This is a genomic window from Jeotgalibaca ciconiae (assembly GCF_003955755.1).
Classification (GTDB): domain Bacteria; phylum Bacillota; class Bacilli; order Lactobacillales; family Aerococcaceae; genus Jeotgalibaca; species Jeotgalibaca ciconiae.
Genome location: NZ_CP034465.1, coordinates 57,672 through 519,044, shown reverse-complemented (window position 1 = coordinate 519,044; position 461,373 = coordinate 57,672). Strand labels below are relative to the sequence as shown.

Sequence of the window (461,373 nt, the reverse complement as noted above, 5' to 3'; positions counted from 1 at the left end):
TGTAAGTTTATTTTTGAAACAAAAGTTCCGCTTTGAGGTACCACGCGTAATAAACCTTCTTCTCTAAGCTGGATAATTGCTTCACGTACTGGCGTATCTCCGATGCCAAGTAGCTGTGTCAAATCTTTTTTAGATACTTTCTGGTCAGGAACTAAATCTGACTTTAATATTAAATCTTTAATTACTTGATAAGCTACGTTTTGATAGTTGAAAATTCTCGCCACTTGTTCCACCTCCTGTTTATACATTAATATACCACATTCATGAATAGGTATCCTATAAACGAAATTTAAAAATACATTTTTTTGAAAGTGCTTGCAAAAAAACAAGTGGTGTTGTAAGATACTAATATATCAGTTTGACATAAAAATTATAGCATAGAATCGAGGATAAATAATGGAATTAAATAAAAATATTCTAAAGGAAAAGAATCGATTAATAGAAAGCGGCTTTAACGTTCCTGAATTTGATTATGAAGAAGTAAAGAAAAGAACTATGAAAAAACCAAAATGGATTCACTTCGGTGCGGGAAATATATTCAGAGCTTTTTTAGCGCCTGCGCAGCAAGAATTATTAAACAAGGGGATTGATGACACCGGGATCGTCATGGTGGAAGGCTATGACTACGAGATTGTAGATGTTTTACAATCTTTTGATGATTTAACAATTAATGTAACGTTGAAGAGCAATGGTGATGTAAATTATGACCTGGTTTCTAGTATTTCAGCTTATTTAAAAATGGATACGCATTCATCAGATTATCAAACATTAAGAGAACTTGTTCAATCTCCTTCATTACAATTGATTAGTTTCACAATTACGGAAAAAGGGTATAGCTTAACTAACAATAATGGGGATTTTTACCCACATGTCTTAGAAGACTTTAAAAACGGACCGAAGCATGCAGAAAGCTATTTAGGAAAATTAGTATCGTTACTTGTTGAGCGCTTTGATGCTGGGAAATTACCACTCGCACTTGTAAGTATGGATAATATGTCAGAAAACGGTAGAAAACTAGAAGAAGCTGTTCTTACGATTGCAGAACAGTGGCACAAAAATGACTTTGTGGCTAAGGAATTCTTAGAATATCTGAATGATAAAAATTCGGTTAGTTTCCCTTGGTCTATGATTGACAAGATTACGCCACGACCAGATGTACAAGTACAAAGAATGTTAGAAGATATCGGTTTCTCTAATATGAGCCCCCAAGAAACAGAAAGACATACTTTTGTGGCACCATATGTGAATGGAGAAGAAACACAATATTTAATTATTGAAGATCTCTTTCCTAATGGACGGCCACAATTAGAAGAGACCGGCATCATCTTTACGAATAAAGAAACAGTTAATGCAGTTGAAACGATGAAAGTAACAACTTGCTTAAATCCACTTCACACTGCATTAGCGATTTATGGATGTTTACTCGGATATACTTCCATCTATCAAGAAATGAAAGATGAAGATTTAGTAGCTCTTATTAAGCTGCTAGGATATGATGAAGGACTTCCCGTGGTAAAAGACCCAAAAATTATTGACCCCAAAGAGTTTATTGATGAAGTGATTAACGTTCGTTTGTCCAATCCGTTTATACCAGATACACCGCAGCGAATTGCATCAGATACTTCTCAAAAATTGTCTGTGCGTTTTGGAGAGACTCTGAAATCATACATTCAATCGGAAGAATTGGATGTAACGTTTTTACGTGCGATACCACTGGTGTATGCTGGCTGGTTACGTTATTTAATGGCTGTGGATGACAATGGAGAAGTATTCCAACTGAGTCCCGATCCATTATTGACAGAACTTACACCCATCTTTTCTAATAACGAATTAGGAGAAAAGGTAGAACTGGATGCGATACAAAAACTGCTTACAAATGAGAAAATCTTTGGTATTGATTTATTTAAAGCAGGTATTGGAAATGAAGTATTGCAACTTTTTGAAGAAATGACGAGCGGACCAGGAGCAGTTCGAGCGACTATCCAAAAAGTATTAACAAATAAAAAATAAAATGTTGCGAGGAGCACGAATATGAAAATGTCATTTAGATGGTATGGACGGGATAACGATCCAATACCTTTGGAATATATCAAACAAATTCCGAATACAAGAGAAGTTGTTTGGGCACTACATAATAAAGTTGCGGGAGAATTATGGACGGAAGAGGAAATCAAAGAAGAAGTGGCTTATATAAAAGACCGAGGATTAGAGACTTCGGTTGTAGAAAGTGTCAATGTTCATGAAGATATTAAATTAGGCCTACCTACACGGGATCGATACATTGGTATTTACAAAGAGACATTAAAAAATTTGGCGAATAACGGTGTAAAAGTTGTTTGTTATAATTTTATGCCAATTTTTGATTGGACAAGGACGGACCTGTTTCACCCATTAGAAGATGGCACGACAGCGATGTTTTTTGAAAATAATAAAATTAACGCTGTTAGTCCACAAGAGTTAATTGATTTGATGCAAAAAGAATCACAAGGAATGACAATGCCGGGTTGGGAACCGGAGCGTTTAGCAAAGATACAAGAATTGTTTCATGCGTACGAGGGATATGACGATGATAAGTTGCGTGAAAACTTCAAATACTTTATTGATGCAATCATCCCGACCTGTGAGGAATATAATATAAAAATGGCCATTCATCCAGATGATCCGCCATTTCCAATATTTGGTTTGCCAAGACTGGTTAATAAAGATACGAACATAGAAAAATTATTAGCAGTGAATTCAAGTAAATATCATGGACTTACTTTTTGCACGGGATCACTAGGATCAGATCCATCAAATCCCTTAGTAGATATGATCCACAAATTTCATGACCGCATTCATTTCATGCATGTTCGAAATGTGCGTGTCTCTGAAAATGGTGATTTCATAGAAGTCTCTCATTTTACAGAAGATGGAACGGTTGATGTTGTAGGTGTAATGAAAGCTTTATATGAAGTAGGGTTTGATGGTTATTTACGACCTGATCATGGACGACATATTTTTGGCGAAAATTCAACAAATGTAAGAGCTGGATATGGACTATATGACCGTGCTCTTGGCATTATGTATTTGAATGGTTGCTGGGATATGGCTAAAAGATTGGGCAATAGATAAGTAGAATTAAGGCAGGGAGGTAGAGCAGTAGAATTTTTATTGGAGGAGAATTTGTAAAGTCCTGATTTAAATTTGAATAATGAAAAGGAGAATGATCATGGATATTTTTACAATCATTGCTGGAATTATAATAGCAATATCATTTTTTGGGTTTATTTATTATTGTGCTAAAGGCGGAAATCTATTACTCGGTTTGTTCGTAACAACATTAATTTGGACAACAATATCAGTCTTAAATACAGTCATTAACGCGGCACCTGGAGATAGTATATGGAATCTAGTTGTAGCCGATTTATCAACTGTGTTTCATGATGGGCCTGTAGAATACGGTCAAACTACTGCAATTATTATCTTTGCTAGTTGGTTTGGTAGAGTGTTGGTAGATACAGGAATTGCTCGTTCTTTAATTAAACGAGTTGTAGAGCTGGCAGGAGATAAGCAGCTTAGTCTCGTATTAATTGTTTCTTTAGTAAATGCGGCTTTATTCATGAGTATTTTCGGGCCGGGTAGTGTTATTGCAATGGGATCCATTATTTTACCAATTTACTTTTCAATAGGTATTAATAAACAATTAGCAATTGGATCTTTTGTTATGTCGGTTGCAGCAGGCATGTATGTGAACGGGGGATATGTAAGCCAGTTCTCAGGACATGCGTTCTTCCAGCCACTTTTTGATAACGACATAAATGGATTCAATACGAAATTCAACTCCTTTACATGGTCAGCCACAATTGTTCATTTAATAGTTTTAGTTGCATTTGTAATCTTCTCTTATAATAAAACAAAAAATAAAGTTCGCACATGGAAAGCGATGGATGGCGGTTCAGGCACAAGTGATGCAAATAAAGACGTAGCAGCATATACATTTATTGTTCCGTTTGTACCAGTAATCTTATCACTTGTAGTAAACCTTGCTAATATATGGTATGGAAATTTAAGTAGTTTTTCAGTTATTTTTAACTTTATCGTGGGTGTATTCTTAGGACTTCTATTAACTGGAAATCTAAGTACTTATTCCAGAGCGGTAGAGATGACACAGAAGACATTACATAATGGTATTTCAGACGTTGCGTTACTGATCGGTATGCTTTTAACATTGAACATGTTCTCGAAATCGGCAAGCCTGATTTCTCCAATCATTTCTACTCTATTAGGAAGTTCACTAAACTGGATTGGTGATAACCCCTTAATCATTGTTGTTATTTTCATGGTTCTGGCTCCATTAGCGTTATTTAGAGGACCGTTTATGATTTGGGGATCAGGAATTGCTTTAGCAAGTGTGGTAAGCGCAGTGTTGACCGCTGGAGATGCATCTTTAACTGGAACATTCCCTCTACTACTTGTATTATTCTACGTTCAACCAGTTGGTATGGTAGCGAACTCATGTCCGACACAATCGTGGAACTTATGGGCTCTGTCTTATGGTAAATTTGAACCAAGAGAGTTTATTAAATCTAATGTTCTCTGGTCCTGGGCAATTGTAGCAATTAATATTCTTTTGGCGTACTACTTTATTGTTGCTCAATAGATAAAAATTATTAGTAGAAATAAAATATATAAAAGGAGGGCTGACTATGAGGTCAATTAGAATTGGAATTGATGTTGGGGGAACGCATACGAAGGCTGTCGCAATTGATAATCAAACTGTCGAAATTGTAGGGAAAGGTTCTGTGATGACAACTCACCATCATGAAAAAGGGGTTGCTCAAGGCGTAGTAGACGCTTTCAAGCAGTGTTTAGATCAAAATAATATCAAACCGGAAGAAGTTATTTTTATCGCTCATAGTACGACCCAAGCGACGAATGCATTACTGGAAGGTGATGTTTCTAAAGCTGGTATTATCGGTATGGGCAAGGGAGGAATTGAAGGATTCTTTGCAAGAAGACAAACAAAAACAAATAACATTGACTTAGGAAATGGTAAAAAAATTGAAGTAGAATCAAGATATTTAAAAGCAAAAGATATTACGGAAAAAACTATTGAACAAACGATTGATGAATTAATAAATCAAGGAGTTAATGTTATTGTTGCAAGTAAAGCTTTTGGAGTGGATGATGCAAGAGAAGAAACACTTGTTTCAGAAATAGCCAGAAAAAAAGGACTCCTATCAACAAGCGCATCAGAAATAACCAAACTTTATGGATTAGCTACTCGAACAAAGACTGCAACACTAAATGCAAGTATCTTACCGACCATGCTAGAAACAGCAAATAGCACAGAGAATAGTGTTAAGGAAGCTGGTATTCAGGTGCCTCTCATGATTATGAGAGGTGATGGCGGAGTTATGGAAGTAACAGAGATGAAGAAAAGACCGATTCTAACGATGTTATCAGGACCTGCAGCAAGCGTGAGTGGAGCGCTCATGTACTTACGCACATCAAATGCAGTATTCGTAGAAGTAGGCGGAACTTCGACAGATATTAGTGTAATCAAGAATGGAAAGCCGGCAGTGGATTATTCTATCATCGGGGGTCACCGTACTTACATTAATTCATTAGATGTTCACGTTACTGGAGTTGCTGGAGGGAGTATGGTGAGAGCGAATAATAGCGAAGTAGTTGATGTAGGACCTCGTAGTGCACACATTGCTGATATGGGATACGTTGCTTTCACGCCACCAGAATTATTTGAAGGAGCAGAAGTATATCGTATGAAGCCTACTGAAAACGATCCAAGTGATTATGTAGCGATACGCTTAAACAATGGCGAATCCGTGGCGCTAACGAATACTTGTGCAGCAAATGCCTTAAAACTTGTAAGTGATGATGATTTTGCTAAAGGGATTTATGAATCAAGTTATGTTGGTGTAAAGCTTCTTGCGGATGAACTTGGTAAAACGGTTGAAGAAACAGCTGATGCTATTTTGGATGCATCAAGTAAGAAAATCATTCCTATTATTGAAGATTTGATTGAAAAGTATGATATTGAGAGAGAGCAGGTAGTAGTTGTTGGGGCCGGTGGTGGGGCTGGAGCGTTAGTTCGCTATACAGCTAATAAACTGGATATGATGTACCAAATACCAGACCAAGCTGAAGTCATCTCTTCTATTGGTGTTGCGTTAGCGATGGTACGCGAGATGGTCGAACGAACTGTGCCGAATCCAACTGTAGAAGATATTGCCCAATTAAAAAAAGAAGCAAAAGACTTAGCGATTAAGAGTGGGGCAGTTGAAGATACGATTGAAGTATATGTAGAAATCGATGAACAAGCTCAGAAAATTACTGCCATTGCTTTGGGCTCTACTGAAGTTCGGACGACAGATTTATCGAAAGATATCACTTTAGAAGAAGCTCAGACAATTGCGTCGGAAACGATTAAAGATGTTGATGGTAAGCTTGTAGTAGATTATACCAATGGAAAAACATACTGTTTCTCCTACAATAAAGGAGAACAAAATCAACTTAGAATTATCGACAATCAGGGTTTCTTAAAAATACAAAGAGGTCATGGTGGTGGACAAAAAGTTACTTTTAGTGAGTTGGATAAGGCTATTGTGAATTTGTGGAACACATATACAAACTATGGAAGTGAAATAAGGATTAATCCTGATATTTATCTTATTGATGGGATGCGAATTCTAGACTATTCGGGAATTCCAGAAGTTGAGCAAGTAGTGGGGCTGATTCAAGCAGAGTTGGTAGACTTTGATCCTGATCAGGAACTGTATGTTGTAGCTGCAAAAAATGGATTGTAATTATGGAACTTTCTGAATTACTAAATAAAACAGATTATGAGTGGTATGAAGAGTTGTTTAAAGAACTCTCACCAACTATTCTAAAAAGTATCAACGTGCAAGAAGTAATTGAGAAATCTGTTATTAGCGCAGAGAAAGTTTATAAAATGTTACAGTTAGAGAATTCAGAAACAAATCTTACTGCGGTTATCGAATCATACGGAGTTACAGTTGTTCATGTAGATGAACTTATTTCATCACCAAATATTGCATTGTATGACGACAGCGAGAAAAAGTTAGTGATTTTTACGAGTACCGTTAAAAGGTTACACCAGCTCATTCTAAAAAAAGGAATGGGCGAGTTGATTGATGAAAAGCAATTCAAACAATTGATATTGAGCCATGAATTATATCATATTATTGAGATGAATGAAGCAGACATTTATACTTACTCGAAAATTTTGAAAAGAAAGCGATTTGGATTTCTAAAAAAAACAGAACAACTTCCGGTTGCTAGTGAAGTAGGTGCGTATCATTTTTCAAAAATATTGAACCAACTTCAATTCTCGCCTCGAGTGATAGAAGTTTTACCAATATTGGCATAAAAATAAGGGAGTCTCGTGGCCGAGATCCCTTATTTTTATGCCAATATTTCTTTAAAAACAACAGCATCCTCTTCAAATTGATCAATCGAATTGTCTTTCATAAATTCTAACAAGAAATAATGTTTATTTGAAGAAAGTGTTTGGACTTGATTAATATAATCATTCCACTCATTTTTTCCGTCTGCCAAAGGGTAGCGTTTAAATTCGCTATCCCATTGAAATACATGTACGTTGCTGATATACGCACTTAGCTCTTTGATTTGCTCTAATCGTTCTTCTTTTGAAGTGTAGGCGAGTGGCTGCCAGTATAAATAAACATTTGGCTCATCAATTTCTTCTATTAATCGTTTTGCACTCTCTGTGGTATCTGTATAGGTTCCTTGATGGAATTCAAGATGTAAGGATACATTTTGAGATTGAGCTAATTGAGCGGCTTGCTTTATATCGCTAACTATCTTCGCAAATTCTTCTTCACCAATTTTCCCTATTTCCTTTTTAAAGTTCATTTTTTTGCCCAAATTCGGATAGAATCTGTTTGCAGAGCGAGCGCTGTTTTCAAAAATGGACTAAAATCTTGTCCCTCTCCTGCATAATAATAGGAGCCATATGAGGACACTTCTAGGCCTGCTAAACGAGTTTGATTACCGATTTTTGCAGCATTTTCCAAATCAGTAGGGGGAACATGTTCGTCGCCACCCCATTCAATTGCATGCAAACCAGCTTTTTGAACAAGGTCAATAATTTCCGCGGGAGTTTTTTTTCTGAATGTTACGGAACAAATACCCAATTGATTCAACAAAATCTCATCCTTTCTTTAAGCCATATGCTTGAATGCTTCTTTTGTAATTTGATATTTTAAAGGCTCGTTATCTAAATAGCGCTTTAACTCTTCCAACATAAACATACCGAGTCTTTGACGTTCTTTTCCGACACTGCCGGCGATATGAGGAGTAAGGAAAACATTTCCCAATGTATATAACGGTGAGTCTGATTCTGGAGGTTCAGGAGCCGTTACGTCTAATAAAGCCGTAAGGTCCGAACGATTTTTCAGCACTTCAATCATTTCCTCTTCACGAACAATTTCTCCTCGTGCTGTATTGATAAAAGTTGCATTTTTCTTCATGGATTGTAAATGTTCTCCAGTAATCATCCGCATCGTCTCCGGTAAACGAGGTGCATGCAAGGAAACTACATCGGAAATTTCGAAAAGCTCTTCTAAAGAACAGAGTTTTACCCCTAATTCTTTTGCTTGTTCATCTGTAACAAAAGGATCATAAAGAGCAATATCAACCTGAAAGTTTTTCAAATGATCAATCACTAGTTTACCAATCTGGCTTAAAGAAATAATCCCAACAGTTGAATCATAGACACCTGCAATCGAATAATCAATACCATTCGTATACGTTTTTTCTTCGCGTAATTTTCTAGATAGGTACCAGCTGTTTTTTAAAGACAACAGAATCTGGCCTAAGGTGTATTCCGCAACTGGAATGGCATTCGCAACATTAGCCGTTGTGATTGTAATTTCACGACTCCAAGCTTCGTCGTCCGTAAGGATGTGTTTCATTGTGCCGGCAGCATAGAAAATAGCTTTCAAATTAGGTGCATGATCAAGAAACTCCTTATCCATTCTAGGTGCGCCAATACCAGAAAAAATGATATCTGCTTGTTCAATCAAATCCCAATATTCCATATAATTATCTTTCGTTAATCGAGGTTCTAGAATTTCTACATGTTTTCCAATTTCTTCTAGAACGCTGGGAGAATAATCTCGATCTTTTATTTTATCTGCAAAAATAAATACAGCTTTTAACATAAATAAATCTCTCCTTCAAAATCAATTAGAAGTGTTCGTGTTCCACTATCATAAGTGTATCATTCTTTTAAAAAAATATTGAGTACAAAACGTTTTTCATGACTATAAGTAACCTTCAACAGTTTATTTTACGTTGAAAGTTGCACTTATAAGGAAAGTGGGAGCTTCAGAGCTGAAAAAAGCTGTGAAGGTGTCTCTTTTCAAAAAAGTGTAAGCTACAAGCAATAAAATACTGCTGAAGCTTGCACTTTTGTATCGACTCGGGCATCAATGTCTAGCGAACAAATCCTGTCTAATGAAAAAATTGTCTCATTATGCGAATGCCATACTGAAAAACTTCAATCTGTTTGGTTGACAGGCGAATACGTTACATAGTAATATACCCCTATGGGTATGTGAGGAGGGGATGATAACTGTGTTTAGTCTATTCAGAAAAATCGACAGTGTATCAACAAAAGAGCTTCTAAAAGAAGTGCAGAATAATATTCAATTAATCGATGTTCGTACGAGTAACGAATACCAGGTGGGGCATATTAAGCAAGCTAAGAATGTTCCTTTGCAAAAGATTGAATCTTTTAAAGGGAATTTTGGACAAGAAATATATGTCATTTGCCAAAGTGGTATGCGCAGCAAACAAGCTTCGAAAATCCTGTCAAAGAAGGGCTACCAAGTAAAAAATGTACGCGGTGGAATGAATCAATGGAGTGGAGAAGTCAGGAGAGGGAGATAATTAATGAAAAAAGTAGTCATTGTCGGTGGAGTTGCAGGAGGAATGTCTGCAGCAACTAGATTACGTCGTTTAAGGGAAGATATTGAAATCGTGGTATTTGAAAAAGGACCTCATGTTTCTTTTGCGAACTGCGGATTGCCTTATTATGTTTCAGGAGAAATTGAAGATCATGATCGCTTGTTGCTTCAGACACCAGAATCATTATATGAACGCTTTAAAATTGACGTACGTGTAAATCAAGAAGTTATTTCGATTAATCCGGCTGAGAAAGTAGTCTATATAAAAAATATGCAAGGAGAGCACACTGAAACGTATGATAAACTTATTTTATCTCCCGGCGCAAAGCCGTTCGTACCTGATATCAGTGGTCTTTCAGAAGCAAAAAATGTGTTTACTTTGAGAAATGTTCCTGATTTAGATAAAATTATGAAACATTTGGAAAATCGAGATGTCGAAAAGGCACTTGTTGTCGGTGCTGGTTTCATCGGATTAGAAATGGCTGAAAACTTGAAAAATAGAGGTTTAGACGTCACAATTGTAGAAAAAGCACCTCATGTACTGCCGCCATTGGATGAAGAAATGGCAACATATGTAACAAAAGAATTAGAAAAAAATAATATCAAAGTGATTACTGCGCAGTCAGCGACAAAATTATTGGATAATGGTAGAGTCGTTGTTTTAGAAGATCATACAGAAATAGAAGCGGATATTGTTATTCTATCGGTTGGGGTTCAGCCGGAAAATAAGTTGGCAAAAGAAGCAGGTTTGTCATTGGGATTTCGCGGTGGCATTATAGTGGACAAAAATTACCAAACGAGTAATCCAGATATTTATGCAGTCGGAGATGCAATTGTCGTCAATCAACAGATTACCGGAGAAGAAGCTTTAATTTCCTTGGCGTCGCCAGCTAATCGACAAGGTCGCCAAGTAGCAGATGTTATTGCAGGATTAAATCGACAAAATAAAGGTAGTATTGGCACCGCAATTGTTCGGATTTTTAATCTAACTGCGGCATCAACCGGCATAACGGAACGAGCTGTGTCGAATGCTGGTTTAGATTATCAGATTGTTCACACCATAGGAAAAGACCACGCTGCTTATTATCCAGGAGCAACTGACATTTTACTAAAACTAATTTTCGATCCAAAAACAGGGAAAATATATGGCGCCCAAGGAATTGGAGAAAAGGGTGTTGATAAAAGGATTGATGTATTAGCAACCGCTATTAAAGGGGAAATGACGATTTTTGATTTACCTGAGTTGGAATTGGCCTATGCTCCTCCTTTCGGATCTGCTAAAGATCCTGTGAATATGATTGGATATGCTGCAATGAATATTATCGACGGGTTAAGTGAGAATGTTCAATGGCATCAACTATCGAAAGAGCTTGCATCAGGCACAAAAATACTAGATGTTCGTTCAGAAGAGGAACTGGCAAACGGACGCTTCAAAGAGGCGGTCCATATACCACTAGATGAATTACGTTCCCGAATGGATGAACTTGATAAGAACCAAGCATATATTATAAGCTGCCATAGCGGACTTCGAAGCTATATTGGAGAGCGGATACTGAAACAAAATGGTTTTACTGTTAAAAATTTAGACGGAGCATTTGCTTTGTATCAAGCCATTAGACCAAAGGAGATCACACATGTATCAGAGTAAAGGAATTAATGAATTCTACCAAGAAAATTATAAAGAGAAAATATCAATTATTGATGTACGAGAACGTGATGAGTTTGCACAAGGTCATATTCCCAAAGCGATAAATTATCCCTTAAGTGAAATAGGGAAAAACTTTATTGAAATCGATAAAAAAACAGAACACTATATCATTTGCCATTCCGGCAACCGTTCAGCAATGGCTAGTGAGTTTTTATCTCAAAAAGGATATGAGGTAATAAATGTAATGGGTGGGATGTCTGCCTGGAGAGGAGAGACCGTGAGCAAATGAGTTCATGTAATAAGAAAGTGTTGAATCGATTGAAAAGAGCAGAAGGCCAAATTCGCGGCATTCAAAAGATGATTGAAGAAGAAAAAGAATGTATCGACGTCATTACACAGTTAAGTGCAGTTCGCTCGAGCGTGGATCGTATCATGGGGATTATTGTGGCAGAGAATTTACAGAATTGTTTACAAAATCCTGAAGAAGATTTGAATGTACAAGCTCAAAAAATCGAGCAAGCAGTTGAGATGATAATAAAAAAATAAGTACAGAAAGAGAGCCGGAAAAAAATGGCTCTTTTTCTACCTTAAATGGTGTTTTTAGCTATTTTATAGAATACAGATGTTCAGACTATAAAATAAACTTGAACATCTTTATAAGCGCTAAAACAGTAAATCTCTCAACAATTTATAGCCAAATTTCCTCTTACTACAAATTTAGGCGGACTTGTTCGCTTTTCTTGTAGTAAAAAGATTGTGGAAACACTCAATAAGATTTATTTGTAAAAGCCACAAACAACTTGTATAATTTGTATACATTATTCGAATAGTTGTCCGTACAACTAGCGTTGGAGGTGACATATATGGTGAAGACAAAATATCAACTTATATCTGATGAGATTCGATCAAAAATTTTATCCAACAGCTTTACCCAAGGAAGCATTATCCCTTCAGAAACACAGCTGCAAAAAGAGTATGGAGTAAGTCGCCATACGGTAAGGCAGGCAATTGCACTGTTAGTAAATGAAGGCTATCTAAGAAAAGAAAAAGGTTCAGGAACTTTTGTAGATAATCGATATTTAACAAACAAAGAAAATAAAATCAAGACAATCGGTGTCATCACTACCTATGTATCTGATTATATTTTCCCATCCATCATTAGAGGAATTGAACAAGAATTGCGAAAAAATGGTTACTCACTTTTACTCGCAAGTACAAATAATGATGTCGCTCAAGAGAGAGTTTGTTTAGAGCAGATGATGAATCAAGGTGTATCAGGTTTAATCGTTGAGCCGACAAAAAGTAATATTTATAATCCGAATTTGGCATATTACCTTTCTTTTAAAGAACGTGGGATACCCGTGGTAATGATTAATGCGCAATATGAAGAATTATCATTTCCTTCTATCCGTGTGGATGATATCGAGGCCGGCTATTTAGCGACGCGGCTTCTTTTGGAAAAAGAAGAGAAAGACCTTGCACTGGTTATTAAAATTGATGATTTACAAGGAAAATATCGAATGAAAGGATTCATAAAAGCGCACGAAGAAGTTGGAGCTAGTTTTAATCCTGAGAATGTTTATACCTATACAACAGAATCCAAAGAAAACGTACTAAAAGAAATGATTGCTAATCTACAGGACCAGCAGGATGTATCAGGTATTGTTTGTTATAATGATGAAATTGCTCAAGAACTAATAAATGGCTTACTTGAGATGGGAAAGAAAGTGCCGGAAGATTACTCTATTATTGGAAATGACGATTCGTTTTTAAGTACATCGCCTGGTGTCCACTTAACGACCTTATCTCATCCAAAAGAAAAATTAGGTGAGGTTGCAGCTCAGATAATTGTTGCAGCTATTCACAACGACCCACTAAAAAGCAAAGTATTTCAACCCGAACTCATCATTAGGGATTCAGTAAAAAAATAAACAACGTCCGTACAAGTTTGTTAAAAACATTTACTTGTACGGACGTTTTGTTTATAATAAAAGTATCAATAATAAGCAAAAAAGAAAGGGGTAGTAAAGTGGATAATAAAATAATAGTAGACATACAGGAAAATCGAACGAGTCTGGGAATAGAATTCGGATCAACAAGAATTAAAGCTGTATTAATTGATTCATCGTACGTTCCAATCGCATCTGGAAGTTTTGAGTGGGAAAATCAGCTTAATGCGGGATTGTGGACCTATTCGCTTGATTTAATTTGGAAGGGATTACAGGAGAGCTATCAGGAATTAGTAAGAGAAGTGAATCAAAAATATGGTGTAATACTAACAAGCGTTGGCTCTATTGGATTTAGTGCCATGATGCATGGCTATATGGCTTTTGATAAAGCTGGAGAATTATTAGTCCCATTTCGAACTTGGCGTAATTCGAATACAAGTCAAGCAGAGGAAAAATTAACAGAATTATTTCAATACAATATTCCGCAAAGATGGAGCATTGCCCATTTATATCAAGCAATCTTGGATAATGAAGAACATGTGAACAACATTGACTACCTTACAACTTTAGCTGGTTACATTCATTGGAAACTTACGGGAAAGAAAGCTTTAGGTGTAGGAGACGCTTCAGGGATGTTTCCGATAGATATTGAAACGAAATCTTATGACCAAGAAAAAATCAATCAATTTCATTCACTTGATGAATTGGAAAGTATTCCATGGAATCTAGCTGAAATACTACCGCAGATATTTTTGGCAGGAGAAGAAGCAGGTGTTCTGTCAGAAAAAGGAGCGAAACGATTAGATCCAACTGGCCAATTGCAAGCAGGAATTCCTATTTGTCCTCCAGAAGGTGATGCTGGTACAGGAATGGTCGCAACCAACAGTGTAAAACAACGGACGGGGAACGTTTCAGCTGGTACTTCGGCATTTGCGATGATTGTTTTGGAAGAAGAAATGAGAGAGGTCCATCCAGAAATCGACTTAGTAACCACGCCAATCGGTGATTTAGTTGCGATGGTCCATACAAATAATTGTACGTCAGATATTAATGCTTGGGTTAATTTATTCCGCGAATTCAGTGAAGCGGCAGGATTGAAGATTAATTCAGATGAGTTGTTTGCAACTCTTTTCAATAAAGCTTTGGAAGGCGATCCTGATGGCGGAAAGTTATTATCATATGGATATTATTCAGGAGAAAATATTACTCGCATAGAAGAAGGGCGTCCATTGTTTGTTCGCTCACCGGAGAGTACATTCAGCTTAGCTAACTTTATGCGTACACATTTATTCAGCGCCTTTGGAGCCATGAAAATTGGCATGGACATTTTGAAAAATGAAGCGGTAGCGATTGATAAAATTGTTGGCCATGGCGGAATTTTCAAGACAGCTGAAGTAGGACAGAAGATTTTAGCGGCAGTGATGGATGCACCAGTTACCGTAATGGAAACAGCAGGAGAAGGCGGTGCATGGGGAATTGCTCTTTTAGCTGCTTATATGCGACAAAAAGAAGAAAACGAATCGTTGGGACAATTTTTAGAAGAGAAAGTTTTTGGAGATGATGTCGGGATAACGATTTCGCCTGATAAAACCGATGTAGACGGATTCAATCAATTTATGGTGCGATATCAAGCAGGATTAGAGATTGAGCAAGCAGCAGTTCGACATTTTAATTAGGGAGGATGGATCATTTTGTTAGAGCAATTAAAAGAAGAAGTGTTTCAAGCCAACTTGGAATTACCGAAGCAAGGCTTGATTAAATACACATGGGGAAATGTGAGTGCGGTTGACCGAGAAAAAGGATTATTCGTTATTAAACCAAGCGGGGTAAGTTATGAAAATATGAAAGCCGCTGACATGGTTGTTTGTGACTTAGAAGGAAATGTTGTTGAAGGAGAGTTAAATCCATCTTCTGATACAGCTACACATGCAGTGCTTTATCAAAAATTCCCTGAAATTGGTGGAGTTGTGCATACTCACTCGACCTGGGCGACTATTTGGGCGCAAGCTGGCTTAGGGGTTCCTGCGATGGGGACAACTCATGCGGATACATTTTATGGGACGATTCCTTGTGCACGTTTTTTAACACAGGCTGAAATTGATCGGGGATACGAACAGGAAACTGGAAATCTCATTGTCGAGACTTTTGAAGAAAAAGGGATTGATCCATTAGAAATTCCAGGAGTGCTGCTTCATGGCCATGGACCGTTTACTTGGGGGAAAACTGCTAATGATGCCGTAATGAATGCGGTTGTCTTAGATGAAGTTTGTAAAATGAATTTTTATGCACGTCAGTTAAACCAGTTTGCAGAAGAATTACCACAAGGGATTTTAGATAAACATTACTTAAGAAAACATGGAAAAGATGCTTATTACGGACAAAAATAATGAGGAGTGGATATAAAATGGTAAAAGTTGATAAAAAAGTTTTTTGGTTTGTAGTTGGATCACAGCACTTATATGGTGAGGAAGCGTTGGGACAAGTTAAGAAAAATGCGGAGGAAATTGTTTCAGCGTTGAACGAAAGCGGGAAACTACCTTACCCAATTGAATTGCAAGAATTGGCTGTTACAGCAGATAAGATTACCAATATTATGAAAGAAATTAATTACCGAGATGAAGTAGCGGGAGTCATTACTTGGATGCATACATTTTCGCCTGCCAAAATGTGGATCCGTGGAACAAAACTACTTCAAAAACCATTGCTGCATTTAGCAACCCAATATAATGAACGCATTCCATGGGATACAATTGATATGGACTTTATGAACTTGAATCAGGCTGCTCATGGGGACCGCGAATATGGTTTCATTAATGCTCGTCTGAAAAAGAATAACAAAATCGTGGTAGGCTATTGGGAACGTGAAAACGTGCAACAGGAAATTGCTGACTGGATGGATGTAGCAGTAGGATATAACGAAAGCTTCCATATTAAAGTAGCTCGTTTCGGTGATAATATGCGTAATGTTGGGGTAACCGAAGGAGATAAAGTTGAAGCGCAAATTCAATTTGGCTGGACTGTTGATTATTATGGTATTGGCGATTTAGTTCAGTATGTGGACGCAGTGAAAGAGGAAGAAGTAGAAGCTCTATTTAGTGAATACAAAGAACTGTATGACTTTGACCATGGCGATTATGACGAAGAGAAATGGGAAAAACATGTAAAAGTTCAAGCTCAACAAGAAATTGGAATAAGAAGATTTTTAGAAGCAGGTGGCTATACAGCCTTTACAACAAACTTTGAAGATTTATATGGCATGCAACAACTTCCAGGATTAGCAGTTCAACGCTTGATGGCAGAAGGCTATGGATTTGCGGGAGAAGGTGACTGGAAAACAGCTGCCTTAGATCGTTTAATGAAGATTATGGCTCATAATAAAAATACAGGATTTATGGAAGATTATACCTACGAGTTAGCAGAAGGAAAAGAATCAATTCTGCAATCACATATGTTAGAAGTGGATCCTTCACTAGCGGTGAACAAACCTAAAATCGTTGTTTCACCATTATCAATGGGAGATCGTGAAGATCCTGCCCGTCTAGTATTTGACGGAAAAGCAGGAGAAGGTGTGGTTGTATCCATGGCTGACTTTGGTACGCATTATAAGTTATTGATCAACGAAGTAGATGCATTTGAACCTACTGAAGAAGCACCGAATTTACCTGTCGCTCGTTTATTATGGACACCAAAACCGGATTTCCAACAAGGAGTAAAAACTTGGATTGAATCAGGTGGTGGACATCATACAGTCTTATCGTTAAGCTTATCTTCGGAACAAATTGAAACTTGGGCGAAGTTGGTTGGTTTGGAAACTATAATAATTAAATAATCAGGTAATTTGACTTAGTCGGAGAGGGTATATTTCTCCGACTTTTTTGTGTTCCTATTTCGTCTTCGACTATAGCTCTGGTTACGTTTTCCGAATTGGTCTAGGAAGACAGCGGGTAAACTGGTGCAAAATTCTATTTAGAATCAGTATAATAACTTTTATTATTATTCGTTTATAGGCATAAAATTACTCTTTGAGGTTACCTTACTTTCGTAATAATGAACTTCTCACTATTTCATGCTTTCTTTTAAAAATAAAGATTGTCCCAGTTAAAAGTCACAAAAAAAGTAAAAAAGATGATAATAAAGTGCTTTCATTCTAGAGGAGATGTGTTAAAATAATCAATGATTACCACTTGAGGAAACCTATTTGTTTTTTGTTTATATTTTGTTATCATGTTAAGAAAATATTAAGGTGGTGGAATGAATGATAAAAATTAAGTTGAACTATGAAGAAAAGTTGACACCTTTAAATGATCTATATGGATTATTTTTTGAAGATCTGAATCATGCTGCTGATGGTGGTTTGTACGCAGAGATGATCCATAATCGTTCTTTTGAATTTTGTAAGTTTGACAATCCTACATATCATTCGTTATATGCGTGGGAAGATGTCAAGGGAGAAGACATACAAGAGCGGAGCGTTGAATTGCGTATTCTTTCAGATGACCCACTACACCCGAAAAATTCAAAATATTTAAAAATCAATAGTTTGAATGAAATAATTATTCGCAACCGTGGATATAACAAAGGATTGTATTTGCAAGAAGGAGAAGTCTATCGTGTTTCTTTTTTTGCAAAACCGGATTTTAAAGGACAAAAAGTAACGCTTCAGTTAGAAGATGTATCAGGTCAAGTATATAGTGAGACAACCGTGAAAATCACAGAAGAAGGTTGGACAAATTACCAAGTTGAAATGATTCCCACACAAACCGTTGTAGAAGGAAGATTAGCTTTAATTTTCCCTCCAGTGACGGATTTAGCTATTGATATGATTTCTGTCTTTCCAAAAGCTACTTTTAAAGGAAGAAAGAACGGTTGTCGCAAAGATTTAGCGGAAAAATTAGCAGCAATGAAACCAAAATTCATGCGTTTTCCTGGTGGTTGTCTCGTGCATGATGGCAGCCTGAGTAGTGACGACCATGATTCTATGTATCGTTGGAAAAATACGATTGGCTCGGTAGAAGAGCGGCCGACGAAACGAACTGCTTGGGGGTACAATCAATCTTTAGGATTAGGTTTTTTTGAGTATTTTCAATTATGTGAAGACTTGGAAGCAAAACCAATTCCTGTTCTTCCAGCAGGATGGGATCCCCATCATCAACGAGGGGTCCCTTTTGATGAACTAGGTCCATGGGTTCAAGATGCCTTGGATTTAATTGAATTCGCCAACGGAGATGTGACCTCTACTTGGGGGAAAGTTCGTGCTGAAATGGGACACCCAGAATCATTCAAATTAGAATATTTAGGAATTGGTAATGAAGAAGTGGGACAAGAATTCTTTGATCGCTATGTTTATTTTCACCAAGCGATTCGCGAAGCGTATCCTAATATTAAATTGATTAACTCATCAGGTCCATTTTCTGCGGGTAGTGAATACGACCGAGGATGGGATAGCGCTCGTAAACAACAATCGGATATTATAGATGAGCATTATTATGCTTCACCAGAATGGTTCTTAGCGAATCATCATCGCTACGACAGCTTTAATCCAAAAGGCCCAAAAGTATTCCTAGGAGAGTATGCTGCAAAAGGAAATCAATGGTGGAATGCTTTAGCCGAAGCAAGCTATATGATTGGCTTAGAACGAAATGCAGACAAAGTAGCTTTAGCCTGCTATGCACCATTATTCGCTAACATAGACTATGTGAATTGGGCACCAGATTTAATTTGGTTTGACCAAGAAAAAGTTTATGGCTCAATCAATTACGAAGTTCAAAAATTATTCATGACCCAACAAGGCACCTATAATGTTTCTTTTGAAATTGAAGAAATGCCTGATTCAGTAATCTTGGAGGATAATCCCATCATTGGAGAGTTTGGTCTTAGCGGAGATTGGGCAGATATTACCATTGAATCCTTAACGGTGACTGACAAAGAGACAGGTGAATCTATTTACTACGACACACAATCAATTAAAGACAATCAACAAAAAATATTAGGAACGATTAACAGTAAGCACTATACGATTACCTTTGACTTTACTAAAACAGGTGGAAAGTGGGATAAAGGATTTAAATTCTTGTTTGGTCGGAAAGATGATCAAAATCAATATGGTTGGAGCTTAGGTGGATGGCAAAATCAAGACTGTTTGATCAGTAATCATAAAAATGGTTCTGATAGTGTATTGACGCAATCTATTTGGAAAGTAGAAACCAACAAGAAATATTTTTGTTGTCTTGAAGTGGAAAATCGTCAGATTGTTACAACAATAAACGGAGAAATCTTTAATGAAACAGAAGATCTGCCACTAGTCATTAAACCAGCTTATATCAATTCAGTTTATGATCAAGAAAAAGATGTTTATCGATTAAAAATTGTGAATGTGAGAGAAGAATCTTTCTTGTTTGAATTGGATAATTCGTGGGAAAGGATTGATTTAACGCAGTTATCAGCAGCATTAGATGCAGAAAATTCTTTAGAAGATCCGCAGCAAGTAATAATTACAAAAGAAAGTATAAAAGAGAATCGAAAAGAATTTAAGGTTGAACCTTATAGTGTGCTATTTTTAGAAATAAAAATATAAAAGATGAATTTAGTCGGAAAGGGAAACTAATGGGAAAATTTTTATTTGTACATTTTACTGGTGAGCATGAAAACGGTGAGCAAGTTTATTTCTCAGTAAGTGAAGATGGCTGCAATTTTAATGATTTAAATGAAGGATTCTCAGTACTGACTTCTACAGTCGGAAATGAAGGTGTGCGTGATCCATTTTTAATTCGTGATGAAAAAAATGAAAAATTTTATTTAATTGCGACAGATTTGCGTATTGGAAAAGGCGAAGGGTGGAAAGTTGCTCAAGAAAAAGGTAGCTTGAGTATTGTTGTATGGGAGTCAAAGGATTTAATTTATTGGAGTGAACCTCGACTTGTCCCAGTTCCGCTATCAAAAGCGGGGAATGTTTGGGCGCCAGAAGCAGTCTACGATCAAGAAAAAGATGAATACCTTGTTTTTTGGGCATCTAAAATAAATGGTAAACATAAAATGTATGCAGCTTATACAAAAGATTTTATAAATTTAGGAGAACCTTTTGAGTTTTTAGAAAAAGAAAATGATGTGATCGATAGTACGATTATTGAGAGGGATGGAGTTTATTATCGATTTACAAAAGATGAAACTATAAGTCGCATTATTATGGAGAAAGCTAACTCTTTGACAGGGGATTATGAATTAGTTCATTCTCCGATTCTTGCTTCGCTTAGCGGTGTAGAAGGACCTGAAATATACGAAGTCAATGAAAATAGATGGCATTTGATCGTCGATCGCTTTGCCGAAGACTTAGGATATGCGATTTTAGTGACAGACGATTTAGGAAAAACAGATTTTACAATTATGGCTGAAGAAGACTACGATTTTGGGAAGAATTTAAAGCGTCACGGAGGCGTATTACCAATCACGGATGAAGAATATCAACGTTTATTAAAATATTATCATCAAAAAAACCCAGTACTTGAAGGTCTGTGGGCAGATCCTGATTTAGTCAGATTTGGAGAAGACTACTATATTTACCCTACTACCGATGGCATTAAAGGGTGGGGAGGAAGTGCCTTTTCAGTTTTTAAATCAAAAAAACTGCGAGATTTTACCCGCCAAAATGTGATTGTTGATCTTACAACAGAACAGGTTCCGTGGGCAGTTGGGAACGCTTGGGCCCCATGCATCGCAGAAAAGAACGGTAAATATTATTACTATTTCTGCGGCAAACGGTCAGATGGACAGTCTTGTATAGGAGTAGCTGTAAGTGATAATCCGACAGGACCATTTAAATCGTCAGAGGAACCGTTATTGACACCAGAATTAATCAAAGCCGAGAACTTGCGAATGGATCAAATGATTGATCCAAGCATTTATCAAGAGGAAGGTAGAGATTATTTACTGTTTGGTAATGGAGATAGTGGAGCGATTGTTGAATTGAATGAAGATATGATAAGTTATAAAGAAGGCACCGTGAAAGAATATCAGGGGTTGGTTGACTTTCGTGAAGCTGTGGAAGTCTTTAAACGGGGAGGATTGTATCATTTTACATGGTCTTGCGATGATACGGGAAGTGAAAATTACCATATCAATTATGGGATATCAAAAAGTTTATTTGGACCAGTCGAATATTTGTATCCAGTATTAGAAAAATATTCTGAAAGAAATATATTAGGGACTGGCCATCATAGTATTTTTAAAGAAACCGAAGAAGATAGCTATTATATCGCATACCATCGTTTCGGAACACCTTTGGAAAATTATCCTGAAGGAGAGAAAGGATACAATCGAGAAACATGCATTTCACCCGTTGATTTCGATGAAGAAGGGTTGATGAGAAGAGTCATTGTTTGATACATGAAAGTGGAAGAGAGTGGGAAAAAAGGTGTTTAGCCCCGAATCACTGGAGCGAATAAGCGCAGGATGGTTGCAAACCATCTGAGCATTATTCGTGAAGTGGACGTCGGGGCTGCCTTTTTGAGCACGTTTACGCTGCATCATTCGGGTATAGTCAAGGGGCTGGAGTTTCTTCCCAATCCCTTCACTTTATCACTGGGTGAGTACATGTTTGTTAGCAGCGAGTGAAATTAACAAATGGCAACAAAAGGAGAGAGAAAATAATGAACCGTAAAGAGTGGTTAGAAGTATTAAACAAAATTGCCACGCCAGTATTAACTTCTTTAAGTGAGGGACGGCTGCATCAAGAATTACCAACCACTTTTCATCCTGAACGCAAAAAGTATGGCATGTTGGAAGCTTTTGGACGAACAATTGCTGGATTAGCACCTTGGATCGAATTAACGGATATAACTGATTCAGAAGAAAAGAAATTACAGGAACATTACCGTCATATGATTACTCAATCTTTTGAGCATGCGACAGATCCAAAATCTCCAGACTATATGATTTTTTCCGAACAAGGGCAACCTTTAGTAGATGCAGCTTTTATGGCACATTTTATTGTAAGGGCACCTAACTTTTCAAGGGAGAGACTTCAAGATGAAGTTTTAGAAAATGTGATTAAAGCATTAAAGAAAACTAGAAAGATAATCCCGCCAAATATGAATTGGAATTTGTTTTCAGCGATGGTGGAAGGAGCGCTTGCTGTTTTAGGAGCAGAATATGATATTCTGCGGGTTATTTATGCAATTCGGTTATTAGATGATTGGTATTTAGGTGATGGGGTTTATGGAGACGGACCTATTTTTCATTGGGATTATTATAATAGCTTTGTAATGCAGCCGATGGCGATTGATTTATTGGATTTTTTTGTAGAGGAAAGCATGGAGTTGGAAAAATATCGAGAAAAGATGTTACCTCGATTTATTCGTTATGCAGCTATTCAAGAACGTTTGATTGCACCAGATGGCTCATATCCAATTATCGGACGCTCAATTGTTTATAGATTTGGTGCGTTCCAAGCATTATCGCAAGCCGCTTCACAAGAACGGCTACCAGCAGAAGTATCTAGCGCCCAAGTAAGATCTGCCTTATCTGCTGTCATTAAGAAAGTTATGAGCTCACCACATACATTTACTGATAATGGTTGGCTGCAACCTGGTGTTTATGGATACCAACCTGAATTAGCGGAATCATATATTGGCGTAGGAAGCCTATACCTAGCCTTAGCAGTTTTCCTGCCTTTAGGTCTTCCGGAATCACATCCATTTTGGGTAGATACTGCCAAAGAATGGACTTCTAGAAAAGTGTGGTCAGGACAATCATCACCGATTGATTATAGTATTCATCACTAAAGCACATATATTGATTATTGATACAGGTATTCAATTTGAAGTTTTTAGGTATATGATTTCCTTCAAGAGATATTTTTATTTACTTTGAATAGAAAAATTAGAAGATAAAGAATGTTTCATTTTTAATAAAAAATAGTTTAAAACTTATCTTGTTATCTATACACTAGACTTTTGCGTCCCTCTCTCATTTAGTTTTTGTTTTTATATAACTAAATAGTAAGATATCTTTCAAAAAATAGTTATATAATTAGCAAATAGCATAAATAGATTTCTTGACATTTTTAGCGAAGAAGGATATAAAGAAAGAAAAAGACCTAGAAATAATTTAGGTATACAAAGGAGTCAGTGTATAATGAGAGTTCCATTATCAGAAGAATCGCTACCTGTTTTTGAAGCTATTTCAAGCTCTACAAGAATTGCTATTATTAATTTACTTTCAAAAAAACGTATGAATGTTAAAGAATTAGCGGAAGCATTGAATTTAAGTAATCCAGTTACTGCGAAACATGTGAATATTCTTGAAAAAGCAGGAATTATCAAGACAGAGCGTATTCCTGGGAAAGCGGGGATGCAAAAACAATCGATTTTGAAGGTCGATTTAATTGAGATAAATTTCCCTGAAAAAGTTTATCCTGCTTATGAGTTTTATGATGTTTCGGTTCCAATTGGACAATATGTTGATTTTTATGTCGAACCTACCTGTGGGTTAGCAAGCATAACTGAACAAATTGGTGATTATGATGAGCCGAAATACTTTGCAGATCCTAGAAGATCTGAAGCATCAATTTTATGGTTTACTAAGGGCTTTGTGGAGTACAAAGTGATAAATCCATTAGGAAATATGGATCGCTTGCAAATGATTGAAATAACTATGGAATTGTCTTCTGAGTTTCCAACGGGTAATAATAATTGGCCATCTGATATTACATTCACTTTAAATGGGATGGAAATTGGAACATGGCTATCGTTAGGAGACTATGTAGATGTTAAAGGGAAATTAAATCCTGACTGGTGGCAATCTACGATGAATCAATATGGAGCAGAAGTGAAAATTCGTATCACGAATCACGGAGTTTGGATCAATGGGAAACAAACTCTTTGGGCTCGTATGAAAGAATTAAGTTTGGATAAAACCATGTATAATTTTAAAATAGAAGTAAAAGAAGAAGCGGAACATGTAGGTGGATGTACGATTTTTGGAGATAAATTTGGGAATCATCCAACAAATATCGATTTTAAATTTTACTACAGTGAAAAAAGTAACCTTGAAGATGATATGCTTCTTCCAGAATTACCAGTTGAATCTGTGTAATTTTTGGTGGAATAGGACTAAAGTCGTTTAGATTCGAAACTTCTATTGCATATCATATCCTTAATTAAGAATTAGAAATGGAGACTGACCTTTTAGGTCAGTCTCTTTTAGTTATCATTTAAGGTAATTATTATTTGTTTATAATATCAAAGTAATAAAGATAAGAATTTATAAACCGTTTACAACTGAAGTTTATATTAGTATAATAACGTAAAAGTTCTCATTAGGATAATCTTTTATGATTTAAATAGGTAAATGTTATTCTGATGAATAATATATAAGTATAAAGAATGGGAGGGAAGGTAAATGAAACAAGTTGCTCCTTATACAAAGAAAGCGAAAGGATATTTATGGGCTTATTTTACGGGAGAAGGAAAGGGAGCTGAAGCAATCAGTCTTTCTCTATCCAAAGGAAATGATGCATTGAATTGGTATACATTAAATGAGGGTAAAGCAATTATTTATTCCAAAGAAGGAGAGAAAGGGTTAAGAGATCCTTTCATATTGCGATCTCACGATAATAAGAAATTTTATTTGCTTGCGACAGATTTGAAAATATATCAAAGACCAAATAGTAGTTTTGAGACTGCACAAGTGAATGGATCACGTTATATTGAAATTTTTGAGTCGAAGGATCTAATCCATTGGTCGGAACAACGCCACGTACTTGTATCTAGTAAATATGTAGGTAATACGTGGGCACCTAAAGCCTTTTGGGATAGTGTCTCAAATCAATATCTTGTCTTTTGGGCTTCGAATTTATACGACGAAGAAAATCCAGTCCTGCGAAATGAAGTGAATTATAACCGACTGATTTATGTGACAACGAAAGATTTTCAAACATTCAGCGAACCTAAAATTTGGGTTGACGTTAATTTAGGGAAAGGCCATGGGACGATTGATGCATCGGTTGTTAAAGAAGGCGATTGGTATTATCGATTTATGAAAGAAGAAGAAACAATGACAATTCGTTTAGATCGAACGAAAAATATATTCGCATCTGTTATTGGAGAGAGTTATGCTGCGAAAGACGCATCAGAAAATGAATGGTGTACGCTTGGTGAAAAAATTGCAGTAGGATTACCTAATGGTGAAGGAAAATTATTTACTTCCGGTGAAGGGGCGTGTGTTTTTTATGCGAATGAAGAGGATGTTAATGGGCATCGGTGGTTCTTATTTATTGATCAACCGTCTTATCATGGTGGGCCAGATCATTATATTGGATTTGCTTCAAAAAATATCGAAGCTTCCAATAGTTGGATACCAGTCTCGGACAAATTAAGGAATGGGTTACCTCAAAACAGTAAAGGTGAGAAACCACGACATGGTTCGATCATTTCGTTAACAGAGGAAGAGTATCAACGAGTATATCAAAACTATAACGTATCAAAATCATGGAGGGAAGAAAATGAAGATTGATTTTACAAAGTCGAAAGCAAGAGAAGCAGAGATATTGAATGTTACTTCTAAGCTTATAGAGAGTCTTCTTAGTAAATCAGGAGGTGGTATTACATTAGAAGGTCTTAAAGAAGCTCATAAGAGATATCTGATAGGATATATTGAAGTGTTAGAGGACCATGCAGTAGCATTGATGTTGAGGTTTTATTTGCCTAATGAATCCAAAGAACGCCTCACGATGCGATTTGGATTGTTGCCTAAAGTCAAAACATTGGTTTGTTTTGATCTAGACTTGTTGGATGCTCGAACGATTTATACTAATCGAACTCCTGGTCTATTGAAATTAGTGGTACATGGAAATAGAACGAATTTACAAGAAGTAGACCGAGTTGAATTGGGAATGGAAAAGGCTTTCCATGATATCAAAGTTCGTTTCGAAGATTTCTATTTGTCGGATACCAAGCCAGAAGATTATCCTTTACCGGATTTAAAATTAGTCGATGAGTTTGGGCAGTGGAAACCTAAAGAATGGTTTGGAAAAATTCATTCCTTTAACGAATTAGAAGTGAATATGAAAGCACAAGAAGGAGCAGGAGCTTATCCATTTCCTGCTTGGAATCGCTGGGGAGGGGATAGTAGTCGTAAATTAAAGGAAGGGACAGGATACTTTTCTCGAATAAAGACAGATGACGGGCGCTGGCATTTAGTAGATCCAGAGGGATATGAATATTTCTCTTTGGGTCCTTGTGGGATTCGTCCGGGAGATACTTATCGAATTGATCATTTAGAAAAATTTTGTGATTGGTTGCCTGATGAAGAAGACGAAGAATTTGGTCAATTTTATTCAAAGGGACGAATACAACGCACTCCTTATATGGAAGCGGAAGAATTTAAAAACTTCAATTTTCTTCAATCTAATATGTATCAGGTGTATGGAGAAAACTGGTATGAAAAATGGAAAGAGATTTCTTATCACATTTTGATGAGTAATGGAATCAACACACAAGGGAATTTCCCCAATCTTGATGTGAACAATGAAAAGAGCAAATTGCCTTATGTTCGAGAAATGTCTGAATTCCCGTTAACTGATACCTTGATTTTTAGAGATTTTCCGGACGTACTGTCGCCAGAATATAAAGAAAAGAGCGAAGTATTCGCTCAACAGTTAGCTGAATGGAGAACAGATAATTGGTTGATTGGCTATTTTTTACGAAATGAACCAGAATTTAATTTTGTTCCGAATCTGTGTATCGCTAATGAAGTACTGCATTATCCAGGCGATACATACTGTCGTCAAGGTTTAATAACTTTTCTAAAGGAACGCTATCAGACAATTGATAATTTAAACAAGAGCTGGAACAGTGAATTTTCTGTTTTTAAAGATTTGCAAAAAAGTATTGAAGATTGTCTGACCCGTTATCCTTCTTCTGAATCTGATTTACGAGAATACTCAACTTTTCTGATTCGCGAATATATCAAGGTTCCATCACTTGCTTGTCGTCAGGTTGATGAGAATCATTTGAATCTAGGGCTTCGCTGGTCAGAAGCTAAAAATCGAGATATGATGGTTGGTTGGGAATATTTCGATGTCTTTTCTTTGAACTGTTATGCTTTTGATCCGACATCCGAAATGGATTTTGTTAAGGAATCCGGGGTTGATTTACCGATTATGATTGGGGAGTTTCATGGAGGAGCACTGGATCGAGGTCTGCCTGCTACGGGTTTAAAAGGTGTAAAAAACCAAATGGAACGAGGGGTATTATGGCGGTTGTATGTTGAAAAAGTTGCTGCTCACCCATACGGTGTTGGTGCCCATTGGTTCCAATATAACGATCAGTTTTGTCTGGGGAGATTTGATGGGGAAAATTATCAAATTGGGATGATTGATGTTTGTATGCAGCCGCATGAAACATTATTTAAGGAAGTTAGGAAAACTTCCGAAATTCTATATCAAGTGAAAAATGGAGAGGTGGAAGCATTCGATCAAATGCCTCAAATAATCCCAATGATTGGTTATTAATGATTTAATGCAATCGTTTTCTTCTGTCTAGGAGAATCGATTGTTTTTCTACTAATGATAAAAATAATTGATTAAATAAATTTATAATGTGTTTAATTACCTTGTTTGCAATGTTGTTATTTTAATTACAATACATCCATAAATATAAGGGTAAGCTCTATGTCTATGATGAAGCTTTCGATGAACGTAAAAAACTCTTAAAAGAAATGGTGGCAAGGTCATAATGAATATCCCCAAAACATGAAGAGGATGTAGGATTTTCTCCTGATTGGCATAAAATAGGTTCAGGAAATGTGATTGATACGAAATCGACTAGATCCGCGTTGGTATCAACAATTGCAAAAAAACTAATTGAGATTGCCCAAGCAAAGGATTCTTCACACCCTTTTACATTGACCGCAATATTTCCAGAGGTATCTATTCATACAGGGGTATTAAATCATTTGGACTTGATTCGCTATAATTCCAAGCAACATCTTAAAAGCCAATTGCTAAAACGGTTTGAAAATTATATTGAGGAAGATAATAAAACTGGAAAAAATTATCACGGAATTAAATTAGATGAAAAGCGACTATTTCTATTCTGTTAATATTTTCCAACTAATAAATCAAAAGTCAAAAAAATACTATGTTATTGTAAGGTGAAAATTTAACCAACAAAAAAGCCTATTCGTTTCCTTTGTTGATTACTAAAGACAGATAAATATTATTAATTTATCATTTGCGTTAATTATTACGTTGACAATTTATATTTCGTTTTGATATTATATAATCAATAATGAAGAAACAATTTAAAGCATGCAAAGAGTCTCTGAAAAAGTAAAGCAAATTTAAAAATTTCAGCATGTCAGAGAGGGAAGTAATGTAACCGTATACAAAGTAGGCTTGAACCAATATTTTTTAGGTAGAGGAATTAAATTTCGGATGGAAAGGAAGAGAAGCTATGGAGAAGATTGCAAGAGAAAATACTTTTCCCAGTAAAAAGAAAAAAGAGAAATCAACCGAAAAGAAAGGCTTTTTTACCAAAGTTAAAGAAAGTCGAACACTGATAATTATGTGTTTGCCAGCAATCATTTTCTTTTTGGTATTTGCTTATGCACCAATGCCTGGTAACTATATCGCATTTACTAATTTTAATTTTCGTGATGGTATTTTTGGAAGTCCTTTCGTTGGAATGAAAAATTTTCAATTTTTGATTAAGTCCGGTCAGCTTTGGAATTTAACGCGCAATACCGTATTATACAACATTGCATTTATTGGTTTAGGAAATGTGCTACAAATTACTATTGCGCTAATGTTGAATGAGATTCATAACAAATATTTTAAAAAAGTATCGCAAACGTTGATGTTCTTACCATACTTTATTTCTGCTGTATTAATCGGAGCAATCGCATTTAACATTTTAAATTATGATACTGGAGTGCTAAATACGATTATTCGAGAATCTGGTGGTAATCCACTGAAAATTTACAGCATGGCAGGGGCTTGGCCATTTATTATTATCTTCAGTCAACTATGGCAATCTACAGGATACGGTTCAATTGTTTACTTCGCAGCAATTATGGGTATCGATAACAGTATGATTGAAGCTGCACAAGTTGATGGGGCAACTAGTTGGCAACGAATTCGGCACGTGATTTTGCCTAATCTGAAACCAACTTTCGTCATTTTATTCCTATTCTCTCTAGGGGGGATCATGAAAGGTAACTTTGGATTATTTTGGAATTTAATCGGTAACAATTCTCAGTTATATGCAACAACGGATATTATCGAAACGTCTGTTTATCGTATGATGATGTCTCAAAATAATTTCACTGCTTCCACAGCCGTGGGACTTTACCAGTCAATATTTGGTTTTGCATTGGTTATGTTAAGTAACTGGATAGTTCGTAAAATCAATAAAGATTACGCACTGTTTTAGGAGGTTATCAAAATGGAAAAAAAGAGAATTGGTAAGAAAGTAAAAATCGATACATCTGGTAAAGTTTTAAAAGTTATTTCTTATACATTGGTAATTGCCTTTACTATTTTGTGTGCACTTCCTTTTGTTTTGATTATTTCTGCATCTTTCAGTACAGAGGCGATTATTGCAAAAGAAGGTTTCGGATTACTACCTAAAGGATTTACTCTAGATGCCTATAGTTTCGTATTTCGTTTTCCTAAGATGATCTTAGGTTCATATGCAGTAACAATCGGTTTAACAACCGTTGGTACGATTATCGGTTTATTCATTATTTCGATGACTGGTTATGCTTTACAACGAAAAGATTTTCCTTTTAGAAATAGCCTTTCATTTTTTATCTACTTCACAACTTTATTCTCTGCAGGGATGGCACCAAGCTATATCTGGGTATCGCGCTATCTAGGTTTGAAAGGAAGCTATTTAGCGGTTTTACTTCAACTATTGATGTCGCCTTGGTTGATTATCTTGATGAAAAATTTTGCAAAATCTATTCCTTTTGAAATCGTTGAATCTGGAAAAATCGATGGTGCAGGAGATTTCAGGATCTTTTATCAGCTAGTTTTACCCATGTTAAAACCGGCATTAGCAACAGTAGGTCTTTTCCTAGCGTTAGGTTATTGGAATGAATGGTATTTATCTTCACTTTATTTAGGCTCATCAGTCACTTATAAGCCATTACAATATTATTTATACAATATTATCAATACAGCGAATGCACTGAGAAACTCTGTCGCAGGTGCCAATGTAACTGTGACGCAATTGCCTTCGAATACCTTGAAGATGGCAACCGCTGTTGTAGCTACAGGTCCAATCATTTTCTTATACCCATTTGTACAAAAATACTTTATCTCAGGTATTACAGTTGGGGCTGTTAAAGGTTAGGAAATTATGAAAAATCATATAATTTTAGGAGGGTAAAAAAATGAACAAGATGAATAAAAAGATTATAAGAAAAGCAGCAAGCGGTTTGATGCTAACGGGGTTGGCTACGGCAGTTTTAGCGGGCTGTTCTGGTGGTAGTAGTGCTGGAGAAGCAGGAAGCAACGACCGTACTGAAGAAATTACCATGCTCGTTCTAGGCGATAAACCTAATAATGGTAGGCTAGAAAGTATGCTGGAAGAGTTAAATGGTAAATTGGAAGAAAAAGTCAATGCAACATTAGATTTACACTATGTTGAATGGGCAGATTGGCAAACGCAATACAATGTGGAGTTGTTAAGCGGAGATGGTTCGATTGATTTAATTACAACAGCAACGGATTGGTTATATGGATGGGAAAATGCACAAAAAGGGGCATTCTTACCGTTAACAGAAGAAATGCTGAAGGAAAATGCGCCAAAAACTTGGGAGCAAGTTTCTGAGTTTGGAGATTGGGATTTAACTAAACTAGAAGATGGAAATATCTATTTTATTCCAGAGGATAATTATAAACAATACACGAATCATGGCTTCTTCTACCGGGGAGATTGGGCAACAGAAGCGGGACTTCCTAATGGTGAAATAACAAAATTTGATGATTTAACAGCTTATTTTGAATACGTATTAGAGAATAAAGATGGCGTAGTTCCTTGGGAAACGAATGCACCTGGGGCAGGAATTGATGCCTATGTTCGCGGAAACTATGACTATCGTAATCTTATCGGTATAAACGTTGGGAACTATGAAATGTGGCAGACAGAAGCGAGTGATCCTTACACGGTAACTTCTTACTTGATGGAAGGGAATTCATTAAAAGAAGCTGCCGAGGAAATTAAAAACTGGAATGATATGGGCGTATGGCGTGAAGATGTTTTGAATTTCACTGGTGATTCTCGTGAATTGTTCTATAGCGGACAAGCAGCTGTAGACCAACATCATACACAAACTTATATTGGCCAAATCGTTTATAATATGAATACAAAACAACCGGGTTCTGATCCAAAGATGTATGCCATCGGTCAAGAAAACAATAATATTGGTAAAGACTTGAAAACACATGGTGCTTTGGCGGTAAGTGCTTCTTCGAAAAATCCTGAAAAAGCCTTACAAGTGTACGATTTATTGCGTAATGATGAAGAGTGCTATCGTTTAATCAATTATGGAATTGAAGGGACAGATTATATCGTTACAGAAGATGGTAATCTTGATTACCCAGAAGGATATGATCCATCCACAGATAGTTTGGGTTCAAACTTCTGGGCAGGGCGTATGGATAACTTTGAATTAGACAAGACAACGGATGCACCAAATAAAGATGAAATCTATAGTGCCTTAGATGAATTTGCGTATGACTATCCTTTTGAAAACCTGATTTTTAACAAAGATGCAATCGAATCAAGTCAATCGGCGATGGCAAATGTATTATCGACATATATGCCTCAGTTACAAGCAGGTAAATTTGAAGATCCTTCTGCCGAAATTGATAAAATGCGTGAAGAATTGAAATCGGCAGGTTACGATGAAGTATTAACTTCTCTTCAAGCAGATATGGATACATTTGTTGAACAACATGACTTAAAATAAGATACAATTGGATGAGGTTGAAGATACTCCAACCTCATTTTCTTATTGATAGATTTTAAGGAGCAATGACAATGAAATTTTTTGATATAAACTCACCCTTGAATAAACTTTTAACAAATATTGCAGATTTAATGTTAGTAAATTTTCTGTTTATTCTATTTTCTTTGCCTATAGTAACATTTGGGGCGTCACTAACTGCCATGAATCATGTGACTTTGCAAATGTCTGAAGGAAAACAACTGTCTATTTTTAAAAGTTTTTTTGAGTCTTTTAAGGAGAATTTTAAACAGGCCACAGGATTATGGGCTATTGTTTTTGGAATGAATGCTGTTTTCTTTGCATGGTATATTGTCATTGAAAATATGATTGACACCAACATTGCTTCCATTTTACGTGCGTTCTTATATGTTTTTATTGTCATATTCTCAATGATCCTCATCTATTTGTTTTACTTGCAAGCTAAGTTTGAAAATACGATTGGAGAAACGATAAAGAATGCATTTCTTATGTCTATCAGACATCTTTTTACAACATTACTTTCTTTAGTGATTATCGGTGGAACAGTTATTGCCATCATGTTTTATCCACGTGTCACTGGGTATGGTTTACTTTTAGTGCTAGGTGGTTTTTCTTTAGTTTCTTATGGAATCAGCTTTTTGATGAAGCGTGTTTTCCGGCATTATATACAAACATGATACGCTTTAGCAAATGCTCGTAGTGTGCGTCCTTTTATACTCAGATGGTCTGTAACCATCTTGCGTTTATTCGCTCCAGTTGTCATTAGCACCTTAGGAGTTAGACGCCTTTTTCCACTCATTGAAAATGTCATAAAGAAGTCATTTAGTGATAGCATAATCAAAAAAGAAACGATTTATCCCTGTTAGATTGGGAGAATTCGTTTCTTTTTATTTGTTTTATTGAGTGTCAATCCCAAAAGGGGAATCTGAGGTGGTACTTTATCAACGGCCTCTAATTGGAAGAGAGTGCTTTTTTAAAAAAAGAGATTTGTTCTTCATGAGGAGCATTTATCGCCGTGGAAACCGTATAGTCGCTGAGAGGGCCGTCTAATGAGAAAACGTTTTGTTCGTCAATCATTTCATTCACTAATGAGGTCACCTTTTCGCTTGAGTCATTCGGTATAACAAAGAGATCTACTTCTTTTGCGACCATCTGTGCCATTAGAATTTGTTGTTGGTCCATATTATCTACTAGATAATTTTGGACGTCGATTAGGATTTCATCTTCTGAGCTTTCTTGGAGAAAGGTCGAAAGATGGTCGAGTGTTTCAATAGTGACAGGTTGATCACTAATAATGCGGACTGAAAGGTCTGGTTTTTGGGTTGCTAACATCGAAAATACGAAAATGAAAAGAATGACCAAGGTAAGTCCAAGACCAATTAACCATTCTTTGTATGCATACATTAGGTAGAGAATTTTCCCCTTTTTTGTAGTTTCTTTATCAAGATTTTCTTGGATAATGGGACGATGTTTCAATAGCTCTTCTCTCCTTCATGTTTGATGAATGATATACTCTCTTATCTTACCAAAGCGATCAAGGAAAGCAAATCCTTCTGTATAAATTAAAACAATTCTTATTACATATGCTAGAGAATTATTTACTATTGCGATAAAATGTACTGCTTTAACTAATGATATCTAAAATTCAATAATACGTTAGTCCTTCATTTGAATAAATTCCCAATAGTCTGATTTTTTTCTATACTGTCCTATATTTAAAGAATTATGCTCGATGTTGTATTTCTTTAATTTGTAATCTTGAGGACTTTTTCCAAAATATCGAGAAAAGGTAGTGCTGAAATGTTGACGACTATTGTAGCCAACTTGAAAAGCTATATCAGTAACAGAAAGTTCGCTATTAATCAACAAAAAAATGGCTTTCTCTAACCTTTTTCGATTAATATAGCTTGAAATAGTTTCATTTAAATGTTGTGAAAAGAGTAAATGTAAATAAGATTTATTGATCCCTACGTGTGTGGCAATAGTAGGGATGCGTAAATCCTCTTGTAAATGTCCATGGATGTAGCTTAAGGCTTTATTTAGATAAGGGCTAGATGGCACCTGCCTTTTTGAATAGAGAAAATGTCCCAATTCCAGCAAACACTGTTGAAAAAGGAGGGAAATCAAAAAAGCTTTTTCAGAGGAATATTCTTGCGATGGTGATTTCGCTAAATGGTGAATCAATTCTTCTAAAGGGCGCTTCAAATTTCGATTATCATAACCAAAAAGTATATCATTGGCTAGTTTTTCAGTTTGTCTTAATGATGTACTTTTTTGTCGTAGCTCACGTAAAGAAATCGTTCCAGTAGATGCTAGCACGAATTCAAGGTTTAATAAAGAGCAAGGGGTTTTAGTATCCACAAAAAGACGATGCGATGCATGTGAGTCTAAAAAAACAAATTCTCCTTCATGAAGTATCCGTAGCTCAGAGTTCGTTTCAACAGTACAACGTCCTTTTTTTACGTACATAATTTCACAGGATTCATGGTTATGTGTATTCATGTCAAAATGATTCAAGGTCAGCGCGTAGAAAGCTGTGATAGTCGCCATTTCTTTTGCTTGATCAAATAAGCTCATTATTTAAGTTCCTCTCTAAATCTAATTTCTTTTTATATTATATGACAATATCTTACATTAGGTCATCAGTTTTTTCCAAATGCTTCCGCTTTCTTTTGTGACTGGAGTTAAAATAAATGTAATCAATTAACAGGAGGGGTATCATGATGGAAAGGTAAAAACAATTGGTTTGTGTCATGGTGAGATTCACGGAGAGCTTCAAATTTCAGAAGTTTTGGAGATTTCTAGAGATGAATTGGATATTATTTGTACAGGTATCAACCATCAAATCTGGTATATCTTTGTGAGGAATCAAGGAAAAGAATGACTAGATAAAATATTACCTGCTTTCGAATCTCATAAGCGTTTTGTAAAGAAGAAAAAGTACGAATCGATATGCTAAAGCGATTTGGTTATTATTCTACAGAATCGAATGGGCATTTATCTGAATATGTTGTATGGTATCGGAAACGACCAAACGAAATCAAGCGGTGGATTGACACTGATAATTGGATCAATAGCGAAACAGGCGATTATTTACGAATAACAAGAGAAGAGGGAGACTGGTTCGAAACAGACTATCCTAGTCTTTTGAAAGAACCTTCAAAAAAATATGATAGATCAGAAAGCAGCTGAGAACACTGTTCTTATATTATAGAATCTTTAGAAACTGGAAAAATATATAGAGGTCATTTTAATGTAATGAATAGCAATACGATAACTAACCTTACTGAAGAATCAGTAGTGGAGGTTCCATGTTATATGGATGGTAATGGTTTGAGTATACCTTGTATTGGAGAGTTACCGTTAGGTCCCGCCGCAGTTTGCTCCCAGTCGATTTGGGTTCAACGTTTGGCAGTGGAGGCAGTAGTCAGTGGAGATGAAAAATTATTGAAACAAGCAGTCCTATTGGATCCATTGACTGGTGCTGTATGTAATCCTCCAGAAATTTGGCAAATGGTAGATGAAAAGCTGGTCGCGCAAGAAAAATGGTTTTCTCAATACCACGCTAGCGATGTTGATGCAAAATTTCGCTAAAGCAGTGAGAACTTGATTCCTACTGATGAAGGTTATCGAGGAGCTGTACGAAAGGACATAAAAACACCGAAAGAAGTGCAAGAAGATCGAGATAATTGAAAATTAACTGTATAGAAAGAGGAATAGATGTGACAAAAGAATTTAAACATTTAGAATTTGCTAAAACACCACCGATGGGCTGGAACAGCTGGGATTGTTATGGAGCTTCTGTCCGCGAAGAAGAAGTAAGAGAGCATGCAAAATACATGAGTAAAAATTTAAAAGAATATGGCTGGGAGTATATCGTTGTAGATATCCAATGGTCTGAACCAGAGGCGAAGTCTACCGTTTATAATGATTTTTATCCTTTAAATATGGATGAGTATTCCCGCTTAATTCCAGCTGAAAATCGATTTCCATCATCAAAAGATGGAAGAGGGTTTAAAGAGTTAGGGGATTATATACATAGTTTAGGATTGAAGTTTGGAATTCATATTATGCGGGGGATTCCTCGGCAGGCGGTACATCAAAATACAGCAATAAAAGGAACCGAAAAACGTGCTCGTGATATTGCGAATAATGACATCTGTCCATGGAACTCCGATATGTATGGTGTCAATGTGGATATGCCAGAGGGGCAAATATACTATGATTCACTGTTCGAACTGTATGCTTCCTGGGGAGTGGATTTTATTAAAGTAGATGATATCGCTCATTCGAAACTTTATGATGATGCCCATAAAAAGGAAATAGAAGCAATTCGAAATGCAATCGATAAAACAAATCGTCCGATTGTTCTGTCTCTATCACCCGGACCTGCTCAATTAAAAAACGGTAGTTTCTTCCAAGATCACGTAAACATGTGGCGGTTGACTGACGATTTTTGGGATTCGTGGGATGCTCTTTATAAAATGTTCGATCGTACTGCAGAATGGCAATCGTTTGTACGACGAGGAAATTGGCCGGATTGCGACATGCTTCCTTTGGGACATATTGGTATTCGTGCAGTTGATGGAGGCGGTGGTGATAATTGGACAAGGTTCACCAAGGATGAGCAATACTTATTGATGACGTTGTGGACAATCTTCCAATCACCATTAATGTACGGTGGTACCTTGCCGGATATCGATGATTTTACTTTGTCTTTGTTTACAAATGAAGAAGTCTTGGAAATGTATCATACTATTACCGAAAGACGCCAAGTATATCGGGACAAAGAATGGGTTGTTTGGCAAGCAGCTAGCACTGAATCTGAATTCGTAGCAATTTTTAATGTTTCAGAAGATGACTTGAATCTTCCAGAAAATTTACGTTCTGATTTTGTAGGAAAAGACACAGCGAGAAATCTCTGGGAGAAAAAGACAGTAAAAGTACAGAATCAAAAAATTCATAGACACGGAGCATTACTGCTTAAGAAGTAAGAAAAAGGACGCTTTCGACAAATAAAACGGACCCTATAGAATGGACACAAAAAAATCCTTCTATAGGGTGTTTTTATTTATAATGAGAGAGAAGTTGGAGCGGAACGAATATGGCGAAAAGAGTACTGATCAAAAACTAAGATAGTTCGTGGTATCTAGTAATTTGGTCACACGGGTAGATAAGTTAAAATTAATATTTATTACGCTTAAAAAATCTTCACATAATTATATTTTACCAATTAGGTAATCTTGCTTCCCATCTCGTAAAAAAATTGGCAAAGTATCTATATTAGCAGAAGCTTCAACAAATTGTCCTCCGTCATAAGCTTGGTTGTTTCTTGCATCAATCCATTTAGATCCTTCTGGTAAATACACTGTTCGCTTTTTTGAACCTGATTCGATGATTGGAGCTACTAGAATATCGGGTCCAAACATGTATTGTGTCTTAAGATTCCATGTTATTTCATCGTTAGGAAACTCGTAAAACATGGCACGTATTACTGGCGAACCAGTTTCATGAGCTTCTTTCATCAAAAAACGGGTATAATCCTTCATTATTTCTCTTATTCCAATGAATTTTTTCATAATTTCATAATTATCTTCGCCATAACTCCATATTTCATTATCCGCACCTGTCTGTTCAGTCTCCTCGCCATCTGCTTTGAATATTTTTGTATGTGGAATTCTAGATCCATGAATACGCATAACTGGACAAAACGTGCCATACTGGAACCAACGAATAAGTAATTCTTGGAATTCAGATTTTGTTACATCCCCCCCGTGAAAACCACCAATATCTGTTGTCCACCATGGTATTCCGGCTAATCCCATTTGTATTCCAGCAACAATCTGATTTTTGTAATCTTGGAAGGTGGAATGAATATCTCCTGACCAAACTAGGGCTCCATACTGCTGACTACCAACCCAAGCACAACGTACTAGTTTAACCGTATTTTCTCCGTCTTGGGCTTCCCCTTCATGAAATCCTCGAATATACTCACGAGGATATATATTACCTTGTTGTAAGACACTCCCTGAGTAATAACGATACATATCATAATCATAGGTCCCAAATTCCGGTTCTGCTTCGTCTAACCAAAATAATTTAATACCATAGTCAATGTAGTTCTTTTTTACTTTTCTCCACACATACTCACGTGCTTTTGGATTTGTAGCATCGTAGAAAACATTATTACCAAGGAACAGCATCTGAACATCGATGCCGCGTTCTGTCTGAACGAGCAAACCATTATCTTTAAAAACTTGGAAATTTTCGCTCCTTACATCAATTTGTGGCCAGACAGAGACCATTAATTCTATTCCATAAGACCTCGCCTCATCCACCATTGCTTTGGGATCAGGGAAAAAATTTGAATCAAATCGATAATCACCGCATCTTGGCCAATGATAGTAATCGATAATTAAAACATCTATGGGGATATTTCGTTTATGATATTCGCGAGCAGCTTCTAAGACCTCCTCTTGAGTAGAATAACGTAACTTGCTTTGCCAAAAACCTAATCCATATTCCGGCATCATAGGAGCCCTTCCAACAGCTGCACTATATTGGAACTCTATTTCACTTGGAGTATCTCCAGCTGTAATCCAATAATCTAATTGCTTTGTACTATCCACTCGCCATTCAGTTGTATTACTCCCAAATGAAACAGATCCAATTGCTGGATTATGCCATAAGAAACCATATCCTTTGTTTGAAACATAAAATGGGATAGATGCTTGTGAGTTACGATGAGCTAGTTCAAGATTACAACCTTTTAAATCCAAAATGTCCTGTTGGTATTGCCCCATGCCATAAATTTTTTCATCTTCATTTGCTTCAAAAGAAGCAGTTAAACGATAATCACCGCCAATGATAGATTTGAATAGGCGAGCCTTTTTTATTAATGCACCACCACTATCCATTTCTCGAATTAAAAGTTCATCTTTGTCATTATAGAAACTAATCTTCCCACTTCTATTCCACCAATTAGAGCTATCTATAATCGCTTTGATTTTCCCATTCTGGATAGTAGCAATTTCACCCTCAATATTCACAATTGCTTTAGATTCTAGTGGTAAAAGCGCACTACAAGTTAAATCAATTTCACCATTGGGAGTACTAACGACACGAAAACCATTCTCACCCCACGCAATTATTTTTATTCTCTCATTGGCATTTTGGCATTCTAAAAAATTTTTCCCTTTTGTAAGTATAGACATTTTTTACCTCCTCAAATAAGTTAGTTTGTCTTTTAATTTTAGAACATTAACTGCTGGGAATCATGCAAATTAATGGCAATGAATAGCAAAATCATGTCATTTTTCTAAATTCTGAAGGGGATATTCCAAAACACTTACGAAAAGATGAAGAGAAATAATTGCTGCTATCAAATCCTACCAATTGCGCGATTTCAATTATTTGTAAATCAGTTTGTTGTAGTAATTCGGTAGCTTTTTGTAATCGAAATTGATTCAAGTAATGTATTGGAGAGGTTCGAAATGACTTTTTGAAGAAACGTGTAAATTGCTCTTTACTAAGCATAACTGAATTAGCTAAAGAGGAAAGTGTCAGTTTTTCATCAAAATTTGATGAAATAAATTCGATGATCGTACGTTCTCGTTCTTCTTGTAATTTTTTAGCATTCGTTTTCTGAATTTTTAGATTTTTTGTCTGAATAAGTTGAGCTAATAATTGAATGATAACTCCCTTAATTAGTAACTCGCGACAAAAAGATTCCTCTATAAAAGTTTTTTCAAAAGTATGGATGAGTTTTTGCACTTCACTTTGTTGTTGTGACCCAGGTAAGAGAATATAGTTAGCTGAAAATGGGTTTTCTAAAAATGGTTGTAATTGCTCTCTTTGGATTTTATCAGCCGTCTTGCTTGCTATTAAATCAATCGAAAATACTATGGAGCAAAATCGGCAACGTTCATTATTTATTCGATAAGCGATATGAAGTAGATTTGGTGGGATTAAGGCTACCGAATTTGGGCCAATTATATAGGAAACCCCATCAATAATTAATTCTAGTCTACCATCCAAAACATACAAGATTTCTAACTCTTCATGCCAATGAGGAACAAAGAAAAAGTTTTGCCAAGTATCTGATATATCCGAATACCAAGCTAAAGGAAAATCGCTAGTTCCATGAATTGTTTTTTCTTTATATTTTTGTTTTTCTATCATTTGTTTGACTTCGAATGAAATAACTTAGTTAAAATTAAAGAGAAAGTAAGCCTCATTCGATTTTCCTCCTTCATGTAAATTTATATGGGAAATTTATCCACATATTGAAAAGAGTATAAAAGAAACAGTTAGCAATTATTTTTTAAATTATAGTTGTCAGGTAGGATATATCCTTTGCAAGGGCTGTGAGCAAACCTAACTAAGTATAGCGAGCCTACAGGACAGTAGAACATCTATAGTCATGAAGAGTGGGTATTGATTTTAACAGACCTATATTTTTAGAGAAAATGTAACTAGAAAAAATTATTAAAACAAAAATTCATTCTCCGATTTTGATAAAAGTATCATTAAAAGTAGAATGAATTTTTTTGAGAGTTTTATAAGTGTTTTCTATCTTTAATGTTTTTCAGGTCAAGCTGGTTCCGTTTTTTCTTTATGAGAATTTGGTTTAGCGAAATTTTTATTAAGTTCTTTGATTATGAATTTGAGTTAAATAAAAAGATTTTCCATGATGCAATCAAAATCGGGAGCGTCAATAATTTTGTGTAAATGATTCTTCCCTACTGCAGATTGTTTCTAATTCTCAATCAGTTGGCTCAGCATTTGTTCGAGCTCGCCTTCGGCCTGTTGGAAACCTTTATGACTGCGACCTAGGAATTTTTGGTTGTAAGTATCAAAAGACGAGACTAAGAAACGTTCCATCGACTCTTCATTTTGGAACTGTTCCTTGCGGTGGCTGTATTTCTTGATTTGCTTATTAAAGGATTCAATCAAGTTCTTAGAGTAAATACTCTTGCGTATGGCTAATGGGAAATCATAGAAAGTGAGCAGGTAATCGTTCGAAAGGATCGATTCCACCATTTTTGGATAGCAGGTTTTCCACTTTTCCGCAAAAGCACCACGTGCTTCCAATGCCGCCTTTTTAGATGACGCTTGATACACCATTTTAAAATCATCACAGACTTCCTTACGATCATCGACACGCACTTTGTGACTGATATTACGGGAAACGTGCACACAGCAATGTTGAAAACGGGCTTTGGGGTAGAACCGCTGCACGGCCCCTGCCATCCCCTTTAAGCCATCCGTGATGAAAAGGAGGACGTTTTTCACGCCACGTTCCTGGAGGTCTATTAAAATCTCTTCCCAAATCGTGATAGATTCAGTTGGTGCAATCGCATAGCTCAACACTTCCTTTGAACCGTCCGGGCGAATGCCTACTGCGATATGAATGGCTTCCTTGGCAACGGTTTTCCGCTTTAAAGGGATATAGGTTGCGTCCATATAAATAGCGGAATAACGGTCATGAAGCTCACGTTCCTTAAATGAAGTGACTTCTTCCGTAAATGATTTAGTCATATTGGACATGGTTTGGGGCGTGTAGTGATGCCCATACATTTTCTCAATCAAGTCTGCGATTTCCGACATGGTAATACCTTTTCGGAAGAGGTGAATGACGGTCTCCTCTAAGGTATCATTCGTCCGTCTATAAGCAGGAACAGTCTGTTGCTTGAACTCGCCGTTGCGGTCGCGCGGAATCTGGAGATGAAGTTCCCCGTACTCGGTCTTGACCGTACGGTCATAGGAGCCGTTACGAGAATTCCTCGTGTTAAAACCAATGCGATCATACTTTTCGTAATCGAGGAAAGCTGTTAACTCCGTTTTGAGAAGCGTATTGACTGCTTTCTCCAAATGGACACGGAATAATTCATTCAAATCGCCTTTGTTCGCTAGAGTCTTTAGAATTTCTGTAGTAAAATCGTTCATATGGAAGTCCTCTTTTCTGTGAATGTGTTGTGGTAACTCTATTCTACAGAAGGGACTTCCTTTTTTCTATTTACGCAAAATATTTTACACTCTCTCAAAATCTAATTTCAATAATAATAAAAGCATATTTCAATCAAAAACATGTGATAAGTTTTTTTTATTATGAATAATAGGTTTTAACAACAATGTCTTGTTCGTGGTTCCCAAAACTTTTTCCAAACAGTGTCACTCCCCCGATGTTTTCACTGTCTTCTTTTACTTCAATACGGATATCCCAAATATCTAATGAATCATCAATCTCCTCTAAAGTAACGGGAGAAAGCACATCACCATCCATGTAAGTTCCGTGATCGGTAATTCGAATGGTTTTTAGTAGACCGTACTGATTTAAATTATCCGGCCAATATTCAGGATTTAATTTTCCTCTTGTATCTCCGAAATCCCCTGGACTTGTCCATGTTCCTAGTTCAATACCGTTCAGTGAAAAAGTAATATCAGAAGGCCACACATCATTTGAAAATGGAAATTCTGAACTAATCTCCATACTTATATCGATCTGCTGTAAGGTATTGTCTTTTTGTAAAAAATTAGGGATTTTGTATTCAACGTATCCAGAAGTAAACCACAAGATACTGGCGTTCATACGTCTGGAGTCCATGAAGTATCTTGGTTCATCAACATTTCCAATAAAATCTTTGCTGTCCGCAAGACCGCAAGTCGGTTGGATATTGTAATCCGTGTAGTGACCTACAGGAATCGTTGTTTCATAAAGTTCAAATGAAGGATAAATCTTAACAGGAAATACAATATCGATATGATCGACCTTTAAGATCGATAATTTTTGCAAGCCAGATTTGCCAGGTATCTTTTCTGTTTTTATTATTGCTGCTTCTTCAAGTTTTTTAATATGCTTAGAAGTAATTGCGCTGCTTAGTTGAAGTTCAGCAGCGAGTTCTTTTATGTTCATTTTTTTATTTGATAATAATTGAATTATTTTTAAGCGAACATCACTTGCTAAAGCTTCATACACAACTAAAGAAGATTGAGAAATATCTAGTTGCATATCATCACCTACTTTCTTTATTAACTCCCATGTGATTAATATAAACCTTAACTACGATAAAGTCAAATACAATTAAAGTTAGAGGACAATACATCTTTAAGGGGCTGGTTAGTTACCCTTTATTAGCATTATCTTCTACTTTTCATTAAGTTAACGTATATATTAACTTAGTTTTTTTAATATGAATTAAGATAACATAAATGTTGTTGACAGCGCTTGCTTATATAGTTATAATTACTTTAATGTTAATTTAATGGGTTTTAGTAAAGGGAGGTTGGGAAAGAAAGCTTAAAGGGAAAGAGTTCAAGGATGTATTCAATAAAATTAAAATAAGGCCAAAAGGATAGAACTGGTAAATAATGGAATCAAGACAACGTGCTGTTAATTTAATATTTATAAACATGCATAATCCTTAGTATGATGCATAGGGGAGTAACTTGAATTTGGGGAAATATTATGAGAATGTCATTTAGCTGAATTTTTAAGGAGGACTTTGATGAGTTTAAAAATCATGAATTGGATAAATATTGTTGTAGTTTATTTTATCCTTAATATGTTATTTATTCTAACCACTTGCTTAGGGTTTTTTTTCTTCGGTTTAATACCTAGTTTGATGACGGTATGCAAAATAATAAAGATGGAGGGAATATTTAACCAAAATTATAAGTTTATATGGCAGTTATATTTTTTTGAGTTTAAAACTTGTCTCTCCAATGAAACAAAAATTGTTCTATCTGGAACGCTAGCATTAATTTTATTAATTATGAATATTTATGTTATTCAACAAACCAAATTTTTGTTTTCTTTGCTATTTTTACCATCATTATTTTTTCTATTAATTTTGATTTTATTTATACTCAACTTTACATTTATCAATAAAAAAAATATTTCTATTGTAAAAAAAATAAAATTTTCATTAGTGATACCGTTGATTAAGCCTAGCCAGTTTATTTACTTATTAGTATTAATAGAATTTTTTTACATTATTTACCTTGTCAGAACTGAAATAGTGTTCTTTGTTATACCATGTTTTGTATCTACTTTTTTCTATATTTTAAAAAGACAATACAATAAAAAATTTAAAGAATTAATTTGATTGTTTGGAGGAAGAAAAATGAATACGAGTAAGCTTTACAGAAAAGAGAAACAAGTAGCATTTTTATTTGTATTATTACCAATCGTGGGATTTTTACTTTTTTCAGCAATCCCTATTTTGGTTTCTGTATACACATCTTTAACTAATTGGAATGGATTAGCTAAAATGGAATTTATAGGATTTGAAAATTACATAGAAATATTTGAAGATGAATATTTTTATAAAGCTATCTGGAATACGTTGTTTCTCATGTTGGGAATCCCAGTTGGTTTGTTTCTATCTTTTATCTTAGCGAGTTTATTAAGTAGAGAATTCAAAGGAACCAATTTTTTTAGAACAACATATTATATACCTGTAGTGTCATCGCTAGCAGCAGTGTCTATTATGTGGCAATGGGCTTATAATGGAGATTTTGGATTAGTTAATCAAGTACTTTCTATTATAGGAATTGAAGGACCTAACTGGCTACAAAATGTTTCTACTGTTAAACCTGCAATTATTATTATGTCCATTTGGAAAGGTATAGGATATTCCATGCTGTTATATATAGCTGCGATAAAAAGCATTCCTAAATCATATTATGAAGCGTCTGAATTGGATGGAGCCTCTCGTTATCAAAAGTTTAAATTTATTACTTGGCCCATGGTCAAACCTGTAACATTCTTTTTAGTAGTAACAAATATTATTTCAGGTTCTCAAATTTTTACAGAAATAAATATTATGACTCCGGATGGAGGGCCAGAATTTAGTTCAGCAAGTATTGTTTGGTATATTTGGAGAAAAGCTTTTAGTAATTTTCAAATGGGATACGCAAGTGCTATGTCTATTGTTTTAGGGATACTGATTTTTATTATCACTGCAATTCAATTTTATATCAATAACAAATCGGATTACAAAATAGAATAGGAGATAACAATGAAGAAAGATCGCATAAATAATATTATCTTTTTTATTGTACTAAGCTTTGGTTGTGTAGTTATGATTGGTCCACTAGTCTGGATGGTCTCAACCTCTTTTAAAACTAAAACGGGAGTCTTGGCTTTGCCGCCTCAATGGATTCCGAATCCTTTCACAATAGATGCTTATAAAAGATTATTAGAATTGGAAACAATTTTTTCAGGAATAAAAAATACAATTTTAGTTTCTTTAAGTGTTACAACTCTTGGGACCATAACTTCAAGCTTAGCTGCTTTTTCATTTGCTAAATTAAGATTACCTTTTAAAAATTTAATCTTTTTGTTGCTTCTAGTTGCATTAATGATTCCATATCCAACATTAATGATTCCACAATTTGTAATGTTTTCTAAAATTGGCTGGGTAGATACGCTTTTGCCCTTAATTGTTCCAGGTGTTTTCGGTAATATTACAATGATTTTCTTTTTGAGACAATATTTATCTAATGTACCCGATTCTGCAATAGAGGCTGCTAAAATTGATGGTGCTGGCTATTTGCAAATATTTGTAAAAATTATATTACCATCAATTAAACCAGCCATTGCTGCACAATTTATTTTATGGTTTATGGGTGTATGGAATGATTATTTAGCACCGTTAATTTACCTTAATAGCCCCGAAAAACAAACTTTACAAGTAGTGATAGCAAGCTTGAATTCTCAGTTCGCCTTACAGACGGATTATCCTTTAATTATGGCAGCGTCTGTAATATCGATAATACCTGTATTGTTAGTATTCATTATTTTTCAAAAACAAATTGTAGAATCCATAGCATTATCTGGTGGGAAATAGGATAGGAGAGATTTTTGAATGACCGACCTTTTTTATGAAAAGACAATATTGAAGCCCTTGTTTAATACCGGTTATCTTGACGCTGGAACAACGTATCCTAGACTTATCAAGTTAAATGAGGAAAACAAAAAAGGAGTTTTTTTAGCAACCTGCGACCAAGGGCAGTTGATTAAAGGAAGACAGGTATGGCCGATTTTTAGAACTGAAGATTATGGAAAGACATGGGATAAAATAATTGATTTTCAAAATGATTATGAGGACTGTCCTCTCCAAATGAATCCCGTTCTCTTTGAAATACCAAAAGGTACAAATGGGTTCGAATCGGGGATGATATTATTATCAGGTATTATAAAACCACAAGATATTTCTAAAACTATCTTACCTATCTATTATAGTAAAGATGGAGGGTATCATTGGAATAGACTAGCTCAAGTAGATGGTGGTGGTCCGGCGATTTATAACAATTCACCTGAAGCAAAAACAACTGCTATATGGGAACCACTTTTTTTTGTAAATAAATATGGTGATTTGACAATAGGTTATTCGGATGAACGGATGAAATCAGAAGGGATTTTACAAGCACTTGTTTTGAAATATTTTAATCCTAATAAAAATACTTGGTCTCCCATATATCCAATGGTAGCATATCCACATCCTTATCACAGACCTGGAATGATAAGTATTGTACGGACTAAAAATAGTGGATATGTAGGTGTTTATGAAGTTGTTAATTCTCCATCTATAGAAAAAAATTTTGCTGAAATCTTTGTTTGTCATTCTGAAGATGGGTTAGTTTGGAATTTTCAAGATATGGGAACTAAGATAAAAACCAGAGATGGAGTTGTTCCAGGATCTGCACCATTTGTATCAACAATAAATACTGAGAAAGGAGAAGCTATCATTGTTTCTTCAAAGTGGATGATAGTAGAAAATGAAGTTAGAAATTGTCAAGACTTATTTATAAACTATACAGATGGTTATGGATATTGGGATAGAATTCCAATGCCAATTAGTTATAACTGTGTTAATACTGAGGTAGAAAACAGTGCGTACAGTCAAAGTATTTTAGGTGGTGATAATGAACTATTTCAACTTGTTACAGTCAATAATGAAAAGACACAACTAAATGACTTAATGTTTGGTTCTTTAAAATTACCTGATTTTACAATTGATGCTAAACAGATGGGAGAGGAAAATAATATATTAACATTTCTAACAAAAGATGCCACTTCAAGTAGGGTGGCGGAGTTGACTGTAATTAGTCGTTTAAGAATAAAAGTACCATCCACTAATTTTATTAATTCAATAGCTATAAGATACAGGTCAGTTTCTTATCCATCAACACTTTTGTTATGGATTAATAACCAACCCAGATTAATTTATCTAGAAAAAACTCACAAGAAATTTAAATGGATATTTGTTAAAGTGAATGAAATTATTTATTCGGAAATTTTTATAGAAGATTTGCAAGGAGCAAGGACAATTGAAATAGATAGTTGTAATTTCTATTTTAAAAATTGAGAAAGAAGATTCCGATTTAAGAAAAATATAAAAAAATTAGGGAGAGTGTTTTTCTATGAAAAAATTTATGTTAGTAATTACGATTTTCAGTTCGTTAATTCTCTTTACAGCATGTCAGAACAGTGAAAATGAATCGGGTGATTCAAGTAAAAAAGAAATTACAATGATGTTGACTGGGAATCAAGAAGAACAAGATGCATACGAACAAGTGATAAAAGAGTTTGAGAAAGAAAATGATGTAAAGGTAAAAGTTATTCCAACTGATGGTAGTCAGTATAAAACTAAATTACAGGCTGCTATTTCTGGGGGGAATGTTCCTGATGTTTTTTGGTTTGAACAAGTAGACTTTTTAACATATGTAAATAATGGTGTATTGTTAGAAATGGATGATTATCTAAGTGATGAAGCTAAAAATGATATTGATGGAATTTGGCCAATGGCTGTTAAAAATTTTCAGTTTGATGGTACTGATGTAGGAGCTGGTACACATTACGGTTTACCAAAAGATGCAGCACCATTTGCTCTAGGTTATAACAAAACTATGTTTGAAGAAAATGGAATCGAGTTGCCAGACAAAAGCCACAGCTTTACTCAAGAAGAATTTGTAACGATTGCAAAAAAACTGACTAAAGATACTAATGGAGATGGAGAATTAGATCAATGGGGTACTGGACTTGATGTTAGATGGTCACTTCCTTCGTTTGTTTGGGGAAATGGAGGAGATTGGTTGAATGAAGACGCAACAAAAGTGACTATTGATACACCTGAATTTATAAGCGCTTTACAAGAATTTGTTAATTTACAAATTAAGTATGAAGTAACTCCTTCAGTTTCTCAAGGACAAACGTTAGATACTTATCAAAGATGGATGAAAGGAGAGCTAGCATTTTTTCCAGTGGGACCTTGGGATATGGGAACTTATCAAAAACTTGACTTTGAATACGACTTGATACCTTGGCCAACAGGACAATCAGGCGATTGGGCTACTTACTTCCAGTCTACGGGTATCGGTGTTTCAGCAAATACAAAATCGCCTGAAGATGCAGTTGAATTAGTAAAATATTTGTCTACTTCTGTAAAGGGACAAGATGCATTAGTTGAAGCATCAGTACAAATTCCTAACAATGTAGAAAAAGCAAAAGAATGGGCTTCTGATACATCATCCAGACCTATAAATAAACAAATATTTTTAGATATTTTAGATACAAATGGAAGATCATTGCCAATGACGAGAACGTATACTAGCGAATGGTACGATGAGTTTTTCACAAACATTCAACCTGTCCTAGATGGAAAGAAAACAGCTGAAGAATATGTGAAGGAAGCACAACCAAAGATGCAAAAATTATTAGATAAATCAATTTCAGATCAATAGAAATGAGGAACTCTTAATGAAAAAATGAAAACTATTGGAATGATTCTTTTGGCTTTTTCTTTTTTTAGTTTCAGTATACATATTCATGCAAAAAGTATCGAAGCACAAGAAGAAAGTGTAGTTGATGGTAATGGTAGTACAATTTATTCTCCGACTGCAAGCACTGGTTTTATGGATGCTGGTGCAACCTATCCTAAAGTAATCGAAGTGAAAAATAGTTCTGCAAGTAATGGTTCTCTTATTGCTACATTTGATCAAGGAAAAATGGAAAATAATCGTCTAGTTTGGCCTATTTATAAAAGTGACGATAAAGGGAAAAATTGGACAAAAATTGTGGATTTTACAAATGATTTTTCACAATATCCACTACAGATGAATCCATTTTTATATGAAGTAGAAAGAGACACTACGTACTCTAAAAAAGGAGATATCCTCTTAGCGGGTATATTGAAACCAGAAGATGAAAGTAAAACTGTTTTAGCGATTTATAAAAGTTCCGATTTAGGAAAAACTTGGAGTCTATTATCGATAGTTGATGAAGGTGGTCCTGCAGATTATGATCCGTCACCTGATTCTACAACAACACCGATTTGGGAACCTGCACTTTATTTAAACGGAAATGGAGATTTATCTGTTTATTATTCAGATGAACGACAAAAGAATGATGATATTCTTCAAGCTCTAGTTATGAAGACATCTACAGATGGCGGAAAAACTTGGGGGGCACTATCCAATGTAGTAGCAGTACCAAACAAACACGACCGACCAGGAATGCTTACAATGACCCAATTACCTGATAATACGTTTATTGCATCTTATGAGGTAGTTAATAAGCCTTCAATGACTGAAAACTTTGCACAGGTATATATTAAAAAATCAAATGATGGCATTAATTGGAATGCAAATGATTTAGGAACTCCTATTTATTCAAGCGATGGCAGAACGCCAGGATCATCACCTTCGATAACTTGGGTAGACGATGGTAGCGTGAATGGGAAAATTCTAATTGCTTCAAAGTGGGGTATTAATTCGTTACCTGGACTAGAAGATAATCAAAATTTTTATACTAACAAGAATCTTGGTGATGGAATATGGGAGCGCGAGCCGCTACCTGTAACTTTTTCTTCATTAGATGATTCAGCACATAACACTGCATATAGTCAAAGTATTATTATGTCAGCAGATAACAAACAGATCTTTCAAATCGTAACTGTCGAGAACGATACTTCGGAATTGAATGACGTAAAATTTGGTTCTTTACCAACAAGATTTCAAAAATATGAAGCAGAAAGTGCTCAGTTAGATAATGTTAGGATAGTAGATCACTATGATGCTTCTGAAGGCGAAAAAGTAGGAGACATTAATTTTTCTAATAGCAGAATTAAATTTACAAATGTTGCTGTATCTGAAGATGGTGAATATGAGATGTTAATTCGCTATGACAATGGATATTCTCAAGAAGCTAAGCATAAATTGATTATCAATGGAGTTCAACAAAGTGATGTAGTGTATCCAAAAACAAAACACTGGGGAAGATTCCAATGGGTCACAGTCAAAATTCAACTAGGAGAAGGTATTAATACAATCGAGTTATCTCATAAAGAAAATTTCGCAGAAATAGATTGTATTTACATACACTAATTTACTATTTGTTCAATCTTTTATGGATTTGAGCAGATAGATAAAAAACTTCTTATTTGATTTCATTTCTATCTGTTCAAATTTTTAGAAAATGACAGAAAAATATTGTATAAAGAATAATTGCATGAATTAACTATTATCTTTATCAAACAAGAAACAAAGCAATTCGATTGAAAAGTCAATACTAACGGTGATTAATCAGAAAGGTAGAAGGTGGGCCACTTTGACAAATAATGAAACAAATAGATATATAAATCCAATCGTGATGGAGAGAGCAGATCCGTGGGTGTATAAACATACAGATGGATATTATTATTTTACAGGATCGGTTCCTGGATACGAGGAGATTGAAGTAAGAAGAGCGAAAACTCTAAATGAATTGGAAGATGGAGAAAGAGCCAGCGTTTGGCACGCTCATCCAAGTGGTGAAATGAGTAAATTAATTTGGGCTCCAGAGATTCATTTTGTCCAAGGGAAATGGTATATATACTTTGCTGCAGCAGGGAGTTCGGAAGTTGCAAAAGGAACCTTCCAACATCGGATGTACGCTCTGGAATGTGCGGACGAAAATCCACTAACAGGTAATTGGGTGGAAAAAGGGCAGGTTAAAACCGCTTTTGAAAGTTTTAGTCTAGATGCAACTGTTTTTGAACTGAACGGTAAATTGTATTATGTCTGGGCACAAAAAGATCCGGAAATTCCTGGGAACTCCAACCTGTATTTATCAGAAATGGAAAATCCTTGGACCCTAAAAGGGGAACAAATTATGTTAAGTATTCCTGAATATGATTGGGAAAAAATTGGTTTCTTAGTAAATGAAGGACCGGCAGTTATTATTAGGAATGGAAAGGTATTCATTACTTATTCAGGAAGTGCAACGGATGAAAATTACTGTATGGGATTACTATGGGCAGATGAAACAGCTGATTTAATGAAAAAAGAAAGTTGGAATAAAGCGAAAGAACCTGTATTTAAAACATCTGAAAAAAATAAAAAATTTGGACCTGGTCACAATAGTTTTACCGTATCTGAAGATGGTACAAAAGACATACTTATCTATCACGCACGACCTCAAATCGTTTTGGAGGAAGAACCACTGGATGTTCCAGACCGACATGCAAATGCACAAGTGTTTACTTGGGATGAAGATGGATTCCCGGTTTTTGGAGAACCGCGTTAAATGTGGGGAAAAGGAATAACAAAGAAATGCAATAAGAAGCTCGTCTTTGCAGTAGTAGGATTAAATATAATCAGTTTGAGTGGCTGTGGGGAGGAATCTGATATAAAAGAAATTGAACAAGAAACGTGGACAACGATCAATCGAACAAGAGTATCTGTTCACGATCCATCTCTTACGTATTTAGTAGATGAAGATGGAAAAGAAGAATACTATATTTTTGGGACTCATCTTGCTCAAGCAAAATCAGAAAACTTAGTAACATGGGATGTGCCTTTTAATGTAGAGTATGAAAATATGGAAGATAATATGCTCTATGGAAATACTCCGGAAAATCTTGCCGAAACTTTTGAATGGGCGGGCTATGATGATGCGGATTCTCAAGGCGGGTATGGATTGTGGGCACCAGATGTCATTTGGAATGAGAAATATGAATGGTCAGATGGTTCATTAGGAGCCTATATGCTTTATTACTCTTCCAGTTCAACTTGGAGAAGGTCAGCTATCGGTTTTGCAGTTGCAAAGTCAATTGAAGGGCCATACAGCTATGCTTCGACCGTCGTTTACTCTGGTTTCACTGAAAAAGATTCATCTGATGGCAGTGAGCGAAATACAAATTATCAAAATACAAACTTGAAGAAGTTAATAAAAGATGGAACAATTTCCGAATTTAATGAAAAATGGTCGATCGAAAATGGTTTGACCTATAATACGGATTATGCACCGAATGCGATTGATCCTGCCTTGTTTTATGACGAAGATGGTAAATTATGGATGACATACGGTTCTTGGTCGGGTGGAATTTTCCTACTGGAAATAGACCAGTCAACTGGTAAAGCAATTTATCCTGGGGAAGATTCCACTACACCGGACGGACGAATTATTGATCGTTATTTTGGTACGAAACTATCAGGCGGCTATCATCAATCGGGAGAAGGACCCTACATTGTTTATGATCAAGAGACGGACTATTATTATCTTTTTATTACTTATGGAGGGCTAAATGCGACGGGCGGCTATAATATGCGATTATTCCGATCGGAAAACCCAGATGGTCCCTATATAGATGCAAAAGAGAACTCGCCCATTATAGATCAAGGTGATCAAAATTACCATTATGGAATCAAATTGATAGGAAATTATCAGTTTTCTCATCAGAAGGTTGGCTTCCGCGCGGCCGGTCACAATTCAGCTTTCATCGATAAAGACGGACATTGGTATTTGGTTTTCCATACACGTTTCAATAACGGTGCAGAAAATCATGAAGTACGTGTACACCAGATGTTTATGAATGAAAAAGGTTGGCCAGTTCCTGTTCCCTATGAGTACGATGGAAGCGAACGTATTCCACAAACCTTGGATAGTAGTGAAATTATCGGCACATATGAATTTATCAATCATGGCACCGATAATGGCAAAACGATGTTACCAACTCAAACGATTCATCTTGAAAGTAATGGTGATATAACGGGGGATGTGATTGGTAGTTGGGAACAAAGGGATAATGGGTATATTAGAGTAACAATAGATGGAATTGTCTATGACGGTAATTTATTTAAGCAAACAGTAGAAGATGCAGAAACAGACTTCCTGACGTTTTCGGCAATTGGTGAAAACAATGAATTAATTTGGGGAAGTAAAGCAGAATAGGAGAGTATACATGACAATCAATATTTTAAGTAATAAATCAGGGCCAACAATTAGCAAATATATTTATGGACATTTTGCAGAACATTTAGGACGTTGTATTTATGAAGGGTTATATGTGGGCAAAGAGTCTGATATTCCAAATGTAAATGGGATGCGTACCGATGTTGTGGAGGCGCTGAAGAATATTAATATTCCTGTATTGCGTTGGCCAGGTGGTTGTTTTGCGGATGAGTATCATTGGAAAGATGGAATTGGACCGAAAGAAAATCGTAAAAAAATGGTTAATACCCACTGGGGCGGTGTGACAGAAACTAATGAATTCGGAACCCATGAGTTTTTTGAATTAGTCCGTCAGTTAGATTGTGAAGCATATGTAAATGGGAACGTAGGTAGCGGCACAGTCCAAGAAATGCAAGAATGGGTTGAATATATTACTATGGCAGGAGTATCCCCTATGGCAGACTGGCGCCGTGAAAATGGCCAAGAAGAACCATGGGATATGAAATTCTTCGGTGTTGGAAATGAGAACTGGGGTTGCGGAGGAAATATGCGCCCTGAGTATTATGCCGATTTATATCGCCGTTACCAAACTTATGTAAGACAATACGGGGATCAAAAAATTTACAAAGTTGCTGGCGGAGCGAACGTCGATGATTATCACTGGACAGAAACGTTAATGAAGAACGCACATTGGATGATGGACGGTTTAAGTCTCCATTATTATGTTCATCCACATGGTTGGGAAGAAAAGGGAAGTGCTCTTCAGTTTGACGAAGACGAATGGTTCTTAACTTGTCAAAAAGCAGCACATATGGACGAACTAATTAGCAAACATGGGACAATCATGGATAAATATGATCCAGAAAAAAGAATCGGAATGATTATTGATGAATGGGGAACATGGTTTAACGTTGAACCAGGGACCAATCCGGGATTCTTATATCAGCAAAATACGATTCGCGATGCAATGGTAGCGGCTATTACATTGAATATCTTCCATAAACATGCAGATCGTGTTCATATGGCGAATATTGCCCAAACTGTAAACGTTCTTCAAGCAGTGATTTTAACTGAGGGAGAAAAGATGGTTAAAACACCAACTTATCATGTGTTTGATCTCTATAAAAATCACCAAGACGCTGAATTAATAGACAGCTACGGAAATGAAAAAGATACGATTACTTATACTGTATCTAAAAAAGATGGACAATTAACTGTATCCATTTGTAATTTTGCAGTTGCAGGTGAAGAAAAACTTGATTTTAATTTTAGTTCGCCGGTTGAAGTTGTAGAAGGACAGTACATTGTAGGCGAAGAAATGAATGCACACAATGATTTTGATCATCCCGAAACCGTGTCTATTCAAGACTTCAATGGATTCGTTACTGCAGAAAATAATGTGCAAGTAACGGTTCCAGCAATGTCCGTTGTTACATTAACAATTAAAGAGGGATAAAGATGTCTTGTAAAGGGTGCGATGTAAAAGAAGAAGCACTGGCTGTGGATGTAGATGAATTGATAGCGGAGCAATTAAGTTTTGAAATTCATTTAGCCGATGAAGAATTAGTTAAGAAGCGTGTGGGAAAATGCGAAATGTGCCCATTTCGTTCACTGCATACCTGTACAAAATGTGGCTGTTTCTATAAATTTCGGGCAAATCTTGTTAATAAGGAATGTCCAGTTGGAAATTGGTAAAATATAAACTCCTTCAAATCTATAGTCAATTGAAGGAGTTTTTTTCGTTAGTCAGGAGGAATTGTCCGCTTTTCTAGGAGAGTTTTGCATTATAATTTTTAATGCTTTTATAGAAACAGACATTCAAATAAAATTTTGAGGCTGAACGTCTTTATTTTCAAAAAATAACGATGCTCAGCAGAGATTTAACCGTTGAACATCGTTATTCCAGAAAAATAAAGACATTCAAGCTGTAAAATGAGCTTGAACGTCTTTGTTTTATCGTTAGTGGTATAGTTTTCTGAATTGCCCAGGTGTATAGCCAGTTTTCTGTTTAAAAAGGTAATTGAACTGGCTTGGTGAATCAAATCCAACTTGCATGGCAATTTCTTGTATAGCTAAGTCGTTTTGGTTAACCAGCAACTCCTTCGAACGACTAATCCGATAATTTGTTAAATACTTATAGGGACTATCATTAATGAATCGCTTGAATAAGCGAGACAAGTATTGAGGACTAATGAATAATTGTTCAGCAATTTCTTCAATCGTGATAGAAGCATTATATTGTTTTTTCATGATTTCAATGGCAGGTTCAACATACATAAAATATAAATGATGTTGATGGCTAGGATCGTGTTTTTGGCTTAACTGCAATAAAAATCGATAACATTGCACAGAATGCTCCGTTGTATCTAATGTGTTTTCCTCATGTTTTTGAATGATGGATGCAATCCAGTTTGAAAAAGAAAATTCACACGAATCTCCGGTCAAGGTATAGGGATTAGATCCAACAATGTCTGAAAAACTGCTTTTTAAAATACCATCGAAGGTAATGAAATTGGTGGTCCAGTGACCTACAGGATAATAAGAATGAGGAACGAAAGGACTTATAAAGACACCTTCTCCGGCATTCAAAAGAATTTTTTTATTTTCTATTACAATTTCTCCTGTTCCTTCTTCCGTTTGCAACCAATGATAAAAGGGGTAACCGTCTGGTCTTTGGACACTTATTTGCGACCATTGATTTCCGATACTTTCAATAGAAATTGGCAATGATACGTTTGATAATTGAAAATAAATAGACATATGGTAAAACACCTTCTTTTGTTTCGGAATCTTATGTTTTTTAGTTTAACATATTATACAACGAACTCAAGAAACCCTTTACAATTAAATTAAAAAGAGGAGAGTGCAGTATGAAACAATTTAAACGAATTTTATATGGTGGAGATTATAACCCAAATCAATGGGAAAAAAGCACATGGAAAGAAGATATGGAAATTTTTAGAAATGCTAAAATAAATTCCGCAACCATCAATGTTTTCTCTTGGGCAAAAATTCAACCGAGTGAAAATGAATATTACTTCGATGAGTTAGATGAAATTATTAATATGTTAACAAAAGAGGAATATGACATTGTTTTGGCAACTTCAACGGCTGCTTTGCCTGCGTGGATGTTTAAAAGATATCCGGAAGTTGGCAGAACGGATTATGAGGGCAGACACCATAAGTTTGGGCAAAGACACAATGCATGTCCAAATAGTCTTATCTATCAAAAATATGCTTCTCGATTAGCTGGAAAACTAGCAGAACGTTATGGAGAAAATCCTCGTCTTTCTTGTTGGCATATCAACAATGAATATGGCGGTGAATGTTTCTGCGAAAATTGTGAAAAAGCATTTCGGGTTTGGCTAAAGGATAAATATCAAACAATTGAAGTGTTAAATAAGGCATGGAATCTAGAGTTCTGGGGACATACAATATATGACTGGGATGAAATCGTATTACCAAATGCTTTAAGTGAAGGAATTGGACCAGATAAAACAGCTTTCGCTGGTATATCAATTGACTATCGACGCTTCAATTCTGACAGTATGTTAGAGAACTTTAAGATGGAACGTGATGCTGTTAGAAAGTATGACCAAGAAACACCGATTACAACCAATATAATGGGTACTTATAAAAATTTAGATTACTTTAAATGGGCAAAAGAAATGGATATCATCTCTTGGGATAACTATCCTGCTTTTGATACACCTTGGAGTATGGTTGCGATGACTCATGATTTAATGAGAGGCTTAAAAAACAAACCATTCATGCTGATGGAACAAACACCAAGTCAACAAAACTGGCAATCTTATAATTCTTTGAAAAAACCGGGACAAATGCGTGCTCAAAGCTACCAGACAGTGGCTCATGGTTCAGACACCATTCAATTCTTTCAACTAAGAAGATCTGTGGGAGCATGTGAGAAGTTCCACGGTGCCGTGATTGAACATGTCGGTACCGAAAACACACGAGTTTTTAGAGAAGTAAAACAACTAGGAGAAGAACTGGAACAACTTGATGGTATATTGAATGCTGAGAATCAGTCCAAAGTAGGAATTATTTTTGATTGGGATAATTATTGGGCGTTAGAATATACCAGCGGACCAAATAAAGATTTGAAGTATGTCGATCAGATTCATCAATACTACCGCTATTTTTATGATAAAAATATCTCAGTAGATATGATTCCTGTCGATGCAGACTTTTCAAATTATTCGCTTGTAGTGGCACCTGTTTTGTATATGATAAAAGATGATATGCAGGAACAACTAGAAAAATTTGTATCGAATGGCGGAACATTTGTAACAACCTTTATGAGTGGGATTGTTGATCAATCCGATAATGTTCATTTAGGTGGTTATCCAGGTCCTTTGCGTAAATTGACCGGTATTTGGGTAGAAGAGATCGACGCATTGGCTCCTACTCAAAAGAACGAAATAAAATTAGGTAATGAACATACTGGTACGTCAACGTTAGTGAGTGACTTGATCCATCTGGAGACGGCAGAGAGTTTGGGAGAATATACCAGCAATTTTTATGCTGGTATGCCGATAGCTACAGTAAATCACTATCAAAATGGAAAGGTTTATTATGTGGGCACACAATTAGATACTTCCACAATGAGCAAATTATTAGATCAAGCAATAAACGACGCAGAAGTAGAATCACTGGTCACGGAAGAGACTGAATTAGAAATTACTTGTCGATATAAAGAGGATGAGTGTTTTACTTTTATTATGAACTTTACGCAAACAAATCAGAAACTGCCAAAACAATTTACAGAAGCCATAGATGTACTGACGGGAAATAAATTAGAAGAAGGAAAAGAACTGATTCCGTATGAAACAATTTTGATTAAGGAATAAATCAGCTTAATAACCATTTTTCAAACGTATACTCATAACAATCGTACTATTGGAGATTATCCAACAGAGCAATGATTGTTATGAGTTTTTATTTTGGAATAGGAAAGCATAAGTTTTTTCTGCTATCGATGTCTAGCGGTTCAATCCTGTCCCGCTTTTCTTATTCTAAAAAAACTTGTTAATTTTGGGGTGGTTCAATTAAAAAAGGGGCATAGATATTATTAAGCGCTTACAATATGATAGAGGCAAGGAGGGGAAATAATGGAAACTACAGTTAAAGAAATCACCAAAACTGTCGCAAAAAAGAAAAAGAAGACGTTAAGGCAAGAATTAAAAATTAATTGGCCATTATATACTTTATTGCTGCCAACAATTGTAAGTGTTATCATTTTCAACTATTTGCCAATGGGCGGATTGATCATGGCCTTTCAAAATTACAAACCTTGGCTTGGTATTTTAGGATCAGAGTTTATTGGATTAGACAATTTTAGAAGGATTTTTGATTTTCCAGAGTCTTTTCAGGCTATTATCAATACAATTGTCATTGCTTGTTGGAAGATTGTGTTAGGTATCATTGTACCTGTGATTATGGCTTTAATGCTAAATGAAGTGCGGCAAACCGGAATTAAAAAAGGAATTCAAACAATGGTATATTTGCCTCATTTTCTTTCATGGGTTACCGTAGCTGGCATGATGAAGGATATTCTTGGATTAGATGGTATTGTGAATACTTTCTTATCAAATTTTGGTATTGAACCAACTTTCTTTTTAGGTGAAGCAGATATGTTCCGGCAAATCATTATTGCATCAGATTTATGGAAAGGATTCGGATTCGGCATGATTGTCTATTTAGCTGCTATTTCTAATATTGACCCGAATCTGTATGAGGCGGCGGAAATGGATGGAGCGGGCAGATTACAACAAACCTTCCACGTAACACTTCCGGGCATGCTGCCCATTATTATCGTAATGGCTACGCTAAGCTTAGGAAATGTGTTGAACGCTGGCTTTGATCAAGTATTTAACTTATACTCCCCATTAACATATAGTACGGGAGATATTATTGACACCTATGTATATCGCCAATCTTTATTAAATGGACAATATAGTTTCGGTACGGCGGTGGGACTCTTTAAATCTGGCATTGGATTGATTTTGACAGTTGTTGCGTACAGGATCGCTTACAAAGTTGCAAACTACCGTATCTTTTAAGAAAGGAGGAATCATGAATGTATCATAAATCGAATAGCTATCGAATATTTTCTTTTATCAATATAATGTTTCTTTTGATTGTTGCATTGTTATGTGTGCTTCCTTTACTCAATCTGCTTGCTATTTCGTTGAGCGGAAAAGCAGCTGCTAATAGTGGTATGGTCTCGTTTTGGCCGCTAGACTTTACCTGGACTGCTTATACCAAAACGTTTCAAAATGGCAATTTCCTTTCTTCTATAGGTATATCGGTTGCAAGAACAGTAATCGGTACTGCTTACAGTATGTTTATTATTACAACTTCAGGCTATGCCCTATCAAAAGATTTTCGTGGGCGAGCTCCGATTATGTGGTTCTTAGTATTTACCATGTTATTTGGAGGGGGATTAATTCCGTCTTATTTAGTTAATACAGGACTGGGACTAAAGAATAACTTTTTAGTATACATCATACCGGGAGCTTTCAGTTGCTACAATATGATTTTAATTATGAATTTTTTCCGAGGTATTCCCAAAGCACTAGAAGAAGCTGCTTTAATTGATGGTGCAAGCTTTTTCACTGTATTTCGTAAAATCTATTTGCCTTTATCGTTGCCTGGTTTGGCAACCGTTGCACTTTTCATTATGGTAGGGCATTGGAATGACTGGTTTACTGGTATTCTATATATGGCTGATACTAAAAATTATCCACTTGCCTCATTCTTACAAGTGATCGTGGTGCAAGGAAATCAACAAGATTTAGCTTTAGATCCTAGCTCCGCTGCTGCGATGTCCGAAAGAACAATTAAAGCAGCTCAAGTATTTATTGGTGCATTACCTATCTTGATGGTTTATCCATTTTTACAAAAGTACTTCGTTAAAGGAATTGTTATGGGAGCAGTAAAAGAATAATTTAAAAAGGGGATAAAATGTGATGGTAAAGAAAAAAAGAATGATGTCATTGTTATTCAGTTCAGCTTTGTTACTTTCTGCTTGTGGTGGAAATGGAGGAGCTGAAGAAGGAAGCGGTCCGGTAGCTGAGAAGAATGCAGATGGTAAATATGATCCCGTACTGGAGATAACGACTGCAAAGCAATTAGATGAAAATGCTGGGAAATATGACAGTGGCGACGATATTAATAACAATCCGATGATTGCTTTAGGAGAAGAAAAACTTGGTATTAAAATGAACACCATTCTATTAGGCGGAGATGCAGGCAATTATGACACCAAACTACGACTAGGATTGACAGGCTCAGAAGAACTACCAGATGTATTTCCTGTATATAGTACGCAAATGATTGCGGACATGATTGAATCTGGTCGTGTGAAGGCAATCGATGAAGACATTGAACAGTATATGCCTGAACGTTTGAAAGAAGTGTATGATCAATATCCTGAAACATTTTCTCCTGTTACAAAAGACGGTAAAACATATGGAATCGCGAATACACCAGTTCTAGATGATGGTCAAGTATTGATTATCCGTCAAGACTGGCTTGATGAACTAGGGCTAGAAGCACCGACAAATTTAGAAGAATTTGAACAAGTGATTAAAGCATTTACCGAAGAAGATCCAGATGGGAATGGGAAGAAAGATACTTACGGATTCACCTATTCAGGAAGCAGCATTTATAATACTGGCTGGGTATCTGATCCTGTGACACTATTTTCTGCTAATAGCGGTAAATTTTTCCCTGGTACTTGGCAAGAAGATGAAAATGGCGAACTTTCATACGGATCAATCCATGAAGGTAACAGAGAAACTTTAGAAAAGATGGCTGACTGGCATAAAAATGGCTGGCTGTTCAAAGAAGCTGCGGCCACAGGGGCATGGGATGCCATGACAGAATTTACAGAAGGAAAAGCCGGTATGTTTATCGGACGTCCTTGGGCAATTGATTCCGTTAATGATTTGATAGTTACAAATGAGAATGCACGTATTGAAGCTTATCCAACTTTACGTCAAGAGAATGGCGATCCTTCTTATCAAAATGGTGCTACAAATGACGGCTGGATTATGTTCAACAGTGACTTTGACAATATGGAAGCGTTCTTTGAATATTATGACTGGTTGTATGATATCGCATTTGGAACAGGCGACTTCCAATATGGTTATTTACAAGATTATGATTGGGATGAAGTAAATGGCGAAATTGTTTTTGACCCGGCTGCCTTTGATCCGGCAAAAGAAACACCGTTTGCACCTGATAAAGCAATCTTCACCAAGAACAGACCTTACGTTGATCGCATGAAACCGGCCTATGATGTAGCAGTTGAAGGAAAAGCGGCTGAAACTGGAGATGAATTAAAAGCAGAAGAAAAAATGGAACTCAATCTTCCCGTTATTACCGGTACGGCAATCGCATATGAGCATCGCGAAGAATTACTACCAAATCTCTTTAATGGCGAACCGACTGAAACGATGAAGAGAAATTGGGAACAACTGCAAACGTTAGAGGCACAAACTTATACGAATATTATTTATGGAAAAGAAGACATTAGTGCATTTGATGATTTTGTTCAAAAATGGAATGAACAAGGTGGGGAGGACATTACAAAAGAAGTAAATGAATGGTATCAAAATTTAAACAATTAATCGATTAAATGAATTCAGAAGCAGTAACTGGACTCAAGTCAGTATTTGAGCCCGGTTCTGCATTCTGTTGTTTTGGAGGAATTTTAAAAATGAAGACATATCAAAATGGTACGTTGTGGCATGACAAAAATGGCGAAGAAATACATGCGCATGGTGGCTACATTATTCAACATGAAGGATTTTATTATTGGTACGGAGAAGATCGACGAGAAAACTATTATGTAAGTTGTTATCGTTCGAAAGACTTAGTAGAATGGGAATTTAGAAATCATATTTTAACGACGGAATCAAAAGTAGAAGAATATCGTGTGCGGACTAAGAGATTGTTGGTTCACCCAAATGGAAAAAAAGTTAATATAGAACGACCAAAAGTAGTATATAATAAGAAAAATAAAAAGTTTGTAATGTGGGTACATTACGAAAATGGTAACGATTATCGAGATGCTGCAGCAGCAGTAGCAACATGCGATACACCGGATGGAGATTTCACTTACCACGGACATTTCAATCCTTTTGGTTATATGTCGCGGGACTGCACTCTGTTCATAGATGATAATGAGACAGGTTACTTTATTTCGGCGGCAAGAGATAACGCCGATTTACACGTGTACCGTTTGAGTGAGGATTATCTGAATATAGAGAGCCTTGTACACAAATTGTGGCAAGGGGAGTATAGAGAAGCTCCAGCAGTCATCAAACATAATCAAAAATATTTTATGATTTCTTCTTTCTGCACAGGATGGGCCCCCAACCAAGGGAAATATAGCGTTGCAGATACAATGGAAGGAACATGGACAGACTTGGAAGAGATAGGAGACGAAACAACTTATCTCAGTCAGCCGAGTTTTTTACTGAAAGCCAATGATCAGATTCTTTACTTCGGTGATCGTTGGGGTGGAGACGATGGTTATTTTAATTCTGGATATGTCGTTTATCCCTTGGAAGAAAAAGAGGGGAAATGGAAGCTCATTGAGAAAAGAGAAGTCATATTTAGAGAGAATGAAATAGATTTCCAATAATTAACAGGAGCAGGTGAATATACATCATGAAAAAAACAAAATCTTTTTTATATTTATTAGGTTTTTTTCTCATTTGTATTCTCCTGTTCTTTTTTGTTTTATATCATTATACGACTCGACAATTAAATTCTAGTCTCTCTAACTCTGCCGAGAACCAACTATCATTTGCCTATCAACGATTAGAAGATAAATCTTCAGAGATTGAATTACTGACTGCATCGATCATGATGGAAAATGACGTCCGCTATTTTTCCGCCAGATTAGACGATGAAGCGTCTCATTATGAATATGTCCAGAACTTGAAAAGAATTAAAGATATGATCCGACAAAGAATGCAAAATGCTAGTGGAGTAGAAGCGATTCATCTCTATTGGCCAGAAGATAATTTGCTTATCAGTACGAAAGCAGGTTTTTCACTTGATGAAGAAATCATTGAAATACCTATACAAGCAGGTGAAAAATGGTCCAATCAACAAGACCGTCTTTCTTTTTCCCTATCTTATCCTTATTTGAATCGCGAACAGCAAGCAGTTGAATTCATTGTATATACAGAAATGAAACCGTCTTTCTTGAATGATATCCGTAAATCCGTGACTACACTTGAAAAGTCTAATGCTCTTCTAGAGCTTCCAGATGGCTATATCATGTATGAATCATCCAATATCGATCATGATGTAGTAAAAGAAATGACCAGTATGGAAAGCGAAAAAATCGATAAAAAAGAAGTAACAATTGATAACGAGGATTTCCGTGTCCTCTCCCGTTCTGGTAAAAGAAACCAAATAAAAATTATTTCTTATTACGATGTTGGAAATTTAATGAGACCGATCAAACAGATTAACGGACTAACTTTTATTTCAACATTTAGTGTATTATTTATCGGGCTATTACTTATCTATGTTTTTTATAAAAATATATTTACTCAAATTGGCATGCTGATTCGTCAATTCAAAAATGTAGAGAATGGTGATTTAGAAGTTGTTTTGCCAACCAAAACAAATAGTGAATTCGATTATGTTTTTGACCAGTTTAACCAAATGGTAAGAGGTATTGATCGCTTATTGAATTCTCTTGAAAAAGAATACCATTTAAGAGACTTAGCCGAAAGAAAACAATTACAAGCCCAAATAAACCCTCATTTTCTCTATAATAGTCTTTTTTATATTGTTTCCATGGCTGATAATCCAGAAGCAGTACGTGAGATGACCATGCACTTAGCAGATTATTATCAGTATCGAACCGAGACAAAAGATTTAGTTTCATTAGAAGAGGAAATTGATTTTGCACATGCTTATTTATCAATTATTTCTTTAAGAAAACAAATCTCTTACCAAATCAATGTAGAAACGGATATTTCTGATATAGAAGTACTACCTCTGCTTATTCAGCCTTTATTAGAAAATGCGATCCAACATGGAATCGATAAAAAAGAAGGTGCACACCAAGTGATTTTATCGATAAAAAAAGTAACAGAGGGACTGGAAGTTTCTGTGAGTGATGACGGAAACGGACTGTTGGAAAGCGAACGTTCTCGATTGCTGGATTGTATCAATCACCATTCTTCCTCTAATCAGAGCAGTATTGGTCTAAAAAATATCAATCAAAGATTGGTAAATTATTATGGAAAGAATTCTACATTGAAAATAGAGAGAGAGGAAGAATTAGGGGGTTTAAAGGTAAGTTTTGTTATTCTGAAGGAGGATAGCGATGAAATTGTTAATAGTGGATGATGAGATTCATATCGTGAATTATATAAAATATTTGATTGACTGGGAGAAAATAGGTTTTTGTGAAGTATTTACGACTAATAAAGGCACACAAGCGAAAGAATATATTCTGCAAGAAAAGCCAGAATTGGTTATTACAGATGTTCAAATGCCAACTGTATCTGGTTTGGATTTAGCGACCGTCATTAATGAGAAAAACTTATCAACAAGAGTTATTATTTTGTCTGGATATAGTGATTTTTCTTATGCACAACAAGCAATACGGCTAGGAGCCGTGGATTATCTAGTGAAACCAATTAGAAAAGCTGACTTACTACCTGTAGTGAAACGAGCTTTGGACACACTGTTTTTAAATCTTTCAGAAGGGCTGTTAGATGCTGATAATGAGAATAAATTTTTTATCGATATGCTATCTTCTTTTCCTTTAACAAAAGCAGAAGAGGAGCAAATCAATTCGAAGAGACAAAGTTATTATGTTTCATGGCAAAACTCACCAATTTATCGTTCCCTGAAGTTCAGAATAAATGGTAAGTATTTTACGGTCTTTTCAAAAGAAAAAGCTCCGTCTTCCAGCGTAAAGAACTATAAAAAACTAACAAGAGAAAATATTCAATTGGAGTTTTTTTCAGAATATGGAGATGTCGAAAAGATTAACTATATATTTCCTGAAGAATTAGAAAAATTCATCGAAAAAGAAAATTGGGATTCCTTGTTGAGCTACCTAAAAAAAGTTGAAAAAACATCTCACACTCTCCTATATCAAATGCAGCTGTCTATTGATTTGTTAAAAGTATTAGGGGAGCACTTCCCCAACCTGCATGAAACCTTAAGTCTATCTGACTTGTTTTCAGAATCGCAAAATGTTCTTGAATATTTAAAAGAATTCTTTTTAATACAAAAACAAAAGGAGAAAGGGACAGCGGGAGAAGCAGATTACAATCAGTTAATTATTGAAAAAATACGTAAACATATTGAAAATCATTACTCTGAAGAAATTACCCTTGATCTCTTAAGTGAGGTAGCTCATATGCATCCGGTAACTGTCTCCAGACTATTTAAAGAAGAAACAGGAAGCACGGTTATGCAATATCTATTAAAAATAAGGCTAGAAGAAGCAGCAAAGTTATTGGAAAATTCAAATTTGTTAGTTCGTGATGTTGCTGTTTTGGTGGGTTATAAAAAAACGCAACATTTTACTAAACTGTTTAAAGAGCATTATGATGCTACACCACAAAGATATCGAAGGAAAATACAATTGAGAGGAGAGGAAGAAGATGAATACTGAAAAGCAAGTATCTTTTTTAGGGAAGTGGGTTTTTGGAATTGTCAAATTCAGCTCCGTTTTATTAGTAAGCAATTTCATCTATGTTTTTCTTTTTCTGAATGGATATTTAGCAGAAACAGTCAATGAAATCGGCACGCTGATCACTACAGGATTTGTACTTCTTCCTTTTGTATTCGCTCCTAGTTTTTTAGCGGTAAGCAGCTGTACCCGTTTATTTTTTAGATCAGAAGAGAACTCGCCAATTTTTAGAACTTTTTGGAACAGCTATAAAAAAAATTACCGTCTAGCAATGAAACATGGCTTGCTTTATACTGCAATTTCGTTCGTTTTATATGCTGCTTACTGGTATTACGGGAGATTTGGCATGTTGGGCCATTTGATTCCAGCTATTTTATTTATTCTAGTTACCGTACTGTTCCTCTTCGTTCTTTCCTATAGTAGTGACCGAGTGGAAAATATTTTGAATTATTGGAAGCTGAGCTTTTTATTACTATTAAATCATCCGCTGTTGTTCCTGTTTATGGTTCTTCAAGTTTTTTTTATTATCTATTTTTGTCATTTTAACGGGGCGATGCTGCTCTTTGTTGCCCCTGGAGCAACCGCTATGGTTATGATGTATTTCTACTTAGAGTGCTGTAAATTAGAAGTAAGTAAGCAGAGAGAGTACCTTAAGTGAGAAAATAACTATTCTTGCTTAACTACACTGGAAAGTGAGGAAGATCATGTCTGAAATTTTTATGAAAGAAAAAATAGTTACTTTAAATGAAGAACCTACGATTTTGTTTTCAAAAGAGATTCATCAGGAAGAAATGGCGCATAAAGGGATTGCTGTTCGTATTCACAACAAATCACCTTATTCATTGACACTGGATATGAAATTTATTTCTTCTGAAAAGAAAACGCTGACAATCTCTTTTAATATATTGCCAAGTACGGATGTAACGGTTCCTATTCCATTTTTGTATTTAAACAGCCAAACACTCTTTCCGAAAAGAACCAAAGGAAGGTTACGAATGATGGTTAATGGAACGCCTATGAGAAAAGACGAAGTAAAAGAAATTGTACTTTCCTCTAGAGCATGTCATATTGAAAGACAGATTATATTAAAAGAAATAGCCTTAACCAATCAGGTAAAGGAAGGTCACATTCATGATCCAGAAGTTTTGATTGATCAATTTGGGCAATGGAAAAACAAAGAATGGGAAGGAAAAACAATCCATGAAGAAAATCTAAGAGATAAATTGAATCAACACCTTCAATTTACCTCTCGCAGTGAAGAGAAAGAATATTCCGCGGATCAATCTAATTGGTTTAGAGTAGAAAAAAAGGATGGAAAATGGTATTTTATTGACCCTGAGAATAAACCTTTCCTTTCAATTGGAATGGATTGCGTACGTCCATCAGTAGATTGTTTCGTAGATCCTGTGTATCCTTTTCTTCCTGAAGACGACAGGGAAAACACAAAAATGATTGACTACTGTCAAAAAAACTTGGAGCTAATTTTTGGAAAAGAGTGGCGTTCCAAATGGGATGAGCTAATAATTGGCTATCTCAGAAAGTGGGGAATCAATACAATCGGGAACTGGTCTGATTTTGACTTCATACAGAAAGCAAAAATTCCTTACGTACTTCCTTTGGATGTATATAGTGAAGTGGGATATCCTTCGACAAAGGCTAAGATTTTTAGAGATTTTCCAGATGTCTTTTCTCCTGAATTTGAAAAAAATACCAAAATTTATGCAAATGCTCTAAATTCATTTAAAGATGACCCAATGTTGATTGGTTATTTCATGAGAAATGAACCGGAATGGGCATTTGAATATGATGTATTGTTAGCGGAAGAACTTTTTGGATTGAAAGAACAGACTTATACCAAGCAAGCTTTTATTGCCTACTTAGAAAGCAAATATACAAGTATAGAGGATCTCTCAAAAGCTTGGAAGTTAGAAGCTGTTTCTAATTTTGATGCTGTTTTTACGGATGAAATCAAGAAAAAGCTTCATACAGAAGCTGCACAGGAGGATCTGCACCAATTTTCTAAAGAAATGATTCGACAATATGTATCGATTCCCGCCCAGGCATGTAAAAAAATTGATGAACACCACTTAAATTTAGGGATGAGATATGCTTATATTGCCAATGAAAGTATGCTCGCTGGTAGTGAAAACTTTGATGTTTTCAGTATTAATTGTTATCAGGAAGATCCAACCGACAAAATCAATCAAGTTGCCGAATTGACTGGTCTTCCAGTCATGATTGGTGAATTTCATTTTGGAGCATTAGATAAAGGCTTGAGTTCTACAGGGATAAAAGGTTGTCTTACTCAAAAAGACCGGGCCTTAGCTTATAATTACTATTTTGAAAAAGCTGCGTTGCATCCTAATTTTATAGGAGCACACTATTTTTCTCTTTATGATCAAAGCTGTTTAGGTCGTTTTGATGGAGAAAATTATCAATTTGGTTTTTTAGATATATGTAGTAATGCCTATGAAGAATTTACTAAAGAAATAACAGTTTCAAATGAAAACTTACTAGCAATTCATATGGAAGAACATGCAATAAACATAAAAAGACCAAGTTTTATTCCACCAATTTATTGTTGACTTTCTATAAGAAAAAATATTTAGTAGAATAAGGTAAATAATAAGGTAGGAGAAATACTTAAAATGATTTATTATCAAGAAGATAAAAACATCGAAATGAAGAAGTTAATTGATCTATATAAAAATGCAGGGTGGACTGCCTACACGAAAAGCCCAGAAGAAATACAACTCGCTATTAAGAATTCCTTGTCAGTCATAACAGCTTGGGAGGACGAAAAGCTAGTTGGACTTATTCGCTCTGTTGGTGATAGCGTTTCTATATTATATATTCAAGATATTTTAGTTTTAAAAGATTATCAGAATACAGGGATTGGTCAACAATTGATGAAGCATATGCTTGAACGATTTCCAGACGTTCGGCAAAAAGTCCTATTAACAGAGGAAGCTCCCGATGTACGTTCTTTTTATGAAAAGTGTGGATTCAAATCTGCCGACCAAGGAACAACAGTCGCTTTCTGGAAATTAGATAACTAGTACAAAGAAACAATTACTAAAACAGAGAATTGATGAAAATATCAACTCTCTGTTTTAGTGTTAGCGATAAAAATATCTTGGTAGGTTCCAATCAAAATGTACACTCGCTACTCGCAATAAAACGATGATTGTTAATAGCAAGTAAGTTAAGAAGGATGTCTTTATTAAACCCAAACCAATCGCTAGTCCAGCACTTGCAGCCCAGATTGCGTAAATTTCTGAATGGAAAATCATTGGTCTGCGTCCAGCAAAGATATCTCGAAGCATTCCTCCACCAGATCCCGTCAAAATGGCAGCCAATGTAACAGAAATCAAAGGAGCGTCAAATGACATAGCAAAATTTGCACCTTGGATTGCAAAGGCAGCTAAACCAACTGCATCAAAGAAAACAATACTGCTTCTTAAATGGCCTTTCCAAATATTAGGAAGGAAAAATACGAGTGTGATTACGAAGAAAGCAATTTTAAATAAAGAGCTCTGCATCCAAATGTTCTGCACTGGAACTCCAATTAACAAATTTCGAATGAGCCCTCCGCCAAATGCAGTTGTAAAACCTAAAATATAAAATCCAAAGAGATCAAAATCTTCCTCAATTGCTATTAACGTACCACTAATTGCAAAAGCAATCGTGCCAATAATGCTAAGAATTTCCCATGTCACTTTTCATACTCCTATTCCTAAAAAAATAAACGTACTTATATTAACCGCAAAAATCAGCTACCACTGCAGCCATTGATTTTGCACAAATTAACAAGCTTTTTTCATCAATATCAAACTTAGGATGGTGGTGAGGATACCATTGTTTTTCTTTTGGACGAGCTCCTACATAGAAGAAACACCCTGGTTTTTCTTGTAAATAATAGGCAAAATCTTCAGAAGGAGGTTGTGGGTTCACTTCAAGAACATTTTTAACTTCTGAAATGTTAGCAACTTCTAGAACTTGTTGTACTCGTTCGGTAATTTCTGGATCATTATAAAGAACAGGATAGTCATTTTTGTATTCAAGTTCTACAGAAACACCATAAGTTGTAGCTAATCCATCTGCCATTTGACGAACTTCTTTCTCTACTGTCTCTCTTGCATTATCGGAAACAGATCGTACATCGCCTTCTAAAGTAACTGCGTCTTTGATAATATTGAATGTTCCTTTTCCGTCAAAAGAACCAATGGTTACAACTGCTGTGTCAAATGGATCAATACGTCGACTTATAATCGTTTGTACGTTCATGACGAATGCACTTGCAGCAACAATCGCATCATTAGCTGTATGGGGAGATGAACCATGACCGCCTTTACCTTGGATACGTAGTTTAAAGTAAGATCTACCTGTTTGTGCATTGCCACTTCTATAATAAACATTTCCTGTTTCCATTGGAGACATCACATGAATACCGAAAATAGCATCGACATCATCCATTACACCGGCTTTAATCATTCCAATCGCTCCACCGGGAGGAACTTCTTCTGCTGGTTGATGAATAATTTTAATAGTACCTTTTAATTGGCTTTTCATTTCGGCTAATGTTTCAGCTAAAATGAGCATGTATGCTGTATGACCGTCATGTCCGCAAGCATGCATGACACCTTTGTTCTTGGATGCAAATGACAAGCCCGTTTCTTCTTCAATAGGTAATGCATCAAAATCAGCGCGAAGTGCAATTGTTTTTCCTGGTTGACCGCCTTTAATCATTACAACCACACCGCGCTGGCCGCCATAATTGGTTTCGACTGAATCAACAGGAACGTTTCTATAAAAATCACTTATATATGTGGCTGTTTCTTCTTCTTGAAAGGAAAGCTCAGGATTTTCATGTAAGTGCCGACGAATTTCAATGATTCGATCTTTTTTAGAATCAATTTTTTCTGCTAGTTCTTCAAACAAAATCATAAGTTTCTCTCCCTTTTCTCTATTTCTTCTATTTTAATACTTTTTGGATAGATGCGCCAGCTTACAGCTGTATTAATCAGGTATAGAGTGCTCATTGAGAGGAAAATATTTCTGAAGATAATAGTCATTATATTTATTTTTGTTCATTAGGTGTTAAAGGGCTTTCATTATAAAAAATCGTACTGTATAATAGGCTCTGTTTTTATCTGAGATAAAGAAGGGTGATAGAAAATGGCTGAAAAAACAATTATGTTAGTGTGCTCAGCAGGTATGAGTACAAGTCTATTGGTATCAAAAATGCAAAAAGCTGCTGAAGCGCAAGGATTAGATACAGAGATTTTTGCTGTGTCAGCTTCTGAAGCAGATGCTAATTTAAAGAAAAAAGAAGTTGATGTACTATTTCTCGGACCTCAAGTACGATTCATGGAAAAACAATTCCAAGCAAAAGTTGCAGGGACAGACACAAAACTTGCGGTTATTAACATGCAAGATTACGGCATGATGAATGGTGAAAAAGTTTTAAAAACTGCAATTGAGCTAATGGGTTAAAATAATTCATTTAGGAAAGGAATTTTATAATGGCAGAACCGAAAAACCTTGAAGTAATCATGCAATTGATCATGCATGGTGGCGATGCGAAAGGCAATGCAATGGAAGCAATCCAAGAAGCAAAAACTGGAAACTTTGAGCTTGCGCATGAAAAGATTCAAGCCGCTGATGAAGCGCTTGTCAACGCTCACCGCGCTCAGACTGGTTTACTTACGCAAGAAGCTTCAGGAGATTCAGTAGAATTATCATTATTGATGGTTCATGGACAAGATCACCTAATGACAGCAATCGCATTTAAAGATTTAGCGAATGAAATTATTGAACTATATGAAAAGATTGCGGAAGAAAAATAAATAGAGTATAAAAAGCTGTTTCCTTTAAGGAGGCAGCTTTTTTAATAGGTTTAAAAAAATAAACCACTAGAATATGAACTGCACTTTAATTTTTGGCAAGAAGAATTTTTTTGTGAAATCGCTTGCCTTTTCAAAAACATGATGTATAATAAAACTTAATCATATGTATAGACATAGAATTGGGAGTGAGCTAGATGAATTACAAATTTCCTGCAGATTTCTGGTGGGGATCTGCTGCAAGTGGTGCGCAAACAGAAGGAATCGCTACAGGTGATGGAAAAGGCGAAAGTATTTGGGATCGTTGGTATTCAAATGACCCGAGCGTTTTCTTTAATGAAGTTGGTCCAGACCAAGCTTCGCGTGTTTATGAAATGTATAAAGAAGACGTAAAACTGATGAAAGAAATTGGACATAATTCCTATCGCACATCTATTCAATGGAGCCGTTTAATTCCAGAAGGACGCGGAAAAGTAAATCCGGATGCCGTAGCATTCTATAATAGTTATATTGATGAACTAATTGAAAACGATATCGAACCGTTTATTTGTCTGTATCATTTTGATATGCCAATGGCAATGCAAGAGATTGGTGGATGGGAAAGTAAAGAAGTTGTTGAGGCATATTTAGAATTCGCAAAAACTTGTTTTGAATTATTCGGCGATCGTGTGAAAAAATGGTTTACGCATAATGAACCTATTGTACCGGTAGAGGGTGGATATTTATATCAATTCCACTATCCGCTAGTTGTTGACATGAAGCGTGCCGTACAAGTGGCTTATCACGAAACGCTAGCAAGTGTGAAAACGATTAAAGCTTATCATGAAGCTGGTTATGATGGAGAAATTGGAATCATTTTAAATCTTACACCAAGTTATCCGAGGAACGAAGAAGATCCGGAAGATGTAAAAGCTGCTCAGTTGGCCGATGGATTTTTCAACCGTTCATTCTTGGAGCCTGCTATCAACGGGGTATTTCCAGCTGATATTGTGGAGCTGATTACTGAATTAGATTTGTTACCGGATTATACCGAAGAAGAATTAGATCTTATTAAAGCAAATACCATTGATTTATTAGGAATTAATTACTATCAACCTCGTCGAATCAAGAAAAAAGAAAGTAAATCGGAATATGATTCAGTTATGCCTGATGACTATTTTGATAACTATGTTTGGCCAGAGCGTAAGATGAATCCTTATCGTGGCTGGGAGATTTATGAAAAAGGTATTTATGATTGCTTAATCAATATTCGTGATAACTACGGTAACATTCCTTGTTTCATTTCTGAAAATGGAATGGGAGTTGAGGGAGAAGAAAAGTATATTAATGAGGAGGGTAGAATAGACGACGATTACCGGATTGAATTTGTATCTGATCACTTAAAGTATGTTCATCAAGCAATTCAAGAGGGATGTAATGTTAAAGGGTATCATATGTGGACTTGTATGGATAACTGGTCATGGACAAATGCTTATAAGAACCGTTATGGATTTATTGCAGTTGATTTAGAGGATAATCGTAAAAGAACAATCAAAAAGAGTGGCTATTGGTACAAAGAGGTTGTAGCGAATAATGGTTTTGATGATTAAATATTACTTTATTTCGATTTAAGAAAGGAATAATTCAGATGAATTCCATAATTGATAAAATTGCAGAGAAATTAACACCTATAGCAGGTAAACTAGGGCAAAATCGTTATTTAGCAGTTTTGCGTGACGCATTTATGCTGGCATTTCCATTAACAATGTTTGGTTCAATTGTAGTTGTAATCAATAACTTGCCATTTTTCTCAAGTGATACCCAAGGCCTACTAAATGGTCTCTTTGGAAATGGACAGAATGCCACAATGTCTATTATGACGCTATTTGTATCATTTGGTATTGGTTACTACCTCACTCACTCTTATGAAGAAGATGGTGTTTTTGGCGGGGTTGTTGCTTTAGCATCATTCTTGATTTTAACGCCTTTTAATTTTACGACTGCTGAAGGTGCAGAAGTAAGCGGCGCTTTATCTTTAGATCGTTTAGGCGCAAAAGGTATGTTCGTTGGTATGATTGGTGCCTTTATTGCCACAGAAATTTATGTGCGTATTAAGAAAAAAGGAATCACAATTAAGATGCCAGAAGGTGTTCCCGATGCAGTTTCTCGTTCCTTTGCTTCCTTAATACCAGCAATTGCAACATTAACTATATTTAACTTACTAAATGCACTAGTGAATGGTGCATTTGAAACAAACTTACATGATGTAGTCTACACGATGATTCAACAACCGCTTGTTGGCTTAGGCAGCGGATTACCTGCAACATTGATTGCTTTATTCTTGACACAAATTCTTTGGTTCTTCGGTCTTCATGGACAAATTATTATTAACTCCGTAATGGATCCAATTTGGCAAACACTCGCATTGGATAACTTGGATGCATTTAATGCTGGGAATGAACTTCCTCACATTATTACTAAATCCTTCATGGATACTTTTACAGTTGGTTTAGGTGGGACAGGTATGACATTGATTGTCGTTGTCATCATGGCATTCGTTATGAAGAGTCGTCAAATGAAGGATTTAGGACGTTTGGCAATGGGACCTGGAATCTTTAACGTAAATGAACCGGTAATCTTCGGTATGCCAGTCGTATTAAACGCATCAATCGCAATACCATGGATTATCACCCCGTTGATTGTGGCTACTGTAAATTATTTTGCAATGTATTTAAATATTGTACCTCGTCCAACTGGGGTGATCGTTCCTTGGACAATGCCTGTATTTTTCAGCGGTATGATGGCAACAAGCTCAATTATGGGTGGGGTTCTGCAGTTAGTCGACCTCCTTATCATTGGTACGATTTGGTACCCATTCTTGAAAGCTTTGGATAATGTTTATGTACGCCAGGCAGCAGAAGTGGAAGCAGAAGCAATAGAAGCGTAAATAAAACAATAAAGATAGTAAACTCTGTTTTTCACTACGAAAAGCGGAGTTTTTCTTTTTTTCAAAATAAATAGATATTGTAAAGGCTTTTTATTATTACTTTTGTTAACAAAGGTTATCTATACAGACGATTTTTCGCTATAATAGAGGAGTAAATGCTAGTAGGCAGGAAAGTAGTTGAGGTGGAAGATGAGCAAAAAGTATGAAGAAATAGCGGAAGAGTTACGACGTCGTATTGATCAAGGAATTTATCGGGAAGGGAAAATGTTGCCACAACAAATTGCATTAGCGGAAGAATTTGGTGTCAGTCGAATGACACTAAAAAAAGCCATGGATATTCTTGCTATGGAAGGATTATTATTTCGTAAAAGAGGGGTAGGAACATTTGTCCATAAAAGTACACTTTGGAATACCGCTAACTATAAGGCAACGGAATATCGTGGATTAACGGTACAACTGCCTGACAAAAAAGTAGAGAGTGAAATCATCTCTTTTGACATCCAATTTCCAACAGAGAAATTACAAACACTACTTATGCTAGATAGTAATGAAGCTGTTTATCATATTGTTCGTTTACGTATTGTTGATAAAAAACCATATATTCTAGAAGATACTTATTATGTGGTGGATATTGTAAAAAATTTAACAGAAGAGATTATTTATGAATCCATTTATGAGTATATTCGTTCGAATTTAGAATTAAAAGTTGGTGGTGCCTACCGAAAAATCAGCGCAGATATTCCGACAGAACTTGATATAGAACATCTTGAAGCAACTGATCGAACACCCATACTGGAAGTGGAACAAGTTGTCTATCTGGCAAACGGTGTACCATTTGAGTATTCAAAATCAAGAAGCAGATATGATATGAGGAGTTACACCATTACTGATATTATTCCAAATTAATGCTAGGAGGAATTTTATGGATCAATTTAAGGTATTGCTAGCATCAATAAATGATGAGAATCAATTGCAAGTAAAAGTAACAGATATGAATCGTGGTGATTTGCCAAAAGGAGACGTACTTATCAAAGTACATTATTCAAGCGTAAATTATAAAGACAGCTTAGCTGCAACGAATATAAAGAGCGGAGTTGTGCGCAACTATCCCATGGTTTTAGGAATTGACTTGAGTGGAGTTGTTGTAGAATCAAAAGTAGCAGAGTATAAAAAGGGCGATAAAGTGATTGTAACGAGCTATGATTTAGGAACAAACTATTTTGGGGGTTATAGTGAATATGCATCTGTACCAGCAGAGTGGATTGTCCCGTTACCAGATGGACTTAGTTTAAAAGAAGCGATGATTATAGGAACAGCTGGTTTTACGGCCGGTCAATCTGTAGTAGCTCTTGAAGAACACAATATTAAACCAGAAGGTAAACCCATATTAGTTCGAGGAGCAACGGGCGGAGTAGGAAGCATGGCTATTCAAATGCTTTCAAACAAAGGTTACTCTGTGATTGCAGAGTCTCGTAAAAAAGAGAGTCAAGCAGATTACTTATTTAATTTAGGAGCAAAAGAAGTTTTCTCTCCAGAAGAGATTCAATTAGAAAAGAAGAAACCTCTATCACATCAACGTTTTCAAGCGATTGTTGATCCAGTAGGCGGTGAAAATCTTGCTGATTATCTTGCTCAGCTAGAATATGGTGGTTCTATAGCTCTAAGTGGAAACGCTGGAGGAATAAAATTCCAAGCAACTGTTCTTCCTTTTATTTTACGTGGCATTAATCTGTTAGGGATTGATTCTGTTCAATACCCAAAAGAGAGACGGCTGGAGTTATGGAAGCAACTTGGGAATGAAATGAAACCAGAGAAGTTATCACAAATGATTGATCGTGAAGTTACATTATTGGAATTACCAGAGACATTCGGTCGATTAGTTGCCGGTAAGATGGCTGGACGTATTATTGTCGAAATTAGTAAATGAAAAATCCTTTTTTGCTATTTATGCAAAAAAGGATTTTTTTAATAGACTAGGGAATTATAAGTTCAGCCATCAATGTCTAGCTCCCAAGTCCTGGCCTATCGAAAAAAAGATAAATTTGCCCCATTGCGCGCTTCGCTGCTCGCTAACGCATATCATTCGACTAACCCGCTGAAGCGTGAAGTCTCCTGACAATTCAGGGTCAAATTTCCTATTTTTTCATAGGCCAAGGTGGACTTGTCCGCTTTTCTAATTGCGAGAGTTCTATAAGTTTTTCTGCTCTAAATGTCTAACATACCAATTTTCTTTCCCCTCACATCCCTTGCTTGCTTTATTTTGTCTACTGAACAATAGTTTTGCCCCCACTAGATGGAATTAATACCTAATATTGTCCAGTGAGGGCATAGAAAATTGCCACTGAATGAAATTGACAAATGAACATTAATAAGAAGACCTGGAATTATTGATCTGAGAAACTTTTCAGCTTTCAACGAATATCTCTTAGGTAAATATAACTGCTGAAGTATTCTTCAAACAAAAAAAGCAGTCAAAGGCACCTAAAGCACCCTCAACTGCTAAAAAAATTAACTATCTTCGGGGCTGGGAAAAAACTCCCAGCCTCTTTCCTATACCCGAATAATGTAGCGTAAATGTGCTCAAAAAGGCAGCCCCGACGTCCACTTCACGAATCATGCTCAGATGGTCTGCAACCATCTTGCGCTTATTCGCTCCAGTGATTCGGGGCTGAACGCCTTTTTTCCCACTCTCAAAAGACTCTTTATCTACGGAAGATTGTCCTTTTCAATCTCATTTAACGGAATTTCCATTACTTTTTTAATTGTATTGAATGTAGACGTCTAGATTATAAGGTGTGTCTCCACTGACTATTTGATTGGTTTCATTAGAGAATTCCTTATAAGGTCCTCCTGTAACAAATACAAAAGTAGTCAATACATGTTTGCTTTCATATTTCTTCATTTCTGAAAAGATATGTTCTGGAACGATTCCTAACTGAATTCCTTCAATGGAGAGGATTGGTTTTGTACGAGTATCGATGTCTACATTCATCGTTGTTATTTCTTCATACCTGTAAACTCTTTTCGTTCCAATAATAAAATCATCATCAACCATCCCTCTATAAAAATTTTGAAAAGGATCTTCGTTGACCATTTTACTTACGATGGATTCTATCAAATTCGATGTTGCATTGAAGTCATTTGCTGTTAATTTTGTTTCAAAAACAATAGGAGAATTTTCTGTTTCTTCTATATTAATAGGTTGTACAATTTCAGAAGTTGTCTTTTCTTTTTTATTTTGTCTAAAAAAATCAAACAAACCCATTATCTCACCTCCTGTACTTTCATTTTTCTGACCAAGCAGTCTCTAATGTCTTGACGAATATCTCTTCCGGCTGAGCTCCGGAGATGGCATATTTACGGTTAAATATGAAGAAGGGTACACCTTGAATGCCGATTTGATGAGCTTCTTTTATATCAGAGCGTACATGATCGGTATATGCATCTGATTCTAAAATGCGAAGGGCATCTTCTTTGTTCACGCCAATTTCTTGTGCAAGTTCTGCCAAGACATGGTAGTCACTGATTACTTTTCCTTCAATAAAATGAGCATGTTTCAATCTTTCAACGTACTCATTTCCTTTGCCGAAAGAGGCAGCGTAATGATAGAGGCGATGCGCATCGAATGTATTAGCAGTTTGCGCGATATCAAAACGAAATTCAAGCCCCACTTCTTTTGCTGCTTGGGTAACTTGATTAAAAATACTGTGTACTTGTTCCATGGGCATGCCTTTACTTTCAGAAAAAGTTTCATAAATCGATTTGCCGGGAACGTATCGGGCAGAAGGGTCTAATTCAAAACTCCTGAATTCGATTTCAATTTGATCTTTATGTTCAAAATTCTTTAAAACGTGGTCCAGTTTTTGTTTTCCAATATAGCAGAAAGGACAGACAAAATCTGACCAAATTTCAATTTTCATAAGTTTCACTCCTTACTAATTAGGATGTTATTTATAAGTATAACATGGATTGTTTCGTCTCAAAAATTAATTTTCTGATAACCATTCCAATATTTTTAAACCCAGTTAGATTGGAAATAATACTTTACAAAACTATAAATTAAGCTATAATGTAAACGATTACTTGAATAGATATATACTTTTGGAATTTAAAGACAATATAAATAAAGGTGGAATCCTCATGATAAAAATGATTCATGTGAATGAGAATGAAAAATCGTTTCATTTAACAAATGGGAAGCTAAGCTATCTTTTTCGGGTAATGGAAGAAACAAATATACTCGAGCACTTATACTATGGAAAAGCAATTCAGACGATGTCTTCTTATGATTACTTGATTGAAAGAGAGGTGCGTCCTTCTAATAATCTTTATGAAGGAAATCATACGACTTCTTTAGAACATGTCAGGCAAGAATCTCCTGTTTATGGAACAACCGATTTTCGGTATCCAGCTGTTGAAATTCAATATGACGATGGCGATTACCTTTCACATTTTGATTACGTTGGTTATGAGGTACAAAAAGGAAAACAAAAAATAAAAGGTTTGCCGATGACCTTTTCAGATGAAGAGTCTGCAGAGACGTTGATTATTCAAATGAAAGATCAATATTCTGAATTAGAATTATATCTCTTATATACTATTTTCGAAAATCAATCGGTCCTTGTACGCAGCTCAAAAATGATTAATAATGGGACAAATACTTTATCGATTGAACGCCTCATGAGCATGAGTATAGATTTCCCAGAAAATGAGTTTGATTTTATCCACTTGTATGGAGCATGGGCAAGAGAGACGCATGTGGAGCGAAAACCATTAATCAGAGGAGTTCAGCAAATCAGCAGTACGAGGGGAGCCAGCAGTCATGTTCATAATCCATTTATGGCATTACCCCGTCCAAGTTCAACGGAACAGCAAGGGGAAGTATTTGGTTTTCACTTTGTTTACAGTGGAAACTTTTTAGGGCAAGTTGAAGTTGATTCTTACGATGTAACGCGTGTGATGATGGGAATCAATCCTTATCAATTTTCATGGAAGTTAAATCCTCAAGAGGAGTTTCAAACCCCCGAGGTAGTAATGGTTTATAGTGATCAAGGGATAAATGGAATGAGCCAAACCTATCATTCATTTTATTTAGATCATCTTGTTCATCCTAGATGGGCTCGTAATAGCAGACCGATCTTAATCAACAACTGGGAAGCTACTTATTTTAATTTTACAGAAGATAAGATTATGGAAATTGTTGAAGAAGCCAAACAGCTGGGTATCGATTTGTTTGTATTGGATGACGGCTGGTTTGGAAAGAGAAATGATGATTCGTCATCACTAGGAGATTGGACAGTAGATGAAGCAAAATTGCCGAACGGAATGAAGGGACTTATTCAAAAAATTCATGAGAAAGGGCTTAAATTTGGGTTGTGGTTTGAGCCTGAGATGATTTCGAAAGGAACATCTTTATTTAATGAACATCCAGAATGGCTCACCGGTCATCCGAATAAGAATATTTCACATGGACGCAATCAGTTTGTTTTAGATTTTTCGAGAAAAGAAGTGGTAGAGGCTATTTTCCAGCAAATGGATGCTATATTGGAAGGAAATAAAATTGATTATGTAAAATGGGACATGAACCGCTATATTTCAGAAGCCTATTCAAATAATTTATCGTCAAATCAACAAGGGGAAGTTTTTCATCGCTATATATTAGGTGTGTACGAGCTTTACGAGAAACTGCTCGAAAAATATCCTGACTTATTAATCGAATCTTGTGCAGGTGGCGGGGGGCGTTTTGATCCAGCGTTATTATATTATGCGCCTCAAACATGGGCTAGCGACGATACAGACGCCGTTGAACGATTAAAAATTCAATATGGTGCTTCAATGGTATATCCGTTGTCTTCAATTGGCGCTCATGTTTCAGCAGTTCCAAATCATCAAGTAGGCAGGAAAACCTCTTTAAAAATGAGGGGAGATGTAGCTTTATTTGGAACCTTTGGATATGAATTGGATCCTACCGAATTAACAAATGATGAGAAGACAGAGATAAAACAGCAAATTTTATTTGTCAAAGAGTATCAAGAATTAATTTTTAATGGTGATTTTTATCGTCTGTTCAGTCCTTTTGAAGAAAATGAAACAGCATGGATGGTCGTTTCAAAAGATAAAAAAGAAGCACTAGTAGGACATTATCGTGTGCTTGCTGGACCGAATCCACCATATAAACGACTAAAATTACAGGGATTATTAGAAAATAGTGCTTATACGGTTAATGATGAAAAGCAAATTCGATATGGAAGTGATTTAATGAATGTCGGATTAATTTTAGGCGGCAACTTTATCGGCAGAGCAAACGATTATTGGGCACAAGAAAAGGAAGGCGATTTTTCCAGCCGGATTTATTACCTAAAAAGCAAAGAAAACTAGATAAGGATATGTTATTTATTTTTTAGAGAAGAAGGTGATTTTTTGCAAAAGTATAGAATGATTTCAAATGACATTCGAAATAAGATTCTAGATAGAACATATCAAGCAAATGAACAAATCCCTTTTGAAAGGGAATTATGTGAAATTTACGACGTAAGTAAAATGACAGTGAAGAAAGCTCTTGATCTACTTGTTACAGAGGGACTGATTATTAAAAGACGAGGTTCCGGTACTTTTGTAAAAGATATGGGACCTGAAGAAACAAAACGAGTTACGATGGCGAATCAATTCAGAGGAACAACCGCAATAAGTCCAGGAGAAAAAATAGAGAGTGAGATACTTGATTTTTCAATTGTACATCCACCAGAAGAAGTCGCTGAAAAGCTGAACATGGCTCTTGATTATTTTGTTTATGACATTTATCGTGTCCGATTAAAGGAGGGAAACCCTTTCGTTATTGAAAAAACATACATGCCGATTGATATCATCCCTTATTTAAAGAGGGAGAACGTTTCAGGTTCGATTTATGAGTACATTGAGGAGAAATTATCTCTGAGTATTCAAAGTGCGCATCGTGAAATAACCGTTCGAAAAGCAACTGATTTTGAAGCAGAAAAATTGAACTTGGAATATGGAGATCCCGTTGCGGTCGCGGAACAAGTTGGTTTCTTAAGTGCAGGAACTGCCTTTGAATATTCTATTTCTGTTCATCGTTATGATATGTACGCAGCACAAATTGTGTTAACAAGAAATTAAAGTAGAAACGAGGAAAAGATATGCAGATAGCAGTATTCGATATTGGCGGAACAGCAGTTAAATATGCCGTTTGGTCACAAGAAGAGGGTTTGACAAATCAATCTAAGTTTTCAACCCCAGAGACATGGGAAGAAATGAAAGAGACTCTCAAAAATACCTTTCAGCTATTGAAAGAAAAATCTGGAGCATTTGTTGGTGCGGCTTTTAGCTGTCCTGGAGCTGTCGATACGGTAGAAGGAGTAATAAAAGGAATTAGCGCTGTCCCTTACATTCACCATATTCCCCTTAGAGAAGAGTTAACAAAGTTGTTAGGAGTGCCTGTAAGCATAGAAAATGATGCAAACTGTGCAGCTCTAGCAGAACTATGGCAAGGAGCAGCTTCAAATATTCAAAATGCATTATTTTTTGTCATTGGGTCTGGTATTGGTGGGGCAGTCATTATAAATCGAGAGTTAGTAAAAGGGCAGAACTTATTTGGCGGAGAGTTTGGCTACATGCTTCTTGAGGAGAATAAAACGCTTAGCGATTTAGCAAGCCCTGTTCGAGCGGCAAATGAATACCAAGAAGAACTCGGTATCGATCAAGCCATTTCTGGAAAGATGCTTTTTGAACGTGCGGAAGAGGGGGAAGAACTAGCTCAAAGGTATGTGAGTCGTCTCAAGACAAGTTTAGCTAGAGGGATTCAGCTATTACTGGTTGCATTTAATCCAGATAAAGTTATTATTGGAGGAGGGATATCAAGCCGTGAGGAATTGATATCAGATGTTTCTGTCCTTGTTAATCAATATTTGGAGAAAACCAAAGCAACGGATGTACATGCTGAAATTGTCGCTTGTCATTTCCTTAATGATGCAAATTTATTAGGAGCCGTTGCATCTTATGCGAATCAAACAAAACAAATCAAGCTAAAGTAATGGGATAAGGAGAGGGTATTGTGAATTCTTTTGACAAAATCGCTAATGACTATGATGAAGATATTTATCCTTTAAATACAAGAGAATTCGTATTACCAACTGTTGATATACTAGAAAAACTATCTCCAGGAAAAGATATTTTAGAGTTCGCAGTTGGCACAGGCCGTATTGCGATTCCATTATCCAAACGAGGCTTCCAGCTTTGGGGAATGGACAACTCTAAAAAAATGCTGGAGGTTCTCAGCAAAAAAGAAGGTAATCAAAATGTTCATATGGTTTATGGCGATATGAGTAAAACAAAATTAGATAAACAGTTTGATATGGTTTATTTAATTTTTAATGGAATCACTTACTTATTAGATTTAGAGAAACAAGTTGCTTGTTTTCAAAATACAGCGGATCATTTAAAGCCAGGCGGTATTTTTGTCATTGAAACATTTATTCCAAGAGTAGATCAGATTGTGAAGGATGATATTGCTCCTTATGCTCTGGAAGAAGAATATCTAGGCTTTGATAAATATGATCGTATTAATCAATTAGTAACTTCTTATCAGTACAATCTTGCCTCAAAAGATACGGAATCCTATCAGACAAAACACCGCTACCTATGGCCATCTGAGTTGGAACTAATGGGAAAACTGACTGGATTTGAATTACTTCATAAATGGGAAAATTGGGAAGAAGAACCACTTACATCTACAAGTGAAGATTGTATTATGGTTTGGAAGAAAAAGTAAAAATAGAGAGTGGGAAAAAAGGCGTTTAGCCCCGGATCACTGGAGCGAATAAGCGCAGGATGGTTGTAAACCATCAGAGCATTATTCGTGAAGTGGACGTCGGGGCTGCCTTTTTGAGCACGTTTATGCTACAATTTTCGGGTATAGTCAAGGGGCTGGAGTTTCTTCCCAGCCCCTATTTCCTACGTTTAGTCAAGTGATATATATCTAATATTTATCTATTAGTATATGTATCTTAAACTCTTCATTGGAGAGTTGGTTCAGAGGCTAATCTTGATAAGAAAATAGGCATGCTAAATAAACATCCCTTTTACTATTTTTTTGCGGGGTGTTGTGCTATATTAACTGTAAAGTTGGGCTCTTAGAGGCCATGTACGCATAGTCGTACTTGGTATGGTTCCTCACCATGGAATGCATACATTTGAGTAGTTTGTTCATGCAGGCTACGACTGCAACCTTATCCTTCTTGGGGATGGGTTGCTTTTTTAATTTATAATAATAATCCACGACATGATTCGGGGCAGCCTTTTGTTGGCGAATCATGTTTCTCACGCAAAAAAATAATATTTTCCTGCCTTTCGGATTGCCCCGTTTATTAATGTGGTCCTTGCCTGTGTACTTGCCGGATTGATATCGGCGGATATCAATGCCCACAAAAGCGTTCAGCTGATTGGGCGTCTCAAATCGTCGCACGTCGCCCAGTTCACCGATCAATAAGGCCGAGGACAGTTCACCAATCCCTGGGATGGTGATGTATAAATTGTGTTCCGGCAGTTCCCGCGCTGTTTCTATCAACTGGCTTTGGAGTGCCTCCTTTTGGAGGAGCAGATCTTGGAGCTTTTCCGCATAATAGCTCGTCTTTTGACAGTGGACACTGTTTTGGGTTACAGCCGGATAAGCATCCTGTGCCAGAGCGATTAAGTCTTCCGCCTTCTTGCGGGCGCGGTTTTCCGATATTTTCTTCCGTGTGGATTTAAGTAATAAGTTTTTTATTTTTGTCGGTGTGGACCGCAAGACCAAATCGGGGTGTGGAAACAGACTGATTATCGTCAAGGCGTAAAGGTTGATTTTGGTCGAGAAAAACTGTTCAAGCTCTGGGAACACGAGTTGGAGACAGTTATGCAGGTGCATACGTGTTCGTTTGACTTCTTCTTCCACCTCCTGATAGAACCGGGATAAATCACGTAAATCCTGGTAAACATCTTCCTGTACCACCTTCGGTGTCCGTCTTTTCCCGGCATGGGTTTGCGCCATCTTGTGGGCATCCTGTTTGTCGGTCTTCCAACTCCTTAAGGTATCTTCTTCCAGTTGCTTTTTGGCTTGTAGCGGATTTAGCAACGTGTAGGACAGATCGTTTTTTTGGCAGAAGGCTTCTACAGGCCGGGAATAGACGCCTGTGGCTTCAAAAACTACATCCGGATTCTGTGGCAGGCTCTGTATTTCATTCAACAGGACGGTGAACCCTGTTTTGGTGTGAGCGATGATGCCCTCCCACAGGCAAGTGTTGCCTTCATAGATTACGGCGTAGCTTTTCTTCATGGAAACGTCTAACGCTACTACAAACATTATTTTCTCCTCACTTTCTCGTTTAGTTTGAAAGACCCTCACTGATTCATTCCGATTCCAATTTCCTTTACACGGACTCGTAGTCCCACATACTTAAACCTGATTCTGAAATGACAGTGAAGGAGCTCGGTTTTTGTTTCGGACTCTAAGTCCCTGGGGCTTCGGTCGAGCTTCCTTTCACCACTACTATACCCGAAAAAAGAAAATAGCAGGCAGAATCCCCCGTCGGGGTTTCTACCTACTAATCTTAGTATGTTTTTTTATGCTATTTGTCAACATAATTTAAAATGTTTTTTAGAATTTAGTATACAAAATATGTAACAGTTAAAATGAAGAATAGTTTATTGAAAGTTCTTGACAATAGTCAATGTGTGCATTATCATTTAGTTAGTTAATAGAACAAATTAACTGTTCAAATGATTATCTCTTGTGTTTTAGAGATAGGGTGGAATATTTTTATTTTCTATTTTATTTTAAAAGGAGTAGATGTAAGCAATGTCATATCATAAGGATTTTTGTTGGTTACAAAAGAAAAAGCTAAAGAATCATCCCTTTAATAATTTTATAATTAAGAATGCTACTAGTTTACATGAAACATTGAAAAAAGAAGTTGCATATTTTTTTGAAATTTCTTTAGTAGAAGAATCTGAGGCTTCTTTAATTTTAGAAGTAAAAGAAGAATCTTCTATTCATCCGGAAGGATATAAAATTACGGCTGAAAATAAGCAAGTAAGAATTATATCGAGCTCTGACAAAGGTTTATTGTATGGTGTATACCATTTAATAAGATTGTTTCAAAAAACAAAATTTGTAGAGGAAGAAATATTATCTGAACCAGAAAATCAGACTAGAATGATTAATCATTGGGATAATTTTGATGGTTCTGTCGAACGAGGATATGCAGGTAAATCAATATTTTTTGAAAAAAATTCTTTTAGAAGAGATGATGAAAACAATGAATTATACGCTAGATTGCTAGCTTCTATCGGGATTAATTCTCTAACAATCAACAATGTAAACGTACACAAAGAAGAATCTTATTTTATAACAGATAAATACTTAAATGAAATCGCTCACTTAGCATCTATTTTCCGTAAATACAACATCAAATTGTTTTTAAGTATTAATTTTGCAAGTCCAATAGAAATTGGAAATATGAAAACTGCAGATCCTTTAAACGAAGAAGTACAAGAGTTTTGGAATAAAGTAACTAAAGATATTTACGATGTAATTCCAGATTTTGGTGGGTTTGTTGTAAAAGCAGATTCTGAAAATAGACCAGGGCCCTTTACCTATGGAAGGACACATGCTGATGGAGCAAACATGCTTGGTAGAGCATTAAAAAAACATGATGGAATTGTTTTCTGGCGCTGCTTTGTATATAACAACCATCAAGATTGGCGTGATCGTACAACGGATAGAGCAAGGGCGGCTTACGATCATTTCTATGAACTAGACGGAGAATTCAATGATAATGTTATTCTGCAAATAAAAAACGGTCCTATGGATTTTCAAGTGCGTGAAGCGGTTTCACCTTTGTTTGGGGCTTTAAAAGAAACTAATCAAGTACTAGAATTCCAGATTACACAAGAATATACTGGCCAACAGAAACATATTTTTTATCTTGTACCACAGTGGAAAGAAGTATTGGATTTTGATACATGGATGAAGGGAAAAGGATCGACTGTCCAAAAGGTATTAAAAGAATACCCAGCTAAACAGAAAAATAATGGAATAACTGCTGTTGTAAATGTAGGTAGAGATGAGAATTGGACAGGACATAAATTAGCACAAGCAAACCTATTCGGATATGGAAGATTAATATGGGATCCATCTTTATCATCGGATAGTATTTTGGAAGAATGGATGAACGGAACATTTGAATTATCTTCTAATGGAAAAGAGATTTTGAAATCTATGATGTTAAATTCATGGGATACATATGAAAAGTATACATCTCCATTAGGAATCGGCTGGATGGTTGAACCAGGACATCATTATGGTCCTAATATTGATGGTTATGAGTACTCAATGTGGGGAACTTATCATTTTTCGGACAGTAAGGGTCTAGGTGTTGATCGTACGGTGGCAACAGGAACAGGATATACTCGACAATACCATGATGAAGTTTTTGAACAGTATGAAGATGTTGCTACCTGTCCAGAAGAACTGCTTTTATTTTTCCATCACCTACCCTATAATTATCAATTAAAAAGTGGCAAAACAATTATACAACATATTTATGACACACATTTTGAAGGATATGAAGAAGTAGAACGATACCAAGTTAAGTGGAAATCGTTGAAAAATGAGGTTGATGAGACTACGTATTTGAATGTGAAGGAAAGAATCAAAGAACAACTTCAATCTGCTCGAGAGTGGAGAGATCAAATTAATACATACTATTATAGAAAAGCAGGAATACAAGATAAAAAGGGCAGAACAATATATTCTTAATAAAAAAAGCTCTCTTGAGTATTTTTATAATTTGACAAAGAGGAGGAAACGGTATGGACCAAGAAATTGATCGCTTGAAGGACCAACCCGAAACTGGTTTTATTACCTCGCAACAAGAGAAAGAAAACAAAAAAAAGAAGCAGGGAGATAGATTTAGTTCCACTGTTAAAGCATTGAAAAAAGATTGGCAGCTTTATTCTCTTTTAATATTGCCTATTGCTTATTTAATTATATTTCAATATTTACCAATGATCGGAAATGTAATCGCTTTTAGAAAGTTCGTTCCTGGTGGAAGTATGTTTGGTGAGGAGTTCGTTGGTCTGCATTATGTAAGAATGTTTATTAATGATCCAACTTTTTGGCGCGTTTTTAAGAATACATTAATGTTAGGTGGACTTACTTTATTATTTAATTTTCCACTACCAATTATTTTTGCGATATTACTTAATGAAGTGAAGATTAATAAATTTAAAAAATTTGTGCAAACTGCTTCCTATTTACCACATTTTATTTCAACAGTTATTGTAGCAGGGATGATAATGGAAATACTCGCTTCCAATGGGATTGTAAATCAGCTTATTGAAATGATTACAGGGGAAAAAATTATATTTATGCAGAGTGCTGATTGGTTCAGAACAATATATGTTGGATCAGAAGTTTGGCAAAGAACAGGTTGGGGAGCAATTTTATACCTTGCTGCATTAACTAATATTGATCCAAATTTATATGAGGCAGCAGCGATTGATGGCGCTGGAAGGTTAAGACAGACATGGCATGTGACAATACCGGGTATTCTACCTACAGTTGTAACACTACTAATATTAAACATCGGTAGCTTTATGAATGTAGGATTTGAAAAGATTTTATTACTCTACAATCCACTTAATTATGCAACATCAGATGTTGTTTCTACTTATTTGTATAGAATTGGCTTAATATCTAATAACTTTAGTTATTCTACTGCTATTGGCTTATTCCAAGCAATCATTGGTTTTGTATTAGTCATGTCTGCAAATATGATTTCTAAAAAAGTTACTGACAGAAGTCTTTGGTAAGGGGTGGAGAAATGTTAAGTGAAACAAAAGCGTATAAAGTTTTTAAGATATTTAATTATTTTCTTCTTGCAGTAATTGTCTTCGTTACATTAACACCATTTATGAACGTTGTAGCACAATCTTTTAGTAGCGAGGCTTATATAAATGCAGGTCAAGTATTTTTAATACCGAAAGGATTTAATACAGAAACGTATGAAGTAATTTTTGGAGATCGCACTTTTTGGCTGAATTATCGTAACACCATTTTATATACTATATTGGGGACCGCAATCGCAATGGTTCTAACTACTATGCTATCTTATGTACTATCTAAAAGACGTTTGAAAGGAAGAGGTTTCTTTATTGGTTTCTCTGTATTTACAATGTTTTTTAGTGGCGGAATGATTCCTACCTATATTCTTTATAATAATACGTTAGGAATAACAAACACGATTTGGTCGGTGGTACTGCCAGGAGCTTTAAGTATTTACAATATGTTAATAATGAAATCTTTTTTTGAAAATCTACCAGATTCATTAGAAGAGGCAGCCGCGATTGATGGTATGTCAACGTATGGAATCATACGAAGCATCATTCTACCGTTAAGTAAACCAATTTTAGCAACGATGATCTTGTTTTATGCGGTTGCTTATTGGAATTCATGGTTCCAAGCATTCTTGTATCTGAACAATAAAGATTTGTTTCCCGTAACATTATATTTAAGAAATATGATTTCTGGAGCAATGGGAATGTCAGATGTGGGTCAAGCTGCATCTGACAATCAAACTCAAATTGCTTCCAATATTAAGTCAGTTACCATGGTGTTAACTGTGTTGCCAATTATTACTGTTTATCCGTTTGTGCAAAAATACTTTGTACACGGTATCATGTTGGGCTCAGTTAAAGAATAACTATTTTAACTTCAGGTATAAATTTGTTCTTATGAATTTAAAGTAGAGATGTATAAGCACTACTTTATATTTAATAAATGCAATAATTTCTGATAACTAGAAAGGAGGATGAATGGAAGAGAATGAAAGTTGTCAGAAAAAATTTAGATTCTATTATTTTTAAAAATATTTTATTAAATATTAGCAGGAGGACAACCATGAATTCTAAATTAAAGAAAATGATTTTAGCAGGTATATCAGTTAGCGCAGCAACTTTATTAGTAGCGTGTGGAGGAGAATCAGGAGAGGCTGGTTCTGATAATGATGGAGGCGGAACAGAAACAAGTGAGGATTTAGGTTCGAAAGGTGCGATGGAAAGTTACGAAGCAGGAGATACATTTGCTGCAACTGAACCTTTGAACTTTTCTATTGCTTACAGTGACCATCCAAATTATCCAATCAATGATGACTGGCTATTCTGGTCGAAACTAACTGAAACAACAAATGTAACCTTAGATCCGGTTGTAATTCCAATGAGTGATTATGCACAAAAAAGAAGTTTACTTATTAGTGCCGGAGATGCACCGTTAATCATTGAAAAAACTTATCCAGGGGAAGAGCAAGCATTTGTCTCTTCTGGTGCAATACTAGCGGTAAGCGATTATACGTATTTGATGCCTCATTATACTCAAAAAGTTGAAGAATGGGGGTTGGATGCAGAGCTAGATGGTCTACGACAAGAAGATGGAAAATATTATGTTTTACCTGGTCTTCACGAGACAGTAAAACATGACTACTCACTTGGTTTACGGACTGATATTTTTGATGACTTAAACATTGAATATCCGAATTCTTGGGATGAATTAGAAGAAGCTTTAGCAAAAATTAAAGAGGAGACTGGCATGGTTCCTTTCTCAGACCGCTGGCAAGGACAAGCATTATTAAATTTTGCGGCGGCGTCATTTGGAACAATTGGCGGTTGGGGATTCGGACAAGGAGTTCAATTCGATAAAGAAGCCGATGCTTATGTATACGCACCAACAACCGATGAATATAAAACAATGGTAGAGTATTTTGCTGGACTTGTAGAACAAGGATTGATGGATCCTGAGAGCTGGACGCAAGATGATGAACAAGCAGTTCAAGTATTTACTACCGGTAAATCTGCTGTCATTAGCGCGAACTCTCAAACTGTTATCCAAATGCGTGAAACTATGAATGAAACTTTAGGTGCAGATAACTTTACTGTTCAAAAAATTGTTAACCCAGAAGGACCAGCGGGAGCTTTGGTAGGTGGACTTAGAACGGAAAGTGGTCGTATGATTAGCGCAAAAGCATTAGAACGTGATGACTTTGAAGCATTAATGCAATTTGTTGACTGGCTATGGTATAGCGATGAAGGACAACTATTTGCCAAGTGGGGAGTTGAAGGAGAAACATTCGTTTATGATGACGAAGGGAAAATTATACCTGCTGAAGGTGTAGATTATCTAGGATTGAATCCAAACCCAACTGGCGATGAAAAACATCTTCAAATTGACTTTGGTTTCTCTGGTGGAGTATTTGCTTATGGTGGAAAAACAGAGTTAGTACAGTCAATTATGGATGAGGAAGAAGTTGCATTCCAAAATGCAACGAATGAAAGCCGAGAAGTTACTGAACCAGGACCACCATGGCCAATTCCAGAGGCAGCTCGCGAGCAACTAACTCTACTTGGGACACCTCTAAAGGATTCTGCTGATACAGCTACGTTGCAATTTATTACAGGACAACGTTCAATGGATGAATACGATGCGTTTATTTCTGAATTAGAAGGACAAGGATTGCAACAGTACTTGGATGTCGTTAATGAAGCATATAATAGTTATAAAGAAAATAATTAGTCGAATTAGGCAGTGATAAAGTTGTAAATATGATTGGGCTGCCTTCCATATTGTGAAGGCAGCCCTATATTTACGATTAGGAGAAATTATAGTGAACAGGAACATTTTTGTTAATGAAAGCAGGATGAAAACTGGAAACACTGTATTGGCACAGGCAGGTTAAGCCTTGCGTTGAGAAAAGAATACATGGATGCATTGGCAGTCGTCCAAAAAGATATTGGATTTAAATACATGCGTAGATCATATTTTTGATTCTTTTTTGAATTTAGGGTTAAAGCAATTTATTGGATTAGTATTTATTTTTGAACATCTCGCTTCTGGAAAACAGACTGTATTTTGGTGTTAATTCTCCTTACCGTTTATCAAGATATAGCTCCAAGCAAAGAATTTAAGTTTGGGCAGTGACTATGTTGATTCTTTCTCATACTGGTTAATTTCAGATGAATTCTAAGAAGATATATCAAACAGTATTTCTCATGGTGGTTTTGGACTCATGGCATTTCATCAAATCAAATCAATGCAAAGAAAGTATTTATTAATAAGAGTATTGTGAAAGAAGAACATGGGAACGCTTGAGTGATCATGATTTCCTTCAAAAGAACTGATAAACCTATAAAAAAGTATACAAATACAGCGGTGAAAGATAATAAGCTTGAATTAAATATAATGTTAGAAAAAATGAAATTAGTTTATATGAAATCTGGTTTGTAGAAGAAGAAAAACAAATCTATGAAGGATTAGGTGATTCTCGATTGATGCGCTATTAATAAAGAAAAGGGGGAAGAGAGATGGGAGAAGAACAAAAACAAGAATTTGGGAGTGGGAAATTATATAAAATAACTCAAAATATATACTGGTTTTTTGGTATAAATATAATATTTTTATTAAGCAATAGTTTGTTTTTTATTTTTATTTTATTTTTAGAGAAAAGTTTTTCAAATATTTCACTCTATTTACTTAGTATTATACCTTCAGGACCAGCGCTTGCAGCAATAATTGGTTCTACCTTTAAAATAATTGAGATTGATGATTTTTCTACGCCGATTAAAGATTTTGTAACTTACTATAAAAAGAATTTTTTTGATTCTTTAAAAATTTGGATTCCCTTTTTATTTATTCTACTAATATTATTTACGGATGTATTTTATTTTTATGAATCAGGCAGTTCTCTAGGTTTCTTTTTCTTCTTGTTTTTAACGATTTTAGTGATTTTATATATGATCCCAACCTTCATGATTAATATTAAATTTAAATTTAAAATAAAAGACTTGTTAAAGCTAGGAGCATTTTATAGCTTAACCAAAATAAAAATAACTTTTGGAAATCTTGCTACTTTATTTACTTTATTTGTTTTAGTGTTTTATATTTCAGAATTGATATTGCTATTTATTTGTAGTTTATTAGTATACTTCCTTGTTAATTATAATTATTCAATCATAAAAGAAATAAGAGAGAAGTATACATTAGGATAAAAAAATCATATAGAATTTCTGATCAGTTTTATTGTTCTTGTAAAATTAATAATTATTTTAAAAGGAGAATATGAAAAATGAAAATTATGAATCCGATTTTAAAAGGTTTTAATCCAGATCCAAGTATGTGTAGAGTTGGAGAAGATTACTATATTGCAACATCAACATTTGAATGGTTCCCGGGAGTACAAATTCATCATTCAAAAGATTTGGTTAATTGGCAATTAGTAAGTCAACCTTTAAATACAACTGATTTATTAGATATGAGAGGAAATCCAGATTCTGGAGGAGTATGGGCTCCACAACTAAGTTATCAAGACGGTAAATTCTGGTTAATCTATTCTGATGTGAAGGTTGTAGAAGGAAATACCTGGAAAGATGGCTATAACTACTTAACAACTTGTGACACCATTGACGGTGAATGGAGTAGACCCATTTATTTAAATGGATCAGGATTTGATCCATCACTCTTTCACGATGAAGATGGAAGAAAGTATTTAATTAATATGTTATGGGATCCTCGAGTAGGTAATCATCAATTTTACGGTATTGTACTACAAGAGTATGATCATACTGAAAAAAAATTAATTGGAAATCCTGAAATAATTTTCAAAGGCACTGAGTGGGGACTTGTAGAAGCACCTCATCTTTATAAAATGAATGGCTATTATTATTTATTGACTGCTGAAGGTGGGACGAAGTATGAACATCAAGCTACAATCGCTCGATCAAAGGATTTAAGAGGACCGTATGAGGTACATCCTGGTAATCCATTAATAACTTCTTATCCCTATCCAGATATTGAGCTACAAAAAGCGGGACATGCATCAATTGTAGAAACACAAAATGGTGAGTGGTATTTAGCACATTTGACAGGTAGGCCTATTAGACCAGAAGATATGAAATTAGCACAAGGAAGAGGGTTTTGTCCTTTAGGCCGCGAAACAGCTCTACAAAAATTATATTGGGAAAATGATTGGCCATACGTATTAGGAGGAAATAAACCAAGTTTAGAAATAGAAGCTCCTGATTTACCAGAACAAAAATGGGAAACAAATTATCTGGAAAAAGACGATTTTGATTCAGCAAATTTAAATATTCATTTCCAAACATTACGTATACCTTTCAATGAAGATATTGGTTCTTTAGAAGATCGCTCAGGGTACTTACGTTTATATGGAAGAGAATCTTTCCATTCATTGTTCACACAATCATTCGTAGCAAGAAGATGGCAAAGTTTTGAATTTGAAGCAGAGACAAAAGTAGAATTTAATCCAGAAAGCTTCCAGCAACAAGCCGGATTAGTGTGTTACTACAATACCCGCAACTGGACAAGTCTACATTTAACTTGGAATGAGCAAAAAGGAAAAGTACTGGATTTAGTAAATTGTGAAAAATTCATTACGACACGTCCAATTGCAGGAAATGAAATCAGTGTTCCGGAAGGCGTAGAAGAAGTGTATTTAAAAGTAAATGTAAACAAGAAGTTCTATCAATACTCATATTCATTTGATGGAGAGACATGGCATAAAATTGAAGTTAGATTTGACTCCTATAAACTGTCAGATGATTATATTGAACAAGCTGGATTTTTTACAGGAGCATTTGTAGGTATGAGTTGTATTGATACTTCTGGCAGACGTAAGCATGCCGACTTTGATTATTTCAGATATAAAGAAATGTAGGAATGATGATTATTGAACCATTGTAGGAGGAAGATGAACAAAAGAAGGATTGAGGATTATGTCTCAGTCCTTTTGTTTTTATCAAACGATAAGAAAACTATGAACGGAGGGTTATCCATTGTTTGGACCCAAATATATTACATTTGAATTTGTTGAAGATACTTTTCCAGTAGTCAACCAGGATGGAGCGACAAAAATACATTATTCGGAAAATGAACATGAAAGCGTTAAAAGAGCAATTCAAGATTTACAAAAAGATATTTTTAAAGTAACTTCTCGTCAACCAGAATTAAAAAACTCTTTACCAAAAAAGGAAAAGGCGATTGTAATTGGTACGTTAGGTACTGATGATTGGCTAGAAAAATTAATTTCGAAAGTTGATTTAGAAAATCTAAAAGGGAAATGGGAGTCATTTTTAATCCAGACGATCAAAGTTCCGCAATTTGAAGAAATACTTGTAATTGTAGGAAGTGACAATCGAGGAGCTATTTATGGAATTTATGACTTAGTGGAAAAGATGGGGGTTTCTCCATGGTATTGGTGGATGGATGTTCCAATTTTATCTCGTTCAGAAGTATATGTAAAAAAAGGAAGCTATTTCCAAGGAGAACCTTCTGTTCAATATAGAGGCTTCTTTTTGAATGATGAGGGACCATCTTTAATGACATGGGTACGGAAAAACTATCCTGATTTTACTCATGAATTCTATGAAAAAATTTTTGAGTTAACTTTACGATTAAAGGCTAACTATCATTGGCCAGCAATGTGGGATAGTACTTTCTATGAAGATGATGAGAAAAATATTGTAACGGCAAATCGATATGGTGTTGTTATTGGAACTTCCCATCACGAACCGATGAACCGTCCTCATGGTGACTGGAAGAAACATAAAAAAGGACCATGGGATTATCATACAAACAGGGACTATCTTTATGATTTCTGGAGAGAAGGTATCGAAAGAAGTAAAAATTATGAAACTATCATCAATCTAGGGATGCGAGGAGATGGTGATGAAGCAATGGAGGGAAATCTGACTTTTGAAGAAAAAAGTCAGTTACTTGAAAAAATTGTAGAAGATCAACGAAAAATTATTAAAGAGACTCACAATGATAAGAAGCTGGAAGAGGTTCCTCAATTATGGGCTCTCTATAAAGAAGTGAAAGATTATTATGATGCCGGAATGACTGTTCCTGACGATGTTACGTTATTATGGGGTGATGATAATTTTGGAAATATACGTAGATTGCCAACTGAATCGGAGCAGAGTAGAAAAGGTGGAGCAGGTATATACTACCACCTTGATTATGTAGGAGGACCACGTAATTATAAATGGGTAAATACCGTTCCAATTGAAAAGATTTGGGAACAAATGCATAAATCGTACGCATATAATGCTACTAAAATATGGATTTTGAATGTTGGCGATTTAAAACCGATGGAATTTCAAATGGAATTTTTCTTGCGTATGGCGTGGAATGTGGATGATTTCTCCAAAGATTCATTATGGGATTATAGTGTTGATTGGGCAAATTATTATTTTGGTGAAGAGTTTGGTTTAAGAGTAGCAAAGATTATACATGGTTATTCTAAACAAAATGGAAGAATAAAGCCTGAAATGTTAAATGGAGTTGAACTATATAGCCATCAACACTATCAAGAAGCAGAACGAATATTAAATGAATTCGAAGAAATCATTGAATTGGCGGAAGAATTAATGAATAACCTTCCTGAAGAGAAAAAAGATACATTCTTCCAAGTTGCTTATTATCCAGCAAAAGCATCATTTACCGTATTGAAACTTCACTTACTTGCTGAGAAAAGTAAATTGTACTCAGAAAAAGAAAGAAGCAGCGCAAATGTAGCAGCAAGGGAAGCAGAATTGCTCTTTCTAGAAGATAAAATGCTAGCTTTTGATTATAACAAACGTACAGCATTAGGAAAATGGAATCACATGATGGATCAAATTCATATTGGATACACCTATTGGCAACAACCTGAAGAACAGGTCATGCCAGAAGTTACTCGTTATGATAGAAAAGATAAAGGTGAAATGGATGTTAATGTGGTTGGAAATTTAACGACTAATGTATTTACGAAGAGAGAAATGGCTGTTGATATTTATAATAAAGGGAAAGAGCCGATTGAAATTAAAATAGAAAGTCAAGATGAATGGATTCAACCTTCTTTAATAACTACTAAAGTGATTAATCAAGTTCGTATTACATTCTCCATTGATTGGAAGAAAGTACCAAACGGAGAGAATGTTAAAGGTACTGTAGTCATTTATCAATTAGGAACTCCATTAAAAGAAAAATTAAGAATTTCAGTTTATAATCCTTCTTCCGATAAAATTAATCAAATGAAAGGATTTGTTCCTGTAGACGGGGTCATATCAATTGAAGCGGAGCATTATTCACGAAAAAAAGATACGAAGTATCACAGCTGGGAAACAATTCCGAAATATGGACGAACAATGTCTTCTATGGGAATCTTTCCAGTAAAAACGGATAAAGAATATTCAATTTCTGAAGCTCCAATTTTGGAATATGACGTATATTTTCCATCTGCAGGAAAATATACAGCAACAATATTCGTAGCGCCATCACTCGATTTCACACCTGAAAGAGGGTTACGTCTAGGAGTGACAATTGATGAGGAGGAGTTCCAAATTATTGATGCAGTCCAGTATGGAAAAAATGGTAGTTTCCACGAATCAGACTGGGAAAAAAGTGTGATTTATAACATTCGAGAATTAAAAGTTACTTTGGATAGTAGTGAAGCAGGTAACCATGTAATAAAAGTAGCAATGGTTGATCCACAAGTAATTATACAAAAAATCATCTTGGATCTAGGAGGCTTGCAACCATCATATCTTGGGCCACCTGAAACACCACAAGTGGGTAAAGACTATTCTCCGATTTCGTTCACTGAAATTGCTGACTATAATATCGTACCTGGTAATGTAGCATTTGCTGAAAGAGAGATTCGTATATTTGCAGAAAAATCAGGATTATATCGATTTGATGGTCTAACCGGTGAAATGTTGATTGATTCTATTCCACTTTTAAAACAAAAAGATACAGACGAAGTAATCTATCATTTAACTTCAGGATATCATAAAATAGCATATCAAAATTGGGCAGAATCGAGAAGTCATTCATTATCCATTGAACTGATAGATGAAGATAGATTGGTCATTCGGCCTTCGCTCCGATCGTCAGAAGAAATAATTGTTCAGTTAGGATTTTTGAATATTGATCAGTATTCCCATTCCTATAAAATAAAATATCGTCTACTGAATGAAAAAAAACAGCTAATTGGCGAAGATTGTATAATTGGTGTAATAGAAAAAGAAGGAAAAGAGATGTTAAATAAGTGCTTCGAAGATTCTATCCAAAAAGGAGAATACAAACTAGAAGTTGAATGGGAGACAGATAAATCTTCGAGAAAACAACATTTTTATTTCAAAATTAATAACTAGAGCTACTGATGGGAATATTCCCGTTGAGTTGTAAAAATAAAATCATAATCAGTAAAGAAAGGATGAAAATACGTGGCCAATAAAAAAATGACATTACACGAAGTATATAAAGACTATTTTAGAATAGGAGCAGCAGTAAATACTAAAACAGTTTTAGAAGATAAAGATTTAATTAGTACTCATTTTAATAGTATAACTGCTGAAAATGAAATGAAGTTTGAACTTCTTCATCCCAGAGAAAATGAATATACATTTGAAGCTGCTGATTCTATTGTTGATTTCGCAAAACAACATAATATTGAAATGCGTGGACATACTTTAGTATGGCATAATCAGACTCCACGATGGGTTTTTGAAAATGAAAGCGGTTCTCTTGTAACAAGAGAAGTTCTTCTAAACAGACTACAAGAGCATATAAAGACTGTGATGGAACATTTTAAAGACCCGTTTTATTCATGGGATGTTGTAAATGAAGCTGTGGAAGATCACGGTAATTTCTTATTGCGCAAATCTCCTTGGCTAGAGATTATCGGAGAAGATTTTATTGATAAAGCCTTTTATTTTGCAAAAGAAGCAAATCCAGTCAGTAATTTATATTATAATGACTATAACGAATCACATCCTGAAAAAAGAGAAAAAATATACAAACTTGTAGAAGGATTGGTAGCGAGAGGAGTTCCAATAGATGGGATTGGTCTTCAGGGACATTGGAATTTAAACAATCCTTCTATTGAAGATATACGGAAGGCGATTGAAAGATATGCCTCGCTAGGTCTCAAGCTTGAAATAACTGAAATGGATATTTCTGTATTTGATTTTGAAGATACAAGAACGGATTTAGTTCAACCGACTAATCAAATGTTAGAAATACAGGCTGAAAAATATGAAAATGTATTCAAGCTATTTAGAGAATACAGCGAGCATATTGAGAGTGTTACCTTTTGGGGAGTATCAGACAGATACACTTGGTTAAGTGATTTCCCAGTAAAAGACCGGAAAAACTGGCCCCTTGTTTTTGACAAAGACGGTAAGCCTAAAAAGAGTTTTGAAAGCATTACAGATTTTTTTGATTAATAAGAGGCGAGAATATCTATTGGAGGAGAAAAGATGTCGGTAAAAAATATTAGAGAAGAAGCGTTACTAAAATTAAAAGGAAACTGGTTACTAGCAATGGTTGGATATGTGATGACTTTTTTCATACCAACAATATTATCTCAAATATTACTTAGTGTGAGTAATCAGAATAATGCTATTCTGTTCAATTCGTTATTTTTTAATGGAGGAACAATAGATTATGTGTCATTGATTTCCGAAAATTTTCTCCTGCTATTATTTTTAATGATTATCTTTTTTTCTTTTGGGATTCTTCGCACGAGTTATCGTTGGTTAGCTTTAGATATTATCAATAATAAAGATTTCTCGATTAAATCTATTTTCCAAGTATTAGACAATAAAGTGTTTTGGAAAACATGTCAATTAATTTTGATGCGCACAACCTTAATAATGTTGTGGAGTATGTTATTTATTATTCCAGGAATTATAAAAGGATATGAATATTCTCAAGCAATCAATGTACTAAAAGAGAATCCTGAGATGAAAATAATAGAAACGCTAAAAATAAGTGTCCAAAAAATGAAAGGATATAAACGAGTATTTTTAGTACTACAATTGTCGTATATATTATGGTACTTTATCCCGACTATTTTATATGTATTATTTATTTGGGCAAACTGGTCGAATGTACAAGTTGGTTTTGATATGGGCGCTGATGGTATTTCAATTGTGTTTGGTTTAGCGCTAGGTATTTTAACCATGTTTGGATCAGTGATGTTTCTCTGCTCATTTTATGTTGAACCATTTAAAGCAACTGCAAAACAAGTTTTTTATAAGGCAATTATGAATGAGGAATTCTTGTTAAAAATAAATGACAATAGAGATTCTTATGAACAAAAGTTAGTAAAAAAATAAGAAAAGCAGTCTAATTTAATGAGTAAAATACATTTATGATGTTCTGAAAAGAGGAATATATGTATGCAAAATAAAGAGGTAATATTGAACATGTCTAACTTTTTTAGTGAAGGCATGGTTTTACAAATGGAAAAACCTTTATTAATTTGGGGAAAAGATTTACCTTTAATGAGAATATCAGTTTCGTTTAAAGGAAAAATACATCACACAATCAGTAGAGCAAATGGCTATTGGGAAATTCAATTGGGTAAACATCAGCATGGGGGTCCCTATCGACTCCAAATAAATGGGAGTTCTAGTAAAACGATTGATGATATCTACATAGGTGAAGTCTGGCTTGCTGGTGGTCAGTCCAATATGGAACTTCCAATCCATAGAGTATATGATTCATATAGAAAAGAAATTGATGAAGCAAACTACCCACTTATAAGACAATTTCAAGTTCCAATGACGTATAATTTTACAAATCCTCAAGAAGAAATTGTTGAAGGTAGATGGATATCCGCAACTCAAAAACATATTCAGAATTTTTCTGCTTTAGCGTTTTTCTATGCAAAAAAATTGTATGAAGAACTGGGTGTTCCGATAGGAATTTTACATACTGCTGTCGGAGGAACTCCAATTGAAGCTTGGATAAGCGAAGATACATTACGAAAATTAGGTGGATTCGAAGAGGATTTTTTGTTTCTTAAAGATTCCGAAAAAGTTGCAAAAACGATAAGAAATGATGAACTTAGAGCAAAAAAATGGTATGAAAAATTAGCATCGTTAGATAAAGGCTTCATAGATAAGCCTTGGTACGAGACAGATTCAAATCATATCAATTGGAAAAGTATTAAACTCCCTCAAATGTTTCATAACACTCCTTTGGAGAATATATCTGGATCAATTTGGTTTAAAAAAGAATTCTTCATAGAAGATGAATTATTGCATGATGAAAACAAAGTACTTTGGTTGGGAACATTGATTGATTCGGATGATACTTTTATAAATGGCATTCGTATAGGCCGTACAGATTATCGGTATCCTCCTAGAAAATACAAGTTGGATAAAAATGTTCTTAAAAAAGGGAAAAATATCTTAGTCGTGAGACTAGAGGTAGTGAATAAAATAGGAGGTTTTATACCTAATAACTTTTATGGTATTAAATCTAAAAATTGTCGCTTGTCCTTTGATGATTGTTGGAGCTATTGCATAGGTGCAGAGATGAAGCAATCGATAGAACCTACTACATTTTTTCAATATAAGCCTTCGGGAGTTTATAATGCAATGATTTACCCATTAAAAAAATATCCTGTTCGAGGGTTTTTATTTTACCAAGGAGAATCAAATACTGGAAAACCAGCAAGATATGCAGAATATTTTGAAGCATTAATAAATGATTGGAGAAATTTATGGAGAGAAAAATTACCGTTTTATTTTATCCAATTAGCTAATTATACGGAACCAACTGTACTTATTGATGATCGCAAGTGGGCAGAATTGCGTTTTCAACAAAGTTTAATCAGTAGGGACGTAGATAATACGGGGATGGTTTCAGCGATAGATGTTGGTATAGAAAACGAACTACATCCACCTGATAAGAAAACTCTTGGAAACCGCCTAGCTAATTGGGCTTTGGATGAAATATATTCCATACCAACATCTCATAAAAATCCAGAAATAGAAGAAATTCAAAAATATGGAAATCAATATGTTTTATCTTTTGGCCCATCAGTAAAACAGTTAAAACTCATAAATGGAACAAAAGTTGATATTGAATTGCTAGATAAAAATAATAAATGGCACTCTGTAAATTCAATTATCGAGCAGAATAAAATAATCGTCTCGTTCAATAATGAAGATGAGTATCAAGAAATACGTTATGCATGGCGAAATAATCCTTCTGGTATTTTGCTGGAAGAAAACAGCGAATTGCCAATTTTACCGTTCAAACTTTCTTTAACGGAAATAGCAGACGCTAGCAAATAAATGCTAGTGTCTGCTATTTTTATAGATTTACAAAATCAAGCTCAAAATAATTGGTAAAAATACTGCTGGTGCGAAGTTCATTACTTTTAAATCAGTGATTTTTAGCATATTCAATGCTAAACCAATAATTAATAATGATCCTACACAAGTCATTTCATTAATAACCGTTTCAGTTAATAAGGGTGCGAGTACACTTGCGCATAAGGTAATCGTACCTTGATAAAGAAAGACAAGTACTCCAGAAAGCAAGACCCCAAACCCTAGACTCGATGCCATAATGATAGCTGCTATACCATCGATTAAAGATTTTGCATAAAGGGTGCCGTGGTCGGCAGTTAATCCACTTTGTAAAGAGCCTACAATCGCCATTGCCCCCACACAGACAACCAGACTTGCTGTAATAAATCCTTGTGCAATAGACACTTCGCCATTAACTGCAGGAGGAGAAATTTTCACTTCAATCCAAGCGCCGAGCTTGTTGACTTTCTCGTTCAAATCAAAGCCTTCACCAATTAAAGTACCAATGACCATAGACAAAATAACGATTAAAATATTTTCACCATTTAAAATTCCGGTAATACCAATATATAAGACACATAAACTTAATGCATTCATAACAGCTGTACCGATTCGCTCTGAAAGACCCTTTTTTAAAAGGAGACCCACTCCTCCACCAAAGAAAATCGCTACGCCATTTACTATTGCACCCATTAATACCACGTACTCACTCCTTATCACAACATTAAAAAACGATTAATGCTTAGTATAGTGATTTAGGGTGAAATGGTCAATGCTTGTTTAAACAAGCTCCTTTAATGCTGCAGCAATAGAGCGTAATTCGGTTAAGTCACTTTTTGACGGGTTTTCGATACTCAATAATAAATCGTCAGCTTGTAATTCGGTATTACTTTCTCCATCATTGTTTTCAGCGACGATATAGAGATCTCCATATAAATCTTCAGCATCTTTCACTTCTTTAACGATAATATCAAAGGAAGAACTTTGGTAGTTTTGCTTAAATCGTTCTATTTTTTTTATAATATCTTGAATATCCATAAAACACCTCTTCTTTTTACCGCATTATACCAATCACCGATACAGCAGACAATGGTTCTTAATTTTTTTTGTTAAATGTTATCTTATCCATATGTGAAAGCGTTATTTTATCGTACAATATAAGTGTAAAGATATGAAGAATGGGGGAAGGGAGTAAAATGACAAAATATTTAATCATAACAGCTGATGATTTTGGAATTGATCTGGTAACAAATGAAGCAATTGAAGAATTAGCTAGTCTTGGAAAGATTACCTCTGTTTCACTAATGATTCCTGGAAAAGCAGCTCTGGACGCGGTTGAACGGATAAAAAGAATCCCTCATTTAAGTGTCGGTTTACATGTTACATTAACTTCTGATCTGGAAAACGAAAAATGGGGATGTTCAGCTCCGAGTGATTCAACTACTCCCTTAATTGACAAAGACGGTTTTATTCATCTAATTGACGAAGATGGTTATTTTTATTCTGATATGGATGAATTTTTAAATAAATCTGCTAGTGACACTGTGATTTCTGAAATAGCGGCTCAATACTCTTATGGCGAAAAATTAGGGATTACTTTTGATCATTTAGATAGTCATAGCGGAGTGCTTTACGGCTTAACTGGAAAAACATTTATAAGTATTGCTTTTCATTTTTGTGAAACGCATCGATTGCCTTTCCGTTTTCCCAAACAAATACAAGCACTCGAAAAAATGATTGATCATGCTGTGTCTCAAGAAATCATCGAAATACACAGTCAATGGACTAAGTTTGCAGAAATAAAAGGTGTGCAACTACCAGATTTAATTCTTTCAAATCCTTTTTCGATGGAAAAAATTCCAACATATGAGCATTTAAAAGAATATTATTTGGAGGAGCTGAGACATTTACCTCATGGGATTACGGAATTATTTTTACATCCATCAAAAGCAGACAGTGAGTTTTTTGTTTTACCTGGATGGCAGAAAAGGGTTTGGGAGTATCAACTATTAATGGATCAAGATTTTCATAAAACACTTGAAGAAGAAAGGATTCAGTTGGTTTCTTGGAAAACAGTTTTTCAAAATAAAGAATAGACAGCTGACGGAAGGACTCCACTGAGTCCTTGACGCTGTCTATTCTATTCTTTTCTTACTAACTATTTTTACTGTTGCCTTGGGTACGTTTCCAGACAATCTATATCAATGAGATAATCTGGATTTGACATTTAAATTATATCTTGCAACATTCCCTTTTATACTAAGACTATTTAATCACTATTTTAGTCCCGGTTTTCTTCTTCTTTCACTAATTCCTCATCAGAGGAAATACCGATATCTTCTAAAGCTTCATCTAACTTGTCCTCTGGAATCGTTTGATCACCATGTGGTTCATAAATCGTTCCTCTTACATTTCCCACGCCGGCTGATGGATCTTCAGAATGTGACCTTGGTTCTGAATCAGGCATGGATACCGTAGAAGAACCTTCTTGCATCGCTTCATTATATGCATCTTTGGCCTCGTCCATTAAGTCATGTGCTTTATCCATACCTTTATCTTTCCATCCAGTTACACTTTTCTTAATGTCAGAGCGAAGTTCTTTACCAGATTTTGGTGCAAAGAGTAGAGCGATGACAGCACTAGCTGCCGGCAAGATCAGCATTTTGGCTATTCCCACCTTCTTCACTTTTTCCGGCATTACTTTCATGGCTCCTTTAGCAGCTTTTATTTCTGCTTTCTTATGCATTTTGGCCATAGTGCCGGCATCTGGCATATGTTCCTTGGCAGCTTTTGCAATTTTGGGTCCAAAATCCTTTGCCATTTTTATTGCTTCAGGTGTATGATTCTTGGACATTCCCATCATCTTCATTAATTGAGACATTATTAAGCTCCTTTCAATTTTTTCCATTCCGCTTAACAGGAGATACGTACATCGTCATTGCATGATCATGAAGTTTCTATATACATACTTTATAACAAAGAATCCGTTTTCAAAAGCAAAACGCCTTTTGGGTCTCTTTTGACGGCTATTTTATTTAAGTAGACAATTATTTCGCTCAGAAGATACCTACTCAAGACCGATGGAAAAAAGAGGAGGAAGCTGTATACTTTTCTAAAGATATTTTGATTAGGAGGTGGGATAAAAATGGAAAAATTCAGTTACTATATGCGTGAAATAATCCATTCAGTATCTAAAGGTTTAGGTAATTATTTGAAAGCAACGTTTAAACTTGCTGGAATTGCCACCATCATTTTGGCTGTTGGACTATGGCTGGTGGGGGTCGACTTTTGGTTCTGGAAGGCTATTGGAATTGCATTTGTTGATATGATCCCGATACTGGGAAGTGGAATCATCATGATTCCATGGGCTCTCGTTCATTTCTTTCTGGGGAATACCAGCTGGGCCTGGCAAATTGGTTTAGTCTACATTGTGCTGGTAGTTTTCCGCCAGATTGCGGAACCGATTATCACAGGCCGATCTATTGGTGTTCGTCCACTTTATACCTTTCTTTCAACTATCGTTTGTGTTCTAATTTTCGGACCGATTGGTGCAGTGTTGGGAGCGGTTGTTGCAGTTGTCATTAAAGCAATTACAGAAGTGAAAGCTTTTGAAAAAAAAGACTATGAAATATAAAACTTAACCATATTAATGGCTATTCGTTTTCTTGTACCATTATAATTTCTATAAGAAGAGTGTAAAACAAAAAAATATAGGAGGAAATACAGATGGTACAAGAAACTTATTTGATTACCGGAGCAGGAACTGGTTTTGGAAAAGGCATTGCATTTGGTTTGGCAGAGCTCGGAAAGAAAGTAATTGCCGGTGTTGAAACGATGTCGGAAGTCTCAGCGTTGGAAAAAGAAGCAGATGAGAAAAAGCTAAAATTACAGATTGAAAAGCTGGATGTCACTAGTCCTGAGGATCGAGAACGTGCTTGGTCATGGGACATAGATGTTCTTTTGAATAACGCGGGTATTTCTGAAGGTGGATCATTAGTAGATATTCCTGAAAAACAGTTGCGTAACCAATTTGAAGTAAATGTGTTTGGACCAATGTTATTAACTCAACAAATTGCTAAATCTATGGTAAAAAAACAAAGAGGAAAAATTGTTTTCATGTCTTCAGTTTCTGGATTAATGGCAGATCCATTATCTGGACCTTATGGTGGATCAAAATTTGCTTTGGAAGCTTTTGCTGAATCGCTCAGCAAAGAATTGCAGGAATTTAATGTAGAAGTAGCCACGATTAATCCGGGGCCTTTTTTAACAGGTTTCAATGACCGGGAATTTGAAGCTTGGAAAAGATGGCAGGATAATCCAGCAGAGAGAATTTTTGATTATGAAAAATTAGCGTTTCCTTATGAACAATTTGATCCTGAGCCAGTTATCAAAGCATCTATAAAAGTATTGACAGGAGATGAGAATAATTATCGGAATGTCATCCCGAAAGCAATGGTATCAATGATTAAAAAGAGACAAAAAGAATTATGGGATAGAAAAACAGACGAGTCATTGGGAGAACGTCATGAGCTTGTACAAAAATCTTTCGACATTGAACCAGGAACCACAGCTGTTGAAGGAATAGTGAATAAAGTGAAAGACATTTTGTAAAAGTAGTTGAAAAACGAACTGAAAGCAACGATTTTCGGTTCGTTTTTTAATTACTTTTATTGAGGGTTTGCCAAAGGTTTAGCTTTTCAGTATAATGAAAAATGTTGACTCGCTTGAGGGGTCGTATGTAATGGTAGAAAGAGGTAATTTGTATATGAAAAAGAGAATTGACTTAACAGGAAGACAATTCGGTGATTTAACAGTTATTGGAAAAGCTGAATCAAAGGAAAAAGGTCGCTTTTGGACTTGTGAATGTGTTTGTGGAAATACAATCGTGGTAAAACAAGCAGACTTGAAAAATCAAAAAGTAACAAGTTGCGGTCATGAAGCAACAGCTATTACTGAAAAGAAAGAACCAGCTAAAAAGATGCAAGTCAAAAAAGCTCCAGCAAAAAAAGCAGCCAACGGAACTGGTCACGTAGGCGTAAGCAAAGTAGAGCTAAAAAGTGGTACAAGATATAAAGCAAATATCAGTGTGGATGGCAAGACAAAACATCTTGGAACTTTCGATACATTAGAAGAAGCAGTGGATGCTCGTCAAGAAGCAGAAGAAATGTATCGTAAAAAATAGAAACAACTCAAGGCTAAAACGATAAAAAGTTTTAGTCTTTTTTCCTCTTAATTTATTCCTGATAATACCGATTGATAAAGTAAGGCTTTTCAGATATCAGATGGGAAGAATGAGGAGGAAGAAACACATGGGCGAAAAAGTAAAAAAGAAAAAACATCTTCAAAAAAGCATGAGTGGAAAGATTTTATTATATTTATTCTGGGTAATAGTTTTGCCTGCCTTGATGGTTTATTTTACTGAAAAATATGTTAACCAAGAATTAGGAAATACCAATCAAATTATTTTGGGGACAGTATTAATTATTGTTCTTGGAATGATTATCAGTTTCTTTATTTATCAAAAAGTGAATAAGTTTATTCAAACAATTGTAAATATGTTTCTTGGTAGTTTTTTACGTGTTCGTGAAGGAGATTTGACTACTCAATACAGCATGAGCGAATTTGTGAAATTAACTTCAAAAGTAGAATCCTCTAAATTCTATACTGATGCAAATGAATTTGAAAATATTACTAGTGCATTCTCGGATATGATAATTAGTTTTAAAAACACGGTAGGTCGTATTCAAGATCAAGCAAATAAAGCGTCTTTGATGGCAACAGAATTATCAGAAATATCAAAGCAAACAAGTAAATCAACAGAAGATGTATCAAATACGATTGTCTCGATCGCAGAGGAAACATATATTCAAACGATTGAAACCAAACAAATGGCCGAAGACATAAAAATTCTATCGAATTATTTTAACCAAATTGATGAATTGCTTCATAGAATTGGTAGTTATATGGAGGAAACAAACGAAGCCAATTCAGTGAACCAAAAACAGATGGCTGATATTGACATGAATGGACAAAAATCAAATGAGACACTAAAAGTGCTTATGGATAGCATCTTTGAAGTGAATGAGTATGTTCAAAAAGTCCAAGTGATGACCCACGTTATCAGTGATATTTCAGATCAAACGAACCTACTTGCGTTAAATGCGTCAATTGAAGCGGCTCATGCAGGAGAACAAGGGAAAGGATTTGCGGTTGTCGCAGAAGAAGTACGGAAATTGGCAGAACAAAGTACAACGGCATCCGGAGACATTAATGAGATTATTAGTATTGTTCAACAAAAATCAAAAGAAATGGTTGAACACGTACGAGAGACATCTGAAAATGGTGCAGTTCAATCACAGGCGATAAAAGCAACTTTGGATTCCTCCAAAACAGTTTCTGATCAAGTGGTCCTGGTGACAAACGAAATGAAGGACGCCATTGAGCTGACCAATGAGATGCAAGGTAAGAAAAACTTCTTGTTGCAAAGTACCAAAGAGATTCTGCTGGTTGCAGAAAATAATGCCGCAAGTATTGAAGAAGTATCTGCTAATGCAGAAGAAATCATGGCTACTATGGAAGAATTTTCTTCTAATGTTAGTGAACTGGAAGAAATTTCATATGATTTAAAAGAGAGAACGGACATCTTTATTACTCAAGATAATGAAGAAGCCAGCTTGAAAGTAATTGAAAAAATTAAGAAGGCTTCGAGCGAAATCGTGGAAGAAGTACAATACTCACATCCTTAAGCTATTTAATAGAACAGTGAAAAACTTGGACTCAATAAGTTTTTCACTGTTTTTATTATAGAGAAGAATACTATAAGTTTTACTTTCTATGTCTAGCTGCCAAGTTGTGGCCTAACGAAAGAAGATGACGGAAGCATTCTACTAATACTAAAAACATAAAGTTTTTTATTTATTTCGAGACAATTCTCTTTTTTGATATTCTTTTGGGGAGATTCCAGTGCTTCTTTTAAACTGGCGAGAGAAATGACTAGCACTGGAAAAACCGCAGGCGAGCGCTACCTCTTGGATAATAGCTGCTTGGTTGGATAGTAAATGCTTGGCTTTATTGATCCGGGCTTTCAGTAAATCAGCCTTAGGTGAAATAGAAAAAAAGCTCTCATAATAATTATAAAACTGACTTTTCTCCAAATGTACTTGCTGACATAACTCGCTAATTTTCCAATCCTTTTCACATTCCGTTAATAAAGTAAGACGTAGTTTCCGGAAAGAAAGTTGTAAGGCACTGAGTTCATCTGAAGATTCTTGAAATTCTAATTGACGAGTGGTTTCGATTAAAAGTTGTTGCAATAAAGTATCCAGCATATTGACTTTGAACTTAGATGAGGAAATAAATTCCGCTTGGATTTTACTAAATAGTTCATCAACTTCTTCTAAATGATGCGGATAAAATATCTGATTTTGTGGCAAATCGTACTTCTCTAAATTTTCAACAGTTTTAAAATGAACATAGCTATTTTGAAACTCTTGCAGTGCTTCATAGTCTTGAGGGTATTCTGGCGTAAAAAGGAGACATGCGCCGGGTTGAGAAAAGACTATTTCATCATTAAGAACAAATCGCATGGGAGTGTAAAATCTCAAAAATAAATACATACCTAAGCCATTTGGACGATAAATACGCTCTTGATTGCGATTATGGCAAGCATATTCGCAGTAATCTAACTCAAACATAGTAAACCTCCCATTTTTTGAAAGCCCGTTATTTTTGTTCGGTACTTTTCTTGAGTATAAAGTTACCGGAAGAAATGTCAAGAACTTCGGAAGAAATAGTATTCTTTTCTAAGTACAATTCAGTTATGATAGCGATAACAAATGAAAAGGTGGGAACAAAATGGCTTACCTATTTGTCCATTTTAAAGAAAAGAAAACTCCTGATGGAGAACAGGTTTATTTTGGTATCAGCCGCGAGGGATTTGAATGGGAGTTAGTCAATGAAGGCAATCCTATTCTTTGGAGTTATTTTGGTGATAAAGGAGTTCGCGACCATACAATTATCCGAACTGAAGCCAATGATTTCGTCATTATGTCCACAGACTTGAGTTTATCCTACGGCATGTTAAATCAGTACCAGGACTCTTGGGAAAAGATTGGAAGAGAGGGCAGTAAATCACTCATGTTATGGCGCTCGAAGGATTTGATTAACTGGGAGAAGCAAGAGACGATTCAATTAGGAGATGAAAATTTTGGCTGTCTCTGGGCACCGGATATTATTTATGATCGCCAGAATCAAGATTATGTTGTCCATTGGTCTTCTGCACATGCTCGGAATAATTATGGGCAGAAAGCAATCTACTACTCTCGTACGAAAGATTTTAAAGATTTTTCGATGCCGGAAATTTTGTATCAAAAACCAGATAGCGGTGTAATTGATTCAGCCATTTATGAAGAAGACGGGCAATATTACTTGTTTGTAAAAAGCGAGGCGCATCCTGAAAAAATCATTTTATTGCGTTCAGAACAAGTAACTGGTCCCTATGAAAGAGTAGTGAATTTTGATAAGAGCATGGCAGATTTGGAAGCAGGCGTTTATGAAGCGCCAACTGCAGTGAAAACCGCTGATGGTAGTTGGTGTTTATTTTTAGATTTTTACGGAACGACTACGGAAAAACAAGGATATATACCTTTTGTAGCCGATGCTTTGGTCAATGGAAATTTTGTGCGAAGTGATGAAAAATTCTCTTTTCCGTATGGCTACAAGCATGGAACTATTTTGAGCATCACAGAAGAAGAATATGGACGATTGAAAAACTATAAAAAACCAATTTCTGAATTTTAGGAGGAAGAATAATTATGAAAAAAGCTGCTTTACATGTAAGTAAGTATTTTAAAGTTGGAGAAGTCGATGATCGCCTTTATGGTTCTTTCATTGAACACCTTGGTCGCGCCGTTTATGAAGGCATCTATCAACCAGAAAGTCCTTTTGCAGATGAACAAGGGATGAGAAAAGATGTGCTGAAATTAGTACAGCAGTTAAATGTGCCCATCGTTCGTTATCCTGGTGGGAATTTTGTTTCCGGTTACCGCTGGGAAGATAGCGTAGGACCGAAAGCAAATCGTCCGAAAAAGATTGATTTGGCTTGGTCAGTTGTAGAAACCAATCAATTCGGTTTAAATGAATTTATGGACTGGAGTAAGAAAGCTGAGACAGAATGTATGATGGCGGTGAATCTTGGCACGAGAGGTATTGAAGATGCAAAAAACATTTTAGAATATTGCAATATCAAAGGTGGGAGCTATTACAGCGATTTAAGACGCGAACATGGTTGGGAAGCGCCACATGATATCAAATTATGGTGCTTGGGCAATGAGATGGATGGTCCTTGGCAAGAAGGGCACAAAACTGCTTATGAATATGGTCGTATAGCAGCGGAAGCTGGCCGTGCCATGAAGATGCTAGATCCAACGATTGAAACGGTCGCTTGTGGGAGTTCTTCTTTAACAATGCCAACTTTTGGTACATGGGAAGACACTGTGTTGATGGAATGCTACGATCAAGTAGATTATTTGTCATTGCATCAATACTACAACAATCATGCCGATAATTCAGAGGAATTTTTAGCCAATACAGTGGCAATGGATCAATTTATTACCCAAGTAATTTCGATTTGTGATTCTGTCAAAGCGAAAAAACGTGGTAAGAAAGATATCCAGCTTTCCTTTGATGAATGGAATGTTTGGTACCATTCAAATGAACAAGATAAACAAATTGAACGATGGACGCAACATCCACATCAATTAGAAGATGTTTATAATTTTGAAGATGCTTTGCTTGTAGCTGGAATGATGATTACCATGCTACGCCATGCAGATCGTGTGAAAGTGGCTTGTCTAGCTCAGCTAGTCAACGTTATTGCGCCAATCATGACATCAGATACAGGTGCTTGGAAGCAAACTATTTACTATCCATTTGAATTGATTAGTAATTTGGGAAGAGGTACCGTGCTTCATACAGAAATCGACGTACCATTTTATGAAAGTCAGCATGGGGACACACCTTATATTGATTCAGTTGTAGTAATGAATGAAGAAAAAGAAACTGTAACTGTATTTGCCATGAATAAATGTCTAACAGAAGAAATTGATTTATCTGCGGATTTGCGTCAATTTGAAGGTTATCGTGTAGACCAGCATATTGTTTTGACTCACACAGACTTAAAAGCAGAAAATACGGAAGATCAACCCAATAATGTTGTTCCACGCAACAATGGCAATGCAAAATTAGATAGCGGACGTTTAAATGCAGTTTTACCAAACCAAAGCTTCAATGTTATTACACTGAAAAAAGGATAACTTTAAGAAGAGACTGGATTTTGTTATTCTAAGCAAAAATCCAGTCTTTTTTGTAGCTAGTATAAGTTATTTTCCTATAATATTGATGCCTAGTAGTTTAAGTCTATCTCTCATTTCATCTACTGAATAGTCATATTGTTTTCACTAGACGAAATTAGTCTCTATTCTCATCCAGTGGGAGCATGAAAGTTTACCACTGAATAAAAATTAGGAAAGGAATATCATAAGAAAAAACTCGAATCAGTGATTCATGTTCTTTTTACTCATCTAAAAGGACAATATTTTAATTCTAGGAGAGAATTCATTTGAAACCTATTGATACAAGTTTGATTAAAATTACCGATCCTTATGTAAAGCGTGCACAAAATAATGTAGTGGAATATTTGTTAAAATTAGATGCAAACCGTTTCTTATTCGAAGTTTACAAAGTAGCGGGTTTAAAACCTTTGACTGAGAAGGGTTATGATGGCTGGGAACGCAGCGATGCCATTAATTTTCGCGGGCACTTTTTTGGACACTTTTTATCCGCATGTGCACTAGCATATCACGCAGAAAAAAAACAAAATCAAAAAGAAAAATTATTAAAACAAATGCAAAATGCAGTTGCTGGCTTGGATGCAGCACAGACTTATTATGGAGAGGAATATCCAGAAAGCAGGGGTTATATTTCTGCTTTCCGAGAAGCTGCTCTAGATGAAGTAGAAGGCAAAGAAATTCCAGCTAGTGAAAAAGAAAATGTGTTAGTACCATGGTATAATTTGCACAAAATTTTAGCTGGACTTTTAGACATTCACAAAGCTTTGTTAGAAACTGATTCAGGGACAAGTCAGAAAGCTTTGAAAATCGCGGATGAATTTGGTGACTATATTTATAAGCGTATGATTCAATTAGCTGATAAGAATCGCATGTTACAAATTGAATATGGCGGAATGAATGATGCGTTGTATGATTTATTCGAAATCACTCATAAAAAAGAGCACATGATAGCAGCAACTTATTTTGATGAGGATGATCTGTTTGAACAGCTGGTTGCAGGAAATGATGTGTTGGCAGGCAAGCATGCAAATACGATGATTCCCAAATTTATTGGCGCTTTGAAACGGTATACAGTCTTAAAGAATCAGCCAGAATATCTATCAGATGAAGAAAAGGAACGTTTACCTCTTTATTTAGAAGCAGCAGAAAATTTTTGGGACATTACGATCAGCGGACATACATATTGCACAGGAGGAAATAGCCAGAGCGAGCATTTCCATGAGGCAAATGAGCTATACCATGATGCTGAAATCCGTAATGGGGATTGTACTTGTGAGACTTGTAATACGCATAATATGCTGAAGCTGACTCGTAATTTGTACTTGTTGACGGGTGAAGAAAAATACTTAGATTACTATGAAAAAACATATATCAATGCGATTCTGGCTTCACAACATCCTGAAACAGGTATGATGATGTACTTTCAGCCAATGGGAGCAGGATATAATAAAGTATACAACCGCCCTTATGATGAGTTTTGGTGTTGTACAGGAACCGGAATTGAAAGTTTTTCGAAGTTAGCAGACACCTATTATTTTGAGAAAGAAGAGCGAATTTTCGTGAACCTTTATTTCTCAAATAGATTGAAACTAACAAAAAATAATTTAGTAATTGACCAGGAAACAGATCGTGCACATACTCATACGACGCTTCGTGTACAAGCCTTGCAACCGGGAATCACGACTCATCCTTTACAACTTGCGTTGCGAATCCCAAGCTGGGTACAAACAGCAGAGATTAAAATCGATGGCCAGTTGATAGATACAAAGATAGAAAGTGGTTTTGCTTACTTATCCATGCCGCTGAGTGAAAATATGAGAATAGATTTATACTTACAAGCGACACCAAAGCTGGTATCGGCACCAGATAATCCGAACTATGTGGCCTTCACCCATGGGCCGTACGTTTTGGCGGGCGGGCTAGGATCGGAAGGTATTGAAGAAGATAATCCAAATGGTATTTTGGTACGTGTTGGAACTAAAAATCGATTATTAGCAGATACTTTGACAATCAACAATCCGGATTGGCGAGAAGACTTTATCGATCATCTTGAATTGCAAACACTTCCAAATAAACTACTAGCTTTCAAAGTAAAGGAAATCGAAGAAGAGATTATCCTTACCCCATATTACGAAATGCATGATGAACGTTACGGGATTTACTTCAAACTACTAGAGAAAGATTCTCAAGAAGCACAAGACACAATCAAGGAGAAAAAAGAATTATTGCGCCAGCAGTCATTAGTCTATGAAGAACTACATAACTTTGATGAGAATAACAGCGAGTACGCGAAAAAACTGCAGTATGAAAGAAGCCATGTGGGTAATTTTTCTGGGCAACGGTACCGCCAAGCTGAAAAAGAAGGTTGGTTTAGCTATGAATTTAAAATCACGCCAGAAAAAGAAAACATTTATTTAGATTTGAAATTCCATTCAGAAGATGTTGGCAAACAATTGTTATTACAGATTAACGAACAGAAACAATATACGATCACAGTCGACACCTTTGCGGAAGAAGGCTTTATTACAAAACGCATTGACTTAGACAAAGCTGACTTTAAAAAAAGATTTATTAAGTTGACTTTCAAAGGACAAGAAGAGAGTCCGCGTTTATTTGGCATCAAGTTTTTAAAAGATATTGATTTTAGTTCTCAAGCTGAATTAAAAAATATTGAAGTGCTGAATGGAGCATATCAGCAAACAAGTGATCCTGAAGGGGAATATATAATTACAACAGATCGAGATTATGCTGAAGTAAAATTTGAAACAGCCGATGAAAACGGATTAGTTTATTTAAATGACACTTTGATCGATGACACACAAAGCCGTAAGCTGGATAAAACGAAAAGGTACAAGCTAACTGTTTACGCATCAAACCATATCTCGAAGAAGGAGTATTTCTTACTAGTAAAATAAACACAGCCTCTATTTTTTCTGATGTCTTATTTTTGTATAAAGTTACTATGCATTAAAAATGCTAATAGAAGTTTCACGGGACTATCTTTTTAAAAAAGTAGCTTTATTGGCGTTTAGATTGGTATAACTTTATAATTTGTGTAGGAGACAACGTTTTCCTAACAAAGTAGAACAGGAGGAAAGTTTATGGATACAAGTAGAAAATCTTTATGGATGAAAATTACAGTTACAATTTCTTATCTTGCGATGATAGCTGTAAATGCTTTGGCAAACATACTACCCATCAATGGAATTCAAACGGGAGAAGTTTCCGACACCTATAAAAATCTTTTTGCGCCAACTGGTCTCACTTTTTCCATTTGGGGTGTCATTTACTTATTGTTACTAGGTTTTGTCCTTTATCAGTGGGGGCTGTTTCAAAAGAGAGAAGAGAGTATTAGATTAATGGAAGAACTCCTTCAGTTTGTAAGGATCCCATTTATCATTTCTTCCATTGCCAATGCAGTATGGTTATTTACTTGGCATTATGACTTGATAGGTCTTTCAACTGTTTTTATGCTGATTATTTTAGTGAGTTTAATCGTGGTCTCAAGAAAATTAACTTCGAAAGAATTGACTGTAAGAGATTGGATTTTCTTGAAACTTCCTTTTAGTATTTATTTTGGCTGGATAACGATTGCGACAATCGCTAATATTACTACTATGTTGGTATCGTGGAATTGGAATGGATTTGGACTTTCTGAAGACATCTGGACGGTAATGATTTTGCTTGTAGGAGTTGCAATCGGAATGATTACCATGTTTCGAAATAAAGATCTTGCATATGGAGCGGTCATTCTCTGGGGATATATAGGGATTTTGATAAAGCACCAAGCTTCTAGCGGTTGGAACGGACAATATGGCAATGTTATCGTAACCTTATATATAAGTATTGCCTTAACAATAGTAGCTGCCCTTTTTCTTATTTATAAGAGACGGTTCGAACGATTCAAATGAAATTCAGAAATAGAAAAAGACTAAAAAGTTGCTCAAACAACTTTTTAGTCTTTTTTTTAATTTCTGTATTCAAGTATATCACCGGGTTGGCATTCTAGAGCTTTACAAATAGCATCTAAAGTTGCCAAGCGGATTGCTTTTGCTTTACCGTTTTTTAATATGGAGAGATTAGCCATTGTGATTCCAACTTTTTCGGAAAGTTCCGTTACGCTCATTTTTCTTTTTGCGAGCATAACATCAATATTTATTATAATTGCCATTCGATCCCTCCTAAACTGTTAGATCATTCTCGGTTTTTATTTCTAAAGCATCTTGTAGTAATCTTTCTAAAACAGCTGCAAAAACACCGAGGACCAAGGAAGCGAAAATCAGGATTAATCCGATTAGAATAACTCCGGGGGCATCATCTGTTTCCCCGATAAGATAGAAAAAAGGCATCATTAGTAGATATAACACGCTGAAAATAAACGCTGAGTATTTAATTTTATTCAATGTCTGAACAGACAATTTGGAAAAGGCATGATTTTTATCGATGTAGCTTAATAATTTAAAGGTTTGATAAAGAGCGAAAAAGAAAGGGATCATAGAGATATACATGCCTAAAAATAAGGGTACATGGGCATATCCCCATATATGATTTTGCTTTGTTATAAATTCCCCTACAAAAGGTAAGCCAATCAAACCTAAGGTGATAACAACGAAACCCATGAGAAAAATGACTGTTTTTAAGAAGAGAGTAGAGCTTTTCTTTATTAACATACATAACACCTCGTTAATCTAATATAGATGGGGTGAGTTCCCAGCTTGAGTGAGAACAAAAGCTTTGATGATAATCAATCAATCGTCCTTCGTAAATCAATTCAAAAGGTAAGCCGCTTAAAATATCAGTTGGAGTAACCAAAGAAAGAGCTTTTTTGGGATAGAAAATCCCAGCATTTTTCATTATTGTAGCAACAAATTGGGAACAAAAATAATAATTTGATCGACTCCATTCTATTTCAAGGAAAGCAGTAATCAGGCCTAAAAAATTATAGTGAAAAAGATGTTCATCTCTTTCCATAGATTCAATAAAAATTTCCAATTCTCTTTTTTCTTTTTGCGAGACGGTCAAAGAATAAATGGCACAATGTGAGTGAAGAAAGAAAGGAGACAAAGTATCCTCTTTAACAAAACCTCCAATAAATGGATTATTAATTTTTTTTCTGCCAAAGCTATAGGTATTCTCTAAGTCCGAATCAAGAGCTAATGAACAATGATTGTACTTCTTTTTTGTGAATAATTTAATGGTTTGTGTTAGCAAACTTCCTGTATCAGTAAGTAACAAAAATACTTGAGCGTCGTCCATAAGATACCTCTAGTTCATTTATTTTCAAAATACTATTTTTAAACTGATTAAATAGTACCACCTAATTTATCGATTTACAATAAAAAGTTATTGTTTTATATAAAAATAGACGTAAAAAAACAGCATTTCTGCAAAGGAATACTGTTTATAACTATTGAGTACGATTTCTTGAATTTCTGTCACGCCATTTCTAATAGTTTCTAATTAATTTTTTTTACTGTGTCTCTTTCTATCAGCTTTGTACCTAGGATAATTCTTTTTTCAATCGAATTGTCTGCTTCAATTCTTTCTTTAAGTGTATTAATGCCAACTTCTCCCATTTCTTCCGTGAAAACTTTAACGGTCGTTAAAGCAGGTGTTAAAAATTGAGAAACTGATAAATCATTGATACTAATCAGACTGATATCGTCTGGTACAGTTATATTATTCTCGCGAAGCGCATTTAAACAACCCAAAGCCATCGCGTCATTTACTACAAAAAACGCGCTAGGTAAATTGTTTTGTAAAGTATCAAGAGCTTTTTTCATCAACTTGTAACCAACTTGAATATTGGGTTCTGAAGTATTTTCAAAAAAGAATAGAGACTCGTCGAATAAATCACGTGAGCTTAAATAATCAATAAAAGTATAGATAGAAGGAGACTTATACGCACGGTAACCATGCAAGTTTTTTTCATCTTCGGCGCCAATGAAACCTATTTTCTTATGTCCTTGTTTAATAAGATAGGAGAGGGCAATTTCTGAAGCTTGAGAAAAATCGCCGTTAATTGTATCGAAGCCATTTAAAGGATAGTTGGTTCCGATAAAAACAACATTTTTATTTAGTTTAGCTATTTCGTCTACAGCATTTTGATCAAATTTTCCGATTGCTAAGATTCCTTCGATATCATCTGGTAAGCCATTTTCCTCAGTTGTCATTTTTAGCAAATTAAAACCCAATTCTGCTGCTCTTCTTTCTACTCCTATTCGAATAGACATATAATAAATATCTTCTATTTCTTCTTTTAAATCCAACCATTGAATAATAGCGATATTTGTCAAATGTTCATCTCGTTTTTGTTTTTTATTAATATGTTTTGTATAGTTCAACTTTTCTGCTGTTTCGAATACTTTCTGTTTTGTTGCATGTGTAACAGATAATGTTGGATCATAATTTAAAACACGTGAAACAGTAGTAATTGATAAGTTTGTTTTTTTTGCGATATCTTTAATAGTGGCCATTCTAGCACTTCCTCTTTCGTATCCTTCTGCATCTATTTTAGTGAAAAAACTAGTAAAAATCAAATTATTTTACTGAAAGTGTTGCAATTCCTTTAAATATGTTATAAAATAACTCTAAAGAAAGCGGCTTCAAATACAGATAAAGCTTTTATCTAGATTTGAGCTAGTAAAAAAATAATTATTTCACTAAAAAAAGCAAGGTGGTTAATTATGTCTTCTTTATCAATATTACCTGATATTCCTTTTGAGAAAAAGGGAGATTTTAAAAAAGCATTTTTAGAAATTATGAATCCTATTTTACCACTGTATCAAAAAAGTAGAAAAGGCCGTTTAAATCTGGGAGGAAGCGGATCAGTTTATTCTGAAGATGTTCGTCAGATAGAAGCATTTTTGCGGCCGTTATGGGCTCTAGGTCCTTATTTAGTCGAGGACGGGCATGATGAACTGGAGTATGAGTATTTAGAAGGAATTAAGGCTGGAACAAATCCGTCAAGTCCAGAATATTGGGGACAAACGCATGATTATGACCAGCGTCTAGTAGAAATGGCTTCTCTGGCCAATACGCTATTATTAGCAAAAGAAAAAACGTGGGATCGATTCAGCCAGGAAGAGCAAGATCATTTATTTAATTGGTTAATTCAAATTAATCACCACGAAATTCCTTTGAGCAACTGGCTGTTTTTCAGGGTTTTAGTAAATATTGCCATGAAGAACTGTGGAAGAGAATGGGACGAAGAACGCGTAAGCAAGGATTTAGACATTATCGACGGTTGCTACATCGGTAACGGTTGGTACTACGATGAAAATCCTTCACAGATGGACTATTATATTTCGTTTGCTATTCATTATTATAGTTTGATTTATTATAAGTTTATGAAAAAAGACGATCCTTTACGATCATCGGTTATGAAAGAACGAGCGATTACCTTCGCACAAACATTTAAATATTGGTTTGATGAAAAGGGAGAGGCAGTTCCTTTTGGAAGAAGTTTATCTTATCGTTTCTCCCAATGTGCTTTTTGGACAGCTTTGGTATTTGCGGATGTTGAAGCTTTACCGTGGGGCGAAATAAAAGGTATTATCAGTCGGAATATGCAACAGTGGATGAAAAAAGATATTTTTAGCCGAGATGGAATTCTTACCATCGGTTACCATTATCCAAACCTAGTGATGGCAGAAGGATATAATGCTCCGGGTTCACCATACTGGTCATTGAAATCATTTTTATTATTAGCTGTACCTGATAAACATCCGTTTTGGGAGTCGGAAAGTTTGCCGATCAATTTTAAAGAAAAACAAAAGGCTATTCCAGAAGCAAGAATGTTGATTTCTCAGAGTGAGGACCAGTTGCAAGCGTATGTAGCGGGACAATTGGAACAAAAGCAAGCTCATATAGATGCGAAATATAGTAAGTTCGTCTATTCCACAACTTTTGGGGTAAGCGTGTCAAAAGGCTCGATTTATTATAAACAAGGTGGCTTTGACAATTGTTTAGCCTTGTCAGAAGAAGATACTTATTATCGAAGCAAATTGATTACCGATGAATATGAAATCCATGATGACTATGTAGTAAGTGTTTGGCATCCTTGGAAAAATGTTCGTATTAAAACAACCATTATTCCTATTGTGGATTGGCACATTCGGATTCACGATATTCAAAACGAAAGAAAACTACATGCTGTTGAAGGTGGTTTTTCCGTGCCGATTGAGGATAATGATCGAATTACTGAGTCTGTCAGTGGCGTTCAATATCAATCTCGAGTTGGAACATCCAGTATGTTTTCGATAGAAGGTTATTCAAAGGCGGTAATTCAAACGCCGGAACCAAACACAAATCTTTACTTTAACCGGAATACCTATCCTAGTTTAGAGGTTGAATTAGAAGTAGGCAATCATCGACTTATTAGTTTAGTAGGCGGAACTGTCTTGGATGGTTCTACTGAAATCCCACAAATAGAACTGAATGGGGATTCGTTAGAGCTTCGTTATCAAGGGATGGACAAAACATTTCTTTTGGATAAGAGTGAATGATGATGAAGAATATTAACACAATGAATCTAATAGAAGAAATAAAAAAAGATACGGAAGAAATTATTGAAAAAAATCAAGTTGCTCCCATTACGGTGGAAGGTTACCAAGCCTATATAGAAAATGGTAATCGTTTGCAATTTGAACGGCAGTACTTTGAAAGAAGAAGACAACTCGTCACGCTTGGTTTGGCGCTATTACTTGATGATAACAATCTTTCAAATATTAGAATGCTGGAAAAGATTATGTGGGAAGTTTGTAATGAGTATACTTGGGCATTGCCGGCCCATTTAGATTATGGCGGTGAAGCAGCTTATGATCGAGATAGTCCCTATATGGTTGACCTTTTTTCGGCTGAGACAGCTCAAACGTTATCAGAATTGGTTGAGATCCATGGGAATTCATTTTCTCAAATAGTAAAGAGCAGAGTGGAAAGTGAAATTGAAAGACGCGTTTTAAAACCCTTTGAACGAAAAGAGTGGGAATGGGAACACTTGGAAAATAATTGGAGTGCAGTGATAGCGAGTTGTATTGGAATGACAGCTTTGTCGATGTTGAAGAGTCAGCAAGAAAGACAAGAAAAAATAATCAAACGATTATCTATCTCTTTTGACAGCTATTTTAGGAGTTTTGAAAATGACGGGGTTTGTGAAGAAGGGATTGGTTACTGGATATATGGATTTGGTTACTACTGCTACTTTGCTGAAAAATACCAGCAGAACTATCAAAGTGATCAATTTTTATCAGAACCATTATTAAAGAAAATAGCAGCTTTTCCTTTTTATACTCAAATCGGAAACCGTTCATTTGTTCCTTTTTCTGACGCAGAAAATCCGGAGTTGCCTAGCGGACTAATCAGTTTTTGTCATCGCTATTTTCAAGTTCCTGTTCCTTTTCTAGACCAAGCAACTTCACTTCACTTTGATCATTGTTACCGATGGGCCCACTTGTCTCGGAATCTCCTTTGGACAGGTACAGTAGAAAACGAACAAGCTGAAGGAGTTCATTATTTTTCTGATGCAGAATGGCTTGTAGCAAATTTCAAAGAAGAAAAAGTAGTCTTTGCTGCCAAAGGAGGCAGCAATAACGAGAGTCATAACCATAATGATGTAGGACATTTTATCTTTGGAAGTCAAGAAGAATTGCTTTTAACGGACTTGGGTGCAGGGGAATATACAAGAGGATACTTTTTGGAAGAGACAAGGTACAGTATCTTAAATAATCGTTCATTAGGTCATTCTGTTCCTATTATTAACGGCTGCGAACAAATCGCAGGGGATCACCAAGCTGAAAAGGTTGAGTTTACAGAATCAGCAGATGGTTTTCGATTTTCAATGAACTTAGAAGGCGTTTATGGAAAAGAATCACAGATTACTGATTATCATCGAAAATGGCAGTGGGTAAAGGATGAAAAGATGCTTTTTTTGCAGGACGAGATTCATTTTAATCGAAATATGAATAATAAAGTATTGCAAAATTTCATCAGCCATTATCAACCACTTATTCAAGAAAATAAGATTAGTTGGAAGGGAGAGAAGTGTCAAGTAGATTTGTTTTTTTCAGATAAGTTAGATGAAGCTCGGACCATTCGAGAAGAGTATCGAACGCATCAAGGGGATATTCGAGAAGTTTATCGGTTAGTTTTATCTGCAAAAAAGCTAACAAATAATTACAAAAGAAAGTATAAATTACAAGTAAAAGAAAATTAAAGGTGGATGACGATATGGCTAAAGATTTATCAAGTTTGAAGGAGGAAGTGGAATTTGTATTAGCGGATGAAATTGATTTTGTATTATCAAAAATCCGAGAAAATATTCCAACATTTTATGACAAAGTCCCATGGGCAGCTTCTAAGAATTATGTATATGAAGCAAAGCCGAATGATTACTGGACTTCTAGCTTTTGGGTAGGCATGCTATTTCTTGCAAAAGAGATAACAGAAAGTACAGAGTTTGATGCAGTTATTGATACACAAGTGAAAAGCTTCCGAGAACGTTTGGATAAGAACGTTGAATTGGAAACACATGACATTGGATTTTTATACTCACTTTCAGCAGTGGCTGATTATAAAGTGAATGGGAATGAAACTTCTAAGCAAATGGCAATTGATGCAGCAGATCGTTTGATGACTCGCTACAGTGAAAAGGCGGGAATTATTCAAGCTTGGGGCAATTTAGATGATATTCATGAGAACGGTAGAATGATTATTGATTGCTTAATGAACTTATCATTGCTTTACTTTGCGTCGGAAATGACAGGAGATGATCGGTACAGAATAGCTGCAACACGACATGCAAAACAAACCCAGAAATATATTGTACGTGATAATTTTACTACCTATCACACATATTTCTTCGATCGCCAGACAGGAGAAGCAGTAAGAGGGGAAACGGCTCAAGGTTTCGCTCATGATTCCTGTTGGGCAAGAGGACAGGCTTGGGGAATCTATGGTTTTACATTAAGTTATCTTCATACAGGGGACTATTCGTTCTTGGAAACAGCTGAGAAAATTGCCGATTATTTTCTTTCCCGCTTGCCAGAAGATGAGGTTGTCTATTGGGATTTAGTATTTGGTGATGGTAGTGATCAGGAAAGAGATAGTTCAGCGGCTGCTATTGCGGCATGTGGATTGTTAGAATTAGCAAAACAATTGCCTCTTTCGCATCCAAAGAGAAAGTACTACGAGGAAAAAGCAGTGGCAATTGTTCAATCGCTTAGCAGCTTATACACTACTAAGGAGTCACCAAATGCGAACGGGCTGTTAAAGCATGGGGTATATGATAAAAATAGTAATAAAGGCGTAGATGAAAGTATGATTTGGGGAGATTACTATTACTTTGAAAGTTTAGTACGCTTAGCAAAAAGCTGGTATCAATATTGGTAATAAAAAATAAAAAAAATAGATAATTATCAGGAGGAAAACAAAATGAATAAGTTTACAAAACGTTTTTCACGCTCCGCATCTCTTTTAGCATTAAGTGCTCTTGTTTTAGCTGCATGTGGAGGGAATGCTGACAATGACGCAGATACAAGTGGCAATAACACAGATTCTGGTACCACAGAAGAACAAACCGACGGACAGACAACTTTGACTTGGTCGGTTTGGGATAAAGATGCAACTGTATACTATGAACCTTTAATTGAAGCTTTTGAAGCTGATAATCCAGATATTAATGTAGAACTGTTGGATCTTGGTTCAACTGATTATATGACTGTATTAGGAACTCAATTATCTGGAGGAGATACTTCTATTGATGTGGTAACCGTTAAAGATATTCCTGGTTATGCATCTTTAGTTAACAAAAATCAATTAGAACCATTGAGTGAATTAGCTAGTGATATTAACCTAGACCAATATAGTGGTACAGTAGAACAGATTACTGTAGATGATGAATATTATGCATTACCTTTCCGTAGTGATTTTTATGTTATGTACTACAACAAAGATTTATTTGATGCAGCGAATGTAGATTATCCACAAAATAATCTGACATTTGATGAATATGACACATTAATTCGCGAAGTTTCTGAGAAAGCAACTGAAGCAAATGGATCTAAAGTATATGGTGGACATTACCATACATGGAGAAGCCAAGTTCAAATGTATGGATTATTAGATGGTGAGAACACACTCGTTTCAACTGATTATTCTTTCTTGGAACCAATTTATGAAACGGTATTAGCGCAACAAGAAGACCAGATTGTTCAAGACTATGCAACTTTAAAAACGTCTAGTCTGCACTATTCAGCAGCTTTCTATCAAAACAATGTAGCAAGTCTATTAATGGGAACTTGGTTTATTCCAACATTAGCTACTGCAATTGAAAGCGGCGAAAGTGAAGATTTCAATTGGGGAATGGTGACAATGCCTTTAACTGAAGGAGCAGAGGAAGGAACAGCCTCAGGTACGATTACAACACTCGGTATTAGTGCTAATTCAGAAAATAAAGAAGCTTCATGGAAATTTGTAGAGTTCGTGACGAGCGAAGAAGGTTCACAAATTATTGCTGATACAGGAACAATGCCTGCTATCCAATCAGAAGAAGTAATTAATACGATTGCTGCATCTCCTGGTTTCCCGGATGATGAACAAAGTAAAGAAGCACTTTCAGTGAAAACAACTTATCTAGAATTACCATTAGATGAACATTCCGCTGAAGTTGAAACAATTCTAAATGATGCACATGACAATATCATGACTAATAATGCTGAAGCTTCTGAAGAATTAGAAAAAGCTGCAGGGCAAGTAGAAGCATTACAGTAATAGAGTTACAGTAATAGAGTTACAGAGAGGGCAGGCATCTGCTTGTCCTCCTTTTTTTAAAGGTGGAAGGAAGGAACGGTTATGAATGATAAAGTAGAGTTAAATGATAAGGTAAGTTCATTTAGTCCCAAAAAGATTCGTCGAATAAAAGAAAACCTAACGGCCTATTCATTTATCGCTCCTAATTTTATTGGATTTGCTATTTTTACACTAGGTCCTATTATTTTTGCTATTGTTCTGTCATTTTATAAATGGGATGGCAGTAATCCTATGGAGTTTATAGGAATTGATAATTTCACAAGAATGTGGAGTGACGTCAGAGTTCATGCTGCATTTTGGAATACATTAATTTATGCTGTGGGAACTGTTCCCTTAACAATGGGATTTGCTTTAGGATTAGCGATCTTGCTGAATCAGCAAATAAAAGGTAGAAACTTTTTTAGAACAGTGAGTTTCTTTCCTTATGTAGCATCATTAGTAGCGGTAGCTGCAGTATGGAACATGATTTTTAGTCCTGTAAATGGTCCAATTAATGAAATTTTAAAGTTATTAGGAGTACTGGATCCGCCAAGATGGGCAGCTGATAGTGATTGGGCTATGGTTACCGTTATATTCTTTAGTGTTTGGAAGCAAATGGGTTACTACATGGTTATTTTCCTGGCTGGTTTACAAGGAATTTCTTCCGAGCTATATGAGGCGGCAGACTTGGATGGAGCCAATAAATGGCAGCAATTTCTTAATGTAACTGTGCCTCAATTAAGACCTGTAACATTTTTTGTATTAATGATTTTAACTATCAATAGTTTTAAAGTATATGATATTGTCTATATGATTACCCAGGGAGGACCTGGTACATCGACATTGGTTTTAGTTTACGAAATTTATAATACTGCATTCAAAAATTGGGACCTCGGATATTCAAGTGCCATTTCCATGCTTTTGTTTGTAGTTGTGTTAGTGGTTACTGTCGTACAATTTAGAGGCGAAAAGAATTTCGCGAAAGAATAGAAGGGGAGGAAAACGATGAAAAAGAAAAATACACTGACAAGAATACTGATTTACATTGTATTGATTATTGTTGCTTTTACAATGTTATTCCCATTCTTATGGATGCTTTCCTCTTCCGTGAAATTGGATAAAGATATTTTTGCCTTTCCGATACAATGGATTCCAGAAAATCCAGTATGGAGTAATTACCGAGACATATGGACGAGGATTCCTTTGGCTACCTTTATTAAAAACACTGCAAAAATTACATTAATTGTGACATTTTTACAGTTATTGACGAGTAGTTTTGCTGCTTATGCTTTTTCAAAGCTTCATTTTAGAGGAAGAGATTTCTTGTTCATGGCATATATCGCAACAATCGCTGTTCCATGGCAAGCATATATGGTGCCCCAATTTATTATGATGAGAAGTTTTGGATTGAATAATACACATTTGGCGATTATTCTGTTGCAAGCTTTCTCAGCGTTTGGTGTATTCATGATGAGACAGTTCTACCAAGGCATTCCTGATTCATTAATTGAAGCAGCGAGAATCGATGGAATGAACGATTATCAGATATATGGAAGAATCATGGTTCCCTTATCAAAACCAGCAATCTCTACATTAACAATTTTTACTTTTGTTAATACATGGAATGATTTCTTAGGACCATTGCTTTATTTAACAAGAGACGAACTAAAAACGATTCAAATCGGCTTGCGTATGTTTATTACGCAATATTCAGCAGAGTATGGTTTAATTATGGCAGCATCTGTTGTTGTGTTGATACCAGTCCTGATTGTTTTCTTGTCCTTGCAAAAACATTTTGTTCAAGGTGTAGCAGCGACTGGAGTAAAAGGATAAGAAAGATAGAGGGGTGGCATTCAACGCGATGCCAGCTCTTCTTATAGACTAGGGGATTATAAGTTCAGCCATCAATGTCTAGCTCCCAAGTCCTGACCTAGTGAAAAAAAGATAAATTTGCCCCATTGCGCGCTTCGCTGCTCGCTAACGCATATCATTCGACTAACCCGCTGAAGCGTGAAGTCTCCTGACAATTCAGGGTCAAATTTCCTATTTTTTCATAGGCCAAGGCGGACTTGTCCGCTTTTCTTATAGACTAGGGGATTATAAGTTCAGCCATCAATGTCTAGCTTCCAAGTCCTGACCTAGTGAAAAAAAGATAAATTTGCCCCATTGCGCGCTTCGCTGCTCATTCAGGGTCAAATTTCCTATTTTTTCATAGGTCAAGGCGGACTTGTCCGCTTTTCTTATCATATTAAAGTCTAGCGGTTCAAGCCTGTCTTGCGGAAATTAGACAAAATGTATATCATTCGAGTATACCCGCTAAAGCAGGCTTGTCCGCTTTTCTTATATAAAAAATGATTTTGAAAGTTTTTCAAACTAGGAGAATATAATGAAGGAAAAAGTGTTTTTTAAAAGAATCGAGCATATATGGGAGTACTATAAAGTGCTGGTTATAGGAATTATCGGGGGAATCATATTACTTCTAATGCTTGATATTCCATCACTTATAGCAAAGCCAGAAACAATATGGGGCGCTTACTACGTAAATAGCACCTTAACTTCGGATGAAGCTCAAAATATAGTGGAAGATTTTCAAAAGGATTTTTTACAAGACAAAGATGAAAAACACGAATATATCTTTGATACAAATTTGACCTTTTCAATCGAACAAACTGCAGCAGGGGATTTTGACCAGATGGCGAAATTTACAGCACTAATTGCTGCAAAAGAATTGGACTTTATTATAGCGGAAGAGCCTATCTTAGAACATTACGCTTCTTTGGGAGGATTTATCCAATTAGATTTTCTTCTTTCTGAGGAAGAGAAAGAGAAGTGGGAGGAAGATTTTATTTATCTTGCTGGAGAAGATGGAATTGAAAGAGCATACGCGCTGGATTTGACTCATACAATCTTGAACTCGGGAATTAATTATAATGGAGAAAAAATACTTGGTTCGATTCCATTAAATTCAGAAGAAGCTGAAATTACTCAGCAATACATTCAATACTTATTAGTAACAAAATCAGAAGATTAAGAAAGGTTTGATAAAATGAAAAATCTATTCAAACTCGATCATCCTTTATGGAAAATGATGGCATTTTTATCTGACTGTATGATTCTCACCCTTATTTGGGTTGTATTTTCACTTCCTATTGTCACTATTGGTCCATCTCTGGTTGCACTCTTCTACGTAGGTGGAAAGCTAAATGATGATAGCGGGAAAGGAGTGATACGTGAATTTATAACGGCCTTTTTGGAGAAATTTAAAAAAAGTTTTTGGATGGGCGTTTTTCTTTTGCTTGGAAGCATTATTATAGGGATGGATTTGTGGTATTTTCATACACTGACTTCGGATATCGGCACATTTTTGCTTTTTGTATTTATCTTTCTAGGCATCATCTTTATCAGTAATATACTGTATGTCTTCCCTTTATTAGCAATAACGGCCCTGAATTTGAAGGAAATCATGAAAGTATCTTTTTACATGATGATGAAACATTTTAAATGGACCATGTTTATGCTGATTATTGATGGCACTCTTCTATTTGTAACAATTTATATTGCTCCCTATATTTCTTTCTTTACAATTGGAGCATTAGCTTATTTAAACATGAAGGTTCTATTAACACTACTTGAAGAAAATGATTATAGTCCATTAACTACTGTAAACAACTAGGAGGAATAAAGGAATGAAAGTTTTTGAGGTACGGGATGATTTTTATTTGAATGGAAAACCATTTAAAGTGATTTCTGGAAGTATTCATTATTTTAGGGTTGTACCCGAATATTGGCGAGACCGTTTAGAAAAGTTAAAAGGGATGGGATGTAATACTGTGGAGACCTATGTCCCTTGGAATATGCACGAACCGCAGGAAGGGAAGTACTGCTTCGAAGATCGATTCGATTTACGTTCTTTTATCCAAATCGCCCACTCTTTAGAACTGTACGTCATTTTACGTCCCTCACCTTATATTTGTGCTGAATGGGAATTTGGTGGATTGCCTTATTGGTTATTAAAGGATCAAGATATGAAGATTCGTTTTGATCATCCAGCCTTCATGGAGAAAGTAACACGTTATTTCGAGCACTTATTCCCACAAGTGGTGGATTTACAAATCGATCAAGATGGACCTATTATTATGATGCAAGTGGAGAATGAATATGGCGGTTACGCAAATGACAAGGCTTATTTGTACAAAATGGCAGAGTTGATGAAAGAGAATGGTGTGACCGTTCCGTTAGTTAGTTCGGATGGACCATGGGGAGACATGCTGGAAAATGGTTCAATACAAGATGTTGCCCTTGCAACAGTCAATTGTGGATCAAAAATTCCTGAGCATTTTCAACGGTTACGAAAATTCCACGGTAAGAAGCAACCTTTAATGGTGATGGAGTTTTGGATCGGTTGGTTTGATGCATGGGGAGATGAAGAGCACCATACAACAGATGTAGAGAGTGCTGCAAAAGAATTAGCTGCTATTTTAGAGGAAGGCCACGTAAATATTTACATGTTCCATGGCGGTACAAATTTTGCTTTTACAAACGGTGCAAATTATTATGAAAAATTAGCGCCAGACGTAACTTCTTATGATTATGATGCTTTGTTAACAGAATGGGGAGAAACCACACCGAAGTATCAGGCATTTAAAGAAGTGATAAAAAACCACGTTGATATCAAAGAAGTAGCATTAACGACAAATATCCAAAAGAAAGCTTATGGAAAACTAGAAATGAAGGAAAAAGTTTCTTTATTTAGTGTTTTGAATGATATTAGTGTACCTGTTCAAAATAATTATCCCTTGTCCATGGAAGAATTAGATCAAGCATATGGATACATTTATTATCAAAGCGAAATAGGGAAAGCACGTACAATTGAAGATTTTCGTCTGATTAACTGTATGGACAGAGCGCATGTGTTTTTAAATGAACAACCACTCTTTACAAAATATGACCACGAAATCAAAGAGAAAGAATCTTTTGAAATGAGCGAGCCCGAAAACGAGCTAGGTATCTTAGTTGAAAATATGGGACGAGTGAATTATTCCGTTCAAATGAATCACCAGCACAAAGGAATCAAGGATGGTGTCATCATCAATGGAGCCTTTCAAAGTGACTGGACACATTACTCCCTACCGCTAGACAATCTAGAAAAACTTGATTTTACAAAAGAATACAGGGAAGGGGCACCAAGTTTTTATCGTTTTACTTTTGAAGCTGATGATCTTGGAGATACTTTCTTGGATTTCACGGGATGGGGAAAAGGGGTGGCTTTCATAAATGGTTTTAATTTAGGCCGCTATTGGGAAGTAGGTCCACAAAAGAGACTTTACATCCCGGCTCCTTTACTAAAACAAGGGGAAAATGAAATCATTCTCTTTGAGACGGATGGAAAAGCTATTGACTCAATTACATTAACGGATGAACCGCAACTATAATCATAAAATAATGACCTTCGAGTTTGATTTGAAACTCGAAGGTCATTATTTATTCAAAATTGATACTTTGTCTGTTTAAAAATCAAGCCAATTTCACAGCTGTTCCGCTGCAAGTAACCATGATCATTCCGTTATCTGCACCGAGTGTTTCGTAGTCCATCTTTACTCCTACAACTGCATCTGCGCCTAATTCGAACGCACGTTGTTCCATTTCTTGAAGTGCTTGTTCTCGTGCGACCAAAATTTCATCTTCGTAGCCTTGCGAGCGGCCTCCAAAGAAATTACGCATGCCAGCACCAATATCTTTTAAAAAGTTAATACCTGAAATAACTTCTCCAAAAACAATTCCTTCATAGGAAGTGATGGTTTTTCCTTCAATGCTGCTTGTTGTTGTAATGATCATGAACGGTTCCTCCTTCAATAATTGATTTATTTTATAAAGATTATACCACCTTTTAGCCTGAAGCTGTAATCCAGAACCAAAATGAAATTAAATAAACAAACCGGCGTCTTCCATGTCTTTTCCGATATGTAACAGCCAATGTTCTTTTCCTTTTGGGGCAATGAACTGTACGCCTAGAGGAAGACCTTCTTTTGTTAAATGAACGGGCAGACTAATGGCCGGCTCTCCGCTTAGATTTGCTTGCATACCGAACGGCGTTACCGGCAGACTATCTCCAAACATATCCCAGACGATTTTTTGCTGTTCTTCTGTATTAAATTCATAAATGTGAGCCATTTTTTCCATTAAGGAATCCGATTGCCATTTTGTGCCAACTTTTGGAGCTGAATCTGCAGTCGCGGGAGTGAGGTATAAATCATAGCTTTCACGGAAACGAGCCATTATTTCTGCAGCTACATCCCATGATTTGATTGTATTAGAATAGGAAGCAGCGCTAATCTTTTTACCAGAATGATACATCACCCAAGTGACTAATTCCATATCCTCTACTGTAAAATCTCGACCCAGACTGCGTTCAATACCTTCCAAAACGGCTGTTGTCTCACCACAGTTCATGAGATAGTAACTTTCCATCAGATCAATGCCATCAATATCTGGCTCTTTTTCTTCTACAATATGTCCTTGTTCTTCTAACCACTTCACAGTTTTTAAAACAGCTCTTTTTGCTTCATCACTTACCGATGAACGAATAGGAGATTGTGTGGAGTAAGCGATACGGAATTTTTTTGTAGGATGGTTGGCCAATTCTTTTTGATAGCCAGAAGCAAATAACGGAACCTGAAAAGCAGCGGAAGCTTGGATAACTTGGAGAACATCCAGCATAGCTGCTGTGTCACGAACCGATTTTGTTAAAGCAAAATCAATGGAAGCTCCTTGCCACGCACGTCCTGATCCAGGTCCAATCGGTGTTCTGCCACGTGTTGGTTTTAGTCCGACGAGTCCAGTAAAAGAAGCTGGAATTCGTATAGAACCGCCACCATCACTCGCTCCGGCAAGAGGGACCATTCCTGATGCAACAGCTGCAGAAGATCCACCGCTAGAACCACCTGGAGAATAGGATTCATCCCATGGGTTCCTAGTAGGTCCATAGAGTTCGGGCTCAGTAATATTTTTAAAACCAAACTCAGGAGTGTTTGTTTGACCTAAGATAATAAATCCTGCGTCTAGTAATTTCTGGGTGTAATGGCTTGTTTGTGAGCTAATCACATTTTTAAATAATTTCGCACCAGATGTATTTGGCTCTCCAGCAAGAGATTGGCCCAAATCCTTTATAAGAATGGGAACGCCAGCGAATGGCTTATTAGAAAAATCTTTTGTCCTTGCTTCCTTTAATGCTTTTTCAAAACGATTATGAATGACCGCATTTATTGAAGGATTTTTTTCTTCAATCTGACGAATCGATTCTGTTACTACTTCTTCGGCAGAAGCTTGTTTTGAATGGATGAGATCAGCGAAATAAAGCCCATCCTCCTGTCGGTTTAATTTCATGAAAAATCATACTCCTTATCAAATGATGACTGTCTTTCATCAAGTATACCATTGATTTGGAAAAGCGCATTTTAGGAAAATTACCCTTAAATTTGATTGCTAAAGCATGTATTAAGTGTATAATACGCATAAGTGATAAAATTTTTTTATTATATATTGGGAGCGAAGAAGATGAAAAAGAAAAAATGGTTTTTGATTGGATTAGCATTACTCTTAGTAATTGTTGCAGTCGTATTTTTGCCGAGATTTTTTGGAGGCGAAGAAATAGATGAGCCGATTGCTGAAGAAGACCCATTTGGAATTGAGTATTATTATGTTCCGGCAATCGAACAGATTTTTGTTAATGGAATGGTGACACCAGAACAATCTCAAGAATTTTACCATGATAACACACTGGGAACGAGAAGTGATCTGGAAGTGGAGAATGGTCAAATTATTGAGGAAGGCACCGTTTTATATAGTTACACAAATGAAGAACTACAAAAAGAAATCACGCAATTATACAATGAGGCTGCTCGTTTAGAAACCAATCGCGCAAATACTGCCTATAAGCAACAACTAGCGATTGATCGTTGGTATGAGTTAAAAGAGGAAGAACGTACACAAACATTGGAAGAAATTACGATGGACTTTAACTTGTACGAATTGGATTCTCAAATCCAAGAAATTTACAATAATATCGCAACGATGGAAGAGAATGTTTATTCAGAGGTAGTTGCACCTTTCAAAGGAAAGATTGTTATTCCTGAAGAGAAAAAAGCAGAAGTTCCTTTGCTTAAATTAATTTCAGAGAATTTTTATGTGTCTGGAACTCTAAATGAGAAAGATTTAGAAAAAGTTGAAATTGGACAAGTAGCAGATATTACCGTCGTATCAAATGGATTCACTACTTTGGGAAAAGTTTCTTTTGTGGATACAACACCTTCTGCTGAAAATTCTGACCCTTACAGTGGAGTAGCTACCATGTCTGAATACCCAGTCAAACTCAGCTTTGATTCTTTGGAAAATATTGTAAATGGTTACCATGTGCAAGCGACGATTAATTTAGAAGAAAACCAAATCTTGATTCCAAAAGAAGCGATTCATCAAGAAGGAGAAGTTGAATATGTTCTAGTGAATGACTTTGGTTCTGTTGTTCGTCGCGTTATTAAAACCGGTGAAGAAACTTCAGAAGGTGTTCCTGTAACAAGCGGGCTGGAAGCGGAAGATGAGATTATTGTCTCATCTGAAGTAGAAATTCAAGAAGGCGATATACTGGATCCAACACTATTTGATATGGAAAATACTGGTGAGAATGGTCTCCTAGAGGAGGAATAGTCGTGCACACACCCGAACGGAAGAAAATAGTGGAACTAATCGATGTATCAAAAACTTTTGGCAGTAATGACTTAAAAAATACCGTTTTAAACAACGTAAACTTGACGATTTACGAAGGTGATTTTTTGATGGTTTTGGGGAAATCTGGTAGTGGGAAAACAACGCTCATGAATATTATTGGTTTTCTCGACCGGATTTCATCAGGCAGTTACTCTTTTTTGGGAGAGGACGTTTCCAAGTTAAATGAAAATAAAAAATCAGAAATAAGAAATCATCATTTTGGTTTTATTTTTCAACAATTTTTCTTGATTAATTCTTTGAATGTTATGCAGAATGTGGAGTTGCCCCTTATTTATGCAAGTAAAACAAATAAGCGTGAACGGAAGGAAGCGGCTGAAAAATACTTGGATTTAGTAGGGATTCCTGAGAAGTTAACTTCGAAAACAAAAGAACTGTCTGGTGGACAGCAGCAACGTGTTGCGATTGCTCGAGCACTTGTTAATGAACCGATTTTGATTATGGCGGATGAGCCTACTGGCGCGCTTGATTCAGAAACAGGAATTGGTGTAATGGAGCTGCTGAAAGAATTGAACAGTCATGGAAAAACAATTGTGATGGTAACCCATGATGAAGATTTATTAAAATATGCAACACGAGTGATTCGGATGCAAGATGGTAGCTTTATGGAAGAAGGTGCTTTGGTATGATCCGCAATATTATGATGAGCACCCTTTTAAGTTTAAGAGCCCACAAGTTAAGAGTATTTTTGACCATGGTGGGAATTATTATCGGTATTGCTTCTGTTGTTACGATTTCAGCGCTTGGAGAAGGTGTAAGACATGAGAGCATGCAGTTAGCCGATACAACTGAAGCAAATGTTATCACCATTCAACATATGATGAATATGACGGATGATAGCGGAATGTCCTATGTAGAAGATACTTTTTCTTTTAATAAAGCGGATATGCGAAGATTATCTCGTGTGGAAGGTGTTCAATCCGTCACTCCTAATTACGGTTCTTATGGAATGGCCGGAGATACGATCGATATGAACATTGACTATTTTGGAGCACAAGCGTACACGATGGCAACGCCGCATAAAAAAGAGAGTCCTATTTTATATGGACGAGATTTGAGAAACGATGATGCGAATAAAGATGTAATCGTGTTATCTCATGATGTAATTGATTATGGCATATCGGTAGAAGATCCGGAGACGTTGGTGGGGCAAGCTGTGAATATTAATGGCTATATGTTTGAAGTGATTGGAATAAAAGAGCCATACGTATGGGAAGATGAGATAATCAGCACAAGCAGCTATAGCTGGGAAGATGCAATGACAAGCGTTGTACCACAAGCAGCTTACAATAACTTAACTCGTTCCAAAGCAATTCAATCTTTAAAAGTTAAAGTTGCTGATGGATATAATCGGGAATTAGTCTCAATGGAACTAATGAATAACTTAATGGAATCCTATCCAGAAGATGAAGGAACATTTGAAGAAGATCGCAGTAATGAACAAATGATGGAAGAAGTGAATAATTACATTAATGGAATCATGACATTTTTAATTGCTATTACCGCTATTTCTTTGTTTGTCGGCGGCATTGGGGTAATGAACATTATGTATGTATCCGTTACTGAAAGGAAACGCGAAATTGGAATACGTCGTGCAATTGGCGCGAAACCAAGAATGATTCTCCTACAATTTTTACTAGAAGCTGCATTTATTACTTTCCTAGGCGGTATGATTGGTCTCTTACTAGGCTATGGAATTGCAACTTTAATTGGAATGATCATTAGTTTGCCAGTTTACCTCACACCTACCATTATGATACTATCTACATCTGTTTCAATTGGGACGGGATTGATTTTTGGAATTATCCCAGCTCTCAGCGCATCAAAAATGGATCCAATTAAGGCGATTTATCAATAAATATAAAAAAGTGAGACAAAGCTTAGTTTGGTTGGCTTTTGTATCAGAAAATCTTATAAAAACAAACATACACGACAGTCCACTTTGGATTGTCGTGATTTTTTCGTAAATAAATATGATACTATTGAAAAGATAAGAATACATAGTAGGAGAATGCACAGATGAATAAATTTAAAATTATTTGTACAACCGATATACATGGAACCATTTATCCTGTTGATTTTTCATCCAATCAGACAGTAGATTTTGGATTATCGCGTTTTGCAACGTATTTGGAAGAGCAGAGAGCAGAAAATGAAGTTCTTTTGATTGATAATGGAGACGTAAATCAAGGAAGTCCCTTCGTTACTTTTGCAAATAAAAACGAACCTATGAATATCATGGCAAAAGCATTGAACAAGCTCCAATATGATTTTGTGAATATTGGAAATCATGACTTTAATTTTGGCAGTGATTTTTTTATAAAGTATATAAATGAATTAGAAGGAACATCAATTGTAACAAATGTATTGTATAACGGAAAAACAATTGGTCAATCACAAGTTGTGACGCTACCAGAATATGATGTAAAAATTGGAATTGTGGGCGTCGTGACAGATTACATTTCTAACTGGGAAAAACCAGCTAATTTAACCGGTTTGACCATTTTGTCGGTTATGGAAACATTGAAGAAAGAAGTAGCTTCTTTGAAAGAAAAAGTTGATAAGATTGTTGTTTGTTATCATGGCGGTCTTGAAAGAAATCCTGAAACAGGAGAACCCACGGAAACATTAACGGGGGAAAATGTCGGCTATGAAATTGTAACAAAAATCCCCGGGATTGATCTACTTCTTTCTGGACATCAACATCGAAGTATCGTGACTCATATTGGCGACACCTTGGTGCTTCAAGCGGCAAATAATGTAAGAGAAGTCATGGAAGTCACCTATGATGCGGGGGTTTTTACTGGTAAATTAGTCCCCATGCATGAATACTCAAGTGACCAAACGTTTTTAGAATCATTTTCAGATGTATACAATCAGACTCAACATTGGTTGGATGAAAAGATTGGGCCGGGAGCAGAAGGATTATCTGTATCTGATATTATTGAAGTGCAAAAAGAACCGAATACATTTACACGCATGATTAATCAAGCACAACTAGCTTTTAGTGATGCAGATATTTCTTCCACCTCTTTATATGATTCTACAATTGGCTTTGCTGAAGAAATAACGTATCGTCAATTAGCAGCCAACTTTCCTTTCCCAAATACGCTCGTCTTAATGGAAATTACAGGAGCAATTTTGAAAGAGTATTTGGAATGGAATGCGAATTACTGGACGTTGGAGAATGATGAGATTGTTGTAAATCCGACTTACTTAGAACCAAAAAGACAGATTTATAATTATGATATTTTTGAAGGTATTGAATATACAATTAATGTTCAGAAGCCTTCAGGAGAGCGGATTGAAGATCTCACCTTTGAGAAAAAAATCGTTCAAGATCATGATGTTTTCCGAATCGTCATCAATAATTATCGTGCTTCAGGTGGAGGAGATTTTCATATGCTGAAGAAGGGAACTATTTTGAAAGAATATTCTGAAGAGATTATTGACGTCATGTATGATTTTCTAAAAAACACAGATTTAACGGATTTGAATAAGCAACAAACAGCCAACACAATGTTGACTAAATAGTTGTATGTTGGCTAATTGACTGGAATCGAAACATTTACAGGAAAAACACTTATAATTTACATTCAAGTCCTATAATATAAAGTATTGAAAATATATATTTTTGGAGGTATTACATTCTAATGAATAAATTTGGAAAAACAGTACTAGCAACTCTATCAGCAGCCATGTTATTTGGTTGTGGAAATGAGGGAAGCGAATCAGGCAACACAGAAAGCGGAGCAGCAAATACTACTGAGACTGGTAATAAAGAAATAGATAAATTAACAGTTGGTTTTGTTCCCTCTCGGGATCCAGAAGAGATTGTAACAGCTACAGAACCGCTAAAGGAAATGTTGCAAAGTGAATTAGCTGATCTTGGCTACGATATTGGTGAAGTTGATATTACTGTTGGAACCAACTATGAAGCTGTTGGGGAAGGTCTATCTGCTGGAACAATCGATATTGGATTAATTCCAGGAGGAACATATGTACTGTATGATGATGGTGCCGAAGTTATTTTAACGGCAACTCGTGATGGACTATCAAATGATTCAGATAATCCGAAAGATTGGAATGAAAATGAACCAACAGAACCTACTGCAGATCAAGCAGTTTCTTACCGTGCAATTATTATCGCAGGTCCAACAGAAAAAGGAAAAGAACTAGCTGCTAAAGTGAATAGTGGAGAAGAACTGACTTGGGAAGATTTGGATAGCGCGACTTGGAGCGTTATGTCATCCTCATCTCCAGCTGGATATATTTACCCAGCATTATGGTTAGATGAAAAATTTGGTAAAACAATCACTGATTTATCTCAAGCCGTTATTTCTGACTCATATGGTTCTGCATTTGCGCGTTTAGCTTCTGGTCAAGTAGATGTATTAGTTACATTTGCGGACGCAAGAAGAGACTATGAAGAACCATGGACGACTGAATACGGTATGACAAATTCAATTTGGGAAGATACTGATTTAATTGGGGTAACACCAGCAATTTACAATGATACCGTTAGTGTAAGCAGAACTTCTGAAAATATGAACGATGATTTAAAAGCTGCGATTCAAGAAGCATTTATCAACATTGGGAATACAGAGGAAGGCAAAGAAGTAATTGCAATCTATTCTCATAATGGTTACCAAAAAGCAACAGACGAAGATTATGAAAATGAAAGAAAAGCACAAGCTTTAGTACAAACTTTGTGGGCTGAGTAAGATAAATAGTTAAGAGAAGGGACCGGTGGTTTTCGGTCCCTTTTCTCCTGTTAGAAATATATGGAGGAAATGAAATGATTGAATTTGATAAGGTCAGTAAAATATATCCAAATGGCATGAAAGCATTGACAGATGTTTCGGTTAAGATCGAACAAGGTGAATTTGTAGCGATTATCGGCTTATCAGGATCTGGGAAATCCACTTTTATTCGTTGTATTAATAAAATGCATGATATTGAAGCGGGAAAACTTACCGTTAATGGTATTGATATTTCTAAATTAAAAGGCAAAGAAGTTCGTTCTTTTAGAAGAAATATCGGTATGATTTTCCAGTCATTTAATCTTGTTAAGAGAATCAGTGTGATTCGCAATGTTCTAACCGCTTTTGTACCTGACCTGCCGGATTGGCGTAAATTTTTGGGGATATTTCCAAATGAGAATAAAATTCAAGCTCTAGAAGCGCTTGATAATGTTCATATACTTGATAAAGCTTATACAAGAGTAGACCAGCTTTCAGGAGGACAGCAACAGCGTGTTGCTTTGGCACGGGCATTAGCACAAAATCCGCAAATTATTTTGGCAGATGAGCCGGTCGCTTCATTAGACCCTGTTACCTCCAAACAAGTTATGAGGGATTTTAAAGATATCAATCAAAAAAATAAAATTACCATTTTAATTAATATCCACGATGTTGACCTTGCTTTGGAATACTGTGATCGTGTAATCGGAATCAATAAAGGAAAAATTGTTTATGATGGTAAATCATCTGACATTACCCAAGATATTTTAGATCGTATTTATGATAATCCTTCTAGTTCTGCTGAAGTAGGGAGTGAAAGTCATGCAGCTGTTCAATAAAATATTTCCACCAAAAGAATTAGAATTAGCAAATGGTAAAAAAATAGCGAAACCGCGTTCAGTAACGCCGCTTGTCCTCCTATTGATTCTTATTTTCAGTTATTACTCGATTCAAATAACTGGTTTTAATTTCACTACCTTAATGAAACGCGGGAATCAGTTTTGGGTCATTCTAAATGATATGTTCCCGCCAAACTGGCATTATTTAAGTAATATTTGGAAGCCACTATTTGATACGATTAAAATGTCTTTATTTGGATCTGCTTTAGGAGCGATTGTTGCTTTACCTGTTGCCATTTTGGCATCACAGAATATTATGAATAATTATATTCTTACTTCTATTTTTAAATTCTTGCTAAGCGTCCTCAGAACATTGCCGACGCTCGTATCTGCCCTTGTTGCAACTTACATTTTTGGCCTTGGAACGATGGCCGGCACGGTGGCTATTTTCTTATTTTCTTTATCCTATGTAGGAAAACTACTCTACGAGCAAATCGAATCAGTTGACATGGGTGCTTTTGAAGCGATGGAATCAATTGGTTTTACGAAGTTCTATGCTTTCCGTTATGCTGTTCTTCCTGAAGTATTACCTTCCTATTTATCTACCAGTTTATTTAACTTTGAAGGGAATGTTCGTTATGCATCGATTCTTGGATACGTTGGTGCTGGTGGGATTGGAATGAGTCTGAACGAAAAGCTTGGTTGGAGAGATTACCCAAGCGTCGGAATGATTCTCATTGCATTGCTTGTTACGGTGTATATCATTGAAACCATCAGTGAATACTTCCGTAAAAAATTAAATTAGGAGGAACATCAGGTGAATCAATCACAAAGAGTTGAAGAACAGTTCGCTTTAGAACCAAGTAATCGTTTCTATAAGATAAGTTTATTTGTAATTGTTTTGTTCTTGATTTTCTGGTCTGCAACGTCCGTTAATTTTAACGGAATAGAAGAATCAAGTTTACAAGTTGCTCAAAGTATTATAAATGGTATCTTGCACCCAGATTTAGAATTTTTATTTAATTTTTCGAATTCAGGAGTCTTGTATCTCTTGTTTGAAACAATTTGTATCGCTTTTTTAGGTACAATTGTTGGGGCTGTTTTGGCAATACCATTTGCCTTTTTATCTTCTTATAAATTAATGCCAAAACCAGTCGCATACGTAGGGCGCTTATTAACAATGGCAGTCCGAACAATTCCATCCCTTGTCTATGGATTGATGTTCATACGAGTTTCTGGTCCAGGCCCATTTACAGGTGTTTTAACGATGTCTTTTATTTCAATTGGCATGGTTACCAAATTGTATATCGATGCTATTGAAAATTTAGATACTGATATTTTGGAATCAATGACGTCAATGGGATTAACAAAGTTTGAACAAATTTATTATGGAATTTTACCGCAATTATTTTCTTACTTCTTGTCGATTGTGATTTATCGCTTTGACATGAATCTGCGGGATGCTTCTGTATTAGGTTTGGTAGGAGCAGGGGGGATCGGAGCACCATTAATCTTCGCAATGAACTCCTATCGATGGAATGAAGTGGGATCAATCTTGATTGGGCTTGTGATCTTAGTATTAATTATAGAATTTTTCTCAAATAAAATTCGAGACCGTCTTGTAAAAGGATAAAAAACTTCTGACCGGAAATGATTCTGGTCAGAAGTTTTTTTTATTGTTATTAATATTCTTCTACTTCAATATCAACAACGATATTATCACGAGTTGCTTTTGAGTAAGGGCAGAAAGCATGGGCTTTATCTGCTAATTCCTTTGCAGTTTCCAATGATTGTCCCTCTACTGCTACTGTCAATACGACAGAAATTTTAAAACCATTGTCTGTTGGGTCTGAATTCAATGTAACGTCTGCGGTAACACGAGTTTTACCAGAAACATCTGATTCTTTCATTTTCAGTTCAAGTGCACCGTTATAGCATGCGCTGTATCCTAAAGCGAATAATTGTTCAGGATTTTGTCCTTCATCAGAACCACCTAATTTTTTGGGAGTAGTAATTTTAACAGAATAACTTCCATCTTTTAAATGGCTTTCTCCATCACGGCCACCAGTGTTGATTGCTGTTGTTGTATATAAAGCTTTTGATTCAGTCATTATTTATTCCTCCTATAGTTTCATTAATTTCAGACAATTTTTCCAATAGACTAAAATACCCAGTTTCATCAAAATTTAAAAGATCCAAACAAGAAGAAACTTTTCTAAGCAATTCGTCTTTTATTTCATTGGCATGATTGGTTAAATTTATCATCACTTTTCGTTCGTCTTCCGGATTACGAACTCTGGTGATATATCCAGCTGATTCCATTCTTTTTAACATAGGAGTGAGCGTACCACTGTCTAGTCCTAGTTTATTTCCTAGTTCTTGGATGCTGATATGGTCTTTCTCCCAAAGTGCTAGAAGTGCAATATATTGCGGATAGGATAAAGAATATGGATCTAGTACCGGCCGATAAAATTTAGTAAATTGCTTTGATAAATTATAAGCTGAAAAACATAACTGTTGATCTAGCTTAAATTGGTTTCCTTTCATTTGTTCCCTCCTAAATCAGTTGTGCACAATTTAATTGTACACCAAATAAAAAAGATGTCAAATAAAAAAGAAGTTTGTCTCAAAAGATAACTTCTTTTCTTTGTAGAGTAGGTGTTAAAAGTTGTCTTGTTACTGATATGCTTGAATGGCCAGCGTTATATCGGAAACAGATGTCTCAAGCAATTTTCTCTCATCTTTAGTTAACGGGAGTTCAATTTGCTGTTCTAGCCCTTTGCTGCCAATGACCGAAGGAGTGCTGAAGGCGACTTCGCCGTTATAGCCATATAATCCATCGATTGTCGCAGTGACGGGATAAACCATTTTTTCGTCCAATGCGATTGATTGAACGATTGAAGCTGTGACTTCAGCAATTGCGGTGTTTGTCCATCCTTTCCAAACGAAAACGTCGTTCGCTGTTTGGACAACTTCTTTAGTTAAGAAATCAGTGGACAAACGGTTTTCTACTGAGAGGATTTCGTCAGCCTGACTAAAAGGAATGCCGGCAATATTGACAGTAGAAAAAAGTGGAAAGGCAGTTGTTCCATGTTCGCCTATTACAAAACCGCTCACAAGGCGGCTGTCCAATTTGTAGTTATCTGCAATTATTTTTCTTAAACGGAATGTATCCAAAGCTGTTCCTGTTCCGAAAATCTTTCCTTTAGGATAATGATATTCATTTTCTGCAATATAAGTAATTGAATCTACAGGATTCGTAATAATGATAACAATAGCATCGTTTGTATAACGAGTAATTCCAGCCATTACTTCTCGAATTTGTTTTGCATTTTGTTTACCCCAGGCAGACCTTGGAGGCATCTTTCCATCTTCCGTCAATAATTCATCCACAGCAACAGCAATGACGATAATATCTGCATCAGCGCAATCTTCATAAGATCCTTTTGTAATGGAAGTATTTCCACGATAAAAAGCTGGAAGGGCATGACGATGATCCAAAGCCTCTCCTCGCGCGACGGTTTCTTCTTTATCAATAATTGTTATTTCTGAAAAAAGATTTAAATAGTTACAGCTTGTAATCACTTGTGAGCCAACATGGCCTGCACCAACGACAACTAATTTATTCTTGTGCATTCTTTTTCCTCCTAAAACGATTTATTGTTATTGTAATGGAAATATAGTGAAAAGAGAAAACATTTATTATCAAAAAAGGATATTGAAAACATGAAAATCGGTATTATGATGGATACATTGCACTACTAAAAAAATACTAGACAACCATTCTATGATTTTTTCTACATAAGGATTCAACGATACGGTACAATATAAGTATAAAAACAGTGGGATTTACTTATATAGTGAGGGATGCAGATGAGTTATAGAATTGGCGTGGATATTGGCACAACTAGCTTGAAAGCGGTGTTGTATGATGACCAAGTACGAGTTGTTGATGCAGCAAGCGCTTCGTATAAAACGTGTTACCCTGAACCGGGGAGAGCAGAACAAGATCCAAAAGATATTTTTCAAGCATTTCAACAAGCAATTTTAGAAATTGTTTCAAAAAAACCGCGCGTGAAAATTTCGGAATTAATGTTTTCCAGTGCGATGCATAGTATAATCGCCGTCAGTAAAGACGGAAGTCCGCTTACAAATTGTATTCTTTGGTCGGATAATCGTGCCGTTAATCATATAGAAAATTTTAAAAAAGAAGAAAACTGGCGAGAGTTTTATCAAAAAACAGGTACGCCCATTCATTCAATGAGCCCGTTTGCTAAATTATTATGGATGAAACAAGAAACGAACTTACTGGCAGATACTTATAAATTTATCGGAATAAAAGAATATTTGTTTTGGCGAATATGCGAGACTTATGTAGTGGATTATTCCATTGCATCTGCGACTGGGCTGTTTGATTTAGAAAATTTAACATGGGATAAAGAAATATTGCAATTTCTATCGCTTCACAAGAACCAATTATCCAAACCAGTATCCGTAACAGCTGATTTTTCTTTTAAAGATAAAGAGACTGCTGAGTCATTTGGACTAACGGAAGAAACGAAATTAATTGTGGGTGCAAGTGATGGTTGTTTAGCGAACTTGGGAAGTGGGGCAGTCAACCAAGGAGATGCAGCACTTACTATCGGAACAAGCGGTGCAATTCGGATGACAGTAGATAAACCGCTATTAGATAGAGATGGAAGAACTTTTTGTTATTATTTGTCGGAAGGAAAGTGGGTAATTGGCGGAGCAGTAAATAATGGTGGAAATGTCATTCAGTGGTTAAATTCACTATTATTTATGGAAGAAAATCGTTTGTTTTCTGAGTTGCCTCAAATAATCCGTGAAACAAAAGCTGGTTCGAATGGATTATTATTTTTCCCCTATTTAAATGGGGAAAGAGCGCCTTTTTGGGATGGGAAAATGCTGGGGAGTTACCAGGGATTAGGAATTTACCATAAGAAAGCAGATATAGTTCGTGCAACGATAGAAGGAGTTCTTTTCAATTTAGCAGAAGTCTTGTTTTTAATAGAGAGCATCGCAGGAGAAAGTCCACGGATTCTTGCTTCAGGTGGATTTCTACAATCAAAAGATTGGACACAACTTGCAGTGGATATTTTTGGAAAAACATTTATTATTCCGGAGGATGCTGAAAGCAGCTGCTTAGGAGCTGTTTTACTAGTTGCTGGTTCTGAGCGTAAAATCAACCAATCGAATAAAGTAGAACCGAACGCAGAAAATAAAGCTGCCTATCAAAGGCTAATGAAAAAATACTATTGGTATAGTCAAAAACTTTATTCTTTGCATATCGAACAACAAAAAATGGAAGCTAATTTTTCTGCCAATTCCTAATAACATGGTAAAATAAGAGAAAGGGGTGTAAATAATGACAATGAAAGAACAAATTAACAAAGATTTTATCCAAGCTCGAAAAAACAAAGAAACTTTGAAAATTGATGTTTTACGAATTATCAAATCACATTTTGATGCTTATAAGATTGATAATGGACGTGACATGGATGAAACGGAAGAAATCAATTATTTACTAAAAGAGCAAAAACAAACGGAAGAAGCAATTAGCTTTGCTGAAGAAGCGAAACGCGCTGATTTGATTGAAGAGAATCAAGAAAAGCTGAAAATCATTAGCGCATACTTACCACAGATGATGACAAAAGAAGAAATTCATACCTATTTATCTGAAAAAGGTATTTCAGAAATGGCAATGAAAGATGCTATGAAAATTTCAATGAGTGAACTAGATGGTAAAGCAGACAAAAAAGTCATCTCACAAGTTGTCAGAGAATTACTTGGAAAATAATGGCTCTCTGTTTTTTAGTGTTGGCAGAATTGTAAAAGTATCATTTTGAAATTTCTTTTGAGGCACCAACACGATAAATGATAGAGCCAAAATAACAAAAACGAGTTAGGGTAAAAATGTCCTAACTCGTTTTTATCTATAAAGCATTGTGGTGCCCATCTTTCTATCTTAAAATTCCTCATATTCCGCTGGATCTTGATTAGCAATCCTTCCATCATCTTTTGTTAAGGAATGAAGGACAGCCATATCATCCTCTGATAACTCAAAATCAAAAATATCCCTATTTTCAATTTGATGGGCAGAAGAAGAGGAACGTGGAATGGGGATTGAGCCGAGTTGGATGTGCCAACGTAAGATAATCTGTGTAATTGATTTCCCGTAGCGATTCGCAATTTGATTGATTTGTTCATTGGTTAATAGGTCACCAGCTAATTTTCTTCCAACAGGACTCCAAGATTCAACTTGAATCCCTTTTTCTAGACACCAATTCAATGTATCCATATTATTAAAGTAAGGATGTAGTTCAATTTGATTGATACTTGGCAATACACCAGTTTCTTTTTCTAGAATTTCAATATGTTCCGGCAAGAAGTTTGAAACTCCGATTGAACGGAGGAGGCCCCATTTTTGAGCATCAACAAGAGCCTGCCAAGCTTCCACAAATTTCCCTTGTTTGGGGTTCGGCCAATGAATCAAATAAAGATCATAATAATCTAAATTTGCCCGATAAAGTGATTCTTGTATTGTGAAAATGGCCTTATCATATTCGTGATAACGTCCAGGAAGTTTTGAAGTGACAATAATTTCATCTCGTGAAACTGGACTATTTTCAATTGCTTTTCCTACAGTAGCTTCATTTTCATAGTTATAAGCGGAATCGATGAGACGATAGCCATTTTTTAGCGCACTAGAAATGACTTGGACACCTTTAGCTCCCTTAAAGCTTACCGTTCCAAAACCAATCTTTGGAATAATCAGTCCATCATTCAGTGTGGTAGTAGGTATTTGTAGTGACATTTCCATTCCTCCGCATCATATTTTGGTTATAGTCTACCATTGAAAGAATAGCTAGTCATCGAAAAACCCTCAGCAGTTGGAGAAAATAATTCTTTTATTCATGATTTATTTGGGAAGGATAATATTAAAATAGAATAAAAATATAAAAAAACAATGGACATTTATTTCTGCTTTCCTTTATAGTGAGAAAGATTATTATGAAAATCAGGTAGGTGGAATGGATGTTAAGAAAAGCAAAGCTTAATGATTTAGAAGCGAAAATGTTTATTATTAAAGACGCTAAAGCAAGTCTCAATCAATTAGGTATAAACATGTGGTCTGAAAATTACCCAAATAAGCAGGAAATTATAGATGATATTAAAAATGAAAATGCATATGTATATTGCATAAACAATAAAGTTGTTGCGACTTTTTCCTTGTTTTATGGAGAAGATCCTATTTATGAAAAAATTAAATCTGGTACATGGTCATCCAATCAACCCTATGGAATTATAAAGAGAATAGCAATCGCTCATGAAGAACGAGGCAAGAATATTTTTGGTGAAATAATTGAAAATATTGCTCTCATCAGTATTGTGAAAGGATTCAGCAGTCTCCGTCTTGATACCCATCCCGATAACCAGATGATGAGAGGAGCTTTAGAAAAAAATGGCTTCCATTTTGTCGGAGAACTACACACGGATCAAATTTGGTCTGCCTACGAACTTGTATTAACAGATTATCCAACGAGACTTCAAAAAGCGAGTTTGAGTGATATTCCTTTGATCATGAGAACCATTGATGATGCGAAAGAAAATTTAAAGAAAGCGGGCATTGATCAATGGCAAACAGGATATCCGAATGAAGAAACGGCTAAAAAAGATATCCTGAACGAAAATAGTTATTTGTATTATGAAAACAATGAATTTGTTGGAGTAGTAGCTCTGTTATTTGGAGAAGATCCGCTTTATAAAGAGATAGAAGATGGCGCTTGGAAAACAGAGATGCCTTATTGTTCCATTCATCGTGTTGCTGTTGCACAGGGGCATTTAGGAAAAGGAATAATGGGCCGTATATTCGAGCATACACAAACGATAGCGACAGCGAATAATTATCATAGTATTCGAATCGACACGCATCCTGATAATAAAAGCATGCAGCGTGCACTCGAAAAAGCATCATTCGAATATTGTGGCCATATTTATTTAGATAATGGCGGCTTGCGTTATGCATACGAGAAACCATTCAACATTGAAAGCATTAATTTTTTGTTAGATGTATGAAGCAGAAAATAACAGCAGAATAAAATGAAAGTAAGAAAAGTTGAGGATAATTGTCTCAGCTTTTTCTTTTTATTTCTGCGAGTATGTAAGTGGTGTGCTATAATTTAGGGAATGAGAACTTTTTGGGGGTTTTGTTCAAGTTATGAAATGGGAATTGCTAAGTGAAGCGCAAATAAGTGAAGAAGCATCATCTGATTCAGTTATTCGTCTCGGAAAAAACATTTTCCGTAAGAATGAGATTAAGAACATTATCGTGAATGAAGAACGGGACTTCTTAGAGGTCTATGCCGTTGTGAGCAATGCTTACCGAACAGAATTAATGATTAATGAAAATCATCAATATCTATCTTATAATTGTACCTGCCCGAAACACATGGAAAGTTTTACAGCATGTAAACACATCGTTGCTACGATGTATAAATACAATGAACTCATAAAAGAAGCAAAAGAAGCTGGGGGATTTGCCGGGAGTAAACAAGATCAAACTTCTGGAAATCATCCAAGAAAGTATTTTGCAGCTCAATATATAATGGATCATATGTCCGATTTTTTAGATGCACAAACAGGTTTTAGAGGAAGAGAGAAATTAACATTTGAGTATCATTTCGCTTTTAAATCGCTTGAAAACGAAGATGAAAGTTCCGTACGTGTGAAAGTGGGAGTTGATAAACTTTACCAAGTAAAGGACATTGAACAAATCTCGCTTTCCTTATTAAGAGAACAGCCGATGGTCTTTGGGAAAGAATTCAGCTTTGATCCAGCCGAACACTATATAGGATCAAAAGATCGTGAAATGTTATATTATTTGTTAGAGTTAAAAAATTACCAATTTCAACATCAAATGTACCATCAGTACAGCAACGGGAATAAGAGTGAGATCGAAATTCAGCCTGTTCTAATAAAAGAAACACTACAAAAAATACTACAAATGGAACACTATAAAATCAAGCAAGGACATCGAGATAGTGATCAGAAAAGCTTTGTTAATCCCATATTATTTGATGAGGGAGAAGTACTTTTACCGATCCCGTTTCAAATTAGAGAGTTAGCAAATGAGCCGGATCACTTTCAATTTTCACTTGTGGAGCCAGAAAAAAACATGTTCTATTTGTTTCCCTTGCAAAAGGTTATGATTAAAGAAAATGACTTTTTCTTTTTAACCGATGAAGAGATTCGTATTTTGAATATTGTTGCAAATGCTTTTTCTGATAATAGTGAACATCAAGTGGTTATTCCAAAAAAAATGATGAAAGATTTCTTGATGACTTCGGTTCCATCCATTGCGAAAAGATTTCCAATTACCATTTCGGAGCAAGTGAAAGAAAATTATCAACAAGAACCACTTATTCCAAAAATGTATTTGGATTGGTCAGACGACAAGCTATGGGTCAACCTTGAATTTCACTATGGACCGAACACATATAATCCAACGACCTTTTTTATGGAAGAAGAATCTCTACCTGAATCAATGGTGTTAGATTTAGAAGGTGAAGGAAAAGTTTTAAACTCCTTCTATTCTTTCGATTTTGCCTTTGAGTTTGAAGATAAAAAAATGGTTTTGGTAGATTTTGATGAAGTATATCGCTTTCTATATGATGCACTTCCTGAGTTCAGCCAACTAATGGAAATTTACACAACCAGTTCTTTTGATCAACTGCTCTACGAATCGCCCGTACATCCACAATTAGTTGTTGGTATGGATTCCTCTACAAACCTCTTACAGGTAACGTTTGATATGGATGGGATCGCAGAGAGTGATTTAAAGAAAATCATGCAAGACTTGATTGCAAATAAAAAATATCGCCGCTTGTCAAATGGAAAAATAATCAATCTACAAGATCAAATTTTTCATGAATACCAAGATATCCTGCAAAAAATGGATATAAAAGCTAGTAAAGTAAAAAGAGAAATGGAATTGCCGCTCCATAAAATCTTTTCAATTGATGAAGAAGTTCTGAAACGATCAGAGTTAAAAAATTCAATTAAAGATTTTCTAAACCGAATCAGTTCGATAAATGAAGAAGAGTATACTTTACCAGAAGCAATGGTGGGTAATTTGCGTCCCTATCAAGTAGAAGGTTTCCAATGGTTAAAAACGTTGGATGAGTTTGGATTTGGAGGCATACTTGCGGATGACATGGGATTAGGTAAAACCATTCAAGCATTGACTTTTATTGCCTCTACTTTAGAAAAACAATCTAAACCAATATTGGTTATTTGTCCGTCCAGTGTATTATTTAATTGGCAAAAAGAAAGTAATCAGTTTATACCAGGCGTTGAGACAGTCTTAATAACAGGTACAAAAGAAGAACGTCAAAAGCAAATTGAAAAAGCAAAAGAAGATAAAATTAAATTATGGATTACCTCCTATCCGGTATTGATTCGAGATGCAGAGTTATACGAAGATACGGAGTTCAGGACGGTTATTTTGGATGAAGCGCAAATTGTAAAAAATAATACAGCAAAAACGACAAAAGCAGTTCGACAATTACGTTCTTTTAATAAATTTGCACTAAGTGGAACGCCTTTGGAAAACCAACTAGGAGAATTGTATTCCATCTTCTCCGTTGTTGTTCCGGGACTCTTAGGAACAAAGAAATCTTTTAAAGCGATGGAATTAGCAGAAATTAATCGTAAAATTAGTCCGTTTATTCTCCGTCGATTAAAACGAAATGTTTTGAAAGAACTTCCGGATAAAATAGAAACCATTGAATATATCGACTTTTCTGAGGAACAGAAATCGATTTATTTATCTCAATTATCTTTAGTTCGAAGCGAAGCTAATTCTATCATTGAACAAGATCGATTAGGTGAAAACCGAATTAAGATATTAGCTGGTTTGACAAGATTAAGGCAGATTTGCTGTGATCCACGATTAGTGATGCCTGATTTCAATGGAGGATCTGCAAAATTAGAACGATTATTAGAGTATCTAGAACTCGCAAAAGAAAACGGAAATCGAGTGGTGCTATTCTCTCAATTTACTCAAATGCTTGCTATTATCCAGGAAGAGTTAATTAAAAGAGAATATGACTATTTTTACCTTGATGGAAAAACGCCAAACGAAGACCGTTTAGCATTAACAACTCGTTTTAATGAAGGTGAGAAAGATCTGTTCTTAATATCCTTAAAAGCTGGTGGAACAGGATTAAACTTAACTGGTGGAGATACAGTGATTCTATACGACAGCTGGTGGAATCCAGCAGTTGAAAGCCAAGCGACAGACCGCGTACATAGATACGGTCAAAAGAATGTCGTTCAAGTGATTCGTATGATTTGCGCCGGAACAATTGAAGAGCGAATCAGCGAATTACAAGACAAAAAGCGAGAATTGATTGATCAAGTGATTTCTGATGAAAAGAAATCAATCACCTCCTTAAGCAAAGAAGAAATTTTAGAATTATTAAGCGAATAAGAACAACGAGAAGTCGATTTCGGATGTCAAACAATAAAAAACTAGGCGCTTTTGCCTAGTTTTTTTGTTTGGAAGCTTGACAAAAAAGCAGATTATCAGCATGCTATAAAAAACAAAATATCTTAAGACGAGGTTACCAATATGAATCCAATCGTAAAACTAATATTAAAGCTACTCTCTTCACCTAAAATTGACATGCAGGAAGACTATGTTTGGGTACGCAAACTACAAAATATTTTTGCTGCAAAACCTAAAAATAATTATCGAGTGTTTGATCGAAGTATCTATTCAGAAGATGGTTCTCACAGCATTCCTATAAGAGTATTTCATCCAAAAGAAAGAAAAAGTGATGATATCCTGTTGTTCTTTCATGGAGGAGGCTGGGTGTTGGGGAATAACGATACCTATACCAAAGATTGTATGAAAATGGCTGAGTCAACGGGTAGAACAGTACTATCGGTTGATTATCGAAAAGCTCCGGAATATCCATTTCCAGCAGGTTTCGAAGATTGCTATCGAGTGGTAGACATTTTAACGAATAACTTAGAATTGACAGGTCTAACAGATGCAAAAAAACTGAGTTTAATCGGGAATTCTGCTGGTGGAAACCTTGTAGCTGCAGTTTGCTTGAGACTGCGTGATGAAGGAAAAACATTACCCGGGAAACAGATTCTGATAAATCCAGTTACTTACTGGGATCATACAGAACAAGCTCCCTTTGAAAGTATTTATGTAAATGGATTTGATTATGGCCTAACCTCCAAAAAGATGCAAGAATATATGGAAATGTATGAACCGGATGAAGCTTTACGAAAATCCCCGTATATCTCGCCTTTAATGGCTGCAGATTTTAGCGATTTACCTGACGCACTTATTATCACGTCTGAATTCGATCCCTTACGTGATGAAGGAGAGGCTTATGGAGTAAAATTAAAAGAAGCTGGTACTTATACAAGAGTTTTTCAAGCGCAAGAAACGGTGCATGATTATCTTACTGGACCAAGTGTGAATGGAATCGTCTCAAAAACATACAAACTCATCAAAGAATTCTTAGATGAAAGCTTAAAAGGAAGTGAATATATTGGAAAGCAGAATGATGCGCCATAGAAAAAAATGGGTTCGTTTAGATAATGCATCTAATATTTTTTTAGCAGCAATGTCTCCAAAAGATACCAAAGTTTTCCGTTTTAGTGCAGAAATTTCTGATACAGTGGATTCGGAGTTGCTTCAAAAAGCACTAAATAAGGTGTACGATCAATATTTACTTTATCACAGTGTTCTAAGAAGAGGTGTGTTTTGGTATTACTTAGAGGAAAGCGATTTAAGGCCGGTAGTAAAATTAGATACCAATCCGAGCTGTGAAGCACTCTATCATTTTGATCGAAAAGAATTGTTATTTCGGGTTATTTACTGGAAGAAAAGAATTAGTTTGGAAGTCTTTCATGTACTGTCAGATGGAACCGGAGCGTTATGGTTTTTTCAAGATTTATTGCGAGAATACACATTGTTAAAAAATGAAGAAATTGAAGTAGTGGAAGACATTAAACGCACCGAACATTCCTATCAGCAATTAGCAGAAGATAGTTTTGCGAGACACTTTCGCAAAAAAGAGAATCGTAATTTTGGGAAAGCTGCTGAGTCTGCCGTCCAATCTCTTAATGAAATTGGAAAGAAAGCTGGCTCATCCGTAACGAAATATGGTAAAAAAGCCTTTAGTATTTTTATGCCGGTTGCTGATAAAACGGAGAAGAATACAAGGGTTTATCAAGTGACAGGCACTTATACACCTGATAATCGACCAAGAATCATTGAATTAGAATTGCCGGTTAAAGATCTATTGAAATTATCAAAAGACTGCAACAGCACTTTGACAATATATCTAACAGCTCTCTTTATTGAAGCAATTCGAAAAACTGCAAAGAACTTTAAGGGGACCGAGACAATTGCAGTCTCAGTGCCTGTTAATTTGAGGCAGTTTTTCCCGTCTAATACAGCTCGTAATTTCTTTTCAACAATTCGTTTGGAATACACATATCAACTTGATAAAGAAAATTCAATGGATGAAATATGTAAAGAACTAAAAGAGCAGCTTGAAGCGCAATTAAGTAAGGAAAATTTGGAAGAATGGTTAACCAGATTAATTGCCTTTGAATATCACCCCATCGGGAGGCTGGTTATACGCCCTATAAAAGATTTAGTACTAAAAGGAATTAACAAGAGAAACAACCGTAATTTGACTATCGCAATTTCAAATTTAGGAAGAGTTAATTTTCCGGAATATGTAGATCCTTATATAAATCAAGTATATTTCCATACAATTGCAGTGCGCCCACAGTTTTGTGCAATCAGCCATGGCGATATTTTGACGATTTCTTTTTCAAGTCCTTATGTTGAAACGGATATTCAACAAGCTTATGTGACGATGCTGACTGAAAAAGAAATACCAGTGACGATTTCTGCAAATAAAGTTACCCAAGAAGAATTGGGAGGTGAAGGAATTTGAGACATTGTGATCATTGTAATGTCGATATTAAAGGAGATTGGAAAACCTGCCCGCTTTGTAAGCAAAAATTAGACGAAGAAAAAAAAGCAAGCGCCAGCCCATATCCAGACGTTCCATTAAAATTCAACAAGCAGAAAGGAACGAAGATATTATCACTGGTTTCAATTTTGCTAGTATTTGCTTCTTATCCGATTGCATTGATTTGGCGAGGAGAATTTGGAGGCTTACAAGGTGCTTTTATTGGTGTGGTAACAATGTGGCTTGTTTCTTTAATATTAATCAGGAAACGTAGAAATATTGCAAAGAGTATCTTGTATCTCTTGATTTTCTTATCTTTAGTCTGTGTTTACTTAGATTATTTAATGGGGTGGACAGCATGGTCAACGACATATGCGGTACCAATCATTTGTGGTTCTGCGACTGTGGGAATGTTTTTGACGGTTCAATTTGTAAAAATAAAAACAGGAGATTATATATTGTATTTATTTGCTGCAGGTATCTTAGGGCTTGTGCCAGCTCTATTCTTACTTTTAAAATGGGTAAATAACGTTATCCCTGCCTGGAGTTCAATCTCATTGAGCTGTATCATGCTAGGTTTAATCATCATCTTCCAAGGAAAAGAAATAAAGAAAGAGTTACAAAAACGATTGTTTATATAAGAAAAAAATAAACCGAGGATAGCCACTAGAGCAGCAACTTTGTATTGCCAAGCTAAACGCTCAATACAATTCCTAAAGTTCAAATTCAAATCATTATAAGATAGAAACGGGCTATGATATGATAAATATAAACATAGTGAGAGGAGTTGGAGGTTTTGAAGAAATTAGTTTGGCTTACTGCATTATTTTTACTCGTAGGATGCACAGATAGTGGTGATAGCGAGAGTTCAAGTGAAGTAGTAGATACATCTACTGAAGTATCTTCAGAAACGATAGAAAGTGTTTCTTCGGAAAGTAGTAGTGAAGTTGCAAGTAGTGAGGAGTCTAGAGGAACTGGTGGAACCAGTGAATCGGGTGTTGACAATGGAGGCGAAGAGGGTCAAAGTCTCACTCTTTACGTACCAGATACGCTTCGTCAAGATGAAGGTACTGAAATTTACAATGACGTTATTTCAGTAGCGAATGAATTTACCGAAACGAATGCTAACTTAGGTGAAGTTGGATTGTTCACTTTAAGTTACACGGGTTACTATATTGAAAGAGAAGATGGTGGTTTACAAGCTTTCTTCATGGGAATCAATCGTATTGGAGAGCCCTTGAAGAACCTTTCTTTCAACCTTAATTTTGTTGTAGGCGGGACGCCAGTGTGGGACAATATGAAGTTTACATTGGACGAGAGTGAATTCGGAGAACACCCAAATAATACAGCAATGCCTGTCTTTTTGGATGTGCCAGCTGGCAACGAAGAGTTATTAATGAATGCAACACCAGAAGAAACAAATATTGAAATCACTGATTTACAAGTTAACTAGAACAAAAATGAAGTGGGGAAACCCACTTTTTTTGTTGCATTGAATTATATAAGCTTTCTTTGTAGACTAGGGGATTATAAGTTCAGCCATCAATGTCTAGCTTCCAAGTCCTGACCTAGTGAAAAAAAGATAAATTTGCCCCATTGCGCGCTTCGCTGCTCGCTAACGCATATCATTCGACTAACCCGCTGAAGCGTGAAGTCTCCTGACAATTCAGGGTCAAATTTCCTATTTTTTCATAGGTCAAGGCGGACTTGTCCGCTTTTCTTACTTCATTATTTGTCCCGCTTATTTAATAGCTGATTAAGTTATTCTTAATTACTATAGGGAAAGATAGAGAGTCCTGACAGAAAAAGGTATACTAATAGCAAGAAAATGTTAGTAGAGGAGTTTGAGACCATGAGGAATGAAGTTGCTATTGTGACGGGTGCTAGCTCTGGAATTGGTCGAGAGATAGCAATTCAGTTAAGCAGACGCGGTTATGATGTCGTGCTTGTTGCTCGCAGGTTAGATCGATTAGAGCAATTAGCAAAAGAATTGCCCACTAAATCTAAAATTATTGTAGCAGATTTAGAGGATTTAGAAGACTGCTATTCTTTATATGAGCAAACCAAGCAATTAAATTGTACAATTTTAATAAATTCAGCTGGTTTCGGGGCATTTGGAAGTTACACAGAGATACCGTTAGAAAAAGAATTATCGATGATTGATGTTAACATCAAGTCTGTACATGTGCTAACAAAATTATTTCTAGCTAATTTTAAAAAGAGAAATAAAGGCTATATTTTGAATGTCTCATCGGTTGCGGGGGTAATGCCAGCGGGGCCTTATATGGCAGCTTACTACGCAAGTAAGGCGTATGTCACCAGTCTGAGCTCTGCTGTTAGTCAAGAACTAGCGGAAGAAAAGAGCGATGTTTATGTTGGTTCACTTTGTCCAGGACCGGTAAACACGGAGTTCAATCAAGTTGCCGGAGCAGCATTTAGCCTTAAAAGCATTGATGCTCGTACTTGTGCGGTTTATGGAGTAAACCAAATGTTCAAAAAAAATTCGTTAATTATTCCAGGTGCGTCTATTAAAGCAGCTGCGATATTGGCGAAGATTGCTCCTAGAAAACTTGTTATAAAAATTGCCGGGCAACAACAAAAGAAAAAACAAGGTTAATGAATTACTTAGGGGTATAGGGGGAAAATATGGAGAAAGTATATATTGTGGGAGCAAAGCGCACACCAATCGGTTCGTTTTTAGGCTCTTTAAAAGATTTGTCAGCAGGTGAATTGGGAAGTTTTGCAATTAAGGCTGCTCTAGAAGAAAGTAATATCAAAGCCAGTGACGTGGATGAAGTATTGATGGGAAATGTTTTACCCGCTGGACAAGGACAAGGTGTAGCTCGACAAGCTTCTGTTAAAGCGGGGCTTCCAGTGACCATTCCCGCTACTGCTTTAAATATTGCATGTGGCAGTGGCATGAAGGCGGTCATGGATGCTTATTCAAATATCCGCGCCGAAGAAGCCAGTGTAGTCGTTGCTGGAGGGGTTGAATCGATGAGCCAAGCACCCCATCTAATTCCGGAAAAGAATCGGACAGGCCATAAGATGGGGAATTTTGAAGTGATTGATCATATGCTGCATGATGGTTTAACAGATGCTTTTGAAGGATATCATATGGGAATAACAGCAGAAAACATCGTGAAAAAGTATAATATTTCTCGTGAAGCTCAAGACCAATTTGCTTTGGAATCTCAACAAAAAGCAATTGACGCAGTTGATTCCGGGAAATTTGTGGATGAAATCGTGCCAGTTGAAATCGTCTCGAGGAAAGGTATCGTTGTTGTAGAACAAGATGAGTACCCGAATCGAACGACGAATTTAGAAAAATTAGAAAAATTAAGACCAGCATTTTTAAAAGAGGGTAGCGTGACAGCTGGAAACTCATCCGGAATAAACGATGGCGCGAGTGCCACAATTGTTGTAAGTGGAAGCTATTTAAAAGAAAATAATATCCATCCTTTAGTTGAAATAGTAGCTGTTGCTCAAGCCGGCGTGGATCCAGCTTTGATGGGACTAGGGCCGACGCCCGCCATAAAAAAAGTATTGGAGAAAGCGAAGCTTACTTTTAACGATATTGATGTAATGGAATTAAACGAAGCTTTTGCGGCTCAAAGTTTAGGAGTTATACAAGAGCTAACAGAAGAATTCAATGTTGAAAAAGAATCATTGATGGAAAAATTGAATTTAAATGGCGGAGCCATTGCACTCGGACATCCAATAGGAGCAAGCGGGAATCGTATTTTAGTTACTTTGATTCACATCATGAAGAAAAAACAGTTAAAATATGGTTTAGCTAGCTTGTGTGTGGGTGGAGGAATGGGTACAGCCATTGTTATTCGTAATATGGATCTCTAAAAAAGTAATTCTATAAAAATAAAACATGTTGACATTTTAATGTTAATCTAATATGATTTTAATCAACAGCTGAATAGTACAGTCGCGATGATGAGATAAGTAAATAAGGATGTTTAGTTAGAGAGCTTGTGTTTGGTGAAAACAAGTTAAACAGAATTATTGAAAATGGTCTTTGAGCAGAAGTAATTCGAGCAAAATTGCAAGAGTTATTCGGGGACTCCCGTTACAGAGTATGAGTATCATTCTTTTTAGAACGTACTCTGTGAGGTAATGCTAGTGATAGCATTACGAATAAAGGTGGTACCATGATTAAAGCTTTCATCCTTTACGTTTTTTCGTAAAGGATGAAAGCTTTTTGTATATAGACTACTAATAAACTGGGGGAAATAATCATGACTAACGAATACAAGTTTGAAACAAAAGCAATCCATGCTGGACAAGAAGTAGACCCAACAACTGGAGCACGCGCATTACCTATTTATCAAACAACATCTTTTGTATTTGAAGATACGCAAGATGGCGCGGATAAATTTGCCCTTGCAAAAGGCGGCAATATCTATACGCGATTAATGAATCCAACTTCGGGTGCTTTTGAAGCTCGTGTTACGGAGCTTGAAGGGGGTTCTGTAGGGTTAGCAGTCGCATCGGGAATGGCTGCCATCACGTATGCGATTTTGACCCTTGCACATAACGGTGATCATGTTGTTTCTACCTCTAGCTTATATGGCGGCACACATACTCTATTTACCCATACTTTTAAAAATTACGGAGTGGATGTCAGCATTGTAAACACGAAAGACTTACAAAATGTTGAAAATGCTATTCAGGAAAATACAAAAGCAATCTTTATTGAGACAATAGGAAATCCAGAAGGAAATGTGGAAGATATTGAAGCACTAGCTGATATTGCTCACAAAAATGGGATACCTTTAATTGTTGATAACACCTTTGCGACTCCCTATTTATGCCGGCCAATTGAATTTGGAGCGGATATCATTGTTCATTCTGCTACGAAATTTATTGGCGGACATGGAACAAGTATTGGCGGTGTAATAGTTGAAAGTGGGAAATTTGATTGGAAACAAAATGATAAGTTCAAAGGATTGAGCGAACCGGATGATTCTTACCATGGAATGATTTTTGCAGATGTTTTTGGTCCTGGTGCATTTGTTACGAAAATCCGTACTTCTTTATTAAGAGACACAGGTGCTGCCATCTCTCCGTTTAATTCTTTCTTGTTAGCGCAGGGGTTGGAGTCTTTGCCTGTAAGAATGGATCGTCATATCGAGAATGCTCAAAAGGTTGCTGAGTATCTAAACAACCATGAAAAAATTGAATGGGTTGATTTTGCAGGATTGCCTGATAATCCTTATTATGAATTGAAAAACAAGTATCTGCCAAAAGGAGCAGGGGCGATTTTTACCTTTGGAGTGAAGGGCGGCTACGAAGCTGGAATCAAGTTTATTGAAGCGTTGGAATTATTTTCACTGTTGGCAAATGTTGGTGATGCAAAATCACTCGTTGTACATCCAGCCTCAATGACCCATAGTCAATTAACGGAAAAAGAGCTTGCTTTGGGTGGTGTGAAGCCAGAAACCATTCGTGTTTCAATTGGCCTGGAACATATCGATGACATTATTGCAGATCTAGAAAAAGGTTTAGGAGTGATTTAAGATGCCTCTTATTGTAGCAAAAGGACTTCCTGCTATTGTTCCATTGACAAGCGAGGGGATTGAGTTCTCTGACGATTTGCCTCGATGTTCGAAGTATTTAAAAGTTTTGATACTTAATTTGATGCCGACGAAAGAGGATACAGAGCGCCAGCTACTGCGATTACTAGGAGATACCGAGGTGCCCATACAAGTTGAGTTTATTTACTTAACTTCTCGTGAAAGCAAGAATGTCACGAAAAAACATTTGGAAGAATTTTACAAAACTTTTCCTCAAATAAAAGATCAGCACTTTGATGGTTTAGTCATTACAGGTGCTCCTGTCGAGCATCTTTCATTTGAGGAAGTTGCTTACAACGAAGAATTAAAAGAGATTCTACAATGGTCACAGCAGCATGCTGCATATCGTTTTTTCATTTGTTGGGGCGCGCAGTTTGCATTGAACTACTATTATCAAATCGAGAAAAAAAAATTACCTCAAAAATTATTTGGCGTTTTTGAGTATCAAATACAAAATAAGCAACATCCTTATTTGAAAGGGTTCCCTGAACAGTATACGGTTCCCCAATCTCGCCATACTCGCATTGATTATCAGGAACTCTGCAAAATAGATGATTTGCAAGTTTTGTCGTGCCATCAAGAGTATGGTCCAGATATGATTGTAAAAAATGATAAACGAGATTTATTTGTTTTTGGTCACTTAGAATACGAAAGAGACACCTTACAAAATGAATATAATCGAGATATAGCTAAAGGAGAAGATATTTCTATGCCAGAAAATTACTACTGCGATGAGAAAACTAAAATGGATCCAATTTTAAACTGGCGATGTAGTAGCAGGCTGCTATGGTCTAATTGGATAAAAGAACTATATCAAAAAAAAGGTTAAGATAATAAAGAGCCTCTAAAGTTGAATGTATTCAGCTTCAGAGGCTCTTTTTCAGCGTCAAGAATGGAAATGATGCTGAAAAAATGCTATAATTTCATATGTTACGCAAAAAAAGATTAGACATATACATATTAATTATGAAAGGAGATTACCCAATGGTAAGGAATGAAAATCTTGAATTAGAAAAAGAACAAAGCCGTATGGATCATGTAGTCTCTGTTATTGATAAAGAAATAGAAAGACTTGCATACGAGTATACGGAAAAGTTAGAAAGACAAAAAGAACTTCTGAAAGAATCATCGTCTATTAAAATAAATAATAGCTCGAATGAAGCAATGTGGGAATCTTCAGGAGAACTTCGAGAATTTGAACAGAATTTAGTAATCAAAAGTAACGAATTGAATCAAGTACAAAATCGAAGAGCCGTACTTGAAAAAATGCAGGAAGATCCATATTTTGGTCGAATTGATTATCATAATGTGAATGAAAAAGAAGAAGAACAAATTTATGTAGGGATTGGTTCCCTTTTTGATAAAGAAGAGAACTTGATTGTCGATTGGCGTGCTCCTATTTCTGCATTGTATTATGAGGGAAATGTGGGAGATAGGGTAAAGCTTCGCTTCGGAGAACATATAGAAGCCTTTGAAGTGGATTTAAAAAGACAATTTCGAGTGAGAAATGCTACCATAACAGGAATGATTGATACAGACAATGTTATGGGAGATCCTTATTTACTTGAAGTATTAGAGTCTAGTTCTTCCAACCTAATGGGGCCGGTAATTGCGACACTTCAAAAAGAACAAAATAGAATTGTACGTGAGTCTACATCTAAAAACGTCCTTATTCAAGGGGTAGCGGGCTCGGGTAAAACAGTCGTAATGATGCAGAAAATTGCTTATTTACTCTATGCTTACCGCAATTTTTTAAAGGCAGAGGATATTCTACTTTTCTCGCCGAATCGAATTTTCCAAGCATATATTTCTCAGGTACTGCCGTCTCTAGGTGAATGGGATGTAGCAGGGAATACGTTCTCGCAGTTTATTACTAGAAGGCTTCCCTCATTTTCGTTGAAGCGGTCAGATGTAGGAGCAGCATCTTCATACGGAGCTGTAAAAGGAAGCTTGCCATTTTACGATGCTTTGCAACGCTATAGTCGTTTGCTTAAGAAAAAACATCTCAAATTCCGTGATATTGTTTTACACGACGAAGTACTGATCTCAAAAGAAGAAATCGAATATTACTATGAAACCATCCATAGTCAAGGTTCACTAGCGGCTAAATTAGAGATTTTGAGGGTTCAACTTCTTCAAAAGCTAGAAATATTAAAAGAAGAAGCAGTGGATGCAGAATGGGTAGACGAAGAACTGCAACATTTATCGGCAGCAAGTATGCATCAATTTGAAAGACAGACGCATGATATTACAAAGATGGAAGGAAATATCCGAAAAGAAATTGTTGCGAAAGCTTTCCTGACGGTCGAAAAGAAAATTAACAGTCAAAGTCATATACGTTTTTTAGCTCAGTACATTCATTTTTTAAGAGTCATTCCTCAGTTAATTAACTTAGAAGAATTTAATGTCAGCAAGGATGATTGGCAAGAACATGTAAAAGAAGTAGTTGAAATGCTAAAAGAAAAAGAGTTTTCAATGGAAGATATGACGGCCTACTATGCATTATTGCTCCAGATGAAAGGAATTATGCAGCAGAATTCTTATCAGTACATCTGTATTGATGAAATCCAAGATATCACTCCATTCCAGTTAAAACTGCTAAAAGACCTTTATCCAAGAGCGAAATATGTGATGGCTGGCGATTTAAATCAAAATATTTGGCAAAATCGTTTAAGTAATCAAGAATTACATCAGATTTTCAAAGAAGAGGAAATTGAGAGTCATTTATTACTCACAAGTTATCGCTCTACAAGAGAAATAATGGCGTTTGCTGATCAATTTGCTAGCTTGCCGGAACGAACAGCAAAACCAATTCGTTCAAGGGAAAAGCCAGCTGTATTTTACGCGAATCAGACTGATTTTTCAGAAAAAATAAGACAAACCATTCTTTCTAGAATCGAGAAGGGGGAAAGAATTGCGTTCCTGTCACCGACCATTAAGGGTGCAGAATCCTTTGCTTCTTATCTAGATGACTGGAACATCGATTACCAAAAAATATATGATGAAAATGATTTCTTGAACAAACAAGTAATTTTGATGCCGATTAGTTTGGCAAAAGGATTAGAATTTGATGTAGCAATAGGATTAGGTACGGATGAAATCTTAAAAGGACTTTCAAAAGAAAGTTACCAACAAATTTGGTACACAATCTTTAGTCGTGCGATGCACCAATTATATTTGGTCGTTTCAAACGAACAAACGGAACTATTAAAAGGAATTGATCCATCTACTTATTTGCATGGACAGGAAACTATTGAAGTTGAGGGTGGGAGCAGCAATCTGAATAAGTAATTCGGATTGCTTTTTCTTTCCATTAGGAATGCCAGAAATTGCTGCAATGTTAACCAGCAAGATAGGAGGAAAGGATGCAAAATAGCAGAGTAGTATCTTACGGTTCAATTGAAGGTGTGCCGATTCATTTAACTTTGTATCTTGCAGAGACGAACAGGAAAAATAAAACGATTTTATATCTGCATGGCGGGGGATTTGTTTATGGAACGGCAGACGACCTTCCAGAAACTTATTTGAAGCAGCTATTGGAGGCTGGGTATGACTTTGTTACTTTGGAATATCCCCTAGCCCCAGAGGTAAAATTAGATGTAATGATACAGAAAATAATAGAAGGAATAGACTGGTTTCTCCTGCATTATTCTGATGAGCTGAGTTTAAATTCAAACGAATATATTTTGTTCGGACGTTCAGCAGGAGCGTACTTATCTGTTCAAGTTACTCAACGAATGAGGCAGAAACCTCAAGCTTTGCTGTTGCTTTATGGCTTTCATACCTTACAAGAAGCTAGTTTCCGAGTACCAAGTCGCCATTACCTTACGTTTCCAAAGGTTGAGGACCGTCTTGTAAAGGGAATAACCAAAGGAAAGCCGGTTGTAAACGGGCTCAAAGAAACACGCTTTGCAATATATATTCATTATCGTCAAGCAGGAAATTGGATAAAGGAAATACTGAATTCTGAAGACAAGCCATCGAACTACACACTTTCCAATTCAGAATTAAGCCAGCTGCCTCCTGCATTTCTAGCTGCCAGCAATGGAGACCCAGATGTTCCTTATCGGATTTCAAAAAAAATGGCTGAAACCATTCCTGGTGCATTTCTGGAGACAATCGTTTCTGATGAACATGATTTTGATCGGACGACAACTGATGCAATTGGCAAGGAAGTATACACAAAAATAATAGATTGGCTAGAAAATTTGTGAATTTAGCAGTGTATGACAAAAAGCAATCCGAAAAGTAAAAACTTCTCGGATTGCTTTTTTATTGATGCTTTCCTATTTCTTAGACTTTTATAGAAAAAGACTTTCAAGTATGACTTTGAGTCTGAACATCTTTATTTTCAAAAAATAAAGATGTTCAATAGAGAATTTAGCGGTGAAGATCTTTATTCTAAAAAAATAAAGACCTTCAGGCAGGAAAATGAGCTTGAAAATCTTTATTTCCCGCCGTTTATTATAGCTTCTTACAAATGAAATTTATTTTTAAAAATAGGTCCAATTATACGAAACAGGATAACAGAAGTAAGTGCGCCGACAGCGCCCTGCAATAAATTCATTGGAAATGCAGCAATTGCAGCAGGTAATCCATATAAAAACCAATCCGCAAAAATATAGCCAACCGCCATCCAGAACGCAGCCAGAGCTACCGAAAGTGTAATTTTTTGCGTCTTGTTAAATAACCATCCGGCAAAGAAGCCTTCCAAGCCTTTAACAAAAAAAGTAAAAGGAATATACATTGCATAACCAGCAATCATATCAGCTAAAGCACTCCCGATACTGCCTACCCAAAAACCAGCGCCAGGTCCCATTACTAAAGCGGCCAGTAATACTACAGCATCTCCAATATTTAGATATCCCTGTGCGTAGGGAATGGGGAAGTGAAAGAGCAGCGTCATTACAACGGTTAATGAGGCAAATAAAGCGAAAAGAACAATACGATGTGTTTTTTTGTTATTGTTATCCATAAATTCAACCACCTTTAGAAACTTTTCAACTATTATAGCATGCTTTGAATGCGACACACTGATTATTTTTACTAGCAATCCTATGTAAAGGCTTTCTTGAATATGTCCCAAGTAACGATATCCTGAATTTCTATCGAACCAATATAGACTTGACTCCCTTTTCTAAAAAATAGAGAGCAGAGGATAAAAACATTTGGTACAATGAAACTTGTAGGATTATTTTACAAACAATAGGCGGGAGGAAAATGATGCGTCAACCACGAGTGTTAGTGATACAAGATATATCCGCCAGTTGTCGGATTTCGTTAAATGTTGCGGTTCCGGTTTTAAGTTGCTTAAATAACGGAGTAAATGTACTGCCAACTGCCTTATTGAGTACTCACACAGGTGTCGGTTTTTCAGATTATACCTTTTTGAATTTAACTTCTGAAATAAAAAAAATACTAACACATTGGAAGAAATTAAAAATATCTTTTGATGGTATCTTGATTGGTTATTTGGGTTCAACAGAACAAATTGAATTAATCCAATATATTATTAAAGAGTTTTTAAAGCCAGGTGGATTAACGGTATTAGATCCTGTTTTGGGGGATCATGGATTTTTATATGCTGGCTTTGATGATGAATATGTGGAGGAAATTCGCAAGCTCTGTCGGGAAGTTTCCGTGATAATCCCCAACCTTACTGAAACAAGCTTTTTACTTCAGCGAAGCTATCATCCCGGTCCCTATACAGAAAAAGAAGTAAAAGATTATTTAAAAGAATTAGCATCTCTTAACCGGGGAATTGTTATATTGACAGGAGTTCGGTTTGATGAAAAGAATGTGGGTGCAGCAAGCTATCATCATGAAACAAAGGAATATGCTTACGCGGCAGGGCCTCATCATGAAGGGCATTTTGACGGAACGGGAGATTTATTCAGCAGCGTAGTAGCTGGCTTTCTTTTTCAGGAAAAGTCATTACAGTTAGCAACAGAAACAGCAGTAGAATATGTAAATCGTGTGATTGTTCGTACATTGGATAGTGGTATTGACTTGAAATATGGCGTGCAATTTGAAACTGATTTACCCTTTTTGATGGAACAATTGTATCAATGAATCAATTTAAGGAGTGAAGTCATTGGATCCAAGAGTCGTTCTACATCAAATGCTCGTATTGATGCTCATTTTGGTCGTTGGTTATATTGTTGCTAAGACAGGAGTATTAGAAAAGCATGCAAACTTAAATTTTGCAACATTGATCAATTATGTGACTGTACCGGCATTAATTATTTCTTCTACATCTGGAGCAGCTAAGGTAGGGTCAAAGTTTGATAGTATATTTGTTTTGATCATGGCCGTTTTTTCCTATGTGCTGTTCATCGGATTGGCACTTATTACGCCAAAAATATTTAAGGTTCAGCCAGATGAAGAAGGAATTATTCAATTTTTAACGGTTTTTGCCAATAATGGTTTTATGGGTTTCCCGGTTGTTCAAGCAATTTTTGGAACAGGAGCTTTATTTTATGCATCTATTTACAATATTCCAAATAATCTACTCCTTTATTCCATTGGAATTTATATGATTACAAAAGGGAAACGATTAAATACAATTAGTTGGCGAGTGATTTTAACAAATCCAGCAACGATTGCATCTGTATTAGCATTGTTCTTTTTCTTTTTTGATATTCAGCTGCCAAGTATCCTTACTCAGGCCACTGAGAGTTTAGGAAATATTACTTCGCCTCTCGCTATGTTTCTCATAGGTTCTTCTATGGCAGATATTGATTTATTAGCAGCAATAAGAAACGTGAAGTTGTATCTTTTTGCAGTATTTAGAATGTTATTGATTCCGATATTGCTTTGGTTCGTATTACGTAATTTTATTTCAAATGAAATGATCTTAGGTGTGTTAATCGTGATTGCTGCTATGCCGGGGCCCACGATGGCAGTTACTTTATCGACGCAATATAGTGGAAACACAAAACTTGCTACTGGATATGTATTTCTATCAACGGTTATATCTGTTTTAACCATTCCTTTAATAAGTATTTTATTTCGATAAATGAACTGGAGGAGGACATACAAATGAAAATTAAAAACATAGCTATCGTCGGCTTAGGAGCTCTTGGAATCATGTATGCGAATCATTTTAGCAAAAAAATCGGCAAAGAAAATGTCCGCATCGTTGTAAATGAAAATCGAAAAAAGAAATACGAAGAAGAAGGTATTTTTGCAAATCGCCAGAAATGTTCTTTTTATTATGTTGAAGAGAATGAAAAAACAGAGCCAGCTGATTTGATATTATTTTGCGTGAAAGGAACTAGCTTGCAGAGTGGATTAGAAACTGCTCGTAATCAAATCGGACCAAAAACAATCATTATTTCTGTCTTGAATGGAATTTCTAGTGAGGAAGTCCTGGCTGATGCATTTGGGAAAGAGAATATCATCCATTGTGTTTCTCAAGGAATGGATGCTGTCCGGGTGGACAACCAGTTAAATTATACGCGAATGGGAGAACTGCGTATCGGGATTGATCAGCTGTCTAAACAAGAACAACTAGAGGCAGTCAGCAGATTTTTTGATCAAACTGAATTTCCTTACACAATAGAACAAGATATTCAACATCGGATTTGGAAAAAGTTTATGATGAATGTAGGTATTAATCAAGTACTTATGGTGACAGAAGGAAGCTACGGAGATGTTCAAAAGGAAGGCTCCAGTCGAGAGTTAATGATTCAAGCGATGCAGGAAGTCATGCCGATTGCCCAAGCGGAAGGAATCAATTTGACCGAACAAGATTTACAAGATAATTTAGAGTTATTAGAAACACTTTCTCCAGAAAATATGCCATCCATGCGACAAGATGGTATCGCAAAACGTTATTCGGAAGTGGAGCTATTCGCCGGAACTGTTCTTGCTAAGGCAAAAATTCACAAAATAGAAGCGCCGACGAACCAATCTTTATACCAAAAAATCAAAGAAATCGAAGCAGCTTATTCTTAAAAGATAAAGGCAGGAGAGACGCAAATGGAAACACAAGAAATGAAACATCGTAATGAAGTAGCTGAAAATTTAACATGGGATTTAACAGCACTGTTTGCAACAAGAGAAGCGTTTGATCAAGCGATTGAAAAATTACAAACTTTAGTTACTGCGTTTGAAAAGAAATATGCAGAAAAGCTAACAAATAAAGAAATAATATTGAAGTCTTTAAAAGACTATGAAGAAATTTTAGAATTATACTCTTTAACAAATCAGTATGCATTTCTACCAGAAACAACTGATTTAACAAATCCAGAAAACACACAGTTGTCTCGCAAAATGAGTATTACCAGTGCTAACTTATCAGCCTCACTCTCGTTTTTCCAATCAGAAATTACAGAAGTATCGGATGAAATATTAGATGATATTGCAAAAGAAGCACCTGAATACAATTCTTTTATTCGAATCATAAAAGCAAACAAAAAGATTCAATTAGATCCTGCTGTTGAAAAAGCCTTGGCACAATTGTCACCAACTTTAAACGCGCCAAGTGATATCTACGAACAAGCACGACTAGCTGATATGGATTTTGGCACGTTTACTGTCGATGGAAAAGAATATCCATTGAGCTTTGTTTTGTATGAAGACCACTATATGTATCATACAGATACAAGCATACGTCGAGCTGCTTTTGATAAATTTTCCAGTGTTTTGAAGAAATATGAAAATGTTGTTGCAGCCGCTTACTATACAAAACTTCAAACAGAAAAAACCATTGCTACTATGCGAGGATTTGATTCTATTTTTGACTATTTACTATACGATCAAGAAGTTGATCGTGATTTGTACAATCGTCAAATTGATGTAATCATGTCTGACTTGGCACCGGTCATGCAAAAATATGTGACACATTTAAAAGAAGTACAAGCTTTGGATAAAGTAACTTACGCAGACTTAAAAATCGATTTGGATCCTGAATATTCTCCAACCGTTACAATTGAAGAATCACAGAAAATGGTTGAAGAAGCAATTTCTGTTTTAGGAGAAGAATACACCGAGATGATCATGAAAGCTTATCCTGAACGCTGGGTTGACTTTGCTCAAAATAAAGGGAAGTCAACAGGTGGTTTCTGTAGCAGCTCTCTAGGCGAAAAAGCCCATCCCTATATTTTGATGTCTTGGACCAATCACTTAAGTAATGTGTATACATTGATTCATGAATTAGGGCATGCCGGACAATCAATCCTTGCCAATAAGCACAATTCTATTTTAGATGAAGGACCGTCTCTTTACTTAATTGAAGCTCCTTCTACGTTCAATGAATTATTATTAACTGATTCTTTAACAGCAAAAACGGAAGATCCACGAATGGAACGTTTTGCGTTAACTAAAATGCTGACAGATACCTATTTCCATAATTTTGTAACACACCTTTTAGAAGCTGCTTATCAGAGAGAAGTATATAAATTGGTAGATCAAGGAATGAGCTTTGATGCGCAAAAATTAAGCGAAATTAAGAGAAGAGTATTGGAAGATTTTTGGGGAGATGCTGTAGAAATCAATCCAGGTGCAGAACTAACATGGATGAGGCAAATCCACTATTATATGGGATTGTATTCTTATACCTATTCCGCAGGTTTGACAATTGCAACACAAGCATTTCTGAAGATAAAAGAAGAAGGGCAAGCAGCTACGAATCGTTGGATGGAATTTTTGAAAACAGGTGGACGCTTTATTCCCGTTGATGCAGCAAAAATTGCCGGCGTTGATATTACAACGGATAAACCATTAAAAGATACTATTCAATACCTAGATGATGCTGTAAATAGAATCAAAGAATTATCAAAAGAACTGCAAAAATAAAAAGTTACTTGACAGATTGAGTGAGATAACATAGTATTTAACATTAATAAGAGATGTGTTTTTGAATTAAGAATAAATGAGAAAAAGTGTTGACATTTTTCCTAGAATTCACTAAAATACATTCATATTTAAAACTAAATAAAAAACAATCTATGATAAAGAGAGTAGATTAGAATCATTTCTTAAAGCGAGATGGGGCAGAGTGGAAGCCTATCAGAAAACTCTAATTGAACCGCACTTTATCGATGAAAAAGTGAACAATCAGTAGCTTTTTCCGCAAATCAGGCGTTACTATAATGAGGTGGATGTGTCTTTGAACATGTCAACTAGAGTGGTACCGCGGACTCAATTTAACTTTGATCCGTCTCTTGCATGTATGTACATATATGTGAGAGACGGTTTTTTTGTATTTATATTTAATAAAAAAGGAGTTTTATATCATGTCGATGGATTTTTTTCAGACATATTTGCCGCTTTATTTTCGAGGTACAGCTTATACAATCGCGTTATCTTTTATAGCAATTATATTGGGGGTTCTTCTAGGGTCATTATTGGCAATAATGAAAATGTCAAAAAACCCACTCCTTAGTATGCCTGCCAAAGCATATATCCAAGTGGTTCGAGGAACACCATTACTCGTACAATTATTTATTATTTATTATGGATTGTATGTGATTAATATTGAGTTGCCCGACTTTATGTCAGGCGTCATTACGATCGCTTTAAATTCAGCAGCCTACATCGCTGAAATAATCCGCGCAGGTATTCAAGCAGTGGACAAAGGACAAATGGAAGCAGCACGCTCGATTGGTATGAATCATAATTTGGCAATGCGACAGATTATTTATCCGCAAGCATTGAAGAATATCTTGCCAGCTTTAGGAAATGAATTTGTTACACTAATGAAAGAGTCAGCAATTATTTCCGTAGTAGGGATGCGCGATTTAATGTTTAATGCGCAAGTAGTTGCTGGAGCCACTTATATGCCATTCATGCCATATGTTGTTGCAGCAGCCTTCTATTTCGTATTAACAACATTTGCCAGTAAACTAGTAGAATTATTTGAAAGAAGGTTAAAGCAAAGTGATTAAAACAACAAAATTAACCAAATCATTTGGAGAGAAAGAAGTACTAAAAGGAATTGACGAAGAAATTAAAGATGGAGAAGTAGTCGTCGTAATTGGGCCTTCTGGATCTGGTAAAAGTACATTTCTACGCTGTTTAAATTTGCTAGAAATACCAACATCGGGAGAAGTACTATTCAATAATCAAATAATTAATAAAAAAGGGGTTAATATTGACGAAATACGTACGAAAATGGGAATGGTTTTCCAGAATTTTAATTTATTCCCGCATTTAACTGTATTAGAAAACATTACTATCGGTCCGATTCAAATAAAGAAGACATCACAAGAAGAAGCAAAAAAAATTGCGACTGATTTATTACAAAGCATGGGCCTTCTCGATAAGGCTGATGCCTATCCAAATTCTTTGTCAGGCGGTCAAAAGCAAAGAATCGCTATTGCGAGGGCACTGGCTATGCAACCAGAAATGATGTTATTTGATGAACCGACTTCTGCGCTTGATCCAGAGATGGTAGGAGAAGTGCTGCAAGTTATGCGTAATCTTGCCGTGAATGGTATGACGATGGTAGTTGTTACTCATGAAATGGGATTTGCTAGAGAAGTGGGCGATCGAATTCTTTTCATGGATGAAGGTGTGATTGTTGAAAAAGGCACACCAAAGCAAATCTTTGATCAGCCGCAAAATGAACGAACAAAGAACTTCTTATCAAAAGTTTTATAAAATAAAATGGGGAAAATGGGAGGAAATAAGATGAAAAAAAATTGGGTAAAAGGTTTAGTAGGTTTGGTAAGTATTGCAATGTTAGCAGCCTGCGGGGCAGATACTAATTCGGCTACCGATTCTTCAGCAATAAGCGGTGAAGAATCAACTTCTGATAAGCTGGCTGATATTCAAGAAAGAGGAAAACTAATTATTGCAACGACTGCAGATTATCCGCCTTATGAATGGCACTTGGTAAAAGATGGAAAAGATGAGATTGTTGGTTTTGATATTGATATTGCTAAAGCAATTGCAGACGAACTAGGCGTTGATTTAGAAGTAAAAGATATGGACTTCGATGGGTTGATCCCAGCACTATCTACGGGGAAAGTTGATTTAGTTATTGCAGGCATGAATCCAACTCCAAAAAGAGAAGAAAGCGTTGATTTTACAGATATCTATATTTCAACTCAAGACGTTGTTTTGATTAGAGAAGAGGATGCTGAAAAATTCACATCACCAGAATCATTAAGTGATGCAAAATGGGCAACACAAAAATCAACCATTCAAGAAGATTTCTTGAAAGAAGAGTATGCTGATGCTTATTTACAATCGGTTGGTAAATGGGGAACTGCGATCCTTTCATTAAATACTGGAAAAGTAGATGCAATCTTAATGGTTGAAACAGTTGCTAATCAGTATGCAAAACAAAATGACAACCTAGTGATTGCAGATTTTGATATTGAAAGTGAACCAAATGAAGCTGCAATTGCTGTTCAAAAAGGAAATGAAGATTTTCTTGAAACGGTTAATGGTATTTTAAACGAATTACAAGAATCAGGAGCAGTAGATCAACTCATTCTAGACAATGTACAATTAATGGAAGAAAATACAACAGAAGAATAAGAAAAGGAAATAAATTCTTTTCCTTTATATAAAATACAAAAAAGTAGCTGATAAACCAGCTACTTTTTTGTGTTTTATTTAAGTCGCTCATCATATCGTGCACGCTCGCCGCCGATGGATTTAGGACGAGTGCGTGCTGCTGAAAGGATTGCGCCGCCGATTTTATTCACTGATAGGCGAACGGGAACAACTACTGGAACCATGTGCATACCGATAAAGGTTTGACCAATATCAAGTCCAGCTTTTGCTTGAACTTCTTCGACAAGTACAGGATGTTCAAATCCCTTGTACGCAGCAGTTGCAAAACTTCCGCCTGCATCAAGATGAGGAACCGCATTAACAATTGGATAGCGTTCAGCTTTCGCAATTTTTTTGTCAATCACTAGAGCACGGTTTAAATGTTCACAGCATTGGGCCGCTAAAACAAGTTGATGTTGACGCAATACTTTGTTTGCAGTATCAAAGATAACTTCCCCAACTTCCTTGCTGCCAGCGGTGCCAATTTTTTCACTAATGACTTCGCTTGATGAACAACCAAGTACTACAATATCTCCATCTTCTAATTTTGCTACTGCAATTAATTCACGAATTGCATTTTCAACTTGGATTCTTATTTCTTCTAACATTTTAAAACTCCTTTATAAAATAAAACGAATCAGACAATTCACCATCTCTGTCTATTATCTTACAAAAATTAGCTTTTGTCATTCCTTCAGGCTTTTTATTTTTTTTCGCGAATATTACCAATCGCCTCTGTGATTGCTGCAAAGATCCCAAAACCAATTCCAACGATTGGAAAGACTACCCAAGCAGAATCCCAGTTGTTATGAATAAACCCTTGATAAAGAAAGTAAAGGGTAGCCAGTGGGAAAACAATAGAGGAAACAGTTTCTGTTATTTTGTTCGTTTTCATGTGGATTCGGGTATGTTCACCCATGCTTAGTACTTTTTCATAAGTATCTTTTTGTATTCCAAAGAAAACAAAAAGAAAAACACCTGTTGCAATAAAACTCATTAATAAAGCTACTCCTAAAAAATTGTCTTCTCCAAGAAGAATGAGAGATAGCAATAAAAAAACAGGGCCAAGAATACAGAGTACAACCCCAGCCGCAATGGCGTAGGTGAAGCGCGGTTTAAATAACTGATATTCCTGTTTGATTTGTGAGTAGAAGTAAGGATCCACTTCTAATAATTTATTTTTATATGGAAAATTTGTCTCTCTCATACCAAAGATAATAAAAAGAGCTACTGCAATGGCAACGGTAATGAGCAAAATAACCACTCCTAATATATTGCCGATATCATCTTGTAAGGATGGAAAAAGAGAATTGAAAATTTGCATCGTCAGAAATAGAAGTGGTACAGAAATAATACACATAAATGTACCTAGCGAGATGCCAAATGCATATTGATTTCGGTGCAACATAAATGCTTCGACTTCTGAATTATCTAATTGTATAGTGTCAGGATCGATTGTTTCTTCATTTTTGCTTAACCGATACTCTTCAACAATTTCATCTATGTTCCCAAATTCTGATAAGACTGTTCCTATCGCTTCATTTTCGCTTACGCCTTGGCCTTTTAAATCTTGGTATTTATCTTCCATATTATGCAGCATGTCAGCTTTTAATTGTTCCATTTCAGATGTTCTGGGAAGGTTTATAAAAACTGATTCAACATAATTAAAAATGGTATCCATAATGACTCCTCCTTTAAGTGTTACTCCTGTGTAATAAAATTTTCGATTAATTGTTTTGTTTCTTGCCATTCTGCAATCTTTTCTCTATATACAGCATTTCCCAAAGCGGTAATTCTATAATAAGTTCTCGGTTTGCCGAATGTTTCTGTTGAAGCATACGAGTGAATGAGTTCTTTTTTTTCTAAACGGGCAAAAGCAGAATAAAGAGTGGTTTCCTTCATGATATAAGTTCCTTGAGAAATCTCTTTAATCGTGCTCGAAATTTGATAGCCATAAGAATCGTTTTTACTCAAAATAGATAAAATTAATAAATCATTGAAACCTCTCATGACATCACTACTGATCATCTCCTCACCTCTTTTTTACTTCATCTGTCGTAGTAACTTTACTATAGCATGATTACTACGACAGGTAAAGTAAAAAGATATAAGTTATTATACTAATAGTAATCGCTTTAATGAGAAGAAACTAATGAAAAAAATGAATTGTTCGTGTATAAGCTGTTTACTTTTTGGAAATAAGACTTATAATAGGTTTAAATAACTTAAAAGCATAAAACACAAAAATAAAAATACGGAATGTTCGTAAATAGGAGGAAATGATGGAGAGCAAGCTTGAAAAAAGAGTGGGAATACTGAAAGATGAACAGGAAGAAATTTTATCGAATGAAGATGAATTATTATATGGGGTTGAAGACAGCCCTGATTTGATCACTACAAGTGTTCTCGGTTTTCAAAATGTTATTACGGCCTTTGGTGGTTTGGTAGCTGTTCCTTTAGTGATTGCAGGTATGGCAGGATTTGGTGTTGCAGACACTGCTTATCTTGTGAGTGCGGGCCTTTTGGTATCAGGTATTGTTTCAATTATCCAATCAAAAGGTATTGGTCCAAAAGGATTTCGTGTTGGCGGCGGCTTGCCAACTATCATGGGAACGGACTTTGCTTTTGTTGGACCTGCAGCTTCTGTCATTGCTACAGGCGGCATCGCTGCATACTTTGGCGGTACTATGTTAGCATCGTTATTAGAGATTATCATGAGCTATTTTATTAAACCTTTGATGAAATATTTTCCACCTGTTGTAACTGGATCGGTTATTTCTCTAATGGGGATGACACTGATGTCTGTAGCAATGGATTGGGCTGCAGGCGGTGTAGGAGCTGCTAATTATGGTTCTCCTTTGAATATCGGAATTGCTGTTTTTGTGTTTTTGATTATTGCCGTTGTGAATCATTATGCTGGTAAAAAAGTTGCTCCCTTATCTGTTTTAATCGGAGCAGTTGTAGGATACATTGTGTGTATTCCGCTAGGCATGGTTGATTTTCAACAAGTAACAGATGCTGCATGGTTTGCGTTTCCACAAATTTTTAAATATGGGATATCATTCAAACTGGAATATGCATTGCCGTTTGTAACAGGTTATTTAGTAACTGTTATTGAAACAGTAGGGGTTATGCAAACATTGGGGCAAGTGACAAAGACTGAATTGAAAGATGAAGACATCGCTGCTGGTGTTCGTGCAGATGGCGTAGGATCATTTATCGGTCCAATTCTAGGTTCTGGTCCTGCAGCTACATTCAGCCAAAATGCTGGCTTGATTCCAATGACAAAAAATGCTTCTAGAAAAGTTGCCATTGCTGCGGGCTTCATTATGATTTTGATGAGCTTGTTCCCTAAGTTTGCCACTTTGGTTTCAATCATGCCAATGCCTGTTTTAGGCGGTGCAGGACTGTTGATGTTTGGTAACGTTGCTGCGGCTGGGATTCAGTCTTTATCACGAGTGAAGTTCAATAATCGTAATATGATTATTGTTGCTGCTTCATTGGCAGTTGGCTTAGGTGTTTCTTTCCGTCCGGAAGTAACTGCAGGCTTGCCAACGTTCTTGAGTGGACTGTTCTCTTCAGGAATTTCTGCCGGAACAATTGTTGCTCTATTAATGAATATTATTTTAAAAGAAAAAGAAGTAGTAGAACAAACAGCTTAATCAGTTAAAGAAAAAATGCTCTTCAACCCTGCTGGCAGCAGAAGAAGAGCATTTTATTTTGGATCTAAAAAGTGAATAAGCAACTGCTGAAATTTCTCAGAATCTTCAATGGTAAATGGTTTTGGTCCTTTCGTTCGCTTGCCGCTTTTTCTTATTTGGGCGCTTAGGTAACGTGATTCAAGTAACTGATCGATATTAGCGCTCGTGTATTGGAACCCTTTGTGATGTAAAACAATGCATCCTTTTCCTAAAGCTAAGGATGCAAGACCATAATCTTGAGTAATGAGAATATCTCCCTTATCAGCAAGCTGCATGATACGATAATCAGCAGCTTCCTTAGCTGAATCGACATAGATGGTTTCAACATTTTTAGGTAGCATTTTATTTGAAAAATGAGCAAAACTAGCAACTAAGGTAACAGGAAGGGCTCTTTTTTCCGATTCTTTAAAAACAATTTGTTTTACAGGAGAAGCATCTCCATCAATAATAATTTTCATAGTCATCATCCTCTCTCTATCCAGTCTATCAAAAAATGAAGGAGAAAGCTTTCGAATCGTAAAATATCGTTAAGTTTTAAAAGAAATTCTTGTTTTATCTTTTGAAACAACATACTATTACTAATGTAAACAACAAAGGTTTTGTAAATGAATCAATAAAGGAGAAAGTTATGAAAATCGGAATTGATAAAATTGGTTTCTATACCCCTCCCATATATGTAGATATGAATGAATTAGCACATGCTCGTGGAGACGAGCCTGAAAAATATATAATCGGTATCGGTCAAAGTCAAATGGCTGTCAGTCCGCTTAGCCAAGATATCGTTTCGATGGCAGCAAATGCAGCTCTTCAAATTTTAGATAAAGATGATTTAGAAACGATTGACTTAGTGATTGTAGGAACTGAGAGTGGTTTTGATGCTTCAAAATCAACGGCAGTCTATGTTCATAACTTATTGGGGATTCAGCCAAATGCTCGCTCAATGGAGATTAAACATGCATGCTATGGCGCAACAGCTGGGATCCAGATGGCGAAAGGACATGTTGCCTTGAATCCGGATCGTAAAGCACTGGTTATTGCGACAGATGTAGCCCGCTATGGATTAGCAACAGGTGGAGAAGTTACTCAAGGAGCAGGAGCGGTGGCACTTTTAATCAGCGCAAATCCTCGTTTGTTGAGCTTAGAGTCTGACTCTGCTTATTTATCTAAAGATATTATGGATTTTTGGCGTCCTACTTATTCAGAGTATGCGATGGTGGACGGAAAATACTCAAATGAACAATACATTTCATTTTTCTTGGAAACATGGAATCTTTTCAAAGAAAAGACAGATTATAGAATGGAAGATATCGATGCATTTTGCTTCCACTTACCTTATACAAAAATGGGTCTGAAAGCACTAAGAGAAATCCTTGGAGAAACATCAGAAGAAAAACAAACGATTCTCAAAGAACGGTTCCAAGCAAGTACGCTTTACAGTCGTAATGTAGGGAATATTTATACAGGTTCCTTGTATTTGAGCTTGTTATCCTTATTGGAGAACCAAGCACAGTTGCAGCCTGGGGATCGAATTGCTTTGTTTAGTTATGGTTCCGGAGCAGTAGGGGAATTCTTCACAGGTATTTTAGAAGAAAACTACGAAGATCAATTATTAATTGAGAGCAACCAGCAAACTTTTTCGTCAAGAAAAGAAATAAGTGTAGGAGAATACGAAAGAGTTTTCTCACAACAACTACCTCAAGACGGCAGTGAAGTTGTCATTGCCACCAATGAAGATCCTTCCAAGATTTGTCTTGCAGGCATAAAAGAACATAAGCGATATTATATCGTAAAATAAATGAACCATAAAAACGAGAAATTTAGGATTGTCATCCTATTTTTCTCGTTTTTTAGCTCGATCATTTATGGTGTTGCTGCTTTAAAAGAAATTTCTTTTTGGAATGACAAATTGTCGAAACTCTAGCTTCAGTAAGCGTAGTTTTAGAAAGTTAGAGAGGATAGGTTGAATGAAATCATTCTCAAACTATAAAAAATAATAGTTCCTACAGCACATTTCTTGCAATCGCTATCACAAGTGTTATGCTGAAGAAAAATAAACTAGGAGGAAGTTTTATGAATATACGTGAGCTAGTTTTGAAAAAAGAGCAACAACGAAGTACTGCGATTTTGTCGAAATTAGAACGGGCTTTAGGGAGAGAGTTTCGAGAGGAAGAAGTTATCGAAATTCTATTGAATGCTTATGACAATGTTTCTGGACAAGCGGCGGATCATATGGCAGTGCACCTCGGTCTTGATCACATTTTAAAAAAGGAAGAAATGGACCGGATTTATGCATTTGAGGCAGAGGTAGAACAAAAAGACGAATAGCGAGTCATTAGGCTCGAAAGGCTAGAAACCAATCAAAACCACCAGTGTGAACTGGTGGTTTTGATTGGGAGAAAGATATTTTCAAATGGAATTCAAGATTCGAATATCTTTATTTTTAGTTTTTTACTGCGCTTTTCTATAAAAACTGATGCCAACTTCTGTATCTTCAACATAAGCGCCTTTTTCTAATCGAATAATCAGGTAAACCCAGTAGAAATCTCCTACACAAGCTGCTGCGTGAAGTGAAGCAATGAGAGCAAAACTAGGAGGGGTAATGATTCCAAAATAGAGTAGAAAAAATAAAATAAAAGTAATAACTATAAATGGCGCTAAACAAATCCATACAAATTTCCCCTTCGTATAAAAGGAATTTGGGCTGGTAGCATAAGCCATGCCGTTCTTGAATCCATATTTTACTTTTGCCTCTGGATTAAAAAGTTTAAAGAATATTCCGTGAATGACTTCGTGAATGATAATAAGTATGAAGAAGGCAACGAGACTTAGCAAAGTTGTCGATAAATTGAATACATGTGTTTCTTGAGCAGGTGCATCTACAATTAACGAAATAAAAGTAAAAATTGCAAAAAATAGAACGATCAATGGAATACTTATGATATTCAACCAAAATATAACTTTTTTATTTTCTAACAGATTAAGACTTTCAATTAATTCCATTTGATAGCCCCCTTTATTGTTTCTTTCTAATTTCATTTAATAAATCATTCGCTTGTGCTAAATTCATATGTTTACTTTCTTTTAGCAACTGAGATGTTTTCTCTATTTCATCCCCTTGAGCACCAGCACTAATCGCAAGAGATCTCGCATGTAAAGACATATGCCCTTTTTGAATACCTTCCGTTACTAAAGCTCGAATAGCCGAGAAGTTTTGAGCCAGCCCAACTGCTACAATAATAGATTCTAATTTTTCAGCATCAGGATTATCCAATAAATGGTGCGTCATTTTTGCACCAGGATGGAAGGAGATAGAACCACCAACCGTTCCTACTGGAAGCGGCAGAGTCAATTCGCCGACTAAATCTCCATTACTTGCTGCTTGCCAACTTGAAAGAGCACGATATTGCCCACTGCGAGAAGCATAAGCATGTGCTCCAGCTTCCATTGCACGCCAATCGTTACCACTTGCAAGAACGACTGCATCAACGCCGTTCATAATCCCTTTATTATGTGTAACTGCTCGGTAAGGATCTATTGTGGCTGCTTTTGAAGCTAACACAATTAAATCGCGTACATCTTCGCCTGATAAAGAACCCTTTTTTAAAGCTTCACAAGGGATGCGACAGCTGGCGGTTGCAAGGCATTCAGTAGCATAATTGGATAAGATCCCCATTAGGGCTTTTCCTTTTGTGAGTTCTTCTAGAAAGGGCAGGATTGCTTCCATCATCGTATTAATGATATTTGCTCCCATTGCTTCAAGGGTCTCAATTTGAAGATGAACAATCAGAAAATGAGGTGTTTGATATTCTTGGTCTGCTTCAATTTCACGAATTCGGATCGATTCTGCGCCTCCACCACGTTTTACAATAGAAGGGTGAGCTTGATTTGCTTTTTGAATGATATCAATTTCATTTTCTTCCAATAAGGCAATTGCTTTTTCAGGATCAGGGACATTGGTGATAATTGCTTGGCCGATCATCATGCGTTCCGTCACAGCTGTTTGAAAGCCGCCATATTCTCTAAAAAGCTTCGCGGCAGAACTTGCAGCAGCAATTACAGAAGGCTCCTCTGTCGCCATAGGAACAGCAAAATCTTCACCATCAATCAAGAAGTTTAAAGCTAATCCATAAGGCAGTTGATAAGTTCCAATTTGATTTTCAATCATACTGTCCGCTATTTCTTCTGAAAGATGAAGGTTATTTTCTAGAGACTCTTTCCAATCATTTTTTAAAAAGCCTGATTTTTCTAATGAAGTAATTCTCTCTGAGCGCTTTTTCTTATAAAATTTTGATAATTCATTTAAATTTTTAAATGTCATGAACAACTTCCTCTCTTACATCTATCATAATATGGTATAAAGGTGAAAAAAACCAGCCAATTATTACTTGGCTGGTTTAGTAATTTATTACATACCTTCGTTTTCAACGACAGCTTCTGGATTTGAAATGATAGAATCATCGAATTGCCCAATTACTCTTGAGGAAACGACTCCGGCTAACATGGAATCATTCACGTTGACCATTGTCCGCATCATATCAATAACCGGTTCTACAGAAATAACTAATCCGACAATAGCGATTGGCAAGTTAAGTGCTCCTAGAACAATTAATGCTGCAAAGGTAGCGCCGCCACCAACGCCCGCAACTCCAAATGAACCAATTGTAACAATGGCAATTAAAGATAGAATGAACCCAACGCTTGTTACATCGATGCCAACAGATGGAGCAATAATAGTTGCTAACATGGCAGGATAAACACCTGCACAACCATTTTGACCGATCGATACTCCAAAACTTGCAGAGAAGTTTGCTGATGCTGAATCTACACCAAGTGCTTCTGTTTGTGTTTTAATGTTTAATGGCAATGCACCGGCACTAGAGCGAGCCGTGAATGCAAAACTTAAAACCGGAAAAGCTTTTTTGAAGTACGCAATCGGGCTGACTTTTTGTGTAAGTAGAATTAAGCTATGAACAATTAATACAACAAACAATGCAGCATAGGACGCAAGCACAAATATTCCTAAATTAAGAATCGCTTGGAAACTTGAAGTAGCCGTCATTCTCGTTGTCAAAGCTAGAATACCAAATGGAGTCAGACGAAGAACCAGTGTTACGATTCTCATGATAATTGATTGAATCGCGTCCAATCCCTTTTTAAAAGTTACGGCATTCTCCACATCTTTTCTTTTAATACCCATATAAGCGACACCAACAAATGAAGAGAAGATTACTACTGAGATGGTAGAAGTACTTCTTAATCCAGCAAAGTCTTCAAAAACATTGGAAGGGATAAAGTTAAGAATTTGTCCAGGGATAGTCAAATCCATTACCTGCTGTTGTCTTTCCGCAAGGGCTTCAATTCGTGCTGCCTCTGCAGCTCCTTCAACAAATTGTGCACCATCCAAATTAAAAATCATGACTGCTGCCCAGCCGATAAAAGCTGCAATGGCTGTTGTTCCTAATAAAGTGATGAGAACTGAAAAACTAATTTTACCTAAATCTTTGGTTTGCTCAATTTTTGTAAAAGCTCCTACAACGGAAACAAAAATCAATGGCATAATTAACATTTGCAAGAATCGAACATAACCAGATCCCACTATATTCATCCAGTCCATTGTAACGGTGGTGATTTCACTATCCGCTTCAAAAAGTAACTGAATGACGATTCCAAATACAAGACCAATTGCTAGAGCAGTAAATACGCGAGTTGAAAACTTGACATATTTAGAAGCCATACGATGCAGTAGAAATAAGAATGCGACAAAGATTACTAATATTCCAATAATAATGACCGTATTCATTATAAACCTCCTTTTAAAGATTTTTTAACTCTTCCGTCAGTATAAAGAAATTTCACATTTGTTTCTACTTTTCTGCTCTCAATATCATAAATTATTGAAGTCCAAGTTTCTTTTTGACAATTTCCTTCATTTCACTAACTTTCACTGTCGTATCATGAAGAATCGGATCGTGAAGTGCTTCGTTAACTGCGTTGGGGAAAGGAACCCCGGTTAATTCTTTTAATTGCTGCAAGGAAGCTTCCAATGAATCATTTGAAAAGTTGGCCACTGCTGCTTCAAGTACTGCCAACGGGAACTTATAAGGACTTGCAGTTGAAGCAATGACGATTTCGGTTTGATCATCCGTTGCTTCCTTGTATTGATTCGCAACAAATGCTGCGACAGCAGTATGTGGATCAATGATGTATCCAGCTTCTTCATTTGTACGTTGAATTTGGTCCTTTACGTCTTTTTCAGACGCAAAATTTGCGTAAAAATCGCTTGCTTTTGTCAGCATATCCGCTGTTATTTTGTAAATCCCTTCTTGCGATAAGGAATTCATATACCCAGCCACCAGTTTTGTATCATTTCCAGAAAGGTGATAAAGTAATCTCTCTAAATTACTGGAAACCAGAATATCCATGGAGGGGGAAGACGTTAAAATAAAATCACGGTTACGATCATAAGTACCAGAAGTAAAGAAATCTGTTAAAACATTGTTTTCATTCGAAGCCACAATCAGTTTGTTTATCGGAATGCCCATTTCTTTCGCATAATATGCGGCTAATATATTTCCAAAATTCCCAGTAGGAACAGCTACATTGATCGATTCACCAGCTTTAATCGTATTGTCTTTGATCAATTGGGCGTAAGAATAAACGTAATAGATAATCTGCGGAATCAGACGGCCAATATTGATTGAATTTGCGGAGGAAAAGCGTAACTGGTTTTCTTCTAGTTCTGCTCTTAACTTTTCATCTGCAAAAAGTTGTTTCACTTGCGTTTGAGCGTCATCGAAATTACCTTCGATTGATACTACATGAACGTTGTTGCCTTTTTGAGTAAGCATCTGCTTCTCTTGAATTTCACTGACACCATTTTTAGGATAGAAAACAATAATTTTTGTATGCGGCACTTCTGAAAAACCGACAAGAGCAGCTTTTCCAGTATCGCCACTTGTTGCTGTCAAAATAACAATATCCTCTTTAATATTATTTTTCTTTGTAGAGATTGTCATTAGTTGTGGAAGAATCGACAGCGCCATATCTTTGAAAGCAATTGTTGGGCCGTGAAATAATTCTAAATAATGAAAATCACCTGCTTTAACAAGAGGGGTGACAGCAGGTGTATCAAACTTTTCATTGTAAACTTGAATACTTTGCTTAATTTCTTCATCAGAAAAATCACTTAAGAATTCTTTCATAACAACAAAAGCAATTTCTTGGTAAGTTTTACTTGAAAGTTCTTCCAGAGTGATTGGCAGAGTCGGAATGGAAGAAGGAACAAATAATCCTCCATCTGGTGCAATCCCTGATAAGATAGCTTGTGAAGCAGTATAAGATAATTGATCATTTCTAGTGCTGTGATAGGTAATATTCATATGATAACTCCTTTGTAAAATGAGGATTTTCTAATGAAAGTATGCCACACCCCAAGAGAAAACTCAATTGGATTTTAAAACATTATCAGAAATAGGGTAAGAAGAAAGAAATTTAAAACTAAAAACAATCAATAATGTAGTGATTTGATAGAAAAAACGCACTTCCCGCTGTAAAGCGGAGGTGCGTTTTAATTATGAAAGATTATTCTTCTGTTTTGTCTTCACCAATTACTTCTGGTTCAGCTACTTCAGCATCTTCATCTGTTTCTTCTTCGAGTTGTGGAGCAGATATTACAATTACAGTACTTTCAGGGTCTGATAAAACTGTAACATTTTCTGGAACCGTTAATTCAGAAACAGTTACCGTATCTCCAATAACTAGCTCAGAAACGTCTAATTCAATTTCACTTGGAATATTTGCTGGCTCTGTCTCAACTTCTAATTCGTTTAGAGTTTGAGTTAAGATACCTTCTTTGATTTCTTCAGCTCCATTTGGAACAATGGTAACTGTAACAGTAACCTTTTGTCCTTTGGTAATAGCTTGAAGTTCTACGTTATAGTATTCAGGTTTCAATGCAGAACGATCCACATTTTTAATGATTACTTGTGTTTCTTTGCCATCAATATCAATGTTAAATACAGCGTTTCTACCTTCTGAACGTAGTAAATCTTCGAATTCCTTTGAATCAATTAATACAGCAGTAGAATCGAATTCTTTTCCAAATACAACTGCTGGAATTTTCTTGTCTACTCTCGCTTGTTTAGAAGCTGAAGTACCTAATCTTTCTCTTTTTTGAGCTTTTAATTTCATAAAAAATTTCCCTCCATCATTGTGCATATTAATTAACATAAAAACATTATTAATTAAATGCGCATAATATACAAATATTATACCATTGAATTCAAAAAAATGCTAATGTAAGCCTTATCGAATAAAAAAATCCTTCCTAATGATTAAATATGTGATTGATAAACAATAAAGTCTATGAGAAATATACACAAAAAATTGAGTGTCTATTTTATCTGAAATCTAGTATAATTTTTGAGTGCGAAAAAAATAATGAAGGAGTTGATAAAAGATGTGGTGGTTTATCCCTGCAATTATTGCAACAGTATCTTGGGGTACAGCAGATTTATTTTATAAGAAAGGTTCTGTCCCTGACGATAAATATAGTTATTTAAAGACAGTTATTATGGTAGGACTTATTATGGGATTACATGCCGTTTATGTAATTGTTTTTCAAGGCATTGATTACGATCCGTCTTACATGATTAAGTATTTACCAGTATCATTCTTTTATATTACTTCTATGGCAGTAGGATATGCAGGTTTGAGATTTTTGGAGTTATCAGTTTCTTCTCCTGTACAAAATTCTTCTGGAGCAATCGCTGGACTGTTGACTTTTATCTTTTTAGGACAAAGAATGAGTACCGTCCAATTCGCAGCGATTCTCTTGATCACACTTGGCGTAATTTTGTTGGGAGTTTTCGAACAGCGATTAGCTGAACTTGAACGCATACAAAAGAAAGAGATGATCGATCGCAAATATAAATATGGAGCATTAGCTCTTATCTTTCCTCTTTTTTATGCCATACTTGATTCCATTGGAACATTTGCGGATGCATGGTTCTTTGATGCTTATTCTGCACTAGATGAATCAACGCTGGAAATGCAAGCAAATTTATCTTATGAGTTTACTTGGTTATTAGTAGCGGTTCTTGTATTTATTTATGTTGTTGTTATTAAAAAGCAATCATTCAAATTGAAGGATCAAGTAGACCGAGGAGCGGCTGCAATATTTGAAACAATCGGACAATTCTTTTATGTCTATGCAATCAGTACAAATGCAGTAATTGTTGCTCCAATGATTTCAGCATATTCTGTAGTGTCCGTTATTCTTTCAAGGATTTTCTTGAAAGAGAAACTAACAAAAGGGCAGTATATGGCAATTTTAGCAATTATTGTCGGAATAATTATTTTAAGTATTGAGTAAAGATGATTATAAATAGTAGGCTGTCTACTATTTCTTCTTTTGAGCGTTGAATTTTTTCTCACTAGATGAAATTAACAAAAAATGACATAGAAAAACCTCGGATTGTCAATCCGAGGTTTTTCTTATCTACTAAGGGATTATAAGTTCAGCCATCAATGTCTAGCTCCCAAGTCCTGACCTAGTGAAAAAAAGATAAATTTGCCCCATTGCGCGCTTCGCTGCTCGCTAACGCATATCATTCGACTAACCCGCTGAAGCGTGAAGTCTCCTGACAATTCAGGGTCAAATTTCCTATTTTTTCATAGGCCAAGGCGGACTTGTCCGCTTTTCTTATCTAGCAAATTTCGGCAGGAGTTTGGAGAGGGTACTTGCAAATGTAACTTCTTCTTCCTCAATACCCTTCATTAATTTCTTCTTGGTTGTGAAATAGGAATAGCTCAGTGGAATAAGCGCACCAAACCAAGCAAGTGGGCCTGAAATGGCTACTCCTGTAAAGCCGAAAGCTTGAGAAAGGAGAGTCGCACCAATAATACGAGAAATTAATTCCATTACACCGGCTATTGTTGGTGACGTACTGTTACCTAAACCTTGTAAGGTATAACGATAAATGAATAGAAGTGCAAGAAGGAAATAGAATGTTGCATTCGTAAGAAAATAGATATGTACATTTTCTAAAATTGCTTCATTAGCAGTACCAACAAAAACAGTTGCTAAATTTCGTCCAATCAATACTAAAGCTGCACCCATTACAAAACTGTATATAAGAACCAAGCGGGTTATTTTTTTTACGCCATCCCAAATACGATCCAATTTTCCAGCACCATAATTTTGGGCAGCATAAGTTGCCATTGTTACGCCGAAAGATTGTAACGGCATCGTCGCAATCCCGTTAATTTTCTCTGCAGCTGTTGTAGCAGCGACTGCAGTGGAACCTAGGCCATTCAAGGTTGTTTGGATAGACATCGAACCAATCGCAATGATAGAACTTTGGAAGCCCATCGGTAAGCTGATTCTTAAATGATGAATTACTTCCTTCCGATTTGCTTTCCAATCCTCTTTGTGAATCCGTAAAATAGGAACTTTCTTCCAAATATAAACCAGACATAGGAGGCTTGCTACTAGTTGTGATAAAACAGTCGCATACCCAGCTCCCTCAACGCCTGTGTGAAAACCTAAAATAAATAAGTAATCCAAAACAATATTTAATACAGAGGTAAGAGCTAAGAACAAGAGGGGAGTTTTGCTATCACCAATTGCCCGTAAAATGTTTGAGAGTAAATTAAAAAGAACCGCTGCACCAGTACCAGCAAAAATAACAACTAAATAAGCATAAGCGTCATCGATTAAATTTTCAGGTGTTCTCATGAATACCAAAATATCGTGTGTATAAATAGTAGCAAGTGCAGTTAAAATGACACTTACTACAAGACTAATCATTAAACTGATTGCTAAATTTCTCCGAAGTCCAACAAAATCTTTTTTCCCAAAATACTGAGCAGTAATAACAGATAAGCCGGCCGTCAAGCCGGTTGCTAAACCAATAATGAAAAATGTAATACTCCCCGTAGAGCCTACTGCTGAAAAAGCGTTCACGCCGATTGTCTGACTTACGATATAAGTATCGGCCATACTGTAAAATTGCTGAAAAACATTTCCTAATAACATTGGAATCGTAAATTGAATAATTAATTGTATCGGATTTCCTTTTGTCATATCTTGTCCCATGCTCTTTACCTCCTGTTTGATTTTTTTCATAAAGAATAAAATAATTTTGCCGTTTATATATCAAACGACAATGCATAAGTATAAACTCATTCTCAAAAAAAACAACCATTTTAGCAAAAGGAATTATTAAAAAAGCATTTCAAAAAGAAAATGTGTAAAAAACATTGAAGTGTAGGTGTTTTGAACATTAAAAATTGAAGAGGAAAATCTCTTTGTAATGGAATTGAAACGAAAAAAAGAACAGTAAGAAGATTTACTGTTCTTAAATCGTTTATTTAAGATAAAGAATGATTTTGATCAAAAAAGTCTTTTTTTGTCTGGATAAAACGAGTGAAGTCATTCAACAACTGAAATAATATTGCTCGGTTTTCAAATTCGAATCTTGTTTGAGGAAGAGAGCTTTTTCTGAATTGATTCAAAAGTAGTTGGATGTCTTTCAGTAAAAATTCTCCTGTATTGTTTTCGTGTAGTTGGTCGGAGGTTAAATAGAACAAACTTGCCAATATTTTGTTTTCCTTCATTGGGATAACGCATATCTCCAAATTTTGATGCATATACTTTAGAATAGTTGTTTGATTCTTTCTCATTTCAATATATTTTATATCATACTCAGATTGATTTAAGAAACGATTTTCTGATTCTAAAAAAATCAACTTTTCAGCTTCTGTCAATAGCAGTTCTAATTTCGTTAGAAGAGAGCTATTTATAGGCGCGCCTTCGTTCAATGTTTTAGAAAAAGACAGGAGGACTTCACGCATGCACTCATCTGCTTCTTCACGCATTTTAATAATTCGATCTGATTGAGAAGGCATATAAAGGTTAATAAGTATGGCAATGCCGGCTCCGACCAACATTAAGAGAAGCTCGTTTGTAATCCATGGCAGAGAAACACTTTCTTCAATCAATAAATGGGTAACCAGCACAGAACAAGGGGCAATACCTGACTCAACACCTAAAAGGTAGGCGAGTGGGACATAAATAAGTAAGTACAAAGTAAACACATAAATCTCAAAGCCAAGAATAGAGAATACAATCGCAGCAATGGTTAAGGCTAAGATTGTGGAAAGGACACGTTTTCCAGCGGTTAACAAAGATGATTTATTTGTATCTAAAACACTTAAAATGGCAATGATTCCTGCAGATACAGCGTAGTCTAAACCAATAAGATTTGATAAAAGAATCGCAATAAAAGCCGATAAAGAGATTTTGATCGTACGTAGACTTAATGACATATGAATCCTCCTTGTAGTAAGGAAACAAAAAATGAAAAAGCAGCTTTCCTTATGATTCTATCTTAACAATAAACCCAATGATACGGAGCAACTTCTTTAAATGTATGTCCTTCATAGCTTTCTAACTCTGCAATCGTTTCTGATACAGAAGAACGTGTTGCTTCATAAGTCGGGTCAGGAATTGGGATAGCAGAAAGTAGTTTTTTAGTATAGGGATGGATAGGATTCGAAAATAATTCTTCTGAATCAGCCAATTCAACGATTTTTCCATTGTACATAACCGCGATTCGATCGGATATTTGTTTGACCATTGCTAAATCGTGTGCAATAAATAAATAAGTTAAACCCAGTTTTTCTTGTAAGTCTTCTAATAAATCTACAATTTGTGACTGAATGGATGCATCCAAAGCAGATAGTGGTTCATCTAATACAATAAATTCTGGATTGACCGCCAATGCTCTTGCGATTCCGATTCTTTGTCTTTGGCCTCCTGAAAATTCATGAGGAAACCGTTGCGCATAAGACGTTTGCAGACCTACCAAGTCTAATAACTCAGCGACACGTTCGTTTCGTTCTTTTTTATTTTTTGCTAAACCATGGATATCCAGTGATTCGCCAATTATATCTTGAATTTTCATCCGTGGATTTAACGATGCATAAGGATCTTGGAAAATCATCTGCATATGTTTCCGCATTGATTTTAATTCAGATGGATTCAAGTGATTGATATCGAAGCCTTCGAATAAGGTTTCTCCGTCATCAGGTTCATGCAATCGGAGAATCGTCCGACCGGTTGTCGATTTTCCAGAACCCGACTCACCAACGAGACCTAATGTTTCTCCGCGGTAAATTTGGAAGCTTAATTGATCCACGGCTTTAACAGTTTGATTTCTTCCGTACGGAAATTCTTTCTGGAGCTGAGAAACCTCTAACAAGACGTCTCGTTTTCCGCTATGGATTTCTGTTAATTTAGCAAGTGATTTTTCTGATTTAGCTTGATGCAGATTAGGAATAGCACTTAATAACATTTTTGTATAATCATCAACAGGATTTTCAAATACGGAAAGGGTATCTCCTTTTTCAACAACATGACCATCTTTCATAACTACCACTTTGTCACACATATTTGCTACAACACCAAAGTCATGTGTGATGAGAATGATTGCCGTTCCAAATTTTTTTTGGATATCTTTTAATAGATTTAGAATTTGTGCTTGAATCGTTACATCAAGTGCCGTTGTTGGTTCATCAGCAATGATCAAGGAAGGGTTACATGCTAATGCCATTGCAATCATCATCCTCTGACGCATCCCGCCAGAAAATTCATGGGCGTATTGCGTATAGCGATAATCCACTTGGTTAATACCAACATGTTCCATAATTTCTTTGGCTCTTTTTTCTGCTTCTTTTGCCGAAAGTTTTTCGTGAAAGCGAAGGGTTTCGGTAATTTGTTTTCCAAGGGTCATTGTAGGGTTTAATGAAGTCATTGGATCTTGAAAAATCATCCCGATATCTTTTCCACGGATAGACCGCATTTCTTTTTCAGAGTTCGTTAGCAACTCTTTTCCTAAATAAACAATCTTTGATTCCGGATGGATATGTGCGTTTGGAGATAATAATTGCATAATGGAACGGGCGGTAACACTTTTTCCGCTGCCAGATTCCCCAACCAATCCAATTGTTTCTCCTTTATCAATTGAAAAAGACACATCAGAAACTACTTTTTGCATTTCTGACCCGACTGAAAAAGAAACTGATAAGTTTTGAATAGATAATAAAGAGGTCATAATTACATCCTTCCTTAAAATAGTCTTAAAGAGAAAATAGCACTCTTTTCAAAAAAAGAAAGTAGTGAATCGTAAAGGAACGCATAAAAAAATACAGCACTGAAAAAAAGTAAGCGAATTTTCTTGACGGAAGAAATTGCGTCTGCTATATTATTAATCAATGAAAGATTACCAAATATTGAAATAAATGACATTGAAAAGAAGAGTACAAACTGATAAACAGTAAAGCGAATCCCGTTTGGTGTGAGGGGATCTGATGAATAGTTTGGAAGTGCATCTTGGAGTCGTATGGGTGAATAAGTTTATGAGCCCATAACGGGATTGCCCGTTATAGCAAATCAGTATCAAAAGATTTTTATTCTTTTTTGTACTGAACAGAGGCAACAGTATGTGTATGTATACATAGCTGTGCAGTTAAGGTGGAACCGTAAAATAATCTATTTTACCCTTAAGCAGACTTTTCATAGTGAAAGTTTGCTTAAGGGTATTTTTTTTACTAAAACTGTTTAGGGGGGCTAGAGATGGAAGCAACTGGAAAAAACAATTGGTTAAGTGCTATCAATTACTATTATGAAAAAGCTTATCAGAAAAAAGGCTGGAAAATAGGATTACTGTTTTTAGGACTTCTTTTCCATTTGGTTGTTTTTCTAAAATATACATTTCAACAGAAAAACAAACAGAATGTATCCGAGAATGTTTTAATGAAAGATTTTGAGGATAGTGGGATAGCCAAAAATCTTCGACAAAAATTAGAAGAACAAGAAAGAAACAAGAATCGCTACCTTAAAATAGAAAAAAATGAATCTCAAATAAAGCAATCAGTAGAAGAACGTTATCAAATCGAGCTTCAAAAAGAGAAACAGCTATGGAAAGACTCTTATTACCAAGAAAATAAACTTGAAGAACACACGTATTTAAAAGAAACGCTTGATGTGATCTCTACGGTACCTGGTTTTATCCTCTCATTTTTACTTGCTTGGCCGATGTATTTGTTTTTAGTAATTATCTCCATACCTACTTTGTATTACATAGCTGCTCGTTTAATTATGATGATTTTTGTCATTATCGGTGTAACGATAATTGTTTTCACTTTATTGTATTTTTCACCTTCTGATCCGGCTACAAACATTCTGGGCAATCAGGCAACACCACAGCAGATTGAAAACTTCAGAAACCTGCATGGATTAAATGATACCTACTTTGTTCAGTTGGGAAGGACGATAAAAGGAGTCTTTACATTTGATTTAGGGAATGCTTATCAAGGAAATGAAAGAGTGGTTACCTCTTTATTACGAAGGTTTCCAGTTACATTAGAATTAACAATTTTTGCTTTATCGTTGTCTGTTTTAGTCGCCTTACCAGCAGGAATTTATGCAGCTGTAAAGGCAAACTCAACTTTTGACCATTTGTTTATGTTTATTGCCTTGATTGGTATTTCAATTCCTAGTTTTTGGCAAGGATTAATTTTCATATTAACATTTTCAATCAACTTAGGATGGTTACCCGCTACTTACAATACCAACAATATAGCGTCGCTTATCATGCCGGCTGTTGTTTTAGGGACGGGATTAATGGCTTCGGTTGCTCGAATGACACGTTCATCGACACTTGAAGTAATCAATGAAGATTATATTCTTACAGCTCGAGCAAAAGGACTATCGAATCGCAGAATTATTTTACGTCATGCAGTTCCAAATGCGTTAATTCCAATCGTTACAATCATTGGCTTGCAATTTGGTGGTATGTTGGGCGGATCATCTGTAACAGAAAAAGTTTTCAATATTAATGGGGTTGGGAGTTATATAGTAGACAAACAATTTATTCCAGATATACCAAGCGTAATGGGTGGTGTTATCTACATCGCAATTATTCTCTCTATCGTAAATATGTTTGTCGATGTTTTGTATAGTTTCTTGGATCCTCGAATCCGATCTAAAATCCAAAGTGGTCAACATGGAAAATAAGGAGGGATTAAAATGAGAAATTATCGTACGACACAAATTATGAAACAACTTCAATTTAGTAATGGTCTCACTTGGGCGCTAAGTTTTTTCTTTTTATTTTTAAGTATTGAATGGCAACCATTGTCATTCAAACCACCGCTTTTAGCAATAGCGCTGTTCCACTTGATACTTAGTTTAATTCATACAGTTATTTTGTATAGAATTAAGAATAACAGGATTGATGTGGATAAAAAAAGTCTGTTTTTAAGAATAAGTGCTATCCTTTTGATTTTGGGGATTTTTGGTGGAAATATTTTTACTTTTCTTTCTGGAACTACTATGTTGAAAAGGGCGATCACCACTGGTTTTATTTATTCAATGTATATGGTCTTAGTTGATATTTTTATTATCGCCGTCACAATGCTCAATCTATTTAAACCATTTGTTTCCAATTATTTCTTAATAACGCTCTATGCATTAATAGGAATCCTGCTATTCCATCTCTTTATTTTAATCCGAGGACACAAATGGTACAGTTGGAATCCTACAGTAAAAATAGTCGTATTAGGTATATTAGTTCTCACTTCTTTAAGCGGAAATGTACTTGCATTATTTGTAAGTATTTCGATGTACCGTCTCGATCAAAATTTGTCGGGCGAAAGAAGACAGACAAGCATACGAGAAAAATTGACTAAAAATTACGCGGCATTACTCGGACTTTTCTTTATTACCTTTTTAATTAGCATAGCGATCACCAGCAACTGGTCTTTCAGTCAGTCTTTTGCTACACAAAACAATTATCAAAATGTCTTACAAGCACCTTCACTTGCCTATCCTTTTGGAACAGATAATTATGGAAGAGATGTATTTTCACGAATTGTCTTTGGTTCTCAGATTTCCTTGTCGGTAGGTTTATTGTCTACTTTACTGCCATTTTTTATTGGCGGTGGTTTAGGAGCTGTTTCTGGTTTTTATGGTAATCGGACTGATAGCATCATTATGCGTCTGCTTGATGTATTATATGCGATTCCTGGTATGTTGTTAGCTATTACAATCGTAGCAGCTTTTGGTGCATCAACTACAAATTTAATCATCGCTTTAAGTTTGGGTTCTATTCCGTCCTATGCTCGCACAATGCGGGCAAATGTTATGCAAGTGACTAATTATGAATATGTAGAAGCAGCACGAGCGCTTGGACAGACAAATTGGTCTATTCTCAGAAAGCATATTATTCCCAACGCGATGGCACCCATGATTATTCGTTCAACTTTAACAATAGGAACAGCCGTTATTTCTACAAGCAGTTTAAGTTATCTTGGATTAGGAGTAGAGGCTCACGTCCCAGAATGGGGAAATATTTTAAGAATAGGGAGTGAATATCTAGAAACAAATCCGCACTTGGCGATCTATCCAGGATTAGCCATTATCTTACTTGTTTTATCGTTTAACTTTTTAGGGGATGGATTGCGTGATGCGACAGACCCAAGATTGAATTAATCAAAAAATGATAGTGGAGGAGTACAATATTATGAGGAAAAAATTATTACCATTCATTGCTACAGCATCTTTGACCCTAGCTGCTTGTTCCGTTCAAACTGAGGGAGACGCAAATCAACCAACAGATGGTACGGATGTTTCGTCTAACGTTGAAACAACAGAAAAAACAACCATCGAAATATTAGGAACAAGTTCAAATGAAACGGACATGAATATTGTTCGTGATCAACTGATTAAAAATGGCTTTAATGTCGAATTGAATACACAGCCTGATTATGCGAGCTTCACAGCTCAAAAAGACGCTGGTAATTACGATTTGGCTATCTCAAGTTGGACAACTGTAACGGGAAACCCAGACTATGCGGTACGATCCCTATTCATAACCGATGGTGATTACAGTATCATGTCTGATTCAGACGTGGATGCATTGATTAATCAAGCAGCTTTAGAAACACCAGAAGAGTATGTCAACACATATAAAGAATTGGAAGATGCGCTTGTAACAGAGAATGCGTATATTATCCCATTGTATACGTCCTTAAAAGCTCAAGCGTTTAATGAAGAAATCTTGAATCCTGACACTATTCGTTTATCAAAATCACGTGCATTTGCATGGGAGCCAGTATCTTTTTTAGATGAATCATTGAATGATACAGACACCCTATTACTAACGCAAGCAAATGGAAACCTTACTTCATTGGATCCTGTAAAAGGAAATGATGGATCCATTAACCAATTGAACACAAACATGTATGTTCGTTTAGTAAACCTAACGGATGATGATCAAGTAGTCTCAGATGGTTCCCTATCCTATAGCCATGCAATTGCAGAAGGAAATTCAGAATATTACTTTGTTTTACGTGACGATATTAACTTCGCAAAAGTAGAAGAAGGACAAGCAGTTGATACAGGAGAAATGGTAAGCGGGCAAGATGTTATTTTTTCTATGAACCGTGCGAAAGATCAAAATTCTGTTCCAGACCATCGTACTTATTCACTGCATGAACATATTGATACAGTAGAATTGGTAACTGATTTAAATGAATTAGAAGATACACAGTTGTCTGACGGTTCGGGTAATATTTTAGATGCTCTGGAAGAAAACTTATCAAATCCAATCAACGAAGTAGTTGAAGGAGCTGACCAAGTTGATAACTCAACAGGAAATTACCAAGTTATTAAGTTAACAACAACTGAGCCTTTCCCACAAGTATTAAATTATCTAGCGCATCAATCGGCTGGAATCGTTTCACAGAAACAAGTGGAAAGTATCAATACTTATGATATTGCCAGCTATGATGTAAATAACGATATTGCATACGGTGACCAACGTGCAGTTACCGAAGGTGCTACTTACGACAATCATTTATATGCAAGTGGCCCTTACATCATGATTCAAAAAAATGATTATGAAGCAACATTCCAGAAGAACCCAGCGTACATGCCAGATACAGAAAATACAGCGAATATTGCTAATGTAACGGTTCGTTTCATTGCAGATATGGATAGTGCATTATCTTCTCTACGTGCTGGCGAAGTTCACTTGCTATATGGATTGGATGAAACGAAATATGAAATTGTTGAAGGCGAAGAGTCATTGGCGTTACAAAGTATTCCAAGTAATGCGGTAACCTATATGCTAGTAAATACAAGTGGACGTGAAGTTTCAGAGAGTGCGGATTTACGTAAATCAATTTTGTACTCCATTAATCAAGATGAAATCAACGCAGCTTATAATGGAAGCAAACTAAAAGCATATTCAACGGTTAGCCCATTAGTGGATACAGGAAATGAATTAGTAGCAGATCCAGCTAAAGTAGAAGAATTCTATGAAGCATATTTAGAAACAGCAGAATAATTATTTAGAAAAGCGAACAAGTCCGCCTTGGCTTATGAAAAAATAGGAAATTAGCCCTAATGAGCAGCGAAGCGCGCAATGGGACAGATTTATCTTTTTTTCATTAGGCCAGGACTTGGCAGCTAGACATAAAAAACAGGGACCAGAGAATTCTTCTGGACTCTGTTTTTTTTCGAATAGTAGTAAGAAAGTACTATATATTGTACAAACGGAATGGTACAATACTAAATGTTGTTATTTGAACATAAAGGAAGGGATTTGATGAGTGTGATTGTTTTAGCTGGAATGATTGGCGCGGGTAAATCTACCTATACAGAGTTTATTGCAAGGAAAATGGGAACACAAGCTTTTTATGAAAGTGTCGACCATAATCCAATTTTAGATAAATTTTATGAAAACCAAGAGAAATGGGCGTTTAGTTTACAAATATTCTTTTTAAATGCACGTTTTAGAAGTATAAAAGCGGCTTTGAGCGATGATAATAATGTGCTGGATCGTTCGATTTATGAAGATGCTTTGTTTACGAAAGTAAATTATTTGCAAGGAAATATTTCGACGGAAGAAATGGATATCTATAATGACTTGTTAGACAATATGATGGAAGAGCTAGAGGGGATTCCTAAAAAAGCTCCAGATTTATTGATTTATCTGGATGGTTCTTTTGAAATGATTCTAGAGCGAATAAAAAGACGGGGAAGAGATTTTGAACAAATTGAGAATAATCCCGACTTGTTAGCATATTACCGATTATTATTTGATAATTACGAACAATGGTATCTCGATTACGATTATAGTCCAAAAATCAAAATCTCTATTGATGATTTTGATGTTGTTGATAGTATGGAGGATCAACAAGAGATCATCAACATTATTGAGAAAGCTTTGATAGAATCAAGAATATCAGAAGATACTAGTATGGAAAGCTATTCATTGAGTTAAAATGAGAAAATAATGAATTTTCTATTGAGTTTCTTAAATCATTTTGCTATACTGGCCCTAACTTAGTTGAGGGGAATGCATGATTATGAAGAAAAAAATGAATCTTATGCCACAACCACAATTAAATAACTTTTACTTTAGCTATTACTTTAGAATCAATCTATAGAGTAGCTAAAGCATTTGAACGTGTTCAAAAAAGTTGCCTATAGATTTCAAAGAAATCGATATAGGCAAAATAGAACATTTTCATTCTAATATCTATATGTATTATTATGATTACTAACTAATTGCCTGTTTCGATTTCTAAAAATTGAAGCAGGCATTTTCGTGTTTAAAAAAGAAAACATAGGGGGAAGTAAGATGGATAAGATGATTGGGATTTCTGGGAAAGATTTCATGTTAAAAATATTAAATGGGATGAGTTTGGGGATTGTTTTAGTATTGATGCCGGGATCTATTTTCGGAGAATTGTTAAAGTTGTTTGTTCCAATCATACCCCAAGTAGAAACTTGGATTGTATTATTGAAATTTGTCGCTTCGTTAATGCCAGCAGCAATTGGGGCAGCGATCGGTTATCAATTTAAATTAAGTCCGATTCAAACCTTATCTTTAATGATGGTTACTGTTATCGGTAGTGGAGTGATGTCTGTTAACGAAGCGGGTGGTTTTCTCTTCAAGGGAACGGGAGATGTAATCAATACAGGACTTGCAGCAGTACTATCCATTTTGTTAATCAAACTTATTGGTGATAAATTAGGGGCGTATAATATGTTGGCGATGCCGTCTATTCTAATTTGTGTTGCGGGTGGAATCAGCTTATTGACGCTTCCACATGTAAAAAACATTTCTACTATAATTGGCCAAGGCGTCATGCATATTACTGATTTACAGCCAGTTTTGATGGGAAGTCTATTAGCAATGATTTTTGCAGTTTTAATTGTTTCTCCTATCTCGACTGTTGCAATCGCTACTGCTATTAATTTAGCAGGTGTTGGATCAGGAACAGCTAATTTAGGCGTTGTTGCGGCAGGCGTCGGCTTAGCAATTGCGGGCTGGTCTGTTAACAATTTAGGGACTTCTTTAGCTCATGTAATTGGTTCACCAAAAATTCAAATGGCAAATACAATGAAAAAGCCACTTACCATGATTCCTATTTTATGTAATGGAGCAGTTCTTGGGGCTTTAGGAGGATGGCTGAATATTCAAGGCACGCCGACAAGCGCTGGTTTTGGTTTAAGTGGGTTATTAGGACCAATGGCGGCACTTAATACAACGAATGACTACTCCACAACAAATATGATAATCGTATTTGTCTTGTTCGGAGTTGCACCGGTAATGTTAGGACTGCTTTTTCAGAAGATATTTACCACAATCATTCCATTAGTAAAACCAATCGACTATAAAATTTCTTTTGAATAATAGAGTGCGAGAAAATGCGTTCAGCCACCCGTAGGCTGGAAGAAATACCAGAGAGGCGATTTTGCCTCGCAGGAATTTCAGAAGCCATAGGGTTGCTGCATTTCCGAGCACATTTAAAAGAGAGTGCGAGAAAATGCGTTCAGCCACCCGTAGGCTGGAAGAAATACCAGAGAGGCGATTTTGCCTCGCAGGAATTTCAGAAGCCATAGGGTTGCTGCATTTCCGAGCACATTTAAAAGAGAGTGCGAGAAAATGCGTTCAGCCAAAAGATAATTCACGAGGCTATTCGCATTTTTTATAGACTAGGGGATTATAAGTTCAACCATCAATGTCTAGCTCCCAAGTCCTGACCTAGTGAAAAAAAGATAAATTTGCCCCATTGCGCGCTTCGCTGCTCATTCAGGGACAAATTTCCTATTTTTTCATAGGTCAAGGCAGACTTGTCCGCTTTTCTTATAGATCATGGCAGACTTGTTCCGCTTTTCTAATTACAGCGATAATCTTTATTCCACTACTTAAACGTTTTCAGTGGTATTCAATTGTTGCTTTTGTAGGTCTATGGCAATATAAGAGTAAGCTTCACTATAAAACAGAATGGGACAGTGATTATGGAATGAAGAAAAGATACGTGCAAGTTGGAACTGGCGGGAGAGCACGCTTTTTTTATGAAGCAATTGCAACAACCTACCAAGAAACAAGCGAGATTGTAGGATTCTGTGATTTATCACAAACACGAATGAACTATGCAAATACCTTATTAGAAAGGCATGGACAAAAGAAAGTTCCTACTTATCATTATACGGAATATGATCAGATGTTGGATGATTTGGATCCTGATTATGTCATTGTGACAACAGTCGACCGTTCTCATCATGATTATATCATTCGTGCTATGGAAAAGGGATATGATGTCATATCTGAAAAGCCCATGACGATTGATGAAGGAAAAGCGCAAGCGATTATCGATGCGGAGAAACGTACAGGAAAATCATTACGAGTTACGTTCAATTACCGTTATGCTCCACACAATACAAAAATTAGAGAGCTAATTCGCGACAATGTGATTGGCGATGTTTTCTCAATCCATTTTGAATGGCTTTTAAATACCGAACATGGAGCAGACTACTTTAGAAGATGGCATCGAAATAAAGTAAATAGTGGAGGGCTGCTCGTACATAAATCGACGCATCACTTTGACTTAGTGAACTTTTGGATCAATAGTTATCCAAAAACAGTATTTGCCTTTGGAGATTTAAACTTTTATGGCATGAAGAATGCTGAAAAGCGCGGTGTGAAAAGTTTTTATTACCGTAGTACAGGCTCTGAAGCTGCAAAAAATGATCCGTTCGCGATTGATTTGAATAGTAATGAAGAGTTAAAAGAATTGTATTTAAAGGCCGAAAATGATAGCGGCTACATCAGAGACCGCAGTGTTTTTTCGGATGATATTTCTATTGAAGATACGCTTGGTGTAACGGTTAAATATGACCAGGGAACGATTTTAACCTACTCATTAAATGCATATATGCCTTGGGAAGGTTTCAACGTTTCATTTAATGGGAGTAAGGGACGTATTGAAATGAAAGTGGTTGAAAAATCCTACATCAATGCAGGCGGCGACAAGGAGAATGAAGGAGCACTAGAAGTGAAATCAATCAAAGTGTTTCCGATGTTTGATGAACCGTACGAAGTGGAAATCATCGAGGGAGAAGGAGGGCATGGCGGCGGTGATCCAGTTATGTTGAATGATCTTTTCGGAACGCCGGAACCAGACCCATTCAATCGGGCTGCTTCTCATATTGATGGAGCTATGTCAATATTAACAGGTGTCGCAGCAAATAAATCCATTGCATCTGGAATGCCGATACGAGTAAACGATTTGATCAATTTATGAAAAAATCCTGGTTGCCCTAAAAAGGACAGCCAGGATTTTTTAACGATTTTGAATTTAAATCGTTTTTTGTAGACTAGGGGATTATAAGTTCAGCCATCAATGTCTAGCTCCCAAGTCCTGACCTAGTGAAAAAAAGATAAATTTGCCCCATTGCGCGCTTCGCTGCTCATTCAGGGTCAAATTTCCTATTTTTTCATAGGTCAAGGCGGACTTGTCCGCTTTTCTTATTCCGTCTTTCTTATCTGAAATGCATGTATGCATCTGGACCCACTGGGATATTTGTAAAATACCAAATAATGAGTAGTAAGACCCATGAAATAAAGAATGCAATCGAATATGGTAGCATCGTGGAGATTAACGTACCCAAACCGCTCCGTTTATCGTATCGTTTCATAAATACGAGAATCATAGCGAAATAACTCATTAACGGTGTGATAATATTTACAACAGAGTCAGCAATACGGTAAGCGATTTGAGTTAATTCAGGCGTTAATCCTAATTTAAACATCATCGGTACAAAAATGGGTGCCATAATAGCCCATTTTGCAGAAGCAGATCCCATAAATAGATCAAGGAAAGCAGCTAATACGATAAAGGAAATGACAAGTGGCAGGCCTTTAAAACCGATATTTTCTAAAAATTCTGCCCCATCTACAGATAAAATTGTACCTAAGTTTGTATAAGAGAAGTAGTTGATAAATTGAGCTGCAAAGAAAGCCAGTACAATATAAGATCCCATTGATTTCATTGATTGAGTCATACTCTCAACAAAATCGTTACTGTCTTTAATTTTACCAATCGTTAGTCCATACACTAGACCAGGAATAGCAAACAAGAAGAAAATAGCAAAAATTAATCCATTGCCTAAAAAATAATCCATAGTCATTTGCCCAGTTGTTTCATCAAGGGCGCGCAAGGCACCATTTTCTGGGAATAGCAAAATACCCATCACTAAAATGAAAAGTACTAAAGCAATGCCTGCATTACGCAAGCCTTTGTTTTCTAAATCTGTTAAAGGTTCATCATCGGGCATATATTCACCTTTGTATTCTCCTAGACGAGGTTCAATGATACGAGTAGTGACCCAGGTACCAACAATCGTTAATATGAATGTTGAAACGATCATAAAATACCAGTTGCCCGTTACAGACATAGTATAATCAATGTTGGCACTCTCTAATGCAGCATTGGTGATACCCGTCAGCAATGCATCAGTAGGTCCAATGATTAAATTTGCAGAGAATCCTCCCGAGACCCCAGCAAATGCAGCTGCTAAACCTGCAATAGGATGACGTCCTGCTCCTGCGAAAACAATTGCACCTAGTGGAATAACAACAACATATCCCGCGTCAGAAGCGATATTTGAAACAATACCAGCTAAAACGACAACAGCGGTTAACAAGCGAGTAGGAACAGAACGAATTAATTTTTTAAGGGTGTCTCCAATTAACCCCGTCCATTCTGCAACCCCAACCCCAAGCATTGCTACCAAAACGGTTCCTAAAGGAGCAAAACCAGTAAAGTTTGATGTTGCATTATTGAATAAATAAGCAATTCCTTCCTTATTCATTAATGATATAGCGTATGTCGTTATTTGCTCATTCGTACGCGGATCAAAATAAGTGGCATTAACTCCTGCGCGTGCAGTTATTTCTGAAATAACAATAATAAGAAGTGCTAAAAGAACAAAAATAACAACAGGATGAGGAAGTTTGTTACCTAAATTTTCAATTTTACCTAAAAACCCAGTTCCTTTTGCAGAATTAGGGTGATTTTTTTCTGACATGTATTGTCCTCCAATCAAATAATGATAATATACATAAAAAATATCATAGCATATCATGAGAAAAATGATGCCAAAGTAAATAAATTTTCATCAAAATGATATTATATTTTAATTATTTTTTAACTAATAAAAATACTGATAGAATTCTTATATAGAAGGCAGCTAAGAAAATCTTTAATCACTAAATGTTAAGAGCATAGGCCATGGCGGGACTTGTTCGCTTTTCTAATTATCAACTTGACTTCACCCAGAAGCAGGAGGTACCCTAGACTTGAATATAAGGAGAAAAAGAAAAATTCTCACTTGTTGGAAAAGAGGGGAGAAATCATGAGAAAAAAGAAAAAAAAGTAAGCATCATGGTCTTTATTGATGCGTTGTCTGCCAGCCTATTTCATTACTAACGGCTAACCAATAAATTGAAAAGCTCTGTTAATTCTTTGGGAAATTCACAATAATCATAGTTATAAAAATAGCTCATTGAATGGCAATGCAAGAAACTGCCATCAGTGAGCTATAAAAATATAAAATCGAAATTCTGACTATCTGCCAATATTCCATCCACCATCAGCAGTAATTTCCGAACCTTGTAGATAACTAGCATCATCAGATGCTAAAAAGACAGCTACTTTTGCAATTTCCTCAGCTGTGCCGGCTCGACCTGCAGGAATATCTTTTAATCGTTCGTCTTCAATTCCTTCTGTCATCGGTGTTTCAATAAAACCTGGAGCCAAGAGATTAGCACGGATTCCTTTATCTCCAAAGTCGTAGGAGAGTTGTTTATTGAAGCCAACCAAGGCATGTTTAGAAGTAACATAGGCAATGCCGCCTGGTCCTGCGACAAAAGAACCTTGAGAACCAACTGTTATAATGGAACCTTTTCCATTTTCTAACATAATAGGAAGGATTTCCTTTGTTACAAGAAACACACCATTTACATTAATGTTCATCAAGTTGCTAAAACTTTCCTCATCGGCATCTAATACCGTGTCGTAAGCGTCATGAATGCCAGCACTATTGAATAAAATATCTATGGGTCCTAGCTCTTTAACTGTTTTTTTAACCGCATTTTTTATTTTTTCAGACTCAGTAACATCGAGTTCTACGAATATTGCTTGACCGCCAGCTTCGTTGATTTCTTTCACAATTTGGCTACCGATATCTTCTTTTCTACCAGCGACCGCAACTTTCGCTCCTGCTTTAGCAAAAGCTCTTGCAGTAGCTTCCCCAATTCCAGAAGTTCCCCCGGTGACAAAAGCGACGTGACCTTTTAATGAATTCATTCGATTTCCTCCTTTCTTTTTTACTATTAAATAAAGAGTAGCAGTCAAATTGATTATTTCCAAATGATTACCATTGATAAAAAGGATTAATTATCAAATTGTGATTGATATAACTCATGATAGAGACCGCTTAAAGTGATAAGTTCGTTATGTGTTCCTTGTTCAACAACACTACCATCTTTGATCACTAAAATCTTGTCTGCGTTTCGAATGGTAGAAAGACGGTGAGCAATAACAAACGAAGTTTTTCCTACCATCAATTTGGCCATTGCTTCTTGTATTTTTAACTCTGTTTGAGTATCGACATTAGATGTTGCTTCATCCAGTATCAGTAAGTTTGCATCCAGCAACATTGCTCTTGCAATGGTTAATAGTTGCTTTTGGCCTTGAGAGATACTCATGCCATCTTCATCAAGCACAGTTTGATAACCTTCGGGTAAGCTCATAATATAATTATGAATCATTGCTGCTTTTGCAGCTTGCTGTACTTCTTCAATCGTAGCATGTTCCTTCCCATATGCTAAATTCTCGAAAATGGTCCCAGTGAACAACCAAGTATCTTGTAAAACCATTGCAAAAGATAATCGCAGGCTTTGACGAGTTGCTTCTTTAATATCGACGCCGTCTAGACGAATAACACCTTTTTGAGGATCATAAAAACGCATCAGTAGATTAATCAGGGTAGTTTTTCCTGCTCCAGTAGGACCGACGATTGCAATGAGATTTCCTGCTTCTACTTCAAGATTTAAATCTTGAATAATCATTTCGTTTGAATCATAACCGAACGAAACATTTTCCATTGATACATTCCCTTTCATATTTTCAAAGACATAAGCGTCTTTCACATCGGAACTTTCAGCTGGTTCATCAATTAACCGAAAGACACGTTCCGCAGCAGCAAAAGCAGACTGCAGTTCGCTGATAATATTTGATATTTCATTGATTGGACCTGAGAACCTACGGGAGTATAGTACAAAAGACGACAAATTACCTAATGAAATTTGTTCAAAAAGAAATAAAGCTGCCCCAAAGATACTAATTAAAGACAAAGAAAGATTGTTAATAAAAGTGACAGAAGGACCAATCATACTGCCATAATAATCGGCATTGTAAAAGGCATCTACTGCTTCTTCATTTTTTTCATTAAAACGATGAATCATATTTTCTTCTTGATTATAGACTTTGATTGTCTGTTGCCCGGAAATGATTTCTTCAACGAAACCATTTAATTCCCCTAATTTGACCGAACGTTTACGGAAGAGAGGTCGGAATTTACCAGTCATATATTTTGTCAGTACAATGGACATAGGAATGGTAATAACAAAAACTAACAATAAAGTAGGAGAAATCATGATCATTAAAGTTAAAGAGCCAATAATCGTAACAATGCTTGTTAAAATTTGAATGAAGTCATTCGACAGAGACGTATTGATTGTATCTATGTCGTAAGTGATCCGGCTAATAATATCTCCAACTGAATGGGTATCATAATAACCAACGGGCAATTGTGTCATCTTGTCAAAAACATCTTTTCTCATACGGTGAACAGTACGTTGCGTTAAATGGATCATTAAAACGGACATGATATATTGAAGAATCGAAGAGACAATATAAAAAATAAACATCAAGAAACAATAATAGAAAACACGTTGGAACATAACAGCGTTTAATCCAGGTTGAATAGCATCAATTGCATATCCAGACAGCAATGGACCAAGAAGAGAGAAGAGGTTGCTGACTAAATTTAAGAAGATTGCCAAAAAAAGCATCCATTTATATCGATACAAATACTGCCATAAACGTTTTAAAACTTGAAAACGACTGGTTTGAATTCGGAGTTTATCCTGCAACCTTGTCACCTCCCATTTGTGATTGGCTAATTTCACGGTAACCTTCATTGATTTTCATCAATTCATCATGCGTTCCATATCCAACCATATTTCCTTCTTCTAGGACTAGTATATGGTCAGCGTTCCTAATCGAACTAATTCGTTGGGCAATAATGATAGTAGTTGTTTGGTGAAAATGGTTATTGATGGCATTTCGTAATTTTGCATCAGTTTTATAGTCCAATGCACTGGATGAATCATCTAATATCAGAATATCTGGCTCACCGGCAAGAGCGCGCGAGATAATGACTCGCTGCTTTTGGCCACCGCTTAAATTAGCTCCTTTGGTACTTAAACGATGTTCAAAGCCAGCGTTTAAAGAATCGATAAATTCATCTGCTTGAGCAAAATCAGTAGAGCGAATAATCTCATCGATTGGTAAATCGCGTCCAAAATTAATATTTTCCGCAATTGTATCTGCAAATAAGATATCTTTTTGGAAGGCAACCCCAAATAATGAATGAAGTTCTTCAAATGGAATGCTTTTAATATTTTTTCCATTAATACGAATGGTTCCTCTATCTATATCGTAGAGACGCATTAATAGTTTGATGATGGTTGTTTTGCCAGACCCAGTAGGACCAATAATTCCGAGTGTTTCACCTTTCTTTAAGGAAAAACTGATTTCATTCAAAATTTTCTGTCCTTGGTAATAAGAAAACGAAACTTGTTCAAACTGGATATGTTGTTCTGTTGAGATTTCGTCTTTCTTTTCAATCAGCATATCAGCTTCTGTCTCCAAGACAGTTTGAATTCGATCTGCAGAAGCCAATCCTCTAGACATCAGAACAAAAATCCGAGTAATACTTAACATAGCATTTAGAATAATTGTAAAGTAAGACATAAATGCGACAATAACACCCGGTTGCGTGGTGCCAGCATTAACGCGAAACGCACTCACAAGAATAACGAATGTCAGACCAGTATTTAAGAAAAGATTCATCAAAGGAGAATTAACGGACATTGTCATATTTGCAGTTGTTTCTGCTTTGACAACGGTATCATTTATACGCATAAAGCGATTTTGTTCGTAATTTTCTTTTGATAATGCCTTAATGACTCTAGAACCTGTAATGTTTTCCCGAACTACTTGAATTAATTGATCAACTTCTTCTTGTAATTGTGTGAAAAGGGGAATCCCTTTTTTGGATACAAAATATACAGTAGCAACGATGAGCGGCATTATGGCAATTAAGACGAGGGTTAAAACAGGATCTAAAGTCAGCGTAATAACAATACCCCCCAACAGTAAGATCGGTGCACGTATCCCCATGCGCTGCATTCTTCCAATTGTATGATTGAAATTGTAGGTATCTGTGGTTAAACGAGATACCAGTGTAGGGATTCCATATGTATCTAACTGATTAGCAGAAAGATAGGTTATTTTTTTGAAAAGATCGTGACGCAAACTTTCAGTGCTGTCGCGAGCAACTTTTGAGGCCATTCGATTTGCAACAATATTTAATATAACTGCGAGAATCGAACAAATAATCATAACAATTCCCCATAGTATAATACGGTTCATATTTTTTAAGGGAATCACATTGTCAATGATATAGGCTAAAATCCATGGTAATAATAAATCCATGATGGTTCCAGTAAATTTTATAAATAGACCAATAGACATTTTTCCAAAGTAAGGACGGACATAATCAATCATTAATTTCATTTTTGGCAACCCCCTCTATGAGCTAATTTGGCAAATCATCTACCATTATTTTTGCTTTCTGCATGATTTCTTGCATGGAGCGAAGCAGAATTTCCTTTTCTTCGAGTGAGAAGTCTTCTAAAATTCCATCATTCCACTCATTTAAAAGATCAGCGACAATAGGATAAACTTCATTCGTCTTCTCGGTAGGGTAGATTAATAATTCTCTTTTATCAGAAGTACTGGGGATTCGTTTGACATAGCCTTTCAATTCTAATCTGGCTAATTGGCGTGTAACACTGCTTTTATTTACATAAATCATTTTGGCAAGTTTTTCTTGAGAGATACCTGGATTTCGACAAATATTCAAGATATAAGTGTGATGAATACCTGTTAATCCATATTCTTTCAGTTTTTCGTTACGATAAAGGGTTGACAAACGAGCTGTGCGGTTGATATACCGCATCAATGATTCCATACAAAAACCTCATCTCTACTAGATAGTTGCATGTGCAACTATTTTGAGTCAACTATAGCATTGTATGCCGACACGGTCAAACAAGTAAAACTGATAAATTGCATTCAACTTCCTCGTATGAAATACTAGAGAATAAGAAAGAACTAGGAGGGTCATAGAATGAAAGTAGTAGTCGTAGGAGCAAATGGTCAAATTGGCCAGCATTTAGTAGCTTTATTGCAAAAAGAAGATGGATTCGAACCCTATGCAATGGTTCGGAAAGAAGAGCAAGAAAGATTTTTTGAAGAAAAAGGCGTTAAGGCTGTCTTAGCAAATTTAGAAGATCGTGTTGAAAAGCTTGAAGAAGCAGTGCAAGGAATGGACGCTATTGTTTTTAGTGCAGGTTCAGGCGGAAGCACGGGAGCTGACAAGACATTACTGATTGATTTAGATGGTGCAGTGAAGATGATGGAAGCGGCAGAGAATACAGGTATTGATCGCTTTATCATGGTCAGTGCCCACCAAGCACATAACCGTGAAAATTGGAGTGAAGCAATCAAGCCTTATTATGTTGCGAAACATTACGCAGACAGAATGTTGGAACAAAGCAATCTCATCTATACAATTATACGTCCCGGTAATCTATTAAATGAAGTTGGGACCGGAAAAATTCAAACCGCTAAAAATCTTGAATCTGGTTCTATTCCAAGAGAAGATGTAGCAAGTACTATTCTAGCTGCTTTAAAAGAAGAGAATACACATAAAAAAGCGTTTGATCTAATTTCAGGGAATGCTTCCATAAAAGAATCCTTGGAAAAATTAACTGATTGATGATTCGTTCTTCTCATCAAAAAAGGTAAATAGTCTGTTTAGAAGCTTATATTAAGAATTTTCTTAATATAAGCTTTTTCTTGGTATCAGAAAGAGGAAATATTATCTTCTTTTGGTAGAATAAGGGTATAGGAAAATAGATGAACTGAGGAGATAATTGAATGGCAGTGAAGTTGATTGCAGTAGATATGGATGGAACGTTTTTAAATTCAGAAAAAGGGTATAATAAAGAGCGTTTTTCAAAGATTTTTAAGAGAATGAAAGAACAGGGGATTCGTTTTGTATGTGCAAGCGGAAATCAGTTTCCGCAACTCCAACAATATCTTGGAGAGTATGAAAATGAAATGACTTTTATCGCTGAGAATGGTGCCTATATTCTTGAAGAAGGAATGGAAGTCGATAGTGCTTTAATGGATTTCGAAGTTGTTAATAAAGCCATACACACTCTAGAAGGGTATGGAGATGTACCTTTTATTCTTTGTGGAAAGAAAGCGGGGTACGTTCATACTGGTATTCCAGAAGAATACTATCAATTATTTAGTAAGTATTATCATAGCTTAGAACAAGTTACCGATTTTGATTCGATTGACGATGAGATGTTTAAATTTGCCACTGCTTTCCAAGAAGACGAAGTTCCAAAAGTTTTGGAATATCTTCATGGTGAATTGGGTGGGTCATTAATTCCAGTAGCAAGTGGATATGGATTCGTAGATTTAATTCAACCAGGTATTCATAAAGGAAGAGGAATTAACATTCTTCAAAATAAATGGGGAATTAGCAAAGAAGAATCAGCAGCTTTTGGCGATAGTCCGAACGATATTGAGATGTTACAAGAGGTAAAGTACAGTTACGTAATGAGTAATGGGAATCCTGAAGTGAAAAAAATTGCACGATATGAGATTGGCGATCATAATACGGAAAGTTTATTGGACACTCTTGAAGAATTACTTGAACGAAAGTAGCAGAAGGAGATGGAAAAATGAATGACTTTGACAGAACTATTGAAGATGAATTAACAGCGATTATTAATCAGGAAGAACGCTTGTTTATCGGAGATGCAGTTCCAGAAGAATATAAATATGATGAATATGTATACAACACGGGAAATGTTGTGGCTGTTGCCTTACCCATAACGAAAAAAGAAATTGTTCAATTAGTGAAATTTGCTAATAAAAAAAACATCCCGATTATAACGAGAGGAGCTGGGACAGGTTTGTCAGGAGCAACTGCTCCTCTTGGAGGCGAATTGATTATTGATGTTCATTTAATGAATAAGATTACAGAATTAGATGAAGAAACAATGACATTAACTGTTCAACCAGGTGCATTACTTGGAGAGGTACATGATTTTGTTGAGAAAAGAGGATACTTTTATCCACCAGATCCCGGCTCGAAAAATTCGTCTATCGGAGGGAATGTAGCTACGAATGCTGGAGGAATGCGTGCTGTAAAGTATGGAGTAACGCGTGATTATGTACGAGAATTAGAAATCATTTTGGCTGATGGCAGGGAAGTAACAGTTGGTTCTTTAAATATAAAAAGTAGTTCAGGATATGACTTGAAGGATTTGTTTATTGGTTCAGAAGGGACCCTTGGAATTGTTACACAAATAAAATTGCGGTTGCTTCCATTCCCAAAAGCAAAACTATCGGCTATTGCAGCATTTGATACATTAGAAGATGCAACTGAAGCGGTTTTGACTATTTTACGTAATGGTGTGGATCCAACCGCAATGGAGTTTTTTGAACGAGAAGCAATTGCCTTAAGTGAAAAGGAAAATAAACTACTATTTCCAAGCCAAGCTGGAACTGCTTATTTATTAATAACCCTAGATGGGGACAGTAATGAATCTATCGAACAGCGGATGAAGTTATTGGAGAAAAGTATTTTAGAACATAATAGTATAGAGCTTCTACCACTTATTAATCCAAGCCAAGAATATACATCATGGTTCTTACGAGATCAGTTGCTGACATCGGTGGTAAGTTATTCGGAACAAGTAACCATGGATGAAGTAGTTCCTATTAATCATATATCCACACTTTATAAATACACAAAAGTATTGGAAAAAGAAAGTGGATTAAAATTAATTAGTTTTGGTCATGCAGGAGACGGGAACTTGCACACTTGTATTACTCGAGGAGATATAGCAGACCAAAAACTTTGGGAAGAAAAACGCGATCATGTCCTTGCCAAACTCTATGATAAAATCCATGAACTAGGAGGATTACCGTCTGCAGAACATGGTATTGGAATCATCAAAAAGCCATACTTCAATAAAATGACCGCGGACATAAACTTGGAATTAATGAGAAATATTAAAGCTGCTTTTGATCCCAATAATCTATTAAATCCACATAAAGTATTGTAAAAAAATCTATCATTTACGGTGTTGGTGAATCAAATTGATTCACTAGCACCTTTTTTTATCGAGAATGAAAATCTGAAGTTATCAAAATTTAAAGGAAGCCACTAAATACATGGAGCTATTTCGGTAATCTCATCTAGTGAACAGTGGGAGTGGCCCTCACTAGATGAGATAAATACCGATTCTCGTCTAGTCGAAACTTTAGCATTCTTCACTGAATGAAATTCACTATTATTCTCATCCAGTAAATGCTAAAAAGTTTCCTACTAGATGAAATTATGCAGAAAGCCCATAGGAATGCTTCCGATTAAACTGTTGATTAAATGTAAATCAACGGTTTTTTGTATTTTCATTTGTAAAATTTACATATTCTAAATGACTTCTTAACACAGTTTGCTGAAATCTTACACTTATCCAACATGAAAATTAACAAAGCTTTCATATAATAATGGTTGTCATGAAAGAAAAGGAGTTGGTGGAATGATGTTAACTGCTCATTCCGGCAGTGATGGGACGCCGGATAACAGTCGTATATTTTTGAAAACAATGCTAAAGGCGGGAATTGCTTGCGTGGAGCTTGATGTCCGCAAAACAGATAAAGGTATTTTGTATCTTAGTCATGATAAAGATAAATGGACAGAAGCTACATTAAGCTTGGAAGGAGCTTTTCAAATGCTTGCGTCCGATGGAATTTGTATGGTCAATTGTGATTTAAAAGAAGAGAACCTTGAAAAAGCAGTATTATCATTAGCAGAAAAATATAAACTCATGAATCGATTGATACTTTCGGGAAAAGTTCAATTAGAAAATATATCGTCCGATCATTTAATGAAGAAAGTCTATTTTAATGCTGAAAATATTCTGCCAGATCTATATGTAAGTCAAGGTTTGAACGAAGAAAAGATAAAGCAGCTCATTGATTTTTGTAAAAAGAACAAGGTACGAACAGTCAATTTGAATTATCACTTTGCTACAAATGAATGGATTAGGTTGTTTCATCAAGAAAAGATTAAGGTCTCTGTTTGGACTGTAAATGATTTTTCAGAGATAAATCGCTTCATAGAAATGGATGTACATAATATTACCACTCGATTGGCTATTTCATACAATAAACATCAGAAGGAGGTACAAAAGGGAAATGATTGAAACCGAATTTAATAAAGCCGCTAACTCACCTATTGCAAATCCAAAAAATTCATTATGGATAAGCTTAAAAGAAGGAATCCAAAGTTTTGGAAAAGGTTTGAATCTACGTCGCTTTTATCATGCAGTTGGAAAAAAGAAGTTCTGGGAATTTATTATTTTTTCAGTATTTCTGCTCTTCTTTTATGGACCTTTGTTGAACACTTTTATTTTAGCGTTCGCCAATACGTATCAATTTCCGGCAGTGGTTCCGCAAGAATTTGGTTTTCAATGGTGGGAGTTTGTTTTGAGTCAAAACAGTCTTGTTGAATCAATAGCAACATCCTTTTTATTAGCAATTATCACTACAGTTGTCGCTTTGCTGGTCTGTTTGCCATCAGCGTATGCGATAGCACGTTATAACTTTAAAGGAAGAAAATTATTTATGTTTTCTTTCTTATTATCCAATGCGTTTCCCAAAATTGGGCTTTATACAGCAATTGGTATCATTTTTTATCGCTTCAACCTGATGGGAACCATAGCAGGTGTAGTGATTATTCATTTAATTAACTCCATGTTATTTATGATTTGGCTGCCTGCCGGGGCTTTTCGAAATGTCCATCGTCAACAAGAAGAAGCAGCACGCGATGTAGGAGCTTCTCCAATGAGAACGTTCGTGCAAATCACCTTGCCGCTTGCAGCCCCAGGCATTGCAGTTGCTTCCATGTATACGTTTCTTGGTTCATTGGAAGAAGCACAAGGCACACTTTTGGTTGGGTTCCCTGAAATTAATACAATGGCAACGTCCATGTATGGTGTGATTCTTGACTACCCGGCCACAGCAGGGGCAGTGTTTGCTTTGATTTTGATATTGCCATCAATTTTAATTATCATGCTTTTTCGTAAACATTTAGTTCCAACAGAGATAGGAAAAAGCATGAGTGGAAAGTAGGAGGAAGTATGGAAGAAAAAATAAAAGTTCAAATTAATAACCTTGCTAAAATTTATCCAAATGGAGATGGCGTGAAAAATGTTAATTTAGAAATTAAAGAAGGTGAGATTCTTACTTTGTTAGGACCATCTGGTTGTGGAAAAACTACTATTTTACGGGCGCTTGGCGGATTCTTAGATGTAACAGAAGGTTCAATTCTGATAAATAATGAAGAAGTGACCCATTTACCACCGGAGAAAAGACCAACAGGAATGGTATTTCAAAGTTATAATTTGTGGCCGCATATGACAGTGGAAGAAAATTTATCTTTTGGAATGAAACTTCGTAAAATTTCAAAAAATGAAATCAAGCGTGACATCGAAAAGATGTTAGCAATTATGAGCATGTCTGGAAGCGAAAAAAAATATCCCAATCAATTATCAGGTGGACAACAACAACGTATCGCGATTGCTCGTTCTTTATTACTCAAACCAGCTGTTCTTTTAATGGATGAACCATTCTCGGCTTTGGATGCAAAAATCCGCATGCAAATGCGTGAAGAGTTAAAGAGGATTCAAGCGGAGTTAAATATTACGGTTGTTTTTGTTACCCACGATCAAGAGGAAGCAATGTCATTATCTCACCGAATCGTTGTAATGGAAAAGGGACTAGTAGCGCAAGTAGGGACTCCTACTGAAATCTACGATAACCCAGAAAGTAAGTATGTAGCATCATTTATTGGAGAAATGAATTTCTTGGAGTTAGAGGGAGAACAAGTGGCTTTTCGTCCAGAAGATGTTCTAATTTGTAAGCAAGATGAGGGTGAACATATTGGAGTTATCCAGAGCGTAATGCTCCTTGGTCATTATGCTTCAATCACGATTAATACTGGAAAACACTTAGTAAAGGCTTTTATACCAAGAAACAAAACACAAAATATCCAAGAGAAACAGACAGTTAGTTTTACATTAAATAAATCAATCACTTATAAAAAAGGAGCATAAAAATGCGTAAAATAAGCAAAATGAGTTTCTTAATGGCCAGTATGGCTTTACTTGCTGCATGTAGTAATGAAGTTGCTGGAGAAGAAAGCAAAGAAGTAGTTACTTTGTGGGCAGGCGGTTCTGACAATGTCCGTATTGCTATGGAAAGTGTTACTGATGCATTTAATAATAGCGAGTACGGCGATAAGTATGAATTGGAGTTGGAGTACATTCTTTCGGGCTCCGGAACACAAGGACTGCGTGATCGTTTGCTTGCCGCTACTAAAGCGGGGGAAACAGAGACTGATTACGATTTAATTTTACTATCTGATTCAGAATATACTTCTTATGTAGCAGAAGGCGGGGAGGATATTCTTACACCGGTTGATTTTGACAAAGTTCCGAACGCAGCACGATTAAAATCTTCGGTTGCTGTTGGAGAAGACTATATTGTACCTTATCGTGGAACTACCGTTGTCCTCGCATATAATTCGGATACTGTCTTGACGCCTCCGCAAACATCTGAAGAACTTTATCAATGGATTAAAGATAATCCTGGTAGATTTGCTTATAATACACCAGGATCTGGTGGAGCAGGCAGTGCTTTTGTAACCACGTCTGTCTATAATTTCATGCCTGAAGAAGCATTAACTTCCCAAGATGCAGCTTGGAAAGAAGAGTGGACGCAAGGCTTTGAATTATTAGAAGAATTACATCCTCATCTGTACCAATCAGGAGGTTCTGTAGTATATCCAAATAAAAACCAAGGAACGCTTGATTTATTGGCGAATCAAGAAGTAGACATAGTTCCTGCTTGGGCAGACATGGTTATCCAACAAATTGGCCAGGGAACATTACCGGAGTCCATTAAGATTTCTCAAATAACGCCAAGCTTTACCGGTAATATTGATGCAATGGGAATGCCGGCTATTGGTGGAGATAAAGACGGCGCTCATGCTGTAATGGACTTCATGCTTTCAGAAGAAGCTCAAGGAATCTTGCTTGATGAAATGGCTGCTATTCCCTTGATTGATGCAAGCAATCTAGAATCAGAAAATTCTGTATTGTTGGAAGGTCTTGATGTAAGTTCATTCCGTGTGACGAGTTTAGGTACATTGGGAACAGAATTAAATGAAAAATGGGACCAAGAAATTGCTCCTTTACAATAAACGATGAAAGGAATGAAAAAATGAGCAATCAAAAAGCAAAAAAATGGCTTCCTTATATTTTAACAGCTCCTTCCCTTGTTATTGTTTTGGTTTTTGTTGTTTATCCGATTTCCAGTTCCGTCTTACGGAGTTTTCGGAACCGGGAGACTGGCAGTTTTACTTTTGAACATTATCAATATTTTTTAACTGATCCACTGCAAAGAGCGAACATTCTATATACACTCGAAATTGTTTTGTGGACGATTTTATTTACGATAGTAGCTAGTTATTTTTTAGCAATCTATTTAAGATTCTCGAAGTCTCGTATCAGTAAGTGGATGGGAATGTTAACATTGCTGCCACGATTTATACCTGGGATGGTTGCTGTATATTCGGTTATTTTAGTAATTCGTGATTCAGGGGTCTTAAATCGAGTGGGGTTACTATTCGGTCAGGAATGGAAATTAGGTTGGATGTTCAATGAAAAAGGAATTATTTTAATGAATCTCTGGTTTAGTATCCCTTTTGCAACCTTGATTATTTTCGCTGCACTTTCAGGAATTCAGGATTCCATTATTGAAAGTGCTAAAGATGTTGGAGCTAGTAAGTGGCAAATTTTTCGTTCCATGATTCTGCCTCTTTCTTATAAAGACGGAATTGTGGCGACTACGTTTATATTCTTGGGAAACGTTGGATCTTTTACAACGCCATTTTTGATGGGAGGAAACTCTCCGAAAATGTTGGGAATTGCTTTGTATGATCAATTTAACAGCTACATGGATTATGAACGTGCAGCGGCTCTGTCCGTAATCATGTTCTTGATTTGCTCTTTCTCGGCAGTTGTCTATATTTACACGAATCTGAAGGAGCAAGAATGGGAAAAGGGGCGATGACAAATGGAGCTGGTTGAAATAATGGATGAAAAGCAACTCCTTATTGAACGGAGTCATAATCAAACGAATTTGTTATTCCCATTTCATTTGAAGGAGATGTATCGTCGGCTGATTATTCAGTTTCATTACGGTCCCGCTTATGCAACGGAAGAAGAGGCTCTCCCTCTCATCCTAACTAATTTGAAACATTATATTCCTGATGATAGGGAAGTGAACCAAGAAAAAGCTAGAAAATTTCTACCATTAGAAAATTTAATCACCCTTTCTCTTTCTTATAACAACCAGTATTTAGGAGCACGGCATACAAAAGAACGTGATCTGGAAGTTTTCATTTCCGCTGAAAAAGCTAGTCTAGGTTTTCCATTACAGGCCATTCAAGCGGGGGAATGGGAATTACAACTGAATGTTCATTGTGCAGCTTCTGAAAAAATCTATGGCTCGGTATCTATTTTGGCAGAAAGGATGGAAGAGTTATGAAGCAGTTTGCAGTAGAGTTGCACAGTCATACTCATCATAGCGACGCTGATTTTAGTGTAGAAGAGCTTTGTCAACGAGCAGTTGACTTCGGTTATGAAGGTCTCATTTTAACCGATCATAATACTTCGTCTGGTTACAGTGAATTGGCTGAATTAGCTAAAGAGGCAGGTATTGTTACTTTGGGCGGTATAGAGTGGACAACCTATTACGGACACATGCTCGTACATGATGCCGATCGCCTAGTAGATTGGCGTACAGCAACTCCTCATTCGATTGATAAACATATGCAAGAGGTGAAAGAAGCGAATGGATTGATAGGAATAGCTCATCCGTTTGCGATTGGCAGTCCAATGTGTACAGGATGTCACTGGACATTCGATGTAAAAGACTGGAACAAAGTGAACTACATTGAAATTTGGAATTCTACTCGTCCAGATGAGCATTTCTGGAGCTGGGAAGCTTACGCGCTTTGGACTCGTTTATTGGATGATGGTTATCGTATTTCTTGTAGCGCTGGACGAGACTGGCATCGTATGGAAGGAGAAGGGGAAAATCCACCCATTACCTATGTGGAAAGTTCTGGAGAATGGAATTCCGAAAACTTTCGTCAATCCTTAGAAAAAGGTACCTTCTATATTTCTTTGGGACCAGGAATTCGCTGGTACGTTGAACAAGGAGAAAAGATTTTCTACATGGGTGACACGATTAAACCGGGCTTAGCTAATATTACTGTAGAAGTTTTATCTACTCGTATTGAATCACTTAAAAAATTTGGTTCAATAGTTAAACGAGTAAAGATTATTCACAATAACCAAATATATTTTGACGAGCCAATAGATAATGATTTGATTCCTATTCCAATTGATTTAGTAGAAGGAAATCTGCGCATTGAATTTTGGGGAACTATTAAACAAAAGGAAGAAGAACTCCTACTTATTTCAAATCCTATTTATATTGAAAAATAGCTAAAAAAGAAGTGGAATGAATTCTCACTTCTTTTTAGCTATTTTATTTATTGGATGTTTTTCATAATGAAGCCGTCTACTGGTAAAGTAGGCATTCGGTTAAATCGATAACTGAAATCTTGAGGAGGAACCTCAAATTTTAGTTCATTGACAAAGTAATTTAAAAAGATTTTCATAATGCGAATAGTAATCCATTCTCCAGCACAACGGTGACCGCTTAAATAATCTCCACCACCCTGAGGGATAAAAGAAAAGGGGCTTCCCTTCCAGTTTTCGAATCGTTCTGGTTGGAAAAGAGAAGGGTTTTCCCATAATTTCGGATCATGATTCGTGCCGTATAAATCTAAAATCGTTAATGTACCTTTTTTAAATTCATAGCCTTTCCAGGTGAAATCCTTTTTGACAATTGCACCTTGAATAGGAAAGAAAGGATAGAAGCGTCGTACTTCTTGGACAAAATACTGGTAATATTGAGAATTTCTTGTTTTTATTTTTTCTTTCAGTTCGGGATATTGATGTAGTGTGAGCGCGATAAAGGAAATATAGATTGATATGGCACTAATGGGACGAATAATATTCAGTATTTCGACAGCTGCAACTTTTACAGGCAGAAACTCTCCCTTTGCATCCTTGTGTTGTGAGAAGGTATAAAGAGCAGTATGTTCCTCAGCTTGGATCTCGCTATTGCGTACTTGACGGATTAAATCACGTATCCATTTTTCTGCGAGATTTCTGCCGTTTCGGCCTCTCCAATGGGAGGGTCCAAAAGCCATAGGACTTTCAAACATGGAGGTTATTTGTTCTGTTCGCCGTTTGATTTCTTCTTGTTGAAGAGGGACTCCTGCCCAAGCACAAGCCGCTTTAACCAATAGTTCTTTCGCTTCGTCATATAAAATGATTTCCGATTGTTCTTTCCATTTTTCCACTGCTTTTTCCAATTGATATTCAATCTCTTTATCCATTCGTTCTAAGTTTTCTTTAGACATCAACGACATGAATAACTGCTTCCTTTGAGTATGTTCAAATCCGTCCAAGCTTTGTACGCCACCTTTACCAACAAGCGTTTGTTGAACACGATTTGGCATCGCTCCATCTCGCTTAAACTTGTCTGTATCATAAAAGAGGCTTGCTGCTTCTTCTCCGCCCATGCAGATGGCTTTTTGTCCTAACAGTCGAGTTTCAAATATATCGGATTGAAGACTGATTCTTCTATTCAAGATATATTTATATCCCTCTGCCAGAAAATCAAGACCATGTTCCAAACCTTTCTCAAAAGGCATTACTTTTTTATCTTCCATAGTATCCCTCCTAGCTTCTATTGTAGCGTATGCAAAAATAGAAGAAAAATAATAACTTAAAATTATGGTTGACAATTATCGATTACAGATGTAAACTAGGTCTATGAAGTTTACAAACGTAAACGTTAAACCGTTTAGGAGGAAAATAAAATGCAAGCAGCCATTGATTCTAAAATCACAGATGCAGAATGGGAAGTAATGCGAGTTATTTGGACCAATCAACCAATAACCAGTAAATTTATCAGTGAAGTTCTTGTTGATAAAATGAATTGGAAACCAGCGACAATCAAAACTTTGATTGGAAGGCTAGTAGAGAAGGGTTTTGTTTCAACGGAACAAGAAGGAAATAGATATTTGTATTCAGCTACAAAAACTGAAAGTGAAAGTATCCATAAAATGACAAAAGAAGTGATTGATCATGTATGTGCAACGAAAGTAGGTTCCGTCTTAGCTGATTTAATAGAACAATCACTTTTAAGCAAAGATGACGTAAAGAGGTTAGAAGAAGTGATTCAATCGAAAAAAGCAGATGCTGTCGAGGCAGTACCTTGTAATTGTGTACCAGGACAATGTGACTGTTAAAAAATCAAGAAGAGGGTGGAATGAATGAAACAAGAAACATTTTCAATAGAAGGAATGACCTGTGCAAGCTGCGCTCAGACAGTTGAGAAAGCAGTTGCTACAGTAACAGGTGTAGAAGAAGCTTCTGTCAATCTCGCAACAGAGAGATTGAATATCAAAACAGATGATTCAGTAACTTTTTCAACGATTGAAAAGGTTGTAGCTGATGCAGGCTACAAAGCTCTTCCACCATTAAAAACCAAAACATTTTCAATAGAAGGAATGACCTGTGCAAGTTGTGCTCAGACAGTTGAGAATGCAACTAAAAAAATTGTTGGAGAAGGAAATGCCACAGTAAACTTAGCAACTGAAAAAATGTCCGTACAATATAATCCGGAAGTTATTTCTGTTTCGGATATTACCGAAGCTGTGGCAGATTCGGGATACCAAGCAAAAGAGGAATTGGACAGTGCTGATATAGACCGAGAGAAAAAAGAAAAACACATCAAAGAAATGTGGCGTAGATTTTGGTTATCGGCAGTCTTTACAATCCCATTATTTTATATTTCGATGGGCCATATGATTGGGTTACCTGTTCCAAGTATTATTGATCCGATGCACCACGCACAAAATTTTGCATTGATTCAATTGGTACTAACGATTCCAGTTATGATACTCGGAAAGAAATTTTTCACCGGTGGTTATAAGGCTCTATTCAAGGGTCATCCTAATATGGATTCTCTCGTTGCGCTAGGAACGAGTGCGGCATTTATTTATAGTATCTATGGAACCATCCAAGTTATTAACGGAGAAGCTAACTTTGCAATGGGATTATATTATGAATCAGCTGCTGTGATTCTGACTTTGATTACTCTGGGTAAATATTTTGAAGCAGTGTCAAAAGGAAAAACTTCAGATGCTATTAAGAAATTAATGGGATTAGCTCCAAAAACAGCACGGGTTATTCGAGATGGAAAAGAAGTAGAAATTTCAGTGGATGCAGTGGAAGCAGATGATATCATTGTCGTTCGACCTGGAGAGAAACTACCAGTAGATGGAATAATCACAGAAGGTTTGACATCCATTGACGAAGCGATGCTGACAGGGGAAAGTATCCCAGTTGAGAAAAAAGTCGGTGATAATGTAATTGGAGCAAGTATTAACCAAAATGGAACCATTCAATATCGTGCTACAAAAGTTGGTAAAGATACCGTTCTTTCGCAAATTATTACCTTGGTTGAGAATGCACAAGGCTCAAAAGCACCTATCGCAAAAATGGCAGATAAAATTTCAGGAATCTTTGTACCAATTGTGATTGTTCTTGCGTTATTATCTGGATTGGCATGGTTTTTCTTAGGACAAGAATCCTGGATATTTGCTCTAACGATTACAATTTCAGTTTTAGTGATTGCTTGTCCGTGTGCACTTGGTTTAGCAACTCCAACGGCAATTATGGTTGGAACAGGTAAAGGTGCTGAAAATGGCGTGTTGATTAAGAGTGGAGAAGCTTTGGAAACGACTCATAACATCCAAACGATTGTTTTTGATAAAACAGGTACCATTACAGAAGGAAAACCAAAAGTAACGGATATTATTGTTCATGATACAATAAATGAGGAAGAGTTATTGCGTCTTGCAGCTTCTGCGGAAGTTGGTTCTGAACATCCACTAGGAGAAGCGATTGTAAAAGAAGCTGAAGAAAGAGGGTATTCCTTGCAAAAAGTTTCTTCTTTCGAAGCGATACCTGGTCATGGAATTAAAGTAGTCATGGAAGAGAAAGTATTATTACTTGGAAATCGTAAATTAATGATAAGCAACGATATTAAGCTCTCTAATTTTGAAAAAGATTCTGATCGATTAGCAACAGAAGGAAAGACACCTATGTATATTACTATTGATGGCGAATTGAAAGGAATCATTGCTGTTGCAGATACCTTGAAAGAAAATAGTGCGTCAGCTATTGAAAAACTACAAAAAATGGGACTTGAAGTCGTTATGATGACGGGTGATAATAAACGTACAGCAGAAGCGATTGCTAAGCAAGTTGGAATTAATCGTGTTCTAAGCGAGGTCCTTCCTGAAGATAAAGCAAGCCAAGTGAAAGCACTACAAGAGGAAGGCAAAAAAGTTGCCATGGTAGGGGATGGCATTAACGACGCACCGGCATTGGCACAAGCTGATATTGGAATCGCGATTGGAACAGGGACAGACGTTGCTATTGAATCAGCTGATATTGTCTTAATGCATAGCGATTTGATGGATGTACCGACTTCAATTGAATTAAGCAGGGCCACAATTAAAAATATTAAAGAAAATTTATTCTGGGCATTTGCTTATAACGTGTTAGGTATACCTGTTGCAATGGGACTGCTTCATCTATTTGGCGGGCCATTATTGAACCCTATGATTGCTGGAGCAGCAATGAGCTTTAGTTCGGTTTCTGTTTTAATAAATGCATTAAGGTTAAGAAAATTTCAACCTAGTAGAATAAAATAAAAAGGAGACGTTAGATTATGGAGTTTAAAGTACTAATTGAAGGAATGAAATGTGATGGTTGTGCCGCAAATGTGAAAGAACATTTCTCAACTATAAAAGATGTTGAAGATGTACAGATAAATCGCGAAGAAAAAAACGCAATTGTTACAAGTCCGAGAACAATCTCGAAAGAAGAATTTGTATCAGCTTTAGCGGAAACGAGTTACGAAGTTACGGGAGTAAAATAAGAAAAGCGGCTCAAGTCATTGTAGAAAGAAAAAATTATGAAGCCTGCACTATAAAAAAAATAAGAGAGCGGTCAAAAGGCTGCTTCCTTATTTTTTCGTTTAAAAAACTTTTGTTTCTTTTTATTGCAAATGAAAGCGTGATATAATAAGAAAAATAAATATAAACTTACAAAAATAATGTTACAGAAACAATTGTTTTAAGAAATGTATGTAATATTTGAGTTTTTTTTGTAATAAACTTCCCTTCTTAATACAAAATGATTAAAGACCTTTGACAAAACCATGTTAATGCGTACAGAGTTGATTATTCGTGTTAGGATGACTGTGGTTTTAAAAGACGTATCTTTTTTAGAAAAATAAAAAGATACTGAAACTTAAAGTAGTTGGCTAATCGAATGGTCAGGGTTATAAAAGAAGGGAAAGAATAAATATAATGAATATCAAAAAGAAAATTTTTATCACAGGAGCTTCTATTGCATTTTCTGGAATCTTAGCATTCTCAAATCCATCTGAAGCAAGCGCAGCTGAATATACAGCAGAAACTTGGAGTGCACGTACTGTTGAAGAAATCAAACAAGATATTTTAGAAGATGAAAATGGAAGCAAATATGTATTTACTTGGGGAGATACTCTATCAGCAATCGCTGCAGCAACTGAAGTACCACTAAATACATTAGTAGAAGTGAATAACATTTCTAATGCAGATATGATTATTGCTGGAAATTCAATTTCACTGTCATCAGACCACAAAGTAATGACTGTGGGTGAAGGTGAAGACGCTCGTTCATACGACGTAAGTAAAGAGGAAGAAGTTGTAGAAGTTGAGACTCCAGTTGAAGTTGTAGAAGAAACAGTAGTTGAAGAAGCTCCAGCAATTGAAGAGCCAGTTGTAGAAGAAGTTGCTACACAGTCAACTTCTGAAGGATACACTTTAACAGTTGAAGCTACAGCTTATTCTACAAATCAACCATCATTAAGTGATTATACTTATACAGGAATTAATCTACGTCAAAATCCTAATGTAATTGCAGTTGATCCAAGTGTTATTCCACTGGGCTCTACAGTTATTGTTCCAGGATACGGTACATACACTGCTGGAGATACAGGTTCAGCAATCATTGGAAACCGCATTGATGTTCATATTACAGATTTAAATTCTGCTTGGGCGTTTGGACGTCAACAAATGGAAATTACTGTAATTCCATAAAACAAAATAACTAGTTAAAGTCGAGAGTGATATTCACTTTCGACTTTTTTTTGCATTGTAAAGATAGTAAAGTTAAATTGTTACCCCATTTTAAAAAAAGTAGTTGACAATATGTCTGTTGTTTCTTTATGATAGTAAAAAAGACGGAGGGAATATTCTGTATGTCTACAAAAAAACAAGTATTACAGATGTTAGAAGTAAATAAAAATGTGCCTTATTCTGGACAGACGATTGCAGATCAATTAGGAATTAGTCGTACTTCTGTTTGGAAAGCAATTCGAGCACTTCGGGAAGAAGGATATCAAATTGAATCATCAACAAATAGTGGTTATCGATTATCATCCTTTTCAGATGTGTTAAATTCAGAAAGTATAAGTCAGGATTTGGAAGAACCCTTGTCAATCATGATTTACGAGCAGGTAGATTCTACAAATGCGGAAGCGAAACGAAAATTAGATGAAATAAAGGAAGGGGACTTTTTGATTCTAGCAGATGAACAAACCTCTGGCAGAGGAAGATTAGGAAGATCTTTTCATTCGCCAACAAAGACAGGTCTATATATGTCTCTTGTGTTGCAAGAAATACCTCAATCTGTTGATCCAACCCTAGTTACTACTGCTGCAGCTGTCGCGGTGTGCCAAGCGATCGAGGAATTAACGGACGTAAAACCGCAGATAAAATGGGTGAACGATATTTTTGTGAATGGACAGAAAATTTGTGGGATTTTGACAGAAGGAATTTTAAGTCTCGAAACGCAAACGATTCAATCAATTATTCTTGGAATAGGGGTTAACATGACTCTGGATAAAGAGAACATTCCTGTTGAATTAATTAAAAAAATAGGCGGTTTGCTAGAAGGACAAGAAGCTCAGGTCTCTCGTAATCAACTAGCATCAGCCATTATTAATCGCTATTATCAAATTTATGAAAAAATAGAAACAAGAGAGTTTCTAAAAGAGTATCGAAAACGTTGCTTTGTATTAGGGAAAGAAATTACATTTACAAAAAACAAAGAAAAATATAGTGGTATCGCGAAGGCTGTTGATGATCAAGGAGGATTAGTGGTACGACTAAACTCTAATCAAAAAATGGTATTATCATACGGAGAAATAAGTATTCGAATGAAAGAAGGGAATGGATAATATGAAAATTACTGCACAAGAAATAGCAAGAATTAGTATTATGGCGGCTCTAAGTTTTATTGGGAGCTTTATTATGATACCATTGGGGCCGGTCCCGATTACTTTACAAACCTTGTTTGTTTTATTATCTGCTTTATTATTATCCCCAAAAGGGGCATTTTTTTCACAACTAATCCATCTATTGCTTTCACTGTTAGTCAGAGGCTTACCGATTATTATGAGCCCGAGTTTTGGTTTTTTAATTGCTTTTTTAATAGTAGCACCCCTGATCTCTTGGATTAAAATGAAAGGAAAATTGCGGAACCAAAGCTTTTTAATAGTCATTGCTACTCTATTGATTTACCTTATAGGAACACCGTATATGGCATTTATATTAAATGTTGTTCTAGAAAACCAGTTAACATTGATGCAAATATTATTAACTGGTGTACTTCTTTTTTTACCGGGAGATTTTCTAAAAGGAATTATGGCAGTAACAATAGCAAAAATACTAGCTAGTAAAGCAATCAAAGTAAAAAGGAGCACGTAATTATGTGTGGAAGATATGAACTAGATACAATTAAAAAAGAATTATGGGAAAGATACCATATCGTAGAAGAAAACAACAAGTGGTTTCCAAAAGCTGAGGTTTTTCCTACCGATGTCTGCCCTGTGGTAATTGAAGAAGGTAAAATAGTTATGATGAAATGGGGTTTTATAGAATCCTTTTCTAAAAAGCCGCTTATCAATGCAAGAGCTGAAACAATTTTACAAAAACCAACTTTCCGTGATTCTTTTTTGCACTCTAGGTGTATCATTCCAGTTACAGCATTTTTTGAATGGGAAGAAGTAAATGGTAAAAAAATGAAAAGAAAAATATCAGTAGAGAATATGCCGATTGTATCTTTAGCTGGTATTAAAAAATCTTATAGCCAACCAGACGGATCGCTTCAGGAGAGGTTTTCGATTATTACTACAAATTCATCTAAACAGATTGAGAAAATACACGATCGTATGCCAGTCATTTTATCGCCAAAAGATGAGGAAAGTTACTTAAATCATCAATTACCAGCTTTGGAAGTGACAAAGTTACTTGTTCCAACAAAAGAAACATTAATTATTGAATAGTCTCATTCTTTTTTTAATTTTATCATTGACTTCTAATGTTTGATTGAGTATGATATTTCTATCAAATAAAATGATGTGAGGAATTTCTATGACTACGAAGATGAAAACTGTTCAATTAATGCAAAAATTTTACTTTAGCTTCTTTAGATAAAGTTTGTAAACATGATTTCCATGGATACAAACGAAGCAAACAACGTTTGTATCTATGAGGCTAGAGTACTTTTGCGTGAGCAAATGCCACATAGATTAAAAAATCTGAGTGGCATTAGTAAAAGAAAGTTTTCATTTTACTGATAAATAAACAAAACCCCGCCCAGATTACCAGTTCATCTGAGCGGGGTTTTTTGTGGCTTATTTTTAGGAATCTATAGAAAAGATCACTGAATTTCTAGGAGGAAATGATGATGTCAATGAAGAATTGGAAACGAAAATTAGGATTAACTTTAGGTACAGGCTTACTTTTAGCAGCTTGTGGGAACGAAGCCACTGAGAACAATGGAGACTCCACAGCAAGTTCAACTGGTGGGAACGATACAAAAGAAAGTCTATCAATAGGAATTTTGCAATTAATGGACCATGAATCATTGAATGCTTCCCGAAAAGGATTTGTTGATGTATTAGAAGAGGCAGGGTATGCAGAAGGCGAAAACTTAACGATTGATTATCAAAATGCACAAGGTGATCAAGCGAACTTGCAGACCATGTCTGAGCGGTTATCAGGAAATAATGATTTAATCTTGGCAATCGCTACACCAGCAGCTCAATCACTTGCAAATATTGAAAAGGATATTCCTATTTTATTCACGGCAGTAACGGATCCAGTTGATGCTGGTCTAGTAGAAAGTTTAGACGCTCCGGGAGCGAATATCACAGGGACAACAGATGCAGGTCCGATTGCAGAGCAAGTAGAGTTACTCTTATCAGTTGCTCCAGAGGCGGAAAACATCGGAATCATTTACAATTCAAGTGAACCAAACTCTGTCATCCAAGCAGAACAGGCTGGAAGCATTTTAGAAGTGAAAGGCAAAAATGTTATTACAAAAACGGTTTCTTCTACTAATGATGTACAACAAGTAATGGAGTCTTTAGCACAGGATGTAGAAGGAATTTATATTCCAACAGATAATACTTTAGCCAGTACCATGGCGACTGTGGCTCAAGTAGCAATAAATTATAGTCTTCCAGTTGTTGCGGCTTCAACTGAACAGGTTCTTGCAGGCGGGCTAGCTACTTATGGAATTAACTATTATGAACTAGGTCGTCAAACCGGAGAAATGGCTTTAGAAATTTTAGAAAATGGAGCAGATCCGTCTTCCTTATCTGTTGAATCTTCTCAAAAACTAGAATTGGTGGTTAACGAAGAAATGGCAGAAGCATTAGGAATTGATCCTGAGTCAATTTCTGTTCCAGAATAATTACATTTGATGGACGAACATATTTTATCTGTTCGTCCATTTTTAAAAATCAGGAAAGGCTTATTTGTTCATTTTTGATTTTCTATCCGTTATAATATGATTATAAAAGCCGATAAGGATAAGAACTGCGGAAGGTGTGATCATCATGCTTGGAAAAGAAGTAATCCCAACGAACTTTAAGCAAAATCTTACTCCAGAAGAATTATTGCCTTACAATGAAGAATATTATAAAAAATGCTTAGAGCTGTTAGAGGGGGAATTAGTGGTTGGTAATGTGGATCTACAAAAAGAGATTCATAAAATTGTCCTTTTGCAGATTCGTGAAGCTCAATTAGATGGCAAGCGTGCTGATGAACAATATGGGACGAACCACAAAGCCTTTGTCGAGAAAATTATCCATGATTGTATGAAACTTCGTCCGTTGACGATTTTTTTGGATAAATTTCAATTCCCATTGTATGCGTTTTCTCTTTATTTAGTGGGATATGCTTTTTTCACTTTCCTTTTAGCTGCTTGGTATGAATATTCGCTGGCTGAAGCAGTATTCATTCCGATGCCGTATAGCATACTAGGATTAGCGGCAGGAGGAGTATTATTAGTTGTCTCTTTTATTAGTTTATTTTATCGAAGGCAAAGAGCAGCGTTAATCCATCAGCCGAAGGATCAAGAATTCCAATACAGGGAGTATATTAATTATATCTGTATTGGATTATCATTTCTTATTCCTTATGTAATATTGAGATTGAGGATAACAATTTTCCATGTACCGCTGTGGGTGGTAGTGCTAATCGGCTTCACAGGTATTCTACTTGCCAGGCAACGATTTATCGCAACAAAAACTTTACCAATTTAATTCGTAAAGAAAGTGGAAGTCAGGGCTGCCTTTTTGAGCACATTTAGGCTGCATTATACGGGTAAAGATAAGGGGTTGGGAGTTTTTTCCCAGCTTCTTATTTTTCATAGACCAAGGCGGGCTTATTCGCTTTTCTACTAAAAGAATGACAAGTATTGTAGAGAGTAATATAATAACGGTTAAGGAGGTTTGGTGATGAAAAAATATTTACCGTTATTGGCTTCAGTTTTTTTATTTGCTTGCAGCTCTAATGGAAGTTCTGATTCGAATGAATCGATTTCTGAAGAAGTAAATTCTGAATCTGCTAGTTTAATTGAAGAAGAACAATCATCTGCTGTAGAGGAAATGGAGAAAGATGAGGATACACGCGTTTCTTTTGTTGGAGTTGGAGATAATTTAATCCATGATTCTGTGTTGTATACTGCATTAGAGGATGATGGAAGCTATGATTTTACCCCTATCTACGATAATATCGCAGAATCAGTAGGCGAAGCAGATCTTGCATTTCTAAATCAAGAAACAATTTTTGCGGGTCCCGATTATCCGTATACCGGGTACCCGGCCTTTAATACCCCTGACGAAATGGGACAAAATATGTACGATCTAGGCTTCGACTTAGTCAATGGCGCGACGAACCATACGCTTGATTATGATTATCCGGGAGCAATTCATGCTGTTAACGTTTGGAACCAGTTCGATGATTTGTTATTTACGGGTACATTTTTAGATGAAGAATCTCGGAATACAGTTCCTACAATCGAGAGAAAGGGAATTACCTTCTCATTTTTAGCCTACACGTATGGCACAAACGGTATTGAACCGGATACTGATTGGCGGGTAGCGTATTTTGATGAAGAAAAAATTCGTGAAGATGTTGCACGCGCAAAAGAAGTGAGTGATGTTGTAATTGTGTCTGCGCATTGGGGGGATGAGAATACACCTGTTCTCAATGAATTTCAGGAATACTATGCACAATTATTTGCTGATTTAGAAGTGGATGTTGTCGTAGGCACTCACCCGCATATTATTCAATCAATCGAATGGGTAACGGGTGAGAATGGAAATGAAACATTAGTGATTTATTCTTTGGGAAACCTAATCGCACATTCGTTGGAAGACTTCAACACGCTTGGTGGAATGATTTCTTTTGATTTTGTTGACAGAGATGAAGGCATAACGATTGAAAATGTGTTGTTCAAGCCAACTGTGAGTCATTATACTGCTAAACTAGAAGATATTGAAAACAGCAGACGGAATTTCAAAATTTACATGTTAGATGAGTATACAAATGATATTGCTGCGCTTCATGGCTTGAATGGATATAATGGGATTGAAATTACTCAAGAAAACTACCAAGAAATGGTAAATGAAATTATACCAGCAGAATTTTTGCAATAATGACAAAAATTCTCAAAAAAGAAATAAATACATTGCTTAAAGCTTGATATAGTCAAACTTAGAGCAGTGTATTTTTTATAGACTAGGGGATTATAAGTTCAGCCATCAATGTCTAGCTCCCAAGTCCTGACCTAATGAAAAAAAGATAAATTTGCCCCATTGCGCGCTTCGCTGCTCATTCAGGGTCAAATTTCCTATTTTTTCATAGGCCAAGGCGGACTTGTCCGCTTTTCTATTTTTCAAAAAAAGTTCAACAAATGTTTAAATTGTAGTTGCATTCATAAAACATTCTGAGTATAATAGGGTCAAATAGAACGAAAACGCTTTAAAAAAGCCACTTCATTTTTTAAACCACTTTTTTTACCATCTTTTTTGGCCACATACTACCCATTTATTATAATTCCAACTCGCTATAAAAAATATATATGCATGTCCTTATACATACCACCAATCTATTTATGCCTTCACACAGGCAGGTTTGGAGGAATGCATTCTTCATAATTTTTATCCTCAAATCATGCCAAAATCCCCGGCGTGGAAGAACCAGCATTTCTCCAGATTTTTTCTTCGAATAAACAACTCTTACAATTCCAGAATTATTTTTTCATTAACTTCGTGCCTTTTGTTTTTATCTATAAACAAGTGTTTTTTTCGCATGCCAAATGTTTGTTGCTAACGTTTTATCAAAAGACAAAAGGAGGAAAGAATATGCATCATCGTACTAAATATTTGGATAAGACGTTGATGTGGTTGCTGACAGTCGTCATGATATTACCAAATTTCATTCAAGCGTTTGGTAATATAACAGAAGTTGCAGCAGCAACAACAAGAGTTGTTGAATCCATTCTGTACGAAGGTTCAGACGGATCAGCATCAGTAGTTGCCAATCTAGCAAATGACGGAACAACAGTCCAATGGGAAATAACTCTGAATAAGAATCCAACAGAGGAAGCCACTTTACAAAAACTCGAAGTAGATGTGGGTGGAGGAGGCTTAGGAGCTCCTCATACAATCAGTTCAAATGTTACAAGTGAATCCAAGAGTGGCATAATTCAATTACGGCCAAAGGAACTCACCCCTAGTGCTCAAACACAAATAATTACCTTTACTACGGATGTTTTAGATACCACTGTTTCCAGTGCATCCCTCAGAATGCTCGTTGAAACAGTCACTCAAGAAACTGCTTCGAACACCACGCTCCATTCTTCTCCGAATACTAAAACCATCTCATTAGCTCTCCCAATCCTAGAAGAACCCGAACCAGAAATAGAAGTGCCAGAAGAAGTAGTAGAAATGATAGAAGAATCTGAAGAGCCGGTTGAAGAAGCTGTAGTAGAAGAAGTGGTTCCTGAAGAAGAAATTACAGCCCCCGTTGAAGAAGTGGAGGAAGTTTCCGAAGAAACATCTGCAGAAATCGAAAGTGAAGAAGGTGTGGAGGAAACTGAAACTACTACTCCTCCGGAACAAGCCGAGTCTGTAGAAGAAAAAGAAGAAGTTAAGGAAGAGTCAAGTTCAGCTGAAGAACCAGGGAAAGAAGAGGAATCGACTCTACCGGATATGGACCTGCCAATTGATGAAGTAGAGGTAGTGGATCCTAATATTGCGGAACCCGTATCAAAAGACTATGTATCCAGATATTTCTCACCGACTATCCAAGGACTCAGCAAATTCTCCACTGCTTTTAAAGCAAAAACCACTGAAGATAACCCCGGAAGTATCTCCTTAGACAAAACAGCTGAAGAATGTGAAGGCTGTCGTACCTACCAAGTAACCCTCAATATAACAGGTGTACCGCCTGTACAACCACTAGACGTCGTACTGATGCTTGATAGATCAGGAAGTATGTCAGAAAATACTTATACTTATAATGCTATCACAAGTACTCCGTCTACTCAGCATACCTATTATGTAAAGATTGACGGACAGTATCAAAGTGTATCGTACGGAAATAACCGTTGGAGATATAGCACGGGTTTTAACTGGAGATATGTCAGTTGGTCGCCTACAGGAAATGATTCATCTCAGGGATCAACTAATTCTAATAATCCTACGCCTAAACCATTTTATACAAGAAGCACTGTAAGCAGGATGGATGCATTGAAACAAGCAGCAATAAACTTTGCAAGTTTGGTTCTTCAAAATCCAGAAAATCGGGTTGCCATCGTAAGTTTCGCTGGACCAAGTTCTACAACTGGTTACGGCAATCAAAGTGAAGCGTCAACTGATAGAAATTTCACCAACAATCTAACACAGGTGCAGAGCTCTATTAATGGATTAACTCCTCTGAATGGAACCAACACGGAAGCTGGGCTGAGACAAGGGAACACAGTCTTTAATAACGGCATGAGACAAAACGCTAAACAAGTGGCAATCCTCTTTACGGATGGCCTGCCAACTGCAAGTAATGGTAATCAATACAATGAAAGTACAAATCCAAATAGCGTTCACTTCACAAGGGCAGTTACAGCATCGGATTTGATTAAAACTTATGCGGATCTGTATACCATTGGCTTAACACAAGGAATGAATAGCAGTGAACTTTCTGCTGCGCGCACCTTCCTTGAAAGAGTTCAAGATAGTGGTTTCTATGAAGCTCCTAGTCAAGACCAGCTGCAACAAATTTTCGAGAGTATTTTCAGTCAGCTTGATAATTATGGGACCAATGCAGTCGTGCAAGATGTGATTGGAGATGATTTTGATTTAGTTGCAGATTCTTTACCATCTGGAGCGACTTACAATCCAACGACTCGAACCATCAGTTGGAGCATTGGCGCTTTAATTAATACTCCTACATTAACCTATAAAGTGAAGGCGAAAGATTCGGTAATCGGAAGCGGTAATCCAGAAGACAAGCTTCCGACAAATGAGTGGGCCAAACTCACTTATACGAATGTCAACGGGGACAGAAATCAAGAAATGTTATTCCCTGTGCCAACGGTCCATGTTCCGCTTCAGTTAGAAATCGTTAACACTGACGTAACGATTCTCAAAGGAGATTCAGTTCAATTAGGTGTAGGGACTGATCCTGAGAAGGAAAACTACTTTGAAGTAACGGGAGGAACAGGAGACTATACTTATGCTTGGTATCTCGGTGATCAAGCCATTTCTACAGAGAAAAATCCTACTGTAAACCCAACAACCGACACAACTTATAAAGTTATTGTGACTGATCAAAAAGGTTGTAAAATAACTGGCTACATCCGAGTGAAAGTAAAAACAGGCTCACTTGTTGTTAAAAAAATTGATGAGCAAGGAAATCTCATTAAACATTCTCCAGCGACTTTTACATTAAGCAAAGATGGGGAAAATACTGTTTTGTCCACTGAGAGTTCAGGGACCGTAATATTTACAGCTTTAAGTAAGGGAGTCTATACCTTAACTGAAACGCAAGCACCAAATGGTTATATAAAAGAAAGTAGTGTTTATACGGTTACCGTTGAATGGGAAAATGGAGCCGTAAAAGTTACTGTTACAAAATCAGGAGAAGAAGGATCCCCTCCGGCAGTTGTTCCGAGTAGCCCGCTTGAAATCGTGAATGAAAAAGAGACACGAGATTTACCTGTTACAAAGCATTGGGAAGATAATGATGATGAAATGGCTCTTCGACCAGAAAACATTACGGTCCATCTTTATCAAAATGATATGGAAGAACCTTTCCAAACCATAAAAATTGTTGCTGATGAGGATGGAAATTGGTTTGGTATTTTCAAAAATATACCAAAAATTGATGAAAATGGTGTGGAATATGTCTACACAGTGAAAGAAGAGGAAGTCACTCATTACGACTCCACTGTAGATGGATTCGATATTTATAACACACTCAAGGTAGGGAAGCTTACCATTACTAAAGTAGATAAATCTGATCCCTCAAATCCAATTTTGCTTGACGGTGCAGAATTCGAATTACGCAATTTGGATGGTTCTGTAGTACAGGATGGAACGACCGTAGATGGAAAATTAGAGTTCGAGAAGGTTCCATATGGCACTTACCAATTGTTTGAAACAAAGGCACCTGCTGGTTACTCACTGCCAAATCGTCACTGGGAAATTACAATCGGTGGAGACTCAGGGTCACACATAGAAATTGAAATACTCAATACCAAGAAACAAGTTCTTCCCGCTACAGGAGGAATGGGAACACCGTTATTCATGATTCTTGGTCTAGTATTAATGCTTGGCGCAGGAGTTTTCTTTAAAAAAACAAAAAAAGATGGAGTAGAAAAGGAGAGGAATAAAATGACTAAGAAGTTTAGAGGGCTGTTTGGATTACTATTTTCTTTAGTGCTTTTATTAGGTGCTGCAGCACCGGCTGTTTCGGCAACAGGAAAATGGGATAATGCCCGTCCGCTGAAGGGTGACTTAATTATTCACAAAACACAGTTCCACGGGACAGAAATTCCTAATATTGAGGATCATAATGGAGAAATTATTGCTGATTTTCCTTATGCACCCTTAGCAGGAGCAACCTTTACCATTTACAAAGTTGCTGACGATTTAGATGTACCTCCAGCTGACACAACAGGTTTGACGGCCGTTGGATCAATGACAACGGGTACCAATGGGTTAGCGACATTTTCTAACCTGCTTGCTGGTAGATATCTAGTTGTAGAAACAGCACAGCCTCGTGGTGTAAATTATTTCAGTCCGCCATTCTTGGTAGATGTTCCAATGACGAACGAAACAGGAACAGAATGGCTCGATAAAGTCCATGTTTATGCGAAGAATCAAGTTGTTTTAGCTTCTGTTGCTTTCAAAAAATGGTTTGAAACAGGCGGCGAAACGAAAACAGCCACCTTTAACCTCTATAAACTGGATGGTGCTACTGAAACGTTAATTGAAAGTAAAACTGTTACTGTAACTTCTGGAGATAGCGTTCAAGTTTACTTCGATGCCAATGATTTAGGTCTGGAAACAGGAAACTACCGCATTAGAGAAACAAGCGTATCAGATCCATATGGAGTGAATGCTACCCCAATTGACTTTACAGTAGGTCTAGAAGACCACGATAACGATTTATCTGACGATAAGGCATCAATTAATCCACTTGGTAAAGAAGTGTTTAAAAACTACATTACTTCTACACCAGAAAAGGAAAATACAGATGACGATGATGATGAGAATTCAGCAAACTATGGTGAAGTGGTGGAATGGAAATTAAGTACAAGGATTCCGGCAGACATTTCAAACTATGAAATCTTTACTTTTAGAGATGATTTAGATAGTCGTTTGGACTATGTGCCTGCTAGTGTAAGAATAGAAGTAGATGGAGTAGCACTTCCTTTAAGTGTTGCAACAATTACAGAACCTACTACACAAAGCGGTGGAACATTAGCCATCGCATTTAAGCCAGCAGATTTAGCGGCTTATGCTGGAAAAACTATTGATGTATTCTTCGATACAACAATTAATGAAACAGCAGTGATGGGTGAAGACATTCCAAATATGTTCGACTTAGAATTTGATAATGGATCTGGATTAACAACAAAACCTTCTGATCCAGATATTACTCAAACAGGTGGAGCGAAATTCGATAAAACTTCTACAAAAGATTTAAAAGACTATAGCGGAGCAAAATTCCATGTTTATAGGCTTGTTGGAAATACAAAAGAATACTTGCAAGCTGATCGTACTTGGAGATCAGGCAATGAGAATCCACTGATCTTAACATCTGATAAAGATGGAAACTTTGAAATTAAAGGACTATCATTTGGAACATACTTCTTGGAAGAAGTGACTGCATTGCCAGGACATATGTTACGAGATGATTTTGAATTCGAAGTAGATGATACCTCTTATGCAATTGATCCGCACAATGTTCTGAATATGCCTCAAATTGATTTACCATCTACAGGCGGATTCGGTACCATTGCTTTCACAATTGCAGGAATCGGCATGATGCTTGGAGCTGTAAAACTGTATCGCAAAGAAGAACAATAAACTTAGTCAAGTGAGCAGACAGGCGAGGGAACTCGCCTGTTCATCAAAGGGCCTTCTCTTACATGGAAGACCTTTTGATGAGCAATGCATAGCTATACCTTTATACATAAGAGAATAGAGGAACGATTATGAAAAAAAAACTGAGTAATATGCAAAAGAATATCATAATTGGCATTGTTTTTCTATTTGGTCTAGGTATTTTTTTATATCCAAATTTAAGTAATATCTATGCGGAATATTCTCAAGCGATTACAATTTATGATTATCAGAAGCAACAACAAAAGTTAGACGAGCAGGCAAAGGAAATTGAATTAGAGAAATTACAAGAATATAACCAGTCTTTAAAGCAAGGAACGATTGAGTATGTTGATCCTTTTGAAAATGATGATTCTGCCGAAATAGCATCAATGGAAGCGGAAGACATGAATGACAGTCGATTAGGAGAAACGCTTGGTCATATCGAGATACCTAAAATAAATATCGATATTCCTATCTACAAAGGAACAACTGATTATATTTTACAAAGAGGAATTGGTCTTTTGCCTAACAGCTCTATGCCGGTAGGTGGAGAAAATACACACACTGCATTAACCGGACATCGTGGACTTCCCAGTGCTGAACTTTTTACAGATATTGTAGATTTAAAAATCGATGATATTTTTTATATACATTCTGTAGCTGGTACCCTTGCTTATCAAATTGAGTCGATTGAGACCGTCTTGCCACATGAGACTGATTCATTAAAAATCCAAGAAGGACGTGATTTAGCTACACTCATTACTTGTACACCTTACATGATTAATACACATCGCATTTTAATTACGGGAACAAGGATACCCTATGTTCCTATTGAAGAGAATGAACCGATTTCCAGGAAAATGATTCAATACGTTGTTGAAAAAGAACAGTCCGTGTGGATATATGGGGTTACCATATTGCTGTTTAGTGCTATTTTAATTATCGTATTCATTGTAATTCGCAAGAGAAAAAAAGTTGGTGATGAATCATGAAAAAGAAGCGCAAAAACTTATCACTATGGCTGTTTATTATCGGCGCCTTCATTATCATGATTCCTCAAATTCGTATTCTTTATAATGAAATCATCCGAGAATATGATTTGTATCAATATCAAAACCAAATCAATCAAGTAACGATTGAAGAGCGAGAAATCCTTCTTGAAGAAATGAGGGAACAACGTCATACCGTTGAACAAGTGGCTTCGAATAATCAACAAGTATCGAATCTGGAGATGAATTACATTGATCCTTTCTCTGTGATAGAAGATGAGGAAGGGAAAACATTTTCATCATCGAAATTTCCAAATAACATGCTGGGCTACATAGTGATTCCGAAAATTGGTGAACGGCTTCCTATCTATATTGGAGCAACTGATTATCACTTATCACTAGGCACTGCAACAGTAGAAGGCGCTTCTGTTCCAGGAGGAGGACCTGGAACACATTCCGTGATTTCAGGACATAGGGGATATGCAGGAGCGAACTATTTTAGACATATCGACTTACTTAAGGAAGGAGACTTGATTGAACTTCATATATTAAATGAAATTCTTTTATATGCAGTAACTGGTAATGCGATTATTTCGCCTTATGATAGTTCAAGTTTAAAAATCGTGGAAGGAGAGGATCTACTAACCTTATTATCCTGTCATCCTTATCGCGTGAATAACCAACGTATTCTCATTTACGCTAAACGAGTCCCAAGCAAAGAAACTCAATCCTCATTACTAAGCAACTACCAAAATTTAGTTGCCTCTACTTCAAATATTTCTTCGTACGAACTGTATGAAAAAAAAGAAGGGACGGATTTTACTGGCAAAAATATCCTGGATATTATCGTAAAATTCCTCGACCCTAGTTTAGAGAGGGCTGTACGAAAAGAATTATTATTTAATCGTTTAATCATCGTTCTTTGTTTGTTTGCTATTTTGGGTGCTTTCAGTATGATTTATAAAAATAACCACATAAAAAATAAAAAATAGGAAGACCTATATCTTTGTTTTTAGGGATGTTGTTCAATGTGTTTTACTTTCTATTTCACCTCATGCTACTATGAACTTGAGAGATTCTTCTTTGCAAGGAAGAAGGGGTGAAACATATGAAGGAAATTGATATAAAGAAAATATCGGACTTAGCGCTTGAATTACACGAGAAGGGAGAGTATGTTGAAGCGGAGAAATATTTTTTAGAAGCGCTGTACCTAATGGATGAAAAAGATAATCAGCTATATCAAAAAGTAGTTTATGGCTTAGGAATAAACTATGCAATGCAGCAGAATTATGAAGGTGCAAAAAGTTGTTTTCAAGAGGGAAGATTGAATGCCCAAAAAGCGAACAACATGGAGCACGAATTGGAGATGTTGCATGAACTCATTAAAATTTGTAGACTGATGAACGATTCAGGAGCAGCGGAAATACTCGCAAATGAAGAAATTATGTATCGAGAGAAGTACGTCCCTAATGATTTTGAAGGTCTTTCAGTGGCACACTATGAAAAAGCTTTAGTATTTATCGAGTGTCATCATCCTATTAAAAGCGAAGCCCATTTGAAAAAAGCTTTAGAATATGCAAAAAAATCAAATGAAAAGATAAGTATTGCTTATTTACAAGCGAAAATAGGAGATTATTATCAATCTATGGGGAAAAAAATTGAAGCAAAGAATTTTTATTTAAAAAGTTTAGATTTATTCAGAGAGCTAGATGATCAGAGAAATATGAAAATCATTGCATTTAAAATAGATGATATCGAAGAAACTGAAGATCTTTGACCTCATCTATGGATTGTAATTGCGAACTCAAAATAGAATTGCTATGATAGAATGTATGACTATGAAATTTCATTAATAAAGATTAATTTCTGTTATTTTATTAACAAAGGAGAAGATAATAGAAAGTATGATTAAACAAAAGGGGAATGCCATATGATTCTTAACGAAAAAGAATCCAGAGTTTTTACATATATTAAGGAGAATCCCTTCATCTCCCAACAGGAGTTAGCTGATAAAATTGGTTTATCTAGACCAGCAGTAGCAAATATCATTTCAGGTTTAGTAAAAAGAGGCTATTTATTAGGGAAGGCTTATGTAGTCAATGAAACACGTCCGATTATATGTATTGGGGCGGCAGCGATTGATCGAAGATATTTCATTGAAGATGAATTAATCACTGGTGAATCGAATAAAGTCACTTCTCAGATCACTTATGGAGGAGTCGCATTAAGTGTTGCTGAGAATTTAGGAAGGCTGCAAGAAGATGTCGTTCTATTATCATTGCTTGGTGATGATCAAGAAGCGAAATCTATCAAAGAAAACATGAGACCTTTTATGAAGTTGAATGAAGTAGAAGAAATCCCAGGATTCTCTACTGGTATGTACATGGAAGTATTGAACAAACAGAATGAGATGCTTGTTGGCTTGTCTGAAATGGATATTTTTGACCAAATGAGTCCGAATTGGCTGATGAAACGCTCTGCCTTGTTAAAACAAGCAAAGGGAATTTTGGTAGATACAAACTTGCCAAAAGAAGCGACAGAGTTATTGTTGGATATCGTAATAAAAAATAAAATACCACTCGCAATGGTGACTGTGTCAGCTTTAAAAGCACACAATATTCCTGAGAATCTAAAAGGTGTTAAAATTTTTATCACTACCCAAAAAGAAGCTGAATTAATGTTGAACATGAAAATCAACGACGATGAATCATTAAAAACAGCGTTGAATCATTTTCTGGATAGAGGGGTAGAGCATGTAATTATTATGGATCGAAGTAAACGAGTTCAATTTGCTAGCCAAAAACACGGTATGATTCGCTTTGATTTACGAAACACGGACTCCAACTCTTATGTGTGGGGAACGAACGAAGCCTTAGTTGCGGGAATGTTATACCGTTACATGCATACTAAAAACCTAATTGATGTTATTTTAACTGGAATTGTAAATGCGGCGAAGACAACGAAATCTTTACATAAAGTGCGTGAAGATCTTTCACAAGCACTTTTAGAAAAAGATATCAAAGAATTTGGTGAAGTTGAATTCGAAAAGATATAAGAATCTGGATCGCAAAAAACAGAAATTTATTTTCTCTTTCCTCTTTTTAGTGTAAAATAAAAGAGAAGGAAGCGTTTTCTTTATAAGGCGAGAGGAGCTGAAAGGTATGAGTAAAGATTACAAAAACATTTTAATACCTGTAGATGGTTCACAGCAGTCAATCAATGCTTTTAAAAAGGCCGTTCAAATTGCCAAACGAAACGAAGCGGTATTACATTTAGTAACAATTGTTGATAAGACGAATGATCCGGATGAAGCTGCTTCAATTGAAAGGGATAGAGAAGGACTTTTTAAATCTTTAGAGGCACATGCTGATAAAGAGAATCTTTCTATTAAAAAGGATATTAAATTTGGCAGCGCAAAAAAACTCATTGCTGAAGAGTTAGTAAAGGACTGGAACATCGATTTAATTGTAATAGGGGCGACCGGAAAGGGTCGAATTGCAAAACTGGTTGTAGGATCGATTACGAACCATGTTACTCGTTATGCTCGTTGTGATGTATTGATTGTAAAGTAGAATCATCATTTATTTTAAAGAATAAAGACACCAGGCTGGGAACAATCCCAAGCTTGGTGTCTTTTGGTTTTATCATTTCTGGTATCAGTGCTTCGAAAGAGATTTTCTTTGGAATGAGGCTGTACAATTCTAACAACACTAAAAATAGAGAGCGCCTGGCTTTCAGTCTTATTCTCCGCCTCTTACATTGTAATTTTTGCGGAGCTTCCATTTGTTGAATGAGAAACTTCGATATGAACAGGAATACGTGTTTTTAACTCTTCCACGTGTGAAATCACGCCTACCATTCTTCCTAATGCATTCAAGTCAGCTAAGGTCTGAATGGCGCTGTCCAAAGATTCTGAATCGAGAGAGCCAAATCCTTCATCAATGAAAAGTGTATCGATTTGTATACCGCCACTTTGTTGTTGCATCACATCACTCAAACCTAAAGCTAGCGCTAGAGAGGCTTTGAAACTTTCTCCACCGGATAGAGTTTTTACGCTTCTTTTTTGACTTGTATAATTATCGAACACATCCAATTCAAGCCCTCTGGCTCCCGCGCCTTTTCCAATTTCTTCCGAACGAAGTAACAAGTATCGTCCGGCAGTCATGTCTTTTAGTCGAAGATTGGCTGCTTGGACAATTTCTTCATAGTAGATAGCTAAGACATACCGCTCGAATGATAGCCGTCCGGTTTCTTTCGAAGTTCCGTTTGCAACTTCGGATATTCGTCTGATTTGACTATATTTTTCTCTTACATCACTCAGCTCTGAATAGGTATCAGTTATATTTTTTTGTCCTCTTACAGCTGTTTGTTTTTGCATCGACAGCGTTTGTAGCTTCGAGTTTTCTTGTTCCACTTCATTGATTATGCGAGCGAGTATCTCATCCAACTCTTCTTCACTTTTCCCGTCATAAGAGCTAAGGATTTCTTTTTGGCTTAGAATATTTCTCTGATTTATTTTTACAGAATCTTGGTAATGTGTATACTGCTCCACATTCAATGTATAAGTATCTTTGGAAATAAGACTTTTTTCGAAATCCTCAGAGAGATTTGCTTCTGACAGTTTTTGTTGGAAAAGAGCAGTAGCATTTTGGACTCTTTTTTCCGCTGCTTCAATTTGGTTATTGAATGAATCGTTCTCCGTATTCTTGATAGCTATATTTTTTTCAATAGTGGCTATTTTTTCTTGCACAATCGGGTAATCTTTTTCAGTCTTTTTTATTTGGTTTTCTACTTCTTTTATTTGTTCCGTGATTTCATCTAAGTTAATTGAAGGAATAATTTTTGTTAATGCCTCTATCTCTTTTAAAATAGTTTGTAATTGCCGATTTTGATTTTCAATATTTATTTGTTGTTCTTTTTTCGTTAATTCTAAACTTCTTTCTTTCTTATTAAATGCGGCTAAAGCACTTGCCAATTCTTCTAATTGAGAAGCTTGTTGCTGCTTTTCATTAATTTGTAAGACTAATTTTTCCATCTCGATTTGTTTTTCTGCAAATTGCTCTTGTGTTTCTTTTTTGATTTCTAAATGGTCATAATCCGCAAGTTCCAGCTGCTCTTCCATACTTTTAATTTGTTTATGAAGGTTTGCCACTGTAGTAGCTTGAGTAGCGTAAAGTTGTTGAATCTCATCATTTGATTTTTGAATTGTATCTAGCTGTTCTTTTGTGGGAGCTTCTTCATTTGGCAGTGCAAGAGCAGGGTGATCAAATGATCCACAAACTGGACAGGGCATATCATCCGAAAGTTGAGAGGCTAACAAACCAGCTAAGTTATCATAATATAATGTTCGTTTTTTCATTAAGTGATGACTGGATTTTTGTGCTTTCTCTTTCATCTCTTTTAGGGTGGAAATTGCTTCATGCCACTCCTCTATAATTACCAACAAGCGATTGATGTTCTCGTCATATTGTTCTAACTGGCTGTATTCAATCTGAAGGTCTTTTTGCTGCTCTTTTAATCTTGTGAGTTGTTCTTGTGCTTGTTTACTTTTTTCATGTTTTTCTTCTAATCGTTTGATTTCTTTTTGTAATGAGAGAAGTTCTTCAGAAATTTCTGCATATTCTCTTTCTTTTTTGTCTTGGACTTTTTGTAAAGAGGCAGATTCATTTTTCATTTGTAGCAAATCGAGTTGTTGTTCTTTTTGCTTTGTAAGTTCTTTTTCTTTTTCTCGCCACTCAGGTATTTTTTTATACTCGTCTTGTAGTCTTATAAAAAGATTTTTTTCATTTTCAGCATCCATATTGAGCTGGATTACTAACTGTTCGTTTGAAGTTCGTTTATTTTCCAAAGCTGTTAATTCTTGCTGTTCGCTTTCAACTGTATTTTTCGCTTCTAAACATCCTTGAGCTTTTTCAAAATTTTGAATGTGCCTGTTAATTTGTTCGAAAGAATCTTTTTCTTGAGCCAGTTCTTCTTTTTCAATCAATAGTTGTTGCAGTTTTTGTAATTCTTCTAATTGTTTTTCGACTTTTTTAATTGTTTGTTGGCTCATATTTAAAGAGTGAGTAATTTGATTTTCTTGCAATTCAAATTCATTGGTTACTTCTGCTAAACGTTGAATAACGGATTCAATATCTTCAGTCATAATCGCATCTTGAAGAACTACATCGTCCAGGTCAGCTAAATACCGTAAGGAGGTTCTTAATGATATATTCGCTTCTTCGGCATCTTTTTTCAAGACTGCAACTTGATTTTTTAATTCCTCTTGAAAAGCTAAAATGATTTCAGTTTGAAAGATATTTCGAAAGATTTGTTCTTTATCTTTGCTGTCTGATTCCAGTAGTTTCTTGAATTCCCCTTGTGGCAGCATAACAATTTGTTTGAACTGATCATAGGAAAGAGAAAGTAACGATTCAATTTCCTGGTTGGCTTCTTTTATTTTTGTCGTTATGCCGTTTTCATGATAGAAAGCAACCGCAGATTCATATTGTTTTGTGCCGTTTCGTTTACCGGGGCCCATTTGTCGAGGGGTTCGTTCAATACGGTACTCTTTTCCATTTAGTTCAAAGAGAAAAGTTACTTGACACAGATCAGTGTCATCTGCGAAATCTGATTTGAAGGTATCTTTACTCCGACTATTCCCACTCGCGTCGTCATACAAGGCATAGGAGATTGCATCGAAAATCGTTGTTTTACCAGCGCCAGTAGCACCACTTATTAAAAAAAGATTTTGATTGTTAAACTTTCTAAAATCGATGGTCGTTTTTTCTTTGTATGGACCAAAAGCAGTCATTTCTAATAAAATGGGTCTCATCATAAACTCCTTTCTGCTTTATGAAAAGCTTTTTGGATTAATGTTTTTTCTTTCTCATTTAAAATTACTTGTGTATGTTCCATATAAAAATCTTCAAACAAATCAGGGAAAGAAATGGTTTTTAAATCATTCTGGTTATGGCGCAGATTTGAATGAAAACTTTCTTTCTGATGAATATATTCCAATCCCATTGCATTTGGATATTTATGACGTAAACGATTCATTGTATCTGTAATGAGTAGCTCGTCTTCTAGCTCAAAAAATAGGTAGTCTTCTGACTGACCTTTTAAAATATCTTCAAAATATCCGCGTATGATTCGCATATCTCGAAGTGGTTGGATATAAATAGGGGTTACTTCCAAGTGATTTTTTCCAATTTCGACTAAGCTCACTTGTTTTTTGTGAAGGCATTCTGATTTTGAATACTTCAAAATAGATCCGCTGTATCGAACATGTTTGTCCTTCACTTTTTGTGGTTTATGCAGATGTCCAAGAGCAACATAATCAAAGCAATCAAGCATTTCAACCGGAACATATTCGGCGGTACCAATGCTTAAAGGTCTTTCTGAATCAGAAGCTTCGACAGATTGTTCTGTTCCATTTATAACATACCCGTGCCCAATAAAAATATTTACTTCATCCAGCTTTAGATTTTTCTTTATTTGTTCTACTTGATGTCGTGTGACATCTTCCATCGTTCGAATATCTGGCTTCTTGACGATTTCTCGAACATAAAGAGGGTCTCCAAAAGGGGCGAGGTAAAAATTTGTATTTTTAATGGTTACCTTTCTTGTGATAGGTTTGATGGTGCCTTCCATATACAAACCGTTTTCTGTAAATAAACGAGAACCGTATTCAATTCTTTCATTACTATCATGATTTCCTGCAATAACTAAAACTGGAATCGACAATTCACGAATCATCCGGGTTAAAATTTCATCTGCTAAAGCGACGGCTTCTTTGGCAGGCAAGGACCGATCATACAGATCTCCAGCTATGATGATCACATCAATCTCTAATGTTTTAATCGTATCGACTAGTTCATGTAAAAAATAGCGTTGATCTTCAATCATGGAGTACTCATTAACAATTTTTCCTAAATGCCAATCGGCAGTATGCAATATTCTCAAGAACGTCACTCCTTTATGTTATCATTTAGAGAGAATAAGTGATTTACTACTATTATAGCAAACGTACATTCGGAAAGAAGGGGGAAATGAAATGGATTTAGGAATAAAAGGAAAAACGGCACTCGTAATTGCCTCCAGTCAAGGTTTAGGGAAAGCTGTTGCTACTGAATTAGCAAAAGAAGGTGCCAATGTTATGTTGACAAGTCGCAACGAAGAAGCTTTACAAGAAGCAAAAGCTGAAATCGAAGAAGTGGCGATTGGAAGAGTCTCTTTTTATGTTTGTGATATTACGAAACCGGATGAAATTAAGCAACTGGTGAAAGAGACCCAAGAGAAATTTGGTACAATTCAGATATTGTTAAACAATGCTGGAGGGCCTCTGAGTGGAAACTTTGACGATTTTGGAGATGAAGATTGGCAAAATGCTTTTGAATTGAATTTATTGAGCTACATCCGTGTTATTCGAGAAGTGCTGCCTGATTTGCGAAAAGAGGGTGGACGGATTGCGAACATTGCATCAATTTCTGTAAAAAAACCAATTTCAAACCTGATTTTATCAAATACCTTCCGCAACGGAATTGTTGGATTGTCGAAGACTTTAGCCGAAGAATTAGCACCAGATAATATCTTGGTGAATGTCATTGCACCTGGGACAATAGAAACGGGTCGAATTCAGAAATTGAATGAAGATCGCGCAGAGAAACAAAATAAATCACTAGAGCAGATAAAAGAAGAAACAATAAATAATATTCCATTAGGAAGGATGGGTACACCAGAAGAATTTGCGAAGGCAGTTGCGTTTATCCTGTCAGATGCTAATAGTTATATTACTGGCACAACCTTGTTGATTGATGGGGGAATGGCAAAAGTAATTAGTTCGTAAACAGAGATCGTATTAAAAAAGAAAATATGCTATACTTTCTTCGAATTCAAAAAGTGAATAAATGAGGGAATGAATGTCTCCCAAAGTTGAAATAAACTTGAACCGCTAAAAAGCTGATGACTTCTGCACTGGAAACAGGCAGGGGTGTCGGCTTTTTTTGTGTTTTTTTTTGAAAAGGAGAAGTGGTAAAATATGTTAACAAGTATGGCTATGCTGTTATTAATGGGATTATTGTTAGGCCGTGTCTTCAGAGCTTTACATTTACCTAGTTTGATAGGGATGATTATTACGGGAATTTTATTAGGACCTTACGTACTGAATTGGATTGATTCGGAAATATTGAGTCTGTCTGGAGAGTTAAGGCAAATCGCCTTAGTCATCATTCTAACGAGAGCGGGTCTTTCCTTGGAGCTTTCATCTTTAAAAAAGGTCGGCAGTGCTTCCTTATTAATGAGTTTTTTACCTGCAACTTTTGAAATCATTTCGATAACGATTCTTGCTCCTTTATTACTTGGAATGGATACCGTGAGTGCGATGATTTTAGGATCTGTTTTAGCTGCTATATCACCAGCAGTCGTTGTGCCGAGAATGTTAAAATTAATGGACGAAGGATATGGCAATAATTATGCTGTACCACAATTAATTATCTCTGGATCTTCATTAGACGATGTATTTGTGATTGTGCTATTTACTGTATTTGCTTCTTTGTCTGCTAGTGAAGGAATTCAATTTAGTAGTTTTTTACGCATCCCAGTATCTATTATTCTAGGAATACTTTTAGGAGTTGTAATAGGGATTATTTTTGTTTATTTCTCCAAGATGTTTCACATGCGTGATTCTGTGAAAATAACGATTCTGTTAAGTATCTCGTTTTTTTTGCTGGAAATAGAAAATATACTGACAGACTATATACCCATATCTGGGCTGTTAGCGATTATGGCCATGGGAACAACCATCCATTACCAATATCCGTTACTTGCAAAACGTTTCTCATTAAAATACGATCAACTTTGGGTTGTTGCAGAGATCATCCTTTTTGTTTTAGTAGGAGCAAGTTTAAATATCTCCTATGTAGGAAATGTTGGTATAAAGTCTATTGTGCTTATTATCTTAGCGCTAGGTGTGAGAATGCTAGGAGTTTATTTCTCAATTATCAAAACCGACTTTCCAAAGAAAGAAAAACTATTTACAATACTGGCTTATACACCAAAAGCAACGGTACAAGCTGCAATCGGAGGCATTCCCCTAGCGATGGGATTGCCTTTTGGAGAAGAAATCCTTGCAATATCGATTGTCGCAATCTTATTAACAGCTCCATTAGGTGCATTTTTGATTGATTCAACTTATAAAAAGCTACTAAGTCGCTAAATAGCGAAGTTATTCTTGAGTGACACTGTTATAAAAATAAAAAAGGAAGCTATCAGCTTAACTGATAACTTCCTTTTTCTATTTAAAATTAATTGTACAATGCGTCTACTCGTGCCTGTACATTTTTGTCTTCTAAAAATTCTTCGTAAGTTGTATCTAAACGGTCAACAACGCCATTTGCACTTACTTCAATAATACGGTTTGCAATGGTGTTAACAAACTCGTAGTCATGAGAAGCGAAGAGCATTGCACCCTTGAAAGCAATCAATCCATCGTTTAAAGCAGTAATAGATTCCAAGTCTAAGTGATTTGTAGGATCATCAAGAACAAGTACATTTGCTTTGGATAACATCATTTTCGATAAAATCACACGAACTTTTTCTCCTCCAGAAAGAACAGAAAGTTTTTTCATAACTTCGTCTCCTGAAAATAGCATGCGGCCCAAGAAGCTGCGCAAGAACGTGTTGTCATCTTCTTCTTTACCAGCAAATTGACGTAACCAGTCAAGAATATTCATTTCTGGATTTGGAAACTCAGAAGAATGGTCTTTTGGCAAGTAGCTTCGTGACGTAGTTACTCCCCATTTGAAAGAACCTTCATCTGGTTCGAGTTCACCTAATAAAATACGGAATAAAGTAGTTGTTGCGATATCGCGACGGCTTGTAAATGCAACTTTGTCATTGCGATTCAAAGTAAAACTGATATTATCTAATACTTTTTCACCTTCTATTGTTTTGGAAATTCCATCAACAATTAACAAGTCATTTCCAATCTCACGTTCAGGCGTAAAACCAACAAATGGATACTTACGTGATGAAGGTTGGATGTCATCTAATGTAATTTTATCAAGTGTTTTCTTACGTGATGTAGCTTGTTTAGATTTAGACGCGTTCGCGCTAAAGCGAGCAATAAACTCTTGTAATTCCTTGATTTTTTCTTCTTTTTTAGCGTTTTGGTCAGCTGCTAATTTGGCAGCTAACTGGCTGGATTGTAACCAAAAGTCATAGTTTCCAGCGTAAAGCTTGATCTTAGCAAAGTCTACGTCTGCCATATGTGTACATACGGTATTCAAGAAGTGACGGTCATGGGATACAACAATAACAGTATTCGGGAAATTAATTAAGAATTCTGACAACCATTCAATTGACTGCTTATCCAAACCGTTTGTAGGTTCGTCTAGTAGTAATACATCTGGTTGACCGAATAGAGCCTGAGCTAAAAGAACCTTCACTTTTTGTGGTTCAATTAATTCACTCATTTTTTTGTTGTGTAAGTCCTCTGTAATCCCTAACCCTTGTAACAAGCTTGCAGCATCTGCTTCTGCTTCCCAGCCATTCAGTTCAGCGAATTCGCCTTCCAGTTCACCGGCACGAATTCCATCCGCATCAGTAAATTCTTCTTTCATATAAATAGCGTCTTTTTCTTGACGCACTTCATATAGGCGTTCATTTCCCATAATAACAGTGTCTAATACTTGATGTTCCTCAAAGCCGTAGTGATCCTGGTTTAAAACAGATAGACGTTCGTTTGGATCCATAATCACGTCACCCGTAGTAGGTTGAACCTCACCAGAAAGGATTTTCAAGAATGTAGATTTACCTGCACCATTTGCTCCAATTACACCATAGCAGTTGCCAGGTATAAATTTTATGTTTACATTGTCAAAAAGTTTACGGTCAGAAAATAATAGACTGACGTTTGATACAGTAATCATTTTTGGCATTCCTCAATTCGTTTGTTATTTTCCTTTCACATTCTAACATATTCTTTACAAAAAGGAAGCTTCTTGAAAGAATTAACTCTGTTTATTGAATATCAAAAATTTAATAGAGTCTGAAGACAAGAGATGGAGATGATTCCGATATTTATGAGATTTATGGAAAGTACGGAATTTTACATACTGATCTTTTTTTATTAAATAAGGTTCATCTTCCAATAATAAATAGAGTCCTTTTCCTTTCTCTTGAAGATACAGAATAGTTTCATCCAAAATAGAATTTGGAAAATATTTGTCCGGCAACTGTTGGACAGAGATTTTTGTTAAGATTCCAGAAGGGTTACTCGGATCAGAAGTTGATAAATACTCAAAAAGGCTGACTGGATTTTTGTTTTCTTCTGATAAGTTTAAAGAAGTGTTCGTAAAGTTTTCTTGAATATACAATTGATTTTTTTCTCTTTTTTTCGTCAATAATAGATGGTTCTTTTCGTAGTGAAATTCTAACAGTTGAAACGGTTCTTGTTCGAGATTTCTTTGAAGAATATTATGTCCATCCCATAATACATCAGCGGTGGGCGCCTTGTCCCAGTGGATTACATCCTGACTATGTTGGTACTGGTTCGTTAAAAAGTATTCAAAAACACCTGCTTCCATTGAACTTAGGATCACTCGGTTTTTTTCACTTAAAGAAAGAGCTTGGAAATCACCGGCCAAAAGAAGCTCTTTTTTTAGTAAAGCACTTTCAGGAGTAACCACAAAAAAGCCTTTATTTGTTATATAGTACAGTTGATGACGGAATATGAAAAAGTCTCGTACGGGCTCTGGAAAAGTAATTTCTTTTATAAAATAAGGTTCAAGCTCATGGATATGGAAAGACAGGAACTGAGTAGATAATGCATATTGATAAATGGGAAGATCAGAAAGCATAATTTGTTTCATCCATTTCTTCCAATGATACATTTGAACGGAAGTTTCATCTTTCCAAAGATAGAGAATGCCACTATATAGAGCCATATCGTGAAATGTTCCTTTTACAGTAAAGTCGGTCATTAATAAGTCTTTTTTATTCAAGGAAACACACCCTTCATTTAACGTAGTCAATAACAACATTATAACATTTTTTCTGACTTGTGGAACTAAGGTAAAAAAGATGATACAATTATCGAGTATTTCTAGTAGATTTATTTAGACAGGGGAGTAAAATGGAGAAAAAATTAACGATTAAAGAATATATATTTATTGGATCTATGTTGTTTGGCTTATTTTTTGGAGCAGGAAACTTAATTTTTCCTATTCAAATGGGTCAACTAGCTGGTTCGAATATGTTGTCAGCAACAATCGGCTTTATTATTACTGCAGTAGGACTGCCGTTTTTAGGCATTGTAGCAATTGGTTTATCAAGAAAAGAAAGCTTGTACGACCTAGCAAGTAAAATCAGTCCGAAATACGGAGCTTTTTTTACAATTGCACTTTATTTAACAATTGGGCCGTTCTTTGCAATACCAAGAACTGCAACAGTTTCTTATGAAGTTGCTTTTGCCTCTTACCTGGAACCACATCAATTACAGTTGGTTTTATTTATTTTTTCGATTCTATTTTTTATTGCTTCATTATGGTTCTCATTGCGGCCATCGGGGATATTAACATGGGTAGGGAAGATATTGAACCCGATATTTCTTGTTTCTTTAGCACTTTTAATTGTATTTTCAATTATTCAACCGATGGGTCAGGTTAGTGAGGTTCCTGTTGTTGAAAGTTATCAGGCAGGTGCTTTCTTTACAGGTTTTCTAGAAGGATATAATACAATGGATGCTTTGGCATCTCTTGCTTTTGGTATTATCGTTGTCCGAACTATTCAGAATTTAGGTGTAACCAAGCCGTCTTCGATTGCACGTAATACGATTATTGCTGGTGTATTCAGTCTAGCCTTAATGGTAATCATTTATGCAAGCCTGGTTTATATCGGTACAACAAGCCAAGGATTATTCTCAATCAGTGCAAACGGTGGAACTGCTTTAGCAGAAGTTTCGAACCATTATTTTAGTGGTTTTGGAGCAGTTATCTTAGCTATTATTATTACTGTGGCTTGTTTTAAAACAGCTGTGGGACTGATTACGGCAATTAGTGAAATGTTTGTTACAATATTTCCAGATAAGCTGTCTTACAACCAATATGTCTATATTTTTACTGGTATCTCTTTCGTTGTGGCAAATCTAGGATTAAGCCAAATTATTTCATTTTCACTGCCGGTGTTGATGTTCTTGTACCCGCTAGCGATCACATTGATCCTTGTAACGATCCTAAACCCGCTTTTTAAAGATAAAGCGATTGTATATCAAGTAACGACGATTTTCACTTTGCCCTTTGCATTGTTAGATTTCTTGCATGCTTTGCCAGAAGAATTAAAAGAAACGCTTCATTTGGATTTTGTTTCGGAGTGGGCAAAAGAGTTCATTCCATTATTTAAAATCGGAATGGGCTGGTTCATTCCTTCGTTAATTGGATTTGTAATTGGTTTTATATTATCCAAAAAAAGAAAATAAAAAAAGGCAACTAAACATGAAACAACATGATTTCGCGTTTAGTCGCTTTTTTAAATTCGCGTGTTTTTCTCCTGAAGCTTGAATTGAAAGTGTTGGTAAACGAAAAATATTAGTGTGATAGAGGCAACGATTATTAAAAACGTCCTATCAAATATGCTAGCTAGAATCACTCCTACAATAAAAATAAGTAGGAAAATAATAGGGTAAATCGTGTGATTGTTTTGATCAAACGGTTTTCTATCTATTCTTTTTTTTGAAGGGATTTCGTTTTTTCGTTCTGCTGAATCTTCGTTAGATTCACGTTTATTTTTATTCATGAAGGTATTTTGGGCATTAATCGCTTCTTTTTCGTTGCGGATATATGCATAGCTTCCATCTGTTTGTAATTCTCGAGCTTTCACATTATCTGCTAAATAAACATCAATAATAGAGGTAATCTCATCTTTAATCCTTTCGTCCAGAATAGGAAACTCAATTTCTACTCGATTTACCATATTTCTCGTCATCATATCGGCAGAGGAAAGAAAAAGATGTCGTTTTCCATTTTGGTGAAAGTAGTAGATTCGACTGTGCTCTAAAAATCTTCCGACAATGCTTCGAACACGAATGTTTTCACTGACATCTGGCACGCCTGGTTTTAAGCAACAAATCCCACGAATAATTAAATCGATTTTTACACCAATCTGACTAGCTTCATATAGTTTCATGATAATTTTTTTATCAGTAAGGGAATTCATTTTGGCAATAATTCTTCCCGTTTGATATTTTTTATGCAGTTCTATTTCTTTTTCAATGTATTCGAAAAACGACAGGCGGATATTATTAGGCGATACGTATAAACGACTGTAGTCAGGATTGTCGGAATACCCACTTAAATAATTAAAAAATAGCGTTGCATCTTCGCCTATTTCTTTATTTGTCGTGATAATTCCCATATCTTCATAGATCTTTGCAGTTTGATCATTATAATTCCCAGTGCCAAGGTGAACATAGCGAATCATTTTTCCTTTTTTCTTCTTCACAACAAGGGTAATTTTGCTGTGTGTTTTTAGATCAGAAACGCCATAGAGAACGTTTGCGCCGGATTCTTCTAACTCCTTTGCCCAGTGAAGGTTATTTTCCTCGTCAAATCTTGCTTTTAGCTCCAATAAAACCGTTACTTGAATTCCATTTTCTGCTGCTCGCTTCAATGCAAGAACAATGGGAGAATCTTTTGAAACACGATACAAAGTTTGTTTAATTGCCCACGTATCTTTGTCGTCCGCTGCTTGATTGATAAAGTCAACGATTGATTCGAAAGAATCATAGGGATGGTGAAGGAAAACATCTTGAGTTTCTACAACGGAATAGAGATTTTCATTCTCCAACTCTTTCGGGATGGTCGGTTCATACGGATGATAAGCAAGTTCTGGAAAGTCGGATTTGAATGTACTGCTTATTTTGGATATAAAAGTTAAATCCAAGGGACCATGAACATCATAATAATCACGTTCTTTTAACTCAAGCTCAGACATTAAAAACTGGATGCTGCCAGTTAAGTCCGTTTTAGAATTTCTTTGGTCTACTTCCAGACGCACAGCCATTCCTTTTTTTCGTTGAATCAAGAAATCTTCAATGGCTAACAAAAGATCTACTGCACTGTCTTCATTAATATCTAAATCAGCATTTCGGGTAATCCGAAAAACAAAGTAATCAACGATTTCAAAGCCAGGAAACAATGTGTATAGGTAATTGGCAATCATATCTTCTAGGAAGACAATTTTTCTTTCATCTCCATTTCGAATCACATAGTACCTGCTTACTAAAGAGGGAATGGGAATGATGGCACTATGTTTTTTATCCCCATTTTTTAATTTAATAAAAAGGTGCAGCAATTTGTTATTTAAATGAGGAAATGGATGATACACATCGATTCTCAAAGGAGTTAGTATTGGAAAAATTGCTTTATGATAATATCTGCTGATTTCTTTGTGCTCTTCAGCTGATAATGCTTCAGGCGTTGTAGAGGTTATCTGATAGTTGCTCAATTTGCTTTTCAAGTTTTCGAACAATTCATATTGAAGTTTGATATTTTGACGGTTTTTTTCCGAGATAGCGATAAGCTGCTGCTCAGGAGTTAAGAGAGTTTTGGTATCGGGTTGATTAAAACCAAACTTTAGCTGATCTTGAAGACCGGCAACTCGTACCATGAAAAATTCATCCAAATTGGAACTGCCAATCGATAAAAAATTTAATTGCTCTAACAAAGGATTGTGATCATCCTTGGCTTCCAAAAGAACGCGTAGGTTAAAATCAAGCCAGCTTAGTTCACGGTTAAAATAATATTCAGGTGATGCTAGGTTTATTTCCTTATTTTTTATCATTTGATGAACACTCCAATCAGATAAAAGTTATGGCAATTCTATAAAGGTTAACGTAAGATCTTTTTGAATGACGCGGTTTAAATGTTTCTTTTGGCGCATTGCTCGATATTTTTCAGCGATTACAGGATCTTTATGATATAAAAGGAGTTCATATCCATCATTATTCTTCTTCAATTCCATTTTTCTTATGACATTCATATGTGAATCGTTCAAAGCATTTGCAAATTTAATAAGGCCGCCTAAGTATCGAATTTGATCAATGTAGCTAATCGTAAACCAATGATGGAATGGTTCTATATATTGATTGAATAATGACTTATTCTTATAACTGGCAAGCAAGCCGATGATTACGCGTTCTTTATGAGTCAGACCATTTAACTCACTGTTGGAAATAATATAAAAAGTATGTTGAGAACCAGCACCGTTTTCAATGTATTCCCCCATATAGTAAAGGTAACTGCCGTATTGCAGTAAACGGGCGATTTTTCCGTCTTTTTCAAAGAACTGATGATCACATAATTCTTCATACAATTCACTGACCAGATTTCCACGGTAATCAGCCACACTATTTTGAGTATGATAAGCAAGGCCTAAACGATAGACACTTTGCGTTCCAATATTATTTATTGTGAATGCATCTTGATTCGTTTTGCTATTGACGTACTCAATAATAATACCTTCTCTTAAACCTTTGTTGCTAAAAATAAATACAGGTGCTTTGACTTCCTCAAATAGGGATTTGAAGACAACGTTGGCAGGAATAATAATATCGGTCCGATCTTGACTCAACCCATCCAAGTTTTCTAATTCTGAAATTGATAAAGATTTGAAAAGGGACAATGTATCATCCAAGTCATTTCCTGACATTCGGTATCCGTGAACACCGCCTAATGGATAGTCAACTGTTCGCTGGTGTACATTGGCGATACTGCGGGCGGAACCGCCGATTGCAGTGACGGGTACCCGTAGTTTTTTTAGCCACTTGAGAGTTTTTAATTGCTCTTTTACAAATTGAGTCATTTTTTCAATTGCTTTTTCATGATTATGTTCCTTGTCTTTAAAGAACATTTGCTTTAATGAAACGACCCCAAAAGGGAAACTGTGATACTTGATGATTTTTTTGTTTTTAAAGTACGTAATTTCTGTACTCCCGCCGCCAATATCGACTGTGACACTATTTTCTGTCTGCGTGGTATGAGCAACAGCATAGCTGCCATAGAAAGCTTCTTTTTCTTCTGGAAGAATTTCTATATGGATTCCAACTTTTTCTTGAACTTGTTTTAAAATGTCTTGTTGATTTTTAGCTTGTCGAATTGCCGCTGTAGCCATAGGCATCAATCGAGCTACTTGATATAATTTTGTTACATCATAAAAATTTTTCAAGACTTCTATTAGAACGTCAATACCATCTTGAGACATTTCTTTTTTATCGTTTAAATATTGTGATAATCTTGCGGGTGTTTTAATATTTTGAAGCTCGAAGAGGCGATAGTCTTTATTGATCTCAAAGATGACTAAACGAATCGTATTGGAGCCGATATCAATTAAACCAATTATTTCAGAATCCATAAGCATCCTCCTACATTTGTTCTTAACTTTATTTTATAGAAAATAACATTTTTTGTCATTGAATTAACAATATTTTAACGCTAAAAAACCAAAGCTAGGCGATAGCTTTGGTTTTTAGTAATTAATCCAAATAAGTATGGATGCTTTTTAGTAAGTTTTCCTTATCACTTACTACAACTCCATTTGTCTTTATCAGCCCAATTGTGTAAAGATTGGCGTATGAAAATTGAGACTCAGCAATATTTTGTAGAGCAGCAAGCTTTTTCTCGTTCGTTGCTCCTTGTTGGCGTGAGTCGGTATATAGGCCAATAACTGGAATCCCAGCTTGGTAAGCAACACCAATTTCTGTCGCAACTCCAACGTCAATCGTTGCACCGTCTAAAACAGCAATCATGATATCTGAAGCAAGCAGCGCATCTGTATCATATTTCGCAATCATAATGGAATCTGCATAAGCATTTTTATCATTAATATCGTCTTGTTCTTGGGGGATATAGATATCTAGTGCAGGAAACGCTTTTTTGATAATATCTGTTAAATACCGGTTGTATTGCAACTCCATTTCAGAAAAGAGGGGAGCAGCATAATAAGCTTTTTTTGTCATATTCAATCTCCTTCAATTAAATATTCTTCTTTTATCATAGCAATAGCGTAGAAAGGAAGCAAAAGGTTTTTTTAGTAAAGATATATTACAAATGTATTACAAAAAAATATAATTGACATAGAATCGTAAGAGGATTGAAACCAACTATTCAATGACAAGACGTATAATGGTTAAGAATCTGGAAAGAAAGAGGCGAGCCTAATTGAGTAAAAATGGAAAGCTCGGAAAAATCATTCTTGCAGGATTAGCGAGTCAAATGCTTTTTGCAGCGCCAATCCAAGCATCAACATTAGATGAGTTAAATAAGCAAGAACAAGAAAAAACATCTGAAATTTCTAATCTGGAAAATGAGATTGGAAGTATGCTGTTTTCAATCAATGAAAGAAAAGCCGAAATCGACAATTTAAATGCTGAAGTAGCGGAAATTGAACTAGAGAAACAACAAACGGTTAGTGAGATTGAAGAGCAAAAGGAATTAATCGCAGCGCGTAAGGAACAGTTAGAAGAGCGTTTAATCGCTTTACAAACCAGCCCGTCTTCAAATAACCGTATTATGATGGTTCTAGAAGCTGAAAATTTCTCTGATTTCATCGGTAAGTTCTTGCTAGTAGGTCAACTTCAAGCGGCCGACAATGAACGAATTGAAGCGGCAATTGAAGAGGAAGAAAAATTAAGCCAATTAGAAGAACGACTTGTTGAAGAAATTGCATTAGGAAAATCAAAAGCAGAACTCGTAAGTATTGAATCAGAGTCGCTTCATCAAGAACTTGGAAACTTACAAGCTGTCCTTGCTGATAATCAAGTTGCATTACAAGAAATATTGACAAGTAAATCAGAAGAAGAAGAACGTTTGGCAGAAGTCGCTCGTCAAGAGCAAGAAGCTGCAGAAAAAGCAGAAGCTGAACGACTTGCTGCTGAAGAAGCAGAGAAACAAGCTGAATTAGAAAAACAAGAGGCAGCAGTTCTAGCCGCAAAACAAGAAGCTGCAAAAGTTGAACAAACCGTTTCAAAAGAAGAAGTGGTAAATACGACACCTTCAGGAACAAGTAATGAAACAACACCTGCAAAGAAGGAAGAACCTGTCAAAGAAACCACTCCACCAGCTTCAACTGGAAGAACGTTGACAGTGGAAGCAACTGCTTATTCACGTAATGAGCCTGGGCTAACGAACTTCACAGCTACTGGCATCGATTTACGTTCAAATCCAATGGTGATTGCGGTAGACCCAAGTGTTATCCCATTAGGAACATTACTTGATGTACCAGGATACGGAATCGCGATTGCAGGAGATACAGGTTCTGCAATTAAAGGAAACAAAATTGACTTACATATGGAGAATCTTGCTGCGTGTCATGCGTTTGGAAGACAAACCATCACGATTACAATTTTAGATTAATAATGAAAAAGGAAGTTTAAGCATCTGCTTAAACTTCCTTTTTGGTATAGGATCAAGTTTTCTCTGAAATCTGCTATGGAAAAAGTTAAAAGTAAAATACAAAGCTGAAATAGCTTCTGTACTTTACCAAATGCTCAAAGAAGTAAAGTAAAGCTGATAAAATACCTTTGAAACTTACAATACTTTGTTCAGGAAGTCTTGCGTTCGTGGGTGCTGTGTATTTTGAAATACCTCCTCTGGGGTACCTTGCTCTACAATGTAGCCGCCATCCATAAAAATAACACGGTCCCCAACTTCACGAGCAAAGCCCATTTCGTGAGTGACAACAACCATTGTCATCCCATCTTTAGCCAGTTTTTTCATAACTTCTAAAACTTCCCCAACCATTTCTGGATCAAGAGCAGAAGTTGGTTCGTCAAATAACATAATATCCGGATTCATTGCCAATGCTCGAGCAATAGCGACACGCTGCTTTTGGCCGCCAGATAATGAATTTGGATATACTTCTGCCTTTTCGGAAAGTCCAACAGTTTTTAATAAATCGAGAGCTTTCTTATGAGCATCCTCTTTTGTCATTCTTTTTAATTCTACTGGTGCAAGTGTAATATTTTCTGAGACAGTCAGATGGGGGAAAAGATTAAAATGCTGAAAAACCATCCCGATTTCTTCCCGAACTTTATTTATATCCGTTTTAGGATTCGTAATATCTACCTTATCAACTAATACTGTCCCTCCAGTAATTTCTTCAAGACCGTTTAAGCAACGTAAAAAAGTACTTTTACCTGAACCGGAAGGACCGATAATACAAACAACTTCACCTTCAGTTATTTCCATATCAATCCCTTTCAGGACCTCATTGTCGCCAAAACTCTTTTTTAAATTTTGTACGACTACTTTTGTATCTGCCATTCATTTTCTCCTTTCAAGATCTCTGCTAGCTACCATAATGAATAGCTCATAGATATCTTACCAAAAAATGAGTAATTAAAAAAGTGCTCTATTAGAAGTACATGAGAAAATAGAAAACAGAGACCTTTTAACAGCCTCTGTTTCCTTCTTAAAGTTTATTCGCAATTGTATAGGACTCACATAATTGATTAATAGCATGCACGAGGGAATCCAATTTTTTCTCCATCCGATTTAAAAGATATAGAGATATAACAATTGGAAATCCTGTATTACTTATTAATTCAATATAGTTAGCTAAACCTGCTTCCATTTCAAATCACTCCTCTCTTATTAGAAAAGACGATTGATTTGTTGGCACTGTTACCCAAAATTAGAGATTTTCGTTTATGCAGCGGAAAATAGCATCGGCAACGCCGTGATCATTGTTGGTCCCTGTCTCATACTTAGCAATCTTTTTGACACCCAGTTCAGCATTTCCCATCGCAAAGCTGACACCTGCTTTTTCAAGCATGGAAGCATCGTTGAAGTTGTCTCCAATAGCCATAATATTTTTTAAAGGAATCTTCATATGTTTCGCTACACGTTCAAGTGCAATTCCCTTTTGTGCTTGAACATGGTTAATTTCAATGTTGTTGAAGAAAGAGGAAGTGATAACTAGTTCACTGTCACTTTCGAATTCATCTCTGATTACTTGCAATTCTGGTTGCCCAATATTACTAAAAACTAACACTTTTAACATTTCAGAAGACTCTTTATTAAGAATTTCATCAAAATCATCAACATAGTGAATATTTAATAATTCCAAACGCCCAAGCGCTAAAATAAGTGCCATTTTAAAAGTCGTATCTGGATTGGTCTTTTGTAGTAGCGTTGTCATGGTTTCAATTCGTCCAACTTTATCGTCTGAGTAAACACCTTCTGTTGTAACGACTTCCGCATAAAGTCCTTTTGATTTAACAAAATTTAAAATATTCTTAATACGTTTTTTATCGATACCGATATTCTCAACGAGCGTTCCTTCCTCATCGTAAAGCTGTCCACCATTAACCGTAATCATTGGGCAATAGATACCAGCCTCGTGCAAGGCAGGGACTGCTTCTGTGTATCCACGTCCAGTCGCCACCATAAATTTAATTCCTTTACTTTGAGCAAATTCAATTGCTTGGCGATTCGTATCCGAAACAGCCAGCTTATTATTTAGTAGTGTACCATCCATATCTGAAACAATTAACTCAATCACATAAAAACCTCCTAATATAAAAATGACTCTAGTACTAGTTTATCATTATTTACTAGAAAGTATAGAAAGGTAGCGATGAATGTTATTTTTCTCATGAATGTCCTACTACTCTTAATTTATTTTAGCTTCTACTTCAGCTGTGATAAAATAATGACAAGAAGCGAGAAAGGGTGTTCGAGTCATGAAACAAATCATCCATAATGAATGGCAAGAAATACTACAAGAAGAATTCCAGGCACCATATTATCAACAATTGCGAATGTTTTTAAAGCAGGAATACGAGGAACAGACGATTTATCCCGTGATGCAGGATATTTGGCAAGCCTTTGAGTTAACGCCTTATAATGATGTAAAGGTTTTGATATTGGGACAAGACCCATACCACGGACCCAATCAAGCTCATGGTCTAAGTTTCTCTGTACAAAAAGGGGTGAAAATCCCACCTTCATTGCGGAATATTTATAAAGAATTAGAAGAGGATTTAGGTATAAAACCAGCGAATCATGGAGATTTAACTTCTTGGGCAAAGCAAGGTATATTTCTATTGAACACCGTCTTAACCGTGCGTCAAGGACAAGCCTATTCACATAGAGGGAAAGGCTGGGAAATGTTGACAGATGCTGTCATTCGAGCACTCAATAATCGAAAAGAACCAGTCATTTTTTTGTTGTGGGGGAATGCCTCGATTGCAAAGAAAGCACTCATTGATACCCAAAAACATATTGTGCTAACTTCTCCTCATCCAAGTCCATTATCTGCACACAGAGGTTTTTTTGGCTCGAAACCTTTTTCTAAAATAAATGATGCGCTGATCGACCTCGGTGAAGAACCAATTGATTGGCAATTGCCCGAAGAAGAATAATGAGGAGATTACGATGGAAAAACATTATCTAGAAACTGGAAAAGGTAGATTGTTTTACCTTCACCAAGGAAGTGGAGAGCCACTCTTGTTTCTTCATGGAAATAATGAAGATTCCTCTATTTTTCAAAACCAATATAACTTTTTTACACAGAAGTATTCTGTATATGCTCTTGATACAAGGGGGCATGGGCAATCGGATTTTGCCGTTCAAAGTTTGACCTTTAAAAGAATGGCTGAAGATATCTTACTGTTAATGGATCAAAATGGTTTGGATAGCGTGCACATCATCGGCTATAGCGACGGCGGAAATATAGGGTTATACTTTTCTTCTCATTTTCCAGAACGAGTGAAAAGCTTAATTACAATGGGAGCAAACTACGAAGCTGATGCTTTAGTAGAACCGCTGTATCAAGATTTACTGGAGGAAAAAGAGAAGCTCCAAATGATTACCGATGAGAAGGATCGACGGAGGAAGGAGTCTGTTCTACAATTAATGCTGGATAATTTGGATTTAACTGAGCAAGATTTGCAAAGTATTTCGATACCAGTGTTCGTTATGGCAGGAGAGAAGGACGTTATTAAACGCAGCCATACAGAAAAAATAGCTGAAATCATTCCAAAAGCGGAGCTGTTTCTTGTACCAGAAGGAGGACATGATTTCTTTATCGATAATCCTGATAGTTTGAAAGAAGCAGCAACTCTTTTTTACAAAAAAATATCCAACTAATATGAGAATAAAATTAAATTCTACTTGTTTTTTAATAAAAGATAAGGTAGGATGAGAAACATAACACGAAAAGAGGTTTTTAACGATGACAGCAAGCCAAGGAATCCACTTATCTGTATATTTTAGCTACTTTAGATAGCGTTCATGTCTGCACGTTAGATATGAACGAATGAATGACATTCATATCTAAGGTGGCTTACTTGTGTTTTATTTATAGCCGCATAGAAATAACTAAGTGGCTATTTACAGATAAGTTTTCCGGTCGTATTAAAAACCTAACGGAAAATGAATGATTGTACTCTACTTAGACTATTTCTGAGTAGAGTATTTTTTTGGGAAAATAAGGGGGAAAAACGATGAAAATTGGATATCAAGGTGTGCCAGGATCTTATAGTGAGACGGCCTTACAAGAATATTTCAAAGACTACAAAGAAGAAAAAATAGAAGCAATTGGTTATTCGGATTTTCAAGAAGTGATTGATGATTTAGAGAATAATGAGTTAGAAGTGATTGTTATTCCGGTTGAGAATTCAACGACAGGTCTCATCGCTAGGACGGTTGATTTACTTCGTTATCGACCAATTATAGCAATAGCCGAAAATTACCAATCCATTCAACACACTTTATGGGGATTGCCTGATAGTTCAATAGAGGATATTACAGAAGTTTATTCCCATCCAGAAGCTTTATCGCAATGTACGACATTTTTTGAAAGTCACCCTGCCGTTACTGCTAAAGCTTACGAAGATACTGCAAAAGCAGCTGAATATATTTCTGAAAATGGTAAAATAAACCAAGCGGCACTGGCCAGTCATCGTGCAGGCGAATTATATGGACTAAAAGCATTAAAGAAAAGCGTCCAAACAGAGTCGCTAAACACTACCCGTTTTTATATAATGAAACATGCGGAGACAGTTCAGTTAGAAGGGGATATTTTATCTCTTTACGTAGAAACAAAGCACGAATCGGGAGCGCTCGCGAAGTTCCTTCAAGTGTTTAATCTATTTGATTGTAATATGGAATCATTAAATGCTCGCCCGATTTCCGGAAAGCCCTTTAAATATGGGTTCTTCATGGAAGTAGATATTTCGCAAATGACGAGTCCATTTGAGTTACTGTGGCAGACGCTGGAACAAGTTTCTGAATATGTTCGATTACTGGGAAGATTCGACTCGGCAATTAGAGAAAAGTAAAAGGAGAATGTCTGAAATGAGGAACATTGCGATTGTGGGGCTTGGCGTAGTCGGGGGTTCATTTGCAAAAGCGTTGCGAAAACATCCAGTTGAAGGAGAACGGATTCTTGCCATTGATCCAGATGAAGAAACATTAAAGAAAGCCTTGGAAGAAGGCGTTATTGATGAAGGCGAAACAAGCAATCAAAGGATTTTACAACAAGCAGATATCGTAATTATCGGGTTGTATCCTCTTGCCTTGAAAGAATTCATAAAAGTACACCGGGATGATTTCAAAGAAGGTGCTATTTTAACCGATGTAGCAGGCGTGAAAGGTGTTCTTGTTGAACAGTTAATGGAAGAGATACCAGAGCAAGTGGATTTCATCTATGGGCATCCAATGGCTGGGAGAGAAAATAGGGGATATGCATATGCGGATGCGGAAGTTTTTGAAGGGGCAAACTATTTATTAACTCCAACAGAAAAAAATAAAAAAGAAAATCTTGAACGATTAGAAAAATTGATTACAAGAATCGGATTCAAGCGAGTAACATTAGTAAATCCAAAAAAACATGATGAAATGATTGCTTTTACGAGCCAGCTTTGTCATGTGATTGCTGTATCTTTAATTAATAGCGATGACCCTGAACGTGGGACGGTAAAATTCATAGGGGACAGCTATCGAGATTTAACCCGTATTGCGAAGATTAATGAAAGTCTATGGTCAGAACTCTTTATTGAAAATAAAGTAGAATTATTGGATGCGATTGAAGGGTTTGAAAAGCAATTCCAAACGATGAAAAAAGCTATTCAAGAAGAAGATTCAGAACAAATGGAGTCTATGTTCCGAGAATCAACAAAACGGAGAATACAATTAGAAGCGGATGATAAGAAAAAGAGATAGAAAGAAGAGAGACGGCTGATAAAAATTCAGATTGTCTCTCTTTTCGTAGAAAAAAATACAGGATTGAAATCTTCTGTATACGTTGAAAGTTACTTGGAAAGTACTTTTTGTAAGTAAATCTTCTTCAAACTATGTTAGTCTTACTATAGAAGAAAATACAAAAAGTGAATGAGGGTAACGAAATGGATTTAAGTATATTAGATCAAATCCCTTTGATGGGGCAGGAAACAGCAAGTGATGCATTGGAAAATGCAGTAATTTTAGCACAACAAGGAGAAAAATACGGTTATAAACGTATTTGGTTTGCTGAGCATCATGGCAGCGAGTCATTAGCAAGTGCGGCTCCAGAGATTGTCATTGGCCAAGTTGCGGCAAGAACGAATCAGATCAAGGTCGGCTCGGGCGGCATCATGATGATGCATTATTCACCTTTAAAAATAGCAGAGGTTTTTAAAACTTTGGAAGCTTTTTATCCAGGTAGAATTGATTTGGGATTAGGTCGGGCACCAGGAGGGGACCGAAATGCGATTTTTGCCTTATCTGAAGGGAAAGTTCCTCAATTAGATACACTATATGACAAAATCGATACCATTCAATCATTTTTAAAGAATGAGCTGCCAACAAATGAATTGTATCGTTATACTCCAGCAGCGCCTTTTATTGAGACCAGACCGAGCAATTGGTTACTGGGATCAAGTGGCGACAGTGCATTGCAAGCAGCAACCAAAGGAATGGGGTATTCATATGCGCAGTTCTTTAGTGGACAAATGAATCCAGATGCATTCGAAATTTATAACAGCCGGTTTGTACCTTCTGAATTTATGCCTGAAAAAAAATTAAGTGTGGCTTTTTATGCACTGGCTTGTGAATCAGAAGAGGAAGCAAGATATTATGAGTTACCCTATGCGATTTTTAAAATGCAATTAGCTAGGGGGAAACGACTAGGAAAATTCTTGACTGCAGAAGAAGCAGCGAACTATCCTTTGACTGAAATAGATCAAGCCGTCATTGAGAAAGTAAGAGAAGGACATATCGTTGGAACTCCCAAATTTGTTGCAGAAAAGCTAAATAGCTATAAAGAGAATTACGGATTTGATGAAGCAATGATTATTACGATTACTGATCCTCAAGAAGTACGATTAGAATCTTACCGCTTGATCGCAGAACAACTTCAAGAATAAAATAGTATTTATCAGGATATTCTGTTATAGTGTTTCGAGTGAGAACGTTGTTTCGGCAATGTTCTTTATTATGTATTCAAATGAGGTGAAAATTTAGATTGGAAAAAATGAAAGAAAATAAAATGGGAACCATGCCGATTAATCGATTAATACTCACGATATCGTTACCTATGATTGCATCCATGCTGATTAGTTCGCTCTACAATATCGTCGATAGTATTTTTGTTGCTCAGATTAATGAAAAAGCATTAACCGCTGTTTCGATGGCTTTTCCAATACAAAATTTAATGGTGGCGGTTCAAGTAGGGACCGGTGTAGGAATGAACGCTTTACTATCACGTCAGCTAGGAGAGCGGAAAGAAAAAGATGCTCGTATTACAGCATCAAATGGGATATTACTTGGAGTGTTCCATTACCTGATCTTTCTGGTTTTAGGGTTAACATTGGTAGAATATTTCTTTACCTCACAAACTTCAGATATCGAAATTATTCAATACGGGGAAAAATATTTATCAATTATAATGATTTGGTCATTTGGTCAGTTTATTCAAATGACGTACGAAAGAATAATGCAATCAACAGGTCAGACTTTGTATACTATGTACACACAGGGATTGGGAGCAATTATTAATATTATTCTCGATCCAATTATGATTTTCGGCTGGTTCGGTTTTCCGGCGCTAGGAATGACAGGGGCCGCATATGCGACTGTTATTGGTCAAATCATTGCAGGGGGATTTGCCGTGTATATGCATGAAAAGAAAAACAAGGAACTGACCGTCGATTATAAAAATATTCGCCCTGATAAAGCTACTTTGAAAGAAATCTATCGAGTAGGTATACCTTCCATGATCATGACATCCATAACTTCTGTGACAACCTACGTAATTAATATTATTTTACTAGGCTTTACATCAACTGCCACAGCAGTGTATGGCGTTTATTTCAAACTGCAAACCTTTATATTTATGCCCGTTTATGGATTAACAAATGGAATGATTCCAATCCTTTCTTATAATTATGGAGCAAAAAATAAAAATCGTATGGTAAAGATCATCAAATACAGTATTGCTTACGCAGTAGGAATCATGCTGATTGGCTTTGCAATTTTCCAAATTTTCCCGGAATTTTTATTGAATCTATTTAATGCATCGGGGGAAATGATTAATATTGGTGTTCCTTCCCTGCGTATTATCAGTATTAGTTTCTTGTTAGCAGGATTTGGAATCATGTGTGGAACCATCTTTCAAGCATTTGGAAGAGGACTGTTAAGTTTAACTGTATCAATCTTAAGACAAGTGGTTGTATTACTTCCTGTTGCTTATCTTCTTTCTTTATCTGGGAACGTCCATGTGATTTGGTGGGCGCATCCGATATCTGAATTATTTTCAGCAACATTATGTGCGTTTTTCTTGCGCTATATATTTAAAAAATATATCTATCCATTAGAAGATAACTCAACTTTATTATCCTAAAAAATATCCAAACTTGATCCATCAATGTTTCCTGCTGTAATATTACATAACTTGAAAGAACAAGAAGCCTGCATTGAATAAGCTTGCCTGATTGTTCTCGACTGAGAAGTGTCAACTGCCTGTTTCTTTTCAAGAATCGTGTATCATGATAAAATGTGATAGTATGATTTTAACTAAGAAATAATAAAGGAATCCTAAGTAATGCAGAACTATGAAGCTGTTAAGAATGATACTAAGACTAAAAAAACACTATGGAGGCTTTCAAATGATGCATAAAAACAATCCACTCATTTATTCTGATTTCCCTGATCCCGATGTAATCAGGGTGGATGATACTTATTATATGATTAGTACAACAATGCATATGTTCCCAGGAGGAGTGATCCTGCGCTCTTATGATCTTTTAAATTGGGAAATTTTAACCTATGTATTTGATGAATTGAATCGAAAACCGGCCTCTAAGTTAGAAGACGGACAAAATATTTATGGGCAGGGAATGTGGGCACCCTCCATGCGTTACCATAACGGAAGATTTTATATTTGCTTTGCAGCAAACGATACAAGGAAGACTTATCTGTATCAGTCAGAGCAAATCACTGGGCCATGGGAAAAAAGTGAAATAGAAGGATTTTATCATGATAGTTCTCTCTTATTTGATGAGGACAGAATATTCCTGGTGTATGGCAATACCCAGATTCATTTAATAGAACTTTTATCTGATCTGTCAGGCCCCAAACCTGATGGCCTCGACCGTGTCATCATTACAGACAAGGACCGTGTCAGCCTGGGATATGAAGGCTGCCATATTCAGAAGATAAATGGAAAATATTATGTGTTCATGGTTCATTGGCTGGCTGATGGAACAAAGAGAAGAACACAGGCTTGCTTTGTATCGGATTCCTTGGAAGGTACTTTTACAGGAAAAGATGTTCTGAATGATGACCAGGGATTCAGGAATGCCGGGATTGCACAAGGGGGGCTGGTCGATACACCTGAAGGTGACTGGTATGCCATGCTGTTCCAAGATCATGGTGCAATAGGCAGATGTCCTGTTCTGGTTCCTGTTGAATGGGAGAATGATTTTCCGGTATTTGGATATGAAGGAAAAGTTCCACTAGAACTCGAAGTCAGAAGTACAAAGCAGAATCATAACTATGCTCCATTAACGGACAGTGATTCTTTTTCGTATGAGGCAAATCCGGATGGGTCGGTTTCTTTAAAGAATGTATGGCAATGGAATCATATTCCTGATAATTCTCTGTGGTCGGTAACGGAAAGGCCGGGAGCGCTTCGAATCACAACAAAAGAAACCTGTGCAAATGTTGTTATGGCCAAAAACATGCTGACACAGAGAATGATGGGGCCTTTCAGTGATATTACAGTACAGATTGATGCTTCTAAGATCAGTGAGGGAGACTTTGCCGGAATCTGCGCCTTACAGGGTTGCTATGGCTGGATTGCGATAACGAAACGTGATGGTCACTATTACATTGTTATGACGGAAAAGGAACTGGATCCAGATGAAGGAATCTGGGGTCCAGAAGGAGGAGACACGGGCCCTGGCCTGGAGCGAGAATCTGTGCTAACTACAGATTCTTCTGTAGAACTACGGATCATGGCTGATTTCACAGATGGAGTGGATGAAGTCAGATTCTTATACAAGAATGAAAATGACTGGAAACAACTTGGTCCTATTCACAAGCTGTATTATCGTCTTGATCATTTCATGGGATGTCGGACAGGCCTTTTTCTTTTTTCTACCCAGAATCAAGGAGGATCCGCAGATTTTATAAATTATTGTACTCAATTTTCGCCTGCTGAATAAAATATCTAACTTGGGACCTCACCACTTCTTCGGAGAGGAGGGGTTCCTTCGGCAGGGAAGCTTTCAGACGATAGAATCGCCTCTGTAAGGTGGATGTACTCCAACTCATCACAACACAAAAAGAACGGCTGAGCAACAACAAAAACTTGCGTTAATTAGAGGTTGCGTTATTGAGCAGAAAAAAGAATAATAAAAAGGCGCATCCCTTTTAAACGAAGGATGCGCCTTTTTTGTGTGCTAGGACAGTAATACATTTCGAATAGGCTGTGTTATATCAAAGGGCAAGTTTGAAAGAGACAAAAAAGAAGTAAGCTCAAGTGCTCATTTCTTCAACCATTTCTCTGTTTTCTCTAAAATTTATGTAACCATGGCACTTGATGATTTTTCTTGCTATCATAAGCAAAAATAATACAGTTTTTTTAACTGTTTCTTTGGTTTTTAATGAAATTTCATTTCAAATAAGGTATGATAAAGATGTATTAAAAACGTGTAGGAGGGAACTCTCTTGGAAATGTTTGAAAGTTTAACAGAAAAAATTGCAGGGAAAAATATTAAAATTGTTTTCCCGGAAGGAACTGAGCCACGTATCTTAGGAGCAGTCGTTCGTCTAAAATCAGAAAACTTGTTGGAACCAATCTTGATTGGTAGCAAAGCAGCAATTACTGAAGCAGCAAAAGATCGTGGATTTGACATCGAAGGTGTTAAAATTTTTGATCCTGCTGCTTATGATCAAATGGAAGAAATGGTTGCTTCTTTTGTTGACCGCCGTAAAGGAAAAGCTACAGAAGAACAAGCACGTGAAGTCTTGAAAGATGAAAATTATTTCGGAACAATGTTAGTTCACATGGGACTAGCAGATGGTTTAGTAAGTGGTGCCGTTCACTCGACAGGTGATACCGTTCGTCCAGCATTACAAATCATCAAAACAAAACCAGGTGTAAGTCGCACAAGTGGTGCATTCATCATGTTGCGCGGACGCGGACAGGAAAAATACTTGTTCGCTGATTGTGCAATCAACATCAATCCAAATGCACAGGAACTTGCAGAGATTGCAGTAGAATCAGCTAAAACAGCTGAAATGTTTGATATCGAACCAAATGTGGCTCTATTAAGCTTCTCTACGAAAGGGTCTGCATCTTCACCAGAGCAAGAAAAAGTTGCTGAAGCAACCAAGATTGCTCAAGAATTGGCACCACAATACAATATCGATGGTGAATTACAATTTGACGCGGCATTCGTTCAATCTGTAGCGAACCAAAAAGCTCCTGATTCAAAAGTAGCAGGAGAAGCGACAGTATTCGTATTTCCAGAAATCCAATCTGGAAATATCGGCTACAAGATTGCTCAACGCTTTGGTGCGTTTGAAGCAGTAGGACCAATCTTACAAGGATTGAACAAACCAATCTCTGACTTGTCACGTGGTTGTGTGGAAGAAGACGTTTATAAGACAGCGATTATCACAGCAAATCAAACTTTAATTGGCTAAATATCTCTGATATGGAAAGCTCCCTATATATACCAACATTAGATTGGTATATTAGGGAGTTTTTTCTCTCAAAAATACGTTATAATGGAAAAAAACAAAAGAGAGGTGCCGCAAATGGCATTTAGCATTGAAATAAAAAATGAAGAAGATACAATGTTCCTTGGTGAAAAGTTAGGGGAGTTAGCAGCCCCAAATGATGTCATTTTATTAGAAGGAGACCTGGGAGCTGGGAAAACAACCTTTACCAAAGGGATAGCTAGAGGTCTTGGAATTGAGCAAATTATCAAAAGTCCTACCTATACTTTGATTAGAGAATATACAAAAGGACGAATTCCCTTGTACCATTTGGATGTTTACCGTTTAGAAGAAGCGGGCGGAGAAGAATTAGGGCTGGAAGAATATTTTTATGGGGATGGAGTCAGTGTCATTGAATGGTCAAAATTTATTAAAGAAGAATTACCAAAGGAATTTCTTCAAATTGAAATCAGTAGGAGTGGTGAGTTTTCGCGAGAACGTACTTTTAAAATGATTGCGGAAGGCAATCATTACGAAAAACTGCTTCATGAGTGGAAAAGAAAATGGGAGGAAAGAAAAATATATGAAAACTGAAAAAATCGAAATAATGATTCGAGAGGCGATTCCAACCGATGCAAAAGAAATTCTAGCTTTTAGTAAAAAAACAGGCAGTGAAACGGACTTCTTGACTTATGGACCAGAAGGATTAGAATTATCAGAAGCTTTTGAAGAAATGTATTTAGAAGGATTAATGGAAAAAGAAAATGAAATTATGCTTATTGCCACTATTAATAATGAAGAGTTAATTGGAATTGCGTCAGTAGGTTCCAATGATAAGCCTAAAACACGTCATGTTGGCGAAGTTGGAATTACGGTAGAAAAGGAATTCTGGGGATTCGGAATCGGGACGGTCCTTATGGAAGAAGTTGAAATCTGGGCAAAAGAAAGCGGGATTATCAAACGTCTTGAATTAACGGTCCATGCAGGAAACGAACGTGCAATAAAATTATATGAAAAGATGGGCTATCAAAAAGAAGGAATCATGTCTCGTGTCATGTATATTGATGATGAATTTGTTGAGGGAATTATGATGAGCCTATTAATCGATTAAAATAAGAAAACCCCTTTGAATAATCAAAATTGATTCAGTGGGGTTTTTAAAGTATATACAAATACCTTAGAATAAAATAGTAAGTGCATAATTTGAAAAAATGGCTAGCACAAGAATGTTGATGATAACAAATGCCCATTTAAAACGTTTATCTTTTACGTTCAATCCGAAAATTACACCTACGATTGGAAAGAATATCGCTAGCAGTAGTGAAATCGTTGCAATTGTGTCAGGCTCTTTCGTTGAAAATAAATATACTGGATAGAGAACGCTTAATAGGGTAAAAACGGTCGCATTTTTTAATTGTTTATTAGACAAAAGAAGTTCCTCCTTTACTGTACCGAATCATTTTAGCATATTTTTTTGCGATTTTCTGCTTTGATTAAGGATTTATTGGTAATCATTATTTAAATAACTGGACAGTAGAGTAAATAATAGCTTATTATACAATTAATGTATGTTACAATAAAAATTACTAACTTGAAAGATAAACGGTACTTATTATCCAAAATTATGTTACTATTATTTATTGAGTAGAACAATTTAAATGAGAACTTAAATAACTTTAAAGTGAAAGATTTAGCGAGGGGAAAAGATTGCAAGAGAAAATTACGTTGGCAAAGAAACTAAAAAAAGAGTTTCCGACTGTCATTATCAAAGAAAATGAAACCTTAGATGCATATACATATACAAAAACTGGTGGTCCTGCTGATGCTCTTGTCTTTCCAGTAACCAAAGATGAAGTTCAAGCGATTGTAAAATGGACACATGAAAAAGATGTTCCACTAACAATTTTAGGAAATTCCAGTAATGTTATTATTCGCGATGGTGGAATACGCGGAGTCGTAATGATCTTAACGGAATTAAATGGAATAAAAATTGAAAAAAATCACTTGGTCGTGCAAAGCGGTGCAAAGTTAATTGATACATCGAAACGTGCCTTGTATGAAAATTTAACCGGCTTGGAATTTGCATGCGGGATTCCCGGGAGTGTCGGCGGTGCCGTCTTTATGAATGCTGGCGCATATGGTGGAGAAGTTAAAACAGTAATTGAAACGGTTGAAGTTGTCACGTTGACAGGTGAACGAAAAATTTATAAAAATGAAGAGCTTGAATTCAGCTATCGACACAGTAAAATTCAAGAAACAGGCGATATTGTGGTTGAGACAGTTTTTGCGTTAGAAAAAGGGAAAAAAGAAAAGATTTCTGAAAAAATGGATGAGTTAACAGAGTTGCGTACTTCTAAACAACCTTTAGAATATCCCTCTTGCGGAAGTGTTTTCAAACGGCCAACGGGCTACTTTACTGGAAAACTAATTCAGGATGCAGGTCTTCAAGGAAAAATTTTGGGCGGCGCACAAATTTCTACCAAACACGCTGGATTTATTGTGAATATTAATCAAGCAACAGCAACAGATTATATTGAAATGATTTCTCATATCCAAGAAGTAATCTGGGATGTGTATCAGGTAAAATTAGAGACAGAAGTACGAATTATTGGGGAAGATTCTATCCTTGAATCATTTGAAAATGTGGCAGAAAGAATGTCTTCCTAAAAAAATAAAGGAGGTGGATTCCATGAGAAAGCCACTTATTACACTTCAAGATTTTACCTTTACCTATTCAGATCAAAATTTTCCAATTCTTAAAGAAATTAATGTGACGATTTATGAAGGGGAAAAAATTCTTGTCATCGGGCCAAGTGGCTCAGGGAAATCCACCTTCGCTCGTTGTATATCTGGGATTTTGCCAAGTAAAGATAACGACGATTACACAGGGACGATTACCTATGGACAAGATAATGAAAAGAAGAGAATCTCTAATTTTCTGCCAAACGAGTTAGCGATTCATATGGAAGATAGCGGAGAAGCAGTGAGAGAAAGAGAGAAAGAATACTCGACTGGTTTTTCTACCGCTATTCAGCCGTTTCAAAGTTACTTAGAGCAAAAAAAGCTAGCTGGAATGAAATGGTTTTTAAGTAAATTTCCTTCTTTGCAGGAAAGCTTTAGTCAGTTAACGGATAATCAATTTGAAAAGATGAAGACAGCGGGGCTTTTTGTAAATGACAAGCCTCTGCTTATTTTTGATGAACCACTAGCGAATCTTGATCCAAAATCAGGCGATTTGACGATGAAGTTTATTGATTCATTAGAAAGAGATACTAATTCAACTGTAATGATTATTGAACATCGTTTAGAAGACGCGCTTGCTTATCCAATTGACCGTTTAATTTTATTTTCTGAAGGACGCATCATCGCAGATGGAAACCCATCAGAAATACTGAAAACGGATATTTTAAGTGATATTGGTATACGTGAGCCTTTATATATTACTGCAATGAGGTATGCGGGCGTTAATTTGGATTATGTTCACAGTTTGGATAACGTTGACGAAGTAAACGGTCCCAATTTAAGAGAAGATATGGAGCGTTGGCTATCTTATTTGCCTCAATTCCAGTATCCATCTAATGATGAGGTGTTACTGGAAATTCAGGATGCTACCTTTAAATATCCATGGAACAAAGAAAATATTATAGACGACGTAAGCTTTAAAATCATGGAAGGTGAGATTCTAAGCCTAATCGGTCCAAATGGCTCTGGGAAAACAACTCTGGTAAAAATTTTATCCGGTCAAGAAAAATTAAAAACTGGAAAGTTGTTCTGGAAGGGCGAAGAAATTACTGATTTTAATGCACAAAAGATGAAAAAATTAGTAGGCTATGTCCCACAAAATCCTCTTGAAACGATTACGCAAGACAATATCTATGAGGAATTGTCCTTTCGGCTAAAAGAAGAAGGTTATTCTGAGGAAGAGATTTCACATCGGGTCGAGAAAGTAATCGAAGTATGCAGTTTACAATACATTCGTGACTTGCCAATGAACGCTTTAAGTTTTGGGCAGTTGCGAAGAGTGGCAATTGCTTCCGTACTTGCATTAAGTCCTAAAATGATTATTGTCGATGAACCAACTGCGGGGCAGGATTTCCTTCGTTACACAGAGATTTTAAATTTTTTACAGTCTATCCATTTGCAAGGAGTGACTGTTTTACTTGTCACACATGATATTCATTTAATGATTGAGTATACAAAAAGAGCAATTGTAGTATCAAAAGGAAAAGTTATCGCTGATGCAAGTCCTGTCTATATATTAGTCAGTCCTGAAATTATTGAACGTTCTTCCTTAAAAGAAACAAGTCTATTTACCTTTGCAAGACACATTGGGATGAAAGATCCTTATGTCTTTACAGAAAAATTCATACACTATGATCGGGTTGCACGCCTTTTCTAACAATATTTTGATTAAAAACATTTTGTTCCGTAATGGAGCAAGATGTTTTTATTTTTTTTGATTAATAACGCTTGTATTTTTCTAGAATATCGCTATAATTTTATTCGTGCCTAAACTTAAAGATTAGTATTACTAAACTAACGATGAAGAAAAGAGGGTTTTCCTTGGAAATAGGTAAGAAGTTGAAGGATTTACGTCTCCAAAAGAATTTAACGCAAGAGGAATTGGGAGAGCGTACCGATTTAACAAAAGGTTATATTTCTCAATTAGAAAACAATTTGAGCTCGCCCTCCATGGAAACATTTTTTGATGTGCTAGAAGTATTGGGGACTACGCCAAAAGACTTCTTTGATTCTGAAAAGGAAAGTCAGTCCGTGGTCTATACAAAAAATGATGTGACCATTTTTGAGGATGAAGAAAAAGGTTATGCAATGACATGGTTGATTTCCGATTCAAATGATAAAGAAATGGAACCAGTTATGATAACATTAAAAGAAGATGGAGAGTTTAAGCAGTTTCCACCTTCATTAGCTGAAACATTTGGCTATGTTTTAGCAGGGACAGTTGGGCTGGAAATAGGCGAACAAAAATTTCAAATAAAAAAAGGGCAATCATTTTACTATGAGGCAACAGAGTCTCACCGAATGCGTAATGCATCTACAAAAACAACCAAGGTACTGTTGGTTGTAACAGATTCTTACTTATAATTATTAGAAAGTGCAGGTGTAATGAATGACAAATCATACAAACATCGTTTTTGAAGGTGTAAACAAGGCTTATGACGATAACGTAATTTTACACGACATCAATTTTGAAATTGAAAAAGGGAAGTTTTATACCTTACTTGGTCCATCAGGATGTGGAAAAACGACCATTCTCCGATTAATTGCTGGTTTTACAGATGTTACAGAAGGTTCCATAAAAATAAACGATCAGATTGTGAATGATATCTCGCCAAATAAGAGAAAAGTAAATACGATTTTTCAGGATTATGCACTTTTCCCGCATATGAATGTATTTGACAATATAGCATTTGGGCTGTCATTAAAAAAATTGCCAAAATCAGAAATAGAAGCGAAAGTAAAAAATGCTTTGAAAATGGTTCAACTTTCTGGCTATGAAAATAGAGAGATACGTGAAATGTCTGGTGGACAGCAACAGCGTGTAGCAATTGCACGAGCAATCGTTAATGAGCCAGAGGTGTTGTTATTGGATGAACCACTTTCTGCTTTAGATTTGAAGTTACGTACAGATATGCAGTATGAATTAAGGGAACTGCAAAGACGTTTGGGAATTACTTTTATTTTTGTTACTCATGATCAAGAAGAAGCGTTAGCAATGAGTGATTGGATCTTTGTAATGGATAAAGGAAAAATTGTTCAAAGTGGAACTCCGGTAGATATTTATGACGAACCGATCAATCGTTTTGTTGCTGATTTTATTGGTGAAAGTAACATAATTGCTGGAACGATGGTGGAAGATTATAAAGTTAAAATGGTTGGCAAAGAATTTGAATGTGAGGACGCTGGGATTACTCCTGGAGAACGAATTGAAGTAGTGATTCGTCCAGAAGATTTAGAATTAACTACCGTTGAAAAAGGAAAGTTAGTAGTGAATGTTGATAGCCAACTGTTCAGAGGCGTGCATTATGAAATTATTGGATACGATAAGGACGGCAATGAATGGATGGTTCATTCAACGAAAAAAGCTGTAATCGGACAAGATATTGGTCTCTATTTTACACCGCATGATATTCACGTTATGCGTCTAGGAGAAACAGAAGAAGAATTTGATGCTCGTCTTGAAAGTTACGAAGCATAGGAGGGAGCATAAATGACTACACGTTCAAAAGTTTGGTACTCAGCACCTTATGTCTTATGGCTAGCATTATTTGTAGTAGCCCCAATGTTGTTAATCTTGTATCAGTCATTTTTTGATATCTCGGGTAACTTTACCTTTGCTAATTATTTGACGTATTTTCAATCTGGAAATTATTTAGCTATGACACTAAATTCATTTTTCTATGCATTTTTGATTACTTTGGTGACATTTCTTATTAGTTACCCAACAGCATTATTTCTGAGCAGAACAAAATACAAACAGCTTTGGCTATCGCTTATTATTTTACCGACATGGATCAATTTATTATTAAAAGCATATGCTTTTATTGGTATTTTTAGTCAAAGTGGTACGGTAAACAATTTCCTTGGTTTTTTAGGAATTGCCCCACAGCAAATTCTATTTACTGATTTCAGTTTCCTGTTTGTAGCCGCATATATTGAACTGCCTTTCATGATTTTGCCGATTTTTAACTCCATCCAAGAAATTAATCCTTCTTTGGAGATGGCTAGTTATGATCTAGGAGCGACGCGTTGGGAAACGATTAAACGAGTGATTTTTCCATTAAGCATGCGCGGAGTTAGAAGCGGCTTCCAAGCCGTCTTTATTCCTTCCTTATCACTCTTTATGTTAACGCGGTTAATTGGGGGTAACCGAGTAATTACATTAGGTACTGCAGTTGAACAACATTTTCTCGTTACTCAAAATTGGGGAATGGGTTCAACAATCGGCGTTATATTAATCATTTCCATGTTTATCATCATGCGATTAACCGGTGAGAAAAATAGAAAGCGAGGGGTAAAACAAAATGAAAGTATCAAGTAACTCAAAATGGAACAACTTGTTTTTAATACTCGTATTTCTCGTCTTATATCTGCCTATCTTTTATTTAATTTATTACTCTTTCAATGAAGGAGGAACAATGAATGAATTTACGGGCTTTACATTAGAACATTATCAGGCTGTGTTTGAAGACAAACGGTTAATCGGCATCGTCTTAAATACCTTGTTGGTCGCATTACTATCTTCCTTACTGGCAACCATTATCGGGACCTTTGGCGCGATTTATATTTACTATACAAAGAAGCGTCGTACCCAACAAACCTTGCTGAGTTTGAATAATATTTTAATGGTATCGCCCGATGTTATCATTGGAGCAAGTCTATTGATTCTTTTCACAATTGTCGGCTTCGGATTAGGATTTGCTTCTGTATTGCTTGCCCACGTCGCTTTTTCGATACCGATTGTTGTGTTGATGGTTTTACCAAAATTATATGAAATGAAAGACTCTATGATCAGCGCGGCGCAAGATTTAGGAGCAAATTCTTGGCAAGTCCTTACGCGGATTTTATTGCCCAGTATTACGCCAGGGATACTTAGTGGATTTTTCATGGCTTTTACGTATTCGTTGGATGACTTTGCGGTAACCTTTTTCGTAACAGGGAACGGCTTTAGTACACTTGCTGTTGAAATCTATTCTCGTGCGCGTCGAGGAGTAAGTTTAGAAATTAATGCATTAAGTGCATTGATGTTTGTCTTCACACTATTACTTGTTTTAGGATATAACTTCATACAGGTCTATGGACAAAGAAAACGTGAAAAAGAATTAAAAGCAATGACCTTTAATCAAGGAGAGGTGATAAATCAATGAGACGACTACTCATTAGTATGATAACGATTTTGATTATCTGCCTTTCACTTGCATTCGGGATTAACTATTTGAACCGTTCACAAGGATTCACTGGAGATAACACATTAACGATTTATAATTGGGGCGACTACATCGAACCGGAGCTGCTTGCGAAATTCGAAGAAGAGACAGGTTATAAAGTTTCCTACGAAACATTCGATTCGAATGAAGCCATGTATACGAAAATTAACCAAGGCGGTACTTCTTACGATATTGCGGTACCCTCTGAATATATGATTGATAAAATGATCGAAGAAGACATGTTATTGGAATTAGATCACTCCAAGATTGAGGGACTGGATTATATTGGAGACCGATTTTTAGATTTGAATTTTGATGAAGGAAATCGCTATTCCATTCCTTATTTTTGGGGAACATTAGGAATTGTCTATAATGATAAATTTATTGAAGAGGAACCAAACTCTTGGAATGATTTGTGGAATGAAGAATATCGACATAAACTGATGTTAATAGATGGAGCTCGGGAAGTAATGGGAATTGGCTTGCAAAGCCAAGGATATTCTTTGAATGAGAGAGATCCAGGATTACTTAGAAAAGTTGCCGAGAATCTAAAATTACTTACACCCAATATTAAAGCAATTGTAGCGGATGAAATCAAGATGTATATGATTCAAGAAGAAGCAGCTATCGCAGTTACCTTTTCTGGTGAAGCGAGCGAGATGCTATGGGAAAATGAGCATCTGCATTATGTGATTCCAGAAGAAGGAACCAATCTGTGGTTTGATAATATTGTCATTCCAAAAATAGCTCAGAATGTGGAAGGGGCATATGCCTTTATCAACTTCATGCTTGACCCAGAAAATGCAGCTATCAACGCTGATTATGTAGGCTATTCTACGCCGAATGAAGCGGCAATTGAGTTGATGGATCCAGAAATTGTTGAAGACGAAAATTTCTATCCATCTGATGAAGCTGTTTCTCATATGGAAGTTTATGAAAATCTCGGATCAGAGTTGCTTGGAATTTATAATGATTTATTTTTGGAAGTAAAGATGTTTAGGAATTAACAAAGAGCGCAGAAAGTGAATTTCTGCGCTCTTTGTTTTATAGTTTTTTCTACCGAACGTGATTCAATTTTCTAAACTGTATAGAAAAAGACTTTCAAATAGTATTTTGAGTCTGAATATCTTTATTTTCAAAAAATAAAGATGTTCAGCAGAAAATTTAGTATCGAATGTCTTTGTTCTAAAGAAATAAAGACATTCAGGCTAGAAAAAGAGCTTGATAATCTTTTTTTCTATTATTTATAACTGCAAATGGTGAAGCTCTTTTATACAATTATGATTACTCTCATGAATCTTCATGATTTCTTTTAATCTCCACTTCTGTCCCAAAGATTTGCATCTTTAATTTTACGCCTTCTCGGGTTGCAGCCAAACCTCCTAAACCAGTCTCACGCAGAGAAGGGGGCAGACTTTTTCCGACACGGCGCATAGCATCAATGACATCATCTGCAGGAATCTTGTTTGTCAAACCGGCAAGAGCCATATCCGCAGAAAGTAAAGCATTGGCAGCGCCGATGGCATTTCTTTTTACACAAGGAATCTCAACTAATCCGGCTACTGGATCACAGACTAATCCAAGAAGATTACTAATTGCCATAGCCATTGCTTCTGAAGCTTGTTCTGGTGTCCCACCTGCAATTTCTACAGCCGCAGCTGCAGCCATGCCGGATGCGCTGCCGACTTCTGCTTGGCAACCGCCTGCGGCACCTGAAATCATTGCTTGATTAGCAATGACCATTCCAAAACCACTCGCACAAAAAAGCATCTGCACCATTTGATCTTCACTTAAAGAAAGTTTGTCTTTAATCCCAAACATGACACCAGGCAGTGTGCCGGAAGAACCGGCTGTCGGCGTTGCGCAGATAATTCCTAGCGAAGCATTCACTTCATTTGTGGCGATGGCATTTTCAACTGCTAACAAAAGGTCATTGCCAGATAATGTTTTACCTTTCTTTCGGTAATTCTGTAGTTTAACTGCTTCTCCGCCAGTCAGACCAGTGGGGGAGAATACACCGTCGCCCGTAAGTCCTTTTTCTACCGCATCTTTCATAACAAGATAATTCTTGCGCATTTGTTCCCAAATATCTTCTCTTGTACGATGAGATTTTTCCATTTCTTGACAAACCATCAATTCCGAAATAGGAACATTTTTTTGAATGGCATCTGTTACTAATTGTTCAATTGATTGATACATATCCCTACTCCTAACTAATTAAAATTGCTTCCTCTACAAAAGCTAGTTCATTAATTTCAGAAATCATTTTTTCAGAAGGTGGGGTTTCCATATACAGAACTACCCATTCCACTTCATTTTCCTGAAAAATACGAATATCGGATAATTGATAGCTATGTTTCTCAAAAAAAGCATACCAATCTGTCATCGTATAAATATTTCGATGAAGATTATTCTGTTTAATAAAATACAATGGCAAATAGCCGTCAATTGTCATTTGATAATTGTCTAATTCGACAACGTTTAGTTGAATAGAGCCGCCGCCAATAGAACAACCAGTAGCAATAATACGTCGATCATTTCGTTCTAGTGTCATAGTGGCTGTATTGGGATGGTTAACAGGAGAGGGGTCGGTTTCCTCAATAAAATTAACTTCTATATTTTGGGATTTCGCCATCTTTAACGAATGAGGCAGCATGGGGTCTTCCGTAGATAAACCTAAAATTCCTCCCAGAATAGCAAAATCAGTTCCGTGACCAAGATGAGTCTCCGCAAAAGATTCATAGTACTGGATTGTTACTTTTTTGGCTTGCATTTGAAATAATTGGGAAGCGGCTTTACCGAGTGTCAACGCTCCTGCTGTGTGAGAGCTGGAAGGGCCCACCATAATTGGACCAATAATATCAAAGACGCTACGAAATGTGTCAGCCATTTTTTCTCCTCTTTTCCTTTTTCAATAAATCCAACGCTATTATATCAGATAAAGAGAAAGTAATTGTGAGTAACTCATGATAAATATACTCATCATTCTCTCATGTTGTTTCTGTCGATAAAAATGTCTCCTGTGCTATAATTAAAAAAACAAAGATAAAGGAATAGGTGGATTATGGAACTCAAAAAAGCAGTGGGGATAAAAGCAGCAGATTACATAGAAAATGGTATGGTTGTTGGATTGGGCACAGGCTCGACAGCTTATTATTTCGTAGAAGAAGTGGGTCGTAGAATGAAAGAAGAAGGATTGGATATAGTCGGGGTAACGACTTCCATTCGAACCAAAGAACAAGCAGAACGTTTACAAATACCACTAAAAAGCGTAGATGAAGTAGAATATATTGATATGACAATCGATGGCGCTGATGAAATCAGCGATGACTTTCACGGAATTAAAGGCGGCGGCGCGGCTCATTTATACGAGAAAATTGTTGCCAATAACTCAAAAAAAATTATCTGGATTGTGGATGAAAGCAAAATGGTACAGAAATTAGGAGCATTTCCTTTGCCAATTGAAGTTGTAAAATATGGTTCTCAGCAACTCTTCAAACGATTTGAGGAAAAAGGTTATCAGCCGTCCTTCCGTAAAAATGAAGACGATACTCTTTATTTAACTGATGAACAAAATTATATAATCGATCTTCATCTCGGACAAATCGATTATCCGATAGAGTTGGAAAAAGAGTTGGATAAAATGACAGGAGTTGTCGAGCATGGTCTATTTTTAAATTGTGTTGATACTGTTTTAATTGGCACTTCTGAAGAAGTTATCGTTAAAGAAGTATCTAGATAATTGAAGGGACGATAAAATGATGAGAATGGTTGATCTGATTGTAAAAAAACAAGAAGGAAAAGAATTGAGCCGAGAAGAAATTCGGTTTTTAATTGAAGGATATACAAACGATACAATTCCAGATTATCAAATGAGTGCTTTTGCAATGGCAGTATACTTCCAAGATATGACAGATCAGGAAAGAGTAGAATTTACAATGGCCATTGCCGAATCGGGTGATCAGATAGACTTATCGGAAATTGAAGGAATCAAGGTTGATAAGCATTCAACTGGGGGAGTGGGAGATACGACTACTTTAGTATTGGCTCCCTTAGTAGCCAGCATTGGAGTTCCTGTTGCTAAGATGAGTGGTAGAGGCTTAGGCCATACAGGCGGTACGATTGACAAATTAGAATCAATTCCTGGTTTTCGAGTAGAAATTGCCGAACAGACTTTTATTGATTTAGTAAATAAAAACAAAGTAGCAGTAGTTGGCCAATCTGGAGATTTATGTCCAGCCGATAAAAAGCTATATGCATTACGAGATGTAACAGGAACAGTAAACTCCTTGCCTTTGATTGCCGGATCAATTATGAGTAAAAAGATAGCTGCTGGTGCAGATGCGATTGTACTCGACGTAAAAGTAGGCGCGGGCGCATTTATGAAGTCAATTGAAGATGCAGAAGAATTAGCACACGCCATGGTTGCAATCGGGAATCTTGCCGGTAGAAATACAATGGCAATTATTTCTGATATGAGCCAACCTTTAGGCTTTGCAGTTGGAAATGCCCTTGAAATCGAAGAAGCGATTGAGACTTTGAAAGGGAAAGGTCCCGCTGATTTAGAGGAACTTTGCTTAGAATTAGGGGCTCAGATGGTGTATCTCGGCGAAAGAGCAACGAGCCTTTCTGAAGCAAAAGAATTATTAAAAGTAAAACTACACAATGGTGAGGCATTAGAAAAATTCAAAGAATTTATTGCTGCGCAAGATGGAAATCCAGAAGTCGTAAATGATTATTCACTGATGCCGCAAGCAAAAGATAAAAAAGAAGTCCTGGCTGAAGAAGAGGGATATGTGGCAGAAATAAATGCTGATTCTATCGGTGTTGCTGCGATGTCTTTGGGAGCTGGGCGTGCTACAAAAGAATCTGAAATTGATTTAGCTGCGGGGTTAATCTTGCATAAAAAAGTAGGCGACACAGTAAAGAAAGGGGACATACTTGTTACCCTCTTTGCCAATGATAAAGATTTTTCTGAAGCGGAAGCGTTAGTACATGCATCCTATCAATTCAGAAAACAAAAAAATAAGCCAACACTTATTCACGAAGTTATTACGGATTAAATATAAAATAGAGAGCTTCAATCGGCGAATATACCAGTTGAAGCTCTCTATTTTTTTATAGGAAGAATTTTATGGTTTTTTCAGTCTTTGAATGAAATTTCAATAATACTTTCATTGAGTTTGAGGAATTCATCAATAATGTCATTATGATTTACTGATCGGGGAATATAAATGTTATAAGTTAGTTGAAAAATAACCCCCTCATTTGTTTGCAACATCTTAAAATCTTCATCAGTTGTTTTTAATTTGTTTTCTTTAAAAAAAGCATGGAATTGTTGGATAGCATCACGATCAGATACTTTAATATCCAACCGGAAAATTTCTCCAATACGAACCATTCGCTTTAGTACATAAAGAACTATTAAAATAATGAGACAGCTCACCAGCGATAAATAATAATAGCCCATTCCAATCGCAATTCCCAGACCAGCAACTCCCCAAATCGTTGCAGCAGTCGTTAAACCAGAAATCGTATCAGCGCGGGTTGTGATAATTGCTCCCGCACCAAGGAAACCAATCCCACTTACAATTTGAGCAGTAATTCGAGCAAAATCAGTTGTTAACATTGGTTGTAAATCGGGATTCTCCAATCCCATACGAAGAACCATATAAGAGATTTCTCCTTGGATAATAGTTAACAGACAAGCTGACACACAAACAACAATATTTGTGCGAAGACCTGCTGACTGGTGGTTTGTTTCTCGCTCAAGTCCAATCGCTGCTCCAATGCCAACGGATATTATTAACCGAAGGGTAATTTCAAAATAATCTAAATCATACATACACATTCCTCCCTTCATTTCTATCTTTATTTTAGTCTATCTCTAAGGGGATAGAAAGTAAAAACATTAAAAGGGCTTTCAAAATAGAAAGTTTAGAATTCAACTTCCTATATAAAAAAACTATGATAGAATTACATATATTTAGGAAAATTTATTGAGGATTTAGAATTGTTATAAAAATTCTATTAGATAAAAATTGAGTAGGAGGCTGGATGTGAAAAAAGAAGAGTGGCGTACTGGATTTCAAGCAATATTACCAGTATGTATTAGTTATGTTCCAATCGGCCTTGCTTGCGGCGTACTGCTGCAACAGGCTGGTTTTAATAGTATAGCGGTCTTGATGACGAGCTTATTTATTTATGGAGGAGCTTCTCAATTTATGATTGCTTCCATGACAATGAGCGGGGTGGGAGTATTAGAAATTGTTCTGATGGTGTTTTTTATTAATTTACGGCATTTATTAATGAGTTCCACACTAGCAAGTAGATTAAAAAACGAATCAACACTATTCAATATGCTTTTTGCTCAAACAATAACGGATGAATCGTACGCAGTGAATCTGATGAAATTTAAATTGGACTCAGGATGGACTACTAACAAAGCGTTAGTCGCTGGAACTGCTTCTTATTTAACTTGGGGAATCAGTACTTTTATCGGTGGTGTGTTAGGAAACAGTGTAACGATTTCAACCGTTATTATGAACTACATGTTAACAGCAATGTTTATTTATCTGTTAGCAGCACAGATTGAGAACTGGGTATTATTTTGGACCAGTATTTTTGCCATTGTTCTTTCAGTAATTCTGAAAGTCATTTTGAAAAATGGTATTGCGATTCTGATCGCATCCATTATCGCATCTTTCTTTGGTTTGGTTCTATCAACCATAAAGGAAAAAAAGGAAGGTGTAATACATGAGTCGTGATATTCTCTTGTTAATTATTTTAGCGGCAGTAGTTACTTATTTACCTCGGTTTCTGCCAATATTGCTATTGAAAAATGCAAATTTGCCGCTTTGGTTTCGAAAGTGGATGGGCTACATTCCGATTTCCATTTTTGCATCACTTATTGCAACGGATATTTTTTTCCAAGAAGACAATGTGCAATTTGATCTCACATCAAATGTAAAATTGATTCCTTCTCTAATAACGTTATTCGTTGCATATAAAACAAAAAATATGATTTATTCTATTTTAGCAGGGGTTATTTCCATTGCACTAATGGTGTGGCTGACATAATTTTTTGATAAGAAGGACAAACTTCATGTCGAAACAAAAAGACGTAAAAAGCAGTTTCATGCTTTCTACGTCTTTTATTTCTGCTGATTTTTGAGATTGGTTTTTCTTATTTTACGCTTGAACGTTTTGCATAATATCGGTAATCAATCGAGCGCATATCGCACCAATCAATCAAATCACGATGGAAAATCAAATCTGTCTGTTGCAATTCTTTGATCGTCTTCTTTCCAAGCAAAGTCATGATTGCAATGATTTTTTCTTTCCATGTACGAACGGTCTCAATTGTTTTTTCTGGTCCATCATTTACGACCATATGCAAGAACTGTCCTGAAAGACCAACTGCTTCAGCACCCAGGCTCAAGGCTTTGACGATGTCGTAGGGTGTTTTAATGCCGCCTGAAGCGAGGATATGCGCCTGTTTATTTACTCCTCCTGCCTCAATAAGAGAAAGAACAGTAGACTGGCCCCAGTTTTCTAAATCATCAAAAGAGAAGGTTGTTCTGCGTGCGTTTTCGATTGCAGCAAAATTTGTTCCACCCGTCCCCGAAACATCGATCCATTGAACACCGACATTAATCAATTGTCGGATTGTTTCTTGACTCATCCCAAAGCCAACTTCTTTTACCATAACGGGAACGCCTAGATTCGCAACGATGTCTTCGATTTGTTTTAACCACATAGAAAAATCTCGGTCACCTTCTGGCATAACTAGTTCTTGCGCTGCATTAATATGGATTTGCATACCATCTGCCTCAAGAATATCGACTGCTTTTTTTGCATTTTCGATAGTATGGTGAGCTCCAAGGTTCGCTAAGACAATTCCGTTTGGATTTACTTCACGAATAATACGGAAGCTATCCTCAACTTCTGGATTTTTGATAGCAGCACTGACAGAACCGGAAGCCATTACTAATCCGCATGCTTTTGCGACTTCTGCTAGTTGTTGATTAATCTCTTTTGTTTTTTCGCTGCCTCCTGTCATCCCATTGATATAAAAGGGGAGCGGCATTTGTTGCCCCAGTAAGTCAGTTTCTAAACTCACGTCATCAGTAGCCATTTGCGGAAATGAATGATGCACAAAGCGGACTTTCTGAAAGTCAGACTTACTATGAGACTGATACTGCTTTTCAGCTAATTCGACATGCTCATCTTTACGATTTGAATCAATATTCATAGCAATTCCTTTCTTATTTTTTTTCATAAAATACTTCGAGTGGAAGTGGCTGGATTCCAGCTTTTCTCCAATCTGCTAATAGGGAAGTAAGGTCTTTATCTTCTTCAATCAAAACGATTCCGCAGTCACCGCCGCCAGCACCGGAACTTTTTCCCGAACCGCCAAATTTTTCTGCAATGCGAACCAATTTTGATAATAGTTCCGTTTCGATCTTGACTCCTGTTTGCTGAGCAAGTCGTTGCAATAGTTGCCGATTTCGATTGATGCCAATTTTAATTGCTTCGACATCTCCTGTTTCAAAAGCATCGATTAAGGCATTGACGCAGGTTTTGCTTTTTCTTAAAAAAATCGGGAAAAAACCTTCCAATGTACCTCGCTTATGATTTACTTTATCGACCAAATGAGTGGTGGATGCGGGCGAACCAGTCCAGCCAATTAGTAATTTCAATTTCTGCGGTACTTGAAGTTGTTTGATCATTAAATCTGGCCATGGTAAAGCAACAAGTTCGGTAATTGACATGTTTTCTTCTTGCTCCAATACCCATTGGCGATTAAAACACGCATAAGCAATCCAACCAGTGTAACTACTCGCTGCAATATCACCAAATGAGCCATTGCTGTTGACAGAAAGGTGAGCTAAAGCTGCAAGCTTATAGACTAATTCAGACGTCATTTCCAGATCGTAGAATTTTAACAAGGCTTTTATTGTGGCAACAGTAACGGCACCACTTGATCCTAGTCCATATTTTTTTCCTTTGGCATTATCTAATTCGCTCTCTACTGATAAATGAAAGAATTCCAGCTCTTTATTTTTCTCCTGAATATACTGTTCAGTGTATTTAACAGCCTGCGTGATATAGAAAAAAGGATTTTCACGTTCATCAATATAAAGTTTCCCGTTTTGTCTTGTCCAGGGGATAGGCAGACCTCCGTTTAGAGAAGAATGAATGGATCCTTCTTCTTCCGCTTTCTCAACCGTTACTGTAATAAATTGATTCACCGCAACCAAAATCGCTGGATGAGCATGAGTGACTACTGCGTATTCACCTGCAATAAATAATTTTCCCGGTGCGCTTGCTTGTACCACTGTCTTCTTCCTCTCTAGATAAATGACCAGTTATTTTTTTGAAGCTCGTCTTCTGTTAATTCTCGGATTCCTTTTCCTGGTCCAGTAATTAATAATTGTTCTTCTTTAAAAAAATCTTTGAGTTTTTCTTTAATAAGTCCTGCTTGTGAAAGGCGACAAAGGACTTTCACATTTGGTCCGGCATCCATTGTAACATAACACGAGATGCCTTGTTCACGCAATTTCTGGACCGCTTGGATCGCGGTAATACTAGCTGGTTCAAAATATAAAATAGGCGGTTTTGCAGCAAGCATGGAAGCATGCATCTTCATTGCACTATGCTCAGCCATTTCACCCATTTTTTCAAAATTACGTTCTTTTATCGCATCTTTTATTACACTCAAATCGTCTTCTGCAGTTGCCACCCAAGCTGGATAATAGGGGGAAGTTTCAACGGTCTGTTTCATTCCTTCCCGACTGGATACTTTCTTTTCAGAACGATTTACTGCAATAATCACCATGCCGATGTCCCAGTCAGCCTCGTCAATTGGAATAGCAAAAGAATCTTCTGAGCTTGTTCCTTTATTCCATTCCACAAACCCACCATAGATGCTTCTTGTAGCACTGCCGCTTCCTTGACGAGCATAGGTAGATAAGGTTCGCAAGTCTACGTTTAAGCCACTAGCGATGTTGGCGGCACCAGCTAATGCCGCAAAAGCCGAAGCAGAGGAGGCTAGTCCAGCCGCTGTAGGAACATGGTTGATACTTGCTACACGAGCTCGGTAGGATACTCCTGCCTGAGCTCGGAATAAGTCAAGGAAACGAGTAATTTTTCCAGTCTCTTTTTCACTTTGTTTCTTACCATTCAAAATAAACAAATCTTCTGTTAATTCCTCGTCAAATTGAACAAAGGTATCGGTGTATAGTTTTTCCAGTGTCAGAGAGAGACTGCTATTCATAGGTAAGAAAAATTCTTCATCTCTTTTTCCCCAATATTTAATCAGAGCGATATTTGTGTGTGCTCTTACTGCTGCATAAGTCATCTACTTTCCTCCTTTTTAAGTGATGTAACCCAAGTTGCTACAGCACCTGCTTCTCTTAGGGTTTTTTGTAAGGCGAAAGTATCTGCTTCATTTGCAACTAAAGCAATCATACAGCCGCCGCGCCCGCCACCGGTCAATTTTGCCCCTAAAGCACCTGCTTTTTTGGCCGCTTTAACCAATGTATCCAATTCTTTATTCGAAACCCCTAATTCTACAAGTAATTGATGTGCGTGATCCATGGTTTTTCCTAGAGACACAGCATCATTTTTTTCTAGAAACGTTCGGGCATGATCAGCCAAACTTCCTAGAGTATGTATTTTATTCAAACTGATTGGCTGGTCTTCCTGCTGGATGCGGTCTGCAATGCTTTGGACGGCCTCTTTCGTTTGGCCTGTTACGCCTGTATCACCAACTACCAAGTAAGCATCCATCTGTAGATCAAAAGGGACAAAATCATGTCCTTTTCGGTAATAAACAGGGGAAGATCCGCTTGTTGTAATAGCATCCAGGCCACTAGGATTCCCATGAGCGATTCTCTCAGCAATGCTCACCAATTCCAGTAATTTTTCATGAGAAAGCTCTGTTTGATAGTATTGATAAATTGCTCTTGTCACTGCTACGGCAACTGCTGCACTTGAGCCCATACCTCTCTCAGGCGGGATGGCACTCTCAATTGAAATTGAGAGGTTTTCATAGGGCTTATCAAGAGAATCAAGCGCCACTTTAATTGCTTTTTTTAAACTTTGTAAGATTTCCGGCATTTCATCCGCGATTCCATGATAGTAAGAACAGTCAATTCGTAATGGTCCTTCATTTTCACGGACAGTAGCAAGCATTTCAACTGCTGGAAAAGGCAGTGCAATGGAAGGTTCCCCATAGACAACCGCATGTTCTCCCATTAGAATAATTTTCCCGTGTGCTTTTCCTATCTTACTTTCTTTCATTTTCAACATCTTCCTTTACTACAAACTTTACTGTGCAAACCAAGAAACAATGAATGGAGCAGCATATAAAGTCATGAACTGAATTCCGTAATTGATTCCTAGATTATTTAATGACCCACAAATAAAACCAATTAATAATACCCCAAAAACATTCAAAAGTCCTGCATCCATGAAAGATAAAAGCAAAACAAGCGCAATAAATAATCCTAGAATTGCTTCATGAGGAATTTTCGTTAATACAAAGCTTGTTATATTCGTTGCATAACGAATTGCTAGGAAATAAACCATGCTAATGGCTATAAGAGCACCAAAAACAATTGCCAATGTAAATTCGCTGGCTCTTAGAGCATGGTGGATATTATTTTCCATTGTAAAAACCGGCGGGGCAGTAAAAAGAGCACCACCTGGCCCGATAGCCGCTGGAGATAAGGGAATACCCAGAGCTACCACACAAATAATAATGCCAGACAAGTAAGTGGATTGAGCTAGAGCACTCATTGTAACGATGGACGTACTGGCTTTTTCGATTGGGTTTTTTGCTTGTTTCGCTGCCAACTCACCAAATAAAATGATGATACCAACCGGGCTCAAAACGAACAAAAAGGTGGATAGAAATGAAGAAAGACCTGCACGAATTGACTCTTCTTTTTTAATAATTTTGAAAGGATTCAACGTGATATTTTCTCTATTGATGACAGGTATTATCGTTTCTTTCAGCTGTGTTGTCTCTGTCGCAACTCGCTTATCTTTGATTAAAAACGAAAGCAAGCTGACTAAAAGTGGACCAACAGTAATTCCCAAAAAGAAAGAAGTGGTTATATTTTTATCAAACGGAACGATATTTAAATCCCAATACAAAGTCCGTAAGCTCTGAAATAGCAGAGCTACGGGAACAATCATTACTAGTGATAGCAGCTTTGCTCTTCCCATTAAGGACAAGAAAATTGCTCCGATAACAAATAACCAACTGGCATAACTTTTAATCACTTCTGCATAAGGCGCGATTAGATTTGCAAATAACAAACTGATGGGTACGGACACTGAAACACCTATCAATGAGCCTACCGCTGCTTTTTTTATATTTTCATGTGTCAGACCGGCCTTTTTCAACATCATGGAATGTTCAATCATAGGGGTTGATAAAACTCCCCCGGGTAGACCAACAACCAATGTCGGCATGGCATTCATTAAATTTAACGCCACGATAGCTGAAATAAAAAACGTTAAAACAACAATTGGTTGTATGCCTGCCATTACGATTGCAAGTGTAATGGGCATTAATACAGCAGTTTCGTCTGTTCCAGGAATAAAGCCAATAATCGTATATAAAACGGTCGCTCCTACCGCTGCGATTATCATTTGACCAATCATACTAAAATCCATTAAAAACTCCTCCTGTTTGTGTGATGGATTTATTTATTTATTGTAGCTCGACGAATGATTCGCTTCGGCTTAATAAATAGGGTATTGATGAATAAAGCAAGGACGGCTCCCATTAATCCAAAAAATAATTGTTTCGTTGTATCCTGTGAAGGAGCTAGAAAATAGCCGCCCATTGTTAGAACAGTTGATACAACAATGGCTCGAACCATATCAATGGAACCAACTAAGTCTCCCCATAACTCAAGATATTTTTGTTCTTTCTTCATTTTTTTCACCCTTTTCAATAACCATATAAGTCTACTTAATTTTAGCGAAGGGCGAGGGTAAAGTAAATTAAACAAGCATTTATTTATAAAAACTTAATTGCCTATTAGTAAATTATTGACTTTTAGACGAATAATCATCCACCCAAGTATAAATTACTGTAGTAAAAAGCAAAATAAATGTGTTACAATAAGCAAAAATGTTCATGAAATGAAAGGATTTAAGAATGCAGCCAAATAGTAACTACTATCAAATCGATAGAAGTGAGTGGAAGACTTTTCACGAAGAGTCCATTCCATTATTATCAGAAAAGAAAATTGAAAGTTTAACCTCTTTGAATGATAAACTTTCACTGGAAGATGTGCGTGATATCTACGTTCCTCTTGTTGAAATGATTGATCTGTATCAAAAAAACTATCGCAAACTAAGAAGAATGAAAAGTAATTTTTTGGGTTATTCATACGAACCTGCCCCGTTAATTATTGGGGTTACTGGTAGTGTGGCAGTGGGAAAGAGTACGACTGCACGTGTTCTACAGAGTCTTTTGCAAAAATTTTATACAGATAAAAACATTGAAATGATTACAACAGACGGATTTCTTTATCCAAATGCCTATTTAATTGAGCATGGCATACTTGGACGAAAAGGATTTCCGGAGAGTTACGATATGGAACGCTTGATCCAATTTTTATTGGATGTAAAAACAGGCAAGCCAAATGTAGAATTTCCGGTTTATTCTCATCATATTTATGATATTGTGCCAGATACTTTTGATGTTGTGAACCAACCTGATATACTAATTGTTGAAGGAATAAATGTATTGCAGCTTCCTTCCAATCAACAAATTTATGTAAGTGACTTTTTTGATTTCTCTATCTACGTGGATGCGGATGTAGAGAATGTGGAAAAGTGGTATCTAGAACGATTTGAATTGCTAATGGACTTGGCTAAAAACCAGCCCGATAATTATTATTATAATTATGCGATTGGTAATCGAGAAGATGCGATTAATATGGCAAGGGGCGTTTTTCGATCAGTCAATCTAAAGAACTTGGAAGAATACATCGCTCCGACCATGACTCGAGCAGATCTCATTATTCATAAATCCGATAACCACTTTATCGATTACTTACAGATCAAGAAATATTAATACTGGCAATAAAATTAAAAAACAAAAACTTGGAGGGATTATCTTAAATGACTACAGATTTAGCATCAATGGAAAAAATTATCGTTTTAGACTTTGGAAGTCAATACAATCAATTACTTACAAGACGAATCCGCGAATTTGGTGTATTCTCTGAATTACTGTCTCACCGAACAACCGCAGAAGATATTAAAAAAATGGATAACGTAAAAGGAATTATTTTTTCAGGCGGACCAAACAGTGTCTATGCAGAAGGAGCCTTTACCGTTGATTCAGCAATTTACGATTTAGGAATTCCCATTCTAGGTGTTTGTTATGGAATGCAATTAATGACCGTTGAATTTGGCGGTACGGTTAAAAAAGCAAAAAATCGTGAATACGGTCGATCAGACATCAGTATCCTTCAATCGGAGAACAAATTATTTAAAGGGTTGGACACAACTGAAACAGTGTTAATGAGTCATGGGGATTTAGTTACTGACATTCCTATCGAATTTGAAGTGACCGCAACGAACGCTCAATGTCCAGTTGCAGCATTTGCAAATGAAGCACGTAATTTTTACGGTGTTCAATTCCATCCAGAAGTTCGCCATTCTGTTCATGGCAATGAGATGCTCCGTAATTTTGCATTCGATATCTGTGGATGTAAAGCTGACTGGTCTATTGCAAACTTTATTGATATTGAAATTGAAAAAATTCGTGAAACAGTAGGGGATAAAAGAGTACTGCTTGGCCTATCTGGTGGAGTAGATTCTTCTGTTGTAGGTGTCCTTTTACAAAAGGCAATTGGCGACCAACTAACTTGTATTTTCGTTGATCACGGCTTACTGCGTAAAGGTGAAGCAGAACAAGTAATGGAAAGCCTATCTGGGAAATTTGGTTTGAATATTATTTTAGTGGACGCAAAAGAACGTTTCTTATCAAAATTAGCAGGCGTAAGCGATCCAGAGCAAAAACGTAAAATCATTGGAAACGAATTTATTTATGTATTTGATGACGAAGCAACAAAACTAGATGGCATCGAGTTCCTTGCACAAGGAACACTTTATACAGACGTTATCGAAAGTGGAACAGAGACTGCACAAACAATTAAATCTCATCATAACGTTGGTGGATTGCCAGAAGACATGCAGTTCAAATTGATTGAACCATTGAATACACTATTCAAAGATGAAGTCCGTGAACTAGGAACAGAGCTAGGAATGCCTGACAGCATTGTTTGGCGCCAACCGTTCCCAGGGCCAGGACTCGGAATCCGCGTACTCGGCGAAATTACTGAAGAAAAATTAGAAATCGTTCGTGAATCAGATGCAATCTTGCGCGAAGAAATTGCAAAAGCAGGATTGGACCGTGATGTATGGCAATACTTTACTGTATTACCAGGAATCCGTAGTGTCGGGGTAATGGGGGATGGACGTACATACGATTATACAATCGGAATCCGTGCTGTAACTTCCATTGATGGAATGACTTCAGAATGGGCACGTATCCCTTATGAAGTGTTGGATACAATTTCTCGAAGAATCGTGAATGAAGTGGAACACGTAAACCGTATCGTGTATGATATCACGAGCAAGCCACCAGCGACTATTGAGTGGGAGTAGTTGTAGGAGAGCTAGAAATCCTCTTATACCAAGGGTTTCTGGCTCTTCTTATCTTTTTACTGCACTTTTATTGCACTTTTTTCATTTCTTTGTTTCGCAAGTAGTCTACAGTAAATTGATTCTTTGGTGAAGTATCATAATTTTGTTTTGCTTCTTTAAAGGAAATGGCTCCATTTAATTTGTTAGCTACCTCGAAATTACTGTTAGGATAAAGATGTCCATACGTTCCTAAAGTCGTCTCAATATCTTCGTGTCCTAGACGATCTTTAATGATAAGTGGATTTTCTCCCATACTGATTAACAAGGAAGCATGAGAATGCCGTAACCCATGGATTCTGATTCGATGGATGCCAGCCAGCTTAGCATAGCGTTCAATAGCATATGATAGTGTATGTTTTTGGGTAGGAATACCGTTATAGCTCATTACAAAGTCTGTCTGAATTAGATTTTGTTGTACTTCCTTCCATTCGGATAAATAAGTTAATGTGCATTTATCTAATACAATATGACGAACGCTCGCCTTTGTTTTTGGTTCAACAAATCTATAATTCGATTGATTCTTGTAATAGAGTGTTTTGTTGATGGTTAGTACTCCTGAGTCAAAATCAATATCTTCCCATTGAATGGCAGTAGCTTCACCAATTCGCATTCCAGTCATAAATAAAAACCACAGAGAGATAAATAAAAAGTGTTGATAGTAATCTTCTTTGTAAATTAGAGAGATTACTTTTTCAAATTCTTCTTTTGTCCAAAATTCAATTTTAGACTTTTGCTTTTTCACATTGCCAATAATCTTAGATGGATTTGTGGTGGTTATCCCAAGGACAATTGCTCGATCCATAGCAACTGAAAATAGTCCTTGAACAGCTCTTACATAAGAAGACTTACACTTCTTTGATAATTTTAGTTGCCAATTTTGCACATCAATAGGCTCAATATCGGAAACAGCCATTTTATCAAAATAAGAGAAATGCTTCTTAATAGTTGGTAAGCGATTTTCATATGTTCTGAGCTTTACCTGTGTCTTATACCATGGAAGGAAAATTTCAAAGATATAATGTTTAAACGTCATTTTATCCTTATTCTCACTTAATTCTTCTGGTTTCATCAATAGCAGTTTCGAATATTCTTCTCTTGCTTCTTTTTTAGTAGTGAATCCACTACGATATTTTTGAATTTTTTTCCCTTTAGAATCATAACCTAGATTTGCACGAAAATAATAGGTTCCATTCTTTGCTTTTTTTATTGGGTCTTTAACCATAGTTTTTACTCCTTACTGTGCAAAAACTACTCAGACCTGTTTTCATTTGAAAACCGAATTCCTAGAATTTCTTCAACAGCTTCACGAGGGACTCTATCTAGCTTTCGAGATTGATAGTAGATATGCCCTTTTGTAATCATCAATTCTTTTGCTTTTTTTATGATGTCTGCTGAAAAAGAAGTTCCATATCCTAGCTCAACTAAATCCTTTTTTGTGACCGTTATCATTATTACTCCTTTCCCAATTATAGGCTAGGAAAACTCCAATATTCACCTATAATTATATCAAATAGTTTTATAATAATACACTGACAAGAGAAGAATATCTTAGCAATCGAACAGCTCTAGCAAAGCTCACAGGAATTTCACTTCTGCATGGTTCTCATGTAGCCGTACCCATTGCCTGTGACGCTTCTAACGCTCGGACTATGGCTATACGGGAGTATCATTATCACGATAAGAAAGTCATGGCAGCAATCCTGCTAAAGATTACTTTCGAATTACTAACATGAATCGCTCACTAATTTTGTAGGTCATGGCGTGTTAGTTCATCAGCTCTTTTCTTACCGAAACGTATTCGATTGCCTTTATTTGGTTGTCAAAGAACGTTTGGCTTGTTAGCCTATCAAAACCTACTGAACACACAATATGCTTTGATGGAATAACAAACCTCCCAAATCGGGAAGCGTGGATACGATTCGACACGCTTCCACGAAAAAATGGGACTATTTAATTTCGAACGATAAAATCTTAGAGATGAGTTTCGTTTCCATTCTGCCACGTAGGGTTTCATCAATAACCATATGAGAATTTCCATATTCGTCTGTCATGCGACGTAATGAACGTTTTGAGGTATACCCTCGATAATGTTTAACAATCTGATTAATTGCTTCCACGTCGCCATCTGTCGCCTTTACAATGAGGGGGAAGGGAACCCTTGGATAAGCTGTTTTCATTCTTTACACTCCTTCATGAATTCTTTAATCATGGCTAGTCCACTTATTCGATGACGATAAACAGTCGAACGATTCAAATTTAGTAACTCCGCAATCTCCACATCACTCATATCCATAAAGTAATGAAGTAAAATAATGTTCCGTTTTTTCTCTGAAAGATGACGCAGGGCTTCACTTAATAAATCACTTTCAACATTGATTCTTGATCCAAATAATTTAAATAGTTGGAAATCAGTGACGTACGTATCAACAGTAGAAAAAGAGTTGACAAGGTAGTTATCTATATCAGAAAACGAGACTTCTTTTGCTGATAGTCTGTCTAGATGTTTGAAGTAATCTTTTCGTTCATCTTCAATAACTTGTTTGCAGATATAGTCAAACTGATTTTCTATGGTTTCTTGAAAAGAAGATGGTTTCATGCTTTTCACCCCCTTTCTGTCGTGAAAGGGAGTGGCATGTGCTTCTTTATCTCCCTTCATACTAAGCCCCGACACGAAAGGGGGATTTGTTGCATAAATGAAGAGAAATCCTAAAAGATATTTATTAAGTGACCAAAAAAGCACATAAACAGATTGTTTTCTCTGTTCATATGCTTTGATTTTTCTATCTATGTAATCTGCAAAACCACATTGATGGTCATATCTATCCAGTACAGGTGGATAAGTTTTTTTGATAAGAACTTAATTAAGAGAACTAGATGACAGATTACCTTTCTCATGGCGACTTTTCCCTCCATTAAGTCGCCAATTTTATCTACTTTCTAGGAGTATGACTAAATTTTATAAAGTTGTATAGGTAAATAAAATCAGCGACCTTTCTATTTGAAATTGGATTCATCGCATTAATAAATTCCCCAGTGTTCTATAGGAACTCATAAACTATATAACATGTTTTTCTATACCTGTTTATGGTTATATAGGAACAGTAAAATGTATAGAGGTGATTTAGTATGCGTAAAAAAGAAGATAAATACGATTTTAGAGCCGTTGGTTTAGCGATTAAAGAGGCTCGAATGAAACGGGGTCTCACTCGTGAACAAGTGGGAACAATGATTGAAATTGACCCACGTTATTTAACAAATATAGAAAACAAAGGACAACACCCAAGTACACAAGTGCTGTATGATCTTGTATCATTACTCCATGTATCTATTGATGAATTTTTCTTACCTACAGATAATTTGATTAAAAGCACTCGAAGGTTACAGGTAGAAAAATACATGGATAGCTTTACAGACAAAGAACTATCCTTAATGGAAGCACTAGCAAAAGGTATCAATGAAGCAAGAAATATTGAAGGCTAGTCAGTAAAATTCAGATAAACAAAAAGAGCCGATAAGATGAGAGTTTCATTTCTCAAATTATCGGCTCTGCGTCTTGGCGTCTGGCTCTTTGATTGTTATTATATTCATTTTTTGAACATTAATTAAAGTTTCGTTCTTACATTTGGGGCAGTATAAAGGGAAATTTTTAAGTATAGTATCCACTCGTATTCGTAGTCTTGTTTTATTTCCACAAATAGGACACAATATCCACTTGTAGTTTATAATAACAATCTCCTCCTTTCCACTTTAATTCAAATCTATATTAAAGAATATTTCATCTTATTTAATAAGAAACCATATTTATATAACAACATAAAACGCACTAAGTTATTTTATTGAACATATATCTTACTTTATCTATCCGACTATTTAGACGACGGGTCTGGCAAACAGGTTCGCCAGTGGTAACCTGATATCCTTTTAGCTCTGCTAAACAAACACTAAGCCCATTTGTAAAAAAAGTTAAATCATTGCGATAATCTTGAATACATCGAGCAGGAATTTCTCCAATAATAATGACCTCATTATTTTTCAGTTGAGTATTTACGATATTTGCACAATATTTGGGAGCATCGTTATATGCCCGTGAAAGATATTCCTGTGGTGCATAAACTTTAAAACTAAGATATGGCTCTAACAATTCTGTTCCAGCTTTTCTAAAGGCTTGCTCCAGTACAATAGGAGTAAGCATCCGAAAATCTGCTGGAGTACTAACAGGGCTATAGTATAAACCGTACTTAAAACAGATTTTACAATCCGTCACATTCCAACCATATAATCCTTGTTCGCAACCATAGCGTATCCCTTCCATAACTGCATTTTGAAATGATTGATTTAAGTATCCAAGAGAAACCGAGCTCTCATACTGCATTCCACTTCCCAACGGAAGCGGTGATACAGATAAACCAATGGAAGCCCAGAAAGGATTTGGCGGCACTTCGATGTGAATGGTATATTCTGCATTTTTTAACGGTCTCTCCATATAAATGACTGTAGGCTCTTTTAGTTCTATCTCCACATGATACTTTTCTTGCAACAGTGCACTAATCACTTCCATTTGTACTTTCCCTAAGAAAGAAAGTATAATTTCATGTGTCGTAGAATCCACGTAATATCGTAGAAGCGGATCACTATCTGAGATTTCCAAAAGGGCATCAAGCAACATTTCTCTCTGTTCAGGTTTACTCGGTTCAACAGTTGTTTGTAGTAGAGGGTGCGGATTTTCAATCTTTTTTCTCTGTGGCAATAGTTTTGTATCTCCAAGAACACTATTTAACTTCAAAAACTCATTTTGCAAAATAACAATTTCTCCAGAATAAGCTCTATCAATCTTACATAATTCACCATTTATTGAAGTATACATTTCTGTAACTTTTATTTTTTCTTTTTCTGATACTCTAACCGAATCTCGTAAATGTAGTACTCCACTATAAAGGCGTATATATGCAAGACGTTGTCTTTTTTTTGTATATTCAATTTTGAAAACATTTCCGCAAAGTTCAGACGGACCTCGATGTGTTGATGAATAAAATTTACTAGTAATAACTTCTATAAGGTTATCAATCCCTATATTACTTTTTGCACTTCCATGATAAAGAGGGAACAGAGAACAATTCTGAAATCTTATGCTTTCCTCTTGTTCGAGTTCCAATGCTTCTAATGATTTACCGGACATATATTTCTCTAAAAGGTCATCGTTTCCCTCTATTACCGTATCCCATTGTTCAGATTCGGTAAAGTTCGTCACACACATATTAGGATACAGTTCTACCTTCTGTTTGATTACAATTTCGGCAGAAAGTTTCTCTTTAATATCCTGATAAACCGTTGATAAATCAATTCCATTTTGGTCAATCTTATTGATAAAAAAGATTGTGGGAATCCCCATTTTCCTAAGTGCATGAAATAATATACGAGTTTGTGCTTGTACGCCATCTTTTGCAGAAATCAGTAGAATTGCCCCATCTAAAACTGATAATGAACGATATACTTCTGCTAAGAAATCCATATGTCCTGGCGTGTCTATGATGTTCACCTTCGTATTTTCCCACTGAAAAGAGGTTATTCCTGTCTGAATTGTAATTCCTCTCTGACGTTCTAAAAGCGTATTATCTGTCCTCGTTGTACCTTTGTCCACGCTTCCTAATTCTGTAATCGCTCCACTGTTATATAATAAGCTTTCTGTTAAGGTAGTTTTTCCTGCATCAACATGAGCTAAAACTCCAATATTAATAATTTTCATGTGATTTTCCTCCATTCAAAAACCCAAAAGGGCATAAAAATCCCAGTGATAAATACTTTTATCACTGGGATTTTTATGCATAACCATAGGTATACAAAGCATACAGATATTCTCTGGATACTTTAGAATCACATGATAAAGGTATTCTTAAACTGGGTACAAAAAACTAAGCCCTCCTAAAAAAGGACATCTAATTATTTGTTCCCGCTATCAAATTGACAGTTTATTTAAGAATACCTTGCCGCATATTTATTAACTCCTTTTAAATAGTCACTTAAATAATAGCACGTAAGAGCATATTTGTAAAGGAATCTCCAATTTTTTATCAAAAAGAGTACATGATTACAAAGTATCTGTAATCATGTACCAATATTTGTTATTTTACAATCTTCCAATTATCTTGTTTTTCTAATATCAACTCAAATTGCGAGATTTGGGTTGCCTTTGTTTCTTGATCTAAATATTTCACAGCGACATTCACGATTACTTGGTTATCTTTTCTGGTAAAGATAGGATTCACCAATTCCTCGAAAACATATTCCTTGTTAATCATAGGTAACACATGATTACTTACATAGTAAGTCAATTCTTTTTCTGTGGCGGTAGGATAGAGCTGGAAGAACGTTTCTAAAAAGCTAGTGATTTCGTCCATCGTTTCTGTATCTACTGTATGGTCACTTTCTAGCTGTTTGGGTTGGTAGTCCGATTTTTGAGGTTTCTTACTCATTGTCGGATTTTTGATAATAACCATATTATCTGATTCATCTATATGGACAACCACATGAAAGCTAGACGATATAGTTTCCTTGTCTTTGTCTTCGGTAATAACTTGTTCAACAGAAAACAGTACCTCAAAGGTGTTCTCATTCACTTGAGAAACCTGCCACACCTGTATATCGTTCACACTAGAACTAGTAGGAATATCCTTACGAATCATTTCTTCATTTAATACCTGCAATTCTTCCGTCAAATAATGGGTCAATTTTTCATTTCGTTTATCAATGGCTTCTTGGGATTGTTGCCACGAAAAGTAGTCTTTCGCAAAGGATTTCACAAAACTTTCTACTTGGTTGGTATCGACAATCTGCTGTTTAATGATTTCTGTTTCACGGACAGTATGAGTGTCAATGGCAGTAAAATTTTTATAGATTCCAAATCCGACACTACCAATCAATAAAACCCATAAAACAAAGGTTAATTTCTTATGCGTGCCAACTTTAATCATCGGAACTTTTCTTTGCTTGCTCGGTTTTTTAGATTTCTTTGGTTTCTCCTTCTTTTCTTTTCGCTCGATTTTTATAATCATTTGATTCATTCCTTTCTTAGTTATGAATAACACGTCTAGCCCCAATCAGATGGTCTTGCCAATAACGACTGCTTAAGTCGCCATAACCGATTGGGTCGCCTGCATGATAAAAGCGATTTCCCTCTAAATATATCGCCACATGAGTCACATATGTGCCTGCATTATAGGTTGAATGAAAGAAGATAAGGTCGCCTGCTTGGGCTTCTTCCATAGAGATTTCTTGCGTAGCGTCATACTGATCTTGGGCGACACGAGGGAGAGAAATGCCAGCTTTGTCATACACCCATTGTATTAAGCCACTACAATCAAAAGAGGTGGTAGGCGACGCCCCTCCAAAGACATAGGGAAACCCTTCGTATTTCAAGGCTTCGTCCATAATGACTTGCACGGTTTTATCATCAAATTCTGTTGGGGAAGTGTCGGTTAGGTATTGTGAAACCAACTGAACATAAAACTGATTTCCATAGTTATATCGCCAACCACCATTCACAGGTATGGCTATGGGATTGGGATAGTCTGCTTTTTGACCACCCGACTTCTCTTTAGAAAACTGTTCGGCTAATTCATAGGTATATTTTTTCCCATGACTCCTCACATAATTTAAAAAGCCACCGCCATAATTATAAGATTGGATAACAGAATCTATATCCACTCCTTGTTGTTCTGCACTGGTTAATAATTCACTGAAATATTTAACCCCTTGTTTGATGGACTCTTCGGTACTCAAACTGTTGGGCGGTAAACCCAAAGATTCGGAACTTTGCATAACATCTTCTGCTGTACCGCCCGATTCCACTTGCATAATGGCTAAGATATAAGAAACATAGTCTTCAATCCCATATTCCTTACCATATTTTTCAATCAACGGACGGTGTGCCAACACTTCTGGTGAAACGGTCACACCGCCTTGTGGAATAGAAGAATCCTTGTTGTTTTCGCCACTGTCCGTATCATCTGCAAAGAAAATGACTAGGAATAATAAGAGAAAAAAGAAGAGAGAGAAGACCACACTACAAATCACTGTTATTTTTAGCTTCATGTTTGTTGTCCTCGCTTATCCGTTCTTTTATTTAGCTTCCTCTGATTGAATTGCTTCGGTGGTGTCTTTTGTTTTTGCTCTTTTTTCAATGGTCGCTGATGATTTTCACGTTTAGTGTTTTGTGACAAAACAGGCGTGACGGTTTGCTGACGCTTGCGAACATGCTGCTGGTTATTCTGAACAGGAGATGATGGGTTTTCTTTTCGTCTTTTTTCTTTTGCTTTATCCAGCTCCAAACGCTTTTGAGCAATGTTCTTTCGTTTTTGCTCCTGCTGGTTCATACGCTGTTGTTTGCGTTGAGCTTTGGTATCTGCCATAGATTGTTTAAAGTCTGTTACATTATGAGTGACATTCTCTTTTCCTTGATGAAGGGCATATTTGACATGGGTTGGTGTCGCCTGTATCTGTTGTTTTGCCTGCTTTCTTTTATTGACTAGACGATTTTTCGTGTCCAATACATGGGCTGTCTTTTCACCTAATCGTTGCCCGATACCGCCTTGTTGCTTTTTCACATTGGAAAGTGCTGTTTCTTTCTTTGGTGTAGTCCGTTCATTTTGACGAGTATGGTTAGCTTTATTGGTTTGATTCTGCTTTGTTGTCATTGTCTTTTGCTTCGTTGACCCTGCTTTTCCACGAAAAATCTTACTCATACTGCGTTGAAATCTTCTGGTTTGTCGATTCATCATTTGACGAGGTCTGCGAAACACTTGTCTGCCCATGTTTTGAGAGTCGTTGCTTTGTAAAGAGAATAGGCTCATTAAATCGCCCAGTTTAAAATAAATCCCTGCAAAGGTCACAATTTGTAAAAACATAATCATGAAAAAGGGAGAACTTGCTGACAGCGAATAAAGCATAGTGGAAATACTAAAGGCAACGGTAATAATCAAGGTAATACCAGCCCTTGTCATAATCACATTAAATAACTTGGTAATGGCATGCCTGCCCATGCCATCAAAACTCGGCAACATACTTAATAGGAAACTGATTGGCAAAAACATAGCGAAAATAATAAATAGCACTTGCGAAAAAATCATGATTCCTGTTAGAAGGAAAACAAAAATCGAGATACCAATATTGAATACAAACAAAAAGAAGACTGTTCCTAATCTGGAAATCGTCTTCGGTAGGGTTAAATAGGTATTGTCATGATCTTCAATTTCTTCAATCACTACATTTTCTCTATCTTCACCATTGTTTGTATCTGGACTGGTAGACAATAAACTTTCCACACGTTCTTCCCCTAACGCTTCTACATCAGTGGAGCCATATTGAAGCAATAGCCATGGTTGCTTTACTTGAACAGAGAATAAGCTGTCACGTATCATGTCCACATTGTCTTTCCCTTGACTATCCGTGTTAGGAAGAACAATTTTTGTCCCAATATTCAGACTGGCGGTACTGACATCTTTGGAAAAATCATTGATTTTCGCAATATAATCGGGTGCATACGCAATAAAGGAAGCCGATAGAATAAACACCACGACAAAGTTTAAAACAGCTCGTATCACTTTCGTCGTTTCTCGCTTAACCAATCCTGTATAGGCAACATAGATTCCAACAATGAGAATAAAAAGAAGGAGGAAACCGACATAAAACCCTGAACTGGAAAAGCCATTCGGTGTAATGCCTGCAATCGTCTGCATGTTTTCGCCAATTGCTTGGGATGTTTGACTAATGAAATCTAAGGCATAGGCTTCTTTCACCAAATAACCTGTGGCGTTCGATAGATAAAGAGAAATTGTCCAAATAAAATTAGTAATGGCATACAATCCATACATCACCGATTGTCCTATGCCATCACTCCAATTCCATGGAAGCCAGCCCCAGCTATTGTCCACATAATAATCAAGCTGATATTGATTCAAACCATACTTGGAGTATTCATTGCTTGTATCAATGGTTTCATCAACTAAGCCTGTCGCTTGTACTGCATTGCCCAGCGTGCCTAACAAAAGTAAAATAACGCCCACACAAAGGAGCGTTATCCAACTATAGTGAAGAAATTTCTTTTGTTTTTGTGTCATTCTTCCACCTCATTTCGCACAGGCGGTCTGGTATCAAAGGCATGAAGCAACTCTTCAAAAATCGGGTGAAACTGCATAACCCCTACACGACCATAGATGTCTGAAACTAAACATTGTCCATTTTCTAATTCACGTAAGCGTTTCTGATTGTTTTCATCTTCCTTGTCCACACCAAAAAATTCTAAGGTCTTTTTGATTTCCACTAGGTCAGTGGAACGAAAGGCAAATTTCAAGCCAATATTATTCTTCATCTTTTCATCTAGTAAATCGTCCGCGTTTTGAGTAACGAAATAGACCCCTGCATTCATGGCACGTCCTGCTCGAACCAATCGCATAGATAGAGCTTTTCCTTGTGCCACTTGTAAAAAACTCCAAGCCTCATCAAGGTCAACAATTTTAAAAATGGAACGGTCAGAGTGGATAAAGTCTAAAGCAAAGGTACTAATGACAATCAGCATTGCCACACTTAATAATTCCATGGTAGTGTATTCTTCAAAAGAGCTATTGGAATCGGGTAAGACCAAATCTGCCACTTGAATAATATTGAGTTGTTTTTCCAAGCTAATGGATTGGGTGACACTGCCATCACTGAATAACAGATGGGCAAAATCATAATCGACAAAGCTTTCGATATGGTCAGCAATACTATTGCTGATGGGTGTATCTTCTTTTCGCAATTCATCAATTACCAATAACAACCCTCGTTGTTCGCTTTGAGTGACACTCCGAATCGCTTTACGCAGGACAGGAAACTTCTCGCTATCTCGGCTGGAAATGCCTGTTAAGAACGTGAGAATATCAATGGCTAGGCTTTCTGAATCTTTCGGGAGTTTTAAGATCACATAAGGGTCAAGTAACCCTTTATTGTCGTTCTCACTCGTGAGATTAACGATATTGATTTCATGGGCAATATCAGGTAAGGTTTCTTTCCATTTGCCACGTTCAGCTTTTGGGTCTACAATGATTGCCTGTCCGCCAAAGAGTACCGAATAATAGACCAGCATATTGTTAGAGAATGATTTTCCGCCACCTAATGAACCAATAAAAGCAGACGCTAACGCATTCGTCACAGAGCCTTTAATTCCTTGACTTGCAAGGCTGGGTTGGAGATAAATATTTCTGCCTGTATCGAGATTGTAACCGACGTAAATACCAGAATTTTCACCAAGCATTTGTGTAGCACCAAAACCAAGACCAGCCAAAAAATCTGACGTGACATATTGAATATAGTCATTGATATATCGCTTGCTTGAGGGAATAAATTCATTATGCAAGCCTAGCATATCGCCAAAAGGTCGTACTAATTTGATAGACAAATCATCATAAAAATCTTTTACTTCATCACAACGTTGTTTCAACTCGTCCAGATTTTTTGCCGATACTCGTACCACATAGCTTAGTTTGTACATGGATTCTTTGGTTTGGTCTAGGTTGGTTTCTAATTCGTCGACAGATTCTAAAGCGTCCACCACATTGGTACTGGTTTCATTGTCGCTTTCCCATGCGTGACTATCCAAGTCTTTCAATTCTTTCTTTTTGTTGCGAACGGTAGACAGAGCTTTTTTATTAGCAACAATTTCAACATTCATGCTGGTATCAATCGGGAAAGTGAACTGTTGTTGCTGGTAATAAAAAATCTCACTATTGGGGAAATCCAATTCGCCGACGATACTGTTAATCGTAAAATACGCCACATAAGTGGTAGTATCTTCCTGTTCCATCCGTAAGTAGCGTTGCTTTTCTTCGATTAAACAGCGAGTGGGTTTAATAATATCGTATTTCTTTACCAACACTTTTTTATCTTCATATCGTTTGGGTAAATGGTAGTCGTAGTCATCAAAAGGAATCCCTGTTTGACCGTAAAGGTGGGCAATGATATACCCAAAATCATCTTTCCCCAATGGGCGAATGTGAAAGCGTCTGGATAATTTACTTTCTAATAACTGTTCCATTTTAGAAAAGCGTTCGATTTCTGACATAGGCATAGAAACAAAATCGCCCATCAACTTGTGATTCACGCCATGAAAGAATTCCGCAAATGCTTTTTGAATGTCTTTGCCAATATTTTTGACCGATACTTCCTGTTCATTCAGCAAGAGTTTAAAACCAATAAAAAAGCGATAGTCCACTTGATTGTCACCAATCATAGAAACTAACGCTTCGGTCTGTTCATCTATTTTTTCGTAAGCTATCTCTTTTAATCGTCCAGTGATTTCTTTTTTCGATTGTTCCTGTGTCGCTCGAATACTTGATTCGGTTGCTAGTTGCAGGGCATGAATCTTACCATCACGATTTTGGGCAATCAATTGACGGAAATTATCATGAACTTGAACTTTTTCATCGGAACTTAAAAAACTGTAATTATAGGGAATTAATTCATAATAAGCAAATACTTCGCCATCATGATTAAATACGAGATTATCTTCGATATATTTAATGGGGTGTGCCATTTAATTGTTCACTCCTTACAATCGTGATTGATTCATTCATTTTTTCTTTATTTAATCGTATTTGTTTGCCAGCATAGGTTATTTTAGGGCGTAGAGCATAGGTAATAATAGATTTTAAAAATCCATAGGGTTTCTTCCCGTCAAAGGTTTTTTGACACATGAACCAAGTGAGGACAACGGGAATCCCCAAGTATTTGAGTAATGCTCCATCAATCAAAGAAAGTGGTGGCAGATTGCCAAAGAGTATAACGACAAACAAAGAAACGATAAACCATGTCATTTGTGTAAAGGTTATGGGAAAAGGGAGTTGTAAATCATTAATTGCATAAATCACTTTTTCTACTGACCAAATACTGGTGTAACTTCTTATTTTTTTCATGTCTTCACGTCCTTTCCGTAAAAATAGAAAAAGAGCAATCAAAATAGGTGATTGCTCTATAAAATAATAATTATTTTGTGACTTTTAATTGTTGAAAAATAGTTATTCTGAGTAAATCATCTAAAAGACAGCAGGTATGAAGTAATACCCAATTTAATCTACTGTATTCTGTATAGTCAAAATGAAAGTGTTTCATAAATTTTTGAGCGAATTTTTCTGCTTTTTCGTTAAAACCTTTGAAATCACCATGTCCGATTTTATTTCTCATTTGTCTTAATAATTTTGCTACTTCACTCGAAACCTCTCCATATTTCTTATCAAGATAAGGTATTAGTAATTTGTCAATTTCATTTGTATTCTGATTTGGTTTTAATAATACAAGTTCTAACAAAGTAAAAGTCTTTAAATAATGATTTTGATTATAACTATTATCACTATATATCCCGTTCATAATATAATCTAATTTGTAATAATCGTTTTCCGATTTTAGTATAGAATCAATTCGGTTGCCCATTTTTTTAAGTTCCGTAATGTAGTCGTCTGTAGTCCTGCACCCTTTAAAGTTTGAATCAATTCTAAAACTTAGATTTGATAATATCCTAGTATGCTCTTTAGGATTCATATTACTTGTATAAATGCAGTTCATATGAATACCATTTTGTATATCATGATTTACAAAGTTACTAAAATACATCACTTTTTCAGCGTAATCCTCTTCACAAAAACGACCATCAAAGCAATTGCTTGTCCAATCAAAAAAAGGCATATCCTGATATTCATAGTCAAAGAATAGACATATCATATTATCAACAAGGCATTGAAGACATGATTCAATAGAATTTAAATTATATTTTGTATAGTCTTCAACATTGGCGTGAACGATTTCTTTCAAATAAGATATAGAATATTCTGTTTGAAATGTTTTACCATACCTTTTCAAATTATCTGCCATGTCAACTTTTTGTTGTCGAATTTCTTGTAACATGTCTTCTATAATGCTTTCCTTCCAGTCATCAGAAACATTAGATATATATAGTTTCAATTTATCTGACAATTTTATTTTTGTTATTTTCCCATAAACATCTATTATTACCAATTGAACAATCCTCCTTAATTCAGAATGTATAAAATTATTATAGCAGTATTGCTAGTTTAGAGTAATCCATGTTAATTAGAATACTCAAATACTCCATGAGAGGTGATAAGATAATTTCCCTCTATTTCCATATCACGTCCCAAAGCTTGATAATCAATATAATTTTGTAAATTATAAGGTACTTCACCAAGTTGTCCTGTTTCTTCCACATAATAACGGGCGACATCTTCCATAGAATCACATTCACTATAACAATGAATATTCTCTTTGTTTTCCAGTAATTCTTCCAAGCTACTAAACCACATGCCTTGAATTTCTTTGAGTTCATTATAAATAGGTGTACCTTCTATTTCTTGAATGGCTTCACATAGACGGTTGATTTCACTAATCGGCGTGTATTCGTCCACATCAAAAGGAAGCTCAAAATCATGTATGGCGTATTCTTCGTAGTTCTCATTTAAACCGATTCTTTCTGCCATTTCTTCCTCATCAATTGGTGGAGTAAACCATGATCCAACTAATTCACCTTCATTATACCGTCCCAAATTTGCCACATAGACTTTCAATTCCAATTCTTATCACATCCTTTTTATAAAATATAGTCAAAAAAAAAGTAGCAATCAGTTAATGACGCTACTTATCAAGGTATCCGCTAATATAATCTGTAACTGTACTTGAAATACCTATTATTAGTTTTGCTTCTCTCTTTCCAATAATATTTGTATTAGGATGTGCAAGTGAATGCCTATTTCTTGCTTCATTAAGAGAGCTAATCATTCCATTTGATGACCTTATCGTTGTCTTCACTATATCAGCAAGTTCAGTAGGTTGAATTTCTTTTTCAATTAATTGTTGTATCCTACTATATAATTTAGATAGATTTTCGTCTCTAGGGACTGTAATTTCATATTTTTTTAGTATTTCAATTAAATATCCATGAAAAGCAGTGTGAACTCTGTCAAAGGCACGTTGATATTCACCATTACTCATGAAAGACTCAGCGTCTTCAATAGCTTGTGAAACCACATCACTAATTTTCAACTGACTAAAGTTAATTACTTCGTAATTCTCTGGAAGTGGTACTAAAATAGTATCCACTAATACATTATCACCTTGTTTATCATATATGGAGCTTGCTGTCTGGGTAAGCAAATCTTTATGACTTTCAAAAAAGTCTAAATCATCAAAAGGAGCTCTTATTTTAAGATAGGTGCAAAGCGTATTCCAATCCCTTTTGTATCCTTTATAATAAGTAAACTCGTTAGTCTCATCTAAAGTTACCTCTGATATTTTCATTTTAGAAACAATCTCGTTACCTCCTTCATAATAATTTGAAGAGCTCTTTCTTTCTAATGTTTTAATTAAAAGAGATTTAAATTGATCATTTGTAAACATATTCATGGATCCTTTCATAACAAAATATATACTTCCTATTTTATCATGAAAAATATCTGTTAAGCACCAATGATTCGGTTAAATAAGTTTAATAACACATCTTTCACGCCAGCTGCATTGAACACAAGTCCGACGGCGATTAAAGCAATAATCAAAAAGCCAATAAGTTTTGAAAATTCTCGTTTAAAACCTAAAAACAGTCCAATGACGACAATCGCTAACAATACCAATGACTGTGCATTATCCAAGAACCAGTTGTACAAATTCTGCCCAAAATTCATGTGATTGTCCTCCTTTCCTTAAGATATTTTTCTCGATAGTAGATATAGCTTTTTACACGCTTTAATAATTGAAAAGGAGTTAAATGCTCTCCATAAACAGTTATTCGACTGGTATAATTCTTATAAAATCTCACTTTGTAAAAATCATAGGTATAGATGGTATCACCAGCTTGCCGTTTTCCCTCAATAATGAGAGACGTATATTTCCCTGTATTTTGTATATACGCTTGAAACCCTAACTTCTTTAATTCTTCTGTTAAGAGGCTCATGTAATCAAATCCTCCATGCCTAGATGTTGTTGTTCAATTAATTTCTCATGTTTTTCTGTCAGTTTGGCTTCATGAATCATGGTGGAAATAATGGTTGTACCGTTGAGAATATCTAAAATGCTTGCGACTTTTAATGTAGGGGCGACTTGATGATGTAACCAGTTCAATGTTCGTTCAAAAGAATAAGGTTCTGGCTGTATGGTTAGGCGTAATGCTCCACGATTTTTGCCGATAAACCATTCCCAGCGTTCATTGGTTTGCCAATCACTCCGTCGCTTGGTTTCGTCCTTATCGGCAAAGCGAATATAACGATTGATAATCTCAAACGCTGTTTTTTCTGCATTTTGATGTTCCAACAAATCTTTCATGGCTTGAGTGGCTCGGTCGTTTTTCAAACGAATTTCAAAGCGATTCTTTACTTCTGCGTCTTCTAAGGCAATATCATTTTTCACGTATTGCTCATAATCTTTCTCATATATACAGAAATAGACTTCGCTTTTTAATGAGCCAATATAAAGGGTGTTTCCCATGTCTGGTTTTTCATCACGGTGAACCAATTCACCACTGCGATAATTTTTAAAGCTCCGAAAGACGGAAATACATTCTTCCTGTTTACATTTCTTTGCCAATTCTGGAATATTCAAAATCCCTGTTTTATCGTTGATGGCTAAATCCAAGCGTTTGAAAATACCTTTATGTTCCATGCAATCTTGAAAGAAACCATACCAGCTCCGATGTTGAGCCAATAGAAAGTTTTCAAATTGCCGACAGCCTTTTCCTTTCAGTTCTAATAAAACCCCTTTACTTACATCATGAGAGACTAGGACAACAATATCACCGAAACGATAGTGTTCGGGATAAGAATAATAGCCAAAGTCTTCGTGTAGCATATAATCCATATTCAAGCGTAAAACCTCACCGATAATTTGAGCCACATCATTGGTAGGGAATCGAATCCGTACATAGTCGAATAACATCTCCAATGGGTTATCGGGATTGAAGCGTTCCAAAGCGTTCAGTAAATCTTCTTTCACCTGTTGAGTAGGGACTGCCTTGCCTGTTTCAATATCCGATAGGTAAGGTCTGGTAATATGAGAAGCAACCGCCAGTTTATTTTGAGAAACGCCATAAGCCAGTCGCTTTTCTTTCAATTCCTTAATCCAAATTTTTTCGTTTTCCATTCGCAAACCTCCAATCTAAAAAAGATGTAAACTATGACCCTTGAGTTTACATCTTTCCTATTTTCCGCAATTCCTTGTACCATCAACATTGGTTGATGAGAATTGCCTGTTTTCAGTTGTATTTGTGCCCCCCTGTTAGGTAGAGGGGGCTAAAGGATTGGCGTGGCTAACGCCACACCAATCAAAGCAAGTCTGAACCTGTACCTTTCACTTCGTGCGGTACAGGCTCAGATTGCTTTTTTTGAATGACTTTTCCTATTTCTCCTAAGAAATCATACCTTTTTGGTACAAGGGGTGTATAAAACTCACTAATCACACTTTTTCCTGTATCCACATAACCTCTTCCCTTGATGGGTTTTAAGAAAAATTGTTTTTGTGTATCGCTTCCAAACATCATACCGAAGCCCATTTCAGACATACGACCCAAAGCCACACGGAAGTTAAAGTTATCTCGAATCCCATCGCTAAAATATTTTGCGTCTGGACGCTGACAGGCAAGAATTAAAAAGAAGCCTGCTTGTCGTCCGAGCATAACAATTTGTTTGAGTTTATTCATAACTTGTGCACTATCACGACCTAACATATCCATCATCGCCACATATTCATCAAAAATCAGGAAGTTCGCAGGTAGACCAAGATACGCATAATTTTCTCCTGTTTTGTAGTTCGGGTGTTGCTTCATGGTTTCACTACGGGCAATCATATCGTCGTAAAATTGACTAATACATGCCAGCATATCGTCTTTACGGTAATAGACATTATCTATGACCGCTCCTAAGTCTGCCAAATCAGCATTTTTAGGGTCGAGAATATAAAGCTTCGCATTTGTATGCAGGAGAGATTCAATCAATGTGAGAATAAAATAGGATTTTCCACTACCCGTGCCCCCAGCAATTAACATGTGAGGGAGAGAATCAAACTCCCAATAGACCGATTCCATCAATTTGACACGTCCATCTTGAGCTACCACATCTTCAATGCCAATTCGATTGCCAATGGTGTCATAAAGTAGAACATACTCTACATAAGAATCTTTCAACGTTTTTTCCACTAATTCACAATACAAGCCTGTTTCTAGTTTGTTTTCTAAGTGCAAGAGCTGATCTTGATATTTCCCTAAAGTGATTTCTACATGAATATGGATCAGTCCATCTTTCATTCGGTAATACATTTTAGGAAAATGGCGGATTCGTTGTTTGGTTTTCTTGCTGGATAAGTCTTTAAAGAATCCCTCTGATTGAGTTTCTTCGGCTTCATACCAATGGTTTTCTAAAATCATACGAGCTAACTTTTGACGGTGCTCTAACTGTTTTATAGAATCTATGCGATAGTGATAATAGAGCCAGCTGATGAGTCCGCATACAAAAAAAGCAGTGAGAATACTGCTCCAAAAGTATGGCGTATGCAGTTGATAGAAAAATGTATCTAACTGAACTGTTTGCCAATTCACCGATTGTAACGTTCTCCAATGAAAAGGGAGTAGAACGACTAGAAAAACTATCAGCAATGAAATCAGCACAAAATGATAGACCAAGTTCTTATCGTTGGCTTTGATTCGCTTTCCTCTGTCATGAAGCAATGGCATAAAAATCCTCCTTTCCATCTATCAAAATAATTGTGTATTGTAGATACGAGCCTGTTTATCAAAAGTTGGTTGAGAAATGGCTTCATATTTCCGATAAGCGATTCGCTTTTCAAAGCGTAAATCTTTTTCTTTCGGATAATAATGACGTCGATAGAGCGTGTGTCCTAACAGTTTTTTCGCTTCTTTTGTCAACGGATAGAGATAGCGAAACATGCGTCCATTGATTTTCTCAATCCCTTTGTATTCGCAAAATGCCTGGGAAAGCCAATGCTTTTTCTCTACCTGTTCAAAACGAGCATTTTCCTCTAATAAAAGGCGAGCACTTCGAGGGTGTATCTTTTCCCATGACTGTTTATCACGATAGACACTTGTCTTGAAATACCCGCAGTAAAAGAAGTTGGACGCTTGATAGACATAGCCACATTTTCCCTCAATTCCATCTGCCAATGTATATAAAAAATGACAGTCCGTATGTTCTTTCAACCACTTAATTAGAGCTGAAAGAGCTTGACTGCCAAAATAATTGGTTTGATTCATTTCTGGAAGAAAACACATCTTTCCAATTTCTAAATAATCTGTGGTTTGAAGGGAACTGTCGGGAAAGAGTTTGCGTATGGTTTGTAGGGGTTGCGTACCCCAGCCTAATTCCACAACGCCTAATAATTTTTCTTCTGAAAAAATCCCTAGAAAGTATTTACACAATCTAGGGAGTATCTTTGAATAATGGTATTGCCGAATAAAAGAAATGGCTTCATCTTTCGGAATTTCTTTCAAAATCAATGGTGTGTTTGTCATAAGCAACACCTATTTTTCACTTTCGGACGCTTCTTTTTTATATTTCTGATGAGGTTTTGTCTGTCCTTTTAATACAAGATCGTCTGCTTTCACGTACCAATCAACGTCTGCCCCTCGAAAAGTAGCCGTCGCTACGGTATCTGCCACAGGATTGATTAATTCCACTTCTGCGTTGTAGTCAAATTCTTTCAAAGGAACAGAAGCGGGGATACTGACTTGTATCATGCGTCCTTGTCCTTTTGATTTTAAGTCATAGGTACGTTCTTTAATTTCTTCGGAAACCGAACCATCTTCATTTTGAATACGAACCTCACGACGTAAAGCGGAAAATTTCAATGTGCCAAATGTCTGGTCTTTTTCAATCACAATACCTTCTGCTAATCTCATATTTTTTCACCTTTCCTTTCTTAAGCTTTCACCATATCGTCTGCGTGCATAATGTAATTGGTAAATCCTCTATTGCCAATTTTATAACCTTCTGCGGTAATACGTGGGTTGATGAGTCTGACTTTTTCGTCGGATTCAAAATGTTTCTCGCCAGCTTCGGAGGGAAGAATGACAACAATATCATCTGCTCGTTGAATCGTTGAGTATAAATTGTAGCTACGAGAGAGAATAGTTGGTCTGCCATTGACTCGACGTTGTTCAATATTCCCTTCACCAGCATATTCTAATTGACCAAATGTTTTTTCCATATTGGGAATGACATATTTTAATTCCATAAGTGTATCGTTCCTTTCTCACATAAAATATTTTTGACTTACTTTATTCATTTAAAAATTTGTTAGTATCACAACCTTTCAAAGCATAAAAAATAGACGCTCATTATGAACGTCTATCATTTAAATGAATATTGAGTTTAGAATTCCATTTCGAATTTAATCAGGTCTGCTTAGGTGCAAATACTGCACTTTTATTGCACTTTTTATTTTTTTAAATATAATTTATTCGATTTTATACGTTTCCAAAATCCTTGATATTACAGCATTTTCGCTTATATGCCATACCCTTAAAACAGAGTGGGAATAAGAAAAGCGGACAAGTCCGCCTTGGCCTATGAAAAAATAGGAAATTTGACCCTGAATTGTCAGGAGACTTCACGCTTCAGCGGGTTAGTCGAATGATATGCGTTAGCGAGCAGCGAAGCGCGCAATGGGGCAAATTTATCTTTTTTTCACTAGGTCAGGACTTGGGAGCTAGACATTGATGGCTGAACTTATAATCCCCTAGTCTATAAAAAAGACCAAGAATCCTATTAAATCAGGGTTCTTGGTCTTTTGCTTTTTTACTAATGAAACAATCTTTTTAACCCCAATAAGCTGCAGCAATCTTCTTTCCTTGGTCAATTTTAGCCCATTGTTGTTCTTCGGATAATTCATTTCCGCAGTCACATGAAGCAAAGCCACATTGATGAGATAGGAATAATTGTTCCTTTGGTAGGATTTGGCTTGCTTTATCGAGTAATTCAACGACACGTTTTTCGTCGTCTAGGGTGAAGGTTTTACTTGACAGTAAACCAAGAACGACCTCTACATTTGGTCTGTCTTTTAAAACTTCTAAAGCTGAGATATCGCCAGCACGCTCATCATCCCATTCTAAAAAGAAACGGTCATAGTGTTGTTCTCCTAAGAATTTTTCGGCAATAGCCTTATAAGTACCATTGGATGCATGACGGCTTTGATAGTTTCCACGACAATTATGTGTCCATACTTTTAGCCCTAATTCATGACCGTAGTCAGCAACTTCGTTATTAATCGAGATAAATTCGTCAGCTAGATTTTCTAACACATCGTTTCCTTTGGTAAAGAAGCTCTTATCATTGTCTTCAGCAAACAATTCCCATAAACAGTCATCGAATTGAACGATTTTTCCACCAGCAGCTTTATATTCATCTAGGAATTCCTTATAAGCATTTATTAAGCCAGCACGAAGATCTTCTTTTGTTTTGTAGACTTGTTTTTCGCCAAAAGATTCGTTAAATACCGTTAATTCCGTAAAAGCATGAGCTGCTCCCCAAACCGTAATTTTTGTTTGTTTTTCTCCAGCTAGCTCGTTCAGATCTTTGAATAAGGTAATGTAGTGGTGGTTTTTACCAGATAAGGGTGCAGTAATACGAATACCAATATCTTTACGTGTTTCAAAATGACCGCCATCCAAGTCTTCAAATGAGTAGCCATTACCTGCAATATAACGTTCGATACCACCTAATCCCCATAAGAAATCAAGGTGCCACATAGAACGCCCATGTTCGCCATCCGTTAACACATCAATGCCATGTGCTGCTTGGTCAGCGACAATTTTTTGGATGGCAGAAGTTTCTACTTCTCTGTATCCTGGAAAAGAATCATAGAAAGGATATTGAATGTCATCACGATGCTCGATTTTATTTTTGTATTCTAATAAATCACTTGGACGTAGTAAAGAACCTACTAATTGAAATCTCGATGTTGTCATATATACAGCCTCCGATATTAAGTAATGACACTATTCTAACAAGAACAAAAATAAATAGATAATACATAAAAAATTGGATAGCTTATAGTTTTTGGCTATAACGTGATTTTAAAAAAACTTATTAAGCTTTTGGTTCTTCTAATTGCACGAGAATGGTAGACTAGTAGAGAACATATTTATTTATAATCGAGAGAGGCGGGATTCATTTTGCATCTAAAAAAAGAATCAGTGAGGATGCTGTGGAAGGAGGGTATTCTGTTTGCTATTATTATACTCATCATTTATAAGTTGATAACAAATCTTCAACCAATTTTTGATCATTTTAGTAATTTTTTTGCGGTTATTTCACCATTTATTGTGGGAGGAATTGCTGCTTATTTCTTAAGTCGACCGGTTGATCAAGTCGAACGATTAATAAAAAGGACAAATAAGTCTTTCTTTGTAAAAAGAGCACGCAGATTTGCTGTTCTGGCTGTTTTTTTAATGGTAGCAGTAGTTGTTTCTCTGGTCGTTAGTTATGGAATACCCATCATCGTTTCGAATGTTATCGATTTAACGAATCAACTTGGGAATTATTCTAGAACCATTGTGACTTTTGGAACAGAATTGATTAAGGATTTGGAAAAATCTAATAATTGGCTCTTAAGTTTTATTTCGTCAGAAGAACTGATGAAGACGATTTCGGAAACATTTTCTGTTAAAGGGGCTCTTTCTCAACTGGGAATGCAAGCTATATCAATCGTTAATTATATTATTTCGATGACTTCAGGGATTATTAATGCCTTTATTAGTATCATTATTTGTTTGTATTCACTGATTTTTAAGGAGAGCATTCTAATATTTTTTAATCGAGTTGCAAAAGCATTTATTCCCACTGTTCGCTTAGACGCCATCAAATCTTATATGTATAAGTCGAATGATATCTTTTACCGGTTTATAGCTGCTCAGTTCTTAGATGCATGTGTATTAGGAATATTAGCAACAATAATATTGTATGTTTTAGGTGTGCAATATGCGCTTACTCTGGGGATAATCCTTGGTATTAGCAACATGATTCCTTATTTTGGGTCGATGTTTGCATCGATTTTAACAGCAGTAGTGACTTTCTTTACTGGTGGTATTCAGCTAGCTTTACTAACTGCCTTATCTCTTCTAATTCTACAACAAATTGATGGAAATTTTATTGGCCCACGTATTATGGGGGATGCTTTGAAGTTAAATCCGATGTTGATTATTTTATCCATTACGATTGGCGGCGCGTATTTTGGAATTATCGGGATGTTTCTTTCCGTTCCTATCGCAGCGATGTTAAAATTGTTCATAAATGACTTTTTAACAATTCGGGAGAAGAAATTACAAGAAAGAGAAGCTGCTAATTTCAAAAGCACAGAGTAAAGAAGGACCATGGTTACTAAAAAAAGAAAAAGCGGGTTGTTGATGGTATTTTTAACTGGTGAGAAATAAGTCCATTTGTTGGTACATTAAGGTAGGCTGTGGTAAAACGTAAGCAAAAGGGAGGGCTTACAAATGAGTAAGAAATTTGACGTGGTTATTATCGGAAGCGGTGTTGGCGGAACAGCGATAGCAAATGGATTAGCAGCAGCTGGAAAAGAAGTTGCTATCGTAGAAAATGACTTATGGGGTGGCACTTGTCCCAATCGTGGTTGTGATCCTAAGAAAGTATTGGTATCAGCTGTAGAGGCTAAAGATGCCGTAACCCAATTAGCAGGAAAAGGTTTTTCTATTACTCCTCAAGTCAATTGGCCCGAACTAATGGCATTTAAAGAAACATTTACTCAACCAGTTCCCAAAACAAGTAAAGAAAGTTTACAGTCTGTCGGCGTAGAAACCTTTACTGGCAATGCCCAATTCACTAATGAAAAAATACTTCAGGTAAATGATGACACCCTGACAGCAGAGCGTTTTGTTATTGCTACAGGCGCTAAACCTTCTATTCTACCGATTGAAGGAAAAGAACACTTCTTAACCAGTAATAATTTTTTATCCTTAACTGAAATGCCTGAGACGATTTCTTTTGTAGGCGGGGGATACATTGCCTTCGAGTTGGCCGCTATCGCCAATGCTGCAGGAGCTAAAGTGCATTTGATTCAACACAATGACCGTCCGCTGAAAGCATTTGACCAAGAATATGTAAAAGAAATTGTGCATCAATTAGAAACAAAAGGAGTGATATTCCATTTTAATGTAGATGTTAAAAAGATTGAGAAAAAAGCAGATTCTTTCGTTTTGACAGATGGAAAAGATTTTCGTTTGACTAGTGACTTGGTGTTTTGTTCGACTGGTCGGATTCCCAATATAGATGAACTGAAATTAGAAAATGCAAATGTAACATTTGATAAAAAGGGAATAAAAGTTAATGAGTATTTACAAACGAGCAATGCTGCTGTCTTTGCATGTGGAGATGTGTTGTCGAAAACGCAGCCTAAACTGACTCCTGTTTCTACTTTTGAAGGAAATTATTTGGTCCATTACCTGACAGGAGAAACAGCAGAAAAAATTACTTATCCGAGTATTCCTACTACTATTTTTTCCAGTCCTAGATTAGCGCAAACTGGAATAACAGCAGCTCAAGCGGGTAAACAAGAAGATGATTATGAAGTATCCTCGATTGATGCGACCTCTTGGTTTAGTTACCATCGAGTTAACGAGCCCGTTTCCAAAATAAAAATTATAAAAGAACGTAAAACAGGACTATTAGTCGGAGCAAGTTGTATCAATAAAAGAGCTGATGATTTAATTAATTTCTTTAGTATTTTGATTGATCAAAAAACACCAGCAGGTGAGCTGGCGAAATTGATTTTAGCTTATCCAACGATTGCAAGTGACCTGACCTCGATTTATACAAACGACTAAAATAAAAGCTGAGTAGCCATGGGGTAGTAACCTCCAAACAGATAATGTATCTTGTGATATAAAGTTTGGAAAGAATTCATGAACATGGTTAAGCATACTGAATAATTTCAAAAAGGTACTAGTTGACAAAATGTTTTATTATATCTATAATCTCATCAATAACTAATTTAAATTTCATTAACGCTATGAAGAGAAGAGTAACTTATAAAATCAGGTAAGAGAACCCGGTTAGCTGAGAAAGGGGACTGAGTGAATAAGTGAAGATGAGCTCTGAGCTTTCAAAGAGGTTCACGCCTTTTGAACGGTCGCAACCGTTAGATTGCCAGGTTTCAATAGGAACCGTTGAGATGTTATCTTTGAAGATAACATGAATTAGGGTGGTAACACGGAATCAATTCGTCCCTTTGTCGTACAAGTATGTATGGCAGAGGGGCGGATTTTTTTGTTTTATAAAGAAAAGGGGAGAAAAATATGAGTCATCGTGAAATCATTGAAAATAATATAGAAAAACGTTCGGAAGATTATAAAGGAATTGCATTGGCGATTCATGATAAACCTGAAGTTAGTAACTATGAATTTTTTGCTAGTGAAACGCTTGCGAATAAACTGCATGAAGAAGGTTTTGAAGTTAAACTAGATGTGGCGGGCCACCGTACTGGTTTCGATGCTCGTTATAAAAGTGAGAAACCAGGGCCAACCATTACGTTTTTAGCAGAATATGATGCGTTACCTGGTATCGGCCATGCATGCGGACATAATATTTTTGGAACAACATCCTCGTTAGCAGCCGTAGCACTAAAGAGTGTGATTGACGAGATTGGCGGGGAAGTTCGGGTATACGGAACGCCTGGTGAAGAGGGCGGAGAAAATGGTAGTGCGAAAGGAAGTTTTGTAAGAGAGGGCTTTTTGGATGATGTGGATGCAGCCTTATGTGTTCATCCTGGTTATGGGCACGGACTAACAGGACCATCACTTGCCAATGACCCTGTTGATGTTGAATTTTTTGGCAGAGCCTCACATGCATCTGGAGCTCCTGAAAAAGGAATCAATGCTTTGGATTCAGTGATTTTTGTATATAATGCAGTGAATGCTTTGCGCCAGCACTTAACAGACGACGTTCGTATCCACGGTGTGATTACACACGGAGGCGATGTAGCAAATGTGGTTCCTGAGCATGCAAGCGCTCGTTTCTATTTAAGAGCTGCAACACGTACAACCCTGAATGATGTTTATCAAAAATTTGAGAATATTGTCAAAGCGGCTGCACTTTCAACGGGCGCAACTTATAAATTTGGTCTTTTCCAAAACAGCGTTGATAACACAATTATGACACCAAGTTTTGATGCGATTTATGAAAAACATCTTGTTGAATATGGGGAAAAAATTACACAAGAAATACCTGCAAAAGGTGGCGGTTCAACGGACGTTGGAAATGTGAGCCAAGTTATACCGACTATTCAACCGCATATCAGCATTTCAGATAGCTACATTGCGGGTCACAGTATCGAATTCAAAGAAGCTGCAAGAAGCGAGAAAGGGCTTGATTCAATCGTACTCGGTGCAAAAGTATTAGCAAGAACCGCATATGATTTGATTGTAGACAAAGAACTTTTGGAAACAATTAAGAAAGAACATGCACAAAATATTCAAGCACAAAATGAGGATGTTACTGATTAAAGAGCTGCAAAAAGCTATGATTTAGTTTAATACTAACATTGATTAAATTGATAACTCTCAAAATTGGAACTATATGCGCCAATTTTGGGAGATTTTATTTTTTGGACGATGGCTTATTAACCGCTCACTTTATGTGATTTTTATAGTTATAATAAAACTAAGTAAAAAAACTCGAATAATTAACGCAATAATTTTAAAATCCATTGAAAGAAGAGTGAGTCAGGGATGTTAAAGAAAATAAGTATGATAATGCTAATTGCGGTCTTAGCAGTGATGGGGTATCTTTTCTTTTTTCAATATAGAGAAGCTATCATTGTTATAAAGAGTGACGATATTTATGAAAGTAATATTTCTATTAAACAAAGTTTTTTAGATAATGAAATAAACCTTTATGAGAATGCTCAGGTAAAAGATGATCAACAAAGAATAAAACAGCTTCCTAATGGTGGTGAATCAGAATTAATACTAGAAATAAATGATTCTGAGAAAATAATTTTTGGGTATATAGATGTAAATCAAACAGTAAAAAAAATTGTATTGAATATAGTAAAGAAGAATGAATATCTAGAAGTTAATTATTTTGTGAAAACATCCTTTCATTCTGAAAGAGGAACCGTACAATTTGATGTAGAATAATGAGAAGTGTGATTAATAAAAAGGTGGTTCTTCTTAGTGTCAATAGAATATTCAAGAAAAGGTCGATAAAATGGTTGTAGAGGACAAAGATTTTATCTTGAGACAAGTACGGCAATTAGCCAATGAACAAGCAAAAAAGTAGAATGCCAAAAAGCAAGAGGGTGGATTTTATCTCCAAACCTTTTGCTTTTTTCTGCTTACAAGAAGCATAATCCTTTGTTCAGTTTTTAGTATAATATAGAAGGAAAAAGAGATAAAAAATAAAAGTCACAAACTCTTTTAGGAGAATTTTTATGGATTTCAACTACGTATGGTTCTTTAAGTAGTGAAGAAGCCGTACTTGCTCTGCCAGTTCGGGAACAGGGCCATCGACTATCGTATCTCGGATTACATGTTGTATAGGAAGATTTTTAACACGAGATGGTTCTAGGCCCATTTCTTTAGTCCACTGTACTAGCTGTTCAGAAGAACTAGCATACACTATGCGTCCCAGCCTAACCCAACCGTGAGCAGCAGCACACATTGGACAATGTTCACCCGACGTATAAACAGTTGCTTTTTCTCGTTCTTCAATCGATAAATGATTTGCGGCCCATCGCGCAATAGCAAATTCAGGGTGCTGGGTATGATCCCCGCCGGAAACATGATTATAATCTTCAAATAATATCTCACCAGTTTCAGAAACGAGAACAGAACCAAATGGCTCGTCACCTTCTTCCAACGCAACTCGAGCAAGATGGATACAACGTTGTAAAAATTCTAAATCTTTTTCACTAATCATGAAGAATCACTCCTTCTTTTTTTCTATTGTATCAAAAAGCATGACGTAAAGGAAACTTGTCAAGTATTTTACTTATCGAATAGAATTATGTAAGGGAAAGTAGATAGGGTTTTGACAAAATATCTTTTGAAATCATTTTGACGGGGATATGTTCCATTTTTATAGGAGTTTCAAGACAGACCATCAGTTCTTTAGAGAATGGTAGATATAATCCATCAATTGTTTTAGCTTTTAAAATTGCAAAATATTTTGATTTAACGATTGAAGAAGTTTTTATTTATGAAGAATAAAGAAAAACCTCCCAAAATTAGATTTTCATCTAACTTTGGGAGGTTATTTTTAATTTAAGATTAGCCTTTAGTAATGTTTACTGCTTGAAGACCACGGTTACCTTCTTCAACATCGAAAGAAACAACTTCGCCTTCTTCTAATGTTTTGAATCCGTCAGTTTGGATAGCTGAGAAGTGTGCGAATAAATCTTCTTCGCCTTCACGCTCGATAAAACCAAAACCTTTGTCTGCATTAAACCATTTAACTGTACCTTTATTCATAAATAAATTCCTCCATGTGCTTTGCGCACTTTTTATTTGCAATATAGTTCGTTGTAAAAATAAAAAGGGAATTTAAACAAATGATGAATAAAACTACCGATTAATTTTGTTAACAAATTTACTACAAGACTTACTATACTCTTTATTTTCAGAAATGTAAAGTGTTTTGACAAAAGAATATAAAAATCCAATAAAAGGGGATGTGTGAAAATTTATTTTCATAAAAAACAAAAAGAAAAATTTACATCATTTTCACAAGAAATAAATCAAGTATTAACATTCATTCCGTATGATGAAGATATTAAAAAGGAGGGAATTATCGTGGCAAAAACAAAAGAAGTATATCAACTTAGTCAATCTAAAAAAATGATGGTATTTGTTCTTTCAATGTCTCTATATGGTTTAGCAACACTTTTCTCAGAATTAATTCCATCAATCAACCTTGGGGTAATCGAGTTTTCAGTAGAGTATTTAGCATTTATCCCGTTAACATTAGCAATTCTATTCGATCCATTATCAGCTGCAGTAGGTGCAGCAACTGGAGAAGTTATCTTTAGTGAAATTATGCTGGGTCAGTTCGGTGGTATTGGAGAGATTGAGAAGTTCATTTTATTTTCATTAGGGATTTATGTGGCAGGTATGATGGTGAAAGATCCGCTAAATAAAAAGCAAGTTGCGATTGCCTCTATCACTGGAATCGCCATTCACCAAACATTAGGTGGAGTAGTAGATGTTCTAAAGGTTGTTTTCGCTGTAGAGGAATTTGAAGCAGTGGCAGGTCTTCCAGAATCTGTCCTTTTTGTAGAAGGTTTTGCAGTAATCAATGACATTTTATTTTCAGGAATTTTATTTTGTATGTTACCAACGATGTATTTAGTACCACGTTTATATGGAAAGATCGAACCGCTTTTAGGAATCAAAAAAAGAACGCCACAATTACGGCCATCTATGGGCGAAGTATTGAATGGTAAATTCGCTCTTATCGGTTTACTTCTTTTGCTCGCTGCTATAGCGGCTGAATTGCTATCGACAATTGGATTTAATGGTATTGAATTTGAAGCGACTTGGGCAGAAAGCCCTGCTGCTATCGCGGTAGCGGCAGTAATAGGTATTGTATTTATTCTCTTTCTTTTCAGCCATTTGAAAGCAAAAATGAATATAAATAGGGAAAAGGAATTAAACTAAAATGATTCAATTAAAAAATGTTAGTTTTAGCTATGCCGATACAGAAAAAAATATTCTCGATAATCTTTCTGTATCGATCCCTGCTGGAGCATTTGTAGCTGTAGTCGGAGATAATGGTGCGGGAAAATCAACTTTTTGTAAGCTATTAAATGGGATTATCCCACAATTTATTGATGGTGACTTATCAGGAGATATCATTATTAAAGATAAGAAAATACGTGATCAAAGCCCTGCTAAATTAGCCCATACGATTGGCTATGTTTATCAAGATTTTGAGAACCAAATCCTTCGTCCAAGAGTATTGGATGATGCGTCCTATGGATTATTAAACGAAGGGGAAGAAAACTACATCGAAATCACCATGGACGTTTTAGCGACATTCGATTTAGCGCATTTAGCGAATGAATATGTTTGGCAGTTATCTGGCGGCCAAAAACATTTACTTGCTTTGGCAGGAATCTTAGTGATGTCACCGGATATTATTGTGTTGGATGAACCGATTGCTCAGTTGGATCCCTATCATGCAAAAAGAATCTATGAAAATCTAGCATATTTAAATCGTGAGTTAAATAAAACAATTATCGTGATAGAACACAATGCAGAATATATCGGTAAATACTGCAATCATGTTCTTTTTATGAAAGAACAAAAAATTAATTGGTTTTTACCGGTTGAAGAAGCATTGCAAAAAGTAGAAGAATTAACAGAAGGAGGTGTCTTTCCTCCACAAGTTACCTTACTAGGACATGAATTAACCAAACGAGGATATAGTAAGCAGAAACGTCTGCCAATTAATATGAAAGAAGCAATCCCTTTTATGCAAAATACCATTGCGACTCAATCAATCCCCTCAGTCGTTGAATATCAACAATTTCAGCAGTCGAAACAACAAGAAGTTTTGATTAAAATGGAAAACCTTGTTCTTGAATATTCTAGGATCGATCAAGAGCCACTTGTTGTTCTTGATCATTTAAATCTGACAATTCACGAAGGAGAACGGATTGCAATCATAGGGAATAACGGTGCAGGTAAATCCAGCTTGATGAAATTATTAGTTGGACTGCTAAAGCCGAAAAAAGGCCAGATTCTATTAGAAAACCAAGATACAGTTAAAATGAAAACAGAACAGATATCTGATAAAATCGGCTACGTTTATCAAAATGCAGAAAATATGTTTATTGAAGATTCAATCGAAAAAGATATTGCTTTCTCTTTGAAAGCTCGTGGGATGAAAAACTATCGTGAAAAAACAGAACAATTATTAGAGCAGTTTGATTTGTTGGAAATACGCGAACGAGACGGTCGTTTGTTAAGCGGTGGTCAAATGAGGCGAGCATCACTAGCAATCGGCATATCTCTTTCGCCTATCTGTCTACTATTAGACGAGCCAACTGCGAGCCTTGATATGGCAACACGCAAACGAATAACCTCTACCTTGCAAGAATTATCGAGTTCGATCAAAACAGTTGTGATTGCTACCCATGATATGCAATTAGTATCAGAATGGGCAAGTCGCGTGATTGTTATGCATCATGGAAGGATAATCGGAGACGGGACGAGAGAAGAAATTTTCCGTAATCAAGAGTTATTAACTCAAGCGGGAGTTGAAGTTCCTGATATTGTAGAGTTAAGTAAATGTTTAAATCAAGAAATCAGTTATAGTGTAGGGGAATTCATTCAGAATCTGGAAATGGAGGGAATGAATATTGGAAAATAGTAAATTTTTGGAAAAAATAAGTGTGGCAACAATCAAGGATCAAGTTCTAAAAAATGCTTATGGCAATAGTGACACAATTATTGCACGTCTTGATCCTAGAACGTTATTTATCTGGTATGTCGTATTTGGACTGATTCCTTGGTTTATTTCAGATGTCGTTATTCTAACAGCGTTATTTGTTTTTGTAGCAATCATCACCAAATTGGCGAATACTGTACCGCTTATTCTATTCGTATTTTGTATAGGGATATTCTCACAAACGGGTCTTCTACTAATCTTTACAATGTTATTTGGTGGAGATCTGTCGAGTCTATACCCATTACTAAAACTTACTATTAAAATTGCAGTTGTATCTTTAGCAGCGATTTGTGCATTTGCAGGCATGGATCCAGATAAACTAGCAAATGGATTAATGGCAATTGGCTTACCTGAAAAATTCTCTTTCAGTATTTCTTTTGCATATCGTATATTACCGATTCTGATGGAAGAGTATCAATCCATTTTACTTTCTTATAAAATCAGAGGAATCAGGCCGAGCATGGATGGAATAAAAGGAAAATGGCAAAATATTGTCTACCAAATAAAAATAATGATGAAGGCTTTTTATCCATTAATGTTGAACATGGCTAAGAGAAGTAGAACAACAGTAGAAGCATTGGAAATCAAAGGATTTCATCAAGCTTTGGAAAATGAAAAGGTTCGAAAAATGAAGTTGAATAATTTATCGTTTCAAAAACTAGATGGCGCATTTTTACTCGTTTCATTTAGCTACTTTATAGCGGTTATTGCAATTTCTAACATATATTTTTAAATAAAAAGGAGTAGTTTAATTGTTAATCGACACACATACCCATGGGAAACTAGCAAAATATTTACCGTTTTCAGAGCAATATACAAGAAGTATTTACCAAGAAGCAAAAAAACGTGGAATTGACGCACTTTGTTTAACCGAGCACTTTAATACACAGGAATTTGAAAAAATTTATCAATTCATCGATGAGCAATATCCAAAAGATGGAGACACATATTTGGTGGAAGGAGTTCGGGTATTTCCTGGCTTAGAAATTGATATGCTGGAAGGTGGACATAATTTAGTTATCGGCAACTATAATACGATTACAGCATTGCGAAATGAAATTCTTTCAATTAGTCCCGTAGACGAATTTTTACCGGCAAAAGAATTATTTCCACTAATCAAAAAATATGATGTTCTTTTTGGAGCAGCCCATGTCTATCGCAAAGGAGTTCATAACCTAGAATTATCAGATGAATTGATTCAATATTATGATTTCTTCGATTTAAATGGTAAGGATACCGGATTGATGGGAACTGAAAATGTTGATCGAATTTTAAAAATTGCTGAGCAATATCAAAAACCAGTAATGGCTGGGAGCGATACCCACCAATATCTGCAATTTGGATCTGTATACAATAATTTTGAAAAGGAATTTTCGACAATTGAAGAATTTCGACAAGAATTGTTTGCAGGGAATTATCAATTATATGTGGATCCAGCTATTAAAGAAAAGATAGAAGGCGCCAATTTGTTGAAAAAAGCGTTGAAACAACTACAAAGTCATGGCGGCAGTTATGATGTGCAATTGATAATTGAATAAGAAAAGCGGACAAGTCCGCCTTGGCCTATGAAAAAATAGGAAATTTGACCCTGAATTGTCAGGAGACTTCACGCTTCAGCGGGTTAGTCGAATGATATGCGTTAGCGAGCAGCGAAGCGCGCAATGGGGCAAATTTATCTTTTTTTCATTAGGTCAGGACTTGGGAGCTAGACATTGATGGCTGAATTTATAATCCCCTAGTCTATAAAAAAAGATATTCCCCGTTGTCAACGGGGAATATCTTTTTTGTAAGTTTCTTTCAAATAATGCATTTTTTGTAGCTGTTCGTGATATTCTTTTGGCGCAATTCTGCTTACTTCGACAATTAAAGAATCAATAAAGGAAATCGCACTGGTTAAAGAGTGATATTCAGTGGGTAAGCCGCGAGATACATAGAAATTATAAGTTCCTGTTTGAGCAGGGGACTTATATAACTGGTCCGAAAAACAAATAGCATCAATCTTTTCTTTTTGCGCAAAGTCGAATATGATATTTGTTTCTCTCGGGGCTTTACCGAAGAAGAAGAGAACAAGTAAATCATCCTCATTCAGAGTGTGCAAGGTTTCAAAAATTTCAGATCCGCTAGACGAAATATGTTGAATCTGAATCCCAAATCGCTTCAGACGAAAATAAAGCAAATGACCAAGAGATTTTGAAGCTCCTTTACTGAATACAAAAATACGCTTTTTTTCTATGATTGCTTTTGCAGCAGCTTGAAAGGATTGAACGTCCAAATGCTCAATCGTTTCAAGTAGTTGCTGAATGTCTCGATAAATCATCACATTGGGAAATTCTTCTGTTTTTTCTAGGTACAAGGCGCTTTGCAACTTAGTCGAAGGAGTAACTTCTCCCTTACTAATGAAAGATAGCTTTAACTCTTTGAAATTTTTAAAGCCAATCTTTTTAGAAAAGCGAGTCAGTGTTGAATTACTTATACCGATTGCATGGCTAATTTCACTAATAGATAAAAAGGGAACAACTTGCTGGTTTTTATTGAAAAAATCGACTATTTGTTGTTCACTGTCTGTTAGTTTACTATGCTCTATGTGAAAAAGATCTTCCATCTTAAATCTCCTTTCAACTATTCTTATTGCAAGTATAGCAATCAAGAAGGAAAATTGACAAGGATATTAAGAATTCGGCTTATGCAGCTTCAAACTGACTATTATACAAATCTGCATAGAAGGAACCTTTAATAAGTAATTCATCATGCGTGCCGCTTTCGATGATATCGCCGTCTTTCATGACTAAAATCAAATCAGCATTTTTAATGGTAGATAGACGATGGGCGATAATAAAAGAAGTACGGCCAACCATCAGTTGATCCATAGCTTCTTGTATTTTCAACTCAGTACGTGTATCAACTGAACTGGTTGCTTCATCGAGAATCAACATAGGTCTGTCTGCTATCATTGCACGGGCAATCGTAATTTGTTGTTTTTGCCCTTCTGAAAGTGTGACTTGGTCATTTAGAACTGTCTCATATCCTTTTGGCATGGTGGCGATAAAATGGTGAATGCCGACTGCCTTACATGCTTCGATTATTTTATCGTCTGACACATGATCCATTGAATAAATAAGATTTTCACGAATGGTACCTTCAAAAATCCAGGTGTCTTGTAATACCATACAAAATTGGTTGTGGACATCTTGACGTGTTAATTCTTGTGTAGAAATACCATCAATTTTTATTTCACCGCTGTTGATCTCATGAAATCTCATTAACAGATTAATGATGGTCGTCTTACCAGCTCCAGTAGGTCCAACGATGGCAATTTTTTGTCCGGGTTTTGCTTGGGCAGAGAAGTCATGAATAATTGTTTTCTCAGTACCTTCATAACCGAACTGAACATGGTTAAATTCTACAAAACCACGTGCTTTTTCTAAGCCAGCTGTTTTATAACTTTCGTCTTCCATCTCTTTTGCTTCCAACATTTGGAAGACCCGCTCACTCGCTGCTGCAGTGGACTGTAAAGATTGGGCAGCTTGTGCGATTTGGCTTAATGGTTGGGTAAAATAGCGAACATACATGATAAAAGCAACAATTACTCCAAAGGAAATGGAGCCATTGATTGCTAGCATAGCACCTACGATACAGACAGCTACATAACCAAAGTTTCCAATAAAAGACATTAGCGGCATCATAAGACCAGATAGACTTTGAGCTTTAAACCCGCTGTCTTGCAGACTTTGATTGATTCGATCGAACGTTGCTTTTTCTCGAGTTTCACCATTATATGCTTTAACAATTGTATGACCAGAATAAATTTCTTCAATATGACCATTAATATCACCTAAGTCAGCTTGCTGGCGGACAAAGTATTTTTGTGATTGTTTCATAATGACCATCATTAGTCCAAATCCAATGAAAGTGGCTATGATAGCAGTAAGGGTCAGAATCAAGTTTGTTTTTATCATTATAAATAAGGAACCGATCAATAGGGTAACAGCGGTCACCAATGTACCAATACTATTATTGAGCGATTGTGCAATGGTATCGACATCATTTGTAACACGAGATAAAATATCACCTTTTGCAATCCGGTCATAAAACGAGATTGGTAACCGATTAATTTTTGTGGAGATATCATCACGCAACTGATTGGAGATTCTTTGCGTAATGGTCGCCATAATAATCCCTTGGGCAAGGGAAAGTAGTGTGCTTGCTCCGTAGAAAGCCACCAAGGTTAAGCCAATTTTCGTCACAGCATCCATATCAATTCCAGTGGCGATACCTGATGTAATCAAATCGGTTAACTCAGATAGTTTATCGGGTCCAATTAAAGTTAGAATGGTTCCGAATGCTGAAGCAAGAAGGGCTGCACCAATAATGACCCAATAGTTCCGGCAATAGTTCAGTAACTTTATCCAAGTGTCTTTAAAGTTTGTTGGTTTTGTAGGTATTTTTTTATTTGTACGAAAGTTTTGAGCCATTATGCAAGTTCCTCCTTTGAAAGTTGTGAGTAAGCAATTTCTCGGTAAACTTCACAAGAATTCATCAATTCATCATGGGTGCCAATTCCTACAACTTTGCCGTTATCAAGAACGACAATTCGATCAGCATCTTTAATCGTACCGATTCGTTGAGCAACGATTAATTTTGTCGCATCTGCACAATCTTTTTGAAGTGCTTCTCGAAGTTTTCGATCCGTTTTATAATCAAGTGCTGAAAATGAATCATCAAAAATGAACACTTCAGGTCGACGAGCAATGGCACGTGCAATAGACAAGCGTTGTTTTTGTCCCCCGGATAAGTTAGAACCACCTTGAGAAATATATCCATTATATCCGTCTTCTAAGTTTTCAACAAAATCAGCAGCTTGAGCGGTATAGACTGCTTCTACAATGTCTGTGTCTAAGAAGCCAGCTTTACCATTTTCACCATATGCAACATTTGATTTTACTGTACCACTAAATAGCGTTGCTTTTTGAGCGACATAACCAATTTTATTATGAAGGGCATATTGCGTATAATCCTTTACATTAATGCCATTCACAAGAATTTCACCTTCTGAAGCTTCATAAAAACGCGGAATTAAATTAACGAGCGTGCTTTTACCAGAACCAGTTGAACCAATAAAAGCAACCGTCTCACCTTTATCAGCTGAGAAAGAAACATTACGAATGACATATTCTTCCGCATCTGGATATTTGAAACTCACATTTTTAAATTCAACATTTCCGATAGCTGATGTTTGAGGTTCATTAATTGTCCCATCGACAATAGTTGGCTCCGTTTCAAGGACTTCTAAAATCCTTTTAGCCGAAACAGAAGCGCGCGGTACCATTATAAAAATAATAATTAACATCATGAAAGCCATCACTACTTGCATAGCATAAGAAGAGAAGACAACCATATCAGAAAACAGTGTCATTTTATTCATCATATCTGCGTTTTGAATTAAAATTGCTCCAATCCAATAAATAGAAAGGGATAGTCCACTCATTACAAGTTGGATATTTGGCATCAAGAACGCCATAATACGGCTTGTAAATAAATGGGTATTTGTTAATTCAGTATTAACAACGTCGAATTTATTTTCTTGATAATCTTCCGCATTGTATGCTCGAACGACTGATAGACCCGTCAGGTTCTCGCGAGTAACGTTATTCATTTTATCGTTTAATACTTGCAGCTTCTTAAATTTAGGTAAAGCGAGAACCATACAAATGCTGACAATGATTAATAAATAAGCTACAGCGACACCAGTAGAAAATGTCCATTGCCAACTTTTTCCTGAAATTTTTATGATTGCCCAAACAGCGAGGATAGGAGCTTTTATCATGACTTGCAATCCCATAACAATCAAAGTCTGTACTTGTGTAATGTCATTTGTTGAGCGTGTAATCAAGCTAGCCGTTGAGAATCTGCTGATTTCTTCTAACGAGAAAGATTGAACCTTATCAAAAAGCTTCTCACGTAAATTAGCTCCAAAATTTGCAGATATTTTGGATGCTAAAACAGCAACGACTACAGAAGAAATCAAGCTTCCAAGCGCACATAACAACATCATTCCGCCTGCAGATAAAATATCACTCATATTACCTGTCTCCGTTTGAACGAGCATCGTTATTTCGCTCATGTAATCAGGTAATTTTAAATCAAGCCAAACTTGCATAACGATAAAAATTAAGCTAATCGCACCCAAGAGGACTTCTTTTTTTGTTAAATTCTTAAAAATTCTTACCATATTTGCTGAACTCCTTTCGAATATAAAAAGAGTATAACCAACTAATCTAAAGTGAAACTAAACAAAGAGTATAATAAAAAAGTATCGTTCAGCTAAAAAATCTACTGTCCGATACTTTTTTATATTTTTTTCATTTAACTAGAGTAGTTGGCAATTTAACAAAAAAGATTGTTTCTTTTGGTGAACTTTCAATGGAAATGGTACCTTCATGTAATTTTATAATTTGCTGAGCAATGGATAAACCAATACCAAAACCTTCGGAAAAACGAGAGCTATCACTTTGCCAGTACTTGTTAAAAATGCGTTTTTGTTCACTTTCACTGATTTCAGGACCATTATTTTTAACTTGAATCCTTGTACAATCCTCATTTTGACTAATAAGAATACTAATTTCTCCTTCGTCATAAGAAAATTTAATGGCATTATCAATTAAATTAATCCACACTTGCTTGAGAAGATCTTCGTTCGCATAAATTTGATATTCTGTGAAATCAGCATCAATCGTCAAATTTTTTAAAGACCATTTATTTTCTAATAATAAAATAGCTTTTCTGATTTGCTCAGAAAGATTGAAGGAAGTGATATTTGTTAAAATAGATTGATTTTCTATTTTTGTAAGATCAAGGATGTTCGTAGACATATCGGCTAATCGACTTATTTCATCAATAATAATGGTTAAATACTCTTGCTGCTTTTCCTCTGGCAAGTTTTCCTTTTGGAGGAGCTTTGCAAATCCACGAATGGAGACAATAGGGGTCTTAAATTCATGAGAAAAATTATTTACAAAATCAGAACGCAGCATTTCTGTATTATTTAATTCTTCAGATAGTTGATTAAAACTATCGGATAAGTCTTCTTGTAGTTTCATTTTTCCTAAATCGATTTTGACATCGAAATTTCCATTCGCAAGTTCATTCATGCCGTTTATTAACGTGTTCACCGGTTTTATTGGAATTCCGCTAATTAGTGTGGCAACTACTGTTCCAACGACAATGCTTGTAATACCAAATAACAATATTAAAGAAATAACATTTGGTGATATCAGATGCTCACGTAGAATACCAGTATGGAAAAGTAAATAGATAATCATACTGACGATAGCCATGGTTATCGTCAGTATGATGAATACAAAAATTGCAAAAACGATCGTTAAAATTGTTCGAGGCAATAATTTTCTTTTTCTCATATTTTTTTCACCGCTCGATAGCCAAGTCCTCTCACTGATTCTAATTCAAACTCGGGCCAATCTTCAAAACGCTTTCGTAATCGACCAATATGGACCGTGACTGTTTCCCAGCCTGTGTTACTATCTACTCCCCAAATTTCATCCATTAACTGAATACGAGTAAAAATTTTTCCGGGATAAGAAAGAAGCTTATACAATAACTGAAATTCTTTTTGCGGCAAAACTTGAGTTTCGTTATTTTTACTTACGCTCAATGAATCATAATCGATAACAATGGTTCCGATAATGATTTGACGTTCAGTAGCTATTTTTGCACGGCGCAGCAAAGCTTTTATTCGCAAAATCATTTCTTCTTCATCAACTGGTTTCGTCATATAATCATCGATACCAAGTAAAAAACCTTGTTTCCGATCTGCCGATAATTGTTTTGCGGATACCATCAAGATTGGTAATTCATTGTATGCATTTCTTAATTCTTTTGTAAATTCATAACCGTCCATTTTGGGCATCATGATATCTAAGAGAACAAGATCAACGTGTTGACAATCCATAACTTCAAGCGCATCTTCTCCATTTTCTGCTGTAAAAACAGTATAGTTCTCCGCTTCTAATACTGCTTGCATCAGTTGCCGAGTATGATGATTATCGTCTACTACTAAAATTTTGAACATTCATCAATCCCTCACTTTGCTTTTCAATTTTAAGTAATAAGTGTAGCACGGAAATAAACTGCTTTTTCCTATACCTTAATAAAAATAACAAGAATTTATTCTTTCTTTGATTCTTTAAAAGAGTAGAATGAAAACCAAATAAATCCTGCCATAGTAGCCAGCGCAGCAAATAGTTTGCCATTTTGTTGAGCCATGAAAAAATGAGTAGCTTCCACTCTAGATAAAATTCCCAATAGATTAGAAATAATTATAAAAGGAAGGGAAGCTTTTAAAAGAAGTTTTTCTGACTTTCTGAAAAAGGTATATAAAAGACTAGTAAAGATAATAAAACTATTTAACATAATCATAACAGAATTAGTCATTGTAATCGTTAATATATTTGGAAAGGTAATTGGAAGAAAGGTATACAGACACAGAATGATAACTGATAAAATCCACAAAAGACCATATTTCCTTATTTTGTTTTGGGAAAATGATTTTGTATAAATGCTCTTATGAATAAAATGAAATAAAGTAACCACGATTACAAAACTTAACAAACCATTTACAAGTAAGGTTAATAGATTGATTTGGTTATTCGCTGTGCTTATCTGACTTATAAGTGAAAAGAAAGAACTAATACCAAAAACAAAACCAAATAATTTGAGCGATTCTTTGTAACATCCTTTACCTAGGTTCTCTATGATTTCATTCGCTGCATTTTGTGGTTTTTTTCCAAGATATTCTTCCGCAGTTTCTCCTGCAACTTGTGCAGCTAAAATATCTTGTAAAATTTGCATTAAAACCATCTCAATCTCTAAACCATCGTAGAATAGACCTGCAGTTCGAATATATATTAAAACATTTTCATAATAAGCAAGATTTTTTTTTGTTAATTGTTTTCTTAGCTCATTATTACGATTGATTAGGTCGTTAATCGTATTATTGTTGTCCATTTGAATTTCCTCCTTGTTTTGTGATGATATTATTTACGATATTTGTCAATTCTTGCCATTGATTAGTAAAGTTGATCATGTATTCTTTTCCTAATGCTGTTATGGCATAATATTTTCGATCGGGGCCTTCGGAAGAAGGTTTCATTCTACTGGATAAATATTCTTTTTTCTCCAATTTTTGTAAAATCGGATATACGGTGCCTCCGACAATATTTTCAAAGCCCAATTGTTTAAGTTTTTGAACCATTTCATATCCATAGACTTCTTTTTCAGAAACTACGAGTAATACGCATCCTTCTAAAATTCCTTTTAGTAACTGGCTGTTGTTCATGAGAAACTCCTTCCAACTAGTCTGTTATACAACCTAGTAGAAAAATTGTACCTTAACTTGGCTAGTATGTAAAGCATAATAGCGAATAAGAAAAGCGGACAAGTCCGCCTTGGCCTATGAAAAAATAGGAAATTTGACCCTGAATTGTCAGGAGACTTCACGCTTCAGCGGGTTAGTCGAATGATATGCGTTAGCGAGCAGCGAAGCGCGCAATGGGGCAAATTTATCTTTTTTTCACTAGGTCAGGACTTGGGAGCTAGACATTGATGGCTGAACTTATAATCCCCTAGTCTATAAAAAAAGCCTGTAGCATGAATGGTAAAAATTCACACTATAGGCCTTTTAGTAAAGCATTATCTTGTTTTCTTATTCCAATCAACTTCAAAGTAATCATTATCTTCACGACGGAAAAGAGGATAATTGGTACGATAGAGACTACCATGTTGATCTTGTTCTAAGTACATAACAAAGTCCTTTGGATAAAGAGAGAGTAATTTAGAAAAGACATGATCTTGATCGATAATAATTGTTTTAATTTCTTGATCACTTTCAAACCAGTCTGTTTTTAAATGAAAATAAGCACCGGGAGCGATTTTTGTTTCATAATTACAAATCGATAGAATTGATTGAGCCATATTAAAACCCCTCTTTGTTTTTATGTTCATTATATCACAAACAAAGGAGTGTGACTTTGGGATAGAGAATTTACTCAATATTTTTCATAAATGTTTCAATAGTAACAACTGCACGTTTATGGTCAGCTGTGCCAATCAATTTTTCATCGTCATAGGCTTCAATATGGAAAAACAAAATACTTTTCTTTTGTTCTACTAGTTTTGCACGGACTTCGACTCTTTTTCCAACAGCTGATGGAGATAGGTGCTTCACATTGATTTCAATGCCAACGGTTGTTTCCCCAGAACTTGAGAGAGGAGTGAATAGCTCATAAGCAGTATTTTCCATAAAGGCAATCATTGAAGGCGTGGATAATACCTCTAAACCTCCTGATCCCATAGCTGCAGCAGTATCCTTTTTCTTGATTTGAAATTCTTGTGTAAGAGTTTTAACCAACGATAACCATTCTTTTCTTTTTGATAAATTATATCATAGAGACGTCAAGGGTTTTTTGAGCGTAATGCGAATAGATTTTGCAGTTTAGTTACGGTATTCCAATTACGAATAGTCATCGATTGATAAATCTCTTTTTTGATTATTTTAGATAGAGCACTTTTTGTATAATCTGGGTTTTTGGGTCCCGGACGTCTGAAAAATAATGCATGTGAGCTTGACCAACAAGTATCGACTCCGTCCCGCGTTTCAACTTCGGCCATAGCCTGTTCGGACGTAACCCCCATTAAAAAAATCACATCATAACGATAACTTTCATTGTCTTTACCAAATTCTTTTGGGGCAGAAGCAATAATATCGTTATAAGTAAATTCGTCAATTACAAATGTTCGTATCAGTGAAGAATCCAAAGTAAAATGAATCGATAAGAGCGATTCGATTTTTGAGCTTATCTCTGTAGGAGACAGCGCAGACTGAACAATAATATTACCACTTTGGATATAAGTTATTACCTGTCCAAATCCACTTTCTTCTAAACAAGATTTTAACTCTTTCATAAGTATTTTATTTTTTCCACCGACATTAATTCCACGAAGAAGAACGACATAATTCGTCATTTATTCCACTTCCTTTTTTGGGTTTATTATAGCACGTTGATAGAAATTCATACGATTTCATGTATACTGATTAAGAGTAGATTTAATGGAGGGAACGAATGAAGACAATACAAACAGTTCTAGAGAAAAATTATGGATTTGATTCTTTCCGACCAGGACAACAACAAATTATTGAAGCGATTATGAATAAGAAAGATGTATTAGCGATTATGCCAACAGGTGGAGGAAAATCTCTGTGTTATCAAATTCCAGCCATATGCATGGAAGGAACGAGCTTGGTAGTCTCGCCGTTAATTTCTTTGATGAAAGATCAAGTGGATACTTTGCAGGCGATGGGAGTGAGAGCTGGTTATATCAATAGCCAAATGGATAAAAGTAGCTATCATGATACGATGAATAAAGCGATGTTTGGCTATTATGATTTACTTTATATTGCCCCTGAACGTCTGGACAGCGAACACTTTATGAATGTTATCCAAAATATGAAAATTAATTTGATTGCGGTTGATGAAGCGCACTGTATATCCCAATGGGGTCAAGATTTTAGGCCAAGTTATCGAAATATCCCGCAATTAAGAGAGGCTTTTGATTATCCTGTTCCGTTTGCAGCATTCACTGCGACGGCAACGACTCAAGTAAAACACGATATCAACAAACAGCTTTGTTTACAAAATCCACACCAGTACGTTGCTAGTTTTGATCGACCGAATCTTTATTTTTCAGTAATACCTACCAAGAAGAAGTCTACGGATTTATTGAAATATATCAATAATTCTGACTCGGCAATCATTTATTGTAATACGAGAAAGAATGTGGAAACCGTCTATCATAGTTTAGTAAAAAAAAGATTCTCGGTAACTTATTATCACGCAGGTATTCCCGCTGATGAGCGTACTAAAAATCAAGAAGACTTTATTTATGATCGCAAATCCATCATGGTGGCAACCAATGCATTTGGAATGGGAATCGATAAGTCGAACGTACGAAAAGTCATCCACTATAATATGCCGCTTGATATGGAGAGTTATTATCAAGAAGCAGGGAGGGCTGGGCGAGATGGAGCTCCTTCCGAAGCAATTCTCTTGTATTCGAGTCAGGATATTATTACGAACACATTCTTGATTGAGCAGGGTAATCAGCCGCATGCCAAAGACAAATTAAACCGGATGATCTCCTATTGTAAAACGGGAAAATGTTTGCGCAGTTATATACTGGGTTACTTTGATGAAGTCCCTTCTTGGCAGAAATGCGAACATTGCTCAAACTGTGATGGGAATACGGAGACGATGGATGTCACTGTTGAAAGTCAAAAGATTCTATCTTGTATTTATCGGATGAATCAACGCTTCGGAACAGGAATGGTAACCGATGTTTTACGAGGGAAAAATAATGAGCGGATACGAAGTTTGAATTTTAATCAGCTTTCCACCCATGGAATCATGTCTGATTATAACGATAATACAATTAAAGATATTATTTCGTTATTAATAAGCGAAGGATTTCTTTCTCTTTCTGGAGATAAGTATCCCATTTTGACGTTCACAACAAAAACAAATCAATTGCTGAAAGCAGAAGTTACGCTGTCAATGACTCGTAAAATTGTTGAAGATGTCCGAAAATCATCGAAAAAAGAAGTGGCGGATATTCATAATTATGATGAAAGTCTTTTTGAAAAGCTTAGAGAACTTCGTACGAAAACTGCGCAAGAAATTGGAAAACCGCCTTTTGTTGTTTTTACAGATCGAACTTTGATTGATATGGCCGCAAAACTACCTTTAAATGATGAGGAGTTTTTAGCTATTCATGGAGTTGGCCAAAGTAAACTCGAGCAATATGGCGCTGAGTTTTTGGATATCATTCAACGACATGTGAGCGATACAAATATAGATGTAAAAAAAGAAAGAGCCCAAAATGTTTTGTAAAAAGGAGTATTCCAACCGGAATACTCCTTTTTATCACTATTTAGATTAGGTGTAAGAATAACGATGCAATTGTAAAGTAGATGTAAAGACCTAAAATATCATTGATAGTAGTAATAAAAGGGCCAGAAGCAATAGCAGGATCGAATTTCATTTTATTAATCAAGAATGGAATAAATGCCCCAACGACAGTGGAAATACTTAATGTAATAAGTAAAGTCGTGCCTAAAATAAGGCCAAGAACCATATTTTGGTAGAGAACGAGAACAGTGATTAATAAGACAGTACCAGAGATAATACCCATAATCGTTCCTACGATTAATTCAACTAATAGAGTGTTTCCAATAGAATCTGCTTCATCTTTTAAAGTAATCTTACGTACAGCAACAGCCAGCGATTGAGTACCAACATTCCCAGCTGAATCCATGATAATCGGAATAAACGCAGCCAACACGACCACTTGACTTAAGGTTTCTTCAAAAGAACTAATTAGACTGGCACTGATCATACCCATAAATAAAAGAATAACAATCCAAGGGATACGGGAACGTGCTATATCCCATATCTTTTCAGAAGGTTCTTCAGACTTGCTGATAGCTGAAAACTCTTGGAAGTCTTCCGTAACTTCTTCTTCCAAAATGTCCATCACATCATCAACAGTAACAATCCCTTGTAAAACATCATATTCATCAATGATTGGTATTGCTAGTAAATCGTAATCTTGAATTTGTCGTGCTACTTTTTCTTGGTCATCGTCTAGACGAGCAAAAGCAACTTGAGTAAACATCAAGCTCCCGATTGTATCTTCTTCCTGAGCCAAGATAAGATCTCGTAAAGAAAGAACACCTATGAGCTTGTTGTTTTTATCAACAACATATAAGTAATAAATAATTTCAGCTTGATTCGCATGATGGCGTACTTGAGCAATTACTTCCTTTGTTGTATCGGTAGGAGAAAAAGCTAAGAATTCTTTTGTCATAATCGAACCAGCTGATTCTGCTTCATAGGAGAGTAGTTCTTTCAGCGTATCTCGATCCTCTTCCTGCAGTTGAGAAAGAAGAAGGTCTCTTTCTTTTTGCTCCAGATCTTCTAAAAAGCTAGCGGCATTGTCTTGTGCCATATTTAGAAGAATTTTAGCAGCATACTCAGCTGAGAAAAAATGAAAAGTTTCATGTTGTTCTGAAGGTTCCATCCATTCAAAAACAGCAGCAAACTCTTCCGGCAGTAACATTTTTTCTATTTTTCGTTTTTTTTCTGGGTATAATTCTTGGAATAAATCAAGTTGGTCTTTTGTGTGTAATTTGAGAAATAGTTTCCGAAACAAATTTCGATTATCTTTCTTTACTGCCTCATATACTTCTTCGTAATAATATTGTTTTCTTAATTCGATGTTTTTCATTTTATATCTCCATTTCTACGAGGGCTAACATGTCCTCGTCTCTTAAAATATGTATCAGCCAGCTTTTACTCGGCCAAGGATCCATGATAACCACCTCCAGAAAAAATACAAAAAACCGCGCTCACAAAGAGGCGGTTGATTTAGTAAATAGGAAGAACTTCTCACCAATACCTCTTCGTTTAGTTTTGGCACTGTATAGCATAGGATCAACCAGCTACATTAAGAATTCCCTTAATTCGAAAATTCCTGGTAACCCATTGGCGTCTTTCGACGTTTCTGGGCAGCAGCGTATCTCTGATACAGGAGCCTCACCTAACAAGGTTTATTTAATTACGACTATACCTAGTATACGTAAAAAATCTATCTATATCAATGGTAAAAAAGAATGATACCAGCAATAAAAAAAAGGAACAAGCAATTATTGACATTTAGTTAGGTACCTGACATAATAGTAAGGTACCTAACTAAGATGGAGATGATTGGATGAAACAAAAAGATATTGTAAATAGTGTGATGCATTTAAGTCGTGTACTACGTCGCCGAACTCATGGCGATACCCCTCAGGAAAAAGGGCGCCATGGTCAGTTTCGCATACTGCGCCATTTACTAAAGACACCGGGTATGACGGCGTCCGAATTAGCAGACTTGCTGGATATTCGAGCTGCTTCTGTTTCTGAAGTAACGAAGCGATTAGAGGCAGATGGTTTAATTGAAAAAAAACCAATTGAATCTGATAAAAGAAAACAAGGGCTGCATTTAACTGAAAATGGTCGTCAAAGAATAATAGATAGTACGCAAATCAGAAAGAAGGAAAAAAAAATAATCGAAACCATTTTGAATGAAGAAGAGCGAGAAACTTTTATTAGTTTATGTGAGAAGCTGACGAAGGGATTACAAAAAGGGGTTGATGCCTAGTGGCGAGGATGAGATTCGAGCAATTAAGTAAAGATGAAGTAAAGAAGGCGCCCAAACTAACGAGAAATTTTATTAGTCGGATATTTCATTATCTAAATCCTTATCGCAGCCAATATCTACTGTCACTTTTCTTAGTAGTTGTTTCTGCTATTCTATCTATCATTCCCACATTGTTAACCGGAGAAATGATTGATAGAGGCATTATAGGCGGAAATTTTAAGCTCCTATTGGTATTTGCCGGTGCTTCCTTTGGTTTGCTAATTGTATCGTCACTCGTTTCGGTTTTAAGCAGCTATTTAAGTGCCTATATTGGTCAGCACGTATCGAAAGATATGAGCGAAGAGATGTACGGCCATTTACAACAAATGAGTCATCAATTTTTCACTTCGAATAAACAAGGAGAAATCCAATCACGAATGATGCAGGATATTTCTGGAGTGGAATCAGTTATCACGCAAACTTTCACAACCTTAATGAGCAACATCATGACTTTAGCAGTTGCTTTTGTAGCTATGATGGGGAAAGATATCCGTTTGGCTATAATTGCATTAGTCATCGTACCATTGATGATTGTTCCAATGAAGAAAGCAGGCCAGGCCCGCTGGGATTTGACGATGCAGGCAAGAAAAGAAGCTGATAAAACGCAACAGCTATTGAATGAATCTTTATCTGTCAGTGGCCAATTATTGACGAAGCTTTTTGTTCGTGAAGAGAACGAAATGAGAGAATATCAAACACTAAATACAAATTTAGTCAATCTGAATATCCGTGAACGTGTCGCTGGAAGAGGCTTTCGTGGTCTTATGCAAGTAATTACGAATATGGGACCGCTCATCTTATACGTTGTTGGCGGGTATTTAATAATTTATCGTCAATCAAGTCTTACAATTGGGGATATCACCGTTATGGTTACTTTGTTAGGTAGATTAATTTTTCCAATTGATTCTTTGATGAACGTACAAGTTGACCTCGTTCGCTCGACCGCCTTATTTAATCGGATTTTTGAATATTTGGATATGAAACCAGAAATTATTTCTGAGCCTGATGCCGTAAAAAGAAAAACGTTAAAGGGCGACATGGAATTTGAGCAAGTTTATTTTCAATATTCTAAAGAGAAAGCTGTATTGCATGATTTAAGTTTTCATGTAGCACCGGGATCCTCACTCGCTTTGGTTGGTCCTTCAGGCGCTGGAAAATCAACCATCACCAATTTAATTCCTCGGTTATTTGACGTGACATCTGGGCAGATTAAAATAGATGGTACGAACATAAAGGAGTATGATTTAGCTTCTTTACGATTAAATATAGGGGTAGTTACGCAAGAGACTTATTTGTTTAACGGTACAATCCGAGAAAATTTATTAATCGCAAATCCTGAAGCAACGGATGAAGATTTGATTCTAGCTCTAGAAAAAGCGCATTTAACAAATTTTCTGAAGAGTCTTCCTGAGGGCTTGGATACGATTGTTGGAAATCGTGGGATGAAACTGTCGGGGGGAGAGAAACAACGTGTTTCGATTGCACGGGTTATCTTGAAACAGCCAGCTATTTTGATTTTTGACGAAGCAACTTCTTCACTTGATTCTCTTTCTGAAGAAGAAATTCAAAAAGAAATTGTACCATTAATGGATTCGTGTACGACGATTATGGTGGCACATCGATTATCAACAATTCGTCATGCAGAACAAATTATTGTGTTGGAAGAAGGTTCTATTCAACAACAAGGAACACACGAAGAGCTAATTGAGCAACCGGGATTGTATCAACGCTTATATCAAACACAAATGGGAAAAGATAAACGAGTATAAGTTTATCTTTTTTGTTTTTTTGAAACAAAATATCTACTTCTTGAAATGAAATTGACAAAGGAAATGAAAGCAGTTATGATAGAAAGCATATTTTAATCACTTTTTAATTTAATGGAGGTAAAGATGGTAAAAGGTAAAATTGGCTTAGTACCAAAACTTATTGTAGGTATTCTTGTAGGTATTTTTGTAGGTGCATTCGCATCTGAAAGTATGATTCGTATTTTTGTTACATTTAGTTCCTTCATCTCTGCGTATATTTCTTTCATTATTCCGTTAATGGTCATTGCCTTTGTAACGGCTGGAATTGGCGAACTAAAAAGTGGAGCTGGCAAGTTGTTGGGCTTAACCTTAGCACTGGCATATGGCTTTACATTGATATCAGGAACGTTTTCTTACATTGTTTCTCGTATCGCATTTCCGTTCTTTATAAATAATGAATCATTTGCTGCAATTGGAGAAGGAAGTTCTGCTTCAATTACACCTTATTTTACAATCCCACTAGATCCGATGGTGGATGTGACTTCCGCATTAGTATTTGCTTTTATTATGGGACTTGGAATCTCGACATTACGTGGACAAGAGAAAAATAATAGTGTTGGTAATATGATGGGTGATTTCTTTAGTGGTTTTCAATCAATCATTCAAATGGTCTTAGAAAAAACAATCATTCCTTTACTCCCATTTTATATTGCTGCTACTTTTTCTTTAATGAGCTATACAGGCGAAGTATGGCGGATTTTAAGTGTCTTCTGGAAAGTGTACCTCATTATTTTTGCGATGCATTTTCTTGTTTTACTTTTCCAATTCGGGGTGGCAGGGGCAATAACCAAGAAAAATCCAATTACCTTTTTGAAAAATCAAATACCGGCATGGTTGACAGCTGTGGGAACCCAATCTTCTGCTACCACAATACCCGTAAACGTGGATGTCGCAGAGAAAAATGGTGTTTCAAAAAGTATTCGTGAATTTGTAGTACCGCTTTGTTCGACAATTCATCTTTCTGGAAGTATGATTTCCTTAACCGCTTTTTCGATGGCCTTGTTGATGATGAATGGAATGGACTTTAGCTTCACGAAAATCCTTCCTTTTATCCTCATCTTAGGTATCAGTATGGTTGCTGCTCCTGGAGCGCCAGGTGGGGCGGTAATGAGCGCGTTACCTTTCTTACCGATTATCGGGATTGTTTCTAATGGGCCGATTGCCAGCCTGATGATTGCCTTGTATTTAACGCAAGACAGCTTTGGAACTGCATGTAACGTGTCCGGAGATAATGCTGTAGCATTAATCATTGATAAGATAAAAGTGCGTTTTGGTATTCAAGATGAAGAAACAGAATTGGAAGCAAATGAGAATGCTCCAGAACCAATTTTTGTAAGAAATCAATAGAACAAATGAACCTGATTATTATTTTAATGATAATCGGGTTTTTTCTTATGTAGATGGTATAATAAAAGAAGGAAGAGGTGAATTTCATAATGAAAAACTGGAAAAATTTTGCTTTATCATATGGAATTCCATTGGTTGGATTACTTATTTATTGGTATTTTTCTTTAACGCCATTAACATTTCAATCTTTAGAGTTCTGGTTAAATATCTTTGTTTATTTAGGAATCAGTATGTTTCTCTCGTATACGCTTAATGCTAAGACGAGTGTAAAGGTAATGAGAATAAATGGAGCCTTGATGGGTTTAGGGCTGCTTGCACTTTTAGTTGGCTTTCTTATAGGAGTTCCGATTTTTCGTTCTAAAGATTATGCGACATTGATTACTCACCAAGAAGGGGATTTTGATGAGGATTTAAGTATTAGTGATCCTAGTCAAATACCGACAATCGATCGTGATATGGCAGAAAGATTGGGTAGTCGCAAAATTGGAGAAGTACTGGATTTAGTATCACAATTTAATGTATCAAATGAATTTACCCAAATTGTCTATCAAGGGAATTCGGTAAGAGTCTCTCCTTTGGAATATGTGAATGCTTGGCGCTGGTTCAGTAATCGAAGTGAAGGTATCCCCCATTATGTGTTAGTGGACATGGTTACCGGAGAAGCTGACTTAGTAGATTTGGATAAAACGATTCGTTATTCACATTCTGGACTGCTAAACGATGATATTACTCGTCATATATTCTTACGTTACCCCACTACTTTATTTGAACGACCTGCTTTTGAAGTTGATGAAGAGGGGCATCCTTATTACATTGCCCCCATTGTGAAACGCCAATTTAGCTTCTTAGGTTCCAAAGATGTTGTCGGCGCTTTTATAGTCGATGCAACCACGGGAGATATTATAAAATACGATCTAGAAGATATTCCAGATTGGGTGGATCGTGTATTTCCAGCAGATATGGTAATGGCCCAAATTAACTATAACGGTCAATTCCAAAGTGGCTATTGGAACAGTGTGATTACAAAGCGCGGTGTAATTCAAAATGCTGAAGGTTATAATTATTTGGTAATGGATGATGATCTGTATCTTTATACAGGTTTAACTTCAGTTAGTTCAGATGAATCCAACATTGGCTTCTTATTGGTGAACTCACGTACAAAAGAATCTTACCGTTATAACATTAGTACGGCTACAGAATGGAGTGCAATGGAGAGCGCAGAAGGTTCTGTTCAAGAAAAGGAATATCAAAGTACCTTTCCTCTGTTATTTAACATGAATGGAAAACCGGTCTATCAATTATCATTAAAAGACTCAGCGGGTTTGATTAAATTATATGCATTTGTGGATGCGCTAAATTATCAAAGAGTTGGAGTAGGTGATACCTTGCAGCTTGCATGGAATGCATATAACGGCGGGGCAGTTATAATAACCGATGAGGATGATTCAGGCGAGCCTGTAGTCACAGAATCAGTCTCGGGTGTGATTTCCTTGATTGAAGCGGTCGTAATTAACGGCGAAACGACTTATTATTTCACATTGGATAATAATAATGAAATAGTTTATACTGCAAAAGTTTCCCTGTATGACCGATTGCCATTCTTGAAAGCAGGCGATTCAATCGCAATAGAAGTTCAAAGTACAGATGTAAAAAGCATTCAGGTTAAAGAATAAAATAACGAAAAAGCCAGGACAATTCTTTTGGATTTGTCCTGGCTTTTTTATAGACTAGGGGATTATAAGTTCAGCCATCAATGTCTAGCTCCCAAGTCCTGACCTAGTGAAAAAAAGATAAATTTGCCCCATTGCGCGCTTCGCTGCTCGCTAACGCATATCATTCGACTAACCCGCTGAAGCGTGAAGTCTCCTGACAATTCAGGGTCAAATTTCCTATTTTTTCATAGGCCAAGGCGGATTTGTCCGCTTTTCTTAGGTTTTCTGTCAAATGAAGTTGGTGACCCTAAAACTATCGACTTTATAATTTTGGATACAGATGGCTTTGCTTGCTTTGTTAAGGGACGTGAGAAGACTATCTGAATAGCTCAATTTGTCCCAAGTTTAATTTTTATCAGGTAAAGACACCGATTAAAGTGGACACTTTCCTTGATAAAAATAACTTATCAGCTAAAGTCTTTTTTTTTACAACCCTCTTTCCTTGATAACCACGATTTATCAAGGAAAGCGGGTGTTTAAATTCTCTCTTTACCTTGATAGATAATTCTATGTACAGGACACTTTCCTTTAACTCACTAACACCATAAATTACAGAGCTGTTTTTAAATGTATACTATTTCAAGTAATTATTTGACAAAACTGCTTCTATTCCTTCATAGTTGAGAAAACAAAAACGTTAACAGAAAAGGTGATTTCTATGATTTTTTCCAAGAAAAATGTTTTACCTTTTCAAGGAAACTTGAGAAAACGTGCTTATTTTGAAGGCTGGTACTATAAACAAGTTAGTTATGATGAAAAAAGTGCTCTAAGTCTTATTCCGGGAGTAACACTAAATGAAAAAGATCCTCATTGTTTTATTCAATACATCTATGTAACACTAGATAACAATGATAAGCATATTACAAAAACAGGTTATGTCCGATATGCACTAGAAGCTTTTATTTGGAATGATAACCCTTTCACGGTAAAAATTGCAGATAGTCTTTTTAGTGAAAGTTTAGTTTCCGTTCATTTAGAAGATGACACTATAAAGATTGATGGGATTTTGCAGTTAGGAAAGTTTCTATCTATCAAGAGAACTCCCTATATTCCAACCATTATGGGTCCATTTTCGTATATTCCAAAGATGGAATGCTACCATGAAGTAGTGAGCATGAGTCATTTATTAAAAGGTGACTTGGAAATAAATGGTCTGAAAATAGATTTTACCGGTGGGAAGGGATATATTGAAAAAGATTGGGGTAATAATTTTCCAAAAGATTATATCTGGCTTCAAAGCAATCATTTTGAAAATCCCACTGCCAGCTTATTTTTCTCCTATGCTCATATTCCCTTTTATGGAAAAGAGTTTCAGGGACTTATTTGCAGCTTTTATTACGATAAAAGAGAGTATCGATTTGCAACTTATAACAATAGTCGAATAGACATTCATTCTTCAGAAGAGAATCAATTAGACATAACCGTTGAAAATAAAGAAGCAAGGTTAGAAATGAACGTTAAAACTAAAATACAAGGGCAACTAGTTGCACCGATTCCAACAGGTATGGAAAAAATAATTAAGGAAGGGATTGCCGGAGAAATTGCCGTCACTTTTTATAATAAGAAAACGAAGGAGACATACAAAGACCTAGGAAAAATGGCAGGGATAGAAGTAGTTGATGCTTAGCCTTTAGAAAAGGGGTATAGAAAATGGACAATGAACAAAATATTTCATTTTGGAGTGACACCACCAACCATCCTTCCTTTGATTCGCTAAAAGAAGATGTTTCTACAGAAGTAGCGGTTATTGGGGCTGGAATGGTGGGGATTTTAACTGCCTGGCTCTTAGCCAAAAAAGGAAAAGAAGTAGTCCTACTAGAAGCTGAGCGTGTTGCAAATGGGGTGAGTGCATATACGACCGCAAAAGTTACTTCTCAACATGCCTTGCTCTATCAAACTCTTTTGAAGCTTCACGGAAAAGAAAAGGCTACTGCTTATTATCGTGCGAATGAAGAAGGTTTATCGTTTATTCGTCAAACCATTCAAGATTTATCGATAGAATGTGATGATGAAGAAAAAGATGCAATTGTTTATGCCACTACTCAAGAGGGAAAACACAAAGTACTAAATGAAATGAAAGCATATCAAACGATAGGGATAGAAGGTTATCTTTCTTTCGATATACCGAATTTTCCCATGGAAATGACTGCCGCTATCGCAGTGCCAAGACAAATGCAATTTCATCCAGTTAAATTCTTACAAGCAGTCGTTCAGGATTTTGTACGGCTGGGAGGAAAGATTTATGAACAAACAAGGGCTGTAGAAGTAAAAAACAAAGAAAAACAAGAGGTTATTGTGGAATCTGATCATATCCTTCGTGCTGATAAAGTAATTATAGCAACTCATTATCCAATTAATGATGAGAAGGGATTATATTTTTCTCGATTAAAAATTAGTCGTTCTTATGCTCTCCTCACTGAAACGAACGTAAAGTTGCCTCTTGGGATGTATATTAATGCAGAAACGCCTTCGCGTTCTTTTCGTTCTGTACGTGGAAATAACGGGGAGGAGCTCCTGTTGATTGTCGGTGAAAATCACACAACCGGACGCGGAAAAAATATGCAGCAGCATTATCAAAAACTACAAAAATTTTCAAAAGATGTTTTTAAAAGGAAGGAAGTTCAGTATCAGTGGTCCACACAAGATTTAACCACCCCGGATAAAATACCTTATATTGGAAAAATGAATCGATTAAATGAACATATCTTAGTAGCTACAGGGTTTAATAAATGGGGTATGGCACAAGGAGCATTTGCTGCTATACTATTGACGCAGATCATAGATAAGGAAAATAGTCCATATAAAAAACTTTTTGACCCGACCCGTTCTCATTTAAATCCTCATACAGTGATGAACCTAATAAAAGAAAATAGTTTAGTTGGAAAAGAAATTGTGAGTGGTAAGATAGCTCCCGATACGAAGGGGTATTCGGACATTGCTTTAGGCGAAGGAGCTTTAGTGACTATTCAGGGAGAACGAAGAGGAATCTATAAAGATTTAGAAGGAAAGTTGTATGAAATAAATCCAACTTGTACCCATATGGGCTGTACAGTGAATTGGAATGACGCAGAAAAAACTTGGGATTGTCCTTGTCATGGTTCTCGATTTGATAAGGAAGGTAAGGTTTTAGAAGGACCAGCAGTAAAACCATTAAAAAGAAGATAAAAAAATAAAGCAGAGTATTTCGAATTAGAAATATTCCTGCTTTTTTGTTATACTGATAGAAACAAGGAGGGGAGGCGCAGGAATGTTAGATCGAATTGAAGAGATACTAAACAATTATCAAAGTAAACCTTTAGGAAAGCAACGACTTTTTTCAGTTATGTTACCACTGATTCATCGTAACGGAGAATGGCACATTCTGTATGAAGTTAGAAGTAACCACATTTCACAGCCTGGTGAAACAGCATTTCCTGGTGGAGCAGTCGAAGCAGGTGAAACATTTGAAGAAGCAGCGGTCCGAGAGACAATGGAAGAATTAAATATTACTAGGGAACATATAAATATTCTCGGAGAAATTGATTTTATTGCGAATGAATACACGATTATTCATTGTTTTGTTGGGCAACTCAGTATACCCTTTGAAGAAATTTATTTTAACGAAGAAGTCGCAAGTCTGTTTACTGTTCCTTTACGTTATTTCATTGAGAATCGCCCCACCTATTATACTTCTGAATATTATCTGAAACATGAGGAAGATTTTCCGTTTGATCGTATTCCAAATGGGAAGGATTATAAATTCCGCGCTGGAAAACATCGCATCCCCTTCTATCAATTAAACGGCCATTCACTTTGGGGATTTACCGCAAATTTAACGGATCATTTTATTGATGTTCTAGAAGCAAATAAAGTAGAACCCTCTCAAAGATAAATATTCTTTGAAAGGGTTCTTTCTGTATATTAAGTTATGTGTGAGCAGGGGATGTTCAGCGAAAAAATCATGCTGAAGGATCCGCTCTAAATCAACCATCCATCGAATCGAAAAATAATTGGTGAATTTCTGGAGCAGTTCTTTTGAGGGAAACGGGCCTGCCGTCTCCATTTAAGAAACAATGCAAACTATTTCCGGTGGTTTTTAATTCATTTGTCTCTTCATCTCGAATTGTATACTCCAAAGCTAACTTGACTCCATTATAAGTGACCACTTTTGTATCGATGATGACTGTGTCACCAAAGCGTACCATGGATTTATATTCCGCTGACACAGAGAGAACTGGAACGATGAATCCTTTTTCTTCCATTTTGGCATAACTCATTCCAATTTGTTCCATAAAATCACTACGAGCTTCTTCGAACCAGCGAATGTAGTTTGAATGATGAATGATTTTCATTTGGTCTGTTTCGTAATATTGTGTTTTGTGTTTATAGGATCGTAAATTCAAAAAAGATACTCCTTCTAGAAAAACTGGGCTGCTTCATGAAATAAAGAAGCGGCCCAGTTCTATTTATTTTGTTGCCATCTCGATTAGTAAATCTCCGGCATCAATTTGGTCTCCTTCAATTACATAAATCTGATCAACAACTCCATTGATGGTAGAACGAATGGTTGTCTCCATCTTCATTGCTTCTGTGATGATCAATGGATCCCCTTGACGAACGCGGTCTCCTTTTTCTACCAAAAATTCAAGAACGGAACCAGGCATTGTAGCGCCAACGTGTTGTTTATTCGTAGGTTCTGCTTTCTTACGAATTGCTTTTGTGCTTGTAATACTTGCATCTTTCACGATAACTTCACGGCCTTGCCCATTCAATTCAAAGTAAACAACCCGGTTACCTTCTGAATTAGGTTCACCAACTTGGTTTAACTTAATAATTAGAGTTTTTCCTTTTTCGATGGTTACTTCAATCTGTTCTCCTGTACGCATACCATGGAAAAAAGTAGGTGTATCAAGCTTCGTGATATCTCCATAAGCCTCATGTGTTTGTGCGTAGCCTAGGAACACTTCTGGATACATTAAATAACTTAATACATCTTCAATTGACGGTTCCCAAGAGATTTTTTCAGCTAATTCTTGTTTTAAATCATCAAAATCAATCGGTTCACGTAGACTGCCAGGTCGTTCAGCAGAAGGTTCAATCTCTTTTAAGATGATTTTTTGTAATTTTTCTGGGAATCCTCCCACGGGTTGACCTAAATCTCCTTTAAAGAAGTTCACTACAGACTCTGGGAAATCAATTCCTTGACCTCTTTCATAGATATCATCTTGAGATAAATCATTTTGTACCATGAATAAAGCCATATCACCCACTACTTTTGAAGAAGGTGTCACTTTTACGATGTCACCGAACATTTCATTAACGGTCGCATAGACATCTTTTACTTTATCCCATGAATCTTCTAAGCCGACTGCTTTTGCTTGTTGTTGCAGATTCGTATATTGTCCACCCGGCATTTGGTGGTGGTAGATTTCTGTGGTTGTTGTATGAATCCCTGTCTCAAAAATATCATAGTATTTTCGTACATCTTCCCAATATCGATTTATTTCTTGAACATTGCGAATGGTTAAATCTGGTGCACGTTTGGTTCCTTCTAAAGCATAATAAAGACTGCTCATAGATGGTTGGCTGGTTGTACCGCTCATAGCACTTTGCGCTACATCGACGATATCAACGCCTGCACGAATCGCTTCTGTTAATGTGAAAATACCATTTCCACTCGTATCATGTGTATGCAAGTGAATCGGCAAGGAGACTGCATCTTTTAGCTCATTTACTAATCGATAGGCCGCTTGCGGTTTTAACAAACCAGCCATATCCTTAATTGCAATGATATGAGCTCCCAGGCTTTCCAACTCTTTTGCCATATTTTTATAGTAATCCACTGTATATTTTGTTTGAGTTGAATCATTCAAATCACCCGTATAGCAAATAGCAGCTTCAGCGATTTTTCCACTATCTCGAACAAATTGGATGCTTTTTTCCATTTGTTTCGTCCAGTTCAAACTGTCAAAAATACGGAAAACATCAATACCATTTTTAGCAGCGACTTTAATGAACTCTTCTAAACCATTATCAGGATAATTTTGATAACCAACTGCATTAGAGCCACGGAAAAGCATTTGGAAAAGGGTATTTGGCATTAATTTGCGTAGTCTTTTTAATCTTTCCCATGGATCTTCATTCAAGAAACGGTAGGCAACGTCGAATGTTGCTCCTCCCCACATTTCATTGGAGAATAGTTGAGGAATTCCTTCTTGTGTTGCGCTCGCAATATCAAGTAAATCATTCGTACGAATTCTCGTTGCTAATAAACTTTGATGAGCGTCTCGGAAAGTGGTGTCCGTTAAGAGAACACGTTCTTGTTCTTTCACCCACTCACTTACTGCATCAGCACCTCTGTCATCCAAAATAGACTTTGCAGTAATAATTGTTTTTTCTGGCACTTGAATTTTTTCGGGAATTCTTGGTGTTTCATAGAACTTCTTCTCTCCACGTGGAATTCCAGGAAATCCATTAACAGTAATGTTACTAATGTAAGACAATGTTTTATTTCCACGGTTTAATGTTTTCGGGAATTCAAATAATTCCGGTGTCGAGTCAATGAACGTTGTTTTTGCATCACCGGAAATAAATACAGGATGCTGAATAACGTTTCTTAAAAAGGGAATATTTGTTTTTACTCCACGGATACGAAATTCTGTTAGAGCACGATCCATTTTCTTCGTTGCTTGCTGGAAGCTTAACGAATGTACACATGCTTTAACGAGAAGAGAATCGAAGAATGGTGTAACCACCGTTCCTTGGAAGCCATTCCCGGCATCAAGTCGAATACCAAAACCACCTGGAGAACGATAAGTATTAATCTTTCCAGTATCAGGAAAGAAGTTATTCAACGGATCTTCTGTAGTAATTCGACATTGGATTGCCGCACCGATCAAAGGAATATTTTCTTGAGCAGGAATATGGATATCTGTATGTAAATCCAAACCTTGAGCAATCTGAATTTGTGCTTGTACAATATCGATACCTGTAATAAGTTCTGTAATGGTGTGTTCTACTTGAACACGCGGATTTACTTCGATAAAGTAGAAATCATTGCCTTCTACCAAGAATTCAACCGTACCAGCGTTCACGTAACCAACATGGTTCATTAATTGCAGTGCAGCGTCACATATTTTATGACGTAAATCATCTGACATATTGATACACGGTGCCACTTCAACTACTTTCTGGTGACGGCGTTGTACAGAACAATCACGTTCATAAAGATGGACAATGTTTCCATGTAAATCTCCTAAGATTTGAACTTCAATATGCTTTGGATTGCCAATATATTTTTCAACATAAATTTCGTCGCTGCCAAAGGAAGAGAGAGCTTCACTTCGAGCTCGATTAAATCCTTCTGAAGCTTCAGAAGCAGAGTGAGCAACACGCATACCGCGCCCACCGCCTCCAAGAGCAGCTTTAATAATAATCGGATAGCCATACTGACTTCCAAATTCCAATACTTCCTCCACGGAGGAAACAGGGCCGTCTGTACCAGGAATTGCCTGGATTCCTGCTGATACAGCAGCTTTTTTTGCTTTGATTTTGTCACCAAAAATATCTAAATGCTCTAATTTAGGACCGATAAAAATGATACCTTCTTCTTGACAACGACGAGCAAATTCAATATTTTCAGATAAAAATCCATAACCAGGATGGATTGCCTCCGCACCTGAATCTTTTGCAATTTTAATAAGTCCTTCGATGTCTAAGTATGCATCGATTGGCTTTTTGCCTTCACCAACGAGGTAAGCTTCATCTGCTTTAAAGCGATGAACAGCGCCAGCGTCTTCCTGTGCATATACACCAACAGTGGAGATATCCAATTCACTTAATGCTCTAAAAATGCGAATTGCAATTTCGCCACGGTTCGCAACTAATACTTTTTTCACACTTCCACCCCTATACCTTCATAAAAATTTATTCTAAATCATTATACTGGAAAAGTTATCTAATTGAAATTTAACCAGTTTATTAATAATTTCTTATTTTACTATTCTACTATGAATCAATTTGTCCTACAATAGTAATTGTATCCTAAAAAATAAAGAAAATCTTTATTTTCCTTATCAAGTGATATAGTGATTTACTCATTGGATATGATAAAATGAAAGAAATCATTGTTATGGTCAGGTAAGTGAGAGGAGGAAAAGTATGTCTGAATTAAAAAGAACACCTCTTTTTGAGTTCTATCAAGATAACAAAGTAAAACTTGTAGACTTCGGAGGATGGGCTATGCCGATTCAATTCACAAGTATTATGAAAGAACATGAATCGGTAAGAGAAAGAGTAGGGCTGTTTGATTGTTCTCATATGGGTGAAATCCTGGTAACAGGAAAAAAAGCAGAAGATTACTTAAATCATCTGTTAACGAATAATGTTCGCAAAATGTCAAATTCTTCTGTTCAATACAATTTGTTTTGTCAAGAAGATGGGGGCGTAATCGATGACGTTATGGTTTATCGGTTCCATTCAGAAGCGTTCGTAGTAGTACCAAATGCCTCAAACACCGATAAAGTATGGTCTTGGATGAATAAACACATGCAAGAAAATGTAAAAATTGAAAATAAAAGCCAAGAAATCGGTTTGATTGCTGTACAAGGACCACTGGCTGAAGAAGTACTTCAAACATTAACCGATACAGATTTATCAGAAATTGGTCGTCATCAATTTGCAGAAAATATTGTTCTTGCAGAAGAAGAAATTCTCTTCATGTCCAGAACGGGGTATACAGGAGAAGACGGATTTGAAATTTATCTTTCTGCTCCGAAAACAAGAGATTTGTGGGAAAAACTTTTTGAAACTGCCAAAGAGAGTGATGGATTACTATGCGGACTTGGAGCGCGTGATACCTTGCGTTTAGAGGCAGGATTACCTTTATATGGACAAGAATTATCAGAAACGATTTCCCCTATTATGGCCGGGGTAGGATTTGCTGTTAAAACAAAAAAAGCTGACGTATTTATTGGACAAGACGTACTACGGAACCAGCGGGAGCAAGGTACAGATAAAAAGGTTGTAGGATTTGAAACAGTGGAACGCGGAATTCCTCGTCACGGATATAAAATCTTTTCCAAAGAGGGGATCGAGATTGGAGAAGTAACTTCTGGCACGCAATCCCCAACTTTGAAAAAAGGGATTGGAATGGCGTTAGTTGACACTTCATTTGCAACAAAGAATACAGAAATAGTAATTGAAATACGTAATAAATTAATCCCTGCAAAAATCACAAATAAAACATTTTTAAAATAGTAGGAGGAAACATGATGACAGATAAAAAAACGTATTATACAAAAGAACACGAATGGTTAACGCTAGTTGATGATAAGCTGGCTCGGATCGGTATCACGGAACATGCCCAAGAACAATTAGGCGATATTGTGTTTATCGATTTTACAGCTGATTTAGGAGACATTGCCTCTGGAGAGGAAATTGTTACTGTAGAATCTGTTAAATCTGTCTCTGAAGTTTATTCCCCTGTATCAGGTACGATTACAAAGCAAAATGAAGAATTAAACGATAGTCCTGAAATGGTAAATGAGTCTGCGATGGAGAATGGATGGATGATTGAAATTGAGCTGTCTGATCTGAATGAACTATCTGAATTAATGGATTTAGAAGCATACAATACCTTCGTTGAAGAGGAGGAGTAAACAATGACAGAACAGTTCTTCCGTTATTTACCTGATACAGAAGAAGATGTCCAAGAAATGTTGCAGAAAATTGGCGTTGATTCTGTAGAAGACTTGTTTGCGGATATACCTGATAATATTCGTCTCAATGCTGACTTGTCTATTCCAGAGGCAATGGCAGAAGGTGACTTGCTACGCCACATGCAAAAACTTGCTGCAAAAAACACAACAAGCACGACAATGCCCATTTTTTTAGGAGCAGGTACCTATGATCATATGATACCAAGTGTAGTAGATGCGGTTATTTCGCGTTCCGAATTCTATACTGCCTATACACCTTATCAAGCAGAAGCGAGCCAAGGAGAACTGCAAGCTATTTTTGAATTTCAAACGATGATCAGCGAATTGACTGGAATGGATGTAACGAATTCGTCATTATACGACGGATTTGCATCTTTAGGCGAAGCGGTGGGGCTGGCACACGCAGCTACACGGAAAAAGAAAGTCTTAATTTCAAAAGCAGTTCATCCGCAAGGCAGGGAAGTAATCAAAACAGCCGCTCCTGGTAGAGGAACAGAAATCGTTGAAATCCCTCTTATGAAAGATCGAACGGACTTAGAGCAATTAGCCGCAGAATTGGATGAAGATACTGCAGCTGTTATTTTTCAATATCCAAATTTTTTGGGAACAATTGAGGATTTAAAAGCTGTAAAAGATTTATTGGGAGACAGCAAGATTTATTTCATTGTTTTAGCAAATCCACTAGCTCTAGGTTTATTGGAAGCACCTGGTCATCTTGGAGCCGATATTGTGGTAGGAGACACTCAACCATTTGGAATTCCAATGTCCTATGGCGGTCCTCATTGTGGTTATTTTTCTGTAAAAAAAGCAGACATTCGCAGAGTTCCCGGAAGAATGGTTGGAGAAACCGTCGATACTGAAGGAAATCGAGGATTTGTTCTGACTCTACAAAGCAGAGAACAACATATTCGCCGTGAAAAAGCTACTTCTTATATGAGTTCGAATCAAGCATTAAATGCATTAGCATCTGCTGTTTGTATGGCGGCTTTAGGGAAGCAAGGTGTACAAGAAATGGCGCAGTTAAATATTAATAAGGCAAGCTACTTGGCAGACAAATTAAGCAAAAAAGGATTTACTGTTTTTAATGAACATCCTTTTTTTAATGAGTTCGTTGTGGAGCTCCCATACTCTGCAGAGCGTGCAAATCGTCAATTGTTGGAAGTAGGAATTATTGGTGGTTATTCGTTAAAGAAAGATTATAGACTTCCCAATCATTTACTAGTTTGTGCTACTGAAAAAAGGACAAAGGCAGAACTGGATCAATTTGTCGCAATTCTGGGAGGTTTACGTGATGAATAAAATAAATCCATTAATTTTTGAATTAAGTCGCGAAGGAAGAGTCGGCTACAGTTTACCTCAATCAGATGTAGCTGAAAAAGATATTACCGAAGATTTACCTGAATATCTGGTACGAAAAAATCCAGCACGTTTACCGGAAATAAGCGAATTACAATTAATGCGTCATTATACACAATTATCACAAGATAATTTTGGTGTAGAGAATGGTTTTTATCCGCTAGGTTCGTGTACGATGAAATATAATCCCAAAATTAACGAAGTGGTTGCTCGCTTAGACGGATTTGCGAATATCCATCCAGAACAACCAAGCAGTACGGTTCAAGGTGCTTTACAGCTTATGCATGAATTACAAGAAGATTTAAAAGAAATTACAGGGATGGATGCTGTTTCTCTTCAGCCAGCTGCAGGTGCTCATGGTGAATGGACTGGATTAATGATGGTACGTGCATTCCATGAAAAAAATGGAGACAGCAAACGTACAAAAGTATTCGTTCCAGACAGCGCACATGGAACAAATCCTTCTAGTGCAAATATTGCCGGATATGACGTAGTAAGTATTCCTACAACTGCTGAGGGGCTGGTGGATACAGCAGCTCTTCGCGAGAAGGTTGGAGATGATACAGCAGCATTGATGCTGACAAATCCGAATACACTAGGGCTCTTTGAAAAAGATATTGTTGAAATTGCAGAAATTATCCATGATGCTGGCGGATTGCTATATTATGACGGCGCAAATTTAAATGCAATCATGGCAAAAACATCGCCAGGATTAATGGGATTCGATATTGTCCACCTAAACTTACATAAAACATTTAGCACACCGCATGGTGGAGGCGGTCCGGGAGCAGGACCGGTTGGCGTGAAAGAGCATATCTTGCCATTCTTGCCAGTTCCGCGTATTAAAAAAGAATCTGATTCCTACCAATTAGTGGATGATTATCCAGATTCAATTGGCCGAGTAAAAGGATACCATGGAAACTTTGGCGTCTTGGTGCGTGCTTACGCATATATTCGTACAATGGGACCAGTTGGCTTGAAAAAAGTTTCTGAAAGTGCAGTCCTTCACGCTAATTACTTAGCGAAACGACTGCAGGACGAGTATGATCTTCCGCATTCTCAAATATGCAAACATGAATTTGTTCTTTCAGGGAAGCGTCAGAAGAAATTAGGCGTTCGAACAGCTGATATAGCGAAACGATTACTTGACTACGGCTATTATGCACCCACTGTTTACTTTCCATTGATTGTTGAGGAAGCAATGATGATTGAGCCTACTGAAACAGAATCAAAAGAAACATTAGATTACTTTGTTGATACAATGCTAAAAATTGCGGAAGAAGTACGCAATAGCCCAGAACTGGTTCAAGATGCACCTCATAATAAAATCGTTACAAGATTAGATGAAACAAGAGCTGCTAGAAAGATTAAAGTAAATTATTTTGCTAAATAAGTACTAAATCAAAAAATATCCGTCGCTTTTCTATTCATAAAGAGTAGGAAAGCGAGGGCTTTTTCTTTTCTGAAATTATTTAAAGAAAATTAGTAATTCAAACAGTAGTAAGTATTTAAAATATGAATTATAATGAGACCAATAGACTAAAGAGAGAGGAGCGTATGCTATGGCAAGAGAAAAAAAACATATTCCAGGCGTCATATCAGACCTTCGTAAAGATATTATTGAAGTTCCCGAGGTAATTACAAAATGCAGTGGTATTAATATAAATGGAAGAAAATTGAAATCTTTTATATTTACTACTGATATTGCGATTATTTGCAACACAGACGCAGATGCAGTATTAGCTGTATACTCCTTCACTCCCCATCCTGGTATTATCCAAGCAATCAGTTCAGTGGCATCTATGCCTGTTGTTGCTGGAGTTGGCGGAGGAAAGACACAAGGCAGACGTTCTGCAAATATCAGTCTATTTGCGGAATCACTTGGATCAATTGCGGTCGTGGTAAATGGTCCCACTCCAGCAGAAACGATTCGGATGATTGATGAAATGGTAGATGTTCCAGTCATCGCCACCATTGTTTCTGACTACACGAATATCCAAGAGAAGTTGGATGCGGGTGCTGATATTTTAAATGTTAGCGGAGGCGCAAACACAGTTGAAATTGTAAAAAACATTCGAAAAGAATATCCTACCATTCCAATCATTGCAACTGGGGGAAGAACGGACGAGCAAATTCTGGCAACGATTGAAGCAGGTGCAAATGCCATATCCTATACACCACCGTCTGTTGCTGATATCTTTAAGAAAAAAATGGAAGAATATCGCGTAGTAGAAAAAGATCAAGTTGAAGAAGAGAAATAGTAAGTCGCATGTTGGTTAAACCCAGCATGCTTTTTTCTTATAGTGGCACGCAAGTTCTGCTTTCTATATTTAGCAGCCCATGGCGGACTTGTCCGTTTTTATTAAATTAATAAAAGTATTGACTCTGAAGTGTATTATCCATATAATACATAAGAGCGAGAAATTATATTTTTTTGGGCACGGTGTATTAATGCGTTAATACGCGAAAGGTATAAAAAGAAGAATACATGAAAGGCGGCGGAACGATGGAATTTAATCGACGAAGTCCCGTATACGAACAGATTGTTCACTACTTTAAAGAACAAATAGCGGCAGGAAATTATTTACCTGGTACTGAAATTCCTTCAAGAAGGGATCTTGCTGCTCAATTCAAAATAAATCCGAATACTGCACAGCGTGCCTATAAGGAAATGGAGGAACAGGGATTGATTTATACAGAAGGAAATTCGCCAAGTAAAATAACAGAAGATGCACTTACGGTGAAGAAATTGCGTATTGAATTAATTGACTCTGCATTGAATGATTTTTTATCAGTTGCAAAACACTTAGGGCTGACCTCTGATGAGATTTCTGAGCTCATTCAAAACAGGTACGAGAAGGAGGATTAATAATGATAGAGATTCAGGATGTATATAAAAAATATGGACGAAAACAAGTGCTGGAAGGTGTATCGTTTACTGTAAAGCCAAATGAGATTACCTGTATTACCGGCATCAATGGAACTGGAAAAACAACACTCATGAATAGCATCATGCGTTTATCCCCAATCGATAAAGGAAATATTTTGATTGATGATAAAATTATTGATAATCATTCTTATGAAAAAATTGCTTATATTGCTGACGGCTTAACAATGCCGAGAAAAATGACGATTCAGGAAGCAATGGATTTTATGAGTGTTTATTATTCAAATTGGAATCAGGAAAAAGCGGATGGTTTGATTGACTTCTTCCATTTGAATCCAAACGAAAAAATGAAAGATTTGTCAAAAGGAAACCAAGCGAAAGCGAATTTTATTTTAGGACTTGGTCAGGATGCTGAATATTACTTAATGGACGAGCCGTTTTCTGGAATCGACGTATTTGCACGGGAACAGATACTAGAAGTTTTTACAAGTCAATTTGTAACAGGAAAAGGTGTGTTAATTGCTACACATCATATTGATGAAATCGAGATTCTTGTAGACCGGATTGTTATGTTACAACTAGGGAAAATTCAAAGAGACTTTTATGCAGAAGATGCGCGTGAGAATGAAGGAAAATCCATCATTGATATCATGAGAGAGGTGTACCAAGCATGAAAAAAACCATCGACTTATTAGTTTATGAATTAGATCGTATAAAATATGGCTATTTAGGAATGGTTGTTGTTATTTTTCTTTTACAATTGGCGGCAATTTTCCAAACAAATCAAAGTAGATTGTCTCAATTTGAATATTTTCAACGTGAAACACAGGGAAATATTATCGATTTTGTAAATGAATTTGGAACAGTTTCTTTTAATTTCATTACAGGCAGTGGATTTTATAGCTTGTCCATCATGTTAGGAATAATTTGTTTGATGTTATATGCTGTGATTATCTGGTACCGTGACTGGTTGGGAAAGAATAATTTATCGTATCGATTACTTACGTTACCCGGTTCTCGAATGAGTATATTTGTTTCTAAACTATTGTCCATTCTGATTATGGTATTTGGTCTCCTTGCAATTCAGTTAATTTTCATGTTTGTAGGGAAAGAACTGTTGCATATAATAACACCTCAGGAAATGTATCAAGAGGTATTTATAAGAGAAGCTATTCAAAATGATCAGATACTACGCATCGTTTACCCACAATATATTTTTGATTTTCTTTTGCATTACACATTTGGAATTGCCGTTTTATCTACAGCCTATACGTTTATTTTAATGGAGAGAAGTTTTAAATGGAAAGGGATTGTAGCAGCAGGCATATGTGTACTGCTTAGTGGAACTGTGTTTATTCTTTTTGTGGAATCACCTATTAGCAGCTATTTCTTTTCAATGGAGCTACTTATTTTCTTTTTTGGATTGTGTATTACGATCATCATAGGCTCGTTTTTCTATAGTCGTTATTTAATTGAAAAGAAAGTCACTATATAGGAGGGAATTAGATGAAGAGCAAGAGACTGATTGTTTTGGGATTAAGTTCATTGATAGTTGCTATCATTGGGGGTTACTATGGTACTTCTGTTTATTCCTCAATTGTTAATGAAAAAATTGAATTAGTGACGATTGAAGGAGATGAATCGACTGTTGAAAATATAGAATTAACAGGAGAATTTGTCCAACCTTACACGATGGGAGAATCAATAGAAGTAACAGCGGAAGAAATCGAGCTGCTAGATACTAGTCTTATTAAAACGGATTATATTTACAATCCTCCAATCATAAAGGAATACCAAAAAGAATATCCTTCCTTTATGCGTGGGAAAAAAAATTATATTAATAATTTCATAGAGAATGATGGTTTTCTTTTTTACTTAGAAGATTATTACCGTGGATATGATGATAGAAGTGAAGGCTTATCCGAGATATCATTATCCATTGCACGCTTGAATAAAGAAACTAAAGAAGAAGCGGCAGGCGAAATCCTAATTGAAGTGGATTATTCCATTAACTATATTTCAGTATATGGTATGTCTGTCGTGAATCAGTACATTGTTTTAGATATAATGATTGGTGAGATGAAAGATTACACGGAACATAACTACTATTATATTTATGATATTGATCAAAACAAGGTAGTGGATGTTGTCGAAGTTAATGAAGATTTCGTTGAGGGAGAAAACTGGTCAAGAACGAGCGCAAGCATTTTGAATTCAGATCCAGTGGAATTATTATTAGAAACTGTTGAATATACAGAAGACGGTGATACATCAAATATTCAATTAGAAAAATATAATATTGAGATGGGCGAATTTCAATCGCTGACAATTGATGAACCACGTTTATTGGGAAATGAAATGAAATCCAGTTACTTTCAAGAAGATGGAAAAATTTATTTCTTTTTGAATGACAATGAAGATTATTTACTGCGAGTTTTTGACACAAGGACAGATGAATTTGTTTTTGATAAAGAACTCGGATTGAGTTCGGATATCTTTCAAGAATGGGATGCTCTTTTTATAGAAAGAGTTGAAGATAGCGGGAATGTTATTTTGTATGAATCGTATATTGAGGCTAACCAAGATGATAATCCATCTGGAATCGCTGTATTTGATATCAGTACCTTCGAAAAGAAATTTGAAGGCTACTGGAAATATGAAAGCAAGTACGAGAATGCCAATATCTATATCGACCGAATCACTTTTGAATAGATAACTGCTGACTATTCAGAATAAAAAGGTATAATGGAGAAAAACAGTGAGGAGTTCATTATGAAACTTACGAATATTCACCATGTAGCGATCATTGCATCTGATTATGAGAAATCTAAGAAGTTTTATACAGAAATTTTAGGATTGCCAATCATCAATGAAACATATCGAGAAGAAAGAGACTCCTATATGTTAGACTTACAAATCGGAGATAGTCAAATTGAGCTGTTTTCTTTTCCAAAACCTCCCGAACGGCTTACTAATCCGGAAGCGGCAGGTCTTAGACATCTTTGTTTTTTTGTCGAAGATATTGATACGGCTGTTCAAGAATTGGAGAGCAAAGGAATAATATGTGAGCCAATTCGAGTGGATGAGTTGACCAATAAACGTTTTACCTTTTTCAGAGATCCAGATAATTTACCTCTTGAACTACATGAATAATTTTTTTCAAATTGATATACTGTTCTAAAATTAAATATACAGATGAAGAGTGGTAGAAATTGTACTCAATAGAGGACTTTGGCTACTACTCCTCTTTTCTTTTTAGCTAAATAAAACGAAAGTTAATGGATTGTTTTTTCAAACTTTATAATTATTTTCCGTATTAATCTATTATTTTATGAAATAATAGATTAAAAACATGGACAGAGGAGAAAGATGATGCTATATTAAGTCTAAATTAAAAGTAACAAAAGTTTACTGCATAACATCCTCTCGCTTTTTCCTCTTTATTTCTTCGTCAACCGCTTCTCTATCCACTGGCCTCTACTTTCAGAAAATTATTGATATAATCTACTTTTTATCCTCTTTTACACTGCTTATGAGAACCTCTCAAAATATTCTACACATTTTTTGAACCATAAACATATTACATAAAAATATCTTTTTAAGCGTTTTTATACTCATCAAAACAAAGGAGATGGGAGAAAATGGAATTTTTAGTGACTGGTAAAATACAATCTCTTTCTAAAACATTTTTTGAACCATTAAGTCTAAATCATAAAACTATTACTGCTGCTGAAGATATCGATTCTATAATTATTGGTAAACATGTAAAAAATTATAATTGTTCACCTTTAGATGAAGATTTTCTGCACTTATTTCATACACATAGCTTTGAAGGTGTTGTTCATTTTGTGGATGGACTAGAAGCTTTTCCAAATGCAAAAATAATGATGCGACAACCTTTCGAAGCTGCAGATATTCATGGGTTTGGTATTTACAACGATATGACAGGACATGCGGAAGAAACGATCGATTGGTTAGATACCATACAAAATGGTGGTCAATATGACCAGACATCTGAAGAAGGCGGGCTCATTTCTATGGAAAATGCTTGGAAAACCGTTCCCATTGGAGGGGAATTCACCAGTTCCATTCCCATGCATGAAATGATTGTTCAAAATATCGATCAGACATTGAAACTTCTGGAAGCATCACATACCACCTATCTCGGTCCCCGTGTCCCATGATACAAGCGATTTGTTCCAAGAAGGGACTAAGAAGGTGTTGGAGGCAATCGGATATCGAATTGGAATCAAAGAGATGGAAATGGATATCTCTCGCTTTTCTGACAAGATAAAAATAAAACTGCTATGGGAAAATACTGGGTTAGCTCCGATGTATTGGGATTGGCCGGCGTATCTTTATTTAGAAAATAGTTCTGGAGAATTGATTGATAAAATTATGATTGATATAAAACTTTCAAAGTTGCTTCCTGGAATAGAAAAAAAGACAAAAAATGAGATTCATTTGGAATATCCATCGGAGGAAAATTACTCTATATATATTGGGATTGAAGACCCAGAAAGAAACGAACCGGCAGTTTATTTCGCAATGGATACAGAGAGAAAGGGCACCTTAAGTTTGTTGCATGTGTTTACTGAAGATTAAAAGGTGCTATTTTAATGGTAAGTTTTATCTGATATTAAAAAATAGAGAGCCAAAAAGAAGGGGCTGGGAAAAAACTCCCAGCCTCTTTCCTATACCCGAATAATGTAGCGTAAATGTGCTCAAAAAGGCAGCCCCGACGTCCACTTCACGAATCATGCTCAGATGGTCTGCAACCATCTTGCGCTTATTCGCTCCAGTGATTCGGGGCTGAACGCCTTTTTTCCCACTCTCTTCTTTTAATACTATTTAATGAACTTTGCTTTTGTTTTCTAGCGGCACATTCATATTTAAATAGCCTCTTTCACTTTTAAGTATAAAAGTACCTTGGGATTCTTTATAATCAAGAACATTGTTTTCATCTAAATAAACAAGGGCCCATTTCTGTGCTTTGACATTGCCAAGATTGGTTTCCAAAATAGAGTCATATTCCTTCTCATCTTCATCATTTACCCGTAAAGCAAAAATACCCGAACTTGGACATCCACAATCAGCTGCATCAGTATAATAAAATAGGCTGAGAGAATGATTAGCCTGACGTTTCTTTAATTCTTCCATGGCTTGATTGGTAAAAGTAAATTTCATTAGGGCCATCTCCCTTCAAGTAATTCTTCTATTATTATTTTAACACAAAGATAAATTGTTAGCGGGGAATATGCTTGTATTTTCTAAAGACTAGGGTTTTATAAATTCTGTTTTTATATTTTTAATCCGGATTTTTTACTTCACTAAAGAACAATGATAAAATCAAACTATTGAAAAGAAAATTGAAAAAAATGGAGGGGGGAGTCTGTGAAAGAAAAAGAAAAACCATTAAACTTGTACTGGATACTAATTAAAACAACCTTTGTGCTGAGTATTTTTACTATTGGGGGAGGATATGTCATTGTCCCTTTAATGCAAAAAAAGTTTGTAGAAGAGCTTGGATGGATTGATACAGATGAAATGCTTGATTTGGTAGCATTGGGGCAGTCCATACCCGGCAGCTTAGCCGTAAATGTTTCTATTTTAGTGGGTTATCGAATAGCAGGAATATCTGGAGCCATGATTACTGTATTGGGAACTGTTAGCCCGCCGTTGCTTATTATTACGGTTATTTCTTATTTCTATATGTCTTTTAGAGATAATCCGATTGTGGATGCTCTAATGTTAGGGATGCAGATCGGTGTAGTAGCAGTAATACTAAATGTTGTATACAGCATGATAAAAGATATTTGGAAAACGAGAGATCTTATCAATATGTTTATTCTAATAGGGGCTTTTGTTGCTGGATTTGCATTTGATATAAACATCATTCTCATTATCTTGATTGCTGGTATAATGGGTTTTTTAAATTACATGTGGAAAATCAAGAAAGGAGGAGCTTAGTTTGATTTACTGGGAACTTTTTTACGCCTTCTTCAAAATTGGTTTATTTACTATTGGCGGCGGATACGCTTCTTTACCTCTAATTGAAGACGAAGTCGTTAATAATTATAGCTGGCTTACACTTCAAGAATATTTAGATATTGTGACGATTTCACAAATTACACCAGGTCCTATAGCAATCAATTCGGCAACTTTTGTAGGTACAAAAACTGCCGGCTTTTTAGGATCCATTGTAGCAACAATGGGAACCATTGCCCCTTCCGTTATTATTGCGCTGATTCTTGCAAAAATTTATTATAAATATAGAAGTGTTGATTCGATGCAAGGAGTATTGACTGGGCTTCGTCCAGCTGTGGTGGCTTTAATTACTTCTGCAGGAGCTTCCTTGTTAGTTACTGCCTTATTTCAAACAGGCGGTATTCAAATAAAAGGTTTTTCAATTAATTTAATGGCCATCTTAATGATGATCATCGCTTTTATCGGCTTGAGAAAATATAAAATTGGTTCTATTTTAATTATTTTTCTTTGTGGAATATTTAGCGTTTTATTATCATTCGTTGGATTAATGTAAGAAGGGTGTCATGCGAGAAATGAGTGTAGTTGCCAACAAAGAAAGAGAAAAATATCCTGAAAAGTGGATTGGGATGCCAGCCTCCCGTTTCTTAAAGTATCGATCGTGGATTAATAAAGGAAAACCCGGCATTTGTGGTACCTATTGTAGTGCAGTATTGATTCATGATGCGATTTATCAAGAAACAAGGAAATCTCTTAATCGAGATGTTTTATTAAAAGGTTTAAAAGTAGTAGTGGATAACTTGATGCCCTATCGTGGTACTTATTTTTGGGATGTTGCTTTTGGGATTCGCAGAATATTAGCCGATATGCCAGAATGGAAAGTAAGAATGGGGTTAATTCCTGAAAAAATCGTTCCGGAAGTTTTAAGTAAAAAGGGTGCAGGTCCTATTGTGGTAGGGACGAACATATTATTAAATAGCCAGTATAAAAATCACTGGTTAGTTGTCTACGCGTATGGATATAATGAAGAAGGAAAGTTATACTTTCGGGCATATGATAACCATGGCAGGTATAAAGCTATTATCCCTGCTTCGCAGACGATATCTTGCGTTTGGTTAGAAAAAAATAGCTGACAAATGGATGGAAGGATGAATAGAGTGAGAGAATTTGATTTTATAGCAATTGGCGGAGGAAGTGGCGGAATCGCTACAATGAATCGAGCTGCCGAATATGGTGCGAAAACAGCTGTGATAGAGGGCAATCTACTAGGAGGGACATGTGTGAATATCGGTTGTGTACCCAAAAAAATCATGTGGTATGCTGCTGAAGTTTCAGATACACTTCATAAATATGGACCAGACTACGGCTTTACGAGTGAGAAAGTCACATTTGATTATCAAACTTTACTAAAAAATCGAGATGCTTATATTGAGCGTTCACGTAATTCTTATCAATTAGGCTTTGAAAGGCGAAATGTGGAAGTAATTGAAGGTTATGCACGCTTCCTAGATGCGAACACGGTTGAAGTGAATGGTGAGGAAATACGAGCAAAACATATCGTAATCGCTACTGGAGCAAAGCCATCAATTCCTGGAATACCAGGGTGCGAATACGGAGAAACGTCTGATGACTTTTTTGAGTGGGAAGAACTGCCAAAGAAAGTAGGGTTGGTAGGCGCTGGTTATATTGCTGTCGAATTAGCAGGAGTCTTGCATAGTTTAGGAGTCGATACACATTTATTTGTTCGTCGAGATCGTCCACTTCGGACTTATGATTCATTAATTATCGAAACGCTTGTCCAAGAAATGGAGAAAGATGGTCCTCAATTACATATTCGTTCTGTCCCGAAAGAAGTTCGCAAAAATGAAGATGGTACACTTACTTTAGTATTGGAAGATGGTAGGGAAGATACTTTTGATAAAATTATTTGGGCAGTCGGCAGAGTTCCTAACACAGATGGATTAAATCTTGATTTAGCTGGTGTACAATTAGATAAAGACGGTTTTATTGAAGTCGACGAATATCAAAATACGAGCCAGGAATCCATTTATGCGGTAGGAGATGTAACAGGAAATAAAATGCTGACTCCTGTTGCAATTGCTGCAGGAAGAAGGCTGTCTGAACGCCTTTTCAATAATAAACCAAAAGAAAAGCTTAATTATGATAATATTCCAACCGTTATTTTTAGTCATCCACCGATCGGAACAGTTGGCTTAAGTGAAGAAGAAGCTGTGGCAAAATATGGAAGTGAAAACATAAAAGTGTATACATCTACCTTTGCCTCCATGTATACGGCTGTTACTTTACATCGACAAAGTGTTCGCATGAAGATGGTTTGTCTCGGTGAAGACGAAAAGGTAGTTGGGCTGCATGGAATTGGTTTTGGGGTCGATGAAATGATTCAAGGTTTCGCAGTGGCAGTTAAAATGGGGGCAACGAAAGCGGACTTTGACAATACCGTTGCGATTCATCCAACAGGCGCTGAAGAGTTTGTAACGATGCGCTAAAATTTCGGTAGTAGTCCATGTAATAATTATTGGAATGCGGAGGGGGGCTTACATGCAACGATGTGAATGGATGATAGGAAAGCCTGATTTTTATGTTTCCTATCACGACAAAATATGGGGACAACCTTGCCATCAAGAGCAGGAGCTTTTTGAATGGCTCATTCTAGAAATGTTTAGTACGGGACTTTCTTGGCAAATTGTTCTTTCCAAAAAAGGAAATTTTGAAGAAGCATTTGATCACTTTAATCCACGAATTGTGAGTCAGTATGATGAAGAGAAGATAGAAGCATTGTTAAACAATGCTTCTATCATTCGTCATCGTCGAAAGATTGAAGCGGCTATTCAAAACGCAAAAGCCTTTCTTTCTGTTCAAGAAGAGTTCGGTTCTTTTGATTCTTATATCTGGTCTTTTACGGATGGACAAACGATTCATCGGGATGGAGAAACACGAAAGACAAGGTCGAAGCTATCCGATGAGTTAACAAAGGATTTAAAGAGACGAAATTTCCGTTGGGTGGGGAGTGTGACCATTTATTCCTATCTACAAGCAATTGGAATCATTAATGATCACGATTCTAGATGCTTTTGTCATCAAAGTATAATGAAAAAGAGCTAAAAGGGAGAAACTCCTTTTAGCTCTTTTTTCTGAAAATTAAGTAGTATTATTTTTTACCTGTAGCTCGTTGAAGTGCTTTAACAAGCTCTACGATAGGGACAATCATAAATGCAGCACCAATTGAAACTGCCCACTGTGTTCCTGTTAATACAGAAACTCCAAAGAATGTATTTAATCCAGGGATTAAGATAACACCTAGTAATAATACAGCAGATAGCAACGTTGCATAAACAAGTGTCATGTTACTGAAGATACCAACTTGGAAAATGGATTTGTAAACAGATTTCGAGTTGTAAGCATGGAACAATTGAATCATACCCAATGTGATGAATGCCATTGTTTCAGCATCCATATGTGCTAGTTCACCAACATGACCAGCTGCTGGGTTTGAAATTGCCCACCAGTATACTAGAAGGGTAATTCCACCTTCAATGATACCTTGGTAAATAATCGCTCCACCAACACCATTTGAGAAGAAGTTTGAGCTTCGTCCACGAGGCTTGTGCTCCATGATATCTTTTTCAGCATTTTCAAGACCAAGGGCAATAGCAGGAAACGTATCAGTAACTAAGTTGATCCATAGAATATGAACAGGTTCTAGAATTGTCCAGCCTAAGAATGTAGCGATAAACAATGTCAGAACTTCCCCTAAGTTAGCAGATAGTAAGAACTGAACAGCTTTTTGAATGTTTGAGAATACTTTACGTCCTTCTTCAACAGCAACAACAATCGTTTGGAAGTTGTCATCAGCAAGAACCATGTCAGAAGCACCTTTAGATACTTCCGTACCAGTGATCCCCATACCAACGCCAATATCCGCAGTTTTTAATGAAGGAGCATCGTTTACACCGTCACCAGTCATCGAAACAACTTTACCGTGATTTTGCCATGCTTTAACGATACGAACTTTATGTTCAGGAGATACACGAGCATATACTGAATATTTTTCCACGTTGCGGGCAAATTCTTCATCTGACTGTGTATTCAATTCAGCACCAGTAAGTACTGCGTCGTTTTGACCTTCTTCAATAATACCCAAACGGCTTGCAATAGCTTGAGCAGTATCTCTATGGTCACCCGTAATCATGATTGTGCGAATTCCAGCACCTTTTGCAACACGAATTGCATCAGCAGCCTCTGGACGCTCAGGGTCTATCATACCAATCATACCAGCATAAACTAAATCTTTCTCAACTGCTTCAGAAGTCATTTCCGCAGGAACTTCATCTACAAATTTATAAGCCATTGCCAATACACGTAAAGCTTGCACAGCCAAGGAAGTATTTGTTGAAAGAATTTCATCACGATCAGCATTTGTCATTTGTTTCGCTTCGCCATTTATGTCAAGCGTAGTACAACGTTTTAGTAACTCATCAGGAGCACCTTTTGTTGCAATTAAGAAACGTCCATCAGCTAATTTATGAATGGTAGACATTAATTTACGATCTGATTCAAATGGAACTTCAGCAATACGTGGTTCTTTTGCTAATTCTTCTTTAAGGTTCATACCTTTATCAATACCAAATTGAACCATTGCAGTTTCAGTAGGGTCACCGATTAAGCGGCCATCTCCACTGATTTCAGTATCGTTAGCAAAGTTCATGATTTTCATAACTGGAAGAGAAAGATCGATATCTTCTGTTACTTCATGTACTTGACCATTGTAATATACTTTTTCAACAGTCATTTGGTTCATCGTTAATGTACCAGTTTTATCAGAACAGATAACTTCCGTTCCACCTAATGTTTCAACAGCAGGTAATTTACGAACAAGCGCATTACGTTTTGCCATTTTTTGTGTTCCTAAAGCTAGGATAATTGTTGTAATTGCAGGAAGACCTTCCGGAATCGCAGCAACCGCAACGGAAATAGAAGTGAGTAACATTTCTAACCATGGACGTCCATTAAGCATACCCACAACAAACATGATTGCAGCAATAGCTAAAATCAATACTGTCAATGATTTACCTAATTGATCTTGGTTTTCTTGAAGAGGTGTTTTGCTTTCTTCAGCGTTTGCCAACATGTTAGCAATATGTCCAACTTCCGTATTCATACCGGTACCGACAACAACACCCGTACCACGTCCATAAGTAACGTTTGTACTTGAGAAGGCCATGTTTACACGGTCGCCCAATGAAGCATCGTCTTCAACGATAACCATTTCTTTCTCAACAGGTACAGATTCACCAGTCAAGGCTGCTTCTTCAACCTTAAGAGAGTTCGCTTCGATTAAACGTATATCAGCAGGAACAACATCTCCGGCCTCTAACAAAACAATATCTCCAGGAACAATGTCTTCACTCTTAATGGAAACAACATGACCATTACGCTTTACACGCGCCATTGGAGATGCCATTTGTCTTAATGCATTGATTGCTTCTTCAGCTTTTGCTTCTTGGAAAACTCCTAGTGCCGCATTTAAGACTACTACTAATAAGATAATGATGGCATCTGAAATTTCACCAAGCACACCAGAAATTAGAGCCGCTGCTAACAAAACAATAATCATAAAGTCTTTGAATTGATCGAAGAATTTTGCAACTAGACCTCTACTTTCTCCTTCATCTAATGCATTATGACCGTATTCGTCAATTCTTTTCTTTGCTTCTGCATCAGATAACCCATCTTTTGTTACATCGAGTTTCGATAAAACCGCTTGTGGGTCCTGATTATAAAAAGCTTCTTGTATCTGATTTTTTGACACAATTTTTCCCCTCTCTTTCGTTTTTTGTGTTAAAAAAGAAAAGAGACTTACGCAAGCCGAATTGCCCTACGTTGGGCTTTTCAAGATGCATAAGTCTCACCATTTAAGATAACACCAGCAGAATAGTGAAACTCTACTTATTGTTGATGTTACCACAGCCGGAGCTGCTAGTTACTCCCCTATGGAGATATTCCGTTTAACACTCAATTTATTATATAGATAATTTCTCAGCTTAGCAACTAATAATAAAGAAAACGTTAATAATTTTTATAGGAAAGCCATAATTAGATAATTAATTAAGAATAAAATAGTAGAACCCCAAAGAATTGGATGGATTTCTTTTGATTTTCCTAAAACAACTTTTACAATTACATAGAAAATAAATCCTGCTGCAATACCAGTAGAAATATTATAAGTAAGACCCATAAATACAGAAGCGAAGAACGCAGGAATTGCTTCTTCTAAGTCAGTCCAGTTGATATCCTTAAAGGAAGCCATCATTAAAACACCGACAATAATTAAAGAGGGAGCAGTTGCAGCTGCAGGAACAATACCGATGAGCGGTGCAAAAAATGCACTAATAACAAATAAAATTGCTACTACAACAGCAGTTAATCCTGTTCTTCCGCCAGCGCCAATGCCCGCTGCACTCTCCACAAAGGTCGTTGTATTAGACGTACCAAAGATTGCGCCAAAAATGGTTCCGATAGAATCTGCAAACAAAGCTTTGTCCATTTTTGAAGAGAAACCAGACCCTTGCTCAAGAGCTTTTTCATCTTCTGCAGAGAAAATACCCGTTCTACGGCCTGTACCAATAAACGTACCGATTGTGTCGAATGTATCCGATAAACTGAAAGCAAAGATTGTCATTAATACAAGAGGGAATCTCGCTGGGTCTGATAATAAAGATAACATTCCATCCTTACCAAAGGCAGCTCCAAATGTTATACCGAGTTCTGAGATAGCGGTCCCTAATGAATTAGCCGCTAATACTTCCGACGAAATTTGAACAACACCCATTGGAATTCCTAGCAGCGTTGTAACAATGATACCAATAATAATTGCGCCTCTTACATTTTTAACCATTAAAATAATAGTCAGAATTACACCAATAAGAGCTAATAAAGCAGGGCTTTGCGTGAAATTCACTAATGCAGGAACGATTCCACCACTAGTGATAATGCTGTCAATACCTCCTTCATATGTTTCTAAAGCAGAATTGTAAGGAGTATTATTAATAGAAAGAATCGTTCCTGCATCAGAAGTAAATTCCAAGAAACCAGCGTTTTTAACTCCAATATAAGAAATAAAAATACCAATACCTGCGCTGATTGCATGTTGCAATGATTCTGGAATGGACTTAATAATCATCTTTCTAACTCGTGTAACAGTGATTAAAACATTGATTACTCCACAAAGGAAAACCATTGCGAGTGCTTCTTGCCAAGTAAAACCTAAAGCAAAAACAACTGTATAGGTAAAAAATGCATTCAATCCCATACCGGGAGCTAGCGCGTAAGGCACGTTTGCAAAAAGCCCCATTACGAGTGTACTTATTGCTGCTGCAATAATAGTAGCCAGAAATACCGCTTGTGATGGCATTCCGGATAAAGCAAGAATGCTTGGATTCACGAAAATGATGTATGACATAGCAAAAAAAGTTGTGAAACCAGCAACGATCTCGGTGGAAACAGTAGTACCGTGATCTTTTAATTTAAAAAACTTCTCCATAGTATAGAAAGCTCCTTTGGCTTATTTTATTTGACTAAATCGAATAAAAACAAAAAAAGTTCCTAATTCCATTAGTACTTTTTTATTATATCGAAGAGTCTTGGTCAAATCAATACAAAAAATTAATATTAGGGTCATAAAGCTTTCAAATGTTCGGTTTTTTCCGAATGTGTTAACAAAGTTCTAATATGGTAAAATGAAATAAAGAGAAATAGGAGGTGCTATGATGAAAGAGCAACTTTTTGTGATTGGTGATATCCATGGAGAATATGAAATGCTTCAAGAGCTGTTGTCCTATTGGGATAAGGAAACTCAACAGCTTGTCTTTATCGGAGATTTAGGAGATCGAGGAAACGCGTCGAGTAGTTGTTTTAAACGAGTACATCAATTAGTGAAAGACGAAGATGCAATCTGTATAACTGGAAACCACGAACAAATACTCTTAAATTTTTTGAACAAACCCGATGAATATGCAGCTAATTATTTTTTGAACGGTGGTTTAAAAACCATTGAAAGTTTTTTAAGTGAGACAGATTTAAGTAAGCTGCAGCCAGAACAGATGGCGAAACAGATCCAAGAAAAAGCCCCGTGGTTAAAGTCGTTTTTAACAAACTTACCCAATTATTATGAATGGTATGCTTATCTTTTTGTACACGCGGGAGTTAATTTGACCAAAGAAAGTTGGTTAAATACTTCTTCATATGACTTTATTTGGATACGAGAGCCATTTCATAATGGAAGAAATCGAACTGGAAAAACAATTATCTTTGGTCATACACCGACAAATCTCCTGCACGGTGATATGAAGAATTTTCAAATTTGGGAAGATGACAATAAAATTGGCATCGATGGTGGAGCTGTTTTTGGAGGAATTCTTCATGGTCTTGTTTTCGATAAAAATGGAATGATTCATCACTATGGAGTACAAAAAAAGAATGACAAAGAGGTAATCACTAAAACTTATCAATAGTTTTAGATTGAAAGGAAGTTGTAGTCAGATGTCAGATATTACAAGTGAAACAGTTACGCTTTTATTAAGAAAGGAACTGTCACAGTACAAACCCAAACAAATAGATGCAGTATTAGGTTTATTGGAAGAAGGGAATACCGTACCTTTTATTGCACGGTATCGAAAAGAGATGACAGGTTCTTTAGATGAAGTTCAAATACGTGAAATTGAGGAACGGAATCAATACATTTTAAATTTAGAAACGAGAAAAGAAGAAGTGATTCGTTCAATTGAATCACAAGATAAATTAACACCAGATTTACAAAAAGAAATACGCGCTGCTCAAAAGATGCAGCAAGTGGAAGATTTATATCGCCCCTATAAACAGAAGAAACGGACAAAAGCTGCAATTGCTCGTGAAAAAGGACTGGAGCCTTTTGCAAAATGGTTGTTATCTTTCCCATTGGAAGGTTCTGTAGAGGAAAAAGCACAAGAATTCTTGTCAGAAGAGATGGAAATTCAGACAATAGAAGAGGTCCTACAAGGAGCTCATGAGATTATTGCAGAGTTTGTGGGAGATGAACCAGAATTCCGCGAAAAAATCCGTTCATTTACAAGGAAATTTGGAACCATTATTAGTACTGTGAAGAATCAAGAAAAAGATGAAAAAAGCGTTTATGAAATGTATTATGATTTTTCACAACCTGTAAAATCAATTCAACCTCACAGAATGTTAGCTATTAATCGTGGTGAAAAAACAGGTATTTTAAAAGTAGTTCTAGATGTCGACGTTAAAAAAATCTACGACTTCTTAAATAAGAATATGATTCAATCAAATGATAGTATAGCCACTGCTTATGTTAAACAAGCAACCGTAGATAGCTATGATCGTTTTATTGGTCCGGCTATTGAACGAGAAATTCGCAATGAACTCACGGAGGTTGCTGAAGAACAAGCAATTAATGTGTTTGGTGAAAATCTGCGTAATTTATTACTACAACCACCTATGAAAGGGAAAGTTGTGATGGGCTTTGACCCGGCTTACCGAACAGGCTGTAAATTAGCCATTGTAGATGAAACAGGGAAAGTACTTGCCAAAGATGTTATTTATCCACACAAACCTGCTTCAAGCAGTAAAAGGGAAGCTGCGGCTCCGCAATTACGAAAATTAATTGAAGACTATCAAGTAGAAATGGTCGCAATTGGAAACGGGACAGCAAGCCGAGAGTCGGAATTATTTGTTTCAGAACAAATCAAACAGCTGGAGCGCACGGTTTATTATGTAATTGTAAATGAGGCAGGAGCCTCTGTTTATTCAGCGAGCGACATTGCACGTCAAGAATTTCCTGATTTCCAGGTAGAAGAAAGAAGTGCGGTAAGCATCGCAAGACGTCTGCAAGATCCTTTAGCTGAATTGGTTAAGATTGATCCGAAATCGGTTGGAGTAGGGCAATACCAACATGACGTATCTCAAAAGCGTTTGACAGAACGACTCGATTTTGTAGTGGAAACAGCAGTAAACCAAGTAGGAGTAAATTTAAATACAGCAAGTGCACCCTTGCTGCAACATATATCTGGTCTAAACAAAACCATCGCGACAAATATTGTTTTATTTAGAGAAGAAAATGGAGCGTTCACTGGACGACCGCAATTGAAAAAAGTTCCTCGTTTGGGACCAAAAGCTTTCCAACAAGCAGCAGGATTCTTACGGATTATTGATGCAAAAAATATCTTAGATAATACCGATATTCATCCAGAGACTTATAAAGAAGCAAAACAAGTATTGGAATTAGCAGGATTAGGGTTAAAAGATGTTGGAACAGATAGAGCTCGCGAAGAGTTAGCTAATTTAAATAAATCATTCATTATGCAAGAAACTGGCTTAGGAAGAGAAACTCTCCAAGATATCATTGAAGGTTTAACCAAACCTGGTAGAGATTTACGTGAAGAGATTGCCCAACCGATTTTGCGACAAGATGTATTGTCGATGGAAGATTTAAAAGAAGGAATGGAATTAGAAGGAACAGTTCGGAATGTAGTAGATTTTGGAGCATTCGTTGACATTGGGGTAAAACAAGATGGCCTCGTTCATATTTCCAAATTAAGTAATAAATTTGTAAAACACCCATCAGATGTTGTGGGTGTAGGAGACATTGTTAAAGTTTGGATTGAAAGTGTTGATTTAAATAAAGGGCGTATTGCGTTAACAATGTTACCAGAGTAGAAAAGAAAGCTTCTCTTTGATTGAAAATAGAGAGAAGCTTTCTTTTTTAGCCGTCAATTTCATATTGCTCTTCAATGGAGTCTTCATATGTTTTTATATAAAATCCCTCTTCATTAGACCATTCTGCATAAACGATATCTTCAGTGGAAAGGTGATTTAATTTAGCGATTTCTTCATATAGCCATTTTATGTCTTTCCCGATGCTTATAAGTGTCTTTTTTTCAATAACACCTTCGTCAATCAGCAAGTAACTGAAGATAGGGTGTTGTTCATCTTTTTTCATGACTGAAACTTGTCCATTGATTTCCATGACCGCATATTGTACTTCTTTTAAAGAGAAACAATTTTGCGTTCGCAACATACTTCGTAATTGTTCCATTTCAATGTGGTTATCTTTTATTTCTTTCATATTCAATTCGCCATTGAAAATGAGCACGGAAGAGCGACCCTTCATTTTTCTGGTTAGGGAGTCTCTTCTTTGTAGAAGTGATTCCACTATATAAATAATGACTCCCCACACAAGAAATGCAAAGAGCATATGAAGAGCATGGATCTGATCATCGTAGATAGATTCTTCTACAATTCCTCCAAGAACAAAGGAGTAGATAATATCAAAGGGGGTTATTTCTGAAAGAGCTTTTTTGCCAATAGCTCGCATGACAATCATTAATGCAAAAAAACCGATAATTAACTTACTTGCGATACCAATAAACATAGCATTCCCTACCTTTCTCTATTAATTTAATTGTAAATTAAGATAAGAAGAAAAGCGAAGAAAATGGGGAAATCGTTTTATTTGGTCTCGATTTTATCTTTTGTTACACTATAAGTAGCAAATGAAAGGAGAAATCGTTAATGAGTAAAAAAATTGCAGTGTTACTTACTGATTTATTTGAAGATTCAGAATACACATCTCCTGCAGAAGAGTTGAAAAAAGCTGGCCATGAGTTAGTTACAATCGAAAAAGAAGCTGGAAATGTTGTAAAAGGAAAACAAGGTGATGCAGAAGTTACCATTGACAAAGGAATTGACGATACGAAACCGGAAGAATATGACGCACTCTTAATTCCTGGTGGGTTTTCACCGGACAAACTAAGGGCGGACGATCGCTTTCTAGAATTTGTACGACACTTTGATCAAGAGAAAAAACCTATCTTTACCATTTGTCACGGACCGCAGCTAATGATTAATGCAAAAATAGTTGAAGGGAAGAAAATGACATCTGTTAAGCAAGTCGGTATTGATTTAATAAATGCCGGTGCGAAATGGGAAGACAGCGAGCTTGTTATAGATGAAAGTGGTTTGATAACAAGTAGAACACCTGATGACTTGCCAGTTTTTAATAAAGCGATTGTAGAAGCGTTAGAAAAATAAACGTTAAGAAACTAAGAATCTTCAGCCATTTAAATGTGGTTGAAGATTCTTAGTTTGTTTGCTAAATTAAATGGAACAAGAAAGGGGAATATATGTGAACCAAAAAGAATTACAATCTTTGGTAGAAGATATTTCTTTAGAATTCTTCGAACAATCGTTTAACCATACAGCTTCTTTCAATAGACGCCTTCGTACAACTGGCGGAAGATATTTATTACAAACCCATCATTTGGAATTTAATCCACGAGTACTTCTCCAATATGGAATGGAAGAACTGATTGCTGTTATTAAACATGAACTATGTCATTATCATCTTCATATTATGGGGAAAGGTTACCGCCATCGTGACGGAGATTTTAAAGAATTATTGGCGAGAACAGGCGGCGCCCGCTATGTAAAAAACCTTCAAAATGAATCTGAAATACAAAAGAACAAAGTATATCTTTGTAAAAATTGCCAGCAAAAATACATAAGAAAAAGAAAGATTGATACAAAGAGGTATGTGTGTGGAAAATGTAAAGGAAAGCTGGGGCTGATTGGCAATGAATGAAAATGATGACTAGTCGGAAGAAAATACGATAAAATATAAGGAAATCACTTAGGAAAGTGGATAAAAAAAAGAGCCTCTCAAAAAGAGAAGTTCTAAAAATTTGTTATACCAATGCGGCCAAGAGGACTTGAACCTCCACGGGGTTGCCCCCACCAGCCCCTCAAGCTGGCGCGTCTGCCATTCCGCCATGACCGCGCAACAACTACTTTAGTATAGAACTGGAAATGATTTCTGTCAATACCGCTCAGCGAATATAAAGAATATTATAGCAGTTGTTTCCGATTTGAAAAAATCTGTTGATTTTCGAGGCTGTTTTTTAGAAAAGTTAGGATAAAAACACTACCAAGAATGGGAAATTGACAATGCCAAGATGTAAAAAAATAAGGATCTCAAACTAATTTATAGTTGAGAGTCCTTATTTTTATTTACGAGCAATCAATACCCAAGTTTTTTATTTATCGATGTATAAAGCTGTGGAGTTGTTCGGTAAATAATTACTAGGACGACGATTGTAAAGATTCCGGTAGCAAGAGCACTAGCTCCGTTCAGTACAATGGAGTAGAACCATGCACTCCACCCTTCAGGAGCGTATTGACCCCAGAAATAGTATCCGGCAATCGTGTGCCAAAAATAACGAGCAATTACTCCTACAATGGAAGCTATTGTAATGTACACAACAGAAAGACCCCAGTTCTTTTCTTTAATAGCAACTTGGGTTTTATTTGCCCATAAACCAGCAAAACCAGAAAAGCCAAAAGCAACAAAGTATTCAATGAATCCTTGAAGAGGGGTAAGGATGTCCGCATTTCCTACAAAGATATGCAAAACTCCCCATAGAAAGCTAGCCACGAGCCCAGGGCCAAATCCTCGACGTAAGCTGTATAAAATTAAAACAGGCTGGCCAACTGTTATAGAAAAACTTGGCCCTATATCCAACGGAACAAATGATAATGCCGTCGCCAACGCTGCCATAATGGTACCTTCAATCCAGATGTTTAAATTTTTTGACATAAAAAAATCTCCTCCTTTATTGTAGAATGGAACAGACCTACTACAAAGGAGAAGAATACATTACGTGTTCTTTACTCACACAATCCCTACGCTCGTATTAACGAAGTCAGGTTCGAAGGGTTAGAATTTTCATTCAGTCTCAGCCAGTAAAGGCACCCCTTTGTGATAAGTGTTCTATTCAGTTACCAATACTTTAGCATAAGCGGTTTCTCAATGCAACACTTTGAAGCAATCTGTATCAGTTTTTTTTGCTGGTTTCTTGATTTGGAGCTAGTTCAGCTTCGAATTTTTTCTTTCGTGCTGTATTTAAAATGGAATCAATCATACCCCCAATTAAAATACCTATTCCAAATCCGAGCGCCATATTATCTAAGAAATATCCAATCAGCATTCCGACGAACATTCCGATTATGGTGAAAAGAAAAGTATTTTCATAAGTTGCTTCTTGTTCCTCTTGCGAGATGATTTCCTTTTCCTTCCCTAAAGAATCATAAAGTTTCGGAGCTTTCACTTGTATATTTTTCCGTTGTATTTGCCTTCCTTTACGTTTTGCCATGTAAATGTAGTCCTTTCTTTGTAAGAATTCACATTTATCATAGCAGGAATATCATTTTTTGTGAATCTTTGTAAAAGGGATTATTTTTTAGGATCCACTTCAATATCATCCTCTTCATGAAAATCGTATTCGCCGTCTCCTTGCATTTCAAATGCATCATCTTGAGGAGAATAACCGATATCAAAATAGGCTTGGGAAATATCCATGCGAGGGAATCGGTTGTTCGAAACGCCATTAACAAGTAAAAATGGTTGTTTCAAGTCTGCTGTCAAACAACAATCAATCAGATGACACATATCCCGTTTAGATAAATGAGTCGCTAGCCCGTCTGCATCAGCAGTTCCTGGAGTGATGTCGCTGTCGAATCCGCCAATACGAATGCCGATAAATTCCTGCCCATACTTGTAAGAATGATAGCTTGCAAGAGCCTCCATGTAGACTTTTGAAACGCCATATAAGTCAGCTGGGTGAGGATAATCGGTTGTTTTCACTTGAACATTGGGAGGATACCCTCCAATAGCATGAACCGAGCTCGCGAAAATGACTCTCTTTACAGATGTATCTTCTTTAACAGCTTCTTTGAAAATATTGTGGGGAACTTTATAATTTAAATCTAAAAGTGAACCATAGAAGTCAGCATCAGGACGGGGATCGCCAGCTAAATGAATAACATAGTCGATTCCCTCGAATAATCCGTTTACATTTTCAGGATCAGTTAAATCAATTTCTTTTATCTCAGTTCCTTCTTTTAAAAAATCAAAAAAATCAGAAAAATCTACATCCACTAATGTGAGGGAATGATTTTTCTTTAAATGTTCTGTTAAGACTGTTCCTATATTTCCAGAAGCACCCGTAATTAAAATGTTTGACATATTGAACCCTCCTTATATTTTTCACTTAAAGTAAAGGTATGCTTCTTTTTAATAAAAGTCAAAAGATAACATTTGGGAATAATCGAATGAAACTAAGGAAAGTAATGTTAGAATACGCTATACTGAAAATGAAAAGAAACAGACCATGAAAGGAGATGATTCGATGCCTGAAATGGATTATGAATTATATATGGACACTGCTGTACTTGCAGGGAAAATCATGCTAGAAAGCAACGCAGAAACCTATCGAGTTGAAGAGACCGTCACTCGGATTTTGAAAAAAACAAATTTAGAGATGATTGATGCAATCGCGATTACGACGGGACTGATTGCAACGTTGGATAGTCCGAATATGGATGCCATTACAGTTGTGAAACGTATATCGAACCGTACCACAAATCTGAATAAGATAACGAAAGTTAATGATGTTTCTCGAAGGTTTACTGAAGGGATTATTACGATACAAGAAGCCTATTCATTCTTACAGAATATCGATGAAATTCAATACGATGCTTTTCGAAAAAACTTGGCGATATTTAGCTTTATTCAGATGATTTTAATTATGTATGGTGGGAAATGGATTGATTTTATCTTTCTTTTACCTATATCTGCCACAGTGACTCTTATTACTCATTATGGGAGACGATGGATGGTCAGACCATTTATTTTAGATATGGTGGCTAGTTTTATTATTGCTTTGTTAACGAGTTTTATTACAAAAGTTGTTCCATTGGGGTTACAAGGTGACTTGCTGATTGTTTCAGCGATTATGCCGCTGCTTCCTGGTACCGCTATGACAAATGGAGTCCGAGATATTTTTAAAGGAGATTATATGTCGGGAGGGGCAAAGGTGTTGGAGGCTTTTGTGATTGCTATTTTTATTGCGATTGGCATTGGTTCCGGATTAGTGATTGGGGGTAGATTAGGTTTATGATACGAATTATCCTTGAATCCCTTATTGCTTTTGTTTCTGTATATTTTTTCGCTATTTTACTGGAAGCTCCAAAACGAGCGTTATTACATTCTGCCATAACAGGTTCTTTAGGATGGTTTGTCTATTTGGTAGGGTTAGAATTCTTGGAGAAAATACCTGCTACATTGCTTGCTGCAGTTGTGATTTCTTTTTTATCTCATTATTTCGCTCGTTATTTAAAAACTCCAGCAACTGTTTATTTTCTACCTGGATTTATACCATTAGTGCCTGGGGAAGCTGTCTATCGAGCTGTTTTTTCGTTTATTAACGGCGATTACGGAGAAGGGCAATTGAGATTAAGCGAAGCTTTATTAATATCCGGAGCAATTGCGGTTGCTATTTTTATAGTAGATGCAATATTCAGTTTACAAACTAGATTAAAGACGATAAAAATAGTAAAACAAGAAGAGGAAAACCTGTAATCTTATGAAATATTCTCGTAACCAAATTATCAAAGAATAACAATAAAAAATGTGCTAGTATTATGCGGAAGGGAGATGCAAAAATGCCTGAAGAAGAAAGAGAAACGCGTGCTAAACGCCATAAAAAAAGTAAACGTTCCAATCTGATCATGAATCTTTCAATCGGTCTGATTGTCCTAACTGTAGTAATTATTTTATTTGAATTATTATTTGGAGGCTCTGCTAATGATAATGATCCGAATCAACTAGGACAAAATTCTGGAAGTGATAACTCGTCATTTGTTATTCCTCCAAAAGATGAATCCAGTGAAGATGGAAGTGCTGAATCAGAAGAAGAATCCGAAGAAAGCTCATCAGAAGAGCCTGAAGAATCGGAAGATGAAGCTGAAATAAACGAAGTTCCTTCAGATGACCCAAATGTCATTCGTGCATATGTGGGTGATTGGGAACCAATCGGAACAGAACAAAGTGAACCGCATGTAACGCAGTATGATGAAACAAGCGTTGATTGGGCAGAGATGAAAGAAGCAAGTTCAGAAGTAACGGGAGTATCACTTGCAAACATGATTATCACTTGGATTGGTAATAACGGAGAGCAACGAGTAACGGTTACTTTTACTGATTCTGAGAGTGGACAGGTATATAAAGTATATCTTTCGTGGGTAACAGAAAAAGGATGGCAAGTTACAAGGTATGAAGAATTACGAGCAGCATCATAAAAAATATCCCCTGAAAAGTATTCTTTCAGGGGATATCTTTATGTACTTATAAGGCTTCTTTTTTGCAATTCAAAAGCTAGAATGGCAAACTTAATTTGAGTAAAAAAGTTTATTGAAAGGATGGTTCTTCTATGACAGAAACAGTATACATGAAAGAAAATAATCCATTCCCTAATAATACGTTGCCTGTGCTTTATTATCCAGAAGTCCTTACAGAACTGATACGTGGTTCAAATAGCGGTCAAAATGTATTAAATATGTTTGAAGAAAATGGTTATTCAAATGGTTGGGTAAACGGGATTTTCAGTTATCATCATTTTCACTCTAACACGCATGAAGTGCTCGGTTGTATAGCGGGAGAAGCCCAGGTTCAGCTAGGTGGACCTGGTGCAGAGATTTACACGTTTAAAAAAGGGGACGTCTTATTGCTGCCAGCTGGAATCGCTCATAAAAAAATAGAATCTACAGCTGACTTTTCAATAGTGGGAGCCTATCCAGAAGGACTAAGTCCGGATAAACAAACTGGAAGCGAAGAAGAGTATGAAATAATACAAAACAGGATAAAATCATTAGCAGTCCCCAAGTATGATCCGGTTGAAGGAGAAAAAGGAGCAGTAAAAAAATATTGGAATTAAAAAAACATCGTTTTGAGGCCTGTTTGTGATAAATAAGCCTTAGAACGATGGTTTTTAGTTAAGCTGGATTTTACGATTTTTTTGTTCAATATCTAACGAGTTGCTACAATGCGAGCTTGTCCGTTTTTTTATCAGCTTTCAGCATCGTATTGGATTTCCATAGCTTTCATGTCTTGGAAACTAACTTGATCAAGCGCCTTAGAAGCTAAAAATAAATTGAAGTCATCTCTTGCATGGTGATCTGCGGCATCCCATACTGCAAAATCAGCTTCCTCTGCTTCATCCCAAGCTAAATCCTCTTGGAAATCAAGCATACTATTGCGCCACTCTTGGTAAGCAAGGTATAATTCTGGTTTCATTTTTCACCTTTCCTAACGTAAAATAAAAATCATTTCATTCAAACGGTTTTCTAAATCGACTGCACCCCTCATGAAACCTGCTCTTTCAAAGGCTTTTCTAGCGTTTAAATTTCCAATTGCAATGAGTCCATTTATTCTATCATAACCCTGCATATTTTCCGCCAAAATTACAAACTTTCTAAGAGCCTCAGTACCATATCCTTTTTCTTGGAAGTGAGAATCAATCATGAAGTTTTCTAATAAAATGGTATTTATTTCTTTTTCGAACCGAAATAGCAGAAATCCAATTGGTTTGTCAAAAGAGGTTATTGCCAAAGGAATGAGTGTCTCGGGTTCTACATAAGCCCTTGCGAGGTTTTCTGCAATTGGCCGAGTATATTTTTCTTGCCATGCGTGTACAGAAAGAGCTAAACAAGCATCAATTTCATTTTTACTAATATTTATTAATTCAACCATTTGTCAGATCCTTTCTGTCTACCATTTTGATAATCATACTTCATTCTAATTTCTCTTATTATAGTTTATTTAGAGAGAAAAGTCAGCGGGAAGTTCTGAGTTTAACAGCTTAATCATTATCTTCTTCAGTCGCTGCTAAAAATCAGTATAATCAGTAGATGTATACATAAAAAGAGGAGATAAAATGGTATCATATAGATAATAAACTGGACAGCTTTCAATAAGAACCATAAGTACTTATCCAAAAAAGAATGTCAGTAGAGCGGAAAAGGCAGGTAGTGAATATGAATGCTTCACAAAGAAGAATCGAAATCTTATCTTTATTAGAAAAACAAATGAATCCAATAACAGCAAGGAATCTAGCGGATACTTTTCAGGTGAGCCGCCAAATTATTGTAGGTGATATTGCGTTATTACGAGCAGAAGGAAATGATATTCTTTCTACTCCGCGGGGTTATTTGTATGGAAATAAGGAGAACATTGAAACAGGATTTACTGGGAAACTTGTTTGCCAGCATACAGAAGAGCAAGCTCGAATGGAGTTGCAGCTAATTGTCGATAATGGAGGAGAAATCGTGGATGTTGAAGTAGAACATCCAATATATGGTTTGCTTTCTGGTATTTTGCGTATCCGGACAAGTCATGATGTTGATGAATTTATAAGGGATGTAAAAGAAAATCGAACAAAGATGCTCTCTTCATTAACGGATGGTGTGCATATCCATACCATTAAGTGCAAAGATAAAGAATCGTTTGAGCAAATTCAAAACCAATTAAGAGAAGCGGGTATTTTGTACTCTTGAAAACAAGTATTGACATTTCTTTCTAGAACTCTATAATAAATTAACAGGGTGTCTTGACACCTGTAAAGAATAGATGAATGTAGAAAGGTATGATCCCATTGAACAGAAGAACAAACACTCGAACGATTACCACGGCTGCGTTGCTAATTGCAATTGGTATTCTTATTCCAATGATTTCGCCAATAAAAATTGTTTTGGAGCCGGCTTCGTTTACACTAGCAAGTCACGTTGCAACATTTATTGCAATGTTTATTTCACCATTTGTAGCAGTAACGGTTGCCTTTGGTACCGCGATTGGTTTCCTGTTAGGCGGTTTTCCAATCGTTATCTCTTTAAGAGCTGCGAGCCACATGGTCTTTGCATTTTTTGGTGGAAAATATCTAGAAAAAAATCCGAACTTATTACAAAATAAGAAAGCGACTTGGTTATTTAACGGAATTATAGGAATCCTACATGCAATCTGTGAAGTAATTGTTGTTTCAGTTTTCTATTTTGCTGGAAACTTATCAGCAGCTTATTATGATAGAGGGTTATTGTTTTCTGTCATGGTTTTGGTTGGTCTAGGAACGGTTATTCACAGTATGGTTGACTTTTGGTTAGCACAAGTTGTATGGAAAACATTGCAAAGAAGATAAACATGAATTCAAGAATAAATAGAGGAGTAAATTCTAAAAGAGGATGAGGATAAAAACTTATTCTCTTTTTTAATTGACTGGATATTCCCGTAAAAATCACTCTCTTTTCTAAAAATTTATTAATAAGACTCAAGTTGGAGGAAATTTTATTCGTTTTGTTTTAGAATAGGGTAAGAAAAGGAGGTCATCGATACATGAAAAAATTTAGTAAGACAATGTTATTGCTGACAAGTATTTTTACAATCGGGACTGCTGTTGGTAGTGGAACAACTTCTGCTCAAGCGAGTTCAAATGGAATTGACACGACTGTTATCAATGAAAAATGGGGAAAACCTACTTTTGTATATGGTGGAGGATTATCAGAAACCCAAATTGAAGAAACAATTAAATTATTGAAAATTGAAAATACAGATAATGTGAATATAATCGCTGTTACTGGAGAAGATTTGAGACATTATTTAAATGATGGCGCCGCAAACACAGCTGATATGATTTCTTCGGTACTAGTACAGAAACAAGACTCAGGTAATGGGGTGGAAGTAGTCATCCAAACACCCAACAATATTACTCAAATTACTTCAGATCAATATACGAATGCAGCAATTACTGCAGGTGTATCAGATGCAAAAATTATCGTAGCAAGTGTGAGCCGTGTTACGGGAGAGAGTGCATTAACGGGGATTTATAAAGCATTTGACGTAAATGGTGAAGAATTAGAACAAGATCGCATGGAAGTTGCGCAAGAAGAATTAGAAACAACTAATCAAATTGCTCAAGAGAACGCAGATGAAGAAGGCTTCGATTCATCAAAATTAGATCAAGCGATGATTGAAATTAAACAGTCTTTAGCTGAGTTAAAAGAGCGTCAAGGAGAACTTGCTACTAGAGAAGATATTGAACAAATTATCAATGATGCGCTAGAAAGAGCACAACTAGGCGACTATGTCACGCAAGAACAATTTAATCGTTTACTCGATTTATTTGAAAAGTATCAACAAACTTCAGCAATTGATTCAGAGCAAGTGAAAGAACAACTATCAGATTTAGCAAATAATGTAAAAGATAAAGTTTCTGATTTGATTAACCAAGCGGAAGAAAGCGGCTTGATGGATAAAATCGCAAACTTCTTTAGAGAAATTTGGCAAGCAATTACAGCTTTGTTTAATTAATAAGAAAAACAGAGTCCTTCTTTTATGGGAGGGACTCTGTTTTTCTTTACAATGTATAAATAAATTCAGCGAATTGCATCATGAATGGGATTGTGAAAATAGAAAAAATTGACGATAGAACAACAATTCTAGCTCCATATTCATAATCTCCACCAAACAATCTTCCTAAAATGGCAGTATTCACGGCTGAGGGAGCAACAGAAGCAATCGTTAAAACGATCTCAACCTCAAAATTATTAATCGGCAGTAAGTAGATGGTTAAAATAGCGATAATAGGGGTAAAAACTAAACGCATAAAGACCGTTAAATAGGAAGCTGTATTCTTAAAGATTTCAGTTAAGTTACTGTTTGCTAAATAACTGCCAATAATAATCATTGCTAAAGACGTATTCAATGAAGCCAGGCTATCTACCGCGTTCCATGCGAATTTTGGTAAAGGGAACTTTGTTATATAAAGGGTTAAGCCGATAAGTGCACCAATCATACCAGGATTCGTAAATGCTTTTTGAGGGGTCATAGCTTTTTTGTCTCCTGAAATTAAGGCACGGCCGTAAGTCCATTGTAAGATATTGTTACACATGATGTAGGGTGTCATGAAAAATACTCCTTCAACACCAAACAAGGCAATCACAATTGGAATACCAAAAAAACCTGAATTGGCAAAAGTTGCGGCGTATTTTTCAGTACGATTTTCTTTTTTAAATACAAAGTAGTTAATAAAGATTCGGCTTATTATAGTAATTAAAGCAGCAACTACTGCCCAACCAAACAGCTTCAAGCGCTCAATATTAAACTCAGCATGGAAAGAAGCAATCATCGATGCTGGCATAACGAACATGGCAAGAATCGTCGATATTTGTTTAGCACCGCTGCTATCGATTATTTTTGCACGTACAAGTATAAAGCCAAAGAAGATTAAGGCGGCCATCATGAGCATTTGATTTAATAGAATGGAAAACATATTCATTAAACACGTCCTTTCATAAGTAAAAAGAATGCATAAAAATATAATAACATAATTTTTTACACAAATTTGTTTATTATCGCTTATAATGAATTACACAATTAAACTATCACGTGGGGGTATGCAAAATATGCAAAATAATCACTTTTTTTCTTCAACTGTTCGTGTAGGTCCTCAGCAATATATTTGCGAAGAAGGAGTATTAGAGTCTTTGCCTGATCATCTCCGTCAATTAGACAGTTCGAACATTTTAATTATACATGGAAAAGAATCATGGAAAAAAGCGCGCAACTACTTGAAAAATATTTATCGTTCGAATTTTTCCATTCATGAATTTTTATTTTCAGGAGAATGTACTGAAACGTCTATCGATCAATTAAAAGAACTAATTATGGAATCAGGTGTTGATACTGTTATAGGAGTTGGCGGGGGGAAAATCATGGATGCTGTTAAATATGCTGCCTATCTTGCAGACCGACGCCCGTTTATTTTAATTCCAACTTTAGCTAGCAACTGTGCTCCATGGACGCCAGTAAGTGTTCTCTACCATGCAGACGGAAGCTTTGATCGCTTGGATGTGCTTCCTGCGCAAGCTTCTCTATTACTGGTGGAACCTCGACTTATTATTGATGCTCCAAGAGAGTATTTTATTGCAGGAATGGCAGATACACTGGCAAAATGGTATGAATCTGAAGAGATTTTAGCTCAGTCTGTCTTTAAAGAGAGTCCTATTTTAACCATGGCACGTGCGGCAGCCAAATTATGTCAAACAACCATTTTGGAAAAAGGACAACAAGCCTTGGCTGATTTAGAACAAGGGCGATTATCAGAAGAATTCCGATCTGTTTCTGAAGTCATTATATCTATTAGCGGGATGGTTGGAGGACTGGGTGATGATTTAGCTCGAACAACAATCGCTCATGAAATTCATGATGCAGTGACAATTTATCCGGAATCTCATCAATTCCTTCACGGACATAAAGTTGGGTATGGTATTCTTGTTCAACTAGCTGTTGAAAATAAGTGGAACGAGATTACCAAGCTTCAATCTTTTTATCGTTCATTGGGTATTCCCACCTCTTTATTTGATATGGGATTATCTCATTTAACTGAAAGTGAAATTGATTTTATTGCGATTCAGGCTAGCAAACCAGAATTACCTGTTCATCATTTACCTTATCCAGTGAATACAGCTATTATCGCTTCCGCTATTCACAAATTAGAAGCTTTCTAAATTCATTAGCTAAAGAAATAAAGAGCTTTGTGACAGTAAAATAAGGTATAATAAACCATACAACCAATTAAATATATCTGAAAGGAATTTCTCAATTTGGAAATAAAAGAAAATCAAGTGAAGTCTTTAGTTGAAAAAGCGAAAGAAATTAAAGAAAAAGCTTATGTTCCCTATTCTCATTTTCCTGTAGGAGCAGCTATTCTTTATAAAGATAATCAAGTTATCCAAGGTGTAAATGTAGAAAACGTTTCGTTTGGCGCAACAAATTGTGCCGAGAGGACAGCTTTATTTACTGGAATTACAAGAGGATATTCGAAAGATGATGTTGTGGCGATTGCTGTTTCTGCAAACACGAAGGATTATATTACGCCATGCAGTATTTGCAGACAAGTGATGGTCGAGTTATGTCAGGCTGACACACCAGTTTATTTGACGAATGGCAACGATGAAATAAAAAAAGTAACAGTAGAAGAGTTGGTACCCTTTGCATTTTCAACAATGGATAATTAAACAAAAATGAGGTTGGGATAAAAATCCCGGCCTCATTTTAAAAAAAATCACTATTAAGATGTCTTTCTAAATTTTGAATAATAAGTATGCTACAAAGCTCATTATCAAGAAATGAACGCTGACACCGATTAGAGCTTGATAAAATGTTTTATTTTCTGATGTTGCTCGATCGATATTATATAAGGTGGCCACAAAAGAAATGATATAGCTCAGGCAATATAGAAATGTGACTAACATTGCTGGAACAGCTAGCCCTAACGGTAAAACCATTGCCAGGATAAATACAAGCATCAGCAGGACAAAATAGAAAGTGTTCATTGCAGTATACTGTGTAACCCAGTTATTGAAATTGAGCGGTTCTTTTGAAGAAGCTTTTTTAAATAAATAACTAACCAATGTAAATAGAATAAAATAGCAGATAAAGAAAATAGTTAATTTCCAAAACCATTCAAATGGACGAAAAGTAAAAGTCAAAGTTGGTAAAATTGAAATATCCAGCATAAACTTATAAGTGTCTTCAAGAGCAGCAAACACTCTTGTTAAAATTCCAGCAGACAATAAAGAAGAAAGTACAAGTGTAATGTACCCATAAATTGGATGCCGCTCAGAACGCTGATCAATCTGAACAGGATGAGAAATACGCTTAACGGAATAGATTATGTAATTGATAAAAGAGTTTGTAATTTTTTTAAAGCTGATACTTCGTTCAAGTTTTCTAGATTTTTTTTCTTGGTTTAAGGTATATTCTTCAGGGATAGGAGGATTTTCTACTGCTTTATTTTCAACTTCAGTAAGATCAGAATCACACATCGGACAAATAGTCGCATCTTCAGGGATGATACTTTTACAAAAATAACATTCTTTCATTGGGGCAAGTCTCCTTTTTTTAATTTCCCTATTAGCATAATGTAGTTTATTTTGGAAAACAAGGATAAATGTATTTTGTGTAAAAGAAAGACAGCAGATAAATAATTTGTTACGATACTAGTTAGTATAGAATAATTATAAAGGAGTCGATTAATATGAAAATGGTTCATACTTGTGTCCGAGTGAAAAATTTGGAAGAATCGTTAGCTTTTTATAAAGAAGCATTTGGTTTCCAAGAGGTTAATAGAAAAGATTATCCTGAGCATAAGTTCACTCTTGTTTATTTATCATTAGAAAATGATCCATATCAATTAGAGTTAACATATAACTTTGATCATGATGCATATGATTTAGGCGATGGATATGGACATATTGCGATTGCGGTAGATGATGTTCCTGCTGCTCACCAAAAACACAGAGAAGCGGGGCTTGAAGTAACAGATTTGAAAGGGTTACCCAATTCAGAGTTTCGTTATTATTTTGTGATGGATCCAGACGGCTACAAAATAGAAGTAGTTCAAGATCGTTAAAAAAGCTTTGCAATTTCAGATTATATATGTTAGTATATTCCTTATGCGACGAGGCGACTTGCAATCGATATAAAGATTGCAGTTGATGCGGGACATATGTGCTATGCACACCACAGGAAGTGGATGTATGATAAAGGCGGATGTGAACCAAATTTATCCATGAGAAATCATGCCGCAAAAGAGCTGTAACCCATAAATGGGTTACAGCTCTTTTTTATAGACTAGGGGATTATAAGTTCAGCCATCAATGTCTAGCTCCCAAGTCCTGACCTAGTGAAAAAAAGATAAATTTGGCCCATTGCGCGCTTCGCTGCTCATTCAGGGTCAAATTTCCTATTTTTTCATAGGTCAAGGCGGACTTGTCCGCTTTTCTTATTTTCTTGTTAATGATTAACAAGTTTCTCTGCCCTCAACGATGAGTGGACTTGGCCGTTTTTCTAATAAAATATTCAAGTTATTTCTTATTAGGAGTCACTACTGATATAATGTATCCAAAGAAGATTGGCGAAAGAAGGGGAGAGAATGAAAAAATCTTATAAATTATTAATGATTTTTATTGCATTTATTTTAGTTGCTTGTTCAGAACAAGATACATCCAGTACGGAAGATGCTGCAGCTCCGGGAGCTGGTGGCACTTCTCAAGAAAATAGCGTGGAGGATAGTGGAAGTAACTTAATTGGAGAAAAAGTTATTAAAACTGTCACCCTGAACTATGAAACATTGGAGTATTCAGACACGATTAGCCATATTTTGAATGCGGTCAATCAAAATAATGCATATATTGAATATTCATATGAATCAAGTTATTCACCAAGTGGGTCTTTTGGACCAGATGCCAGAGAATATAAGCGAGTAGATTATACTTTGCGTGTACCTACTGAATCTTTAAATACTTTTTTAAGTGAATTAGAGGGCATGGAAGCTGTAAAGGTAAGCGAGCAAATTGGTTCGGAAGATGTGACACAAACTTATCGCGATACCGAAGCACGAATTGAAGTACTCAATCAAAAAGAAGCTCGTTTAACGGAACTTTTAAATGAAGCAACCACGATTGAACAAATTTTATTAATAGAAGATAATTTAAGTGAGACCATAGCAGAAAGAGAGACGTTACAATCGCAGCTAGAATCAATTGACGATTTAGTCGCTTATACAGAAGTATATTTAACAGTCTCTGAAAGACAAAGAATTTCTGATACTCGTGGAGACGGTATTCCATTCTGGGAACGATTAAAAGAAGCAGTGTTGGATTCTATCTTTGTTTTCTACTACTGGTTACAGGATGCTGTCATTTGGCTTGTATATGCATTGCCGTTCATCTTGATTATTGGTATTCTCTTCCTTCTATATTTAGGCATTAGCCGTTGGTATCACAACACAACATATTTTAAAAAACGAAATGAGAAGAAAGAGGAATTACGTAAACGTCAAAAAGAAAGAATAGAACATCGAAAGGCGTCAGTCCGCCAGAGACCACTTCCGAAGAAGAAGGCAGAGGAAAAAGAGCAACAAATTAAAAATGATAAAGATAACAATCCTTCAAGCTAATATCGATTTTTGAAGAGCTCCATTTGCAATCTTGCAGATGGAGTTCTTTGTTTCTGATTAGGATTTGAGAGTTTTTTCATAGACTAGGGGATTATAAGTTCAGCCATCAATGTCTAGCTCCCAAGTCCTGACCTAGTGAAAAAAAGATAAATTTGCCCCATTGCGCGCTTCGCTGCTCATTCAGGGTCAAATTTCCTATTTTTTCATAGGCCAAGGCGGACTTGTCCGCTTTTCTTATTCATTCTAAATTCTATTCCGTTTATCTAATCTTGTGTTATCATTAAGACACATAGGAGGGCTGAGAAATGACAAAGAAAAAATTGTATATTATTTCTTTAGATGCTTTTGGTGATGCAGATTTACAATTTGCTTCTACACTTCCAAATTTTAAAAAAATTATGGATTCGAGTGCACAAGTAATTGGAGTACGTACGGTATATCCTTCTTTGACCTATATGGCGCATACTTCAATTGTAACGGGAATGTATCCAGAGAAACACGGAATAATTAATAATACTCATTTACAGCCAGAACGAACAGCACCTGATTGGTATTGGTATGCATCAGAAATAAAGGTGCCTACTATTTTTGATGTCGCAAAAAAAGCTGGATATTCGATTGCGTCATTATTATGGCCGGTTACTGGAAGAAGCAAAATGATCGATTACAACATTGCAGAAATTTTTCCGACACGACCTTGGCAAAAGCAAGTGATGGTCTCCGCATATGCATCAAGTTTACGTTATCTATTAGAGATGAATAAGAAACACAAACATCTCCGAAAGGGTATTAATCAACCTGAATTGGATGACTTTGTAACGGAAGTTGCGATTGATACAATCCTAAATAAAAAACCCGATATACTAGCGCTTCATTTAGTAGATTTGGACAGTATGCGTCATGAATACGGTGTTCGAAGCAATCAAGCAAAAGAAGCACTCATTCGTATGGATAATCGTTTAGGAAGAATATTAGATGCAATGGAAGAAGCTGATATCGCTAAAGATACTGTGTTAGCAGTGCTAGGTGATCATTATCAGATTGATACTCACACGGTTGTCCGTCCCAATTATTTATTTTTAGACAAAGGCTGGATTACCAAAAATAAGAAAAACATGATTACATCATGGAAAGTAATCGTAAAATCAGCGGATGGTGCTGCCTATATTTACCGAAAAGATCCTTCCATTACTAATAAAATGATATTGGATGCTTTAAAAGGAATTGATTCGCGTATTGAAACCATTTATACGTCTGATGATACAAAATGGGATGGGGCAGATTCAAACTGTATCTTTTTAATAGAAGCAAAGAGTGGTTATTACTTTGCTGATGATGTCATTTATCCATTTATGGAAAGCACTGCTAAAACGGTTAAAGATAGAAAATTATTAAAAGCAACACATGGATTTCATCCAGAAAAGAAAAATTATACAACCATGTTACTTCTTTCTGGACCAGGAATTGATAAAGAAGCACGAATGGAACAAGCACGTTTAGTGGATGAAGGCCCAACATTTTTACATGCAATCGGTTTGAAATATCCAACTAAAACAGATGGAAGAGTTTTGCATGAACTTTTTTTGAATGATTCTATAAAAAAGCAATGACCTTGAAGTAGAGGGCATTGCTTTTTACGTATTTCGTTAATTTTTATGAAAAGCATACAATTCATAAAAAATCTCATTGAATTGTAAGGATAAAACCAAGGAAAGTATAAATCTATCACTATACATAAGTTGAAACTATCGATAAAAACATTAAGCGGTTACAAAGTGGTGAGGCATATGTCGAGAGATATAAAATGTGAACAATTTACCACAATTAAAATGAGGAAATTCTTGTTTTTACAGTGGAATAATAGCAGAATTATTCAAGCAATGATATGATGAGTATATAAATATTTTAATTTTTTATTAATTTTTGAAGGATGGTAAAGAACGTAATTTTTTTGAGGAAAGGAGCTATGTAGGACATGAAAAGAAATCTTTATAAAGATTTGGAAAAAGAGATGTATCTGTTTAATAACGGAGAACATTTTGAAAGTTACCGATTGTTCGGAAGCAAGCGTAGTTTTGAAGATGAGTTAAATGGTTGGCGTTTTACCGTATGGGCACCAAATGCAAAAAATGTTCATTTGGCAGGAGATTTTTCCGAATGGAATCCAATCCAAATGGAAAAAATAGGTAAAACTGGGGCTTGGTCGGTATTCGATCCAACTGCTTCAGAAGGAGATTGTTATAAATATTTAATTGAAAATCAAGATGGGCATTCCTTCTACAAAATTGATCCTTATGCATTCGCATATGAAGTTCCTCCGAAAGATGCTTCACTTGTACAAGATCTTCCAAATAAAAAATGGCGAGATGGTCACTGGTTCGCAAATAAAAAACGCAAACCTATTTATAACAGGCCGTTAAACATTTACGAAGTACACTTTGCTTCGTGGCGCCGTCATCCCGATGGAACTTCGTATTCTTTCAAAGAACTTGCTGAAACGCTCATTCCCTATGTAAAAGAAATGGGCTATACCCATATTGAGTTTATGCCGTTAATGGAGCATCCATTAGAAGCTTCCTGGGGTTATCAAATTACTGGATATTATGCTGTTGCTGCACGTTATGGAAATGTAGAAGAGTTTCGTGATTTTGTTGAAGAAGCTCATCGTAATGGGATTGGAATTATACTTGATTGGGTACCGGGTCATTTTTGTCGAAATGATTATGCCTTAGCTTATTTTGACGGTACGCCTACCTTTGAGTATCAAGATTCAAATCGCGCAGATAATAAGCGATGGGGTAGTTTAAATTTTGATTTAGGCAAGAAACAGGTTCACAGCTTTTTGATTTCCAATGCAATTTATTGGATGGAAGAATTTCACATTGATGGAATTCGAGTGGATGCAGTTTCCAACATGCTTTATCTAGACTACGACGAAGGTCCATGGACACCAAATGAAGATGGAAGTAATCACAACCGACAAGGAATGGACTTCCTTCAAAAATTAAATACAGTTGTCTTCGCTCGTGATCATCAAATGCTAATGATTGCTGAAGAAAGTACTTCTTGGGCAAATGTCACCCGGCCGATTGAAATGGGCGGTTTGGGATTTAATTACAAATGGAATATGGGCTGGATGAATGACACCTTAGAGTTCTTTTCAATGGATCCTTTTTTTAGAAAAGATCATTTTAATTTACTTACTTTTTCATTTATGTATGCTTTCAATGAAAATTTCATCCTTCCAATCTCACACGATGAAGTCGTCCATGGAAAACGATCTTTGCTTGGGAGAATTCCAGGTGATCGTTACAATCAATTTGCGACTCTGCGGAATCTTCAAGCATATATGCTCGCTCATCCAGGGAAAAAATTGAATTTCATGGGAAATGAACTGGGACAATTTTTAGAATGGCGTTTCTATGAAGAGCTTGAATGGAAAGTACTGAATCAAGAATTTAATAGTGAATACCATTCTTTTATAAAAACATTAAATCAACTCTACAAGAAGCAAAAAGCTTTATATGAAATCGATGATTCACGAAACGGTATGGAACTTATCGATGCCGATAATCATTTAGAAACGGTATTATCTTTTATACGTAAGTCAGAAAAAGAGAGAGATTTTTTAATCGTTATTAGTAATTTCACGCCGATTGAACGTCGGAATTTTGTCATAGGGGTTCCTTATGAAGGAACTTATGAAGAATTATTAAACACAGAAATGCGTGAATTCGGTGGTACTTGGACGAAAGGACAAGCGGATATGAAGACAATTGAAAAATCATTCAATCAATTTTCTTATGTGATTGAACTGACTGTACCGGCAATGGGAACAATTTATATTCGGCCAAAAAGAATTTACGGAGTGAATAAAAAGTAGAAGGAGGGGAAGGGAAGAATACTTCCTGATAAATATGAAGAATGAAATGATTGCTATGATATTAGCTGGAGGACAAGGAACTCGGCTAGGAAAATTAACGCGTGAAACTGCTAAACCTGCAGTTCCATTTGGAGGACGTTATCGGATTATTGACTTTGTGCTTAGCAACTGTGCTCACTCAGGTATTGAACAAGTCGGAGTAGTGACGCAATATGAGCCTTTAGAGTTGAATGATCATATTGGAAATGGAGAAGCTTGGGGATTGAGCGGACATCGCAGCAATGCGACGATTCTGCAGCCTTATACAAACTCAGAGGGCGAGAATTGGTTCACGGGAACTGCTAACGCAATTACACAGAATATTCCTTATATTGATTCACAAAATCCAGAATATGTTTTAATTCTTTCAGGGGATCATATTTATAAAATGGACTATTCAGCAATGTTGGATTTTCATAAAGAAACGGGAGCAGATTTAACGGTTGGTGTAATCCCTGTTCCAATTGAAGAAGCATCTCGATTTGGGATCATGAACACGGCTGAGGATGATTCTATTATCGAATTCGATGAAAAACCAGCAGAACCTAAAAGTAACCTTGCTTCAATGGGGATTTACATTTTTACTTGGGATAAATTACGTAAGTATTTAGCAGAAGATCAGAAACAAGGGAAAAAAATGGTAGATTTTGGGCATGACGTAATTCCAGCTTACCTTGATAACAAAGAAAAACTTTTCGCTTATGCGTTCAATGGTTATTGGAAAGATGTTGGAACAATTGAAAGCCTTTGGGAAGCCAATATGGAATTTTTAAACCCAGACCATAGCTTGCATATACGTGATGATGAATGGCGTATCTATACAAAAAGTCCTGTAGCTCCGCCCCAATTTATATCAGATAAAGGACAGGTAAAAAATGCAATGATTGCAGATGGCTGTTACATAGAGGGCTGCGTTGAAAATTCTATTATTTCTCAAGAAGTAAAAGTTGGCGAAAATAGTAAGGTGAAAGACAGCCTGATTATGGCAAATGCAACGATTGGAAAAGATGTCCAAATAGAATATGCGATTGTTGGAGAACATGCGCAAATCAAAGATGGAACAAAATTAATTGGCAAAAAAGGTGAGATAGAAGTGATTGGGTATGCTGAAGTGATTGGGGGAGTAAATCATGAGAATGAATAGTATGTGTGCCATTATGAGTTTGACAGATTCAAGTAGTAAAGACTTATATCCATTAACACGATTACGTCCGGTGGCTGCTTTACCAGTTGCTGGGAGGTACCGCGCAATTGATTTCCAATTGTCGAGTATTAGTCATGCCGGAATTGATTCAGTAGGAATCTTTATTGGGGGAAGTGGTCGTTCTATTTATGACCATATTCGCAGCGGATCTGCCTGGGGATTAGAGTCAAAACTACGTGGAGGAATCTTTACCTTCTCTCAAACCTATTTGAAACAAGTAATGGGAGATGAAAGTTTTGATGAAAATAATTTTTATGTAAATCATAAAGAATTCTTGAAAAAATCATTAGCAAAATATGTTGTGGTTTCTGGTGGGAAAATCGTTGCTAAAGTTGATCTACAAGATGTATTGGATTTCCATTTAGCAAATGATGGAGATGTTACTTTGATTTACAAGAATGTACCTGTGGAAAAAGTAAAAAACCATCCTTATGAAAAAGTGGCAGTATTAGAGCAAGATAATAAATTGCAGAGATTAATATCCAGCCTTGATTGGAATTATCCCGATGAAATGGTTGCACACAGTTTAAATATGTATTTGCTTCCTGTTAAAACATTATTAGACATCATTGAACGCGCGGATAAAGAAGGAATTCGAATGGACATCGATCGTTTAGTGGGATATTATTTACAATTTTTCAATGTGAATGCATACGAATATAAAGGTCCGATGGAAAATCTGGATTCAATTGATGCTTATTATAGAGCGAATATGAATCTATTGGACAAAGAGCATTACGATGAAGTTTTTCATCAAGGTCAGCAAATCATTACAAAAGCAAAGAGTGAAGCTCCCACTTATTATTATGAGAGTGCACAAGTAAGGCGTTCGCTTTTTGCAACGGGCTGTACGATTTCTGGAGTCGTTGAAAACTCATTAGTATTTCGTAAAGTACTTGTGGCTGAGAAAGCTGAAATACGTGATTCGATTATTATGCAAGGATGCAAAATCGGTGAAGGTGCGGTATTAGAATATTGTATCTTGGATAAAAATGTAACAGTAGAACCTGGTGTTGTTCTAAAGGGTACAAAAGATCAGTTAGTGGTTGTTGAGAAGAATAAAACCGTTACAGTTGAAGGATGAGATCAAAAATGAAAATATTGTTTGCAGCAGCTGAAGCAGCCCCCTTTTTTAAAACAGGGGGGCTGGGTGATGTAGCATACGCATTACCCAAAGAATTAGTGAAACAGGGAGTAGATATTCGTGTTGTTCTCCCTTATTACGATAAAATGCCTGAAAAATATCAAAAAATGACAGAGGATGTTCTTCAATTCAAGGTGAAGGTTGGTTGGAAATCTGTTTATTGCGGTATTAAAAAAATGACATTAGATGGTATTACTTATTATTTTGTGGATAATCAGGATTATTTTCATCGAGGAACTTTATACGGTGAATGGGATGATGGCGAACGCTTTGGTTTCTTTTCCATGGCTGTCATTGAAATGATGGAAAAGATTGACTTTATTCCCGATGTGATACATGTAAATGATTGGCATACGGCAATGATTCCTGTTTTGCTGGTAGATAAATATCATTGGATTGAAGCTTATCAAAACATTCGAAAAGTGATTACCATCCATAATATTCGTTTCCAAGGGATTTATACGCCAGAAATTCTTTCCAACATATTTGGTACCGGAATGAATATTTTTCATGAAGATGGTGTATTTTATTACGATAATGTCAACTTTTTAAAAGGTGGAATTAATTTTTCTGATATTGTAACTACTGTAAGTCCAACCTATGCCAATGAAATTCAAACGCCTGAATTTGGTGAAGGGTTAGATGGTGTTCTTCGTTATAACAATTGGAAGATTAGAGGGATCATTAATGGAATCGACTATGAAATCAATAATCCAGAATCTGATCCGATTATTCCCCATCATTTTTCGATAGAAGACTTGACAGGAAAACAAGAGAATAAACGCTCTCTTCAAAAAAGGCTTGGCTTACCAGAAAAAGATGACATACCGTTGCTTTCAAGTGTCAGTCGTTTAACTGATCAAAAAGGATTTCAATTGATACAAGAAAAAATGCAAGAATTGATGTCGACACGTGATGTACAAATGGTGATTTTGGGAACTGGAGATCCAGAATTTGAGCATTCTTTCCGGTACTTCCAAGAACAGTATCCCGATAAGTTTAGAGCGCTAATTGAATTCGATGTAGAGTTGGCACAAGAAATTTATGCAGCATCTGATTTATTCCTAATGCCGTCTGCCTTTGAACCTTGCGGATTATCGCAAATGATTTCCATGAGATACGGAACGTTACCATTGGTTCATGAAACAGGAGGACTGAAAGATACGGTAATGCCTTATAATGCTGCAACTGGAGAAGGGACTGGCTTCAGTTTTTATGGTTTCAGCGGCTATAATTTATTAGGAACCATATATCGTGCGCTGGATGTCTATGAAAACCAGCCGCAAGCATGGAAGCTATTGATGAAACAAGCAATGGAGACTGACTTCAGCTGGGAGCAGCCAAGTAAACATTATATCGACTTGTATGAGTCGCTCACATCCAGTACATAAAACATGCTACAGGAGGAACTAAATGGAAAATATAAGTATTCAACAATTCAAAAAAGAATATGTAAAAAAGTTTGAACAATTGTATGCTTATCGTTACGATGAAGGGTCTTCCAGAGAGCACTTTGTGGCTTTAGGGGAATTAGTTCGTAACTATTACATGAACAATTGGAAGAGTACGATTGATGAATATAAAGAAAAAGAAACAAAACAAGTATTTTATTTTTCGATGGAATTCTTACCTGGAAGAATGTTAAAAAGTAATCTGTTAAATTTAGATATACTTCCGGTAGTGGAAGAAGGCCTGAGAGAATTAGGTTTGGACTTAGATGAAGTGAGCATGGGCGAAGCCGATCCAGCATTAGGAAATGGCGGCTTGGGAAGATTAGCGTCTTGTTTTATGGATTCGATTGCCTCCACGGGTTTGGCAGGGCACGGAAATGGAATACGTTATCAATACGGATTGTTTAAACAGAAATTTATAGATGGCTATCAAGTCGAATTACCAGAAAACTGGCTGCGTAATGGGAATGTATGGGAAGTTCGTAAAGAAAACAAGGCAGTCATCGTACGTTTTGGCGGTCAAGTATATATGGATACAGATGAAGAGGGGAATCTTTATCCGCGTTATGAAAATACGAAGAATATTTTGGCAGTGCCGTACGATGTTCCTCAAATTGGCTACCACAATGGAATAGTGAATAATTTACGCTTATGGTCAGCGGAGATACCTTATGGAGAAGAGTACTTATTCCGGACTGAAGAAGAGCGGGATGAAGTCAAGCAAATAACGGAAGTATTATATCCGGATGATTCGAATTATGAAGGGCGTTTATTACGCTTACGACAAGAATATTTCTTCTCATCAGCTGGCGTGCAAAGTATCATTCGCTACTTTAAAACGTTGGACGAAGATTGGAGTTTGCTGCCTGATAAAATTGCTATTCATATTAATGATACACATCCTGCGTTGGTTGTGCCCGAATTGATGCGTATCTTGATTGATGAGGAAGAACTAACTTGGGATCAAGCATGGGAAATAACGAAAAAAACAATTAGTTACACTAATCATACAATCTTACAAGAGGCAATGGAACGTTGGCCAATTGATATGCTTGAACATCTGTTGCCAAGAATTTATCATATTATTGCGGAGATCAATCGCCGCCATATTGAGAAAAAAATACCTTTATACGGCGAAGAATTAACGTATCGAACCACCATTATTGAAGACGGCCAAGTGAAGATGGCGAACCTAGCAATTATTGGAAGTCATAGTATTAATGGGGTAGCGAAACTACACACAAATATTTTGATTAATGAAACCCTTCATGACTTCTATCTGATGTATCCAAATAAATTTAATAATAAGACAAATGGAATCACTCAGAGAAGATGGGTGCAATTATCTAATCCGGGGCTAACATCTCTGTTGGATGATGTGATTGGAACGGATTGGAAATCCAATCCAGAAGAGCTTATTTTATTAAAAGCTCATGTAGATAATAGCGAGCTTTTAAATCGTTTGGAAGCAGTGAAACTGGAAAATAAGAAACGCTTTGCGAAATATGTCAAGGATGAGATGGGGATTGAAATTGACCCTAACGCGATTTTCGACGTTCAAATCAAAAGATTGCATGCTTACAAACGACAACTATTAAATGTGTTGCATATTTTAGATCGCTATAGTCAAATAAAAGAAAATCCGGATATAGATATACCGAAACGAGTCTTCATTTTTGGTGCGAAAGCCGCTCCAAGCTACCATTACGCAAAACAAATCATTAAGTTAATTAATGCCGTGGCTGATCTTGTTAACAATGATACTGATATTAAAGATTTGATAAAAATAGTATTTGTCGAGAATTATGGTGTGAGTTTAGCTGAATTAATTATTCCGGCTGCAGATATTAGTGAACAAATCTCATTGGCGGGTAAAGAAGCTTCAGGTACAAGCAATATGAAGCTGATGGCAAATGGTGCACTGACGATGGCGACCATGGATGGGGCTACAATAGAAATTTATGATTATGTAGGCAAGGAAAATATTTACATCTTTGGATTAAAGAATAATGATGTAAAAAAATATCATCAAAATCAAAGTTACAATTCCCGGAATATTTACGAAGGGAACGCAAGTATTAAACGCGTATTAAATATGTTGGTAGATGGCTCAATTCCAGGTATTTATCATGAAGGGCAAGACATATTCAATAGTCTTGTGAAGTTTAATGATGAATACTTCTTATTGAAAGATTTTGATAGCTATATTCAAGCACACAAACAAGCAGATAAAGATTATCAAGATCGGGAAAAATGGAATCGCATGGCTCTGTTAAATGTCGCTAACTCTGGTCCATTTTCTTCAGACTATACAATTCTGCGTTACGCAGATGAGATCTGGAAAATAGAACCACAAGTTGAGAATCTCATCTCTTCATATACTCCGGTTAAAGAAGTGTAATGGAATATATTAAAAGAGCATATCAGTATATCTGACATGCTCTTTTAATTTTCTTTATAAAAAATAATTTCTTTTTGCTCTGCTTCATCAAAGAGCTTAAGGGAATTTGGATTATTTTCTTCGATAATTATGTCATAACCATACTGATCTTGAAAGAATAGTTGTGTATCTGTTATTTCTTTGAAAGTTAATAAGAATGGTTTCTCATTCGTTAGAACTGCTTCTTGGTTAGCAATTTCTAAAGTAGATGATTCATCTGTTGATACCCATATGCCATTATATACAGCAGGGGATCGTTCGTCTTTTTTAGATCGATAAGGATTTTTCAATTTAGAAGAATTTCTTTTCATCAAAAATGGCATAAATCCAATGAACAGAGGAAATAGAAATAGCATATATCTCATTGTTTTCTTAAATTTCACTTTTATTTCATCCTTTTTTTATTCTTATTAACCAGTATACCTGGAAATCAAAAAAATAATAAGGACATTTGGAATACAAAATGATTACATTTATTTCAGGCAAACAAAAAGATTTTCATTGCGATGAACGAGATAGCATGCTATTCTAACAGTACTATAAATGAAAAAAAGATTAGAAAAATGAAATGATGAGGTATTGCGATGAAAGTTATAAAATTTGGAGGTAGTTCCTTAGCGAATGGCACACAACTAAAAAAAGTGTTAGGAATCGTTCAAGATGATCCGGAGCGAAGAATTGTAGTCGTTTCTGCGCCTGGGAAAAGATTCTCGGAGGATACGAAAGTAACGGATCAATTAATTCAATTAGCAACACTTGTGAAGAACAAAGCTTCATACAAAGAAGTATACGAAGATATTTTTAGTCGATATGCAGATATTGCAGCAGAACTAGAGTTGGATGGAAAGATTTTAGAAGAGATTGAAAGTCATTTTGATAAACTTTTAAATACTCGATTCAGAACTCCTGAATTATTAGAAGATGCTTTCAAGGCGAGTGGAGAAGACAATAATGCGAGACTAATTGCAGCTTATTTCCGACAATCTGGTATCCCGGCTAGGTATTTGAACCCACGTGAGGCTGGGATTTTTGTGACCAGTCAACCTGGAAATGCACGTATTTTACCGGAATCCTATAATTTCTTACGCCATTTACATGATACAGAAGAGGTTTTAGTAATCCCAGGTTTCTTTGGCTATAATGAAAACGATGAGATTATTACTTTTTCTAGAGGCGGCTCTGATATTACCGGAGCAATTGTAGCAAATGGTGTACAAGCTACTTTATATGAAAACTTTACCGATGTTGATGCGATTTATGTCGCTAATCCCAATCATGTAGATGAACCACAAAAAATTCATCATTTAACCTATACAGAGATGCGGGAGCTTTCCTATGCTGGATTTTCTGTTTTTCATGACGAGGCATTGCTGCCAGCTTTCCATGCGGGAATTCCGGTTCATGTCAAAAACACAAATAACCCTAACGGAAAGGGAACAAAGATAACACGTACTCGTCCAAAAACAGCAAATATCATATCAGGAATTGCAAGTTCAAGTGGTTTTGTCAGTATCCACATCAGCAAGTATTTATTAAATCGAGAAATTGGGTTTATTCGTAAATCAGCACAAATTTTTGAAGATTTAGGCTTGAATTTGGAACACATGCCGTCTGGAATTGATGAAATCACATTCATTTTAAGAAAAGATCAATTGACACCTGGTAAGCAGGCAGCGTTACTTTACCGTTTAAAAAATGAGTTAAGAGCAGATGACGTTCATGTAGAGGGCGATGTTTGTTTGGTGATGATCGTAGGTGAAGGCATGGTTGCATCAGTAGGTACGACTGCTCAAGCTACACAAGCATTGGCTGATGCAGGAGTGAACTTAGTTATGATTAACCAAGGCGCTTCTGAAATTAGTATGATGTTTGGAATTGTCGAAAAAGATGAAGAAAAAGCAGTACGAGCAATTTATGACTCATTTTATCCTAAATAACAAGAAACGCGGCCATGGCCGCGTTTCTTGTTATTTGCTAGTTTTTTCTTGGTAGTTTTTTGATATGTTCATGAGTGAGACATAGAACTGACTTAATTCTTCAGATAAAGAATCGTCCGTTAAATACTGAATGACTTTATCAATAACGGCAGCTTCTCTCACTGCATCATAAATAGGTAGTTGATTTTCTGATTTTACTTGTGCGATTTTTTTAGTAACATGCATTCGTTTTTCGAATAAAGCCACAAGTTGTCGATCGATTTCATCAATGGATTTGCGTTCATTTTCTAACATTTTATCGAGCTCCTTCTTTTACCTTGAACTACTATTAATCATAATAAAACATTAGAAAAATGCAATGAAAAAAATAAAAATGAAAATAAAGTTAGAAAAAGATTGACAAGGTTAAAATATAATGATAAATTATATTCCACAAAGCAACTTAGGAGGAAGTATTATGGAGACTGTTACTAGTGCAACACTTTTTACATATTTTAACTACTTTTACTTTTACTTTTTTAAGAGTAAGAGTGATTTTTGTTGCACACAAATAGGACTAACTACATAAGACATTTCTCGTAAAAACAATAACGTGGATATTACGATAAAAATCTCAGTAGCCTAGCAACGATGATCACCGAAAAGGGATCATTGTTGTTGGGCTACTTTTTTGTTTTAAAAATAAGGAGGAAAAGAAAATGATTGTCACATTAAACGGATCAACAACTAAGGATGAGGTCTCACGACTATGTAATCAGATTGAAAATTTGGATCTTTCAGCAACGCTCTTAAGCCATCGAAATGATATTGCTCTTGTATTGGACGGAGCAATCACATCTGATAAGGTGAATTCCATTCGAAATTGGCCGCAAGTAGCAGCGACAGAGGAAATTCATTCACCCTATAAAAAAGCTAGTAAACAGTGGCATCCAGAGGACAGTATCATTGAAGTTGGTAATATAAAAATTGGTGGCGGTCATTTTGCCATGATTGGTGGTCCTTGTTCAATTGAAACATACAATCAACTAGAAAAAACGGCTGCATATGTAAAAGAGTCAGGCGGGAATGCTCTTAGAGGGGGAGCATTTAAACCTCGTACATCTCCGTACTCTTTCCAAGGTCTAGGGAAAGATGGGTTGGATATGATGCATGAAATTGGTCAAAAATATGATATGCCAATTGTTTCTGAAGTAATGGCAATCAGCCAAATTGAATTATTCGAAGATGTAGATATGTTCCAAGTGGGTGCAAGGAACATGCAAAACTTTGATTTATTAAAAGAGCTTGGAAAAACAAACAAGCCGATCTTGCTGAAACGTGGACTATCTGCGACAATTCAAGAGTGGTTAATGAGCGCGGAATACATTATGTCAGAAGGAAATGAGAATGTGATTCTTTGCGAACGTGGGATTCGGACATTTGAAACAGAAACTCGAAATACCCAAGATTTATCTGCTATTGCAGTCGTGAAGCAATTGAGTCACTTGCCGGTTGTCATTGATCCGAGTCATGCAGCAGGCAGACGTGATATTATAGAGTCACTATCATTAGCAGCAGTTGCTGCTGGGGCGGATGGACTAATTATTGAAACACATCCTGAACCAGAAAGAGCAAGCAGTGATGGTGAACAATCGCTTTATCCAGAACAATATCGTGAACTAACAGAAAAAGTATGGAAGCTCCATCAATTCATGAAGCAAATAAACACAAAAAACTAGGAGGTAGAACGATGGAAATTGTTCGAATCGGTGTAACACAACCCTATGACGTTTTAATTGGTAGGGGATTGCTGAAAGAAGCGGACAAACACTTATATCCCTTTGTTGCAGATAAAAAGGTCTTGATTATGACTGACGATACGATTATGAAGCATGGTTACTTAAATCAAATAAGTGAAAAACTAAAAACGACTGCAGGAGCGATTCACACCATTTCTTTTCAGCCTGGCGAAGAACAAAAGTCAATGGAAAATGTTACTCGGCTTGTCGGGCATCTTGCAGATCTTAATTTTTCAAGACAAGATGTTATCATTGCTTTAGGCGGAGGAGTTATTGGTGATCTAGCGGGATTTGTAGCAAGTATTTACCTAAGGGGAATTGATTTTATACAAATACCAACAACGCTATTAGCAGCAATTGATTCTTCCGTTGGTGGGAAAACAGCAGTTGATTTGCCCCAAGGAAAGAATTTAGTAGGTGCATTCTACCATCCGCGTCTGGTTCTGTGTGATGTGGATTCCTTCCAAACACTAGAACCTCATATATTTGAGGATGGCTGCAGCGAACTAATTAAATACGGAATGATTATGAATCCAAGACTTCTTTCAGAATTAATGGATCGAACAACGCCTTTACAGGCAACTGACGAAGAGCTTGTTGAAATTGTAAAAGAATGTGTCGAAATGAAACGAAAAGTTGTATTGGAAGATGAATACGATCATGGATTGAGACAGCTGCTAAATTACGGGCATACATTAGGACATGCTTTTGAGCAGTGCAGCCAATACCAAATCAGTCATGGGAGGGCAGTTGCATTAGGAATGTCTGTCTTTTTACAAATGGCTGATAAAATAAATCAATTAGATGATCATTATAGAGAACAATTCGATGCTCTGCTGCACCAGTACCATCTATTAGCTGAAAAATATGACTACACAGCTGAGGAATTATCAAAGGCAATGATTAATGATAAAAAAAGAAGAAATTCAACGATCACAATCGTTTTACCTATCGCGTTTGGTAAATGTGATTTATTTCAATACCCGATCGATGAATTTTTAAGTTGGTTCAATGAGGAGTGGCAAAAATATGAAGTATATTCGTGAAATTAGTGCGACAACCGAATTTGCTGCAGTTATTGGTCAACCCATTCATCATTCAAAATCCCCAGCCATCTATAATACTTGTTTTGAAGTAGAAGACATCAACATGGTATACCTTGCATTCGAAACAAGTGAAGAAGAAACCGTTGAACGTATTCACAATCTACAAAACTTAGGTGTCAAAGGAATCAATATAACGATGCCTGGAAAATACAAAGCACTTGAATGTGTAACAAAAGTAGATGCAGTAGCAAATTATGTTCAAGCAATTAACACGATTGTGAAACAAGATGATGAGTGGATAGGGTATAATACAGATGGAGAAGGGTTTTGGGCATCAGTAAAATCTACGGGAACGGAGATCGAAGACACCAGAGTCGCTCTTTTTGGATCAGGAAGTACTGCAAGGGTGATTCTTTCTCGAGCTGTTATCGAAGGGTGCCGGCAGATTGACGTTATTGCTAGGAACCTAGAGAGACCCTTGGAAATAAAAGAAGTGATAAAAAAATTACAAAGTGATTATCCTTCTATAAATATTCGCTTAGTTAATATAGAAGAGGAAGACATTCTGAAAGAAGCATTATCAAGTGCAGAAATTGTTGTTCAAACAACTTCAGTTGGAATGACTCCTAATCCAGATCGTTCAATTTTATTGAACCCTGATTGGCTAAATCCGAATAGCGTTGTTTGTGACATTGTTTATGAACCGCGTGAAACGTTATTTTTACGGCAAGCAAAAGCTCGAGGATGTAAAACAGTCGGCGGTTTATCCATGCTTGTTTATCAGGCAAGTTTAAATTATCGGTTATTTACTGGAAATGATATGCCAGTTGAATATGTTCTTTCAGTATTAGAAAACAAATAAAAGCATTAAGTGAGGAGAATCGATATGTTGAGATTTATTACAGCAGGAGAATCACATGGGCCAGTATTAACAACGATTATTGAAGGACTACCAGCGGGGATGCCTTTAAATATAAATGAAATTAATGAAGCATTAGCAAAAAGACAAGAAGGATACGGCCGCGGAAATCGTATGAAAATTGAAACAGATAAAGTGGAAGTAACCTCTGGTGTACGTCATGGTAAAACATTGGGCTCACCTGTAACTTTCTCAGTGGTTAATAAAGATTATAAAAATTGGCAAAGTGTTATGAGTGCAGAACCTATTGAAGAAGAACTTTCAAAAAAAAGCCGTGTAGTACATCGTCCACGTCCTGGGCATGCTGATTTGGTTGGTGGAATCAAGTACCACCATAAAGACCTTCGGAATGTACTAGAGCGCTCATCAGCGAGGGAAACCACCATGCGTGTAGCAATCGGAGCAGTGGCTAGTCAATTATTGTCGGCTCTTGGAGTTGAAGTGGTTGCCTATGTTTGTGAATTGGGTGGAATTAAGGGACAAGTAGATGTTTCTGAAATGAGTTTGGCGGAAATTCGTGACCGTGCAAATCAATCTCCTGTAAAAATGGTGGATGCTGAAAAAGAACAACAAGTAAAAGACAAGATTGACGAAACTAAAAAGGCTGGAAATACTTTAGGTGGAGTTGTAGAAGTCATTGCGGAAGGATTGCCAATTGGATTAGGAAGTTATACGCAATGGGATAAAAAAATTGATGCGCGTTTAGCAAAAGCGATGGTAAGTATTAATGCATTTAAGGGTGTTGAATTCGGAGATGGGTTTGAAGTGGGAAGAAGATACGGCAGCGAAGTAATGGATGAAATTGCTTATAATGCTGAGCTTGGATTCTATCGCCTAAGCAATCATTTGGGTGGGATCGAAGGTGGCATGACGAACGGTATGCCTGTGATTGTAAGAGGTGTAAAAAAACCAATTCCAACTTTATATAGACCCTTGCAGAGTGTGGATATTTATTCGAAAGAAGAATACCAGGCGAGCATCGAACGAAGTGATACAACTGCAGTGCCGGCAGCAAGTATTATTGCACAAGCGGTTGTTGCAACAGAATTAACACAAGCAATATTAGAAAAATTCCCGAATGATAGTTTTGATGAATTACAACAAGCAGTTGCAAATTACCGTGAATATAGTAAAAACCCTGATATGTGGTTAGAAGAGGAGTAAGTATTCGATGAGAAAATTGATCAATCACGCGAAGAGTTTGCAAGGGAAATTAACGATACCAGGAGATAAATCCATTTCTCATCGAAGTGTCATGTTTGGGTCGATTGCGGAAGGTGAGACACGCATCACTGGATTTTTACGTGCCGATGATTGCTTAAATACTATCAAAGTCATGCGACAATTAGGCATTCAAATCCACGATAATGGTGATGAAATCATTGTAGAGGGAAGAGGGATGAACGGCTTGCGTCCATCTAAAGAAATATTGGATGTAGGAAACTCTGGAACTACGATTCGTTTGCTGAGTGGTTTATTAGCTGGTCAGTCTTTTACGAGCGTAATTGCAGGAGACAATTCCTTGAATAAACGCCCAATGCAACGAGTGATTGCACCATTGGAACAAATGGGAGCAAAAATATCAGGAGATAAAGACAGCGAGTTTCCTCCGCTGACTATTGAACCAATAAACGAATTACATGCTATCGAGTATGAAATGCCTGTAGCAAGTGCACAAGTTAAATCAGCAATTATTTTAGCGGGCCTCCAAGCAGAAGGCGAAACCGTTGTGATTGAAAAAGAACAATCCCGTAATCATACAGAAGAAATGTTGCAACAATTTGGAGGAAGCTTGCAAATTGATGACAAGGTTATTCGCATAAAAGGCGGGCAAACCCTAAGAGGACAAAGAATTGAAGTTCCAGGTGATATTTCCTCAGCAGCATTTTTCTTAGCCGCTGGATTAATTGTTCCAAATAGTGAAATACTACTTGAGAATGTTGGAATGAACGAAACGCGTTCTGGCATCATTGATGTAATAAAAGCAATGGGTGGAGACATCACAATTGATATGAGAGAAAATCGAATAAGCGCAGATATTACTGTGCGAACAAGTCAATTGAAAGCTACAACTATTGGTGGTTCCATCATACCTAGGCTGATTGATGAGTTACCGGTGATTGCTTTACTTGCTACTCAAGCCGAGGGGATAACTGTTATTAAAGATGCGGAAGAATTAAAAGTAAAAGAAACGAACCGTATTCAAGCAGTAGCTTCGCAACTTAATCATATGCAGGCAAACATCATTGAAACGGAAGATGGTTTGATTGTTCATGGAGGTACACCATTGGCAGGAGCGACAGTTGACAGCTTTGGCGATCATCGAATCGGAATGATGTTACAGGTTGCTGCTTTATTAGTAAAAGAAGATGTATTTTTAAAAGAAGCTGAATGTGTGAATATTAGTTATCCAACATTCTTTGATGAGGTCTTGAATCTTACTGGGACAGCAGGCTGACAAAAGAGGTGTAGTCATGGCAATTATTTTAATTGGCTTTATGGGAGCCGGAAAGACAAGTGTAGGGAAGTTGCTCGGGAAAAAAACGGAAAAAAACTTCATTGATCTAGATTACGAAATCAGCAAGCGTCTTCAAATGCCTATTTCAGAGTTTTTTGTCGAATATGGGGAAGAAAAATTTCGTGAAATTGAGCATGAATTATTACTAGAGTATCATCAATCATCTGGCGTAATTTCAACGGGAGGCGGTTGTATCGAAACGGTTGCTTGTCGGGAGTTATTAAAACAGCAAACGCAAGTGATTTACTTGCAAGCAGAGTTTAATACTTTGTGGAATCGAATTATTGACGATCAATTGAATATCCGACCATTAGCCCAATCAAATGAATCGAAAGATCTGAAGCGGATTTATCAAAAACGTTTAGAGTTTTACGAGGATTGTGCGGCTCATACAATTGCAACTGATCATCTGACAACAGAGGATGTAGTAAAACAAATACTTCAAACTATTGATTGGTGAATGGGGGAATTTTATTGATTTCAAAACGAATACAAGATATCCAACTATCTTCGACTTTAGCTGCTACTCAAAAGACGAGAGAATTGAAGGCAGAGGGCAGAGATATTATTTCTTTAACAGTCGGCGAGCCGGATTTTGATACGCCAAAATATATTTTGGATGCTGCAAATAAAGCAATATACGAAGGAAAAGGGCATCATTATACGGATAGTGCCGGTATAGCCGAATTACGGCAGGCAATTGCTGATTTTCATCAAAAACATGATTTCGTTTCTTATGAAATGGATGAAATTTTTGTTTCAGCAGGAGCGAAATTAATTCTCTATTATTTGTTTCAAGCTTTGGTAGATGAAGGAGACGAGGTCCTTATACCGATACCCTATTGGGTGAGTTACAGCGAACAAATTCGACTGGCTGGAGGAGTTCCTGTATTCATAGAAACAGACCCAGAGAATGGGTTTGCCCTCACAGAGGAATTGTTAGATCGCTATACAAGTGATAAAACAAAGCTCCTTGTACTGAATTCACCGTCAAACCCTTCTGGAGCTGTCTTTAACGAAGAGCAGTTACGAATAATTGGAGACTATTGTGTTAGAAAAAACATTTTAATTATTGCAGATGAAATATATTACAAGCTAGTTTTTAACGGAGCGAAAAGTCAGTCTATCGCATCTCTCTCAGAAGAAATTCGTCAACAAAGCATTATTGTGAATGGAATGTCAAAAGCCTTTGCGATGACAGGATGGCGAATAGGATATGCACTAGGAAGCAAGAAAGTCATGCAAGCAATTAATAAAATTGCTAGTCAGACAAGTGGTAATGCTGCTGGAATCAGTCAGTATGCTGCTCTAGCTGCATTAACAGAAGGATCAGACTTTATGGAAGAAAATCGTAAGTTGTTTGAAACTCGCTTGAATGCGGCATACCCATTAGTAAAAGATTTACCGGGTTTTAAATTATATGAGAAGCCAATGGGAGCTTTTTATCTGTTCCCGGAATGTTCTGAGGCTGCAAAAATGACGGGTTATGATACTGTCGATGCGTTTACAATGGCTTTGCTTGAAGAAGCTCATGTTGGTCTAGTTGCAGGTAGTGGCTTTGGGATGCCCAAACATATTCGTTTTAGTTATGCGACGTCCACAGAAGAATTCGCTGAGGGGGTTCAACGAATCAAAACATTCATGGAGAAACATCGAGCAAAGTAGACCCGAAAATAAATGCCTTTCTACTTTAAAGCATTGCGCACAAATATAGAGAGTGGGAAAAAAGGCGTTCAGCCCCGAATCACTGGAGCGAATCATGCTCAGATGGTTGCAGACCATCTGAGCATGATTCGTGAAGTGGACGTCGGGGCTGCCTTTTTGAGCACATTTACGCTACATTATTCGGGTATAGGAAAGAGGCTGGGAGTTTTTCCCAGCCTCTTGTTTTTTAGTTTTTTGGATTATTTAATAACAAACGTAAGCCGTTCAAAATAACAAGGATGGTACTGCCTTCGTGTCCAATTACTCCAATTGGCAGATTAATTACTTGCATTAAGTTCGCAATAATGAGTAGTATAATCACACTCATAGAAAAAACAATATTTTGTACGGTTATTTTTTTCAGTTTTTTGGATAAATGATAGGAATATTCCAGTGTCTCTAAATCATTTTGTATCAGCACAACATCTGCCGTTTGCATAGCAATATCGGTACCTTGTCCCATTGCAACACCGATATCGGCATTTGCTAAAGCAGGTGCGTCATTGATTCCATCACCCACCATCCCCACAAAATCATATTCCTTCTGTAAATCTTTTAAAATTCCTGTTTTTTGCTCTGGCAAGCAGTTCGCGCGGTATTCATCTATTCCTAATTCATCTGCAATTGCTTTAGCAGTTTCATGATTGTCGCCTGTAATCATAAGCGTATGAATATCGTTTTTCTGTAAAAAAGAAATGGTCTCTTTCGCGCCAGTCTTAGCAATGTCCAGAAGTGCAAAATAAGCGACCATTTCTCCATTTTTTGAAAGAGAGACAACCGTCTTTCCTTCTTGGGAGAGTTTCTGTGTTTGCTTGGAAAATATATTGGTTTGTTTAGAATGCTTGCGAGTGAAATCCATTTTTCCGATCCGCCACTCGTCGCCTTGATATTCACCTGATAAACCCAAACCAGTAAGATCTTTTTGATTTGTTAATGATATATCAGAATAATTTCTTTCTTTAAGGAAATTTACAAGTGCAATCGCAATGGGATGAGTAGAACCATATTCTAAAGCATAAACAATTCCTAAAATATCTCTTTCATTTTGTTCTGGCGATATGTAAGAATCTGTTACAATTGGTTTTCCGTTTGTTAAGGTACCTGTTTTATCGAAAGCAATACAAGAAAGGGAGCTGAAATTCTCGATTGCAATACCACCTTTAAAAAGAATCCCTTTTTTCGCTGCACTGGAAATAGCTGCTAAAGTTGCTGGCGTAGCGGAGGCAACCAATGCGCATGGCGATGCTACGGTCAGGAGTACCATTCCTCGGTAAAACGATTCACTCCAAGTCCAATTTAAAAAGAAATAAAAAATAAATATCATGGCTGGAACAAAAATAAGTACAGCTGTCACATACTTATTCTCAATGTTTGTAATGAAACTGGCTGTTTTAGAAGGTGTCGACTGTGCTTCCTTCACCATTTGAATAATTTTTGCAAATAAAGTTTCATTCGAATTTTTATTTACTGTAATCGTAATAGGTTCATCTAAATTGATAGAAGTTGCATACAGTTGATCGTTCTCTTTTTTCTCACGTGGGATTGACTCTCCTGTAATAGAAGATTCATTAATGGTAGCCTTCTTGGAAAGAAGCGTGCCATCAATTGGAAGACTGTCCCCCTTTGCCACAAATATTCGATCCCCAATCGACAAGTCCTCGACGTTCACAGTTTCCAGTTGATTCTCTTTCGTAAGCCTTTTAGCAGTAGCGGGAACAATACTCATTAAAGAACTAATGGCTTCTGTACTTTTGTTCAATGCATATTCTTCTAAAGAACCTGACAAAGAGAAAATAAAAATGAGCAAGGCACCTTCGAGCCAATATCCAATGATAGAGGCGCCAATAGCAGCAAGTACCATCAAAATATCCACGTTTAATCGCTTATTTTCAATTGTATCGTAAAAACCTTCCCGAGCTTGAAAGAATCCTCCGATAATAAAAGAACTAACAAAAATAATCGCTACAGGAAAATCCGTTTTCGAAAATTGAAAGTAAATACCAATCAAAATGAGTATCCCACTAATAATAGTAGCTGTCATTGGCTTATTGTTTTTCCATAGTGTGTTCATATGACCACCTTTTTCTTTGAATTGTAATTGCCGTAATTAAATAGTATCAAACAAAAAAACAAATTAGAATGGTTATAATCTAGCTGGTAGTGACTCTCATTCTCATTTATCATAATTTGTTCACAATTAATAAGACGAAAGCAATGGTACTTAAATAGGAAAACAATGGCAATTATGGTATCATTGTAAGTAAGTGTATAAGATGAAAATTATTATAATTAATCTTGTAAAGGTGGCGTTAATATGTTTAATTTTTTCAAAAAAGATAAAAAAGAAAAGGATACTCCAATCGAGAAAGAGACTCTATTTGCTCCTGTAAATGGAAAGATAGTTCCTGTTACAGAAGTTGCAGATCCAGTATTCTCACAAAAAATGATGGGAGACGGCTATGCAGTTATTCCGGAGGACGGTAATATTTATGCGCCTGTCGAAGGGAAAGTACTAAGTGTCTTTCCAACGAAGCATGCAATTGGAATTAAATTAGAAAGTGGAATAGAAGTTTTGATTCATATGGGATTAGACACCGTTGAATTAAATGGGAAACCTTTCGAAACATTTGTTAGCGAAGGTGATAGTGTGACTTCCGATACGCTTGTTGCAAAATGTGATTTGGCTGCATTAGCTGAAGCTGGAAAAGATAATGCGATGGTTGTTGTTATTACGAATATGGATAAAGTAAAAGAATTTTCTTTAGATGAAAACGGCACAGTACAAGCGAAACAAGCTATAGGTATAGTGCAACATGCGTAAAATCTGCGTATGAAGCAGTAGGCCAGGACTCGATGGCTAGACATCGATGGCAGAAAAAAATTATATTACCTACTCTACAAAAAATCAGGCTGATCATTTCAGCCTGATTTTTATTATAGACTAGGGGATTATAAGTTCAGCCATCAATGTCTAGCTCCCAAGTCCTGACCTAGTGAAAAAAAGATAAATTTGCCCCATTGCGCGCTTCGCTGCTCATTCAGGGTCAAATTTCCTATTTTTTCATAGGCCAAGGCGGACTTGTTCGCTTTTCTTATGAATTTAAAACTTTACACATACACACTCTGGTGCATAAACGTCCTTTTCTAGTAAGGTTAGTTTTCCAACAGCTTGATTACGCTTGAATAGTGTTAAATGGTCTGAATCCTGGTGTCCCACGATAAGATAGTTTTCATCAGGAGAAAAGTTGAAATCACGAGGTGTTTCTCCTTCTGTAGGAACATAGTCTACCAGAGTTAAAGCTTCAGTAGTTTCAGACGCTTCGAAAACAGCGATTGAATTATGTCCACGATTAGAATAATATACAAAATTACCATCATTGCTTACACGAATTGCGGCACCACTATTAAAAGAAGTGTGTGTTTCAGGTATAGTTGAAATACGGTCAACATATGTAAAAGTCGCATCTTCTTGATGATATTCTAAAATTTCAATTTCACTACTCAATTCACAAACTAAGTAGACCGTTTTGCCATTTGGGTGGAAAGCCAAATGACGCGGGCCTGATCCAGCTTTAGCTGTATAACGAGAAATTTCGGTTAATTTACCTTCATCTGAAACTTCATAGCTGAATACTTCATCCGTGCCTAAATCACAAACTAGTAGAATTTGTGAATTTGGAGCATAGTCGGTATAGTGAACATGAGGAGATTTTTGATTTTCATGAACGCTGCTTCCTTTGTGAATCACGCGGTCTGTCTGTTCAAGTGTGCCGTCTTCATTTTCTTTATAAACGGATACATACCCCCCATGGTAGCTCGCTGTAAATAGTAATTTACGAACCTCATCAAAAGAAATATAACAAGGAGCGGCATCCTCTGTAGTTGTTGATGCACGTTTTTTATATTCACCATTGTCTAAAAGATTAAAAGATGTTAATCCAGCACCATTTTCTTCTTTCGAAATAGTATACATAGTTTTTTTGTCAGATGAAAACGTCAAATAAGTAGGAGAGTCCACCTCAGCGATTAATTGATAATCAACTAACTTATCATTAGTAGTATCCAACGTAATTTTATGTACCCCTTTACTTTCCCTTTTTGTATAGGATCCCAGATATAAAGTATATTCCATAAATTGTTTCCTCCTCTAATTTTTAAGTCCTACAGTAAGTATATCAAATTATTAGAAAAAAACCGTTTTGAATGAATAAAAAAAACAAAATTCTCTTGCTATTCATTTTTTCGAATAGGATATGATAGAATAAAAGTATCACTATGAAGAAGGAGATTTATATCTATGATTAGCGAAATAACTCATATTGGAAAAGATGCAATCAGCACAGAAGAAAATATTTTAATTTTATTTGGGGAAGATGCATCTACATCAATTAAAGATGTATCGGTATTACAAGCCTTTAAAAAAACAGATAGAGATTTTGAACTACAGAAGAAAGATAAATTAGTTTTTGGAAATCAAGAGTATGATGTAGAGTACGTTGGGGAAAATGTAAGTGCAAACCTACGTGCGCTAGGACATGTTACGCTGGTTTTTAAAGAATTCGATCATGAGAACTATATCGAAACAAGTGTCTATTTGTCGCCATATAAATTACCAGAAGTCCAAACAGGTATGGAAATTAAGTATCTTTCTAATTAATAAAAGAAAGTGAGTGAAGGATATGGAGAGAGCAACTAAAGGTTATCAGCCCCAAAGGAAGCGAACATCTTGGTTTGAACGTTGGTTTTTAAATAACAAATTTGTAACAGCATTGTTGATTGTGTTGTTGATTTTGTTAATCATCTTGATTTTTTCTAAGATTTCACATTTGTTCCAACCAGTAGGCAGTTTTTTTAACGTAATTGGTTTTCCGCTTATTCTAAGTGGCATTCTCTATTATTTAATGAATCCACTTGTGAATTGGCTTGAAAAGAAAAAAGTAAATCGAACAGCTGCGATTTGGCTGTCTTTCATTGTTCTTATTCTTCTAATAATCTGGGGAGTTGCTATTCTAATTCCGGTTATTCGCGAACAAACGATTGGGATTATTGATGATATTCCTCAATTTTGGATCACCATTAATAATATGTTTAATAACTTTTTTGAGTATGAGTGGTTCCGTTCTTTTCAGGAGCAGTTTACTGAGATTAATACAAACATTTTTAATGCTCTTACGAGTTGGGCAAATAATTTCTTGTCTAATACTTTTTCAGGAATTGGAAATGTTTTAGGTGTAGTGACAAATGTTTTGGTGGGGCTGATTACAATGCCAATCATTTTATACTACTTGCTAAAGGAAGGGGATAAATTTCCTAGTCAAATTTTAGCTTTTTTACCCAACCGTCATCGTGCTACGGTAAAAGATTTATTAACAAAGATTAATTTGCAAATCAGTCAATATGTTCGTGGTCAAATCACGGTTGCTTTTTTTGTAGGCTTAATGTTTGTCATCGGTTATTCGATTATTGGCTTAAACTATGGTATTGTACTCGGTATTTTAGCAGGCTTTTTAAATGTAATCCCTTATTTAGGATCATTTTTAGCAATGATACCAGCAGTTATTGTTGGTTTAGTTGAGTCTCCCTTGATGCTCGTACAAGTATTAATTGTTTTTAGTATTGAACAGTTCATTGAAGGAAGAGTTATTTCTCCACAAGTTCTGGGAAGTAATTTATCGGTTCATCCGGTAACCATCATGATTGTCCTGCTGACAGCAGGAAAAGTTTTTGGATTAGTTGGCTTCGTTTTGGGGATACCTGGTTACGCTGTTTTAAAAGTTATTTTTATGCATGTCTTTGAATGGTATAAAAATTATTCAGGATTATATGAAACAGAAGCAGAACTATCAGAAGGAATAATTGAAGACACCAATGAAGATCAATAAAAAAGGAGCCGATATCGGCTTCTTTTTTTACAGAATAATATAATTTTTTTATGCCTTCGATATCTAGCTGCTAAGTCCTGAACTAGTGAAAAAAGATAAATTTGTCCCATTGATTGCTTCGCTGCTTCTGCTGTACCTGTAAGAAGCTTCGCTCTCCAAACACAATTTCTTGTTTTCGAAATCTTTTTTGTTGACAGATGTGACAGCTTGTCATAATGTTATAACTATGTCTCATGACAAGTTGTCATGTTTTTTATTTTTTTAGAAAGAAGGTGTAGATTTGCCAAAGAAAACTTTTTTTAATTTACCAGAAGATAAGCGGGAGCGTTTATTAAATGCTGCGTATGTGGAGTTTTCTAGAATACCATTGGAAGAAGTTTCAATCAATGTGATTATTCAACATTCAGATATTTCACGGGGAAGTTTTTATCAATACTTTGAAGATAAGGACGACTTGTATTTTTACTGCCTTAGTTTATTGAAGAAAGACCAGAACGAGGGAATTATCAATTGCTTCAAAAAGGCAGACGGAGATCTATTCGAAAGTCTGAAAGATACCTTTAAGTTTTTATATGAATATTACTTAAACGGTGAGTATAAAGACTTTTACCATCACTTCTTTGTGAATATGTCTTATAAGAGGAGTCGAAATATATTCGAAAAAGATTCACAAAATGATAAAAATCAAAAACATATGAAAAAATTTGCAAAAATTCTCGAAATAGTTGATCAATCAAATCTTAATTTTACTTCTGAAGAAGAATTGAATGAATTTCTACAATATATTTTTCAAATGATTCATTGGACACTCTCAAAAGTATTCTTACAAAATTTATCTGAAGAAGAAGCTTTTCGAATTATCAACAGTAGATTGTCATGGATGGAGAATGGTATCAGGAAAAAAGAAAACAATTAAAAAGGAGGGGTCCTCTCTATGTTCGAATTAGGGAAACGGATTTCATGGAAAGCATTTTTGGGTTCCGTATTATTTATTATTGTTCAAGTGTTTGCAGAGTTAAACCTTCCGAATATGACTTCTAATATCATCAATAATGGAATCGCAACGGGTGATATTAGCTATATTTGGAATACTGGATTTCGAATGTTGTTACTGACAGGGATTACCATTGTAGCAGCGATTATTGGAGTACACATTTCTGCAAAAGAATCTCAACGGGTGGGACTTCAAATCCGCGGAGATATTTATCGAAAAGTAATGTATCTGTCAAAAGATAAAGTTAATTCAATTGGAGCAGCATCTTTGATTACTCGATCCACTAATGATGTGGAACAAGTTCAAATGGTATTTATGATGTTCTTGCGTATGATGATGTTTGCACCAATTATGGGTATAGGAGCTGCGGTTCTTTCTTATACTCAAAATCCTGAATTAGCTCGAATTTTCTTTGTATCTGTACCAATCTTAATTTTCTTGTTATTTATTATTATGCGTTCGGCTATTCCTCTATTTAAGTTAATTCAGAAAAAGACAGATCGATTGAATTTGATTTTTCGAGAAGGGTTGACGGGAGTCCGAGTTATTCGCGCTTTTAATAAGAGCACGTACGAAGAAGAGCGCTTTGCGGAAGCCAACGAAGATTTCATGCAAAATAATGTGAAAGCTATGTCTATCATGAGTTTATTGATGCCGATTATGACGCTTGTACTAAGCGGCACAAACATTTCGATTATTTTAATTGGTGGAGAATACATTGCAATCGGAAATATGCCGGTTGGAAATTTAGTTGCATTTATTAATTACTCAGCAATGTTACTGTTTAGTTTTATGATGATGTCAATGATTTTGACGATGGTTCCACGTGCACAAGTTTCTGCAGCTCGTATTAATGAAGTATTAAACCTTGAAAGTACTATTCAAGATGGAGATCATCTGTTTGATGAGGCTGAACTGCAAAATGAAAGTAGCCAACTTGCTTTTGATCATGTGACCTATTATTTTCCAAATGCAGAGAGACCTGTTGTTGATGATATTGATTTTAGTATGAAGGCCGGCCAAACGTTAGCAATTATTGGTGGTACCGGATCAGGTAAGTCCACGATTGCTAATCTAATCATGCGTTTTTACGATTCAACATCAGGAAATGTTTATTTAAATGGAATAAATGTAAAAGAATTAAATCAATTCAATATCCGCGAACGAATTGCTTATGTACCACAAAAAGCAAATCTGTTTTCCGGTACGATTCGTTCCAACATGCTTTTTGGCAAGAAAGATGCTACTGATGACGAAATCTGGCAAGCATTGAAAATAGCACAAGCAAAAGATTTTGTAGAAGGATTAGAATTAGGTCTTGAATCTCCTGTAGAACAAGGTGGAACGAACTTCTCGGGTGGTCAACGCCAACGACTATGTATTGCGCGTGCAATTATTAAAGAACCGGATGTTTATGTTTTTGATGACTCGTTTTCAGCATTAGACTTTAAAACGGACGCAGCTCTACGTCATGCTTTAAAAGATGAAACGGAAGATGCGATTGTGGTTATTGTGGCACAAAGAATTAGTACCGTTATGGATGCTGATTTAATAGTAGTGTTAGACAATGGTAAAGTAGTTGGAAAAGGTACACATGAATCCTTGATAAAAGATAACGAGACTTATCTTGAGATTATGAATTCTCAATTTAAAGAAGGTGAAAATGAATGAGAAACGCGCCAAAAGTAGTAAGAAAACCCAAAAACTTTTGGGGAACGTTAAGAAGATTGTTTAAATACATGTCATTAAAAAAATGGCTGCTACTATTAGCTTTTGTTTTATCAGGAGTAGCAACGATTCTGCAAATCTTTACTCCACGTGTTTTAGGGAATGCTACGACAATCATTTTTAATGGGGTAATTGAAGGAGTTCAAGAAGGAACCTCTAGATTTCCAATCGATTTTTCATCTATATATAAAATTTTAACGATGGTTGCAATATTGTATATTGCAAATGCATTACTTTCTTATGTTGCTCAATTTACTCTTGTTCGTATTGTTCAAAAAACGGTTTATGATTTGCGACAGGATTTTAAAGCAAAGATGTCTCTTGTTCCAATTTCTTATTATGATACAAACAGTAATGGAGATATCATGAGTCGCGCAATTAATGATGTTGATAATATTGCTCGTCAATTGGTCCAGACAGTGAATCAGGCCATTATAAGCATTGTGCAGTTCTTCGGAATTTTTATCATGATGCTAAGCATTAGTTGGAAACTTAGTATTGTAGCATTGATTACGGTTCCGTTAAGTGCGTTTATTATTTCGCTTATTGCTCCCCGATCTCAACGTTACTTTAGTAAACAACAACGAGAACTAGGAAAGCTGAATGGACAAATAGAAGAGAATTTTTCAGGTCATACCGAGATCATTAGTTTTAATCAAGAAGAAAAATCTATCGAAATATTTGAAGAACAAAACGAAAAATTATTCAAAGTTGCTTTTAAAGCGCAGTTCATTTCTGGTGTTTTAATGCCATTAATGAATATGGTGAAAAATCTAGGATATGTATTTGTTGCGGTTCTTGGTGGGATTGAAGTAGCAACCGGAGTCATGCCTTTAGGGGATGTGCAAGCATTTCTGACTTACACGAACCAATTCTCGGAACCCATGAAGCAATTAACAAACATTCTAAATACAATTCAATCGATCGTTGCATCAACTGAACGAATTTTCGAAGTTTTAGATGAAGAAGAAATGGAAATTACTTCTACTGATATTCCTGCTGTTCAAACGGATGATAAAGTGACTTTTGAACATGTTCGTTTTGGTTATGATCGTTCTGCTGATTTAATGACTGACTTTAACTTGAGTGTGAAGAGTGGGCAAATGGTTGCGATTGTAGGTCCTACTGGAGCAGGTAAGTCAACGATTATTAATTTATTGGAACGTTTCTATGATGTTCGAGGCGGCAGCATTAAACTAGAAGGTGTAGATACGCGCGATATGGATCGTGATGCATTACGTGATCGCTTCGCAATGGTGCTACAAGATACATGGTTATTCCATGGAACCATCTTTGAGAATATTAAATACGGTGCAAGAAAAGGCATAACGGATGAAGAAGTATATGCAGCAGCGAAAATGGCTCATGCAGACGAGTTCATTCGTACCTTGCCTGAAGGATATCAAACGTACTTGAATGAAGAGGCAAGTAACATTTCTCAAGGGCAGCGGCAGTTACTGACCATTGCCCGTGCATTTATCAAAGATCCAGAAATCTTGATCCTTGATGAAGCAACATCCAGTGTTGATACACGTACGGAAATCTTGATTCAAAATGCGATGCGTAAGTTGTTGGAAGGTCGTACAAGTTTTGTTGTTGCTCATAGATTATCCACTATCCGGGATGCAGACAACATCATTGTCATGAACCAAGGTGACATTATGGAAACAGGAACCCATGATGAACTGATGGCTCAAAAAGGTTTCTATGCTGATTTATACAATAGTCAGTTTACAGAAGCATCTTGATGATGAATGAATAAAATAGATTTGAAAAGGCTGGGAATTTTCCCAGCCTTTTTCCGTATTTTAAGATAAGGTAAATTTTTTATTTTCAATATTTAACAGGATTATCTTCCAGTGAGCAGTTTGCTATCCTCTCAGTAGATGAAATAGTAAAGGATTCTCATCCAGTGAGAATGGATTCAAGTCCACAGTAGATGAGATACGGTAATAATTACATCCAGTGGACTCGAAAAACTTCTTCAGTGGAAGGAATATCAGTTCATGCTAATAAAGTAATTTTTCAATTGGAATCATCACCTTATGTGTGTTATACTTGATGTATAACAAGTAGAGCTAACGGAGGTGGAGAGATGTTTATTGAAGTAGAAACAACCAGTACGATACCGATTTATACACAGCTCATTAATCAAATAAAGAAAGCTATTGTCAAGAGGGAGTTGACGGAGGGAGATTATCTGCCAAGTGTTCGTATTTTGGCAAGTGACTTGAGTGTGAACATGCATACTGTCAATAAAGCTTATAATTTATTAACTGATGAGGGGATTTTATTAAAGAGTAATAAAGGATATACAATTAGCCCAATCGAGAATCGAGAGGCCACACCGGAGCTGGCGAGTGAAATCCAAGCTCGATTGGAAGAAATTCTAGTAGACGCTTTTGTCCATGAGTGCTCAGAAGAATTGATAACAGAATGGATTGCAAAAATATCGGTAAAATTAAGAAAGGGGGAGGAATAGTATGTGGACATTTATTTTGCTAATGTTTTTTACGATGTTGTTTATGGGAGTGACAATTGGTATTACACCATTGGTTAGTAGAAGATCGACGCCATTTGGGGTTTCAGTTCCCAAACAGTTCTTGAAAGATGATTTTATTGTAAGATTGGTTAAACGCTATGCCATTATCAATATAGCCATCAGTTTTTTTCTGGCGCTTCCCTTGTTGCTGATTCCGTTTTATTTGGAAGAAAATAAAGTTGATATGGTTATTTCCATTTACTTAATAATCATTATCTTCCTATTCATGATTGTTTCCTTTCTTATCTATTTAAAATATCGAAAAGAACTAATGAAGTGGAAAAAAACTTTACCAATTGATGAAGTCTCAATTAAGAAAAAAATAGTAATTGATTCAAACTATCATGAAAAGTTGAAAATGACGCCTTCGAGTGCATTTGTTCTGTGGCAGCTTGTAATCATTATTGTAACGGTCGTTATTTCCTTAATGAATTACGACCGGATTCCTGATCAAATCCCGATTAATTTTGATAGTAATTTTCAAGCAAACCATTATGTAGAAAAATCATTTCTGACTGTTTTATCTTTTCCGCTTCTACAAGTTCTGTTCATACCTATTTTTTACTTTGCACATTATTCATTTATCAAATCAAGACAGAAACTATCTCCGCTGGCACCTGTTATTTCTAGTGAAAAGAGTAGAAGATATCGACAAGCTTGGTCGAAATTTTCCTTCCTGATAGCTATATCTACACAATTATTAATATCGAGTCTCTTTTTATCTTCTGTTTTAATTGATGAAAAATATTTCTGGCTTCAAATTATTGTAGTTGCTCTTTATCTCCTACTGACAATTGGCAGTACATTCTATTTGTCCATTAAATACGGACAAGGTGGGGAGAAATTGAAGTTATCGGAATCCGAGGATGAAGATAGTCAATATTATCAAGATCCAGAAGAAGATGAGAAATGGATTGCAGGGATGTTCTATTATAATCCGGATGATGCAGCTGTGTTTGTAGAAAAACGATATGGTATCGGAACAACGATTAATCTAGCTAGATGGCAAGGGTGGGCCTTTGTTTTAGGGATTCTGCTTCTCACACTTATTATGATAATTTGGTCATTTTTATTAGAATAATAAAAAAACAGGGTTTCAAGTCATGATGAACTTGAAGTCCTGTTTCTCTATTTTTATGCAAGTAAGTTTTTCTTTTGATGATTTTTAACGGCTAAATCGACAATTCGTTCTGCTAAATGAATATTGCGGACTAGTAAAGGACCATGGAAGTAAGAGCAAAAGACATTTTTATAACGAGCACCTTCTGTTTTATCTTCGCCATTATTTCCTTTACCTTCTTGAACAATACCTAAAGCTCTCACATGATCACCCAAGAATGTACGACCATTATGATTTTCAAAACCATGATAAGTATCACCGGATTCTTCATCGTAAATGGTAATATCACCAATAAAGCGATTATTTTCTTGGTTCAATGTATAATAATCAATCGCGCTGATTCCTTTGATTTCTTTTCCACTAGCATCCACATAGTGATGACCTAATAATTGGTAGCCGCCACAAATTGCTAGCAGAACCCCATCTTTTTCAATATATTCTTTAATATCGTCAGCTTTTTGTTGAATATCTTTTGACACGATGAATTGTTCGTAATCTTGTCCTCCGCCAAAAAAGACTAAATCATATTGATCTGCTTCAAAAGGTTGATCTAAGCTGACAATTTCAGTTTCAACGGTAATTCCTTTTTGTCGCGCACAATACTGCAGCATCAATAAATTTCCGTTATCACCATATGTATTCAATAAATTCCCATATAAATGACAGATTCTCAGTTTCAATTATTTCATCCTTTCTTTGATATAGCCTCTATCAGCTAACACTTTACGCAAATTCAAAACGCCAGTATAAGTAGCCATTACATAAATTTTTTCAGTAGGCTCTTGTTGAAAGGATTCAATCAACTCATTCACAGAATCATAGACGTTCATTTTTTCTTCTGGTATGCCAGCCACTTTGAGACGTAAGTTCATTTCGTCTCGGCGAATACCACTCACGCTTACGCTTGGAATAGTATGTTCAACTAACTTTTCAAATTCCCCGTCCCAAATCCAACTTACATCGGTTCCATCAGCCGGGCGGTCGTTCAATACGACAGCTACTGTGAAAGGATCTTTTTCATAATCAAGTAAGTCGATGATTTGATTCAAACCAACCGGATTTTTAATAAGATTTAACACAATGGTCTTGTTATCAATTTGAATCGTTTCTTGACGCCCGAATTTTTGCTCAGCAGAAGAAAATCCTGATTGGATTTCCTCTGGTGTTAAACCAAATTCACGTCCAACTGAATAAGCTGCTAATGCATTGTAAATATTATATAAGCCAGCAACATTAATTTTAAAAGGACGCCCATCAATTTCAAAAGTAGAAGATTGGTAATCCAAATGATCAACGGCTGTAACGGCATATTTTAATTCCGGACGTTTGAAGTCACAATTTGGACAATAATACTTTCCGAGATTTGCATATGTATTAAACTTATAGTGTAAAATGCTTTGGCAATTTGGACAGAGAACACCGTCCGTATTGTAATGTGCCATTGTTTCGCCATCTTTTTCATGGTTAAAGCCAAAATAAATTTGAGGGTTTTTAAGGTCTTTCGAATGGAAAATAGGGCTGTCACCATTTGCTAAGATTGTTGCATTGGGCGCTTGCGCTGCTCCGTCTACCATTTTTTGGTAAATGGTGTAAATCTCCCCGAAGCGGTCCATTTGGTCACGAAAAACATTTGTGTTCACAATAATGCTTGGTTTTATATATTTGGTAACGTGGATTAAACTAGCTTCATCCACCTCTAAAATCGCGATTTTTTTGTTATTGGCTTTAGAATCTCGTTTTTCTAAGAACGTAGAAATAATTCCTTGCTCCATGTTTGCCCCTGTCGGGTTTGTTAACACATGGTTAAATTTTTGTTGTAAAACGTGGTACGTCAGGGAAGTTGTAAGTGTCTTACCGTTCGTGCCTGTAATAATGACTACTTCATAGTCTTTTGCTAAGTGAGAAAGAACAGCTGGATCAATTTTCGCGGCAAGTTTTCCTGGTAAACTTGTACCACCATTCGTAAATGTACGTAATGCCCACTGTGTTCCTTTTCCGACCGTAATGGCCAATGCTCCCCGAATACTCAAATGTATCTCTCCTTCAAAAATTCTCTTTGACATCATAGCATAAAAGTTGTTTATACTGAAAGTAATGGATAAAAATATAGGAAGAATACTCATTAATTTTATTATTTCTTAACATCTTGTTGAATTAAGCTTGTATGATTGACTTTAAGGCCATTTATTACTATTATATTACAAGATAATAATTATGAAAAATACTGGCGGGGTGAAAAATGGCACAATTATTTTTTAAATATGGTGCAATGAACAGTGGGAAGACAATCGAAATATTAAAGGTTGCCCATAATTATGAAGAGCAAAATAAGCCAGTATTAATTTTTACGAGTGCTATTGATGACCGCGATCAAGTTGGTTATGTTGCGAGTAGAATTGGGCTTCGCAGAGAAGCTAAGGCTGTTCATGAAGAAACAGATCTTTATGAAGTTGTAAAATCTGAAAAAGATAAACCATATTGTGTACTCTTAGATGAAGCACAATTTTTGAGTAAGAAACATGTCTTACAATTAGCTAGAATTGTAGATGATTTAGATATTCCGGTTATGGCATTTGGTTTAAAAAATGATTTTACAAATGAATTATTCGAAGGATCGAAATATTTATTATTATACGCTGATAAAATAGAAGAAATAAAAACAATTTGTTGGTATTGTCATAAGAAAGCTCTCATGAATATGAGAATTGTAGATGGGAAACCCGTTTATAAGGGGGAACAAATTCAAATCGGTGGAAATGAGTCTTATATCCCTGTATGCCGTAAACATTATTTTCATCCAGAAATTTAGAATGACAAAAAGATAGGATTCATATTTGGAAAAAGAAGGGTTTTGAGATAGATGTTTGATCAGCTTGACACATTCATCATCCGTTATGAAGAATTAGCGGAATTATTAAGTGATCCGGAAGTGATTTCGGATACACAACGTTTAATGCAGCTTACAAAAGAAGAGTCAGATTTACGTCCCAAAGTTGCTGTATTTAGACGGTACAAAAAATTAGAAGAAGAGATTAGCGATACAGAAGAAATGCTTTCAGAAAAATTAGATGCTGACATGGCAGAACTTGCTAAAGAAGAATTATCGATGCTGAAAGATGAAAAAGAAGAATTAGAAGAGCGAATTAAAGTATTGTTGCTGCCAGAAGACCCAAATGACGGGAAAAATATCATCATGGAAATCCGCGGAGCAGCGGGTGGAGATGAAGCTGCTCTATTTGCTGGAGATCTTTTTGAAATGTACAGCAAATATGCAGAAAACCAAGGTTGGAAAGTAGAAGTAATGGATGCAAATATTACCGGTATTGGCGGTTATAAAGAAATTATTTTAATGATAAAAGGACAAAATGTCTTTTCTAAATTAAAATATGAAAGTGGCGCTCACCGTGTGCAACGAGTACCCGAAACAGAATCACAAGGGCGTGTACACACATCTACTGCTACAGTCGTTGTAATGCCGGAAATGGAAGAAGTAGAACTGGATATAGCTGATAAAGACATTCGTACAGACATTTATCACGCAAGCGGTGCAGGTGGACAGCACGTCAACAAGACTGCGTCTGCTGTCCGTTTAACTCATATTCCAACGGGGATTGCGGTTGCGATGCAGGACGAACGTTCTCAAATTAAAAACCGTGAGAAAGCAATGAAAGTTTTGCGCGCGCGTGTTTTTGACAAAATCACCAGTGAAGCACAATCAGAATATGATGCAAATAGAAAGTCAGCAGTTGGGACAGGAGACCGTTCTGAACGAATTCGCACCTATAATTTCCCTCAAAATCGAGTAACGGATCATCGAATTGGGTTGACGATTCAAAAACTAGATCAAATCTTAAACGGTAAGTTTGATGAAATTGTAGATGCATTAATTATTGCGGATCAGGCTGAAAAATTGGAGAATTTAAATAATGGTATCGATTAGTACACGAACCTATCAACAGGTGGTTCAAAATGCAGTAAAATATTTGGAAAAATTTAATAAAAACACTTATGTTGCGGAAAGATTGCTGATTGATCGATTGGATTGGACTAAAACAGATTTTATCCGTCATTTGAAAGATGAAATGACGGATTCTATTTATTTACAGTATTTAGACGATTTGAATCAATTCATCGAAGGAAAACCTCTGCAATATATTGTCGGAAAAGAATGGTTTTACGGAATACCTTTGAAAGTCACAAAAGATACACTTATTCCTCGTCCGGAAACGGAAGAACTTGTTCACGCAGCTTTGAAACATTTGAATCAAACAGTCGGTGAAAAACCGCTTCGTGTATTGGATATTGGGACTGGATCAGGGGCCATCGCCATTACCATGAAATCTGAACGCCCACAAGATATTGTTACTGCAACAGATATATCTGGAGCAGCACTTGATGTAGCCAAAAAAAATACAGAGTCACTGGATTTAGCTATTCGCTTTTTACAAGGAGACTTATTAGAACCAGTATCTTTAGAAACTTTTGACTGCATTATTAGCAATCCGCCGTATATCGGCTTTGATGAAAAAGAACTGATGGACGTTTCTGTTTTGCAACATGAACCGCATTCGGCTTTGTTTGCAGATAATGGGGGCTTTAGTGTATATGAACGACTAGCGTATGAATTGCCCTTTTACTTAAAAACAGATGGCTGTCTCTTTATGGAAATTGGTTTTCAACAAGGAGAAAAATTACAACAACTCTATCAGCAAGCATTTCCAGATAAAGAGGTTAGTATCCAAAAAGACATTAATGGACTGGACCGTATGTTAATCGTTAAATAGTAATAAACAAAAGGGTTGGATAAAAAATCCAGCCTTTTTGTTTTTAATGAAATTCTTGCTGTATAATGAAAGCGATAATGTGAGCGCTCGATTTAAAAGAAAGGAGGCGATTGAAGATGGGAAAACTTTACAAGAACAAGACCTCAATAACGAAGAAGTATGGGGAATTACTATCGTAGAAGAATCGCTTGAGAAATTGATTATCTGTTTTATCATTGGAATTAGTATTGTCCAGCAACTTGAACACGTACCTGTGAACTGAAGTTAATTTCCTTCCGTTTTCTTAAAAAAATATGGATGAATAATGGTATTAAGAAGATATGAACTATGCTATACTAATAATTGATTTTAATCATAATCTAATAAAAACATGGAGCAGGGGGAATGTTTGGTGTTCGATAAAGAGGTATTTGAGGCAATTGAAAAAGAGAAAACACGTCAAGAAGAAGGAATTGAACTGATTGCTTCCGAAAACTTTGTATCTAAGGAAGTATTGGAAGCACAAGGCAGTATATTGACGAATAAATACGCAGAGGGTTACCCTGGAAAACGTTATTATGGCGGTTGCGAATTCGTCGATATTATTGAAAATTTAGCAATTTCTCGCATTAAGGAAATTTTTGGTGCTGAATACGTTAATGTACAGCCTCACTCAGGCAGTCAAGCGAATATGGCAGCATACATGGCCTTGGTAGAGCACGGAAGTAAAGTTTTAGGGATGGATCTAAACCATGGTGGACATCTGACTCATGGCTCAAGTGTCAATTTTAGTGGGAAAAATTATGAGTTTGTTTCCTATGGCATTGATAAAGAAACAGGTTTTATCAATTATGATGAAGTGCTCCGCATTGCAAAAGAAGAGCAGCCAAAGCTAATTGTTGCGGGTGCGAGCGCATATTCTAGGAAAATAGACTTCAAAAAATTCCGCGAAATTGCTGATGAAGTGGGCGCTAAATTAATGGTGGATATGGCACACATCGCTGGACTTTGCGCAACTGGTTACCATCAGAATCCCGTTGAATATGCGGATATTGTAACTTCGACAACCCATAAAACATTACGTGGACCAAGAGGCGGTATTATTCTAGCTAAGAAAGAATATGCAAAAAAACTAAACAGTGCGATTTTCCCAGGAATTCAAGGCGGTCCGCTTGAACATATAATAGCTGCAAAAGCTGTTTCTTTCTACGAAGCTCTTCAACCATCTTATAAAGAATACATTGGACAAGTTGTTAAAAATGCAAAAACAATGGAAAAAGTTTTTCAAGAATCTAAATTCCGATTGATTAGTGGCGGAACTGATAATCATCTTCTGCTCCTGGATGTTTCCGCTTATGATTTAAATGGAAAAGAATTAGAATCTCTTTTAGATGAAGTAGGAATTACTGTCAATAAAAACGCGATTCCATTTGATAAACTGCCGCCAATGAAAACCAGTGGTATTCGAATAGGTACACCAGCGATCACCACACGTGGATTTAAGGAAGAAGAATCCAGAAAAGTTGCAGAATTGATTATTAAAGTTGCAGAAAACCAAAACAACCCAGAAGTACTGGAATCAGTAAAATCTGAAGTACGGAAGTTAACAAGCCAGTTTCCACTGCATGTAGAAAAATAAAGCGACCATACAAAGCAATAAAAGGAATAATTTTCTAGCCAAAATGAGTCTAATACTATACAATAGTAAAAGTGAAATTTTGAGGGGGAATACGAATGGCACAAGTAACAGTTATGGATCATCCTTTGATTCAGCATAAATTAACAATTATCCGACAAAAAGATACAGGAACAAAAGACTTTCGTGAGGTAGTTAGTGAGATCGCAATGTTAATGGCGTATGAAGTGACAAGGAATATGCCTTTGGAAGATGTTGAAATCGAAACACCACTTGTAAAATCAATTCAAAAAACATTAAGTGGAAAAAAAGTAGCCATTGTTCCCATTTTACGTGCTGGTTTAGGAATGGTAGACGGCTTTTTAGCTATGCTGCCAGCTGCTAAAGTAGGCCACGTTGGATTGTATCGTGATGAGGAAACGTTACAACCGCATGAGTATTTCGTAAAAATGCCTGCAGATATTGCAGAGCGTCAACTTTTTGTTGTTGATCCAATGTTAGCAACAGGGGGATCGGCTGTTGCTGCAATTGAAGCATTAGTTAAGCGTGGCGCAAAACCTAGAAATATCAAATTTATTTGCTTAGTTGCTGCTCCAGAAGGGGTAAAAGTATTAAATGATGAGTATCCTGAAGTAGAAATCGTTACAGCAGCGTTGGACGAAAAACTAAATGAAATCGGCTATATTCTACCTGGTTTGGGAGATGCTGGCGATCGTTTATTTGGCACAAAATAACTATAAAAACTGTTTCCCTTTCATTCATTCGAAAGGGAAACAGTTTTTTGTTTTTTTGAGTGTTCTTTTTCTCAGAATCGTATTTTTGAAAGAGAAATAGGCATTTTGCTGTTCAAGATGCTGTAACCTGATATTGAACTTTCAATATATTGATTGTTCTCAGTAAAAAAATAATAATTATTTTTGATTATTCCTTCGACGCGTGGTATTATAGGTTTGCAAATGAGCCTTCTGTTTTCATGAATTATTTGATGTGTTTTAACAGATGGGTTTATTCTAGCTGTATAGAATTGAAAAGAGGTGAAACGATTGGAACATGAATCGAAAGTGATTGAATTCATGGGGATTGGCTTTAGTGTAGATATTTTGATTAGTGTGATTGCTACATGTCTTCTTGTATTTTTATTTTGTTACTTTTGCACGAGGAATTTATCAATTCGGCCGAAAAAGGGTCAATTAGTGATTGAATACATTGCAGACTTTGTAAAAAATATGATTTCAAGTTCAATGGACTGGAAAACAGGTGAGCAGTTTTATCTATTAGGTTTCACACTATTTCTTTTTATTTGGGTAGCGAATATTTTAGGATTGGTTTTAATTCTGAATATCGGTGGTTATTCCTATTGGAAAAGTCCAACGGCGAGTCCGGTGGTTACATTAGCACTTGCTTTGCTGGTTATCCTTTTAACACACTATTTTGGAGCAAAAGAACAAGGGTTTAAGAATTATTTTATGAATAGTTACATTCGACCAGTTCCGGCTCTAATGCCTATTAAGCTATTAGAAGAATTCACAAATACATTGACATTAGCCTTACGTCTGTATGGGAATATCTACGCTGGTGAAATACTACTAGGGTTAATTGCTTCTTTAGCAAATGCAGCAGGACCACTAACATGGGTTATTGGCGTACCATTGCAAATGGTATGGCAAGGATTCTCAATCTTTATTGGCTCTATTCAGGCCTTTGTGTTTACAACCCTGACGATGGTGTATCTATCACATAAGATTGAATCAGAATAAAACAACCAATACTTTTTATTTTTAAAAACAAAGGAGAAATTAACATGAATTTTATAGCAGCAGCGATTGCGGTTGCAGGTGCAGCCATAGGAGCTTCTTTAGGAAACGGTAAGGTAATATCAACAACAATCGAGGCGATAGCTAGACAACCTGAACTTCAAAGCAGATTACAAACATTAATGTTTATCGGTGTAGGGTTAATTGAAGCTGTGCCAATCATGGCTGTAGTTATAGCATTCTTACTTATTTTCCAATAACCGGCTAGAAAGAAAGAACTGATAGAGGAGGAAAGAGTGTGACACTAGGTGTTATATTAGGAAGTGCTTCTACAGCTTTAGGTAATACACTCGTTACGTTAGTTGCATTTTTACTTCTTTTTGCATTGTTAAAACGTGTTGCTTGGAAACCGCTGATGAATATGCTGGACCAACGAGAGCAAACGATTAATGCTGATATTGATAAGGCAGAAACTGCTCGTATTAGTGCAGAAAGACAATTAGCGGAAGTAGAACAACAACTTCGAGAAGCGAGAAACAAAGCGAATGAAACCTTGACAAGAGCGCAGGCTGAAGGGAACGAATTGCAAAAATCAATCGTAAATGAAGCAAAAGAAGACGCTCGAAGAATACGAAAACAAGCAGAAAAAGAAGTGGATTTAGAACGAAAAAAAGCTTTTGCAAAATTACGTTCAGAAATTAGTGAAATGTCTATTAGCATTGCTGAAAGTATTATTGGCAAGGAATTGAATGCAGAAGACCAAGACCGCTTAATTGAGGAATTTATTAAAGGGCTGGATGATTAATATGGAGAGAGAAAATATAAAAAGCTCCTCCCTACGTCTATTTGTAACAACCTTCTATAATAGTTTGGAAAGTTCTGAAATTGCTGAGAAAATATATTATGAGTTAAATCAGCTGAAAGATAACCTTTTAGAAGTTATGGATGAAGAAGGTAATACCGCTGTTGTAGAAAATAAACTACGAATAGCTGTCCAATTTCTATCTGAAAGAACACTTGAGTTTTTGTCGAATATCGATACTGCAAGTTACATTGACGCCATTAACCAATTCAATGAACTTCACAAGGAAGATCGAGAACCAGTTAATGTGACAATAACTTCAGCAGTAGCCTTAAAACAAAAGCAAAAAGATCGGATTATCAAAGCTTTCCGAAAAAAAGTAGAGAATCATCATCTTTATGTTAAAGAAGTAGTTGATGAATCAGTTTTAGGTGGAGTTAAACTAGAATCAGATAATTATTCGTTTGATAACACACTTCAAACGAAAATTACTGAAATGAGAAAATACTTATTAGAAGACCAATGAGATTGAAGAGGTGAAGAATGTGGCGATAGATAAAGATAATTTACATTCTTTGATAAAGGAAAGAATCAGCTCTTTTCAATCTGTTCCAGAAATGGAAGAAATTGGAAAACTGACATATGTCGGTGATGGAATTGCAAGAGCTACTGGACTGAAAAATGTCATGAGTGGAGAACTTCTACTTTTTTCAAATGGCTCAATTGGAATGGCTCAAAGTCTGGAAAAAGAAGATGTGGGAATCATCATTTTTGGAGAATTTGAGAATATCCATGAAGGAGATATTGTAAAAAGAACAGGGCGCATTATGGAAGTTCCTGTTGGAGAAGCACTAATCGGTAGAGTAGTGGATGCTTTAGGAGAACCTATTGATGGTCAAGGTTCTGTTATGACGACAAAGAAAAGACCTGTTGAGAATGAAGCTCCCAGTGTTATGGACCGCCAATCTGTAACGGAGCCGTTACAAACAGGATTAAAAGCGATCGATGCGTTAGTACCAATCGGTAGAGGTCAACGGGAATTAATTATCGGAGACCGAAGAACTGGTAAAACAACAATTGCAATCGACGCGATTCTTAATCAAAGAGGAAAAGATGTTATTTGTATATATGTAGCGATTGGACAGAAAGAATCATCTGTTCGTAATTTGACAGAAATGTTAAGAGAGCACCGCGCGATGGACTACACAATCATCGTTTCAGCGAGTGCTTCGCAGCCAGCACCGATGCTTTACATTGCACCGTACGCTGCGACAGCGATGGCAGAAGAATTTATGCACCAAGGAAAACACGTTTTGATTGTTTATGATGATTTATCAAAACAAGCTGCTGCTTATCGAGAAATGTCCTTGTTGTTAAAAAGACCACCTGGACGTGAAGCCTATCCAGGGGATGTGTTCTATTTACATTCCCGCCTGCTAGAACGATCAGCTAAACTAAAAGGTGAACTAGGCGGAGGATCCATTACTTCCTTGCCGATTGTTGAAACGCAAGCAGGAGATATATCTGCTTACATTCCGACAAATGTTATTTCAATTACGGATGGGCAAATATTCTTGGAGAGTGATTTATTCTTCGGCGGTATCCGGCCGGCGATTTCAGCAGGGTTATCTGTATCTCGTGTCGGAGGGGCTGCTCAAATTAAAGCAATGAAAAAAGTAAGTGGTACTCTTCGTTTAGACTTAGCTTCTTACCGAGAGCTGGAAGCTTTTACTCAATTTGGTTCGGACTTAGATGTTGCTACTCAACAGAGATTGAATCGAGGAAATCGTACAGTAGAAGTATTGAAGCAAGACTTGCATAGACCGCTTGATGTAGAAAAACAAGTAGTTATGCTATTTGCGCTTTCTTATGGCTTTTTAGACACAGTTCCTGTTCAAGATTTAAAACGATTTGAAAAAGAATTAATAAACTATTTAACTATTTCCTATCCGGAAATTATGCAACACATCGTTGAAACCAAAGATTTACCGGACCCAGAAGAACTTTCAAAAGTAATAAAAGGATTTGTGGAAATCTTTGTTCCACATAGTTAACGATTTCGAATAGTTTAAAAAATGCCATTGTTTTCTAAAGTGAGGTGAGAAGATGGCTTCTTCTTTAATTGATATCAAAAAAAGAATTGCATCAACGAAGAAAACAAGTCAGATTACGAGTGCCATGCAGATGGTTTCTGCTTCCAAGTTGCAAAGAGTAGAGCAACAGGTGAAGAATTATCAACTGTATGCAAAGAAAATTAGAGAAATTGTTACTCATATTGCTGGATCACAGTTACTGTTTTTAGAAGAGCATGGACACGCAGTAGCTAATGAGCAAAATGCAATTGATTTTAACGACTTGCTCATTAAACGGCCTGTAAAAAGAACGGGCTATTTAATCATTTCTTCTGATAAAGGACTTGCTGGTAGTTATAACAGTTCAATATTAAAATCCACTAGAGAAATGATCCAACAAGACCATGAGTCAGAGGATGAATATATTATTATTTCTATTGGTGAGACGCTCGCAAATGACTTAAGGAAGAGTAATATTCATGTTGAGTATGTGGTAAGTGATTTAAGTGATCAGCCATCTTTTGAGGAAGTCAGACAAGTAGTATCTCAAACTGTAAAATATTATCATGATGGAGTTTTTGATGAACTATATGTGTGTTATAACCATCATATGAATGCATTAACTTCACAATTTCACGTTGAGATGATGTTGCCATTAGAAGACTTAGATCCATATGAAGCAGAGGAGTATGAAGTAGACTATCTGTTCGAGCCGACCGAAGATGATATATTAAAAGTACTGTTACCGCAATATGCGGAAAGTTTAATATACGGCGCGATTATTGATGCAAAAGCTGCAGAGCATGCATCACGTATGACCGCTATGAAAAGTGCAACTGATAATGCGAAAGATTTAATTGATGATTTAACTATGCAGTATAATCAGTTACGCCAAACCGCTATTACACAAGAAATAAACGAAATAGTAGGCGGAGCGCAAGCACTTGAAGAGAAATAAAAAAGGGGATGCATGAATAAATGAGAAAAGGACATATTGTTCAAGTTATTGGCCCTGTGGTGGACGTTGCTTTCCCTCTAGACAAAGAACAACCAGATATCAACAATGCTTTATTAGTTGAAAAGGAAAAATTAGATGGAACAAAGGAAACAATCACGTTAGAAGTTGTCATACAGCTTGGTGAAGGAGTTGTCCGAACAATCTCGATGCAATCTACTGATGGATTACAACGTGGGTTAGAGGTTATCGATACAGACAACCCCATTCAAGTTCCTGTTGGAAAAGAAACTTTGGGAAGAGTTTTTAATGTCTTAGGACAAACGCTTGACTTGAAAGAAGATTTTCCGAAAGACTATCCTCGTGAATCGATCCATAAAAAAGCGCCAAAATATGATGAGTTGAGTAGTAATTACGAAATTCTAGAAACCGGGATTAAAGTAATTGACCTATTAGCTCCTTATCTAAAAGGTGGAAAAATTGGTCTCTTTGGAGGAGCTGGAGTCGGAAAAACAGTTTTAATTCAAGAATTGATCCATAATGTTGCCGATCAACACGGAGGGATTTCTGTCTTTACAGGGGTTGGAGAACGTACACGTGAAGGTAATGACTTGTATTATGAAATGCAGGAATCAGGAGTAGGGAAAAGAACTGCTATGGTCTTTGGTCAAATGAATGAGCCGCCAGGTGCCCGTATGCGTGTTGCTTTAACAGGACTAACAATGGCTGAATATTTCCGTGATCAAGAAAAACAAGATGTATTATTGTTTATTGATAATATCTATCGTTTCACACAGGCAGGTTCGGAAATCTCTGCATTACTAGGGAGAATGCCTTCTGCTGTTGGTTACCAGCCGACTCTTGCGACTGAGATGGGACAACTTCAAGAGCGTATTACATCAACAAATAATGGATCAATCACGTCAATTCAAGCAATTTACGTTCCAGCGGATGACTATACAGATCCCGCACCAGCAACAACATTTGCTCATTTGGACGCAACGACAAACTTGGAACGTCGCTTAACAGAGCAAGGGATCTATCCTGCGGTTGATCCGTTAGCTTCTTCTTCGAGTGCATTGTCTCCTGAGATTGTAGGAGAAGAACACTATGAAGTGGCAACACAAGTTCAACAAATTTTACAAAGATACCGTGAACTGCAAGATATTATTGCGATTTTAGGAATGGATGAGTTATCTGACTCAGAAAAGACATTAGTAGGACGTGCGCGTCGTATTCAATTCTTCTTGTCGCAAAACTTTCACGTTGCAGAAGCCTTTACCGGTATTCCAGGTTCTTTTGTTTCAATTAAAGAAACAATTAGCGGCTTCAAAGGTATTATCAATGGACAATATGATAAAGTTCCGGAAGAAGCCTTTAGAAATGTTGGTTCAATTGAAGCTGTTTTAGAAAAAGCGGAAAGTCTGGGTTATAAAGGAGTGTAGAAGATGGCAGTTTTGAACGTGAATGTAATAACACCGGAAGGGATTATTTTTCAACATCACGCAAAAGAAGTTCATGCTGAATCTACTGACGGCGGCATTACCATTATGCCGAATCATACGCCAATTATTGTTCCCTTAATCATTGGCGAATTGACAGTTACTCGTATGACTGAGGACTTGCAACAAAACCATATCGCAGTGAACGGTGGAATCATGGAAGTTCGTGATAATGAAATAAATATTATTGCGAATACAGCGGAAAGAGCAAAAGACATCGATATCGACCGAGCTGAAAATGCAAAAAGAGAAGCTGAACAAAAAATGTTAGAAGCACGAAATGCGAAAAACAATATGGAATTCCAACGGGCAAAGGTTTCATTGACGAAAGCTTTGAACCGGATCGGTGTTTCTCGAAAAAGACTATAATGGTATAAAACTAACCAACAACAGTAGACAATTCTGTTGTTGGTTAGTTTTTTTTCTCCCTACAGCCTAGCAAATGAAATTATTTCATAAATCTCTCGTTTTGTTATAAAATTGAAATAAGTTTTATGAAAATGATGTGAAAGCAAAAGATTTGTCATTTTTCTTGAGAAATTGTAAAAGGAAATTGTTTCTATATGGGTAGAGACCTTGTATAATAGGAAAAGAGTGATGAATTTCATCATTTCTTTTAAACTTATTAAGAAAAGCTGAACTTGTTTTTTTTTTCAATATTTTATGTTAGTATAGTTTGAGACTATGAGGGGGTGTAGACAGATGAACGGATTGTTTATGTTTGGTCTATTAAAATTAATCTCTCATATGTTATTTATTTTTTTGTCTTTTTGGGCTTTGAAAGCAGTGAGAATTGAAAAGTGGATTAGAAAGAACCATATACCAGAAGCAAGGATTTTGTATGTATTCCTGTCCATTGCGTTAGGGTATTTAGTAAGTTCATTTTTCTTGGATTTTCTTGAAGTATCTAGAAATCTCTCACTTTTAATTACAAACTAGAAAATAAAACAATGTTGCATATTACGTGAAAAATAAAAAAAGATTATTGAGATAAAGATGGCAAGATTCCATCTTAATTGAGAGCGTACTTAAATTCGGAGGGATTTTTTAAAATGGAAAAAATGATTGTTCGAGGCGGAAACCGTCTAGTTGGAACAGTAAAAGTAGATGGTGCTAAAAATGCTGTACTTCCTATCGTTGCGGCTACAATCCTCGCTTCTAAAGGGAAAACAATTTTGAAGAATGTTCCTGTTTTGTCGGATGTTTATACAATTAATAATGTTTTAAGAAATATTAATATTGATGTAGATTTTAATGAAACAGAACGTACAATTGAATTGGATGCTACTGGAGATGTAAGCTGGGAGGCTCCATTTGAATATGTAAGTAAAATGAGAGCTTCTATTGTGGTAATGGGGCCATTATTGGCACGTCTTGGTAAAGCAAAAGTAGCTCTTCCCGGTGGATGCGCTATTGGTACAAGACCCATTGATTTGCATTTAAAAGGCTTTGAAGCAATGGGGGCAAAAATTAAGATAGAAAATGGCTTCGTTGAAGCATATGCTGAGAAATTACACGGAGCTCGTATTTATTTGGATTTCCCTAGTGTGGGAGCAACGCAGAACTTAATGATGGGGGCTGTATTTGCTGAAGGGACTACCACGTTAGAAAACGCAGCTCGTGAACCTGAAATCGTTGATTTAGCGAACTTTTTAAATCGCATGGGTGCTCGTGTTTATGGTGCAGGTACTGAAACGATTCGGATTGAAGGAGTAAAGGAATTAGAAGCAGTAACTCATAGTATCATTCCAGATCGAATCGAGGCAGGTACATTCATGGTGGCTGCAGCTGTAACGAATGGTGATGTGTTTATTGAAGATGCTATTGCAGAACATAACAAACCTCTTGTTTCAAAATTAAAAGAGATGGGCGTAATCATCAAAGAAAAAGAAAATGGCGTCCAAGTAATTGGTCCGAAACATTTAAAATCTACAGACGTAAAAACCATGCCTCATCCTGGCTTTCCTACTGATATGCAAGCACAGATGACGATTGCGCAACTGGTTTCTCAAGGAACAAGCACGATGACTGAAACTGTGTTTGAAAATCGCTTTATGCATCTAGAAGAACTACGAAGAATGAACGCGAATTTTAAAATTGAAGGACAAACGGTATTATTATATGGTAATTCAGAGTTTCAGGGAGCAGAAGTTGCTGCTTCTGATTTAAGAGCAGCAGCAGCGTTAATTATTGCTGGGCTTGTTTCAAACGGATATACTCGTGTAACGAATTTAAACCATTTGGATCGCGGCTACTATGAGTTTGACTTAAAACTCAGAAAACTTGGAGCAGAAATTGAGCGTGTAAGTGAGAAAGAAGGAAACACACTTTCTGTTAAAGAATTGGATGCATTATTTTTAACAAAATAGAAAAACATTAATAATCTATACAAAGTGAGAGGGGAACAATGTGGCTAAGGATATAGGAATCGATTTAGGGACAGCGAATGTGTTAGTCCATGTTAAAGGAAAAGGAATCGTTCTAAACGAGCCTTCTGTTGTCGCGATTGATACTGCAACAAACCGTGTATTAGCTGTAGGAGCTGAAGCCTATCGTATGGTCGGCCGTACACCTTCCAATATTCGGGTTATACGTCCATTAAAAGGAGGGGTGATTGCTGATTTTGATATAACGGAAGCAATGCTTACTCATTTTATTAATCGTCTGAACGTAAAAGGGTTGTTGACAAAACCAAATATTTTAATTTGTTGTCCAACAAATATCACTACTATTGAGCAAAAAGCAATTATTGAAGCGGCGGAAAAAAGCGGCGGAAAAAATGTCTATCTTGAAGAAGAACCAAAAGTTGCAGCAGTAGGTGCTGGTTTGGATATCTTCCAACCCAATGGAAACATGGTAATCGATATTGGCGGAGGAACGAGTGATATTGCCGTACTTTCGTTAGGTGGTATTGTAACAAGCAGTTCGATAAAGACAGCAGGGGATAAACTTGATTCCGATATTATGAATTATGTAAAACGTGAACATAATCTATTGATTGGTGAAAGGACAGGCGAACAAATCAAGAAAACAATTGGTACTGCCTTAATTCCTGAAAAAATCGAGAATATGGAAATACGCGGTAGAGACATGATCACGGGGCTTCCAAGAACGATTTCAATTACGTCAGAAGAAGTATATTATGCAATGCATGATACATTGATGTTAATTGTAGAACAAGCAAAAGAAGTATTGGAAATCACTCCACCAGAATTAGGTGCTGATATTATTAATACAGGAATTGTGTTAACAGGCGGAGGCGCACTTATTAGAGGAATTGAGCAGTTGTTTAGTGATGAATTAGGCGTTCCTGTTTTTGCTTCTCCGGAGTCGTTAGATTCAGTTGCGTTAGGAACGGGCATTTTGCTAGAAAATATTGGAAAAAAAAAGAGAGACAAACAAGCTGAACCTAGTTGGTTTAGAAGATTACTCCAAAGAAATTAATCGTAAAGGAAGTTCATTATGAAGTTCGACTTTAAACCTATTTTTAAATCAATTTTTATTATTCTGTTATTTATAGTAGCGGCAGTTGCTTTATTTGCTGTGGGCTTAATGATAGGATACGGTGTGCTAGGTGATGGTGAAGCGATGCAAGTATTTGAACGCGAAACTTGGGAGCATATTTTAGAATTTATTCGATAAAGGTAGGAGATTAAGTTTCTTTTATAAAATGCTTCATTAAAATAAGCAAACAGAAGGACTAGTGACAGCTGCTAGTTCTTTTTGTTATATAGGAAAAATAGTTTGTACAAAAGCTGCTCTTTTGCTATAATTATTCTATTGTTGTCTCCTTAGTGTAATGGATATCACGCAAGATTCCGGTTCTTGCGATGGGGGTTCGATTCCCTCAGGAGACGTAAACAAAAGCTCTTTTATTTATGGTGTCGATGCCTCAAATAGAAAAGCTAAATAAACGGATTAGAGAGTGGGAAAAAAGGCGTTCAGCCCCGAATCACTGGAGCGAATAAGCGCAAGATGGTTGCAGACCATCTGAGCCTGATTCGTGAAGTGGACGTCGGGGCTGCCTTTTTGAGCACATTTACGCTACATTATTCGGGTATAGGAAAGAGGCTGGGAGTTTTTTCCCAGCCCCTTTCCTACGTTTAGTCAAGTGATTTCTGCCTAATAATTATCTATCCGTATGAATTTCTTAAACTCTCCCTTGGAGAGTAGATTTGGGGCTATGCTTGATGCGAAGATAGGCATGCCAAATAAACATCCCTTTTTCTATTTTTTTGCGGGGTGTTGTGTTATATTAAAACTGTTGATGGGCCCTTAGAGGCCGTGTACGCATAGTCGTACTTAGTATGGTTCCTGACCATGGAATGCATACATTTTAGTAGTTTGTTCATGCAGGCTACGACTGCAACCTTATCCTTTTTGGGGATGGGTTGCTTTTTTTATTTGTAGTAATAATCCACGATATGGTTCGGGGCAGCTTTCTGTTGGCGAACCATGTTTCGTACGCAAAAAAACAATATTTTCCTTCCTTTCGGATTGCCGCGTTTATTGATGTGGTCCTTGCCAATATAGTTTCCTGATTGGTACCTACGGATATCAATGCCCACAAAAGCGTTCAGTTGGTTGGACGTTTCGAATCGTCGAATGTCCCCCAGTTCCCCGATTAATAAGGCCGAGGACAGCTCACCGATTCCTGGGATTGTGATGTATAAATCGTGTTCCGGTAGTTCCCTCGCCATTGCTATCATCTGGCTTTTGAGTGCCTCCTTTTGGAGGAGCAGGTCTTGGACCCTTTCCGCATAGTAGCTCTTCTTTTGACAGTGAACACTGTTTTCAGCAACGGCTGGATAAGCCCTCCTGTGCCAGAGCGGTTAATTCTTCCGCCTTCTTGCGGGCCCGGTTTTCGGAGATGTTCTTCCTGGTTGATTTGATTCGAAAAGAACTGTTCCAACTCCGGAAATACCAGCTGGAGACAGTTGTGCAAGTGCATGCGCGTGCGTTTGATTTCTTCCTCCACCTCTTGGTAGAAGCGGGATAAATCGCGCAGGTCTTGATAAATATCTTCCTGTACCACCTTCGGTGTCCGTCTTTTCCCGGCATGGGTTTGCGCCAGCTTGTGGGCATCCTGTTTGTCGGCCTTCCAACTTCTCAGCGTATCTTCTTCCAGTTGTTTTTTTGCTTGAAGCGGGTTCAGCAGGGTATAGGACAAGCCGTTTTTTTGGCAGAAGGTTTCCACAGGCCGGAATAGACGCCCGTGGCCTCGAAAACTACTTCCGGAGCTTGCGGCAGAATCTGTATTTCATTCAACAGACCAGCAAAACCTGTTCTCGTGTGTGTAACGTCGCCCTTCCATAGGCACGTAGTGCCTTCATAGATGACGGCATAGCTTTTCTTCATGGAAACGTCTAGTGCGACTACAAACATCACTTTCTCCTCACTTTCTCGTTTGGTTTGAAAGACCCTCGCTGATTCATTCCGATTCCCATTTCCTTTACACGGACTCGAAGTCCAACATACTTAAACCTGATTCTGAAATGACAGTGAAGGAGCTCTGTTTATGTTTCGGACTCTCGGTCCTAGGGGCTACGGTCGAGCTTCCTTTCACCACTACTATATTCCAAAAAAAGAAAATAGTAGGTAGAATCCCCGTCGGGGTTTCTACCTACTAATCTTAGTATGTTTTTTTGGAGTTTTTTATTTATATTTAATGAAAACTTATCCTTTTTTCATAAAATGAATCTTCGTGATTACACTATTGTGTCCATAAAAAAGCCGTGCTAACAGTGGATTTCTAAGTATAATCGAACATTTCATTCTAGCAAGTTAATAATATAATGATAAAAATGAATTTACAATGAGAGGTTGTCAATGTATAATATATCTAATTTTAATGTTTCAGAGTTAAGAATAGGAGTGACGATATGACTTCGTATCACGAATTAAGTAAAAAGGAGATAATTTCTAATGATAAAACGTATCAGTACTTTGACATAGCCGAAGTAACGAAAAAGTTAGATGTATCCTTAGAAAAGATTCCCTATACAATCAGAATATTATTGGAATCTTTAATACGACAAGAAGATGGAATCGATATTACTGAAAAAAATATTGAGCAATTAGCTAAATGGGCAGAAGAAAAACAAGATGGAGAAATCCCCTTTAAGCCTACACGTGTTATTTTACAAGATTTTACAGGTGTGCCAGCGATTGTTGATCTAGCTTCGATGCGTGAAGCGATGATTCGATTTGGAGGAAGAGGAGATCAAATTAATCCTGAAATCCCAGTAGATCTAGTAGTTGATCACTCGGTTCAAGTAGATGCCTATCGTACGCCGGAAGCACTTGCTTTTAATGCAGCTCTTGAGTTTGAACGAAATAAAGAACGGTATACCTTTTTAAAATGGGCACAAAATGCCTTTTCAAATTATCGTGTAGTACCGCCAGCTACCGGAATTATTCATCAAGTTAACATTGAATATTTATCTGATGTGGTTGTTTCCAAAGAAGAAAATGGAGAGAACTGGGCATTTCCTGACAGCTTGGTTGGAACTGATTCTCATACAACCATGATTAACGGGATAGGCGTACTAGGCTGGGGGGTTGGAGGAATTGAAGCGGAAGCATGTATGTTAAATGAACCTTCTTACTTCCCTATTCCAGAAGTCGTTGGTGTTCGATTTGTAGGAAAGTTACGAGCGGGCGCTACAGCGACGGACCTTGCCTTGAAGGTTACTCAAGTTTTACGTGAAGCAAAAGTGGTAGGAAAATTTGTAGAATATTTTGGAGAAGGTCTAGAATGTTTAACACTAGCTGACCGTGCGACGATTGCTAATATGGCTCCAGAATACGGAGCAACCTGCGGCTTTTTCCCAGTAGACGAAGAAACGCTTCGTTATATGGCTTTGACAAAACGTTCCGAAGAAACGATTACACTAGTGAAAGACGTTTTGACGGCGAATAACTTGTTTTATAACCCTGACGTAGAAGCTGCGTATTCAAAGGTTGTTGAAATAGACCTAAGTGAAGTGGATTCGAATCTTTCTGGTCCTAAAAGACCGCAAGATTTGATACCTTTATCTAAGATGAAAGAAAGTTTTGAAGGAGCACTTGAAGCTCCAGAAGGAAATCAAGGGTTTGGAGTTGGCTTACAAGAGCTCGAAAAAAGCACAACCTGCATCATCGACGGAGAAGAGCATACAATCCGTACAGGTGATGTTGTGATTGCCGCTATTACAAGTTGCACGAATACATCAAACCCATTTGTTTTAATATCCGCTGCTTTATTAGCTAAAAAAGCAAATGAAAAAGGACTATCAGTCTCACCAATAGTAAAAACGTCACTTGCACCAGGTTCGAAAGTAGTAACAGCTTATTTAGAAGATGCTGGTTTGTTACCGTACTTGGAAAAACTTGGATTTAACCTTGTTGGGTATGGTTGTACAACTTGTATTGGGAATTCTGGTCCATTATTGCCAGAAATTGAAGAAGCGATCCAATCAGCTGATTTATTAGTTTCATCAGTTCTTAGTGGGAATCGAAACTTTGAAGGCCGTATTCATCCGCTAACGAAAGCAAACTACCTTGCGTCTCCACCATTGGTAGTCGCTTATGCACTTGCAGGAAATGTAGATATGAACCTTACGGTCGAGCCGCTTGGAAATGATCAAGAAGGAAACCCGGTATATCTGAAAGATATTTGGCCCGATGCAACGGAAGTGAACGACTATATTGAAAAATATGTGACACCAGAATTGTATCAAAAATACTATGCAGAAGTATTCAATGCAAACGAAGATTGGAATGCCATCCAAACAACTGATGAAGCTGTCTATGAATGGGATAGAGACTCCACTTATATTGCAAATCCACCTTACTTTGAGGATATGAGTGCGGAAGCAGTTGAAATAACACCATTAAACAATCTGGAGGTTCTTGCTAAATTTGGAGGCTCTGTAACAACGGATCATATCTCTCCCGCTGGTTCAATTGGCATGCGCTCTCCCGCTGGGAAATATTTAAAAGAAAAAGGAGTTTCCCTGAGAGATTTTAATTCATTTGGATCCCGTCGTGGTCATCATGAAGTGATGATGCGAGGAACCTTTGGTAATATTCGAATCAGAAATCAAATTGCAGAAGGAACAGAAGGCGGTTTTACCACCTATTGGCCAACAGGCGAAGTTTTATCGATTTATGACGCGGCAATGAAATACCGAGAAGATGGGACAGGCTTAGTTGTTATTGCTGGGCATGATTATGGTATGGGCTCTTCTCGTGACTGGGCAGCAAAAGGAACTAACTTATTAGGCGTCAAAGCAGTCATTGCAAAAAGCTATGAACGGATCCATCGTTCAAACTTAGTGATGATGGGCGTGCTGCCATTACAGTTTTTAGAAGATGAAGATGCGGATACCCTTGGTTTAACAGGTGAAGAATCATTTTCGATTGATCTGCCGAAAGACACCGGGATTCATGAGCTTGTTCTGGTAACCGCAGTGCATCCATCAGGAAAGCAGATAAAATTCCAAGCTATTGTACGCTTTGATGCAGAAGCAGATATCCGCTATTACAAGCATCAAGGAATTCTACCAATGGTTATCCGGAAAAAACTTGAAGCTTTAAATGTATAAATACTTTTTAGCTGTTTTAACGAAGAAGATCTAACTTTTTTAGAAGTTAGATCTTCACCTATATTAAAAATGAAGAAGAATTGAAGGTGAAGAAAATGGAAGTAGTAGGCGGGTTAGCGAATATTTACGCTTGTGACACAAAGATTAGTTCTATTATTGATGACGAACTAGCCTATGCAGGTTATAGCATCCAAGAATTAATGGAGAATGATGCTAGTTTCGAAGAAGTTGTTTATTTATTATGGTATCTTCATTTACCAAACGAAACAGAGCTAAGAGATTTCAAGCGAGAACTAAATGAAAGTTCTGCTATTTCTGATGCAGTAGAAGCTTGTTTACGAATACAATGTCGGCAAAATTTACATCCTATGAGTGTTCTTCGCACGACTGTATCTCTCCTAGGTGTTTTCGATCCATATGCTGAAGAAAACTCAGAGAAGTCTGTACATGTACAAAGCATTCATCTACAAGCAAAAATTCCAACGATTGTAGCTGCTTTTTCACGTTTGCGTAAGGGGCTAGACCCTATCCAACCTCGAGCGGATTTAGACTTTTCCGCGAACTTTTTATATATGCTTACAGGGGAAGAAGCAACTGAGACTGAAGTGAAGGCTTTGGATCAAGCACTAGTGTTACATGCAGATCATGAACTCAATGCTTCTACCTTTGCAGCTAGAGTTTCTGCTTCCACTCTTTCGGATGTCTATTCTTGTATTACGACAGCAATTGGTACTCTCAAGGGTTCACTCCATGGAGGAGCTAATGAACGGGTTTTTGATATGCTGGAAGATATTAATGCAAATGGAACAGCAGCTGAGTATTTACAAAAAAAATTAGATTCAAAAGAAAAAATCATGGGATTTGGACACCGCGTGTATAAGACGGTTGACCCTCGCCAAAGTTATTTAAAAGAAATGTCTTATCAGCTGACCAGAGATAGTGAAAACGAAAAATGGTACGATATCTCGGTTGAAGTAGAAGATTATATACGAAATGCGCGAGGGTTGATTCCGAATGTTGATTTCTATTCTGCGACAGTTTACCATGTTTTGGGAATTGAGAGCGACTTGTTTACCCTTATTTTTGCAATGAGCCGTGTTTCAGGCTGGTTGGCACATGTAAAAGAACAAAGATCTAACAATAACTTGATTCGTCCGCGGTCCAGGTATGTAGGACCAGTGAATCAAAGATATGTACCGATTGACAAACGATAGTAACTAGGGAGGAATTCAGTTCATGACTGTAGGAGAAAAAATTAAAGTAATAGATGGCAAGGTGGCTACACCAAATAATCCAGTCATACCTTTTATCGAAGGAGATGGAATTGGTCCAGATATTTGGCGTGCATCAGAGCGTGTGTTTAATGAAGCAGTGAAAAAAGCTTACAAAGGTAGCCGTCAAATACAATGGAAAGAAGTTCTGGCAGGCGAAAAAGCATTTGATCAAACGGGCGAATGGCTGCCACAAAAAACACTGGATGAGATTGAAGAGTATTTCATCGCAATAAAAGGACCTTTAACGACCCCAATTGGTGGAGGTTTTCGATCACTAAATGTAGCATTAAGACAAGAGTTGGATTTGTATGTCTGTCTACGTCCAGTTCGCTATTTCGAAGGGGTTCCTTCTCCTGTGAAACGTCCTGAATTGACCGATATGGTGATTTTTCGAGAAAATACGGAAGATATTTATGCAGGAATTGAATTTGAAAAAGATAGTAAAGAAGCAAAACAAATCATTGAGTTTTTAACTAATACAATGGGAATTGATAAAATACGTTTCCCAGAATCAAGTGGAATCGGAATCAAACCTATTTCTAAAGAAGGAACAGATCGTCTTGTTCGTGCTGCCATTGAGTATGCGATTAAAGAAAATCGTCCAACAGTAACCCTTGTTCATAAAGGAAACATCATGAAATATACAGAAGGTGCCTTTAAACAGTGGGGATACGAATTAGCAGAAAAAGAATTCGGCGATAAAGTATTCACTTGGAATCAGTATGATCGTATTAAAGAAACGGAAGGCTCAGCAGCAGCAAATAAAGCTCAGGACGAGGCCGAAAAAGCTGGAAAGATTGTAGTAAAAGATGTAATTGCAGATATTTTCTTACAACAAATTCTGACCCGTCCAGATGAATTTGACGTAGTAGCCACGATGAATTTGAATGGAGATTATATATCTGATGCATTAGCTGCCCAAGTCGGAGGAATCGGTATTGCGCCAGGAGCGAATATTAATTATGATACGGGACATGCTATTTTTGAAGCTACTCATGGTACTGCTCCAAAGTATGCAGGACAGGACAAAGTAAACCCTTCATCCGTTATACTTTCGGGAACATTGATGCTAGAACACATCGGTTGGAAAGAAGCAGCTGATTTAATCGTAAAAGCATTGGAAAAAACAATTTCCGATAAGACGGTAACCTATGACTTTGCACGTCTAATGGATGGTGCAACGGAAGTAAGTTGCTCAGGATTCGCGGATTTACTAATTAACAACTTATAGAGCTTTATTCAAAGAAACAATCGAAATAAATTCGATTGTTTCTTTTTGATAGACTAGGGGATTATAAGTTCAGCCATCAATGTCTAGCTCCCAAGTCCTGACCTAGTGAAAAAAAGATAAATTTGCCCCATTGCGCGCTTCGCTGCTCATTCAGGGTCAAATTTCCTATTTTTTCATAGGCCAAGGCGGACTTGTCCGCTTTTCTTATGGAGTAGGGTAGTATAGGGTTTTTTCCGCCATCGGTGACGAGCGGTTCAACCTGTCTCTTGGAAAGCAGTATACTCGCTGGCACATATTATGAGATTTCTTCGTTTTCTTGAGAAATACCTATAATAATTTCAAATGTTTGGTAAAATAAGATACAATAGTATTCTTTCATTAGTCAAATAAACCAATCGTAATTATTGACCTTGTTTGACCATTAGTGTACAATACTCATTGTAAAGAAAGAATATATCGTATAGGGGGAAATGAAATGAATTTAATACCTACAGTTATCGAACAATCATCGCGCGGTGAACGTGCCTATGATATTTATTCCAGACTATTAAAAGATCGTATTATTATGTTAAGTGGTCCAATTGATGACAATACCGCTAACTCAGTAATTGCGCAATTACTATTTTTGGATGCACAAGATCCTGAGAAAGATATTTATATTTATATTAATTCTCCAGGTGGTTCTGTTTCTGCTGGACTAGCAATTTACGACACAATGAATTTTGTTAAAGCAGATGTGCAAACAATCGCTATGGGTATGGCAGCTTCAATGGGCAGCTTCCTATTAACTGCTGGAACGAAAGGCAAACGTTTTGCATTACCTAATGCAGAAATTATGATTCACCAACCGTTAGGTGGAGCACAAGGACAAGCAACTGAAATTGAAATTGCTGCAAGACACATCCTTAAAACACGTGAACGCTTAAATAAAATCCTATCTGAAAAAACAGGACAACCATTAGAAGTGATCGAAAGAGATACAGATCGAGATAACTATATGAGTGCTGATCAAGCAAAAGAATATGGTATTATCGATGAAGTAATGGAAAGTTCAAAGAGCTTATCATAATATAAGTAAAAGGCAGCCAGTTATTTGGTTGCCTTTTTTGATAGTATAGGGTTTTATAAAATTATTCTTGTGCTTGAGCTGTCGAGGGTCAAAAAAAGGCCCGTAATAAGATTAGAAAACAATGAGAAAGGGTAGAAAAGAGCATAAATGGTTGTCAAATGATTGGATAATTGATAAAATAAATAGCGTAGGGTTAAGAAATGCAGATTACTTCTCCTTTTTTCAACACAATTTGAAGAATATCTTTTAATTAAGAAGGAAGTTCTCAGTTGGTCTTCAAATGACCAACAAAATAGAAACGAGGGGTTTTATGAAGGATTCCATTTCAGTCTTACAAAAAATAGTTCCTGATTTGCTGACAGTGCTACATTCCCGATATCGTATTTTAAAAGAGATTCAGGCATGTTCGCCTATTGGACGAAGAGCCTTATCTGAAAAGTTAAATCAATCCGAGCGTACTTTACGAACCGAGACAGATTTTTTAAGAAAGAATGGAATCGTGTCGAGTTCAAAAGCCGGGATGGAATTGACGCATAAAGGGAAAAAAGTATTTTATGAGCTTGAGAGCATTATCGATCACTTCATGAAAATGAATGCAAAAGAAGAAGAACTAGCTAAAATGCTGAAATTACAATTATGTAGAATTGTCCCTGGTAATCTTGATGATGACAGTACAATCCTGGATCAATTAGGAATTGCAGCAGTAAATATGTTTGATGAACTATTACCTGAAGGTGAGTTTATCGTTGCAGTAGCAGGCGGAAGTACAATGGCTGCTATGGCAAAAAACATGACAACAGAACTATCTGATAATCGAAAGTTTACGTTTGTCCCATCCAGAGGCGGCTTAGGAGAAGTAATGTCGATTCAAGCCAATTCTGTCAGTGACTTAATGGCGCAAGCAACAGGGGGAGAAAACACTGCATTATTCGCTCCTGATAACCTTAGTGCGCAAGCATTAGACTCATTGAAAAATGAGCCTACGATTCGATACACAATGAACATGATGAAACGTGCGAATTGCTTGTTATATAGCATCGGAAATGCTAAAGTTATGATGGAACGTCGTAAGATGTCTGAAGAAGAGAAAAAGTTGCTAACGAACAACGAAGTAGTTGGAGAAGCATTTGGTTGTTACTTTGACGAAAAGGGAACTATTATTTCCCGACTCTCACGATTTGGGCTTCAGATAGAAGATGTTGAGAGAATTCCCTATGCGATAGCCATAGCAGGAGGAGAATTAAAAGCAAAAGCGATTAAAGCTTATTCACACATCGCACCTGAACATACGTGGCTTGTAACAGATGAAGGTGCTGCTAACTTGATTTTAAAAGGGGATACCCTTTAAAATAAAAAAACTGATTATCCTAAAGGAGGAAATCTTAGTATGACAACAAAAATAGCAATTAATGGGTTTGGACGTATTGGTCGTCTTGCATTCCGTCGTATCCAAGAACTTGAAGGTATCGAAGTGGTGGCAATCAACGACTTGACTGACGCTAAAATGTTAGCTCATTTGTTAAAATATGATACTACACAAGGACGTTTCAATGGTGAAGTTGTAGTTAACGAAGATTCATTCACAATCAATGGAAAAGAAATCAAAATCTTCTCTCACAGAAACCCAGCTGACAACCCATGGGGCGAGTTAGGTGTAGAATTTGTATTAGAATGTACTGGTTTCTTCAACAGCAAAGATGCAGCAATGGCTCACATCGAAGCTGGCGCAAAACGTGTTCTATTATCTGCTCCTGCAGGTAGCGATGTTAAAACAATCGTTTATAACGTTAACCATGAAACATTAACAGCAGACGATGTTATTGTATCTGGTGCTTCATGTACAACTAACTGTTTAGCTCCTATGGCTAAAACATTAAACGATGAGTTTGGTATCGTTTCAGGTCTTATGACTACAATCCACGCTTACACAGGTGACCAAAACACATTGGATGCTCCACATGCAAAAGGTGACTTCCGTCGTGCTCGTGCCGCTGCAGAAAGCATCATCCCTAACACAACTGGTGCTGCTAAAGCAATCGGTGATGTTTTACCAGAACTTAAAGGTAAACTTGATGGCGCTGCACAACGTGTTCCTGTAGCTGCTGGTTCATTAACTGAATTAGTTACAGTTCTAGACAAAAAAGTTACTGTTGATGAAGTTAACGCTGCAATGAAAGCTGCTTCTGACGAATCTTACGGTTACAACGAAGACCAAATCGTTTCTGCAGATATCGTAGGAATGACTTACGGCTCATTGTTTGACGAAACACAAACTAAAGTAATGACAGTTGGAGACCAACAATTAGTTAAAACTGTTTCTTGGTACGATAACGAAATGTCATACACTGCACAATTAGTTCGTACTTTAGAATACTTTACTAACCTATAAGATTTGAATTAATCCGATAGCTGGATCGTAAAGAACGAAAAGCGGGGAAGCAACGCGCTTCCTCGCTTTTTTATATGAAAACTCTGAACGGAGGTCATTTTATGACAAAGAAAGTTGTAACAGATTTAGATGTAGCTGGAAAAAAAGTTTTAGTTCGTGCTGATTTCAACGTGCCGATGAAGGACGGAGAAATTACAAACGATAATCGTATTGTTCAAGCTTTACCAACAATTGAATACTTACTAGAAAACAATGCAAAAGTTATTCTTTTCTCTCATTTAGGGAAAGTTAAAACAGATGAAGATAAAGCAAAACTATCTTTAAAACCTGTAGCAACTCGTCTGTCTGAGCTATTGAATAAAGATGTGACATTTGTTCCGCAAACACGTGGCGCAGAATTAGAAGAAGCAATCAACAATCTAAAAGACGGAGAAGTATTGGTGTTTGAAAATACTCGTTTCGAAGATGTTGATGGGAAGAAAGAAAGCAAGAATGATCCAGAATTAGGCAAGTATTGGGCTAGTCTAGGAGATTTATTTGTGAATGATGCTTTCGGAACGGCTCACCGTTCTCATGCTTCCAACGTAGGAATAGCATCTAACCTAGAATCAGCAGCTGGTTTCCTAATGGATAAAGAAATTAAATTCATTGGTGGAGCAGTTGACCAGCCAGAACGTCCATTTGTGGCAATTCTTGGTGGAGCAAAAGTAAGTGACAAGATTGGTGTAATTGAAAATCTGTTAGAAAAAGCAGATAAAGTTATCATCGGTGGAGGAATGGCTTATACTTTTGCAAAAGCACAAGGAAAAGAAATTGGTCAATCTCTATTAGAAGCAGATAAAGTAGAATTAGCAAAAGAGTTAATTGAAAGAGCTGGAGATAAGTTAATCTTACCGGTGGACGCTCGTTTAGCGACTGAGTTCAGTAATGATGCAGAAGCAGGCGTGGTTTCAGTTGATGATATTCCTGCTGACAAACAAGCATTGGATATTGGACCTGCAACGATTGAATTATTTGCAAAAGAACTAGAAGGTGCAAAAACAGTTGTATGGAATGGACCAATGGGGGTATTTGAATTTGAAAACTTTGCTAAAGGAACCATTGGTGTATGTGAAGCTATTGCAAAATTAAGTGATGCAACTACTATTATCGGTGGTGGAGATTCTGCGGCTGCAGCAATGCAACTAGGCTTTGCTGATGATTTCACTCACATTTCAACGGGTGGAGGAGCTTCTTTAGAGTATCTAGAAGGAAAAGAACTTCCCGGCGTTGCATCAATTTCTGATAAATAAGAAGTAAAAAAGCAAGTAGGAGGATAATTATGCGTAAACCAATTATTGCTGGTAACTGGAAAATGAACAAAACTGCTGAAGAAGCACATGCGTTCATTGAAGCAGTTAAAAATGAAGTACCTTCAAATGACAAAGTAGATTCAGTAGTTGGATCTCCAGCGTTATATTTGGAGAAAATGGTAAATGACAGTAAAGATACAGATCTAAAAATAGCTGCTCAAAACTGTTATTTTGAAGATGAAGGAGCATTTACTGGGGAAATTAGTCCAAAAGCTCTTGGAACGTTGGGTGTAAATTATGTTATTGTTGGACATTCAGAACGTAGAGAATATTTCCATGAAACGGATGAAGAAATCAATAAGAAAGCTCATGCAATTTTCCGTAATAACATGATTCCGATTATTTGCTGTGGTGAAACATTAGAGCAAAGAGAAGCTGGTGAAACAGCTGATTGGATTAAGGGTCAGATTACAAATGCATTGAAAGACTTTACCGAAGGACAAGTAGCTAATTTGGTTATTGCATATGAACCAATTTGGGCAATTGGAACTGGTAAATCTTCTACTGCTGAGGATGCAAATGAAACTTGTGGTGTTGTGCGTCAGACAGTTCGAGAATTGTATAACGCAGACACTGCAGACAAAGTACGTATTCAATACGGTGGTAGCGTGAAGCCAGAAAATATCCAAGAATACATGAGTCAAGAACACATTGATGGTGCTCTTGTCGGTGGAGCAAGTCTGGAAGCAGAATCTTTCTTGCAATTATTGGAGGCAGTAAAATAATGAGTAAAAAACCTGTAGCAATCATCATTTTAGATGGCTTTGGTTGTCGAAATGAGACAGTAGGTAATGCTGTAGCACAAGCGAACAAACCAAATTTTGACCGCTACTGGAATGAATTCCCACATGCAACTATGCAAGCCTCTGGTTTAGCAGTAGGCTTGCCAGAAGGGCAAATGGGGAATTCGGAAGTAGGTCATACAAATATTGGTGCTGGACGTGTGGTATACCAAAGTTTAACGCGTATCGACAAGGCAATCGTTGATGGAGAATTCTTAACTAATCCAGCGCTAACTGGTGCATACAATCATGCAATACAAAATGATTCAAGTCTGCATTTATTTGGCTTGCTTTCTGATGGCGGTGTACATAGTCACATTAACCACATCCTTGCTTTGCTTGAAAGTGCAAAAGAAAAAGGAGTTAAAAAAGTATATCTTCATGCCTTTTTAGATGGTCGTGATGTTGATCCGCATGCTGCTCCAGGATATATCAAGATAATTGAAGACAAGATGCATGAACTCGGTCTTGGTGAAATTGCGACGGTGTCTGGTAGATATTACGCAATGGACCGTGACAAACGTTGGGAACGTGTTGAAAAAGCTTATGATGCAGTTGTCCTTGGAAAAGGGGAAGAATATAGCTCTGCACAAGAAGTTGTCGAAGTTAGCTATGAAAATGGCATTACCGATGAATTTGTGCTGCCAAGCGTTATCGTAAGAGATGGTCAACCGATTGGAACAGTAAAAGATAATGACGCAGTTATTTTCTTTAACTTTAGACCCGACCGTGCAATCCAATTATCAAATGCTTTTACAAACAAAGAATGGACTGAATTTGAACGTGGAATTCATCCTGAAAATGTAAAATTTGTTACAATGACTCTTTATCAAGATAGTGTTATTGCGGATGTGGCATTCCCGCCAATCCCATTAGAAAATGTAGTAGCAGAAGTATTGAGTAAAGAAGGAATGACGCAACTTCATATTGCTGAAACGGAAAAATATCCACATGTAACGTTCTTTATGAATGGTGGAAAACATGATCCGTTTGAGGGGGAAGACCGTATTTTAATCCCTTCACCAAAAGTAGCAACTTATGATTTACAACCTGAAATGAGTGCTTACGAAGTAGGGGATGCACTGGTAAAAGAAATCGATGAAGAAAAGTATGATGCGATTCTCTTGAACTTTGCTAATCCTGATATGGTAGGTCATTCAGGTATGTTGGAGCCAACCATTAAAGCAATTGAAGCGGTAGACGAAAACTTAGGAAGAGTTGTTGATCGAATTCTTGCGCATGATGGCTATGCGATTATTTTTGCTGACCATGGTAACGCAGATACAATGATCACACCTGAAGGTACACCACATACAGCTCATACTACTGTACCAGTTCCTGTAATTGTTACGAAAAAAGACGTAACTTTACGTACTGACGGTAAATTAGCTGATGTTGCTCCAACGATGTTAGACTTATTAAATGTTGAAAAACCAGCAGAAATGACTGGTGAATCATTAATCATTAAGTAATTGCAATGCACAAGAAGTTGTTGCAATCTTAAGAAAAGTTGTCTAGAATTAATGTGTATAACAAGTATTGTTTTATAAAAAAGGAGAGAAAAAAATGCCATTCATTACAGATATTTTGGCTAGAGAAGTTCTTGATTCACGTGGTAACCCAACTATTGAAGTTGAGGTTTATACAGAAAGCGGCGCATTTGGACGCGGTATGGTTCCTTCAGGAGCATCTACTGGTGAACATGAAGCAGTAGAACTACGTGACGGAGACAAAGATCGTTACCTAGGTAAAGGTGTTTTAAAAGCAGTTGAAAACGTAGAATTAATCGCTGATGCAGTAATCGGATTTGATGTTCGCGATCAACTAGCAATCGACAGAACAATGATTGAATTAGATGGAACTCCAAACAAAGGAAAATTGGGAGCAAACGCTATTCTAGCAGTATCAATCGCAGTAGCTCGTGCAGCTTCTGACTATTTAGATGTGCCATTGTACCAATACTTAGGTGGATTCAATACAAAAGTATTGCCAACTCCTATGATGAACATCATCAATGGTGGATCTCACTCTGATGCACCAATCGCTTTCCAAGAGTTCATGGTTCTTCCTGTTGGAGCACCAACATTCAAAGAAGCACTACGTTGGGGAGCTGAAATTTTCCACGAATTGAAATCAATCTTGAAAAAACGCGGTTTAGAAACTTCTGTTGGTGATGAAGGTGGATTCGCTCCACGTTTTGAAGGAACAGAAGACGGCGTTGAAACAATTCTTGAAGCTATTAAAGCTGTAGGTCTAGAACCAGGTAAAGATGTTTACCTAGGATTTGACTGTGCAGCTTCAGAATTCTACAAAGATGGCGTTTATGACTACTCTCTATTCGAAGGTGAAAACGGAGCAAAACGTAACGCTGAAGAACAAGTTGACTATTTAGAAGAACTAGTTAACAAATACCCAATCATCTCTATTGAAGATGGTATGGACGAAAACGACTGGGATGGATGGAAACTATTGACTGACCGCCTAGGCGAAAAAGTTCAATTAGTTGGTGACGACTTGTTCGTTACAAACACTGAAATCTTGAAAAAAGGGATTGACCAAAAAATTGGTAACTCAATCCTAATCAAAGTTAACCAAATCGGTACTTTAACTGAAACATTTGAAGCAATCGAAATGGCTAAAAAAGCTGGATACACAGCGGTTATTTCTCACCGTTCTGGTGAAACAGAAGATTCAACAATTGCTGACATCTCTGTTGCAACAAATGCTGGTCAAATTAAAACAGGTTCATTGAGCCGTACAGATCGTATTGCTAAATACAACCAATTACTTCGTATCGAAGATCAATTGGGTGAGTTGGCAGTTTATGAAGGTCTAGAAGCATTCTACAACCTAGATAACAAATAATAGTTTTATGGAAAACTCTATCTGCTTTTATAGTAGATAGAGTTTTTTTGTAGTATAGGGTTTTATAAAATTATTCTTGAAAAGAAGCTTATCCGGATGCATGTTCCACAAATTTGCTTTTTGTTCCACGGAGGGTAAAATAAAGGTATGAATAAGAATATTCTTCACGCCATCTTCTTTGATAAAGAACACCATTGGGACTCGCTTGTGAGAATACACAAGAAAAGAATTCGCTCTGTGGTGTTGTCGGAAGTAGATAAGTTCCGCTATTGCGGCGATGTGAGGAAAGGATTTCGATTGTTCGTTTGCGAAGGCTGTCATGATGTCAAGCATGTTCCGATTCGCTGCAAGGGAAAGTTTTGCCCAACCTGTGCGGTTGGGGAGAGTCAGCGCTGGAGCGACATGATTGCGGATGACATGTACCACACCATTCACCGGCATATCGTGTTCACGATTGATGAAGGATTGCGGGATTTGTTTCTCCTTCACCGGGAGGAACTGTTGAAGGGATTAATGGATGAGGCAGCAAACGTGGTGAAGGCGTATTTCCGCAAGAAACGCATCACCCCGGGCATCATCGCAGGCCTACATACCTTCGGCTCCCAGTTGGAGTTCAATCCCCATGTGCACATGATTGTGACCATGGGCGGGTTGACAGACGGCGGGAAATGGGTGGATTACGACTACATTCCCTATAAACTCTTGCGAATACATTGGCAGAACGCGGTTCTTAAGTTCCTGCGGCGTACCCTTACTCCGAAGGAGAAGAAGAAAGCCCAGCCCCTGCTGCAAAACGCGTATTCGAAGAATGCGGAAGGCTTTTACGTGAACGCCCCGAAACGGAGCAGGACCAATGTGAAGGCACTGCTGCAATATATCAGCCGATATATGAAACGAGGACCCATCGCGCTCGAACGGATCATCTATTACGATGGTGACACGGTCCTCTTCCGGTATCATGACAAACGCACAAACAAAGAAGCAATCAAGATAATGGGGGCCAAAGAGTTTATCCTTTCGCTGATCCGGCACATCCCGGACAAAGGCTTCAAAACAATCCGCCATTACGGGTTATACAGCAGACGTATCAAGAAGACCGTCCAAAAGGTGGTCCGTCATCTACAGGAGAAGATGACGAAGTTGCTCATCCGTGCGCGAAAGATGACCCAACCGAAAAAATGGCGCGAAAGGATAACCGAAACATTCGGAATCGATCCACTCAAATGTTCGAAATGCGGCAACTACTACGAGTTCAAGGGGATTGTTGTGTCCAAAAAAGGACAGCTTACCATCCAATATGCGAACGATTGGGATGCGAGCAGGTATTTACGGGAGGAGATTGAACGGATTGAGTCAGAAAAAGAAAAACACCAGCAGAGAAAAGCAGAAGCGCAAGCTCTTGAAAACCTTCGGTTCGACTAGGAAGGATTACGACAGAGAGCCCAAGGACAAGAGCGTGAGCTATATCTGTCGTCAATGCAGGGCAGTGGAAGAGATTCCACTTGAGGTCGTGGAGCAATTCGATTGGCTGGATGGGGGAGATCCTCATGACCCACCGCGGTTCAGCTGCCAAGTCTGCCAGGGAGAAATGATTCCAGAATATTTCCGAGGTGCCACCGGCGTCCTCTACGACAATCGATATCTCCGAGTTGAAAGTCTCCACTAAAATAAAAAGGCCTCGAGCGTTAGCTCGAGGTTTTCTTATATGTTTTATAAAAACAAGCTTTCCAAAAGTTCTAAGCTATATTTGCGCTGTAAATAAATTAAGATCGAAATTTTTAAAATTATTTCGTTAAAGAGTGAACTCCCTAAAATGAGAGGACTTATGAAGTGATCCTTTGCCGATAAATGTTATGACTGCAAATATAAGCTGAAAGTTTTTCCTACTCTCTTCGACTTGATTTCTAAAGCTTCACAGAAATAATCACATTTAATTTTGGTATCGAAAAACTCTTTTTTTATTTTATTTTCTTTTTACCCTTTTTTAAAAATGAAAGTCTGCTATAATAATTTATGAAAATCAAATGATAAAAATATTAGAAAAAGCAAATGAGGCGATATTATGAAAAAAACGTGGAACTTTTCAGCTGGACCTGCTGTGCTGCCACAAACTGTTTTAGAAAAAGCTCAACAAGAACTATTATCTTATAACGATAGTGGGATGTCTGTGATGGAGTTGAGTCATCGATCCTCGCTTTTTCAAAATATTATTGATGAGGCTGAAGCTCACCTTCGTAAATTAATGGATATTCCAGATAATTATAAAGTGTTATTTATTCAAGGCGGTGCAAGCCTTCAATTTGCAGCAGTACCCATGAATCTTCTCAAAGAAGGAAAAGCGGGTTATGTTATTTCGGGTTCTTGGGGCAAAAAAGCCTATCAAGAAGCAGCAAAACTTTATGGAGATCGGGCGATTATACTTGCAGACTCTTCCAAAGAAAAACATACGCTCATTCCTGAAGTAAAAGAAGTTCCTGAAGACTTGGATTATATTCATATCACTTCCAATAATACGATTGAAGGAACAGCTTATCATGAAATACCAACTTGGAATGACATTCCAGTTGTTGCAGATATGTCTTCAAATATACTATCTGCAAATTACGATGTCCGTGATTTCGGAGTTATTTATGCAGGAGCTCAAAAAAATATTGGACCCGCTGGTGTAACGATTGTGATTGTAAGAGAAGATTTAATAAAAGAATCAAATGAGATACCGACAATGTTAGACTATAAAACGTATGTTGATTCAGGTTCGATGTATAACACCCCACCGACTTTTGCCATCTACGTGGCAAAATTGGTCTTTGAATGGTTATTGGATCTCGGAGGCGTAGCTGAAATGGTAAAGTTAAACCAAGAAAAAGCTGGGTTACTGTATAAAGCCATTGATGAATCAAATTTGTATGCTTCCCCTGTACAAACAGAATTCCGTTCATTGACGAATATTCCTTTCACAATCGCAGATGACGAGCTTACAAAGCAGTTTCTTCAAGAAGCTCAGGAGAGAGGGTTTGTGAATCTTAAAGGACACCGTTCAGTCGGTGGAATGAGAGCGAGTCTTTACAATGCTTTTCCACTGGAAGGGGTCCAAGAACTCATTTCATTTATGAAAGAATTTGAAAACAATAGAGGAGCTAACGATTAATGAAAGATATTCAAACGTTTAATATGATTGCAACAGAAGGCCTAAATCTGCTGGAAAAAGATAAATATACCTTAAACGAAACGAAAGAGCCTGAAGCACTTTTACTAAGAAGTAAAAAGATTCATGATATGGCGTTCAATGAAAATTTAGTTTCGATCGCAAGAGCGGGAGCAGGAGTGAATAACATTCCGGTTGATCGTTGCTCTGAAGAAGGAATCGTTGTTTTTAATACGCCAGGAGCAAACGCGAATGCTGTAAAAGAAATGGTTATTGCCGGACTGATCATGGCTGCTAGACCGATTTACCGAGGAATCAATTGGCTAAAAGAATTAGAAGGCGATGATATTTCCGAACAAGTTGAAGCAGGGAAAAAACAATTTGCAGGAAGGGAATTAGCTGGGAAAACATTAGGAGTAATCGGTCTAGGGGCAATTGGTTCTTTGCTTGCTACGGATGCTTATCATTTAAAGATGGATGTTATCGGCTATGATCCGTATGTTTCAGTAGAAACAGCTTGGAACATTTCAAGTCGCGTGAAAAAAGCAAAGTCTTTGCAAGAAGTATTGCGTGATGCGGACTATATTTCTATTCATATTCCTGTAAATGGTAATACAGCAGGATATGTAAACAAAGAATTTATCAATATGATGAAAGATGGAGCTGTCCTGTTAAACTTTGCTCGTAATGAGTTAATTGTTAAAGAAGATTTGATTGAAGCTCTCGATAATGGAAAATTATCAAAATATGTAACAGACTTTGCAGAAAGAGAATTTTTTGGACATGATCGAATAATGATGTTCCCTCACCTAGGTGCGTCAACCGAAGAAGCAGAAGTCCAATGTTCAATTATGGCAGTCAATACTCTTAAATACTTCTTGGAAACAGGAAATATCATTAACTCTGTTAACTTTCCAACTATTGATGTACCATTGCAGTCTGCTAAACGGATTACAATTGTTAATCGAAATGTACCAAATATGATTGGGCAGATTTCAGCAATTTTAGCGAAACATTTCGTAAATATCGATAATATTCTGAACCGTAGCCGTGGAAATTTTGCTTATACAGTGATTGATATACCGGAAATTGAATCATCATTATTGGAAGAAGTTATCAATCAAGTTCAAGAAATCAATGGTGTCTTGAAGACAAGAGTGATAGAAAGGAAGTAATAAAAAAGATGGTACAAATAAAACCATTTCGTGCAATTCGTCCCAATTCATATGATGTTGATAGAGTAGCGAGTCTTCCATATGATGTAGTCAACGTTCCAGAAGCAAAAGAATTAGCATCTAAAAATCCAAAGTCCTTTTTGCGTATTGACCGAGCTGAAGTAGATTTATCAGACGACGTTCCAGTAGATGATGATCAAGTTTATGAAAAAGCGAAAGAAAATTATCATAATTTTCTAAATAAAGGATGGTTGGTAAAGGAAGAAGAGCCGGCTTATTATTTATATCGCTTGACTCGTAATGGAAGAGCTCAGTATGGGATTGTAATGGCTATTTCAGTGGATGATTATTTAACGAAAAAAATAAAAGTTCATGAAAAAACAAGACCAGATAAGGAAGTAGACCGCATTCGACATAACGACGCGCTAGATGCAAACACGAGTCCGATTTTCTTGACATTCCGTGATCATGAGGAACTTTCTCGTTCATTGTTGGAATACAAAGACAAAAAAATGGGTATTTATTGTTTTGAAAGTTTCTATAATGTAGAGCATTATATTTGGAGAATCGATGATCATGAACTCGTCGAAAAGATAACAAATACTTTTGCAAATGACATTGAGAACCTTTATATAGCAGATGGCCATCACCGAATGGAAGCTGCTGCAAAAATTACAAAACAAAGAAGAGAAGAATTTCCCGATGAACCTGCTGATTCAGAATTAAATTATTTCTTAGGAATTGCATTTCCAACTTCACAGTTAGAAATATTACCTTATAATCGTTTGGTCAAAGGAAAATTAACTGCAGATAATTGGAAACAAATTGAAGAGTACTTTACTATTGGTGCCTTGAAAGAAGAAATATATCAACCTACTACACAAGGTACATTCGGCATGTATGTGGATAACCAATGGTATAAGTTAACAATAAAAGAAGAAAAATTACCAAAGAATTATGTAGATACATTGGATGCATCCTTGCTGCAAAATTATTTCTTTGAACCGATATTCGGAATCACTGATCCAAAAACAGATCAGCGACTTGATTTTATCGGCGGCATTCATGGAACGGAATCATTAATGAATATGGCAAATGATCGTGAAGACACAATCGCGTTTTCCTTGTATCCAACATCTATGGAGCAATTGTTGTCGGTCTCTGATTTGGGGGAGCAAATGCCGCCAAAATCAACTTGGTTTGAACCAAAATTATTAAGCGGACTATTCATGCATGATTTGGAAACAGAAAAGCACAAAAAATAGTTTATCGATGCTAGAAACACAGATGGAATTATGTTATACTAAGCGGTAGTATTTGAAGGAGGTCCACCATTGTACGACGTCTTATTAATCGCTTTAATAATTGTATCGATTCTACTGATTATAGCTGTCTTGTTACAACCATCTAAAACTAATGCTGCTAGTGCATTAAGCGGTGGAGCAGAACAGTTATTTGGAAAACAAAAAGCAAGAGGATTTGAAGCTGGTCTTAGACGAGTTACTGCAGTACTAGGTTTTGCCTTTATTGTGATTGCTATTGCACTTGCCTACTTGTCTTCAAATTAATTAAGAAAAGCTTTTTATGTGTTTCATTTTTTGAAACACTCTTACAATCATTAATGAAATAAAAAAGGAAAGGGGCTGGAACTTTTTGTTCGAGTTCCTTTTTCTATTTAGTAGGTTTTTTTCTTAATCTAAAGTACAATAATTATAGAACACAGATAGAGGAGTTATGATATGAAAGAAGTAAAATTACCAGAACCATTTTTCTTTGAGAAAGGAAGCCGGGCGGTATTACTTTTACATGCTTATACGGGCAGCTCAAATGACGTTCGAATGTTAGGCAGAACATTAGAGCGAAATGGATATACTGTTTATTCTCCTCAATTTACAGGTCATGCGACAGAACGTTTTGAAGACATTTTAGATAAAGGCAGTCCTGAAGTATGGGTAGAAGATGCTGAAAAAGCAACAGCGTTCTTGCATTCAAAAGGATACACAGAAATTGTTGTTATGGGCTTGTCCTTAGGTGGAATAGTGGCAACAAGACTTTTGGAAACAGGAGACTATATTGGGGGTGGATCGTTCAACTCGCCAATACTAAATATTGGCGAGAGCAAAGTACCAGCTGCATTTGTGAATTATTATCGGTCATTCAATAAGCAGATGGGAATGGATAAGGACGAGATTGAATCGAGCATTGATCGCATCAAGCAAAAATTAGGAGAACAAATGAATGAAATTCATTTGTTTACCAACCTTGTTCAAGCCGAACTCGATACAATTGACGTACCTTATTATATCGCTTCATCTGGAAAAGATGAATTGATCGATTATATGAATGGTCGTGTACTGCGGGACGCCATCACGAATGCAAAAGTGGATTTTCATTTTTTCCCCGAGTCGACACATGTGATTACAGTTGGAGCAAA

402 protein-coding genes, 2 tRNA genes, 6 pseudogenes, 3 riboswitches and 4 other annotated features (2 of these 417 running past the window's edge) are annotated in these 461,373 nt (G+C 36.3%); of the genes and pseudogenes, 284 read left to right on the top strand and 126 right to left on the bottom strand.

All coding sequences use genetic code 11. From position 1 onward, the window contains the following. A protein-coding gene (locus EJN90_RS02370) for a GntR family transcriptional regulator (RefSeq protein WP_164543979.1) crosses the window boundary here: on the bottom strand, positions 1–224 show its beginning. Its footprint begins 478 nt before the window's first position; 224 of the gene's 702 nt are visible here — the first part of the coding sequence; its start codon is at positions 222–224; its stop codon lies beyond the left edge, outside the window. Between the two features lie 172 nt (positions 225–396). On the opposite strand from EJN90_RS02370, the gene EJN90_RS02365 reads away from it, so the two are divergent. The 5 genes from EJN90_RS02365 (at position 397) to EJN90_RS02345 (ending at position 7,390) form a co-directional block, all read left to right on the top strand. After that, a complete protein-coding gene (locus tag EJN90_RS02365) occupies positions 397–2,010 on the top strand; it encodes a mannitol dehydrogenase family protein (protein ID WP_126108696.1) in 1,614 nt (537 codons plus the stop codon). A gap of 21 nt (positions 2,011–2,031) precedes the next feature. Next, the gene (gene uxuA / locus EJN90_RS02360) at positions 2,032–3,111 is read left to right on the top strand and encodes a mannonate dehydratase (RefSeq protein ID WP_126108695.1); all 1,080 of its coding nucleotides are present in this window, start codon (positions 2,032–2,034) and stop codon (positions 3,109–3,111) included. Between the two features lie 97 nt (positions 3,112–3,208). After that, complete coding sequence (locus EJN90_RS02355; RefSeq protein WP_227872554.1) at positions 3,209–4,639, top strand: hypothetical protein; 1,431 nt, start codon at positions 3,209–3,211, stop codon at positions 4,637–4,639. Between the two features lie 46 nt (positions 4,640–4,685). Further along, the gene (locus EJN90_RS02350; RefSeq protein WP_174919244.1) at positions 4,686–6,806 is read left to right on the top strand and encodes a hydantoinase/oxoprolinase family protein; all 2,121 of its coding nucleotides are present in this window, start codon (positions 4,686–4,688) and stop codon (positions 6,804–6,806) included. Between the two features lie 2 nt (positions 6,807–6,808). Next, complete coding sequence (locus EJN90_RS02345) at positions 6,809–7,390, top strand: hypothetical protein (RefSeq protein WP_126108693.1); 582 nt, start codon at positions 6,809–6,811, stop codon at positions 7,388–7,390. 35 nt (positions 7,391–7,425) lie between these two features. Here EJN90_RS02345 and EJN90_RS02340 read toward each other — a convergent pair whose 3' ends face one another. The 3 genes from EJN90_RS02340 to EJN90_RS02330 are packed head-to-tail and all read right to left on the bottom strand — an operon-like array spanning position 7,426 to position 9,206. Next, positions 7,426–7,896: a sugar phosphate isomerase/epimerase family protein gene (locus EJN90_RS02340; RefSeq protein WP_126108692.1), complete on the bottom strand. Its 471-nt coding sequence runs from the start codon at positions 7,894–7,896 to the stop codon at positions 7,426–7,428. Beyond that, entirely contained in the window at positions 7,893–8,186 is a 294-nt protein-coding gene (locus EJN90_RS02335) for a hypothetical protein (protein WP_126108691.1), read from the bottom strand. The genes EJN90_RS02340 and EJN90_RS02335 overlap by 4 nt, the downstream gene beginning before the upstream one ends. Positions 8,187–8,204: 18 nt before the next feature. Beyond that, positions 8,205–9,206, bottom strand: a complete 1,002-nt coding sequence (locus EJN90_RS02330; protein ID WP_126108690.1) for a hydroxyacid dehydrogenase — start codon at positions 9,204–9,206, stop codon at positions 8,205–8,207. Between the two features lie 415 nt (positions 9,207–9,621). Between EJN90_RS02330 and EJN90_RS02325 the strand changes: the two genes are divergently transcribed. The 19 genes from EJN90_RS02325 to EJN90_RS02235 all read left to right on the top strand — a co-directional run bounded on the left by EJN90_RS02325 (position 9,622) and on the right by EJN90_RS02235 (position 33,217). Continuing rightward, positions 9,622–9,936: a rhodanese-like domain-containing protein gene (locus tag EJN90_RS02325; protein ID WP_126108689.1), complete on the top strand. Its 315-nt coding sequence runs from the start codon at positions 9,622–9,624 to the stop codon at positions 9,934–9,936. Between the two features lie 3 nt (positions 9,937–9,939). Next, positions 9,940–11,601: an FAD-dependent oxidoreductase gene (locus EJN90_RS02320; RefSeq protein ID WP_126108688.1), complete on the top strand. Its 1,662-nt coding sequence runs from the start codon at positions 9,940–9,942 to the stop codon at positions 11,599–11,601. After that, positions 11,588–11,890, top strand: coding sequence for a rhodanese-like domain-containing protein (locus EJN90_RS02315; RefSeq protein ID WP_126108687.1), 303 nt, complete (start codon positions 11,588–11,590; stop codon positions 11,888–11,890). The genes EJN90_RS02320 and EJN90_RS02315 overlap by 14 nt, the downstream gene beginning before the upstream one ends. Continuing rightward, entirely contained in the window at positions 11,887–12,147 is a 261-nt protein-coding gene (locus tag EJN90_RS02310) for a metal-sensitive transcriptional regulator (RefSeq protein WP_126108686.1), read from the top strand. Before EJN90_RS02315 ends, EJN90_RS02310 begins: the two co-directional genes overlap by 4 nt. 317 nt (positions 12,148–12,464) lie before the next feature. Beyond that, positions 12,465–13,532 (top strand): GntR family transcriptional regulator, encoded by a 1,068-nt coding sequence (locus EJN90_RS02305; protein ID WP_126108685.1) that lies wholly within the window; start codon positions 12,465–12,467, stop codon positions 13,530–13,532. 98 nt (positions 13,533–13,630) lie between these two features. After that, positions 13,631–15,226, top strand: a complete 1,596-nt coding sequence (locus EJN90_RS02300; protein ID WP_126108684.1) for a xylulokinase — start codon at positions 13,631–13,633, stop codon at positions 15,224–15,226. A gap of 15 nt (positions 15,227–15,241) precedes the next feature. Continuing rightward, a complete protein-coding gene (locus EJN90_RS02295; protein ID WP_126108683.1) occupies positions 15,242–15,937 on the top strand; it encodes an L-ribulose-5-phosphate 4-epimerase in 696 nt (231 codons plus the stop codon). Positions 15,938–15,954: 17 nt separating this feature from the next. After that, complete coding sequence (gene araA / locus EJN90_RS02290; RefSeq protein WP_126108682.1) at positions 15,955–17,379, top strand: L-arabinose isomerase; 1,425 nt, start codon at positions 15,955–15,957, stop codon at positions 17,377–17,379. Between the two features lie 426 nt (positions 17,380–17,805). Next, positions 17,806–20,124, top strand: coding sequence for an alpha-L-arabinofuranosidase C-terminal domain-containing protein (locus EJN90_RS02285; protein WP_126108681.1), 2,319 nt, complete (start codon positions 17,806–17,808; stop codon positions 20,122–20,124). A 29-nt stretch (positions 20,125–20,153) separates the two neighbouring features. Then, the gene (locus EJN90_RS02280) at positions 20,154–21,926 is read left to right on the top strand and encodes a family 43 glycosylhydrolase (protein WP_126108680.1); all 1,773 of its coding nucleotides are present in this window, start codon (positions 20,154–20,156) and stop codon (positions 21,924–21,926) included. A gap of 266 nt (positions 21,927–22,192) precedes the next feature. Beyond that, on the top strand, positions 22,193–23,326 hold the full coding sequence (locus EJN90_RS02275) for a DUF2264 domain-containing protein (protein ID WP_126108679.1): 1,134 nt from the start codon (positions 22,193–22,195) through the stop codon (positions 23,324–23,326). Positions 23,327–23,678: 352 nt separating this feature from the next. Continuing rightward, positions 23,679–24,638 (top strand): ArsR/SmtB family transcription factor, encoded by a 960-nt coding sequence (locus EJN90_RS02270; RefSeq protein ID WP_126108678.1) that lies wholly within the window; start codon positions 23,679–23,681, stop codon positions 24,636–24,638. A 306-nt stretch (positions 24,639–24,944) separates the two neighbouring features. Next, a complete protein-coding gene (locus EJN90_RS02265; RefSeq protein WP_126108677.1) occupies positions 24,945–26,057 on the top strand; it encodes a glycoside hydrolase family 43 protein in 1,113 nt (370 codons plus the stop codon). After that, positions 26,047–28,056 (top strand): hypothetical protein, encoded by a 2,010-nt coding sequence (locus EJN90_RS02260; RefSeq protein WP_126108676.1) that lies wholly within the window; start codon positions 26,047–26,049, stop codon positions 28,054–28,056. The genes EJN90_RS02265 and EJN90_RS02260 overlap by 11 nt, the downstream gene beginning before the upstream one ends. A 293-nt stretch (positions 28,057–28,349) precedes the next feature. After that, positions 28,350–28,646: a hypothetical protein gene (locus EJN90_RS02255; RefSeq protein ID WP_126108675.1), complete on the top strand. Its 297-nt coding sequence runs from the start codon at positions 28,350–28,352 to the stop codon at positions 28,644–28,646. 353 nt (positions 28,647–28,999) lie between these two features. Further along, positions 29,000–29,977 (top strand): ABC transporter permease, encoded by a 978-nt coding sequence (locus EJN90_RS02250; RefSeq protein ID WP_126108674.1) that lies wholly within the window; start codon positions 29,000–29,002, stop codon positions 29,975–29,977. A 12-nt stretch (positions 29,978–29,989) separates the two neighbouring features. After that, the gene (locus EJN90_RS02245) at positions 29,990–30,901 is read left to right on the top strand and encodes a carbohydrate ABC transporter permease (RefSeq protein WP_126108673.1); all 912 of its coding nucleotides are present in this window, start codon (positions 29,990–29,992) and stop codon (positions 30,899–30,901) included. Positions 30,902–30,941: 40 nt separating this feature from the next. Next, the gene (locus tag EJN90_RS02240; RefSeq protein WP_126108672.1) at positions 30,942–32,522 is read left to right on the top strand and encodes an extracellular solute-binding protein; all 1,581 of its coding nucleotides are present in this window, start codon (positions 30,942–30,944) and stop codon (positions 32,520–32,522) included. Positions 32,523–32,593: 71 nt separating this feature from the next. Beyond that, positions 32,594–33,217: a YesL family protein gene (locus EJN90_RS02235; RefSeq protein ID WP_164543978.1), complete on the top strand. Its 624-nt coding sequence runs from the start codon at positions 32,594–32,596 to the stop codon at positions 33,215–33,217. 274 nt (positions 33,218–33,491) lie between these two features. Here EJN90_RS02235 and EJN90_RS02230 read toward each other — a convergent pair whose 3' ends face one another. Together EJN90_RS02230 and EJN90_RS02225 are read right to left on the bottom strand one after the other, a co-directional pair. After that, entirely contained in the window at positions 33,492–34,016 is a 525-nt protein-coding gene (locus EJN90_RS02230; protein ID WP_126108670.1) for a hypothetical protein, read from the bottom strand. A 180-nt stretch (positions 34,017–34,196) separates the two neighbouring features. Continuing rightward, positions 34,197–35,117, bottom strand: coding sequence for an AraC family transcriptional regulator (locus EJN90_RS02225; RefSeq protein WP_126108669.1), 921 nt, complete (start codon positions 35,115–35,117; stop codon positions 34,197–34,199). 366 nt (positions 35,118–35,483) lie between these two features. Between EJN90_RS02225 and EJN90_RS02220 the strand changes: the two are divergent. Both EJN90_RS02220 and EJN90_RS02215 read left to right on the top strand, forming a co-directional pair. Next, positions 35,484–36,134: pseudogene (locus EJN90_RS02220) on the top strand (family 4 glycosyl hydrolase); the annotation flags it as partial. 173 nt (positions 36,135–36,307) lie between these two features. Further along, on the top strand, positions 36,308–37,534 hold the full coding sequence (locus EJN90_RS02215; RefSeq protein ID WP_126112213.1) for an alpha-galactosidase: 1,227 nt from the start codon (positions 36,308–36,310) through the stop codon (positions 37,532–37,534). 225 nt (positions 37,535–37,759) lie between these two features. On the opposite strand, the gene EJN90_RS02210 is transcribed toward EJN90_RS02215, so the two are convergent. The 4 genes from EJN90_RS02210 to EJN90_RS02195 form a co-directional block, all read right to left on the bottom strand. Beyond that, complete coding sequence (locus tag EJN90_RS02210) at positions 37,760–39,754, bottom strand: glycoside hydrolase family 31 protein (RefSeq protein WP_126108668.1); 1,995 nt, start codon at positions 39,752–39,754, stop codon at positions 37,760–37,762. Between the two features lie 91 nt (positions 39,755–39,845). Further along, a complete protein-coding gene (locus tag EJN90_RS02205) occupies positions 39,846–40,721 on the bottom strand; it encodes an AraC family transcriptional regulator (protein ID WP_227872553.1) in 876 nt (291 codons plus the stop codon). 576 nt (positions 40,722–41,297) lie between these two features. Next, on the bottom strand, positions 41,298–42,488 hold the full coding sequence (locus tag EJN90_RS02200) for an IS256 family transposase (protein WP_126108667.1): 1,191 nt from the start codon (positions 42,486–42,488) through the stop codon (positions 41,298–41,300). A gap of 160 nt (positions 42,489–42,648) precedes the next feature. Further along, positions 42,649–43,551: an ArsR/SmtB family transcription factor gene (locus EJN90_RS02195; protein ID WP_126108666.1), complete on the bottom strand. Its 903-nt coding sequence runs from the start codon at positions 43,549–43,551 to the stop codon at positions 42,649–42,651. Between the two features lie 496 nt (positions 43,552–44,047). On the opposite strand from EJN90_RS02195, the gene EJN90_RS02190 reads away from it, so the two are divergent. The 10 genes from EJN90_RS02190 (at position 44,048) to EJN90_RS02145 (ending at position 55,452) form a co-directional block, all read left to right on the top strand. Then, the gene (locus EJN90_RS02190) at positions 44,048–44,647 is read left to right on the top strand and encodes a hypothetical protein (protein ID WP_126108665.1); all 600 of its coding nucleotides are present in this window, start codon (positions 44,048–44,050) and stop codon (positions 44,645–44,647) included. An 18-nt stretch (positions 44,648–44,665) separates the two neighbouring features. Further along, positions 44,666–45,553, top strand: coding sequence for a carbohydrate ABC transporter permease (locus EJN90_RS02185; RefSeq protein WP_126108664.1), 888 nt, complete (start codon positions 44,666–44,668; stop codon positions 45,551–45,553). Positions 45,554–45,562: 9 nt separating this feature from the next. Continuing rightward, the gene (locus EJN90_RS02180) at positions 45,563–46,393 is read left to right on the top strand and encodes a carbohydrate ABC transporter permease (protein WP_126108663.1); all 831 of its coding nucleotides are present in this window, start codon (positions 45,563–45,565) and stop codon (positions 46,391–46,393) included. An 18-nt stretch (positions 46,394–46,411) separates the two neighbouring features. Then, positions 46,412–47,914, top strand: coding sequence for a hypothetical protein (locus EJN90_RS02175; RefSeq protein ID WP_126108662.1), 1,503 nt, complete (start codon positions 46,412–46,414; stop codon positions 47,912–47,914). Between the two features lie 55 nt (positions 47,915–47,969). After that, on the top strand, positions 47,970–49,289 hold the full coding sequence (locus tag EJN90_RS02170) for an ABC transporter substrate-binding protein (RefSeq protein ID WP_126108661.1): 1,320 nt from the start codon (positions 47,970–47,972) through the stop codon (positions 49,287–49,289). Between the two features lie 24 nt (positions 49,290–49,313). Then, positions 49,314–50,930, top strand: a complete 1,617-nt coding sequence (locus EJN90_RS02165) for an exo-alpha-sialidase (protein WP_126108660.1) — start codon at positions 49,314–49,316, stop codon at positions 50,928–50,930. A 265-nt stretch (positions 50,931–51,195) separates the two neighbouring features. Then, positions 51,196–52,110, top strand: coding sequence for a glycoside hydrolase family 43 protein (locus EJN90_RS02160; RefSeq protein ID WP_126112211.1), 915 nt, complete (start codon positions 51,196–51,198; stop codon positions 52,108–52,110). Further along, positions 52,111–53,757 carry a glycoside hydrolase family 43 protein gene (locus EJN90_RS02155; protein WP_126108659.1) on the top strand — a complete coding sequence of 549 codons (1,647 nt, stop codon included), beginning with the start codon at positions 52,111–52,113 and terminating at the stop codon, positions 53,755–53,757. A 10-nt stretch (positions 53,758–53,767) separates the two neighbouring features. Further along, a complete protein-coding gene (locus EJN90_RS02150; protein WP_126108658.1) occupies positions 53,768–55,213 on the top strand; it encodes an alpha-N-arabinofuranosidase in 1,446 nt (481 codons plus the stop codon). Positions 55,214–55,215: 2 nt separating this feature from the next. Continuing rightward, positions 55,216–55,452 carry a hypothetical protein gene (locus tag EJN90_RS02145; protein WP_126108657.1) on the top strand — a complete coding sequence of 79 codons (237 nt, stop codon included), beginning with the start codon at positions 55,216–55,218 and terminating at the stop codon, positions 55,450–55,452. A gap of 264 nt (positions 55,453–55,716) precedes the next feature. Here the strand turns inward: EJN90_RS02145 and EJN90_RS02140 are convergent, their stop codons facing one another. Continuing rightward, a complete protein-coding gene (locus tag EJN90_RS02140) occupies positions 55,717–56,517 on the bottom strand; it encodes an AraC family transcriptional regulator (protein ID WP_126108656.1) in 801 nt (266 codons plus the stop codon). A 110-nt stretch (positions 56,518–56,627) separates the two neighbouring features. Here EJN90_RS02140 and EJN90_RS02135 point away from each other — a divergent pair, with 110 nt between their 5' ends. From EJN90_RS02135 to EJN90_RS02090, 10 genes are all read left to right on the top strand, one after another. Next, positions 56,628–58,625 (top strand): beta-galactosidase, encoded by a 1,998-nt coding sequence (locus EJN90_RS02135; protein WP_126108655.1) that lies wholly within the window; start codon positions 56,628–56,630, stop codon positions 58,623–58,625. Between the two features lie 261 nt (positions 58,626–58,886). After that, positions 58,887–59,837: an ABC transporter permease gene (locus EJN90_RS02130; protein WP_126108654.1), complete on the top strand. Its 951-nt coding sequence runs from the start codon at positions 58,887–58,889 to the stop codon at positions 59,835–59,837. Between the two features lie 17 nt (positions 59,838–59,854). Continuing rightward, positions 59,855–60,724, top strand: a complete 870-nt coding sequence (locus EJN90_RS02125; protein ID WP_126108653.1) for a carbohydrate ABC transporter permease — start codon at positions 59,855–59,857, stop codon at positions 60,722–60,724. Between the two features lie 22 nt (positions 60,725–60,746). Beyond that, positions 60,747–62,411, top strand: coding sequence for a type 2 periplasmic-binding domain-containing protein (locus tag EJN90_RS02120; protein ID WP_126108652.1), 1,665 nt, complete (start codon positions 60,747–60,749; stop codon positions 62,409–62,411). Between the two features lie 89 nt (positions 62,412–62,500). Next, complete coding sequence (locus tag EJN90_RS02115; RefSeq protein WP_164543976.1) at positions 62,501–63,430, top strand: family 43 glycosylhydrolase; 930 nt, start codon at positions 62,501–62,503, stop codon at positions 63,428–63,430. Positions 63,431–63,456: 26 nt separating this feature from the next. Further along, positions 63,457–65,160, top strand: coding sequence for a sensor histidine kinase (locus EJN90_RS02110; protein ID WP_126108650.1), 1,704 nt, complete (start codon positions 63,457–63,459; stop codon positions 65,158–65,160). After that, positions 65,138–66,442, top strand: coding sequence for a response regulator (locus EJN90_RS02105; RefSeq protein ID WP_126108649.1), 1,305 nt, complete (start codon positions 65,138–65,140; stop codon positions 66,440–66,442). The genes EJN90_RS02110 and EJN90_RS02105 overlap by 23 nt, the downstream gene beginning before the upstream one ends. After that, entirely contained in the window at positions 66,432–67,118 is a 687-nt protein-coding gene (locus tag EJN90_RS02100; protein WP_126108648.1) for a DUF624 domain-containing protein, read from the top strand. The genes EJN90_RS02105 and EJN90_RS02100 overlap by 11 nt, the downstream gene beginning before the upstream one ends. Before the next feature lie 46 nt (positions 67,119–67,164). Then, positions 67,165–69,045 (top strand): beta-galactosidase, encoded by a 1,881-nt coding sequence (locus EJN90_RS02095; protein WP_126108647.1) that lies wholly within the window; start codon positions 67,165–67,167, stop codon positions 69,043–69,045. A 63-nt stretch (positions 69,046–69,108) separates the two neighbouring features. Beyond that, positions 69,109–69,519: a GNAT family N-acetyltransferase gene (locus tag EJN90_RS02090; RefSeq protein ID WP_126108646.1), complete on the top strand. Its 411-nt coding sequence runs from the start codon at positions 69,109–69,111 to the stop codon at positions 69,517–69,519. A gap of 60 nt (positions 69,520–69,579) precedes the next feature. Here EJN90_RS02090 and EJN90_RS02085 read toward each other — a convergent pair whose 3' ends face one another. Further along, positions 69,580–70,179, bottom strand: coding sequence for a trimeric intracellular cation channel family protein (locus EJN90_RS02085; protein WP_126108645.1), 600 nt, complete (start codon positions 70,177–70,179; stop codon positions 69,580–69,582). A 40-nt stretch (positions 70,180–70,219) separates the two neighbouring features. Continuing rightward, complete coding sequence (locus EJN90_RS02080; protein ID WP_164543975.1) at positions 70,220–71,407, bottom strand: M20 family metallopeptidase; 1,188 nt, start codon at positions 71,405–71,407, stop codon at positions 70,220–70,222. Between the two features lie 231 nt (positions 71,408–71,638). Here EJN90_RS02080 and EJN90_RS02075 point away from each other — a divergent pair, with 231 nt between their 5' ends. The 6 genes from EJN90_RS02075 to EJN90_RS02050 all read left to right on the top strand — a co-directional run bounded on the left by EJN90_RS02075 (position 71,639) and on the right by EJN90_RS02050 (position 77,159). Further along, a complete protein-coding gene (locus EJN90_RS02075; protein WP_126108644.1) occupies positions 71,639–71,956 on the top strand; it encodes a PTS sugar transporter subunit IIB in 318 nt (105 codons plus the stop codon). A 29-nt stretch (positions 71,957–71,985) separates the two neighbouring features. Then, a complete protein-coding gene (locus tag EJN90_RS02070; RefSeq protein ID WP_174919242.1) occupies positions 71,986–72,309 on the top strand; it encodes a PTS lactose/cellobiose transporter subunit IIA in 324 nt (107 codons plus the stop codon). A gap of 194 nt (positions 72,310–72,503) precedes the next feature. Further along, positions 72,504–73,895, top strand: a complete 1,392-nt coding sequence (locus EJN90_RS02065) for a glycoside hydrolase family 1 protein (RefSeq protein ID WP_126108642.1) — start codon at positions 72,504–72,506, stop codon at positions 73,893–73,895. A 38-nt stretch (positions 73,896–73,933) separates the two neighbouring features. Then, complete coding sequence (gene celB, locus EJN90_RS02060; protein WP_126108641.1) at positions 73,934–75,232, top strand: PTS cellobiose transporter subunit IIC; 1,299 nt, start codon at positions 73,934–73,936, stop codon at positions 75,230–75,232. 189 nt (positions 75,233–75,421) lie between these two features. After that, entirely contained in the window at positions 75,422–76,138 is a 717-nt protein-coding gene (locus EJN90_RS02055) for a GntR family transcriptional regulator (protein ID WP_126108640.1), read from the top strand. A 16-nt stretch (positions 76,139–76,154) separates the two neighbouring features. Then, positions 76,155–77,159 carry an oxidoreductase gene (locus tag EJN90_RS02050; RefSeq protein WP_126108639.1) on the top strand — a complete coding sequence of 335 codons (1,005 nt, stop codon included), beginning with the start codon at positions 76,155–76,157 and terminating at the stop codon, positions 77,157–77,159. An 831-nt stretch (positions 77,160–77,990) separates the two neighbouring features. Here EJN90_RS02050 and EJN90_RS13830 read toward each other — a convergent pair. Beyond that, positions 77,991–78,497 (bottom strand): hypothetical protein, encoded by a 507-nt coding sequence (locus EJN90_RS13830; RefSeq protein ID WP_164543946.1) that lies wholly within the window; start codon positions 78,495–78,497, stop codon positions 77,991–77,993. 19 nt (positions 78,498–78,516) lie between these two features. Then, entirely contained in the window at positions 78,517–79,152 is a 636-nt protein-coding gene (locus tag EJN90_RS02045) for a DsbA family oxidoreductase (protein WP_227872552.1), read from the bottom strand. Positions 79,153–79,381: 229 nt separating this feature from the next. Here EJN90_RS02045 and EJN90_RS02040 point away from each other — a divergent pair, with 229 nt between their 5' ends. Genes EJN90_RS02040 through EJN90_RS02025 form a run of 4 tightly spaced genes read left to right on the top strand, consistent with a single transcriptional unit; the run spans position 79,382 to position 84,017 of the window. Then, positions 79,382–81,610, top strand: coding sequence for an alpha-galactosidase (locus tag EJN90_RS02040; RefSeq protein WP_126112207.1), 2,229 nt, complete (start codon positions 79,382–79,384; stop codon positions 81,608–81,610). Between the two features lie 42 nt (positions 81,611–81,652). After that, positions 81,653–82,366: a GntR family transcriptional regulator gene (locus tag EJN90_RS02035; RefSeq protein WP_126108638.1), complete on the top strand. Its 714-nt coding sequence runs from the start codon at positions 81,653–81,655 to the stop codon at positions 82,364–82,366. A gap of 20 nt (positions 82,367–82,386) precedes the next feature. Beyond that, entirely contained in the window at positions 82,387–83,280 is an 894-nt protein-coding gene (locus EJN90_RS02030; RefSeq protein ID WP_126108637.1) for an ROK family protein, read from the top strand. Between the two features lie 20 nt (positions 83,281–83,300). Further along, the gene (locus tag EJN90_RS02025; protein WP_164543974.1) at positions 83,301–84,017 is read left to right on the top strand and encodes a class I SAM-dependent methyltransferase; all 717 of its coding nucleotides are present in this window, start codon (positions 83,301–83,303) and stop codon (positions 84,015–84,017) included. 336 nt (positions 84,018–84,353) lie between these two features. Here the strand turns inward: EJN90_RS02025 and EJN90_RS02020 are convergent, their stop codons facing one another. Beyond that, the gene (locus EJN90_RS02020; RefSeq protein WP_407657512.1) at positions 84,354–85,583 is read right to left on the bottom strand and encodes an IS110 family RNA-guided transposase; all 1,230 of its coding nucleotides are present in this window, start codon (positions 85,581–85,583) and stop codon (positions 84,354–84,356) included. Between the two features lie 495 nt (positions 85,584–86,078). On the opposite strand from EJN90_RS02020, the gene EJN90_RS02015 reads away from it, so the two are divergent. From EJN90_RS02015 to EJN90_RS01965, 11 genes and pseudogenes are all read left to right on the top strand, one after another. Continuing rightward, the gene (locus tag EJN90_RS02015) at positions 86,079–88,040 is read left to right on the top strand and encodes an alpha-glucuronidase family glycosyl hydrolase (RefSeq protein ID WP_126108635.1); all 1,962 of its coding nucleotides are present in this window, start codon (positions 86,079–86,081) and stop codon (positions 88,038–88,040) included. Positions 88,041–88,093: 53 nt separating this feature from the next. Further along, entirely contained in the window at positions 88,094–89,095 is a 1,002-nt protein-coding gene (locus EJN90_RS02010) for an ABC transporter permease (RefSeq protein ID WP_126108634.1), read from the top strand. 11 nt (positions 89,096–89,106) lie between these two features. Next, positions 89,107–89,985, top strand: coding sequence for a carbohydrate ABC transporter permease (locus EJN90_RS02005; protein WP_126108633.1), 879 nt, complete (start codon positions 89,107–89,109; stop codon positions 89,983–89,985). A 197-nt stretch (positions 89,986–90,182) separates the two neighbouring features. Beyond that, positions 90,183–91,847, top strand: a complete 1,665-nt coding sequence (locus EJN90_RS02000) for an ABC transporter substrate-binding protein (RefSeq protein WP_126108632.1) — start codon at positions 90,183–90,185, stop codon at positions 91,845–91,847. Positions 91,848–91,985: 138 nt separating this feature from the next. Next, positions 91,986–92,193: pseudogene (locus EJN90_RS14160) on the top strand (hypothetical protein); the annotation flags it as partial. A 442-nt stretch (positions 92,194–92,635) separates the two neighbouring features. Continuing rightward, on the top strand, positions 92,636–93,319 hold the full coding sequence (locus tag EJN90_RS01990; protein WP_126108631.1) for a YesL family protein: 684 nt from the start codon (positions 92,636–92,638) through the stop codon (positions 93,317–93,319). A 77-nt stretch (positions 93,320–93,396) separates the two neighbouring features. Beyond that, positions 93,397–95,004 (top strand): glycoside hydrolase family 43 protein, encoded by a 1,608-nt coding sequence (locus EJN90_RS01985; protein WP_126108630.1) that lies wholly within the window; start codon positions 93,397–93,399, stop codon positions 95,002–95,004. 118 nt (positions 95,005–95,122) lie between these two features. Then, entirely contained in the window at positions 95,123–98,485 is a 3,363-nt protein-coding gene (locus tag EJN90_RS01980; RefSeq protein WP_126108629.1) for a glycosyl hydrolase 115 family protein, read from the top strand. A gap of 72 nt (positions 98,486–98,557) precedes the next feature. Next, positions 98,558–99,559: an endo-1,4-beta-xylanase gene (locus EJN90_RS01975; protein WP_227872551.1), complete on the top strand. Its 1,002-nt coding sequence runs from the start codon at positions 98,558–98,560 to the stop codon at positions 99,557–99,559. A 33-nt stretch (positions 99,560–99,592) separates the two neighbouring features. Beyond that, positions 99,593–100,453, top strand: a complete 861-nt coding sequence (locus EJN90_RS01970) for a DUF975 family protein (protein ID WP_126108628.1) — start codon at positions 99,593–99,595, stop codon at positions 100,451–100,453. A gap of 63 nt (positions 100,454–100,516) precedes the next feature. Then, complete coding sequence (locus EJN90_RS01965; RefSeq protein WP_126108627.1) at positions 100,517–102,424, top strand: sialate O-acetylesterase; 1,908 nt, start codon at positions 100,517–100,519, stop codon at positions 102,422–102,424. Positions 102,425–102,451: 27 nt separating this feature from the next. Here EJN90_RS01965 and EJN90_RS01960 read toward each other — a convergent pair whose 3' ends face one another. Both EJN90_RS01960 and EJN90_RS01955 read right to left on the bottom strand, forming a co-directional pair. After that, entirely contained in the window at positions 102,452–103,135 is a 684-nt protein-coding gene (locus EJN90_RS01960; RefSeq protein ID WP_126112201.1) for a DUF554 domain-containing protein, read from the bottom strand. 87 nt (positions 103,136–103,222) lie between these two features. Next, entirely contained in the window at positions 103,223–103,480 is a 258-nt protein-coding gene (locus EJN90_RS01955; protein ID WP_126108626.1) for a hypothetical protein, read from the bottom strand. A 158-nt stretch (positions 103,481–103,638) separates the two neighbouring features. Here EJN90_RS01955 and EJN90_RS01950 point away from each other — a divergent pair, with 158 nt between their 5' ends. Then, entirely contained in the window at positions 103,639–104,538 is a 900-nt protein-coding gene (locus tag EJN90_RS01950) for a ChbG/HpnK family deacetylase (RefSeq protein ID WP_164543973.1), read from the top strand. Positions 104,539–104,723: 185 nt separating this feature from the next. On the opposite strand, the gene EJN90_RS01945 is transcribed toward EJN90_RS01950, so the two are convergent. Then, on the bottom strand, positions 104,724–105,323 hold the full coding sequence (locus tag EJN90_RS01945; RefSeq protein ID WP_164543972.1) for a YtxH domain-containing protein: 600 nt from the start codon (positions 105,321–105,323) through the stop codon (positions 104,724–104,726). Positions 105,324–105,587: 264 nt separating this feature from the next. Between EJN90_RS01945 and EJN90_RS01940 the strand changes: the two genes are divergently transcribed. The 4 genes from EJN90_RS01940 to EJN90_RS01925 all read left to right on the top strand — a co-directional run bounded on the left by EJN90_RS01940 (position 105,588) and on the right by EJN90_RS01925 (position 109,188). Next, the gene (locus EJN90_RS01940) at positions 105,588–106,076 is read left to right on the top strand and encodes an AI-2E family transporter (protein ID WP_126108623.1); all 489 of its coding nucleotides are present in this window, start codon (positions 105,588–105,590) and stop codon (positions 106,074–106,076) included. Between the two features lie 92 nt (positions 106,077–106,168). Continuing rightward, positions 106,169–107,053 (top strand): SDR family oxidoreductase, encoded by an 885-nt coding sequence (locus EJN90_RS01935; protein ID WP_126108622.1) that lies wholly within the window; start codon positions 106,169–106,171, stop codon positions 107,051–107,053. 154 nt (positions 107,054–107,207) lie between these two features. After that, positions 107,208–107,624, top strand: coding sequence for a hypothetical protein (locus EJN90_RS01930; RefSeq protein ID WP_126108621.1), 417 nt, complete (start codon positions 107,208–107,210; stop codon positions 107,622–107,624). 127 nt (positions 107,625–107,751) lie between these two features. Further along, a complete protein-coding gene (locus EJN90_RS01925; protein WP_164543971.1) occupies positions 107,752–109,188 on the top strand; it encodes a methyl-accepting chemotaxis protein in 1,437 nt (478 codons plus the stop codon). Positions 109,189–109,353: 165 nt separating this feature from the next. Here EJN90_RS01925 and EJN90_RS01920 read toward each other — a convergent pair whose 3' ends face one another. Beyond that, positions 109,354–110,136, bottom strand: coding sequence for a helix-turn-helix domain-containing protein (locus tag EJN90_RS01920; protein WP_126108619.1), 783 nt, complete (start codon positions 110,134–110,136; stop codon positions 109,354–109,356). A gap of 160 nt (positions 110,137–110,296) precedes the next feature. Here EJN90_RS01920 and EJN90_RS01915 point away from each other — a divergent pair, with 160 nt between their 5' ends. From EJN90_RS01915 to EJN90_RS01900, 4 genes are all read left to right on the top strand, one after another. Continuing rightward, on the top strand, positions 110,297–111,241 hold the full coding sequence (locus EJN90_RS01915; RefSeq protein ID WP_126108618.1) for a glycoside hydrolase family 43 protein: 945 nt from the start codon (positions 110,297–110,299) through the stop codon (positions 111,239–111,241). 14 nt (positions 111,242–111,255) lie between these two features. Further along, positions 111,256–112,755: an arabinosylfuranosidase ArfA gene (gene arfA / locus EJN90_RS01910; protein WP_126108617.1), complete on the top strand. Its 1,500-nt coding sequence runs from the start codon at positions 111,256–111,258 to the stop codon at positions 112,753–112,755. Between the two features lie 305 nt (positions 112,756–113,060). Beyond that, positions 113,061–115,706 carry a glycoside hydrolase family 127 protein gene (locus tag EJN90_RS01905; RefSeq protein ID WP_126108616.1) on the top strand — a complete coding sequence of 882 codons (2,646 nt, stop codon included), beginning with the start codon at positions 113,061–113,063 and terminating at the stop codon, positions 115,704–115,706. A 186-nt stretch (positions 115,707–115,892) separates the two neighbouring features. Beyond that, positions 115,893–116,702 carry a tryptophan-rich sensory protein gene (locus EJN90_RS01900; RefSeq protein ID WP_126108615.1) on the top strand — a complete coding sequence of 270 codons (810 nt, stop codon included), beginning with the start codon at positions 115,893–115,895 and terminating at the stop codon, positions 116,700–116,702. A gap of 56 nt (positions 116,703–116,758) precedes the next feature. Here the strand turns inward: EJN90_RS01900 and EJN90_RS01895 are convergent, their stop codons facing one another. The 4 genes from EJN90_RS01895 to EJN90_RS01880 form a co-directional block, all read right to left on the bottom strand. After that, complete coding sequence (locus tag EJN90_RS01895; RefSeq protein ID WP_126108614.1) at positions 116,759–116,962, bottom strand: helix-turn-helix domain-containing protein; 204 nt, start codon at positions 116,960–116,962, stop codon at positions 116,759–116,761. A gap of 10 nt (positions 116,963–116,972) precedes the next feature. After that, positions 116,973–117,461, bottom strand: a complete 489-nt coding sequence (locus EJN90_RS01890) for a DUF2975 domain-containing protein (protein ID WP_227872550.1) — start codon at positions 117,459–117,461, stop codon at positions 116,973–116,975. Between the two features lie 13 nt (positions 117,462–117,474). Beyond that, positions 117,475–118,047: a hypothetical protein gene (locus EJN90_RS01885; RefSeq protein ID WP_126108613.1), complete on the bottom strand. Its 573-nt coding sequence runs from the start codon at positions 118,045–118,047 to the stop codon at positions 117,475–117,477. Positions 118,048–118,247: 200 nt separating this feature from the next. Further along, on the bottom strand, positions 118,248–119,267 hold the full coding sequence (locus tag EJN90_RS01880; RefSeq protein ID WP_126108612.1) for a LacI family DNA-binding transcriptional regulator: 1,020 nt from the start codon (positions 119,265–119,267) through the stop codon (positions 118,248–118,250). Between the two features lie 210 nt (positions 119,268–119,477). Between EJN90_RS01880 and EJN90_RS01875 the strand changes: the two genes are divergently transcribed. From EJN90_RS01875 to EJN90_RS01835, 9 genes are all read left to right on the top strand, one after another. Next, on the top strand, positions 119,478–121,298 hold the full coding sequence (locus EJN90_RS01875; protein ID WP_126108611.1) for a DUF2264 domain-containing protein: 1,821 nt from the start codon (positions 119,478–119,480) through the stop codon (positions 121,296–121,298). Between the two features lie 2 nt (positions 121,299–121,300). Then, on the top strand, positions 121,301–123,004 hold the full coding sequence (locus tag EJN90_RS01870) for a heparinase II/III family protein (protein ID WP_164543970.1): 1,704 nt from the start codon (positions 121,301–121,303) through the stop codon (positions 123,002–123,004). Between the two features lie 14 nt (positions 123,005–123,018). Continuing rightward, complete coding sequence (locus EJN90_RS01865; protein WP_126108609.1) at positions 123,019–124,179, top strand: glycoside hydrolase family 88 protein; 1,161 nt, start codon at positions 123,019–123,021, stop codon at positions 124,177–124,179. A 42-nt stretch (positions 124,180–124,221) separates the two neighbouring features. After that, the gene (locus tag EJN90_RS01860; protein WP_126108608.1) at positions 124,222–125,559 is read left to right on the top strand and encodes an ABC transporter substrate-binding protein; all 1,338 of its coding nucleotides are present in this window, start codon (positions 124,222–124,224) and stop codon (positions 125,557–125,559) included. An 81-nt stretch (positions 125,560–125,640) separates the two neighbouring features. Next, positions 125,641–126,567, top strand: coding sequence for a carbohydrate ABC transporter permease (locus EJN90_RS01855; RefSeq protein ID WP_126108607.1), 927 nt, complete (start codon positions 125,641–125,643; stop codon positions 126,565–126,567). A gap of 15 nt (positions 126,568–126,582) precedes the next feature. Next, on the top strand, positions 126,583–127,410 hold the full coding sequence (locus EJN90_RS01850; RefSeq protein ID WP_126108606.1) for a carbohydrate ABC transporter permease: 828 nt from the start codon (positions 126,583–126,585) through the stop codon (positions 127,408–127,410). A gap of 553 nt (positions 127,411–127,963) precedes the next feature. Continuing rightward, the gene (locus EJN90_RS01845; RefSeq protein WP_126108605.1) at positions 127,964–128,608 is read left to right on the top strand and encodes a hypothetical protein; all 645 of its coding nucleotides are present in this window, start codon (positions 127,964–127,966) and stop codon (positions 128,606–128,608) included. Between the two features lie 15 nt (positions 128,609–128,623). Continuing rightward, complete coding sequence (locus tag EJN90_RS01840; RefSeq protein ID WP_126108604.1) at positions 128,624–129,250, top strand: YesL family protein; 627 nt, start codon at positions 128,624–128,626, stop codon at positions 129,248–129,250. Positions 129,251–129,263: 13 nt separating this feature from the next. After that, a complete protein-coding gene (locus EJN90_RS01835; protein ID WP_126108603.1) occupies positions 129,264–131,009 on the top strand; it encodes a glycoside hydrolase family 35 protein in 1,746 nt (581 codons plus the stop codon). Between the two features lie 82 nt (positions 131,010–131,091). Here EJN90_RS01835 and EJN90_RS01830 read toward each other — a convergent pair whose 3' ends face one another. Together EJN90_RS01830 and EJN90_RS01825 are read right to left on the bottom strand one after the other, a co-directional pair. Beyond that, entirely contained in the window at positions 131,092–131,412 is a 321-nt protein-coding gene (locus EJN90_RS01830; protein WP_126108602.1) for a putative heavy metal-binding protein, read from the bottom strand. A gap of 87 nt (positions 131,413–131,499) precedes the next feature. After that, positions 131,500–132,960 (bottom strand): amidase, encoded by a 1,461-nt coding sequence (locus EJN90_RS01825; protein WP_126108601.1) that lies wholly within the window; start codon positions 132,958–132,960, stop codon positions 131,500–131,502. 171 nt (positions 132,961–133,131) lie between these two features. Here EJN90_RS01825 and EJN90_RS01820 point away from each other — a divergent pair, with 171 nt between their 5' ends. From EJN90_RS01820 to phnE (EJN90_RS01785), 8 genes are all read left to right on the top strand, one after another. Beyond that, positions 133,132–134,277 carry an efflux RND transporter periplasmic adaptor subunit gene (locus EJN90_RS01820; RefSeq protein WP_126108600.1) on the top strand — a complete coding sequence of 382 codons (1,146 nt, stop codon included), beginning with the start codon at positions 133,132–133,134 and terminating at the stop codon, positions 134,275–134,277. A gap of 2 nt (positions 134,278–134,279) precedes the next feature. Continuing rightward, positions 134,280–134,984, top strand: coding sequence for an ABC transporter ATP-binding protein (locus tag EJN90_RS01815; RefSeq protein ID WP_407657511.1), 705 nt, complete (start codon positions 134,280–134,282; stop codon positions 134,982–134,984). Then, on the top strand, positions 134,981–136,213 hold the full coding sequence (locus tag EJN90_RS01810) for an ABC transporter permease (RefSeq protein ID WP_126108598.1): 1,233 nt from the start codon (positions 134,981–134,983) through the stop codon (positions 136,211–136,213). Before EJN90_RS01815 ends, EJN90_RS01810 begins: the two co-directional genes overlap by 4 nt. Positions 136,214–136,374: 161 nt before the next feature. Further along, a complete protein-coding gene (locus EJN90_RS01805; protein ID WP_126108597.1) occupies positions 136,375–137,889 on the top strand; it encodes a bifunctional metallophosphatase/5'-nucleotidase in 1,515 nt (504 codons plus the stop codon). Between the two features lie 119 nt (positions 137,890–138,008). Next, the gene (locus EJN90_RS01800; RefSeq protein ID WP_126108596.1) at positions 138,009–139,079 is read left to right on the top strand and encodes a phosphate/phosphite/phosphonate ABC transporter substrate-binding protein; all 1,071 of its coding nucleotides are present in this window, start codon (positions 138,009–138,011) and stop codon (positions 139,077–139,079) included. 74 nt (positions 139,080–139,153) lie between these two features. Further along, on the top strand, positions 139,154–139,936 hold the full coding sequence (gene phnC, locus EJN90_RS01795) for a phosphonate ABC transporter ATP-binding protein (RefSeq protein ID WP_126108595.1): 783 nt from the start codon (positions 139,154–139,156) through the stop codon (positions 139,934–139,936). Beyond that, the gene (gene phnE / locus EJN90_RS01790) at positions 139,920–140,741 is read left to right on the top strand and encodes a phosphonate ABC transporter, permease protein PhnE (RefSeq protein WP_126108594.1); all 822 of its coding nucleotides are present in this window, start codon (positions 139,920–139,922) and stop codon (positions 140,739–140,741) included. Before phnC ends, phnE (EJN90_RS01790) begins: the two co-directional genes overlap by 17 nt. 12 nt (positions 140,742–140,753) lie before the next feature. After that, positions 140,754–141,569: a phosphonate ABC transporter, permease protein PhnE gene (phnE, locus tag EJN90_RS01785; RefSeq protein WP_126108593.1), complete on the top strand. Its 816-nt coding sequence runs from the start codon at positions 140,754–140,756 to the stop codon at positions 141,567–141,569. Positions 141,570–141,618: 49 nt separating this feature from the next. Here the strand turns inward: phnE (EJN90_RS01785) and EJN90_RS01780 are convergent, their stop codons facing one another. From EJN90_RS01780 to EJN90_RS01770, 3 genes are all read right to left on the bottom strand, one after another. Beyond that, on the bottom strand, positions 141,619–142,047 hold the full coding sequence (locus EJN90_RS01780) for an organic hydroperoxide resistance protein (RefSeq protein WP_126108592.1): 429 nt from the start codon (positions 142,045–142,047) through the stop codon (positions 141,619–141,621). Continuing rightward, entirely contained in the window at positions 142,040–142,483 is a 444-nt protein-coding gene (locus EJN90_RS01775; RefSeq protein WP_126108591.1) for a MarR family winged helix-turn-helix transcriptional regulator, read from the bottom strand. Before EJN90_RS01775 ends, EJN90_RS01780 begins: the two co-directional genes overlap by 8 nt. A gap of 129 nt (positions 142,484–142,612) precedes the next feature. Continuing rightward, complete coding sequence (locus EJN90_RS01770; protein ID WP_126108590.1) at positions 142,613–143,572, bottom strand: lactate/malate family dehydrogenase; 960 nt, start codon at positions 143,570–143,572, stop codon at positions 142,613–142,615. 237 nt (positions 143,573–143,809) lie between these two features. Between EJN90_RS01770 and EJN90_RS01765 the strand changes: the two genes are divergently transcribed. Together EJN90_RS01765 and EJN90_RS01760 are read left to right on the top strand one after the other, a co-directional pair. Then, complete coding sequence (locus EJN90_RS01765; protein WP_164543969.1) at positions 143,810–145,288, top strand: gluconokinase; 1,479 nt, start codon at positions 143,810–143,812, stop codon at positions 145,286–145,288. 34 nt (positions 145,289–145,322) lie between these two features. Then, positions 145,323–145,754, top strand: a complete 432-nt coding sequence (locus EJN90_RS01760) for a GatB/YqeY domain-containing protein (protein WP_126108588.1) — start codon at positions 145,323–145,325, stop codon at positions 145,752–145,754. A 168-nt stretch (positions 145,755–145,922) separates the two neighbouring features. On the opposite strand, the gene EJN90_RS01755 is transcribed toward EJN90_RS01760, so the two are convergent. Further along, complete coding sequence (locus EJN90_RS01755) at positions 145,923–146,759, bottom strand: aldo/keto reductase (protein WP_407657532.1); 837 nt, start codon at positions 146,757–146,759, stop codon at positions 145,923–145,925. 233 nt (positions 146,760–146,992) lie between these two features. Here EJN90_RS01755 and EJN90_RS01750 point away from each other — a divergent pair, with 233 nt between their 5' ends. The 12 genes from EJN90_RS01750 (at position 146,993) to EJN90_RS01695 (ending at position 163,771) form a co-directional block, all read left to right on the top strand. Further along, positions 146,993–148,033 carry a GNAT family N-acetyltransferase gene (locus tag EJN90_RS01750; RefSeq protein ID WP_126108586.1) on the top strand — a complete coding sequence of 347 codons (1,041 nt, stop codon included), beginning with the start codon at positions 146,993–146,995 and terminating at the stop codon, positions 148,031–148,033. 142 nt (positions 148,034–148,175) lie between these two features. Then, on the top strand, positions 148,176–151,448 hold the full coding sequence (locus EJN90_RS01745) for an SNF2 helicase associated domain-containing protein (protein WP_126108585.1): 3,273 nt from the start codon (positions 148,176–148,178) through the stop codon (positions 151,446–151,448). Positions 151,449–151,589: 141 nt separating this feature from the next. Further along, a complete protein-coding gene (locus tag EJN90_RS01740) occupies positions 151,590–152,555 on the top strand; it encodes an alpha/beta hydrolase (RefSeq protein WP_227872549.1) in 966 nt (321 codons plus the stop codon). Next, positions 152,530–153,951 (top strand): condensation domain-containing protein, encoded by a 1,422-nt coding sequence (locus EJN90_RS01735; RefSeq protein ID WP_227872548.1) that lies wholly within the window; start codon positions 152,530–152,532, stop codon positions 153,949–153,951. The genes EJN90_RS01740 and EJN90_RS01735 overlap by 26 nt, the downstream gene beginning before the upstream one ends. Further along, positions 153,948–154,610 (top strand): DUF6320 domain-containing protein, encoded by a 663-nt coding sequence (locus tag EJN90_RS01730; protein WP_126108584.1) that lies wholly within the window; start codon positions 153,948–153,950, stop codon positions 154,608–154,610. The genes EJN90_RS01735 and EJN90_RS01730 overlap by 4 nt, the downstream gene beginning before the upstream one ends. Positions 154,611–154,765: 155 nt before the next feature. Next, positions 154,766–155,422, top strand: a complete 657-nt coding sequence (locus tag EJN90_RS01725) for a hypothetical protein (RefSeq protein WP_126108583.1) — start codon at positions 154,766–154,768, stop codon at positions 155,420–155,422. A 399-nt stretch (positions 155,423–155,821) separates the two neighbouring features. Further along, positions 155,822–156,586 carry an SDR family NAD(P)-dependent oxidoreductase gene (locus EJN90_RS01720; protein ID WP_126108582.1) on the top strand — a complete coding sequence of 255 codons (765 nt, stop codon included), beginning with the start codon at positions 155,822–155,824 and terminating at the stop codon, positions 156,584–156,586. Positions 156,587–156,615: 29 nt separating this feature from the next. Next, positions 156,616–157,827: an acetyl-CoA C-acetyltransferase gene (locus EJN90_RS01715; protein WP_126108581.1), complete on the top strand. Its 1,212-nt coding sequence runs from the start codon at positions 156,616–156,618 to the stop codon at positions 157,825–157,827. Between the two features lie 78 nt (positions 157,828–157,905). Then, positions 157,906–158,156, top strand: a binding site (T-box leader). Positions 158,157–158,219: 63 nt separating this feature from the next. Then, positions 158,220–159,500, top strand: a complete 1,281-nt coding sequence (locus tag EJN90_RS01710) for an O-acetylhomoserine aminocarboxypropyltransferase/cysteine synthase family protein (protein WP_126108580.1) — start codon at positions 158,220–158,222, stop codon at positions 159,498–159,500. A 1-nt stretch (position 159,501) separates the two neighbouring features. Further along, a complete protein-coding gene (locus tag EJN90_RS01705) occupies positions 159,502–160,386 on the top strand; it encodes a homoserine O-succinyltransferase (protein ID WP_126108579.1) in 885 nt (294 codons plus the stop codon). A gap of 155 nt (positions 160,387–160,541) precedes the next feature. After that, positions 160,542–162,848: an RNA polymerase recycling motor HelD gene (gene helD, locus EJN90_RS01700; protein WP_164543968.1), complete on the top strand. Its 2,307-nt coding sequence runs from the start codon at positions 160,542–160,544 to the stop codon at positions 162,846–162,848. A gap of 74 nt (positions 162,849–162,922) precedes the next feature. Then, positions 162,923–163,771 carry an alpha/beta hydrolase gene (locus tag EJN90_RS01695; protein WP_126108577.1) on the top strand — a complete coding sequence of 283 codons (849 nt, stop codon included), beginning with the start codon at positions 162,923–162,925 and terminating at the stop codon, positions 163,769–163,771. A gap of 260 nt (positions 163,772–164,031) precedes the next feature. On the opposite strand, the gene EJN90_RS01690 is transcribed toward EJN90_RS01695, so the two are convergent. Next, positions 164,032–164,532 (bottom strand): ECF transporter S component, encoded by a 501-nt coding sequence (locus tag EJN90_RS01690; RefSeq protein ID WP_126108576.1) that lies wholly within the window; start codon positions 164,530–164,532, stop codon positions 164,032–164,034. A gap of 245 nt (positions 164,533–164,777) precedes the next feature. Here EJN90_RS01690 and EJN90_RS01685 point away from each other — a divergent pair, with 245 nt between their 5' ends. From EJN90_RS01685 to EJN90_RS01655, 7 genes are all read left to right on the top strand, one after another. Beyond that, the gene (locus EJN90_RS01685) at positions 164,778–165,629 is read left to right on the top strand and encodes a pyridoxamine kinase (protein WP_227872547.1); all 852 of its coding nucleotides are present in this window, start codon (positions 164,778–164,780) and stop codon (positions 165,627–165,629) included. A 22-nt stretch (positions 165,630–165,651) separates the two neighbouring features. Continuing rightward, on the top strand, positions 165,652–166,575 hold the full coding sequence (locus tag EJN90_RS01680; RefSeq protein WP_126108575.1) for an AEC family transporter: 924 nt from the start codon (positions 165,652–165,654) through the stop codon (positions 166,573–166,575). Positions 166,576–166,598: 23 nt separating this feature from the next. Further along, entirely contained in the window at positions 166,599–167,516 is a 918-nt protein-coding gene (locus tag EJN90_RS01675; RefSeq protein ID WP_126108574.1) for a ketopantoate reductase family protein, read from the top strand. Positions 167,517–167,540: 24 nt separating this feature from the next. Further along, a complete protein-coding gene (pepF, locus tag EJN90_RS01670) occupies positions 167,541–169,358 on the top strand; it encodes an oligoendopeptidase F (protein WP_126108573.1) in 1,818 nt (605 codons plus the stop codon). Positions 169,359–169,501: 143 nt separating this feature from the next. After that, positions 169,502–169,730, top strand: a binding site (T-box leader). A 68-nt stretch (positions 169,731–169,798) separates the two neighbouring features. Next, entirely contained in the window at positions 169,799–170,449 is a 651-nt protein-coding gene (locus tag EJN90_RS01665; RefSeq protein WP_126108572.1) for an amino acid ABC transporter permease, read from the top strand. Continuing rightward, complete coding sequence (locus EJN90_RS01660; protein WP_126108571.1) at positions 170,442–171,164, top strand: amino acid ABC transporter ATP-binding protein; 723 nt, start codon at positions 170,442–170,444, stop codon at positions 171,162–171,164. Before EJN90_RS01665 ends, EJN90_RS01660 begins: the two co-directional genes overlap by 8 nt. A 30-nt stretch (positions 171,165–171,194) precedes the next feature. Next, positions 171,195–172,049 carry a transporter substrate-binding domain-containing protein gene (locus tag EJN90_RS01655; RefSeq protein ID WP_164543967.1) on the top strand — a complete coding sequence of 285 codons (855 nt, stop codon included), beginning with the start codon at positions 171,195–171,197 and terminating at the stop codon, positions 172,047–172,049. Positions 172,050–172,123: 74 nt separating this feature from the next. Here EJN90_RS01655 and EJN90_RS01650 read toward each other — a convergent pair whose 3' ends face one another. The 3 genes from EJN90_RS01650 to EJN90_RS01640 form a co-directional block, all read right to left on the bottom strand. Then, complete coding sequence (locus EJN90_RS01650; RefSeq protein ID WP_126108569.1) at positions 172,124–172,675, bottom strand: TIGR01440 family protein; 552 nt, start codon at positions 172,673–172,675, stop codon at positions 172,124–172,126. A gap of 95 nt (positions 172,676–172,770) precedes the next feature. Next, positions 172,771–173,748, bottom strand: a complete 978-nt coding sequence (locus EJN90_RS01645) for a permease prefix domain 1-containing protein (protein WP_126108568.1) — start codon at positions 173,746–173,748, stop codon at positions 172,771–172,773. A 20-nt stretch (positions 173,749–173,768) separates the two neighbouring features. Then, positions 173,769–174,095 carry a PadR family transcriptional regulator gene (locus EJN90_RS01640; protein WP_126108567.1) on the bottom strand — a complete coding sequence of 109 codons (327 nt, stop codon included), beginning with the start codon at positions 174,093–174,095 and terminating at the stop codon, positions 173,769–173,771. A gap of 254 nt (positions 174,096–174,349) precedes the next feature. Here EJN90_RS01640 and EJN90_RS01635 point away from each other — a divergent pair, with 254 nt between their 5' ends. Continuing rightward, the gene (locus EJN90_RS01635; RefSeq protein ID WP_126108566.1) at positions 174,350–175,729 is read left to right on the top strand and encodes a uracil-xanthine permease family protein; all 1,380 of its coding nucleotides are present in this window, start codon (positions 174,350–174,352) and stop codon (positions 175,727–175,729) included. A gap of 53 nt (positions 175,730–175,782) precedes the next feature. On the opposite strand, the gene EJN90_RS01630 is transcribed toward EJN90_RS01635, so the two are convergent. Continuing rightward, positions 175,783–176,226 carry a YaiI/YqxD family protein gene (locus EJN90_RS01630; RefSeq protein WP_126108565.1) on the bottom strand — a complete coding sequence of 148 codons (444 nt, stop codon included), beginning with the start codon at positions 176,224–176,226 and terminating at the stop codon, positions 175,783–175,785. 170 nt (positions 176,227–176,396) lie between these two features. On the opposite strand from EJN90_RS01630, the gene EJN90_RS01625 reads away from it, so the two are divergent. Continuing rightward, complete coding sequence (locus EJN90_RS01625) at positions 176,397–177,563, top strand: hydroxymethylglutaryl-CoA synthase (protein WP_126108564.1); 1,167 nt, start codon at positions 176,397–176,399, stop codon at positions 177,561–177,563. Between the two features lie 275 nt (positions 177,564–177,838). Continuing rightward, positions 177,839–178,093 (top strand): hypothetical protein, encoded by a 255-nt coding sequence (locus EJN90_RS01620; RefSeq protein WP_126108563.1) that lies wholly within the window; start codon positions 177,839–177,841, stop codon positions 178,091–178,093. Between the two features lie 123 nt (positions 178,094–178,216). Here the strand turns inward: EJN90_RS01620 and EJN90_RS01615 are convergent, their stop codons facing one another. The 5 genes from EJN90_RS01615 to EJN90_RS01595 form a co-directional block, all read right to left on the bottom strand. After that, positions 178,217–178,768, bottom strand: coding sequence for a DUF3267 domain-containing protein (locus EJN90_RS01615; protein WP_126108562.1), 552 nt, complete (start codon positions 178,766–178,768; stop codon positions 178,217–178,219). Between the two features lie 13 nt (positions 178,769–178,781). Beyond that, complete coding sequence (locus EJN90_RS01610; RefSeq protein WP_126108561.1) at positions 178,782–180,086, bottom strand: hydroxymethylglutaryl-CoA reductase, degradative; 1,305 nt, start codon at positions 180,084–180,086, stop codon at positions 178,782–178,784. Between the two features lie 87 nt (positions 180,087–180,173). Next, complete coding sequence (locus EJN90_RS01605) at positions 180,174–181,568, bottom strand: L-cystine transporter (protein ID WP_126108560.1); 1,395 nt, start codon at positions 181,566–181,568, stop codon at positions 180,174–180,176. A 91-nt stretch (positions 181,569–181,659) separates the two neighbouring features. Next, positions 181,660–183,147 (bottom strand): threonine synthase, encoded by a 1,488-nt coding sequence (gene thrC, locus EJN90_RS01600; RefSeq protein ID WP_126108559.1) that lies wholly within the window; start codon positions 183,145–183,147, stop codon positions 181,660–181,662. A 202-nt stretch (positions 183,148–183,349) separates the two neighbouring features. Continuing rightward, positions 183,350–183,958: a 50S ribosomal protein L25 gene (locus EJN90_RS01595; protein ID WP_164543966.1), complete on the bottom strand. Its 609-nt coding sequence runs from the start codon at positions 183,956–183,958 to the stop codon at positions 183,350–183,352. Positions 183,959–184,226: 268 nt separating this feature from the next. On the opposite strand from EJN90_RS01595, the gene EJN90_RS01590 reads away from it, so the two are divergent. Then, positions 184,227–185,141, top strand: coding sequence for a DMT family transporter (locus EJN90_RS01590; protein ID WP_126108557.1), 915 nt, complete (start codon positions 184,227–184,229; stop codon positions 185,139–185,141). Between the two features lie 330 nt (positions 185,142–185,471). Here the strand turns inward: EJN90_RS01590 and EJN90_RS01585 are convergent, their stop codons facing one another. From EJN90_RS01585 to EJN90_RS13975, 4 genes and pseudogenes are all read right to left on the bottom strand, one after another. Beyond that, positions 185,472–186,866: an MATE family efflux transporter gene (locus tag EJN90_RS01585; protein WP_126108556.1), complete on the bottom strand. Its 1,395-nt coding sequence runs from the start codon at positions 186,864–186,866 to the stop codon at positions 185,472–185,474. Between the two features lie 275 nt (positions 186,867–187,141). Further along, complete coding sequence (locus EJN90_RS01580; protein ID WP_126108555.1) at positions 187,142–188,098, bottom strand: aromatic acid exporter family protein; 957 nt, start codon at positions 188,096–188,098, stop codon at positions 187,142–187,144. Between the two features lie 62 nt (positions 188,099–188,160). After that, the gene (locus EJN90_RS13980; protein WP_227872599.1) at positions 188,161–189,057 is read right to left on the bottom strand and encodes an ABC transporter ATP-binding protein; all 897 of its coding nucleotides are present in this window, start codon (positions 189,055–189,057) and stop codon (positions 188,161–188,163) included. Positions 189,058–189,060: 3 nt separating this feature from the next. After that, positions 189,061–189,885, bottom strand: a pseudogene (locus EJN90_RS13975) (ABC transporter ATP-binding protein); the annotation flags it as partial. Positions 189,886–190,069: 184 nt separating this feature from the next. Next, positions 190,070–190,338 (top strand) — a binding site (T-box leader). A gap of 68 nt (positions 190,339–190,406) precedes the next feature. Between EJN90_RS13975 and EJN90_RS01570 the strand changes: the two are divergent. From EJN90_RS01570 to EJN90_RS01545, 6 genes are all read left to right on the top strand, one after another. Continuing rightward, a complete protein-coding gene (locus EJN90_RS01570; RefSeq protein WP_126108553.1) occupies positions 190,407–191,849 on the top strand; it encodes an ABC transporter permease in 1,443 nt (480 codons plus the stop codon). A gap of 12 nt (positions 191,850–191,861) precedes the next feature. After that, the gene (locus tag EJN90_RS01565; RefSeq protein WP_126108552.1) at positions 191,862–193,325 is read left to right on the top strand and encodes an ABC transporter permease; all 1,464 of its coding nucleotides are present in this window, start codon (positions 191,862–191,864) and stop codon (positions 193,323–193,325) included. Positions 193,326–193,356: 31 nt separating this feature from the next. Then, entirely contained in the window at positions 193,357–195,183 is a 1,827-nt protein-coding gene (locus tag EJN90_RS01560; protein WP_126108551.1) for an ABC transporter substrate-binding protein, read from the top strand. A 267-nt stretch (positions 195,184–195,450) separates the two neighbouring features. Then, complete coding sequence (locus tag EJN90_RS01555) at positions 195,451–196,122, top strand: deoxynucleoside kinase (RefSeq protein ID WP_322348877.1); 672 nt, start codon at positions 195,451–195,453, stop codon at positions 196,120–196,122. Between the two features lie 360 nt (positions 196,123–196,482). Next, entirely contained in the window at positions 196,483–197,541 is a 1,059-nt protein-coding gene (locus EJN90_RS01550) for a PTS transporter subunit IIC (protein ID WP_126108549.1), read from the top strand. 613 nt (positions 197,542–198,154) lie between these two features. Then, positions 198,155–199,435, top strand: coding sequence for a Gfo/Idh/MocA family protein (locus EJN90_RS01545; RefSeq protein WP_126108548.1), 1,281 nt, complete (start codon positions 198,155–198,157; stop codon positions 199,433–199,435). 238 nt (positions 199,436–199,673) lie between these two features. Here EJN90_RS01545 and EJN90_RS01540 read toward each other — a convergent pair whose 3' ends face one another. The 5 genes from EJN90_RS01540 to EJN90_RS01520 form a co-directional block, all read right to left on the bottom strand. Beyond that, a complete protein-coding gene (locus EJN90_RS01540; RefSeq protein WP_126108547.1) occupies positions 199,674–201,221 on the bottom strand; it encodes an AbgT family transporter in 1,548 nt (515 codons plus the stop codon). A gap of 539 nt (positions 201,222–201,760) precedes the next feature. Further along, positions 201,761–202,501, bottom strand: coding sequence for an SDR family NAD(P)-dependent oxidoreductase (locus EJN90_RS01535; RefSeq protein ID WP_126108546.1), 741 nt, complete (start codon positions 202,499–202,501; stop codon positions 201,761–201,763). Between the two features lie 86 nt (positions 202,502–202,587). Beyond that, positions 202,588–204,351: an ABC transporter ATP-binding protein gene (locus EJN90_RS01530; protein ID WP_227872546.1), complete on the bottom strand. Its 1,764-nt coding sequence runs from the start codon at positions 204,349–204,351 to the stop codon at positions 202,588–202,590. Beyond that, positions 204,341–206,059, bottom strand: coding sequence for an ABC transporter ATP-binding protein (locus tag EJN90_RS01525; protein WP_126108544.1), 1,719 nt, complete (start codon positions 206,057–206,059; stop codon positions 204,341–204,343). The genes EJN90_RS01530 and EJN90_RS01525 overlap by 11 nt, the downstream gene beginning before the upstream one ends. A gap of 22 nt (positions 206,060–206,081) precedes the next feature. After that, the gene (locus EJN90_RS01520; RefSeq protein ID WP_126108543.1) at positions 206,082–206,516 is read right to left on the bottom strand and encodes a MarR family winged helix-turn-helix transcriptional regulator; all 435 of its coding nucleotides are present in this window, start codon (positions 206,514–206,516) and stop codon (positions 206,082–206,084) included. A gap of 159 nt (positions 206,517–206,675) precedes the next feature. Between EJN90_RS01520 and EJN90_RS01515 the strand changes: the two genes are divergently transcribed. From EJN90_RS01515 to EJN90_RS01470, 10 genes are all read left to right on the top strand, one after another. Continuing rightward, positions 206,676–207,326 carry an SDR family oxidoreductase gene (locus EJN90_RS01515; RefSeq protein WP_126108542.1) on the top strand — a complete coding sequence of 217 codons (651 nt, stop codon included), beginning with the start codon at positions 206,676–206,678 and terminating at the stop codon, positions 207,324–207,326. A gap of 161 nt (positions 207,327–207,487) precedes the next feature. Continuing rightward, entirely contained in the window at positions 207,488–208,288 is an 801-nt protein-coding gene (locus EJN90_RS01510) for a Cof-type HAD-IIB family hydrolase (RefSeq protein ID WP_126108541.1), read from the top strand. A gap of 17 nt (positions 208,289–208,305) precedes the next feature. After that, on the top strand, positions 208,306–209,697 hold the full coding sequence (locus EJN90_RS01505) for an FAD-binding oxidoreductase (RefSeq protein ID WP_126108540.1): 1,392 nt from the start codon (positions 208,306–208,308) through the stop codon (positions 209,695–209,697). 477 nt (positions 209,698–210,174) lie between these two features. Next, positions 210,175–210,840 (top strand): glycerophosphodiester phosphodiesterase, encoded by a 666-nt coding sequence (locus EJN90_RS01500; protein WP_126108539.1) that lies wholly within the window; start codon positions 210,175–210,177, stop codon positions 210,838–210,840. Then, complete coding sequence (locus tag EJN90_RS01495) at positions 210,833–211,768, top strand: ABC transporter permease (RefSeq protein ID WP_126108538.1); 936 nt, start codon at positions 210,833–210,835, stop codon at positions 211,766–211,768. Before EJN90_RS01500 ends, EJN90_RS01495 begins: the two co-directional genes overlap by 8 nt. A gap of 8 nt (positions 211,769–211,776) precedes the next feature. Next, positions 211,777–212,751, top strand: coding sequence for an ABC transporter ATP-binding protein (locus EJN90_RS01490; RefSeq protein WP_126108537.1), 975 nt, complete (start codon positions 211,777–211,779; stop codon positions 212,749–212,751). Positions 212,752–212,753: 2 nt separating this feature from the next. Beyond that, entirely contained in the window at positions 212,754–213,899 is a 1,146-nt protein-coding gene (locus EJN90_RS01485) for an extracellular solute-binding protein (protein ID WP_126108536.1), read from the top strand. A gap of 20 nt (positions 213,900–213,919) precedes the next feature. Then, a complete protein-coding gene (locus tag EJN90_RS01480; protein ID WP_126108535.1) occupies positions 213,920–214,771 on the top strand; it encodes an ABC transporter permease in 852 nt (283 codons plus the stop codon). 3 nt (positions 214,772–214,774) lie between these two features. After that, the gene (locus EJN90_RS01475) at positions 214,775–215,248 is read left to right on the top strand and encodes a hypothetical protein (protein ID WP_126108534.1); all 474 of its coding nucleotides are present in this window, start codon (positions 214,775–214,777) and stop codon (positions 215,246–215,248) included. Beyond that, the gene (locus tag EJN90_RS01470; RefSeq protein ID WP_126108533.1) at positions 215,245–216,213 is read left to right on the top strand and encodes a CehA/McbA family metallohydrolase; all 969 of its coding nucleotides are present in this window, start codon (positions 215,245–215,247) and stop codon (positions 216,211–216,213) included. Before EJN90_RS01475 ends, EJN90_RS01470 begins: the two co-directional genes overlap by 4 nt. 47 nt (positions 216,214–216,260) lie before the next feature. Here the strand turns inward: EJN90_RS01470 and EJN90_RS01465 are convergent, their stop codons facing one another. Further along, positions 216,261–217,511: a cytochrome P450 gene (locus tag EJN90_RS01465; RefSeq protein WP_126108532.1), complete on the bottom strand. Its 1,251-nt coding sequence runs from the start codon at positions 217,509–217,511 to the stop codon at positions 216,261–216,263. Between the two features lie 150 nt (positions 217,512–217,661). On the opposite strand from EJN90_RS01465, the gene EJN90_RS01460 reads away from it, so the two are divergent. From EJN90_RS01460 to EJN90_RS01385, 16 genes are all read left to right on the top strand, one after another. Next, positions 217,662–218,093, top strand: a complete 432-nt coding sequence (locus EJN90_RS01460; RefSeq protein ID WP_126108531.1) for a CopY/TcrY family copper transport repressor — start codon at positions 217,662–217,664, stop codon at positions 218,091–218,093. A gap of 24 nt (positions 218,094–218,117) precedes the next feature. Continuing rightward, positions 218,118–220,568 (top strand): heavy metal translocating P-type ATPase, encoded by a 2,451-nt coding sequence (locus EJN90_RS01455; protein WP_126108530.1) that lies wholly within the window; start codon positions 218,118–218,120, stop codon positions 220,566–220,568. 17 nt (positions 220,569–220,585) lie between these two features. Next, the gene (locus EJN90_RS01450) at positions 220,586–220,795 is read left to right on the top strand and encodes a heavy-metal-associated domain-containing protein (protein ID WP_126108529.1); all 210 of its coding nucleotides are present in this window, start codon (positions 220,586–220,588) and stop codon (positions 220,793–220,795) included. A 433-nt stretch (positions 220,796–221,228) separates the two neighbouring features. Beyond that, on the top strand, positions 221,229–222,002 hold the full coding sequence (locus EJN90_RS01445; RefSeq protein WP_227872545.1) for a 3D domain-containing protein: 774 nt from the start codon (positions 221,229–221,231) through the stop codon (positions 222,000–222,002). A gap of 161 nt (positions 222,003–222,163) precedes the next feature. Further along, positions 222,164–223,144, top strand: a complete 981-nt coding sequence (locus EJN90_RS01440) for a biotin--[acetyl-CoA-carboxylase] ligase (RefSeq protein WP_126108527.1) — start codon at positions 222,164–222,166, stop codon at positions 223,142–223,144. A 1-nt stretch (position 223,145) separates the two neighbouring features. Next, positions 223,146–223,673: a biotin transporter BioY gene (locus tag EJN90_RS01435; RefSeq protein WP_126108526.1), complete on the top strand. Its 528-nt coding sequence runs from the start codon at positions 223,146–223,148 to the stop codon at positions 223,671–223,673. Positions 223,674–223,675: 2 nt separating this feature from the next. Further along, on the top strand, positions 223,676–224,251 hold the full coding sequence (locus EJN90_RS01430; protein WP_126108525.1) for an SOS response-associated peptidase: 576 nt from the start codon (positions 223,676–223,678) through the stop codon (positions 224,249–224,251). 404 nt (positions 224,252–224,655) lie between these two features. Further along, complete coding sequence (locus EJN90_RS01425) at positions 224,656–225,666, top strand: ABC transporter substrate-binding protein (RefSeq protein ID WP_322348867.1); 1,011 nt, start codon at positions 224,656–224,658, stop codon at positions 225,664–225,666. A 145-nt stretch (positions 225,667–225,811) separates the two neighbouring features. After that, on the top strand, positions 225,812–226,519 hold the full coding sequence (locus tag EJN90_RS01420; protein WP_126108523.1) for a hypothetical protein: 708 nt from the start codon (positions 225,812–225,814) through the stop codon (positions 226,517–226,519). A 195-nt stretch (positions 226,520–226,714) separates the two neighbouring features. Further along, positions 226,715–227,917 (top strand): CapA family protein, encoded by a 1,203-nt coding sequence (locus tag EJN90_RS01415; RefSeq protein WP_126108522.1) that lies wholly within the window; start codon positions 226,715–226,717, stop codon positions 227,915–227,917. A gap of 708 nt (positions 227,918–228,625) precedes the next feature. Further along, the gene (locus tag EJN90_RS01410) at positions 228,626–233,854 is read left to right on the top strand and encodes a SpaA isopeptide-forming pilin-related protein (protein WP_126108521.1); all 5,229 of its coding nucleotides are present in this window, start codon (positions 228,626–228,628) and stop codon (positions 233,852–233,854) included. Positions 233,855–233,982: 128 nt separating this feature from the next. Further along, positions 233,983–234,864 (top strand): class C sortase, encoded by an 882-nt coding sequence (locus EJN90_RS01405; RefSeq protein ID WP_126108520.1) that lies wholly within the window; start codon positions 233,983–233,985, stop codon positions 234,862–234,864. After that, positions 234,861–235,853, top strand: coding sequence for a class C sortase (locus tag EJN90_RS01400; protein ID WP_126108519.1), 993 nt, complete (start codon positions 234,861–234,863; stop codon positions 235,851–235,853). The genes EJN90_RS01405 and EJN90_RS01400 overlap by 4 nt, the downstream gene beginning before the upstream one ends. Before the next feature lie 116 nt (positions 235,854–235,969). Further along, the gene (locus tag EJN90_RS01395) at positions 235,970–236,638 is read left to right on the top strand and encodes a tetratricopeptide repeat protein (RefSeq protein WP_126108518.1); all 669 of its coding nucleotides are present in this window, start codon (positions 235,970–235,972) and stop codon (positions 236,636–236,638) included. Positions 236,639–236,791: 153 nt separating this feature from the next. Next, entirely contained in the window at positions 236,792–237,916 is a 1,125-nt protein-coding gene (locus tag EJN90_RS01390; RefSeq protein ID WP_126108517.1) for a PfkB family carbohydrate kinase, read from the top strand. A gap of 106 nt (positions 237,917–238,022) precedes the next feature. Further along, positions 238,023–238,433 (top strand): universal stress protein, encoded by a 411-nt coding sequence (locus EJN90_RS01385; protein ID WP_126108516.1) that lies wholly within the window; start codon positions 238,023–238,025, stop codon positions 238,431–238,433. Positions 238,434–238,615: 182 nt separating this feature from the next. On the opposite strand, the gene EJN90_RS01380 is transcribed toward EJN90_RS01385, so the two are convergent. Both EJN90_RS01380 and EJN90_RS01375 read right to left on the bottom strand, forming a co-directional pair. After that, a complete protein-coding gene (locus tag EJN90_RS01380) occupies positions 238,616–241,678 on the bottom strand; it encodes an AAA family ATPase (protein ID WP_126108515.1) in 3,063 nt (1,020 codons plus the stop codon). Further along, a complete protein-coding gene (locus EJN90_RS01375; RefSeq protein WP_456077582.1) occupies positions 241,675–242,814 on the bottom strand; it encodes an exonuclease SbcCD subunit D in 1,140 nt (379 codons plus the stop codon). The genes EJN90_RS01380 and EJN90_RS01375 overlap by 4 nt, the downstream gene beginning before the upstream one ends. Before the next feature lie 82 nt (positions 242,815–242,896). Here EJN90_RS01375 and EJN90_RS01370 point away from each other — a divergent pair, with 82 nt between their 5' ends. Beyond that, the gene (locus EJN90_RS01370) at positions 242,897–243,688 is read left to right on the top strand and encodes an SDR family oxidoreductase (RefSeq protein WP_126108513.1); all 792 of its coding nucleotides are present in this window, start codon (positions 242,897–242,899) and stop codon (positions 243,686–243,688) included. Positions 243,689–243,744: 56 nt separating this feature from the next. Continuing rightward, positions 243,745–243,821, top strand: a riboswitch (Fluoride riboswitch). A gap of 59 nt (positions 243,822–243,880) precedes the next feature. Then, positions 243,881–245,056 carry a cation:proton antiporter gene (locus tag EJN90_RS01365; RefSeq protein WP_126108512.1) on the top strand — a complete coding sequence of 392 codons (1,176 nt, stop codon included), beginning with the start codon at positions 243,881–243,883 and terminating at the stop codon, positions 245,054–245,056. An 88-nt stretch (positions 245,057–245,144) separates the two neighbouring features. On the opposite strand, the gene EJN90_RS01360 is transcribed toward EJN90_RS01365, so the two are convergent. After that, positions 245,145–246,770 (bottom strand): ABC-F family ATP-binding cassette domain-containing protein, encoded by a 1,626-nt coding sequence (locus EJN90_RS01360; protein WP_126108511.1) that lies wholly within the window; start codon positions 246,768–246,770, stop codon positions 245,145–245,147. 81 nt (positions 246,771–246,851) lie between these two features. Further along, positions 246,852–247,844, bottom strand: coding sequence for a hypothetical protein (locus tag EJN90_RS01355; protein WP_126108510.1), 993 nt, complete (start codon positions 247,842–247,844; stop codon positions 246,852–246,854). A 131-nt stretch (positions 247,845–247,975) separates the two neighbouring features. On the opposite strand from EJN90_RS01355, the gene brnQ reads away from it, so the two are divergent. Continuing rightward, entirely contained in the window at positions 247,976–249,316 is a 1,341-nt protein-coding gene (gene brnQ / locus EJN90_RS01350; protein WP_126108509.1) for a branched-chain amino acid transport system II carrier protein, read from the top strand. Between the two features lie 50 nt (positions 249,317–249,366). Here the strand turns inward: brnQ and EJN90_RS01345 are convergent, their stop codons facing one another. The 3 genes from EJN90_RS01345 to EJN90_RS01335 all read right to left on the bottom strand — a co-directional run bounded on the left by EJN90_RS01345 (position 249,367) and on the right by EJN90_RS01335 (position 253,852). Further along, positions 249,367–251,679, bottom strand: coding sequence for an RNA degradosome polyphosphate kinase (locus EJN90_RS01345; protein WP_126108508.1), 2,313 nt, complete (start codon positions 251,677–251,679; stop codon positions 249,367–249,369). 27 nt (positions 251,680–251,706) lie between these two features. Continuing rightward, positions 251,707–253,248 carry a Ppx/GppA family phosphatase gene (locus EJN90_RS01340; protein ID WP_164543965.1) on the bottom strand — a complete coding sequence of 514 codons (1,542 nt, stop codon included), beginning with the start codon at positions 253,246–253,248 and terminating at the stop codon, positions 251,707–251,709. Positions 253,249–253,369: 121 nt separating this feature from the next. Beyond that, the gene (locus tag EJN90_RS01335; RefSeq protein ID WP_126108506.1) at positions 253,370–253,852 is read right to left on the bottom strand and encodes a nucleoside 2-deoxyribosyltransferase; all 483 of its coding nucleotides are present in this window, start codon (positions 253,850–253,852) and stop codon (positions 253,370–253,372) included. Between the two features lie 202 nt (positions 253,853–254,054). On the opposite strand from EJN90_RS01335, the gene EJN90_RS01330 reads away from it, so the two are divergent. After that, positions 254,055–255,248, top strand: a complete 1,194-nt coding sequence (locus EJN90_RS01330) for a 3D domain-containing protein (RefSeq protein ID WP_126108505.1) — start codon at positions 254,055–254,057, stop codon at positions 255,246–255,248. Between the two features lie 174 nt (positions 255,249–255,422). Here the strand turns inward: EJN90_RS01330 and EJN90_RS01325 are convergent, their stop codons facing one another. From EJN90_RS01325 to EJN90_RS01315, 3 genes are all read right to left on the bottom strand, one after another. Then, the gene (locus tag EJN90_RS01325) at positions 255,423–256,157 is read right to left on the bottom strand and encodes an amino acid ABC transporter ATP-binding protein (RefSeq protein ID WP_126108504.1); all 735 of its coding nucleotides are present in this window, start codon (positions 256,155–256,157) and stop codon (positions 255,423–255,425) included. Positions 256,158–256,305: 148 nt separating this feature from the next. Further along, positions 256,306–256,467 carry a YvrJ family protein gene (locus tag EJN90_RS01320; RefSeq protein WP_126108503.1) on the bottom strand — a complete coding sequence of 54 codons (162 nt, stop codon included), beginning with the start codon at positions 256,465–256,467 and terminating at the stop codon, positions 256,306–256,308. 60 nt (positions 256,468–256,527) lie between these two features. Next, positions 256,528–257,397 (bottom strand): Cof-type HAD-IIB family hydrolase, encoded by an 870-nt coding sequence (locus EJN90_RS01315; protein ID WP_126108502.1) that lies wholly within the window; start codon positions 257,395–257,397, stop codon positions 256,528–256,530. A gap of 181 nt (positions 257,398–257,578) precedes the next feature. Between EJN90_RS01315 and EJN90_RS01310 the strand changes: the two genes are divergently transcribed. From EJN90_RS01310 to EJN90_RS01265, 10 genes are all read left to right on the top strand, one after another. Continuing rightward, a complete protein-coding gene (locus EJN90_RS01310) occupies positions 257,579–258,259 on the top strand; it encodes a uracil-DNA glycosylase (protein ID WP_126108501.1) in 681 nt (226 codons plus the stop codon). A 13-nt stretch (positions 258,260–258,272) separates the two neighbouring features. Further along, entirely contained in the window at positions 258,273–258,986 is a 714-nt protein-coding gene (locus EJN90_RS01305; RefSeq protein WP_126108500.1) for an alpha/beta fold hydrolase, read from the top strand. 356 nt (positions 258,987–259,342) lie between these two features. Next, positions 259,343–260,179, top strand: a complete 837-nt coding sequence (locus EJN90_RS01300) for a prephenate dehydratase (RefSeq protein ID WP_126108499.1) — start codon at positions 259,343–259,345, stop codon at positions 260,177–260,179. 16 nt (positions 260,180–260,195) lie between these two features. Then, entirely contained in the window at positions 260,196–261,062 is an 867-nt protein-coding gene (locus tag EJN90_RS01295; RefSeq protein ID WP_126108498.1) for a prephenate dehydrogenase, read from the top strand. Positions 261,063–261,244: 182 nt separating this feature from the next. Beyond that, the gene (locus EJN90_RS01290; RefSeq protein WP_126108497.1) at positions 261,245–262,243 is read left to right on the top strand and encodes an LLM class flavin-dependent oxidoreductase; all 999 of its coding nucleotides are present in this window, start codon (positions 261,245–261,247) and stop codon (positions 262,241–262,243) included. Positions 262,244–262,350: 107 nt separating this feature from the next. Then, positions 262,351–263,718, top strand: coding sequence for an MATE family efflux transporter (locus EJN90_RS01285; protein ID WP_126112191.1), 1,368 nt, complete (start codon positions 262,351–262,353; stop codon positions 263,716–263,718). A 265-nt stretch (positions 263,719–263,983) separates the two neighbouring features. Further along, on the top strand, positions 263,984–265,543 hold the full coding sequence (locus EJN90_RS01280) for a glycoside hydrolase family 43 protein (protein ID WP_227872544.1): 1,560 nt from the start codon (positions 263,984–263,986) through the stop codon (positions 265,541–265,543). Positions 265,544–266,048: 505 nt separating this feature from the next. Next, positions 266,049–267,029, top strand: coding sequence for a phosphate acetyltransferase (gene pta, locus EJN90_RS01275; protein ID WP_126108496.1), 981 nt, complete (start codon positions 266,049–266,051; stop codon positions 267,027–267,029). A 114-nt stretch (positions 267,030–267,143) separates the two neighbouring features. After that, a complete protein-coding gene (gene tsaE, locus EJN90_RS01270) occupies positions 267,144–267,638 on the top strand; it encodes a tRNA (adenosine(37)-N6)-threonylcarbamoyltransferase complex ATPase subunit type 1 TsaE (RefSeq protein ID WP_126108495.1) in 495 nt (164 codons plus the stop codon). Continuing rightward, entirely contained in the window at positions 267,628–268,155 is a 528-nt protein-coding gene (locus EJN90_RS01265; protein WP_164543964.1) for a GNAT family N-acetyltransferase, read from the top strand. The genes tsaE and EJN90_RS01265 overlap by 11 nt, the downstream gene beginning before the upstream one ends. A gap of 66 nt (positions 268,156–268,221) precedes the next feature. Here the strand turns inward: EJN90_RS01265 and EJN90_RS01260 are convergent, their stop codons facing one another. Further along, on the bottom strand, positions 268,222–268,473 hold the full coding sequence (locus tag EJN90_RS01260; RefSeq protein WP_126108493.1) for a hypothetical protein: 252 nt from the start codon (positions 268,471–268,473) through the stop codon (positions 268,222–268,224). A 278-nt stretch (positions 268,474–268,751) separates the two neighbouring features. On the opposite strand from EJN90_RS01260, the gene murB reads away from it, so the two are divergent. The 7 genes from murB (at position 268,752) to EJN90_RS01225 (ending at position 276,000) form a co-directional block, all read left to right on the top strand. Beyond that, positions 268,752–269,711 carry a UDP-N-acetylmuramate dehydrogenase gene (gene murB / locus EJN90_RS01255; RefSeq protein WP_227872543.1) on the top strand — a complete coding sequence of 320 codons (960 nt, stop codon included), beginning with the start codon at positions 268,752–268,754 and terminating at the stop codon, positions 269,709–269,711. A gap of 22 nt (positions 269,712–269,733) precedes the next feature. Next, the gene (locus tag EJN90_RS01250) at positions 269,734–271,443 is read left to right on the top strand and encodes an ABC transporter ATP-binding protein (protein WP_164543963.1); all 1,710 of its coding nucleotides are present in this window, start codon (positions 269,734–269,736) and stop codon (positions 271,441–271,443) included. Positions 271,444–271,607: 164 nt separating this feature from the next. Then, positions 271,608–272,150 (top strand): helix-turn-helix domain-containing protein, encoded by a 543-nt coding sequence (locus EJN90_RS01245; RefSeq protein ID WP_126108491.1) that lies wholly within the window; start codon positions 271,608–271,610, stop codon positions 272,148–272,150. Positions 272,151–272,175: 25 nt separating this feature from the next. Further along, on the top strand, positions 272,176–273,264 hold the full coding sequence (locus EJN90_RS01240; protein WP_126108490.1) for an ABC transporter ATP-binding protein: 1,089 nt from the start codon (positions 272,176–272,178) through the stop codon (positions 273,262–273,264). A 12-nt stretch (positions 273,265–273,276) separates the two neighbouring features. After that, positions 273,277–274,107, top strand: coding sequence for an ABC transporter permease (locus EJN90_RS01235; RefSeq protein WP_126108489.1), 831 nt, complete (start codon positions 273,277–273,279; stop codon positions 274,105–274,107). Beyond that, complete coding sequence (locus tag EJN90_RS01230) at positions 274,091–274,933, top strand: ABC transporter permease (protein WP_126108488.1); 843 nt, start codon at positions 274,091–274,093, stop codon at positions 274,931–274,933. Before EJN90_RS01235 ends, EJN90_RS01230 begins: the two co-directional genes overlap by 17 nt. Then, positions 274,930–276,000, top strand: coding sequence for an ABC transporter substrate-binding protein (locus EJN90_RS01225; protein WP_126108487.1), 1,071 nt, complete (start codon positions 274,930–274,932; stop codon positions 275,998–276,000). The genes EJN90_RS01230 and EJN90_RS01225 overlap by 4 nt, the downstream gene beginning before the upstream one ends. 283 nt (positions 276,001–276,283) lie before the next feature. Here the strand turns inward: EJN90_RS01225 and sdaAA are convergent, their stop codons facing one another. After that, positions 276,284–277,192 carry an L-serine ammonia-lyase, iron-sulfur-dependent, subunit alpha gene (gene sdaAA, locus EJN90_RS01220; protein WP_126108486.1) on the bottom strand — a complete coding sequence of 303 codons (909 nt, stop codon included), beginning with the start codon at positions 277,190–277,192 and terminating at the stop codon, positions 276,284–276,286. A gap of 10 nt (positions 277,193–277,202) precedes the next feature. After that, on the bottom strand, positions 277,203–277,883 hold the full coding sequence (locus tag EJN90_RS01215) for a serine dehydratase beta chain (protein WP_126108485.1): 681 nt from the start codon (positions 277,881–277,883) through the stop codon (positions 277,203–277,205). A gap of 174 nt (positions 277,884–278,057) precedes the next feature. Here EJN90_RS01215 and rpiA point away from each other — a divergent pair, with 174 nt between their 5' ends. Both rpiA and EJN90_RS01205 read left to right on the top strand, forming a co-directional pair. Continuing rightward, on the top strand, positions 278,058–278,735 hold the full coding sequence (rpiA, locus tag EJN90_RS01210; protein WP_126108484.1) for a ribose-5-phosphate isomerase RpiA: 678 nt from the start codon (positions 278,058–278,060) through the stop codon (positions 278,733–278,735). 19 nt (positions 278,736–278,754) lie between these two features. Further along, on the top strand, positions 278,755–280,056 hold the full coding sequence (locus EJN90_RS01205; RefSeq protein ID WP_126112185.1) for a pyrimidine-nucleoside phosphorylase: 1,302 nt from the start codon (positions 278,755–278,757) through the stop codon (positions 280,054–280,056). An 80-nt stretch (positions 280,057–280,136) separates the two neighbouring features. On the opposite strand, the gene EJN90_RS01200 is transcribed toward EJN90_RS01205, so the two are convergent. Continuing rightward, positions 280,137–280,838, bottom strand: a complete 702-nt coding sequence (locus EJN90_RS01200; protein ID WP_164543962.1) for an MgtC/SapB family protein — start codon at positions 280,836–280,838, stop codon at positions 280,137–280,139. Between the two features lie 214 nt (positions 280,839–281,052). Here EJN90_RS01200 and EJN90_RS01195 point away from each other — a divergent pair, with 214 nt between their 5' ends. Next, a complete protein-coding gene (locus EJN90_RS01195; RefSeq protein ID WP_164543961.1) occupies positions 281,053–281,760 on the top strand; it encodes an AzlC family ABC transporter permease in 708 nt (235 codons plus the stop codon). Next, entirely contained in the window at positions 281,750–282,073 is a 324-nt protein-coding gene (locus EJN90_RS01190; RefSeq protein WP_126108481.1) for an AzlD domain-containing protein, read from the top strand. Before EJN90_RS01195 ends, EJN90_RS01190 begins: the two co-directional genes overlap by 11 nt. Before the next feature lie 106 nt (positions 282,074–282,179). On the opposite strand, the gene fni is transcribed toward EJN90_RS01190, so the two are convergent. The 6 genes from fni to EJN90_RS01160 are packed head-to-tail and all read right to left on the bottom strand — an operon-like array spanning position 282,180 to position 287,949. Beyond that, positions 282,180–283,274: a type 2 isopentenyl-diphosphate Delta-isomerase gene (gene fni / locus EJN90_RS01185; protein WP_227872542.1), complete on the bottom strand. Its 1,095-nt coding sequence runs from the start codon at positions 283,272–283,274 to the stop codon at positions 282,180–282,182. After that, positions 283,261–284,334 carry a phosphomevalonate kinase gene (locus EJN90_RS01180; RefSeq protein ID WP_126108480.1) on the bottom strand — a complete coding sequence of 358 codons (1,074 nt, stop codon included), beginning with the start codon at positions 284,332–284,334 and terminating at the stop codon, positions 283,261–283,263. Before EJN90_RS01180 ends, fni begins: the two co-directional genes overlap by 14 nt. Before the next feature lie 14 nt (positions 284,335–284,348). Beyond that, the gene (mvaD, locus tag EJN90_RS01175) at positions 284,349–285,356 is read right to left on the bottom strand and encodes a diphosphomevalonate decarboxylase (protein WP_126108479.1); all 1,008 of its coding nucleotides are present in this window, start codon (positions 285,354–285,356) and stop codon (positions 284,349–284,351) included. After that, positions 285,353–286,309 (bottom strand): mevalonate kinase, encoded by a 957-nt coding sequence (gene mvk, locus EJN90_RS01170; RefSeq protein WP_126108478.1) that lies wholly within the window; start codon positions 286,307–286,309, stop codon positions 285,353–285,355. The genes mvaD and mvk overlap by 4 nt, the downstream gene beginning before the upstream one ends. Before the next feature lie 18 nt (positions 286,310–286,327). Continuing rightward, complete coding sequence (locus EJN90_RS01165; RefSeq protein WP_126108477.1) at positions 286,328–287,683, bottom strand: tripartite tricarboxylate transporter permease; 1,356 nt, start codon at positions 287,681–287,683, stop codon at positions 286,328–286,330. 29 nt (positions 287,684–287,712) lie between these two features. Next, a complete protein-coding gene (locus EJN90_RS01160; RefSeq protein ID WP_126108476.1) occupies positions 287,713–287,949 on the bottom strand; it encodes a hypothetical protein in 237 nt (78 codons plus the stop codon). Positions 287,950–288,173: 224 nt separating this feature from the next. Between EJN90_RS01160 and coaA the strand changes: the two genes are divergently transcribed. After that, positions 288,174–289,097, top strand: coding sequence for a type I pantothenate kinase (gene coaA / locus EJN90_RS01155; RefSeq protein ID WP_126108475.1), 924 nt, complete (start codon positions 288,174–288,176; stop codon positions 289,095–289,097). A gap of 47 nt (positions 289,098–289,144) precedes the next feature. Continuing rightward, a complete protein-coding gene (guaA, locus tag EJN90_RS01150) occupies positions 289,145–290,698 on the top strand; it encodes a glutamine-hydrolyzing GMP synthase (protein WP_126108474.1) in 1,554 nt (517 codons plus the stop codon). Positions 290,699–290,765: 67 nt separating this feature from the next. Here guaA and EJN90_RS01145 read toward each other — a convergent pair whose 3' ends face one another. From EJN90_RS01145 to EJN90_RS01125, 4 genes are all read right to left on the bottom strand, one after another. Next, entirely contained in the window at positions 290,766–291,959 is a 1,194-nt protein-coding gene (locus EJN90_RS01145) for a site-specific integrase (RefSeq protein ID WP_000237797.1), read from the bottom strand. 26 nt (positions 291,960–291,985) lie between these two features. Continuing rightward, on the bottom strand, positions 291,986–292,186 hold the full coding sequence (locus EJN90_RS01140) for a DUF3173 family protein (protein ID WP_000633907.1): 201 nt from the start codon (positions 292,184–292,186) through the stop codon (positions 291,986–291,988). A 497-nt stretch (positions 292,187–292,683) separates the two neighbouring features. After that, positions 292,684–292,914 (bottom strand): helix-turn-helix domain-containing protein, encoded by a 231-nt coding sequence (locus EJN90_RS01130; RefSeq protein WP_000845143.1) that lies wholly within the window; start codon positions 292,912–292,914, stop codon positions 292,684–292,686. Then, entirely contained in the window at positions 292,911–293,333 is a 423-nt protein-coding gene (locus EJN90_RS01125; protein ID WP_164543959.1) for an RNA polymerase sigma factor, read from the bottom strand. The genes EJN90_RS01130 and EJN90_RS01125 overlap by 4 nt, the downstream gene beginning before the upstream one ends. A gap of 530 nt (positions 293,334–293,863) precedes the next feature. Between EJN90_RS01125 and EJN90_RS01115 the strand changes: the two genes are divergently transcribed. Then, the gene (locus tag EJN90_RS01115) at positions 293,864–294,217 is read left to right on the top strand and encodes a helix-turn-helix domain-containing protein (protein ID WP_001227350.1); all 354 of its coding nucleotides are present in this window, start codon (positions 293,864–293,866) and stop codon (positions 294,215–294,217) included. 57 nt (positions 294,218–294,274) lie between these two features. Here the strand turns inward: EJN90_RS01115 and EJN90_RS01110 are convergent, their stop codons facing one another. The 18 genes and pseudogenes from EJN90_RS01110 to EJN90_RS01015 form a co-directional block, all read right to left on the bottom strand. Beyond that, positions 294,275–294,460, bottom strand: a complete 186-nt coding sequence (locus tag EJN90_RS01110; protein ID WP_413926387.1) for a cysteine-rich KTR domain-containing protein — start codon at positions 294,458–294,460, stop codon at positions 294,275–294,277. 100 nt (positions 294,461–294,560) lie between these two features. Next, positions 294,561–296,480, bottom strand: coding sequence for a tetracycline resistance ribosomal protection protein Tet(M) (tet(M), locus tag EJN90_RS01105; RefSeq protein ID WP_126108471.1), 1,920 nt, complete (start codon positions 296,478–296,480; stop codon positions 294,561–294,563). Positions 296,481–296,495: 15 nt separating this feature from the next. Next, positions 296,496–296,543, bottom strand: a pseudogene (locus EJN90_RS14155) (hypothetical protein); the annotation flags it as partial. A 313-nt stretch (positions 296,544–296,856) separates the two neighbouring features. Next, positions 296,857–297,786 carry a conjugal transfer protein gene (locus EJN90_RS01090; RefSeq protein WP_000584387.1) on the bottom strand — a complete coding sequence of 310 codons (930 nt, stop codon included), beginning with the start codon at positions 297,784–297,786 and terminating at the stop codon, positions 296,857–296,859. A 16-nt stretch (positions 297,787–297,802) separates the two neighbouring features. Then, positions 297,803–298,825, bottom strand: a complete 1,023-nt coding sequence (locus EJN90_RS01085) for a bifunctional lytic transglycosylase/C40 family peptidase (RefSeq protein ID WP_126108470.1) — start codon at positions 298,823–298,825, stop codon at positions 297,803–297,805. Beyond that, complete coding sequence (locus EJN90_RS01080; RefSeq protein WP_126108469.1) at positions 298,822–300,849, bottom strand: CD3337/EF1877 family mobilome membrane protein; 2,028 nt, start codon at positions 300,847–300,849, stop codon at positions 298,822–298,824. Before EJN90_RS01080 ends, EJN90_RS01085 begins: the two co-directional genes overlap by 4 nt. Continuing rightward, on the bottom strand, positions 300,846–303,299 hold the full coding sequence (gene tcpF, locus EJN90_RS01075) for a conjugal transfer ATPase TcpF (RefSeq protein WP_126108468.1): 2,454 nt from the start codon (positions 303,297–303,299) through the stop codon (positions 300,846–300,848). Before tcpF ends, EJN90_RS01080 begins: the two co-directional genes overlap by 4 nt. Further along, positions 303,283–303,678, bottom strand: a complete 396-nt coding sequence (locus tag EJN90_RS01070; protein ID WP_126108467.1) for a conjugal transfer protein — start codon at positions 303,676–303,678, stop codon at positions 303,283–303,285. Before EJN90_RS01070 ends, tcpF begins: the two co-directional genes overlap by 17 nt. Positions 303,679–303,748: 70 nt before the next feature. Continuing rightward, positions 303,749–304,774, bottom strand: a complete 1,026-nt coding sequence (locus EJN90_RS01065) for a hypothetical protein (protein ID WP_126108466.1) — start codon at positions 304,772–304,774, stop codon at positions 303,749–303,751. Between the two features lie 71 nt (positions 304,775–304,845). Continuing rightward, positions 304,846–305,346 (bottom strand): antirestriction protein ArdA, encoded by a 501-nt coding sequence (locus EJN90_RS01060; RefSeq protein ID WP_126108465.1) that lies wholly within the window; start codon positions 305,344–305,346, stop codon positions 304,846–304,848. Between the two features lie 61 nt (positions 305,347–305,407). After that, positions 305,408–306,169: an abortive infection family protein gene (locus tag EJN90_RS01055; protein WP_431522748.1), complete on the bottom strand. Its 762-nt coding sequence runs from the start codon at positions 306,167–306,169 to the stop codon at positions 305,408–305,410. Positions 306,170–306,228: 59 nt separating this feature from the next. Beyond that, positions 306,229–306,450, bottom strand: a complete 222-nt coding sequence (locus EJN90_RS01050; protein WP_001009054.1) for a hypothetical protein — start codon at positions 306,448–306,450, stop codon at positions 306,229–306,231. 265 nt (positions 306,451–306,715) lie between these two features. Continuing rightward, on the bottom strand, positions 306,716–307,900 hold the full coding sequence (gene mobT, locus EJN90_RS01040; protein ID WP_126108463.1) for a MobT family relaxase: 1,185 nt from the start codon (positions 307,898–307,900) through the stop codon (positions 306,716–306,718). 181 nt (positions 307,901–308,081) lie between these two features. Next, positions 308,082–309,485, bottom strand: coding sequence for an FtsK/SpoIIIE domain-containing protein (locus EJN90_RS01035; protein ID WP_126108462.1), 1,404 nt, complete (start codon positions 309,483–309,485; stop codon positions 308,082–308,084). Between the two features lie 21 nt (positions 309,486–309,506). Continuing rightward, positions 309,507–310,280, bottom strand: a complete 774-nt coding sequence (locus EJN90_RS01030; RefSeq protein WP_000185760.1) for a Mom family adenine methylcarbamoylation protein — start codon at positions 310,278–310,280, stop codon at positions 309,507–309,509. 9 nt (positions 310,281–310,289) lie between these two features. Then, on the bottom strand, positions 310,290–310,667 hold the full coding sequence (locus tag EJN90_RS01025; RefSeq protein ID WP_001234189.1) for a YdcP family protein: 378 nt from the start codon (positions 310,665–310,667) through the stop codon (positions 310,290–310,292). Between the two features lie 20 nt (positions 310,668–310,687). Continuing rightward, positions 310,688–311,002, bottom strand: coding sequence for a YdcP family protein (locus tag EJN90_RS01020; protein WP_000421280.1), 315 nt, complete (start codon positions 311,000–311,002; stop codon positions 310,688–310,690). Between the two features lie 583 nt (positions 311,003–311,585). Continuing rightward, positions 311,586–312,734 (bottom strand): cobalamin-independent methionine synthase II family protein, encoded by a 1,149-nt coding sequence (locus tag EJN90_RS01015; RefSeq protein WP_126108461.1) that lies wholly within the window; start codon positions 312,732–312,734, stop codon positions 311,586–311,588. Positions 312,735–312,968: 234 nt separating this feature from the next. On the opposite strand from EJN90_RS01015, the gene EJN90_RS01010 reads away from it, so the two are divergent. From EJN90_RS01010 to EJN90_RS00995, 4 genes are all read left to right on the top strand, one after another. Continuing rightward, positions 312,969–314,129, top strand: coding sequence for an AI-2E family transporter (locus EJN90_RS01010; protein WP_126108460.1), 1,161 nt, complete (start codon positions 312,969–312,971; stop codon positions 314,127–314,129). A 132-nt stretch (positions 314,130–314,261) separates the two neighbouring features. Further along, the gene (locus EJN90_RS01005) at positions 314,262–315,608 is read left to right on the top strand and encodes a dihydrolipoyl dehydrogenase family protein (protein WP_126108459.1); all 1,347 of its coding nucleotides are present in this window, start codon (positions 314,262–314,264) and stop codon (positions 315,606–315,608) included. 176 nt (positions 315,609–315,784) lie between these two features. Beyond that, positions 315,785–316,015 (top strand) — a binding site (T-box leader). Between the two features lie 64 nt (positions 316,016–316,079). Beyond that, positions 316,080–317,285, top strand: a complete 1,206-nt coding sequence (locus EJN90_RS01000; RefSeq protein ID WP_126108458.1) for a M20 family metallopeptidase — start codon at positions 316,080–316,082, stop codon at positions 317,283–317,285. 225 nt (positions 317,286–317,510) lie between these two features. Continuing rightward, a complete protein-coding gene (locus EJN90_RS00995) occupies positions 317,511–317,921 on the top strand; it encodes a hypothetical protein (protein WP_126108457.1) in 411 nt (136 codons plus the stop codon). A 304-nt stretch (positions 317,922–318,225) separates the two neighbouring features. On the opposite strand, the gene EJN90_RS00990 is transcribed toward EJN90_RS00995, so the two are convergent. After that, a complete protein-coding gene (locus tag EJN90_RS00990) occupies positions 318,226–318,702 on the bottom strand; it encodes a nucleoside deaminase (RefSeq protein WP_126108456.1) in 477 nt (158 codons plus the stop codon). Positions 318,703–318,869: 167 nt separating this feature from the next. Here EJN90_RS00990 and EJN90_RS00985 point away from each other — a divergent pair. Continuing rightward, positions 318,870–318,992: pseudogene (locus EJN90_RS00985) on the top strand (helix-turn-helix transcriptional regulator); the annotation flags it as partial. A 60-nt stretch (positions 318,993–319,052) separates the two neighbouring features. Here EJN90_RS00985 and EJN90_RS00980 read toward each other — a convergent pair. Beyond that, positions 319,053–319,253: a cold-shock protein gene (locus EJN90_RS00980; protein ID WP_126108455.1), complete on the bottom strand. Its 201-nt coding sequence runs from the start codon at positions 319,251–319,253 to the stop codon at positions 319,053–319,055. A gap of 204 nt (positions 319,254–319,457) precedes the next feature. Between EJN90_RS00980 and EJN90_RS00975 the strand changes: the two genes are divergently transcribed. From EJN90_RS00975 to EJN90_RS00960, 4 genes are read left to right on the top strand one after another with little or no spacing between them, the layout of a single operon-like run. Beyond that, positions 319,458–320,438: a hypothetical protein gene (locus EJN90_RS00975; protein ID WP_227872541.1), complete on the top strand. Its 981-nt coding sequence runs from the start codon at positions 319,458–319,460 to the stop codon at positions 320,436–320,438. Between the two features lies 1 nt (position 320,439). Continuing rightward, entirely contained in the window at positions 320,440–322,155 is a 1,716-nt protein-coding gene (locus tag EJN90_RS00970) for an ABC transporter ATP-binding protein (RefSeq protein WP_126108454.1), read from the top strand. Beyond that, the gene (locus tag EJN90_RS00965) at positions 322,145–322,966 is read left to right on the top strand and encodes an energy-coupling factor transporter transmembrane component T family protein (protein WP_164543958.1); all 822 of its coding nucleotides are present in this window, start codon (positions 322,145–322,147) and stop codon (positions 322,964–322,966) included. The genes EJN90_RS00970 and EJN90_RS00965 overlap by 11 nt, the downstream gene beginning before the upstream one ends. A gap of 19 nt (positions 322,967–322,985) precedes the next feature. Beyond that, on the top strand, positions 322,986–323,771 hold the full coding sequence (locus tag EJN90_RS00960) for a PHP domain-containing protein (protein WP_126108452.1): 786 nt from the start codon (positions 322,986–322,988) through the stop codon (positions 323,769–323,771). Positions 323,772–323,998: 227 nt separating this feature from the next. Here EJN90_RS00960 and EJN90_RS00955 read toward each other — a convergent pair whose 3' ends face one another. From EJN90_RS00955 to EJN90_RS00910, 10 genes are all read right to left on the bottom strand, one after another. Continuing rightward, complete coding sequence (locus EJN90_RS00955; RefSeq protein WP_126108451.1) at positions 323,999–324,835, bottom strand: MurR/RpiR family transcriptional regulator; 837 nt, start codon at positions 324,833–324,835, stop codon at positions 323,999–324,001. Positions 324,836–324,914: 79 nt separating this feature from the next. Beyond that, positions 324,915–326,705, bottom strand: coding sequence for an ABC transporter ATP-binding protein (locus tag EJN90_RS00950; RefSeq protein ID WP_126108450.1), 1,791 nt, complete (start codon positions 326,703–326,705; stop codon positions 324,915–324,917). Further along, entirely contained in the window at positions 326,705–328,462 is a 1,758-nt protein-coding gene (locus EJN90_RS00945) for an ABC transporter ATP-binding protein (protein WP_126108449.1), read from the bottom strand. Before EJN90_RS00945 ends, EJN90_RS00950 begins: the two co-directional genes overlap by 1 nt. A 130-nt stretch (positions 328,463–328,592) precedes the next feature. After that, complete coding sequence (locus EJN90_RS00940) at positions 328,593–329,648, bottom strand: HAMP domain-containing sensor histidine kinase (protein WP_126108448.1); 1,056 nt, start codon at positions 329,646–329,648, stop codon at positions 328,593–328,595. Continuing rightward, a complete protein-coding gene (locus EJN90_RS00935) occupies positions 329,645–330,319 on the bottom strand; it encodes a response regulator transcription factor (RefSeq protein ID WP_126108447.1) in 675 nt (224 codons plus the stop codon). The genes EJN90_RS00940 and EJN90_RS00935 overlap by 4 nt, the downstream gene beginning before the upstream one ends. A gap of 95 nt (positions 330,320–330,414) precedes the next feature. Beyond that, complete coding sequence (locus EJN90_RS00930; RefSeq protein ID WP_126108446.1) at positions 330,415–331,254, bottom strand: DUF1129 domain-containing protein; 840 nt, start codon at positions 331,252–331,254, stop codon at positions 330,415–330,417. After that, on the bottom strand, positions 331,241–331,585 hold the full coding sequence (locus EJN90_RS00925) for a PadR family transcriptional regulator (protein WP_126108445.1): 345 nt from the start codon (positions 331,583–331,585) through the stop codon (positions 331,241–331,243). The genes EJN90_RS00930 and EJN90_RS00925 overlap by 14 nt, the downstream gene beginning before the upstream one ends. Positions 331,586–331,938: 353 nt before the next feature. Further along, positions 331,939–332,220, bottom strand: coding sequence for a hypothetical protein (locus EJN90_RS00920; RefSeq protein WP_126108444.1), 282 nt, complete (start codon positions 332,218–332,220; stop codon positions 331,939–331,941). A 70-nt stretch (positions 332,221–332,290) separates the two neighbouring features. Beyond that, entirely contained in the window at positions 332,291–332,656 is a 366-nt protein-coding gene (locus EJN90_RS00915) for a thioesterase family protein (protein ID WP_126108443.1), read from the bottom strand. A 44-nt stretch (positions 332,657–332,700) separates the two neighbouring features. Then, entirely contained in the window at positions 332,701–333,270 is a 570-nt protein-coding gene (locus EJN90_RS00910; RefSeq protein ID WP_126108442.1) for a DUF1697 domain-containing protein, read from the bottom strand. 98 nt (positions 333,271–333,368) lie between these two features. Here EJN90_RS00910 and recQ point away from each other — a divergent pair, with 98 nt between their 5' ends. Then, complete coding sequence (gene recQ, locus EJN90_RS00905; protein ID WP_126108441.1) at positions 333,369–335,192, top strand: DNA helicase RecQ; 1,824 nt, start codon at positions 333,369–333,371, stop codon at positions 335,190–335,192. Positions 335,193–335,232: 40 nt separating this feature from the next. Here the strand turns inward: recQ and mgtE are convergent, their stop codons facing one another. Then, on the bottom strand, positions 335,233–336,588 hold the full coding sequence (gene mgtE, locus EJN90_RS00900; RefSeq protein ID WP_126108440.1) for a magnesium transporter: 1,356 nt from the start codon (positions 336,586–336,588) through the stop codon (positions 335,233–335,235). A 164-nt stretch (positions 336,589–336,752) separates the two neighbouring features. Then, positions 336,753–336,915: riboswitch (M-box (ykoK) riboswitch) on the bottom strand. A gap of 156 nt (positions 336,916–337,071) precedes the next feature. On the opposite strand from mgtE, the gene EJN90_RS00895 reads away from it, so the two are divergent. The 7 genes from EJN90_RS00895 (at position 337,072) to EJN90_RS00865 (ending at position 346,280) form a co-directional block, all read left to right on the top strand. Next, positions 337,072–337,503 carry a MarR family winged helix-turn-helix transcriptional regulator gene (locus EJN90_RS00895; protein WP_126108439.1) on the top strand — a complete coding sequence of 144 codons (432 nt, stop codon included), beginning with the start codon at positions 337,072–337,074 and terminating at the stop codon, positions 337,501–337,503. A gap of 8 nt (positions 337,504–337,511) precedes the next feature. Next, positions 337,512–339,311 carry an ABC transporter ATP-binding protein gene (locus EJN90_RS00890; protein ID WP_126112177.1) on the top strand — a complete coding sequence of 600 codons (1,800 nt, stop codon included), beginning with the start codon at positions 337,512–337,514 and terminating at the stop codon, positions 339,309–339,311. 123 nt (positions 339,312–339,434) lie between these two features. Further along, the gene (locus EJN90_RS00885) at positions 339,435–340,697 is read left to right on the top strand and encodes a dicarboxylate/amino acid:cation symporter (protein ID WP_126108438.1); all 1,263 of its coding nucleotides are present in this window, start codon (positions 339,435–339,437) and stop codon (positions 340,695–340,697) included. An 89-nt stretch (positions 340,698–340,786) separates the two neighbouring features. Then, a complete protein-coding gene (locus EJN90_RS00880) occupies positions 340,787–342,370 on the top strand; it encodes a hypothetical protein (RefSeq protein ID WP_126108437.1) in 1,584 nt (527 codons plus the stop codon). A 697-nt stretch (positions 342,371–343,067) separates the two neighbouring features. Then, complete coding sequence (locus EJN90_RS00875; protein WP_227872540.1) at positions 343,068–344,036, top strand: tocopherol cyclase family protein; 969 nt, start codon at positions 343,068–343,070, stop codon at positions 344,034–344,036. Positions 344,037–344,059: 23 nt separating this feature from the next. Then, complete coding sequence (locus EJN90_RS00870; RefSeq protein WP_126108436.1) at positions 344,060–345,574, top strand: FAD-dependent oxidoreductase; 1,515 nt, start codon at positions 344,060–344,062, stop codon at positions 345,572–345,574. Positions 345,575–345,656: 82 nt separating this feature from the next. Further along, positions 345,657–346,280 carry an NUDIX hydrolase gene (locus tag EJN90_RS00865; protein ID WP_126108435.1) on the top strand — a complete coding sequence of 208 codons (624 nt, stop codon included), beginning with the start codon at positions 345,657–345,659 and terminating at the stop codon, positions 346,278–346,280. Positions 346,281–346,371: 91 nt separating this feature from the next. Here the strand turns inward: EJN90_RS00865 and EJN90_RS00860 are convergent, their stop codons facing one another. Then, on the bottom strand, positions 346,372–346,791 hold the full coding sequence (locus EJN90_RS00860; protein WP_126108434.1) for an acyl-CoA thioesterase: 420 nt from the start codon (positions 346,789–346,791) through the stop codon (positions 346,372–346,374). Positions 346,792–346,854: 63 nt separating this feature from the next. Continuing rightward, positions 346,855–350,286, bottom strand: coding sequence for a pyruvate carboxylase (locus tag EJN90_RS00855; RefSeq protein ID WP_126108433.1), 3,432 nt, complete (start codon positions 350,284–350,286; stop codon positions 346,855–346,857). Between the two features lie 262 nt (positions 350,287–350,548). Between EJN90_RS00855 and gcvT the strand changes: the two genes are divergently transcribed. The 12 genes from gcvT to EJN90_RS00795 all read left to right on the top strand — a co-directional run bounded on the left by gcvT (position 350,549) and on the right by EJN90_RS00795 (position 360,955). Continuing rightward, positions 350,549–351,646: a glycine cleavage system aminomethyltransferase GcvT gene (gene gcvT / locus EJN90_RS00850; RefSeq protein WP_126108432.1), complete on the top strand. Its 1,098-nt coding sequence runs from the start codon at positions 350,549–350,551 to the stop codon at positions 351,644–351,646. A gap of 14 nt (positions 351,647–351,660) precedes the next feature. Then, positions 351,661–352,047, top strand: coding sequence for a glycine cleavage system protein GcvH (gcvH, locus tag EJN90_RS00845; RefSeq protein ID WP_265415839.1), 387 nt, complete (start codon positions 351,661–351,663; stop codon positions 352,045–352,047). A 3-nt stretch (positions 352,048–352,050) separates the two neighbouring features. Beyond that, positions 352,051–353,406 (top strand): aminomethyl-transferring glycine dehydrogenase subunit GcvPA, encoded by a 1,356-nt coding sequence (gene gcvPA, locus EJN90_RS00840; protein WP_126108430.1) that lies wholly within the window; start codon positions 352,051–352,053, stop codon positions 353,404–353,406. Next, entirely contained in the window at positions 353,399–354,856 is a 1,458-nt protein-coding gene (gene gcvPB, locus EJN90_RS00835; RefSeq protein ID WP_126108429.1) for an aminomethyl-transferring glycine dehydrogenase subunit GcvPB, read from the top strand. The genes gcvPA and gcvPB overlap by 8 nt, the downstream gene beginning before the upstream one ends. Before the next feature lie 169 nt (positions 354,857–355,025). Then, positions 355,026–355,724, top strand: coding sequence for a beta/alpha barrel domain-containing protein (locus EJN90_RS00830; protein WP_126108428.1), 699 nt, complete (start codon positions 355,026–355,028; stop codon positions 355,722–355,724). A 245-nt stretch (positions 355,725–355,969) separates the two neighbouring features. Next, positions 355,970–356,332 (top strand): GntR family transcriptional regulator, encoded by a 363-nt coding sequence (locus tag EJN90_RS00825; protein ID WP_227872539.1) that lies wholly within the window; start codon positions 355,970–355,972, stop codon positions 356,330–356,332. Positions 356,333–356,334: 2 nt separating this feature from the next. Next, complete coding sequence (locus tag EJN90_RS00820; protein ID WP_126108426.1) at positions 356,335–357,024, top strand: ATP-binding cassette domain-containing protein; 690 nt, start codon at positions 356,335–356,337, stop codon at positions 357,022–357,024. Beyond that, the gene (locus EJN90_RS00815) at positions 357,021–357,845 is read left to right on the top strand and encodes a hypothetical protein (protein ID WP_126108425.1); all 825 of its coding nucleotides are present in this window, start codon (positions 357,021–357,023) and stop codon (positions 357,843–357,845) included. Before EJN90_RS00820 ends, EJN90_RS00815 begins: the two co-directional genes overlap by 4 nt. A gap of 11 nt (positions 357,846–357,856) precedes the next feature. Beyond that, entirely contained in the window at positions 357,857–359,062 is a 1,206-nt protein-coding gene (locus EJN90_RS00810; protein WP_126108424.1) for a hypothetical protein, read from the top strand. Between the two features lie 60 nt (positions 359,063–359,122). After that, positions 359,123–359,503: an SMU1112c/YaeR family gloxylase I-like metalloprotein gene (gloA2, locus tag EJN90_RS00805; protein WP_126108423.1), complete on the top strand. Its 381-nt coding sequence runs from the start codon at positions 359,123–359,125 to the stop codon at positions 359,501–359,503. A 488-nt stretch (positions 359,504–359,991) separates the two neighbouring features. Further along, on the top strand, positions 359,992–360,534 hold the full coding sequence (locus tag EJN90_RS00800; RefSeq protein ID WP_126108422.1) for a hypothetical protein: 543 nt from the start codon (positions 359,992–359,994) through the stop codon (positions 360,532–360,534). Continuing rightward, entirely contained in the window at positions 360,524–360,955 is a 432-nt protein-coding gene (locus EJN90_RS00795; RefSeq protein ID WP_227872538.1) for a DUF4832 domain-containing protein, read from the top strand. The genes EJN90_RS00800 and EJN90_RS00795 overlap by 11 nt, the downstream gene beginning before the upstream one ends. A gap of 246 nt (positions 360,956–361,201) precedes the next feature. Here the strand turns inward: EJN90_RS00795 and EJN90_RS00790 are convergent, their stop codons facing one another. Continuing rightward, positions 361,202–361,537, bottom strand: a complete 336-nt coding sequence (locus tag EJN90_RS00790) for an iron-sulfur cluster biosynthesis family protein (protein ID WP_164543956.1) — start codon at positions 361,535–361,537, stop codon at positions 361,202–361,204. 207 nt (positions 361,538–361,744) lie between these two features. Between EJN90_RS00790 and EJN90_RS00785 the strand changes: the two genes are divergently transcribed. From EJN90_RS00785 to EJN90_RS00765, 5 genes are read left to right on the top strand one after another with little or no spacing between them, the layout of a single operon-like run. Beyond that, complete coding sequence (locus EJN90_RS00785) at positions 361,745–362,320, top strand: chromate transporter (protein ID WP_126108419.1); 576 nt, start codon at positions 361,745–361,747, stop codon at positions 362,318–362,320. Between the two features lies 1 nt (position 362,321). Then, entirely contained in the window at positions 362,322–362,891 is a 570-nt protein-coding gene (locus EJN90_RS00780) for a chromate transporter (RefSeq protein WP_126108418.1), read from the top strand. A 10-nt stretch (positions 362,892–362,901) separates the two neighbouring features. Next, positions 362,902–363,468, top strand: a complete 567-nt coding sequence (locus tag EJN90_RS00775) for a dihydrolipoamide dehydrogenase (protein WP_227872537.1) — start codon at positions 362,902–362,904, stop codon at positions 363,466–363,468. 24 nt (positions 363,469–363,492) lie between these two features. Then, positions 363,493–364,842, top strand: coding sequence for a glutathione-disulfide reductase (gene gorA / locus EJN90_RS00770; RefSeq protein WP_126108417.1), 1,350 nt, complete (start codon positions 363,493–363,495; stop codon positions 364,840–364,842). A 52-nt stretch (positions 364,843–364,894) separates the two neighbouring features. Next, positions 364,895–365,458 (top strand): DNA-3-methyladenine glycosylase I, encoded by a 564-nt coding sequence (locus tag EJN90_RS00765; RefSeq protein ID WP_126108416.1) that lies wholly within the window; start codon positions 364,895–364,897, stop codon positions 365,456–365,458. A gap of 46 nt (positions 365,459–365,504) precedes the next feature. On the opposite strand, the gene EJN90_RS00760 is transcribed toward EJN90_RS00765, so the two are convergent. After that, complete coding sequence (locus EJN90_RS00760) at positions 365,505–368,168, bottom strand: cation-translocating P-type ATPase (RefSeq protein WP_126108415.1); 2,664 nt, start codon at positions 368,166–368,168, stop codon at positions 365,505–365,507. Between the two features lie 264 nt (positions 368,169–368,432). Further along, positions 368,433–369,896 carry an NCS2 family permease gene (locus tag EJN90_RS00755; protein WP_126108414.1) on the bottom strand — a complete coding sequence of 488 codons (1,464 nt, stop codon included), beginning with the start codon at positions 369,894–369,896 and terminating at the stop codon, positions 368,433–368,435. Between the two features lie 226 nt (positions 369,897–370,122). Between EJN90_RS00755 and EJN90_RS00750 the strand changes: the two genes are divergently transcribed. Both EJN90_RS00750 and EJN90_RS00745 read left to right on the top strand, forming a co-directional pair. Next, positions 370,123–370,866 carry a metallophosphoesterase gene (locus tag EJN90_RS00750; RefSeq protein ID WP_126108413.1) on the top strand — a complete coding sequence of 248 codons (744 nt, stop codon included), beginning with the start codon at positions 370,123–370,125 and terminating at the stop codon, positions 370,864–370,866. 28 nt (positions 370,867–370,894) lie between these two features. After that, entirely contained in the window at positions 370,895–373,069 is a 2,175-nt protein-coding gene (locus EJN90_RS00745; protein ID WP_126108412.1) for a Tex family protein, read from the top strand. Between the two features lie 46 nt (positions 373,070–373,115). On the opposite strand, the gene EJN90_RS00740 is transcribed toward EJN90_RS00745, so the two are convergent. Beyond that, positions 373,116–373,784, bottom strand: coding sequence for a DUF421 domain-containing protein (locus EJN90_RS00740; protein ID WP_126108411.1), 669 nt, complete (start codon positions 373,782–373,784; stop codon positions 373,116–373,118). A 140-nt stretch (positions 373,785–373,924) separates the two neighbouring features. On the opposite strand from EJN90_RS00740, the gene EJN90_RS00735 reads away from it, so the two are divergent. Further along, positions 373,925–374,443: a type 1 glutamine amidotransferase domain-containing protein gene (locus EJN90_RS00735; protein ID WP_126108410.1), complete on the top strand. Its 519-nt coding sequence runs from the start codon at positions 373,925–373,927 to the stop codon at positions 374,441–374,443. A gap of 94 nt (positions 374,444–374,537) precedes the next feature. Continuing rightward, complete coding sequence (locus tag EJN90_RS00730; RefSeq protein WP_322348865.1) at positions 374,538–374,993, top strand: SprT family protein; 456 nt, start codon at positions 374,538–374,540, stop codon at positions 374,991–374,993. Between the two features lie 112 nt (positions 374,994–375,105). Here the strand turns inward: EJN90_RS00730 and EJN90_RS00725 are convergent. The 4 genes from EJN90_RS00725 to EJN90_RS00710 form a co-directional block, all read right to left on the bottom strand. Next, positions 375,106–375,188: transfer RNA gene (locus EJN90_RS00725), tRNA-Leu, on the bottom strand. Positions 375,189–375,428: 240 nt separating this feature from the next. Next, positions 375,429–376,004 carry an energy-coupled thiamine transporter ThiT gene (thiT, locus tag EJN90_RS00720; RefSeq protein ID WP_126108408.1) on the bottom strand — a complete coding sequence of 192 codons (576 nt, stop codon included), beginning with the start codon at positions 376,002–376,004 and terminating at the stop codon, positions 375,429–375,431. 66 nt (positions 376,005–376,070) lie between these two features. Next, positions 376,071–376,174: riboswitch (TPP riboswitch) on the bottom strand. 68 nt (positions 376,175–376,242) lie between these two features. Beyond that, on the bottom strand, positions 376,243–376,560 hold the full coding sequence (locus EJN90_RS00715) for a hypothetical protein (protein WP_126108407.1): 318 nt from the start codon (positions 376,558–376,560) through the stop codon (positions 376,243–376,245). Positions 376,561–376,640: 80 nt separating this feature from the next. Continuing rightward, a complete protein-coding gene (locus EJN90_RS00710; protein WP_126108406.1) occupies positions 376,641–377,432 on the bottom strand; it encodes an NAD-dependent epimerase/dehydratase family protein in 792 nt (263 codons plus the stop codon). A gap of 163 nt (positions 377,433–377,595) precedes the next feature. Between EJN90_RS00710 and EJN90_RS00705 the strand changes: the two genes are divergently transcribed. The 4 genes from EJN90_RS00705 (at position 377,596) to EJN90_RS00690 (ending at position 380,181) form a co-directional block, all read left to right on the top strand. Next, positions 377,596–378,366 carry a threonine/serine exporter family protein gene (locus tag EJN90_RS00705; RefSeq protein ID WP_164543955.1) on the top strand — a complete coding sequence of 257 codons (771 nt, stop codon included), beginning with the start codon at positions 377,596–377,598 and terminating at the stop codon, positions 378,364–378,366. Continuing rightward, positions 378,363–378,827, top strand: coding sequence for a threonine/serine exporter family protein (locus EJN90_RS00700; RefSeq protein WP_126108404.1), 465 nt, complete (start codon positions 378,363–378,365; stop codon positions 378,825–378,827). Before EJN90_RS00705 ends, EJN90_RS00700 begins: the two co-directional genes overlap by 4 nt. Positions 378,828–378,910: 83 nt before the next feature. Next, on the top strand, positions 378,911–379,546 hold the full coding sequence (locus tag EJN90_RS00695) for a YrrS family protein (RefSeq protein ID WP_164543954.1): 636 nt from the start codon (positions 378,911–378,913) through the stop codon (positions 379,544–379,546). A 131-nt stretch (positions 379,547–379,677) separates the two neighbouring features. Next, complete coding sequence (locus EJN90_RS00690) at positions 379,678–380,181, top strand: cupin domain-containing protein (RefSeq protein ID WP_126108402.1); 504 nt, start codon at positions 379,678–379,680, stop codon at positions 380,179–380,181. A 131-nt stretch (positions 380,182–380,312) separates the two neighbouring features. Here EJN90_RS00690 and EJN90_RS00685 read toward each other — a convergent pair whose 3' ends face one another. Together EJN90_RS00685 and EJN90_RS00680 are read right to left on the bottom strand one after the other, a co-directional pair. Further along, on the bottom strand, positions 380,313–380,540 hold the full coding sequence (locus tag EJN90_RS00685; protein WP_126108401.1) for a hypothetical protein: 228 nt from the start codon (positions 380,538–380,540) through the stop codon (positions 380,313–380,315). A 12-nt stretch (positions 380,541–380,552) separates the two neighbouring features. Next, positions 380,553–380,996 (bottom strand): GNAT family N-acetyltransferase, encoded by a 444-nt coding sequence (locus EJN90_RS00680; RefSeq protein WP_126108400.1) that lies wholly within the window; start codon positions 380,994–380,996, stop codon positions 380,553–380,555. Between the two features lie 284 nt (positions 380,997–381,280). Here EJN90_RS00680 and EJN90_RS00675 point away from each other — a divergent pair, with 284 nt between their 5' ends. The 3 genes from EJN90_RS00675 (at position 381,281) to EJN90_RS00665 (ending at position 383,603) form a co-directional block, all read left to right on the top strand. Next, positions 381,281–381,799, top strand: coding sequence for a transcription repressor NadR (locus EJN90_RS00675; protein ID WP_126108399.1), 519 nt, complete (start codon positions 381,281–381,283; stop codon positions 381,797–381,799). A gap of 98 nt (positions 381,800–381,897) precedes the next feature. Continuing rightward, complete coding sequence (locus EJN90_RS00670) at positions 381,898–382,434, top strand: hypothetical protein (RefSeq protein WP_227872536.1); 537 nt, start codon at positions 381,898–381,900, stop codon at positions 382,432–382,434. A 194-nt stretch (positions 382,435–382,628) separates the two neighbouring features. Continuing rightward, positions 382,629–383,603 (top strand): DUF1002 domain-containing protein, encoded by a 975-nt coding sequence (locus tag EJN90_RS00665; protein WP_126108397.1) that lies wholly within the window; start codon positions 382,629–382,631, stop codon positions 383,601–383,603. A 46-nt stretch (positions 383,604–383,649) separates the two neighbouring features. Here EJN90_RS00665 and EJN90_RS00660 read toward each other — a convergent pair whose 3' ends face one another. Then, positions 383,650–384,570 carry an AEC family transporter gene (locus tag EJN90_RS00660; protein WP_126108396.1) on the bottom strand — a complete coding sequence of 307 codons (921 nt, stop codon included), beginning with the start codon at positions 384,568–384,570 and terminating at the stop codon, positions 383,650–383,652. A gap of 118 nt (positions 384,571–384,688) precedes the next feature. Between EJN90_RS00660 and EJN90_RS00655 the strand changes: the two genes are divergently transcribed. Continuing rightward, a complete protein-coding gene (locus tag EJN90_RS00655) occupies positions 384,689–385,801 on the top strand; it encodes an iron-containing alcohol dehydrogenase family protein (RefSeq protein ID WP_164543953.1) in 1,113 nt (370 codons plus the stop codon). Between the two features lie 102 nt (positions 385,802–385,903). Then, positions 385,904–386,311, top strand: a complete 408-nt coding sequence (cdd, locus tag EJN90_RS00650) for a cytidine deaminase (protein WP_126112171.1) — start codon at positions 385,904–385,906, stop codon at positions 386,309–386,311. Positions 386,312–386,377: 66 nt separating this feature from the next. On the opposite strand, the gene EJN90_RS00645 is transcribed toward cdd, so the two are convergent. After that, entirely contained in the window at positions 386,378–387,178 is an 801-nt protein-coding gene (locus EJN90_RS00645) for a hypothetical protein (protein WP_126108394.1), read from the bottom strand. Positions 387,179–387,333: 155 nt separating this feature from the next. On the opposite strand from EJN90_RS00645, the gene gloA reads away from it, so the two are divergent. The 8 genes from gloA (at position 387,334) to EJN90_RS00605 (ending at position 399,378) form a co-directional block, all read left to right on the top strand. Continuing rightward, positions 387,334–387,708: a lactoylglutathione lyase gene (gene gloA, locus EJN90_RS00640; protein ID WP_126108393.1), complete on the top strand. Its 375-nt coding sequence runs from the start codon at positions 387,334–387,336 to the stop codon at positions 387,706–387,708. 522 nt (positions 387,709–388,230) lie between these two features. Continuing rightward, positions 388,231–389,256 carry a DUF4349 domain-containing protein gene (locus tag EJN90_RS00635; RefSeq protein ID WP_126108392.1) on the top strand — a complete coding sequence of 342 codons (1,026 nt, stop codon included), beginning with the start codon at positions 388,231–388,233 and terminating at the stop codon, positions 389,254–389,256. A gap of 305 nt (positions 389,257–389,561) precedes the next feature. Next, entirely contained in the window at positions 389,562–390,866 is a 1,305-nt protein-coding gene (locus tag EJN90_RS00630; RefSeq protein WP_126108391.1) for an alkaline phosphatase family protein, read from the top strand. A gap of 365 nt (positions 390,867–391,231) precedes the next feature. Continuing rightward, entirely contained in the window at positions 391,232–393,139 is a 1,908-nt protein-coding gene (gene glgB / locus EJN90_RS00625) for a 1,4-alpha-glucan branching protein GlgB (protein WP_126108390.1), read from the top strand. A 34-nt stretch (positions 393,140–393,173) separates the two neighbouring features. Further along, positions 393,174–394,322 (top strand): glucose-1-phosphate adenylyltransferase, encoded by a 1,149-nt coding sequence (locus EJN90_RS00620; protein WP_126108389.1) that lies wholly within the window; start codon positions 393,174–393,176, stop codon positions 394,320–394,322. Beyond that, positions 394,309–395,466: a glucose-1-phosphate adenylyltransferase subunit GlgD gene (gene glgD / locus EJN90_RS00615; RefSeq protein ID WP_126108388.1), complete on the top strand. Its 1,158-nt coding sequence runs from the start codon at positions 394,309–394,311 to the stop codon at positions 395,464–395,466. Before EJN90_RS00620 ends, glgD begins: the two co-directional genes overlap by 14 nt. Before the next feature lie 8 nt (positions 395,467–395,474). Next, positions 395,475–396,917, top strand: a complete 1,443-nt coding sequence (glgA, locus tag EJN90_RS00610; protein WP_126108387.1) for a glycogen synthase GlgA — start codon at positions 395,475–395,477, stop codon at positions 396,915–396,917. A 22-nt stretch (positions 396,918–396,939) separates the two neighbouring features. Further along, the gene (locus EJN90_RS00605) at positions 396,940–399,378 is read left to right on the top strand and encodes a glycogen/starch/alpha-glucan phosphorylase (RefSeq protein ID WP_126108386.1); all 2,439 of its coding nucleotides are present in this window, start codon (positions 396,940–396,942) and stop codon (positions 399,376–399,378) included. Between the two features lie 44 nt (positions 399,379–399,422). Here the strand turns inward: EJN90_RS00605 and EJN90_RS00600 are convergent, their stop codons facing one another. Continuing rightward, positions 399,423–399,800 carry a DUF4828 domain-containing protein gene (locus tag EJN90_RS00600; protein WP_126108385.1) on the bottom strand — a complete coding sequence of 126 codons (378 nt, stop codon included), beginning with the start codon at positions 399,798–399,800 and terminating at the stop codon, positions 399,423–399,425. Between the two features lie 201 nt (positions 399,801–400,001). Here EJN90_RS00600 and EJN90_RS00595 point away from each other — a divergent pair, with 201 nt between their 5' ends. Then, positions 400,002–401,354 (top strand): aspartate kinase, encoded by a 1,353-nt coding sequence (locus tag EJN90_RS00595; protein WP_126108384.1) that lies wholly within the window; start codon positions 400,002–400,004, stop codon positions 401,352–401,354. Positions 401,355–401,384: 30 nt separating this feature from the next. Here the strand turns inward: EJN90_RS00595 and EJN90_RS00590 are convergent, their stop codons facing one another. After that, positions 401,385–401,648 (bottom strand): chorismate mutase, encoded by a 264-nt coding sequence (locus tag EJN90_RS00590; RefSeq protein WP_126108383.1) that lies wholly within the window; start codon positions 401,646–401,648, stop codon positions 401,385–401,387. A gap of 404 nt (positions 401,649–402,052) precedes the next feature. Between EJN90_RS00590 and aroF the strand changes: the two genes are divergently transcribed. From aroF to EJN90_RS00555, 7 genes are read left to right on the top strand one after another with little or no spacing between them, the layout of a single operon-like run. Next, positions 402,053–403,072: a 3-deoxy-7-phosphoheptulonate synthase gene (gene aroF / locus EJN90_RS00585; RefSeq protein WP_126108382.1), complete on the top strand. Its 1,020-nt coding sequence runs from the start codon at positions 402,053–402,055 to the stop codon at positions 403,070–403,072. Between the two features lie 11 nt (positions 403,073–403,083). After that, a complete protein-coding gene (aroB, locus tag EJN90_RS00580; protein ID WP_164543952.1) occupies positions 403,084–404,178 on the top strand; it encodes a 3-dehydroquinate synthase in 1,095 nt (364 codons plus the stop codon). Next, positions 404,162–405,040, top strand: coding sequence for a shikimate dehydrogenase (gene aroE / locus EJN90_RS00575; RefSeq protein ID WP_164543951.1), 879 nt, complete (start codon positions 404,162–404,164; stop codon positions 405,038–405,040). Before aroB ends, aroE begins: the two co-directional genes overlap by 17 nt. Positions 405,041–405,067: 27 nt before the next feature. Continuing rightward, positions 405,068–406,261, top strand: a complete 1,194-nt coding sequence (gene aroC / locus EJN90_RS00570) for a chorismate synthase (RefSeq protein WP_126112169.1) — start codon at positions 405,068–405,070, stop codon at positions 406,259–406,261. 7 nt (positions 406,262–406,268) lie between these two features. Beyond that, entirely contained in the window at positions 406,269–407,555 is a 1,287-nt protein-coding gene (gene aroA / locus EJN90_RS00565) for a 3-phosphoshikimate 1-carboxyvinyltransferase (protein WP_126108379.1), read from the top strand. A 16-nt stretch (positions 407,556–407,571) separates the two neighbouring features. Next, complete coding sequence (locus tag EJN90_RS00560; protein WP_126108378.1) at positions 407,572–408,075, top strand: shikimate kinase; 504 nt, start codon at positions 407,572–407,574, stop codon at positions 408,073–408,075. A 14-nt stretch (positions 408,076–408,089) separates the two neighbouring features. After that, entirely contained in the window at positions 408,090–409,280 is a 1,191-nt protein-coding gene (locus EJN90_RS00555; protein ID WP_227872535.1) for a pyridoxal phosphate-dependent aminotransferase, read from the top strand. A gap of 226 nt (positions 409,281–409,506) precedes the next feature. Here EJN90_RS00555 and EJN90_RS00550 read toward each other — a convergent pair whose 3' ends face one another. Continuing rightward, the gene (locus EJN90_RS00550) at positions 409,507–411,390 is read right to left on the bottom strand and encodes a heavy metal translocating P-type ATPase (protein ID WP_126108376.1); all 1,884 of its coding nucleotides are present in this window, start codon (positions 411,388–411,390) and stop codon (positions 409,507–409,509) included. 243 nt (positions 411,391–411,633) lie between these two features. Between EJN90_RS00550 and EJN90_RS00545 the strand changes: the two genes are divergently transcribed. Further along, positions 411,634–412,140 (top strand): PTS sugar transporter subunit IIA, encoded by a 507-nt coding sequence (locus EJN90_RS00545; protein ID WP_126108375.1) that lies wholly within the window; start codon positions 411,634–411,636, stop codon positions 412,138–412,140. Between the two features lie 279 nt (positions 412,141–412,419). Here EJN90_RS00545 and EJN90_RS00540 read toward each other — a convergent pair whose 3' ends face one another. Further along, positions 412,420–413,451: a lactonase family protein gene (locus EJN90_RS00540; RefSeq protein WP_126108374.1), complete on the bottom strand. Its 1,032-nt coding sequence runs from the start codon at positions 413,449–413,451 to the stop codon at positions 412,420–412,422. Between the two features lie 165 nt (positions 413,452–413,616). On the opposite strand from EJN90_RS00540, the gene EJN90_RS00535 reads away from it, so the two are divergent. The 7 genes from EJN90_RS00535 (at position 413,617) to EJN90_RS00505 (ending at position 421,546) form a co-directional block, all read left to right on the top strand. Then, on the top strand, positions 413,617–413,976 hold the full coding sequence (locus EJN90_RS00535) for a PTS glucitol/sorbitol transporter subunit IIA (protein WP_126108373.1): 360 nt from the start codon (positions 413,617–413,619) through the stop codon (positions 413,974–413,976). A gap of 22 nt (positions 413,977–413,998) precedes the next feature. Continuing rightward, positions 413,999–415,201 carry an AI-2E family transporter gene (locus EJN90_RS00530; protein WP_126108372.1) on the top strand — a complete coding sequence of 401 codons (1,203 nt, stop codon included), beginning with the start codon at positions 413,999–414,001 and terminating at the stop codon, positions 415,199–415,201. 280 nt (positions 415,202–415,481) lie between these two features. Further along, positions 415,482–416,117, top strand: coding sequence for a TetR/AcrR family transcriptional regulator (locus tag EJN90_RS00525; RefSeq protein WP_126108371.1), 636 nt, complete (start codon positions 415,482–415,484; stop codon positions 416,115–416,117). A gap of 18 nt (positions 416,118–416,135) precedes the next feature. After that, a complete protein-coding gene (locus EJN90_RS00520; protein WP_126108370.1) occupies positions 416,136–417,866 on the top strand; it encodes an ABC transporter ATP-binding protein in 1,731 nt (576 codons plus the stop codon). Continuing rightward, a complete protein-coding gene (locus tag EJN90_RS00515; RefSeq protein ID WP_126108369.1) occupies positions 417,863–419,671 on the top strand; it encodes an ABC transporter ATP-binding protein in 1,809 nt (602 codons plus the stop codon). The genes EJN90_RS00520 and EJN90_RS00515 overlap by 4 nt, the downstream gene beginning before the upstream one ends. Before the next feature lie 347 nt (positions 419,672–420,018). Further along, positions 420,019–420,405 (top strand): GntR family transcriptional regulator, encoded by a 387-nt coding sequence (locus tag EJN90_RS00510; protein ID WP_126108368.1) that lies wholly within the window; start codon positions 420,019–420,021, stop codon positions 420,403–420,405. A gap of 1 nt (position 420,406) precedes the next feature. Further along, positions 420,407–421,546, top strand: a complete 1,140-nt coding sequence (locus EJN90_RS00505; protein ID WP_126108367.1) for a DUF1648 domain-containing protein — start codon at positions 420,407–420,409, stop codon at positions 421,544–421,546. 53 nt (positions 421,547–421,599) lie between these two features. Here EJN90_RS00505 and EJN90_RS00500 read toward each other — a convergent pair whose 3' ends face one another. Both EJN90_RS00500 and EJN90_RS00495 read right to left on the bottom strand, forming a co-directional pair. After that, positions 421,600–422,265, bottom strand: coding sequence for a type 1 glutamine amidotransferase (locus EJN90_RS00500; RefSeq protein ID WP_126108366.1), 666 nt, complete (start codon positions 422,263–422,265; stop codon positions 421,600–421,602). Then, entirely contained in the window at positions 422,266–423,615 is a 1,350-nt protein-coding gene (locus EJN90_RS00495; RefSeq protein ID WP_126108365.1) for a Mur ligase family protein, read from the bottom strand. Positions 423,616–423,824: 209 nt separating this feature from the next. Here EJN90_RS00495 and EJN90_RS00490 point away from each other — a divergent pair, with 209 nt between their 5' ends. The 19 genes from EJN90_RS00490 (at position 423,825) to EJN90_RS00400 (ending at position 438,926) form a co-directional block, all read left to right on the top strand. Further along, a complete protein-coding gene (locus EJN90_RS00490; protein ID WP_126108364.1) occupies positions 423,825–424,394 on the top strand; it encodes a thymidine kinase in 570 nt (189 codons plus the stop codon). 51 nt (positions 424,395–424,445) lie between these two features. Then, entirely contained in the window at positions 424,446–425,525 is a 1,080-nt protein-coding gene (gene prfA, locus EJN90_RS00485; protein ID WP_126108363.1) for a peptide chain release factor 1, read from the top strand. Further along, positions 425,512–426,369 carry a peptide chain release factor N(5)-glutamine methyltransferase gene (gene prmC, locus EJN90_RS00480; RefSeq protein WP_126108362.1) on the top strand — a complete coding sequence of 286 codons (858 nt, stop codon included), beginning with the start codon at positions 425,512–425,514 and terminating at the stop codon, positions 426,367–426,369. The genes prfA and prmC overlap by 14 nt, the downstream gene beginning before the upstream one ends. 79 nt (positions 426,370–426,448) lie before the next feature. Further along, the gene (locus EJN90_RS00475) at positions 426,449–426,631 is read left to right on the top strand and encodes a hypothetical protein (RefSeq protein WP_126108361.1); all 183 of its coding nucleotides are present in this window, start codon (positions 426,449–426,451) and stop codon (positions 426,629–426,631) included. A 129-nt stretch (positions 426,632–426,760) separates the two neighbouring features. After that, positions 426,761–427,987: a serine hydroxymethyltransferase gene (gene glyA / locus EJN90_RS00470; protein WP_227872534.1), complete on the top strand. Its 1,227-nt coding sequence runs from the start codon at positions 426,761–426,763 to the stop codon at positions 427,985–427,987. Positions 427,988–428,082: 95 nt separating this feature from the next. Then, positions 428,083–428,718: a uracil phosphoribosyltransferase gene (gene upp, locus EJN90_RS00465; RefSeq protein ID WP_126108359.1), complete on the top strand. Its 636-nt coding sequence runs from the start codon at positions 428,083–428,085 to the stop codon at positions 428,716–428,718. Positions 428,719–429,027: 309 nt separating this feature from the next. Then, positions 429,028–429,741: a F0F1 ATP synthase subunit A gene (gene atpB, locus EJN90_RS00460; protein WP_126108358.1), complete on the top strand. Its 714-nt coding sequence runs from the start codon at positions 429,028–429,030 to the stop codon at positions 429,739–429,741. A 44-nt stretch (positions 429,742–429,785) separates the two neighbouring features. Then, positions 429,786–429,998, top strand: a complete 213-nt coding sequence (gene atpE, locus EJN90_RS00455) for a F0F1 ATP synthase subunit C (protein ID WP_076765617.1) — start codon at positions 429,786–429,788, stop codon at positions 429,996–429,998. A 38-nt stretch (positions 429,999–430,036) separates the two neighbouring features. Continuing rightward, positions 430,037–430,543 carry a F0F1 ATP synthase subunit B gene (atpF, locus tag EJN90_RS00450; RefSeq protein WP_126108357.1) on the top strand — a complete coding sequence of 169 codons (507 nt, stop codon included), beginning with the start codon at positions 430,037–430,039 and terminating at the stop codon, positions 430,541–430,543. Between the two features lies 1 nt (position 430,544). Continuing rightward, positions 430,545–431,066: a F0F1 ATP synthase subunit delta gene (locus tag EJN90_RS00445; RefSeq protein WP_164543950.1), complete on the top strand. Its 522-nt coding sequence runs from the start codon at positions 430,545–430,547 to the stop codon at positions 431,064–431,066. 19 nt (positions 431,067–431,085) lie between these two features. Continuing rightward, complete coding sequence (atpA, locus tag EJN90_RS00440) at positions 431,086–432,594, top strand: F0F1 ATP synthase subunit alpha (RefSeq protein ID WP_126108355.1); 1,509 nt, start codon at positions 431,086–431,088, stop codon at positions 432,592–432,594. A 52-nt stretch (positions 432,595–432,646) separates the two neighbouring features. After that, the gene (locus EJN90_RS00435) at positions 432,647–433,570 is read left to right on the top strand and encodes a F0F1 ATP synthase subunit gamma (protein WP_126108354.1); all 924 of its coding nucleotides are present in this window, start codon (positions 432,647–432,649) and stop codon (positions 433,568–433,570) included. 20 nt (positions 433,571–433,590) lie between these two features. After that, the gene (gene atpD / locus EJN90_RS00430) at positions 433,591–435,012 is read left to right on the top strand and encodes a F0F1 ATP synthase subunit beta (RefSeq protein WP_126108353.1); all 1,422 of its coding nucleotides are present in this window, start codon (positions 433,591–433,593) and stop codon (positions 435,010–435,012) included. A 3-nt stretch (positions 435,013–435,015) separates the two neighbouring features. Further along, positions 435,016–435,438: a F0F1 ATP synthase subunit epsilon gene (locus EJN90_RS00425; RefSeq protein ID WP_126108352.1), complete on the top strand. Its 423-nt coding sequence runs from the start codon at positions 435,016–435,018 to the stop codon at positions 435,436–435,438. A 333-nt stretch (positions 435,439–435,771) separates the two neighbouring features. After that, positions 435,772–436,008 carry a DUF1146 family protein gene (locus EJN90_RS00420; RefSeq protein ID WP_126108351.1) on the top strand — a complete coding sequence of 79 codons (237 nt, stop codon included), beginning with the start codon at positions 435,772–435,774 and terminating at the stop codon, positions 436,006–436,008. Between the two features lie 113 nt (positions 436,009–436,121). Then, positions 436,122–437,438 carry a UDP-N-acetylglucosamine 1-carboxyvinyltransferase gene (murA, locus tag EJN90_RS00415; RefSeq protein WP_126108350.1) on the top strand — a complete coding sequence of 439 codons (1,317 nt, stop codon included), beginning with the start codon at positions 436,122–436,124 and terminating at the stop codon, positions 437,436–437,438. A gap of 40 nt (positions 437,439–437,478) precedes the next feature. After that, on the top strand, positions 437,479–438,513 hold the full coding sequence (mreB, locus tag EJN90_RS00410) for a rod shape-determining protein (protein ID WP_126108349.1): 1,035 nt from the start codon (positions 437,479–437,481) through the stop codon (positions 438,511–438,513). A gap of 18 nt (positions 438,514–438,531) precedes the next feature. After that, a complete protein-coding gene (locus EJN90_RS00405; RefSeq protein WP_126108348.1) occupies positions 438,532–438,711 on the top strand; it encodes a DNA-directed RNA polymerase subunit beta in 180 nt (59 codons plus the stop codon). 143 nt (positions 438,712–438,854) lie between these two features. Next, positions 438,855–438,926, top strand: a tRNA-Arg gene (locus tag EJN90_RS00400). A gap of 393 nt (positions 438,927–439,319) precedes the next feature. Here EJN90_RS00400 and EJN90_RS00395 read toward each other — a convergent pair. Beyond that, a pseudogene (locus tag EJN90_RS00395) lies at positions 439,320–440,457 on the bottom strand (IS110 family RNA-guided transposase). Positions 440,458–440,951: 494 nt separating this feature from the next. Between EJN90_RS00395 and acnA the strand changes: the two are divergent. The 16 genes from acnA to EJN90_RS00310 form a co-directional block, all read left to right on the top strand. Further along, positions 440,952–443,657 (top strand): aconitate hydratase AcnA, encoded by a 2,706-nt coding sequence (gene acnA / locus EJN90_RS00390; protein WP_126108347.1) that lies wholly within the window; start codon positions 440,952–440,954, stop codon positions 443,655–443,657. Positions 443,658–443,752: 95 nt separating this feature from the next. Next, a complete protein-coding gene (locus EJN90_RS00385) occupies positions 443,753–444,871 on the top strand; it encodes a citrate synthase (protein ID WP_126112167.1) in 1,119 nt (372 codons plus the stop codon). 22 nt (positions 444,872–444,893) lie between these two features. Continuing rightward, positions 444,894–446,162 carry an NADP-dependent isocitrate dehydrogenase gene (gene icd, locus EJN90_RS00380; RefSeq protein ID WP_126108346.1) on the top strand — a complete coding sequence of 423 codons (1,269 nt, stop codon included), beginning with the start codon at positions 444,894–444,896 and terminating at the stop codon, positions 446,160–446,162. Between the two features lie 475 nt (positions 446,163–446,637). Further along, positions 446,638–447,231, top strand: coding sequence for an ATP-dependent Clp endopeptidase proteolytic subunit ClpP (gene clpP, locus EJN90_RS00375; protein ID WP_126108345.1), 594 nt, complete (start codon positions 446,638–446,640; stop codon positions 447,229–447,231). A gap of 310 nt (positions 447,232–447,541) precedes the next feature. Then, positions 447,542–448,579 carry a sugar-binding transcriptional regulator gene (locus EJN90_RS00370; protein ID WP_164543949.1) on the top strand — a complete coding sequence of 346 codons (1,038 nt, stop codon included), beginning with the start codon at positions 447,542–447,544 and terminating at the stop codon, positions 448,577–448,579. Positions 448,580–448,618: 39 nt separating this feature from the next. Further along, complete coding sequence (gap, locus tag EJN90_RS00365; RefSeq protein ID WP_126108343.1) at positions 448,619–449,620, top strand: type I glyceraldehyde-3-phosphate dehydrogenase; 1,002 nt, start codon at positions 448,619–448,621, stop codon at positions 449,618–449,620. A gap of 101 nt (positions 449,621–449,721) precedes the next feature. After that, positions 449,722–450,912, top strand: coding sequence for a phosphoglycerate kinase (locus tag EJN90_RS00360; protein ID WP_126108342.1), 1,191 nt, complete (start codon positions 449,722–449,724; stop codon positions 450,910–450,912). Positions 450,913–450,941: 29 nt separating this feature from the next. Further along, the gene (tpiA, locus tag EJN90_RS00355) at positions 450,942–451,697 is read left to right on the top strand and encodes a triose-phosphate isomerase (protein ID WP_126108341.1); all 756 of its coding nucleotides are present in this window, start codon (positions 450,942–450,944) and stop codon (positions 451,695–451,697) included. Continuing rightward, positions 451,697–453,226, top strand: a complete 1,530-nt coding sequence (gene gpmI, locus EJN90_RS00350; RefSeq protein WP_126108340.1) for a 2,3-bisphosphoglycerate-independent phosphoglycerate mutase — start codon at positions 451,697–451,699, stop codon at positions 453,224–453,226. The genes tpiA and gpmI overlap by 1 nt, the downstream gene beginning before the upstream one ends. A gap of 94 nt (positions 453,227–453,320) precedes the next feature. Next, positions 453,321–454,619: a phosphopyruvate hydratase gene (eno, locus tag EJN90_RS00345; RefSeq protein WP_126108339.1), complete on the top strand. Its 1,299-nt coding sequence runs from the start codon at positions 453,321–453,323 to the stop codon at positions 454,617–454,619. Positions 454,620–454,766: 147 nt separating this feature from the next. After that, positions 454,767–456,041, top strand: a complete 1,275-nt coding sequence (locus EJN90_RS00340) for an IS91 family transposase (RefSeq protein WP_126108338.1) — start codon at positions 454,767–454,769, stop codon at positions 456,039–456,041. A gap of 640 nt (positions 456,042–456,681) precedes the next feature. Further along, the gene (gene serC, locus EJN90_RS00330) at positions 456,682–457,767 is read left to right on the top strand and encodes a 3-phosphoserine/phosphohydroxythreonine transaminase (RefSeq protein ID WP_126108336.1); all 1,086 of its coding nucleotides are present in this window, start codon (positions 456,682–456,684) and stop codon (positions 457,765–457,767) included. After that, entirely contained in the window at positions 457,767–458,939 is a 1,173-nt protein-coding gene (locus EJN90_RS00325) for a phosphoglycerate dehydrogenase (protein ID WP_126108335.1), read from the top strand. The genes serC and EJN90_RS00325 overlap by 1 nt, the downstream gene beginning before the upstream one ends. Before the next feature lie 8 nt (positions 458,940–458,947). Beyond that, positions 458,948–460,204, top strand: coding sequence for a DUF1015 domain-containing protein (locus tag EJN90_RS00320; RefSeq protein ID WP_126108334.1), 1,257 nt, complete (start codon positions 458,948–458,950; stop codon positions 460,202–460,204). A gap of 69 nt (positions 460,205–460,273) precedes the next feature. After that, a complete protein-coding gene (secG, locus tag EJN90_RS00315; protein WP_126108333.1) occupies positions 460,274–460,507 on the top strand; it encodes a preprotein translocase subunit SecG in 234 nt (77 codons plus the stop codon). 171 nt (positions 460,508–460,678) lie between these two features. Then, positions 460,679–461,373 carry the 5' portion of an alpha/beta hydrolase gene (locus EJN90_RS00310; RefSeq protein WP_126108332.1) on the top strand. The gene runs 70 nt beyond the window's last position, so only the first 695 of its 765 coding nucleotides appear in the window; the start codon lies at positions 460,679–460,681; its stop codon lies off the right edge, out of view.

Bases quoted from the DNA above. Each gene is read 5' to 3' on its own strand.
- serC (WP_126108336.1), top strand. From the start codon at position 456,682: ATGAAAAAAACGTGGAACTTTTCAGCTGGACCTGCTGTGCTGCCACAA.
- EJN90_RS01655 (WP_164543967.1), top strand. From the start codon at position 171,195: ATGAAAAAAAATTGGGTAAAAGGTTTAGTAGGTTTGGTAAGTATTGCA.
- EJN90_RS01235 (WP_126108489.1), top strand. From the start codon at position 273,277: ATGACTACACGTTCAAAAGTTTGGTACTCAGCACCTTATGTCTTATGG.
- EJN90_RS00620 (WP_126108389.1), top strand. From the start codon at position 393,174: ATGAAGAATGAAATGATTGCTATGATATTAGCTGGAGGACAAGGAACT.
- EJN90_RS02080 (WP_164543975.1), bottom strand. From the start codon at position 71,407: ATGATTTTGTTTGAAGAACTAGCAGAAAAAATTGATTCTAAAAAAGAT.
- EJN90_RS01290 (WP_126108497.1), top strand. From the start codon at position 261,245: ATGGATTTAAGTATATTAGATCAAATCCCTTTGATGGGGCAGGAAACA.
- EJN90_RS01400 (WP_126108519.1), top strand. From the start codon at position 234,861: ATGAAAAAGAAGCGCAAAAACTTATCACTATGGCTGTTTATTATCGGC.
- EJN90_RS01390 (WP_126108517.1), top strand. From the start codon at position 236,792: ATGATTCTTAACGAAAAAGAATCCAGAGTTTTTACATATATTAAGGAG.
- EJN90_RS01865 (WP_126108609.1), top strand. From the start codon at position 123,019: ATGGCTAAAGATTTATCAAGTTTGAAGGAGGAAGTGGAATTTGTATTA.
- EJN90_RS00405 (WP_126108348.1), top strand. From the start codon at position 438,532: ATGAAGTTCGACTTTAAACCTATTTTTAAATCAATTTTTATTATTCTG.
- EJN90_RS00875 (WP_227872540.1), top strand. From the start codon at position 343,068: ATGATTTTTTCCAAGAAAAATGTTTTACCTTTTCAAGGAAACTTGAGA.
- EJN90_RS01780 (WP_126108592.1), bottom strand. From the start codon at position 142,047: ATGACTGAATCAAAAGCTTTATATACAACAACAGCAATCAACACTGGT.
- EJN90_RS02115 (WP_164543976.1), top strand. From the start codon at position 62,501: ATGAAGACATATCAAAATGGTACGTTGTGGCATGACAAAAATGGCGAA.
- EJN90_RS01935 (WP_126108622.1), top strand. From the start codon at position 106,169: ATGGTACAAGAAACTTATTTGATTACCGGAGCAGGAACTGGTTTTGGA.
- EJN90_RS01495 (WP_126108538.1), top strand. From the start codon at position 210,833: ATGATTGAAACCGAATTTAATAAAGCCGCTAACTCACCTATTGCAAAT.
- EJN90_RS01920 (WP_126108619.1), bottom strand. From the start codon at position 110,136: ATGTTTGAGTTAGATTACTGCGAATATGCTTGCCATAATCGCAATCAA.
- gpmI (WP_126108340.1), top strand. From the start codon at position 451,697: ATGAGTAAAAAACCTGTAGCAATCATCATTTTAGATGGCTTTGGTTGT.
- EJN90_RS01705 (WP_126108579.1), top strand. From the start codon at position 159,502: ATGCCTCTTATTGTAGCAAAAGGACTTCCTGCTATTGTTCCATTGACA.
- EJN90_RS02120 (WP_126108652.1), top strand. From the start codon at position 60,747: ATGGTAAAGAAAAAAAGAATGATGTCATTGTTATTCAGTTCAGCTTTG.
- EJN90_RS02175 (WP_126108662.1), top strand. From the start codon at position 46,412: ATGACCGACCTTTTTTATGAAAAGACAATATTGAAGCCCTTGTTTAAT.
- gcvPA (WP_126108430.1), top strand. From the start codon at position 352,051: ATGACAGAACAGTTCTTCCGTTATTTACCTGATACAGAAGAAGATGTC.
- EJN90_RS00630 (WP_126108391.1), top strand. From the start codon at position 389,562: ATGACAAAGAAAAAATTGTATATTATTTCTTTAGATGCTTTTGGTGAT.
- EJN90_RS01515 (WP_126108542.1), top strand. From the start codon at position 206,676: ATGAAAGTAGTAGTCGTAGGAGCAAATGGTCAAATTGGCCAGCATTTA.
- EJN90_RS00995 (WP_126108457.1), top strand. From the start codon at position 317,511: ATGTTAAAGAAAATAAGTATGATAATGCTAATTGCGGTCTTAGCAGTG.
- araA (WP_126108682.1), top strand. From the start codon at position 15,955: ATGGTAAAAGTTGATAAAAAAGTTTTTTGGTTTGTAGTTGGATCACAG.
- EJN90_RS00955 (WP_126108451.1), bottom strand. From the start codon at position 324,835: ATGGAAGATCTTTTTCACATAGAGCATAGTAAACTAACAGACAGTGAA.
- EJN90_RS01310 (WP_126108501.1), top strand. From the start codon at position 257,579: ATGAAACAAATCATCCATAATGAATGGCAAGAAATACTACAAGAAGAA.
- EJN90_RS00560 (WP_126108378.1), top strand. From the start codon at position 407,572: ATGGCAATTATTTTAATTGGCTTTATGGGAGCCGGAAAGACAAGTGTA.
- mvk (WP_126108478.1), bottom strand. From the start codon at position 286,309: ATGTTGAAAATGAAAGAAAGTAAGATAGGAAAAGCACACGGGAAAATT.
- EJN90_RS01970 (WP_126108628.1), top strand. From the start codon at position 99,593: ATGTCGGTAAAAAATATTAGAGAAGAAGCGTTACTAAAATTAAAAGGA.
- EJN90_RS01205 (WP_126112185.1), top strand. From the start codon at position 278,755: ATGAGAATGGTTGATCTGATTGTAAAAAAACAAGAAGGAAAAGAATTG.
- EJN90_RS01370 (WP_126108513.1), top strand. From the start codon at position 242,897: ATGGATTTAGGAATAAAAGGAAAAACGGCACTCGTAATTGCCTCCAGT.
- EJN90_RS00420 (WP_126108351.1), top strand. From the start codon at position 435,772: ATGAACGGATTGTTTATGTTTGGTCTATTAAAATTAATCTCTCATATG.
- EJN90_RS01000 (WP_126108458.1), top strand. From the start codon at position 316,080: ATGAGTCATCGTGAAATCATTGAAAATAATATAGAAAAACGTTCGGAA.
- EJN90_RS01835 (WP_126108603.1), top strand. From the start codon at position 129,264: ATGAAAGTTTTTGAGGTACGGGATGATTTTTATTTGAATGGAAAACCA.
- EJN90_RS02030 (WP_126108637.1), top strand. From the start codon at position 82,387: ATGCAGATAGCAGTATTCGATATTGGCGGAACAGCAGTTAAATATGCC.
- EJN90_RS01340 (WP_164543965.1), bottom strand. From the start codon at position 253,248: ATGGATTCTGAAATAATTGGTTTAATTGATATCGGCTCCAATACGATT.
- EJN90_RS00865 (WP_126108435.1), top strand. From the start codon at position 345,657: ATGTTAGATCGAATTGAAGAGATACTAAACAATTATCAAAGTAAACCT.
- EJN90_RS02075 (WP_126108644.1), top strand. From the start codon at position 71,639: ATGGCTGAAAAAACAATTATGTTAGTGTGCTCAGCAGGTATGAGTACA.
- EJN90_RS01950 (WP_164543973.1), top strand. From the start codon at position 103,639: ATGACAAAATATTTAATCATAACAGCTGATGATTTTGGAATTGATCTG.
- aroA (WP_126108379.1), top strand. From the start codon at position 406,269: ATGAGAAAATTGATCAATCACGCGAAGAGTTTGCAAGGGAAATTAACG.
- EJN90_RS02165 (WP_126108660.1), top strand. From the start codon at position 49,314: ATGAAAACTATTGGAATGATTCTTTTGGCTTTTTCTTTTTTTAGTTTC.
- EJN90_RS01425 (WP_322348867.1), top strand. From the start codon at position 224,656: ATGTCAATGAAGAATTGGAAACGAAAATTAGGATTAACTTTAGGTACA.
- EJN90_RS01285 (WP_126112191.1), top strand. From the start codon at position 262,351: ATGAAAGAAAATAAAATGGGAACCATGCCGATTAATCGATTAATACTC.
- EJN90_RS01570 (WP_126108553.1), top strand. From the start codon at position 190,407: ATGGAAGCAACTGGAAAAAACAATTGGTTAAGTGCTATCAATTACTAT.
- phnC (WP_126108595.1), top strand. From the start codon at position 139,154: ATGATTGAATTTGATAAGGTCAGTAAAATATATCCAAATGGCATGAAA.
- EJN90_RS01610 (WP_126108561.1), bottom strand. From the start codon at position 180,086: ATGACATTTAAAAATTTAAATGAATTATCAAAATTTTATAAGAAAAAG.
- EJN90_RS01080 (WP_126108469.1), bottom strand. From the start codon at position 300,849: ATGACACAAAAACAAAAGAAATTTCTTCACTATAGTTGGATAACGCTC.
- pepF (WP_126108573.1), top strand. From the start codon at position 167,541: ATGGAAACACAAGAAATGAAACATCGTAATGAAGTAGCTGAAAATTTA.
- EJN90_RS00800 (WP_126108422.1), top strand. From the start codon at position 359,992: ATGGAATTTTTAGTGACTGGTAAAATACAATCTCTTTCTAAAACATTT.
- aroF (WP_126108382.1), top strand. From the start codon at position 402,053: ATGATTGTCACATTAAACGGATCAACAACTAAGGATGAGGTCTCACGA.
- EJN90_RS01415 (WP_126108522.1), top strand. From the start codon at position 226,715: ATGAAAAAATATTTACCGTTATTGGCTTCAGTTTTTTTATTTGCTTGC.
- EJN90_RS02160 (WP_126112211.1), top strand. From the start codon at position 51,196: ATGGAGAGAGCAGATCCGTGGGTGTATAAACATACAGATGGATATTAT.
- EJN90_RS00340 (WP_126108338.1), top strand. From the start codon at position 454,767: ATGAATAAGAATATTCTTCACGCCATCTTCTTTGATAAAGAACACCAT.
- EJN90_RS01585 (WP_126108556.1), bottom strand. From the start codon at position 186,866: ATGGGACAAGATATGACAAAAGGAAATCCGATACAATTAATTATTCAA.
- EJN90_RS00870 (WP_126108436.1), top strand. From the start codon at position 344,060: ATGGACAATGAACAAAATATTTCATTTTGGAGTGACACCACCAACCAT.
- EJN90_RS01300 (WP_126108499.1), top strand. From the start codon at position 259,343: ATGAAAATTGGATATCAAGGTGTGCCAGGATCTTATAGTGAGACGGCC.
- EJN90_RS02135 (WP_126108655.1), top strand. From the start codon at position 56,628: ATGAAACAATTTAAACGAATTTTATATGGTGGAGATTATAACCCAAAT.
- EJN90_RS01825 (WP_126108601.1), bottom strand. From the start codon at position 132,960: ATGAAATTAAACCGACAGGAGGATGGGCTTTATTTCGCTGATCTCATC.
- prfA (WP_126108363.1), top strand. From the start codon at position 424,446: ATGTTTGATCAGCTTGACACATTCATCATCCGTTATGAAGAATTAGCG.
- EJN90_RS01550 (WP_126108549.1), top strand. From the start codon at position 196,483: ATGGATAAGATGATTGGGATTTCTGGGAAAGATTTCATGTTAAAAATA.
- EJN90_RS01335 (WP_126108506.1), bottom strand. From the start codon at position 253,852: ATGACAAAAAAAGCTTATTATGCTGCTCCCCTCTTTTCTGAAATGGAG.
- EJN90_RS01900 (WP_126108615.1), top strand. From the start codon at position 115,893: ATGGATACAAGTAGAAAATCTTTATGGATGAAAATTACAGTTACAATT.
- EJN90_RS00735 (WP_126108410.1), top strand. From the start codon at position 373,925: ATGAGTAAAAAAATTGCAGTGTTACTTACTGATTTATTTGAAGATTCA.
- EJN90_RS01305 (WP_126108500.1), top strand. From the start codon at position 258,273: ATGGAAAAACATTATCTAGAAACTGGAAAAGGTAGATTGTTTTACCTT.
- gcvPB (WP_126108429.1), top strand. From the start codon at position 353,399: ATGAATAAAATAAATCCATTAATTTTTGAATTAAGTCGCGAAGGAAGA.
- EJN90_RS00370 (WP_164543949.1), top strand. From the start codon at position 447,542: ATGAAGGATTCCATTTCAGTCTTACAAAAAATAGTTCCTGATTTGCTG.
- EJN90_RS01215 (WP_126108485.1), bottom strand. From the start codon at position 277,883: ATGGCTGACACATTTCGTAGCGTCTTTGATATTATTGGTCCAATTATG.
- EJN90_RS01485 (WP_126108536.1), top strand. From the start codon at position 212,754: ATGCGTAAAATAAGCAAAATGAGTTTCTTAATGGCCAGTATGGCTTTA.
- glgA (WP_126108387.1), top strand. From the start codon at position 395,475: ATGAAAATATTGTTTGCAGCAGCTGAAGCAGCCCCCTTTTTTAAAACA.
- EJN90_RS02310 (WP_126108686.1), top strand. From the start codon at position 11,887: ATGAGTTCATGTAATAAGAAAGTGTTGAATCGATTGAAAAGAGCAGAA.
- glgB (WP_126108390.1), top strand. From the start codon at position 391,232: ATGAAAAGAAATCTTTATAAAGATTTGGAAAAAGAGATGTATCTGTTT.
- EJN90_RS01115 (WP_001227350.1), top strand. From the start codon at position 293,864: ATGCGTAAAAAAGAAGATAAATACGATTTTAGAGCCGTTGGTTTAGCG.
- EJN90_RS01475 (WP_126108534.1), top strand. From the start codon at position 214,775: ATGGAGCTGGTTGAAATAATGGATGAAAAGCAACTCCTTATTGAACGG.
- EJN90_RS00885 (WP_126108438.1), top strand. From the start codon at position 339,435: ATGGTAAAAGGTAAAATTGGCTTAGTACCAAAACTTATTGTAGGTATT.
- EJN90_RS01225 (WP_126108487.1), top strand. From the start codon at position 274,930: ATGAGACGACTACTCATTAGTATGATAACGATTTTGATTATCTGCCTT.
- EJN90_RS01250 (WP_164543963.1), top strand. From the start codon at position 269,734: ATGAGAAAGCCACTTATTACACTTCAAGATTTTACCTTTACCTATTCA.
- EJN90_RS00515 (WP_126108369.1), top strand. From the start codon at position 417,863: ATGAGAAACGCGCCAAAAGTAGTAAGAAAACCCAAAAACTTTTGGGGA.
- EJN90_RS01590 (WP_126108557.1), top strand. From the start codon at position 184,227: ATGTGGTGGTTTATCCCTGCAATTATTGCAACAGTATCTTGGGGTACA.
- EJN90_RS01380 (WP_126108515.1), bottom strand. From the start codon at position 241,678: ATGATGAGACCCATTTTATTAGAAATGACTGCTTTTGGTCCATACAAA.
- EJN90_RS00990 (WP_126108456.1), bottom strand. From the start codon at position 318,702: ATGATTAGTGAAAAAGATTTAGAATTTTTACAACGTTGTATCCATCTT.
- EJN90_RS01450 (WP_126108529.1), top strand. From the start codon at position 220,586: ATGGAGTTTAAAGTACTAATTGAAGGAATGAAATGTGATGGTTGTGCC.
- EJN90_RS02045 (WP_227872552.1), bottom strand. From the start codon at position 79,152: ATGAAAATTGAAATTTGGTCAGATTTTGTCTGTCCTTTCTGCTATATT.
- EJN90_RS01955 (WP_126108626.1), bottom strand. From the start codon at position 103,480: ATGGATATTCAAGATATTATAAAAAAAATAGAACGATTTAAGCAAAAC.
- EJN90_RS01765 (WP_164543969.1), top strand. From the start codon at position 143,810: ATGAGTTATAGAATTGGCGTGGATATTGGCACAACTAGCTTGAAAGCG.
- EJN90_RS02140 (WP_126108656.1), bottom strand. From the start codon at position 56,517: ATGTCTATTTATTTTCAATTATCAAACGTATCATTGCCAATTTCTATT.
- acnA (WP_126108347.1), top strand. From the start codon at position 440,952: ATGACTTCGTATCACGAATTAAGTAAAAAGGAGATAATTTCTAATGAT.
- gloA2 (WP_126108423.1), top strand. From the start codon at position 359,123: ATGAAACTTACGAATATTCACCATGTAGCGATCATTGCATCTGATTAT.
- EJN90_RS01695 (WP_126108577.1), top strand. From the start codon at position 162,923: ATGCAAAATAGCAGAGTAGTATCTTACGGTTCAATTGAAGGTGTGCCG.
- EJN90_RS02215 (WP_126112213.1), top strand. From the start codon at position 36,308: ATGGGCTGGAACAGCTGGGATTGTTATGGAGCTTCTGTCCGCGAAGAA.
- EJN90_RS00970 (WP_126108454.1), top strand. From the start codon at position 320,440: ATGATTCAATTAAAAAATGTTAGTTTTAGCTATGCCGATACAGAAAAA.
- EJN90_RS01720 (WP_126108582.1), top strand. From the start codon at position 155,822: ATGAGGAATGAAGTTGCTATTGTGACGGGTGCTAGCTCTGGAATTGGT.
- EJN90_RS01770 (WP_126108590.1), bottom strand. From the start codon at position 143,572: ATGCACAAGAATAAATTAGTTGTCGTTGGTGCAGGCCATGTTGGCTCA.
- EJN90_RS00980 (WP_126108455.1), bottom strand. From the start codon at position 319,253: ATGAATAAAGGTACAGTTAAATGGTTTAATGCAGACAAAGGTTTTGGT.
- fni (WP_227872542.1), bottom strand. From the start codon at position 283,274: ATGAAAAAAAATAAGAAAGGAATTGCTATGAATATTGATTCAAATCGT.
- EJN90_RS02010 (WP_126108634.1), top strand. From the start codon at position 88,094: ATGGACCAAGAAATTGATCGCTTGAAGGACCAACCCGAAACTGGTTTT.
- recQ (WP_126108441.1), top strand. From the start codon at position 333,369: ATGAAGACAATACAAACAGTTCTAGAGAAAAATTATGGATTTGATTCT.
- EJN90_RS01010 (WP_126108460.1), top strand. From the start codon at position 312,969: ATGCTGTGGAAGGAGGGTATTCTGTTTGCTATTATTATACTCATCATT.
- EJN90_RS01325 (WP_126108504.1), bottom strand. From the start codon at position 256,157: ATGGCAGATACAAAAGTAGTCGTACAAAATTTAAAAAAGAGTTTTGGC.
- mvaD (WP_126108479.1), bottom strand. From the start codon at position 285,356: ATGACTTATGCAGCAGTAAGAGCACACACAAATATCGCTCTGATTAAA.
- EJN90_RS02125 (WP_126108653.1), top strand. From the start codon at position 59,855: ATGTATCATAAATCGAATAGCTATCGAATATTTTCTTTTATCAATATA.
- EJN90_RS01070 (WP_126108467.1), bottom strand. From the start codon at position 303,678: ATGAAAAAAATAAGAAGTTACACCAGTATTTGGTCAGTAGAAAAAGTG.
- guaA (WP_126108474.1), top strand. From the start codon at position 289,145: ATGACTACAGATTTAGCATCAATGGAAAAAATTATCGTTTTAGACTTT.
- EJN90_RS01740 (WP_227872549.1), top strand. From the start codon at position 151,590: ATGAATCCAATCGTAAAACTAATATTAAAGCTACTCTCTTCACCTAAA.
- EJN90_RS01985 (WP_126108630.1), top strand. From the start codon at position 93,397: ATGAAAATTATGAATCCGATTTTAAAAGGTTTTAATCCAGATCCAAGT.
- EJN90_RS00690 (WP_126108402.1), top strand. From the start codon at position 379,678: ATGACAGAAACAGTATACATGAAAGAAAATAATCCATTCCCTAATAAT.
- EJN90_RS02275 (WP_126108679.1), top strand. From the start codon at position 22,193: ATGAACCGTAAAGAGTGGTTAGAAGTATTAAACAAAATTGCCACGCCA.
- EJN90_RS02170 (WP_126108661.1), top strand. From the start codon at position 47,970: ATGAAAAAATTTATGTTAGTAATTACGATTTTCAGTTCGTTAATTCTC.
- atpD (WP_126108353.1), top strand. From the start codon at position 433,591: ATGAGAAAAGGACATATTGTTCAAGTTATTGGCCCTGTGGTGGACGTT.
- EJN90_RS00605 (WP_126108386.1), top strand. From the start codon at position 396,940: ATGGAAAATATAAGTATTCAACAATTCAAAAAAGAATATGTAAAAAAG.
- tsaE (WP_126108495.1), top strand. From the start codon at position 267,144: ATGGCATTTAGCATTGAAATAAAAAATGAAGAAGATACAATGTTCCTT.
- EJN90_RS01710 (WP_126108580.1), top strand. From the start codon at position 158,220: ATGACTAACGAATACAAGTTTGAAACAAAAGCAATCCATGCTGGACAA.
- EJN90_RS02155 (WP_126108659.1), top strand. From the start codon at position 52,111: ATGTGGGGAAAAGGAATAACAAAGAAATGCAATAAGAAGCTCGTCTTT.
- EJN90_RS02000 (WP_126108632.1), top strand. From the start codon at position 90,183: ATGAATTCTAAATTAAAGAAAATGATTTTAGCAGGTATATCAGTTAGC.
- EJN90_RS01030 (WP_000185760.1), bottom strand. From the start codon at position 310,280: ATGACAAACACACCATTGATTTTGAAAGAAATTCCGAAAGATGAAGCC.
- EJN90_RS01435 (WP_126108526.1), top strand. From the start codon at position 223,146: ATGAAAATTACTGCACAAGAAATAGCAAGAATTAGTATTATGGCGGCT.
- EJN90_RS02225 (WP_126108669.1), bottom strand. From the start codon at position 35,117: ATGAGCTTATTTGATCAAGCAAAAGAAATGGCGACTATCACAGCTTTC.
- uxuA (WP_126108695.1), top strand. From the start codon at position 2,032: ATGAAAATGTCATTTAGATGGTATGGACGGGATAACGATCCAATACCT.
- EJN90_RS01885 (WP_126108613.1), bottom strand. From the start codon at position 118,047: ATGGACGACGCTCAAGTATTTTTGTTACTTACTGATACAGGAAGTTTG.
- brnQ (WP_126108509.1), top strand. From the start codon at position 247,976: ATGGAGAAAAAATTAACGATTAAAGAATATATATTTATTGGATCTATG.
- EJN90_RS02245 (WP_126108673.1), top strand. From the start codon at position 29,990: ATGGAAAAAAAGAGAATTGGTAAGAAAGTAAAAATCGATACATCTGGT.
- EJN90_RS00775 (WP_227872537.1), top strand. From the start codon at position 362,902: ATGCGAGAAATGAGTGTAGTTGCCAACAAAGAAAGAGAAAAATATCCT.
- EJN90_RS00325 (WP_126108335.1), top strand. From the start codon at position 457,767: ATGAAAGATATTCAAACGTTTAATATGATTGCAACAGAAGGCCTAAAT.
- EJN90_RS00815 (WP_126108425.1), top strand. From the start codon at position 357,021: ATGAAAAAAACCATCGACTTATTAGTTTATGAATTAGATCGTATAAAA.
- EJN90_RS00740 (WP_126108411.1), bottom strand. From the start codon at position 373,784: ATGTTTATTGGTATCGCAAGTAAGTTAATTATCGGTTTTTTTGCATTA.
- EJN90_RS00595 (WP_126108384.1), top strand. From the start codon at position 400,002: ATGAAAGTTATAAAATTTGGAGGTAGTTCCTTAGCGAATGGCACACAA.
- EJN90_RS01015 (WP_126108461.1), bottom strand. From the start codon at position 312,734: ATGACAACATCGAGATTTCAATTAGTAGGTTCTTTACTACGTCCAAGT.
- EJN90_RS02095 (WP_126108647.1), top strand. From the start codon at position 67,165: ATGTCTGAAATTTTTATGAAAGAAAAAATAGTTACTTTAAATGAAGAA.
- EJN90_RS00510 (WP_126108368.1), top strand. From the start codon at position 420,019: ATGTTTATTGAAGTAGAAACAACCAGTACGATACCGATTTATACACAG.
- EJN90_RS01890 (WP_227872550.1), bottom strand. From the start codon at position 117,461: ATGTTAATAAAGAAAAGCTCTACTCTCTTCTTAAAAACAGTCATTTTT.
- EJN90_RS00895 (WP_126108439.1), top strand. From the start codon at position 337,072: ATGAAACAAAAAGATATTGTAAATAGTGTGATGCATTTAAGTCGTGTA.
- EJN90_RS00665 (WP_126108397.1), top strand. From the start codon at position 382,629: ATGAAAAAATTTAGTAAGACAATGTTATTGCTGACAAGTATTTTTACA.
- EJN90_RS01565 (WP_126108552.1), top strand. From the start codon at position 191,862: ATGAGAAATTATCGTACGACACAAATTATGAAACAACTTCAATTTAGT.
- EJN90_RS01230 (WP_126108488.1), top strand. From the start codon at position 274,091: ATGAAAGTATCAAGTAACTCAAAATGGAACAACTTGTTTTTAATACTC.
- EJN90_RS01960 (WP_126112201.1), bottom strand. From the start codon at position 103,135: ATGGGTGCAATAGTAAATGGCGTAGCGATTTTCTTTGGTGGAGGAGTG.
- EJN90_RS01445 (WP_227872545.1), top strand. From the start codon at position 221,229: ATGAATATCAAAAAGAAAATTTTTATCACAGGAGCTTCTATTGCATTT.
- EJN90_RS01895 (WP_126108614.1), bottom strand. From the start codon at position 116,962: ATGGCAATTATAATAAATATTGATGTTATGCTCGCAAAAAGAAAAATG.
- EJN90_RS02345 (WP_126108693.1), top strand. From the start codon at position 6,809: ATGGAACTTTCTGAATTACTAAATAAAACAGATTATGAGTGGTATGAA.
- EJN90_RS01665 (WP_126108572.1), top strand. From the start codon at position 169,799: ATGTCGATGGATTTTTTTCAGACATATTTGCCGCTTTATTTTCGAGGT.
- EJN90_RS01715 (WP_126108581.1), top strand. From the start codon at position 156,616: ATGGAGAAAGTATATATTGTGGGAGCAAAGCGCACACCAATCGGTTCG.
- EJN90_RS00745 (WP_126108412.1), top strand. From the start codon at position 370,895: ATGTCAGATATTACAAGTGAAACAGTTACGCTTTTATTAAGAAAGGAA.
- EJN90_RS00505 (WP_126108367.1), top strand. From the start codon at position 420,407: ATGTGGACATTTATTTTGCTAATGTTTTTTACGATGTTGTTTATGGGA.
- EJN90_RS00765 (WP_126108416.1), top strand. From the start codon at position 364,895: ATGCAACGATGTGAATGGATGATAGGAAAGCCTGATTTTTATGTTTCC.
- EJN90_RS01510 (WP_126108541.1), top strand. From the start codon at position 207,488: ATGGCAGTGAAGTTGATTGCAGTAGATATGGATGGAACGTTTTTAAAT.
- EJN90_RS01855 (WP_126108607.1), top strand. From the start codon at position 125,641: ATGAATGATAAAGTAGAGTTAAATGATAAGGTAAGTTCATTTAGTCCC.
- helD (WP_164543968.1), top strand. From the start codon at position 160,542: ATGGTAAGGAATGAAAATCTTGAATTAGAAAAAGAACAAAGCCGTATG.
- EJN90_RS01760 (WP_126108588.1), top strand. From the start codon at position 145,323: ATGACAATGAAAGAACAAATTAACAAAGATTTTATCCAAGCTCGAAAA.
- EJN90_RS00790 (WP_164543956.1), bottom strand. From the start codon at position 361,537: ATGAAATTTACTTTTACCAATCAAGCCATGGAAGAATTAAAGAAACGT.
- EJN90_RS01360 (WP_126108511.1), bottom strand. From the start codon at position 246,770: ATGATTACTGTATCAAACGTCAGTCTATTATTTTCTGACCGTAAACTT.
- EJN90_RS01690 (WP_126108576.1), bottom strand. From the start codon at position 164,532: ATGGATAACAATAACAAAAAAACACATCGTATTGTTCTTTTCGCTTTA.
- EJN90_RS00545 (WP_126108375.1), top strand. From the start codon at position 411,634: ATGTTTAATTTTTTCAAAAAAGATAAAAAAGAAAAGGATACTCCAATC.
- EJN90_RS02250 (WP_126108674.1), top strand. From the start codon at position 29,000: ATGGAGAAGATTGCAAGAGAAAATACTTTTCCCAGTAAAAAGAAAAAA.
- EJN90_RS01875 (WP_126108611.1), top strand. From the start codon at position 119,478: ATGTCTTCTTTATCAATATTACCTGATATTCCTTTTGAGAAAAAGGGA.
- EJN90_RS01630 (WP_126108565.1), bottom strand. From the start codon at position 176,226: ATGAAAATTATTATTGATGGAGATGCTTCTCCTGTAAAACAAATTGTT.
- EJN90_RS01990 (WP_126108631.1), top strand. From the start codon at position 92,636: ATGGGAGAAGAACAAAAACAAGAATTTGGGAGTGGGAAATTATATAAA.
- EJN90_RS01750 (WP_126108586.1), top strand. From the start codon at position 146,993: ATGTTAAGAAAAGCAAAGCTTAATGATTTAGAAGCGAAAATGTTTATT.
- EJN90_RS00830 (WP_126108428.1), top strand. From the start codon at position 355,026: ATGGCAAGAGAAAAAAAACATATTCCAGGCGTCATATCAGACCTTCGT.
- EJN90_RS01320 (WP_126108503.1), bottom strand. From the start codon at position 256,467: ATGGAAGCAGGTTTAGCTAACTATATTGAATTAATAAGTAATACAGGA.
- gcvH (WP_265415839.1), top strand. From the start codon at position 351,661: ATGACAGATAAAAAAACGTATTATACAAAAGAACACGAATGGTTAACG.
- EJN90_RS01860 (WP_126108608.1), top strand. From the start codon at position 124,222: ATGAATAAGTTTACAAAACGTTTTTCACGCTCCGCATCTCTTTTAGCA.
- EJN90_RS00825 (WP_227872539.1), top strand. From the start codon at position 355,970: ATGGAATTTAATCGACGAAGTCCCGTATACGAACAGATTGTTCACTAC.
- EJN90_RS00645 (WP_126108394.1), bottom strand. From the start codon at position 387,178: ATGAAAGAATGTTATTTTTGTAAAAGTATCATCCCTGAAGATGCGACT.
- EJN90_RS00695 (WP_164543954.1), top strand. From the start codon at position 378,911: ATGCCTGAAGAAGAAAGAGAAACGCGTGCTAAACGCCATAAAAAAAGT.
- EJN90_RS02180 (WP_126108663.1), top strand. From the start codon at position 45,563: ATGAAGAAAGATCGCATAAATAATATTATCTTTTTTATTGTACTAAGC.
- EJN90_RS00940 (WP_126108448.1), bottom strand. From the start codon at position 329,648: ATGAGAAAAAGAAAATTATTGCCTCGAACAATTTTAACGATCGTTTTT.
- EJN90_RS01265 (WP_164543964.1), top strand. From the start codon at position 267,628: ATGAAAACTGAAAAAATCGAAATAATGATTCGAGAGGCGATTCCAACC.
- EJN90_RS02315 (WP_126108687.1), top strand. From the start codon at position 11,588: ATGTATCAGAGTAAAGGAATTAATGAATTCTACCAAGAAAATTATAAA.
- EJN90_RS00750 (WP_126108413.1), top strand. From the start codon at position 370,123: ATGAAAGAGCAACTTTTTGTGATTGGTGATATCCATGGAGAATATGAA.
- EJN90_RS01140 (WP_000633907.1), bottom strand. From the start codon at position 292,186: ATGATAACGGTCACAAAAAAGGATTTAGTTGAGCTAGGATATGGAACT.
- EJN90_RS01925 (WP_164543971.1), top strand. From the start codon at position 107,752: ATGGGCGAAAAAGTAAAAAAGAAAAAACATCTTCAAAAAAGCATGAGT.
- upp (WP_126108359.1), top strand. From the start codon at position 428,083: ATGGCACAAGTAACAGTTATGGATCATCCTTTGATTCAGCATAAATTA.
- EJN90_RS00705 (WP_164543955.1), top strand. From the start codon at position 377,596: ATGCCTGAAATGGATTATGAATTATATATGGACACTGCTGTACTTGCA.
- EJN90_RS02320 (WP_126108688.1), top strand. From the start codon at position 9,940: ATGAAAAAAGTAGTCATTGTCGGTGGAGTTGCAGGAGGAATGTCTGCA.
- EJN90_RS01615 (WP_126108562.1), bottom strand. From the start codon at position 178,768: ATGGAATTAATTGAAAGTCTTAATCTGTTAGAAAATAAAAAAGTTATA.
- EJN90_RS01420 (WP_126108523.1), top strand. From the start codon at position 225,812: ATGCTTGGAAAAGAAGTAATCCCAACGAACTTTAAGCAAAATCTTACT.
- EJN90_RS01845 (WP_126108605.1), top strand. From the start codon at position 127,964: ATGAAGGAAAAAGTGTTTTTTAAAAGAATCGAGCATATATGGGAGTAC.
- EJN90_RS00945 (WP_126108449.1), bottom strand. From the start codon at position 328,462: ATGGTAAGAATTTTTAAGAATTTAACAAAAAAAGAAGTCCTCTTGGGT.
- EJN90_RS00675 (WP_126108399.1), top strand. From the start codon at position 381,281: ATGAATGCTTCACAAAGAAGAATCGAAATCTTATCTTTATTAGAAAAA.
- EJN90_RS01165 (WP_126108477.1), bottom strand. From the start codon at position 287,683: ATGGATTTTAGTATGATTGGTCAAATGATAATCGCAGCGGTAGGAGCG.
- sdaAA (WP_126108486.1), bottom strand. From the start codon at position 277,192: ATGTATCAATCAATTGAACAATTAGTAACAGATGCCATTCAAAAAAAT.
- EJN90_RS00520 (WP_126108370.1), top strand. From the start codon at position 416,136: ATGTTCGAATTAGGGAAACGGATTTCATGGAAAGCATTTTTGGGTTCC.
- EJN90_RS01745 (WP_126108585.1), top strand. From the start codon at position 148,176: ATGAAATGGGAATTGCTAAGTGAAGCGCAAATAAGTGAAGAAGCATCA.
- EJN90_RS00490 (WP_126108364.1), top strand. From the start codon at position 423,825: ATGGCACAATTATTTTTTAAATATGGTGCAATGAACAGTGGGAAGACA.
- EJN90_RS01385 (WP_126108516.1), top strand. From the start codon at position 238,023: ATGAGTAAAGATTACAAAAACATTTTAATACCTGTAGATGGTTCACAG.
- gcvT (WP_126108432.1), top strand. From the start codon at position 350,549: ATGTCTGAATTAAAAAGAACACCTCTTTTTGAGTTCTATCAAGATAAC.
- rpiA (WP_126108484.1), top strand. From the start codon at position 278,058: ATGGAACTCAAAAAAGCAGTGGGGATAAAAGCAGCAGATTACATAGAA.
- EJN90_RS01810 (WP_126108598.1), top strand. From the start codon at position 134,981: ATGATCCGCAATATTATGATGAGCACCCTTTTAAGTTTAAGAGCCCAC.
- EJN90_RS00910 (WP_126108442.1), bottom strand. From the start codon at position 333,270: ATGACGAATTATGTCGTTCTTCTTCGTGGAATTAATGTCGGTGGAAAA.
- EJN90_RS01930 (WP_126108621.1), top strand. From the start codon at position 107,208: ATGAAAAAGAGAATTGACTTAACAGGAAGACAATTCGGTGATTTAACA.
- tcpF (WP_126108468.1), bottom strand. From the start codon at position 303,299: ATGGCACACCCCATTAAATATATCGAAGATAATCTCGTATTTAATCAT.
- eno (WP_126108339.1), top strand. From the start codon at position 453,321: ATGCCATTCATTACAGATATTTTGGCTAGAGAAGTTCTTGATTCACGT.
- phnE (WP_126108594.1), top strand. From the start codon at position 139,920: ATGCAGCTGTTCAATAAAATATTTCCACCAAAAGAATTAGAATTAGCA.
- EJN90_RS02205 (WP_227872553.1), bottom strand. From the start codon at position 40,721: ATGATAGAAAAACAAAAATATAAAGAAAAAACAATTCATGGAACTAGC.
- EJN90_RS00445 (WP_164543950.1), top strand. From the start codon at position 430,545: ATGGAGAGAGAAAATATAAAAAGCTCCTCCCTACGTCTATTTGTAACA.
- murA (WP_126108350.1), top strand. From the start codon at position 436,122: ATGGAAAAAATGATTGTTCGAGGCGGAAACCGTCTAGTTGGAACAGTA.
- EJN90_RS01160 (WP_126108476.1), bottom strand. From the start codon at position 287,949: ATGAAGAAAGAACAAAAATATCTTGAGTTATGGGGAGACTTAGTTGGT.
- prmC (WP_126108362.1), top strand. From the start codon at position 425,512: ATGGTATCGATTAGTACACGAACCTATCAACAGGTGGTTCAAAATGCA.
- thiT (WP_126108408.1), bottom strand. From the start codon at position 376,004: ATGTCAAAAAATTTAAACATCTGGATTGAAGGTACCATTATGGCAGCG.
- EJN90_RS00935 (WP_126108447.1), bottom strand. From the start codon at position 330,319: ATGTTCAAAATTTTAGTAGTAGACGATAATCATCATACTCGGCAACTG.
- EJN90_RS02355 (WP_227872554.1), top strand. From the start codon at position 3,209: ATGGATATTTTTACAATCATTGCTGGAATTATAATAGCAATATCATTT.
- glgD (WP_126108388.1), top strand. From the start codon at position 394,309: ATGAGAATGAATAGTATGTGTGCCATTATGAGTTTGACAGATTCAAGT.
- aroB (WP_164543952.1), top strand. From the start codon at position 403,084: ATGGAAATTGTTCGAATCGGTGTAACACAACCCTATGACGTTTTAATT.
- EJN90_RS02195 (WP_126108666.1), bottom strand. From the start codon at position 43,551: ATGCAACTAGATATTTCTCAATCTTCTTTAGTTGTGTATGAAGCTTTA.
- EJN90_RS00755 (WP_126108414.1), bottom strand. From the start codon at position 369,896: ATGGAGAAGTTTTTTAAATTAAAAGATCACGGTACTACTGTTTCCACC.
- tpiA (WP_126108341.1), top strand. From the start codon at position 450,942: ATGCGTAAACCAATTATTGCTGGTAACTGGAAAATGAACAAAACTGCT.
- EJN90_RS01410 (WP_126108521.1), top strand. From the start codon at position 228,626: ATGCATCATCGTACTAAATATTTGGATAAGACGTTGATGTGGTTGCTG.
- EJN90_RS02145 (WP_126108657.1), top strand. From the start codon at position 55,216: ATGTCTTGTAAAGGGTGCGATGTAAAAGAAGAAGCACTGGCTGTGGAT.
- EJN90_RS01035 (WP_126108462.1), bottom strand. From the start codon at position 309,485: ATGCCATTGCTTCATGACAGAGGAAAGCGAATCAAAGCCAACGATAAG.
- EJN90_RS02110 (WP_126108650.1), top strand. From the start codon at position 63,457: ATGAAAAAAACAAAATCTTTTTTATATTTATTAGGTTTTTTTCTCATT.
- thrC (WP_126108559.1), bottom strand. From the start codon at position 183,147: ATGAATATTACCTATCACAGCACTAGAAATGATCAATTATCTTATACT.
- EJN90_RS02340 (WP_126108692.1), bottom strand. From the start codon at position 7,896: ATGAACTTTAAAAAGGAAATAGGGAAAATTGGTGAAGAAGAATTTGCG.
- EJN90_RS00535 (WP_126108373.1), top strand. From the start codon at position 413,617: ATGATTAGCGAAATAACTCATATTGGAAAAGATGCAATCAGCACAGAA.
- EJN90_RS02070 (WP_174919242.1), top strand. From the start codon at position 71,986: ATGGCAGAACCGAAAAACCTTGAAGTAATCATGCAATTGATCATGCAT.
- EJN90_RS02190 (WP_126108665.1), top strand. From the start codon at position 44,048: ATGAGTTTAAAAATCATGAATTGGATAAATATTGTTGTAGTTTATTTT.
- mgtE (WP_126108440.1), bottom strand. From the start codon at position 336,588: ATGAAAAACATCGAATTAAGAAAACAATATTATTACGAAGAAGTATAT.
- EJN90_RS01085 (WP_126108470.1), bottom strand. From the start codon at position 298,825: ATGAAGCTAAAAATAACAGTGATTTGTAGTGTGGTCTTCTCTCTCTTC.
- EJN90_RS00635 (WP_126108392.1), top strand. From the start codon at position 388,231: ATGAAAAAATCTTATAAATTATTAATGATTTTTATTGCATTTATTTTA.
- EJN90_RS00320 (WP_126108334.1), top strand. From the start codon at position 458,948: ATGGTACAAATAAAACCATTTCGTGCAATTCGTCCCAATTCATATGAT.
- gloA (WP_126108393.1), top strand. From the start codon at position 387,334: ATGAAAATGGTTCATACTTGTGTCCGAGTGAAAAATTTGGAAGAATCG.
- EJN90_RS02280 (WP_126108680.1), top strand. From the start codon at position 20,154: ATGGGAAAATTTTTATTTGTACATTTTACTGGTGAGCATGAAAACGGT.
- EJN90_RS02330 (WP_126108690.1), bottom strand. From the start codon at position 9,206: ATGTTAAAAGCTGTATTTATTTTTGCAGATAAAATAAAAGATCGAGAT.
- EJN90_RS02185 (WP_126108664.1), top strand. From the start codon at position 44,666: ATGAATACGAGTAAGCTTTACAGAAAAGAGAAACAAGTAGCATTTTTA.
- EJN90_RS02235 (WP_164543978.1), top strand. From the start codon at position 32,594: ATGAAATTTTTTGATATAAACTCACCCTTGAATAAACTTTTAACAAAT.
- EJN90_RS00700 (WP_126108404.1), top strand. From the start codon at position 378,363: ATGATACGAATTATCCTTGAATCCCTTATTGCTTTTGTTTCTGTATAT.
- EJN90_RS01830 (WP_126108602.1), bottom strand. From the start codon at position 131,412: ATGATCATTACAACAACAAGCAGCATTGAAGGAAAAACCATCACTTCC.
- EJN90_RS01090 (WP_000584387.1), bottom strand. From the start codon at position 297,786: ATGATTATAAAAATCGAGCGAAAAGAAAAGAAGGAGAAACCAAAGAAA.
- EJN90_RS01295 (WP_126108498.1), top strand. From the start codon at position 260,196: ATGAGGAACATTGCGATTGTGGGGCTTGGCGTAGTCGGGGGTTCATTT.
- EJN90_RS02260 (WP_126108676.1), top strand. From the start codon at position 26,047: ATGAAGATTGATTTTACAAAGTCGAAAGCAAGAGAAGCAGAGATATTG.
- EJN90_RS01870 (WP_164543970.1), top strand. From the start codon at position 121,301: ATGAAGAATATTAACACAATGAATCTAATAGAAGAAATAAAAAAAGAT.
- EJN90_RS01915 (WP_126108618.1), top strand. From the start codon at position 110,297: ATGGCTTACCTATTTGTCCATTTTAAAGAAAAGAAAACTCCTGATGGA.
- EJN90_RS00685 (WP_126108401.1), bottom strand. From the start codon at position 380,540: ATGAAACCAGAATTATACCTTGCTTACCAAGAGTGGCGCAATAGTATG.
- EJN90_RS00360 (WP_126108342.1), top strand. From the start codon at position 449,722: ATGACAAAGAAAGTTGTAACAGATTTAGATGTAGCTGGAAAAAAAGTT.
- EJN90_RS00810 (WP_126108424.1), top strand. From the start codon at position 357,857: ATGAAGAGCAAGAGACTGATTGTTTTGGGATTAAGTTCATTGATAGTT.
- EJN90_RS01560 (WP_126108551.1), top strand. From the start codon at position 193,357: ATGAGGAAAAAATTATTACCATTCATTGCTACAGCATCTTTGACCCTA.
- EJN90_RS02240 (WP_126108672.1), top strand. From the start codon at position 30,942: ATGAACAAGATGAATAAAAAGATTATAAGAAAAGCAGCAAGCGGTTTG.
- EJN90_RS02055 (WP_126108640.1), top strand. From the start codon at position 75,422: ATGAGCAAAAAGTATGAAGAAATAGCGGAAGAGTTACGACGTCGTATT.
- EJN90_RS01595 (WP_164543966.1), bottom strand. From the start codon at position 183,958: ATGAAATTAAAAGCTCAAAAAAGAGAAAGATTAGGTACTTCAGCTTCT.
- EJN90_RS01675 (WP_126108574.1), top strand. From the start codon at position 166,599: ATGAAAATTAAAAACATAGCTATCGTCGGCTTAGGAGCTCTTGGAATC.
- EJN90_RS00660 (WP_126108396.1), bottom strand. From the start codon at position 384,570: ATGAATATGTTTTCCATTCTATTAAATCAAATGCTCATGATGGCCGCC.
- EJN90_RS01200 (WP_164543962.1), bottom strand. From the start codon at position 280,838: ATGTATGATTTAGATTATTTTGAAATTACCCTTCGGTTAATAATATCC.
- EJN90_RS01480 (WP_126108535.1), top strand. From the start codon at position 213,920: ATGAGCAATCAAAAAGCAAAAAAATGGCTTCCTTATATTTTAACAGCT.
- EJN90_RS02270 (WP_126108678.1), top strand. From the start codon at position 23,679: ATGAGAGTTCCATTATCAGAAGAATCGCTACCTGTTTTTGAAGCTATT.
- EJN90_RS01605 (WP_126108560.1), bottom strand. From the start codon at position 181,568: ATGAATACGGTCATTATTATTGGAATATTAGTAATCTTTGTCGCATTC.
- EJN90_RS00925 (WP_126108445.1), bottom strand. From the start codon at position 331,585: ATGAACAACAGCCAGTTACTAAAAGGAATTTTAGAAGGATGCGTATTA.
- EJN90_RS02365 (WP_126108696.1), top strand. From the start codon at position 397: ATGGAATTAAATAAAAATATTCTAAAGGAAAAGAATCGATTAATAGAA.
- icd (WP_126108346.1), top strand. From the start codon at position 444,894: ATGACTGTAGGAGAAAAAATTAAAGTAATAGATGGCAAGGTGGCTACA.
- EJN90_RS00425 (WP_126108352.1), top strand. From the start codon at position 435,016: ATGGCAGTTTTGAACGTGAATGTAATAACACCGGAAGGGATTATTTTT.
- celB (WP_126108641.1), top strand. From the start codon at position 73,934: ATGAATTCCATAATTGATAAAATTGCAGAGAAATTAACACCTATAGCA.
- EJN90_RS00550 (WP_126108376.1), bottom strand. From the start codon at position 411,390: ATGAACACACTATGGAAAAACAATAAGCCAATGACAGCTACTATTATT.
- EJN90_RS01470 (WP_126108533.1), top strand. From the start codon at position 215,245: ATGAAGCAGTTTGCAGTAGAGTTGCACAGTCATACTCATCATAGCGAC.
- EJN90_RS02150 (WP_126108658.1), top strand. From the start codon at position 53,768: ATGACAATCAATATTTTAAGTAATAAATCAGGGCCAACAATTAGCAAA.
- EJN90_RS01145 (WP_000237797.1), bottom strand. From the start codon at position 291,959: ATGGTTAAAGACCCAATAAAAAAAGCAAAGAATGGAACCTATTATTTT.
- EJN90_RS01625 (WP_126108564.1), top strand. From the start codon at position 176,397: ATGAAAATCGGAATTGATAAAATTGGTTTCTATACCCCTCCCATATAT.
- EJN90_RS01490 (WP_126108537.1), top strand. From the start codon at position 211,777: ATGGAAGAAAAAATAAAAGTTCAAATTAATAACCTTGCTAAAATTTAT.
- EJN90_RS01240 (WP_126108490.1), top strand. From the start codon at position 272,176: ATGACAAATCATACAAACATCGTTTTTGAAGGTGTAAACAAGGCTTAT.
- EJN90_RS01840 (WP_126108604.1), top strand. From the start codon at position 128,624: ATGAAAAATCTATTCAAACTCGATCATCCTTTATGGAAAATGATGGCA.
- EJN90_RS01460 (WP_126108531.1), top strand. From the start codon at position 217,662: ATGCAAGCAGCCATTGATTCTAAAATCACAGATGCAGAATGGGAAGTA.
- EJN90_RS00530 (WP_126108372.1), top strand. From the start codon at position 413,999: ATGGAGAGAGCAACTAAAGGTTATCAGCCCCAAAGGAAGCGAACATCT.
- EJN90_RS02200 (WP_126108667.1), bottom strand. From the start codon at position 42,488: ATGAACGATTTTACTACAGAAATTCTAAAGACTCTAGCGAACAAAGGC.
- gap (WP_126108343.1), top strand. From the start codon at position 448,619: ATGACAACAAAAATAGCAATTAATGGGTTTGGACGTATTGGTCGTCTT.
- coaA (WP_126108475.1), top strand. From the start codon at position 288,174: ATGCAGCCAAATAGTAACTACTATCAAATCGATAGAAGTGAGTGGAAG.
- EJN90_RS02130 (WP_126108654.1), top strand. From the start codon at position 58,887: ATGGAAACTACAGTTAAAGAAATCACCAAAACTGTCGCAAAAAAGAAA.
- EJN90_RS01685 (WP_227872547.1), top strand. From the start codon at position 164,778: ATGATGCGTCAACCACGAGTGTTAGTGATACAAGATATATCCGCCAGT.
- EJN90_RS00715 (WP_126108407.1), bottom strand. From the start codon at position 376,560: ATGGCAAAACGTAAAGGAAGGCAAATACAACGGAAAAATATACAAGTG.
- EJN90_RS01540 (WP_126108547.1), bottom strand. From the start codon at position 201,221: ATGTCAGAAAAAAATCACCCTAATTCTGCAAAAGGAACTGGGTTTTTA.
- atpE (WP_076765617.1), top strand. From the start codon at position 429,786: ATGAATTTTATAGCAGCAGCGATTGCGGTTGCAGGTGCAGCCATAGGA.
- EJN90_RS01535 (WP_126108546.1), bottom strand. From the start codon at position 202,501: ATGAATTCATTAAAAGGTCACGTCGCTTTTGTCACCGGGGGAACTTCT.
- EJN90_RS02020 (WP_407657512.1), bottom strand. From the start codon at position 85,583: ATGTTTGTAGTAGCGTTAGACGTTTCCATGAAGAAAAGCTACGCCGTA.
- EJN90_RS00435 (WP_126108354.1), top strand. From the start codon at position 432,647: ATGGCTTCTTCTTTAATTGATATCAAAAAAAGAATTGCATCAACGAAG.
- EJN90_RS01650 (WP_126108569.1), bottom strand. From the start codon at position 172,675: ATGTTAGAAGAAATAAGAATCCAAGTTGAAAATGCAATTCGTGAATTA.
- EJN90_RS01940 (WP_126108623.1), top strand. From the start codon at position 105,588: ATGGAAAAATTCAGTTACTATATGCGTGAAATAATCCATTCAGTATCT.
- EJN90_RS00890 (WP_126112177.1), top strand. From the start codon at position 337,512: ATGAGATTCGAGCAATTAAGTAAAGATGAAGTAAAGAAGGCGCCCAAA.
- EJN90_RS01520 (WP_126108543.1), bottom strand. From the start codon at position 206,516: ATGGAATCATTGATGCGGTATATCAACCGCACAGCTCGTTTGTCAACC.
- EJN90_RS00385 (WP_126112167.1), top strand. From the start codon at position 443,753: ATGGAAGTAGTAGGCGGGTTAGCGAATATTTACGCTTGTGACACAAAG.
- EJN90_RS01025 (WP_001234189.1), bottom strand. From the start codon at position 310,667: ATGAGATTAGCAGAAGGTATTGTGATTGAAAAAGACCAGACATTTGGC.
- EJN90_RS02285 (WP_126108681.1), top strand. From the start codon at position 17,806: ATGATAAAAATTAAGTTGAACTATGAAGAAAAGTTGACACCTTTAAAT.
- EJN90_RS01005 (WP_126108459.1), top strand. From the start codon at position 314,262: ATGAGTAAGAAATTTGACGTGGTTATTATCGGAAGCGGTGTTGGCGGA.
- EJN90_RS02210 (WP_126108668.1), bottom strand. From the start codon at position 39,754: ATGTCTATACTTACAAAAGGGAAAAATTTTTTAGAATGCCAAAATGCC.
- EJN90_RS01055 (WP_431522748.1), bottom strand. From the start codon at position 306,169: ATGTTTACAAATGATCAATTTAAATCTCTTTTAATTAAAACATTAGAA.
- EJN90_RS00680 (WP_126108400.1), bottom strand. From the start codon at position 380,996: ATGGTTGAATTAATAAATATTAGTAAAAATGAAATTGATGCTTGTTTA.
- EJN90_RS01500 (WP_126108539.1), top strand. From the start codon at position 210,175: ATGATGTTAACTGCTCATTCCGGCAGTGATGGGACGCCGGATAACAGT.
- EJN90_RS00590 (WP_126108383.1), bottom strand. From the start codon at position 401,648: ATGTTAGAAAATGAACGCAAATCCATTGATGAAATCGATCGACAACTT.
- EJN90_RS01505 (WP_126108540.1), top strand. From the start codon at position 208,306: ATGAATGACTTTGACAGAACTATTGAAGATGAATTAACAGCGATTATT.
- EJN90_RS01430 (WP_126108525.1), top strand. From the start codon at position 223,676: ATGTGTGGAAGATATGAACTAGATACAATTAAAAAAGAATTATGGGAA.
- EJN90_RS13830 (WP_164543946.1), bottom strand. From the start codon at position 78,497: ATGGGTTTGTTTGATTTTTTTAGACAAAATAAAAAAGAAAAGACAACT.
- EJN90_RS01190 (WP_126108481.1), top strand. From the start codon at position 281,750: ATGAGTCGTGATATTCTCTTGTTAATTATTTTAGCGGCAGTAGTTACT.
- EJN90_RS01130 (WP_000845143.1), bottom strand. From the start codon at position 292,914: ATGAAAACAGCTTATCCAAGGGTTCCCTTCCCCCTCATTGTAAAGGCG.
- EJN90_RS02050 (WP_126108639.1), top strand. From the start codon at position 76,155: ATGGATCAATTTAAGGTATTGCTAGCATCAATAAATGATGAGAATCAA.
- EJN90_RS02100 (WP_126108648.1), top strand. From the start codon at position 66,432: ATGAATACTGAAAAGCAAGTATCTTTTTTAGGGAAGTGGGTTTTTGGA.
- EJN90_RS01365 (WP_126108512.1), top strand. From the start codon at position 243,881: ATGTTAACAAGTATGGCTATGCTGTTATTAATGGGATTATTGTTAGGC.
- EJN90_RS01465 (WP_126108532.1), bottom strand. From the start codon at position 217,511: ATGGAAGATAAAAAAGTAATGCCTTTTGAGAAAGGTTTGGAACATGGT.
- EJN90_RS01455 (WP_126108530.1), top strand. From the start codon at position 218,118: ATGAAACAAGAAACATTTTCAATAGAAGGAATGACCTGTGCAAGCTGC.
- mobT (WP_126108463.1), bottom strand. From the start codon at position 307,900: ATGGAAAACGAAAAAATTTGGATTAAGGAATTGAAAGAAAAGCGACTG.
- EJN90_RS01395 (WP_126108518.1), top strand. From the start codon at position 235,970: ATGAAGGAAATTGATATAAAGAAAATATCGGACTTAGCGCTTGAATTA.
- EJN90_RS01820 (WP_126108600.1), top strand. From the start codon at position 133,132: ATGAAAAAGAAAAAATGGTTTTTGATTGGATTAGCATTACTCTTAGTA.
- EJN90_RS01880 (WP_126108612.1), bottom strand. From the start codon at position 119,267: ATGGCCACTATTAAAGATATCGCAAAAAAAACAAACTTATCAATTACT.
- EJN90_RS02105 (WP_126108649.1), top strand. From the start codon at position 65,138: ATGAAATTGTTAATAGTGGATGATGAGATTCATATCGTGAATTATATA.
- EJN90_RS00930 (WP_126108446.1), bottom strand. From the start codon at position 331,254: ATGGACAACAATAATACGATTAACGACCTAATCAATCGTAATAATGAG.
- EJN90_RS01800 (WP_126108596.1), top strand. From the start codon at position 138,009: ATGAATAAATTTGGAAAAACAGTACTAGCAACTCTATCAGCAGCCATG.
- EJN90_RS01050 (WP_001009054.1), bottom strand. From the start codon at position 306,450: ATGAATTTTGGGCAGAATTTGTACAACTGGTTCTTGGATAATGCACAG.
- EJN90_RS01405 (WP_126108520.1), top strand. From the start codon at position 233,983: ATGAAAAAAAAACTGAGTAATATGCAAAAGAATATCATAATTGGCATT.
- EJN90_RS01345 (WP_126108508.1), bottom strand. From the start codon at position 251,679: ATGATAAAAAATAAGGAAATAAACCTAGCATCACCTGAATATTATTTT.
- EJN90_RS02015 (WP_126108635.1), top strand. From the start codon at position 86,079: ATGTCATATCATAAGGATTTTTGTTGGTTACAAAAGAAAAAGCTAAAG.
- EJN90_RS02040 (WP_126112207.1), top strand. From the start codon at position 79,382: ATGATTCATGTGAATGAGAATGAAAAATCGTTTCATTTAACAAATGGG.
- EJN90_RS01020 (WP_000421280.1), bottom strand. From the start codon at position 311,002: ATGGAATTAAAATATGTCATTCCCAATATGGAAAAAACATTTGGTCAA.
- EJN90_RS02065 (WP_126108642.1), top strand. From the start codon at position 72,504: ATGAATTACAAATTTCCTGCAGATTTCTGGTGGGGATCTGCTGCAAGT.
- EJN90_RS01620 (WP_126108563.1), top strand. From the start codon at position 177,839: ATGAATATACGTGAGCTAGTTTTGAAAAAAGAGCAACAACGAAGTACT.
- EJN90_RS01850 (WP_126108606.1), top strand. From the start codon at position 126,583: ATGAAAAAGAAAAATACACTGACAAGAATACTGATTTACATTGTATTG.
- EJN90_RS01640 (WP_126108567.1), bottom strand. From the start codon at position 174,095: ATGATCAGTAGTGATGTCATGAGAGGTTTCAATGATTTATTAATTTTA.
- EJN90_RS01280 (WP_227872544.1), top strand. From the start codon at position 263,984: ATGATGCATAAAAACAATCCACTCATTTATTCTGATTTCCCTGATCCC.
- EJN90_RS00880 (WP_126108437.1), top strand. From the start codon at position 340,787: ATGAAAAACTGGAAAAATTTTGCTTTATCATATGGAATTCCATTGGTT.
- EJN90_RS01805 (WP_126108597.1), top strand. From the start codon at position 136,375: ATGAATAAATTTAAAATTATTTGTACAACCGATATACATGGAACCATT.
- EJN90_RS01775 (WP_126108591.1), bottom strand. From the start codon at position 142,483: ATGAAAGGAAACCAATTTAAGCTAGATCAACAGTTATGTTTTTCAGCT.
- EJN90_RS01525 (WP_126108544.1), bottom strand. From the start codon at position 206,059: ATGAAATTAATGATTGATTATGTCCGTCCTTACTTTGGAAAAATGTCT.
- EJN90_RS01945 (WP_164543972.1), bottom strand. From the start codon at position 105,323: ATGTCTCAATTAATGAAGATGATGGGAATGTCCAAGAATCATACACCT.
- EJN90_RS02350 (WP_174919244.1), top strand. From the start codon at position 4,686: ATGAGGTCAATTAGAATTGGAATTGATGTTGGGGGAACGCATACGAAG.
- EJN90_RS02305 (WP_126108685.1), top strand. From the start codon at position 12,465: ATGGTGAAGACAAAATATCAACTTATATCTGATGAGATTCGATCAAAA.
- clpP (WP_126108345.1), top strand. From the start codon at position 446,638: ATGAATTTAATACCTACAGTTATCGAACAATCATCGCGCGGTGAACGT.
- EJN90_RS01580 (WP_126108555.1), bottom strand. From the start codon at position 188,098: ATGTCATTAAGTCTACGTACGATCAAAATCTCTTTATCGGCTTTTATT.
- arfA (WP_126108617.1), top strand. From the start codon at position 111,256: ATGAAAAAAGCTGCTTTACATGTAAGTAAGTATTTTAAAGTTGGAGAA.
- EJN90_RS01645 (WP_126108568.1), bottom strand. From the start codon at position 173,748: ATGGATACCATTTTTAATTATGTTGAATCAGTTTTTATAAACCTTCCC.
- EJN90_RS00820 (WP_126108426.1), top strand. From the start codon at position 356,335: ATGATAGAGATTCAGGATGTATATAAAAAATATGGACGAAAACAAGTG.
- EJN90_RS02005 (WP_126108633.1), top strand. From the start codon at position 89,107: ATGTTAAGTGAAACAAAAGCGTATAAAGTTTTTAAGATATTTAATTAT.
- EJN90_RS01125 (WP_164543959.1), bottom strand. From the start codon at position 293,333: ATGAAACCATCTTCTTTTCAAGAAACCATAGAAAATCAGTTTGACTAT.
- EJN90_RS00920 (WP_126108444.1), bottom strand. From the start codon at position 332,220: ATGGCTCAATCAATTCTATCGATTTGTAATTATGAAACAAAAATCGCT.
- EJN90_RS01965 (WP_126108627.1), top strand. From the start codon at position 100,517: ATGCAAAATAAAGAGGTAATATTGAACATGTCTAACTTTTTTAGTGAA.
- EJN90_RS01440 (WP_126108527.1), top strand. From the start codon at position 222,164: ATGTCTACAAAAAAACAAGTATTACAGATGTTAGAAGTAAATAAAAAT.
- EJN90_RS00950 (WP_126108450.1), bottom strand. From the start codon at position 326,705: ATGGCTCAAAACTTTCGTACAAATAAAAAAATACCTACAAAACCAACA.
- aroE (WP_164543951.1), top strand. From the start codon at position 404,162: ATGAAGTATATTCGTGAAATTAGTGCGACAACCGAATTTGCTGCAGTT.
- EJN90_RS00710 (WP_126108406.1), bottom strand. From the start codon at position 377,432: ATGTCAAACATTTTAATTACGGGTGCTTCTGGAAATATAGGAACAGTC.
- EJN90_RS02090 (WP_126108646.1), top strand. From the start codon at position 69,109: ATGATTTATTATCAAGAAGATAAAAACATCGAAATGAAGAAGTTAATT.
- EJN90_RS00655 (WP_164543953.1), top strand. From the start codon at position 384,689: ATGCAAAATATGCAAAATAATCACTTTTTTTCTTCAACTGTTCGTGTA.
- EJN90_RS00540 (WP_126108374.1), bottom strand. From the start codon at position 413,451: ATGGAATATACTTTATATCTGGGATCCTATACAAAAAGGGAAAGTAAA.
- EJN90_RS02265 (WP_126108677.1), top strand. From the start codon at position 24,945: ATGAAACAAGTTGCTCCTTATACAAAGAAAGCGAAAGGATATTTATGG.
- EJN90_RS01545 (WP_126108548.1), top strand. From the start codon at position 198,155: ATGAAGAAAAGATACGTGCAAGTTGGAACTGGCGGGAGAGCACGCTTT.
- EJN90_RS01635 (WP_126108566.1), top strand. From the start codon at position 174,350: ATGGAGAGCAAGCTTGAAAAAAGAGTGGGAATACTGAAAGATGAACAG.